390 protein-coding genes, 82 tRNA genes, 22 rRNA genes, 1 other RNA gene, 2 pseudogenes, 3 riboswitches and 5 other annotated features (2 of these 505 cut by a window edge) are annotated in these 461,373 nt (G+C 31.2%); of the genes and pseudogenes, 194 read left to right on the top strand and 303 right to left on the bottom strand.

All coding sequences use genetic code 11. From position 1 onward, the window contains the following. A protein-coding gene (hflX, locus tag JW646_RS11100; RefSeq protein ID WP_074919908.1) for a GTPase HflX crosses the window boundary here: on the bottom strand, window positions 1-773 show its 5' portion. The gene continues 505 nt to the left of window position 1, outside the view; the window shows 773 of its 1,278 coding nt (coding positions 1-773); it begins with the start codon at window positions 771-773; the stop codon falls past the left edge of the window. A 154-nt stretch (window positions 774-927) separates the two neighbouring features. On the opposite strand from hflX, the gene JW646_RS11095 reads away from it, so the two are divergent. After that, window positions 928-1,191 (top strand): cysteine-rich small domain-containing protein, encoded by a 264-nt coding sequence (locus tag JW646_RS11095; RefSeq protein WP_228415218.1) that lies wholly within the window; start codon window positions 928-930, stop codon window positions 1,189-1,191. Between the two features lie 68 nt (window positions 1,192-1,259). Here the strand turns inward: JW646_RS11095 and JW646_RS11090 are convergent, their stop codons facing one another. The 5 genes from JW646_RS11090 to JW646_RS11070 form a co-directional block, all read right to left on the bottom strand. After that, complete coding sequence (locus JW646_RS11090; protein WP_228415217.1) at window positions 1,260-2,552, bottom strand: hypothetical protein; 1,293 nt, start codon at window positions 2,550-2,552, stop codon at window positions 1,260-1,262. A 75-nt stretch (window positions 2,553-2,627) separates the two neighbouring features. Further along, on the bottom strand, window positions 2,628-3,260 hold the full coding sequence (locus tag JW646_RS11085; protein ID WP_228415216.1) for a TIGR01906 family membrane protein: 633 nt from the start codon (window positions 3,258-3,260) through the stop codon (window positions 2,628-2,630). Window positions 3,261-3,354: 94 nt separating this feature from the next. Continuing rightward, complete coding sequence (locus tag JW646_RS11080; RefSeq protein WP_316719570.1) at window positions 3,355-4,911, bottom strand: ABC-F family ATP-binding cassette domain-containing protein; 1,557 nt, start codon at window positions 4,909-4,911, stop codon at window positions 3,355-3,357. A gap of 155 nt (window positions 4,912-5,066) precedes the next feature. Further along, entirely contained in the window at window positions 5,067-5,810 is a 744-nt protein-coding gene (locus tag JW646_RS11075; RefSeq protein ID WP_074919911.1) for a zinc dependent phospholipase C family protein, read from the bottom strand. A 13-nt stretch (window positions 5,811-5,823) separates the two neighbouring features. Continuing rightward, the gene (locus JW646_RS11070; RefSeq protein WP_074919912.1) at window positions 5,824-6,633 is read right to left on the bottom strand and encodes an N-acetylmuramoyl-L-alanine amidase family protein; all 810 of its coding nucleotides are present in this window, start codon (window positions 6,631-6,633) and stop codon (window positions 5,824-5,826) included. A 160-nt stretch (window positions 6,634-6,793) separates the two neighbouring features. Between JW646_RS11070 and JW646_RS11065 the strand changes: the two genes are divergently transcribed. The 3 genes from JW646_RS11065 (at window position 6,794) to JW646_RS11055 (ending at window position 11,337) form a co-directional block, all read left to right on the top strand. Further along, window positions 6,794-7,150 (top strand): hypothetical protein, encoded by a 357-nt coding sequence (locus tag JW646_RS11065; RefSeq protein WP_074919913.1) that lies wholly within the window; start codon window positions 6,794-6,796, stop codon window positions 7,148-7,150. A 363-nt stretch (window positions 7,151-7,513) separates the two neighbouring features. Continuing rightward, a complete protein-coding gene (locus tag JW646_RS11060) occupies window positions 7,514-8,362 on the top strand; it encodes a SpoIVB peptidase S55 domain-containing protein (RefSeq protein ID WP_228415215.1) in 849 nt (282 codons plus the stop codon). Between the two features lie 326 nt (window positions 8,363-8,688). Further along, window positions 8,689-11,337 carry a transglycosylase domain-containing protein gene (locus JW646_RS11055; protein WP_228415214.1) on the top strand — a complete coding sequence of 883 codons (2,649 nt, stop codon included), beginning with the start codon at window positions 8,689-8,691 and terminating at the stop codon, window positions 11,335-11,337. Window positions 11,338-11,387: 50 nt separating this feature from the next. Here JW646_RS11055 and spoVAE read toward each other — a convergent pair whose 3' ends face one another. The 9 genes from spoVAE to JW646_RS11010 all read right to left on the bottom strand — a co-directional run bounded on the left by spoVAE (window position 11,388) and on the right by JW646_RS11010 (window position 19,331). Beyond that, window positions 11,388-11,750 carry a stage V sporulation protein AE gene (gene spoVAE / locus JW646_RS11050; RefSeq protein ID WP_074919916.1) on the bottom strand — a complete coding sequence of 121 codons (363 nt, stop codon included), beginning with the start codon at window positions 11,748-11,750 and terminating at the stop codon, window positions 11,388-11,390. Between the two features lie 12 nt (window positions 11,751-11,762). Beyond that, complete coding sequence (gene spoVAD, locus JW646_RS11045) at window positions 11,763-12,776, bottom strand: stage V sporulation protein AD (RefSeq protein WP_074919917.1); 1,014 nt, start codon at window positions 12,774-12,776, stop codon at window positions 11,763-11,765. A gap of 34 nt (window positions 12,777-12,810) precedes the next feature. After that, window positions 12,811-13,269 carry a stage V sporulation protein AC gene (spoVAC, locus tag JW646_RS11040; protein ID WP_148558206.1) on the bottom strand — a complete coding sequence of 153 codons (459 nt, stop codon included), beginning with the start codon at window positions 13,267-13,269 and terminating at the stop codon, window positions 12,811-12,813. Between the two features lie 138 nt (window positions 13,270-13,407). Beyond that, window positions 13,408-14,172 carry an RNA polymerase sporulation sigma factor SigF gene (gene sigF, locus JW646_RS11035; RefSeq protein WP_074919919.1) on the bottom strand — a complete coding sequence of 255 codons (765 nt, stop codon included), beginning with the start codon at window positions 14,170-14,172 and terminating at the stop codon, window positions 13,408-13,410. 26 nt (window positions 14,173-14,198) lie between these two features. Further along, window positions 14,199-14,627, bottom strand: coding sequence for an anti-sigma F factor (gene spoIIAB / locus JW646_RS11030; protein ID WP_018592097.1), 429 nt, complete (start codon window positions 14,625-14,627; stop codon window positions 14,199-14,201). 21 nt (window positions 14,628-14,648) lie between these two features. Then, entirely contained in the window at window positions 14,649-14,981 is a 333-nt protein-coding gene (spoIIAA, locus tag JW646_RS11025) for an anti-sigma F factor antagonist (RefSeq protein ID WP_074919920.1), read from the bottom strand. Window positions 14,982-15,490: 509 nt separating this feature from the next. Further along, complete coding sequence (locus tag JW646_RS11020; protein ID WP_074919921.1) at window positions 15,491-16,006, bottom strand: folate family ECF transporter S component; 516 nt, start codon at window positions 16,004-16,006, stop codon at window positions 15,491-15,493. 515 nt (window positions 16,007-16,521) lie between these two features. After that, the gene (locus tag JW646_RS11015) at window positions 16,522-18,189 is read right to left on the bottom strand and encodes a DEAD/DEAH box helicase (protein WP_206925510.1); all 1,668 of its coding nucleotides are present in this window, start codon (window positions 18,187-18,189) and stop codon (window positions 16,522-16,524) included. Between the two features lie 170 nt (window positions 18,190-18,359). Then, complete coding sequence (locus JW646_RS11010; protein WP_228415213.1) at window positions 18,360-19,331, bottom strand: calcium/sodium antiporter; 972 nt, start codon at window positions 19,329-19,331, stop codon at window positions 18,360-18,362. Window positions 19,332-19,692: 361 nt separating this feature from the next. Between JW646_RS11010 and pflB the strand changes: the two genes are divergently transcribed. Both pflB and pflA read left to right on the top strand, forming a co-directional pair. Continuing rightward, window positions 19,693-21,924, top strand: a complete 2,232-nt coding sequence (pflB, locus tag JW646_RS11005; protein ID WP_074919924.1) for a formate C-acetyltransferase — start codon at window positions 19,693-19,695, stop codon at window positions 21,922-21,924. Window positions 21,925-22,195: 271 nt separating this feature from the next. Beyond that, the gene (gene pflA / locus JW646_RS11000) at window positions 22,196-22,936 is read left to right on the top strand and encodes a pyruvate formate-lyase-activating protein (protein WP_228415212.1); all 741 of its coding nucleotides are present in this window, start codon (window positions 22,196-22,198) and stop codon (window positions 22,934-22,936) included. A 411-nt stretch (window positions 22,937-23,347) separates the two neighbouring features. Here pflA and thiI read toward each other — a convergent pair whose 3' ends face one another. Beyond that, entirely contained in the window at window positions 23,348-24,544 is a 1,197-nt protein-coding gene (gene thiI, locus JW646_RS10995) for a tRNA uracil 4-sulfurtransferase ThiI (protein WP_148558201.1), read from the bottom strand. A 13-nt stretch (window positions 24,545-24,557) separates the two neighbouring features. Then, window positions 24,558-25,709, bottom strand: coding sequence for a cysteine desulfurase family protein (locus JW646_RS10990; protein WP_228415211.1), 1,152 nt, complete (start codon window positions 25,707-25,709; stop codon window positions 24,558-24,560). Window positions 25,710-26,199: 490 nt separating this feature from the next. Here JW646_RS10990 and JW646_RS10985 point away from each other — a divergent pair, with 490 nt between their 5' ends. Further along, window positions 26,200-27,195, top strand: a complete 996-nt coding sequence (locus JW646_RS10985) for an asparaginase (protein WP_074919928.1) — start codon at window positions 26,200-26,202, stop codon at window positions 27,193-27,195. A 123-nt stretch (window positions 27,196-27,318) separates the two neighbouring features. Here JW646_RS10985 and JW646_RS10980 read toward each other — a convergent pair whose 3' ends face one another. The 4 genes from JW646_RS10980 to JW646_RS10965 all read right to left on the bottom strand — a co-directional run bounded on the left by JW646_RS10980 (window position 27,319) and on the right by JW646_RS10965 (window position 32,028). Next, window positions 27,319-28,041, bottom strand: coding sequence for an amino acid ABC transporter ATP-binding protein (locus JW646_RS10980; RefSeq protein WP_228415210.1), 723 nt, complete (start codon window positions 28,039-28,041; stop codon window positions 27,319-27,321). A gap of 24 nt (window positions 28,042-28,065) precedes the next feature. Beyond that, the gene (locus JW646_RS10975; RefSeq protein ID WP_228415209.1) at window positions 28,066-28,737 is read right to left on the bottom strand and encodes an amino acid ABC transporter permease; all 672 of its coding nucleotides are present in this window, start codon (window positions 28,735-28,737) and stop codon (window positions 28,066-28,068) included. Between the two features lie 24 nt (window positions 28,738-28,761). Next, complete coding sequence (locus JW646_RS10970) at window positions 28,762-29,604, bottom strand: transporter substrate-binding domain-containing protein (RefSeq protein ID WP_228415208.1); 843 nt, start codon at window positions 29,602-29,604, stop codon at window positions 28,762-28,764. Between the two features lie 75 nt (window positions 29,605-29,679). Beyond that, window positions 29,680-29,894: a binding site (T-box leader), on the bottom strand. 91 nt (window positions 29,895-29,985) lie between these two features. Continuing rightward, window positions 29,986-32,028: an ATP-dependent helicase gene (locus JW646_RS10965; protein ID WP_228415207.1), complete on the bottom strand. Its 2,043-nt coding sequence runs from the start codon at window positions 32,026-32,028 to the stop codon at window positions 29,986-29,988. A 130-nt stretch (window positions 32,029-32,158) separates the two neighbouring features. Here JW646_RS10965 and JW646_RS10960 point away from each other — a divergent pair, with 130 nt between their 5' ends. Next, window positions 32,159-33,076: a ribonuclease H-like domain-containing protein gene (locus JW646_RS10960; protein ID WP_228415206.1), complete on the top strand. Its 918-nt coding sequence runs from the start codon at window positions 32,159-32,161 to the stop codon at window positions 33,074-33,076. A 63-nt stretch (window positions 33,077-33,139) separates the two neighbouring features. Here the strand turns inward: JW646_RS10960 and JW646_RS10955 are convergent, their stop codons facing one another. Next, window positions 33,140-33,904: a YdcF family protein gene (locus JW646_RS10955; RefSeq protein WP_228415205.1), complete on the bottom strand. Its 765-nt coding sequence runs from the start codon at window positions 33,902-33,904 to the stop codon at window positions 33,140-33,142. A 141-nt stretch (window positions 33,905-34,045) separates the two neighbouring features. Beyond that, window positions 34,046-35,611, bottom strand: coding sequence for a ClC family H(+)/Cl(-) exchange transporter (locus tag JW646_RS10950; RefSeq protein ID WP_074919934.1), 1,566 nt, complete (start codon window positions 35,609-35,611; stop codon window positions 34,046-34,048). Window positions 35,612-35,764: 153 nt separating this feature from the next. Between JW646_RS10950 and JW646_RS10945 the strand changes: the two genes are divergently transcribed. Beyond that, complete coding sequence (locus JW646_RS10945; protein ID WP_228415204.1) at window positions 35,765-37,000, top strand: cation:proton antiporter; 1,236 nt, start codon at window positions 35,765-35,767, stop codon at window positions 36,998-37,000. Window positions 37,001-37,123: 123 nt separating this feature from the next. Here JW646_RS10945 and JW646_RS10940 read toward each other — a convergent pair. The 24 genes from JW646_RS10940 to JW646_RS10825 all read right to left on the bottom strand — a co-directional run bounded on the left by JW646_RS10940 (window position 37,124) and on the right by JW646_RS10825 (window position 63,657). Next, window positions 37,124-37,216: transfer RNA gene (locus JW646_RS10940), tRNA-Ser, on the bottom strand. Window positions 37,217-37,356: 140 nt separating this feature from the next. After that, a complete protein-coding gene (locus JW646_RS10935; protein ID WP_074919936.1) occupies window positions 37,357-37,665 on the bottom strand; it encodes a hypothetical protein in 309 nt (102 codons plus the stop codon). 13 nt (window positions 37,666-37,678) lie between these two features. Then, window positions 37,679-38,095 carry a DUF3842 family protein gene (locus tag JW646_RS10930; RefSeq protein WP_074919937.1) on the bottom strand — a complete coding sequence of 139 codons (417 nt, stop codon included), beginning with the start codon at window positions 38,093-38,095 and terminating at the stop codon, window positions 37,679-37,681. Window positions 38,096-38,120: 25 nt separating this feature from the next. After that, a complete protein-coding gene (locus JW646_RS10925) occupies window positions 38,121-38,312 on the bottom strand; it encodes a CooT family nickel-binding protein (protein WP_074919938.1) in 192 nt (63 codons plus the stop codon). A gap of 215 nt (window positions 38,313-38,527) precedes the next feature. Continuing rightward, window positions 38,528-39,385: an ABC transporter ATP-binding protein gene (locus JW646_RS10920; RefSeq protein WP_074919939.1), complete on the bottom strand. Its 858-nt coding sequence runs from the start codon at window positions 39,383-39,385 to the stop codon at window positions 38,528-38,530. Continuing rightward, window positions 39,385-40,467 (bottom strand): FecCD family ABC transporter permease, encoded by a 1,083-nt coding sequence (locus JW646_RS10915; RefSeq protein WP_074919940.1) that lies wholly within the window; start codon window positions 40,465-40,467, stop codon window positions 39,385-39,387. Before JW646_RS10915 ends, JW646_RS10920 begins: the two co-directional genes overlap by 1 nt. Further along, entirely contained in the window at window positions 40,467-41,492 is a 1,026-nt protein-coding gene (locus tag JW646_RS10910) for an ABC transporter substrate-binding protein (RefSeq protein ID WP_074919941.1), read from the bottom strand. The genes JW646_RS10915 and JW646_RS10910 overlap by 1 nt, the downstream gene beginning before the upstream one ends. Before the next feature lie 401 nt (window positions 41,493-41,893). After that, the gene (acsV, locus tag JW646_RS10905) at window positions 41,894-43,822 is read right to left on the bottom strand and encodes a corrinoid activation/regeneration protein AcsV (RefSeq protein ID WP_148558185.1); all 1,929 of its coding nucleotides are present in this window, start codon (window positions 43,820-43,822) and stop codon (window positions 41,894-41,896) included. Between the two features lie 176 nt (window positions 43,823-43,998). Then, the gene (gene gcvH / locus JW646_RS10900) at window positions 43,999-44,376 is read right to left on the bottom strand and encodes a glycine cleavage system protein GcvH (protein ID WP_074919943.1); all 378 of its coding nucleotides are present in this window, start codon (window positions 44,374-44,376) and stop codon (window positions 43,999-44,001) included. Between the two features lie 32 nt (window positions 44,377-44,408). Continuing rightward, on the bottom strand, window positions 44,409-46,538 hold the full coding sequence (acsB, locus tag JW646_RS10895; RefSeq protein WP_074919944.1) for an acetyl-CoA decarbonylase/synthase complex subunit alpha/beta: 2,130 nt from the start codon (window positions 46,536-46,538) through the stop codon (window positions 44,409-44,411). Between the two features lie 107 nt (window positions 46,539-46,645). Next, window positions 46,646-47,461: a carbon monoxide dehydrogenase/acetyl-CoA synthase methytransferase subunit gene (gene acsE / locus JW646_RS10890; RefSeq protein WP_074919945.1), complete on the bottom strand. Its 816-nt coding sequence runs from the start codon at window positions 47,459-47,461 to the stop codon at window positions 46,646-46,648. A gap of 64 nt (window positions 47,462-47,525) precedes the next feature. Beyond that, window positions 47,526-48,875: an acetyl-CoA decarbonylase/synthase complex subunit gamma gene (gene acsC, locus JW646_RS10885; RefSeq protein WP_228415203.1), complete on the bottom strand. Its 1,350-nt coding sequence runs from the start codon at window positions 48,873-48,875 to the stop codon at window positions 47,526-47,528. A 30-nt stretch (window positions 48,876-48,905) separates the two neighbouring features. Next, a complete protein-coding gene (gene acsD / locus JW646_RS10880) occupies window positions 48,906-49,850 on the bottom strand; it encodes an acetyl-CoA decarbonylase/synthase complex subunit delta (protein ID WP_074919947.1) in 945 nt (314 codons plus the stop codon). Window positions 49,851-49,869: 19 nt separating this feature from the next. Beyond that, the gene (locus JW646_RS10875; RefSeq protein WP_074919948.1) at window positions 49,870-50,640 is read right to left on the bottom strand and encodes an ATP-binding protein; all 771 of its coding nucleotides are present in this window, start codon (window positions 50,638-50,640) and stop codon (window positions 49,870-49,872) included. Window positions 50,641-50,694: 54 nt separating this feature from the next. Further along, entirely contained in the window at window positions 50,695-52,086 is a 1,392-nt protein-coding gene (gene lpdA / locus JW646_RS10870; protein WP_228415202.1) for a dihydrolipoyl dehydrogenase, read from the bottom strand. 33 nt (window positions 52,087-52,119) lie between these two features. Further along, on the bottom strand, window positions 52,120-53,001 hold the full coding sequence (locus JW646_RS10865) for a methylenetetrahydrofolate reductase (RefSeq protein WP_074919950.1): 882 nt from the start codon (window positions 52,999-53,001) through the stop codon (window positions 52,120-52,122). A gap of 30 nt (window positions 53,002-53,031) precedes the next feature. Further along, complete coding sequence (locus tag JW646_RS10860) at window positions 53,032-53,712, bottom strand: methylenetetrahydrofolate reductase C-terminal domain-containing protein (protein ID WP_074919951.1); 681 nt, start codon at window positions 53,710-53,712, stop codon at window positions 53,032-53,034. A 48-nt stretch (window positions 53,713-53,760) separates the two neighbouring features. Further along, window positions 53,761-54,618 carry a bifunctional 5,10-methylenetetrahydrofolate dehydrogenase/5,10-methenyltetrahydrofolate cyclohydrolase gene (locus tag JW646_RS10855; protein ID WP_206925487.1) on the bottom strand — a complete coding sequence of 286 codons (858 nt, stop codon included), beginning with the start codon at window positions 54,616-54,618 and terminating at the stop codon, window positions 53,761-53,763. A 166-nt stretch (window positions 54,619-54,784) separates the two neighbouring features. After that, window positions 54,785-55,417: a cyclodeaminase/cyclohydrolase family protein gene (locus tag JW646_RS10850; RefSeq protein WP_074919953.1), complete on the bottom strand. Its 633-nt coding sequence runs from the start codon at window positions 55,415-55,417 to the stop codon at window positions 54,785-54,787. Window positions 55,418-55,534: 117 nt separating this feature from the next. Beyond that, window positions 55,535-57,211 (bottom strand): formate--tetrahydrofolate ligase, encoded by a 1,677-nt coding sequence (locus tag JW646_RS10845; RefSeq protein ID WP_074919954.1) that lies wholly within the window; start codon window positions 57,209-57,211, stop codon window positions 55,535-55,537. Window positions 57,212-57,296: 85 nt separating this feature from the next. Beyond that, window positions 57,297-58,082 (bottom strand): ATP-binding protein, encoded by a 786-nt coding sequence (locus tag JW646_RS10840; protein WP_139216807.1) that lies wholly within the window; start codon window positions 58,080-58,082, stop codon window positions 57,297-57,299. Between the two features lie 146 nt (window positions 58,083-58,228). After that, window positions 58,229-60,190, bottom strand: a complete 1,962-nt coding sequence (gene cooS / locus JW646_RS10835) for an anaerobic carbon-monoxide dehydrogenase catalytic subunit (protein ID WP_074919956.1) — start codon at window positions 60,188-60,190, stop codon at window positions 58,229-58,231. A 556-nt stretch (window positions 60,191-60,746) separates the two neighbouring features. Next, the gene (locus tag JW646_RS10830; protein WP_228415201.1) at window positions 60,747-61,895 is read right to left on the bottom strand and encodes a tetratricopeptide repeat protein; all 1,149 of its coding nucleotides are present in this window, start codon (window positions 61,893-61,895) and stop codon (window positions 60,747-60,749) included. Beyond that, complete coding sequence (locus JW646_RS10825; RefSeq protein ID WP_228415200.1) at window positions 61,885-63,657, bottom strand: B12-binding domain-containing radical SAM protein; 1,773 nt, start codon at window positions 63,655-63,657, stop codon at window positions 61,885-61,887. Before JW646_RS10825 ends, JW646_RS10830 begins: the two co-directional genes overlap by 11 nt. A 121-nt stretch (window positions 63,658-63,778) precedes the next feature. Here JW646_RS10825 and JW646_RS10820 point away from each other — a divergent pair, with 121 nt between their 5' ends. Beyond that, window positions 63,779-63,979, top strand: coding sequence for a hypothetical protein (locus JW646_RS10820; RefSeq protein WP_039678494.1), 201 nt, complete (start codon window positions 63,779-63,781; stop codon window positions 63,977-63,979). Window positions 63,980-63,982: 3 nt separating this feature from the next. Here the strand turns inward: JW646_RS10820 and JW646_RS10815 are convergent, their stop codons facing one another. From JW646_RS10815 to JW646_RS10800, 4 genes are all read right to left on the bottom strand, one after another. Next, the gene (locus JW646_RS10815; protein WP_148558178.1) at window positions 63,983-64,912 is read right to left on the bottom strand and encodes a hypothetical protein; all 930 of its coding nucleotides are present in this window, start codon (window positions 64,910-64,912) and stop codon (window positions 63,983-63,985) included. Window positions 64,913-65,110: 198 nt separating this feature from the next. Beyond that, entirely contained in the window at window positions 65,111-66,811 is a 1,701-nt protein-coding gene (gene argS, locus JW646_RS10810; RefSeq protein ID WP_228415199.1) for an arginine--tRNA ligase, read from the bottom strand. Between the two features lie 92 nt (window positions 66,812-66,903). Beyond that, entirely contained in the window at window positions 66,904-67,347 is a 444-nt protein-coding gene (locus JW646_RS10805; RefSeq protein ID WP_206925481.1) for a DUF523 domain-containing protein, read from the bottom strand. A 24-nt stretch (window positions 67,348-67,371) separates the two neighbouring features. After that, a complete protein-coding gene (locus JW646_RS10800) occupies window positions 67,372-69,750 on the bottom strand; it encodes an endonuclease MutS2 (RefSeq protein ID WP_228415198.1) in 2,379 nt (792 codons plus the stop codon). 227 nt (window positions 69,751-69,977) lie between these two features. On the opposite strand from JW646_RS10800, the gene JW646_RS10795 reads away from it, so the two are divergent. Then, window positions 69,978-71,429 (top strand): aminoacyl-histidine dipeptidase, encoded by a 1,452-nt coding sequence (locus tag JW646_RS10795; RefSeq protein WP_228415197.1) that lies wholly within the window; start codon window positions 69,978-69,980, stop codon window positions 71,427-71,429. Window positions 71,430-71,497: 68 nt separating this feature from the next. Here the strand turns inward: JW646_RS10795 and JW646_RS10790 are convergent, their stop codons facing one another. The 10 genes from JW646_RS10790 to infC form a co-directional block, all read right to left on the bottom strand. Beyond that, window positions 71,498-73,909 (bottom strand): DUF3656 domain-containing U32 family peptidase, encoded by a 2,412-nt coding sequence (locus tag JW646_RS10790; RefSeq protein WP_228415196.1) that lies wholly within the window; start codon window positions 73,907-73,909, stop codon window positions 71,498-71,500. Window positions 73,910-73,983: 74 nt separating this feature from the next. Continuing rightward, window positions 73,984-74,580: a cell division protein ZapA gene (gene zapA / locus JW646_RS10785; protein ID WP_074919965.1), complete on the bottom strand. Its 597-nt coding sequence runs from the start codon at window positions 74,578-74,580 to the stop codon at window positions 73,984-73,986. Window positions 74,581-74,607: 27 nt separating this feature from the next. Further along, window positions 74,608-77,001 (bottom strand): phenylalanine--tRNA ligase subunit beta, encoded by a 2,394-nt coding sequence (gene pheT / locus JW646_RS10780; RefSeq protein WP_228415195.1) that lies wholly within the window; start codon window positions 76,999-77,001, stop codon window positions 74,608-74,610. An 18-nt stretch (window positions 77,002-77,019) separates the two neighbouring features. Next, window positions 77,020-78,066, bottom strand: coding sequence for a phenylalanine--tRNA ligase subunit alpha (pheS, locus tag JW646_RS10775; RefSeq protein ID WP_209006096.1), 1,047 nt, complete (start codon window positions 78,064-78,066; stop codon window positions 77,020-77,022). A gap of 43 nt (window positions 78,067-78,109) precedes the next feature. After that, window positions 78,110-78,343 (bottom strand) — a binding site (T-box leader). 52 nt (window positions 78,344-78,395) lie between these two features. Next, entirely contained in the window at window positions 78,396-79,193 is a 798-nt protein-coding gene (locus tag JW646_RS10770; RefSeq protein ID WP_228415194.1) for a TrmH family RNA methyltransferase, read from the bottom strand. A gap of 11 nt (window positions 79,194-79,204) precedes the next feature. Then, window positions 79,205-79,867 (bottom strand): potassium channel family protein, encoded by a 663-nt coding sequence (locus JW646_RS10765; protein WP_074919968.1) that lies wholly within the window; start codon window positions 79,865-79,867, stop codon window positions 79,205-79,207. A 29-nt stretch (window positions 79,868-79,896) separates the two neighbouring features. Beyond that, window positions 79,897-81,264, bottom strand: a complete 1,368-nt coding sequence (locus tag JW646_RS10760) for a TrkH family potassium uptake protein (RefSeq protein WP_074920018.1) — start codon at window positions 81,262-81,264, stop codon at window positions 79,897-79,899. 216 nt (window positions 81,265-81,480) lie between these two features. Then, window positions 81,481-81,837 carry a 50S ribosomal protein L20 gene (rplT, locus tag JW646_RS10755; protein WP_074919969.1) on the bottom strand — a complete coding sequence of 119 codons (357 nt, stop codon included), beginning with the start codon at window positions 81,835-81,837 and terminating at the stop codon, window positions 81,481-81,483. Between the two features lie 74 nt (window positions 81,838-81,911). Then, the gene (rpmI, locus tag JW646_RS10750; RefSeq protein ID WP_018592041.1) at window positions 81,912-82,106 is read right to left on the bottom strand and encodes a 50S ribosomal protein L35; all 195 of its coding nucleotides are present in this window, start codon (window positions 82,104-82,106) and stop codon (window positions 81,912-81,914) included. 27 nt (window positions 82,107-82,133) lie between these two features. Continuing rightward, window positions 82,134-82,625, bottom strand: a complete 492-nt coding sequence (gene infC, locus JW646_RS10745) for a translation initiation factor IF-3 (protein ID WP_330490214.1) — start codon at window positions 82,623-82,625, stop codon at window positions 82,134-82,136. Between the two features lie 426 nt (window positions 82,626-83,051). On the opposite strand from infC, the gene ftsH (JW646_RS10740) reads away from it, so the two are divergent. After that, window positions 83,052-84,452 carry an ATP-dependent zinc metalloprotease FtsH gene (ftsH, locus tag JW646_RS10740; protein ID WP_228415193.1) on the top strand — a complete coding sequence of 467 codons (1,401 nt, stop codon included), beginning with the start codon at window positions 83,052-83,054 and terminating at the stop codon, window positions 84,450-84,452. Window positions 84,453-84,498: 46 nt separating this feature from the next. Here the strand turns inward: ftsH (JW646_RS10740) and thrS are convergent, their stop codons facing one another. The 12 genes from thrS to queG form a co-directional block, all read right to left on the bottom strand. Next, the gene (gene thrS / locus JW646_RS10735; protein ID WP_228415192.1) at window positions 84,499-86,418 is read right to left on the bottom strand and encodes a threonine--tRNA ligase; all 1,920 of its coding nucleotides are present in this window, start codon (window positions 86,416-86,418) and stop codon (window positions 84,499-84,501) included. Between the two features lie 54 nt (window positions 86,419-86,472). Then, window positions 86,473-86,699: a binding site (T-box leader), on the bottom strand. A gap of 57 nt (window positions 86,700-86,756) precedes the next feature. Further along, complete coding sequence (locus tag JW646_RS10730; protein WP_074919973.1) at window positions 86,757-87,551, bottom strand: putative sporulation protein YtxC; 795 nt, start codon at window positions 87,549-87,551, stop codon at window positions 86,757-86,759. Between the two features lie 233 nt (window positions 87,552-87,784). Continuing rightward, window positions 87,785-88,720 carry an ABC transporter permease gene (locus tag JW646_RS10725; protein ID WP_228415191.1) on the bottom strand — a complete coding sequence of 312 codons (936 nt, stop codon included), beginning with the start codon at window positions 88,718-88,720 and terminating at the stop codon, window positions 87,785-87,787. Beyond that, window positions 88,720-89,811 (bottom strand): ABC transporter permease, encoded by a 1,092-nt coding sequence (locus JW646_RS10720; RefSeq protein WP_074919975.1) that lies wholly within the window; start codon window positions 89,809-89,811, stop codon window positions 88,720-88,722. Before JW646_RS10720 ends, JW646_RS10725 begins: the two co-directional genes overlap by 1 nt. Continuing rightward, on the bottom strand, window positions 89,801-91,372 hold the full coding sequence (locus tag JW646_RS10715; RefSeq protein ID WP_228415190.1) for an ABC transporter ATP-binding protein: 1,572 nt from the start codon (window positions 91,370-91,372) through the stop codon (window positions 89,801-89,803). Before JW646_RS10715 ends, JW646_RS10720 begins: the two co-directional genes overlap by 11 nt. A gap of 395 nt (window positions 91,373-91,767) precedes the next feature. After that, a complete protein-coding gene (locus JW646_RS10710; protein ID WP_074919977.1) occupies window positions 91,768-92,802 on the bottom strand; it encodes a BMP family lipoprotein in 1,035 nt (344 codons plus the stop codon). Window positions 92,803-93,071: 269 nt separating this feature from the next. After that, a complete protein-coding gene (locus JW646_RS10705) occupies window positions 93,072-93,917 on the bottom strand; it encodes a DegV family protein (RefSeq protein WP_228415189.1) in 846 nt (281 codons plus the stop codon). 30 nt (window positions 93,918-93,947) lie between these two features. Continuing rightward, window positions 93,948-94,418: a tRNA (uridine(34)/cytosine(34)/5-carboxymethylaminomethyluridine(34)-2'-O)-methyltransferase TrmL gene (gene trmL, locus JW646_RS10700; RefSeq protein WP_074919979.1), complete on the bottom strand. Its 471-nt coding sequence runs from the start codon at window positions 94,416-94,418 to the stop codon at window positions 93,948-93,950. A gap of 118 nt (window positions 94,419-94,536) precedes the next feature. Beyond that, window positions 94,537-95,865, bottom strand: coding sequence for a VanW family protein (locus JW646_RS10695; protein WP_187359308.1), 1,329 nt, complete (start codon window positions 95,863-95,865; stop codon window positions 94,537-94,539). 5 nt (window positions 95,866-95,870) lie between these two features. After that, on the bottom strand, window positions 95,871-96,497 hold the full coding sequence (gene nth / locus JW646_RS10690) for an endonuclease III (protein WP_228415188.1): 627 nt from the start codon (window positions 96,495-96,497) through the stop codon (window positions 95,871-95,873). Between the two features lie 146 nt (window positions 96,498-96,643). Continuing rightward, window positions 96,644-98,875 (bottom strand): Lon protease family protein, encoded by a 2,232-nt coding sequence (locus JW646_RS10685; protein WP_228415187.1) that lies wholly within the window; start codon window positions 98,873-98,875, stop codon window positions 96,644-96,646. A gap of 130 nt (window positions 98,876-99,005) precedes the next feature. Continuing rightward, entirely contained in the window at window positions 99,006-99,911 is a 906-nt protein-coding gene (gene queG, locus JW646_RS10680) for a tRNA epoxyqueuosine(34) reductase QueG (protein ID WP_148558161.1), read from the bottom strand. Between the two features lie 63 nt (window positions 99,912-99,974). On the opposite strand from queG, the gene JW646_RS10675 reads away from it, so the two are divergent. Continuing rightward, on the top strand, window positions 99,975-100,379 hold the full coding sequence (locus JW646_RS10675) for a RusA family crossover junction endodeoxyribonuclease (RefSeq protein WP_018592026.1): 405 nt from the start codon (window positions 99,975-99,977) through the stop codon (window positions 100,377-100,379). 94 nt (window positions 100,380-100,473) lie between these two features. Further along, the gene (gene glsA, locus JW646_RS10670; protein WP_074919984.1) at window positions 100,474-101,391 is read left to right on the top strand and encodes a glutaminase A; all 918 of its coding nucleotides are present in this window, start codon (window positions 100,474-100,476) and stop codon (window positions 101,389-101,391) included. Between the two features lie 46 nt (window positions 101,392-101,437). Here glsA and JW646_RS10665 read toward each other — a convergent pair whose 3' ends face one another. From JW646_RS10665 to JW646_RS10645, 5 genes are all read right to left on the bottom strand, one after another. After that, window positions 101,438-102,442, bottom strand: coding sequence for an aldo/keto reductase (locus JW646_RS10665; protein ID WP_139216810.1), 1,005 nt, complete (start codon window positions 102,440-102,442; stop codon window positions 101,438-101,440). Between the two features lie 138 nt (window positions 102,443-102,580). After that, window positions 102,581-103,138, bottom strand: a complete 558-nt coding sequence (locus JW646_RS10660; RefSeq protein WP_074919985.1) for an ArsR/SmtB family transcription factor — start codon at window positions 103,136-103,138, stop codon at window positions 102,581-102,583. A gap of 303 nt (window positions 103,139-103,441) precedes the next feature. Then, window positions 103,442-105,106 carry a nucleoside kinase gene (locus JW646_RS10655; protein WP_228415186.1) on the bottom strand — a complete coding sequence of 555 codons (1,665 nt, stop codon included), beginning with the start codon at window positions 105,104-105,106 and terminating at the stop codon, window positions 103,442-103,444. A gap of 25 nt (window positions 105,107-105,131) precedes the next feature. Continuing rightward, window positions 105,132-105,665: a signal peptidase I gene (lepB, locus tag JW646_RS10650; protein ID WP_228415185.1), complete on the bottom strand. Its 534-nt coding sequence runs from the start codon at window positions 105,663-105,665 to the stop codon at window positions 105,132-105,134. Window positions 105,666-106,198: 533 nt separating this feature from the next. Next, entirely contained in the window at window positions 106,199-106,867 is a 669-nt protein-coding gene (locus tag JW646_RS10645) for a PrsW family intramembrane metalloprotease (RefSeq protein ID WP_228415184.1), read from the bottom strand. Between the two features lie 249 nt (window positions 106,868-107,116). On the opposite strand from JW646_RS10645, the gene sleC reads away from it, so the two are divergent. Further along, the gene (gene sleC / locus JW646_RS10640; protein ID WP_228415183.1) at window positions 107,117-108,382 is read left to right on the top strand and encodes a spore cortex-lytic germination protein SleC; all 1,266 of its coding nucleotides are present in this window, start codon (window positions 107,117-107,119) and stop codon (window positions 108,380-108,382) included. Window positions 108,383-108,420: 38 nt separating this feature from the next. Here sleC and JW646_RS10635 read toward each other — a convergent pair whose 3' ends face one another. The 10 genes from JW646_RS10635 to JW646_RS10590 all read right to left on the bottom strand — a co-directional run bounded on the left by JW646_RS10635 (window position 108,421) and on the right by JW646_RS10590 (window position 120,899). Beyond that, window positions 108,421-109,056: a DUF3298 and DUF4163 domain-containing protein gene (locus JW646_RS10635; RefSeq protein ID WP_228417384.1), complete on the bottom strand. Its 636-nt coding sequence runs from the start codon at window positions 109,054-109,056 to the stop codon at window positions 108,421-108,423. Continuing rightward, window positions 109,046-109,786: a hypothetical protein gene (locus tag JW646_RS10630; RefSeq protein WP_228415182.1), complete on the bottom strand. Its 741-nt coding sequence runs from the start codon at window positions 109,784-109,786 to the stop codon at window positions 109,046-109,048. Before JW646_RS10630 ends, JW646_RS10635 begins: the two co-directional genes overlap by 11 nt. A 109-nt stretch (window positions 109,787-109,895) precedes the next feature. Beyond that, entirely contained in the window at window positions 109,896-114,149 is a 4,254-nt protein-coding gene (locus JW646_RS10625; protein ID WP_228415181.1) for a DUF445 family protein, read from the bottom strand. Window positions 114,150-114,182: 33 nt separating this feature from the next. Then, the gene (locus JW646_RS10620) at window positions 114,183-114,464 is read right to left on the bottom strand and encodes an ArsR/SmtB family transcription factor (protein WP_074919993.1); all 282 of its coding nucleotides are present in this window, start codon (window positions 114,462-114,464) and stop codon (window positions 114,183-114,185) included. Between the two features lie 183 nt (window positions 114,465-114,647). Beyond that, window positions 114,648-115,442, bottom strand: a complete 795-nt coding sequence (locus JW646_RS10615; protein ID WP_228415180.1) for an HAD family hydrolase — start codon at window positions 115,440-115,442, stop codon at window positions 114,648-114,650. Window positions 115,443-115,669: 227 nt separating this feature from the next. Continuing rightward, complete coding sequence (locus JW646_RS10610) at window positions 115,670-116,887, bottom strand: NAD(P)/FAD-dependent oxidoreductase (protein WP_228415179.1); 1,218 nt, start codon at window positions 116,885-116,887, stop codon at window positions 115,670-115,672. A gap of 2 nt (window positions 116,888-116,889) precedes the next feature. After that, entirely contained in the window at window positions 116,890-117,516 is a 627-nt protein-coding gene (locus tag JW646_RS10605; RefSeq protein ID WP_074920000.1) for a hypothetical protein, read from the bottom strand. 196 nt (window positions 117,517-117,712) lie between these two features. Next, window positions 117,713-118,594, bottom strand: a complete 882-nt coding sequence (gene pepI / locus JW646_RS10600) for a proline iminopeptidase (RefSeq protein ID WP_228415178.1) — start codon at window positions 118,592-118,594, stop codon at window positions 117,713-117,715. A gap of 210 nt (window positions 118,595-118,804) precedes the next feature. Further along, on the bottom strand, window positions 118,805-120,157 hold the full coding sequence (gene rlmD / locus JW646_RS10595; RefSeq protein ID WP_228415177.1) for a 23S rRNA (uracil(1939)-C(5))-methyltransferase RlmD: 1,353 nt from the start codon (window positions 120,155-120,157) through the stop codon (window positions 118,805-118,807). A 19-nt stretch (window positions 120,158-120,176) separates the two neighbouring features. Then, entirely contained in the window at window positions 120,177-120,899 is a 723-nt protein-coding gene (locus tag JW646_RS10590; RefSeq protein WP_228415176.1) for a pseudouridine synthase, read from the bottom strand. A gap of 199 nt (window positions 120,900-121,098) precedes the next feature. Between JW646_RS10590 and fba the strand changes: the two genes are divergently transcribed. The 4 genes from fba to JW646_RS10570 all read left to right on the top strand — a co-directional run bounded on the left by fba (window position 121,099) and on the right by JW646_RS10570 (window position 126,986). After that, window positions 121,099-121,962, top strand: a complete 864-nt coding sequence (gene fba / locus JW646_RS10585) for a class II fructose-1,6-bisphosphate aldolase (RefSeq protein WP_074920004.1) — start codon at window positions 121,099-121,101, stop codon at window positions 121,960-121,962. 837 nt (window positions 121,963-122,799) lie between these two features. After that, window positions 122,800-123,300 (top strand): NADH-quinone oxidoreductase subunit NuoE family protein, encoded by a 501-nt coding sequence (locus JW646_RS10580; protein WP_074920005.1) that lies wholly within the window; start codon window positions 122,800-122,802, stop codon window positions 123,298-123,300. Between the two features lie 12 nt (window positions 123,301-123,312). Then, a complete protein-coding gene (locus tag JW646_RS10575) occupies window positions 123,313-125,202 on the top strand; it encodes an NADH-quinone oxidoreductase subunit NuoF (RefSeq protein WP_148558151.1) in 1,890 nt (629 codons plus the stop codon). Window positions 125,203-125,225: 23 nt separating this feature from the next. Continuing rightward, window positions 125,226-126,986, top strand: coding sequence for an NADH-dependent [FeFe] hydrogenase, group A6 (locus JW646_RS10570; RefSeq protein ID WP_074920007.1), 1,761 nt, complete (start codon window positions 125,226-125,228; stop codon window positions 126,984-126,986). A 76-nt stretch (window positions 126,987-127,062) separates the two neighbouring features. Here JW646_RS10570 and hprK read toward each other — a convergent pair whose 3' ends face one another. The 16 genes from hprK to JW646_RS10490 all read right to left on the bottom strand — a co-directional run bounded on the left by hprK (window position 127,063) and on the right by JW646_RS10490 (window position 144,156). After that, a complete protein-coding gene (hprK, locus tag JW646_RS10565) occupies window positions 127,063-127,995 on the bottom strand; it encodes an HPr(Ser) kinase/phosphatase (protein ID WP_139216811.1) in 933 nt (310 codons plus the stop codon). Window positions 127,996-127,999: 4 nt separating this feature from the next. Then, complete coding sequence (gene uvrC, locus JW646_RS10560; protein WP_228415175.1) at window positions 128,000-129,814, bottom strand: excinuclease ABC subunit UvrC; 1,815 nt, start codon at window positions 129,812-129,814, stop codon at window positions 128,000-128,002. Between the two features lie 191 nt (window positions 129,815-130,005). Beyond that, window positions 130,006-132,831: an excinuclease ABC subunit UvrA gene (uvrA, locus tag JW646_RS10555; RefSeq protein WP_228415174.1), complete on the bottom strand. Its 2,826-nt coding sequence runs from the start codon at window positions 132,829-132,831 to the stop codon at window positions 130,006-130,008. Further along, window positions 132,831-134,801, bottom strand: coding sequence for an excinuclease ABC subunit UvrB (uvrB, locus tag JW646_RS10550; protein ID WP_074920010.1), 1,971 nt, complete (start codon window positions 134,799-134,801; stop codon window positions 132,831-132,833). The genes uvrA and uvrB overlap by 1 nt, the downstream gene beginning before the upstream one ends. Window positions 134,802-135,132: 331 nt before the next feature. Further along, window positions 135,133-135,208 (bottom strand) — tRNA-Lys (locus tag JW646_RS10545). 7 nt (window positions 135,209-135,215) lie between these two features. Continuing rightward, window positions 135,216-135,292 (bottom strand) — tRNA-Asp (locus tag JW646_RS10540). A gap of 16 nt (window positions 135,293-135,308) precedes the next feature. Beyond that, a tRNA-Val gene (locus tag JW646_RS10535) sits at window positions 135,309-135,384 on the bottom strand. A gap of 15 nt (window positions 135,385-135,399) precedes the next feature. Then, window positions 135,400-135,473 (bottom strand) — tRNA-Gly (locus JW646_RS10530). Between the two features lies 1 nt (window position 135,474). Continuing rightward, window positions 135,475-135,549 (bottom strand) — tRNA-Glu (locus JW646_RS10525). A 12-nt stretch (window positions 135,550-135,561) separates the two neighbouring features. Further along, window positions 135,562-135,637 (bottom strand) — tRNA-Met (locus tag JW646_RS10520). A gap of 6 nt (window positions 135,638-135,643) precedes the next feature. Further along, window positions 135,644-135,718: transfer RNA gene (locus JW646_RS10515), tRNA-Thr, on the bottom strand. A 5-nt stretch (window positions 135,719-135,723) separates the two neighbouring features. Next, a 5S ribosomal RNA gene (gene rrf, locus JW646_RS10510) occupies window positions 135,724-135,840 on the bottom strand. 138 nt (window positions 135,841-135,978) lie between these two features. Then, window positions 135,979-138,875 (bottom strand): 23S ribosomal RNA (locus JW646_RS10505). 252 nt (window positions 138,876-139,127) lie between these two features. Further along, window positions 139,128-140,631 (bottom strand): 16S ribosomal RNA (locus JW646_RS10500). 529 nt (window positions 140,632-141,160) lie between these two features. Continuing rightward, window positions 141,161-143,776 (bottom strand): heavy metal translocating P-type ATPase, encoded by a 2,616-nt coding sequence (locus JW646_RS10495; protein ID WP_228415173.1) that lies wholly within the window; start codon window positions 143,774-143,776, stop codon window positions 141,161-141,163. A gap of 11 nt (window positions 143,777-143,787) precedes the next feature. Beyond that, window positions 143,788-144,156: an ArsR/SmtB family transcription factor gene (locus JW646_RS10490; RefSeq protein ID WP_074920360.1), complete on the bottom strand. Its 369-nt coding sequence runs from the start codon at window positions 144,154-144,156 to the stop codon at window positions 143,788-143,790. A gap of 208 nt (window positions 144,157-144,364) precedes the next feature. Here JW646_RS10490 and JW646_RS10485 point away from each other — a divergent pair, with 208 nt between their 5' ends. Beyond that, complete coding sequence (locus tag JW646_RS10485; protein WP_074920359.1) at window positions 144,365-144,853, top strand: hypothetical protein; 489 nt, start codon at window positions 144,365-144,367, stop codon at window positions 144,851-144,853. A 465-nt stretch (window positions 144,854-145,318) separates the two neighbouring features. Here the strand turns inward: JW646_RS10485 and JW646_RS10480 are convergent, their stop codons facing one another. The 5 genes from JW646_RS10480 to JW646_RS10465 form a co-directional block, all read right to left on the bottom strand. Continuing rightward, complete coding sequence (locus JW646_RS10480; RefSeq protein ID WP_228415172.1) at window positions 145,319-145,609, bottom strand: hypothetical protein; 291 nt, start codon at window positions 145,607-145,609, stop codon at window positions 145,319-145,321. A 359-nt stretch (window positions 145,610-145,968) separates the two neighbouring features. After that, window positions 145,969-146,253: a hypothetical protein gene (locus JW646_RS10475; RefSeq protein WP_228415171.1), complete on the bottom strand. Its 285-nt coding sequence runs from the start codon at window positions 146,251-146,253 to the stop codon at window positions 145,969-145,971. Between the two features lie 5 nt (window positions 146,254-146,258). Beyond that, on the bottom strand, window positions 146,259-146,555 hold the full coding sequence (locus tag JW646_RS10470) for a DUF2089 family protein (RefSeq protein ID WP_228415170.1): 297 nt from the start codon (window positions 146,553-146,555) through the stop codon (window positions 146,259-146,261). Between the two features lie 921 nt (window positions 146,556-147,476). Further along, window positions 147,477-147,605, bottom strand: coding sequence for a hypothetical protein (locus JW646_RS20135; RefSeq protein ID WP_255701290.1), 129 nt, complete (start codon window positions 147,603-147,605; stop codon window positions 147,477-147,479). 122 nt (window positions 147,606-147,727) lie between these two features. Further along, on the bottom strand, window positions 147,728-148,810 hold the full coding sequence (locus JW646_RS10465; protein ID WP_074920358.1) for a hypothetical protein: 1,083 nt from the start codon (window positions 148,808-148,810) through the stop codon (window positions 147,728-147,730). Window positions 148,811-148,944: 134 nt separating this feature from the next. Between JW646_RS10465 and JW646_RS10460 the strand changes: the two genes are divergently transcribed. Beyond that, window positions 148,945-149,679, top strand: a complete 735-nt coding sequence (locus JW646_RS10460; protein WP_074920357.1) for an HAD family hydrolase — start codon at window positions 148,945-148,947, stop codon at window positions 149,677-149,679. Window positions 149,680-149,706: 27 nt separating this feature from the next. After that, complete coding sequence (locus JW646_RS10455) at window positions 149,707-150,486, top strand: hypothetical protein (RefSeq protein WP_074920356.1); 780 nt, start codon at window positions 149,707-149,709, stop codon at window positions 150,484-150,486. Between the two features lie 49 nt (window positions 150,487-150,535). Here JW646_RS10455 and JW646_RS10450 read toward each other — a convergent pair whose 3' ends face one another. From JW646_RS10450 to JW646_RS10435, 4 genes are all read right to left on the bottom strand, one after another. Next, window positions 150,536-151,024 carry a hypothetical protein gene (locus JW646_RS10450; RefSeq protein ID WP_074920355.1) on the bottom strand — a complete coding sequence of 163 codons (489 nt, stop codon included), beginning with the start codon at window positions 151,022-151,024 and terminating at the stop codon, window positions 150,536-150,538. Window positions 151,025-151,040: 16 nt separating this feature from the next. Beyond that, window positions 151,041-151,463, bottom strand: coding sequence for a tetratricopeptide repeat protein (locus JW646_RS10445; RefSeq protein ID WP_228415169.1), 423 nt, complete (start codon window positions 151,461-151,463; stop codon window positions 151,041-151,043). Then, on the bottom strand, window positions 151,453-152,292 hold the full coding sequence (locus JW646_RS10440) for a DUF5685 family protein (RefSeq protein WP_074920353.1): 840 nt from the start codon (window positions 152,290-152,292) through the stop codon (window positions 151,453-151,455). Before JW646_RS10440 ends, JW646_RS10445 begins: the two co-directional genes overlap by 11 nt. A 239-nt stretch (window positions 152,293-152,531) precedes the next feature. Beyond that, window positions 152,532-152,795, bottom strand: coding sequence for a hypothetical protein (locus JW646_RS10435; RefSeq protein ID WP_148558429.1), 264 nt, complete (start codon window positions 152,793-152,795; stop codon window positions 152,532-152,534). Between the two features lie 217 nt (window positions 152,796-153,012). Between JW646_RS10435 and JW646_RS10430 the strand changes: the two genes are divergently transcribed. Then, the gene (locus JW646_RS10430) at window positions 153,013-156,687 is read left to right on the top strand and encodes an efflux RND transporter permease subunit (protein WP_228415168.1); all 3,675 of its coding nucleotides are present in this window, start codon (window positions 153,013-153,015) and stop codon (window positions 156,685-156,687) included. Between the two features lie 2 nt (window positions 156,688-156,689). Next, window positions 156,690-157,310 (top strand): TetR/AcrR family transcriptional regulator, encoded by a 621-nt coding sequence (locus JW646_RS10425; RefSeq protein ID WP_148558431.1) that lies wholly within the window; start codon window positions 156,690-156,692, stop codon window positions 157,308-157,310. 154 nt (window positions 157,311-157,464) lie between these two features. Here JW646_RS10425 and htpG read toward each other — a convergent pair whose 3' ends face one another. The 7 genes from htpG to prdC all read right to left on the bottom strand — a co-directional run bounded on the left by htpG (window position 157,465) and on the right by prdC (window position 165,875). Continuing rightward, window positions 157,465-159,333 (bottom strand): molecular chaperone HtpG, encoded by a 1,869-nt coding sequence (gene htpG, locus JW646_RS10420; RefSeq protein WP_228415167.1) that lies wholly within the window; start codon window positions 159,331-159,333, stop codon window positions 157,465-157,467. 204 nt (window positions 159,334-159,537) lie between these two features. After that, the gene (locus JW646_RS10415) at window positions 159,538-159,975 is read right to left on the bottom strand and encodes an Hsp20/alpha crystallin family protein (protein ID WP_018590048.1); all 438 of its coding nucleotides are present in this window, start codon (window positions 159,973-159,975) and stop codon (window positions 159,538-159,540) included. Window positions 159,976-160,195: 220 nt separating this feature from the next. Continuing rightward, the gene (locus JW646_RS10410; RefSeq protein WP_228415166.1) at window positions 160,196-161,440 is read right to left on the bottom strand and encodes a glycine/sarcosine/betaine reductase component B subunit; all 1,245 of its coding nucleotides are present in this window, start codon (window positions 161,438-161,440) and stop codon (window positions 160,196-160,198) included. Between the two features lie 114 nt (window positions 161,441-161,554). Continuing rightward, on the bottom strand, window positions 161,555-162,280 hold the full coding sequence (gene prdB / locus JW646_RS10405) for a D-proline reductase (dithiol) protein PrdB (protein WP_148558434.1): 726 nt from the start codon (window positions 162,278-162,280) through the stop codon (window positions 161,555-161,557). A 34-nt stretch (window positions 162,281-162,314) separates the two neighbouring features. Further along, the gene (locus JW646_RS10400; RefSeq protein WP_331478012.1) at window positions 162,315-162,764 is read right to left on the bottom strand and encodes a CBO2463/CBO2479 domain-containing protein; all 450 of its coding nucleotides are present in this window, start codon (window positions 162,762-162,764) and stop codon (window positions 162,315-162,317) included. Further along, entirely contained in the window at window positions 162,764-164,536 is a 1,773-nt protein-coding gene (gene prdA / locus JW646_RS10395) for a D-proline reductase (dithiol) proprotein PrdA (protein ID WP_228415164.1), read from the bottom strand. Before prdA ends, JW646_RS10400 begins: the two co-directional genes overlap by 1 nt. A 43-nt stretch (window positions 164,537-164,579) precedes the next feature. Beyond that, window positions 164,580-165,875: a proline reductase-associated electron transfer protein PrdC gene (gene prdC, locus JW646_RS10390; RefSeq protein ID WP_228415163.1), complete on the bottom strand. Its 1,296-nt coding sequence runs from the start codon at window positions 165,873-165,875 to the stop codon at window positions 164,580-164,582. Window positions 165,876-166,018: 143 nt separating this feature from the next. Between prdC and JW646_RS10385 the strand changes: the two genes are divergently transcribed. Then, on the top strand, window positions 166,019-166,915 hold the full coding sequence (locus tag JW646_RS10385) for a LysR family transcriptional regulator (RefSeq protein WP_228415162.1): 897 nt from the start codon (window positions 166,019-166,021) through the stop codon (window positions 166,913-166,915). 137 nt (window positions 166,916-167,052) lie between these two features. Here the strand turns inward: JW646_RS10385 and JW646_RS10380 are convergent, their stop codons facing one another. The 14 genes and pseudogenes from JW646_RS10380 to purE all read right to left on the bottom strand — a co-directional run bounded on the left by JW646_RS10380 (window position 167,053) and on the right by purE (window position 182,522). Next, window positions 167,053-168,210, bottom strand: coding sequence for an ABC transporter permease subunit (locus JW646_RS10380; protein ID WP_228415161.1), 1,158 nt, complete (start codon window positions 168,208-168,210; stop codon window positions 167,053-167,055). 12 nt (window positions 168,211-168,222) lie between these two features. After that, a complete protein-coding gene (locus JW646_RS10375; protein WP_228415160.1) occupies window positions 168,223-169,104 on the bottom strand; it encodes an ABC transporter ATP-binding protein in 882 nt (293 codons plus the stop codon). 9 nt (window positions 169,105-169,113) lie between these two features. Next, the gene (locus tag JW646_RS10370) at window positions 169,114-169,962 is read right to left on the bottom strand and encodes a hypothetical protein (RefSeq protein ID WP_228415159.1); all 849 of its coding nucleotides are present in this window, start codon (window positions 169,960-169,962) and stop codon (window positions 169,114-169,116) included. After that, window positions 169,925-170,509 carry an RNA polymerase sigma factor gene (locus tag JW646_RS10365; RefSeq protein ID WP_148558441.1) on the bottom strand — a complete coding sequence of 195 codons (585 nt, stop codon included), beginning with the start codon at window positions 170,507-170,509 and terminating at the stop codon, window positions 169,925-169,927. The genes JW646_RS10370 and JW646_RS10365 overlap by 38 nt, the downstream gene beginning before the upstream one ends. 213 nt (window positions 170,510-170,722) lie before the next feature. Then, window positions 170,723-170,863: pseudogene (locus JW646_RS10360) on the bottom strand (phosphoribosylformylglycinamidine synthase subunit PurQ); the annotation flags it as partial. An 8-nt stretch (window positions 170,864-170,871) separates the two neighbouring features. After that, window positions 170,872-171,435, bottom strand: coding sequence for a hypothetical protein (locus tag JW646_RS10355; RefSeq protein ID WP_228415157.1), 564 nt, complete (start codon window positions 171,433-171,435; stop codon window positions 170,872-170,874). 264 nt (window positions 171,436-171,699) lie between these two features. After that, the gene (locus JW646_RS10350; RefSeq protein ID WP_228415156.1) at window positions 171,700-175,488 is read right to left on the bottom strand and encodes a phosphoribosylformylglycinamidine synthase; all 3,789 of its coding nucleotides are present in this window, start codon (window positions 175,486-175,488) and stop codon (window positions 171,700-171,702) included. Window positions 175,489-175,512: 24 nt separating this feature from the next. Next, window positions 175,513-176,763, bottom strand: coding sequence for a phosphoribosylamine--glycine ligase (gene purD / locus JW646_RS10345; protein ID WP_228415155.1), 1,251 nt, complete (start codon window positions 176,761-176,763; stop codon window positions 175,513-175,515). A gap of 12 nt (window positions 176,764-176,775) precedes the next feature. Continuing rightward, complete coding sequence (purH, locus tag JW646_RS10340) at window positions 176,776-178,308, bottom strand: bifunctional phosphoribosylaminoimidazolecarboxamide formyltransferase/IMP cyclohydrolase (protein WP_228415154.1); 1,533 nt, start codon at window positions 178,306-178,308, stop codon at window positions 176,776-176,778. After that, window positions 178,301-178,894, bottom strand: a complete 594-nt coding sequence (gene purN / locus JW646_RS10335) for a phosphoribosylglycinamide formyltransferase (protein WP_148558451.1) — start codon at window positions 178,892-178,894, stop codon at window positions 178,301-178,303. The genes purH and purN overlap by 8 nt, the downstream gene beginning before the upstream one ends. Next, window positions 178,888-179,964: a phosphoribosylformylglycinamidine cyclo-ligase gene (purM, locus tag JW646_RS10330; RefSeq protein WP_228415153.1), complete on the bottom strand. Its 1,077-nt coding sequence runs from the start codon at window positions 179,962-179,964 to the stop codon at window positions 178,888-178,890. Before purM ends, purN begins: the two co-directional genes overlap by 7 nt. After that, window positions 179,958-181,328 carry an amidophosphoribosyltransferase gene (purF, locus tag JW646_RS10325; RefSeq protein WP_228109527.1) on the bottom strand — a complete coding sequence of 457 codons (1,371 nt, stop codon included), beginning with the start codon at window positions 181,326-181,328 and terminating at the stop codon, window positions 179,958-179,960. Before purF ends, purM begins: the two co-directional genes overlap by 7 nt. Window positions 181,329-181,344: 16 nt before the next feature. After that, entirely contained in the window at window positions 181,345-182,040 is a 696-nt protein-coding gene (gene purC / locus JW646_RS10320) for a phosphoribosylaminoimidazolesuccinocarboxamide synthase (RefSeq protein WP_148558454.1), read from the bottom strand. Window positions 182,041-182,045: 5 nt separating this feature from the next. Continuing rightward, entirely contained in the window at window positions 182,046-182,522 is a 477-nt protein-coding gene (purE, locus tag JW646_RS10315) for a 5-(carboxyamino)imidazole ribonucleotide mutase (protein ID WP_148558455.1), read from the bottom strand. Between the two features lie 271 nt (window positions 182,523-182,793). Between purE and JW646_RS10310 the strand changes: the two genes are divergently transcribed. After that, complete coding sequence (locus JW646_RS10310) at window positions 182,794-183,372, top strand: hypothetical protein (protein WP_228415152.1); 579 nt, start codon at window positions 182,794-182,796, stop codon at window positions 183,370-183,372. A gap of 44 nt (window positions 183,373-183,416) precedes the next feature. On the opposite strand, the gene JW646_RS10305 is transcribed toward JW646_RS10310, so the two are convergent. From JW646_RS10305 to JW646_RS10245, 13 genes are all read right to left on the bottom strand, one after another. Beyond that, entirely contained in the window at window positions 183,417-184,742 is a 1,326-nt protein-coding gene (locus JW646_RS10305) for an NCS2 family permease (protein ID WP_074920336.1), read from the bottom strand. Window positions 184,743-185,020: 278 nt separating this feature from the next. Further along, window positions 185,021-186,049 carry a BMP family lipoprotein gene (locus tag JW646_RS10300; protein WP_228415151.1) on the bottom strand — a complete coding sequence of 343 codons (1,029 nt, stop codon included), beginning with the start codon at window positions 186,047-186,049 and terminating at the stop codon, window positions 185,021-185,023. A 162-nt stretch (window positions 186,050-186,211) separates the two neighbouring features. Beyond that, window positions 186,212-187,744, bottom strand: coding sequence for a glutamine-hydrolyzing GMP synthase (gene guaA, locus JW646_RS10295; protein ID WP_228415150.1), 1,533 nt, complete (start codon window positions 187,742-187,744; stop codon window positions 186,212-186,214). Next, window positions 187,744-189,210 carry an IMP dehydrogenase gene (gene guaB / locus JW646_RS10290; RefSeq protein ID WP_228415149.1) on the bottom strand — a complete coding sequence of 489 codons (1,467 nt, stop codon included), beginning with the start codon at window positions 189,208-189,210 and terminating at the stop codon, window positions 187,744-187,746. The genes guaA and guaB overlap by 1 nt, the downstream gene beginning before the upstream one ends. Window positions 189,211-189,373: 163 nt before the next feature. Further along, window positions 189,374-189,475, bottom strand: a riboswitch (purine riboswitch). Window positions 189,476-189,778: 303 nt separating this feature from the next. After that, the gene (larB, locus tag JW646_RS10285) at window positions 189,779-190,522 is read right to left on the bottom strand and encodes a nickel pincer cofactor biosynthesis protein LarB (protein WP_074920332.1); all 744 of its coding nucleotides are present in this window, start codon (window positions 190,520-190,522) and stop codon (window positions 189,779-189,781) included. 229 nt (window positions 190,523-190,751) lie between these two features. Then, on the bottom strand, window positions 190,752-192,377 hold the full coding sequence (gene groL, locus JW646_RS10280; protein ID WP_074920331.1) for a chaperonin GroEL: 1,626 nt from the start codon (window positions 192,375-192,377) through the stop codon (window positions 190,752-190,754). A 19-nt stretch (window positions 192,378-192,396) separates the two neighbouring features. Then, window positions 192,397-192,681 (bottom strand): co-chaperone GroES, encoded by a 285-nt coding sequence (locus JW646_RS10275; protein WP_039681375.1) that lies wholly within the window; start codon window positions 192,679-192,681, stop codon window positions 192,397-192,399. A 244-nt stretch (window positions 192,682-192,925) separates the two neighbouring features. Then, window positions 192,926-193,660, bottom strand: coding sequence for an ABC transporter ATP-binding protein (locus tag JW646_RS10270; RefSeq protein WP_148558458.1), 735 nt, complete (start codon window positions 193,658-193,660; stop codon window positions 192,926-192,928). After that, complete coding sequence (locus JW646_RS10265; RefSeq protein WP_148558459.1) at window positions 193,660-194,442, bottom strand: ABC transporter permease; 783 nt, start codon at window positions 194,440-194,442, stop codon at window positions 193,660-193,662. The genes JW646_RS10270 and JW646_RS10265 overlap by 1 nt, the downstream gene beginning before the upstream one ends. Before the next feature lie 772 nt (window positions 194,443-195,214). Beyond that, window positions 195,215-197,098 carry a LicD family protein gene (locus JW646_RS10260; RefSeq protein WP_206925838.1) on the bottom strand — a complete coding sequence of 628 codons (1,884 nt, stop codon included), beginning with the start codon at window positions 197,096-197,098 and terminating at the stop codon, window positions 195,215-195,217. A gap of 2 nt (window positions 197,099-197,100) precedes the next feature. Continuing rightward, window positions 197,101-198,207, bottom strand: a complete 1,107-nt coding sequence (locus JW646_RS10255) for an NAD-dependent epimerase/dehydratase family protein (protein WP_148558461.1) — start codon at window positions 198,205-198,207, stop codon at window positions 197,101-197,103. Beyond that, window positions 198,197-198,934: an IspD/TarI family cytidylyltransferase gene (locus JW646_RS10250; RefSeq protein ID WP_148558462.1), complete on the bottom strand. Its 738-nt coding sequence runs from the start codon at window positions 198,932-198,934 to the stop codon at window positions 198,197-198,199. The genes JW646_RS10255 and JW646_RS10250 overlap by 11 nt, the downstream gene beginning before the upstream one ends. Window positions 198,935-199,004: 70 nt before the next feature. After that, complete coding sequence (locus tag JW646_RS10245) at window positions 199,005-200,126, bottom strand: CDP-glycerol glycerophosphotransferase family protein (RefSeq protein ID WP_148558463.1); 1,122 nt, start codon at window positions 200,124-200,126, stop codon at window positions 199,005-199,007. A gap of 240 nt (window positions 200,127-200,366) precedes the next feature. Here JW646_RS10245 and JW646_RS10240 point away from each other — a divergent pair, with 240 nt between their 5' ends. The 4 genes and pseudogenes from JW646_RS10240 to JW646_RS20345 all read left to right on the top strand — a co-directional run. Then, the gene (locus JW646_RS10240; RefSeq protein ID WP_228415148.1) at window positions 200,367-201,509 is read left to right on the top strand and encodes an acyltransferase family protein; all 1,143 of its coding nucleotides are present in this window, start codon (window positions 200,367-200,369) and stop codon (window positions 201,507-201,509) included. Between the two features lie 412 nt (window positions 201,510-201,921). After that, window positions 201,922-202,260, top strand: coding sequence for a hypothetical protein (locus JW646_RS20355; protein WP_408647786.1), 339 nt, complete (start codon window positions 201,922-201,924; stop codon window positions 202,258-202,260). A gap of 32 nt (window positions 202,261-202,292) precedes the next feature. Further along, complete coding sequence (locus JW646_RS20350; RefSeq protein WP_408647785.1) at window positions 202,293-202,745, top strand: DDE-type integrase/transposase/recombinase; 453 nt, start codon at window positions 202,293-202,295, stop codon at window positions 202,743-202,745. A gap of 27 nt (window positions 202,746-202,772) precedes the next feature. Beyond that, window positions 202,773-202,880: pseudogene (locus JW646_RS20345) on the top strand (IS3 family transposase); the annotation flags it as partial. Between the two features lie 121 nt (window positions 202,881-203,001). On the opposite strand, the gene cls reads toward JW646_RS20345, so the two are convergent. From cls to gdhA, 7 genes are all read right to left on the bottom strand, one after another. After that, on the bottom strand, window positions 203,002-204,480 hold the full coding sequence (gene cls / locus JW646_RS10230) for a cardiolipin synthase (protein WP_228417356.1): 1,479 nt from the start codon (window positions 204,478-204,480) through the stop codon (window positions 203,002-203,004). A 25-nt stretch (window positions 204,481-204,505) separates the two neighbouring features. Continuing rightward, window positions 204,506-205,384 (bottom strand): DNA-3-methyladenine glycosylase family protein, encoded by an 879-nt coding sequence (locus tag JW646_RS10225; protein WP_228417355.1) that lies wholly within the window; start codon window positions 205,382-205,384, stop codon window positions 204,506-204,508. A 190-nt stretch (window positions 205,385-205,574) separates the two neighbouring features. Next, window positions 205,575-206,159: an orotate phosphoribosyltransferase gene (gene pyrE / locus JW646_RS10220; RefSeq protein ID WP_148558467.1), complete on the bottom strand. Its 585-nt coding sequence runs from the start codon at window positions 206,157-206,159 to the stop codon at window positions 205,575-205,577. A gap of 50 nt (window positions 206,160-206,209) precedes the next feature. Next, complete coding sequence (locus JW646_RS10215) at window positions 206,210-207,112, bottom strand: dihydroorotate dehydrogenase (protein WP_074920325.1); 903 nt, start codon at window positions 207,110-207,112, stop codon at window positions 206,210-206,212. Then, window positions 207,105-207,797: a dihydroorotate dehydrogenase electron transfer subunit gene (locus JW646_RS10210; RefSeq protein WP_074920324.1), complete on the bottom strand. Its 693-nt coding sequence runs from the start codon at window positions 207,795-207,797 to the stop codon at window positions 207,105-207,107. Before JW646_RS10210 ends, JW646_RS10215 begins: the two co-directional genes overlap by 8 nt. Before the next feature lie 85 nt (window positions 207,798-207,882). Next, a complete protein-coding gene (gene pyrB / locus JW646_RS10205; protein ID WP_074920323.1) occupies window positions 207,883-208,806 on the bottom strand; it encodes an aspartate carbamoyltransferase in 924 nt (307 codons plus the stop codon). Window positions 208,807-208,994: 188 nt separating this feature from the next. Beyond that, complete coding sequence (gdhA, locus tag JW646_RS10200) at window positions 208,995-210,338, bottom strand: NADP-specific glutamate dehydrogenase (protein ID WP_074920322.1); 1,344 nt, start codon at window positions 210,336-210,338, stop codon at window positions 208,995-208,997. A 923-nt stretch (window positions 210,339-211,261) separates the two neighbouring features. Here gdhA and JW646_RS10195 point away from each other — a divergent pair. Next, window positions 211,262-211,432, top strand: coding sequence for a DUF362 domain-containing protein (locus JW646_RS10195; RefSeq protein WP_074920321.1), 171 nt, complete (start codon window positions 211,262-211,264; stop codon window positions 211,430-211,432). Between the two features lie 136 nt (window positions 211,433-211,568). Beyond that, window positions 211,569-211,739: a DUF362 domain-containing protein gene (locus JW646_RS10190; protein ID WP_074920320.1), complete on the top strand. Its 171-nt coding sequence runs from the start codon at window positions 211,569-211,571 to the stop codon at window positions 211,737-211,739. Window positions 211,740-211,798: 59 nt separating this feature from the next. Here the strand turns inward: JW646_RS10190 and JW646_RS10185 are convergent, their stop codons facing one another. Beyond that, entirely contained in the window at window positions 211,799-212,431 is a 633-nt protein-coding gene (locus tag JW646_RS10185) for a redox-sensing transcriptional repressor Rex (protein WP_074920319.1), read from the bottom strand. Window positions 212,432-212,547: 116 nt separating this feature from the next. On the opposite strand from JW646_RS10185, the gene JW646_RS10180 reads away from it, so the two are divergent. Beyond that, complete coding sequence (locus JW646_RS10180) at window positions 212,548-214,461, top strand: ABC-F family ATP-binding cassette domain-containing protein (RefSeq protein ID WP_228417354.1); 1,914 nt, start codon at window positions 212,548-212,550, stop codon at window positions 214,459-214,461. An 83-nt stretch (window positions 214,462-214,544) separates the two neighbouring features. Here the strand turns inward: JW646_RS10180 and JW646_RS10175 are convergent, their stop codons facing one another. From JW646_RS10175 to metK, 15 genes are all read right to left on the bottom strand, one after another. Beyond that, on the bottom strand, window positions 214,545-214,889 hold the full coding sequence (locus JW646_RS10175) for a RidA family protein (RefSeq protein WP_074920317.1): 345 nt from the start codon (window positions 214,887-214,889) through the stop codon (window positions 214,545-214,547). Window positions 214,890-214,908: 19 nt separating this feature from the next. Beyond that, window positions 214,909-215,925 (bottom strand): tRNA (adenosine(37)-N6)-threonylcarbamoyltransferase complex transferase subunit TsaD, encoded by a 1,017-nt coding sequence (gene tsaD / locus JW646_RS10170; protein ID WP_228417353.1) that lies wholly within the window; start codon window positions 215,923-215,925, stop codon window positions 214,909-214,911. A gap of 2 nt (window positions 215,926-215,927) precedes the next feature. Next, complete coding sequence (rimI, locus tag JW646_RS10165; protein ID WP_074920315.1) at window positions 215,928-216,383, bottom strand: ribosomal protein S18-alanine N-acetyltransferase; 456 nt, start codon at window positions 216,381-216,383, stop codon at window positions 215,928-215,930. After that, window positions 216,373-217,089, bottom strand: coding sequence for a tRNA (adenosine(37)-N6)-threonylcarbamoyltransferase complex dimerization subunit type 1 TsaB (tsaB, locus tag JW646_RS10160; RefSeq protein ID WP_148558472.1), 717 nt, complete (start codon window positions 217,087-217,089; stop codon window positions 216,373-216,375). The genes rimI and tsaB overlap by 11 nt, the downstream gene beginning before the upstream one ends. Then, window positions 217,089-217,541 (bottom strand): tRNA (adenosine(37)-N6)-threonylcarbamoyltransferase complex ATPase subunit type 1 TsaE, encoded by a 453-nt coding sequence (tsaE, locus tag JW646_RS10155; RefSeq protein WP_148558473.1) that lies wholly within the window; start codon window positions 217,539-217,541, stop codon window positions 217,089-217,091. The genes tsaB and tsaE overlap by 1 nt, the downstream gene beginning before the upstream one ends. Before the next feature lie 219 nt (window positions 217,542-217,760). Beyond that, complete coding sequence (locus JW646_RS10150) at window positions 217,761-218,369, bottom strand: ECF transporter S component (RefSeq protein ID WP_074920312.1); 609 nt, start codon at window positions 218,367-218,369, stop codon at window positions 217,761-217,763. A gap of 105 nt (window positions 218,370-218,474) precedes the next feature. Beyond that, window positions 218,475-218,593, bottom strand: a riboswitch (FMN riboswitch). A gap of 98 nt (window positions 218,594-218,691) precedes the next feature. Then, entirely contained in the window at window positions 218,692-219,858 is a 1,167-nt protein-coding gene (locus JW646_RS10145) for an amidohydrolase (RefSeq protein WP_228417352.1), read from the bottom strand. A 16-nt stretch (window positions 219,859-219,874) separates the two neighbouring features. Next, a complete protein-coding gene (locus tag JW646_RS10140; protein ID WP_228417351.1) occupies window positions 219,875-222,019 on the bottom strand; it encodes a Tex family protein in 2,145 nt (714 codons plus the stop codon). 63 nt (window positions 222,020-222,082) lie between these two features. Further along, a protein-coding gene (prfB, locus tag JW646_RS10135; protein WP_228417350.1) for a peptide chain release factor 2 occupies window positions 222,083-223,193 on the bottom strand; the annotation gives its coding sequence in 2 pieces (ribosomal slippage) (window positions 222,083-223,117 and window positions 223,119-223,193; 1,110 coding nt in all). A 14-nt stretch (window positions 223,194-223,207) separates the two neighbouring features. After that, window positions 223,208-225,937 (bottom strand): preprotein translocase subunit SecA, encoded by a 2,730-nt coding sequence (gene secA / locus JW646_RS10130; protein ID WP_272491860.1) that lies wholly within the window; start codon window positions 225,935-225,937, stop codon window positions 223,208-223,210. Between the two features lie 138 nt (window positions 225,938-226,075). Continuing rightward, window positions 226,076-227,488: a DNA recombination protein RmuC gene (locus tag JW646_RS10125; protein WP_228417349.1), complete on the bottom strand. Its 1,413-nt coding sequence runs from the start codon at window positions 227,486-227,488 to the stop codon at window positions 226,076-226,078. Window positions 227,489-227,711: 223 nt separating this feature from the next. Further along, complete coding sequence (gene hpf / locus JW646_RS10120) at window positions 227,712-228,248, bottom strand: ribosome hibernation-promoting factor, HPF/YfiA family (RefSeq protein ID WP_074920306.1); 537 nt, start codon at window positions 228,246-228,248, stop codon at window positions 227,712-227,714. 738 nt (window positions 228,249-228,986) lie between these two features. Beyond that, window positions 228,987-229,769, bottom strand: coding sequence for a ComF family protein (locus tag JW646_RS10115; RefSeq protein WP_228417348.1), 783 nt, complete (start codon window positions 229,767-229,769; stop codon window positions 228,987-228,989). A 2-nt stretch (window positions 229,770-229,771) separates the two neighbouring features. Beyond that, complete coding sequence (gene recD2, locus JW646_RS10110) at window positions 229,772-231,994, bottom strand: SF1B family DNA helicase RecD2 (protein WP_228417347.1); 2,223 nt, start codon at window positions 231,992-231,994, stop codon at window positions 229,772-229,774. 140 nt (window positions 231,995-232,134) lie between these two features. Then, window positions 232,135-233,328, bottom strand: a complete 1,194-nt coding sequence (gene metK, locus JW646_RS10105) for a methionine adenosyltransferase (protein ID WP_074920303.1) — start codon at window positions 233,326-233,328, stop codon at window positions 232,135-232,137. A 103-nt stretch (window positions 233,329-233,431) separates the two neighbouring features. Continuing rightward, window positions 233,432-233,539, bottom strand: a riboswitch (SAM riboswitch). A 205-nt stretch (window positions 233,540-233,744) separates the two neighbouring features. Between metK and yyaC the strand changes: the two genes are divergently transcribed. After that, entirely contained in the window at window positions 233,745-234,254 is a 510-nt protein-coding gene (gene yyaC, locus JW646_RS10100) for a spore protease YyaC (protein WP_018589988.1), read from the top strand. A gap of 74 nt (window positions 234,255-234,328) precedes the next feature. Here yyaC and mreB read toward each other — a convergent pair whose 3' ends face one another. From mreB to JW646_RS09840, 52 genes are all read right to left on the bottom strand, one after another. Then, window positions 234,329-235,357: a rod shape-determining protein gene (mreB, locus tag JW646_RS10095; protein ID WP_074920302.1), complete on the bottom strand. Its 1,029-nt coding sequence runs from the start codon at window positions 235,355-235,357 to the stop codon at window positions 234,329-234,331. A gap of 276 nt (window positions 235,358-235,633) precedes the next feature. Continuing rightward, the gene (spoIIID, locus tag JW646_RS10090; RefSeq protein ID WP_018589986.1) at window positions 235,634-235,891 is read right to left on the bottom strand and encodes a sporulation transcriptional regulator SpoIIID; all 258 of its coding nucleotides are present in this window, start codon (window positions 235,889-235,891) and stop codon (window positions 235,634-235,636) included. 96 nt (window positions 235,892-235,987) lie between these two features. Then, window positions 235,988-236,626: a M23 family metallopeptidase gene (locus tag JW646_RS10085; RefSeq protein WP_074920300.1), complete on the bottom strand. Its 639-nt coding sequence runs from the start codon at window positions 236,624-236,626 to the stop codon at window positions 235,988-235,990. 84 nt (window positions 236,627-236,710) lie between these two features. Further along, window positions 236,711-237,727: a stage II sporulation protein D gene (gene spoIID, locus JW646_RS10080; protein ID WP_074920299.1), complete on the bottom strand. Its 1,017-nt coding sequence runs from the start codon at window positions 237,725-237,727 to the stop codon at window positions 236,711-236,713. Window positions 237,728-237,793: 66 nt separating this feature from the next. Further along, window positions 237,794-239,044, bottom strand: a complete 1,251-nt coding sequence (murA, locus tag JW646_RS10075) for a UDP-N-acetylglucosamine 1-carboxyvinyltransferase (protein WP_074920298.1) — start codon at window positions 239,042-239,044, stop codon at window positions 237,794-237,796. A gap of 22 nt (window positions 239,045-239,066) precedes the next feature. Then, window positions 239,067-239,801, bottom strand: coding sequence for a YwmB family TATA-box binding protein (locus tag JW646_RS10070; protein ID WP_228417346.1), 735 nt, complete (start codon window positions 239,799-239,801; stop codon window positions 239,067-239,069). A 189-nt stretch (window positions 239,802-239,990) separates the two neighbouring features. Beyond that, a complete protein-coding gene (gene glmS, locus JW646_RS10065; RefSeq protein ID WP_228417345.1) occupies window positions 239,991-241,817 on the bottom strand; it encodes a glutamine--fructose-6-phosphate transaminase (isomerizing) in 1,827 nt (608 codons plus the stop codon). Window positions 241,818-242,088: 271 nt separating this feature from the next. Beyond that, window positions 242,089-243,435 (bottom strand): phosphoglucosamine mutase, encoded by a 1,347-nt coding sequence (gene glmM, locus JW646_RS10060; protein ID WP_074920445.1) that lies wholly within the window; start codon window positions 243,433-243,435, stop codon window positions 242,089-242,091. 179 nt (window positions 243,436-243,614) lie between these two features. Continuing rightward, window positions 243,615-244,166 (bottom strand): 2-oxoacid:acceptor oxidoreductase family protein, encoded by a 552-nt coding sequence (locus JW646_RS10055; RefSeq protein ID WP_074920446.1) that lies wholly within the window; start codon window positions 244,164-244,166, stop codon window positions 243,615-243,617. 1 nt (window position 244,167) lies between these two features. Further along, complete coding sequence (locus tag JW646_RS10050; RefSeq protein ID WP_074920447.1) at window positions 244,168-244,926, bottom strand: thiamine pyrophosphate-dependent enzyme; 759 nt, start codon at window positions 244,924-244,926, stop codon at window positions 244,168-244,170. Further along, on the bottom strand, window positions 244,926-245,987 hold the full coding sequence (locus JW646_RS10045; protein WP_074920448.1) for a 3-methyl-2-oxobutanoate dehydrogenase subunit VorB: 1,062 nt from the start codon (window positions 245,985-245,987) through the stop codon (window positions 244,926-244,928). Before JW646_RS10045 ends, JW646_RS10050 begins: the two co-directional genes overlap by 1 nt. A 25-nt stretch (window positions 245,988-246,012) precedes the next feature. Beyond that, window positions 246,013-246,228, bottom strand: coding sequence for a 4Fe-4S binding protein (locus JW646_RS10040; RefSeq protein ID WP_039681417.1), 216 nt, complete (start codon window positions 246,226-246,228; stop codon window positions 246,013-246,015). A gap of 41 nt (window positions 246,229-246,269) precedes the next feature. Continuing rightward, complete coding sequence (locus JW646_RS10035; RefSeq protein ID WP_074920450.1) at window positions 246,270-246,947, bottom strand: ATP-binding protein; 678 nt, start codon at window positions 246,945-246,947, stop codon at window positions 246,270-246,272. Between the two features lie 26 nt (window positions 246,948-246,973). Further along, window positions 246,974-248,065: a butyrate kinase gene (gene buk, locus JW646_RS10030; RefSeq protein WP_074920451.1), complete on the bottom strand. Its 1,092-nt coding sequence runs from the start codon at window positions 248,063-248,065 to the stop codon at window positions 246,974-246,976. A gap of 30 nt (window positions 248,066-248,095) precedes the next feature. Next, window positions 248,096-248,998 carry a phosphate butyryltransferase gene (locus JW646_RS10025; RefSeq protein WP_074920452.1) on the bottom strand — a complete coding sequence of 301 codons (903 nt, stop codon included), beginning with the start codon at window positions 248,996-248,998 and terminating at the stop codon, window positions 248,096-248,098. Between the two features lie 482 nt (window positions 248,999-249,480). Then, window positions 249,481-250,650 (bottom strand): CdaR family protein, encoded by a 1,170-nt coding sequence (locus tag JW646_RS10020; protein WP_228417344.1) that lies wholly within the window; start codon window positions 250,648-250,650, stop codon window positions 249,481-249,483. After that, window positions 250,647-251,492: a diadenylate cyclase CdaA gene (gene cdaA / locus JW646_RS10015; RefSeq protein ID WP_074920454.1), complete on the bottom strand. Its 846-nt coding sequence runs from the start codon at window positions 251,490-251,492 to the stop codon at window positions 250,647-250,649. Before cdaA ends, JW646_RS10020 begins: the two co-directional genes overlap by 4 nt. A gap of 196 nt (window positions 251,493-251,688) precedes the next feature. Next, window positions 251,689-251,765 (bottom strand) — tRNA-Arg (locus JW646_RS10010). A gap of 7 nt (window positions 251,766-251,772) precedes the next feature. After that, a tRNA-Gly gene (locus JW646_RS10005) sits at window positions 251,773-251,847 on the bottom strand. A 16-nt stretch (window positions 251,848-251,863) separates the two neighbouring features. After that, window positions 251,864-251,939 (bottom strand) — tRNA-Val (locus JW646_RS10000). A 15-nt stretch (window positions 251,940-251,954) separates the two neighbouring features. Continuing rightward, a tRNA-Gly gene (locus JW646_RS09995) sits at window positions 251,955-252,028 on the bottom strand. Window position 252,029: 1 nt separating this feature from the next. Further along, a tRNA-Glu gene (locus tag JW646_RS09990) sits at window positions 252,030-252,104 on the bottom strand. Window positions 252,105-252,116: 12 nt separating this feature from the next. After that, window positions 252,117-252,192, bottom strand: a tRNA-Met gene (locus tag JW646_RS09985). A 13-nt stretch (window positions 252,193-252,205) separates the two neighbouring features. Further along, window positions 252,206-252,295: transfer RNA gene (locus JW646_RS09980), tRNA-Leu, on the bottom strand. Window positions 252,296-252,304: 9 nt separating this feature from the next. Then, window positions 252,305-252,379 (bottom strand) — tRNA-Asn (locus JW646_RS09975). A 5-nt stretch (window positions 252,380-252,384) separates the two neighbouring features. Then, window positions 252,385-252,501, bottom strand: a 5S ribosomal RNA gene (rrf, locus tag JW646_RS09970). A gap of 138 nt (window positions 252,502-252,639) precedes the next feature. Continuing rightward, a 23S ribosomal RNA gene (locus JW646_RS09965) occupies window positions 252,640-255,538 on the bottom strand. Between the two features lie 144 nt (window positions 255,539-255,682). Next, window positions 255,683-255,758, bottom strand: a tRNA-Ala gene (locus JW646_RS09960). Window positions 255,759-255,868: 110 nt separating this feature from the next. Continuing rightward, a 16S ribosomal RNA gene (locus JW646_RS09955) occupies window positions 255,869-257,367 on the bottom strand. A 123-nt stretch (window positions 257,368-257,490) separates the two neighbouring features. Next, window positions 257,491-257,566: transfer RNA gene (locus JW646_RS09950), tRNA-Phe, on the bottom strand. Window positions 257,567-257,569: 3 nt separating this feature from the next. Continuing rightward, window positions 257,570-257,646, bottom strand: a tRNA-Ile gene (locus JW646_RS09945). A 6-nt stretch (window positions 257,647-257,652) separates the two neighbouring features. Then, window positions 257,653-257,729: transfer RNA gene (locus JW646_RS09940), tRNA-Pro, on the bottom strand. Window positions 257,730-257,765: 36 nt separating this feature from the next. Further along, window positions 257,766-257,841 (bottom strand) — tRNA-Trp (locus JW646_RS09935). 10 nt (window positions 257,842-257,851) lie between these two features. Next, window positions 257,852-257,928, bottom strand: a tRNA-Ile gene (locus tag JW646_RS09930). Window positions 257,929-257,937: 9 nt separating this feature from the next. Beyond that, window positions 257,938-258,014, bottom strand: a tRNA-Pro gene (locus JW646_RS09925). A 7-nt stretch (window positions 258,015-258,021) separates the two neighbouring features. Further along, a tRNA-Ser gene (locus tag JW646_RS09920) sits at window positions 258,022-258,114 on the bottom strand. Window positions 258,115-258,121: 7 nt separating this feature from the next. Then, window positions 258,122-258,210: transfer RNA gene (locus tag JW646_RS09915), tRNA-Ser, on the bottom strand. 7 nt (window positions 258,211-258,217) lie between these two features. Then, a tRNA-Lys gene (locus JW646_RS09910) sits at window positions 258,218-258,293 on the bottom strand. A 9-nt stretch (window positions 258,294-258,302) separates the two neighbouring features. After that, a tRNA-Gln gene (locus tag JW646_RS09905) sits at window positions 258,303-258,378 on the bottom strand. Window positions 258,379-258,383: 5 nt separating this feature from the next. Further along, window positions 258,384-258,460 (bottom strand) — tRNA-Arg (locus JW646_RS09900). A gap of 10 nt (window positions 258,461-258,470) precedes the next feature. After that, window positions 258,471-258,544, bottom strand: a tRNA-Gly gene (locus tag JW646_RS09895). An 11-nt stretch (window positions 258,545-258,555) separates the two neighbouring features. Further along, window positions 258,556-258,640 (bottom strand) — tRNA-Tyr (locus tag JW646_RS09890). Window positions 258,641-258,649: 9 nt separating this feature from the next. Next, a tRNA-Thr gene (locus JW646_RS09885) sits at window positions 258,650-258,724 on the bottom strand. Window positions 258,725-258,741: 17 nt separating this feature from the next. Further along, a tRNA-Asp gene (locus JW646_RS09880) sits at window positions 258,742-258,818 on the bottom strand. Window positions 258,819-258,834: 16 nt separating this feature from the next. After that, window positions 258,835-258,910: transfer RNA gene (locus tag JW646_RS09875), tRNA-Val, on the bottom strand. 4 nt (window positions 258,911-258,914) lie between these two features. Further along, window positions 258,915-258,989 (bottom strand) — tRNA-Glu (locus JW646_RS09870). A gap of 22 nt (window positions 258,990-259,011) precedes the next feature. After that, window positions 259,012-259,086 (bottom strand) — tRNA-Asn (locus tag JW646_RS09865). Between the two features lie 5 nt (window positions 259,087-259,091). After that, a 5S ribosomal RNA gene (gene rrf / locus JW646_RS09860) occupies window positions 259,092-259,208 on the bottom strand. A gap of 130 nt (window positions 259,209-259,338) precedes the next feature. After that, window positions 259,339-262,237 (bottom strand): 23S ribosomal RNA (locus JW646_RS09855). A gap of 327 nt (window positions 262,238-262,564) precedes the next feature. Next, window positions 262,565-264,067 (bottom strand): 16S ribosomal RNA (locus JW646_RS09850). A 528-nt stretch (window positions 264,068-264,595) separates the two neighbouring features. Beyond that, the gene (gene nrdG, locus JW646_RS09845; RefSeq protein WP_074920465.1) at window positions 264,596-265,135 is read right to left on the bottom strand and encodes an anaerobic ribonucleoside-triphosphate reductase activating protein; all 540 of its coding nucleotides are present in this window, start codon (window positions 265,133-265,135) and stop codon (window positions 264,596-264,598) included. A gap of 24 nt (window positions 265,136-265,159) precedes the next feature. After that, window positions 265,160-267,511: an anaerobic ribonucleoside triphosphate reductase gene (locus JW646_RS09840; protein WP_074920463.1), complete on the bottom strand. Its 2,352-nt coding sequence runs from the start codon at window positions 267,509-267,511 to the stop codon at window positions 265,160-265,162. 219 nt (window positions 267,512-267,730) lie between these two features. Here JW646_RS09840 and JW646_RS09835 point away from each other — a divergent pair, with 219 nt between their 5' ends. Further along, a complete protein-coding gene (locus JW646_RS09835) occupies window positions 267,731-268,915 on the top strand; it encodes a pyridoxal phosphate-dependent aminotransferase (protein WP_228417343.1) in 1,185 nt (394 codons plus the stop codon). A 93-nt stretch (window positions 268,916-269,008) separates the two neighbouring features. On the opposite strand, the gene rrf (JW646_RS09830) is transcribed toward JW646_RS09835, so the two are convergent. From rrf (JW646_RS09830) to yabG, 22 genes are all read right to left on the bottom strand, one after another. Then, a 5S ribosomal RNA gene (gene rrf, locus JW646_RS09830) occupies window positions 269,009-269,125 on the bottom strand. Between the two features lie 138 nt (window positions 269,126-269,263). Then, a 23S ribosomal RNA gene (locus JW646_RS09825) occupies window positions 269,264-272,164 on the bottom strand. Window positions 272,165-272,308: 144 nt separating this feature from the next. Continuing rightward, a tRNA-Ala gene (locus tag JW646_RS09820) sits at window positions 272,309-272,384 on the bottom strand. Window positions 272,385-272,494: 110 nt separating this feature from the next. Then, window positions 272,495-273,999: ribosomal RNA gene (locus tag JW646_RS09815) — 16S ribosomal RNA — on the bottom strand. 262 nt (window positions 274,000-274,261) lie between these two features. Next, window positions 274,262-274,447 carry a hypothetical protein gene (locus JW646_RS09810; RefSeq protein ID WP_074920293.1) on the bottom strand — a complete coding sequence of 62 codons (186 nt, stop codon included), beginning with the start codon at window positions 274,445-274,447 and terminating at the stop codon, window positions 274,262-274,264. Window positions 274,448-274,731: 284 nt separating this feature from the next. Then, complete coding sequence (lysS, locus tag JW646_RS09805; protein ID WP_074920296.1) at window positions 274,732-276,231, bottom strand: lysine--tRNA ligase; 1,500 nt, start codon at window positions 276,229-276,231, stop codon at window positions 274,732-274,734. A gap of 62 nt (window positions 276,232-276,293) precedes the next feature. After that, window positions 276,294-276,770, bottom strand: a complete 477-nt coding sequence (gene greA / locus JW646_RS09800; RefSeq protein ID WP_148558535.1) for a transcription elongation factor GreA — start codon at window positions 276,768-276,770, stop codon at window positions 276,294-276,296. A 97-nt stretch (window positions 276,771-276,867) separates the two neighbouring features. Then, window positions 276,868-277,845, bottom strand: coding sequence for a tRNA dihydrouridine synthase DusB (dusB, locus tag JW646_RS09795; RefSeq protein WP_148558534.1), 978 nt, complete (start codon window positions 277,843-277,845; stop codon window positions 276,868-276,870). Window positions 277,846-278,018: 173 nt separating this feature from the next. After that, complete coding sequence (locus JW646_RS09790; RefSeq protein ID WP_074920290.1) at window positions 278,019-278,786, bottom strand: type III pantothenate kinase; 768 nt, start codon at window positions 278,784-278,786, stop codon at window positions 278,019-278,021. 17 nt (window positions 278,787-278,803) lie between these two features. Further along, the gene (locus JW646_RS09785; RefSeq protein WP_187359330.1) at window positions 278,804-279,406 is read right to left on the bottom strand and encodes an ECF transporter S component; all 603 of its coding nucleotides are present in this window, start codon (window positions 279,404-279,406) and stop codon (window positions 278,804-278,806) included. Between the two features lie 210 nt (window positions 279,407-279,616). Next, on the bottom strand, window positions 279,617-280,585 hold the full coding sequence (locus JW646_RS09780) for a P1 family peptidase (protein WP_228417342.1): 969 nt from the start codon (window positions 280,583-280,585) through the stop codon (window positions 279,617-279,619). Beyond that, window positions 280,578-281,555 carry a biotin--[acetyl-CoA-carboxylase] ligase gene (locus tag JW646_RS09775; RefSeq protein WP_228417341.1) on the bottom strand — a complete coding sequence of 326 codons (978 nt, stop codon included), beginning with the start codon at window positions 281,553-281,555 and terminating at the stop codon, window positions 280,578-280,580. Before JW646_RS09775 ends, JW646_RS09780 begins: the two co-directional genes overlap by 8 nt. Window positions 281,556-281,662: 107 nt before the next feature. Continuing rightward, window positions 281,663-283,642, bottom strand: a complete 1,980-nt coding sequence (ftsH, locus tag JW646_RS09770) for an ATP-dependent zinc metalloprotease FtsH (protein WP_270304633.1) — start codon at window positions 283,640-283,642, stop codon at window positions 281,663-281,665. Window positions 283,643-283,674: 32 nt separating this feature from the next. After that, window positions 283,675-285,060 (bottom strand): tRNA lysidine(34) synthetase TilS, encoded by a 1,386-nt coding sequence (tilS, locus tag JW646_RS09765; RefSeq protein ID WP_148558530.1) that lies wholly within the window; start codon window positions 285,058-285,060, stop codon window positions 283,675-283,677. Between the two features lie 265 nt (window positions 285,061-285,325). Next, complete coding sequence (locus JW646_RS09760) at window positions 285,326-285,730, bottom strand: DUF1934 domain-containing protein (RefSeq protein WP_228417339.1); 405 nt, start codon at window positions 285,728-285,730, stop codon at window positions 285,326-285,328. 141 nt (window positions 285,731-285,871) lie between these two features. Then, complete coding sequence (locus JW646_RS09755) at window positions 285,872-286,396, bottom strand: cell wall hydrolase (protein ID WP_074920283.1); 525 nt, start codon at window positions 286,394-286,396, stop codon at window positions 285,872-285,874. A gap of 35 nt (window positions 286,397-286,431) precedes the next feature. Next, window positions 286,432-287,088 carry a stage II sporulation protein R gene (spoIIR, locus tag JW646_RS09750; RefSeq protein WP_228417338.1) on the bottom strand — a complete coding sequence of 219 codons (657 nt, stop codon included), beginning with the start codon at window positions 287,086-287,088 and terminating at the stop codon, window positions 286,432-286,434. 200 nt (window positions 287,089-287,288) lie between these two features. Beyond that, window positions 287,289-287,960 (bottom strand): GntR family transcriptional regulator, encoded by a 672-nt coding sequence (locus JW646_RS09745; RefSeq protein WP_074920281.1) that lies wholly within the window; start codon window positions 287,958-287,960, stop codon window positions 287,289-287,291. Then, on the bottom strand, window positions 287,953-288,834 hold the full coding sequence (gene ispE, locus JW646_RS09740) for a 4-(cytidine 5'-diphospho)-2-C-methyl-D-erythritol kinase (protein ID WP_228417337.1): 882 nt from the start codon (window positions 288,832-288,834) through the stop codon (window positions 287,953-287,955). The genes JW646_RS09745 and ispE overlap by 8 nt, the downstream gene beginning before the upstream one ends. 121 nt (window positions 288,835-288,955) lie before the next feature. Next, complete coding sequence (locus JW646_RS09735; RefSeq protein WP_074920279.1) at window positions 288,956-290,506, bottom strand: DUF3794 and LysM peptidoglycan-binding domain-containing protein; 1,551 nt, start codon at window positions 290,504-290,506, stop codon at window positions 288,956-288,958. 90 nt (window positions 290,507-290,596) lie between these two features. Further along, the gene (locus tag JW646_RS09730; protein ID WP_074920278.1) at window positions 290,597-290,875 is read right to left on the bottom strand and encodes a Veg family protein; all 279 of its coding nucleotides are present in this window, start codon (window positions 290,873-290,875) and stop codon (window positions 290,597-290,599) included. 159 nt (window positions 290,876-291,034) lie between these two features. Beyond that, on the bottom strand, window positions 291,035-291,886 hold the full coding sequence (yabG, locus tag JW646_RS09725) for a sporulation peptidase YabG (RefSeq protein WP_074920277.1): 852 nt from the start codon (window positions 291,884-291,886) through the stop codon (window positions 291,035-291,037). A 200-nt stretch (window positions 291,887-292,086) separates the two neighbouring features. Here yabG and JW646_RS09720 point away from each other — a divergent pair, with 200 nt between their 5' ends. Continuing rightward, window positions 292,087-292,674: a DUF1638 domain-containing protein gene (locus JW646_RS09720; RefSeq protein ID WP_148558525.1), complete on the top strand. Its 588-nt coding sequence runs from the start codon at window positions 292,087-292,089 to the stop codon at window positions 292,672-292,674. 44 nt (window positions 292,675-292,718) lie between these two features. Here JW646_RS09720 and JW646_RS09715 read toward each other — a convergent pair whose 3' ends face one another. The 5 genes from JW646_RS09715 to JW646_RS09695 all read right to left on the bottom strand — a co-directional run bounded on the left by JW646_RS09715 (window position 292,719) and on the right by JW646_RS09695 (window position 296,253). Next, the gene (locus tag JW646_RS09715) at window positions 292,719-293,195 is read right to left on the bottom strand and encodes a C40 family peptidase (RefSeq protein ID WP_148558524.1); all 477 of its coding nucleotides are present in this window, start codon (window positions 293,193-293,195) and stop codon (window positions 292,719-292,721) included. A 204-nt stretch (window positions 293,196-293,399) separates the two neighbouring features. Continuing rightward, complete coding sequence (locus tag JW646_RS09710) at window positions 293,400-293,897, bottom strand: SEC-C metal-binding domain-containing protein (protein WP_018590141.1); 498 nt, start codon at window positions 293,895-293,897, stop codon at window positions 293,400-293,402. A gap of 45 nt (window positions 293,898-293,942) precedes the next feature. Further along, window positions 293,943-294,650 (bottom strand): peptide arginase family protein, encoded by a 708-nt coding sequence (locus JW646_RS09705; protein ID WP_228417336.1) that lies wholly within the window; start codon window positions 294,648-294,650, stop codon window positions 293,943-293,945. A gap of 56 nt (window positions 294,651-294,706) precedes the next feature. After that, complete coding sequence (locus JW646_RS09700) at window positions 294,707-295,378, bottom strand: RluA family pseudouridine synthase (protein WP_074920274.1); 672 nt, start codon at window positions 295,376-295,378, stop codon at window positions 294,707-294,709. A gap of 2 nt (window positions 295,379-295,380) precedes the next feature. After that, window positions 295,381-296,253 (bottom strand): class I SAM-dependent methyltransferase, encoded by an 873-nt coding sequence (locus JW646_RS09695; protein ID WP_074920273.1) that lies wholly within the window; start codon window positions 296,251-296,253, stop codon window positions 295,381-295,383. A gap of 202 nt (window positions 296,254-296,455) precedes the next feature. Here JW646_RS09695 and JW646_RS09690 point away from each other — a divergent pair, with 202 nt between their 5' ends. Further along, window positions 296,456-297,205: a DUF3298 and DUF4163 domain-containing protein gene (locus JW646_RS09690; protein ID WP_074920272.1), complete on the top strand. Its 750-nt coding sequence runs from the start codon at window positions 296,456-296,458 to the stop codon at window positions 297,203-297,205. Window positions 297,206-297,264: 59 nt separating this feature from the next. Here the strand turns inward: JW646_RS09690 and carB are convergent, their stop codons facing one another. The 4 genes from carB to JW646_RS09670 form a co-directional block, all read right to left on the bottom strand. Beyond that, a complete protein-coding gene (gene carB / locus JW646_RS09685) occupies window positions 297,265-300,471 on the bottom strand; it encodes a carbamoyl-phosphate synthase large subunit (protein ID WP_228417335.1) in 3,207 nt (1,068 codons plus the stop codon). A 22-nt stretch (window positions 300,472-300,493) separates the two neighbouring features. Next, complete coding sequence (gene carA, locus JW646_RS09680; RefSeq protein WP_074920270.1) at window positions 300,494-301,543, bottom strand: glutamine-hydrolyzing carbamoyl-phosphate synthase small subunit; 1,050 nt, start codon at window positions 301,541-301,543, stop codon at window positions 300,494-300,496. A gap of 12 nt (window positions 301,544-301,555) precedes the next feature. Further along, on the bottom strand, window positions 301,556-302,272 hold the full coding sequence (gene pyrF, locus JW646_RS09675; RefSeq protein ID WP_228417334.1) for an orotidine-5'-phosphate decarboxylase: 717 nt from the start codon (window positions 302,270-302,272) through the stop codon (window positions 301,556-301,558). 287 nt (window positions 302,273-302,559) lie between these two features. Then, window positions 302,560-303,420, bottom strand: a complete 861-nt coding sequence (locus JW646_RS09670) for a nitroreductase family protein (protein ID WP_148558518.1) — start codon at window positions 303,418-303,420, stop codon at window positions 302,560-302,562. Window positions 303,421-303,693: 273 nt separating this feature from the next. Here JW646_RS09670 and JW646_RS09665 point away from each other — a divergent pair, with 273 nt between their 5' ends. Further along, window positions 303,694-304,923 (top strand): aminopeptidase, encoded by a 1,230-nt coding sequence (locus tag JW646_RS09665; protein WP_228417333.1) that lies wholly within the window; start codon window positions 303,694-303,696, stop codon window positions 304,921-304,923. Between the two features lie 213 nt (window positions 304,924-305,136). On the opposite strand, the gene JW646_RS09660 is transcribed toward JW646_RS09665, so the two are convergent. From JW646_RS09660 to JW646_RS09630, 7 genes are all read right to left on the bottom strand, one after another. Next, complete coding sequence (locus JW646_RS09660) at window positions 305,137-307,530, bottom strand: homocysteine S-methyltransferase family protein (protein ID WP_228417332.1); 2,394 nt, start codon at window positions 307,528-307,530, stop codon at window positions 305,137-305,139. Beyond that, on the bottom strand, window positions 307,520-308,239 hold the full coding sequence (locus tag JW646_RS09655) for a vitamin B12 dependent-methionine synthase activation domain-containing protein (RefSeq protein WP_228417331.1): 720 nt from the start codon (window positions 308,237-308,239) through the stop codon (window positions 307,520-307,522). Before JW646_RS09655 ends, JW646_RS09660 begins: the two co-directional genes overlap by 11 nt. Beyond that, window positions 308,229-308,684, bottom strand: a complete 456-nt coding sequence (locus JW646_RS09650; RefSeq protein WP_228417330.1) for an S-ribosylhomocysteine lyase — start codon at window positions 308,682-308,684, stop codon at window positions 308,229-308,231. Before JW646_RS09650 ends, JW646_RS09655 begins: the two co-directional genes overlap by 11 nt. 157 nt (window positions 308,685-308,841) lie before the next feature. Next, complete coding sequence (locus JW646_RS09645; RefSeq protein ID WP_228417329.1) at window positions 308,842-309,702, bottom strand: NAD-dependent epimerase/dehydratase family protein; 861 nt, start codon at window positions 309,700-309,702, stop codon at window positions 308,842-308,844. Window positions 309,703-309,917: 215 nt separating this feature from the next. Beyond that, entirely contained in the window at window positions 309,918-310,814 is an 897-nt protein-coding gene (locus tag JW646_RS09640; RefSeq protein ID WP_228417328.1) for an FAD-dependent oxidoreductase, read from the bottom strand. Window positions 310,815-310,817: 3 nt separating this feature from the next. Continuing rightward, on the bottom strand, window positions 310,818-312,245 hold the full coding sequence (locus JW646_RS09635; RefSeq protein ID WP_228417327.1) for an NAD(P)/FAD-dependent oxidoreductase: 1,428 nt from the start codon (window positions 312,243-312,245) through the stop codon (window positions 310,818-310,820). Window positions 312,246-312,490: 245 nt separating this feature from the next. After that, entirely contained in the window at window positions 312,491-312,646 is a 156-nt protein-coding gene (locus JW646_RS09630) for a hypothetical protein (protein WP_228417326.1), read from the bottom strand. Window positions 312,647-312,695: 49 nt separating this feature from the next. Here JW646_RS09630 and JW646_RS09625 point away from each other — a divergent pair, with 49 nt between their 5' ends. Then, window positions 312,696-313,064, top strand: coding sequence for a zinc ribbon domain-containing protein (locus JW646_RS09625; RefSeq protein WP_228417325.1), 369 nt, complete (start codon window positions 312,696-312,698; stop codon window positions 313,062-313,064). A 50-nt stretch (window positions 313,065-313,114) separates the two neighbouring features. Here the strand turns inward: JW646_RS09625 and JW646_RS09620 are convergent, their stop codons facing one another. The 9 genes from JW646_RS09620 to JW646_RS09580 all read right to left on the bottom strand — a co-directional run bounded on the left by JW646_RS09620 (window position 313,115) and on the right by JW646_RS09580 (window position 321,146). Further along, a complete protein-coding gene (locus JW646_RS09620; RefSeq protein WP_148558510.1) occupies window positions 313,115-313,456 on the bottom strand; it encodes a zinc ribbon domain-containing protein YjdM in 342 nt (113 codons plus the stop codon). Between the two features lie 209 nt (window positions 313,457-313,665). Next, complete coding sequence (fsa, locus tag JW646_RS09615) at window positions 313,666-314,313, bottom strand: fructose-6-phosphate aldolase (RefSeq protein ID WP_148558509.1); 648 nt, start codon at window positions 314,311-314,313, stop codon at window positions 313,666-313,668. 15 nt (window positions 314,314-314,328) lie between these two features. Beyond that, window positions 314,329-315,255 carry a transketolase family protein gene (locus tag JW646_RS09610; RefSeq protein ID WP_228417324.1) on the bottom strand — a complete coding sequence of 309 codons (927 nt, stop codon included), beginning with the start codon at window positions 315,253-315,255 and terminating at the stop codon, window positions 314,329-314,331. An 11-nt stretch (window positions 315,256-315,266) separates the two neighbouring features. Beyond that, window positions 315,267-316,079, bottom strand: a complete 813-nt coding sequence (locus tag JW646_RS09605) for a transketolase (RefSeq protein ID WP_228417323.1) — start codon at window positions 316,077-316,079, stop codon at window positions 315,267-315,269. Between the two features lie 77 nt (window positions 316,080-316,156). Then, the gene (locus tag JW646_RS09600; protein WP_074920255.1) at window positions 316,157-317,527 is read right to left on the bottom strand and encodes a PTS ascorbate transporter subunit IIC; all 1,371 of its coding nucleotides are present in this window, start codon (window positions 317,525-317,527) and stop codon (window positions 316,157-316,159) included. Window positions 317,528-317,613: 86 nt separating this feature from the next. Further along, window positions 317,614-317,889: a PTS sugar transporter subunit IIB gene (locus tag JW646_RS09595; RefSeq protein WP_074920254.1), complete on the bottom strand. Its 276-nt coding sequence runs from the start codon at window positions 317,887-317,889 to the stop codon at window positions 317,614-317,616. A gap of 1 nt (window position 317,890) precedes the next feature. Further along, window positions 317,891-318,292: a PTS sugar transporter subunit IIA gene (locus JW646_RS09590; protein WP_228417322.1), complete on the bottom strand. Its 402-nt coding sequence runs from the start codon at window positions 318,290-318,292 to the stop codon at window positions 317,891-317,893. A 17-nt stretch (window positions 318,293-318,309) separates the two neighbouring features. Then, a complete protein-coding gene (locus JW646_RS09585) occupies window positions 318,310-320,223 on the bottom strand; it encodes a BglG family transcription antiterminator (protein WP_228417321.1) in 1,914 nt (637 codons plus the stop codon). Between the two features lie 221 nt (window positions 320,224-320,444). Further along, window positions 320,445-321,146: a cyclic nucleotide-binding domain-containing protein gene (locus JW646_RS09580; RefSeq protein WP_228417320.1), complete on the bottom strand. Its 702-nt coding sequence runs from the start codon at window positions 321,144-321,146 to the stop codon at window positions 320,445-320,447. A gap of 119 nt (window positions 321,147-321,265) precedes the next feature. Between JW646_RS09580 and JW646_RS09575 the strand changes: the two genes are divergently transcribed. Beyond that, window positions 321,266-321,688 (top strand): DMT family transporter, encoded by a 423-nt coding sequence (locus JW646_RS09575; protein ID WP_228417319.1) that lies wholly within the window; start codon window positions 321,266-321,268, stop codon window positions 321,686-321,688. A gap of 11 nt (window positions 321,689-321,699) precedes the next feature. After that, window positions 321,700-322,152, top strand: coding sequence for a DMT family transporter (locus JW646_RS09570; protein WP_074920249.1), 453 nt, complete (start codon window positions 321,700-321,702; stop codon window positions 322,150-322,152). Here JW646_RS09570 and JW646_RS09565 read toward each other — a convergent pair. The 3 genes from JW646_RS09565 to JW646_RS09555 form a co-directional block, all read right to left on the bottom strand. Then, a complete protein-coding gene (locus JW646_RS09565) occupies window positions 322,043-322,891 on the bottom strand; it encodes a hypothetical protein (protein WP_228417318.1) in 849 nt (282 codons plus the stop codon). The genes JW646_RS09570 and JW646_RS09565 overlap by 110 nt on opposite strands. 75 nt (window positions 322,892-322,966) lie before the next feature. Beyond that, the gene (locus JW646_RS09560) at window positions 322,967-323,722 is read right to left on the bottom strand and encodes an ABC transporter permease (protein WP_228417317.1); all 756 of its coding nucleotides are present in this window, start codon (window positions 323,720-323,722) and stop codon (window positions 322,967-322,969) included. Continuing rightward, window positions 323,722-324,378 carry an ABC transporter ATP-binding protein gene (locus tag JW646_RS09555; RefSeq protein WP_228417316.1) on the bottom strand — a complete coding sequence of 219 codons (657 nt, stop codon included), beginning with the start codon at window positions 324,376-324,378 and terminating at the stop codon, window positions 323,722-323,724. Before JW646_RS09555 ends, JW646_RS09560 begins: the two co-directional genes overlap by 1 nt. Before the next feature lie 223 nt (window positions 324,379-324,601). On the opposite strand from JW646_RS09555, the gene JW646_RS09550 reads away from it, so the two are divergent. Then, window positions 324,602-325,321, top strand: a complete 720-nt coding sequence (locus JW646_RS09550; protein ID WP_228417315.1) for a tRNA 2-thiocytidine biosynthesis TtcA family protein — start codon at window positions 324,602-324,604, stop codon at window positions 325,319-325,321. An 88-nt stretch (window positions 325,322-325,409) separates the two neighbouring features. On the opposite strand, the gene JW646_RS09545 is transcribed toward JW646_RS09550, so the two are convergent. After that, window positions 325,410-325,595 carry a biliverdin-producing heme oxygenase gene (locus JW646_RS09545; RefSeq protein ID WP_228417314.1) on the bottom strand — a complete coding sequence of 62 codons (186 nt, stop codon included), beginning with the start codon at window positions 325,593-325,595 and terminating at the stop codon, window positions 325,410-325,412. 299 nt (window positions 325,596-325,894) lie between these two features. Between JW646_RS09545 and JW646_RS09540 the strand changes: the two genes are divergently transcribed. Further along, window positions 325,895-326,506: an acetate uptake transporter gene (locus JW646_RS09540; RefSeq protein WP_074920244.1), complete on the top strand. Its 612-nt coding sequence runs from the start codon at window positions 325,895-325,897 to the stop codon at window positions 326,504-326,506. A gap of 121 nt (window positions 326,507-326,627) precedes the next feature. On the opposite strand, the gene JW646_RS20130 is transcribed toward JW646_RS09540, so the two are convergent. From JW646_RS20130 to JW646_RS09520, 5 genes are all read right to left on the bottom strand, one after another. Continuing rightward, window positions 326,628-326,759: a hypothetical protein gene (locus JW646_RS20130; RefSeq protein ID WP_255701562.1), complete on the bottom strand. Its 132-nt coding sequence runs from the start codon at window positions 326,757-326,759 to the stop codon at window positions 326,628-326,630. Between the two features lie 359 nt (window positions 326,760-327,118). Continuing rightward, window positions 327,119-327,940: a hypothetical protein gene (locus tag JW646_RS09535; protein WP_074920243.1), complete on the bottom strand. Its 822-nt coding sequence runs from the start codon at window positions 327,938-327,940 to the stop codon at window positions 327,119-327,121. 297 nt (window positions 327,941-328,237) lie between these two features. Further along, window positions 328,238-328,717 (bottom strand): 23S rRNA (pseudouridine(1915)-N(3))-methyltransferase RlmH, encoded by a 480-nt coding sequence (gene rlmH / locus JW646_RS09530; protein ID WP_148558499.1) that lies wholly within the window; start codon window positions 328,715-328,717, stop codon window positions 328,238-328,240. A gap of 119 nt (window positions 328,718-328,836) precedes the next feature. Next, window positions 328,837-329,628 (bottom strand): MBL fold metallo-hydrolase, encoded by a 792-nt coding sequence (locus JW646_RS09525; protein ID WP_228417313.1) that lies wholly within the window; start codon window positions 329,626-329,628, stop codon window positions 328,837-328,839. A gap of 87 nt (window positions 329,629-329,715) precedes the next feature. Beyond that, entirely contained in the window at window positions 329,716-331,185 is a 1,470-nt protein-coding gene (locus JW646_RS09520) for a M1 family metallopeptidase (protein WP_074920240.1), read from the bottom strand. Window positions 331,186-331,278: 93 nt separating this feature from the next. Here JW646_RS09520 and JW646_RS09515 point away from each other — a divergent pair, with 93 nt between their 5' ends. Both JW646_RS09515 and JW646_RS09510 read left to right on the top strand, forming a co-directional pair. After that, on the top strand, window positions 331,279-332,337 hold the full coding sequence (locus tag JW646_RS09515) for a DnaD domain protein (RefSeq protein WP_074920239.1): 1,059 nt from the start codon (window positions 331,279-331,281) through the stop codon (window positions 332,335-332,337). Window positions 332,338-332,352: 15 nt separating this feature from the next. After that, a complete protein-coding gene (locus JW646_RS09510) occupies window positions 332,353-333,357 on the top strand; it encodes an ATP-binding protein (protein ID WP_074920238.1) in 1,005 nt (334 codons plus the stop codon). 48 nt (window positions 333,358-333,405) lie between these two features. On the opposite strand, the gene JW646_RS09505 is transcribed toward JW646_RS09510, so the two are convergent. From JW646_RS09505 to rpmH, 24 genes are all read right to left on the bottom strand, one after another. Beyond that, window positions 333,406-334,695, bottom strand: a complete 1,290-nt coding sequence (locus JW646_RS09505; RefSeq protein ID WP_148558495.1) for an adenylosuccinate synthase — start codon at window positions 334,693-334,695, stop codon at window positions 333,406-333,408. Between the two features lie 123 nt (window positions 334,696-334,818). Further along, window positions 334,819-335,124 (bottom strand): hypothetical protein, encoded by a 306-nt coding sequence (locus tag JW646_RS09500; protein WP_228417312.1) that lies wholly within the window; start codon window positions 335,122-335,124, stop codon window positions 334,819-334,821. 244 nt (window positions 335,125-335,368) lie between these two features. Next, window positions 335,369-336,697 (bottom strand): replicative DNA helicase, encoded by a 1,329-nt coding sequence (gene dnaB / locus JW646_RS09495; RefSeq protein ID WP_074920235.1) that lies wholly within the window; start codon window positions 336,695-336,697, stop codon window positions 335,369-335,371. 22 nt (window positions 336,698-336,719) lie between these two features. Then, a complete protein-coding gene (rplI, locus tag JW646_RS09490; RefSeq protein WP_074920234.1) occupies window positions 336,720-337,169 on the bottom strand; it encodes a 50S ribosomal protein L9 in 450 nt (149 codons plus the stop codon). Continuing rightward, window positions 337,170-339,164: a DHH family phosphoesterase gene (locus tag JW646_RS09485; protein ID WP_228417311.1), complete on the bottom strand. Its 1,995-nt coding sequence runs from the start codon at window positions 339,162-339,164 to the stop codon at window positions 337,170-337,172. A 10-nt stretch (window positions 339,165-339,174) separates the two neighbouring features. Beyond that, window positions 339,175-340,125: a DUF2232 domain-containing protein gene (locus JW646_RS09480; RefSeq protein WP_228417310.1), complete on the bottom strand. Its 951-nt coding sequence runs from the start codon at window positions 340,123-340,125 to the stop codon at window positions 339,175-339,177. A gap of 6 nt (window positions 340,126-340,131) precedes the next feature. Further along, complete coding sequence (locus tag JW646_RS09475) at window positions 340,132-340,452, bottom strand: MazG-like family protein (protein WP_074920231.1); 321 nt, start codon at window positions 340,450-340,452, stop codon at window positions 340,132-340,134. Window positions 340,453-340,703: 251 nt separating this feature from the next. Beyond that, window positions 340,704-340,931, bottom strand: coding sequence for a 30S ribosomal protein S18 (gene rpsR, locus JW646_RS09470; RefSeq protein ID WP_018590090.1), 228 nt, complete (start codon window positions 340,929-340,931; stop codon window positions 340,704-340,706). An 18-nt stretch (window positions 340,932-340,949) separates the two neighbouring features. Further along, a complete protein-coding gene (gene ssb / locus JW646_RS09465; protein ID WP_018590089.1) occupies window positions 340,950-341,402 on the bottom strand; it encodes a single-stranded DNA-binding protein in 453 nt (150 codons plus the stop codon). Between the two features lie 42 nt (window positions 341,403-341,444). Continuing rightward, complete coding sequence (gene rpsF, locus JW646_RS09460; protein WP_074920230.1) at window positions 341,445-341,723, bottom strand: 30S ribosomal protein S6; 279 nt, start codon at window positions 341,721-341,723, stop codon at window positions 341,445-341,447. A gap of 377 nt (window positions 341,724-342,100) precedes the next feature. Continuing rightward, complete coding sequence (locus JW646_RS09455; RefSeq protein WP_074920229.1) at window positions 342,101-343,321, bottom strand: aminotransferase-like domain-containing protein; 1,221 nt, start codon at window positions 343,319-343,321, stop codon at window positions 342,101-342,103. Window positions 343,322-343,400: 79 nt separating this feature from the next. Continuing rightward, window positions 343,401-343,586 carry a DUF951 domain-containing protein gene (locus tag JW646_RS09450; protein WP_074920228.1) on the bottom strand — a complete coding sequence of 62 codons (186 nt, stop codon included), beginning with the start codon at window positions 343,584-343,586 and terminating at the stop codon, window positions 343,401-343,403. 449 nt (window positions 343,587-344,035) lie between these two features. Further along, entirely contained in the window at window positions 344,036-345,328 is a 1,293-nt protein-coding gene (locus JW646_RS09445; protein WP_074920227.1) for a tetratricopeptide repeat protein, read from the bottom strand. Between the two features lie 222 nt (window positions 345,329-345,550). Next, complete coding sequence (locus JW646_RS09440; protein WP_074920226.1) at window positions 345,551-346,420, bottom strand: ParB/RepB/Spo0J family partition protein; 870 nt, start codon at window positions 346,418-346,420, stop codon at window positions 345,551-345,553. Window position 346,421: 1 nt separating this feature from the next. Then, window positions 346,422-347,195 (bottom strand): ParA family protein, encoded by a 774-nt coding sequence (locus JW646_RS09435; protein WP_074920225.1) that lies wholly within the window; start codon window positions 347,193-347,195, stop codon window positions 346,422-346,424. Window positions 347,196-347,252: 57 nt separating this feature from the next. Further along, window positions 347,253-348,038: a nucleoid occlusion protein gene (noc, locus tag JW646_RS09430; protein WP_074920224.1), complete on the bottom strand. Its 786-nt coding sequence runs from the start codon at window positions 348,036-348,038 to the stop codon at window positions 347,253-347,255. A 148-nt stretch (window positions 348,039-348,186) separates the two neighbouring features. Continuing rightward, complete coding sequence (rsmG, locus tag JW646_RS09425; protein ID WP_228417309.1) at window positions 348,187-348,906, bottom strand: 16S rRNA (guanine(527)-N(7))-methyltransferase RsmG; 720 nt, start codon at window positions 348,904-348,906, stop codon at window positions 348,187-348,189. Continuing rightward, window positions 348,899-350,794, bottom strand: a complete 1,896-nt coding sequence (gene mnmG / locus JW646_RS09420; RefSeq protein ID WP_148558487.1) for a tRNA uridine-5-carboxymethylaminomethyl(34) synthesis enzyme MnmG — start codon at window positions 350,792-350,794, stop codon at window positions 348,899-348,901. Before mnmG ends, rsmG begins: the two co-directional genes overlap by 8 nt. Before the next feature lie 93 nt (window positions 350,795-350,887). Beyond that, entirely contained in the window at window positions 350,888-352,267 is a 1,380-nt protein-coding gene (gene mnmE / locus JW646_RS09415) for a tRNA uridine-5-carboxymethylaminomethyl(34) synthesis GTPase MnmE (RefSeq protein WP_074920221.1), read from the bottom strand. A gap of 127 nt (window positions 352,268-352,394) precedes the next feature. Next, entirely contained in the window at window positions 352,395-353,060 is a 666-nt protein-coding gene (jag, locus tag JW646_RS09410) for an RNA-binding cell elongation regulator Jag/EloR (protein ID WP_330490298.1), read from the bottom strand. After that, window positions 352,996-353,745 (bottom strand): YidC/Oxa1 family membrane protein insertase, encoded by a 750-nt coding sequence (locus JW646_RS09405; RefSeq protein ID WP_074920220.1) that lies wholly within the window; start codon window positions 353,743-353,745, stop codon window positions 352,996-352,998. Before JW646_RS09405 ends, jag begins: the two co-directional genes overlap by 65 nt. Before the next feature lie 23 nt (window positions 353,746-353,768). Further along, window positions 353,769-354,020 carry a membrane protein insertion efficiency factor YidD gene (gene yidD, locus JW646_RS09400; RefSeq protein WP_074920219.1) on the bottom strand — a complete coding sequence of 84 codons (252 nt, stop codon included), beginning with the start codon at window positions 354,018-354,020 and terminating at the stop codon, window positions 353,769-353,771. 45 nt (window positions 354,021-354,065) lie between these two features. Further along, window positions 354,066-354,407 (bottom strand): ribonuclease P protein component, encoded by a 342-nt coding sequence (rnpA, locus tag JW646_RS09395; protein ID WP_074920218.1) that lies wholly within the window; start codon window positions 354,405-354,407, stop codon window positions 354,066-354,068. Window positions 354,408-354,482: 75 nt separating this feature from the next. Next, on the bottom strand, window positions 354,483-354,617 hold the full coding sequence (gene rpmH / locus JW646_RS09390; protein ID WP_007285206.1) for a 50S ribosomal protein L34: 135 nt from the start codon (window positions 354,615-354,617) through the stop codon (window positions 354,483-354,485). Between the two features lie 633 nt (window positions 354,618-355,250). Between rpmH and dnaA the strand changes: the two genes are divergently transcribed. The 35 genes from dnaA to JW646_RS09215 all read left to right on the top strand — a co-directional run bounded on the left by dnaA (window position 355,251) and on the right by JW646_RS09215 (window position 391,131). Further along, window positions 355,251-356,570 (top strand): chromosomal replication initiator protein DnaA, encoded by a 1,320-nt coding sequence (gene dnaA / locus JW646_RS09385; protein ID WP_074920217.1) that lies wholly within the window; start codon window positions 355,251-355,253, stop codon window positions 356,568-356,570. A gap of 241 nt (window positions 356,571-356,811) precedes the next feature. Continuing rightward, window positions 356,812-357,918: a DNA polymerase III subunit beta gene (gene dnaN / locus JW646_RS09380; protein WP_074920216.1), complete on the top strand. Its 1,107-nt coding sequence runs from the start codon at window positions 356,812-356,814 to the stop codon at window positions 357,916-357,918. An 88-nt stretch (window positions 357,919-358,006) separates the two neighbouring features. Next, window positions 358,007-358,213, top strand: a complete 207-nt coding sequence (gene yaaA / locus JW646_RS09375; protein WP_018590072.1) for a S4 domain-containing protein YaaA — start codon at window positions 358,007-358,009, stop codon at window positions 358,211-358,213. 15 nt (window positions 358,214-358,228) lie between these two features. Beyond that, window positions 358,229-359,344, top strand: coding sequence for a DNA replication/repair protein RecF (gene recF / locus JW646_RS09370; protein ID WP_228417308.1), 1,116 nt, complete (start codon window positions 358,229-358,231; stop codon window positions 359,342-359,344). Further along, on the top strand, window positions 359,345-361,249 hold the full coding sequence (gyrB, locus tag JW646_RS09365; RefSeq protein WP_148558484.1) for a DNA topoisomerase (ATP-hydrolyzing) subunit B: 1,905 nt from the start codon (window positions 359,345-359,347) through the stop codon (window positions 361,247-361,249). 18 nt (window positions 361,250-361,267) lie between these two features. Further along, the gene (gene gyrA / locus JW646_RS09360) at window positions 361,268-363,697 is read left to right on the top strand and encodes a DNA gyrase subunit A (protein ID WP_228417307.1); all 2,430 of its coding nucleotides are present in this window, start codon (window positions 361,268-361,270) and stop codon (window positions 363,695-363,697) included. Between the two features lie 71 nt (window positions 363,698-363,768). Further along, complete coding sequence (locus JW646_RS09355) at window positions 363,769-364,047, top strand: YtxH domain-containing protein (RefSeq protein ID WP_074920212.1); 279 nt, start codon at window positions 363,769-363,771, stop codon at window positions 364,045-364,047. Further along, entirely contained in the window at window positions 364,047-364,304 is a 258-nt protein-coding gene (locus JW646_RS09350) for a DUF948 domain-containing protein (RefSeq protein WP_018590067.1), read from the top strand. The genes JW646_RS09355 and JW646_RS09350 overlap by 1 nt, the downstream gene beginning before the upstream one ends. 23 nt (window positions 364,305-364,327) lie before the next feature. Next, window positions 364,328-364,645, top strand: a complete 318-nt coding sequence (locus JW646_RS09345; RefSeq protein ID WP_074920211.1) for an STAS domain-containing protein — start codon at window positions 364,328-364,330, stop codon at window positions 364,643-364,645. A 2-nt stretch (window positions 364,646-364,647) separates the two neighbouring features. Beyond that, the gene (locus JW646_RS09340) at window positions 364,648-365,055 is read left to right on the top strand and encodes an ATP-binding protein (protein WP_148558482.1); all 408 of its coding nucleotides are present in this window, start codon (window positions 364,648-364,650) and stop codon (window positions 365,053-365,055) included. Then, complete coding sequence (locus JW646_RS09335; protein ID WP_074920210.1) at window positions 365,055-365,825, top strand: SigB/SigF/SigG family RNA polymerase sigma factor; 771 nt, start codon at window positions 365,055-365,057, stop codon at window positions 365,823-365,825. The genes JW646_RS09340 and JW646_RS09335 overlap by 1 nt, the downstream gene beginning before the upstream one ends. Before the next feature lie 191 nt (window positions 365,826-366,016). Further along, window positions 366,017-366,133: ribosomal RNA gene (gene rrf / locus JW646_RS09330) — 5S ribosomal RNA — on the top strand. Between the two features lie 9 nt (window positions 366,134-366,142). Next, window positions 366,143-366,232: transfer RNA gene (locus JW646_RS09325), tRNA-Leu, on the top strand. 8 nt (window positions 366,233-366,240) lie between these two features. Next, a tRNA-Ile gene (locus tag JW646_RS09320) sits at window positions 366,241-366,317 on the top strand. 123 nt (window positions 366,318-366,440) lie between these two features. Next, a 16S ribosomal RNA gene (locus JW646_RS09315) occupies window positions 366,441-367,944 on the top strand. A 195-nt stretch (window positions 367,945-368,139) separates the two neighbouring features. Next, window positions 368,140-371,038, top strand: a 23S ribosomal RNA gene (locus JW646_RS09310). A 73-nt stretch (window positions 371,039-371,111) separates the two neighbouring features. Then, a 5S ribosomal RNA gene (gene rrf / locus JW646_RS09305) occupies window positions 371,112-371,228 on the top strand. A gap of 257 nt (window positions 371,229-371,485) precedes the next feature. Then, window positions 371,486-373,744: a glycogen/starch/alpha-glucan phosphorylase gene (locus tag JW646_RS09300; protein WP_331478076.1), complete on the top strand. Its 2,259-nt coding sequence runs from the start codon at window positions 371,486-371,488 to the stop codon at window positions 373,742-373,744. 204 nt (window positions 373,745-373,948) lie between these two features. Then, window positions 373,949-375,289 carry an ABC transporter substrate-binding protein gene (locus tag JW646_RS09295; protein ID WP_074920443.1) on the top strand — a complete coding sequence of 447 codons (1,341 nt, stop codon included), beginning with the start codon at window positions 373,949-373,951 and terminating at the stop codon, window positions 375,287-375,289. 281 nt (window positions 375,290-375,570) lie between these two features. After that, window positions 375,571-376,416, top strand: a complete 846-nt coding sequence (locus tag JW646_RS09290) for a carbohydrate ABC transporter permease (protein ID WP_074920442.1) — start codon at window positions 375,571-375,573, stop codon at window positions 376,414-376,416. Beyond that, window positions 376,416-377,270, top strand: coding sequence for a carbohydrate ABC transporter permease (locus tag JW646_RS09285; RefSeq protein WP_148558577.1), 855 nt, complete (start codon window positions 376,416-376,418; stop codon window positions 377,268-377,270). Before JW646_RS09290 ends, JW646_RS09285 begins: the two co-directional genes overlap by 1 nt. Before the next feature lie 25 nt (window positions 377,271-377,295). Next, entirely contained in the window at window positions 377,296-378,777 is a 1,482-nt protein-coding gene (gene malQ / locus JW646_RS09280; RefSeq protein ID WP_148558578.1) for a 4-alpha-glucanotransferase, read from the top strand. A 65-nt stretch (window positions 378,778-378,842) separates the two neighbouring features. Continuing rightward, entirely contained in the window at window positions 378,843-379,877 is a 1,035-nt protein-coding gene (locus JW646_RS09275; protein WP_074920439.1) for a LacI family DNA-binding transcriptional regulator, read from the top strand. A gap of 38 nt (window positions 379,878-379,915) precedes the next feature. Next, window positions 379,916-381,028: an ABC transporter ATP-binding protein gene (locus JW646_RS09270; protein WP_148558579.1), complete on the top strand. Its 1,113-nt coding sequence runs from the start codon at window positions 379,916-379,918 to the stop codon at window positions 381,026-381,028. A 79-nt stretch (window positions 381,029-381,107) separates the two neighbouring features. Continuing rightward, window positions 381,108-381,734 (top strand): YesL family protein, encoded by a 627-nt coding sequence (locus tag JW646_RS09265; RefSeq protein WP_074920437.1) that lies wholly within the window; start codon window positions 381,108-381,110, stop codon window positions 381,732-381,734. A gap of 385 nt (window positions 381,735-382,119) precedes the next feature. Then, window positions 382,120-383,623 (top strand): 16S ribosomal RNA (locus JW646_RS09260). 195 nt (window positions 383,624-383,818) lie between these two features. Next, window positions 383,819-386,715 (top strand): 23S ribosomal RNA (locus tag JW646_RS09255). A gap of 73 nt (window positions 386,716-386,788) precedes the next feature. Next, window positions 386,789-386,905: ribosomal RNA gene (rrf, locus tag JW646_RS09250) — 5S ribosomal RNA — on the top strand. Between the two features lie 211 nt (window positions 386,906-387,116). After that, window positions 387,117-387,572, top strand: coding sequence for a nucleoside deaminase (locus tag JW646_RS09245; RefSeq protein ID WP_074920455.1), 456 nt, complete (start codon window positions 387,117-387,119; stop codon window positions 387,570-387,572). Further along, window positions 387,573-387,662: transfer RNA gene (locus tag JW646_RS09240), tRNA-Ser, on the top strand. A 25-nt stretch (window positions 387,663-387,687) separates the two neighbouring features. Continuing rightward, window positions 387,688-387,953: signal recognition particle sRNA large type (ffs, locus tag JW646_RS09235), an RNA gene on the top strand. Window positions 387,954-388,124: 171 nt separating this feature from the next. Further along, window positions 388,125-389,762 carry a DNA polymerase III subunit gamma/tau gene (gene dnaX / locus JW646_RS09230; RefSeq protein WP_148558582.1) on the top strand — a complete coding sequence of 546 codons (1,638 nt, stop codon included), beginning with the start codon at window positions 388,125-388,127 and terminating at the stop codon, window positions 389,760-389,762. A gap of 68 nt (window positions 389,763-389,830) precedes the next feature. Then, a complete protein-coding gene (locus tag JW646_RS09225; protein ID WP_074920457.1) occupies window positions 389,831-390,169 on the top strand; it encodes a YbaB/EbfC family nucleoid-associated protein in 339 nt (112 codons plus the stop codon). Between the two features lie 12 nt (window positions 390,170-390,181). After that, entirely contained in the window at window positions 390,182-390,781 is a 600-nt protein-coding gene (gene recR, locus JW646_RS09220; protein ID WP_074920458.1) for a recombination mediator RecR, read from the top strand. A 131-nt stretch (window positions 390,782-390,912) separates the two neighbouring features. Then, a complete protein-coding gene (locus JW646_RS09215) occupies window positions 390,913-391,131 on the top strand; it encodes a hypothetical protein (protein WP_074920459.1) in 219 nt (72 codons plus the stop codon). 43 nt (window positions 391,132-391,174) lie between these two features. Here JW646_RS09215 and JW646_RS09210 read toward each other — a convergent pair whose 3' ends face one another. After that, on the bottom strand, window positions 391,175-392,389 hold the full coding sequence (locus JW646_RS09210) for an MGDG synthase family glycosyltransferase (protein ID WP_074920460.1): 1,215 nt from the start codon (window positions 392,387-392,389) through the stop codon (window positions 391,175-391,177). 165 nt (window positions 392,390-392,554) lie between these two features. On the opposite strand from JW646_RS09210, the gene JW646_RS09205 reads away from it, so the two are divergent. From JW646_RS09205 to JW646_RS08640, 114 genes are all read left to right on the top strand, one after another. Beyond that, window positions 392,555-392,785, top strand: coding sequence for a glutaredoxin family protein (locus JW646_RS09205; protein WP_074920461.1), 231 nt, complete (start codon window positions 392,555-392,557; stop codon window positions 392,783-392,785). 353 nt (window positions 392,786-393,138) lie between these two features. Further along, window positions 393,139-394,643, top strand: a 16S ribosomal RNA gene (locus tag JW646_RS09200). Between the two features lie 195 nt (window positions 394,644-394,838). Next, a 23S ribosomal RNA gene (locus JW646_RS09195) occupies window positions 394,839-397,736 on the top strand. Window positions 397,737-397,851: 115 nt separating this feature from the next. Next, a 5S ribosomal RNA gene (rrf, locus tag JW646_RS09190) occupies window positions 397,852-397,968 on the top strand. A 5-nt stretch (window positions 397,969-397,973) separates the two neighbouring features. Then, window positions 397,974-398,048, top strand: a tRNA-Asn gene (locus JW646_RS09185). A gap of 9 nt (window positions 398,049-398,057) precedes the next feature. Continuing rightward, window positions 398,058-398,147 (top strand) — tRNA-Leu (locus JW646_RS09180). Between the two features lie 13 nt (window positions 398,148-398,160). After that, window positions 398,161-398,236 (top strand) — tRNA-Met (locus JW646_RS09175). 12 nt (window positions 398,237-398,248) lie between these two features. After that, window positions 398,249-398,323: transfer RNA gene (locus JW646_RS09170), tRNA-Glu, on the top strand. A 1-nt stretch (window position 398,324) separates the two neighbouring features. Then, window positions 398,325-398,398 (top strand) — tRNA-Gly (locus tag JW646_RS09165). 14 nt (window positions 398,399-398,412) lie between these two features. Beyond that, a tRNA-Val gene (locus JW646_RS09160) sits at window positions 398,413-398,488 on the top strand. Window positions 398,489-398,505: 17 nt separating this feature from the next. Beyond that, window positions 398,506-398,582, top strand: a tRNA-Asp gene (locus tag JW646_RS09155). 22 nt (window positions 398,583-398,604) lie between these two features. Continuing rightward, window positions 398,605-398,679, top strand: a tRNA-Thr gene (locus JW646_RS09150). A 5-nt stretch (window positions 398,680-398,684) separates the two neighbouring features. Then, window positions 398,685-398,769: transfer RNA gene (locus JW646_RS09145), tRNA-Tyr, on the top strand. 10 nt (window positions 398,770-398,779) lie between these two features. Beyond that, window positions 398,780-398,863 (top strand) — tRNA-Leu (locus JW646_RS09140). A 22-nt stretch (window positions 398,864-398,885) separates the two neighbouring features. Next, window positions 398,886-398,960 (top strand) — tRNA-Gly (locus tag JW646_RS09135). A gap of 21 nt (window positions 398,961-398,981) precedes the next feature. Then, a tRNA-Arg gene (locus tag JW646_RS09130) sits at window positions 398,982-399,058 on the top strand. Window positions 399,059-399,067: 9 nt separating this feature from the next. Then, window positions 399,068-399,143 (top strand) — tRNA-Gln (locus JW646_RS09125). A 9-nt stretch (window positions 399,144-399,152) separates the two neighbouring features. Further along, window positions 399,153-399,228: transfer RNA gene (locus JW646_RS09120), tRNA-Lys, on the top strand. A 7-nt stretch (window positions 399,229-399,235) separates the two neighbouring features. Beyond that, a tRNA-Ser gene (locus JW646_RS09115) sits at window positions 399,236-399,324 on the top strand. A 3-nt stretch (window positions 399,325-399,327) separates the two neighbouring features. Further along, window positions 399,328-399,403, top strand: a tRNA-Phe gene (locus tag JW646_RS09110). Between the two features lie 14 nt (window positions 399,404-399,417). Then, window positions 399,418-399,494, top strand: a tRNA-Met gene (locus tag JW646_RS09105). A 22-nt stretch (window positions 399,495-399,516) separates the two neighbouring features. Next, a tRNA-Ile gene (locus tag JW646_RS09100) sits at window positions 399,517-399,593 on the top strand. Window positions 399,594-399,604: 11 nt separating this feature from the next. Then, window positions 399,605-399,681, top strand: a tRNA-Pro gene (locus JW646_RS09095). Window positions 399,682-399,696: 15 nt separating this feature from the next. Further along, window positions 399,697-399,773, top strand: a tRNA-His gene (locus tag JW646_RS09090). Window positions 399,774-399,785: 12 nt separating this feature from the next. Beyond that, window positions 399,786-399,861, top strand: a tRNA-Lys gene (locus JW646_RS09085). Window positions 399,862-399,869: 8 nt separating this feature from the next. Further along, window positions 399,870-399,944 (top strand) — tRNA-Cys (locus JW646_RS09080). A 3-nt stretch (window positions 399,945-399,947) separates the two neighbouring features. Further along, window positions 399,948-400,022 (top strand) — tRNA-Asn (locus JW646_RS09075). A 7-nt stretch (window positions 400,023-400,029) separates the two neighbouring features. Beyond that, window positions 400,030-400,119: transfer RNA gene (locus tag JW646_RS09070), tRNA-Leu, on the top strand. Window positions 400,120-400,169: 50 nt separating this feature from the next. Further along, a tRNA-Glu gene (locus JW646_RS09065) sits at window positions 400,170-400,244 on the top strand. Window position 400,245: 1 nt separating this feature from the next. Further along, window positions 400,246-400,319, top strand: a tRNA-Gly gene (locus JW646_RS09060). Between the two features lie 14 nt (window positions 400,320-400,333). After that, window positions 400,334-400,409: transfer RNA gene (locus JW646_RS09055), tRNA-Val, on the top strand. 15 nt (window positions 400,410-400,424) lie between these two features. Then, window positions 400,425-400,501: transfer RNA gene (locus JW646_RS09050), tRNA-Asp, on the top strand. Window positions 400,502-400,516: 15 nt separating this feature from the next. After that, a tRNA-Thr gene (locus tag JW646_RS09045) sits at window positions 400,517-400,591 on the top strand. Window positions 400,592-400,602: 11 nt separating this feature from the next. Then, a tRNA-Tyr gene (locus JW646_RS09040) sits at window positions 400,603-400,687 on the top strand. Window positions 400,688-400,698: 11 nt separating this feature from the next. After that, window positions 400,699-400,782: transfer RNA gene (locus JW646_RS09035), tRNA-Leu, on the top strand. Window positions 400,783-400,799: 17 nt separating this feature from the next. Continuing rightward, window positions 400,800-400,876, top strand: a tRNA-Arg gene (locus JW646_RS09030). Between the two features lie 9 nt (window positions 400,877-400,885). Beyond that, a tRNA-Gln gene (locus JW646_RS09025) sits at window positions 400,886-400,961 on the top strand. 52 nt (window positions 400,962-401,013) lie between these two features. Then, window positions 401,014-401,102, top strand: a tRNA-Ser gene (locus JW646_RS09020). Window positions 401,103-401,107: 5 nt separating this feature from the next. Next, window positions 401,108-401,183, top strand: a tRNA-Phe gene (locus JW646_RS09015). A gap of 14 nt (window positions 401,184-401,197) precedes the next feature. Further along, window positions 401,198-401,274 (top strand) — tRNA-Met (locus JW646_RS09010). Between the two features lie 23 nt (window positions 401,275-401,297). After that, a tRNA-Ile gene (locus JW646_RS09005) sits at window positions 401,298-401,374 on the top strand. Between the two features lie 10 nt (window positions 401,375-401,384). After that, window positions 401,385-401,461, top strand: a tRNA-Pro gene (locus JW646_RS09000). Between the two features lie 35 nt (window positions 401,462-401,496). Beyond that, window positions 401,497-401,573, top strand: a tRNA-His gene (locus tag JW646_RS08995). Window positions 401,574-401,585: 12 nt separating this feature from the next. Next, a tRNA-Lys gene (locus tag JW646_RS08990) sits at window positions 401,586-401,661 on the top strand. A 9-nt stretch (window positions 401,662-401,670) separates the two neighbouring features. Next, window positions 401,671-401,745: transfer RNA gene (locus JW646_RS08985), tRNA-Cys, on the top strand. Window positions 401,746-401,754: 9 nt separating this feature from the next. After that, window positions 401,755-401,831 (top strand) — tRNA-Arg (locus JW646_RS08980). Between the two features lie 18 nt (window positions 401,832-401,849). Then, window positions 401,850-401,925: transfer RNA gene (locus JW646_RS08975), tRNA-Val, on the top strand. 133 nt (window positions 401,926-402,058) lie between these two features. Continuing rightward, window positions 402,059-402,472 (top strand): hypothetical protein, encoded by a 414-nt coding sequence (locus JW646_RS08970; protein ID WP_148558556.1) that lies wholly within the window; start codon window positions 402,059-402,061, stop codon window positions 402,470-402,472. 382 nt (window positions 402,473-402,854) lie between these two features. Continuing rightward, window positions 402,855-406,289, top strand: coding sequence for a pyruvate carboxylase (locus JW646_RS08965; protein ID WP_228417305.1), 3,435 nt, complete (start codon window positions 402,855-402,857; stop codon window positions 406,287-406,289). A gap of 250 nt (window positions 406,290-406,539) precedes the next feature. Next, the gene (locus JW646_RS08960; RefSeq protein ID WP_206925886.1) at window positions 406,540-408,471 is read left to right on the top strand and encodes an elongation factor G; all 1,932 of its coding nucleotides are present in this window, start codon (window positions 406,540-406,542) and stop codon (window positions 408,469-408,471) included. A gap of 186 nt (window positions 408,472-408,657) precedes the next feature. Further along, window positions 408,658-409,122 carry a CtsR family transcriptional regulator gene (locus JW646_RS08955; RefSeq protein WP_228417304.1) on the top strand — a complete coding sequence of 155 codons (465 nt, stop codon included), beginning with the start codon at window positions 408,658-408,660 and terminating at the stop codon, window positions 409,120-409,122. Between the two features lie 4 nt (window positions 409,123-409,126). Beyond that, window positions 409,127-409,666 (top strand): UvrB/UvrC motif-containing protein, encoded by a 540-nt coding sequence (locus tag JW646_RS08950; protein ID WP_228417303.1) that lies wholly within the window; start codon window positions 409,127-409,129, stop codon window positions 409,664-409,666. A gap of 12 nt (window positions 409,667-409,678) precedes the next feature. Continuing rightward, on the top strand, window positions 409,679-410,683 hold the full coding sequence (locus tag JW646_RS08945) for a hypothetical protein (protein ID WP_228417302.1): 1,005 nt from the start codon (window positions 409,679-409,681) through the stop codon (window positions 410,681-410,683). Between the two features lie 11 nt (window positions 410,684-410,694). Then, on the top strand, window positions 410,695-413,145 hold the full coding sequence (locus tag JW646_RS08940; RefSeq protein ID WP_228417301.1) for an ATP-dependent Clp protease ATP-binding subunit: 2,451 nt from the start codon (window positions 410,695-410,697) through the stop codon (window positions 413,143-413,145). Between the two features lie 153 nt (window positions 413,146-413,298). After that, window positions 413,299-414,666 carry a DNA repair protein RadA gene (radA, locus tag JW646_RS08935; RefSeq protein WP_074920406.1) on the top strand — a complete coding sequence of 456 codons (1,368 nt, stop codon included), beginning with the start codon at window positions 413,299-413,301 and terminating at the stop codon, window positions 414,664-414,666. 18 nt (window positions 414,667-414,684) lie between these two features. Beyond that, window positions 414,685-415,755 carry a DNA integrity scanning diadenylate cyclase DisA gene (gene disA / locus JW646_RS08930; protein WP_334302574.1) on the top strand — a complete coding sequence of 357 codons (1,071 nt, stop codon included), beginning with the start codon at window positions 414,685-414,687 and terminating at the stop codon, window positions 415,753-415,755. A 77-nt stretch (window positions 415,756-415,832) separates the two neighbouring features. Next, window positions 415,833-416,933 (top strand): PIN/TRAM domain-containing protein, encoded by a 1,101-nt coding sequence (locus JW646_RS08925; protein ID WP_074920404.1) that lies wholly within the window; start codon window positions 415,833-415,835, stop codon window positions 416,931-416,933. A 77-nt stretch (window positions 416,934-417,010) separates the two neighbouring features. Then, a complete protein-coding gene (gene ispD / locus JW646_RS08920) occupies window positions 417,011-417,691 on the top strand; it encodes a 2-C-methyl-D-erythritol 4-phosphate cytidylyltransferase (protein ID WP_228417300.1) in 681 nt (226 codons plus the stop codon). Between the two features lie 21 nt (window positions 417,692-417,712). Beyond that, complete coding sequence (ispF, locus tag JW646_RS08915) at window positions 417,713-418,186, top strand: 2-C-methyl-D-erythritol 2,4-cyclodiphosphate synthase (RefSeq protein WP_228417299.1); 474 nt, start codon at window positions 417,713-417,715, stop codon at window positions 418,184-418,186. A 227-nt stretch (window positions 418,187-418,413) separates the two neighbouring features. Continuing rightward, window positions 418,414-418,627 (top strand) — a binding site (T-box leader). A gap of 103 nt (window positions 418,628-418,730) precedes the next feature. Then, a complete protein-coding gene (locus tag JW646_RS08910) occupies window positions 418,731-420,443 on the top strand; it encodes a proline--tRNA ligase (protein WP_228417298.1) in 1,713 nt (570 codons plus the stop codon). A gap of 24 nt (window positions 420,444-420,467) precedes the next feature. Beyond that, the gene (gene gltX / locus JW646_RS08905; RefSeq protein WP_228417297.1) at window positions 420,468-421,952 is read left to right on the top strand and encodes a glutamate--tRNA ligase; all 1,485 of its coding nucleotides are present in this window, start codon (window positions 420,468-420,470) and stop codon (window positions 421,950-421,952) included. 287 nt (window positions 421,953-422,239) lie between these two features. Continuing rightward, entirely contained in the window at window positions 422,240-423,637 is a 1,398-nt protein-coding gene (gene cysS / locus JW646_RS08900; protein ID WP_228417296.1) for a cysteine--tRNA ligase, read from the top strand. Between the two features lies 1 nt (window position 423,638). Beyond that, window positions 423,639-424,034 (top strand): Mini-ribonuclease 3, encoded by a 396-nt coding sequence (locus JW646_RS08895; protein ID WP_074920398.1) that lies wholly within the window; start codon window positions 423,639-423,641, stop codon window positions 424,032-424,034. 153 nt (window positions 424,035-424,187) lie between these two features. Then, window positions 424,188-424,946: an FAD-dependent thymidylate synthase gene (thyX, locus tag JW646_RS08890; protein ID WP_074920397.1), complete on the top strand. Its 759-nt coding sequence runs from the start codon at window positions 424,188-424,190 to the stop codon at window positions 424,944-424,946. Between the two features lie 12 nt (window positions 424,947-424,958). Beyond that, the gene (rlmB, locus tag JW646_RS08885; RefSeq protein ID WP_187359333.1) at window positions 424,959-425,690 is read left to right on the top strand and encodes a 23S rRNA (guanosine(2251)-2'-O)-methyltransferase RlmB; all 732 of its coding nucleotides are present in this window, start codon (window positions 424,959-424,961) and stop codon (window positions 425,688-425,690) included. A 10-nt stretch (window positions 425,691-425,700) separates the two neighbouring features. Then, complete coding sequence (locus tag JW646_RS08880) at window positions 425,701-426,231, top strand: NYN domain-containing protein (RefSeq protein ID WP_074920395.1); 531 nt, start codon at window positions 425,701-425,703, stop codon at window positions 426,229-426,231. Window positions 426,232-426,291: 60 nt separating this feature from the next. Then, complete coding sequence (sigH, locus tag JW646_RS08875) at window positions 426,292-426,939, top strand: RNA polymerase sporulation sigma factor SigH (RefSeq protein ID WP_018590472.1); 648 nt, start codon at window positions 426,292-426,294, stop codon at window positions 426,937-426,939. A 72-nt stretch (window positions 426,940-427,011) separates the two neighbouring features. Next, on the top strand, window positions 427,012-428,205 hold the full coding sequence (tuf, locus tag JW646_RS08870) for an elongation factor Tu (RefSeq protein ID WP_228417295.1): 1,194 nt from the start codon (window positions 427,012-427,014) through the stop codon (window positions 428,203-428,205). Window positions 428,206-428,429: 224 nt separating this feature from the next. Continuing rightward, window positions 428,430-428,579 carry a 50S ribosomal protein L33 gene (gene rpmG / locus JW646_RS08865; protein WP_018590901.1) on the top strand — a complete coding sequence of 50 codons (150 nt, stop codon included), beginning with the start codon at window positions 428,430-428,432 and terminating at the stop codon, window positions 428,577-428,579. 25 nt (window positions 428,580-428,604) lie between these two features. Further along, window positions 428,605-428,820 (top strand): preprotein translocase subunit SecE, encoded by a 216-nt coding sequence (secE, locus tag JW646_RS08860; protein WP_018590902.1) that lies wholly within the window; start codon window positions 428,605-428,607, stop codon window positions 428,818-428,820. An 18-nt stretch (window positions 428,821-428,838) separates the two neighbouring features. Further along, complete coding sequence (gene nusG, locus JW646_RS08855; protein WP_018590903.1) at window positions 428,839-429,381, top strand: transcription termination/antitermination protein NusG; 543 nt, start codon at window positions 428,839-428,841, stop codon at window positions 429,379-429,381. 35 nt (window positions 429,382-429,416) lie between these two features. Next, on the top strand, window positions 429,417-429,842 hold the full coding sequence (rplK, locus tag JW646_RS08850) for a 50S ribosomal protein L11 (protein WP_039679387.1): 426 nt from the start codon (window positions 429,417-429,419) through the stop codon (window positions 429,840-429,842). A gap of 72 nt (window positions 429,843-429,914) precedes the next feature. Next, window positions 429,915-430,613 carry a 50S ribosomal protein L1 gene (gene rplA / locus JW646_RS08845; RefSeq protein ID WP_074920430.1) on the top strand — a complete coding sequence of 233 codons (699 nt, stop codon included), beginning with the start codon at window positions 429,915-429,917 and terminating at the stop codon, window positions 430,611-430,613. A gap of 63 nt (window positions 430,614-430,676) precedes the next feature. Continuing rightward, window positions 430,677-430,811, top strand: a sequence feature (ribosomal protein L10 leader region). A gap of 45 nt (window positions 430,812-430,856) precedes the next feature. Next, window positions 430,857-431,360, top strand: a complete 504-nt coding sequence (gene rplJ, locus JW646_RS08840) for a 50S ribosomal protein L10 (protein WP_074920431.1) — start codon at window positions 430,857-430,859, stop codon at window positions 431,358-431,360. Between the two features lie 76 nt (window positions 431,361-431,436). Then, window positions 431,437-431,799 carry a 50S ribosomal protein L7/L12 gene (rplL, locus tag JW646_RS08835; RefSeq protein WP_074920432.1) on the top strand — a complete coding sequence of 121 codons (363 nt, stop codon included), beginning with the start codon at window positions 431,437-431,439 and terminating at the stop codon, window positions 431,797-431,799. Between the two features lie 345 nt (window positions 431,800-432,144). Beyond that, window positions 432,145-435,843, top strand: coding sequence for a DNA-directed RNA polymerase subunit beta (gene rpoB / locus JW646_RS08830; protein ID WP_074920433.1), 3,699 nt, complete (start codon window positions 432,145-432,147; stop codon window positions 435,841-435,843). Window positions 435,844-435,882: 39 nt separating this feature from the next. Then, a complete protein-coding gene (rpoC, locus tag JW646_RS08825) occupies window positions 435,883-439,368 on the top strand; it encodes a DNA-directed RNA polymerase subunit beta' (protein ID WP_074920434.1) in 3,486 nt (1,161 codons plus the stop codon). Between the two features lie 290 nt (window positions 439,369-439,658). After that, complete coding sequence (gene rpsL, locus JW646_RS08820) at window positions 439,659-440,081, top strand: 30S ribosomal protein S12 (RefSeq protein WP_074920435.1); 423 nt, start codon at window positions 439,659-439,661, stop codon at window positions 440,079-440,081. Window positions 440,082-440,215: 134 nt separating this feature from the next. After that, on the top strand, window positions 440,216-440,686 hold the full coding sequence (gene rpsG, locus JW646_RS08815; protein WP_018590911.1) for a 30S ribosomal protein S7: 471 nt from the start codon (window positions 440,216-440,218) through the stop codon (window positions 440,684-440,686). Between the two features lie 68 nt (window positions 440,687-440,754). Further along, window positions 440,755-442,821: an elongation factor G gene (gene fusA / locus JW646_RS08810; protein ID WP_074920436.1), complete on the top strand. Its 2,067-nt coding sequence runs from the start codon at window positions 440,755-440,757 to the stop codon at window positions 442,819-442,821. Window positions 442,822-442,922: 101 nt separating this feature from the next. After that, window positions 442,923-444,116: an elongation factor Tu gene (tuf, locus tag JW646_RS08805; RefSeq protein WP_228417295.1), complete on the top strand. Its 1,194-nt coding sequence runs from the start codon at window positions 442,923-442,925 to the stop codon at window positions 444,114-444,116. Window positions 444,117-444,487: 371 nt separating this feature from the next. Further along, complete coding sequence (gene rpsJ, locus JW646_RS08800) at window positions 444,488-444,799, top strand: 30S ribosomal protein S10 (RefSeq protein ID WP_018590366.1); 312 nt, start codon at window positions 444,488-444,490, stop codon at window positions 444,797-444,799. Between the two features lie 94 nt (window positions 444,800-444,893). Further along, a complete protein-coding gene (gene rplC / locus JW646_RS08795) occupies window positions 444,894-445,523 on the top strand; it encodes a 50S ribosomal protein L3 (RefSeq protein ID WP_074920365.1) in 630 nt (209 codons plus the stop codon). A gap of 27 nt (window positions 445,524-445,550) precedes the next feature. Then, a complete protein-coding gene (rplD, locus tag JW646_RS08790) occupies window positions 445,551-446,174 on the top strand; it encodes a 50S ribosomal protein L4 (RefSeq protein ID WP_018590368.1) in 624 nt (207 codons plus the stop codon). Further along, complete coding sequence (gene rplW / locus JW646_RS08785) at window positions 446,174-446,464, top strand: 50S ribosomal protein L23 (protein WP_074920366.1); 291 nt, start codon at window positions 446,174-446,176, stop codon at window positions 446,462-446,464. The genes rplD and rplW overlap by 1 nt, the downstream gene beginning before the upstream one ends. A 29-nt stretch (window positions 446,465-446,493) precedes the next feature. After that, complete coding sequence (gene rplB, locus JW646_RS08780) at window positions 446,494-447,324, top strand: 50S ribosomal protein L2 (protein ID WP_074920367.1); 831 nt, start codon at window positions 446,494-446,496, stop codon at window positions 447,322-447,324. 54 nt (window positions 447,325-447,378) lie between these two features. Further along, window positions 447,379-447,660 (top strand): 30S ribosomal protein S19, encoded by a 282-nt coding sequence (rpsS, locus tag JW646_RS08775; protein WP_074920368.1) that lies wholly within the window; start codon window positions 447,379-447,381, stop codon window positions 447,658-447,660. Window positions 447,661-447,693: 33 nt separating this feature from the next. After that, complete coding sequence (rplV, locus tag JW646_RS08770) at window positions 447,694-448,029, top strand: 50S ribosomal protein L22 (protein ID WP_018590372.1); 336 nt, start codon at window positions 447,694-447,696, stop codon at window positions 448,027-448,029. A gap of 21 nt (window positions 448,030-448,050) precedes the next feature. Continuing rightward, on the top strand, window positions 448,051-448,863 hold the full coding sequence (rpsC, locus tag JW646_RS08765; RefSeq protein WP_074920369.1) for a 30S ribosomal protein S3: 813 nt from the start codon (window positions 448,051-448,053) through the stop codon (window positions 448,861-448,863). 31 nt (window positions 448,864-448,894) lie between these two features. Beyond that, on the top strand, window positions 448,895-449,326 hold the full coding sequence (gene rplP, locus JW646_RS08760) for a 50S ribosomal protein L16 (protein ID WP_018590374.1): 432 nt from the start codon (window positions 448,895-448,897) through the stop codon (window positions 449,324-449,326). A 1-nt stretch (window position 449,327) separates the two neighbouring features. Further along, window positions 449,328-449,531 carry a 50S ribosomal protein L29 gene (rpmC, locus tag JW646_RS08755; protein ID WP_018590375.1) on the top strand — a complete coding sequence of 68 codons (204 nt, stop codon included), beginning with the start codon at window positions 449,328-449,330 and terminating at the stop codon, window positions 449,529-449,531. A gap of 23 nt (window positions 449,532-449,554) precedes the next feature. Beyond that, window positions 449,555-449,809, top strand: a complete 255-nt coding sequence (rpsQ, locus tag JW646_RS08750) for a 30S ribosomal protein S17 (RefSeq protein WP_018590376.1) — start codon at window positions 449,555-449,557, stop codon at window positions 449,807-449,809. A 25-nt stretch (window positions 449,810-449,834) separates the two neighbouring features. Next, window positions 449,835-450,203, top strand: a complete 369-nt coding sequence (rplN, locus tag JW646_RS08745) for a 50S ribosomal protein L14 (protein ID WP_018590377.1) — start codon at window positions 449,835-449,837, stop codon at window positions 450,201-450,203. Between the two features lie 22 nt (window positions 450,204-450,225). After that, a complete protein-coding gene (gene rplX / locus JW646_RS08740; protein ID WP_026255079.1) occupies window positions 450,226-450,531 on the top strand; it encodes a 50S ribosomal protein L24 in 306 nt (101 codons plus the stop codon). A 25-nt stretch (window positions 450,532-450,556) separates the two neighbouring features. Next, window positions 450,557-451,099 (top strand): 50S ribosomal protein L5, encoded by a 543-nt coding sequence (rplE, locus tag JW646_RS08735; RefSeq protein WP_074920370.1) that lies wholly within the window; start codon window positions 450,557-450,559, stop codon window positions 451,097-451,099. A gap of 17 nt (window positions 451,100-451,116) precedes the next feature. Then, the gene (locus JW646_RS08730; RefSeq protein WP_018590380.1) at window positions 451,117-451,302 is read left to right on the top strand and encodes a type Z 30S ribosomal protein S14; all 186 of its coding nucleotides are present in this window, start codon (window positions 451,117-451,119) and stop codon (window positions 451,300-451,302) included. 31 nt (window positions 451,303-451,333) lie between these two features. Continuing rightward, complete coding sequence (gene rpsH, locus JW646_RS08725; RefSeq protein ID WP_074920371.1) at window positions 451,334-451,732, top strand: 30S ribosomal protein S8; 399 nt, start codon at window positions 451,334-451,336, stop codon at window positions 451,730-451,732. Between the two features lie 29 nt (window positions 451,733-451,761). After that, window positions 451,762-452,304, top strand: a complete 543-nt coding sequence (gene rplF, locus JW646_RS08720; RefSeq protein WP_074920372.1) for a 50S ribosomal protein L6 — start codon at window positions 451,762-451,764, stop codon at window positions 452,302-452,304. Between the two features lie 35 nt (window positions 452,305-452,339). After that, the gene (gene rplR, locus JW646_RS08715) at window positions 452,340-452,708 is read left to right on the top strand and encodes a 50S ribosomal protein L18 (protein WP_148558543.1); all 369 of its coding nucleotides are present in this window, start codon (window positions 452,340-452,342) and stop codon (window positions 452,706-452,708) included. A gap of 21 nt (window positions 452,709-452,729) precedes the next feature. Beyond that, entirely contained in the window at window positions 452,730-453,236 is a 507-nt protein-coding gene (gene rpsE, locus JW646_RS08710; RefSeq protein ID WP_074920374.1) for a 30S ribosomal protein S5, read from the top strand. A 14-nt stretch (window positions 453,237-453,250) separates the two neighbouring features. Then, the gene (gene rpmD / locus JW646_RS08705) at window positions 453,251-453,436 is read left to right on the top strand and encodes a 50S ribosomal protein L30 (protein ID WP_074920375.1); all 186 of its coding nucleotides are present in this window, start codon (window positions 453,251-453,253) and stop codon (window positions 453,434-453,436) included. 32 nt (window positions 453,437-453,468) lie between these two features. Further along, a complete protein-coding gene (gene rplO / locus JW646_RS08700) occupies window positions 453,469-453,912 on the top strand; it encodes a 50S ribosomal protein L15 (RefSeq protein ID WP_074920376.1) in 444 nt (147 codons plus the stop codon). Between the two features lie 35 nt (window positions 453,913-453,947). After that, window positions 453,948-455,216, top strand: coding sequence for a preprotein translocase subunit SecY (gene secY / locus JW646_RS08695; RefSeq protein WP_228417294.1), 1,269 nt, complete (start codon window positions 453,948-453,950; stop codon window positions 455,214-455,216). Window positions 455,217-455,231: 15 nt separating this feature from the next. Continuing rightward, on the top strand, window positions 455,232-455,882 hold the full coding sequence (locus tag JW646_RS08690) for an adenylate kinase (RefSeq protein ID WP_228417293.1): 651 nt from the start codon (window positions 455,232-455,234) through the stop codon (window positions 455,880-455,882). Window positions 455,883-455,885: 3 nt separating this feature from the next. Further along, entirely contained in the window at window positions 455,886-456,632 is a 747-nt protein-coding gene (gene map, locus JW646_RS08685) for a type I methionyl aminopeptidase (RefSeq protein ID WP_228417292.1), read from the top strand. A 78-nt stretch (window positions 456,633-456,710) separates the two neighbouring features. Then, a complete protein-coding gene (infA, locus tag JW646_RS08680) occupies window positions 456,711-456,929 on the top strand; it encodes a translation initiation factor IF-1 (protein ID WP_039680327.1) in 219 nt (72 codons plus the stop codon). Between the two features lie 29 nt (window positions 456,930-456,958). Next, window positions 456,959-457,072, top strand: a complete 114-nt coding sequence (rpmJ, locus tag JW646_RS08675; RefSeq protein ID WP_018590391.1) for a 50S ribosomal protein L36 — start codon at window positions 456,959-456,961, stop codon at window positions 457,070-457,072. Between the two features lie 155 nt (window positions 457,073-457,227). Beyond that, on the top strand, window positions 457,228-457,599 hold the full coding sequence (gene rpsM / locus JW646_RS08670; RefSeq protein WP_039680326.1) for a 30S ribosomal protein S13: 372 nt from the start codon (window positions 457,228-457,230) through the stop codon (window positions 457,597-457,599). Between the two features lie 28 nt (window positions 457,600-457,627). Beyond that, window positions 457,628-458,026 (top strand): 30S ribosomal protein S11, encoded by a 399-nt coding sequence (gene rpsK, locus JW646_RS08665; RefSeq protein WP_018590393.1) that lies wholly within the window; start codon window positions 457,628-457,630, stop codon window positions 458,024-458,026. Between the two features lie 15 nt (window positions 458,027-458,041). Continuing rightward, a complete protein-coding gene (gene rpsD, locus JW646_RS08660; RefSeq protein ID WP_074920380.1) occupies window positions 458,042-458,665 on the top strand; it encodes a 30S ribosomal protein S4 in 624 nt (207 codons plus the stop codon). Between the two features lie 75 nt (window positions 458,666-458,740). Further along, window positions 458,741-459,688, top strand: coding sequence for a DNA-directed RNA polymerase subunit alpha (locus tag JW646_RS08655; RefSeq protein ID WP_074920381.1), 948 nt, complete (start codon window positions 458,741-458,743; stop codon window positions 459,686-459,688). Between the two features lie 21 nt (window positions 459,689-459,709). Then, window positions 459,710-460,051 carry a 50S ribosomal protein L17 gene (rplQ, locus tag JW646_RS08650; RefSeq protein ID WP_018590396.1) on the top strand — a complete coding sequence of 114 codons (342 nt, stop codon included), beginning with the start codon at window positions 459,710-459,712 and terminating at the stop codon, window positions 460,049-460,051. A 176-nt stretch (window positions 460,052-460,227) separates the two neighbouring features. Next, the gene (locus JW646_RS08645) at window positions 460,228-461,064 is read left to right on the top strand and encodes an energy-coupling factor transporter ATPase (protein WP_228417291.1); all 837 of its coding nucleotides are present in this window, start codon (window positions 460,228-460,230) and stop codon (window positions 461,062-461,064) included. Continuing rightward, window positions 461,049-461,373, top strand: the start of a protein-coding gene (locus JW646_RS08640; RefSeq protein WP_074920383.1) for an energy-coupling factor transporter ATPase. The gene runs 542 nt beyond the window's last position; 325 of the gene's 867 nt are visible here — the first part of the coding sequence; its start codon is at window positions 461,049-461,051; its stop codon lies beyond the right edge, outside the window. Before JW646_RS08645 ends, JW646_RS08640 begins: the two co-directional genes overlap by 16 nt.

Genomic DNA, 461,373 nt, shown 5'->3' with positions numbered 1-461,373 from the left:
TCTCTTTTATTAGGTAGAGTTGCTTTTCTTAAAGTTACATCTAATGTAGCAAAAAGCATATTTTTTACAAATACTTCTTTTTCTTCTTCATAGTCTTTATGTGTTTTTATTAATTCGTTTAATAAAGTGGATTTTCCTGCATTTGTATATCCAACTAATGCAACTATTGGCATATTTGATTTCATTCTTTGAACTCTTTGAGTTTCTCTATTTTTTGATACTTCTTTTAGTTCTCTTCTTATATCTGCTATTTTATTTAATATAACTCTTTTGTCTATTTCTAGTTTTTGTTCTCCTGGTCCTCTTGTTCCAATCCCTGCACCAGTTCTACTCATCTCTCCACCCATTCCATAAAGTCTTGGCATTCTATATTTAAGTTGAGCAAGTTCAACTTGTAGTTTACCTTCTTTACTTAGGGCTCTTTGAGCAAATATATCTAATATAAGTGTAGTTCTATCTATAACTTTTCTACCTACAGCTTCTTCTAAGTTTCTTATGTGAGCTCCTGATAACTCGTCGTTGAATATTACCATAGTAGCTTCAGTAGCTTCACAATATGCTCTAAGTTCTTCTACCTTACCTTTTCCAACATAATATGCCACATCAATAGATGGTCTATTTTGAATTAAGCTTCCCACAACTTCTGCTCCAGCAGCCTTTGTTAATTCTTTTAACTCTTCCATTGATTCATTTATATCTATGTCATCTATTTTTTTAACATTTGTTGTTATATTAAGTCCTATAAGTAAGGCTCTTTCTTGTTGTTTTTCCATTTTTACACCTCTTTATCTTAATGTATGTATATGTTTAAAATCATTTTGTTTGCTATATTTTTTGCAATTAAATAAATAATAATTTTTTTATAATTATACCATTAAAGTTAATATTTAGTATAATTAAATTATTAATAATAGGAGGTTTTATCTTATGAGTGAAAATTATAAATTCTTTAGTCATAAAGAATGTGAATACTTTCCTTGTCATAAAACAAATGACCCTGACAATTTTAATTGTCTATTTTGTTATTGTCCCCTTTATGCTTTAAAAGATAAGTGTGGAGGCAACTTCAAATATACTGATAGTGGTATTAAAGATTGTTCTAACTGCAATCTTCCTCACAGAAGAGATAATTATGATTATATTATTGGAAAATTTCAAGATATTATTAATATAACTAAAAAAAATGATTAATTTTATGAAAAAACTATGCCTCGATAATTTTTATTAAAGCATAGTTTTTACTATTTTTCTAATCAGTATTAATCCCAATAAGAATTTGCTATTTTAACTAATAAGCTGTGAGTATCATTATCTTCAATTAAATAATCAACAAAAAACTGTTCTATTTCTTCATCATTTTTCATTCTATTTAATACTTTAAAAACTTGTACTTTTAATTTACAATAATTCAGCTGCTTAGCACATTGTAAAGCTATATTTTTTACACGAGGATCTTTTTTATTATCCAATACAAAAATAATATATTTTATTTTATTTATGTTTTCTCCAACTAAATTATTCAAACAGTCTTCTATAAGCTTATCTGTTATCTCATTAACATCCACGGCTACCATATCAGCATACTGTGCAACAGTTGGATAATTAGAAGCAGACTCTATATATTTACTTTCCCAATTCTTATTTATAATATTACTTTCAAATAAGTTAACTACTTCCATTTTAAGTTTTTTTCGTCTTTTACTTATTTTAGATAAATAATTTTTAGGGATATCATCAGCACTAATTTCAAATGATGAAAAATTTAAAGATTCTATTTTCTCTTCATCATTTTCAAATGTATAACTACACCCACTGAATGGTATTATTGTGATACAATGTACAGGCTTTTCTAACAATGTGGCTGCACACGCTTTATGATGACCATCTAATAATACATTCATAAATTCACTGCAATTATATGCAATGGCACGAGGAATTGTATCTGTATTTTTATATTTATCCATATAATAAGTTACTCTTTCTTCACTGAAACAATCTGTATTTTGAGTTGGATAAATAAATACTGGCTGGCTTCCAACATAATCGTACTCATTATCCTCATCCGTTAACAAAACACCTGCTGTTGCTTCATATTCAGTCATATCATTAGGAATATCCCAAAAGAAATCGCCTTCACCATTTGTAGGATAACACATCATATCTACTATAACATACAATCCACTTTCTAAAAGTTTTAACAGTGGAGATAAATCTAATATTGATTTATCCAAATTTATAAAATCTGAATTAATCCTATCTCTAATTTCGTTTAATTCACTACAATTTGTATTTTCTATTCCATAACCTGTAGCTAATAAACTTGCACATGTTGGACACCCAGGTGCATTAATTTGAATTAATGGTACTTCATTTAAAGTAATATTTGATAAATATCTATATCCATAATAAGAATCTTTCATTTCTTTAGTATTTTCCTTAAGCGAGCCTATCCCGTTTATGTGTACCAACTTCGCATCTGAGCATGTTGCTAAGTTAGATGTATTTAAATTATTTTTAATTATTTTTACGGTTTTAATTTTATTTTTAAACATACTACCTTCCCCTTATATAATTGTAAAACCCATCATTAGCATATAAATAAAAACGAACTCAATATGAGCTCGCTTTTATTTATATCTTTTATTTAGTACTTTATAAGATATTTGTAGTAAAATACTGATCATAAGTATTATAGCTAAAATAAATATTCCTATATGAAAGAACACATCCTGTGGCAACATATTAATTACTGGATCTATACTTGGATCAAAAATCCAATAATCATTTGAAAATACTGTCTCATGGAATTTTATAAAGAAATAATTGAAATTAATCATTAGTGGAATTGCCGTAATTATAGGCAATAGTATGGTCATTATAGATGCAGTATTTAAAAATTTCATATTTTTATTTTTAATACTTAGAATAACTCCCAAAACAGAAATTAGACCACTTATATAAAATACCTTTTTAACTATTTGAAAAATATTCCTTACTTCTTCAAAATGAATTTTTCCTTCTTTAGAATATTTAATCGTAGGCAAATGAAATTCTTCCACATTTTTGTTTAGATTATAATCAATTAAATAATCATAGTTTTGCTTAATCTCTTCTTCAGTAAATCCACTCATTTCACTTATGTTTAATTCTTTAACATCATAATAATATAAACTCTTACATCTTAAACCTAATATGACTGAACCACTAATTATAAAAATAGCCAGTGAAAATGAAATTAAGATATTTAGTAATTTTTTCATTTATACTCCCCTTGAAATAAATTTTATATTACCCTTTATATTGTTTAAGCAACGATATATAAATATACCGTTGCTCATATTTTTAAAATTAAATTTATACTATTTTAGTAGTGAAATCTTCTATATTCCACACATCATCTACTATATCACTGTAGAATTCAGGTTCATGACAAACTAATAAAACAGTTCCTTTGAACTCTTTAATTGCTTTCTTTAATTCATCCTTAGCTTCTACGTCTAAGTGGTTAGTCGGCTCATCTAGCACTAAGAAGTTTATATCTTTAAGCATTAGTTTGCAAAGTCTAACCTTAGCTGCTTCTCCCCCACTAAGAACCCTAACTTGAGAAGTTATATGCTCATTTGAAAGACCACACTTAGCTAATGCTTGTCTTACTTCATAATTTGTTAATACTGGATATTCATTCCATACATCGTCTAAGGCAGTGTTATAATTATCCTTTGAAGACTCTTGCTCGAAATATCCTACTTCTAAATAATCGCCTAATTGTACTGAACCATCAAATGCTTTTTGCATTCCAAGTAAAGTTCTAAGTAATGTAGATTTACCTATACCATTCATTCCTTTAAGAGCTATTTTTTGTCCTCTTTCTAATTGGAAGTTTAATGGTTTAGTTAAAGGATCATTGTAACCTAATACTAAGTTATCTGTTTGGAATATGAATCTTGAAGCTGCTCTAGCATTTCTAAAATTAAATGTTGGTTTTATTTTCTCTTTTGGTCTTTCTAAAACTTCCATTTTATCTAAAACTTTTTGTCTTGAGTTTGCCATCCCACGAGTAGCTACTCTTGCTTTATTTCTTTGAACGAAATCTTCAAGCTTTCTTCTTTCTTCAACTTGCCTTTCGTAAGCACTTTCTTCTTGTTTTTTCTTAATTTCATTAAGTCTTACAAACTCATCGTAATTACCTTTGTATCTAGTAAGCTCACCATTTTCTATATGATAAATTACGTTACAAGTATCATTTATAAATGGAACATCATGTGATACTAAGATAAAGCTGTTTTCGTATTCTTGAAGATATCTAGTAAGCCATACTATATGTTCCTCATCTAAGTGGTTAGTAGGCTCATCAAGTATAAGTATTGTCGGACTTTCTAAAAGTAATTTAGTTAAAAGTACTTTTGTTCTTTGTCCTCCACTTAAATCATCAACATCTCTATCTAATCCAACCTCTCCAAGACCTAATCCGTTAGCTACTTCTTGGATTTTTGCATCTATTGTATAGAATCCACTATTTTCTAATATTGTTTGTATTTCAGCAGTTTCCTCAAGAAGCTTAGTCATCTCCTCGTCACTTGCTTCTCCCATTTTATCATACATAGCAAGCATTTCTTGCTCTAATTCAAACATATGCTTAAAAGCACCTCTAAGAATATCTTTTATTGTATTTCCTTTTTCAAGAACTGAATGCTGATCTAAGTAACCAACAGTTGCCCTTGAAGACCATTTTATATTTCCTGCGTCTGGCATAAGTTTTTTTGTTATTATATTTAAAAAACTAGATTTACCTTCTCCATTTGCACCAACAAGTGCTATATGTTCACCTTTTTTAAGTCTAAAAGATACATTTTCTAGTATAACTCTAGCCCCGAATCCATGACTGACATTTTCTACTACAAGCATTTTCACACCTCTTCATAAATTTTTTGTCTATAATATCTATACTATTATATTTCATTTTAATAAAAATGTATATTTATTATTTTTACCTTTTTCAATAATTGCAATATGTTTATATAAATAAAAAGAGTCACCTTAATTTTTTAAGTTAACTCTTTTATTTATTAATTATATTTATTTTCATTTGCTTTTTCTTTTTTTCTTATCATATCTAAATCATCATAAAACATTAGCATACAGCCAGCTGTACTTTTTTGGGCAAGATTTAGTGCATTAAAAGCTACTAAATAAAACTTAGTTTTATCTTCATGTATGTTTTTGTACATATAGTCAAAGTTCAAAGCACTTCTAGAGTTAGATTCTATATAATCGCTTACACTGCTATAAACTAAAGGACCTTCCTTAGTTTTAAAGCGTTTTACTTTTCTATAATTTAATTTTACATAATTCTCAAATTGTTTATGACTATCTAATAGTTTTCTTTTCGCATGTTGAGGTATGGTTACATCTTGAATTACATGGCACATAGCCCCAAAATAAGCCATTCCATTTACATAATCATTTTTATTAATAAAGTGCAATGCATTTTTATAATAAGTATTTGCCAATGTCATGGCATTTGTAGTATGTCCATACATTCCTCTTTTGTCTTCTGGATTATAAAAATGAAAATATGACTTAAAATCTTGATCAGCCCATACTAACCCTTTGTTTATATATGACTCAAAATTATTATAAAATTGAAACTGTTTTTCATATCCTTCATCTCTTAGTACATCTAATGCACTCTTTTGAATAAATAAATGTACTTCGCAGTTTGTATCTATTATTTTCTTTTTAATAGGATTAACTACTCTAAAAGTTTGGGTTATTATCCTACCGCAAGTCTTTTCTAAACGATTTTTCATTTATATCACCACTTTAATTAGTCTGAAAATACTCTTCTACTCCGTCAGCAACACTTTGCATCATTTTTCTTTGATAATCTTTGTTAGACATCATTTCATCTTCATTATAATTACTCATAAAACCCATTTCTACTAATACTACTGGCACCTTAGACCAATTGAATCCTGTTAAGTCATCTCTTTCAAAGATTCCATTAACCTTGAATCCTCCATGATCCATTTTATTTTTTATTAAATTGGCACATTCGTAGCTAGCCTCGAAGATTGATGATGTGTATTTACCTTTTTGTGATGGAATTAAAATAGATGCACCTGTTATCGATGTATCGTCAGAACCATCAGCGTGGATTCTAATCACCATATTTGCATTATGATCGTTGGCAAATGTAGCTCTCTCTAAATTACTTATATTTACATCATGACTTTCTCTAGTCATAATAATTTCAAAACCTTTACTTATTAATATATGTTTTAAAACTTCAGATGCTTCTAAATTCAAAATATATTCTGGTTTTTTTGTACTTATCCCAACTGTACCTGAAGAAACCCTAGCTTTTTGGTATGATGAACCTGGACCAATAGGTTCACTTTTCCAATCACCTTTAGCTTGGTGACCTGGGTCTATGCAAATTAAATATTTCTCAACTTTTTCTTTTTTATTTGAGCTTTCATTTTTAGTTGAGTCTTTGTTTTTATCATCTATTTTTAATCCTGTAATTATAGATGCACTATTTTTATATAAGTTTTTCATTGGGTCTGACTTTCCTATAAAAATCATTCCTAAAAGCATAATTATAATGAGAAGTACTCTATAAACTTTCATAATCCTTCCTTTCTTCTTCTATAATATTTAATATAAGTTATTATTTCCACTTTCCATTGGCTTATTTATCTTCTTAGTTTTTTATTTTGTATTTTTAACATATATATTTATATATCTAGATTTACAAGTAATTATAAAACTTTATTAAGAGGTTAAATATATGAATTCACAAAAAAAGAAATATAATAAAAGAAAAAAATATAAAAAAACAAATAGCCGTAATGAAAATGCTAATACAGATAATACGTCTAAACTTTGTTCTTTTAGTTCTGTAGATTATATTGTATTGGCTTCAACCTTAGCGATTGCTTTAGGCGAAGAGTTATCTGGTGATGATATAAATATTTTAGCTTCATTTTTCGCAGTCTTATCTGATGAACTTGCTTTAATCGCATCTATTGATGTGTGCAACTCTGGTGATGATAACACTTCTGTTTTCGTTCCTCCAGTTCCAGATGTAGCTTTAACTACTTCTAAAAAGAATATTAATAAAAAAAATATCAAAAAAAAGAAATAAAAACATATTTCACAATAAATTACATGTTTTTATTTCTTTTATTTTTTCGTCCTTCAAATTTAGCCATTTTAAATTATCCTTTGTTTTTTTATGAAATCTTCGCCCTTCTTGAAACTCATTTCCAAGGATTAAAACTTTTATAATGCGCAACATAATATTAAAGCACCAGCATGAACACATGACAGAAAGAAGGTGTTTTATATTTTAAATAAAAATTCAAAAGATGAAGTTACTTTTAAAAAAATAATAAATAAAATTAATGGTTTAGTTTTAATATTTTTTTATGTTTTTCTATATTTTTTCTCAAATAATTTTATTTATTCACAATCCTTAGAAAAAAGCGATTGCGAATACTTAATACCAATGGGAAATATACTGCAAATTGATGCACAATTAAAAAATATCATTGTCAGAAATGAAATTAATGGTTGTCCTTTAAAAATGGGCGATTCTATTCTAAAAGTTGAAGATAATGATATTAATTCTTACGAAGATTTTAATTACGTTATCTCTTCCTTAACCAAAACAGATGACATATCAGTTTTAATAAGAAGAGAAAATTCAGTTTTTTGTTTAAAATGTGATAAAAATGCCTTAGAAAGAGTTAATTTTAATAACTTAATATCAGGTTTTGCTACTTTAACTTATATTAATCCTGAAACAAAGGAATTTGGTGCAGTAGCTCACTCTATTAACATTGGAACTACTAAAAAAATTCCTATAAAAAAAGGTTGTATTTCTTTTACTGATAATTTAAATATCAGAAAGTCTTCTAAAGGTAATGTAGGTTGTATAAATGCTACAAAAAATAATGTGATTGGTGAATTTGATGATAATACTACTTTTGGTATTAAAGGTTCTGTTGATAATATTGATTTATCTAATCACAAAAAATATAGAGTTGCTGAAGTAGATGAAGTTAAATTAGGTAAAGCACAAATTATTTTACAAAATAAAAGTAACACTTGTAAGAAATACAACATTGAAATAATTAATATTGAAAAACAAAGAAAACCTGATTCTAAAGGAATTAAAATTAAAATTACTGATCCTCAGCTTTTAAGAGAAACTGGTGGTATTGTACAAGGAATGAGTGGAACTCCAATAGTACAAGGTAATAAAATTGTTGGTGCTGTATCACACGCTTTAGAAAACAATCCTACTGTAGGATATGGTGTTTATATTAAATGGATGTTAGAAGAATCTCATTAAAAGAACTGCTTTTAAGCAGTTCTTTTTTTAAAACTTTTTTAAATATCTTAGAAATAGTTAATACTAACAATATAAACTAGAATATAAATAAATATTTTTTAATTATTTTGTGAAAATATAAATATTAACATAATTTAATGTTATACTTAAAATCAAATATTTTTACTAATTATTGTATAAAATCAATAATTTTACTTTATTATTTGTATATTATAAATGTATAATTATATTGTATCTTTTACTTAAACTGAAATCAGCATAAAGGATATTTTGTAAAAATCCTTAAATATGTTATAATTATTCATTAAAATAAGGAGGTTAATCTTATGGGAAGAGATAATCGTGATGATAAGAATAAAATCAAGAGAAGAAAAGTAAGCTCTTCAGATAAAAGAAATACATCTCAGGCCTCGAGTAAATCGAGCAAATCTAGCAATTCCAGTAGAACTAGTAGTAAAAGAAAAACTTCTAGCAAAAAAAAATCTGGAAGATTTAAAGGTGTTAAAACAGTTGCTTTAGTATTTCTAGTACTTTTAGTAGTAGGTGTGGCAGCCACGTCTGGAATTGTGTTTGCTTCACTTAGAAATACAGAAGCTATTAACAAAGCTTACTTAGATAAAAAAACATACCAAACAACAGAAATTTTATATGCTGATGGCAATTTACTAGCAAAAGCGCAAACTTCTGACAAAAAAGAACCTGTAGCTGACATAAAGAAGATAAGTAAGGATTTACAACATGCTTTAATATCTGCAGAAGATGAGCGTTTTTATGAACATAATGGTGTTGACATGAAAGGTTTAGCACGTTCTGTAATAAATACTCTTATGGGTAATAAACAAGGTGGTTCCACAATACCAATGCAGGTTTCAAAGATGTTAATTACATCTCAAGAACAAAGTATAACTCGTAAAATAAAAGATATTTACTATGCTTTTGAAATGAGCAAGACAATGTCCAAAGACGATGTATTACTTGCTTACTTAAATAATTTTTATGCTGGTAATGGTTTATATGGTGCTGAAGCTGCTGCTCAAGGTTACTTTAGTAAATCAGCCGATGAATTAACGGCTGGTGAAGCTGCTTTATTAATGGCTTCTACTAACAATCCAAGTAGATATTCACCATATATAAAAGAAAAATTAGATGGAACTGAAACTAAAGAAGATGTAGAAAATAAATTATTATTCTATACTAATACAACAGATGATACTTGGGATGAACCTAATGAAGCTGAATTACAAATGATAAATAAAATATACTCTTGGCAACTAATCGACAAAGAAACATATAATCAATTGCTTAGTAAAACTATTGTTGTTAGAAAAGCTGCACCTAGAGAGGCTGCTAAAGAAAAGCAAAAAGCTATTTTATCTAAAATGTTAAGATTAGGATATATTACACAAGATCAATATGACAAAGAAGTAGCTGCTCCAATTAAGATAAAGTTACCAAAAGCTAAAGAGACAGTTGTTTCTTCTGTTGAAGATTACGTTTATTCTGAAGTAGTAGACGCTTTAATGAATCAAGGATATACAAAAGAAGAAGCACAAAATATGTACTATAATGGTGGACTTAGAATTTCTACTACTATAGATGCTGGTATGCAAAAAAACCTAGAAACACAATATAATAATAAAGGTAATTTCCCTCAAACTAGAAATGGTGCTGATGGAGTTGTTCAACCTCAATCAGCCATGGTTATATTAGACTACAGAACAGGTCAAATTAAGTCCTTAATCGGTGGTAGATATGTTAAAGGTAAAAGAACTTTAAACAGGGCTACTAATCCAAAACAGCCTGGATCAACTATAAAACCTTTATCAGTTTATACTCCTGCTATAGACACTAAAGAAACTACACAGTCTACTCCATTTAGTGACGCTAGAGGAGGATATAAATTTGATCATAATGGCTGGAATCCAAAAACTACTACTGCTGGATCTGGTATGATGAGTGCACGTAAGGCTTTAGCCTGGTCATCAAATACTATTGCAGTAAAAGTTGCTGAAACATTAGGTGGCTCATCTAACGAAGCTATTGATGTAATGATAGATTACCTTAAAAATTTTGGTATAACTACTTTAAAAGATAGCAAAACTGATAAGGATACAGATAGACAATTTCCTTCTTTAGTATTAGGTGGTATGTCTTATGGTATATCTCCACTAGAGATGGCTGCTGCTTATGGTACACTAGCTAATGGCGGTACTTATGTAGAACCTACAGTATTTACTACTATTCAAACTTATGATGGTAATTTAATAGCTAAATCTAACCCACAAGAAAGTAGAGCTGTTAGTGAAGATGTAGCTTTTGTTATAACTGATATGCTTCAAGCAGTTATTAAAGAAGGAACTGGTAAAAATGCTGCTCTAGGCAAAATGGCCGTTGCAGGTAAAACTGGTACTACTAATGATGCTTTAGATGCATGGTTTGTTGGTTATACTCCATACTATGTTGGAGCAACATATATAGGTGATGACGCAGGAACAGGAAAAGCAAGACAAAGTGTTGTTGGAACAAGTTCTGCAGCCGCTTCTCTTTGGTCAAGCGTTATGGCTCCTATACACAAAAACTTAACACTTGTAGAAAACTTTACTAAACCTGAAGGTGTTTATTTTGCTAAGATAAATCCATCAGATGGTGGAACTTCTTCTTATGGTGTGAACGCTGCATTTATTGAAGGAACTTCTCCTGAACGCGCAAGTAGCCAAGCACCTCCAGTTCAAAAAAAAGAACCTGCTGAAGAAAAGCCAAATACTGGTGATGCTGGTGATGGTGATAATCCTCCAGATGAAAATAATACAGAAAAACCAGAAGAGCCAACGACTCCTGAAAATCCAGATGAGAACAATGGCGACAACGGCAATACTAATAATGGTGGTAATAACACTGGTGGAGGCAATGAAGATAATTCAGGAGATAAACCAGTAGACAATACAACAGAAAATACAGAGCAAGTTAATGAATAAATAAATATATAAATAAAAAAACTTCCTTAATTATTAAGGAAGTTTTTTTATCATGGTTTTGTCTTTGGGTTAAATATTACAGATATTATATAACCAAAGAATATTGCAGCTGCCACACCGCCAGCTGTAGCAGTTATTCCTCCTGTAAATATTCCTAAGAACCCATCTGTTTCTATTCCCTTCATAACTCCTTTTGCCAAGGAGTACCCAAATCCTATTATAGGTACTGTAGCACCTGAACCACCAAAATTAACTATTGGTTCATATACACCTAAAAATGTTAAGATAGCTCCTAAACTTACATAAGTAACCATTACATAAGGTGTTTGCATCTTAAAATAATCCATCATTATTTGAGCTATTACGCATATTAACCCACCAACTATAAATACCTTTATATAGTCTAATAACATAAGCCATACCTCCTATTCATTTACAATTACTACTCCATGAGCTACCGATGGTATAGTTTGCTTTTGGAGTGCACTTGTTGGAGATAATAAAGCACCTGTTGATACAAGCATAACTTTATTAAATTCTTTTTTAAGTAATTTATCGTATATATATGAACAAAATACTGAGGCGGAGCATCCACATCCACTTCCACCACAGTGTACGTCTTGTTCTTTCAAATTAAAAATCTCTATACCACAGTCTGTGTATACCTTAGATATATCTAGCTTCATTTCTTTTAGTAAGTCTATTACTATTTCTTTCCCAAGTTTACCTAAATCTCCAGTTGCAATAATATCGAAACTATTAGGATCATCTTTTGTATCTTGAAAATATGAATATATGGTATCTATTGCTGCTGGAGCCATTGCTGCACCCATATTATTTCCATCATCAATTCCTTTGTCTATAACTTTTCCAGGTATAATATATTTGATCTTGGGTCCTTCGCCGTCTTTAGTAAGTAAAACACTACCAGCACCTGTAACTGTCCACTGAGCTGTCATTGGTTTTTGATTTCCTAATTCTAGAGGGAATCTAAACTGCCTCTCTGCTGTGCAGTAGTGGCTAGAAGTTCCACATAGTACGTACTTAGCATATTCTCCGTCTATAGCCATAGAACCTAAGCACAGCCCTTCTGACATGGTAGAACAAGCACCATATATCCCAAAGAAAGGTACACCTAATTCCCTAGCTGCAAAAGATGCTGGAAATAATTGATTTATTAAATCTCCTCCAAATAGAAAATCTACATCTTCCAGAGTTTTGTTTGCTTTTTCCACACTCATTTTCATCACAGTTTGCACCATTTTACTTTCTGCTAGTTCCCAAGTTTTCTCTCCATATAAATCATCAGACAAAATCAAGTCAAATTTATCTTTTAAAGGTCCTTGTCCTTCTTTGGGACCTACTATAGAGGAAGCTGCAATAATAGTAGGCATATTGTTTAATTTTATAGTTCTTTTTCCAATTCTTTTTTTATTCATAATTTCACATCCTTAAATGTTAATTTCCAATTTATTAAAAAATCAATTTTATGAAGTAATACAGTAGTCCGCATATTATGGATGATGAAATACCATACACTAAAACCGGACCTGCTATTTTAAATAAATTTGCTCCTACTCCTGTTACATATCCTTCTTTTTTAAATTCCATAGCTGGAGATACAATTGAATTTGCAAAACCTGTTATGGGAATAATTGACCCTGCTCCTGCTCTTTTTCCTATAAGGTCATAAACTCCTAAACCTGTAAGAAAAGCACCTAAAAAAATTAATGTCATGGATGTGGCAGAAGCTGCTGCTAACTTATCCAAATTAATGATTTTCATATAAATATCATTAATTCCCTGTCCTATACAACAAATTAGTCCTCCTACTAAAAAAGCCATTATACAATTTTTTAAATAAGCTGGTTTAGGGCTCATTTTTTCTACATATTTTTTATATTCATTTTTATCTAGTTGCTTATCAGCCATATGTTTTTCCCTCCAATTTTTATAAAGAATTAAATGCAATATATATTTATTATTTGAAGAAACGTAAAAAATAAACAAAATATTTCTATAACTAAAAAAGTTCCTTTGATTTTTCAAAGGAACTTTATTGTACTTAAATTAACTTATATAAGATTTTAATTTTAATAAAACTTTTTTTTCTATTCTTGAAACTTGAACTTGAGATATATTTAAGATTTCTCCAATTTCACTTTGAGTTTTATCTTCAAAATATCTAAGCATAATTATCTGTCTTTCTCTTTTTTCTAACCTTCCTAGTACTTCTTTTAATAATATATTATCTACTACTTTTTCTTCGTTATTTTCTTCTTTTAAACTAATTTTATCTATTAAACAAATTGGAGAGCCTTCTTCTTCATGTATTACTCCATGTAAATATTCTACAGAGAAATTTGCCTCCATTGCCATTACTAAATCTTCTTTTTCTACTTCTAGTTCTTTTGCAATTTCCTCAACTGTTGGTTCTCTGCCAAGTTTTTTTGTTAAAGCTTCTCCCTGCGCTTTTGCTTTTATTGCTAATTGCTTAAGTGATCTAGATACTTTCACCATTCCATCATCTCTTAAGTATCTTTTTATTTCTCCAAGAATCATAGGTACAGCATATGTAGAAAACTTAACATTAAATGTTGGATCAAACTTATATATAGCTTTTATTAGTCCTATAGAGCCTAATTGATATAAGTCATCTCTTTCATATCCTATATTAGAAAATTTAGATACAACGCTTCTGACTAATCCCAAGTTGTTTGATATGAGCACTTCCTTAGCTTCTTCATCACCATTTTGAGCTTTTTCTAGTAATTCTAAGGTTTCTTCATGACTAAGCAAGTGTCTTTTTTCTTCTTTTTTAGCAACTACACTCATATTCAAACCTCTATCCTTTTTTGACTTTATTTAGGTAATTCTATAGTTTTAGTCATTACTACCTTAGTTCCTTCTCCCTTTATAGAAACCACATCTAAGCTATCCATAAAGCTTTCCATAAATGAAAATCCCATGCCTGATCTTTCAAGCTCTGGCTTAGATGTGTACATAGGTTGCATTGCTTCCTCTACATCTTCTATACCATTTCCTCTATCTTCTACAACTACTTTTATTGCTCTATCTTCGATTTCACATCTTAGGTAAACAAATTTTGAATCATCTTCATCATATCCATGTATAATGGCATTTGTTACTGCTTCTGATACAGCAGTTTTAATATCTGACAGTTCTTCTATTGTTGGATCTAATTTTGCTGCAAAAGATGCAACAATTACCCTAGATAAACTTTCATTTTCTGATTTTGCAGAAAACTTAACCTCCAAAATATTACTCATCCTAAAAGTTCCCCCTTTTAATTAAGAATTTATTGCATCTTCAAAGGTATCGTAAATATTAATAATTTTGCTCATTCCAGATAAATTAAATAATTTTTTCACTCTAGAATTCATATTTATAACAGATACTTTACCACCATGGTTGACTATTTTTTTATATCTTCCAATTATTACTCCTATTCCAGAAGAATCCATAAAATTTACATATTGAAAATCAAATATTATATAATCAATTTGCTTCTTCATTAAAATTGAATCTACTTCTTCTCGAACATCTCTTGCTACATGATGATCAAGTTCAGCAGACAAAATTTCTACTAATAAAATTTTATCTTCAAGATAACATTTAATCATATATTTCCCCCCTTATGAAAGATTTACAACTAATCAATTCTAGTAAAGTCTTTTGTATCCTTCAATGAAATTTAACTAGTTTTGTTATATTATGTATATTGCTAATATTCATAACATCGTAACAACCTATTATTACCTATACATTATGTATTTCCATAATTTACTTGTTATATTCTTCTAATTAATAATTTTTCAAATAAAAAAGTGTCTAAAGGTATAAAAATACTCTTAGACACTTGTTACTTACACTAAAGCTATTAAATTTATAATTGATAGACATTTTCTCCAGTCCTAGCCATTCTGGTTTTGGTATGAATTTTTTATACAACCATTTTACCCTATCTAAATTCGCAGTGGTTGCTCTGCTACACACTATATCCTGATTACGTCATTACTTAATAAATTTTAGCAGCTATATCACTTTCAAGTAAATTATCTACTATATTTATTACTAAATTATTTGATATAATTAATTTTCTATTGTTTGCATTTAAAATATAATTTAAAAATTAAGCATGTGATACTTTCACAAATTTTATAACAACTTTTTTCCATATGATTCCTATGATAAGTGATTGTACTGGTATCATAAGAGCAGCTTTCATTATACGAGTTGGTAATAATGCTACATAGCCTTTACCCATCATTATAGATAGCCAATAAGTGTCTAATCCTAAATTTAAAACAAGACATACAGTTAAAACTGCGCCTATTATTCTAGGCCATGTTTTTGGTTTATTATATAAAAATACTCCATATACTACTCCTGTTAAAAACGCTGTTAATGTAAACCCTGGGAAAAATGCTCCCGACGGAAATAATGCAACTCCTAAAAGGTCTCCTATTGTATATGCTATACCAGCACTTAATGGTCCATACATCATTGCTATTATTGCAATTGGTAAGAACCCAAATCCTATTCTAACTATTGGTGTTTGTATAGAACAGAATCTTGTTAAAATAACCTCTATTGCTATTAACAAACCTATTTGTATTAATTTTTTTACATCAAATTTATTATCCATAAAATTTCCTCCTACTATTCTAGCTAGACACATAAATAAGTGATCCATGTGTATGGAGGTATTAAAAATGATAATTATTTTATTTACTTGTACTGCCATTTATCATTAATTTAATATAGTCTATCTTTTTAATTTATATAACTATCAGATTTAAACAAATACAAAAGTGTTATATTTGTTTAAAATAAGTAAAATAATCTGTTATTACAATTATCACAATACTTCTGACTAAATTTTTAATGTCGTATAGAATTGAATTTTTAAATGAATAGATCACTCCTATTTTAACGTCCTTCTTCTAATGTCATTAAAAGGTGTATACACCTGTATACATACAAATAGAAAAGATTTCATATTATAATAATTATACTAACATCTTATATAAATTATATCATAAATTCATACCATTTGTATTGTATATTCCACATATATTAATAACTAAAGCTATAAACTTATCAGTATTTATATTCAAAAAGAGTAACTCAATTTAATAAATCAAGTTACTCTTTTTTATATTATTTTCTTCTTGTATTGGCTTTTTCTATATTAATTTTATTACCTTTAATTTTTATATTTTTCATTTTATCTAATACATTTTTAGAATTTTCCTTTGGAACTTCTACAAATGTATATTTGTCATATATGTCTATTGTTCCAACTAATTTACCTGGAATTCCTGCTTCTCCAGCTATTGCTCCAACAATATCTTTAGCTTGTACTCTTTGGTTTTTACCAACGTTGATAAATAATCTTACCATTCCAGCTTCAGCACTTCTACTACGTTTTCTATCGCTTCTGTCGCCTCTTTCGCCTCTATCTCTGTCTTTACGTCCTCTTCTTCCAGACTCATCTCTGTAGCTTGACTTTTCTTCTATTATTTCTGCTTTCTCTTCGTCACCTAACGCAAGTTTAACAAGAGCTGCTGCTATTTCTATAACTTCTAATCCTTCTTCTTCACAAAGATTTTCTAGCCATTGTGTTTGCTTTGATAAGTTACTTTCTTTTATTGTTTCTTTAACTTGTTTGAAGAATGCAGTTACTTTCTTTTCTTCAACATCAGCTATTGTTGGTATATCATGTCTAACTAATTTAGATTTTGTATATCTTTCGATATCTTTCATTTTTCTTACTTCTTTTCCAAATACAAATGAGAAAGATATACCTTCTCTACCAGCACGACCTGTTCTACCGATTCTGTGTACATAGTATTCTTCGTCTTGTGGAAGGTCATAGTTAAATACAGCTTCAACATCATCAACATCTATACCTCTAGCTGCAACATCTGTAGCAACAAGTATATCTATTGTACCTTGTCTGAATTTATCCATTACTATATCTCTTTGAGTTTGCTTTAAATCTCCATGAAGAGCATCTGCAAAATATCCTCTTGCTTGTAATTCACTAACTAACTCATCAGATCCTCTTTTTGTATTACAAAATACTACTGATAATTTTGGATTATATACATCTATTAATCTACATAATACTTCTAATTTATTAGCTCTTCTTGTTTCTATATAGTATTGTTTTATATTTGGTACAGTTAATTCTTTTCTTACTATTTTTATTAACTGAGGATCATCTTGGTATTTTTTAGTTAATTCTAATATAGGTTTCGACATTGTCGCTGAGAAGAAAGTCGTTTGTCTTTCAGCTGGAGTTTGTTCTAATATTAACTCAATATCTTCTCTGAATCCCATATCTAACATTTCATCCGCTTCATCAAGAACTAACATTTTCACTTCGTCCATTTTTAAAGTTCTACGATTTATATGGTCTATAACACGTCCTGGTGTTCCTATTACTACTTGTACTCCGCTCTTTAATGATTTTATTTGTCTATCTATTGGTTGTCCGCCGTAAACTGGAAGTGTCTTTATTCCACTTTTATATTTACCTAATTTTTTCATTTCACTAGAAACTTGAATCGCAAGTTCTCTTGTAGGACATAATACTACTGCCTGTACACTTTTTTTGTTAGGATCCACCATGTCTAACACTGGTATAGAGAAAGCTGCCGTCTTTCCTGTTCCCGTTTGCGCTTGTCCTATAACATCTTTTCCTGTTAAAATTACTGGTATAGACTGAACTTGAATCGGAGATGGCTCCTCAAATCCTAGTTCCGCCACTGATCTTTTTATTTCTTCACTTATTGGTAAATCTTCAAATTTTATTGTATTCATAAATTATTTATTTCCTTTCCGTTATCATAAATATTAACTTTTCTATTATATAGTTTATTTCAATATTATGCAATTATATTTTTACCTAAAAATAAGGTCCTATTCAGTTAATCACTTATTTTCGTAATTATCTAAATAAAACCTTATATAAATATGTATAAAATTTTTCTTTATGCTAAGTATGTAAAATATATTGTAGCTATGTAAACTATATAAGTTCCTAGTAATACTACACCCTGCAATCTATATATTTTGCTACTTCTAATTGTTGGTATTATTAAAGTTAATAAAAGAATTGTCATAAATACAAAATCTACCCTTATGTTTTGCGCTAATATAGGCAAATCATTAATTAATGACGAAATTCCTATAACAGAAGTAATATTTAGTATGTTAGCTCCTAATATGTTACCTACCGATATTCCATGGTGATTTTTTCTTATTGCAGTTAATGAAGATACTAGTTCAGGTAAAGATGTACCTAGAGCTATTACAGTTAAACTGATTACTCCTTGTGGAATTCCTATGTAGCTAGCAAGTTTTACTCCATTATCCACTAGCAATTTGGAACCTATAACCATCATTATCAATCCAAGTATAAATAAGGCTCCTATTTTTAAACTCTCATGTTTATTGGTTTTACTATTATTGCAAGAATCTGCTTTCTTATTACTTAGGCCACCAACTTTGTTTTTACCCGATACGCTTTTTATATTTGAGTACATATAAATAGAAAGCAATATAATTAATAGTATTCCATCTCCTTGTGTTATAGTTCCATTAGTCCCTAAAATCATTAAAGCTATTACACAAATTAATAATATAACTGATTTAGAAAAAAACATTTTTTTATCAACTTTAAAAGGGCTAATAAATGCTACTAAACCTAAAATCAATCCTGTATTACATATTATAGAACCAACAGCATTTCCCAAACTCATGGTTGTATGATTGTCTATGGATGCAAACACAGAAACGGTCAACTCTGGTAATGTAGTTGCAAAGCTTACTATGGTAGCACCTAAAATCAACTCTGATATTCCAGTTTTTTTCCCAATCTTTACTGTACACTCTATAAATATGTCGGCACCTTTGGTGATTAAAAGAAATCCAATCAAAAATAAAATTATAACTAAAGTCATGCTATTCCCCCCTATATTTATAGCTATTCAAAAACTTAATCTTTATGCACCAAAATATTTCTTTATCAAAAGTAGATATCTTTTTTTCACTGATGCTTTTCACATTTTAGGGCTGATTAAAATAATTTTTTAACTATTTTATAAAATATTGTTTAGTCCATTAAATAGGGGGTATTTATGTAGTATAACAAGTCAAATATAATTCTTAATTATAAAGGCATAATGTTTTTACAATATATTTTTTGTATACAATATACTTTGTTTATGTTAGAATATATTTGTTGTTACTTATTGAATTACAACATTAATTAACTAATTATTTATATTAAATAGTAATAATCACTTTTAGGAGGATATCTTAATGAACGCATGGCAAGGTTTTAAAACTGGAAGATGGACTAAAGAAATAGACGTTAGAGGATTTATCCAAGCTAACTACACTCCATACGAAGGAGACGCTTCTTTCTTAGCTGGTGCTACTGAAAACACTAAGCAATTATGGGATGAAGCAATGGAATTATTCAAAAAGGAAAGAGAAAATGGTGGAACTCTTGATGTTGACACTAAAACTGTTTCTGCAATAGATGCTTACGCACCTGGATATATAGATAAAGATAAAGAAACTATCGTTGGTTTCCAAACTGACGCACCACTTAAAAGAGCTGTTATGCCTTACGGTGGAATAAGAATGGCTGAAACTTCTTGTAAAGCTTATGGATACGAGTGTGATCCAGAAATAAGCGAAATATTTACTAAGTATAGAAAAACTCATAACCAAGGTGTATTCGATGCTTATACTGCTGAAATGAGAGCTGCTAGAAAATCTGGTATAATAACAGGTCTTCCAGATGCTTACGGAAGAGGTAGAATAATAGGTGACTACAGAAGAGTTGCTTTATATGGTGTTGATAAATTAATAGAAGACAAAATAAATCAAAAAGATTCTCTTGATGTTTCTTGCATGGATGAAGAAGTAATAAGATTAAGAGAAGAAATATCTGATCAAATAAAAGCTTTAGAAGCATTAAAAAGAATGGCTGCTGCTTATGGATTTGATATATCTGTACCAGCTACTAACGCAAGAGAAGCTGTACAATGGTTATACTTCGCTTACTTAGGAGCTATAAAAGACCAAAACGGTGCTGCTATGTCAATAGGTAGAACTTCTACTTTCTTAGATATATACTTCGAAAGAGATTTAGCTGCTGGAACTATAACAGAAGAAGAAGCTCAAGAATTAATGGACCACTTCGTAATGAAATTAAGAATGGTTAAATTCTTAAGAACTCCAGAATACAATGACTTATTCTCTGGTGACCCAACTTGGGTAACAGAATCAATAGGTGGACAAGGTTTAGATGGTAGAACATTAGTTACTAAAAACTCATTCAGAGTTTTAAATACTCTTTACACTATAGGACCTTCTCCAGAACCAAACTTAACTGTACTTTGGTCAAAAGACTTCCCACAAGGATTCAAAGATTTCTGTTCTAAAGTATCTATAGATACAAGTTCAGTTCAATACGAAAATGATGACTTAATGAGAACTTACTGGGGAGATGATTACGGAATAGCTTGTTGTGTATCTGCAATGAGAATCGGTAAACAAATGCAATTCTTCGGAGCTAGAGTAAACTTAGCTAAGACTTTATTATACGCTATAAACGGTGGAGTTGATGAAAAATCAGGTGCTCAAGTAGGACCAAGATTCGAACCAATAACTTCAGAATACTTAGATTACGATGAAGTAATGGCTAGATTTGAACCTTTCACTGAATGGTTAGCAAACTTATATGTAAATACATTAAACGTAATCCACTACATGCATGATAAGTATTCTTATGAAGCATTAGAAATGGCTTTACATGATAGAGACGTATTCAGAACTATGGCTTGTGGTATAGCTGGTTTATCAGTTGCTGCTGATTCATTATCTGCTATAAAACATGCTAAAGTTAGAACTATAAGAAACGAAGCTGGTGTAGCTGTTGATTTCGAAATAGAAGGAGATTATCCAAAATACGGAAACAACGATGATAGAGTTGATGATATAGCTGTACAATTAGTACAAGATTTCATGAACAAAATAAGACAAAACAAAACTTACAGAAATTCTGTTCATACTCAATCTATATTAACAATAACTTCAAACGTTGTTTACGGTAAGAAAACTGGTAACACTCCTGATGGAAGAAGAGCTGGTGCTCCATTTGCTCCAGGAGCAAACCCAATGCACGGAAGAGATACTAACGGAGCTTTAGCTTCATTAGCATCAGTTGCTAAATTACCATACGAGCATTCTCAAGATGGTATATCTAATACTTTCTCTATAGTACCAGGTGCTTTAGGAAAAGATATGAGCGAAAGAGTTTCTAACCTTTCATCAATGATGGACGGATACTTCACTGATGGAGCTCATCACTTAAACGTTAACGTATTTGATAGATCTACTTTAGAAGACGCTATGGAACATCCAGAAAAATATCCTCAATTAACTATAAGAGTTTCAGGATACGCTGTTAACTTCATCAAATTAACTAAAGAACAACAATTAGATGTTATAAACAGAACATTCCACGGAAAAATGGCTTAAGCTTAATTGATAAAATACAAGTAAAAAGACTAAATTCATTTTAGTCTTTTTATTTTACCCTTTTACTATAAAAAATCAATTTTTTTGGTAATAATAATTAGAAAATTAACATAAATAATCAAAACTTAAAAAGTCAAGATATAAAATATATGAAATCTTCTTATTTTATAGATTTATTTATGCAGTTAATCTATAATCTTCTTAATTTTAAATTTTGTATACATATTCTTTATCTTTTTTAGTTTTAATAATTAATTTTACGAGGTGCAATATGACTAAAGGAAGAATCCATTCAATAGAAACATTTGGAACAGTAGACGGACCTGGAATAAGAAGTATATTATTTTTTCAAGGATGTCCATTAAGATGTAAATACTGCCATAACAGAGATACTTGGGATACAAAAGGTGGAACTGAATACACAGCAGAAGAATTAATAGAAAATGTATCTAGATATTCTTCTTATTGGAAATCATCTGGTGGTGGAATAACAGCATCTGGTGGAGAAGCTACTTTACAAGCAGATTTCCTTGCTGAATTATTTGCAAAAGCTAAAGAAAAAGATATTCATACTTGTTTAGATACTTCTGGTTTTGTTGATATAGAAAAAATCGAGAAAGTTCTTGATAACACTGACTTAGTACTACTTGATATAAAACACATAGATGAAGAGGAAGCTAAAAAATTAACTGGTGTTGGTATAGAAAAAACTTTAAAATTAGCAAGGTATTTAGACGAAAGACATATACCAATTTGGTTAAGACATGTGTTAGTACCTGGTATAACAGATAGTGAAGAAAACTTATCTAAAATTGGTGAATTCGCTGCCTCTCTAAATAATGTAGATAGATTAGAGATCTTACCATACCACACTATGGGCGTTCACAAATGGGAAAACATGGGTATTGATTACGAATTAAAAGACGTTAGAGATGCTAACTCTGATGATGTGGCTAGAGCTGCTGAAATCATCGAAAAGCACGGTGTTAAAGTATTCAATAGTAAAAAATAATTAACTATATAAATATTTGTATAAAATAACAAAAGAAGTCTTATTATAAGGCTTCTTTTTTAAATTAAAAACTTACTAATTAATACACCATTTCATTTATTTATAAATAAAAGAGCCTTAGGTATAATATTATCTAAGACTTATATTTCTATTATTATTTTTTTAATATAATTGTATTATTTATTATATTTTGTACACTAAAAGGTGGAGTGTACCCTATTCACTCCACCTTTTTTACTACAAACACTTCAATTATTTTGGAAATATTTTCGGCCAATTTATACTATTTCCAAATACCAAATACAAAAACATCTACTCATTAATGTTTTATAAGTTAATATTATCATACACATTTTATATTTTCAGTATACTTTTTTTGCATGAAAAGTATACCATAGTATTACTACTTTTTTAGAATTCTATAACTTCCACTTCCATATTAGCTATGGCATCTTCTATTAATTTTTCAACATCTAGCGCTTTTTCTGAATCCTCTATTCTTTCTAATCTAGGCTTAGTTACAGGTTTCTTAGGAGCAAATACTGAACAACAATCTTCTTCTGGTATTATAGATGTTTCAAAAGTATCTATTTTCTTGGCTATATCTATGATTTCACTCTTATCCATAGCTATAAGCGGCCTAAATACTGGTAAGCTTACAGAAGCATTTGTACAAGTTAATCCTTGTATAGTTTGAGATGCAACTTGTCCTATACTTTCTCCTGTTATTAAAGCATCACAGTTTCTTTGGATTCCAACTCTTTCAGCTATTCTCATCATAAATCTTCTTGAAATTATAGTCATTTCTTCTTCTCTACAATTTAAACCTACAGCCTTTTGTATTTCAAGTAAGTTTATTTTGTGAAGTCTTACTCTTCCAACATATTTAGCTAATATTCTTGCTAAGTCTTTTACTTTTTCTTGTGACTTTTCACTTGTAAAAGGATATGTATGGAAATGTATAGCTTCTACTTCCATACCTCTTTTAGCAACCATCCATGTTGCAACTGGTGAATCAATTCCACCTGATAATAAAGACATGGCTTTACCATTAGTTCCTATTGGAAGTCCTCCATAACCTGAAACAGTATCACTATAAACTACAACATTACTTTCTCTAAGTTCACATTTTATTTTAACTTCAGGCTTATGCATTTCTGCAGTTATTCTATCTCCTACTTTAGATAGTAGATATCCACCTATATCCATACTCATATCTTGAGAAGTTAGTCTGAAAGATTTATCTCCTCTTCTACTTTCTACTTTAAATGTTTTAGCTCCACTTGCTATTTTATCTTCTAAAACTATAAGAGCAGTTTCTTTTAATTTTTCGTAAGCAGCTTCTACATCCTCATCATTATTTCTAAGAACTTTCACAGCTGGACATACTCCAACTACACCAAATACCTTTTTAACTTCTTCGCAAACTTCTTCAAATTCATAATCAGCTAAATCAACATACACTCTTCCATATTCTTTGTATACATTAAATGTACCCATTGACTTTAACATATTTTTTATATTTTTTATTAATTTATTTTCAAAAATATATCTATTCTTTCCTTTTACTCCTATTTCTCCGTATTTCACTATAATTGAATTATACATATTCCACCTCTTATTATCGTCTTTTTATTATCATTCTTAGGTCACTTATTGAGTCTTTCAGTACTTTTACAGTTTCTAAAATTTCTTCTTCTGTATTAAAATCTGATAAACTAAATCTTACTGCACCTTCTATTTCTTCTGGTTTAAGCTTAATTGCATTTAGTACATGGCTTCCTTTCTTCTTAGAAGAACATGCTGAACCTGTAGATACAAAAATATTTTTTTGTTCTAAGAAGTGAAGTAACACTTCTCCTCTTATGTTTTCAAAAGAAACATTTAATATGTGACAAACTCCATTTTCTGGTGAATTTATTTTTACACCATCTATATTTTTTAATATTTCTTTTTTCAATAGTACTTTTAGATTTTGTATTTTTTCAATCTTACTATCTAAATCTTTATTCATTATTTCTACTGCTTTTCCTAAACCATAAATTCCTGGCACGTTTTCAGTTCCTGATCTTACACTAGATTCTTGACCTCCACCAGTTATAATAGGTTTTAGTTTACTATTTTCCTTAATATACATAAATCCTATTCCTTTTGGTCCGTGAAACTTATGACCACTTACAGTCATAAAATCAATATTATATCTAGTTGGTCTAAATTTTACTTTTGTATAAGATTGAACACAATCCACATGGAAGTATATTTTTTGATCTAAAATTTTTAGGTATTTTCCTATTTCTTCAATTGGTTGAATACTTCCTATCTCATTATTAACGTGCATTGTAGAAATCAATATAGTAGAAGGCTTTATTGCATTTTTTACATCTTCTACACTTATTTTCCCACTTTCATCAACTTCTAATAGTGTTATTTCAAATCCTTCTTTTTCTAAATCAGCTAATGTACTTAGTACTGATGGATGCTCTATATTAGTAGATATTATATGATTTTTTGTTTTTCTAAAATTATAAGCAACTCCTCTAATAATTGTATTATTAGACTCAGTTCCTCCTGATGTGAAAAATACTTCTTTATCCTTCGCGCCTAAACTTCTAGCTATATTTTGTCTTATTTCTTTAATCTTTCTGTCTACTTCTATACCTTTTTTATGCAATGAAGAAGGATTCCCGTATTCTGTAGTAAGAGCTTTCACCATTTCTTCTACTACCTCTTCATAAGGTTTTGTAGTTGCACTATTATCTAAATAAATTTCCATTTACTACACCGTCCTCTTATATATTTTTTATTAATATATCCATCAATTATATACTTTAATTAATTCGTCAAAAATATCAGCATTTTTTATTATACCATTTTTAGACTTATTTTTTAATCTTATAGTATAAAGTTTTACAAATACATATTAATTGTATTAACATTTTAGGCTATAAATATAATCAAAAAATTTTTCTAAGAAATTTGTAAAATTATGTTGCATTTTTTGTCGAATATTGCTATTATATATAAGTAGTTATCCCCTTGATAACCCAATTAAAGTTTCTATTCAATACCCCTTTTTATGAATAGATATATATTATGTCTAAGACGAATTAGATTTAATTTATCAGAATAAAAAAAGAGCTTCCCCAGCTCTTTTTTTGTGTTAAATTTTAAAGTAAAATACTGAAATTTCTTTAAAAATAATAATTTTTATTTTGTATTTTTGGTATAATTAAAGTAGTATTCAAATTTAAGGAGGTAATATTATGTCTACTAAAAAAAAGGTAGGTATCCTATTTACTGGTGGAACGATATCTATGACAATAGATAAAGAAATCGGTGCAAATGTACCATCTTTATCAGGAGAACAAATAATGTCTATGGCAACTAACGTTAAAGATGTTGCTGATTTTGAAATAAAAGACTTTGACGAAATTCCAGGACCTCATATGACACCTGAAAAACTAATTCAATTAAAATCTGCTATTTTAGAATTATTAAACAGAGAAGATATATGTGGAGTTGTAATAACTCATGGTACGGATAGTCTAGAAGAAACTGCTTATTTCTTAGATTTAATAATAAATCATGAAAAACCTGTTATAGTTACAGGAGCTATGAGAAGTAGTTCTGAACTTGGGTATGATGGATCAAACAACTTGTCATCAGCTATTTGTGTTGCTATATCAGAAAATGCGAAAAACAAAGGTGTTCTTGTTGTATTAAACAACGAAGTGCTATTAGCGTCTGAAGCTACTAAAACAGATACTATGGCTCTAAACACTTTCCAATCACCTGGTAAAGGTTCTTTAGGCATAGTTGATAGTAACGAGCTCTTACTATTTAAAAATGTGGCCTCTAGAACTTTTATTGATACTGATAAAGTAGAAACTAAAGTTGCCCTATTCAAATCAGGAATAGGAATGGATTGTACTTTTATAAATCACGCTGTAGATATGGGATATAAAGGTATTATAATAGAAGCAATGGGAAGAGGAAACGTACCTCCATTAATGTATGAAGGTGTTAAATATGCTAGAGAAAAAGGAGTTATCGTTGTTATAACTTCTAGATGCTCAACTGGTAGAGTATATGATTCTTACGGATATTTAGGATCAGGAAGAGATTTAAGAAACTTAGGATGTATATTCGCTGGTGATATGAACGGGCATAAATCAAGAATCAAATTAATGTTAGCATTAGGTAAAACTAATAATCTTGATGAACTTAAAGATTATTTCGAAAAAGGAATATATTATTAAGATTATTTAATTTATAAAAAATTTAGTATTATCCAATTAAATTACAGTAATATTGTATACCTTAATTTATTACAATAAAAAAACTTCCAAAGATAATCTGGAAGTTTTTTTATAATAATATACTTATAAAACTTTGGCTAAAAATTCTTTTGTTCTTTCATTAACAGGATTATTAAACACATTTTCCGGTGTGTCTTCTTCTATTATTTTTCCACCGTCTACAAATATAACTCTATCTGCTACTTCTTTTGCAAATCCCATTTCATGAGTTACTATTGCCATAGTCATACCTTCATTAGCTAGTTCTTTTATAACATCAAGAACTTCTTTTACCATTTCTGGATCTAGTGCTGATGTTGGTTCATCAAATAACATCATGTCAGGCTCCATTGCCAAAGCTCTAGCTATGGCGATTCTTTGTTTTTGACCACCTGATAGTTGTGATGGATATGCATCTTTTTTATCCAGTAATCCTACTCTATTTAATAGTATCTGAGCCTTTTTATTTGCTTCTTCTTTACTTAATTTTTTTATTTTACTAGGAGCTAAAGTTATATTATCTAAAACAGTCATATGAGGGAATAAGTTGAAGTTTTGAAAAACCATTCCTATATTTTGTCTTACTTCATCAATATTAACTTTTTTACCTGTTATGTTTTTACCTTCAAATATTATTTCACCTTCAGTAGGCTCCTCAAGTAAGTTCATACATCTAAGCACTGTACTTTTTCCTGATCCACTGGGACCTACTATGGCAACTATTTCACCTTTATCAATGTGTAAATCTATGCCTTTAAGCACATGTAAATTTCCGAATGATTTATGCAAATTATTTATTTTTATCATATTATCACTTTTCCTTATATTATTCTAATTTGACTGAGCTAGTTTTTTCTCTAACATACCTACTAATTTAGATAATACAGTAGTTATTATAAGATACATTATTGCCGCTACAATAAATGGTTCGAATGGCTTGGCAATAGATGTTCTAATTATAGAAGCTTTAAACATAAGGTCTTGAATGCCTATAACAGAAATTATTGCGGATTCCTTTACCAAAGTTATAAACTCATTAGCAAGAGCTGGCAATATATTTTTGATTGCTTGAGGTATAATGACAAATTTCATTGTATCTGAATACCCAAGTCCTAAAGATCTGCTTGCTTCCATTTGGCCTTTGTCAACTGCTTGTATTCCAGATCTTAATATTTCTGCTACATATGCACTTGAATTTATAGATAATGCAAATGCTCCTGTTATAAATTCGCTACTTAAAGGCCCGATTGAAGGAAATTGTATCCCGAACTGAGGTAATCCATAATAAACAATATATACTTGAACCAATAAAGGTGTACCTCTTAATATTTGCACGTAAGCTGATCCTATAAGTTTTAATATCTTGAAATTAGACATTTTCATAAGACATATTAATAACCCCAGCATAAGACCTAATATTACGCCAATTATTGAAATCGATATAGTAACTCCTAATCCTTCAAAAAGTAAGTTATAATATCCATTTAATCTACTAAAATCCATATTTCCATCTCCCAATTATATTGACTATTTTTCTGCTAATTTTAATGCATCTTGCATATATCCATCCATTTTCTTTTCATCTTTTAATCTTTTTATTGTATTATTTATTGATTTCACTAAAGAAGTATTATCAAAATCATCTGTAGATTTTTTTATAGCTGCTGCTGTTGATTCTGCAACTTCCTGACCAACTGTAGTTTTTCCTATTGATAAGCCATCGTATTGACCTATATTTATATTAGCAACATTTTTCCCAGTCACTATAACATCTATATTTCCATTTTTAAGATCCATCATTAAATCTGGAATTCTTTTTAGTTGTTTTGCACTAGTCATACCTAATGTGTTAGTTACATAATCTGCTTGAGTTGTTCCACTTTGAACACCCACTTTTAAATTTTTTAAATCATCTGCTGATTTAACCATATCTTCTTTACCTTTTTTTACTATACATACATTGCTATCTTCATAAAATAATTCAGAGAAATCTACACTTTTCTTTCTCTCTTCATTTGGAGTCATTCCTGATAATACTATGTCAACTTTTCCAGCATCTAAAGCTCCAAGTAATCCGTCAAAATCCATATCTTTATATTCAACTTTAACATCTAAATCTTTTGCTATTTCTTCTGCCATAGTTATATCAAACCCTACTATTTTATCTTCTCCATCAACTTTTTTATGGAATTCATATGGAGCATAATCTGCACTTGTTCCAACCACCAATACTCCTGCATCCTTAATTTGTTGAAGTTTATCCGCTACCTCAGTTTTATCTCCTTTATCTCCACCACTTGAACATCCTACTAATGACATTGTCATCATTGCAGCCAACGTTAACCCTAATATTTTCTTTAATCCTTTCATCTCAATATCCTCCCTTTATACATTTATATAATTAACTTAGTTTTCCAAAATAAAAAAGTCCCTTAGTCATAATGACTAAGAGACGAATTAACCGCGTTACCACTCTTGTTGATAGGCAGTGCACTTACCTATCCACTCAAACCCTTAAGGCAGGCGCTACCTATTATCATACTTAAGTTCTGATAATCTTCTCCAAAGCTCTCTTCACTCTAAACTTTATTATTAGGCTTACACCATACCCTAACTCGCTGTAACTCCATTTAGGCTACTCTCTTTTTCATAGAATTTTCTTTTTCAAATTATTAATAAGATTATAGTCAGATAATTTACCTTTGTCAATAATAAATTTCAGAATTTTTGAATTTTTGTTCATGTTTTTATTTATAGCTGCTTTATAATATTATTTCTCATGCATAATTTGTAATCTAAAGTTTTTTCTTCATTTTTAAACTTAACTTGTACCATATCCCCATCTTTACCCACAATTCTTCCATTTCCAAAACTTTTGTGATAAAGTTTATCCCCAATTTTAACACTTTTCATCTCTTCTTTTGTGGGGTTTTTTATATCATTCAAAAATCTTGATTCATAAGCTTTTTTGCCGTATTTATTTATGGGAGAACTTAAGGTTAAACTTTCTTCTGCACGAGTCATACCTACATACATAAGCCTTCTTTCTTCTTCTATTTGGTCAGCCTTTTTGTCATCATCATCAACATCATAAGACTTTTCATGAGGAATTGTTCCTTCATTAATTCCTATAATATAAACATATCTGAACTCAAGTCCCTTAGCGCTATGCATGGTAGTAAATACTACTCCATCTAATTCCTTTTTATACTGATTTTGCTCTAATTCTGACTTAACTTTTTCTATATGATCTAGATATTCTTCAATATTTTCAAAGTTAGATGCAGAACTTTCTATCTCATTCAAAATTTCTATTAATCCATTTGTCTTTATTTTTCTATTAACACAATAATCTAAAATATACTTATCATAATCTAAGGTTGTTCTTATATATGATATGGCATCTTGTGGACATTGATGTTTTAAATAACTTATATCAATATCCAAATCATTTATAGTTTTCACTTGCTTTGGATGAAGATTACATTTTGTTATTAAAGCATTTACAAAGTCTTTGTCTTCTTTAATTTGATTCAAATTATCTCTAGATATATATCTAAAAGGTTTATTAATAATCCTTATCCAATCCTCATTGCTATGTTTTTTTACAGCAATTTTTAAGTAAGATAAGATATCTCTTGCTGCCCAGTGGTCGTATATTGTCACTATTGAGTCTTTTATTGTGAAAGGTATCCTCATGTCCATAAACACATCTACAAGAGCTCTAGATTGAATATTTGTCCTGTAGATCACTGCAAAATCCCTATATTCTACATAATCCTTTTTAATTTCTTCTAAAATTTCTTTTCCAATTTGAATTGCCTCATCTTCTGAATCCTTTGGTTTAATATAATTTACTATTGCACCTTCACCTTGATTGCATTTTATAGTTTTATCATATCTGCTCACATTTTTTTCTATTAATTTATTAGATACATCAATTATTTCTTTTTTAGATCTGTAATTAATATCTAACAAAATCTTTTCTGTCCATTTAAAATACTCTTCAAACTGTAATAAAAAATCAGGTCTAGAACCTCTAAATCCATATATACTTTGGTCTTCATCTCCTACAACAAATATATTGTTATTTGGATTTGACATTAGTTTTAGTACTTCAAATTGCACTCTATTTATATCCTGGAACTCATCTACTAAAATATATTTATAAACTTGTCTAACCATATCTAAAGCCTGTTTATTTTGGTTCAACAAATAATAAGTTCTCAGCAACATATCATCAAAATCTATTTTTTTAACTTGTTCCTTATATTCTTCGTACATATTGTAAGTATTTGTAAATTCATCTTTTGTTAAAATTTCTGATTCAAAATCTTGCTTGTCCATTAGCTCATTTTTAACATAAGAAATCTCATTTATAACTTGTCCAACTGTTTCATCATCTTCGCCATTTTCTACTTTTAGATTTTTAAGTATGCCTCTAATAGTATTTCTTTTTGTTTTTTCATCAAGAATACTATTCATCTCGTATCTTCCAAAATATCTTAAAATTTTATAAAAAATAGCATGAAATGTTCCAAAAGTAACTTTATTTATTCTACTATCCTTGCAAATTTGAAGAGCTCTGTTTCTCATTTCCATGGAAGAGTTCTTTGTGAAACTTATTGCTAATATTCTTGTTGGAGGAATATTTTTATTCATTATCATATTGGCTATTCTATAAGTTATAACTCTTGTTTTACCTGATCCAGGCCCAGCCAATACCATGCATGGTCCTTCTACATGCTCCACTGCTTTTCTTTGGTTTTCGTTTAATTTATCTTTATCAATCATCTTTTCCCACCTTGAAGTATTTGTCTATTTATTTATAAAATTACATTTACTATCATTTCTATTTAATATATGATTAAATTACTTTATTCAACGTCTATTATAGTACAAAATTGAAAAAAGGAGAAATATCATGAAAATTATAGAAAAAATACTAATAGGTGAAAAATTAAACATGAATAATGACACCTTTATATTCGACATTGAAACTACTGGACTAAATCCAAAATTTTGCAAAGTTATTTTAATAGGTATTCTATATAATTGCCAAGATAAGACTGTTATTAAACAATTTTTTGCAGAAAATGAAGAGGAAGAAAAAGAATTACTTCTAGCTTTTGTTCATAATATTAAATGTTTCAAAAGACATGTAACTTATAATGGCCTAAGTTTTGATATAGGATTTGTAAATTATAGATTAAAAAAACACCACATTGATTTTAATTTAAATAAAGAAGATGACTTTGATATTTTTAGATTTATAAAACCATTTAAATCTCCTTTAGGCTTAGAGGATTGTAGTTTAAACTCAGTTGAAACATACTTTAATATTCATAGAGATGATGTTATAGATGGTGGAGAAAGCGTAAAATTATATAAAGAATTTGTTAAAAACAAAGACCATAAGCTTCTAGATACTATTCTTTTACATAATTACGAAGATATTTATAATTTAAGTAAACTTATAAATATTAAAGATTTAATAAAAGAAAAGTTGGATTTAATAGAACTAGGTGGTAGTAATTATAATCTTAAAATTTTTCCTTTAAACTACAAATTAAATGCAAAAAAATTATGTATGAATTATTTTATTTTCACTGGAGAACACCATAATATTTCAATATACAACGACAATTATTCTATAATATGCCAAAATAATAATATTTCTCTGGAAATAAATATCAATAAAGGTATAGATAGAGACAAAAATAACATATTATTTTATAATTTATCGAAAATTATTCCACTTAAATTCAATGATAATATTTTAGAAGATAATATTTATTCTTTATGTGATTTTATTATTAAAAAAGAACTTAATAATATTTAAATTATTGAACATAAAAAGCTATATAACTAGATTATTTTCACCTAGCTATATAGCTTATTTAAGTCAACTAAAAAAGCTAATTTTTATACTTCTATAAAAGTCTATAACACTTGTCGAGTACTCCCTTATCATGTAATATATCCTACTAGATAAACTACTTTTTGAACACAAACCTTCATTATCAATTCCCAAAATATTCGCTATAAATCTTCCCCTAAATAAATGATAATCACTGGTAACGATTAAAGCTTTATTTTCTAAGTTTAAATCTTCCATTATCTCTTTGCTAAACATTATGTTTTCCAAAGTTGTAGTTGCTTTATTTTCTAATATTATATTATCTTCATCTACTCCATTTTTTACAAGATAATTTTTCATTGCCCATGCTTCAGTCATTACTTCGTCCTCACCTTGGCCACCAGATACAATTATATTTATATGTTTATTTTCATTATAGTACTCAATTGCTTTGTCTAACCTTTGTTTTAGAGTCTTAGACACACCATATTTATTTACTTTAGCCCCCAAAACTATCATCGTGTCCATACTATTTGTAGAATTTATATCCTTAGCCATATACATATTTATGATTATTGCACTTTCCAATAAAATAAACGATGTTATAAATAATATCATTACTACTTTATAAATTTTGTATATTACTTTTGTATATTTATTTTTATAAGCAATATTTTTAGCACTTATTAATAAATATATAAGTACATTTGATACAATTATAAATACTGCAGAAAAACTTAGTCCCCATTGAGATAATGCTAATATTATTGGAATACTTAGTACTATAAGTAATTTTATATTTTTATTCACAACTATTCTCCCTTTCAATTTACGATTATCCGTTATTTGCAGTCAATTATAGCATACTATATTAAAACTCAAAAAGGAGTGATTTAGTCAATGTTAAATTATTCACCAAATCACTCCTTAATTCTAATTTTTAATTATTTATTAAACCGTAGATGCCATTTCTGATATATCTTCTAGCATGCAAGAAGAACTCTCTTCATTTGTCATTACTACTAATAAGTCTCCTGCATAAATTTTTGTATCTCCCCTAGGCAAAATTTCTTTTTCACCTCTATGTATTGATACAACTAAACAATTCTCTGGCCATTGTATATCTTTTATTTCTTTATTATCTAGATCGCTATATATTTGTACTACTATTTCTATTAATGTTTTCTTTCCTGCTCTACCTTCATATTTATTAGTACCTTTAGCTAAGATTCTACTAAGTAAACTTTCATAAATTGGCGCAGAATTTAAAATATCTGAAGTTAATTGAGAAACTATTACAACTACAGCTAAGGCTAATAAATGATTTAATGAACCTGTCATTTCAGAAATTAACAATATGGCTGTGATAGGTGCTTTTACTATTGATGCAAAATGACCTGCCATTGCAAGAACAATAAAGTTTACTAAATAAACATCTGGTATTCCTAAATATTTAACATATATAAGTCCTACAAAATTACCTACTAAGGCTCCTAAAACTAGTAGTGGGAAGAATATTCCTCCTGGAACTCCAGATCCAAAACTAATAAATGTAAATAGGAATTTTATAATTATTAATGAAAATAAAAATATTAAAGTAAATTGACTTTCTTTTAAGGTCATGATTAAATCATGGCCTCCACCTAGAACTATAGGACATAACATTCCTATTATTCCTGTCATTACAAAAGGAATAATACATTTTATCTCTACAGATGTGTTTAATTTTTTATATAGATCCTGAGTTTTTAAAAGACCACTACTGAATATAACTCCACTAATACCTATAATTATACCAAGGATTATCAAACCCCAATAATATTTTAAAGGTAGAGAATTTAATTTTGAAAAATGTAGGGACGGTGCCATACCAAAGAAATTTTTTGAAATAAAATCAGCAGTTAAAGATGCTATCATTGCTGATAATAGTACTAATGGTGAAAAGTTTTTGTGAGTTTCCTCCAAAGAAAACATTACACCTGATATGGGTGCATTAAATGCTGCAGAAAGACCTGCACTTGCTCCACTTGTTATTAAATACTTCTTTTCATTTTCTAGTTTTTTGCTTTTCTCCGAAATTCCCTCACCAATACAAGCTCCCATTTGTACCGATGGGCCTTCTCTTCCAAGAGAAAGTCCTGCTCCTAAGCAAATTAACCCACCTATGAACTTATAAACCAATACCTTAAACCAATTTTGTTTTAAGTTTCTAGTTAATATTCCCTCAACTTGAGGAATACCACTACCGCTTATCATAGGCTCTTTTTTTACCATTTTACCAACTATAAATCCTAAAAAAATTAAAATTAAAAATACAATAGGTATTAATATTATATTTTCTGTAGCTTTATTGTATAAATTTATAAACAGGGGGCTTGCTTTCAATAATAGCATTCTGTGTATTACAATTACTAATCCCACTATAATACCTATCAATAAAGAATCCATAATTAATCTGTATTTTAGATTTTCAAGTCGTTTTAACATATTATATACTCTGTCTTTCTTTGTATCCATAATATCTCCTTTCAAATCTAATTTTAAACATATTTCATTAAAATTACAACCAATTGAGAAGAATCTTATATGCGTTATTTAATATAGCATAATAGAATATATGTTTTTGCAAATAATAAATTTAACAAAATCATCTTAGAAAGGAAAATCATCATGACCGAGAATATTTCTGCAGTTAGTTCTAATGAGCTATTACTCGTTATGGCATCAATATCTGTACTAGGCATAATTGGTGCTTATATAGGAGAAAAATTAAAAATCCCCGATGTGGTTATATATTTATTATTTGGAGTTGCTTTTGGACCAACTTTTTTTAATTTGGTAAATATTAATTCATTCCCTGTGGCAAATGAGTTTATATTAACATTTGGCTCTGCTTTTATTCTATATGAAGGTGGTAGCGAAATTAAACTTAAGGTTTTAAATAAAGTAAAGATAACCGTTTTGTTATTATCTTCCTTTGGTGTATTTTTAACTGCTGCAATAATTGGAGTAAGTTCAAATGCTATATTAAATTTACCTCTTCAAACCAGTATTTTGCTAGGTGCTATAGTAGCTTCAACAGACCCAGCTAGCTTGATACCCGTATTTAAGCAAGTAAAAATTCAAAATACGCTAAAACAAACTATTATTAGTGAATCTGCATTTAACGATGCATTTGGGGCTATACTTTTTACTTCAATTTTAGCAAGTATAACTTTATCTCAAAAATCTAGTTTACTGGAAACTAGTTTGCAACTAGTATTTATGATTATAATCGGATTACTTGTAGGAACTGGCGTGGCACTTATTGGCACAGCATTAGCATCTACAAAAATTTACGGTATTTTTGGTAAGTATGAAGCAATAATGTCATTGGCAGTAGTAGTCTTTGCCTATGAAATATCTGAAAGATTAGGTGGTAGTGGTTATATGTCTGTTTTTATAGCAGGTTTAGTAACAGGCAATAAAAAACTTTTTAATTTATGGATAGAAGATGATATATATATAGAAGGCGTCCACTTTAGAGAGACAATTTCAACAATTGCAAGAATGGCTATATTTATAGTTCTTGGTACTCATTTAGACTTAAATTCATTAGTTAAATACGGCTGGAAAGCTTTTTTAATAGCATTAATTTTAATATTTATATCTCGTCCTATTGTTGTTATAATTTGTACATCACTTGACATAAAAGCTAAATGGAGCAAAAATGAAAAATTATTTATGATGTGGGTTAGAGAAACTGGTGTTATACCCGCTGCACTATCAGGAATTGTAGTATCAAGTAAAGTCCCTGGATATGAAGTTATATCATCTACAGTATTTATGTGTATAGTTATAACACTGTTAGTCCAAGCTAGCACAACCGGTATTGTTGCTAAAAAATTAAATGTACTAGAGGAATAGTTTTTTACTACTTTTTAAATGTATTGATAATACTTCAATTCAGGAGTTTTACACAGATTTAAAATCAACATAATTTAATAGTAAATAAAAAAGACTATGGAATAACTTCCATAGTCTTTTGATTGGCGGAGAAGGAGGGATTCGAACCCTCGCACCGGTTTAATCCAGCCTAATCCCTTAGCAGGGGATCCTCTTGAGCCGCTTGAGTACTTCTCCAATACTATTTTATTATATTATATGAAAACCTTTTTGTCAACTATTAGTATTTATTAAATATTATTTGTTATCAATATTTAATTTTATTATTAACAAAAGCAAAGAAAATTTTCATATTCTTTGCTTTTTATCTTATATAACTACATATTTTTTTTAGCTTCTAATAACATCTCATTAGCTTGTTGCATACATGCAATTGCTTTTTCTATATACTCAGCAGTTTCTTCTTTACCCATTTCTTTTGCTTTGTTTACCCATTCTCTAAAACCTTCTTCATGAGATTGGTTATGGTTAACCCAGTGTACTAATAAAATGTTTAAAGTTTTTTCATCCTTGCTTACTTCTTCCTCGTGATTATGACAGTTTCCTCCACAACCACATTCAGCATGTACATGATCGTGCTCATGATGATGACCTTCATGATATAGAGCTACATTTTTATTAAACATTTTAAACTCCCCCTTATTTTATATTAAATTCTCTTTTTATTATTTTAATCGTATCTTTAATTAATAATGATAACGGTTTGCCTTCTATACCTATTACTTCAAAATTTTCTGGCATTATTGGTAATAATATTTTAAACGCTTCACTATCACATACGGCCTCACTTATAGTACTTGTCACTTCTCCCATCATGGTATTGGGCATTACAATTGAAATAGGCGAAACAATTATATTGGCTTTTTTTGAAGATACTACTATGGCATTTTCTCCTGTTGCACCTTTATTTGCACGAGCCTTCATCATGGCACTTGTAGCTATTGAATTCGTACCTAATGCATATATTTCCATATATGATGGTAGTTCTTCTCTTAGCGCACTAACTACTTGAGCTCCTATACCGCCACCCATTCCGTCTATTACTGCAATTATCATATTTGACCTACCTCTAATTTGATTTTTATTTTTCTGCTAAGATTATTTTGTGGTCCATTAATCTTATTTCTTTAATAAAACCATCAACTATTTTTTGTTCTCCCAGCAAATCTGTTAAGTAAACCTTTCCTTCAGCTGGATCTACGTTTACCACATTTTCCATTACTTTTTCTAATTGATTATCTTTTCCTAATACAAATGCAGATGATTCACACATATAAAAATCCCCCTTAACTATATAAATCTAATCAAAAAAAGATTTCTAAAGGCATTACAATACCATAAGAAACCTTCCTGATTTCGCTTACAAATTTTTCTATTAATATAAGTATATACTCATATTATTTGCAAGTCAAACACTTAAGTACAATTTATTTTCTACAATAAAAAGTATTGCAAAAAATCCTTGTTTTCCTATTGTATTTTACTAAATTAGACATATATTTGATTTTCTTCATGAGAATGTAATCCTGTAAATCCATCTTCATGTATATGGTTATTACCTACCCCATTTATATGCTCATGAGTATGCATAAAAGATACTTGTAGTTTTTTGTTAATTGGATTTTTACCTACATAAGCATTTACTCCAAATATTTCTTTTAATGTTTGGGCTGTTATTACTTCTTCCACATTTCCGAATTTTTTTATTTTCCCGTCTTTCATAACTATTAAATAATCACAATACATAGATGCTATATTCATATCATGTATTGCCGATAATGTTGTTATTTTCATACTTTTCACTAAATCCATTAACTGTATTTGATACCCTATATCTAAATGATTTGTTGGTTCGTCTAATATTAAAAAATCTGTATTTTGTACTAATGCCCTTGCAATTAAAGCTCTTTGTTTTTCTCCTCCTGACAAGTTTGAAAAACTTCTATGACTATAATCATCTAAACCTACTTTTTTTAACATTTCTGATACCATTTTTAGATCATCCTTAGAGTAATCTTCAAAAACCGATTTATAAGGATATCTCCCCATTTTTACTATTTGCTCCACAGTGAAGTCAAACTGAGAATTACTTTCCTGAGCTAATACAGCTATTTCTTTTGCACATTCTTTATCTTTCATTGTAAATAAGTCTTTATTATCTAAAATTATCTTCCCACTTGAAGGTTTGTATAATCTATATATATTTTTTAATAAAGTAGATTTTCCTGAACCATTTGGCCCTATAATACCTACAAAACTTCCTTTAGGAACATCAAAGGATATATCTTTCAATATTTCTTTATTATCTATACTAAATCTTAAATTTTTCACTTGAATTTTTTGCATTATTCTTTTCCTCCAAAGTCATAATTTCTATTAGAAATTAAATATAAGAAGAATGGACCGCCAACTAACGCTGTTATTATTCCTATAGGTATTTCTATTGGTGGGAAAAGCCCTCTTGCAAATACATCTGATATTATTAAAAATATTGAGCCTACTAAAGAAGAAAGTACTATTAACTTTTTATGATCATTTCCTCCAATAGTTCTACACACATGTGGTACTACAAGGCCTATAAATCCAATTGCACCTGTTATTGCAACTAAAGATGATGTTAATAATGTGGCTAAAATTAATATGGTAGATTTTATAAACTTCACATTTATACCCAAAACTATGGCATTATCATCTCCTAAAAGCAGTATATCTAAAGATTTTGACATTATAAACACTATTATCATAACTATAACTAATACGATAAATGGAAGTAATAATACATCCCATTTTGCTCCACCTAAACTACCCACAGTCCAAAACAGTGCATTTTTAGCTTGATTAGAATTTTCTGCTGAATATATAAGTAAATTAGTTAATGCTGAAAATATTGTTGATATTGCCATTCCTGTAAGCACAAGTCTTGTTGTTGATGTTGTCTTTCCCATTTTAGTACCTATGGCAAATACCAATACTCCTGATATTATAGATCCAACAAATGCACCTGCACTAACACTGTTAATTCCTATTGCTGATACCCCTCCAAGAACAATTACTCCAACGGCTCCACAAGATGCACCTGACGATATTCCTAATATATATGGCTCTGCTATTGGGTTTTTTGTCACACATTGCATCATAACACCACAAAGGGCCAATCCAGCTCCACATATTGCTCCTAATAATACTCTAGGGAATCTAATTTCCCATATTATATTTTGCGTCATAACAGTTCCCACATCACCAAATAAACTTCCTTTTGTTAACTTATTCAGTAGTACTTTGTATACTTCTCCAGGCTCTATGTATGTACTACCCACAGCAATAGCAATAACTGCTGTTGCTGCTAATATGACTGTTAACAATAGTATCCAAAACAAGAAACCTTTCTTATTAGAAAGGCTTTTATTTTGTTTTATTGATATTTCCATTATTTATTTTCTCCATGAAAATATCCATACATTTCTTCTATTAACTTAGGATTTCTGATTCCTGGAGATAAATCTGCTAATCCTACAACATATATCTTATTATTTTTTATAGCTGATACATCTTTTAATGCTGGATGAGATTTTAAAAATTCAATTTTTTCTTTAACTGGTTCTCCAGCCATAAAATCAGTTACTAATATTACCTCTGGGTTTTGTGCTACTATACTTTCAAAAGAAACATTTATATATGGTTTTTCTGCATCTTTTCCAAATATATTACTTCCACCTGCTAACTCAATTAAATTATTAGCAAGACCTGATCCAACTACCATGGCGTCTTTTTCTCCTGAATCATATACCATCATTTTTACTCTATCTTCATCTTTTATATTTCCTAATTTATCAGTTACTGATTTTATATCACTTTTCATTTTATTTATTACTTCTGTTGATTTATCTTGAACCCCAAATATTTTTCCAAGTAGTTCAAAATCTTCATAAACAGTCTCTACTGTAGCATCTGCAGAATATGATTTAGCCATAAATGGTGCTATATCCTTTTCAATAAGTTCTTGTGGAGAACCTGTTGTTTGCTCGCTTATTGATGAGTCCCAACCACTAACAAAATCTGCTCCTGTAGCCATAAATCCTTCTTTTGCTACAGAATGCCCCTCACCTATTTTAAGTTGCGGTATCTTTTCATAAGCTTCCTTAAATTCTGGAAGTATTGGGTTATCTAGAAGTGCTGTTCCTATAATTCTATCTCCTAAATCTAATGCAAGTAACATCTCTGTCATAAATTGCGATAAAGTTACAGCTTTTTGTCTTGGAGTTTCTACTTTTACATCATAATCTTTTGCTCCATCAGAATATGTATACTCTACTTTTTCAAAGTTGCTTGATTCAACTTTAGTTTCTGGTGTTTCTGTCTTATTATTATTAGATGAACACCCAACAGCACCTAATGTCAAACTTATTACTGATACTACTGCTAATACTCTTTTTAAACTTTTACTTTTTACCATAAAATTTTCCCCCTAAAATTACTCTTCTTATGTTTATTAAATATAAAAGACCATGAGATTGTATATGTCAATAAAGACATATAAAACCTTCATGGTCTTAATTACTGTGTTTATGTTGTTATTATGTAGCATTAAATCTTATCTTAACTTTTTCTCATATTAATCTTCTGATAAATACTTAGCACTTCTTGTGCTTTATTCAATAATAATATAACATTTTTTACTTTATCTGTAAATAATGTAAAATATTTGCAGAATATTAAATATTATACATAATACTACATTTTTTTATTTTTATACAAAATACGACACATATAATTTATTTAACATTATAAAAAAGCTATGAATTGCACAGTTTTACCTGATTCCATAGCTTTTTTATCTGTTATAAATTATTATTTTCATTCTAAAATTTCTTTTACTGTTGGGAACTGATCTATATTAGTATGTGGCAAAAAGCATGCTGACACAAATTCATCCATATATGTAGGATATACACTTAACTCTACATATGTCATTTGAGATGCAATCTCTTCTAGCTTATGTCTTGCATTTGAACTTATTAAACTTAAATATGATCCAACCAATGAACTATTTCCTATATACTTAAACTTACTTCTATCTATATCTGGAAGTAAACCTATTAAGATTGAGTTTTCAATATCAAGGTTATTTCCTATTCCTCCTGCTATATAAACATTATCAACCACTTCAAAATCCATGCCCAAACTTTCTACAAGCACTGATGCTCCTGAATATATAGCACCTTTTGTTCTGATAAAATTATCAATATCTACTTCATTAATAAACAAGTCATTTTCCAAACCTTCGTAGTCTTCTTTAAATGCTAAGATATATTCACCTATATCATGTTCATTAAATCTGACTCTTTTATTATCTAACTCTCTTTTTATTTTTCCTCTTCTGTCAATTATGCCTTTAAGTAGCATCTGACATATTAAATCTATTATACCTGAACCACAAATTCCTATAGGTGTACATTCCCCTATTATTGTTAATTCAGGGTCTAAAGTATTTTCGTCTATGCTAACTTTTTCTACCGCTCCATCTGATGCTCTCATACCACAACTAATTCCTCCACCTTCAAAGGCTGGTCCTGCTGAGCATGCACAACACATCATAAAATCTTTATTTCCAAATACAATTTCTCCATTAGTACCAAGGTCTATGAATAATGTATTTTCTTCGCTAGCCCATATTCCTGCTGATAATACACCTGAGGTTATATCTCCACCTACATAACTTGCCACGTTTGGAGCTAAGTATATTAAAGCACTTTTATTAACATTTAATCCTACATCTTCACCCATTAAGTTTGGTGATTTTAAGTATGGCGGAATATATGGTTCTAATCTTAAATAATCAGGATATATACCTAAGAAAAGCGTAGACATTGTTGTATTACCAGATAATACAACTCTTACTACGTTATTTTTATTTATACCTGTACTTGTATACAGAGATTCAATTAATGGATTTAAAGTATCTTCTATAATTGCTTTTCTCATAATTTCCAAATTGTTTTTTCTAACAGCAAATACAATTCTATTAATTACATCAGCACCATATTTTATTTGTGCATTTCCTGAAGATGCTTTTTCTACAACTTCATTAGTAATTAAGTTTACTAAGCAAACAACTACAGATGTTGTACCTATATCTATAGCTAGTCCATATAGTTCTCCTTCTTTATTTCCTGGTTCTACATTCAATATTGTAACTTTATTTTTCTTTTTAACATAAGTTAAAGTTATTTTAAAATTATCTTCTCTTAATACTAATGGTAGCTTTTTTAATATATCTAATCTAAAATCTATTCCATCAATACCCAAATCTTGTCTTACTTGTCTATCTAACCTATCTACATCGCTTATATTGTCATCTAATGACGGTTCATCTAATTCAATGTATTTTTTCTCCACATTAGTGCTATAAGAAAATTCATTTTCTTCTATTATACCTCTAGCTCTATCAAATAATTTATTATCTACTTTCTTCCCTGTACCCTCAATTTTCATGCCATGCATAGAAGATGAAAGTTTAGATGGAACATCTACAACAATATCTTCTGTTACTTCAGTTGCACAAGCTAAAATATATCCTTGTTCATACTCTTCATCACTAATATGTACTGTCTTTTCTGTATCACATTTTCCCTCTAATAACTTTACTTTACACTTTCCACATGATTGAGATCCATTACAAGGCGCATCTATAAAAATATCTGCTTTTCTTGCTACATCCAGTAATTTTTCTCCAAGTTCACATTCTACTTCCTTGTTATGTGATTTAAAAAAAACTTTAGCCATTCTATCTCACCCCAATAAATTAATTTTTATAATCACTCAACCTTATATATTACAAAAATATGTATAAAATACCCTTTTATTATTATTTTAATTCAATATACTTAAAAAAGCATAGTAAACTTAATTCTATTAAATTTACTATGCTTTCTTTTTAGTTCAAATTATCTATCTAGTTCTTATTCTAAACCTTTTTCGTAATCTTCTCCACTTAATAAAGTATCTAATTCAGATGTATCTGACATTTTTACTTTACATATCCAAGCATCGTAAGGAGCTTCATTTACATACTCAGGTTCATCTTCTAATTTGTCTTCATTTATTTCAACTACTACTCCTGAAACTGGAGCTATTAAATCAGAAGCCACTTTTGATGATTCTATAACACCAAAAGACTCATCTTTTGTTAATTCATCATCTATTTCTGGCATTTCAACAAATAAAACTTCTCCTAATTGTTCTTGAGCAAAGTCACTTACTCCAACAAATGCAAATTCCCCTTCAACTTTTACCCAAGTATGTTTTGGAGAATATTTTAATCCTGCTACTGTACTCATATATTTTTTCTCCCCTAATATCTTTATTTAAATTACATTATTGGATCCATAGATAATGCTGGATGTCCTTTTTCTTCAAGGAATGCACAAACTCCTTCAGAATCATCAGCTATTGTTTCATCACAAATCATTTGGCTGAAGTTTTCTATTCCTGCCATTTCTTTAACTGTTTGATCTAATTTATCAGCTACGAAATCTTTTAATTCTTTTGGCATCCAAACTATTCTTTCTGGTCCACCTTCAGTATAAGCAAATTTCTTAGAAGATATAAAATGTCTACCATGACCCATGAATCCTGGAGTTTGAACCCCACCACCAGTCATAGATGCAAGTTCACCGAAAGTCATACCAACAGGAGTTATTCCTGGGAACTCTCTATTTACTATAACTAATCCATTAGCTTCTGGCATAATACCGCATATACACTCGAAGCATCCACAAGAAGTCATAGGATCTTCCATTATAGAGTAAAGAGTAACTTTTTCAACTGCACCTTGAGATATTTCGTTTACAGTTTCATTAACTGATTCCCAAATACCTTTCTTGTCATCTATACAATCACCTTTAGCTATTGGTTGACAAGGTCCTGTTGGGTTAAGTTCTTTAGTAGCTTTTGCATCTAACCAAGAAACCGCTCCACAAAGTCCTAATCTTTCAGGAGTAACTACACAAACGTGAGCTGGAGCAAATGATTGACACATATTACAAGAATAGAAATCTTCAACACTTTCATCAACAAGTGATGCCAATCTATCATCTCTAGATTCATATTTAGCTAAAGCTTCAGCTTTTCTTTCATTAACTATTGCTTCATCAGTGATTATAGTGACTTCACATTTATCAACAACAGCTTCAAATTCATCTTTCATCATAGCATACATAACTTCACCTATATGCTCAAGAGTGAATCCTTTTTCAACAGCATCTTTAGATATTCTTACCCAAGACATATCCCTTTGGCCTACATGCATTAATCCTTCTATATAGTTCATAAAGTAGTGGAATCTTCTTTCAAGAACTGGTTCGAAGTCTTCTTGCATTGCTTTACCAGCTACATTAACTACTATAGCAAGTGGCAATCTAGTAATTCCATCTGCTAATTTAGCTGGGTCTATATTTTCACCTATAATTTCTATTTTGTGGTCTTCTATTTCTGCCATAGATTTAGCTATAACTAATTCCCAAGCAGGAGTTTTATTTCCACCAAATTCGTAAGCCATTTCAGCTTTTCTTATTCTTTCACCTTCGAAAGCTGCAGCGAATCCAACTGGTATAGGTATTTCAGTAACTTTTATTTTTATATTTCTAGCTTCTAATGAAGTAGCAACAAATTTATCATAATCTCTTTGAGTTAATAAGTTGCAAGGAACTTCAGTAACTACTTGGTCAGTTATAACTGGGAATCCAAGAGCTATAGCTCCAGCACCACAAGCAACTATTAATTCACTAAGTGGTCCAAATGCATTAACAAATGCAGGAACTCTCTTAGCTGTATATTCTAATAATTGGTTTAAGTCACCTGGAGGAACAGCACCGAATATTAATGCAGCTCTTATAGCAACAGAAACAACGTGTATAACTGCTGTTACATCGTATCCTAGAGGTATAACACGAAGTTCTACACTCATTTTTACTCCAGCTTCTATAGCTTGATCTATAACTTTTCCAACTAAGAAAGTCATTATACCCTTAGATTGGTAATCTTTAACTACTTTTGCTAATGTTTCAGCATCTGGGCATTCACCAAGAACAACTGCAACACCAGGTATATCCCCAGTAACTAGTGGTACACCTAGAGATCTTATTATAGGGTCAACTACGTGACCTGCACATGGAGCTTCATATGGAGTTGGATTTAAAGCATATTTAACTGCTTCAACTATTTCAGCAGCTAAAGCTGTAGCTAAACCAGCATTTAAAGCTGTTTCTAGTAATGGTTTTTCTACTATTAAAGATTTTACTATTGCTAAAGCACCTTCTAAATCTGCTAGAGTAGCCATTTTTTTGCCTGTTGCAGCATATATACATGGAAGAGAATATGCTGTATCTGGGAATGCCACCGGACATTCTTTACCTTTTTCTGCTATTGCAGCTGTAAGTGCTCCGTTTGCTGCATCATATGCTTGGTTTGCACCTGTGTAGATTATGTTATATAAATTCACTTTTTTACTTCCCCCTTTTATGAATTATATGTTTATATTTAGGCTAAGCATTAGTTTTTAATGCCTAGCCACTTAAACCTAATTCTAATTTAAAATTCTAATTTTTATTATCCTTTATAATCAAAAGCTAAATCTTTTACTTCTAAGAAAGAGTCTGCATATAAGTTTGAGTTTCTTATTATGTCGCAAGATTTTATAGTTTGCATTAATAACTCATCTAATGGGTTAACTATTGCAGAAGAGAATCCATTCGCCATAGCCATTGCTAACCAGTTACTATCTAATATTGGTCTTATATGTTTTGGACAACCATTAGATACGTTTGATAATCCACCAGTAGTTTTCAATCCCATTTCAGTCATTTGTCTTATTGCGTCTATAACATCCATTTGTTTGTCTTGCATTCCTTTTATAACTAAGCAAAGTGGGTCAAAGTATACATCTGTTTCTGGATCTATTCCAGCCATAGCAGCTGCTTCTATTAGCTCAGTACAATATCCCATACGTTGCTCATTATCTGATGGTATACCTTCTTTAGCACATAATGCTATTATAGCTGCATCATATTCTCCAGCTACTTCCATTAAATGCATTCTATCACCAGCATCAGCAGAGTTTATGATTGGTTTTCCATGAGTTCTATCATATACTTTTAATCCAGCTTCTAAAGCTGCAACGTTTGCTGTATCTAAAGCTAATGGAACATTATTTAATTCACTTTGAAGCAATTTAACTCCCCACTCCATTATTTCTGCTCCATCTCTTTCAGCTGGTCCTATGTTAAAATCTATAACATGAGCTCCTGCATCTAATTGCTCTATCGCTCTTTTTATTATTGGCTCTGGATTTCTTTCAGCTATAGCTTTTCTTATTGGTGGTGCTATACAGTGAATTCTTTCACCTATAATCATAAATTTTTCCATATTAATTTTATCCCCCTTAGATTTTATATGTTTATATAATTTTATTAATAAAATAAAACTTTATCTATTTCCCATATCTCTCTTTTAAGAATTTTGGAAGTTCCATAGCTTCTGCAGTACCAACTATAACATTCCAATCTGGTAAGTTATCTTGTATATCTGCTTGTATAACAGCAACCTTACCTGGTATGATTAAGTCTCTGCTCTTAGTCATATCAGCTATACCACACTCTTTAACAAAGTTTCCTATTACACTACCACCAAATTTACCAGCAGCCCAAGATGTAAGAACTGAATATCCACCAGCATCTGGTATTACTAACCAGCAAGGAACTTTAGATCTTTCAAGTTCACCAGTTACAACAAAGTAAGTTAATGCAAAGTCAACAGTTACTAAAACTGGAGAATTTTCATCTGGGTTATTTATTGGATAAACTTTAGTTTCAACTCTCATTGGTTTTTGAGGATCAGTAAATAAGTTTTGTCTTAAAGCATATAGTGGTAATGCTTTTGCATAGTTTATGTCATCTATTACTATTATAGAACCGTATTTAACTGTAAATGCAGATGATAATGCAACTTCCATCATTTCATCTCCATTAGCTAATTTATTTACAAATACTATAGATGGGTATCCAAAAGTTCTATCTTGTTCTTTTAATGCTGTTCTTCTTACTTGAACTGCATTAACATAAGTATCTTTTACAGTTTCACCTGTTACATTAAGTATTAATTCTTTATATCCAGCTTTTTGAACTAATTCTGTTGTTTCATATAACTCTTCTAAGCTAGCAGCTTTTAGGCCTAGAGCTAAGTTATCACCTTTAACTACATCTATCATAGCTTCATAGTTATCCTTAGTTGCTCCAACTACTACTGGTTTTAATCCAGCAAGTGCTGCAACAGCTTCTTTAGCTACTTCAGCATCATCTACATTTAAGATGAAAGCTACACTAGTTTCTGCTTTTAATTTATTTATTATATTTAAGAAATTTTCTTTATTATCACTGTAAGTAACACAAGCGAATTCAGCTTTCATTATTTCGCCGATTCTTTCATATTCTACAGCTTTTATATTAGCTATTTTAGCATCTACTTGTTCTTCAGTCATACAATCGCAAAATGCTATAGCATATCTATTTTTACTTACTAAAGTTTTTTCATGTCTAAATAATACAGTTTCTCCACCTAGAGTATATTCGCTTTCTCCAGCTCCAACTTTTAAAGTTTTCATTGGAGGTGCAGTTGCCTCTGATAATTTTTGTATTGATTCATCAGACATATGTGGACATTTTTCAACCTCAACCGCTCCTGAAGCAACCTTCATAGAGAAAGCCATACAAGTTGGAAATCCACATTCTTTACAGTTTTTCTTTGGTGTTAATTTAAATATATCTAAAGCTTTTAGTGCCATTATTTTATCCCCCTAACCTTACAAATATTATTAAGCTAACTCGCTTATAAATGATTTTATAGTTTTTACTGATTCTGGATGACGAAGTATTACAGCGTCAGATCCGCCTACTAAAACAGCTGTTGCTGTAGAAACTTCCATTGCTATACTTCTCTTTTCACTGCATCCCCATTCTGGTTGATCTGCTTCATCAGCTATAGCTTCTTTAACATGACCAACTTCAAAAGAAACTGGTGTAACTATTGGTATTTGTAATTGCTTATCATTTTGGTTGAAAGCAGCAAGTCTTATTCTATCTATTGTAGATGCAACATACTCATATCCATATCCAACAGCTGAACACCCAATGTTCATAACTATATTTTCAGGTTTAACACCTAATTGAGTTAGCAAAACATTCATTTGTTTAGCTAAGTTTATATCAACAGCTGATTCTGCTCCAACTTTTTGACCATAAGCTAATCCTGCCGCAGCACCTACTTCTTTGTAGTTATCTTCAACTGCAGATAATATTAAAACATTTTTGCCTTCTAAAGCTTCTGCAACTTTAGCAAATAATTTACCATCTTTTTCAGCAACACCACATCCTGCAACTACTAAAGGTAAGTCTATTGCGTCAGCAACTTTTTTAGCTACTTCTGCACATTCTTCAGGAGACTTATCATCAGCGTTAGGATCTGCTCCAACAAATCTTAAGCATATAAAATCTGCTTCTGAATTATCTTGAACATATTTTGCCCAAGCAGCAGGGTCATTTGCTACATCTTTGTACATTTCTTTGTAGCTATCAATCCAAGTTTCTGGATATATATCATTTATCTCTATCCCTACTTTTTGAATATTACCTGTATCACCATCAAAGCTATAGAATGGTAATACATTCTCTCCACCTAGTGTTATAGCTTTTTCTCCTGTTCCTATTACTACTTCACTTACTTTTCCAGAACTCTTTTGAGCAGACATTTTAAATGCCATATTTTTTTCCCCCTTAAGCCTATTTTAATTCTAATTTTGCCACTATATTCTCCATGGCTAATCTAGATTTTGATTCCTCTGGTAATTTCACTAATGGAATTCCATCTGAATCATATTTGTATATTAATTCATCTAAAGGTACAACACCTAGAAGATCTAAATTATGCATATTAATTTCTTCTTTTACACCATCACTTAATATGCCCTCTGGTGCTTTATTTACTATAAGATAAACTTTTCCAACACTTAAATTTAATTCCTTAGCTAAGTCTCTAATTCTTGCAACAGCTTGAATACTTCTTCTTGAACAATCACTAACTAATAATAAAGTATCTATATGTTTAGTTGTTTTCCTACTTAAATGTTCCATACCTGCTTCATTATCAGTAATAACATAATTGTACTGACCAGAAATTTGTTTGACTTGTTCTCTTAGTATTCCATTTACGAAGCAATAACAACCTTCGCCTTCAGATCTACCCATTACTAACAAGTCATATCCGTTTCCTTCTACTAATATAGAATTTAACTTCCATTGCAAAAACTGAGCTTTTGTCATACCTCCAGGAAATGAATTTCCTTTTTTTTCAGTCATATTAGCTTCTTCTCTAATTTGACCTATAGTTTCATCAACTTCAACACCTAATACTTCATTGATATTAGCATTGGCGTCAGCATCAACTACTAAAATCGGTTTTTTATTTTCTTTCAATAATATATCTATTAAAAGCCCTGTAAGACTTGTTTTGCCAGTTCCACCTTTTCCTGCTACTGCTATGTTATAACTCATTTTAGGATTTCCCCCTTAATATGCCTAAACAGAGCTTTTACTCTGTTACTTAGCTTATAAAGATGATGGTACTGAGTGAACGCATTCTCCATGAACATCATGTAATGCTTCCATAATACCTTCTGATAAGCTTGGATGTGCGTGTATTACTTTTCCTACATCTTTAGCTTTTAGACCTAAACCTACTGCTAGAGATAATTCAGTTAATAGGTCTGTACAGTGAGGTCCTACTAGAGTTGCTCCTATTATTACATCGTCTTTATCAACTAATATTTTGATAAATCCTTGTATCTTTCCTATAGCTTTAGCTTTACCTAAACCTCTAAAATCAAATTTACCAACATGATATTCTACACCTTCAGCTTTTAATTCGTCTTCAGTTTTTCCTACACCTGCTACTTCAGGTTCTGTATATACACAACTTGGGATAGATTTATAATTAACAGTTTCGCCATTTCCTTTTACTGCATTTTCTGCAGCTACCATACCTTCAGCAGATGCAACGTGTGCAAGCATTGCTCCTGGTATAATATCACCTATAGCGTAAACACCTTCAAGATTTGTTTCCATATATTCATTTACTTCAATGAACCCTCTGTCAGTCATTTTAACACCAGCTTCAGCTACACCAGAGTTAGCTAAGTTTGGTTTTCTTCCTGTACAAAGTAATACTACTTCTGCTTCTAAAGATTTGCCGTTATTTAAGTTAAGTTTAACTATGTCATCACTAACTTCAAAGCTGTCAGTTGCAACGTTACACATAACTTTTATTTTGTCTTTCTTGAATTGTCTTGCAAGAGCTTTAGCACCATCAGAATCCATTCTGCCTAATATTTGTGGAAGAACTTCTATTATCGTAACTTTTGTTCCTAGTGAAGAATAGAATTGACCTATTTCAGATCCTATAACTCCACCACCTATTATAACCATAGATTTTGGTAGTTTTTCTAAACTCAATACTTCATCAGAAGTTATAACATTTTTACCATTGTATGGCATAAAAGGGAATACAGTAGGTATAGAACCGTTAGCTAATATTATTTTATCAGCTTTAACTTCTTCTACACTTCCGTCATCCTTAGTAACTTCTATAGTATTTTTGTCAATTAGTTTTCCAAATCCATCTATTTTTTTAACTCCTCTTTTATCAAAAAGGAATTGGATTCCTGCAACTAATTCATCTGTTATTTTTTGTTTTCTAGCTACTATAGCTTGAAAATCAGGTTTAACTTCACCTTCAACATTTATTCCAAAAGATTTTGCTTCTTTAACTGTTCTTAATACATCACTAGAAGCTAATAATGCTTTAGTAGGTATACATCCTACGTTTAAGCAAGTTCCACCTAGTCTACTTTTTTCTATTACTGTTACTTCAGCACCAAGCATAGCTGCTTTTAAAGCTGCTACATATCCTCCTGGGCCACCACCAACTACTGCAACTTTCATGTTCAATCCCCCATTTAACCTAAAACAAAATTTTTATAACCCTGCTTCGTCTAATATTTTTGGAACATTTTCTTCTGCACCAATTGCCATTATATGTACTCCATCACATAGATTTTCTTCTTTAAGTTGTCTAATGAATTCACCAGCCATCTTAATACCTTCTTGCACATAATTACCTTTACCTGCTGCTTTTAATCTTTCTATTTGGTCATCTGGAACAAATATACCAGGAACATTTGCTGTCATAAATTTAGCCATTCCAGGTGATTTTAATGGAACTATACCAGCCATGATTTTACAATCCATATCCTTAGTAAGTTCTCTAAATTTTCTCATATGTTCTATATCATAAACTGCTTGAGTTTGGAAAAATTTAGCTCCAGCATTTATTTTCTTCTGCATTTTTAATAATTGTACTTCTATTGGATCATATTCAGGTGTAACACAAGCTCCTAAATAGAAGTCTGTTTTTCCTTGTAATTCAAGTCCCACACTATCTGTACCTGCATTTAAAGTAGAAGCTGTTTTTAATATACCTACAGAATCTAAATCAAACACTGGTTTAGCCTGTGGATGGTCACCTACACTTGTATGGTCACCTGTTAAAGCTAATAAGTTGTCTATACCTAATACACCAGCAGAAAGCATTTCGCCTTCTATTGCGATTCTATTTCTATCTCTACCAGTCATTTGTATTACTGGCTCTAATCCTATATCTTTTAATAATTTACATGTAGCTAGAGAAGTTGCTCTCATTACAGCAGATTGGAAATCTGTTACGTTTGCAGCATGAACTCTTCCTACACATAATTTAGCACATTCTAGTAAGTGAGAAAGGTCTGTACCTTTTGGTGGTGCCATCTCTGCAGTTACAGCGAATTCTCCTCTTTCAAATGCTTCTTGTAACTTACTCATGAAAATAATCCCCCTTTATTTACCTAACTTTTAAGCTTCAACTTCAGCTTCAGCTTTTCTATTTGCGTTGTGTCTTCTTGGATTCAATTGTTTAGAATAATCTTTTGGAGCTCTTACTTCTAATAAGTTATCTAGTTGATTTAAATCTTTAAGTCTTTCATAGATTTTTACCCATGCACAATCATTGTCTGGATCAACTTCACATTTACCATTTTTAGCTCCACCACATGCGCCATTTATTAAGCCCTTAGCACACATAGTAACTGGACAAATTCCTCCAGTCCAACCAAGTTCACATTCTCCACATGCCTTACATGCTTCTTCAAATTGACCAACTCTTTCAACTTCACCTATAAATAAAGTATTATTAGCTGGGTAAACAGGAATATTTTGTTTTTTAGTATTTTTTACAATAGTTTGAGTTCCATCTCCACATGCTAATGATAATATTGCATCAGCATCTTTTAACTCATTTTTTAATGATTTGAATTCTTTCTTACCTAGTAACAAGTTACAAGCTGTATCTGGAAGAAGACATCCTAATACTTCTTTTCCTTCAGCTTCTAATAAAGCTTTCATTTCTTGTATTTCAGGTTCACCACCAGTTTTACTAGCAGCTGCACATTGGTTACATCCTACTAATATAACCTTTTTAGCATCTTTTAAAAATCCTAATATTTCAGCCATTGGTTTTCTATCAGATATTACCATAGATATTTTCCCCCCAAAGTTTTCTATTTCAAATACATTTGTGTCTATTTACTTGTTGTTTTGTTGTTTACATGCTTTTATCACATGTTTAGCAAGTATAGAAGTTGTTACTGAACCAACACCTGCTGGAACTGGAGTTACCATTGATGCTTTTCCTACAACATCATCAGTATCAACATCTCCGCAAATTCCTCCACCTTCAGGTTTAGCATTTATACCAACATCTATTACAACCGCACCTTCTTTAACATACTCAGCTTTAACCATTCTCGCTCTACCAACACCTGCAACTAATACATCTGCATTAGCACAAACTTTTGGTAAATCTTTAGTTTTTGAATGGCAAATTGTAACTGTAGCATTTTCACCTAGTAATAACATTGATACTGGTTTACCAACTACCATTGATCTACCTAGAACAACTACATTTGCCCCTTTTAGTGGTACATTATAATGTTTTAATATTTCAACCACTGCTGTTGGAGTACATGGAGGGAATCCAGTCTTGTCTCCTTCCATAAGTTTTGCTGTATTCATTGGACTAAAGCAATCAACATCTTTTTCTGGTGCTATAACATTTTTTATTACTTCTTCATCTATACCTTCTGGTAATGGTCTAAAAGTTAATATTCCGTGCACTGAAGTATCCTTATTTAACTTTTCTAATACTTCTATATATTTTTCTTGAGTTGTTCCATCTGGTAACTCAGTAACTTCTGCTGTAATTCCTATTGTTTCACATTTTTTAAGAGCACCCTTTTCATATGAAAGGTCATTAGGCTTAGCACCAACTCTTAAAATTGCTAATTTAGGTTGTATACCATCTTTAACCAAGGCTTCACATTCACCTTTTAACACTTCGCTAAGTGCATCTCCAACTGGCTTACCTTTAATTATCTCTCCCACTCTACTTTTCCTCCCACATTTATTAAGATTATTTTCCGTTTGTCCTTAATTAAATTATATACTTATCTTATTATTTTCGCTTTTATATAAATAGTTTTGTATAAAAATATATTATAATTTTGAAGCTATAATATATTTTTGTGTTATTAGTTTAATCTGAAGATTATTATCCTAAAGCAACTAATACTTTTTGATATACTTCATCACAAATTTTAACACCATCTTGCACTAATTGATTACATTCTGTTTCTATTTTCCCTGCGTATTCTCTATCTTTCATTGAATTAACATTAATTATTACATTCAATTGGCCTGATAATATAGCAGCTCTTAAGCATTGAACTCCGCATCCCACATCACTTATAGCAAGCTTAGAACCTTTATCAACAAGTTCTTCATGTAGTTTTATAGAGTCGAAGCATAATCTTACTATATTCATAGGTACTTCACATGCAACTTTTAAACATTTTTCCATTGTTTCAGATTTATATTGCTTTTCTTCTTCAGTAGAAGTTGGAAGACCATATGCTTTTGATAATGGATAAAATCCTTCTGCATCTTTATCTATCATAGATAAAAGCTCTTCTTCTAATTTTGCTGCTTTAGCTAGTATTTCTTGAATAGTTTCTTCATACTGAGCATACTTTTTCTTTCCAGTAGTTAAATTACAAACCATACTTCCTAGAGCCATACCTATTGCTCCAGCAAGTGCAGCAGCTCCTCCGCCTCCTGGTACAGCAGATTTAGAAGCTAATACTTCAATAAAATCTACACAACTTTTTTGTGCTATTTTTTCCATAAAGATTTATGCCTCCTTAAATTATTCAAGGTTAATTGAGAGGTAGTGCACAAAATAGTATTGTGCACTACTTCTTTGTATATATATGTTTAAATATTAATTTTCAATTTTAAAATTCTAGAATAATCCTGAAATTACTCCATTTTCATCAACATCTATTCTTTCTGCAGCTGGACGTTTTGGAAGTCCTGGCATTTTCATTATTTCTCCAGTAAGAGCAACAACAAATCCTGCACCTGCAGAAACAGTTACTTGTCTAACTGTAATTTTAAATCCAGTAGGTCTACCTAATACATTAAGATCATCAGTTAAAGAATATTGTGTTTTAGCCATACATACTGGCATGTTTCCAAATCCTAAACCTTCTAATCTAGTTAATTCTTTTTTAGCTTGAGGAGTAAAGTTAACTCCATCAGCTCCATATATTTTAGTAGCTATTGCTTCTATTTTTTCTACTAATGTTAAATCGTCTTCATAGCAGAATTGGAATTCATTTGGTTGATCACAAAGTCTTACCACTTCTTTAGCTAATTCTATTCCACCTTCTCCACCTTTAGCCCATACTTGAGATAAAGCAACGTTAACACCTAATTCTTGACATTTAGTTCTAACTAATTCAACTTCTGCTTGAGTATCAGTTGGGAATTCATTTATAGCAACTACTGCTGGTAATTTATAAACTTGAGTTATATTTTCAACGTGTTTTAATAAGTTTGGTATACCAGCTTCTAGAGCTTCTAAGTTTTCATTATTTAATTGATCTTTTGGAACTCCACCATTATATTTAAGTGCTCTAACTGTAGCAACTATTATAACAGCATCTGGTTTTAAGTTAGCCATTCTACATTTTATATCTAAGAATTTTTCAGCACCAAGGTCAGCACCAAATCCTCCCTCAGTAACAACGTAGTCTGCAAAGTGCATAGCCATTCTTGTAGCTATAACAGAGTTACATCCATGAGCTATATTAGCAAATGGTCCACCATGTACGAAAGCAGGTGTTCCCTCTAAAGTTTGAACTAAGTTTGGTTTTAAAGCATCTTTTAATAATGCAGCCATAGCTCCATTAGCTTTTAATTGTTCAGCAGTTACTGGTTGACCTTCAAAGTTATAACCAACAACTATTCTTCCTAATCTAGCCTTTAAATCCATAATATCACTTGCTAAACAGAAAGCAGCCATTACTTCTGAAGCAACTGTAATATCAAATCCATCCTCTCTTGCAACACCATCAGCTCTAGATCCTAATCCATCAACTACGTTTCTTAATTGTCTATCGTTCATGTCTACGCATCTTCTCCAAGTAATGGTTCTACTATCAATTCCTAATTCATTTCCTTGATGAATATGGTTATCTAATATTGCAGCTAATAAGTTGTTAGCAGCACCTATAGCATGGAAATCACCAGTAAAGTGTAAGTTTATGTCTTCCATTGGTACAACTTGAGCATATCCACCACCTGCTGCCCCACCTTTAATACCAAATACTGGTCCCAAAGAAGGTTCTCTTAATGCAACAAGTACATTTTTGCCTAATTTGTTTAATCCATCAGCAACACCTATAGTAGTAGTTGTTTTTCCTTCTCCTGCTGGAGTAGGGTTTATAGCTGTAGTTAATATTAACTTAGCTTTTTTACCACCATTGTCTTTTTTTAATAGATTATAATCTACTTTAGCTTTGTACTTGCCATATAACTCTAAGTCATCCTCTGTTAAACCTAATTTTTTACCTATTTCTCTAATATCTAGAGGTTTTGCTTCTTGAGCAATTTCAATATCTGATTTGAATCCCATAACTATTCCTCCCACAGTTTTTATAATAAGCAGTAAAAGTATATTTTTATGTACTATTACTGTTTTAAGCTTACTTTATCAATTTTTAACTGTTCTGATTTTTTATTTCAACTAGTCTATTTTTTATAGCTTTTATCTCATTTCTAGTTGCTTCACTTATATCGTAAGGAGATTGGTTTGCTCTATCTGAATCAATTACTTGCTGATTATAATGAATAAATCCTAAAGCTTCCCCATCTTCAAGATTACCCTTTATAAACTCAATATCTTCTTCGTCTCTCATTTTATTTCCAACTACATATACTTTTTTAACACCTATATCATTACCAAGTTTTTTAACTTTTCTATAGGTTTGTAAACTTCTTTCACCAGGTTCAACTACTACTATAAATGCATCAACACCTTGAGCAGTACCTCTTCCTAAATGTTCAATTCCTGCTTCCATATCCATTACAACAACATCGTTGTTTTGTAATATTAGATGTGAGCATAATCTTTTTAATAAGACATGCTCTGGACATACACATCCAGATCCGCCTGTATCAACAGTACCTAGTGTTAACAGTCCTACTCCATTATGTTCTTTACAGTATTTTTCTGGAATATCATCTACTTTTGGATTTAGTTTAAACATTTTATTAAAAGTACCTTCACTAGTTGCAGTTCTTTCTGATACTAATTGTTTCATTTCAGATATTGGTACAATTGATTCATAAACATCCTTTGGAAAACCTAATGCTAAAGCTAGATTGGCATCTGGATCTGCATCAACAGCTACAACTCTAAAGCCTTCATCTGCAAACATTCTTGCTATCATTGAGGAAAAAGTTGTTTTACCTACTCCACCTTTTCCTGTTATTGCTATTTTCATATTCCCCTTCATCTCCCGTCCTTAGTGTATTGTCTTAAATTTAATAAAAAGCTAATTTTTATCTAAATATATATGTAGTTAGTTTATTGTTAATTAAATGTTAACAATAAACTAACTTTTATTAACTTAATTTTGTAAATTATTTATTACTCAGCAGCTACTTCTGCTAATCTTTTGTTTAAAACTCTTTCTTGATATAATTCTTCAAATGCTGGACGTTTAGATTCTATATCATCCATTATCATTTTAGCTAATTCAACTGGATCTTCGTTAACAAAGAAGCAAGCTCCTACTTGATCTTTTAATCCACCACATAATAATTCAACGGCTTTAGAAGAACCTGTAACTGGTGGCATAACACCTAAGAAAGTATCTATACCAGAAGATACAACATAAGTTCCTATAGCTATTGCTTTTTCTGACATCCACTCTGGAGCACATCCAGCAACTGGTAAATCAGATATATCCATATCACAAGCATTTGCAACTATTGAACAAACATTCAGTATACGAGAGTTATCAACACAAGATCCTAAATGTATTACAGGTGGTATATCAACTAATTGACAAACTGTTGCCAAACCTTTTCCTGCGTATTTAGGAGCATTTTCTTTTAACATTAAACCATTCTTACAAGCTGCAGAAGCACCACATCCTGTAGTTACTACTAAGAAATCATTTTTGATTAATTCTTTTATTATAGTTAAGTGGTTGTGGTTAGATGGAGTTTTAGCATTGTTACATCCAACAACACCTACAACACCTCTTATTACTCCAGATGCAAGAACATCTACTAATGGTTTTATAGTGTCCATTTCATCTATTTGTGTATTAACAACATTATTTAATTGTCCTACTATAGCTTCTTCAGCATATCCAACCATACCTTCTGATTTTAAATCTGGAACTAAAACTTTAGATGCATCTCTATTTTTAAAGTTCATTATAGCTTCTCTTACTATTGTCTTAGCATCTGCCATAGCTGTATCTTCATGGAATTCCATATGTGTAGCTCCAGTTATTCTAGCTTTTGGAGATGTAGTTATAAATTTAGTATGATAATGGCTAGATAATTCAGGTAAAGCTGGGAATATACATTGAACGTCAACTATCATAGCTTCAACAGCACCAGTTATTATAGCTAATTCTTGTTGGTGGAAATCACCAGCTATTTTAACACCATGTCTCATTGTTAATTCATTACCTGTACAACATATTCCAGATAATGTTATTCCATCAGCTCCAACCTCTTTAGCTAATTCTTGCATTTCTGGTAATTCAGAAGCTGCAACTATCATTTCTGATAATGTTGGCTCATGTCCATGTAATATTATGTTTACATTGTTTCCTGCTAATACATTTAAGTTAGCTTCTGTATGAACTGGTTTTGGAGTTCCAAATAATATATCAGAAATCATTGTACCAATCATAGATCCTGCCCAACCATCTGCCATTGAACATCTCATTGACATGTGTATTAGAGAATCTAAGTCAGCTGTACACCCTATATGAGTTGAATGCATTACTGTAGCTATTTCTCTATCTATAGCTCTTGGTTCTATTCCTAATTTATTCCATAGTTCTTGTCTTACTTTTGGAGCTCTTTTTAATAATTTTGATACACCAAATGGTTTACCAAATTCCATTAAACATACTTCAGCTACTTCATGAGCTAATTCATATATATCTTTACCTTCAGGATTCACATCCATAAATTTAGCAAATTCTATTAATTTTTGAGGTTCTTTAACTTGATAGTCTCCACCAGGGCAAGTTAATGCTAATGTATGAGTTATATCTCTAGCATGGTCTGAATGGGCAGCAGTTCCAGCAGCACACATTCTAGCGAAGTTTCTACCAACGATAGTATGTTCATCAGCTCCACATAACCCCCTTGGAGTTTTTGCACTTATTCTACATGGTCCCATACCACAGTTTCTACAACATACACCTTGAAGACCGAAACCACATTGAACTTTGTATCCTAACTTTCTTTTATACATAGTTTCAACGCCATCTTTTTCTGCCTTCTCTAACATTACCTTACTATTTAAGTCCACTGTCATGTTTTGCATTTGCTCAAGAACGTTAATATCTTTTTTTTCCATATTCTTTTTCCCCTCTTTGTAATTTTTTAACCCTATTTTTTGAAACAACAAAAAGATGCCTTAGTTATATATTTCAATATATTTAAAAAAATATATGATAAACAAAATTATTAGGAAATAATTTCCCTAATTTAAAAAAATTATTTTTTTCACAAGCATAGATATAATTTGTTATATTCACATAACATTAAACGCATAACTATCTACCGCTCTTATACAATTTTAAAAGATCGTTCTTTATAGATTAATTATTTGAAATTATTTTGTCGATGGAAATTTAGATTAGAACATAAGATTAGATTTATCACCATTTATTTTCCATTTTTTTCATTTAGTCGCTTTAATTAGATTATATATTAATTTACTTGAATTGTATACCGATTTACATTTTAAAAATATCATTTATAATCATTCTTTTTTTAATTTCCTTTCTAGAATAATGATTTTTTTCTTTCATAAACATTTTCTTTTTACAAAAAAGCCATAGTTAAGAGATGATTTATCTCTTACTATGGCTTTTTTCTAAAATATATAAAGTTTTTAATATAACTTTTAATTAGTTAACTCTATAATTATCTAACTCTCTCATACAAGAAATTGTTATTTCATCTTCAGGATTTAATTCATAAGCTCTTTCTATATAATAAATAGCATCATCTACATCTCCTGTATTTAAATATGCCATTCCTAGGTTACAAAGAATTTCAGGATCTTCTTTTATTTTTGCCGCTTGTTCTAATAGTTCAACAGCTCTATCCATATTAAATGATGAAGCTTCACATAAAGCAAGTTCTACTAAAGTATCTACTTGTTTAGGTCTTATCATTAGTATTTTTTCAAAATAAAGCATAGCTTTATCTATTTCTCCCATATTTTTATAAGCTATACCAATAATAAATAATAAGTTCCACCAATCATTATATTCTTCTTCCAGAGGCAATAATTTTTCAAGACCTTCTTCAAATTTTCCTTGGAATACTAAAGAGTATCCTTCTTCATATTGAACTTTATAGTCCATCTTTCCTATGTTTTCTTGTATTTCTGCTATTATATCTTCATCTAAACCTAGCTTCATTGCTTCTTCCCAGATTGATTTAGCTTTAATATATTGATTTTGATTATAATAATGATATCCTAAGTGATAATATGCTAAGGCAAAGTTTTCATCCATTTTAATTATTTCTTCAAGCTTTTCTCCTGCTTCTAATAAAAATGCATTCATTACATTTGCATCACCATCTTTTTGATAAGTTGTTGCAACTTCTTGACAAACAATAGCATAATTATAAAGTCCTTCAATATCATTCGGATATAATGTAATTAATCCTTTTATATAGATTAATGCATCTGTATATTCTCCAAGCTCAAAATATTTTCTAGACATATATCCAGCATAAGATCTTACTTCAAAGCTTACTTTTTTCTCAAGAGCACTTAAGAATTTTTTATACTCTGAATTATACTTAAAATCTGGATCAATACCTATTATATATATCATTGCATCTGCTATAGACATTGAATTTAGTCCTTCTTGAGCTGTCTTTTCCTTTATTCCTTTAACAAGAACATCATTTTTTATAGGTACATTTAAACCTTCCTTTGGTATTTCATATCCATCTAAATGAAAATCTCCATCTTTTTTTACAGTTATAAATGCAAGTTCTTCAGTTTTTCTAAGTAAATATTTATCTATTTTAAACTTCATCTTCTTCTCCTACCTTTACAGTATAAGTTTTTGACTTATCAAATACTTTATTAGTATTGTAGTCAAATAGTATTACAGTTTCTTCCTTTTTTAATTTTACACTAATATCTTCTTTTAATCTTAAAATATCATATTTAAACGGTTCAAAATGAATATATTTTAAAATATATTTTGTTGGTGTATCTGCAAATTGGGGTAAGTATTCTTTAAGATTGTCCACATTATGTAGGAAATCATGACACTTACTTTTAAAATTACTTATTTCTATTTTGTTAAAAATAGGTGGAACTGTTGATATTTTGCCTAATGATAAATAGTCATATTTTAATACTTCACTAAATAAATCATTATCTTTATTTATTTTCTCATTATAGAAATCTAACAATATTTTGTATAATTGATTTTTTCCTTGAGCCATATGGAAGTATCCCATTTCTTCAAAATATGTTGAAAATTCTTCAAAGAATTTAAATGGACTTTCACTATAATAATTTTGAATTATATATTCTAAAGACAATGGGAAGTTATTAGAATTATAATAAGTTTCTAATATTTCTTCTATATCTTTTATTTTTAATATTTCATCATAACTTATAAAATCATTATATAAAACTTCGTATGGAGCATAATCTTTAAACCTATATCCATACTTTTCCGAATTATATCTCATACCTGTTCCTTTAATCATCTTTAAGAAACCAAGTTGTAATTGCTCTATTCCTAAATTAAATACATCATTGAATGACTCTTGAAATCTTTCATATCCTTCATAAGGAAGACCCGCTATTAAGTCTAAATGTTGATGTATGTTTCTAAATGATTTTATGGTCTTTACTACATATGATAATTTTTCAAAATCATCTCTTCTACCTACTGCATCTAAAGTTTTTTGATTAGTACTTTGTACTCCTATCTCAAATTGGAATAGCCCTTCTTTACAATTTTTTAGGAAGTTAAGCATATCATCATCTAGTAAATGTGCTGTAACCTCAAAATGATATGTTGTATAACCATTGTCATTTTCCATTAGAAAATTCATTATTTCCTTAGCAAATTTCTTATTTGCATTAAAAGTTCTATCTATAAATTTAATCTGAGATACTTTTGCATCTATAAGATTTTTTAAGTCCCTTTTTACTCTGTCAATACTAAAATACCTAAGACCTTTTATGGCTGATGATAAACAGTACTGACAGTTAAATGGACATCCTCTAGATGTCTCATAATAAACTATTCTATTTTCATATTCTTTTATATCTAAGTTATCATAAGGACTTGGTATATCATCTAAATTTTGTAGCAATTCCATCTCTTCACTTACTACAATGTTTTCGTCTTTTCTATATACAATGCCTTTTACATCTTCTATATTTTTCTTACCTAAAAAATGTTTAACTAAATCTCTAAATACTAACTCACCTTCACCACATAGTATATAATCTAAAAACTTATATTCTTCCATAGCATTTTCACTATCATAAGTAACTTCCGGACCACCTAAACCTATTTTAATATCTGGTTTAACTTTCTTTAAATTGTCACATAATTTTACTATGTCATAAATATTCCATATATATGTTGAAAAGAATACTATATCATAATTATTCTTGTATATATCTTTTAAAATATAATCTAGTTGATTATTAATTGTATATTCTCTAATATCCACATCAACTAAATCTTTTACGCTTTCTTTTAAGTATCTTATTGCCAAATTCGTATGAATAAACTTAGAATTTAGCGTAGTTAATAATATTTTCAAATATTTCACTCCTTTTTAAATTTATACTATGTTTTTATATGGTTTTTAAGTTAAAATAATATAGTAAGGTAAATTTTACAAAATATACTAAAATCAACAATTTAGAAAGGATGTATTTATTATGGAATCTATTGATCAAGTATCTATAAATGATTTATCAAAAAGGGATTTATTATTATTGATCAAAGCTCTTGAGTTTACTGGGGAGAATACTAAACTTGATGAATTCATTAATCTCAAAAACAATATTGTTAAAGAATTATGTTTTTTAACTGAAACTACTGAACAAGAATTTATTAGCTATTTAGAACAAAATAGTTAATTCTTATGCTTTTTTAAATTTAAAATTATATTCACCTGATTTTGATTTAACTTTTACGTGAAGAACATTGTCCCTCAATTCTTTTGATGCAATATTTATTTTATTTAATATAGCGTCGCAGACAATTTCTCCTTCATCGTACTTAATTAAATTTCTAGGGTCTGAATTTAAATCATAAGTTTTTTTGTTAATTACATACTTCCTTAATTTTATTATGTAATGAGACATTTGCTCAATAAAATCTATATTATCCATATTTAATTTTGATTCCTCGCCCAATATTGATAATATAGATTTTTTTATGCTTAAAATTCCTATATTACTTACATTTCTTTCTTCTATATAAATATCATATATAACATTTAATAAATTTTTTATTATTTTTCCGTCATCATAATCGTCTACTTTTAAATCTATATAATTATCAATTAATTGTATAGTATTAATTCTAGCCATTTGAAATTTTACCATATTTAGTTTTTCTAATTCAATGGAAAATCCTATAATTCTTTCCTTTAATAATTGCAATAATCTGTCATACTCTATATTTTTGTTGTCCAAAATATAATGTATTAATGCATTGTACATAAGAGCTCCTATAGTATACTCAAATAAATTATCCTCTTTTTTAAAGTATTTAACATATTTTTCAATTAAACTTATTACTTCATCTTCTGACTTTTGAATATTAGTATTTGCAAGTATTAATGGTAGTAGAATGTTTAGTATATCATCATAGGATGGTTTTATACCATAAAAATTATAATATCTTAATTCATCTTTTAATCTATTATTATCTATGTATACATATCTTTGAATTTTATCGTCAATTAAACACTTAGTATTAATAATAATTAAATCTGTTAACCCTTTTTCCTCATCATTAATGTTAAAAGAATTTAGATAAGAATTTCTTATTAAATTATCCTTCATAAATTAACTCCCTTATAAGTCTTTTACCTAGTATTTTTATCAATTTTATTGCCTTGTATTCATATACCCATAATCATGATTTTCTAAGAATTAAAAATAGCAGCTAAGAGCTGCCATTTTTAATTCTTCATATTGAACAACGAATATATCCGAAGCTAAGCAAAGATTTATCGTTGGCCACAGGAGTAAAGCGAGTTTTTACATTCTTTCTGGTGCATGCATTCCTAATATTGCTAGTCCATTTTCTAATGTTTGTTTTGTTGCAGCAACTAAAGCAAGTCTTGCTTTTCTTATTTCTGCATCTTCAACTATTATTGGGTTATCATGATAGAATTTATTGAAAGCTTGAGCTAAATCTAGTACAAATCTTGTCACTATATGCGGCTCATTTCTTCTCATTGCAGAAACTATTGATTTATTAAACGATCCAATTACTTTTAATACTTCTGCAGCATCTCCATCTGATAATAATTCATAATTTACATCTGAAGTTACTTCTTCGTTAGCTTTTCTTAAAACTGCACAACATCTAGCATGTGTATATTGAACATAAGGTCCAGTTTCTCCTTCGAAGCTTAAAGTTCTCTCCCATGAGAATGTATAGTCTTTTATTCTACTATTTGATAATTCTTGGAATACAACAGCTCCAACTCCAACTTGTTTAGCTATTTCATCCACATTTTTAGCATCTGGATTTTTAGCAATAACAGTTTCCTTTGTTTTTTCTACAGCTTGTTTTAAAACATCTTCTAAGAATACTACTCTACCTTTTCTTGTAGACATAGTTCCTTCTTCTAAAGCAACCATCCCGAAAGGTACGTGTATTAAGTCTTTTGACCATTCAAATCCCATAAGCTCTAATACTTTAAATAATTGTTGGAAGTGTAGAGCTTGTTGAGAACCAACTACATATATACATTTTTCAAAATCATAAGTATTTTTTCTGTATATTGCTGCTGCTAAATCTCTTGTCATGTATAAAGTTGAACCATCATTCTTAGTTATAAGAGCTGGTGGCATATTGTGTTCTTCTAAATCAACAATGTTTGTACCTTGAGATTCTTTTAATAATCCTTTTTCTTTTATTTGTTCTATAACAGTATCCATTTTATCTGAGTAGAAAGATTCACCTGCATAAGAATCAAATTCTATATCTAATAAGTCGTAAACTCTAGCAAATTCTTTTAAACTTTCGTCTCTAAACCATTGCCATAATTCTTTAGCTTCTTGGTCACCATGTTCTAATTTTGTAAACCAAGCTCTAGCTTCATCTTCCATTTCTGGTTTCTTTTCAGCTTCATCATGGAATTGTATGTATAATTTTAATAACTCTGGTATTGGATTAGCTTCTACAGCTTCTTTATTCCCCCAAAGTTTGAAAGCAACTATAAGTTTACCAAATTGAGTTCCGTAATCTCCTAAGTGATTCACTCTTACTACATTATATCCTTGAGAGTCATATATTTTATATAGAGCATTACCTATAACAGTAGTTCTTATATGTCCTATATGGAAAGGTTTAGCTATATTAGGAGATGAAAAGTCTATTACTACAGCTTTTTCTCCGCCTAAATCACTATGACCATAATTTTCTTTTTTAGTTAAAACATCTTTTATAACGCTCTCAGCTAATTGAGATTTATTTACAAAGAAGTTTACATATCCACCAAGTGGCATTACTTTTGATATTTCACCCTTAGCTTCTATAGTTTCTGCTAATTCTGCAGCTATCATGTTAGGAGCTTTTCTAAATACTTTAGCTAATTTAAAGCATGGAAATGCATAATCCCCCATTTCTTTATTTGGTGGAACCTCAATTAGCGCTACTATTTCTTCTAGTGTTAAATCTTCAATTTTTTCCTTAAGGCAATTAGCTATTGCTATTTTAAAATCTTGCATTATTTTCTCCTCTCTACATCATTATTCTTCTATGTTAAATTAATTTCTACATTTTTTCAAGTTATTCCTATTGTTATATTTTCAAATATATATTATAATTCTTTTTCACTAAAAACTTCTATATTATTTTCTTTAAATAAAGCTGCTGTAACACCCATACCAAGGATTTTATTACCTGTAAAAGTTCCATCATAAATTAAGTTACATCCACATGATGGGCTACCTTCTTTCAAAAGGGCCTGCTTGCAATTGAACATTTTAGCAATCTTTAGACTTTCCTCTGCTCCCTTAATAAAATTTTCTGTTACATCCTTATATTCACAGCTTATTACCTTACTATTTCCACTTAAAACTTCTTTTCCACCTATACTATCTATCTCCGATGGTTTCCTTGGTGTAGTTAATCCTCCTAGTTGCTCTGGGCAAATAATAACATATGGTTTATCTTTTAAAAATTCTTTTACTTTATCATTATCATTATTTCCACCATTATATTTACAATTTACCCCAACCAAGCATGCTGACACTATCATCAATTCAACCATCTCCTCAATTAATTATTATCTTATTTCAACAATAGTTACTCCCATTCCACCTTCACCATATTGTCCAGGTCTTTGAGATTTAACATGTTTGTTTTTCTTAAGTACATCTTGAAGTCCTTTTTTAAGTACTCCTGTACCAACTCCGTGTATTATTGTAACTATTTCAAGACCTGCAACACAAGCATCGTCTAAGTATTTATCTACTTCAACAATAGCCTCTTCTAAGTTCATTCCTCTAAGGTCAACTTCACTCTTAACACTACCTGATTTAGAACTTATAATTTTTCTTGTTGATTTAGTTACTATGGATTTTTTCTCTTTCTGAGCTATTTGTAATGCTTTAAACGGAAGAGTCATTTTCATTATTCCCATTTGTACTACAGCTTCTTTTTTCTTCTTATCAACTGATACAACTGTACCTTCTTGATTTAAAGTAATAACTTTTACTTCATCTCCTGCTTTTAAATCCCTTATCTCTTTATTAGAAACTTTTGGAACTATCATGCTTTTTACAGAAGGTTGTAAGTTGCCCATAGAATCAGCAAGCTCTTTTCTTAAAGCTTCTATTTTTTTATTTTTTTCCTTAGAAGCCATTTGCATTTCCATATTTCTAAGTTCTTTTAGAATGTTATCTGCTTCTTCTTTAGCTTGTCTTGTTATACTAAAAGCTTCTGCCCTAGCTTTTTCCATCATTCTTTCTTTAGAAATAGATAATTTTTCAAGTTTTCTATCATATTCAGCTTTAACTTCTTCTATTTCTTTTTTAAGTTTTTCAGCTTCTTCTTTTTCTTGTTCAACTTTTATTCTATTCTTCTCCACATTTTGAAGTACGTCTTCAAGTTCTATATTATCTGTATTTATAAATTCTTTTGCTCTATCAATTATATCGTCTCTTAGACCTAATTTCCTTGATATTTCAAAAGCATTTGATTTACCCGGTACTCCAATTAATAATTTATAAGTAGGACTTAAAGTATTAACATCAAACTCAACAGCTGCATTTTCTACTCTATCCTTTGTAAGTGCATAGTTTTTAAGTTCACTGTAGTGAGTAGTAGCTATACATTTTGCCCCTGCCATATTTACATCTTCTAGTATGGCTATTGCCAGAGCTGCACCTTCTACAGGGTCTGTACCTGCTCCAAGTTCATCAAATATTACTAAGGAGTCAGATGTTACTTCATTTAATATCCCTACTATTTTAGTCATATGAGATGAGAATGTAGATAAACTTTGTTCTATACTTTGTTCATCCCCAATGTCAGCAAAAATATTATCATATACACACATACTACTTCCATAATCCGCTGGTATGTGTAGGCCACTTTGAGTCATTAATGCAAATAGTCCAATAGTTTTTATTGTAACTGTTTTACCACCTGTATTTGGGCCTGTTATTACTAATGTATCAAAGTCTTCTCCTAAATAAATATTATTAGGTACAACTTTGTCCGTATCTAACAATGGATGGCGTCCATTTTTTATATTAATATTTTTTTCTTCATTCAATATAGGTTCTATGGCTTTCATTGATAAAGATAATTTTCCTTTTGCAAAAGCAAAGTCTAACTTACCAAGTATAACTTGATTAGATAAAATATCTCCTGCAACTTCACCTACTAACTTTGTAAGTTCTGATAAAATTCTTTCTATTTCTTCTTGTTCATCTAATTTTAATTTTCTAAGTTCATTATTCATTTCAACAATACTCATCGGCTCAATAAATAATGTAGCTCCAGATGAACTTTGGTCGTGTATTATACCTGAAACTTGCGATCTATACTCAGCCTTTACAGGTACAACAAATCTATCTCCTCTTACAGAAATAATTGCATCTTGTAAATATTTTTGATATGTAGTTGATGAAATTATTGAATTTAATTTAGATCTAATAGATTGATTTTTTTGTAATATTCCTCTTCTAATACTTCTTAAAGTAGGAGAGGCATTATCTGATATTTCAATTTCACTAATTATTGCATTATTAATTTCTTCTTCTATATCTCTATATACATACAAAGCGTTTGACAAAGACTGTATTATTGGATAATTGAAATCTTCCTCTTCCCCTGGAGTTAAACTTCTTTTTAAATTTCTAGCTGCTCTTAGATTATCACTTATTTTTAATAAACTTCCTGGGTCTAATACTGCTCCTATCTCAGCTCTTCTAACACTGTCTGATATGTCTTGTATACCACCTAAGTTTACATGACCTCTTTTTATAAGAATTCCCTGTGCTTCACTAGTTTCTTCTAGCATATCTTTTACTTCTTTATAATTAGGTTTTGGTATTAATTGTTCAATATATTTTAAACCTAAAGAAGATGAGGCTTTTGTTGCTAATAAATCAATAATTTTATTGTATTCCAATACTTTCAATGATTTTTGATCCATACTTCCTCCTCTTTTTTATTTTTTTATGTAAATTTATCATATAATTTCTTTTTATGTAGTTTTTTTTTTTCGAAAATGTATTATACTACTAATAGGCTAAATAATATTATACATTAATATTTTATATTTTAACATATTATACATTTTTTATTTAGTATATCTAAGTTATTTAAATTATTAACTTAAAATTTAATTTTAATCTATTTAAGAAGAAAGGAATTTTTATTATGACAAATGTATTAAAAGATTTAAATCCAACATTAGTTTTTAAATACTTCGAGGAAATATCTCAAGTACCTAGAGGTTCTGGAGATGAAAAAAGAATAAGTGAATTTTTAGTAAACTTCGCAAAAGAACTAAATTTAGAGGTAGTTCAAGATGAGCATCTTAATGTAATTATTAGAAAACCAGCTACTGCAGGATATGAAAATTGTCCAGGAGTAATATTACAAGGACATATGGACATGGTTTGTGAAAAAAATAAAGATGTTGACCATGATTTTGAAAAAGATCCAATAGATCTTAGAATAGTAGATGACATGATTTATGCAAACGGTACTACACTTGGAGCAGATAATGGTATAGCTGTTGCTATGAGTATGGCTGTTCTTGCATCTAACGACTTAGCTCACCCTGCTTTAGAAGTATTAGTTACTTCAAATGAAGAAGCTGGTATGACTGGAGCTAACGGACTAGACGGTAGTTTATTAAAAGGTAAATATATAATAAACTTAGATTCAGAAGAAGAAGGATTCTTATTAGTAAGTTGTGCTGGTGGAAACAGATCTTACGTTACATTACCACTTACATATAAAAACATAGAAGACAATAAGCAAGCATTTATGATCGAAGTAAAAGGTTTACTTGGTGGACATTCTGGTATGGATATAGTTAAACAAAGAGCTAACTCAAATGTAACTATGGGTAGAATATTAAATTTACTTGATGTTGATTTTGATTTAGTTGAAGTTAACGGTGGTTCTAAAAACAACGCTATACCTCGTGAATGCGAAGCTGTAGTTGCTGTAAACAAAGATCAAGCTGAAACTCTAAAAGCTAATGTTGCTAAAATAGAGGAATTATTAAAAAATGAATTTAAAACTACAGATCCAGGTTTAGAAGTTGTAGTAAAAGAAGCTACTGCTGACAAAGCTATAGCTGATGAGTGTAAAGCAAAAGCTATGTTATTACTTAACTTTATTCCAAACGGAATACAAACAGTAAGTAAAGACATAGAAGGATTAGTAGAAAGTTCTTCAAACTTAGGTGTTGTAAAAACTGAAAATGATGTTATGTCATTTGAAAGTGCTGTAAGAAGTTCAGTTGCAACATTAAGAGAAAACTTAAATAACAAAACTAAAATGCTTTGTGATACTGTAAATGCTAATTTCGAAAATACTGATGGATATCCTGCTTGGGAATATGCAAAAAATTCTAAATTAGAAGAATTATGTGTAGATGTTTATGAAAAATCAACCGGTAAAAAACCTGTTATAACTGCTCTACATGCAGGTCTTGAGTGTGGTTTATTACTTGATAAAATGCCTCATTGTGAAGCAATTTCTATGGGACCAGATATGTTTGAAGTTCATACTCCAAACGAACATTTAAGTATACCTTCTGTTAAAAATGTTTACGAATTTTTACTTGCAGTATTAAAATCAATGAATCAATACTAAAATTATTTATTGAAATAGAAAAAGTACTAAAGGCTTAATAATCCTTTAGTACTTTTTTAGTTTATCAATTATTCTACTCCTTTGTAGAAATGTGCTGTTGTTATTCCTTCTTCATCTAACTTTTTATACAATCTATTTGATTTATTTCCCAATCTAAAATCATTATTAATAACTTCAATATAAGACTCTAATACTTCTCTTATTTCGCTTGTGCTTTCTCCCGTAAAATCTAACCTAAAGATATTTACACCAATATTGTTTAGTTCTTCTAAATTGTCTAGAACACAAGTTGGTTTAGAATTATATATTGTAGTTCTACAGAATATATCTTGGGATAATCTGTACTCTTCTCCCTTAAAATCTTTAAGTGCATATCTACTTTCACTGCATTCTTTACATCTTTTATCTTTTTTACAATTTCTAACTACAACACCCATAGGACAGTACTCACTTATCATCATTGGAGCAAATCCATAAACCACACTTTCCACATCTAAATCAGTATAAGCCAATGTTTCTTCAATTTCATTCATATTGAGCTCTTGAGATATACAAACTGTTGTAGCTCCCTCTTTTTTGAAATGATTTATTGTTTCGCTATTAAAGACATTTAAATAATAATCTATACAGAAATTCTTATTTTTGAAGAAATTTATTGAACCTAAAGTTCCTATTTGAATACTTTCTTCATTTGAATCTTTAATTTTATTTAATCTATTATATTCCTTATTTCTAATAATTCTAGGTGCTGAATAAATTACTTTTTTGTTGTTTTCTTTTCCTATTGTTATAGCATCTTCAATAGTTGGTGCATCTTCATAATAAATAGCATCTACTTCAAAGTTTACAACTGCCCTTAATTGTTCTAAGTTTTTAACTTTAACTCTAATTTTTTTATTTTTTATTCTAATAGTTCTTTGTGGATTGTAACTTACTTTTTCGTTTTTGTATTTTCTTTCTTTTATGTTTATTCTTTCTTCACTTAACTTATCAATACACTCTCTTCTCATTTGATTTATTACACTAATTGGTAAACTTATTTCATCATCTAAATCTATCTTCAGATTTCTTAACTCATAAGGAGTATTACCTAGTTTTCTTAATTGAGTTTCTATTTTTTCTTTACTCATTGGAACTTTTAAAGCTTTCTCTATAACAAAATCACCAATAATTTCAGCTTTGTTACCTTTCAAATCTTTAAATTTAATTATAGGATTTTGTCCTAATTTTAAACTTATCTCTCCATCAATATAGCTTTTTACAAGCTCTTTATCTTGTTTGAAAGTACTTTGAACTCTGTCCATTAATTGAGTATCTGAAGTTTTGAATATCATTTGGTTTCTTCTAGCTTCTCCTATAAAGTCTATCTCTATAGTTTCTCCCTTATATCCAATATCAGTAATTTCCTTACCTTTTATAATCCTTCCAATAACTCCTCCACCTAAATTAATTCCATCACCTTTTTTTAGGTTCTCTTCTAAAGCTATTTTTAGTCTCTTTGCTTTTTTGTTATAATCCAATACTTTTCCTATATATAAACCTTGGTTATTAGGTACTTGTGAATTCATAACATCTTTTCCCACATCTCCAAGTAAAAGACCTTTTGTGAACTTTCTATTAAATATAGTATATAAGTCAGCCATTATATCATGAGATACATTTACTTTTTTACTTGTTAAATAGTCATCAACTGCATCTCTATAGCTTCCTATAACAGTTGCTACATACTCTGGCTTTTTCATTCTTCCTTCAATCTTAAGAGAATGTACTCCTGCATCAATAATTTGATTTATTTCTTCTATAGCATTTAAATCTCTTGTACTAAGTAAATAGTCGCCCTCTGAGGATACTTCTTCTCCTGTATTGATATCTATCATTGTATATCTTTGTCTACAAGGCTGAGCACATCTTCCTCTGTTCCCTGATCTATTTCCTATCATACTACTCATTAAACACTGACCAGAATAACAAACACATAACGCTCCATGAACGAATACTTCTATATCAACATTAGTATTATCACAAATATATTTAATTTCATCCACATTTAACTCTCTTGCAAGCACTACTCTGTCAAAACCTATACTCTCTAAATATTTTACATCTTCTAAACAGTGAGCTACCATCTGTGTACTAGCATGAAGTTCAAAATCTGGAAGAAGCTTTTTAATTGTCATTGCTGCGCCTATATCTTGCAATATTAATGCATCTATATTTATATCATATAAAAATTTTACATATTCAATAAAACCTTCAAGCTCATTTTGTTTTATAAGAGTATTTGTTGTAACAAAAACTCTTACTCCTCTAATATGTGCATATTTTATGGCTTCTTTTAACTCTTCTCTATCAAAGTTATTAGCAGATGCCCTAGCACTAAAATCTTTACCTCCAAGATAAACTGCATTAGCTCCATTTTGTACAGCTGCCTTCAACGATTCAAATGAGCCAACAGGAGCTAATAATTCAACATCTTTCATATTATACCTCCGCTCTTATATCAAAAGGGTGTTTCAAAAGTTAATAATCCTTTGAAACACCCCCTTTATTTTCTTTATAGAGCACCTTCTCTATTTTTCAACTGATTTTCTAGCTCTGCATATTTTAACTGATAATCATAAGTTTTATTTTGCCACTGAGATGCTATACTTTCTGCCGCTTCAGCTCTTTGTTTAGCTTCCTCATTTTCTTCTTTTAAACTTTTAATTTCAGCCATATATTTTTCTAATTCTAACTTCATTTCTTCAGTAGTTTTGCTTAGATTTTCTATTTTTTCACTTTTTTCTTTTATTTGTTCATCCAGCTCCTCTATTCGATAATCTTTTTCCATTACCTCCAGCTCTTTTTGATCTAATTCGCTGGAAATTTTGTCAACTTCACTTTGAACTTCTTCACTTGGCTTACCCATACCTTCTTTTAATGATTTTAACTCATTGTGCAGTTCTTCATTTTCATGACAACAATCGAATAACTCATCAGCAATATTTAAACATGCAACTATAGTTGTAGTAAGGGAACTTAGTTTAGGGTTACCCTCTCTAACTTTATTCATTTCTCCGTCTACATATCTTGCTACATTTTTCATCTGTTCTGGATTTTTACCAACAATGTTGTATTCAGAACCTAAAATCCTCACAACTACCTTATTCATCTCACTAATCCCCCTATCAAAGATGAGTTAGTTTGATCTTAATTTCGCATCTAGCTTTTCTTCTAACTCTCTCATTATATTCTGGTGTACTTTGTTTACATCCTCATCTGTTAGAGTTTTATCTTTACTTCTATATATGATAGAGTATGCTATTGATTTATATCCGTCAGCTATTTGTGAACCTTTATATACATCGAATAATTTATAACTTTCTAATAAATCTTCTCCATTGGCTTTTATTATATCTTCTATTTGTTTTACTATAACGTCATCTTTAACTAAAAGAGCTATATCTCTAGAAGTTGATGGGTATTTTGGCAATGGATTGTATATTATAGTTCTATCTGAGTTTTCAAATATTAAATCTAAATCTAATTCAGCAAGATAAACTCTTTGTCCTAAGTTATAATTATCTATAACCTCTGGGTGAACTTCTCCGAAAGTACCTATATATATATTATTATACATTATTGTAGCACATCTTCCTGGATGGAATGTAGTATTATTAGTTTCTGGTATTATCTCGTAGTTTTCAAATCCTACTGAATCTAGTATTGTTTCCAATGCACCTTTTAATACAAAGAAATCTACATCTTTACCATACATACCTACACATAAGTGATTAGTTTCTATTGGTAATCCTTCTTGTGGAGTAAATGTATGACCACACTCAAAGGCTAATCCACTTTCAACTTTACGAGATACATTTGTATATAACACATTTAACATACTTGGCATCATTGTAGTTCTCATAACTGATGTATCTTCTCCAAGTGGGTTAATTAATGTAATGTAATCTCTTTTCTTATCATCTTCTGGCAATTTTATTTTATCTAATGATTTTGGACTTACAAATGAATAAGTTAATATTTCATATAATCCTATACTTGTAGCTGTATCTTTTATTTTATCCATGAATTTTTGTTGAGGTGTTTTAACACCAGCTGTTGCATTACCTTCTAATTGTTCAGAAGGTATATTTTCAAATCCATATATTCTAGCTATTTCTTCATATATATCAGCTTCTTGTTCTATATCTAATCTAAAAGGAGGAACTTCTATAACTATTTCATCATCAGATTTTAAATCACATTTAAATTCTAAATCTTTTAATATTTTTACAAATCCATCTAATGATAAATCTATTCCTATATTTTTTATTATTCTTGATGGATTTACTGTTAAACTTTGAGCTTCTTGTTTAACTGGATAATCTTCAACTGTGCCTCTTAAAACTCTACCAGCACCAAGCATTTCTACTAATTGACAAGCTCTTTCTACACCTGTTATTGAAAGTTCTGTACAAACACCTTTTTCATATCTTCCAGATGATTCAGTTCTAAGACCTAGTTTCTTAGAAGTTAATCTTATGCTATCAGCATTGAATGCTGCACCTTCAAATAATACTGCTGTAGTATTGTCAGTTATACCTGAGTTTAATCCACCCATTACACCTGCTATAGCAACTGGCTTTTCACCATCAGTTATAACAAGCATATCTTTGTCTAAAGTTCTTTCAACTTCATCTAATGTAGTAAATTTTTCCCCTTCTACTGCATTTCTTACAACTATTTTTCCATTTGGAAGTTCATTTAAGTCAAATGCATGTAATGGTTGACCTTGTTCTAACATTACAAAATTTGTTATATCAACTATATTGTTTATTGGTCTAACACCAGCTTCTATAAGTCTTCTTTGCATCCAATATGGAGATGGCTCTATTTTAACATCTTTAACTATTCTTGCTCCATATCTTGGACAAAGCTTAGGACTTTCAATTTTCACTTCAAAATCTATATCTTCATCACAAGCTTTTACTTCTATTTCAGGATATTTTATTTTTTGCCCTATAGTAATAGCTGCTTCTCTAGCTATACCTATCATAGATCTACAATCTGGTCTATTTGCTGTTAATTCGAAGTCTATTATTGCATCATTTAATCCTAGAAATTCTTTTATGTCTTGACCTATTACTAGGTTTTCCATATCATTTAAAATGTATATTCCATCTTTACTTCTTTCGTTAACAAGGTTCTCGTCTATTCCTAATTCTTCAGCACCACATAACATTCCGTGAGATGCTTCTCCTCTTAATTTACCTTTTTTTATTTTTATTCCTCCAGGTAATGTAGAGTTAACTTTAGCTACTGGTACAAAGTCACCTTCTAAAACATTTTTTGCTCCTGTACATATTTGTACAAGCTCTTCTTCTCCAACATTAACTTGACAAACTACAAGTTTATCAGCATTTGGATGTTGTGTTATTTCTTTTATTTGACCTACTACAACATTACTTATTTCTTCGCCTAAAAATTCTACTGTCTCAACCTTCGTTCCAGTCATAGTCATTTTATCAGCAAATTCAACTGTATCCATATCTATATTAACGTAATCTCTTATCCATTTTACAGGTACTAACATTTTATTTTCCTCCTTTTATTAAAATTGATCTAAAAATCTCATATCATTTTCAACTAACAGTCTTATATCATCAATTTCGTATTTAAGCATTGCAAGTCTTTCAACACCCATACCGAAAGCAAATCCACTATAAACTTCTGGGTCTATTCCACAGTTTCTAAGTACGTTTGGATGAACCATACCTGCTCCTAGTATTTCTATCCAACCCTCACCTTTACACATTTGACATCCCTTACCTCCACATTTGAAGCAAGTAACGTCTATTTCTGCACTTGGTTCTGTGAATGGGAAGTTGTGTGGTCTAAATTTCGTTCTTGTATTGTCTCCAAATAACTTTTTAACAAATAACTCTAAAGTTCCTTTAAACTCCGCCATGGTTATGTCTTTTCCAACCACTAATCCCTCTATTTGGTGGAACATTGGTGAATGAGTTGCATCTAATGAGTCATTTCTGAAACATCTACCTGGAGATATTATTTTTATTGGTAATTCTTCACTTCTCATTGTTCTAACTTGAACTGGAGACGTTTGAGTTCTAAGTAACAATTCATCATTGAAATAGAATGTATCTGTTATATCTCTTGAGGGGTGATTCTTAGGTGCATTTAGTGCATCGAAGTTATTTTCTACTGTTTCAACTTCTGGGCCTTCTGCTACTGAGAATCCTATTCCCATAAATATTTCAGTAACTTCGTCTATTATTTGAGTTATTGGATGTCTTTTCCCAACTTTAAAAGTTTTTCCTGGCATAGTAACATCTATTACTTCCTCAGCTAACTTTTTGTTTAAATCAATTTTTTTAATCTCTTCTTTTTTTGTATTTATTTCATTTTCTATAGCTTCTCTTACTTCATTTGCTATTTTGCCTATTTCTGGTCTTTCCTCAGCAGATAATTTGCCCATACCTTTTAATATTGCAGTAAGTTCACCCTTTTTACCAGAGTACTTTACTCTAAGGCTATCTAATTCTTCCATTGAACAAGCCACTTTAATTTCACTTAAGGCTCTTTCTTTTAAGCTTATTAATTGTTCTTTCACTTTTTTCACCCTTTCATATATTTTCATAATATTTTACTTTCATTGCAATAAAAAAAGCCCTTCATCCCTATCTAGGGACGAAAGACTGTTATTCGCGGTACCACCCTAGTAGTTTAATAATATAAACATATTAATAAACCACTCAACAAAACTTAACGCGTTCAACGTTAAAGCCTACTGATTTCTGTTCAGCTTTAATGCTCCAGAGTGAACTTCTTATAAATACTTAGTAAATACTCACAGCATATGTATTTTTCTCTTGCCTAAGTTAAATTATAATACTTTTCTCTATCATAGCTTTTTTATATATAGTTTTTGTACAATTATAACATACTTAATATTGTATTTTCAACATATTAAGCTAAACTTTTTTTAATTTCATACATTAATATGGCTGACGATATAGCAGCATTTAAGGATTCTGCATTTCCATAAATAGGTATTTTTACTAATGTATCTGATTGATTTGTTAATTCATCATTAACGCCATTAGCTTCATTACCTATTACTAAAGCTGTTCTCTCATAATATTTTATTTCGTGATAGTAATTGTCAGTATTAAGGTAGCTAGAAACTATTTTAAAATCCTTTGATTTTAATTCTTGCAAACATTCTTCTTGAGTACAATGTATGATTTTCATGTCAAAAATGGAACCCATTGTTGACCTAATTACTTTTGGATTGTATATATCTACACAACCTTTTAATGCAATTATTGTGTCTACACCTGCTGCATCTGCTGTTCTTATTATCGTTCCCATATTACCTGGATCTTGTATTCTATCTAATATTAATACAAATTTATCTTCATGATTAATATTATGCTCAATTTTTTTCTCTCTAAACCTAATCACACCTAAAATACCTTGTGTATTTTCTGTGTCTACCAACTCTTTAAATATTTTATTAGTAGTTTTAAATACTTTAATATTCTTTTCTTCTAATATATTTAAAAAGTTTTTATATTCTTTTTTTTCTTCAAAAACTTCATTTATAAATACATAATCTAAATCTGCATTACATTCTATTGCTAAAGTTAGAATTCTATATCCTTCTATTATATACTTTGATTCTTTTTGTCTATTTTTACTTTTTAATAATGATTTTGTATACTTAACTTTTTCATTATCTTTACTACTTATATTTATAGGCATTTTATATTCTCCTATTTTGAGTTTTTGTCTTTAGCAACAATAGCGCTTATATTACTATTTTTTCCTATTACTACTAAAATGCTGTTTTCTTGTAGTTGCTCTTGAGGTGAAGGAATAACATTTATGTTGTCTCCATCTTTAATAGCCAAAATTGTAATTTCGTATTTTGCTCTTAAATCAAGTTCTACTAGAGTTTTACTTATCCATTTATTAGGTGTTACAATTTCCATTATAGAGTATTCTGGATCTAATTCTATATGGTCCAATATATTATCTGATACTAAGTTATGAGCAACTCGTATTCCCATATCTCGTTCTGGGAATACAACTCTGTCTGCACCTATTTTGTATAAAACTTTAGCTTGTAATTCATCTTTAGCCTTACATACTACTTGCTCTACACCCATTTCCTTTGCTATAAGAGTAGCCATTATAGATGCTCTTATATCTGATCCTATTGCTATTATAGCCACATCAAAATTACCTAATCCTAAAGATCTTAAAGCATATTCATCTGTAACGTCTACTGCAGCTACATGAGTAACTTTATCCGATAAATTTTGAATTATTTCTTCACTTTTATCTATAGCCATAACTTGATGGCCTAATAAATTCATAGTTGTGGCAAGAGATGAACCAAACCTTCCACACCCTATAACTATATATTGTTTCATAACTTTTCATCCTTTCAAGCTTATAATTATTATCCTACTATTATCTTTCCTTCTGCATATCTAACTTTTGATTTTATTTTTTTACTTCTAGAAAGTAATGCTATGAAAATAGTAAGTGATCCTACTCTTCCTGAAAACATTAATATCATTATTATTATTTTCCCAAATGCTGTTAGTGTAGGAGATCCTCCTAGACTTAATCCTACTGTAGCAAATGCAGATACTACTTCAAAAGCTGATTCAAGCAATGAAAATCCTGGACTTACTATAGTAAGCATTAATGTACCAAATAGTGCTACAAATACACCTATAAAGAAAATACCTAAGGATTTTCTAACTGTTGTGCTACTTATTCTTCTTTGATAAACTTCTATATCTTCTTTGCCTAAAATAAATGATTTTACTGTTAAAAATAAAGTAGCAACAGTAGTTGTCTTCAAACCTCCACCCGTTGATGCTGGAGATGCACCTATAAGCATTAAAATTATCATTAAAAATAGTGTACTTTCTTTTAGTAAAGTTAAATCTATAGTACTGTATCCAGCTGTTCTAAGTGTTACTGATTGGAATAATGAGGATAATAATTTTTCCTTCATGTTAAGTCCACCTAGACTTCCTTTATTATTAAACTCTACAATAAATATAAATAAAAATCCTATGGCAATAAGTATTGCAGTAGTGTTTATAACTATTTTAGAATGTACGTTTAATTTAGAGTATTTTTTATTATTTATTACATCTAATAAAACAGGAAAACCTATCCCTCCAAGGATAATTAACCCACAGATTACAAGGTTTATTAATGAGTTATCAACATAATACATTAAAGATGAGTATTCCCCCGATATTGGTCCCATTAAGTCAAACCCCGCATTACAAAATGCTGATATGGAATGAAATATACTGTACCATATACCTTTTATTAATCCTAATTTAGGTATAAATACCATGGATAGCAATAAAGCTCCTGTACCTTCGATAGCAAAGGTCATCATAATTATGTATCTCGTAAGTTTTACAAGACCTGATAAGTCTCTTTGATTTAGTGATTCTTGTATTAGTAATCTTTCTCTTAAATTTATTTTCTTTCCTGTTAATAGAGAAAACATGGTTGCCATGGTCATAAATCCTAATCCGCCAATTTGAATTAAGCTTATTATAACAAGTTGCCCAAATTCATTCCAGTAAGTGCTTGTATCTACTACAATCAATCCTGTAACACATACAGCAGAAGTGGATGTAAATAATGCATTTAAAAGTCCGACACTCTTACCACTCTTTGCAGCTATGGGTAAATTTAATATAAGTCCACCAAATAATATTACTACCCCAAATCCTATAACCATTACTTGTGCTGGTTCCATAGTGTTTGCTTTTATAAGTAGTTTTTTTAGCATGGTTTTCAATTCTGTCTACCCCTCCTTTATTTATAAGAATTTCAACTATCACATTATTATAAAACAATTACTAGTTAATAACAACATTATACTATATTAATTATTTTTAACCTTTTATATTATTATTCTAGCAATTTAGCATATCTATACAAAAAAGCACCTATAAACGACTATTGTCTCTTATAGATGCTTAGTATTCATTATAATATGAAGCTATTAAGCTAATTTAGCTTTAGCAACTTCTACTAATTTAGTAAATCCTTGTGGATCATTTATTGCCATTTCAGATAACATTTTTCTGTTAACTTCAACACCTGCTAATTTTAATCCATTCATTAATCTTGAATAAGATATTCCATTCATTCTAGCAGCTGCATTTATTCTTTGTATCCAAAGTTTTCTGAAGTCTCTCTTCTTTAACTTTCTACCTATATAAGCATTCTTTAATGCTTTCATTACGAAATTGTTAGCTGGTCTATATAATTTGCTTCTAGATCCTCTGAATCCTTTTGCAAGTTTTAACACTTTTTTATGCTTCTTACGAGCGTTCATCGCTTTTTTTACTCTTGCCATGTTCATGACCTCCTTTATTCTTATGTGTGTTGTCTTTTTTTCGATTCTATTACTTAAGTTTAATTAATTACTTCTTAGTATGGTAATAATTGTGCTATTCTTTCAGCATCACCTTTAGTAACGATAGCAGATTGTCTTAAGTTCATTTTAGTTTTAGCTGATTTCTTAGTTAATATATGACTTTTGAAAGCTTTAGCTCTCTTTAATTTTCCGCTTCCAGTTTTCTTAAATCTTTTAGCTGCTCCTCTATGAGTTTTCATTTTTGGCATGATAAATTCCTCCTCTCAGTTAATCATCTATTTTTTTGGATCTATAATTACAACCATGTTATTCCCTTCAAATGCAGGGGCTTTTGTTGGTTCTCCAAACTCTTTAACTATATCAATAAATTTAAGCATAACTTCTTTACCGATATCTTTATGTCCAAGTTCTCTTCCTCTAAAACGAAGTTCAACTTTTACTTTATCTCCTTTTTTAAGGAATTTTATAGCATTATTAGCTTTTGTATTTAAATCGTTAGCCTCAATACCTGGTCTAAGTCTTACTTCTTTAACTGTTATAGTTTTTTGATTTTTTCTAGCTTCTTTTTCTTTTCTAGATTGTTCATACTTATACTTACCATAGTCCATCATTTTACAAACGGGTGGGTTAGCATTTGGTGATATCTTCACTAAATCTAAATTTTTGCTATTTGCTATAGCTTGGGCTTCCCTAGAAGACATAATACCTAACTGCTCTCCAGTTTCTGAAAGAACTCTTAATTCCTTATCTCTTATTTGATCATTGATTGATAATTCTTTGCTAATTGTAGGACACCTCCAAAATTTTTATATAAAATAAAAAGCGAATGATTGAATATCATCCGCTATATAAGTCAAAATTACACTTAGTTTATCAAATACACATAAACTAAACTTATATTAACCTTACTAACCTGTGGCGTAAGGCGAGAACGGACTTCTTCTTGTTTTACTAATTATTTTTGTAGTTTTAATCACTACTCCATATAATATACGCTTCTTTGAGTTATTTGTCAACTATTTTTTTATATTTTTTTCTATAATATTAAATTTACAGTTTTTCTGTTTCTAAGCTCTCTTTTATGACAATACTGTTAATGTAAAAGTTTATTTTTTTAATTTTTTATAATAAATTTTTACATCTTTGGAAAATATAAAGTAAGTAATAATTATATCCCTCAAAGGTGGTTTAATATGAACATTATAAATAATTTTTTGAAAAAAATCAATAATCCAGTTCCTGTATTTGCTCAAACAAAACTGGAAAAAGAAAACTGCACTGAAGATCATAGTAGCAGCAAACCCAAAACCACATTTAGAGATGTGGCAGGACTTGATGAAGTAAAAGAAGAATTATTCGAAGTTGTAGACTTTATGAAGTCTCCTGACAAATATATAAAAATGGGTGCAAAAATACCAAAAGGAATACTATTTTATGGTCCTCCTGGTACAGGAAAAACACTTCTAGCATCTGCTGTTGCCGGAGAAACAGATTCATCCTTCTTTAATGTAACAGGTTCTGAATTTGTTGAAAAATACGTTGGTGTAGGTGCTAAAAGAGTAAGAACTCTTTTCGAAAAAGCTAGAAAAGAAGCTCCAAGCATTATATTTATTGATGAAATTGATGCCATAGGAGCCAGAAGACATTCTGAAAGTAACAACGAAAAAGATCAAACACTAAATCAACTACTTGTAGAAATGGATGGATTTAATAAAGATGATAATATTATAATAGTCGGTGCAACAAATAGACTGGATTTATTAGACGAAGCTTTATTAAGACCTGGACGATTTGATAGACATATACGTATCAATTCTCCTAACTATAATAGTAGATATGAGATTTTAAAGGTTCATACAAATAATAAACCATTACATAAAGACGTTGATTTAAAGTTATTAGCTCGTAAAACTCATGGTTTTAATGGTGCACATTTAGCGAATATCGCTAACGAAGCTGCTATATTTGCAGTAAGAGACAATAGTAGCGAAATAAGTAATTATCACTTTGACAAAGCAATAGAAAGAGTGATTGCTGGTATAGAACAAAAGAACTCTGTATTAATTGAAAAAGAAAAGAAAATTGTTTCTTACCATGAAGCTGGCCATGCTTTAGTCAGCAATATTGTAAATATTTGTCCTATACAAAAAATCTCTATCGTTCCACGTGGGGAAGCTCTAGGATATGTGCTTCAACTTCCAGATGAAGATAGATATATTTACACAAAAGAAGAATTAATAGGAAAAATCAAAATATTACTAGCTGGAAAAGCTGCTGAAGAAATTATATTTAACCATTTATCTACAGGAGCTAAAGATGACTTAAAGAAAGTTACTGACATTGCAGATCAAATGGTTTGTGAATATGGTATGAGCAAATTAGGTTTTATGACAATAGAAGGCAACTCAAAATCTTTTATGTCACAACAAATTCAAAAAGAAGCAAATCAAATTGTTGAACAGTGCTATAAAGAAACTTTAAAATTATTAAAAGAAAATATAAATGATTTACACATTGTTGCTAATCACTTATACGATAAGGAAACTATGACTTTAGAAGAATTGCAATCATTGATTCAAAAAGAACCTTGCTAGAAATAAAAATAACCTAGGATTTATATCCTAGGTTATTTTTTATTAATTATTGTTCAACTATATTAACTCTTTCCTCATCTTCTTTTACTACCATAGATACGAAATCATTTAAGTTCATACTTCCCATTTCGCCTTTATCTCTTGATCTAACAGCTACTTGATTTTCTGCAGCTTCTTTTTCTCCTACAACTAACATATAAGGTACTTTTTGAAGTTGCGCTTCTCTTATTTTGAATCCTATTTTTTCTGCTCTATCATCCATATCAACTCTTACACCTGCATCAAATAAAGCTTTTTTAACCTCATTTGCATAGTCCATGTATTTGTCTGATATAGGTAGTATCTTAACTTGAGTTGGAGCTAACCATACTGGGAATTTGCCTGCATATTGCTCTATTAATATTCCTATAAATCTTTCTATACTTCCAAGAGCAACTCTGTGTATCATAACAGGTCTATGTTTTTCACCATCTTGTCCAATATATGATATATCAAATCTTTGAGGTAATTGCATATCTAATTGGATAGTACCACATTGCCATGTTCTTCCTAAGCAATCTTTTAAGTGGAAGTCTATTTTCGGTCCGTAGAATGCCCCATCACCTTCATTTAGTACATACGGTAAGTTTAATTCTTCTAAAGCTTCTCTTAAACCATTTTCAGCAGTTTCCCACTCTTCATCAGTACCCATAGAATCTTCTGGTCTAGTAGATAATTCTAAGTGATATTCAAATCCAAATGTTTTGTAAACACTGTCTATTAGTTTTACAACACCTTTTATTTCGTCTTTTATTTGTTCTGGTAACATGAATATATGTGCATCATCTTGAGTGAAAGCTCTAACTCTCATAAGGCCATGTAAAGCCCCTGATAACTCATGTCTATGAACCCTACCTAGTTCAGCAACTCTCATAGGGAAATCTCTATAAGAATGTGGTTTTGCTTGATAGAATAACATACCACCTGGACAGTTCATTGGTTTTATAGCAAAATCTTGTTCATCTATTTGAACTGTGTACATATTTTCTTTATAGTGGTACCAGTGTCCTGAAGTCTCCCATAAGTGTCTATTTAATATGATTGGAGTCTCTATTTCCACATATCCATCTTGTCTATGTATTTCTCTCCAATACTTTAATAAAGCATTTTTAAGTTCCATTCCTTTTGGTAAGAATAGAGGGAATCCTGGTCCTTCTTCTGGTATAAAGAATAAATCTAATTCTTTACCTAATTTTCTATGGTCTCTTTTCTTAGCCTCTTCTAATAAATGTAAGTATTCTTCTAAATCTTTGTTCTTTTCAAAAGATATACCATAGATTCTTTGAAGCATTTTGTTCTTTTCGTCTCCACGCCAATAAGCACCTGCTACACTAAGTAATTTAACAGCTTTTACTTTTTTAGTAGATAATAAGTGTGGTCCTCTACATAAATCAGTGAAATCACCTTGTTTGTAGAATGATATTATTTCACCTTCTGGTAAGTCGTTTATTAACTCTTCTTTGTATATTTCACCATTTTCTTTAGCCCAAGCTAAGGCTTCTTCTTTTGGTAATTCAAATCTTTCAAGCTTTTGATCTTCTTTAGCTATTTTTTTCATTTCTGCTTCAAGTTTTGCAAGATCTTCCATAGTTAATCTTTCTTCTAAGTCTATATCATAGTAGAATCCATTTTCTATGCTTGGTCCTATTGCAAATTTAGCATCAGGATATAATCTTTTTATAGCTTGTGCTAGCATATGTGCAGAAGTATGTCTAAAAACATCCTTTCCTTCTACATCATCAAACTTAAATAAGTTTAATGTACAGTCTTCCTTAACCATATAGTCAAGTCCTACTACTTCATCATTAACAGATGCTGCAACAACTGCTCTTGCTAAACCTTCACTTATTGATTTCGCAATTTCTAATACAGAAAGTTCATTTTCAAATTCTTTTACTGATCCGTCTTTTAATGTAACTTTTATCATAATTTTGCCTCCTAAAATATATTATTTTAACAATAAAAAAACTCGTCCCATAAAAATTGGGACGAGTTATATCTCGTGGTTCCACCCAAGTTGATATATAAAAATATATATCCTCTTGATGACTATAAGGTTGTCAACCGAATACTTTCACATGTAAATGTTACTAAATTCTGCTCCAAGTTAGTTTTCAAATAGGATTGTTTTAGATAAGCTCACAGCCAAGGCTCATCTTCTCTGTAAAACAATGTATCTATTTTACTTTGTCTCTTCATAGCACTATTTTTAATTAATTTTAATTATATCAGATAGGTATTTATCATTCAACCATAATATAATAATTAATTACTATATATTACCGTTACTTTTCCTTCAAATAATAGATTTACCATTTCTATAATATCTTTTGATTTGTTGTTATTTGAATTATCAAGTATTTCTATTTTCTTAGGACATAATGTCATTATTGCACTTATTAAAATATCTTCTTTATTTAAGTCTTCTGACATAGCAAGATTCATAAGTTCTTCGTTACTAAGATTTTCAACCTCGCTTCCATTTTCATCACTTAGGACAAAGTTCCCATCTTTCATAATTGTAATTCTAAGTAGTTCCATCTTTTCTTCTTGTATATCGATAAAATATTTTAAAGAGTCTAAGAATTCTTTTTTATCTCTTTTTATCAAATGTTCTTCCATTGCAATATCACTTAATATAGAAATATAACTAATAAAATCTTTCATTCTAAATTTAACAAAACCTTCTAAGTTTAAATCGTTATTTTCTATAATAAATTCATTTACTTTACTGTATATAGTTTCTTTTATAAAATCTTCTTTTTTGTCAAATAAATTTACAGCTTCTATATATACACTTTTTTTATCCTCTTCACTTATATTAGTGTACGTTTTCCATATGTACTCTTTTAAATCTCTTTCTTTTATCAAACTTATTATTAAGTCTGCAATACCTGAGCAAAGTGTGTCACAACTTTTCATTTTAGACATATTCACATATATACTGTCTAAAGTTTTATCATAACTAATCAGTTTAGAGTAATTCTTTCCATGGAAATATTCTTTAATTAGTCCTATATCTTGGGGTAAAAAACTTATTTGCATCATTCTGTCTGTCATTGTATCGCCCCTTCCAAATAATTAAAAGAAACTTATTCTAGTTTAATACATCGTTTTTTATATATTGTCATGGTTTTAATACACTTTACCCCGATAAATTATTTATAATTTTACCGATAGTTATATTATTAAACATTTTTTAAAATTTTATAAGTTGAAATTAAATATATTTTTCTATGCATAAAAATACGCAAAAAAGCTATGGAAATTTAATTTCCATAGCTTTTAATTGACTATCTTTCACCCTTTTTGTAAGGATTCCCTAAAGCTGACGGAGCTTTAGAACTCTTAACAAATAACACTAATATTATTAATGTTACAACATAAGGTATCATAGATAATAAGTTTTCATTTATTGTAAATGGTAATGTTGGACTTCCAAAGTATACAGATAACGCTGTAGAGAAACCAAATAATAAGCAAGCAAGTGCTGCCCATTGAGGTCTCCATTTTCCGAATATAACAGCTGCCATAGCTATATACCCTTGTCCAGATACTAACGTAGGTCTAAATGAAGAAACTAATGCAAGTGACATTGAAGCCCCACCAAGCCCGGCTAAAAATCCAGATATTAAAACTGCACTATATCTTACCCTAGAAACATTTATTCCTAATGTATCTGCAGCTCCTGGATGCTCACCAACTGATCTTATTCTAAGACCAAACTTAGTTTTATATAAAACATAGTATGCTACTATTACTAATATAAATGCAAGATATACAGTTGCATAATTATTAAATATAGTATCTAATACGCTACCTCCTTGGAATGTACCATTAAATATTCTTGGTATTTTATTCTCCATTGGTATTGTTGGTGTTGTAGTTGCTCCAGCAAACATTATTTTAGATATAAATAAAGCAAAACCTGGCGCTAATAAGTTTATTGCAACACCTGATATTGTGTGGTCTGCATTAAAGCTAATAGTTGCAAAAGCATGTATTAATGCAAAGAATGCTCCTGCTAATCCTCCTGCTAAAAAAGCTAACCAAGGATTTCCTGTTATAAAACCAGTTGCAGCTCCTGCAAATGCACCTATTGTCATCATACCTTCTAAGCCTATATTAACTATACCTGAGTTTTCAGAGAATACTCCACCTAATGCTGTATATATAAGGGGAGTTGAATACATTAACGTTGTACTAATTATAATCGCTAAGTCTTGCATTATATATTACCCCCTTTTGCTTTCTTTTGTTTCATTTTTATATATAACATTCTTAATCCATTACTTAATGCAATAAAGAATACTATAGATCCTATAACTATATTTATTACTTCTGATGGTGCTCCAACAGATTGCATTTTTATTCCACCATATTTAAATGCACCAAATAATAATCCTGAGAATATTACTCCTATAGGATTACTGTTTGCTATTAAAGCAACAGCTATACCATCAAATCCATATCCTTCTTGTGCTGCAAGAACTGTTATATTATGAGTTACACCCATAACTTGTATTGCACCTGCAACTCCTGCTAATAAACCTGCTATAGCCATAGACTTTAATATTGATTTCCCAACATCTATTCCAGCATACTCTGCCGCATCTTTGTTGTGACCAACTGCTCTAAGCTCAAAACCTAAAGTAGTTTTTGTTAATATAAACCATATTACAAGTACTAAAACTATGGATATAATTATACCCCAGTTGACACTAGTAGCTGGCCCAACTAAACCTTTTAGCCAATCTATGCCTATACTTGCGCTATCTTGTATATTTACCGAAGCTTCACTGTTTGGTACGGATATAAACGAACTTGATATCATGAAGTTACTTAAGTAAAAAGCAATCCAGTTTAGCATTATTGTTGCTATAACTTCATTTATTCCAAACTTAGATTTTAGAAAACCTGCTATTGAACCCCAAAGCCCTCCTGCAAGCCCAGCTAAAATTATTGTTAAAGGAATATGAATTATAGCTGGTAAATTAATACTATATCCAACTACTGTTGCAACTAATGCACCTATTATAAATTGACCTTCTGCACCTATATTAAATAATCCTGTTTTAAAAGCAAATGCTATAGAAAGACCTGTAAGAATATATGGAGTAGCCTTTATTATAGTCCAAGCTATATATTTAGGCTTTCCAATTATACCTTCAATCATAGCTCCATAAGCTTCTATAGGACTGTTTCCTGAAATAATAAGAACTATTGCTCCAACAAGTAAACCTAGAAGGATTGATAAGAATGAAAACTTAACAGCATCATCTATAAAAGATTTTTTCTTAGTTTTTAAGCTATTTTCCATTACAGTCACCTCCTGCCATCATCATTCCAAGTGTATTTTCATCTGCATCTTTTGCATCTAATACACCAACTATTTTTCCTTCATATATAACTGCTATTCTATCAGAAACATTCATTACTTCATCAAGCTCTAATGATACTAAAAGAACTCCATTTCCTGCATCTCTTTGAGCAACTAGTGATTTATGGACAAATTCAATTGCTCCTACGTCTAATCCTCTAGTTGGTTGTGTTGCTATTAATAGTTGTGGTTCATGACTGTTTTCTCTAGAAGCTTCTATATTTGTTACTTCTCTACCTATAATTACTTTTTGTTGGTTACCACCAGATAATCCTCTTGCCTTAGCATTAAGATCATTAGGTCTAACATCAAATCTTTCAATTATTTCTTCAGCTTTTTTATTAATTGCTTCAGTATTTAATATTCCATTTTTAGAATATTTATTGTCCTTGTAGTTTTGTAAAACAATGTTTTCCGCAACTGTATAATCTAAAACAAGACCTCTTTTTTGTCTATCTTCAGGAATATTCTTTATACCTTTTTTGAAAATTTGCTTTGGCTTATTGTTTACTACTGCTTGGCCATTTATTTCTACAAGGCCAGATTCAACTTTTCTAAGACCAGTAAGCGCTTCAACCAATTCCGATTGACCATTTCCATCTATTCCAGCTATTCCAAGTATTTCTCCTGCTTTTACTTCTAAAGATAGCCCATCAACAACTCTTATTCTTCTATTATCTTTTACTACTAGGTCTCTAATTGATAAAACTGTTTTAGTTGTACTTGCTTCTTTTTTGTCAACCTTGAAGTTAACTTCCCTACCTACCATTTTTTCAGCTAAGTCATTTTCCGTTACATCTGCTACTTTTACAGTGTCTATGTATTTACCTCTTCTAATTACAGTACAGTGATCCGCTATAGATTTTATTTCTTTAAGTTTATGAGTAATTATTATTACTGATTTTCCTTCTTTTGTTAAATTTCTTATAATATTAATAAGTTCTGTTATTTCTTGTGGAGTTAACACTGCAGTAGGTTCATCAAGAATTAAAGTTTCTGCACCTCTGTATAATGCCTTTAATATTTCAACTCTTTGTTGCATACCCACTGTTATATCTTCAATTCTAGCCGTAGGGTCAACGAATAATCCATATTTTGATGATATTTCTTTAACATCATCTATGGCTTTTTTCATATCTAACGCACCTGCATTTTTTGTTGGCTCTGTTCCTAGTACTATATTTTCAGCTACTGTAAATGGTTGAACAAGCATAAAATGTTGATGTACCATACCTATACCTTTTGATATTGCTACATTTGGGTTGCTTATATCTACTAATTCTCCATTAATATAAATCTCTCCTGATGTAGGATTATAAAGTCCATATAATATATTCATAAGAGTAGATTTACCTGCTCCATTTTCTCCTAAAAGCGCATGCACTTCTCCTTTATGCACAGTCAAATTAATGTTGTCATTTGCTATGAAGTTGCCGAATTTTTTAGTTATATTTTTCATTTCAACAACTTTTTGACTGTAGTCAATGCTATTGTTATTCATAGCTTTTTTAGCCCTCCTTGTCTGACCATATTTTTCATAATAAAAAACGGATAATATATCTATATATTATCCATAAATCATATAATCTATTTGTTCAGCAAAATTAATTTTTATAGATTCCATATTTATAAGATAAAATATTATATGATTTTAATCATTGCCATTGTTAATTAGTGTATCACTTAAATATTTTATTGTAATTAGTGTATAACATTTAACTAAACAATTATATCATTTTATATACTTCTTGCCAACATTTATAAAAATTTACCATATTTTTATCGTATGTATTGCATTATTTATTGTGGTTCAATAGTATATCAAAAAAAATATTCCACCAGAGAATATATATTCTTTGGTGGAATATGTATTTTAAGAATTTATACCCAAGGATTTTATTTTTCGTATAATTCTTTGTATTCTTTATCAGTTGCTGGAACTTTTATTTTACCATCAACTATTTCTTTAGTTTTAGCTTTAACATATTCTAATACGTCAGCCGGAACATTCTTGTCTGAAGTTGGAGCTATACCAACTCCTCCTGTTGCTAATGAACCTATTATAACTTCACCTGATTTATAAGATTTGTCAACAAATGATTTTGCTAAGTTACCAACAGCAACATCTATATTTTTCATAGCTGAAGTTATTACGTTATCTGGAGCTAATGAATTTTGGTCTCTATCAACACCTATAGCCATTTTTCCATTTTCTTTAACTGATTCTATCGCACCAGTTCCAACAGCACCTGCAGCTGGGAATACTACGTCTACACCATTTTTAATCATTGAATTTGCTATAGATTTTCCTAAAGCTTGATCAGAAAAACTATTTGCATATTGTACTGATATTTTCGCTTTTGGGTTAGCATCCTTAACACCAGCTTTAAATCCGTTTTCGAATTTAGATATAACTACACCTTTCATACCACCTATAAAACCAACTTTATTAGTCTTTGTCATCTTACCAGCTATTAATCCTGTTAAGTAAGAAGAAGCGTTATCTTCAAATAATAAAGAAGTTACATTTTCTGGTTGTTTTTCGTAAGCATAATCTATTATTGCAAATTTTTGCTCTGGATAAGCCTTAGATGCTTTTTCTATAGCTTTGTCTAATTTATATCCAACACCTATTATTAGGTCCATTTCTTGATCCATAAATTGATCTATATTTGAATCATAATCTGAGTCTTGTTTTGATTCTAAAACTTTAACTTCAATTTTATCTTTTCCTAATTCTTTTTCAACTGCTTGCAAACCTTCCCATGAAGATTGGTTGAATGATTCATCATGCACTCCACCAACATCAGTTATCATACCTATTTTTACTACCTTCTCTGATGCTTCATCTTTTTTAGATCCACATCCAACTAATAAGCCTACAGACATTACCATTGTTAATGATAAAGCTACTAATTTTTTTAATTTCATAAGTCCCTCCTGAAAAATATAAGTATTTCGTCTCTTATATTTTTTATTTTATACTATTTTTGATATTTTATCTATACTATTTTAAATTTTTTTTACATTTTTCATCAAATTACCAGTCATTATTCTAAATGTGATACACTATATTATAATTTATTTACATATTAATGTTTATTTACAGAATATTTTTGCATTTTATTACATATTCGTGCATATTATCCCGAATATTTTTACATAAAAAAAAGAGGTCATTAATACCTCCTTAATTTTTTCTATTTTTTAAATACTAATATTCCACCTACACCAGGGCCTGAATGGGAACCAACACAAGTTCCTATTATAAAATATCCTATTTTTTTAGGTTTGAAAATTTCTTTAGCTATTTCAGTAAGCTTTTCTCTTTCTTTCAAGTCATCACTATATCCTATGTAAACTTCTTCTTGCTCTAAGTCGTCCCCTAATCTTTCCTTAATGCATTCAATCATCTTGTTTAGTACGTTTTTCTTCCCTCTTACTTGGCCAACTTGAGAAACTAATCCGTCCTTAACCTCTAATATGGGCTTTATATTTAATAAGCTACCTACAGTTGCCTTAGTAGAAGATATTCTTCCACCTTTTTTTAGGTATTCTAAAGTATCTACCGAAAACATAAGAACATATTTTTCTTTAATTTCATCTAATGCTTTAAACACTTCTTCTATTGTTTTACCTTCATTTATCATTTCAGCTGCTTTAACAACAAAGAAACCTGCCCCAAAAGTTAAATTATTACTATCATATATATATATTTCTCCTTCAGTATCATTTTTAGCCATTATAGCACTTTGACATGTACCTGTAGCTGCTGCAGATCCTGATATATATAATATTTTTTTACCATCTTTTGTGTATTTATCAAAAATTTCTTTAAATTGGGCATAAGTAGCTTGAGAAGTTTTTGGATATGCATTTTCCTCTCTTAAAATTCTATAAAATTCCTCTGGTTGCATATCTATACCATCTCTATATTCTTTTTCATTAAGTATAACCGTTAGTGGCACAACATCTATATCATACTTTTCTAAGTATTCTTTGTTAACATCAGATAAACTATCACATATTATTTTAATCTCATTCATCTCGTTAATCTCCTCTCTTTGTCATTATAATTATCTCATGTTTGGATAACCAATTTGTCTTAAAGCTTCATAAACAACTATAGCAACTGAATTTGATAAATTTAAAGATCTTGCCTTTTCTAGTTTTACCATAGGTATTCTCATACATGTTTCTTTGTTTTCTGCTAATAGAGTTTCTGGTAACCCCTTGGTTTCTTTTCCAAAAACTAAAAAGCAACCATCTTCAAATTTCATATCTGAATGAGATTGATTTGTTTTTGTAGTAGAATAGAAATACTTTCCTTCAGGATATTTTTCAAATAACTCCTCTAGGCTATCATAATATCTTATATCAGATATATCCCAATAATCTAATCCACTTCTTTTTAAATATTTATCTTCCAATGAAAAACCTAGAGGTCTTATTAAATGCAAAGTTGCACCTGTATTCGCGCAAGTTCTTATTATATTCCCTGTATTTTGAGGTATTTCAGGTTCTACTAATACTACGTTTATTGACATAACGTTCCTCCGTTTAAATTACTAATCTATCAATTTTGCTTAATTTTAAGCAACTTTAATATTTTCCTAAATACATTATAACAGAAAATGCTTTTAATTAAAGTTGCTTTTTTGACCATTACTTTCTCAACTCTCTTGTTCCATATACAATAATTCTGTCTTGAGGAGGATAATAACTTTGACCTATATATTCTGTTGTGTTTCCTAATGTGCTTTTATATACTCTATAGGTTTGAACTTTATATCCTTTTCTACCTTCTTGTTCTATAACCCTAACACCAAGATCATATTTTTCACTATTTTTCCTAATTGTTCTATTATGAAGTATGTCTGTAGTTTCCGTTACAATTTCAATATTTTTATTATCTTTTTTATTTCCATAAATAGTACAAACAATTTTATTACCTATAATCTGATTGTGTATTAAAATAGGACTATCAAATTTATTTGAAAATTTTAAATCTATAGTTCCTCCTGATACAGTAGCATCTCTCCCTTTTTCAATATAAGGACTTGGTATAGAATGATTTCTCACATTAATTATTTTCATTCCAGAGTATAAAGCCGCGTTATAAATAGTGCTCGATACTTGACACATACCTCCTCCTATTCCTTTTTCTTGTTTTCCATTTATTATTACTGGAGCTTCTTTTAAATACTTATTAATATGAGATTTTTGTATATATGAATTAAAAGAAAACATTTCTCCTTTGTCTAATAGTATATTGCTAGTTGCGTTTGATGCTAATTTAATATTATTTGATCTATTATAATTATTGGCATTAAAGTAAGTTTCAAAACTTCCTAAAGAAGTATTAATTTTACTTAAATCATTATAAGAATAAAATGGCTTAACTAATAAAGTAGGTATAGTTTCATCTTCATTATCTAAGTCTTTTATTTTTTTAATTATTACGTTTTTTAATTGTTCTTTATTTAATTTATATCCATCCTTTTCTTTAGTTACAATAATTTTTCCATTCGCTATTCTTATAGTTGCGCTTATTGGTTTTATATATATTTTTTTATTCAGTTCTTTTAAATATTTATCTAGTTTCTTTTCATCATAAGTAATACTATAATCTAGTATTACCTTTTTACCCATAGACAAACTACTTTTGGTCTTTATATTAGCTATAATTCCTTTATCTCTGCCAATACTATATGCCTTTTCAACTACTTCTTTTACATCATAGTCTGTTTCTATATCATCTTTAGAAAAAACATAATTTTCACCCTTAAAGTTTAATGAAAAAGAATCTCTGTCATCTAATATCTTATTAATTGTTTTTATAGCTTCTTCTTTTGTTAAATTAGATAAATCAATATCTCTAACATAAATATTTTTGTGTATTTTTCCTTCAAGTTCAATCGCATTACTTAAGACTACACCGCTTAAGGATACAATTATTAGTGATAAAAATATTGCAATCTTAAGTCTTTTCAATAGTATCATTCCTTTCCTTGATAAAAATCACAATCATTTTTTATTGGGCACAACTCACATTCTGGTTTTCTTGCTTTACACATTCTTCTACCATGAAATATCAATACATGATGAGAATGAGACCACCTGTGTTTTGGGATGGTATCCATAAGAGCAAACTCAGTTTTTTCTGGAGTTTTTGTATTAACAATACCTATTCTATTTGCAACTCTAAAAACATGAGTATCTACTGCTATGGCATCTTTATTAAATGCGTTACTTAATACTACATCTGCTGTCTTTCTACCCACGCCAGGAAGTTTTATTAATTCTTCTAAAGTATCTGGAACGCTACCATTATAATCTCTACATATCATTTCTGATGTGGCCTTAATTTTTTTACTTTTACTTTTATAAAGACCACATGTTTTTATTTCTTCCATTATTTTTTCTTCAGATAAATTCGCAAAATCCTCTGGCGTATTATACTTCTTAAAAAGTTCCCTAGTCACCATATTAACTCTAACATCAGTACACTGAGCAGATAATATAGTAGCTATTAATAATTCAAAAGCTGTAGTATGCTCTAATTCACAATGAGCATCTGGATAAATTCCCTCTAACTTGTCTAATATTTTATTTACATCTTTCATTTATTTTCCCCCTTATTTTATCTTTTACTTTTATTATCTATCAAATTAGTCAATCTATAACAAAGTAATAATTCTCAATTTTTTGATTTTTTGTATTAAAAAAGCAAAAACTTATTAAGTTCTTGCTTTTTATTATATCAATTCATTTATTCCTTTTTTGATTCTCTTGACTTATTATAAGTATCTAATTTATCTTTTACCAATTTTTTGATGTCTTCAAACATTTTATCTGTTAAAATCTCTACACTTTCTTCTATTTTGCTCACAGGATAAATTTTAAAACATCCATCTTTTATTGTTTTTTCCATTTCATCTGAAAGTATTAAATTGTCCATATTATCTTTTGGCAAAATCACACCATACATTTTATCTTTAAATCCTCTTTTTTTGCATACATTGTAAAATCCTTCAATTTTTTCTGTTATTCCACCAACAACTTGTATTTCTCCTTTTTGGTTTAAAGATCCTGTAATTGCTATATTTTGTTTTATTGGTATTTGACTTAAGGATGATAGTAGTGCACATAGTTCTGCTAAAGTAGCACTATCACCATCTATTCCTCCATAATTTTGTTCAAAGCAAATATATGCATTTACTGATAAAGGATATTCCTGTGCAAATTGCTCTGACAAATAACCTTGTAAAATAAGGACTCCTTTATTGTGTATTGCTCCACTCATTTTTACTTCTCTTTCTATATTTATTATGCCTCTATTTCCCATACTAGTAGTTACACTAATTCTTGACGGTCTTCCAAATGAATATTCTCCCATACCAAGAACTGATAATCCATTTATCACACCAACTCTACTACCTTCAGTATCAATCATTATGGTATTATCTTCAATAAATTCATCAATCTTGTTTTCTATTTTATTTAAACGCTTACGCTTTTCTAGTATAGCTATTTCTACATGTTTCTTATCCACAAATTCTTTATTTTCTAGTTTGGCAAAAATATCTGCTTCTGTTATTATCTCCAATAATTTGTTGAAATCTGTTGATAGTTTTTTCTTACTTCCTACTAATCTAGTACTATGTTTTATAACATCTTCCACAGCCTCATAAGTAAAATGATTCAATTTATTTTTTTTACATTGAAATGCTATAAATTTTGCCATTCCATATTCTGTAACATCATTTCTATCCATCTCATTATCAAAATCTACAAACATTTTAAAACATTTACTAAATTCACTATCATATCTATAAAGCACATCATAAATATAGTTACTTCCAATTAATATAATTTTTGCTTTTAATGGAATTTCCTCCGGTTCTATTGATACTTTTGTCTCCATAGGAATTTTTTGTGACTGTATAGCCTTTTTCAAAAGCTCCCATGATAGAGGGTAAGATAAAAGCTGTTGAGCGTACAAAACTAAATATCCTCCATTAGCTTTTTGCAAAGACCCAGCAAAAACTTTGGTAAAATCAGTTTTTATATTGCCACTATTATAATCATACTCAACCTTACCAAATAAATTTGATGGACTTGGATTAGTTTCAACAATAACAGGTGCCTTTTCATTATTTTCATTGTCTACAAATAAATTCACTGCATATTTTAAAAAGCAATCTTTATTGTAATATTCTCTAATTTCCTCATCATCTAAGTAAAACAGTTCCAAATTTTTCAATATATCTTCTCTAACCTTATTAATATAATCTATAATTTTTTCATAGTCCTTATATTTTGCTTTTAACTCTTCAACGTGAGGATCCACAACTAATTTACCAACTTCATCTTCTATTTCAATCATTATAGTTTTTATATTTTCCTCAATTTCTCTTATCTGATAAACTACTTTTATGGCCATATTTTCTAGTTCTTTTTTTATTTTAAAAAATTCTTCTGAAGATACTTCATCCTCAAAATTCTCATTTAAAGGTACGAATACCATGCCTACTTTACTACTTTTAAGCTTAAATCCTTTTTCTTCACCATAAGTTTTTATTTTTTTGATTAAATCTTCTTTTTGCATTTCATATTCTTCCAGTAATGTATTTTTGTTTACTTCATATTCTTCACTATCAAATGCATCTTTTATTTCTTCAAACAACTTATCTATCATTTCTTCTATATCATCTTTGAATATTTTTCCCTTTCCTCTTTCTAAACTTATTACAATAGGCTCTCTTGGATTATCGAAATTATATACATAACACCAATCTTTATGACTATTTTTATCTTTAGAATATTCCTCTAATATTTTCATGGTATAAGTGCTTTTTCCTGTTCCAGGGTCACCTGCTATATATATGTTATAAGCAGGGTTATCTATTTTTAAACCCAGTTCCATAGCTGTTACTGCTCTGTCTTGACCTAAAAAATCTTTTAAAGGTTCTATTTCTGACGTATTTTTAAATTTTTGCATATTCTTCCCCTTTCCATCCCCTATTTATATGAACTAAGATTATACTCTCTTATAAACTTAATTAATTATATGTATTAGTCTTCTTTAATTTGACTTAATAATTTTGAAAAAATAAAAAGCCTATGATTTATCACTTCATAGACTTTTCTTTTAATATATCCATATTTCTTTTTATAATATTTTTCCCTCTCCAACTAAAGGCCCTATTCTTGTATCTTCGTTTAAATTCTTTATTTGATATATTATTAATTTCTTCTTCATTTAAATTAGTTATTAAGTTAAGGGTAAATTCTTCAATATTACTTTTACATATATTTTTATTATGAGGACAAACTTGTTGACATATATCACACCCAAATATTGATTCATTCTTTTTAATTTTTTCTATTTCTTCTAGGGTAAGTTCTTCTTTCTTTTGAGTTATAAATGATACACAGTTTTTAGGATTCATTTTATAATTTCCCTCTAGGGCATTTCCCGGACAATATTTTACACATTTATTACACTTTATACATGTTTTATTTGTAGGCTTATCAGGTTCAAGGTCATAATTATTTACTATATATCCAATAAACACGTAAGAACCATATTTATCTGTAATAATATTATTATTAATTCCATAGTAACCAATGCCTGATAAATAAGCCAGATGTCTATCTACTAAAGGCCCATTATCAGCAAAAACCTTATAATCAAATGTTTCATCTATCTTTTTTATTTCCTCACATATATTATTAAGCCTCTCTTTTATTACCAAATGATAATCTAGTCCATAGCAATATTTTGATATATTTGATTTTTGGTTTTGTTCTATATAATAAGGAAATGCACATACTATAATTGACGACGCATCCTCCATAATTAATTTAGGATTTATTCTTTTTTCTATATCAGGTTCTTCCATACCTGTTACAAGATTTGCATTAACTTTTTCTTCTAAGATTTTTCTTAATTCATAATATGGACCTATAGGTGCTACACCAACTACATCTAGTCCCTTATTATAAAAAAGTTTTTTAATTTCATCTTTATTCATAAAATATCCTTTCTTTAAATCCTCTTTAGTTTTATAATAAACTAATGATAAGGAAGTGATAATTTGATTAAACTAACAATCCCAGGAAGACCTATTAGTAAATCTAATTTTAAACTGCATAACGTTCATGGTCAAGCTTGGATGCCATCAAAAGGAAAATATTCTAAATATGTAGCTTATGAAAATATGATTGCTGGATACATAAACACACAGTATGATGGTGAAGTTATAGAAGAAGATTTAATAACTGTTATGAAATTATATTTCCCTAATAAGAGAATGGGGGATTTACATAACTATCCAAAAAGTATTTGTGATGGAATAGAAAAAAGTGGTATTATAAAAAATGACAAACAATTAAAGCCTGTTTTATTATTTGATTATATTGATAAAGAAAATCCAAGAGTTGAAATTGAACTTTATCCAGTTTCAAAGTATAATGTTACATACAACATTATTTCAAAATAATTTATTTTTATAACAAAATTATTAAAATTTAATATTATTTTATATTTTTTAAAAATAATTTTTTAAAAATATGAATATATGGAGGACTCTTAATATGCAAAATATATTGAATGATATAATTCTATCAAATAAAAAGTGTACAGCTAACGGAAAAGTTGCTAGTTATATCCCCGAATTAAAAAATGCAAATAGTGATGATTTGGGTATATGTGTAATAGATAAAGATAATAATATTTACTGCGCTGGTGATTATAATAAAAAATTCACTATACAAAGTATATCAAAGCCTATAATTTTAGCTATGGCTTTAATGGATAATGAATGGAAACATGTTTTTTCTAAGGTAGGTATGGAACCAAGCGGAGACCCTTTTAACTCTATAATGAAGCTAGAAACTAACGATACTAAAAAGCCTTGCAATCCAATGATAAATGCTGGGGCAATAGTAACTACGTCTCTAATTAAAGGAAAAAATCTACAAGAAAAAGAAGAACGTATGTTATCATTTTTCAGAAAACTTGCTAAAAATGATTCTCTTGAAATAAATAAATCTGTTTATGAATCTGAGAAATTAACAGGTGATAGAAATAGAGCCATGGGTTATTTATTAAAAAATGATGGATTTATAGAAGGAGACGTGGAAGAAACACTTGATTTGTACTTTAAACAATGTTCTATAGAAATTGATGTAGTTGATTTAGCTAGAATCGGTTTACTATTCTCAAACTATGGTATTGATATAGAAACTGGCCAACGTGTAATAAGTGAAAGTATATCTAGAATGGTAAAAACATTTATGGTTACTTGCGGAATGTACGATGCTTCTGGAGAATTTGCTCTTAAAGTTGGTATACCTGCTAAATCTGGTGTAGGTGGAGGAATAATGGCATCTGTTCCAAGAAAAATGGGTATAGGCGTATTCGGTCCCGCATTGGATAAAAAAGGAAATAGTATTGGTGGATTAAACGTACTTGAAGATTTATCAAATAAATTAGAATTAAATATTTTCTAAAAGTAAAGCAGCTAAAACATCTAAGATGTTATTGCTGCTTTTTAATTTATTTATTTTCTAGTTTATCGCATACATTTTTAAGCATACTTCTAATGGGTAAATTATAAGGACATTTTTCTTCACAAATGCCACATTCTATACATTTACTAGCCTTAGCATCACCTAGTGATTCATATCTTTCTAACGCCCATTCTTTCAAATTATATCTAGTATAGTATCCTTCTAATAAAAAATTTTGCGGTATATTTATGTTTTCAGGACATGGAAGACAGTATTCGCATCTTCTGCAAAAATTACCATTTAAATTTTTTCTAATTTTTTCTATACTTAACTTGTCTTCATAAGTAATCATTTTATCACTTATTACCGAAACATTTTCCTTAACTTGCTCAATTGTATTCATACCCGGAATAGCCACATCAATATATTCTTTTGATAATATATATTTTATAGCCAAAGGACCATTATCAATAGCTCCTCCTGCTAAAGGTTTCATGGTAATAGTTCCTATTCCCTTTTCATAAGCCCTTTTAAAAACTTCATCTGCTTGATCTTCAACAATATTGTATGGAAATTGTATAGTTTCAAATTTGCCACCTTCAACAGCCTTTGATATAGTTTCTAAACTGTGACTAGTTATTCCTATATGCTTTATTTTCCCCTCATTTTTTGCTTCTAATAAAGCTCTATATGCTTTATCATCATTAAATATAGTATGGTATTCTTCTACTTTAAGGTTATGTATTTGGTATAAATCAATATAATCAGTTTTTAAATTTTTCAAACTTATATCTATGTCTCTTTTCATATCCTCATAATTTCTAGACATACTTTTAGTTGCGATATAAAACTTTTCTCTTCTACCTTCAATTGCATTTCCAATATACTCTTCGCTTACTGTATATCCCCTTGCTGTATCTATAAAATTAATACCTTGATTTACTAACTCTTCCACAACTTTATTCGTTTCCTCTTGGGTAATTCTCTGTATGGGTATTCCTCCAAATCCAACTTCTTTAATTATCATATTTGTATTTCCAAGACTTCTCAACACTTCAACCTCCTTTTTTATATATAATATATATTATATTATTTTCACATAACCTCTGGCCATTCTATACAAATTCATAAGTGTCATTTTTTTAACAAAAAAAAGTATCAATGTGTAATTGATACTTTTATAAGTTTCTTATTTATTTTGTAAAGGAATTGCAAACATCACTACATCATGTTTCTTTTCATTTTCTCTATTACTATTATCTCTTTTTGCAATTATTTCATTAACTTTAACTTTGAATGCACTTCTTAATTCACATATTTCATCTTCTGTTAATAATACATTGTCATATTCTAAAATGCTGTCCCCATTTAAAGCGCCTGCTTCAGCCGCATCATAGAAAGATTCTATAGTATCTTCAAAATCTGATATAGATACAAAGTTTGCATCTATTTCTTGCTCTAAAGTATAATCTATTATTTTTCTACTAATAACTATATTATTTGCAGTTGGATAATAATATTTTTCTACAATACCTGACTTAATTTTTTCTTCAACTAATTCTAAAATCCCCACATTATAAAGCGTTTTGATATGGTAGTTAATTTTTGCATGTGGCTCATCTAATATTTCTGATAACTGTTTTGCTGATAAAGGTTCTTTATCAAACGTTTTCAAAATATCTACCCTGCGAGGATGAGCAATTGCTTTTATACAATCTAAATCTCTCAATACTAATACATCTTTCATATATTCCACCCCTAAAACATTTTTATTTAATATAATCCCATTATATATTAAGCGTATATAATTGTCAAAAGCTTATACATATTTAAACTTATTTTTTTATTTTTTTTATATTTTTTCATTTCGTCTTTTATTTATGTATAAAATTACATACATTTTGTCATAATATCTCTTATTTTTTGTTATATTAATATATAAATTACTGATTAAATATAGCGTTTATATACACTATTTTTATTATATTATAATATTTTAAAATATATAGTTAATAAAATTTAACAAAAAAAACGAACTATAAAGTTCGTTTTAGTCTACAATTTTACTTCCACCTATAAATTCTCTAATTATTGATGTAGGTGGTAAGTCCGATATGTCTTTAAGCTCCACAAAGTATTGAAGGAATTTTAATATCCTATTTGCTTCACTAAAAGCTTCACTACTTGAGTCAATTTCTTCTAATAGTGGTTTGACATAAGCTTTTAAAATTGGCAATTCATATACACAAGACGAGTTAAAAATCATATCCGCTTCTTCTTGATAAGGAAATATATTTTGTTTTTCTCCTCTTCTTACAGAATTCCAAGTTAATATTGTTCTTGTAGCATTATGACCTCTAAATTGATTATCCCTTACAATACGTCTTATTAACCTTAGATCTGTAGTAGGTATTCTATTATGATCATCTAAATTTACCTGTGTTAATACGCTAAGATAAATTTTAAACTTTTCCTTGTCAGGTATTGATGATGTTAAAGTTGGATTTAAGCCATGAATACCTTCTAATATTATTGGTTGATTTTTTTCTATTTTAAGTTTCTTACCTTCTTCACTTATACCTTTTTTAAAGTTAAACTTTGGAATAGTTACTTCCTTTCCTTCTAATAAATCACTTAAGTCTTTATTAAATCTATCTAAATTTATTGCATATATAGATTCAAAATCATAATTTCCAAATTCATCTAATGGAGTTTTATCTCTATCTACGAAATAATCATCTAAAGATATTGAAATAGGCTGTAAATTATTCACTTTCAGATGTATTGATAACCTGTGAGCAAAACTAGTTTTTCCAGAAGATGATGGTGCTGCAATTAATATTATTCTTTTGTTTTCTTCTTTTATTATATCTGCAATTTGTCCTAGTTTTTTTTCTTGTAAAGCTTCAACTATTCTAATTAATTCTCCATATGTTCCATTTTCTATTATTTTATTTAAAGATAAAACTGTATCTACACCCATTAATTTAGACCAATTTTCCATTTCCAAATAAATATTTGATAGTTTTGGTTGAGGAATAAACTCTCTAACTTTGGATTTTTCACCTTCTCTAGGTCCAAGTAATATAAATCCATCTTCATACTTTAAAACATCAAATATTTTTAAGTAACCTGTTGATGGTAACATATGTCCATAGAAATGATCCACATGATTATTACATTTATAAATTTTTATATCATCATGTTCCTTATATTTTAATAATTCTGCTTTACTCTTCATATTACATTCATTGAAAAAATTAATTGCTTCCTTCTTAGTTACAATTGTTTTTTCAATTTTATAATCTGCATCTATAATTTCTTGCATTTTTAATTTAATAGCTTCTCTATCTTTTTCATTTAATATTCTATCTGTAATAACTTCACAGTACAAACCGTTTGACAAAGAGTGCTCTATACTTACTTCACAGTTTTCATATAATTCTTCGCAAGCCATTATAAACACAAGTGTCAAAGATCTAGAATATACTCTATTTCCATCACTATTATTAGTATCTAAAAATTTAATATTACAATCATCCGATACAAGTGTTGTTAATTCTTTTAATTTATTGTTTACAGATGCTAAAGTTATATAGCCAGCATAATTATCTTCAATTTCACAAGCAATGTCTTCTAGTTTTATGCCTGTTGAAGTATCTTCAATTAAGAAAGCTTTTTTTTCACCTTCTATAGTTAAATTTAACTGCTTCATTTTAACTACCCCTTTACGATTATTCTTATCCTAATAAACCTATCTTATTAAAAGGATATAACCTAACAAAAACTTTACCCAATATGTCTGAATCATTAATAAAACCTACACTATCATATCTACTATCTAAGCTTATTTCTCTATTATCTCCCAATACAAATACAGAATTTTCTGGGACAACAGTATCTATATCACCTTGTGTAACTTCATCATGAATATAAGGTTCAACTAATTCTTCTCCATTTACATATACTTTAGAATTTTCTATCTTAACTTTATCTCCACTTACACCTATAACTCTTTTTACCAAATCCTTGCTACTTCCATCTTCTTGTTGTAAGTCAGATTCAAATACGATAATATCTCCACGTTTAGGCTCTTTAAATTTATAAGACATCCTATTTATAATTAAGTAATCTCCCTCTTCTAAAGTAGAGTACATAGAATCTCCTCTTACTAATGTTGGTTTTATAAATTGTGTTATGATAAATGCAAAAACTATTGCTAGTGCAAATACCTTTACCCACTCGAATATTTCTTTTTTTACTTTTCCACTCAAAATATCATCTCCTCAATAATATGTAATTATTTATAATGTGTTACACTTACAACAATTTAAGTATAGTTAATCCTAAGACCTTTTGGATAGTTATTTTTCAAAATTCCATTAGATTATTTTACCTATCTTAAGGGTATACCTTCTATATTTACTAAAATCCATCTTATACTCTTATCTATTTTCATTGTATTTACCCTTTAACAAAAGTAAATGTTTAATATACTAAAATTCCATCTTTGTTTAAGATTTCAAATCCGTCTCTTATTATGTCCCTTTGTATTGATTGGCATTCTAGTACTTTATCATAACTCCAATCATCACTTCTACTTAATCTTTTCTAAGCATTCCCTAACCAGGATAAGGATCATCAATTACTATTTTATCAAAATAACCTTTAAATTGTCTCCTTATTTAACTTCTAATTTTGAGGCAACACTCATATCTTAGGTACCTTTGAAGTAATAAGTTTCACTTTAATGAAATGTATTTTCCCCTGTTCTATTTATTTTTTATCTAAAAATTATCTTGGCAGATTAGTCAATTTTATCTCCCTTTCTACTTTTATTTTTCCTCTTATAAAATCTTATTTTTGAATATAGCACATACTTGTCTAACTTATCTAAATTAATTTTCCATAAGAATATTATATACACTATAAAGACTATAATAGCCCATCTATATCCTATCATCAAGATAAAATCGAAAACTCCATGAAGTAATATAGGAATAATTACAGCATAAATTAAATATTTATTTCTTCCATTATCCTCTTTTTTCCAAAATTTATACTTTGAAATATAGTACCCCATAGTAATTGCAAACATTATATGAGATGGTATAGATATCAAACCTCTAGTTACTCCCAATTGGAAAGATAGGTCTAGCCTTTCCCTCATTAAATATATAATATTTTCTATTGTAGCAAATCCTAGAGATAAAAAAATAGAGTAAATTATTCCATCTAATTTTTCATTAAAGTTTTTATCTTTCAGTAAAACAGGTATTAGTATTATAGACTTTAATCCTTCTTCTGTAAATGCTGCCACAAAAAAAGCTACGTATAGATCTCCCACTATGTCGGAAAATATATTCAATTTACTAAAATAGGACTCTAAAGATATAGCTAATATACTTACTAAAATTCCTAACATAAAATATTCCATTAATTTAAAAGGTGGTTCTTTCTCATATTTGTCTTTCAAATAAATCCACCCTACAAAAAAACTTATTGGTAACACAGCTAATACTAATATGTAAATTTTCATATTTTAATATAACCTTTCTTTGCATATATATTAATATTTAGATATTTAAATTTAATACTTATTATCTCCATTAGTAAAAAATTTTAATATTTACTTTTTGACACTTTATTATTTAACAAAATAAAATATATTTCATAGAATAAACTAGAGTATTTACAGCCTAGTTAATTTAAAAGGGGTGATTATATGCAAGATGGTTTTTTGACTGTTAGCGTTATAAATTCTTCTACTAACAAGCCAATACAAGATGCCACTATAAATATATATGGTATGGACGATGAACAAAATAACACAGGTACTATATTCGAGAACTTAAAAACCGATGAGTCTGGTCAGGTGAGGGATTTAATCTTATCTGCACCTAATATTGAATATTCTCTTCAACCATCAAACGTGAAACCTTATAGTGAGTATATGGTAGAAGTTTTAGCAGATGGTTTTGAGACAGTTTTAATAAAAGGTACTCAAATTTTACCTGTTGTAGAAGCGCTACAAAATGTTCCTGTAGGTTCTCCACCAAGAAAAAGTCTGAAAAGACAAAACGAAATAATTTATGATATACCAGAACATACGCTTTGGGGTAATTTTCCACCTAAGATACCTGAAAGTAGCTTAAAACCACTTCCTCCTCCAACAGGTTTTGTCGTTTTAGATGAACCAGTAGTTCCAGAGTTTATTGTCGTTCATGATGGTTTGCCTGAGAATACTAGCGCAAAAAATTTTTGGGTACCTTTTAGAGATTATATTAAAAATGTTGCATCTTCAGAAATTTATTCCACATGGCCTTCTCAAACTATATATGCCAATGTAATAGCTATAATATCATTCACACTAAACAGAGTATTTACCGAATGGTATAGAAATAAAGGGTACCAATTTACCATAACTTCATCTACAGCTTATGATCACAAATATGTTCATAATAGAAATGTGTTTGATAATATAAGCGTAATTGTAGATGATATATTTAATACATTTATCAGAAGACCTCCTACAGCGAGACAGCCACTACTTGCACAATATTGTGATGGTAAAAAATCTCAATGTCCTGATCAAATGACACAGTGGGGAAGTAAAGATTTAGGTGACCAAGGTAAGAGTTACGAAGATATTTTAAGATATTTTTATGGTGATAATATAACTTTTGCACAAGCAAGGGTGGTCAGCGGCGTACCTGTTTCATTCCCTGGTTTTACATTACAGTTAGGTTCTAATAATTCTTATGTTAAAACTATACAAAATCAATTAAATGCTATAGCCAACTCTTATCCAGCTATAGTAAAAGTCGTTGAAGATGGCGTATTTGGAGAACTAACAGAAAAAGCAGTAAAAAAATTCCAACAAGTATTTAACTTACCTCAAACAGGTGTTGTTGATTTTAAAACATGGTATGCCATTTCTAGAATATATGTAGCCACTACAAAAATAGCTTCTTTAAATCCTGTAATTTAGAAAATAAAAATACTATCAGAAAAATTCTGATAGTATTTTTATTTAACCAATTCTAAATACTCATCTTTTATTTTGTCTTTTATATGGTCTATAGTTATTGGGAATTCTGGTATTCCTGCCGCATAAGGTGCTATATCATATAAATCAAAATATATTACTATTTCATCATCTTTCAGATAAAATTTTTGATTTTCTTTTATTCCATAAAAATCATAAACCTTATCTAAGTCTTTTTCTTTTTTACCTAATTCTTTAATTTGTTTTTCTACTTCTTTGTCTATGATTTCTTTATAGTCTATGTCTTTTTTGAATATATCCTTAAGAGTTAAGTTATTTCCATTTCTTAAATCAATATTATATGGAACATATTCATAGTATCCATGTGCCCCTCCACTGTATTTGTAATATTTAATAAGAATACTAATTGTATTTATTGTATTTTTTTTCACCTCATAAGATGCGTCCGCAACAAAATTACTTTCATCTAATTCAAAATCCTCTAAAAAACTTTGTGCTTCTTTGAGGGACTCTTCATAAAAGTTCAAAATATCGTCTTTTATTTTTCCATTAACTTTATCGTCTACCTTTGAATTTCCACTATTTATAATAGGTATTTCAAGAGTACTTTTTAAGTATTTGTTTTGTTTTTTTAATACTTCACTGTTAACAGAAATTAAAAAAAAAATTATTACATGCTTCTATTTTATTTTTAAACACATCATAAGGTATTTTAAACTCATATTGAGTATCATCTTGACTTTGTTTATATGGATTAAAATAAATATTAATATATCTATCTTCTATAAAATAATTTGTATTTTTATCAATATTCAAATTTCCATATAGAGGATGCTTTTCATTTATTATTTTTTGAATATTTTCAGTTATTACTATACTATAATCCTCATTTCCTTTTAAAAACTCATCTAAATACACTCTTTCTCCTGTTTTTAAGTTAAATACATAACTATCTTTTTCTAACTTATAATCTTTTTCTCCCCAAGTTGTATTTTTTTCTATAATTAGATTTATTATGTTTTCATCTTCAAATACAACACTATAAGTAATATTTATAGCTTTCTTCTCTCCATATGTGTTCATTTTGTTTATTTGCCTTTGAACATTAATATACTCTTTTATATTTTTTTTGATATAAGAATTTATGCTTTTTTCTACATCTTTATTGTCATAATGTATGCTGGGCACTTTAAATTTAATAACTAAGTTTTCATCATTAATTTGCGACTTTTCATCTGTAACTTTTACGACCTTTAATCCCTCTTGAATGTTATTTTGTATTTTTGTCATCATAGATGCGAAATCAACACTTCGTACTAATGATAATAGCATTAATCCTAAAGTTAAAAATACAATTGGTTTTATAAAATTTTTTAAGTCCTTCATTAAAGTTCCTCCTAAATATAATTCCTTATTATATTTAGGAATTTTATAAATTTTATCCATTTATTTTACAAAAAAATACTTATAGGCATTAGCCTATAAGTATTTTCCTTTACTCTCTGAATAATTTATATTGAGATTCTTCCACTTTTGAATCAATTTTTTTAGTATATATTATGTCTATTATAAATAGAACTATTGATAAGTATACATTTATACCAAATATTAAACCAAAACCTCCATAGATATAAAGCTTTATAAAGAAATCTCCAGCAAAAGATTTAAATAGCTCATGAATTTCTTTAGGATGCATTTTATCTACTTCTTCTAAAGTTATGCTTTGAAGATCTAAGCTTCTTAACATTGGTATTATATTTTTTTCTATTGTACTGAATCCTGCATCTATAATGTTATTTGTTACATAAAGTTTAAATTCTTCTGTAATGAAGTTTAATTTATCATCTAACAATAGATCTATAATAGATTCAACAACTACTCTATTTTTATGATTAAAATCTTTATTTTCTAGAATTAAATTTAAGTTGTAATTAATATCACTTTCTAAAATTTCTTTATCTATCAAAGAATTTAATTTACTGTTTCTTATTGATGAAATGTAAATACTTCTACATATTTGTAATATATGATAATTTGCAACTTCACTACTATTAATTTTATCTAAAATATTATCTACAACATATGTTACATCATCCTTATTTAATTCCCATGATATTTCCACCAAATTAATGGAATAAAAATGTTTAAGAACTTTTTCTTCTAACAATTCTCTTAGGAATTCATTAGCTGCCTCTTTATTACCATTTAAGTTTTCAATAATATTCTTTGATGTTATATTAATTAATTCTTTATATTTATCATAAGTTTCTTGTAAGTTATTTAATTCAACTATTTCACTTATTTTTTTAGCTTTCATTTCACAAATATTATTTATAACTAAATCTGACCCACTATGCATATTATTTTTAAAATTTTCATTTTGTTTCAGTGAAAAAACTAATCTGTCAAGTAATAAACTTGTGTTAATTTCTGTAGACTTTAATCCTAAATCTTTAACTTTACTTGAATATATCTCTTTTTCCAAATAGTTATTTAGAATTATACACAACTGATCTTTGTCATCTAATATTAATTTTTCTATCTTATTATTTATTACTATATTAACAACATCTTTGACAAGTCCATCACCATCAGCAAAATCATATGCCATCTTAACAAAGAAGTTAAGATTTTTTCTTACAATTTTCACTACCATTGATGATATCAATTCGTCATTATCTTTTATATAACTTATTAATTTTTTACTAGCTACATCTGTAATATTATATATATTGTTATCTAGTTTTTCTTTAATTTTGCCACCTAATAGCTCATCAAATTTCTTTTCTTCTTGAAATTCTGTTCCTAAGTAATCTTGTAAATAGCTATTTAATTGATCTTTTAAATTTAAAAGTGTAATATTTATAAACTTATCTGTTTTAACACTATTTTGTATACTTAAAAGAGATTTGTCGCTTATTATATCTTTTATTGATTTGTCCATTATATAATTATAAGTTTTTTCATTTTTGAAGATTATATTTTTCACTATATCTTCAACATATGAATTTTCCATATTTTTATTTATATAATCATTAATTTGTTTTTCTATTTTATTATTAACAGTTGTAATCAATTCTTCTGGCAGCACGTCTTGCAAAGATTTATTTGTTTTTAATTTTTCTTCTAAATATCCTATTATTTTATCTTCTCTTTGACTTATGATCTCTATTAAAGCATTTGCTTTGTTATTTACAAAATCTATGGATACAAATCTACCACATTCTATATCTAAAAATCTGTTTCCTATACTGCTACATATTCTATTATTATTTTTCTTTACTAATTTTAAAATAGTACCATATGTTTTTTTAGCTAAACTATGTTTTTTGTTTCTAACAAAGTTTACAATAACCATATAATTGCTGTCTTTTATATTAGATATAATATGATTCTTAAAATTATTCTTTTGTAACCCAAATGAATTTACTACTCTATTTCCGCTTAGTAATTCATTATCAATAAAATATGCCATACCTGATGCAAAACTATTTTTATGAGAAGGTATATATCCTATAGAAAACACTTTAAATAAAGGTATTTTAGAAACAAATTTATTTTTTTCATAAGGACAGAATATCATCCAAAGAGCTATAACATTTGTCATAATACCTACTACACCCATAAGAAAACATGCCATTAATGTATTAGTAACATTATTATAAAAACCATAAGATCCATTAATATTGGTCATAGTAATACCAAATATTAACCCCACAATAGTTCCTAGAAATGCACCAAACATTGATAGTGGTTTTAATTGTTTCCCCATAAAACTTTGAGCTATATTGCATATTTCTTCTTCATCCAATTTGATAAGATTATCATAAATAAGTTTTTTTACCCTTCCATCTACTATAGTTGGTAAATTATTTTCTATATTTCCATATAGTTTATTACTTATTTCTTTAGGTAAATCTTCTTTGCTATTTATTTTATTAAGTAAGTCTTTAACTTCATAAGATTTATATTTATTAACTTCTTTTTTAGTAAAATCTACAGTCTTTTCAGTTATTGATTTTATTATTTTTTCCTCATTCTCACTTAATAGATCTTGTATTTCTATGTTTTTAATGTAATCACTTATTTCCTTATTGATAATTTTCTTATAATTAGTGTTATTCTTATTTAAAATATTAACTATTTTATTAGGTAATAGAGATGAAAATTCATCAACCTTATCTTTATTAACTAAATTTTTTATTTTGCTATTTAGCAAAGACTCTATTTTATCATGAACCAAATTAAATATAGCTTTATCTAAATAAGAAATTATTTTAGCTTTATTGTTTATTATTAAATCATAAAGTTTGGGCTTAATATTTTTATTAAATAATTTATTTAAATCTTGGTCTATTAACTTATTTAAAGTTTTTGAGGTTTGTCTTTTTAAGAAAATCTTAGATAATTCTTTTCCTTCAGTATCCCATTTATCTAAAACAATATTTATTACCTTTTCTTCATTAATCAAATTATTTTCTTCTAATAAAACTACTAAATCTTTGATTTTTGTTTCTTCTAAAAACTTAATTATTTTTGAATACAACTTATAAGAATCTTCTTCACTTATTCTATATTCTTCTAAAAATTTCACAATTTTATCTACTATTTGGTTTTTAGAAGCAAAATCCAAAAGCATAGAATCCTTAACTTTTGAAACCATTGATTTTCTTAAATCATCATCAATATTATCTATACTTTCTAATATGGATTCATCTATCATGTTTTCTATTTTGGTTTTATTCTTACTTATCCATGATGATAAATAAGGTATAGCTTTTTTAATTAAATCTGCTACATATTCACTAGAAATTCTTCCAAAATGAATTGGCAATATCTCAAAAACTGTTAAATCTATATCTTTTGCCGAAGCAAATACTTCTTTAACTATATCTTCTAATTTGATCTTACCATCTTCAGATTTTATTAGTTCATCTAGTTTTTCATATATTATTAAACTTAGTTTATTAAATTCTTCTTCACTTAAAATATCATCTATAGTTTTAGTTCCTATAGTTTTTTGAAGATTTTTTAATAAGCTTTTTATATCTATTAAGGATAAAGATTTGTCTATCAGTGATTTTGTTTCTTTATTATTATCTAATAGCTCATCAATAGAGTTCATTATTTCACAGCTAATTATTCTGGTTACTTTTTCTCCACTGTCCTTACTTATTAACTGACTTAAATATACTTCACCTTGCTCTTCATATAAATCACTTAATAAATGCTTTAATTCATCATTAGATTCAATATTAGTATCAATTTCTTTATACGCTTTATCAACTATATGAGATATTTGTTTTTCACTTAATAATTTCTCCAATTTTATATTTTCCCCAATATTAGTTATTAATTGAGGTAATACGCCTTTTAAACTATCTTTTAAAAACCTTTCTCCATCTATTAATGTTTCACTCCAACCAGGTATTTCTTCTATTTTTTTGTTTTCAAAAACCTCATATAAAGATTCTTTTAAAAAATCTTCACCCACATTTTCCATGGCAAGTTTGAAATTTTCTCCTAGAACCTTTTCTCTTAGGGTTTCTGAATTTATTATATCTCTTTCTACTAAATCACTTATTTCTTCTATAAATTTTTCTTTATTTTTCTTTACTGCTCCACCAATCTTTAATGGTGTATATTCTTTAAAGATCATATTAACAGCATATTTATTTGTAATATAACCTGCTACACCACTAGAAAAAGCCTGTAGCAATAAAAACAATCCATTTTCTAATGTAACCATACTTACCACCCATCTGTCTTTTTATTTTTTATACTATTTGACATAATTATCTTTTAGCATTTGTAGTATACCTTGAACTTTCTTATCTTTCACAAAATAAGTTATATTAAGACCATCCTTATTGCTATCTAACAATTCATGTGCTTTTAATATAGATAAATGCTGAGATAGTCCTGATTGAGTTATATTGCCTAACTTTTTATTTAATTCTCCTACTGTCATTGGTTTTTCTATTAAGTAATATAAAATCAGTAATCTATTTTCATTAGCTAGCACTTTTAATTGCCTTGCTAATCTTTTTGTTTTTTCTTCCACTATTAGGCTTCCTCTCTACTTATGTATGTATATTATAGTATTCCCATTATTAAACTTAAGTATATTAGTAATTACTAATATACTTAAGTTTAATAATTATGTCAATATTTTACATATTATTGTAATTTATTACAATAAAAAACTATAAGATTTACTCTTATAGTTTTTTTATTTCTGCTAAATTTACAATTTAAAGTATTCTTTTATTGCATGTACGACGCCATCATCATCGTTTGATTTAGCTCTATAGTTACATATTTCTTTTAGTTTTTCATGAGCATTATCCATTGCATAACTATATTTGCAACTTTGCATCATTTCATAGTCATTTAAATAATCACCAAAAGCCATTGTTTCATCATAAGAAATATTATAGTTTTCTTGAAGAATTTTTATAGCTTCACCTTTATTTACTCCTGGATTCATTAAGTCTACCCAGTTATGCCCTGATAAACAAACCATTAAATTCTTATTATATTTTTCTAGCAATTTAAATGCATTATTTTCTGCATCAACTTCGTCAAAAACAGCTAATTTACATATTTTATCCTTATCTAACACATCCATTAAATCTTCTACTATTTCAAGCTTTGCGTAGTACATTCTTGTATTTTCTAAAAATATTTCATTATCATTTTCCACATATGCAGATTCAACACCACACAAAATAGGATACATGCCTTCCCCTTGTCTCACATCCTTCAAAGCTTTTTTAACTTCTTGGGTGTTGATTTCATCTACATAAATAGATTGTCCATTATCGTATACAATAGATCCATTATCACTAATATAAACAAGGTCTTCTTTTATACCTTCAAAGTTTTCAAGTAAATTAAAATATTGCCTCCCACTAGCAATAGCAAATTTAATCTCTTTTTCTTTTAATTTTTTTACTAAATCAAATAAATATGGTGATAAGTTTTTATTACTATCTAGTAATGTACCATCCATATCTGCTGCAATTAATTTTACTGTCATATTCTATTCTCCCTCTAATATTTTTTATGTTATTATATCATTAAATTTTTTTGTATATCTCTTAATCAAAAAAGTTTATTAATTTCTTTATTTATATGTTTCCCTTTTTACGCACATTTTTGCCATTTTAAAATATTATACCACTTTTTTTACTACTTTGTAGTACTTCATAATAAACATAAAAAAGTTCTACTAATTTTACAATCAGTAGAACTTTTATGTTTATTCTATTTATCAAATCTATCCACTTTAAATAATTTCATATTATCGTCTATTTCACCTTTATAAAATTTACTTAGCATCATTCCTCCCAGTATAGCAAATAATATCCCATTTGCACCATATCCTAAACAATACCATAAGTTTTTGTGATTTGGATCTTCTCCGAAAAAACCTAAATTGTCTTGAGAAGATATAAATCCACCACAATACTCATACTCACTTTCTATGGAGTTTATTTTAGGAAACATGTTTTTTATTCTATTAAGAAGGATTTCATACTTTTCTTTTGCTACCTTTTCATTAAGTATGTTATTATAAAAATCTATATCTTCTCCACCTGCAATAATTCTGTTATCTTCAGTGGTTCTAAAATAATTATAAGGATCACAATTATCTCTTATCAAAACTTTATTAAACCATCCATCAAACCTATCCACTGGTTTTGTTACTATATTATATGTTACTGTTTTATAACCAAAATTTCGCTTTGTAAATCGTTCAGTATTATAACCTGTTGCTATTATAACTTTTTTACCTTTTACTTTATATCCATAGCTAGTTATAACTTCTACACTATCTTGTAAATATTTTATATCAATTACTTCTGTATTCTCATATACCTTTAGTCCCATATTACAACTTACATCTAGTAATTCATGAGTGTACTCATATGGATCTAGTTGAGCTCCTCCATTTACTCCGTATACACCACCTTTTAGGTTTATACTAAATGGGTTATCTTCTTTTGAAATGTATTTAACATCTATACCTGCTTTTTTTCTTATTTCATATTCTGCTTTCATTTCTTTTATTTCTTCATCTTTAGACGTGTATAAAAGAGTATCTTTTCTTTGATATTTGCATTTATTACCATATTTTTTTATAAATTCATCAATTTCATCTAAGGCTTTTAAACCTAATTTATATGACATTATTACATTATCTAATGTTGTGTATTCTTCTAATTGTCTGGCGTTGCTATCTAACTCATATTGTAATAGTGATGTTGTTATACTTGTACTACAATGAGCCACTCTTTCTTTCTCTAAAATCACAGCTGAGATATTAGCTTTTGAAAAATAGTAACCTACTATACTTCCTGTCACTCCTCCACCTACAATAATAACCTCTGTATCTAAATCTTCTGTAAGATACTCATATTGCTTTTTTATTTTACTATTTTTAGTAAACATAGGCGTTCCATGTACATTTTCTAAAGGCATTTTTATTCCTCCTTTTCATTGCATTTATTACACTGCTGTTTGTTTGGATTATACCTAAATTTTTCTGGCATATGTAACAAATCATCTAAATCACAAAAGAAATTTTTAGTTAATTGGGAATCTAAACTTTCTTTCACAGGTGCTTCAAAATATGGAATATTAATATTATTTTCTTTTAACATCTCATCTAATATTGATGTCATTACACCATAAACTCCAAAACTAACTTTTGTTTTTTTATCTTCTATAATAGATTCAGTTTTATATTTATTAGTTTTGTGTTTTCCCCAGTTAACACTACAATTAGGACTTCCTTGTATACCTATATAACAAAGGGGTGTATTATTGTTATTTTTTAGCTCACACACCATGTCAACATAGCTCTCTAATTCTTTTCTACAGTGTTTTTTGAAAAATACATTATCATATTGTTGTCTTCCCTGAGGATTTCTCCAATATCCCATAGCTGTAAACTCTGGACAAGGCAACTGTATTATAGCTATATTCTTACTTAAAAAATAATCACTTATCATTCTAGCCACATTAAATCTTCTGCCCAATATATGAACCCTTGTAGCCGGATTTAATAAACAATGGGAAACAAGTACAAAATACCTTTTTTTAGGCATAAAATTTTACTCCTTTTTGTTAAAAGTATATTGCTTATTTTTTGCTAAATAATATTTATTATTCAGTCATATATAAATAACAAATTCTATAAATAAAAAAAGAGAGATTAAATTATATTATCTAATCTCTCTTTTTTAAACATACATATTTTTTATATAATTAAACTTAATAAATTATAAGTTTAATTATTATTTATTAATCATTAGCATTTAACCATTCAGTTAAAACTTCCACATATCTTTCGTGCTCTTCCACAAAAGGCATATGTCTTGAATATTGGAATAACTCCCATTTACTGTTAGGAATTTTGTCATACATAGTTTTTGCAATGTATGGTGTGCATAAATCTATTGCTCCACTAGTTATTAAACAAGGTTCTTCTATTTCATGTAATCTATCTGTAAATTCATATCCAGCTAGTGTTCCTGATGGAGAGAACTCATTATGTCCCCATCCTACAACATAAGCTTCAGTTCCTGATTTTTTAGGTCTTCTTAAGCATTCTGGATCATTTTCAGTTACTTCACCTGCGCAATACATTTTCATAAATTTATCTAATGCATCACCATATTCTTTACTAGAGTAATCTCCAGTACTTACTGCATCAAGTAAAGCTTTTTGATCAGCTTCCTCCATGTATGATATTCTTCTCTTTTGCTCTGTTTCCCAAAGACTTGCAGATGGAAGAGTAGATGAAAGAATATATGACTTAATTCCTTTTGGTTTATATTCAAGAGCGTACCAGATAGCCTGCATTCCACCCCAAGATTGTCCTAATAAATGAATTTCATTAAGTCCTAAGTGTTCTCTTAACGCCATAAGCTCTTCTATCCAAGTATCAGCATTGAATAATTCTGGATGACCTTCAACAAATGAATTACCACAACCTATTTGATCATACATTATTACTTGTCTACCAGTTTCAGCTATTTGGTCTAATACTTCAAAATAGTTGTGTGTAGAACCTGGTCCTCCATGAAGTAGCACTAATGGTGCCTTACCTTCAGTTGCTTCTCCTACTACACGATAATAAGTTTTAAAGCCTTTGAAAGGCATGTATCCTTCAGTTATTTTCATGTTTAATTCCCCCCATTTGTCATTAGAAACAAGAATTAGTTCCTAAGTAATACTGTTAAAAGTTCAGCAGTCACATTTAGTATAACATGAAAGTAAAAGGTTTTCACTACTATGTTATTATGAAAATTTTATGTGCCCATATAATTTTATTTTTATTTCTTTATTCTATAAAAAGAACTAAGCATTACCTTGCTTAGTCCTCTTTTTTTATTATTTTTTTAATTTTACTACAGTTTCACAGTGAGGTGTATTTGGGAACATATCCATACACTTAACTTTCTCAACCTTATATCCGTAAGATTCGAATCCTTTTATATCTAAAACTAAAGTCTTAGGATTACATGAAATATAAACTATCTCATTAGCACCAAATCCAGAGATATCTCTTATAGCATCTTTGTGAACACCTGGTCTAGGTGGATCAACTATTATTAAGTCTGGCTTTTCAGATAAATTCTTTACAACTTTAGCCACATCTCCAGCTATAAATTCACAGTTATTAAGCCCATTTAATTTCGTATTTTCGTTAGCTGCAACAACAGCTTCTTCTATTATTTCTATACCATAAACTTGTTTAGCAGCACTTGCCATAACTTGTCCTATAGTTCCAGTTCCACTGTATAAGTCGAATAATACTTTTCCTTCATGATCTCCCACAAATTCTCTAGCTATACTGTATAATTTTTCAGCACCTTTAGTATTTGTTTGGAAGAATGAGAATGGAGATATTTTAAATCTAAGTCCTAAAACTACTTCTTCTATATAGTTTCTTCCATGTAAAACTCTTAACTCATCACAATTAACTGCATCAGCAAGTCCATCATTTATAGTGTGTAATATACTTACTACCTCTGCTTTTGTACCAAGATTTAATATCATATCTTTGTACTCAGCCATGTCAAAATCTACTTGAGTAGTAGTAACAATATTAACCATTAATTCATTTGTGTTAACACCTTTTCTAACTACTAAGTTTCTTAAATAACCTTGGTGAGAATTTATTCTATAATAAGGAAGATTCTTTTCTCCAAAGTACTCAACTGTAGAAGTTAATACTTTTATAAAATCTTCATCTACTAATCTACAATCATTAACAGTTATAATATCTAAATGTCTTCCTTTTTTGTGCATTCCTAAAGTAAGTGGTCCACCTTTTACTTCATCTCCAAAAGTATACTCCATTTTATTTCTGTATAATCTTTCAACTGGACTTCCTTCTATTCCTAAAAATTCAAATCCTTCTATTCCTTGTTCTTCAAATAACTTTAGAACTTGTTCACTTTTTATTTCTAATTGTTTTTCGTAAGGTACTGATAACATGGAACACCCTCCACATGCGCCAAAATGATCGCATACTGGTGAAGTTTCCATTGGTGAGTTTTCAATTACTTCAAGTAATTTTACTTCAGCTTTTTCACTCCTTGCTTTTTTAACAACAGCCTTTACTTTTTGGCCAGTAATTCCGCCCTTCATTTTTACTTTTCTTTTTCCTATTAAAGTTGAAGACTCTCCTCCAAATTCCATAGAACCTACTTCAAATTCAATTATGTCTTTTCTCTTCACTATAATTTCCTCCGCTATTTTATCTTTCTTCTATTAATTTAACTTCTTCTTCAGTTAATTCTCTATATTCACCTAGACTTAATGTTTCATCTAGTTTTAATTTGCCCATAGACAGTCTTTTCAAGTATACTACTTTTTTGCCCACACTCTCAAACATTCTTTTTACTTGGTGAAATTTACCTTCATGTATAGTAAGTTCTATTTCAGATGTTTCTCCACTTTCTAGAATTTTAAGCTGAGAAGGCATAGTTTCATACCCATCATCTAAAGTTACACCATCTTCAAAAGCCTTCACATCTTTTTCTGTTACTACACCATCAATTTTTGCATAATAAGTCTTTGGCACATGCTTTTTAGGCGATAATACTCTGTGAGCCAATTTACCATCATTCGTTAAAACCAAAAGTCCCTCTGTATCCTTGTCCAATCTTCCAACAGGAAAAGGTTCAAATGCCAGATAAGAAGATTCTATTAAATCTAAAACTATTGGATCTCTTTTATCAAAAGTTGCTGATAAATACCCATCTGGTTTGTTCATCATTATATAAACGAATTCTCTATATTTTACTACTTCATTATTAAATTCTATTTTATCAGTATCAGTATCAACTTGTGTCCCAGGATTTGATATTACTTTATCATTTACCTTAACTAAACCCTTTTTACAATAAACTTTTATTTCTGCTCTACTTCCATATCCTACGTTAGAAAGAATTTTATCTATTCTTAATTTTTTCGCCACTTTGCTTACCTCCTTAAGAAGTATTTTTATTTAAATAATTTATTTTCATATTAAAATAGCATAATCACTATTATATATTATAATTTAAGTTTTTGCTTGTTATAATTTGGTCTATACTCTTTTTTGTTTTAGTTATATAATATAAATGATGGGTAGGTTTTATAAATTTTAAACTTAATTAAAATTTGGAGGTTTAAATATGTTAGTTTCTGCAAGAGAAATGCTAGTTAAAGCAAGAGAAGGAAAATACGCAGTAGGTCAATTCAATATAAATAACTTAGAATGGACAAAAGCAATATTATTAACTGCACAAGAAAACAATTCACCAGTTATTTTAGGAGTATCTGAAGGTGCTGGAAAATACATGGGTGGATACGATACAATAGTTGGAATGGTAAATGGTTTAATAAAAGGATTAAACATAACAGTTCCAGTTGCTCTACACTTAGATCATGGTTCTTATGAAGGAGCTAAACAAACTATAGAAGCAGGATTCTCTTCTGTAATGTTCGATGGTTCTCATTATCCATTTGAAGAAAACGTAGCTAAGACTAAAGAAATAGTTGAAATAGCTCATTCAAAAGGCATATCTGTAGAAGCTGAAGTAGGTTCTATAGGTGGGGAAGAAGACGGTGTTGTTGGAGCTGGTGAAGTTGCTGATCCACAAGAATGCAAAGCTATATCTGAATTAGGAATAGATTTCCTTGCTGCTGGTATAGGAAATATCCATGGTAAATATCCTGAAAACTGGACTGGATTAAACTTCGAAGTTTTAGGAAAAATAAACCAAGCTACAGGTTCTATGCCTTTAGTATTACACGGTGGAAGTGGAATACCAGAAGAAATGATAAAAGAAGCTATATCTTTAGGTGTTGCTAAAATAAATGTTAATACTGAGTGTCAAGTTGTATTTGCTGAAGCTACTCGTAAATACATAGAAGAAGGAAAAGATTTACAAGGTAAAGGATTTGATCCTCGTAAATTATTAGCTCCAGGCGTTGATGCAATAAAAGCATGCGTTAAAGAAAAAATGGAACTATTCGGTTCTGTAAACCAAGCATAATTTTAATAGTTTAATTTAAAATTCCTCAAAGATAGATGTGATTTTTATTACATCTATCTTTTTTAATCTCAACTACTTTAAGTAGGAGCCTTTCTTACATCCATTGACCATATAATTTTAAAAATTTTTAAATTAAGGAATAATCAATTTATTAACATTATATACATATATATATAACTACTTACTTTCATTATTTGAGTTCTTTTGTCAGTTTTTATTTATTAAATTCTATATTTTTATATATTTCATTACTTGTTTTTGTAATTTTCGACACTTATTTTAATTTAAACCGCTTTCATTTGTAATGTTTTAAATATATTAAGTTGTTTTGTTTGTTATTTATTTAACATAATTGTTCAATTAATTTATTCATTTATAATAAAAATAAATAATTTATTACCTTAGATAATCTGTTATTATTATATTCATTTTATTTTTTCAGAATATTTAAATTATTCTTTAATATTTAATTTATTTATCATAGTCCACTTAATTTTTTAATTTAATAATTAATTTTTTAAGAATTTTCCTTATTTATTTAAAAAAAACTCTAAATTTCTTGATTTTTTTATAATTATTCTATATTTGAATTATAATTTTTTATTAGCTTTTTAACATATTCTTATACTATAATATAAAGTAGAATTACAAATTTTTCTATATTAGTATTTTTCATATATTTTTATAGAAAATTTTAAATGTTAAATTTTTAACTCTATAAATTTTTAGTTAGCTAATTTTATAAATTCATCCTCTTAAAATTTATAGAATGTATTTTAAGTTTTTGCTGTTAATTATTTACTATGACTAACTTCAAAATGAAAAGGGGGAATTTGCATGTGCAATTTTGTTTCGCAAAACAAAAAATTATTTGATGAATTAGATAGCTTAATCGCTGCTCTTCCTAAGGCTGATGAGAGTGCATTAATATATGTACTTAAAGAAGCTCAAGGTATATTTGGCTATCTACCAAAAGAGGTTCAACTTTATATAGCAGGAAAATTAGATCTTTCTCCTGCCAAAGTGTATGGCGTTGTTAGCTTCTATTCTTATTTCTCTACTACTCCAGTTGGAGAACACAAAATTAATGTATGCTTAGGAACTGCTTGTTTCGTTAAAGGAGCAAATGCTGTTCTTGAAGAATTCGAAAAACAATTGGGAATTAAATCTGGAGAAACTACGCCTGATCTTAAATTCACTATTGAGTGTTTAAGATGTGTAGGCGCTTGTGGACTTGCTCCTGTTGTTGTTGTTGATGGTAGAGTATATAGCCGAGTTACACCTGATGATGTTACTGGTATAATAAATGACTATAAAGAAGTAGAAATGAGCTGTTAGGGGGGATAATACATGAAAAGAATTAATTCTTATGCTGAGTTAAAAGCTGCTGTTGAAGGGTACAAACCTCTTCTTAATTTAAGAAAGAAAGACGGCGTTGATGGTGTTCCTGCAAAAAGAGAAATATTAGTTTGTGGTGATACTGGATGTGCTTCTTCCGGTAGTATAAAGGTTTTAGAAGCTTTACAAGATGAAATAAAAAAAGCTGGTCTTGAAGATGTGGCTAAAGTTGAATTAACTGGATGTTTTGGATTCTGCGCTGTTGGTCCTATAGTAAAAGTTTATCCTGATAACGTTTTCTATGTACATCTTTCTCCAGAAGATGCTAAGGAAATTGTCGAAAGTCATATAAAAAATAATGTAGTTGTTGAAAGATTATTATTTGAAGAGCCTTCATTAGATAACTTAAGAGTTAATAATGAAAAAGATATGTCTTTCTATAAAAAGCAAGAAAAAATAGCTTTAAGAAATCTTGGTGTTATACACCCAGAACGTCTTGAAGAATATTTAGCTAACGATGGATATTTAGGTCTTGGAAAAGCTTTAAATGAAATGACTCCTGAACAAGTTGTTGCTGAAATGAAAGCTTCAGGACTTAGAGGTAGAGGTGGAGCTGGATTCCCTACGGGAGTAAAATGGGAAGCATCTGCTAAAAACCCTCCTGTTAACGGTAAAAAATTTGTTGTATGTAATGCTGATGAAGGTGACCCAGGTGCCTTTATGGATAGATCTTTATTAGAAGGTGATCCTCATAATGTATTAGAAGCTATGGCAATCTGTGGATATGCTATTGGTTCTGATATAGGATATATATACATAAGAGCTGAGTACCCTCGTGTTATCGAAAGACTAAAAATAGCTATAGCTGCAGCTGAAGAGGCTGGTCTATTAGGTGAAAACATAATGGGTAGCGGATTTAACTTTAAACTTGAATTAAAATATGGTGCTGGCGCTTTCGTTTGCGGTGAAGGTACTGCTTTAATGCACTCTATAGAAGGTAAACGTGGTGAGCCTAGAATGAAGACTTTCTCTTCTTCTAAACACGGTTTATGGAATGCTCCTACTTGCTTAAATAACGTTGAAACATTCGGTAATGTTCCAGTTATAATAACTAAAGGTTCTGATTGGTTTACTTCTTATGGTACAGAAGATTCTAAAGGTACTAAAGTTTTTGCATTAGGTGGAAAAGTAAACAATGTTGGACTTGTTGAAGTTCCTATGGGTACTACACTTAGAGAGATCGTTTATGAGATAGGTGGCGGTATTTTACATGATAAAGAATTTAAAGCTGTCCAAACTGGTGGACCATCTGGTGGATGTATTTCTACTAAAGATTTAGATACTCCTATAGATTATAAGTCTTTAGCTTCTATAGGCTCTATGATGGGTTCTGGTGGTATGCTTGTTCTTGATGAAACTGACTGTATGGTTGAAATAGCTAGATTCTTCTTAGATTTTTCTGTTGAGGAATCTTGTGGTAAATGTACTCCTTGTCGTATAGGTACAAAGAGATTATATGAATTATTAAATAAAATCTGCGAAGGTAAAGGATGCGAGCAAGACTTAGTTGATCTAAAAGATTTAGCATTAACTGTAAAAAACACTGCTTTATGTGGTCTAGGAAAATGCGCTCCTAACCCTGTATTAAGTACTATGGATTGTTTCTATGATGAATATTTAGCTCACGTTAGAGATCATAAATGTCCAGCAGGAAAATGTAGTTCTATGTTAGACTTTGTAATTACTGATGATTGTATTGGTTGTGGTCTATGTTCTAAAAACTGTCCAGTTGATGCAATAAGTGGTGAAAAGAAAGAAAAACATATTATAGATACTTCTGTATGTATTAAATGTGGTACTTGTATAGAAAAATGTAAGAAGGGTGCAATTGTTAAAAGATAATTACGCTAAGGAGGGGTTTATTAATGAGTTTAGTTAATTTAACTATAAATGGCAAAGCTGTTTCAGTTCCTTCTGATACAAAAATATTAGAAGCTGCAAAACAAGTAAATGTTAAAATACCAAGCCTATGTCATTTACATATGGATGATATAAAATTTGATAACCATTGTGCATCTTGTCGTGTATGTATGGTTAGTGCTGGAAGAGGATTAGTTCCTGCTTGTGGTACATTAGTTAAAGAAGGTATGGTTGTAAATACTAATTCACCAGAAGCATTAAAATATAGAAAAAATGTTGTTGAATTAATGTTATCAGACCATCCAAAAGATTGTTTATCTTGTATTAAGAGCGGAAATTGTGAATTACAAGATATTGCTGCAGATCTAGGAATAAGAAATGTAAGATTCTCTGATGGAGATCAATCTTATGTTCCTGTTGATACTTCTACTAAATCTATAGTTAAAGATCATGCAAAATGTATACTATGTAGAAGATGTGAAACTATGTGTAATGAAGTTCAAACAGTTGGTGTATTATCTGGTATCAACCGTGGATTTGGTACAGAAGTTTCTACTTTCTACGGTGTTGATTTAGTTGATACTAACTGTACTTTCTGTGGACAATGTATAAGCGTATGTCCAACAGGTGCTTTAATAGAAAAAGATAATACTGCTGAAGCTTGGGCTGCTTTAGGACAAAAAGAAAAACCAGTTATGGTTCAAACTGCTCCAGCTGTAAGAGTTGGTTTAGGTGAAGAATTTGGATTAGATCCAGGTTCTATATCTACTGGTAAAATGGTTGCTGCATTAAAAGCTTTAGGATTTGATTATGTATTTGATACTAACTTCGCAGCTGACTTAACTATAATGGAAGAAGCTAATGAGTTTGTAAATAGATTTGTTAAAGGTGAAAAACTTCCTATATTAACTAGCTGTTGTCCAGCTTGGGTTAACTTTATGGAGCATGAATTCCCAGATTTATTAGGATACTTATCTACTTGTAAATCTCCACAAAGCATGTTCTCTCCAATAGCTAGACACTATTTCGCTGAAAAAGCTTTAGGTAAAAAACCTGATGAAGTTATTGTTATGTCTATAATGCCTTGTGTTGCTAAGAAATACGAAGTTTCAAGAGAAGAATTAGGTCAAGATGGATATTTGGATACTGATTTATCATTAACTACTAGAGAATTAGCTAGAATGATAAAAGAAGCTGGTATAGATTTAGCTAACTTAGAAGAAGCTGAATTTGATAGTCCACTTGGATACTCTACAGGAGCTGCTGATATATTCGGTGCTACTGGTGGTGTTCTTGAAGCTGCACTTAGAACTGCATATCATGATATAACTAAAGAAGAAGCTCCATCTCTAGACTTTACAGTTGTTAGAGGTATGGATGGTATAAAAGAAGCGTCTTTAGAAATAGCTGGTCATACAGTAAATGTAGCTGCTGCAAGTAGTTTAGGAAATGCAAGAAAATTAATGGATGAATTAAGAGCTGGAACTTGCAAGTATCATGTAATAGAAATCATGGCTTGCCCTGGTGGATGTGTTGCTGGTGCTGGCCAACCTTATCATGGTGGAGACTATGATAAAGTTAAAGCAAGAGCTAAAGCTTTATATGAAATAGATGCTAATAAACCACAACGTCTTTCTCATGCTAACCCAGACATCATCAAATTATATGATGATTTCCTAGGTGAAAGAGGCGGACACAAATCTCATGAACTACTTCATACTGAATACTACGATAAAAGTAATGTATTTGCTGACGCTGAATGCTAACAACTAATAGTTTACCTATTAATTAAAAATTAAAAGAAGTTATGATATTTTTAAAATATCATAGCTTCTTTTTAATTTATTTATCAATTACTTGAGATAATTTTTGTGTAAATTCTTGAGCTGCATCAATACCCATTCCCTTTTGTCTAAAATTCATAGCTGCAACTTCAATTATCATAGAAGTATTTCTTCCTGGTTTAACAGGTATTACTAGTTTTTCAACTTGTCTTCCTAGTATTTCTTCATATTCCCTGTCTAAACCTAATCTATCATAATACTTTTGTTGATTCCAATTCTCCAGTTCAATTACTATATCAATAGCTTTTTGATTTTTTATGGCTCCAACACCATATAAACTCTTTACATCTATTATGCCAATTCCTCTAATTTCCATATAGTGTTTTAATATTTCAGGTGCTTGTCCTACTAATCTACTATCATCAACTTTTCTGATTTCAACAGCATCATCAGCTACAAGTCTATGACCTTTTTGTATCAATTCTAAAGCAGTTTCTGATTTACCTATGCTACTCTCACCTTTTATCAACACACCTATACCATATACATCTACTAAAACTCCATGCATAGTAACATGAGGAGCCAGCTTATTATCTAAATAATTGGATAGTCTATTAATAAATCTTGTAGTATTGCATTTACTACTTAAAACCACTCTGTTATATTTTTTAGCACTTGCTATTATGTCTTCATCTATATTTAAGTCCCTTGTGACTATTAATACAGGTATTTCATAAGAGAAAAACTTATCTAGTCTTTTTTCTCTTTCTTCTTTTTTTATATTTTGAAAATAAGTATATTCTGTTCTTCCTATTATTTGAATTCTCTCATATGGAAAATACTCAAAATATCCAGCTAGTGGTAGACCTGTTCTATTTACATCTTCTGACTCCACGTAGTATTCTTTACCTTTTGGCATATATACTACTTCCAAATTTAAATCCTCAACTAATTGAGATATAGATACTATGTCTTTTACTGTTTCTATCAATTATTTACTCTCCCTTTCTAAAATAATCATAAATATTTTCAGCTACACTTTTATTTAATCCTTCTACCTTCGATAATTCCTCCACAGATGCGTTTTTTATATCTTCAATACTTTTAAAATGAGATAATAAAGCTTTTTTTCTTTTTTCTCCCACACCAGGAATATGGTCCAAAGAAGATTTTGTTAATGATTTATTTCTCAAGCTTCTGTGATAACTTATGGCATAGTTATGCACTTCTTCTTGTATACTTGCAACGAATCTATATAAATTTGATGTTTTATCAAGTTCAATTTCCTTTGATGCACATATTAATCCTTTTGTTCTATGTTTATCATCTTTATACATTCCCCATAAAGGAATATCTATTCCATATTTGTCAAAAACTTTTTTTACAGCACTAACTTGACCTTTTCCACCATCTAGTAATATTAAATCAGGAAAATCCCCTTTTTGCAATCGTCTATCTAAAATTTCTGCCATAGAGTCATAGTCATTGGGACCTTCTACAGTTTTTATTTTGTATCTTCTATATTCTTTTTTATCTTTAAGTCCATTTGTAAAAACAACCATAACACCTATGGAATCTACACCTTGTATGTTAGATATATCATAGGATTCTATTCTTCTTGGTGGTTCTTCCAAACCTAGTACTTCCGCCAGCTCTATTAAAGCCCCTTCGCTTTTTTCATATTTTCTTTTATTTAAATTAGAGAATTTTTCTAAATATTCCATGGCATTTTTCTTAACCATTGATATCAAACTTTTTTTATCTCCTTTTTGCGGAACTCTTATAAATACTTTTTGACCTTTAATATTTGATAACCACTCTTCAAGAACTACCTGATCTTCTATTTCGCATTCAATAATAATTTCCTTAGGAATATATTCTGCTTTCATATAAAATTGTTTTACAAAAGAACTAAGTATAGACTCCTTACTAGAATCTTTTGTTCCTTCTAATATGAAGTGCTCTCTTCCAACAATTTTCCCATGCCTAATGAAAAATGATTGCACACAAGCCTCTTCATCATTATAAGCCATAGCAATAATATCTTGATTAACATCATCTGTAGATACATCAATTTTTTGTTTTTGCATCATATCTTGAAGGTTTATTATTTTATCTCTGTATAGAGCCGCTTCTTCAAAATTAAATTCCATAGAACATTTATTCATTTTTTCTTTTAAAATTTCTATTAAAGTTTCTTCTTTTCCAGATAAAAATAATAATATTTCTTCTATCATTTTGTTATATTCTTCTTTTGAAACATTTCCAGTACAAGGTCCCACACATCTTTTTATATGAAGATTTAAACAAGGCCTCATATTGCTTTTTATAGCTCTTTCAATATCTACATTGCAAGTTCTTATGGGATAAATATTTCTTATAACATCTAAAGTATCATTGACTGCTTCCACATTTGTATATGGTCCAAAATATTTTGCCTTATCTCTAAGTACTCTTCTAACTTTTAATACTCTTGGGAAATCCTCATTCACTGTTACTTTTATATAAGGATAAGTTTTGTCATCTCTTAGCAATACATTATACTTTGGTCTATATTTTTTAATTAAATTACACTCTAAAATTAAAGCTTCTAGCTCTGAATCAGTGATTATATATTCAAAGGATTTGATATTTTTAACCATTGATTTTACTTTCGAAGAATGATTTTTTGATGATTGAAAATATTGTCTTACTCTATTTTTTAATGAGATAGCTTTTCCCACATAGATTATTTTGTTATTTTCATCCTTCATTAAATATACTCCAGGCTCAGCTGGTAGTTTTTTTAATTGCTCTTGTATATCAAACACTTTTTCCTCCAAAAATTCGCTTCCCTTATATCGCTAACTAGTTACCTTCGCTACCGCTTTGAGCCACTGCATGGGTGACTCACTTCAGGTAACTGCGTTGCTCAAAGTTAACTCCTATAATAAAACTTCTAATCTTATATATAAAAATTAGAAGTTTTTCTTTAGTCTTTTAAAATATTCAAATTCCATACTTATTCAAAATACTTTTTCAGGAATTGTCCCGTGTATGAACCTTTTACTTTAGATACTTCTTTAGGAGTTCCAGTGGCTATTATTTTTCCACCTTTGTCTCCTCCTTCTGGCCCTAGGTCTATAATATAGTCACTAGTTTTTATAACATCTAAATTATGTTCTATAACAACTATAGTATTTCCTGTATCAGCTAACTTTTGTAAAACATGAACTAACTTATCAACATCTGCCATATGAAGTCCTGTTGTAGGTTCATCAAGAATATATAAAGTCTTTCCTGTTGGTCTTTTACTTAATTCTGTTGCAAGTTTAATTCTTTGTGCTTCTCCTCCTGATAACTGAGTTGAAGGTTGGCCAAGTTTAATATAAGAAAGTCCTACATCCATTAGTGTTTCCAGCTTTCTTTTTATTGATGGTATGTTTTCAAAGAACTTTACTGCTTCTTCCACATTCATGTCTAAAATATCTGCTATACTCTTGTCTTTATATTTAACTTGTAAAGTTTCTCTATTGTATCTCTCCCCTTTACATATTTCGCAAGGGACATAAACATCAGGCAAGAAATGCATTTCTATTTTAATTATACCATCACCTTTACAAGCTTCACATCTGCCACCTTTAACATTAAAACTAAATCTTCCTTTTTTGTATCCTCTAGCTTTAGCTTCATTAGTTGTAGCAAATAAGTCTCTTATTTGATCAAATACACCTGTGTAGGTTGCAGGGTTTGATCTAGGAGTTCTTCCTATTGGGCTTTGATCTATATTTATTACTTTATCTATATTTTCAATACCTTGAATTTCTTTATGTTTTCCAGGTCTTTGTCTTAATCTATTAACTTTACTTGCTACACCCTTGTACAAAATAGAGTTAATTAATGAACTTTTACCTGATCCTGATACACCAGTTATACATACAAATTTCCCAAGAGGTATCTTTGCATTAATGTTTTTTAAGTTATTTTCTGTGGCACCTTTAATTTCTATAAAGTTCCCATTACCTTCTCTTATGCTATCAGGTATTTCTATTACTTTTTTACCACTTAAATATAATCCCGTCATGGAATTAGGATTTTCTAATATTTCATCTAAAGTACCCTGAGCTACTATTTCTCCACCATGAATACCTGCACCTGGCCCTATATCTACTACATGGTCAGCTTCTCTCATAGTGTCTTCATCATGTTCAACTACAATTAATGTATTTCCAAGATCAGTTAAATGTCTCAAAGTTCCTATTAATTTTTCATTGTCTCTTTGATGAAGACCTATACTTGGCTCGTCTAGTACATATAAAACTCCCACTAAAGCAGAACCTATTTGAGTAGCAAGCCTAATTCTTTGCGCTTCTCCTCCTGATAAAGTTCCAGCTTTTCTTGATAAAGTTAAATATTCAAGTCCAACATCTTTTAAGAAAGATGCTCTTTCATTTATTTCCTTTAAAATTTCATGGGCTATAAACTTATTTTTTTCACTTAGCTCTAAGTTTTGAACAAAATTTAGTAATTCTTTTACAGATAAATCTGTAACTTCCATTATATTTTTTCCACCTATTAAAACAGATAGTACTTCTTTTTTAAGCCTATTACCTTTACATTTTGGACAAGGTCTTTCAGCCATATATTCTTCTATTTTATCTCTTGAATATTCTGAGTTAGTTTCTCTATATCTTCTTTCAAGGTTTACTATTACACCTTCAAAAGGAGCTTTATATTCTCTTCTTCCACCAAATTTTGAATCAAATATAAATTGAACCATTACATTATTTTCACCGTAAAGTAATTCTTGAACAAAATCTTCTGGTAAGTCCTTAAATGGTGTATCTAAAGATACATTAAAATGCTCTGCTAAACTTTGCACCATTTTACTATAATATGTATCATCACTTGTACTTACACTTCCCCAAGCTGCTATAGCTCCTTGTTTAATACTTAATTCCTTGTTTGGTATAATAAGATCTGGGTCAACTTCTCTACTTTCTCCTAGACCTTTGCATACATCACAGGCACCAAATGGAGCATTGAATGAAAACATTCTTGGTGATAATTCTTCGATTCCTATTCCATGTTCTGGACAAGCAAATTTAGTAGAAAATAATATTTCTTCTCCGTCTATTATTTGCGCTATAACAAGCCCATCAGACAATTTTACAGCCGTTTCTATGGAATCAGCAAGCCTTCCTTCTATTCCATCTTTTACAACTATTCTATCTACAACAACCTCTATATTGTGTTTTTTATTTTTTTCTAAGTTAATCTCATCGCTTACTTCCTGATTTTCTCCATTAACTCTTATTCTTACGAAACCATCTTTAGCAATACTCTCTATAAGTTTTTTGTGTGTTCCTTTTTGACCTCTTACTACGGGAGATAAAATTTGAATCTTAGTTCTTTCAGGTAATTCAATTACTTTATCTACTATTTCTTGTATGGTCATTTGAGATATTGGTTCACCACATGTAGGGCAATATACATCCCCAACTCTTGCAAATAAAAGCCTTAAGTAATCATAAATTTCTGTTACAGTACCCACTGTAGAACGAGGATTTTTTGATGTTGTTTTTTGATCTATAGATATTGCTGGTGATAAACCTTCTATATATTCCACATTTGGTTTTTCCATTTGACCTAAAAACTGTCTAGCATAAGCTGATAAACTTTCCACATATCTTCTTTGACCTTCTGCATAAATAGTATCAAAAGCTAAAGAAGATTTTCCAGAACCCGATAGCCCTGTGAAAACTATAAACTTATTTCTAGGAAGTTCTATACTGACATTTTTAAGGTTATGTTCTTTTGCGCCTTTTATAATGATTTTATCTTCCATTAATTCTTTATCCTTTCTTCCAACTCTTTTATCTTATCTCTTAGCTGAGCTGCTCTTTCAAATTGTAAGTTTTGTGCAGCTTCCATCATTTCTTTTTGTAGCGTTTCTATATTATTTTGAACTTCATATTCATCTTCACTCTCAGCAATTCCAAATACAACTTCTTCATCAGCTGGTTTAAGTGTTTCTATACTATCCCTAACTTCTTTAACAATAGTTTTAGGAGTTATTCCGTTTTCTTCGTTATATTGAGACTGTATTTCTCTTCTTCTCTTAGTTTCTTCAATAGTTGCTGCCATAGAACGTGTAATCTTATCAGCATACATTATAACTCTACCTTCCGAGTTTCTAGCCGCACGTCCTACTGTCTGTATTAATGAAGTTTCAGACCTTAAGAAACCTTCTTTATCAGCATCTAATATGGCAACTAAAGAAACCTCAGGTATATCCAAACCTTCTCTAAGTAAGTTTATACCTACTAATACATCAAATTTGCCCAGCCTTAAGTCTCTAATTATTTCAGTTCTTTCCAGTGTATCTATATCTGAATGTAAATATTTAACCCTTATTCCTATCTCTTTTAAATAGTTAGTTAAATCTTCACTCATTTTCTTAGTTAAAGTTGTAATTAATACTCTTTCTTTCCTTTCGACAACCTCATTTATTTCACCAACTAAATTATCTATTTGATTTTCAATTGGCCTTACTTCTATAACTGGGTCCAGTAAACCTGTTGGTCTTATTATTTGCTGTGCCACAGTTGTAGAATGCTCTATTTCATAAGCCCCTGGTGTTGCAGAAACAAACAGTACTTGATTTATATTTTCTTCAAATTCAGAGAAATTTAAAGGTCTATTGTCATAAGCAGAAGGTAATCTAAATCCATTTTCTATCAATGATTGTTTCCTTGAGCGGTCTCCTGCATACATACCTCTAACTTGAGGAATAGTAACGTGAGATTCATCTATTATTAATAAAAAATCATCTGGGAAGAAACTCATTAATGTATAAGGTTTTTCACCTTCTTCTCTTCCTGTTATATGTCTTGAATAGTTTTCTATTCCCTGACAAGTACCTATTTCATTAAGCATCTCTATATCATATTTAGTTCTTTGTTCAATTCTCTGAGCTTCTATTAATTTATCATTTTCTTTAAAATATTGAACTCTTTCTAATAGCTCTTTTTCAATAGCTTCCACTGCGTGAGCAACTTTTTCTGGAGTTGTAACATAATGTGATGCTGGGAATACTGCTATATAACTTCTTGTTCCTAAAATCTTCCCTGTTACATAGTCAATTTCCACTATTCTATCTATTTCATCCCCAAAAAATTCTATTCTTATAGCTTTCTCATCATCACTTGCTGGGAATAATTCTAAAATATCTCCCCTAACTCTAAAAGTTCCTCTAACAAAGTTAATATCATTTCTTTCATATTGTATGTCAACTAATTTTCTTATAAGTGTATCTCTATCAATTTCCATTCCTGTTCTAATAGATAACATAAGCTTTTTATAATCGTCTGGATCTCCTATACCATAAATACAAGAAACAGAAGATACTACAATTACATCATCTCTTTCTAATATAGATGCTGTGGCTGAGTGTCTTAGTTTATCTATTTCATCATTTATACTTGAATCTTTTTCTATGTATGTATCACTAGATGCCACATAAGCTTCTGGTTGATAATAATCATAATAACTTACAAAGTATTCAACTGCATTATTAGGGAAAAATTCTTTAAACTCACTATATAATTGAGCGGCTAAAGTTTTATTATGAGCTAGGATTAAGGTTGGTTTCTTTACCTCTCTAATTATATTTGCCATAGTAAAAGTTTTACCCGAACCTGTTACCCCTAGTAATGTTTGAAATTTTTCATCCTTATTAATTGAAGTAACAATCTCTTTTATTGCTTCTGGCTGATCCCCTGTTGGCTTAAAAGCTGATTGAATTTCAAAATCCATATCTCCTCACTCCTTTAGAACATCCGTTCCGTATAATTACAATAATAATTATACCATAATAATTCGATTATTGACCTTTTGTATAAACATTTATTATAAAATTTATTCATTAATATATATTACCCATTTAAAATAATTTAAATAATTTATAATATAATGTTTTAATAATAAACCTCATATTGCCAGGAGTTTATTAATAATGAGTAGTAAATAATAAACTATGCAATAAAAATAGAGCTTATATAAAAATAAGCTCTAACTCTCATAATGCATTTTATTTTAGTAAAATAAAAAACCATGTATAAATTTATACATGGTTTTTATCAATAATTGGTGACCCATCGGAGATTCGAACTCCGGACACCTTGATTAAAAGTCAAGTGCTCTACCGACTGAGCTAATGAGTCATAATTATGGCGACCTGGAAGGGGTTCGAACCCTCGACCTCCAGCGTGACAGGCTGGCATTCTAACCAACTGAACTACCAGGCCGCGTTTGTGTTTTTAATGGTGGGACCAACAGGGCTCGAACCTGTGACCCCCTGCTTGTAAGGCAGGTGCTCTCCCAGCTGAGCTATGGTCCCGGGAATTAATTAAATTGGAGCGGGTGAAGGGGATCGAACCCTCACAGCCGGCTTGGAAGGCCGGAACTCTACCATTGAGCTACACCCGCATGGTGACTCATAGGGGAATCGAACCCCTGTTACCGCCGTGAAAGGGCGGTGTCTTGACCGCTTGACCAATGAGCCATAATTTAAAAATGGTTGCGGAAACAGGACTTGAACCTGTGACCTTCGGGTTATGAGCCCGACGAGCTGCCAACTGCTCCATTCCGCGATATTATGGAGCTGGTGATAGGAATTGAACCTACAACCTGCTGATTACAAGTCAGCTGCTCTACCGTTGAGCCACACCAGCACTTTACGTGGCTACGTGCTACTCTCCCAGGGGGTCGCCCCCCAAGTACCATCGCCGCTCAAGAGCTTAACTTCTGTGTTCGGAATGGGAACAGGTGTATCCTCTTTGCTATAATAACCACATAAAATTCATTACACTCATATCGCCAACGATATTTCTTTGCTTTCGCTTCAGAAAAATCCGTTGCTCAAAGTGTTTTTAAGTATTAACTTTTGTTAGTACTTTCAAAACTGCTAACATTTAATGTTTCCATTATTTTTTTGGTCAAGTCCTCGACCTATTAGTATCAGTAAGCTACATATGTTACCACACTTCCACCTCTGACCTATCAACCATGTAGTCTTCATGGGGTCTTAACCTTGCGGTGGGAAATCTTATCTCGAAGTAGGCTTCGCGCTTAGATGCTTTCAGCGCTTATCCTTTCCGTACTTAGCTACCCAGCTATGCCCTTGGCAGAACAACTGGTACACCAGCGGTACGTCCATCCCGGTCCTCTCGTACTAAGGACAGGTCTCCTCAAATTTCCTACGCCTGCGACGGATAGGGACCGAACTGTCTCACGACGTTCTGAACCCAGCTCGCGTACCACTTTAATGGGCGAACAGCCCAACCCTTGGGACCTACTACAGCCCCAGGATGTGATGAGCCGACATCGAGGTGCCAAACCTCCCCGTCGATGTGGACTCTTGGGGGAGATCAGCCTGTTATCCCCAGGGTAGCTTTTATCCGTTGAGCGATGGCCCTTCCATGCGGTACCACCGGATCACTAAGTCCGACTTTCGTCCTTGCTCGACCTGTATGTCTTGCAATCAAGCTCTCTTCTGCCTTTACACTCTACGTACGATTTCCGACCGTACTGAGAGAACCTTTGAGCGCCTCCGTTACTCTTTAGGAGGCGACCGCCCCAGTCAAACTGTCCACCTGACAGTGTCCCACTACCTGATTCAAGGCAGCTGGTTAGAATCCCAGTACTACAAGGGTGGTATCCCAAGGATGGCTCCACACAGACTGACGTCCATGCTTCATAGCCTCCCACCTATCCTGTACATGTAGCACCGAGACTCAATGTCAAGCTACAGTAAAGCTCCATGGGGTCTTTCCGTCCTGTCGCAGGTAACCGGCATCTTCACCGGTATTACAATTTCACCCAGTCTGTTGTTGAGACAGTGCCCAAATCGTTACGCCTTTCGTGCGGGTCGGAACTTACCCGACAAGGAATTTCGCTACCTTAGGACCGTTATAGTTACGGCCGCCGTTTACTGGGGCTTAAGTTCACTGCTTCGGTTACCCTAACAGATCCCCTTAACCTTCCAGCACCGGGCAGGCGTCAGCTCCTATACATCGTCTTGCGACTTAGCAGAAACCTATGTTTTTGGTAAACAGTCGCTTGGGCCTATTCTCTGCGGCCATGTTTCCATGGCACCCCTTCTCCCTAAGTTACGGGGTCATTTTGCCGAGTTCCTTAACAACAGTTCTCTGGCTGGCCTTAGGATACTCTCCTCACCCACCTGTGTCGGTTTGCGGTACAGGCACCTTTAACCTCGATAGAGACTTTTCTCGACAGTGTGAAATCAGCTACTTCGCTACTAAATTTCGCTCCGCATCGTACCCCAGCATTATTCTAACGGATTTGCCTATTAGAACTGCCTCAATACTTGCCCGCACATAACCAACAGTGCGGTTAGCTTATCCTACTGTGTCATCCCATTTCTCAAACGGTTATTGGTGGTACAGGAATATCAACCTGTTGTCCATCACCTACGCCTTTCGGCCTCGGCTTAGGTCCTGACTAACCCAGGGCGGACGAACCTTCCCCTGGAAACCTTGGGTTTACGGCCTGTGGGATTCTCACCCACATCTCGCTACTCATGCCAACATTCTCACTTCTATACAGTCCACATCTCCTTACGGTAATGCTTCAATCCGTATAGAAAGCTCTCCTACCCATCATAAATGATGCCGTAGCTTCGGTAGTACGTTTTAGCCCCGGAAATTTTCGGCGCAGGATCACTCGACCAGTGAGCTATTACGCACTCTTTAAATGAGTGGCTGCTTCTAAGCCAACATCCTGGTTGTCTGTGCAATCCCACATCCTTTACCACTTAACGTACATTTAGGGACCTTAGCTGACGATCTGGGCTGTTGCCCTTTTGACTATGAATCTTATCACCCACAGTCTGACTCCCAAGCATAAGAATACGGTATTCGGAGTTTGATAGTCTTCGGTAAGTGCAATACCCCTAGGACATTCAGTGCTCTACCCCGTTTCTCTAAATCTTGAGGCTAGCCCTAAAGCTATTTCGGAGAGAACCAGCTATCTCCGGGCTCGATTGGAATTTCACCGCTATCCACAGGTCATCCCCGAGCTTTTCAACGCTCGTGGGTTCGGTCCTCCACGAAATTTTACTTTCGCTTCAACCTGCCCATGGATAGGTCGCCCGGTTTCGGGTCTACGTCAACTAACTATACGCCCAGTTAAGACTCGCTTTCGCTGCGGCTCCACACCTTAAGTGCTTAACCTTGCTAGGTAACGTAACTCGTTGGCCCGTTCTACAAAAAGTACGCAGTCACACAAATAATGTGCTCCTACAGCTTGTAAGTGTAGGGTTTCAGGTTCTATTTCACTCCCTCCCGGGGTTCTTTTCACCTTTCCCTCACGGTACTATACGCTATCGGTCACTAGGTAGTATTTAGGCTTGGAGGATGGTCCCTCCTGCTTCCCACAGGGTTTCACGTGTCCCGTGGTACTCTGGATCATATCTGAAGTCTTCTTGTTTTGACTACGTGGCTTTTACACTTTATAGCGGAGCTTTCCAACTCTCTTCGTCTACAATAGCCTCTTCGTTATGATATGTCCGCAACCCCAGTGAAGAAAACTTCACTGGTTTGGCCTGTTCCGCGTTCGCTCGCCGCTACTTACGGAATCGAATTTCTTTCTCTTCCTCCGGGTACTTAGATGTTTCAGTTCCCCGGGTTCCCCTCGTATAGCTATGTATTCACTATACGATACTTAGACATTACTCTAAGTGAGTTTCCTCATTCGGAAATCTTGGGATCACAGTTTACGTGCAACTCCCCCAAGCTTATCGCAGCTTATCGCGTCCTTCATCGGCTCCTAGTGCCAAGGCATTCGCCCTACACCCTTAATAACTTGACCAGTTATTAAAATGCTTCGCCAATGTCTTTGTCTTCATATACATTCAGACAAATCCCATTGCTCAAAGTTTGATATTTTTAAAAGTTATCTTCTTTATATGATATATTTTTTAAGAAGTTTATCTTCTTCTTTATATAATGTCATATCACTAAATGTTATGCAGTTTTCAAAGTACTAAAGCACTTAACAAGTAAGTACAAATTGAGTGTTCAAAGAACGCTCAAAATTAAACAGTAGGTTAATTCTCCCTAGAAAGGAGGTGATCCAGCCGCACCTTCCGATACGGCTACCTTGTTACGACTTCACCCCAGTTATTGATTTCACCTTCGACACTCGCTTCCCAAAAGGGTTAGCTAAGTGGCTTCGGGCGCCCCCAACTTCCGTGGTGTGACGGGCGGTGTGTACAAGACCCGGGAACGCATTCACCGCAGCATTCTGATCTGCGATTACTAGTAACTCCAGCTTCATGTAGGCGAGTTTCAGCCTACAATCCGAACTGAGAATGGCTTTAAGGGATTAGCTCGGCCTCACGACTTGGCTGCCCTCTGTACCACCCATTGTAGCACGTGTGTAGCCCTAAGCATAAGGGGCATGATGATTTGACGTCATCCCCACCTTCCTCCAGGTTATCCCTGGCAGTCCCTCTAGAGTGCCCAACTTAATGCTGGCAACTAAAGGCAAGGGTTGCGCTCGTTGCGGGACTTAACCCAACATCTCACGACACGAGCTGACGACAACCATGCACCACCTGTCACTTCTGTCCCCGAAGGGAAAAATGCGATTAGGCATCGGTCAAAAGGATGTCAAGCTTAGGTAAGGTTCTTCGCGTTGCTTCGAATTAAACCACATGCTCCGCTACTTGTGCGGGTCCCCGTCAATTCCTTTGAGTTTCACTCTTGCGAGCGTACTCCCCAGGCGGAGTACTTAATGCGTTAGCTGCGGCACCGAGGGGGGTAACCCCCGACACCTAGTACTCATCGTTTACGGCGTGGACTACCAGGGTATCTAATCCTGTTTGCTCCCCACGCTTTCGTGCCTCAGTGTCAGTTACAGTCCAGAAAGCCGCCTTCGCTACTGGTGTTCCTCCTAATATCTACGCATTTCACCGCTACACTAGGAATTCCACTTTCCTCTCCTGCACTCAAGTTTTCCAGTTTCAAGAGCTTACTACGGTTGAGCCGTAGCCTTTCACTCCTGACTTAAAAAACCACCTACGCACCCTTTACGCCCAGTAAATCCGGATAACGCTAGCCCCTACGTATTACCGCGGCTGCTGGCACGTAGTTAGCCGGGGCTTCCTCCTCAAGTACCGTCATTATCTTCCTTGAGGACAGAGTTTTACGACCCGAAGGCCTTCATCACTCACGCGGCGTTGCTGCATCAGGCTTTCGCCCATTGTGCAATATTCCCCACTGCTGCCTCCCGTAGGAGTTTGGACCGTGTCTCAGTTCCAATGTGGCCGATCACCCTCTCAGGTCGGCTACTGATCGTCGCCTTGGTAAGCCATTACCTTACCAACTAGCTAATCAGACGCGGGTCCATCTCATACCGCCGGAGCTTTGATAAAAAATCCATGTGAATCTCTTATATTATCCTGTATTAGCATACCTTTCGGTATGTTATCCATGTGTATGAGGCAGGTTACCCACGCGTTACTCACCCGTCCGCCGCTCTTTACCGAAGTAAATCGCTCGACTTGCATGTGTTAGGCACGCCGCCAGCGTTCATCCTGAGCCAGGATCAAACTCTCATAAAAAAGTTGTCCATTGCTCAGACTAATCATTATCTGAATATCTGGCTTGGTTTGTTTGTTGTTTCAGTTTAATTCTTAAAGAATTAATTTATTGTTAACCTACTGTTTAATTTTCAAAGTTCTTTGCTCGTTTCAGCTTCTTTATTTTATCAAAGCTGTTTTTTCTTGTCAACAACTTTTTTAAAAAGTTTTTTGTTGACGTTTTGTCCCTGTCTCAAGGACAAGTAATACTATATCATCATAATAAAATACAGTCAATACTTTTTTTAAAGTTTTTTATGAAATAAATGATATTTTATAATTTATTATTAAATTCCATTTATTTCAACATTTGATTTCACGTTGAAATAGCCAGGTTTTTTAATCATTCTCACAGTAATATCTTCTCTTTATTAAACTACATTTTTTCTTTAAACTCCTATTTTTATTATATAACAAAAGCAAAAGCTTATTTTTTAATAATCAAATAAAAATACTACTTTGTATATATAAATATTACATTCATAATATAACAAAGTAGTACTCTTATATTTTATTTCATTATTCTCATTGCATTTAGCACTGCGATTAAAGCAACCCCTACATCAGCAAATACTGCTTCCCACATACTTGCCATGCCTAAAGCTCCAAATACCATAACTATAATTTTAATACCTAATGCAAAGATAATATTTTGCCATACTATTTTATAAGTCTTTTTAGATATTTTTATTCCTTCAGCTATTTTACTTGGTTCATCTGTCATTATAACTATATCTGCTGCTTCTATAGCTGCATCTGATCCTAAACCACCCATGGCTATTCCTACATCAACACGAGCAAGAACTGGAGCATCATTTATTCCATCTCCCACAAAAGCAATTTTTTCTTTATCACTTCTACCTTCATATATAGATTCTATTTTTTCTACTTTTTCATTTGGCAATAAATTTGAATATACTTTATCTACTTTTAATTGTTTTGCTACTGAATCAGCTACTTCTTTGTTATCTCCAGTTAGCATAACAGTTTCTTTTATACCTTGAGCTTTTATTTCCTTAATAGCTTTTTCACTATCTGATTTTATTTTATCAGAAATAACTATATATCCTTTAAATTGATTGTTAACTGCTATATAAACTACTGTTCCTATTTCTTTATTTTTATTTACTTTTATATTATTAGCTGTCATTAATTTTTCATTTCCAGCTAATATTTCTTCATTTTCATATTTTACTTTTATTCCATGAGCAGCTATTTCTTCATAGCCTTCTATTTTATTTAAATTAATTTCTTTACTATAGTAGTTTAAAATAGATTTAGCTATTGGATGATTTGAATTAGCTTCTGCAATAGAGGCATATTTAATTAATTCTTCCTCTGATATTCCAAAAGATTTAACCTTTACAACATCAAATACACCTTCTGTTAATGTTCCTGTTTTATCAAATACTACTGTATCAACATATCTTAAAGCTTCTAGATAGTTACTTCCTTTTATTAATATACCATTTCTAGAAGCAACACCTATTCCACTGAAATAACTTAGTGGTATAGACAAAACTAAAGCACATGGGCATGATACAACTAAGAATACTAATCCCCTGTGTAACCAATCACTAAACATTGCTCCTGGAACAAATATTGGTGGAACTACTGCTATTAATGTAGCTAATATAACTACTATTGGTGTATAGTATTTTGAAAATACAGATATAAAGTTTTCTGTTTTAGACTTTTTACTACTTGCATTTTCTACTAAGTCTAATATTTTTGATACAGTAGACTCAGAAAAGCTTTTAGTTACTTTTACTGTTAATAAAGAGTTTTTATTAATAAACCCTGATAATAATTCATCACCTGACTTAACTGTTCTTAAAACAGACTCTCCAGTTAATGCAGATGTATCTACCATTGAATTCCCCTCTATTACCATACCATCTAAAGGTACTTTTTCTCCCGGCTTAACTATTATAAAGTCTCCAATTTCTACTTCTTCTGGATCTACAACTTTAATAGAGTTACCTACTTTTAAGTTTGCCACATCTGGCTTTATTTGCATTAAATCAGAAATAGATTTTCTTGATTTACCTACTGCAAGTTCTTGTAAATACTCTCCTACTTTGTAAAATAACATTACCCCAACAGCCTCTGATGCATCGCCTATTGCAATTGCACCAACTGTTGCTACTGTCATTAAAAAGTTTTCATCAAATATTCTACCTTTTGTCATATTTCGTAAAGCTTTATATACAACATCTCCACCTACTAATATATAAGACACTAAGAATATTAATATTGAATATTTACTTTCTACTCCCATCATTTCTTCATAAAATGCAAATATAAATACAAATGCCCCTAATAATATCTTTAGCAGTTTTAATTTATTATTATCTTTTATTGCTTTACTTTCTTTTTTAACTTTCTTATTTTCTTTTGTTCCTTCAATTTGTATATTAAGTCCTGGTTCTGTATCATTTATTATGTTTATTATATTTTTTATTGTAATATCTTCTTTTGTATTATCTATTTCTACAGATAGTTTTTTGTTTACAAAGTTCATATTAGAGCTTTTGACTCCATCTAGCAAAGATACTTTATTACCTATTACTTCTGCACAATGGGCACAATTAAGTCCTCCTAAAATAATATCTTTCTTTATATATGACTTATTTTTATTTCCAATCACTTGAATATCAAGACCTGGTTCTATTGAATCAATCAAACCAATAACATCTTCTATTATTTTATCTTCATTTTTTCGAGAATTTAATTCTAGTGTTAATTTTTTATTTACAAAATTCAAGTTACTGCTTTGAATTCCTTCTAAAGATTTTACTTTGTCACCTATTACTTCTGCACAATGAGCACATGTTAATCCATTTAACATTAGCTCTTTTTTATTACCTGGGCCTACTTTTTTATCAAGTACTTGAATATCAAGTCCTGGTTCTATTGAATCAATAAGAGAGATCACTTCACTTATTATTGCTTCTTCATTATAAGAAGAATCAATTTCTAAAGTTAGTTTTTTACTGATAAAATTCATATTACTACTTTCAATCCCATTAATATTTTTTACAGCTTCTCCTATAGTTTCAGCACAGTGAGCACATGTTAATCCATTTAACATTAGCTCCTTTTTTGTCAATACTGCCGTCAACATCACTATACCCCCTATCTATTATAAGTTTCCTCTATATGACATAAGCCACAGTTAAATATTTGATTTATATGATTATCATCCAATGAATAATAAACGACCTTGCCCTCTTTTCTAAATTTAACTAATCTAGCTTGCTTTAAAACTCTTAACTGATGAGATATTGCTGATTGAGTCATGTTTAAAAGGTCCGCTATATCACATACACACATTTCTTCTTCAAATAAAGCGTACAAAATTTTTATTCTTGTAGTATCACCAAATACCTTAAATAACTCTGCTAAATCATAAAGTTTCTCATCTTCAGGCATTTTATCCTTTACCTTACATATTACTTCTTCATGTACACAAGTACATTCGCATCTATTTATAATATCTTTCATTTATATTCCTCCAACTAATATTAATATATGAACAACTGTTCATATATTAATATTATGATATTTGTCATCTTTGTGCAACCTTTTTTATATATTTCTTAGATTTGTAACTATTTCTAAAATACTCATATCTAGATTTTTTTTTAATATATATATTAGTAGTATTAGTAATTTTATTATATTAAAAATTGAAAGGAGAGTTCATATTAAAATGAATTATAATAACATGTATCCTAATAGAATGAGCGATAACATAGATCCAAACTATATATACCCTCAACCATATATAGATCCTTTAATGTACATGAATCCTTACGTTATGAATAATAACCAAAGTGGAAATTTCAATCAAAATATAAACCCGGAATACTCAACATATTCTAACCAATATGTTGATAATCAACAATTTAATCCTTATGAAAATATGCCTAACAACATGCAAGAGGAGTTTGAAAACAACAATAATATGAATGATATGAATGACATGAATAATATACCTATGATTCCTATGATGCCTCCAAACATGATGTTTCCCGGCATGTTTCCACCTAACATGATGTATCCTGGTATAATGCCACCTAATATGATGTACCCTGGAATGATGTACCCAGGGGCAATGCCACCTAACATGATGCATCCTGGAGTAATGCAAAATATACCTACCGTTAATATGGATGAGTTCGATGAGGAAGAAATGTAATCAAAGATTATATTTAAATATCAATGTTACCCCTATAAATTAGGGGTTTTTTTATTTTTTTTTAAAAAAGTGTTATAAAATTTTAAAATCTGTCTACACTATTAAATGTATTCCTCATAATATTCCCCCAATATTATAAATACAAAAAAGGGCATTCTAGTTATACTAGCATTGCCCTTCTTTTTTTATCCCAATATTAACATTTACTTTTAATATAAAAAAGACTTACCGCAAATGTTTACGGTAAACCTGTATATACTTAATAATCCTATATATTGAATTTACACCTTTTTAATTATAGTATGAACACAAATTATAATTTATAAAAATGAAAATTCACAATTTTTCTTCATAACTTTATATCTTAATAAAATAAGCCACTAAGTTTTTCTTAACTTAGTAGCTATTAGGCTCATCAATATTAAAAAAGTATATTTATAGTTTATATAATACATTTATATCAGCTTATAAATCTTTGGCTTTCATTTTTTCTATCTCGGATTGTTTGTTTTTTTTGTATTTATTTCTTCCAATTGCCCAATCACCAAAAAATGTAATAGTGACAATAGCAAAATCAAAAATATATTCTTTTTCTAAAGGCACTATACCTTTTGCAAATACGAAAATATTTGCTAATAATAAAAATACTGGTATTATTCCTCCCCAAATAGGACTTCTTAACTTTGAGCTTAAAAAGTATTGTATGCTCATTAGTGGTGCAGCAATAACAATTCCAAAAATAATAAAACCTTCCATAATTTTAGTTTCTCCTTTTCTTTTTGTCGTTTTCAATAATTATTCTTTCAGTTTCTATATCAATTCGATAATTGACTTAAATACCTTTTATAATAATAAAAAATTCACTTCACTCATGTCGCAAAAATTGAGAACCATATCGTCAATGATATATCCTGGTTACTCAAATGTATAAGTCCTTGAGCAACTACGTCTGTAAATCATTTTGCTACCGCTTTAATCCACTACATGTTCGCCATGAAATTTCAGACTTATACCATTGCTCAAAATACTTTTTTACATTTGTACATCCATTTATATTACTAAGTTAAATAGTAAAGTCTAATTTTATTTTTGTAATACTATTCTTTAAAATCTACCTATAAATCTTTGGCTTTCATTTTTTCTATTTCATCCTGTTTAATTTTTTTGTATCTATTTCTTCCATTTTCCCAATAACAAAAAAAGAGGATGTTAATAGTGCTGAAATAAAAAATATATTCTTTATTGAAAGGTATTATCCCACTTGTAAAAACAAAAATGCTTCCTACAAATAAAGTTAATGGAATTATCCCTCCCCAAACGGCACTTTTTAACTTTGTACATAATAAATATTCCACACTCATTACAATAACCATAATAATAGATGTAACAAGAATATCCATGATTTTTATTTCTCCTTTTCTTTTTTGTACTTTTCAACAATTATTTTTGCAGTTTCTACATCAATTCGAGAGTCAACTGCAAGACCTTTTATAAAAGTACAAAAAGGTTCTTCTTCTTGTTGATCACTTAACTCAATTTTCTGAATAAGTTTATCTAATCTCAAACGTACAGTTGGATAAGATACTTCGTAAAGTTTAGTAATTTCTTTTAATGAACCAGACTTTAGAACAAAGTTTTTTAAAAAAGTTGCATCTTCTAATTCTAAAGAAAGTATCCATTGTGGTATTTTATCTAACTCCATTTCAATTCCCCTTTCATATATTTTTTAATAATATTAAGTATACCATAAACATTATTAAAGTCAATAGTTACATTTTATTCAATTTTACATTTTATATAAGGTTTATCTTATCTTTTTATTTACCTTACATATAACCTTGTGCTGAATGAATTTATGATATAATCATAAAAGTTTATTATGTTAAGCTGCATAACAAAGCCCTAGTGAAGGGTATAATAATTTTAGAAAATATCTATACTCTATTTTCAAGCTGTGAATATTACTAAATTGTGGTCAAAACTAACCCTTTAAACCTAAATAAAATATTTATTCTCCAGAAATTACATTAAAGTTTCATTATTTAAGAAAAAATGACCTATAAATAGGTCACCTTAACTGATACATAATGGTCTTCAGTTTTTTGTATTTAAATTTACTAAGACAGTTTGGACAAACTAATTCTGACATTAATTCTTTTTTTAGCGAAGCTATCGCTCCAAAATCAAATATTATATCTTATCTAAATTTTTCAATAATAAATTCTTGTACTCTTTTTCAAATCCACATGAATTGCATTCATAGCCATATAGTTTTTGTCCAATACTCATTTCGTCTAATTCTTATAACATAATATTTTTCCTAAAATTACTTTTGATTTTATTGTTTCAAATTTACATCTTTCATACATTATTCTTTTTATAACTTTAATTTTGTTTATGCTTTTTTAAATCTAACTTTTAAATATTCTAATATCTATGTTAGATAATTGGCATACTTCACTTTCACTCTCCCCACTTTTATGCAGCCTTAAGGCCTTTTCATATATCCAAAGGCTCCACCCACTGCTCAAGTCGCAAAGTTGAAAATTAAAAAAGCTTCTCTAGATTAACTCTAGAAAAGCATATTTTATATTATTTATTAAATTTATCATAAATCCCATATTTAGTTACAATTATTTAATGATGATAGTTTTTTATTAAAACGTACACCAAATATAACCTCAATTATAATTTCCATTACTGTTATTAAATCAAATATTATTCCTTTGCTTTTTATAGATATATTTTTCATATTCATAACCCCTTTCATATTGTATGAAATATTTTGTCTTAACAAGTTATGTCTTTATTCTACAATACTCTATAAAAAACACCTATGGGTTTACATTACAACTATATTACGTTTATGTAATTTTAATCTAAAAAATCCTCAAAATCATCCGATCCAGATTCCACAAAGTCATAAAGAACATTTTCTTCAAAGAAATAACTTTCATCAACTTTCAGATACTCTTTATATTTAGCCATTAGTAACTTATTAATGTATTTTCGATCTCTTTCAGAGTAAGTTCCTACAAAAAATTTATCACCTAACTGATAATATATTGACTTTATATCATTATTTATTACATAAATATCTTTTTTTACATGATTATTATTAAAATTAAATCTAGTAAAGAATACCCCTTCTTCCATTTCACTTTTTAACATAAATGGATTATCATTATAAAATTCCATTAAAAATTCACCCTTATTTTTAACTTTGTAAATATCTATAAATTCAGATTTTGATATTTCATCAAAAACTTCAAAATCATATATAGGTTCTTTATCTGTGACTAATAAAGATTTAATTCTAAAATTATCATTTTCTTTACATATATTAAAAGCTATTTTACAAGTATAATATCCATCTTCGTCCTCATATAAAGCTTCACTAATATATACTTCTTCATTTCTTTTAGTTACTTTATTCTTTAAAAGAGCTCCATTAATTTTTGTTATATGATTATTTGATATTTCTTCGCTTCCAGAAAAATATTTTAAACTTTCTCTATCTCTAGCTATAAACCTCATTGTCATATAATTTATAAATTCAACTTCATCATCAACTTTCTTACTTATAATAGGATACACTTCATCTAGAGTTAAATTACTTTTATAATTTGTTATTATATCTATATATTCCTCTGTGTCTCCAGGTAGTTCCTTGCCATACTCTAAATTTTTATTACCAAAATGATTTATTAAAAATAAAGCTACTTCTTCTTTAACTAGTATTCTACTCTCTCCGAATCCACCCATTAGTCGTTCTTCCTCATTACAAGCTTCTTTTGATGTAGGATTTTTTAAACTAACATAGTCAGCAATCCCTAGTCCTTCTCCATCTAATAAAAAATACTGGTATATATTATTATCCTTATTCTCATATTTAATAGTAAGACCCATGCTTCCCATAAGTCTAGATTTTGTTACTTTGGCATAATCAAATGTCATCAAATCACATCCTTAATACTTTTATAATTATTAAATAGCTAAAATTCATATTTTATTTTCTATTTGTAATTATAGTTTACAACAAAATTGAATTTTATAATATAATAAAGTAAATACTTAGATGAGGTGATTCAATGAAAAATATAGGAGCTTTTTTTGATATTGACGGAACTATCTACAGAGACTCCCTAATGGTAGAGCATTTTAAAAAGCTTATTAAATACGAAATAGTTGATCAAAAAGCTTGGGTTGCTCATGCTAGAGATACTTTTTTAGATTGGGATAAAAGACAAGCAAATTATGATGATTATCTACTAGAAATATGTGACTTATATGTTAAGTCACTACAAAATGTAGATAAGTCTTGTATAGATTTTACTAGCGATCAAGTTATTGCATTAAAAGCTGAACGTGTTTATAAATATACACGTTCAAGAATTAAATGGCATTTGGATAATGGTCACAAGGTTATATTCATATCTGGTAGTCCCAATTTTTTAGTTGAGAAAATGGCTAAAAAATATGGTGCCTCAGATTATGTTGGTAGCGATTATATATTTGAAGATGGAAAATTTAACGGAACAGTAATTCCCATGTGGGATGCAAAAAGTAAAAATATCGCTATAGATAGTTTTGTTGAAAAGTATGATATAGATTTAAGTCAATCTTATGCTTACGGAGATACTAATGGAGATATTAATATGCTTAAGCGCGTTGGTAATCCAATTGCTATTAATCCAACTAAAGAATTATTAAATCATATGATAGAAGATAAGCACTTAAACGACAAAGCCCAAGTAATCGTAGAAAGAAAAGATATTGTGTATTCTTTGGATTGCAATGTGAAAAGATTTGAGATAGGCTTATAGTATATTATTTGTACGGAGGATGATAGTTTGAAAATCAACGAAAAAACACTAAGCTTTAAAGATATATCTAGTGATTTAGATGAAATAAGTAAGAAACTATATTTGGAATCTCCTGATATCTGGATTGATTTTTCAGATAAAGTAGGAGAACAAAAACTAGATGAAATGGTCCTTTTTTATGCTGCTAAATTCAACTACTTATCTATATTAAAATATGCAATAGATAATAATGTTATAGACTTAAATGTTCCATCTAAAAACAAAAGTTATTCATCTATTAAAGATCATCTTTTAGCTGTATCAAAGGATTATAAAAGTCATGATATTTACAATTACTTAGATGGTAACTACAAATTAAGCGAGAAAAATATAGGAACTTACAAAAATAAATCATCAGAAATAAAAGAAGACAAAAATTATAAGGATTACTTCCCTATTTTCCTTTGCCCTCACTGTAATACAAATATACTTAAATCAGGATATAAAGTATATGAAGAAATAAGCTTCGCTTTTTCTCAAGATAAAAATGAGTGCCAAGAATTAAGCAGACAAAGAGACAATAAAGTTTTCTGTAATAACTGCAATAGTAATGTAGACAATGTTACCACAGAATTAATAGAGAATATATGCTCTATTCATAATTGCAAAAAATGCGGAAAAGATTTGACTCAAATAGGAATTACAGAGAAAATAAAAATGCAATTTAAAAAAGAAGACGACAAATTCATAGGTAATGAAAAAACTTATAATTGCCCTTCCTGTGATGAAGAATTAAATGAACCTCAAAAAAAATACTTCAATTTATAATATAAAAGGAGACTATAAAGTTATAAAAATACTTAATAGTCTCCTTTATTTATCTTTTTACAAATTTTCTAAGTTTATCATTATAAAAGTCTATAAATTGAGAATATACAAAATCATAAACTATAAAAGCTATTTCAAATATTAATATGGTAAAAATATTAACTGGAATATACACAAATTGTTTTAAAATTATATATGCAAATATTATAAGTATATTTGCCACTATAATTTTCAATATATATTCCTGAATAAAGCTTCTATCTTTTTCTATTATATATTTTACTAAGCCATAAATACCGAATGTAAAAATATATAATATCCATTGTGCTTTGTTTGCCATAATCATAAAGCTCAATAAGACAGATCCTATATAAAATATAATACCTGCTTTAGGACCGTATTCCATAATTACTATGGATATTGGCAAAGATGCCAACCCTAAAAGAAATAAAGTATTTATAGGTACTATATTAACCAACAATAATAAAATACTATTTAATGATAATAATATCCCACCATAGGCAATTTTTCTACTCATGATTATTCATCATCTCCTAGAAACAAGTACATATATCTCCTCCACAGCATTCACAGCATGAATCACATACAAATAAAGTACATAAATTACTGCAACAGTCATCGTCACAACAGCAACAACAGCAACCAGGTGAGTCATAACGTCTATTTCTGTTATAGTTGTACGAACGTCTGTCATAATCATTTCTGTAATTATTGTATCTATTATAAGCATAAACATATTCTTTATTGTTAGGATCCATAAACTTAGCTCTTTTTAGAAAGTCTTCTCCTTCTTCATAATACCCTATATTCATAGCAGACAATCCTGTTAAGTAATACCACTCACTACATTTTTCATTGATACTTTGTAAAAAATTATATGCTTTTTTAAAATCTTTATTTTCAATAAATCTCCTTGCTTTCATAAAACAGTCATTTCCATAAACATTACTGTACATTATTCCCACATCCTTTTTCTAATATATTTTTATATCTTAAATATACACCAGAATAAACTATATTTTCTATAATTCCTCTGTTCAATTGTAAATTTAAGTTATCAATTGATGATGCTAACAATCCTAAAGATATACTAATTAACCTGTCGACTTTCACTTTTAGTTCTTTTTTATTGTCTATATATTCTATAAAAGGATTATATCTACCTTTTTTATAGTCATCATCTAAATCTTCGTATGCATCTAATATATAAATATATTTACCTATATTAAAGCCTACCCTTCTTAAATCTTCTTCATACTCATCATTTTTATAAGAAAAAATTTCCCCCATTAGTTCTCCAAAAGTATTTGATACTTTATCTATATTGCAGTTTTCTTCTTTTTCCAATTGATTAAGTAAGTTCATTTGTTCTTTAATAACTGTTGATTTATTAGGGTACTTTTCATGAGCCAATTTTAATTTTCCCTTATAAATATTATAAGCTAAAATATCCTTTATTCCTTTATCATCTAATAAATTATCTTCTAATTTATAATATGTTAATAATGTATTCATACTTGCCGCATATTCCGTTATTTCATTTATAATTTTTTTCTTCTTTTTAAAGGGACTAACTATGCAAACTTCTTCTACAATACTAGTTTTAGGTTTATAAATAGCTGTAAGAATCACAATTAAAAAAGTAATATCATAATTTAAACCTAGCCTAGATATTTCCCCATGATTCTCTTTTAAGTATTTACACAGTCCACAGTAATACCCTTTATAATCTTCAAACTCTCTAAAAGTTAAATCCATTTTATTTATTCTAACATATCCAAACATATTTATTTCCTTCCTAAGTTATAGCTCTCAATTAATTATATAATACTACAACATTTTTTATTATTATACAGTTATAAAGTTAGAATGTAATTTTATTTACTAAAATAATTACATTTTAGCGTATTATCTATCTTTATCATAGGTTACTTAATAAAAATTTAGAAATAAAAAAGAAATGATGTTTTATAATATCATTTCTTTTTTTATACTAAAATAAAGTTGTTTATTATAAGTTTTGTTTACAAAATAAACCTTATGGCTTTATTATCACTATCTTCTATTGCTAAAACTTCCATATCTTTATAATTCCTAAATAACCATTTTATATCTGTCATTATTTGACTAACCTGCTTCTTATCCAATTTCCCAATACAATACTCCTCCCTTGTTTCTGCAAACTCCTTTGATACTAAAAAATTTTTAATAGCTGCATAGGCTATTGTATTTGGAATAGGACTACTCGTTTCTTTTGAACGTTTATTTCCTTTCATATACATTTTCATATAATATCCTCCTGATTATTTCTTAATCTATTGTATATCTATATATATGAATTCATACCTTCCCTAAATGCTTATTAAATATAAATGATATAAGTTATGAATATGGTTGTTAAAAATAAACCAAAAATAAATTTACCATTTTATTGAAATTAATATTCAATATAACTACAATTAAAAATATCTGACCGACTAGTCGGTTCTATATTAAAAGAAAGAGGTGAAATATTTGCTACCAAAATTCAGTGTAAGAAAACCCTTGACTGTATTTGTTTCTGTAATTATGGTACTAATGCTAGGATTTGTATCTTTTACAAAAATGACACCGGACTTATTACCTAGTATAGATTTACCCTATGTTATTGCTATGACCACATATCCTGGTTCTAGCCCAGAAAAAATTGAAACAACAGTAACAAAACCAATTGAGCAAGCTGTTTCCACTACAAGCGGAATTAAAAACGTAACATCCGTTTCAAACGAAAACTATAGTGTAGTAATTCTAGAATTTAATCAAGATACAAATATGGACACTGCCATGTTAGATCTAAACGGTAAAATAGACTTGATTAAAGATTCTCTAGAAGATGGTGTTGGAGCAACTACTTTAATGCAACTTAACCCAGACATGATGCCTGTTATGACATTAAGTATAGATGTAGACAATATGGATATTCAAGAAGTCTCAACTTATGTTAACAATGAAATAATTCCTAAGTTTGAGCGTATAAATGGTGTTGCATCTGTAACAGGTACTGGTTTAGTAGAAAAACAATTAGAAATATCTTTAAACAAAGATAAAATTGACCAATTAAATAAAGAACTAAAATCAAGCGTTACTTCTAAATTAGATAAACAACAAAGTCAGCTTAATAATGCCAAATCAGAAATAAAAAACGGAAAAGCTGCTCTAGAAAAACAAAGTAATACACAAATGAAAAAGCTTCTTGAAGCTAGTAGTCAACTTCAATCTGGCATAAGTCAATTAGAAAGTATGGCTGGAATTTTGAATTCAACAGGTTCTAGCAAAGAAGATTTAGAAAAATATATCACTAGTGCGACTACAACTCTAAATGATACCAAATCAAAACTAAAATACCTAAAAGAACAACTTAATGATTTGCCAGAAGAGTCTGCAGTTGATAAGAAACAATTGCAAAAAGATATAGCAAGTTTAGAATCCATTATAACATCTTTGGAAAAGGCCATTGCAAATGCAGGCCAAGGTATAGGTGCAATAGACTCACTAGAAACATTGAAGAAACAGCAAAAAGAATTGGAAAGTGCTAAGCTTACTCTTTCTCAAGAATTAACAAAGGCTACTGTACAACTTTCCCTAAGTGAATCACAAATAAAATCTGCTGAAACTCAGTTGAATGAAGCTAGAAAACAAGCTTTAGAATCAGCAGATATAACAAATAAAATTACTCCAGAAACAATAAACCAAATTCTAACTGCAGAGAACTTTTCCATGCCTGCTGGATATATATCAGATGACGAAACTGAATACTCTGTAAAAGTGGGAGATAAGTTCACTTCTATAAATGAGGTTAAAAATTTAATATTATTTTCTATGGATGGAGTTGGTGATGTTCATCTAAAAGATATAGCCAATGTAAAAATGTCAGACAACTCATCAGATAGTTATACAAACGTAAACGGCAATGCTGGTGTCATACTATCTTTCCAAAAAACTAGCACTGCATCAACTACTAAAGTGTGTAACGAAATAAATAAAGTAATTAAAGATTTAAATAATAGTAATGATAAATTACATATTCTTTCTTTAATGGACCAAGGTGTTTATATAGATTTTATTATATCTAGTGTACTTGATAACCTAATTTACGGTGGTATACTAGCAATTATTGTTTTACTAATATTCTTAAAAAGTATAAAACCAACTATCGTAATTGCCTTTAGTATTCCAATAAGTTTATTATTTGCCATTGTTTTGATGTACTTTAGTGGAGTTACATTAAATATTATTTCTTTGTCAGGTTTAGCCCTTGGAGTTGGAATGCTAGTTGATAATAGTATAGTTGTTATTGAAAATATTTATAGGCTAAGAAATAAAGGAATGGGTAAATTTAAAGCTGCCGTGTATGGCGCTAGACAGGTATCTGGAGCAATATTTGCTTCCACACTTACTACTATTTGTGTATTCTTACCTATTGTTTTTACAGAAGGTATAACTAGACAATTATTTACAGATATGGGTCTTACAATAGCATACTCCTTAATCGCAAGTTTAATTGTTGCCTTAACTTTAGTACCGTGTATGGCATCAAATTTACTATCCAATGTTGATGAAAAACCTCATCCTTTATTTGATAAAATAGTTGACGGCTATGAAAAATTATTAAGACTATGCCTAAGATTTAAACCTGTTGTTTTATGTTTTTCTGTAGCATTATTAATAGTTGCTGCTTTTGCAACAACCAAAATAGGAACATCATTTATGCCAAAAATGGATTCACCACAAATGATGGCAACTATTAATATAGATAGCGATCTTCCAAAAGATGAAGCTCGACATATTACTGATCAGGTGGTGCAACAAGTTTTAACAATTAATGATGTAGAAGGCATTGGAGCCATGAATTCGTCTGGTACCATGTCATTTGGTACTTCTTCAAATAACCCTAATAATATGTCTGCTTATGTTATTTTAAAAGATGATAAAAAGAAAACAAATGATGAAATTTCAGAAGAAATAAAAGAAAAAACAAAATCTCTAAACTGTGAAGTCACAGTCTCATCTTCATCTATGGATACCTCTTCTTTAGGAGGGTCTGGGTTAAAAATAATTGTTAAAGGTGATGATTTAGATGAACTTAAGAAAATTTCTGATGATTTGGTAGGCATGCTATCCAATATAGAAGGTACTACTGACATAAATGGTGGTATGGGTGTAACTACTAAGGAAGAAAAAATTGTAATCAACAAAAATAAAGCTATGAAGTATGGATTAACAGTAGCTCAAGTTTTCCAGCAAGTTTCTGCAAAATTATCAACAGAAACTACTTCAACTACTTTAACAATAAATTCTGAAGACTATCCAGTAATTATTGTTAATAATAATACTTCAAATTTGGATAAATTAAAAAATGTTGAAATCACTGGAACAAAAGGAACTAAGTCTGTATCAGTAAAATTAAAAGATATTTCATCTATAGAAATGACTGACACTCCTACTTCTATAAATCACGACAATCAAACTAGGTATATATCCGTAACAGCTGGTATTGATTCTAAACACAATATAGGTTTAGTAAGTAAGGAAGTTCAATCAAAATTAGATGATTATAAAGCCCCTACTGGTTATGAAATAAAAATGGGTGGTGAAACTGAATCTATTAATCAAGCTATTAGTGATTTAATTAAAATGATTGCTCTTGCCATAGCATTTATTTATTTAATAATGGTTGCACAATTCCAGTCATTATTATCGCCATTTATAGTAATGTTTACTATACCTCTTGCATTTACTGGTGGTTTACTTGCATTAATTATAACTGGCCAGGAATTAAGTGTTATATCTATGCTAGGATTTTTAGTTCTTGCTGGTGTAGTTGTTAATAACGGTATAGTTTTTGTGGATTATGTGAATCAATTGCGTATAAATGGATTAAATAAAAAAGATGCTCTTATAGAGGCTGGGCGTACTCGTATAAGACCTATACTCATGACTGCTTTAACAACAATACTTGCCATGTCTACAATGGCCCTTGGTGTTGGTATGGGTGCTGAAATGTCTCAAGCTTTGGCTATAGTAACTATAGGCGGTTTAACTTATGCTACCCTATTAACATTGTTTGTTGTTCCTACTTTATACGATATATTCCATCGTCGCAAAGAATTAAGACAGATAATTATCGATGAGGAGGACTAAATATGAGCAGAAAATATGCAGAAAAAGAATTGCTAATATTTTATGGTTTTAAGAAAATAATTACTGATAACAGTAATATTGAAAATATTAAAGTGTCTGATATTGCAAAAGCTGCCGGAATTGGAAAAGGTACAATTTATGAATATTTTAAAAGTAAGGATGAAATTATAGCAAGGTCAATAATTTATAATTTTAAAATAGATATTATAAATACTATTGAAGCTATAAAAGAAGTCTCTACTTTTAAAGAACAGTGTAACCATTTATTTCATTACAGCATTAGCAGCGGAAAATTCATTTTTCCATCTTTAAGAATATTATATAATCAAGTTGTACCAAAAGAATTAAACAATATTCTACTAGAAGATTTTGAGGAAATTTTAGAATTAAAAACTCAACTTTATAATTTATTAGATTATGTTATTAATACTGGAATAGATGAAAGCATTATTAATAAAGACTTAAGCAGAGATTATCAAAGATATGTACTTATAAGTTCTTCTATGGGTATTATTAATAAAATCAATGCTAACCACTTTAGACAAATCAATTTGAGCGATGATGAATCTATTAATACTCAAAAGAATTTCGCTTATACCATGATATTAAAATCATTAGCTTAATAAAAAATTTGCTTCGCTTGAGCGACGTGTCAGCGAAACACTTCATGTCGCCAACGAGATGACTTCGATTTGGATTCAGGCAAGTTAGTTGCTAAAAAACTCCCTCTTAAAATACTGTGAGGGAGTTTTTATTACATTTTATATTAATAATAATTTATAAAGCTATAACCTTACTCATTAGAGAATTACTTCTCTTTATAAATAAATCTAATTCTTCTGCATTTAATTCTTTATTTGCAAGTAAAGCTAAATCTACTATTTGATTACAAATCACATCTATTTCTTCTTTTTTATCTTCACTGTCTTTTAATGAAACTAATTTTTTCACTAATGGGTTATTCTTATTTATAACTAAAGTTTTTTCTTCTTTTAAGTCCATTCCAAAACTCATTCCAGCAAATCTAGATTGCATTTCCATCATTCTTCTAGACTCTTCTGATACTAAAATCATAGCTGGTGTTTCTTCATTTTTAAGACTTTCCACTGAATATTTTTCTACTCTTTCATTTATAACAGACTTGAATAATGAAGTTATTTTTTCATCTTCTTCTTTATTTTCTTCACTATCTTTGTCTTTTAGTACGTCTGATAAATCTGAGTCTATTCTATTAAACTTAGTTCCCATTTCTTTATATTCTATAAATGAAATAAAATTGTTGTCTATTGTACTATCTAGTACAACTGCATTTAATCCATAATCTTTAAATAGTTTAACATATTGAGATTGTTGATCCACATTATTTACATAGAAAACTTTATTTTCATGCTTTTCTTTTGCTGCTTCTAGGTAATCTGTTAATGTAATATATTTTCCATCTATATCTTTATATAAGATATAATCTTTTACTTTGTCATAGAAACCTTCATCTTTTAAACAACCAAATTTAATGAATATTTGTATATCATCCCAGAACTTTTCATACTCTTCTCTACTATTTTTACATAAAGATTTAAGTTTATCTGCAACCTTTTTAACTATATGTTTAGATATTTTGCTTACATCTCTGTCATTTTGTAAGAAACTTCTAGAAACATTTAGCGGTAAATCTGGACAGTCTATTACGCCTTTTAGTAATAATAAGAACTCTGGTATAACTTCTTTTATATTATCTGCTACGAATACTTGGTTGTTGTAAAGTTTTACTTTACCTTCTACTAATTCAAACTCATTGTTTAATTTAGGGAAGTAAAGAATTCCTTTTAGGTTAAATGGGTAATCCACATTTAAATGAATCCAAAATAAAGGTTCATCAAATACATTGAATACTTTTCTGTAGAATTCTTTGTATTCTTCATCCGTACAATCTTTAGGTGATTTTAACCATAATGGATTAGTATCATTTAATGCTGTTGGCTTAGTTTCTTCTTCGCCTTCCTTAACTTCTGCATCTTCATCTTCCACATATATTTCAACAGGTAAGAAAGAACAGTATTTGTTTATTACACTTCTTACTTCATATTCGTTTAAAAATTCTTCACTATCTTCAGCTAAGAATAATGTTATTGTAGTTCCTCTTGTAGTTCTTGTTCCTGATGGGCTTATTTCAAATTCAGTTCCACCTTCAGATATCCATCTTACAGGTTCTGCTCCTTCTTGGAAAGATAATGTATCTATTTCAACCTTTGTAGATACCATGAATGCCGAATAAAATCCTAATCCAAAGTGACCTATAATATCAGTTTCTTCCATTCTATCTTTATACTTATTGAAGAAGTCTTCTGCACCAGAAAAAGCAACTTGATTTATGTATTTGTCTACTTCTTCTGCCGTCATTCCTATACCATTGTCGCTAAACTTTATAGTTTTATTATTCTTACTTACTGATACTGTAATTTTATACTCTTCATCTTGAGAATTTTTAACTTCACCAAGGGAAACAAGTCTTTTATATTTGCTTACAGCATCGCAACCATTACTTATTAATTCTCTTATAAAAATGTCTTTGTCTGAGTATAACCATTTCTTAATTATTGGAAAAATATTTTCTGTATCAATTGAAATACTACCTTTTGTTACTTCCATGTTTATCCTCCTTAAACTTATACCTTTATAAAATTTAATTATTTTCAAATCACAAAATGCAAGGTGAGGGAATAAATAACCTTGCATTTTAAGGGCTTTAATTTAATTTTAGCATACTTACTATTTATTCCCATTTTAATTATAAAATCTTTTTATTAGCAGTGTCAAGCATTGAGTGCTAATAAAAATCAAAATTTTTTATTTCTAATCAATAGTAATATATTTTATCTCTTCTTCTTTTTTTCCTACCTCTTTAGGGAATGTAAGTTTCAATATTCCATTGTTAAAACTTGCTTTTATATCTTCTTCTTTTAAATTTTCTCCTACATAAAAACTTCTTGAACATTTGCCACAATATCTTTCTCTTCTTATATAGTTTCCTTTTTCATCTTTATCTTCTTTTGATGTATTCTTTTGTGCTGTTATTGTCAAATATCCATCTTTAAGTTGAGCTTTTATATCAGATTTATCATATCCTGGTAAATCCATGTCAAGTATATAGTTATTATCTTTTTCTTGTATATCTGTTTTCATAAGTTTTGTAGTGCTACTATTTGTAAAGAATGGATCTTTGAACATGTCATCAAACATATTGTCAAATAAACTAAATCCTAAATTGTTATTCATTGGTACTAATTTCATAATCAATTCCTCCTTACATTTATCTCCTTACTTTGCTTAAGTAAAAAGATAAGTTTAAATTTTAATATTATTTTTTATTAGCTATGATTTGTTCTTTGTTTGTTTTCTTACTTATTATTATAATCATTTTGTTAGCACTGTCAAGCGATGAGTGCTAATTTTTTATAAATTTTTTTGTATATAATTGTTACAATACCAAAAATAGTTCATACTATCCCGCTTAAAGTAATGAATGAATCACGCCATCCATACATTGACATGGGGAAATAATTACAGGTGTATTCTTCGTACTCATTAGTAGCCTGCTCCCAATGTAACCACCTGGTTGATCTGGAAATATTGACGTATCATACATATTCCCCAGTCCAGATGTAATCTTAACAAGTATTACCTTCTTTCTGCCAGGTTTCACAACATCATTAAATTCTTCTCTTGTATATGGAGTATCTGGCATACTTATCATATTATTACGAATTTCTTCTAAAACGTAATCAGCTGCCCTATGTGCAGCCTGAATTCCCTTTGCCGTACGTCCTTCTCCTTTTTCAAAAATAATATCTATATGTAAAATGAAGTCATCACTTTTAGGAGTTCCTGCCTGATTATATTTTACCTGATAATCCAAATATCCTTCTGAAGATCCAATGTTAGATGGCTGAAATCCACTTTCACCTTCCACACCAGTCAACATGGCAGTAATACCAGATAAAACAGCTGTTTCACCTTCTCCTGCCTTTCCAAGCATCTTACATGCAATTGGCATAAAATCCAAATTAGAATTCACAAAAAAATGATGCTCTCTTGGTTTAATAATCTGTATTCTCATCTCTTTTATCTTTGGTTCCCTATTCACGATCACTTCCGTAATATTATTTCCTACTGTCAGTATACTTTTGGATATAGACGTTTTATCTCCTATTTTTGCTTCATTAATTCTATAATTCTTTAGAGTTAGCTTTCTAATTGTAAACTCCCTGCCAAGTTTATCGGCTTCTTTTTTATTCCATTTTTTCATTTTATTTTTCAGAAGGGCTACTGCTTTCATCGCATCAAAACCTGTCAGGTTGTTATCACCTACAATACATGATTCATAGCCTGATTCATTTTTATTAAAATCAATAATCGTATCTACATAATTGTTAGTACATACCAATCGTCCTTGAAGTCCTATATAGCTTAGTCCGATAGCGGGAATTTTTTTCAATCCCAGCTGTTCTATTATATTCACAAAATCAATATGATGGTTTCCCCAGCCATCAATTGCCACAATTGCTCCATCAGCACGTACAGCCTCTGCAATTTCTCCAGTTCTCACTGCACTATATACTTTATCATCAAATCCTTCTGAAACACCATTGACAATAATTCCGCATAGTTCTAATTCATCATCCTTCATAAGTGTCTGTGTAACAGGACAATTGTAATGATGAAGAGTAGTCATTTTAGTGCTAGGTCCTAGTCCCATTTATTCATCTCCTTTTCTCAGATATATTGCTCTTGTTTATAACATCAATATAGAAGAATGAAGCACAAGCATTTCTGCCTGCACTTCATTCATTGTCATTTATTTATATTAGTTTTATACATTATGTCTGTATTCATATGGTAACACTTTAAGAGAGTTGAAACTTGGACAATCTCTAACCCACTCTAATGTTTCTTTAAGAATCGCTGTTTGCATCTCAACATTATTTGGTTCTCCAGCATTAGAGCCTATTGGTACATGTGGTGCTGTAATACGAGGTGCACCTTGTTGACGTGCTATTGGTGGCAATGCAGCAACAACGCAACAACTCATGCCAGCTTCTTCGCAACATCTTGTTACAATTGTAGCAGATCTGTGGCAAGTTCCGCATCCTCCCGTACAAAGTACAATATCAACACCTTGTTCTGCAAGTTTTTTAGCAATTTCAGGACCTGTTTCATTAAGGAATTTTTCTACATTTCCTCCACCGCCCATAAATGTATAGGTTTCTTTTGAAAGTGATCCAATAAATCCGTCCTCAACAAGCTCATGAAGACGATCTATAGGGAACATAGCATTAGCATCCTTGTTTATATCTGAGTTATCAAATCCACCATGTGTTACCATTAATTCTGAAGATGGTGTATCAAATGGAATTATACGATATGAGAAATCCCCAGATGTATTAAATGGTGTTTGATCCTTCTTATGAATACCACCTGCTGTAATAAATGCCACTTTACATTCATTTAATGGCTTTTTCAATTCTGTAAATACCGGTTTTGGTGTAACCGGAACAAATATTTCAGAACGCATTCCTTCCAATGTTGTTAATTTCATGAATTGTTCCTCCTTTTATTCAACTTTATTTTTTCTATATCATTTCTTTAGGAAGATTACTCTTACCTGTTATCTCCATGCGACTAAGATAAAACTCTACATCCAGACCTTCTTCAAGTTTAACATCTGTAAACATCCATCTTCTCGGAACCGCAACTGTTCCTACTTGATTATCTATTTCAATCTTAGCTGCTGTATCATTTACTTCTATAATTTTCCCGCCAATCAAACAAGGCTGCGAACCTTCATTTGAAAATAGGCTCCAATAATCGTAGTCAAGCCTTTCTTGCGTTACCCATATAAAACTAAAATAGAATTTCAGTTCATGCCCCGGTTCAATGACTGTATTTTTAGTCATTATATCTCTGGATATATGCATAACTCCAAGTCGTCCATGTAAATAAATTTTAATATAATCATCTGACAATTCTTTTACCAGACCGTTCATTATGACAGGACAAATTTGATATGCTGGAATATTCATTAATGTAATGTTCCGTTATCTAATAGTTGCGTTTCTGGAAGTCCCATAAGTTTATTATTATCATTAATTACATCATTGTTCCATTTTTTAGGAGCTGGAAGTACTTCCACACCCGCCATCTTATTCTTAAGCATTTGAATTGCACGTGCAGCAACTTCTTTTGTTACACAAGAGCACCCTGCTACATTATTTTCAAATCCACCTTGGTCCATATTTTCTTCAACCATTGCTGTTGCATATTCATTACCAACAACAAGTTGTCCTTGGTATGCACAGAATGATACTCCAACTACAGGTATTCCACGTTTTCCTGCTTGACCAATATGTTGTATGAAATCTATATGGTTATTACCAAAACCTTCTGTTGTTATTATGCATCCATCAATATCTAAACCTTCTAAAGTAGTACCTAGTCTTTCTGAAACCCATAATTTTTCATCATTAACCTGTGGAGACCCTACAAATACAACACCTATAAGATCAAGTTCATCATCTTCTGAAAGCCCTTCTACCAGCGGTTCACGAATATAATGACGTGTCATTTCTTTTGTTGCAGGTCCAATGCATGTAAGTGCATGGATAGAACCATCACGAACTTGATTAGGTGTAAGAACAATTGGAACGTTACCACAGTCAACATTTTTTTGTCCACCAATAACACCACATGGCTCTGTTGGGCAAAGAACGTTATCATGCATTGCTCCCTGTCCCATAATTTCCTTCACAAGAACAACTCTAGGTTTACCTTTACGACGAACGTCTTCGCAAACTTCTTCTCTTACTACTTCACCTTCATATTTTTTCAATTCATCTCTAATAGCTTGAATTATGTAGTCTTGGCATTTGTGAGCTGCAAATGGTCCTGGACGAGTCATACCTGTTAATCTCTTAATTACTGCATGGCATCTGATAATAATATCATTATCATCTGCACAACCAGGATGACCATAATACATTTTTTCGTCAAGATATCCCTCAGAAGATCCAAATTCATGAACCTGTACTCCATCTTCATCAACGCCAGTTAACATAAATACAACACCGTCTGCAACTTTAGTTATACCTTCTCCAAGTTGACCTTCAACTTTTGTAGCTATAGGGCACACATCCATAATTGTTTCTGTATAAATATGTCTTTCATTTGGATGAATAACATCAAGTTCAAGACTTACACACAATTCGTCTTCTTTTACTGCTTTATCAACAATACTTTTATCAATTGTAATTTTGCCATCCTTAATGCTTGTTTCTTTGCCAATCTCTGCATCTAAAATTTTAATATGCTTTTTAATCAGTTTACGAATTACATTTTTCTTACCTACTTCTTCATCCACTACTGGTACTGACGGTATAACTCCGCCAATTGTTGTGCCAGCTGGAATATCAAGTGAAAGACCTTCCAGTTTATCTATTTCCACATGAATCATTCCATTACCTCCTATGCTTGCCTTAGCGGCTACTGATGGTTTTACTTCACTCTTAACTGCTGCAGGTACTGTAGCAGTTGCACTTTCTACTTCATTGACCTTGTCCAATACATCTTTTGTAATTGGTGTCAATGCTTCCACGTCTGTCAACAGAGTATTACCAATAACCTGTTCAATTGTTAATCCTTCATCTTTTAATGTTAAAAGACCTGCATCAACCATATCATCAAACAAACTTGGATCCTCTAAATCAGCTGCACTTATTTTAAGACCTTTCTCCCTACGACAACAGAATATTGCCGGATCTTTCAAATGTTTATGTAATGTTTCTTGTGTAATTGACATTTGTTATCACTCTCCCATTCTTCTTCATTTCCTAACAGAAGTTTTATTTTATTTTTCTAATCAATTTATGATTTACTGCTCGAAGTGCACCATCTGTACAATGATATACTGGCAACTTCAGTTGAGGTGCACATGACATAACTGTATTGGAGCAATCGGTACAGTTACTTATAAGCAAAGCCTGCGCTCCATCTTTCTTAAGCGCCATGACTTTTTGAACTTGCCCTGGACATCTTCCTGGATTTTCACATTTCAATGAACCATTCTTCATTTCATGAGCCTGCTTACAATATTCTACACCTACTACTTCTGATCCCATGCTTGCTGCTATTTCTTCTAATCTTTCTTTGTTACCTCCACATGCACATACAAGAAGTCCTAGCTTATCAGGCCCTTTCCAAAATTCTTCTGCCGCAATAAGCCCACCTGTTGTTTTGATTACAGGCGCATCTAATGAAGTTCTCTTTCCTGTAAAAGGTCCTCCCATGATTAGCTCTCCATACTCATCTGCCAAACCTCCAGCTTTTTCAAATATATCACCAACAGAAATCCCTAAAGGAACATCATGAAAAATGTGGATCAATCCATTCTTCAATTTACCTGCAACTGTAATATCCTTGTCAATTAGCGGTTTCTTCTCATCTACCGCTTCCTGTATTCTGCATATAGTTTCTGCATTGATTACAACTGTATCTGCTGCAAATGGGAGTTCTGTAATATCTAACAATCTATCCAATACCTCTCTGACAATAGCGCGCTCTTCTCCCATTGGATACATATCTTCAAGCTTATGTATATGAATTCTTGAGTCATTAATCACTTCTTCCAATTTATGAATTACTTCTGGATGAACTGATTTAATTGCAATAATTCCCTTATCTGCTTTCACAATATCCATCACAATATCAAGTCCACGAATCAACTGCTGGGCATGATGCTCAATGGAATCAATATTATGACTCAGTATTGGTTCGCATTCTGCTGCATTGACAATTACAACTCCTGAATTTTTACCAAATGGTTTCTGAAGCTTTGCATATGTAGGAAATCCTGCGCCACCCAAGCCAACAATTCCTGCTTCACGTATCAGGTCCAATGGTTTTTTTGAATGTAATTTCATATAGCTATCACTCTGAGTTTTATCTGGTTTTATGCAAATCTGCATTTCAGATACTTCTACTACTGTACCAGTAATACTGCTATAGATATTCGCTCCAAGCATCCCTTCCGGCATAGTTGCAATTAACTGACCACGTTTTACAAAATCATTTTTCTTTACAACTGGATTGGAATCAACCCCAACATGCTGCTTCAATGGAAACTTGAACAAATTCTCCATAAATTCCCCCCCTTTCATTTTCATAATGGAAATATATTGAATTTATATTTCAAGTTAATTATACTGACAATATAGATATTTTTATAGAGACACAAAAACGATTTAATATGACAAAAATTCATATCTAAAAAAGGAGAAATATTATGGACATAAACACTTATAAATTATTCGTAGCTGTTGCTGAAACAAGGAGTATTTCCTATACTGCCGAAATTATGGGGTACACTCAATCAGGTGTTAGCCATTCCATAAAAAGAATGGAAAAAGTGTTAAATATTCAGTTATTTGTAAGAGACCGTTATGGAGTACATCTAACTCCTATTGGTAGCGAAGTGTTGCAGCATGTTCGAAAACTATTAGCCGTAAACGAACAACTAGATCAATTCATATATGATATTCAAGGTGTAGAGGCAGGCTCTCTTAATATTGGTACTTTTAGTAGCGTTTCTGTCAATTGGCTTCCTCCAATAATAAATCTATTTAGCAAGGAACATCCTAATATTACTATTAACTTAAAAGAGGGTGGAACCAATAACCTAAATGAATGGGTTCTTAATGGTAAGGTAGACTTTGCCTTTTGTAATAAAGATGATAATCAACACCTTCAGTTCATCCCAATTACATCTGATGAATTTCTTGCCATATTTCCAAAAGACTATCCCATTCCATCAGATATGGAAAGTTATCCTATAAAGTCCTTCGAAAAGATGCCTTTCATATTATCTGAGCCAACTTACGATCATAATATTCCAGAGATTTTAAATAAGGAAAAGGTTCACCCTCTCATTCGTTTCTCATCTCAGGATGACTATGCCATAATGTCTATGGTTGAAAATCATCTCGGGACCAGTATCCTTCCTGAATTGATGATTGAGCAAAGAAAAGATTATCTGAAATATCTTCCTTTGTATCCCTCTTATCAGAGAATTCTTGGAATATCATTAAAAAGCTTTTATGATTTATCTCCAGCTGCAAAGTCATTTATATATTTCGTACTAGATTACTTTAACCTATCATTTGACATTGACGGAGCTATATAATTAGTAAATTAAATATTTATAATTTTTATCTAAAACAATTCATAATATAAAAATGCACATAGAAGATTTTCTCCCATGTGCATTAATTTTTTTATTCTAAATAATTTGATTCAGATTCTAAATTTAGAATTTATTAACTATATAGTTTGTTTTTTTCCAAAATATTTGATCAAATACATTATAATCGGTATAAATACAGCTACTAGACTTATTAATAAAGTTGAGTACATCACTGGTTTTCCCAGAATATTATAAGTGCTAGAATTTACAAACATTCCTTCTATACTAATAGCTTCTGCTAAGTTCATTTCCCTAAATAACCTTCCTACTGAATCCATTGGGATGAAATTTCCGAAAAATGCTGGAATATAGTACAATCCTAAACTTAATAATAGAGCTACCATATTATTTTTTACTAATAATGATATTAGCATAGTTACTAAAGAATATAATATTGCGCCTATAAAACTTATTCCTAATCCTGTTATATAAAAATCAATAACTCTCATATCAAAAGGTGTATTTGTATAGTATTTAAATAACTCTAAAGGTGCATCCCACCCTCTAAAATCATATAGTAAGACTCCAATCATATGTACAACATTGATTATAATAAATATTGTTGCTGTGAATATTAAGCCAGTTATCATCTTAGATAAAACCATTTTATTCTTTCCATATTTGCAACTTAACATTATTTGTGCACTATTGCTTTGATATTCATCACTAAATATGGCTGCTAATCCTACTGCTATTAGCGTTGTTATCAATGTTGCTATTGCTTTAAAATCTGCAGTTTTTAACCAACCATGAGAAAAATAAAATTTTGGCTCTTCTACATTTTTTACTTTTTCATATATAAAATTAAGATTCTTATATTCATATGTATCTGTTTTATTTTCATTTTTTAATTTATTCATTTCATCTTTCATTTCATCTACTGTATATAATTCGTTATTTACTGTATATGCAGGATATGGCGGTCTCATTGTATCGTATAGATAATTCATATAAACAATTTCTTTTTCAGTAAGTTTTTCTCCCCTACTTTTCTTTTCTTTTAAATCATTTATGGTATTTTCCGCCTTAATCGCACTTTCTTCTGTAATAGCCTTTCCTTCGTACTCTTTCATAATGTTATATACATCATCTATATGATCTACCCCTTGATATTTAACAGATACACTTTCAGCAACTACATTAAAAATCCCCAATAAAATAGTTAATAGCAAAATTATGCGTACTGACTTTTTAGAAAATATTTTATATAACTCAAACTTTATCAAATCTAACATTTCAAATTCCCCCTATATACTGACGCTTTCATTAAAATAATATAAAAATACATCTTCTAAATTTGGCTCTTCTTCTATGTATTTAAATTTATTTATATTAGGTTTCTTATCTCCAACTACTCTTACGTTAATTCCACTATTATTTCTTATCATACTAGATATTTTAAACTTATTTTCTACCTCATCTAAATCACATTCATTAACACTTAGTGTATATACCTTCCCTCTGACAGTGTCTAAAATCTCCTCTAATGAAGACTTCTCAACTAATTTGCCATCTTTCATAACAAGTACTTCGTTTGCTATAAACTCTATATCGGAAACTATATGTGTTGATAGTATTACTATTTTTCCTTTAGACAATTGTGCTATTAAGTTTTTAAATCTTATCCTTTCATTTGGATCAAGACCTGCTGTAGGCTCATCTAGTATAAGTATTTTAGGATCATTTAAAAGAGCTTGTGCAATTCCTAATCTTTGCTTCATACCTCCTGAAAACTTTCCTATTCTTCTTTTTCTATCTTGTTCTAAGTTAACAAATTTTAAAAGTTCATCAATTTTACTTTTTTCAATATTTTTATCTACACCTTTTAATGCTGCTACATAATATAAAAATTTTTCTGCTGTAAAATTTTTATAAAACCCTATATTTTGAGGAACATAGCCAATTAAGTCTCTATACTCAGCACCTAACTTGTTTTTACTTTCTCCATTTACTAAAATATCTCCACTACTGGCACTAGAAACGTCTGCAAGTATCCTCATAAGAGTCGTTTTTCCTGAACCATTAGGCCCAAGTAGACCATATATTCCGCTACTCAAAGTTACGCTAAATTTATCAATAGCTATTTTATCTTTAAATTCTTTGCTTATATTTTTTATAATAAGTTCCATAAAATCCCCCTAAAAATCAAATGTTTTAGTATCTATACTATTAATGCTTTTCTTATAAAATAATTTCATTGATGCTAGTGTAAATATTACTGATATACCTAAAATCATAAATGTATTAATATGAGTTATATCTGCTATTGTTTCATACACGCTAATGTTCATTACACCTAAAATCCATATTGATATACATAAAGCAATACTATTTATACCTCTGTAGAATGAAGTAACAATTAAAGATACTGATCCTACTAAGAATATAGGAATTAGCCATATGCTAATCATTTTTAGTAAATTTATTTGTGAGTAAACATTATTTAAAATAAGACTCATCATGATGCTTATTAATACAGAAACTACATTTATAATTATTAACCTTGAGAATACAATTTCTCTTAAAGAGTATTTGTAACTAAGTTCCAACTCCCACACATTTTCTTCTCTTCCTTTTATTATTTCAAAAATTCCAATCAATATTGGTATAGGTGCAATTATACTTGCACTTAAATATATACTTAAATTTAATCTTATTGTAGTTATAGTTCCTAAAAGAATTAGTAATAAGGATGCTATAAAATATACTTTACTGATTAAGCTAAACTGAAATTTTACTAAACTTATATTTTCTTTTATTCTATCTAAAAGATACTCCTGTACTTTAACATGTTGCACTTCTTCTTTTGGTATGTGCGATTTTAATACATCAATTGTTGAATCTATTTTTTCTTCATCAACCTTACTTACTACATAGCTGTCCAGAAAATCTTCTATATCCGCTAAATCTGCTTCCAATAATTCTTCAAATTGCTCATCTTCTATATTTTCACATCTTAGGTTGTAAATGTTTAGATTGTTCTTCACACATATCACCTCCAAGTAATTTTTTAAGATTTTTGATTCCATTGTAAAGCCTCGATTTTATTGTGTTTTCATTGTCTCCTGTTATAGTGCTTATCTCTTTTATTTTTAAATCATTATAGTACTTTAATAAAATAGCTTCTCTCTGAAGTTTTGGTAAATTTTCAACAGCTTCTTTTATTTTTATTGCTTCTTCTTTTTTAGAAATTATATCAATCACATTGGATTTATCTTCTATTTGATGATTCTCTATATCACAATTTTCACTTCTTTGTTTATATGTTTTGCTTTTAAAATAGTCTTTTGTTGTGTTTACTGCTATTTTTAATAACCAGTTTTTAAATTTACCACTGTCTAAATTATATTTATCTATGTTTTTCATCATTTTTATAAATACTTCTTGGGTTATGTCATAGGATGTATTGTAATCATTTGTGGTTCTGTATATATAGCTATGTACAAGGTCATAATGTCTCTTAACTAGTATTTCCATAGCACTTTCATTGCCTTTTAATATTTCTTTTATTAATTTTTCATCTGTTTGAGCCAAGTCATCATCCTCCTTTCACTTATATAACGAGTTGTATTTATAAAAAGTTTTGTTTTTTCTAAAATATATTTAAATTTCTATTTATTATTTTACTATAACAATCTTAGAAAAAACGAAATATTAAACTTATACAAAATAAAAGAGGAGTTAACTATTATAGGCTAAATACTATTTGTACTTATTCTATAATGGTTAACTCCCTATTACTTAATTTTATTTAAAACAGTTTACTCCAGATTCAAATATCTTTTGATCCTTTTCGCCTATTATATTTTTCATTACATGTTCGCCAATTCTTTCAGAGTGACCCATCTTACTAGATATTCTACCGTCCATACTAGTTATGGCTTCTAGTCTTTAATCTAAGATAATTTCTTTATTTTTAAAAATATAATTAAATCATTCTTATTATGATTACTCACTTTTTCACTTTTATCAATATTTACTCCTGATGTTGTATTACCTTTACCTCCTATACTATATGCCGCAATTACAATTGGTTTATTTAATTCTAGTTCTTTATTTTCATTTAAAGTTGTCATAGCAATACCTTCTTCACTAGCTTTTAGTAAATCTAAGCTTTTACTTTCATAGGTATTGTCTTCTATCAGTATATTAATAAAATCCTCTTCTAACATTTGATCATAATTTATTCCTAATTTTAAATTATTATCTTTATTTTCTACCATAGTTTTTAATAAATCATACTCTTTTACAAGCCTACCATATTCATATTCTTCAGCTTTATATTCTATTTCATATTTTCCTTTGTCTAAATTTTCAACTGAATAATTTATACCCATAGTTAAATTATCATCTTCTAGTTTATTTATGGTTATATTATCTTTACCTTGTGAAATATTACATCCTGTCATCATCATAATTAAGATTATTAGTCCTAAACAAATAGATATAAGTTTTTTCATTTTTACAATATCCTCCTATTATTTATATATAAAATTTATTAATGCAATACTAAATTCTTAAGTAAAGACTATCAGCAATTCCTTAGCACCGTCAATTGTTTTTATTCGTTTTCTAATATTCTATTAATTACTCTATTCTCAAAAACAGACATAGCAATTTAAGAAAAACAAAAATCAAATGAAGTTAAACATCTCCCCTAGAAAAATTACTAAATATATAAAAATGCACATAAAAGGAATCCTTCTATGTGCATTTATTAAATCCTATTTAAAATAGTTTACTCCAGATTCAAATATCTTTTGATCCTTTTCACCTATTATATTTTTCATTACATGTTCACCAATTCTTTCAGAGTGACCCATCTTACCAAATATTCTACCGTCCACACTAGTTATACCTTCTACTGCAAAGTATGAACCATTTGGATTGTATTCTATATGGTAAGTTGCTTCCCCGTTTAAGTCAACATATTGAGTTGCTATTTGACCATTTTCAAGTAATTGCTTAAATACTTCTTCATTGGCAACAAACTTACCTTCTCCATGAGATACTGCTACGTTGTGTATATCTCCCACTTCTGTTCCTGCTAGCCAAGGTGATTTATTAGAAGATATTCTAGTTCTTACAACTTTAGCTTGGTGACGACCTATGTTATTGTAAGTTAATGTAGGAGCATCTACTGAAGTCTCTCTTATTTCTCCATAAGGTACAAGTCCTAACTTGATTAATGCTTGGAATCCATTGCATACACCTAACATTAAACCATCTTGTTTAGTTAAGAAATCATTTAAAGCTTCTGCTATTTTAGGATTTCTAAATACAGTTGCTATAAATTTACCTGAACCATCTGGCTCATCACCAGCACTGAATCCTCCTGGTAACATTATTATTTGAGAAGTTTTTATTTCATTTACTATAGTTTCTATAGACTCTTCTATATCTTTATAAGTTAAGTTTTTAAATACTTTTACACTAGCTTTAGCTCCTGCTCTTTCGAAAGCTCTTGCTGAGTCATACTCGCAGTTTGTACCAGGGAATGCTGGTATAAATACTTTTGGAGTAGCTATTGAAGAAGCAGATTTTGCTCTTTCACCAGTTGTTACAAAGCTTATAGTTTCTATTTTGTCTTTAATTTCTTTAGATTTTGTTGGGAATATTGGTTCTAAAGTACTTTCGAAAGTTTTGTATAATTCATTTAAAGATATTCTTTCATCTTTAACTAATATACTTGGTCCTTCTAAAGTTTTTCCTACTATTCTATAGTTGTATCCATCTAATAAAGCTAAATCTTCTTCATTTATTTCTATTAACATGTTTCCATAAGCAGCGTTGAATATAGTACAAGGACATATATCTTCATCTGCTTTAAATCCTATTCTATTACCAAATGCCATTTTTGCTATAGCTTCACCTAGTCCACCATAACCTAAAGCATAAGATGCTAAAACTTTTTTATCTTGAATTAAAGTTCTTACTTTATCTAAGTTCCTTTTTAACTCATCAAAATCTAGTACATCATTTTCTAATTTATTAGTTATTAACTCAACTACTGTTGAATTAGCTTTCTTAAACTCAGGAGATACTACATACTCAGCATCTACTGTATCAACTGCAAATGAAACTAATGTTGGAGGTACATCTATGTCTTTGAACGTACCAGACATACTGTCTTTTCCTCCTATTGCAGGTATTTCTAATTTATTTTGAACATAGTATGCTCCAAGTAATGCAGCAAATGGTTTACCCCATCTAGTAGCATCTTTTCCTAATTTTTCGAAGTATTCTTGTAAAGTAAGTCTAGTTGTTTTATAATTTCCACCTATGGCAACTAATTTACAAACAGATTCTACTACTGCATATAAAGCCCCGTGGAATGGACTCCATTTTCCTATTTTAGGATTATATCCAAACGTCATTATAGTTGAAGTTGTTGTTTCTCCACCTAGTACTGGTATTTTTGCAACCATACCTTGTGCTGGAGTTGCTTGATATTTCCCTCCAAAAGGCATTAATACAGTGTTTCCACCTATTGTGTTGTCAAACTTTTCAACTAAACCTTTTTGTGAACATATATTTAAATCAGCTAAAGCTTCTTCGAATTTTTGTTTCATAGAGTTTGATTCACATGAAACATTACCTTTTGTAAAGAATGTTTCTTCTTCATTTACTTTGTTAACATGAATATCAGTTGTTTGTTTTATTCCGTTTGTATCTAAGAATTCTCTCTTTAAATTAACTATTGTTTGGTCTTTCCAAGTTAATCTTAAATATCCTGTGTCAGTTACTGTTGCAACATGAGTTGCTTCTAAGTTTTCTTCTCCTGCTAGTGCTATGAACTTTTCTTTGTTCGCTGGGTCTATTGCAACTGCCATTCTTTCTTGTGATTCAGATATGGCAAGTTCTGTTCCATCTAATCCATCGTATTTTTTAGGAACTAAGTCTAAGTTTATATCTAAACTGTCAGCTATTTCTCCTATAGCAACACTTACTCCACCTGCTCCAAAGTCGTTACATCTTTTTATCATCTGAGCAACTTCTTTATTTCTAAAGAATCTTTGGATTTTTCTTTCGTTAGGAGCATCACCTTTTTGAACTTCTGCTGAACAAGTTTTTATTGATTCTTCACTATGTTCTTTTGATGAACCAGTAGCTCCTCCACATCCATCTCTTCCTGTTTTTCCACCAAGAAGAACTATTATGTCTCCTGCAACTGGGCGAACTCTTACTACATTTTCTTTTGGCGCTGCAGCTATTACTGCTCCAACTTCCATTCTTTTTGCTACGAAATCTTCGTCATATACTTCAGCAACTTGACCAGTAGTCAAACCGATTTGGTTACCATAAGAACAGTATCCATTGGCAGCTTCTGTAGTTATTTTCTTTTGCATTAATTTACCTGGTAATGTATCTTCTAAAGATGTTCTAGGATCTGCACTACCTGTAACACGCATTGCTTGGTATACATAACTTCTTCCTGAAAGTGGATCTCTTATAGCTCCACCTAAACAAGTAGCAGCTCCACCAAATGGTTCTATTTCAGTTGGATGGTTATGAGTTTCGTTTTTGAACATTACTAAGTATTTTTCAGTTTTTCCATCCACATTAACATCGACGTTTATAGAACAAGCATTTATTTCTTCACTTTCATCTAAGTCTTCTAGCTTTCCTTCTTTTCTTAATTGTTTCATAGCTATAGTTGCTATATCCATTAAGCAAACATCTTTGTCTCTATCAACATAAACTGTACTTCTAGATTGTAAATACATATCATAAGCTTCTTTTATTATTCCATTGTATTTACCATCTTCTATTTTAACGTCTTCTATTTTAGTCATAAATGTAGTGTGTCTACAGTGATCAGACCAATAAGTATCAAGAACTTTTATTTCTGTTATAGTAGGATTTCTTCTTTCTTCATTTTTGAAGTAGTTTTGAACATGTTGCAAGTCAGCTAAAGTCATAGCTAACCCTTGATTATTTAAGAAGTTTTCTAATTCTTCACTTGAATAATCCACAAAACCATCCAATATTTCCACAGCTGTTGGTACTTCTACTTCCATTTCTAAAGTATTTGGTACCTTTAAATCAGCTTCTCTACTATCTACTGGATTTATGCAGTATGATTTTATTCTTGCGAAATCTTCATCACTGATATTTCCACTTAATATATACATTTTAGCTGTACTTATGTTAGGTCTTTTACCATCATTAACTATTTGTATACATTGAGCTGCCCAGTCTCCTCTTTGGTCGTATTGGCCTGGCAAGTATTCTATGGCAAATACTTTATCATTTTCATTTATGTCTTTTATTTCATCATAAGAAACTATATCTAAGTTAGTTTCTGAGAATATAGTCTTGGCTGCATTTTCAAAAACTTCTTCATTTAAATCTTCCACATCATATCTATTTAAAACTCTTATATTTTCTATTGTGTTTATGTGTAAACTCTCTATTAAATCCTTTTTTAAACTTTGAGCTTCTAAGTCAAATCCTGGTCTTTTTTCAACTAAAACTCTTCTTACAGTCCTTTGTAAATCCATAGTGTTCATTAACATTCCTCCAAATCCGAAAATTTATTTCCATATATCTTTTCTATAATGCATTCCTTCAAAGTTTATTTTTTTAATATTTTCATAAACTTTATCAGATGCTTCTTTAAGGGAACTTCCTTTTGCAGTTATTCCTATTACCCTTCCACCGTTTGTTACTATGTTTTCTTTATCAAACTTAGTTCCACTGTGGAATACAACTATATCTGAATCTAAATTTTCAAGCCCTGTTATTACTTTGCCTTTTTCATAAGCTTCAGGATATCCTCCTGAAGTAAGCATTACACATATTGCTTGTTCCTTTGAGTAACTTATTTCTATATTTTTAAGATTGTTATCTATGATTGCTGTCATTATTTTATTTAAATCAGTATTTAGTCTACATAGTACTGACTGAGTTTCTGGATCCCCAAATCTTACATTGTATTCTAAAACTTTAGGCCCTTCTTCAGTTATCATCAGACCCACGAATAAAATACCTTTGTAATCTAAGTTATCTTTTTTAAATCCCTCTAAAGTTTTATCAAGGATTTTTTCTTGTATTTCTCGTGCTAATTCATCTGTATATATTTCACTTGGCGAGAATGTTCCCATTCCACCTGTATTTAAACCAGTTTCCCCTTCAAACACTTTCTTGTGGTCTTTTGCACTTACCATAGGAACTATAGAATTGTTGTCTACAAAAGCAAGTATGGAAGTTTCCACTCCAGTTAAAAATTCTTCTATAACTATTTTATCTCCAGCATGACCAAACTTGTGGTCAGCCATCATTTCTTTTAACGTTGATATAGCATCTTCTCTATTTTCTGGAATAACAACACCTTTACCAGCTGCCAATCCATCTGCTTTTATAACTACTGGATATCCAAATTCATCTATTTCAGCTATTGCTTTATTTAAATCTGTATATTCTTTATATTTTGCAGTAGGAAGGTTGTGTCTTATCATAAAATCTTTAGAGAAAGCCTTACTTCCTTCTAATCTGGCACAGTTTTTATTTGGTCCAAATACTTTTAGATTTTCTTTTTCAAACTCATCTACAATACCTGCCACAAGAGGTACCTCTGGCCCTACTATAGTTAAGTCTATTTTATTTTCTTTAGCAAATTGTAGTAAGGCTTCTATATCACAATCTTCTATGTTTACACACTGAGCTACATTAGATATTCCCGCATTACCTGGTGCACAGTATATTTTTTCTACGTTAGATTCATTACTTAACTTCCAGCAAATAGCGTGTTCTCTTCCGCCACCACCAACAACTAAAATTTTCATCCTTTATACCTCCTAGTGTTTGAAGTGTCTTATTCCTGTAAACACCATTGTCATCTCAAATTTATTACAAGCATCTATAGAGTCTTGATCTTTCATTGATCCTCCTGGTTGAACTATTGCTTTTATTCCTACTTCCTTTGCAAGAGTTACACAGTCATCAAATGGGAAGAATGCATCTGAAGCAAGTATTGCGCCTTCAAAGTTTTTATCTTGGTTATTTTCTATTGCATTTTTTAGTGCCCATATTCTTGATGTTTGACCACATCCTAAAGCTAAAGTTTCTCCGTCTTTTACTATAGCTATGGCATTTGATTTCATATTTTTAACTACTTTCATTCCAAATTCCATATCAGATAATTGCTCTTTAGTTGGTTCAACAGCTGTTACTGTTTCATATTTTGATGCTAAAGTAGTATTTTTATCTTGAATTAATAATTTTCCATCTAAGTATTTCATATCGTAAGGTTGTAAGCTGTCTTCTAACTTAGCTAATTTTAAAACTCTTAAGTTTTTCTTTTTTCTTAAGATTTCTAATGCCTCTTCTGTAAAATCATAAGCTACAACTATTTCTAAGAATATTTCATTTAGTTTCTTGGCAGTTTGTGCATCTATAGTTGATGTTATTCCTAGAATTCCTCCAAATATAGAAACTTTATCTGCTTCGTAACATTTTGTATAAGCTTCGTAGGCATCTTTTCCAAGACCTACACCACATGGGTTAGTATGTTTAATTGCTACTGAAACTACTCCTTCGCTGTCTTTAAATTCTCTCATTAATTCTAAACAACCATGTAAATCATTTATATTATTGAAAGATAATTCTTTTCCGTTTAATTGTTCAAAGTTTAATATTGGGTTTTTAGCGTTAGGTTGGCTATATAAAACACCATTTTGATGTGGATTTTCCCCATATCTTAATGTTTGTTCTTTTTGGAAAGTTAAATTTAATATTTCTGGATATTCATCTTTAACTTCTCCTGCAAAGTAACTCGATATAAGAGCATCGTATCTACCTGTTGTAGAGAATGCTTTGTAAGCTAATTTTTTTCTATCTTCTAAAGTTAAAGAATCATTTCTTAATTTTTCTATTATCATAGAGTAGTCATTTACATCTACTATTACTGCCACGTCTTTATAATTTTTAGCAGCAGAACGTATCATAGATGGTCCACCTATATCTATATTTTCTATCATTTCTTCATGAGATTTTCCTGCTTTTAAAGTTCCTTCAAAATCATATAAATTTACAACTACTAAATCTATTGGATTTATGTTGTGTTCGTTTACAGTTGCCACATGATTTTCGTTATCTCTTTTATATAAAATTCCACCATGTATATATGGATTTAAAGTTTTTACTCTTCCATCTAATATTTCTGGGAATTTAGTTACTTCATCTATTTGTATAGCTTTTACACCTTTTTCTTTTAACATTTTAAAAGTATTTCCTGTAGATATTACTTCATATCCTAATTTATTTAATTCTGTACAAAACTCCACTACTCCAGTTTTATCAGTTACACTTACTAATGCTCTTTTAATCATTTATATAAACCCTCCTACCTTGAACAGTTAGTTTATTTTCACAAAACATTGCTATACTTTTCGCAAGTATTTCATGTTCTACGTCTAGTACCCTTGCTGCTAATTTTTTTACATCATCATCTTGCTTAACTTCTACTGTTTTTTGCATAATTATTGGACCTGTGTCTGCCCCTTCATCAACAAAGTGAACTGTTGCTCCAGTAACTTTTGCTCCATAATCAATTACACCTTGGTGAACTTTCTCTCCATAATACCCCTTACCACAAAAAGCTGGGATTAATGACGGATGAATATTTATTATTCTATTTTTATACTCATTTACCAACTTCGGACTGATTATTTTCAAATAACCAGCCAAAACTACTAATTCTACTTTATTTTCTTTTAATATCTCAATTATTTTGTCTTCTTTATTTTCAAAAACAGCTTTTATATTATGATTTTTAGCTCTTTGAAGTCCGAAAGCTTCTGATTTGTTAGAGATGACTACCTCTACTTTGCCATTTATAGTTTTATTTTCACAATTATCTATAACAGCCTGTAAATTAGTCCCTCCCCCAGAAATTAAAACACCTATTTTTACCATAGTTTCACACCTTCATGATCATCTACAACTTCGCCTATGATATAAGCTTTGTCTTTCATTAATTCAGTGTATTTTTCATCTATTTCCACTTCATTTTGTAAATTGTTATTATTGATGTAATTAACAACATCCTGAGCTTCATTTTTATCAACTACTAAAACTAAACCTACACCCATGTTAAAAGATTTATGAAGTTCTCTTTTATCAACCATATCAAGCTTTTCTACCATTTCGAATATAGGTGGTTTTTCCCAAGAATCAGTTTTTATATTTAATCCTAATCCTTCTGGTATAACCCTAGTTATATTTTCTATTACTCCACCACCAGTGATGTGAGCTATAGCTTTTATATTTTGTTTTTCAATTAAATCTAAAACTAATTTAACATATATTTTTGTTGGAGTTAAAAGGGCTTCACCCAAAGTCATTCCTAACTCTTCTTTATAATCATTTAAGTCCCATTTTAAAGTATCTAAAAATATCTTTCTTATAAATGAGAATCCATTACTGTGTACTCCACTTGATGATATTCCTATTAACACATCACCTTTTTTAACATCTTTTCCACATACTATTTTTTCTTTGTCTGCTATACCAACAGCAAATCCTGCTAAATCATATTCATCTTCAGTGTACATTCCTGGCATTTCAGCAGTTTCCCCACCTATTAATGCACATCCTGACATTTTACACCCATTAGCAACGCCTTCAACTATTTTGTCTATATGTTCAGGAACTAACTTTCCTATTGCTATATAGTCTAAAAATAACAATGGCTTAGCACCTTGGCAAATTAAGTCATTTACACTCATAGCAACTAAGTCTATACCTACTGTGTCATGTTTATCCATCATTTGAGCTAGTTTAAGCTTTGTTCCAACACCGTCTGTTGCAGCAAGTAAAACTGGTTCTTTCATAGTTAAAAAGTCTTTTAAACTATATAATCCACTGAAATTTCCTAAGTCACCTATTACGTTCTTATCATAAGTTCCTTTAATTTTATTTTTTATTAAGCTTACAGCTCTATTTCCTTCATCTATATTTACACCTGATTGTTCATAAGTTAGCATGATGTTGCTTCCCCCTTGTCTATTTTCTTAACTGGATAATCTCCATCAAAACAAGCTTTGCAGAAATTAAATGGTTCATCAACTGCATCTAGCATTCCTTCTATATCTAAAAATTTTAAAGAATCACATCCTATATGCTCTATCATTTCTTCCACAGTTTTATTCGATGCTATGAGTTTAGATCTGTTTGGTGTATCTATTCCGTAATAGCAAGAATATTTAACTGGAGGTGATGTTATCCTCAAATGTATTTCTTTTGCTCCAGCTTCTCTAAGTGATTTTACTAATAATCTAGATGTTGTTCCTCTAACTATGGAGTCATCTACTAAAACTATTGATTTTCCTTTTATAACCCTTGATAAAGGGTTAAGCTTTATTTTAACACCTAGTTCTCTTTCTTCTTGAGTAGGTTTTATAAATGTTCTTCCTACGTATCTATTTTTTACTAAGGCTTCAGCGACTGGTATTTTACTAGCATTTGCATATCCTATTGCGCCTGGCCACCCTGAGTCTGGAACTGGAACTACCATGTCTGCATTTATTATGTCATCTTGTGCTAGTATTTCTCCTGACTTAACTCTAAATTCATAAGCATTTACATTATCTATAGTTGCATCATTTCTAGCAAAGTAAATATGTTCAAATATACAACTTTTTTTCATTGATTTATAATTTTCACTGAAATTATACGATTTTAATTCTCCGTCCTTTATTACTACTATTTCCCCTGGCTCCACGTCTCTGATTACTTCTCCACCTAATATATCTATGGCACAATTTTCTGATGCAAAAATATATTGGTCATCTTTTTTACCTAAAATTAAAGGTCTAAATCCAAATGGATCTCTAACTCCTATTAATTCTTCATCGCTCATAATCACAAGTGAATATGCTCCTTTTATATAGTCCATTGTAAGTTTTAAACTTTCTACTATATTCCCCTTATAATACCTAGCAAGAATATAAAGGATTACTTCTGTATCAGAATTACTTGTAAACATATATCCATCTTCTTCAAGCATATCTTTTAATGTTTGAGCGTTTACTAAGTTTCCATTATGTGCTAATGCAAGTCTTCTTTTTCTTACACTCCCTACTAAGGGCTGGCAATTAGCAAAAGCACTACCACCTGCTGTTGAGTATCTAACATGAGCTATACCCATATTACCTTGTAATTGTTCTAATTTTTTAGGTGTAAAAACATCACCTACAAGTCCCATATCTTTGTAATAGTTTATTTCTTTTCCATCGGATACTGCCATTCCACAACTTTCTTGCCCTCTATGTTGTATAGAATATAACGAATAATATAACTGCTTTGATATGTTTTTATCTTTAGAGTAAATCCCTACAACTCCGCACATATGAAATCCTCCTAAATTATTTATTTAACCTTGCTAAAACTTCTTCATAACCTTCAACTAAGTCTCCAAGATCTCTTCTAAATCTGTCTTTGTCTAACTTTTCATTAGTATTTACATCCCAAAGTCTGCAAGTATCAGGAGAAATTTCATCTGCTAATATTACTTTCCCATTTACATCTTTTCCGAACTCAAGTTTGAAATCTACTAATTTTAAATCCATTTTTAAGAAGAATTTTTTCATTATTTCATTTATTTTTAAAGTTTGAGTTCTTAAGAAATCTATCTCTTCTCTAGTCGCTAATTTCAATGCAACTGCATGATCATCATTTAGTAGTGGATCTCCAAAGTCATCGTTTTTGTATGACATTTCAAATATAGGTGTGTCTAATACTATTCCTTCTTCTACCCCGTATCTTTTACAGAATGAACCTGCTGTAATATTTCTTACTATTACTTCTAGAGGTAATATTTCCACTTTTTTAACTAACATCTCTCTATCAGATAAGCTTTTTACAAAATGAGATTCTATTCCTTCTTTTGCTAACTCTTCAAACATTATTGTTGATATTTTATTATTTAATATTCCTTTTGAAGCTATTTCTGCTTTTTTCTCTCCATTAAATGCTGTAGCATCATCTTTGTAGTAAACTACAAACTCATTTTCATTTTCTGTAGTAAATATTTGTTTTGCTTTTCCTTCATATAATAACATGTTAATTACCCCCTTAAATTTTCATCATCATTTAAAACTTTTTCTGCCATTTCTTTTCTATATAATTTCAAATCCTCTTTTAACTTCGGATATTTTATACTCATTATTTGCATTGCCATTAGCACTGCGTTTAAGCCAGAGTCAATTGTAACAGTGGCTACTGGTATTCCACTTGGCATTTGTACCATTGATAAAAGTGAATCTAATCCATCCATTGTAGATGATTTTATTGGTAATCCTACTACTGGAATTAATGTATTTGCTGCTATTACTCCTGGTAAATGCGCTGCTTTTCCTGCTGCTGCGATTATTACGTCAACTTCATTGTCTATTCCTTGTATAAACTCTTCTAACTCCCTAGGTGTTCTATGAGCCGACAAAACACGAACAATAACCTCAACACTATATTTTTCTAACAATTTTATTCCTTCTTCTAATTTAGGGTAATCCGACTTAGACCCCATAACCACCGCTACTTTCATTATGATCCTCCTTAATTATTAATTGTGAATACTTTTCACAATCCATTATTATATACGAACTATTATATGTTAATAGTATAATAATATTAATATTTTATCAATAGAATTTCATATTTTTATTAATATTTTTTTAAAAATATATGTTATATGTCGAATTATTAATTTATTTTTTTAAAAATAGTACATAAATACTTTACTTTTATAACCATAGTATGCACATATGCTATAATAATTAAAGATATATTCACAATAAAAAGGAGGTTTCTTAAATATGATAAATATAGATAATTGTAATATAATTTTTTCAAATAAATTAATAAAAGAGTATTCTAGTTTAAATCATAGATTCAAATCATTAGATGACATTTATATAAATGCCAAAGTCACACTTTACGAAAACATTCATAAAGAAAAAGTTCTTTTTCAAAAGAACATTTCTAGAAATACTCTAATAACATTTTTTGTTTCGTGTAAAGCTTTAATAAATAACACATTAAAATATTTTTTGATGGGCATGAAAATGGAAGTATTCAGCGAGTTTATAGAAAGTAACGAAATTTGCCAACTACTAGATAATATGTCTGATGAAGAGTTTGACAAAAAATATAAGGAATTATTTAATACAGTTTTTATAGAATTTAATTTAAGTGCATTTAATAGGGGACATATAAATTTAAGATCTTCTGAACTTTTAACTAGTTTATATGGAAATATAGATAATATTGCACAGGACTATGAAATTGAAGATATGCTTAAATTTATAAATCTATTAGAAGAAGATTTGGAGACTGAAGATGAATTTATAGAATTGAATAAATTGAAAAATCACTTAAATAATATAAAAAAATAAGCCTAGAAAAATATATCTAGGCTTATTTCTGTAATATTAAATTTTTATCCTAAAAGCACAAATTTTATAATGAACAAGATTGATAAAATTATCATAGACAAATTTACTTCATCTTTTCTATTTGTAGCTAATTTTAATAATGTATAAGATAATATTCCGAATATTATCCCGTCTCCAATACTATTTGTAAGTGGCATAAATGAGAAAGTTATAAATGCTGGTATTGCATTTGTAAAATCCGAAAAATCAATTTTGTTAAGTGATCCTGCCATCATTACACCAACTATTATTAATACAGCAGAAGTAGCTTGTGTCGGTATTGCAACAAATAAAGGAGCAAATAATAGAGATAAAATGAATAGCAATCCTGTTGTTATAGCAGTCAAACCAGTTCTTCCACCTTCTCCTATTCCTGATGCACTTTCTATAAATGAAGTTACAGTTGATGTTCCAAGTAAAGCTCCTGTAGTTGTTCCTATAGCATCAGCTAAAAGAGCCTCTCTAGCTTTTGGTATATTACCATTTTCATCTAAAAGATTTCCTTTTTCAGCAACACCTACTAAACACCCTACTGTATCAAATAAATCAACAAATAATAGTGTAAATACTATTATTACCATATTTAAACTAAATATTTCATCAGGATTTACTGAGAATGCTTGTAAGAATACTGGCTTTAAAGAAGGTATGCTAAATGACATTATACCCTCTGGTAGACCTACTAATTTAAGCCCCATTCCTATAACAGATATTACTACTATAGAAATTAATAATGCACCTTTTTTGTTTTTAGCAACTAATACTCCTGTTACTAATAATCCGAATAATGTTAATATAACTAATGGATCGTGTAGATTTCCCAAACTACCATCAACTATTATACTTGCATTTTTTAATCCTATATAAGCTATAAATAAACCAACCCCCGCTGTTACAGCGTACTTTAAGTTTGTTGGTATACATTCAATTATTTTTTCTCTTAAGTTTGTTACTGTAAGCAAAATAAATATAAGTCCTTCTATAAATACTGCCATAAGAGCAAATTGCCATGAATATCCCATTTGTAAAACTATGGTATTAGCAAAGAATACATTTAGTCCCATACCTGGCGCTAATGCTATTGGGTAATTTGCTAAAAATCCCATAAAGAAAGTTGCTATTGCTGCTGATAAAGCTGTTGCAACAAATACTGCTCCTTGATCCATTCCTGTAGCCGAAAGTATAGATGGATTAACTACTAATATATATGCCATTGTCATAAATGTAGTAATTCCTGCCATTACTTCCGTTTTTGTATCTGTATTATTTTCTTCTAATTTAAAAACTTTCTGTAGTAAATTTTCTTTTTTTGCTTTTGATGTCATTTCCATAATTATCATCACCCTATTTCATATATTATATTTTATTAATGTTCCATACATATCTTATTTTTAACTCGAAATAAGATTTATTGTTCGTGTTTTATAAGTACAATAATAGAATAACATCTCACATATTTTCTGTCAATATACATTTTCGATTTTTACGAACATTTTTTTATTTTTTATATCATTTTATAGTTCTTTATGCATTAAATACGAACTTTCTATCAAGCCATATGTGATTTTACACAAAAAAAGATAAGAAGTTAAAACTTCTTATCTCTTTTTTAGTCTAATTTGTCAAGTTCTTCTTTTGTATTTGGAACTTTTATTTCTCCATTTTTAACTTTGTCTGCCATAGCATTTACATAGTCTAGCACATCTTTAGGCACTAAATTCTTCGTAGATTCAGGTATACCAACACCATCTTCTTTCAATCCATATACTTTAGCTTCTCCACCAGTTAGTTTTCCATTTTTAAATGCTTTCACTGTATCATATACACCAACATTTACTTTTTTCAAAGCCGATGTTAAAACATTTTTTGGTGCTAAGTCACTTTGATCTTTATCTACGCCAATTGCGTATTTATTTTGTTCTTTAGCTGATTCTATAGCTCCTACACCTGTTCCTCCTGCTGCTGAAAGAATTATATCTACACCATTCGAGTACATTTGGTTCGCTATAGATTTACCTTTTGCTGCATCTGCAAAAGTTCCAGCAAATTGAACTTTTACATCTGCATCATCATTAGCTTTTTCTACACCATATTCATATCCATATAAAAATCTATATATAATTGAATTTTCCATTCCGCCTATAAAGCCTACTTTATTAGTTTTTGTCATTTTTCCTGCTATTAGACCTGCTAAAAAAGTAGCTTCATTTTCTTTAAATAATATAGGTGTTATATTTTTTGGTATTGTATCATAAGTTTCATCTATTATAGCAAAACTTAAATCCGGATAATTCTCTGCCTGAGTTTTAATATCCTCTACCATAGTGTTACCAACACCTATAATTAAATCCATTCCATCGTCAGCTAAAGCTTCTATATTTCCAATATACTCGGAAGCTTGTTTTGATTCTATTACTTTTACTTCTACTCCTAATTCTTTCTGCGCTTTTTGTAATCCTTCCCATGCACTTTGGTTAAAAGACTCGTCATTTATACCACCTACATCGGCAACCATTCCTACTTTTATAGCTTTAGTATCCTTTGTTTCTGTGTTGTTTTTTTTACCTGTGCACCCTACTACACTCATTGAACCTATTATCACTGCTGAAGTTAATGCCACAATTTTTTTATAATTCATATTATTCCTCCTGTCATTTTAATAATTCTGTATGTATCTATGTTTTATAAAGTTTCGGCATTCATAATATTATTATTTCAATAATTTCATAAATTAATTACAAAAACCAAAAAAATAAAAAAATGACAAACAACAATAAGTTATTTGTCATTTCTATTTACATTATTCCCACTCAATTGTTCCTGGTGGTTTCGAAGTTATATCATAAACTACTCTGTTTGCTCCATCAACTTCATTTACTATTCTATTTGATATCTTTTCTAAAACATCATATGGCATTTTATACCAGTCAGAAGTCATTCCATCAGAAGATGTTACTGCTCTTAAACCTACTAAGTAAGCATAAGTTCTTTCATCTCCCATAACTCCTACAGTTTTTACATCTGGTAATGTAGCAAATGCTTGCCATATTTCTTTGTATAAACCTGCTTTTTTAAGCTCTTCCATATATATAGCATCAGCTTCTCTTAAGATGTCACATCTTTCTTTTGTAACTTCGCCGATAACTCTTATTCCAAGTCCTGGCCCTGGGAATGGATGTCTGAATATTAATCCTTCTTCTATTCCAAGTTCTAAACCTATTTTTCTAACTTCATCTTTGAATAATTCTCTTAATGGTTCTACTATTTGGAATTCTATATCTTCAGGTATTCCACCAACATTGTGATGAGATTTTATTGTAGCAGCTTCTCCATGTCCACTTTCTACAACGTCTGGATATATAGTTCCTTGTGCTAAGAAATCCATCTTCCCAAGTTTATTTGATTCTTCTTCAAATACTCTTATGAACTCTTCACCTATTATTTTTCTCTTAGATTCTGGTTCTGTTACACCTTTTAATTTACCTAAGAATCTATCTTCACAGTTAACTCTTATTAAGTTCATATCAAACTTATCTCTGAATATTCTTTCTACATCATCACCTTCATTTTTTCTAAGTAATCCATGGTCAACGAATACACAAGTTAAGTTATCTCCTATAGCCTTATGAACAAGTACTGCCGCAACTGATGAATCAACTCCACCACTTAAAGCACATAATACTTTTTTATCACCTATTGTTTCTTTTAACTCTTTTATTTTATCATTTATAAATGAATCTGTAGTCCAGTCACCACTTACTTCACAAACATTGTATAAGAAGTTTTTAAGTATTTTATCTCCTTCTAAACAATGTTCAACCTCTGGATGGAACTGTACTCCATAAAGATTTTTTTCTTTGTTTTCTACTGCTGCAACAGGACAATCCGTTGTATAAGCTATTACTTCAAATCCTTCTGCTATAGTATCAACTAAATCTGTATGACTCATCCAAACTGTATTAGTTGACATTCCTTCAAATAATTTTGATTCTTTGTATGTTATAGCTGTTTTCCCATACTCTTTTTCAGATGTATTACCTTTTCTAACAACACCACCTAAAACATGTGACATTATTTGATGTCCGTAACATATGCCAAGTATCGGAACTCCTATTTCAAATATTTCTTTTGATATTGTTGGAGAATCTGCTAAGTATGCACTATTAGGTCCTCCTGTAAATATTATCCCCTTTGGATTTTTAGCTTTTATAGTTTCTATATCTGTAGTATATGGTATTATCTCGCAATATACGTTATTTTCTCTTACTCTTCTTGCTATTAACTGATTATATTGACCTCCAAAGTCAACAACTAATACTAATTCATGTTTCATTACATCACATCTCCTTGTGTACTATAGTTTGGTGATTCTTTTGTTATTGTTATATCGTGTGGATGACTTTCTTTTAGAGAAGCTGCTGTTATTTTTACAAATTGAGCTGTTTCTTGTAAGTCTTTTATTGTAGGTGCTCCGCAGTAACCCATTCCCGATCTTAAACCACCTATCATCTGATAAGCTATCTCTTCCGCTTTTCCTTTATAAGGAACCATTCCTTCTACACCTTCTGGAACTAATTTTTTAGCACCATCTTGGAAATATCTATCTTTTGATCCATCTTCCATAGCCGCTATAGAACCCATTCCTCTATATGCTTTGTATGATCTTCCTCTGTAAAGAACTGTTTCTCCTGGACTCTCATCAGTTCCTGCAAATAAAGATCCCATCATACAAACATTTGCTCCCGCAGCTAAAGCTTTAACTACATCACCAGAGTATTTAATACCACCGTCCGCTATTACTGGTACTCCATATTTTTTAGCAATTTCTGCACAGTCCATAACTGCTGTTACTTGTGGAACCCCTATACCAGCAACTACTCTTGTAGTACATATAGATCCTGGTCCCATACCTATTTTCACACAGTCAGCTCCAGCTTTTATTAAGTCTTCACAACCTTGAGCTGTAGCAACATTTCCTGCTATTACTTGTAAATCTGGATATACTGATTTTATTTTTTGTACAGCTTCTATAACACCTTTTGAGTGTCCATGTGCACTATCTAAAACTATAGCATCTACTTTTGCTTCATATAACGCTTTTACTCTATCTAATACATCTCCTGTTATACCAACTGCTGCACCACATAAAAGTCTCCCCTTTTTATCTTTTGCAGAGTTTGGATATTGGATTTTCTTTTCTATATCTTTTATTGTTATTAAACCTTTTAAATGATTCTCTTCGTCTACTATTGGTAATTTTTCGATTTTATGTTGTTTAAGAATTTGTTCAGCTTCTTCTAAAGTAACCCCTTCTCTAGCTGTTACTAGATTATCTTTAGTCATAGCATCTTCTATTTTTTTAGACATATCTTTTTCAAACTTAATATCTCTGTTTGTTATTATTCCAATAAGTTTTTTATCTTCATCTATTATTGGAACCCCTGATATTCTAAATTTTCCCATTATATTGTCAGCATCTTGAATTGTATGGTCTTTTGTTAAGTAAAATGGATCCACAATTACTCCACTTTCGCTTCTCTTTACTCTATCTACTTCTGAAGCTTGCTCTGCAATAGACATATTTTTATGAATTATACCCATACCACCTTGTCTTGCCATAGATATCGCCATTTTTGACTCTGTAACAGTATCCATACCAGCACTCATTAAAGGTATATTTAATTGTATTGTCTTAGTTAAGTATGTTTGTGTATTTATCTCTTTTGGTAATATTTCAGATCTTTGAGGTATTAATAAAACATCATCAAAAGTTAATCCTTCTTTTATTATTGTAGCCATACTAGTCTCCTTTCAATTTAACCCACTTTATATTTGAACATTTAATTTTTTATAAAAAAAAACCTGTATAGTTTCCATCTTTTACTGAAAAAGTGAAATCACTATACAGGTTTGAATATATGACTTAAAACTGCCTATTATTAAGCAGCTAATATATTCAAATATATATAATAATTTCACTCATAGTCAAGATTTTTACGGTTTCTCGGTAGAAACTCTCAGACCATATTTCTGAGTATATACGAGTGATTTTATTTTAAAAATTTTCGTTATTCGCCTTATGTTTGAATAATAATTTACCAAAATAATTCGCTTGTGTCAACAAATTTTTACGATTTTCTTCATTAGCTATTATATTTGTTACCATATAAGCTTATTTAATTAATATATTGGAATTAATTACTATAATTATTTACATAAGAAATTATATTTTTACTTTATTTAATTTACTATTATAAAATAGTTACTTAATTTTCATATTAATAAAAGCTTATTTTATATTAGAATCTTTTATATAAAATTTATTTTCCCATATAGATTTTACATATTTAAATAATAATAATAATTCTTATTTTAATTTGTTAATAGTAGATGCCAAATACCCCGCTCCAAATCCATTATCTATATTTACTACAGATATGCCTGAAGCACAACTATTTAACATAGCTAAAAGTGGAGCTAGTCCATCAAAGTTTGCTCCATATCCCACTGATGTAGGCACCGCTATAACCGGTACATCTACTAGACCTCCTACTACACTAGGAAGAGCACCTTCCATACCCGCTACTGCCACAATTACTCTAGCATTTTCAATCATATGCCTATTAGATAATAATCTATGAATGCCAGCTACTCCTACGTCATATAATCTTTCCACTTTATTTCCACAGAATACAGCTGTATAGTATGCTTCATCTGCCACAGGAATGTCAGATGTGCCTCCTGTAACAATTAAAATAGTTCCCTTACCTTGATCTTTTATTTCTTCATTTTTAATTCTTAATATTTTTGATAATTCATCATATTCTGCATTAGGATATAGTTTAATAATTTTATCATAAGTAGTCTTTTCACATCTTGTTCCAAGAATATTACTACCTTTTTCGTTCATTCTTTCTATAATTCCTAAAATATGATCATCACTTTTCCCCTTACAATATATTACTTCTGGATATCCATTTCTTATACTTCTATGATGGTCAATATGAGCATATCCTATATCTTCAAAAGGCAAATCTTTTAATTTCCCTAAAGCATCTTCTATTTCTATGTTGCTATTTTTAACATCATTTAATAATTTTTTTAAGTCCATAATTCCCCTCTTCTGCTCTTATTTTATTTATATATAATTATACCTTAATATTTTATTTAAAACACGACTATTTATGAATTAAGACTTTTTAATTCTATAACTTACCAACAATATAACTCAAACTATGAATTTTCTTAAATGTAAAAAACAGTTATATTATCTTTTCTAAAAGGTATATTTGTAATCAAAAAGAGAGAACTCTACGAGTTCCCCCTTTGTTTAAATTTTATTACATCATTCCTGGCATTCCTGCTCCCATAGGTGCAGCTTTATCCTCTTTTTCCGGAATATCTGCTACAGCAGCTTCTGTTGTTAAGAACACTCCTGCTATAGATGCTGCGTTTTGAAGAGCACTTCTAGTAACCTTAGTTGGATCAACTATACCAGATTCTATCATATTTACATATTTTTCATTTAATGCATCAAATCCTATTTCAGGATCTTCTGCTATAACATTTTGAACTATTACTGCACCTTCAAGACCTGCATTTATAGCTATTTGTCTTAATGGTTCCTCTAATGATTTTCTTACTATTTTAGCTCCTAGTTGTTCTTCTCCTTCAAGAGTTTCAATTAATTTATCTAAAACAGGTATTGTACTAACTAATGCCGTACCACCACCAGCAACTATACCTTCTTCAACAGCAGCTCTAGTTGCATTTAAAGCATCTTCTATTCTTAATTTCTTCTCTTTCATCTCTACTTCTGTAGCTGCACCAACTTTAACTACTGCAACTCCACCAGATAACTTAGCTAATCTTTCTAATAATTTTTCTTTATCAAAATCAGAAGTTGTAACTTCTACTAAATGTTTTATTTGATTAACTCTATTTTGTATATCTTCTTTTGTTCCATGACCACCAACTATAGTAGTGCTATCTTTTACTACTTTAACTGAAGAAGCTCTTCCTAATAAATCTAAATCCGCTTCTTTTAAATCATATCCAACTTCTTCTGATATTACAACACCACCAGTAAGAATAGCTATATCTTGAAGCATTTCTTTTCTTCTATCGCCAAATCCTGGAGCTTTAACTGCAACAATTTCACAAACTCCTCTTAATTTATTAAGAACTAGTGTAGATAATGCTTCACCTTCTACATCTTCTGCTATTATTAATAATCTCTTACCTTGTTCAACTATTTTATTTAAGATAGGAAGTAATTCTTGTATGTTAGATATCTTCTTGTCAGTTATTAATATATAAGGATCATTTAAAACTGCTTCCATTTTGTCTACATCTGTAACCATGTATGCAGAAACGAATCCCCTGTCAAATTGCATACCTTCAACAGTTTCTAGTTCTGTATTCATAGTCTTAGATTCCTCTACAGTTATAACGCCTTCTTTTCCTACTACCTTCATAGCCTGAGCTATTAATTCACCTATTTCATCATCTCCTGAAGACACTGCACCAACTTGAGCTATTTCCTCTTGAGTTTCTATTGTTCTTGATTGTTTCTTTAGTTCTTCAACTGAAACTTCTACTGCTTTTTGTATACCTTTTCTAAGTATTATTGGATTGGTTCCAGCAGTAACATTTTTTAAACCTTCTCTTATTATTGCTTGTGCTAAAACTGTAGCAGTAGTTGTACCATCTCCTGCCACATCATTAGTCTTAGTTGCAACTTGCTTAACAAGCTGTGCACCCATATTTTCAAATCTATCTTCTAATTCTATTTCTTTTGCTATAGTAACACCATCATTTGTTATTAGAGGTACTCCAAACATTTTGTCCAATATAACATTTCTTCCCTTTGGTCCAAGAGTCACCTTAACTGTATCAGCTAATTTGTTTACACCAGTTTCTAATGCTTTTCTTGTATCTTGCGCAAATCTAATATCCTTTGCCATCTTCATACCCTCCTAATTTTTACTCAATAACAGCTAATATATCGCTTTGTCTTAAAATTATGTATTCTTCTGAGTCTATTTTGACTTCATTGCCTGCATATTTTGAGTATATTACTTTATCTCCAACTTCAACTTCCATTTTGACTTCGTTTCCATCTACAAAGCCTCCTGGCCCAACTTCAATAACTTGTGCCATTTGTGGTTGTTCTTTTGCTGAACCTGGTAAAATAATACCACTTGCAGTTTTTTCTTCTGCTTCAACTTTTTTGATTACTACTCTGTCTGCTAAAGGTCTTATTTTCATAATTTATCCCTCCTAAAATAGAATTATATTATTAAATTTAGTTATTATTATTATTTTTATCACTCTATATCTTAGAGTGCTAACAAGATAATAATAAACCATTTTCATAAAATTTTCAACTTATTTTTGAACCTTTATTTCTATATAAATATTTATCATTAAACTTTGTTTTTATACCATATTATTTTATATTTTATGATATAAAAAAAGTTTACACCTTTCATATTAGAAAGGGTAAACTTAGTTACTTCATAAATTCTGTATACTGATCAAGAACTTCTTTAGGTTCTCCCATCATTTTGATCACACCATCGTGCATCCACATTACAGTATCACAAAGCTCATTTAAAGTAGATATGTTATGAGAAACTATAACTACCGTTCTTTTTCTATCAGAAATAAGACTCTTCATTTTTGCATAACTTTTCTTTTTAAATTTTTGATCTCCTACACTTAAGACTTCATCAATAAGCATTATGTCTGTTTCTAATATGGCCGTAATAGAAAATGCTAGTTTTGAAAACATACCACTAGAATATGTTTTTACAGGCATATCTATAAATTGTCCAAGTTCTGCAAACTCTATTATATCATCCATTTTACTTTTTATTTCTTCTTCAGAAAATCCAAGTAGCATCCCAGATAACATAATATTTTCTCTTCCTGATAAACTTTTATTAAATCCAACACCTATGGATAATAGTGATACTGATTTATTATGTAAATTAATTGTTCCTTCATCTGGAGAAAATATTCCAGCTAATGCTTTTAGCATAGTAGATTTACCACTTCCATTTTTACCTATTATTCCCAATATATGACCTTCCTCAACTTTAAAAGACACATCATTTACTGCTTTAAATTTCTTCACATCTACTTTTTTTAGTTTTAATAAATTTCTTTTTATTGAGTAAGCTTTTAAACTTTTATATGTAATACTTAAATCATTCACTTCTATGGCTATTGATTTTTCTGACATTATATCACCTTCACATAACTATTTTCGTTTTTGTAAATTGTTTTTACTCCTATTAAGGATATTATTATTCCTATAATCATCCAAAGTAGCAATAATTTCCTTGATGGAGTTTCTCCATATAACAAGCATTTTCTTAATGAGGATAGTATAAATGCTATTGGATTACATTTTAATAATATATCTGAATAGGGAGAATCAATTCGAGATTCTATTGAATAGAAAATCCCAGTCATATAAAATACTGCTCTTAATACAATGTTTACTACATTAGACAAATCTTCTACAAATACACCAAAATGTAATAATATAGTCATAAAAGCAAAATTAATTATTAAAAGAGTCATCATTATGGGTATAAAGTACAATACATTTGGTGTTATTTCAACCTTACTTATAATCATCATAATAATTACAATTCCCAGTGAAATACACATTTTGAACCCATTTACACACATTTTTGAAAGTATAAGTATAAATTTAGGTATATATACTTTAGAGACTATCGCCTTATTTTTCTTAACCATTGTAATGCTTTGTTTCATATTTCTATTAAAGAAATCCCAGGCTGTTATACCAACAAATATAAACACTAAAAAATGTTCTTCTTTAGAATTAAATACAACGCCAAATATAAAAGCATAAATCATCATAAAACACAAAGGTTCCAACACCCACCAAACCCAGTTTAGATATGAATTTGATACTTCTGCTTTAAGTTCTGATTTAGCTGAATAAATAGTATAATTATAATATTTTTTAACATCATTAATAAACCTACCCATATTTTTTCTCTCCTCTAATAAATATATCTTTCTCTAAATTCCTTTTTGATAATTCTTTAAATCATTATAAATTCTTTTACAACTATTATGATCACTAAATTTAAATAAATCATTAGCTCTTTTTATATAGCGATTCCATTTTACAATTTTATTTCATATATATAAATAATTCATCAAATAAGCAACTATTATTATAACATATTTTCCCAAAATCTACCTTATTATATGAAAATCCACTTTCTTCATAGCATCATAATAACTCTGGATTTCGATAATAAAATATAGAGTTTTTCATCTATGCAAAATTCAACTAGTACTTGATAGTTTCTTTCATTTAAACCCTACTCCGTAGGTATTTTCTTATAATTAACTTTTGTTGCAAGTATTGTTCATCTATTCTCTTTTTTCATATTTTTCAATTTGGAAAATTAATTTATTACACATTTTAAATCACTCTGTATACTTAGACACCGAGTAATAAAGCTTTGTTTACTCCTTTTTTACAACAGTAATAAATATGAACTTTTCCATGATATAGTTATTAAAATTTGTTTTTGTTATTTGTTAATAATCTATTATATATAGGTAGACTAGTTAGTTTTAGCATAAATTTGTACCTCTACTTCTTATTCCTTTTTTATCTAAATAATTAAATAAAAAGATAAATCCAGCCAATTAATTATCTACTGCTTAGATTTATCTTTTTATTTAAGATTCTATCATTTATCCTCATCTGAATATATAGAAATATTTTATACTTGTAATGTATTTATTAATCTACATTTTCATTAATAAGTTTAAAGTTTGTATATTCACCTAAATCCATAAGCACTATGCTGTGACTTGTTCTTCTTTGGCTAACAGGAATCATTTGCATATAATCTCCATATAAATATGTAAGATATTCATCATAGTGTTTTGGTACAGGTAGTTTATATCCTTCAAAATCCACATAAATAACTTCATCTAACCATTCTTTTGGGAATACTCCTCTTCTTAGATTTCTTCCCATTCCATCATATAGGTACTCTGCTTTTTTACTATTTTTGAATAAGGTTATAATATTATCTTGTAAATGCTCTAAGAATTTATATGAACATTTATTCTTCATAAAATTTCCTATTTTACACAACACAGGATGTTTCCCACCTGTTTTCATTTTTTTATTAGCCCATTTATTGAATACCATTGATCTTGTGATTAAAGTAGCATATATATGCAAGTTCTGAATAAATTTATTATTTGATGTATTATCTTGCGATAGTATATCTATAAAAATACCATTATGCATTTTCATAAATTTACCTGTATGTCTAGTTGCAAATAGTGTATTATCCATTCTTATCTTTGTAAATACATGATGGTTTAATTCTTCAGTTCTAGGATTTTGAACAAATAAATTTGAAGGCAATTCATCTTGGGCCACTTTAAGAAATTTATCATAATCTTCTCTTAACATCATTACATCTGCATCATCATCCCATGGTATGAATCCTTTATGTCTAATTGCTCCTAATAATGTACCTCCTGCTAAGAAGTACTTTATATCATGTTTCTCACAAATCCTGTCAATTTCTAATATGTATGCTAATAAAATTTCGTGTACAGTTTTTAGCTTACCATGGTATGTATTATCAAATATAAAAGTTTCATCCCTATTGTAAATACTCTTTACCATAAGAATCAAACCATCTTCCAAGCATACTTTTGGACACCATTTATAATGTCTTATTTTCAGACTATTAATACTAAAATCATATTGTTCAAAATCTTTATTATTTTTATTAATAATGTTTATATCAGCTTTAACTAAGTTGTTATTTACTAATAATGTTAATATTTCTGTACTAGATACTGTAGATTGCAATCCATCAATATTATAAATTTTATTAGTAGGACATTTTTTTAATGCATAAAAAATAGCTGTTAAAATGTCACTAATATATATAAATGAAAACTGTCTATCATCCAAATTGACATATTCTTTCTCATTTGCATCTTTTATGAACTCGTTTAAAAAGCTACCATTAAAATTGACACATGCACCATAAGCCATAGCTGTTCGTATTATAGTATAATTAAAGTTATTTTCTTTACTATAACATATGCATAATGATTCTAAGCTCTGAAGAATCATTTGTTCAAAATTATTAATATCATCAAATTTTTCGTATTCAGATGCTATCATATTATTAGGTATTTTTCCATTAACACGATAATCAGACATAAAAATTAATCGTTCAAAAGAAATTTTGCTAATTTGCTCAAATATATTTGTATAATTATCTATAACATACATATATTCACTAGCATTTGATTTTATTTCTTTATTGCATAGCCCAGTTAAAATTACGTATTCACATTCATCTATATCATTTAATTTTTTCACAAAAAAATCTTCTCTATTTATAAGTTCACTTCTATAAATATTATTATCAATATTACCTATTGGTACTAAAGTAACTTTAATATTTAAGTCTTTTTGATCATTTAAATTTAAAAAGGAATATACAACCGAACGCGTAAATGTATCATTTCCATCCCCAACTAATACAATCTCTTTATCACACAATTGACCAAAAGGGTATTTTTTAACCCTCGTTGGAGCTTGAGCATAATCTAATTCAAACTCATTTAAAAACTCTCTTAATAACATCCCTATTTCCCTTCCATTAATAACACGTCTTTATTTTGTTCTTCAATAGTATTTATTGATCTTATAACACCTTCTTTTAAATTAACTTTAGGTATCCAACCAATACTCATTAACCTGTTATTATTTAATATTTCAGGAGTTGCTGAAAAATAAGACTGCATAGGTTCAATTTCATCACTTTTATTAGCAAAACTTAAAGATAGCTTTCTTTCTGGAAAAACATTTACTGACATTTTAGCAAAATCACGTATTGTTATATTATTTTCTTCAGATGATATATTATATGGTCTTATATTTTCACCCTTTAATAAGATGGTCAATAAAGCTGATACCGTATCTGTAACATAACAAAAAGATCTCATTGTAGCCCCATTACTTTTTAATAGTATATTTTGTCTTCTTACAACATTAGCAAAAAACTGAGCCCATACACGATCATCATCTAATTTACTTGCACCATAAATATAGCTTGGTCTTGCTATTTTAATATCTAACCCATACTCCTTATTGTATGTAGCGCATAAAGTTTCTGCTGCTCTTTTACCTTGTGCATAACAATTTTTATATGAAGTATGATCTATATACCCTATATTATCTTCTTTTAAGGTTTTTGATCCATCATGGACACTTCCATAAACTTTCAAACTTGATATGAATAATACTTTGCAATCATTATTTTTTCTTGCAAATTCTAAAACATTCATAGTTCCTATAAGATTTGCATTTATTGTTTCAACTGGTTTATTTTCAAAGTGCCATGCACTTGCATTGCTTGCCGCATGTACAATATAATTTACTTCTTCATTTATGACAAACTTATTACAAACATCTTGTATTACTAATTTAAAATCATCTCTGTCTAGTAACTTTCCATATTTAGCCGATGCATTCTTTTCATTACGTACCATTCCAACTACTTTTATATTTTGATTATGTAAATCATTTCTTAAAAGTAATGATAATGTTAAATAATATCCTATAAATCCACCTGCTCCAGTAATTAATATAGTATTATTATTAAAACTTTCCCACGGAATTTTTGCTTGTGTGATTTCATAAGCATCATTGTATACAAATTCATTAACATTCGACTTTATTTTATAATCCAAATTTCAATTCCTCCTTAGCAAAACTTTTATAGTGATCGTAATAATAACTAGATCTTAAAGTATATAAATCTTCTGGTGTGGTAACCTTAATATTTTGACGTTCTCCTATGAATAAGTGTACCTTTTCACCTAGTTCTATTAATAATTCACTTGATGATGTTGGTGCATCTATATTTCTTTTTTTTGCTTCATCATGTGCCCACATTATTTTTTCCATATAATATCCTTGTGGGGCTTGAGTTATATACATTGTATTTCTTTCATAATTTTTATTACAGAAAACCCCATCATTACTTTCTAATACAGAATCTATACTAGGAGTTACAGGTACTGCTGTACCATATTTTTTAGTTTCTTCTATACAATTTGTTATAAGCTGCTCAGTTATCATAGGACGTACACCGTCACAAATCAATACAATGTCATCTTTTGATGAATTTTTTTCTAATTCTGCTAATCCATTATGTATCGATTCATGACCATTACTTCCACCTTTTACTATGCTTATAACTTTTTCTAAATTATATTTTTGTATTTCCCATTCTAGTATTTGAATCCAGTTTTCTAAGCATGCAACTACAATTTTATCTATTTGTGGATGATTATCAAATTTTTCTAAAGTATGAATTATAATCGGTTTTCCTTCTACCTCTATAAATTGTTTTGGTATGTCTGAATATTTCATACGAGAACCAACTCCACCTGCAAATATAACTGCTGAAATCATTTACCTTTTCCCCCTTATACACCATACTTTTCTATTTTATTTTGTGTATTTGTAAAAACTAAATATAAATTTAATTAAATTCCTTTAATAACATGTTAAATAATCTTTCAGTACAGTTTCCATCACATTTACTCATATATTGCTTTGAAAATTGACTAATTTTTTCAATATCAAAATTATTATATTCATTTAATAATTCTTTATATAGTTCTTTTCCATCTTTAACTATTCGTCCTGGAATAGACTCTAGCTGTATATAAAAACCTCTTTTTTGCTTATATTCATCATAATCAGGTATAAACAAAATCAAAGGTTTATTTAATAATATATAATCAAAAATAACTGAAGAATAGTCAGTTATCAATATATCTATAACTAATAATAACTCTTCTGTAGGTATATCAGTATTAGAAATACGGTTTTTAGAATCTAAATGTGGATGTACTTTAGTCAAAATATACCATTCTTCACCTATTTTTTTTTCTAATTCATTTATATAGTCCACTCCTAATATATAAGGATTATTTGCTTTTCCTCTAAATGTTGGAGCCCACAAGACTATTTTTTTGCCTATTGCATCTGGATGCTTTTCATAAAATAATTTACGGCAATTTTGTATATGTGACTCTAAAAAGAATGAATCTGTTCTGCTTAATCCCGTAGCTTTTGCTACTCCTTTATCTAACTTCATAGCACTCTCATATATTGGTATACAACATTCATCACTAACAGTTACAAGGTCATAGTTTTTAAATACATTTCCTTTATAGTAATTTGGTATATCATCATCTGTATCATAAGCAAATTTTTTTAATATACCACCTGCATGCCATAATTGTACAACCACAGTATCTTTTCTTTTTTTACAAGAAGATACTGGTAAAAAATTATCACAAATAAACACATATTTTGCTGTAGCATATAGCTTCATAAATCTTATCATTTCATAAATAACTCTTATGTATGAATTAGATTGATAATCTGCATAACATTCTTCAACCTTGAAATTTGTATCTTCAAACTTATCTTTCATTAGTTTCATGCTATAAGGTATTTCTTTATGATGTGCATCTGCAAAAACAACCAAATTATTATTAACAGGGCTTTTGCTATATAATTTGTAAACTATAGGCAGCAAAATATTTTGTACACCCATTTTTATACATTGTTTTATAAAAAAATTTATATTCATATATATTTTTCCTTATTATTCCAATATTTTTACTACCATTTATGTTATCATATTCAAATCTTTCTTTCAATTGTAAAACAAAATATATATAACTTTTTGTTATTATATACCACAATTCATATTATCTTGACTCAATATACAATGTATTTAAGGATAAAATGTAGTTGAACCTACCTCATATTATCTATATAATTTATTTGGGAATATAAACTAATGATATTCGACGAAAGGAATTATTGAATGGAAAATTTAATAACTTATAAAGATACTACAAGTATACCAAACACTCATATCACTACAAGAATAGCTTGGCTTGACCAGCTTAGAGCCATTGCTATGTTATTAGTTGTATTAGGTCATTGTGCACTACCAAAAGACTCTGTAAAATATATTTACTCTTTTCATATGCCATTATTTTTTATGATTAGCGGAATGACTTTTAGAGCAAGCAAGTTCACATCCTTAATATCTTTAATAAAAGATAAATGGAGAAAATTAATAGTACCACATTTAATTATGAATTTTTTAATGTTACCTCTATGGATATATACATTTAAAATTCTATCCACATCAAAACCTAATTTAATAACATTATTAAAAGGAATTTTTTATATTAACTCTGGAAGATTTCAATCTCCATCAAATGCCACTTGGTTTTTAGCTGCATTATTTATAGTAGAAATTTTATTTTACTTAATATACAAATTTGCAAAAGGAGATTACAGGTTTTTAACAATCTCAGTAATCATATGTGGAATAATTGGATTTATTGAAAGTACTAATCCTTCTAACTATGACGGTCCATGGCACATAGAAGCATGTTTTACAGCAATTGTATTTTATATGTTAGGTTTTTATATAAGAAAACATTTGCCCATTTTACAAATTAACCTACATACGAATAAAAGTTATATATTAACCGCTCTTATTCTTTTGTTTATAGGAAGTTATTTTTCAATAAATAATGGTAGAATTTCATTTAATGGAAATAGCTATGATTCTATATTATATTTTTATATATCCTCTATTAGCATTAGTTTGTCAATAATTATGTTAGTAATTAAAATGCCTAATATAGAAATATTAAATTATATAGGGAAAAATACATTACTGTATGTAGGTATTCACATTCCTTTAATTCGTATATTTGAAAATTTATATCCTATTTTTAAAACCAACTACAAATTTGCCTTTGTTTTAGGTATTCTTGTGTACTTTATTATGTTACCTATAATCTATTTAATAAATGGTTTATTCCCATTCATATGCGGAAAAAAACAAATTCCTAGTATACGTAATAATGCATTTTATAAACTTTTCTTGTATTCAATTGGAACATTATATATACTTATATTATTTAAATTAATGCCCTATGTTTTATAATATTTTTTATAAAACATAGGGAGATACCATAATAAAATGGACCCTATACAGTAGACGCTAGAAAAAGAGTTTTTACTTGTATAGGGGTTATTTTTATGTAGAAATAAGTATAGAGGAGTTGAATAATTATCAACAAAAAAATATTTTCTAATAAAGAAATTAAATAATTATCTATAAACAAATATGTAAAAAATATTACTGAAAATGGAATTATATATACTAACGAATTTAAACTACTTTTTATTGCAGATTATGAAATAGGAAAAACATCTAGACAAACCTTTGAATATTCTGGATTTTATGTAGATGTTATAGGTATTAAGCGTATTCAATGTACTAGCTTAAGATGGCGAAAATCATATAAAGATAAATGACATTAAAATCAGGTAGAACACTTAATCGTTAACTAACTATGGACGAAATTATAGCTAAAAAGGATACTGAAATTAAGTACCTAAAAGCGGTGTTTGAACTTGTAAAAAAGCTAGAAGCAAGCGAAATGCAGGTGAAAAATAGCAAATTACAATCATCAAAGATATTTGAATTGATACATAGTTTGATTTCTAAATTTAACTTAATTAGAATAGTGAGACATTTGTGTAAAGTATCAAATGTCTCTACTTCAGAGTATTATAGATTTTTGAAATCAAAAAACCTTAGAAATACAAAGGAAATTAAAGATATTAAAACAAAAGATATTATTCTAAAAGGGTTTGATCATCGTGAATACAAAAAGGTTCTAGGTCTATAAAAACGACAATTGAAAATGAATTTAATATACAAATGAACAGAAATAAAATTCAAAGAATAATGAGGATGTATAGTATTATTTGCCCTATCCGTAAAGCTAATCCATCTAAACGTATAGCTAAAGCCACGCAAGAACATCATGTTATTCCTAATATATTAAATAGAGAATTCAAACAAGATATTCTAGGAAAAGTACTATTAACAGATATTACATATATGCCTTACGACAATAATAAAATAGCTTATTTATCAACTATAAAATATTCTTCTACTAATGAAATATTAGCATATTATTTATCAAATAACTTAGAAATAGAGCTTGTTAAGAAAACTACTGATAATTTAACGAACATAAAATCATTTAAACTACATAAAGATGTATTTATTCACTCAGATCAAGGTTCTCATTATACAAATCCAATATTTAAAAAACTTCTTAAAAATCATAATATTGGTCAATCTATGTCAATAAAAGGAAATTGCTAGGACAATGCTCCGCAGGAATCTTTCTTTGGACATATGAAAGATGAAATTCATTATAGAAATTGTAATACATTGGATGAATTACAATTTCTGGTGGATGATTATATGTGTTACCACAATAATTATAGATTTCAGTAGAAATTTGAAAAAGCTGACTCCTATTCAATATAGAAATCAGCTTTTAATGGCGGCTTAGCCACTCTTTTTTTCTAGTATCCTTGACATAATGTCCACGTTATAATGATATGATACCTGTTTTTTATAGTATTGGTGAAAATAATCTGCAAACTGATTCTTTTATTTTATTAACTATTTTTCGATTTTCAAACATATTTTGTTTTAACTCTTTTCCATGTTTTAAATCTTCTAAAAATTTTTTTTTAATTTCATCAATAATATTTTCGTCATATATAAAAGCATTAACTTCAAAATTCAATTTAAAGCTTCTAAGATCCATATTGGCAGAACCTGTAGATGCCATAAAATCATCTATAATTATCAATTTAGAATGTAAAAAACCTTTATTATATAGATAAACTTTTCCGCCAGATTCCAATATTTCTTGAAAATAAGAATAGGATGCAGTATTTACTATTTTGTGATCTGCAATTTTAGGAAATAAAATTATAAGCTCCACTCCACTTAAAGCTGCACATTTTAAAGCTTTTAATAAACTTTCATCTGGTATAAAGTATGGAGTTTCTATATAAATACTTTTTTTTGCCTGGCATATAGCATAAAAATAAGCATAATGCATGGACTCCCAGTCTGAATCTGGGCCACTAGCCACAATTTGCATCATACAGCTACCCTTATCCTTTAACTTAGGAAATAAATTTTCTTTTAATAATACTTTTTTCGTATTGTAATACCAATCAGTTAAAAAAATCATCTGTAACATATAAACTGATGTTCCTTCTATTCTTATATGAGTATCTCTCCAGTATCCAAATTTTTTATTTTTACCTATATATTCATCACCTATATTTATTCCACCAGTGTATCCTATTTTCCCATCTATGACTACAATCTTTCTATGATTTCTATAATTAAGCTGTCCACCTATGGGTATTGTAATCTTACCTTTTAAATATGGAATTATTTCTATACCATAAGTTCGCATTTCATTGAAAAACTTTCTATGAAACCAAAATCTCCAACAGCCTACATCGTCATAAATTATTCTTATTTTTACACCTGATTTAGCTTTATCTATTAGCTCTTTTTTTATTTTTTCTCCAATTTTACTGTCTTTAATTATAAAATATTCTAAATGTATATGGTCTTTTGCATTTCGTATATCTTTTATTAAGTTTTTAAATTTTTCATTTCCATCTACATAAATTTCTACATTATTATTAATAGTAAATGGAAAAATTCCTGTATTAAGTAGCAAACTAACTATTTTTAAGACTCTAAAGTCTATATTTTTATCATAGGGTAACTTTCCTTCTTTTATCATTGTACTTTGGCCTTGTGCTAATTCTTTCATCTCATCCAAGTTAAATAAAATATTTTCTTTTTTCATATTATTTGCCATTTTATAGGTTTTCTTCATTTTTATTTTTCTAATATTTCTTCCTAATATAGCATAAAACAATATACCTATAACTGGGAATAACATAAAAATCAAAATCCATATTAATGTTTTTGAAGGATCTCTATTTTCTAATATAAGTTTTATAGAAATAATAATACTTAGTATATAAAAGAATACTAAAATAATTTTTAAAACCATATCATTATTTTCATCTCCTTACGTCTTATCTACCTATTCCTAATTCTCTCGCATAGTAGAACAAATATTGTTGTGCAAATCCAGCTGAATCTCCAAATTTTTCTAATGCAAACTGTCTTATTTTAGGTAGGCTTAAATTATCTTCCACATAAAATTCTTCCATAACTCTCTTTACCCAAACATCCACTGGAAATGTATCGTATTTTTGCATTCCAAATAAAGCAATACAATCTGCTACCTTAGGACCAACACCGTTGAATTTCATTAATTCTTTTATACATTCATCTGTATTTAATCTTCTGTAAAATAAAACATTTTCATTGTTTTCATTAACATAGTCAACCACACTTTTAATATACTTGTCTCTAAAACCTGTTTGACACGCTCTTATATCTTCTACAGATGCTTGACTTAGTTCTTCAGGTGTTGGGAAAGCATAGTATTTCTTTCCTCTATATTCTCCTATGAACTTACCATATTTTTGAGATAAATTATTTATGGCTCTTTGAATCATGGGTATTCTATTATTTGCAGATATTATGAAAGATATAAGCATTTCCCATCCATCTTGTTGTAATATCCTTATACCTTTACCAAATTCAGTTGCCTTTTCTAAATATTCATCCATAACTTTTAACTCATTTTTTATTTCACTATAATCTCTTCCTAAATCAAAATAATCAAACCATATGTTATCAAAGTCTTCTTTATTAGTATTATCAAAAATAATTAAATCATTTTCTTTTTTAACATTTACAACTTTTCCTTGTACTACACCTGTATATGAATCGTCTTCTTCTTTTAACCATCTAAAACATTGACCACAATCAAATACATGTTGTGGATCAAAATCTTCACTTATATCTTCTAGTATAATTTTATTATCTTTCTCTATAATCTTCATAACTACTTTCCTTTCTCCTTTGAATCTATTTATTATTATTTTTTATTTTCATCTAATCTATCCTTCAATTTTTACAATTAAATAATTTGCAAATATCTCTTTTATAATATATACCTTATTTTTATTAATTTACACATATCTGAACATAAAAAATACCTAGATAACAACTTATCTAGGTATTTTTTATGAATTACATTCCTAATTCTTTAAATTCTCTACTTCCCGGCTTAACTAATTCTTCTTTTCCTTCTTTGCAAAGAGGGCATTCATCAGCTTCATGGACTTGTATATCTAATTTTATAGCACTGTATATCGGCATTCCTATATCTTCGCTAGTTCTGTTTGCTATACAAGCAACACCTATTACTTCTCCACCTAAAGCTTCTAAACATTTTTTGGCTTCTATTGTTGATTTTCCTGTTGTAACAACATCTTCTGCTATTATTATTTTAGCACCTGGTTTAACTTCGAATCCTCTTCTAAGTTGTACTACTCCGTCTTTTCTCTCAGTAAATACTGATTCTTTTTTAAGTTGTCTTCCAAGTTCATAAGAAACTATTACACCACCCATAGCTGGCCCAACTACTAAATCTATATCTAAATCTTTTATTTGATCAACAACTGTACTTAATACCTGTTCTGCGTACTCTGGGAATCTTAACACCTTTGCACATTGTACATATCTATTACTATGCTTTCCTGATGATAATAAAAAATGTCCTTCTAATAATGCTTCACTTTTCTTTAATATTTCAACTACATCTATTTTACTCATTTTAATACTCCTCCAATTTATATTATTTCACTTTTAATCAATTTTCTATATTAAATAATTCCTCTTATTTCATCAAGAGTCTTAATTCCTTCTTGTTTCATGAATTTTTCTATTCCATCTATTATTTCAAGTCCTATTTTGGGATTTACAAAGTTTGCTGTTCCCACTTGAATACAAGAAGAGCCTGCCATTATAAATTCTATAGCATCATTTGCATTTGTTATTCCACCCATTCCCCATACTGGTATTTCTATATTTTTAGAAACTTCGTTAACCATTCTAAGGGCTATTGGCTTTATTGCCGGTCCAGATAATCCTGCATAAACATTTTCAAATATAGGTTTTCTTTTGTTTATATCTATTGCTAAAGCTTTGAATGTATTTACTAAAGATACTCCATCCGCTCCTTCTTCTTCACATACTCTAGCCATACCTACTATATCTTCAGCATTTGGAGATAATTTTATTACAAGAGGTTTATCTACAACTTTTCTAACTTCTCTAACAACTTCTCTTGCAACTTCATTTTTTATTCCAAAAGCCATTCCTCCAGCTTTTACATTTGGACAAGATATATTTAACTCTATTACGTCTACATCTCTTCCTCTTAGTAATTCAGCACCTTTTATATAGTCATCTAATGTTCCTCCACCAAGGTTTACTATTCTTACTAAGTCTAAATCAGAGAAGAAAGGTAGCTCTTTATCTATAAATCCTTGTACCCCTGGATTTTCTAAGCCTACACTATTCATCATTCCAGATGGAGTTTCAAATACTCTCATACCATTGTTTCCATCTTTTTGGTTTAGTGTAAGTCCTTTAGAACTTATCCCACCTAGTTTTTCTATATCATAAATTTCATTGTATTCTTTCCCAAATCCAAAAGTTCCAGACGCCATTATTACCGGATTTTTAAAATTAAGATTTTTAATTTTTACATTTAAATTAACCATTGAAAATCACGTCCTCTCCTCTGAATACCGGGCCATCTTTACAAGTTTTTTTATTTCCAAATTTAGTTTTGCATGTACATACTAAACATGCCCCTACGCCACATGCCATGTGGTTTTCTAGTGAAACGAATAATTTTGTATTTGTTCCTTCTACCATATTAACTAGTTTTTCCATCATTGGTGTTGGCCCACAAGTTAATATATAATCGTATTTTTCTATATCTAAAATATCTGTAACAAAGGTATTACCTAAAGCAACATTTACTTCGTTACAAACTTCATTGTATTTATCTATTAGTATCGGTTCATTTCTGAAACCTAAGTATGCATCACAGTTTGGAATGTTTTTTGCAACTAAATAAAGTGGTGCAACTCCTATTCCTCCTCCTACTAATGCTACTTTTCCTTTTACTTTTTCATAACCATTACCATAAGGACCTTCTAATTTTATTGTTTCTTGTGGTTTTAATTTACTAAGTATTTTTGTTCCTTCTCCTACAACTTTGTATAGAAAACTTATGCTATTTTCATCTATATCATGAATGCTTATGGGTCTTGATAATAAAGGATAATTATCCCACGCTCTTAACATATAAAATTGACCCATTTCACCTTTAAATTTTCCTTGTACTTCCATTAAGTACATTTCTTCCCCAATATACTCATTTGTAATTACTTTGTACATTTTTTATCCTCCATAAAATTTGCTTCGCTATCGCTTCAGGCAACGACTTTGCTCAAAATTCACTTTTACTAAAAACTATAAATTATTAATTGTTTATATCTACACCTAATAGCTTCATAATTAAAGCCATTCTTACATACATACCATAAGTAGCTTGCTTAAAATAAACTGATCTTTCATCATCATCCACGTCTGTAGATATTTCGTTTACTCTTGGCAGTGGATGTAAAATAAGCATATCTTCTTTTGCATGTTCCATCTTTTCTTTATCTAGTATATAAGTATCTTTTAATCTTTCGTATTCATCACTATCAACAAATCTTTCTTTTTGAATTCTAGTCATATAAAGTAAATCTAGATTTTTTAAAGATTCATCTAAATATGATGTTTGGCAATATGAATTACTTTGGATTTTTTCTTTTATATATTCTGGCATTTTTAGTTCTTCAGGTGATATAAAAACGAATTTATTATTTTCGTATCTAGTCATTGCTTTTACTAATGAATGAACTGTTCTTCCATATTTTAAATCACCACATAGTCCTATTATGTGATTACTTAAAGTTCCTTTTAGGGATTTTATTGTGAGTAAATCAGTAAGGGTTTGAGTTGGGTGTTGATTTCCACCGTCTCCTGCATTAATGAATGGTACACTCGTGTATTTAATCGCTTCTTCTGCTGCTCCTGCAATAGGATGTCTCATAACTATAAGGTCTACATATCCAGATACAACTCTCATTGTATCTCCTAATGATTCTCCTTTAGATACTGATGAAGAATTTGGTTCAGAAAAACCTATTATTTCCCCACCTAAACGTTTCATGGCAGCTTCAAAGCTTAATCTTGTTCTTGTTGATGGCTCATAAAATAAAGTGGCCATTAATTTTCCTTCACATACACGAGAATATGCTGATGGATTTTTCATAATATCCTCAGCTAAGTTTAATATTACATCTATTTCTTTAATAGAAAAGTCTTCTGGTTGGATTAAATTCCTTGATTTTAACATATTTTCCTCCTTTTTTAGCCTCTCTGGACTAAATTTAAAAGTATTTCATATCTCTAGTAGATTATCACTTTTGCATTTTCATGTCAATATTTTTAGCAATTAAAAAACAGAAGATATTTCTATCTTCTGTTTTTATTTTATCTTTATATTAAATTTATACGCATCCTAAGAAAACGTTTATTATATTCTTATACTAAACCTTGAGCCATCATAGCATCAGCTACTTTTAAGAATCCAGCTACATTTGCACCAGCAACTAAGTTATATCCGAATCCATAAGTTTGAGAAGCATTAGCACAAGCATCATGTATTCCAACCATTATAGTTTCTAATTGAGCATATACTTCTTCTGGAGTAAATACAGTTTTACCAGAGTTTTGACCCATTTCTATACAAGAGCAAGCAACTCCACCAGCATTAGCAGCTTTAGAAGGTCCTACTATTATTCCATTGTCTTGTAAGTATTTTATTGCTTCATTAGTTGAAGACATGTTTGATCCTTCACATACAAATTTGCATCCATTTGCAACTATAGTTTTAGCATCATCTATTAATATTTCATTTTGAGTAGCACATGGTATATATAAATCAGCTTTTACTTCCCATGGTTTTTTACCAGCTACGAAAGTAGATCCTGGGAATTTATCAACATATGGAGCACATACGTTTTTACCTGAATTTCTTAATTCAAGCATATATGCAACTTTTTCTCCACTTATTCCGTTTGGATCATGTATATATCCATCTGGTCCAGATATTGTAACTAATTTAGCTCCTAATTCATTTAATTTTTGTGCAGTTCCCCAAGCAACGTTTCCAAATCCAGATATAGCAACTTCTTTACCTGCTAATTTTTCTCCATTTGCTTCTAACATTGCATTTGCAAAGAATACTATTCCGTATCCAGTAGCTTCAGTTCTTCCTCTTAATCCACCGTAAGAAAGTCCTTTACCAGTTAAAACACCTTCAAATCTATTCACTAATCTTTTATATTGTCCAAACATATATCCTACTTCTCTTGCACCAACACCTAAGTCTCCAGCTGGTATATCTGTTTCTGGTCCTATATGTCTATATAATTCAGTCATGAATGCTTGACAGAATCTCATTATTTCTGCATCAGATTTTCCATTTGGATCAAAATCAGATCCACCTTTACCTCCACCTATTGGAAGACCAGTTAAACTGTTTTTGAATATTTGCTCAAATCCTAAGAATTTTATTATTCCTGGGTAAACGTTTGGCGCAAATCTTAAACCACCTTTATATGGTCCTATTGCACTATTGAATTGGTATCTGTATCCTTTATTTACTTGTACTTTACCATTATCATCTGTCCAAACAACTCTAAATGTTATTCCTCTTTCTGGTTCTGTTAATCTTTCTAATATAGCAGCTTTTTCATACTCTGGATGTTTTTCCATTACTGGTACTAATGAAGATAAAACTTCTTCAACTGTTTGGTGAAATTCTACTTCACCTGGATTATTTTTTTTACAAAGTTCGATACACTCTTGTACGTAATTAGACATTTTTTAAAGCCCCCTTAATTAATAAGTAAATTTATTTATCATTCATGTTTGTTATTTAATTGGTAAGATTTTATGCTTTCCTTACTCTCAATTGAATTGTAGCATAGTAAAATCTCTACGCGCAATTGAATTTTTGTTTAATTTATAATTTAATTTTTGTTTAATTGATGTTATATTTAACACTATTATTTTTACTATTTTAAAGCTAAAAACTATAATTACTATTATTTAAAATATATTTATCTTCTATATTTTCAATAAGAAGATTGTTAATTCTTACTCATTAATATGAATTTTTTTATATTGCAAAACATCTTTATTTATAACATATTTGTTATTTTAGGAAAACCTTATCCATATAATTTATGCATTTCACTTTAAATACCATACTTTTCCTTAACTTTAACTAAAATAATTAAACTTAGTTAATATATTCAATCTAATTATAACTTAGTTAAATTTTATTCAATATCCATACATTTAACTTGCAGGTTATTTTTCAATATTCAGACTATTTAAATTATATAATATAATAAAATTCACAATGTATATTTTTTATTTTTTGTCGAAAATATGTTTAAATCATATATATTCTTTATATTAACTATATCATTTAGACATATTAACTCATGAACTACCTTCTATTTTAGATTTTCACAGCACAAAAAATTTTTAAAATTTTTAATTAAATTATAAAATAATAAGTTTTAATTACAATTTAATTTAATTTTTATATAATATATAGTTTTTAATTAAGGTTTTCTTAAAATTTTCAACTTGTTTATTTCCCATATTATAAAATTTATATAGCTCCTTAAATTCCATTTTTATTACCGCTTTATAAGCCTAAGTTTCTGTTGTTATATTTGGTAAATTTTGCTATAATGAACTTAATTATATAAGACGAAGGAGGGGGGACTAAAATGGCTTATAAAATAACTGATGATTGTATAGCTTGTGGATCTTGTACTGACGAGTGTCCAAATGATGCTATAATATCTGGGGACGAAAAATACGAAATAAATGCAGACGAATGCTTAGATTGTGGATCTTGTGCTGATGCATGTCCAAACGATGCTATAGTATCTGAATAATGTCTACATAAAACTATTCGAGATAATAAATTATCTTGAATAGTTTTTTTTATATAGTTTTCTCATTGTACTTTTTTATCAAATTTTGTTATAATGATATTGCATTATAATTATACATAACAAGGAGGACCTATCAATGGCTTACAAAATAGGTGATGCTTGCATAAGCTGTGGCGCTTGTGCAGATGAATGTCCAGTAGAATGCATATCAGCTGGAGATGATATCTACGTAATAAATGCAGATGAGTGTATCGAGTGCGGTGCATGTAATAGTGTTTGTCCAGTGGAAGCTCCACAACAAGACTAATTAAAAAGCTATTCAAATTATATTATATAATTTGAATAGCCTTTTTTAATTAATTATCCTTATAAAAGATCTTCTTTCATTAAGTACGATAATGTAAATAAACTTTCAGTCAAGTTAACGTTTTCTACTATTACATCCTTGGAAACATTCAAATCAATTGGGGCAAAGTTCCAAATACCTGTTACTCCTGCATTAACTAGTCTATCTGCTAACTGCTGAGCTCCGTTCTTTGGTACACATAGAATTCCGATATCTATATTATTTTCTTTTATATATTCTTCTATAAAATCTGAATCTAATATTTCAAATTCTCTTATTTTTAATCCTATTACTTTAGGATTAGCATCAAACAATGCCTTTATCTCGAATCCAGCATTTCTAAAACCTGCATAGTTCGCTATTGCTTGACCTAAATTTCCCGCACCTATAAGTACAGCGCTATATGACTTATCTAAACCTAAAATCTTTCCTATTTCAGTGTGTAAGTCTTCGATATTGTACCCATATCCTTGTTGGCCAAATCCTCCAAAGTTATTCAAATCTTGTCTAATTTGCGAAGCAGTGAATCCAATTATATCACTTAACTCTTTAGAAGAGATTCTTTGTATATCTTTTTTTAACAAGTCCCCTAAATATCTATAGTATTTAGGCAATCTTCTTATAACGGCCATCGAAATATTTTTATTAGCCATTAGTTCACCCCCAGTATAATTGTTTTGTTATTATTATTTTTGTGAATAGTATAACACTCTTGATTATATTATACCAAAACATTATAATTTTAGATAGTTCAAGGAGGTATAAATTTATGATAGTTTTATCGTGTAACAATTTGTATAAAAGTTTCGGAATAGATTCCATTTTAGAAAATATATGCTTTACAGTAAATGAAGGAGATAAAATAGGTATTATCGGTATAAACGGTACTGGTAAAACTACCTTAATGAAAATAATATCTGGGGAATATGGATACGATGAGGGAGATATATATACTTCTAAGGATTGTGAAATCGGCTATTTACAGCAAAACACTAACTTCCTTTCTAATAACACAATATTAGAAGAAGTTTTAACAGTTTTTAAACCATTAATAGATATGGAAAATTACTTAAGAGAGTTAGAGCATAAAATTGCTGAAGAAGGCAGTAAAGATAACTCTCCTATTTTAGAAAAACTTATGAATGATTATTCTCATGTTTTGGAAGATTTTGCTTCTAAAAATGGCTATGGATATAAATCTGAAGCAAAAGGCGTTCTTAAAGGCCTAGGTTTTAAAGATGATGATATGGACAAACCTATAAATATTTTATCTGGTGGAGAAAAAACTAGGGTTCTTTTAGGAAAATTACTTCTAAAAAAACCTACTTTATTATTACTAGATGAACCTACAAACCACTTAGACTCTGAGGCAATAGAATGGCTAGAATTTTTCCTTAAACAATATAAAGGAACAGTTATGCTAATATCTCATGATAGATATTTCTTAGACCAGGTTGTTGATAGGGTATTTGAAATTCACAATAAAAAATTAAAATCTTACAATGGCAATTACTCTAAATTTATAGAGTTATCAAAAGTTGAAAAAGAACTTGAATTAAAAAAATTTGAAGATCAACAGAAAGATTTAAAGAGACAAGAAGAGTCTATTGAAAGATTAAAAGCCTACGGAAGAGAAAAACATCTAAAAAGAGCACGTAGTAAAGAGAAGGCTTTAGATAAAATTGATGTTTTAGATAAGCCTGAAGCATATAGAAAAAAAGCTAAAATTCAGTTTAATCCTTCCATATCAAGTGGAAATGATGTTCTTCACGTTGAAGACTTATCCATGGCTTATGATGAAAGAATTTTGTTTAAAGGTGTTAATTTTGATATATATAGAGGAGAAAAAGTTGCACTTATAGGTCCTAATGGTATTGGTAAATCCACTTTGTTTAAAATAGTCATGAAGGAACTTACTCCAATTTGTGGTGATTTTAAACTTGGAACTAATGTTAATGTTTCTTACTTCCATCAGGAACAAAAAACTTTAAACTTAGATAATACTATTATTGATGAAATTTGGGATAGTAATGAAAAGTTGACTCAAACAGAAATAAGAAATATGCTAGGTTCTCTATTATTTGAAGATGAAGAGGTGTTCAAAAAAATCTCTACCTTAAGTGGTGGTGAAAGAGCTAGAATAGCCATTCTTAAATTAATATTATCAAAAGCAAATTTTTTACTACTGGACGAGCCGACTAACCACTTAGATATAGATTCTAAAGAGGTTTTAGAAGAAGCTTTAGAAAATTATACAGGTACTATATTCACTATTTCTCACGATAGATATTTTTTGAATACTGTGGTAGATAAAATATTAGTTTTAGGTGAAAATGGTATAACCGAATATCTTGGGAATTATGATTATTATATTAATAAAAAAAGAGAATCTGAAGAAATGTCTGCCATAGTTGAAGTTGAAGAAAAAACTAAAACTCAGCTAAAAGAAGAAAAAAGAAAAGAAAAAGAACAAAGAGAAAAAGAAAAAAAGAATAAATATAAAATAAAAAATATTGAACAAGAAATAGAAGAGTTAGAAACTAAAATAGAAGAGTTAGATAATCTTCTATGCCAAGAAGAGGTTTATTCTAATCCAGACAAATCTAAAGAAGTAAGCCAAGAAAAAATTACTTTTGAAGATAAACTTTCTTCATTGTATGAAGCATGGGAAGAGTTAGTTTAGAAATTTCTAACTAACTAAATCATCTCATGTCAAAATATTTTATATTACTTAAAACTCAAAAAAGTCCCAAAAGGGACTTTTTTCTATTTCACAGCTGCAACAACTGACATTTCTACTAATAATTGTTCTCTAGCCATTTTTGCTTCTACGCAAGCTCTAGCTGGTTCGTGGCCATCTACTATCCATGCATCGTAAACTGAGTTCATGTCAGCAAAATCTTTCATATCCTTTACATATACAGTTATAGATAATATATGTTTTTTATCTGATCCATATTGATTTAATAATTCTTCAACTTTTGCTAAAACCCCAGCTGTTTGTTCTTTTATATCTCCTTCTCCGCAAGTTTGTCCACATAAGTAGATTGTATTGTTAAATACAACTGCCTTACTCATTCTTCCATTTCCTTCAAATCTTTGTATACTCATACTAAGTTCCTCCTGTAAATTAAATTGTGTCTATTTTTAAATTTGGTACTGCATTTAGAGACATATCGTCTCTCTTACCATTTATAAAATTATAATACCCTGCACAACCTATCATAGCTGCATTATCTGTACATAATGATAATGATGGATATTTAATTTCTATATCATGCTCTTTCCCCATTTGAGAAATTTTTTCTCTAAGAGCTGAATTAGCTGCAACGCCTCCTGATAAAGCAATTATTTTATATTTTTTTTCTAAAGCAGCTTTTATTGCTTTTGTAGCAAGAACTTCTACAACAGCTTCCTGAAAAGAAGCTGCCACATCTTCTACTACTATTTCCTTATTTTTCATTTTTTGACCGTTTAAGTAATTTAGTACTGCTGATTTTAACCCACTAAAACTAAAGTCATATGAATCGTCTATATAAGCCCTAGGAAAATCTATAGCATTTTTATTCCCTAATTTAGCAAGTTTATCAATTATTGGTCCACCTGGGTATCCTAAATTCATAGCTCTTGCTATTTTATCAAAAGCTTCTCCTGAAGCATCATCTCTTGTTCTTCCTAGTATTTCATAACTATTGTAATCTTTTACTTCTACTAAATGAGTATGTCCTCCAGATACAACTAACGTTATAAACGGTGGCTTTAAATCTTTATGTTCAATATAATTTGCACATATGTGACCTTGCATATGATTAACACCTACAAGTGGTTTGTTTAAAGAAAATGCCAATGATTTTGCATAAGACAGTCCTACAAGTAAAGCTCCCACAAGCCCCGGTCCATATGTAACAGATATGTGGTCTATATCTTCTAGTTGAATATTCGCTGTATCTATTGCCTCTTGAAACACTGCATCTATATTTTCTATATGTTTTCTAGAGGCTACCTCTGGTACAACTCCTCCAAATTTTTTATGTAATTCAATTTGAGTAGATACTATATTTGATAATATTTCTCTACCATTTTTTAAGATAGCAACTGCTGTTTCATCGCAACTACTTTCCATAGATAATGTTATTATATCCTTCATTTTTACACCTCTTTTAGCTGGTTCCACATAATGATGGCATCTTCTTTGTTATCGCTATAGTATTCTTTTCTTATGCCACCCATTTTAAATCCATACTTTCTGTATAAATTTTGTGCTACTGTATTAGATGATCTAACCTCTAAAGTCATGGCTACTATGTGGTTTTTCTTGCATAGCTCAACCATTTCGTTTACAAGTTTATCTCCTATTTTTTTGCCTCTGTATTCACTGTGAACTGCCACATTTGTAATATGACCTTCGTCAACTACAAACCAAACGCCCACATATCCTACTATTTTATCATTTAACTGAGCAACTAAATATCTAGCCAAGTTATTTTTTAATTCTTTTTTTATTGACTCTTTTGACCAAGGATCTACAAAACAATCTTCTTCTACAACATAAACTGAATCCACATCATCCATTGTCATTGATCTTATTATAATATTATTTTCCATCTATTAACCTCTTTTGCTTCTCTTCATATTGTTCTTCTGCTTGAGATTTTCTGATATACATCGGATTTATGTCATAACAATTATGTACGTCTATATTTTGTTCAAATTTATGCTTTGCTATAGTACATAAACTACTTGCTTTAGTTATATTATTTGCTGGAGATGATATAGTAATATTTGTTATGCTTTCTATTTTTTCTTTATATTTATAAACAGCTTCACCAACTATTACCCATTCTTCTCCTGTAGCTGATAATTCTTCTAATAAATCGTCAATTGGCATTATATTTATTTCTTCTATTGCTTTACTTTTATTTTCTTCGATTATGTATTTACAAGTATAAACTTGATTTCTTTGTGCATCTAATATAGAACATATTCTTTTATTACAAAGATCCATATTAGCACCTAGTATTTCTAGAGAATTTATACCTATTAAAGGAATATTATTTACATGAGCCATAGCTTTTGCTGTGGCCATCCCTATTCTAAGTCCAGTGAAAGAACCCGGCCCTATACAAATACCTATGGCATCTATATCCTTAATTTCCATATCACTAAGTTTTAACATATTTTCTATCATAGGCATTAGTTTTTGTGAATGGGTTTTTTTAGTATTTATACTATATTCACAAATTAACTTGTCATTTTCTAATACTGCCACATTTGCAGCCATGGTAGAAGTATCTATTCCTAGTATCTTCATTATTTAGTCAACTCCTCAACTATTTCTTCGTATTTTTGTCCAAATGGTGTTAATACCATCTCTCTTCCATTTTCCTTGTAATTTAATTCTATTTTCAAATAATCTTTTGGCAATATGTCTTCAATTATATTTGCCCACTCTATTATACAAACACCTTCTGAGTCTATATATTCATCAAACCCTATATCGTACATTTCTTCACTACATCCAATTCTATACACATCAAAATGATACAAAGGTATTCGACCTTCATATTCATTTACTATAGTAAATGTTGGACTTGTAATATAATCGTCTACTTCTAAAGATTTAGCTAAACTTTGTGTCATGGTAGTTTTTCCCGCTCCTAAATCTCCAATTAAACAAATCACACTACCTGGAAAAAGTAACTTACCTAGCTTTTCTCCAATCTCTCTTGTTTTCTCTTCTTTGTCTAAAAAAATTTTTTTCATCTATATCACCATAAAATCCTTTATTTCTTATAATTAACCTTTATATTATTAATTATTATTGTCAAATCAACCCGTATTCTAGTCATTTCTTTCTTGTACAACTAGATATTATTATATAATAACCTTCATTTATAATAAAGGGGGTATATTTATATACTTAAATTCTAAGTTTAATAAATGCAAAAAAAGAGCTAAAATAGCTCTTCTTTATTTTTAAACTTATTTACTAAGTATTTTTTCCATTTTTTTGAATAATGGTAATGTTACTAATGTCATTATACCTGCTTTTAATATATTAAAAGGAGCTATCATCCATATTACAAAAGTCATTAAATCAGTAACTCTTGGATTTATTATAGTTCCCATTTGTATTATTTGCTCTAATGGCATACCATATATGGTTACATATAAAGGTATCATTATAAAGTAATTCATTATACATCCTGTAATAGTCATAGCTACTACTCCTACTAATCCTCCAGCTAACACTCCTTCTGTAGTTTTTAGCTTTTTATAAAATAAACATATAATTAATACATAAGATCCACCTATTACTACATTTGCAAATTCTCCAACGCCTCCAGTAGTGCTTGCTGTTATTCCTTGAAGTAAGTTTTTTACTATAACTATAGCAAGACCTGCCATTGGTCCTAAAGACATTCCACCAAATATAGCTGGTATATCAGATAAGTCTATTTTTAGAAACGATGGAAATATTGGTAGTGGCACTGCTATAAACATAAGAATATAAGCTATTGCTGATAATACTCCCACCTTTGCTATAGTTTTTGCAGATGATAATCCTGGCTTTCTAACTGCATTTTGCATAATATAACCTCCAAATTTTAAATATTTTTCTGAAATTAAAAAAACTCGAAGAATTGTAACCTTCGAGTCTTATGAATATTCAAAATGGATTATGGTATATATCATAATTCTCTTCTCTCATCCAGACTGTACTGTCGGCTTTGGAATCTCACCAAATCATGCTACAATGTAGCTCGCGGGCTATAACCGCCGGTAGGGAATTTCGCCCTGCCCCGAAGATCTTCTGTTTTTTTAATTTCTTATTATATTATTATAATAATTAAATGGATACATTATGTCAACATAATATTTTAGACAACAAAACCCAATGCATGACTTCAGTTTATTTATTTTTCTTATATACTATTTTGCCATCTATAATTGTATATAAGACATGACTATTTATCTCAAAAGGATTGTTGTCCCAAATAACTATATCTGCATCTTTTCCAATTTCAATAGACCCAACTTTATCATCTATTCCTAATACTTTTGCTGGATTTATTGTTATGGCTTCCAATGCTTTTTCAGATTCCATTCCATGTTTTATTGCTATTCCGGCACATATCGGAAGGTATTGAATAGGAATTACTGGATGATCTGTCATTAAACAAACATCTAACCCTGCATTGGAAAGAATTCCTGCTGTTTCAAAAGTTAAGTTACGAAGTTCTATTTTAGATCTTTCCGAAAGAGAAGGACCTACTATTACTGGATATCCTTCTTCAACCAACTCATCTACAACTAAATGACCTTCTGTACAATGATCTAGCGTTAATCTTAAATTAAACTCTTTTGCAATTCTTACGGCAGTAAACATATCATCTGCTCTATGAGCATGAGCTTTAAGTGGAATTTGTCTTTTTAATACTGGTATTAAACTTTCGTATTTTATATCATATTCTGGTTTACTTTCATCATCTTCTTCTAGCTCACATCTTTCAACTTCTTCTAGGTACTCTTCTGCCTTTTTTAAATTTTCTCTAATTAAAGCTGCTATAGCCATCCTTGTTTGTGGAGTTTTATCATCACTTCCATAAACGCTTTTTGGGTTTTCTCCAAAAGCAATTTTAGCTGCTACAGGATTTTTTATTATCATTTTATCTATAATTCTACCAAATGTTTTTATAGCTATACACTGACCTCCCATTACATTTGCACTTCCAGGTGTAGTACAAACTGCTGTTATTCCACCTTGAACAGCTTCTGTGAAGTTTCTATCCATTGGATTTATTCCATCAATAGGATTTAAATGAGGAGTTACAGGGTCTGTTTCTTCATTCCCATCAGCTCCTTCTGCTCCTATTCCATCTTCCCAAAGGCCTAAATGTGTATGCGCATCTATAAAACCTGGTAATACTAAACACCCCTTTGCATCTATTACTTGTGCATCTAAAGGTGCTACTATTTCATCACCAATTTCTATTATTTTTTTATTATCTATAAGAATATTACTATTTATTATTCCTTTAGTTACTGTATTTATTGTTCCATTTTTTATGAATATCACTTATTTTCCTCCATTATTAAAGCTTCATAGATAAGGCAACTCTTTGTTTGTTCAAATCTATTCCTATTACTTTAACATCTATTATATCCCCAACAGAGCAAATTTCCATTGGATCTTTTACAAATTTATTACTCATTTGTGATTTATGAACTAAACCATCATTTTTTATTCCTATATCAACGAATACTCCAAAGTCTACAACATTTCTAACAGTTCCTTTTAAGATCATACCTTCTTTTATATCTTCTATTTTCAATACATCAGTTCTAAGTATAGGCTTCATTCCATCTTCTTCTCTAGGGTCTCTACCTGGCTTTTTAATCTCTAAAATAATATCTTTTAAAGTTACTTCTCCCACACCTAAATCTTCACTTAGTTGTTTTAAACCTATTTTTTCTACTCGCGTTTCTATGTCAGATATGTTTTTGTTTTTTATATCATCTAAAGATAACCCTAATATTTCCAACATTTTTTTGCAAGTATCATAACTTTCTGGATGTACCCCTGTATTATCTAATGGATTTTTACCATCTTCAATTCTCATAAATCCAGCACATTGAACAAAAGCTGAAGGTCCTAATCTTTTTACCTTTTTAAGTTCTATTCTTGATTTAAATGATCCATTTTCTTCTCTATAAGTAATTATATTTTTAGCTACTGCTTTACTTACTCCAGCTATATGTTCTAAAAGTGAGTATGAAGCTGTGTTTAAATCTAGACCAACTTTATTTACGGAATCTTCTACTACTCCATCTAATACTTCTTTTAGTCTCTTTTTATTTAAATCATGTTGATATTGTCCAACACCTATACTTTCTGGATCTATTTTTACAAGTTCTGCAAGAGGATCTTGAAGCCTTCTTCCTATAGATATGGCACCTCTTATAGAAACATTTATATCTGGATGCTCCTCTGCTGCTAATTCTGATGCTGAGTAAATTGATGCTCCCGCTTCATTTACTATAATGTATTGAGTATTTGCACCTAATTCTTTTATTAAATCTGATATAAGACTTTCTGATTCTCTTGATGCTGTACCATTTCCTATAGCAATAACATCTATTTTATGAGTTTCTATTAATCTTTTTAGTGTTTTTTTAGTTTGTTCCACTTTACCTTGTGGTTTATGTGGATATACTATCGCTTCATCTAAGAATTTTCCACTGGCATCTACCACTGCTATTTTACATCCATTAACATATCCTGGGTCAAATCCCATAACTACTTTTCCCTTTAGTGGTGGTTGTAATAAAAGATTTTTTATATTTTCGCCAAATACACTTATGGCTCTCTCTTGAGCTAATTCTGTCAAATGATTTCTAACTTCTCTTTCTATTGATGGAAATATTAATCTTTTATAAGCATCTTCTATGGCTGATACTAATATTTCTTTATTTTTAAAGTTATTTTTATTTATATATTGGTTTTCTATATATTTTAAAATTCTATCATTATCTATTTCTAGTTTAACTTTTAAGAATTCTTCTTTTTCTCCTCTATTTATTGCAAGCACCCTGTGAGAAGCCATATTACCTACTCTTTCACTAAAATCATAGTACATATCATAAACAGATTTTTCATCCTTAGTATTTTTAGTTAATATAACTCCATATTTTAAAGCATATTCTCTCATATGTTTTCTTATTTGTGCATTATCAGAAATTATTTCTGCGATTATATCGTTTGCTCCTTTAAGTGCATCTTCTACAGATAAAACTTTTTTCTCTTCGTCTATAAATTTTTCTGCTTCTGAATTTATATCAACTATACTTTTTTCTAAGATTAATAGAGCTAAATCTTCTAAACCTTTTTCTTTCGCTATTGTTGCCCTTGTTCTCTTTTTTTGTTTAAAAGGAGCATATATATCTTCAACTTCTTGTAAAGTATTAGCTTTTAATAAGCTTTTTACGATTTCTTCTGTAAGCTTTCCTTGCTCTTCTATTATTCTTTTTACGTCTTCTTTTCTAGATTGTAAGTTTCTTAAATAAGTTAGTCTATCATTAAACTGTCTTAGTATAACATCACTCATTTCTCCTGTAATTTCTTTTCTGTATCTAGCAATGAATGGTATGGTATTTCCTTCGTCTATAAGTTTAATAACATTGTTAATTTGTTCATCTCTTAGATTAAACTCTGATTTTAAAATTTCATTAATATTCAATTTGAACCTTCTTTCTAAAAATAAGGCTTAAGAATATTATTATTCTCAAGCCCTATGTTTTAATTATTTATTAATTTTGTTCATTTTTAAATACTCATTTATAAATAAATCTATATTTCCATCTAGTACACTATCAACATTTCCTACTTCGCAGTTTGTTCTGTGATCTTTTACTAATTTATAGGGTTGAAAAACATAGGATCTTATTTGGCTTCCCCAGGTAATCTGAGAATACTTACCTTGTATATCTTCTATTCTTTCTTTTTGTTCTAATTCTTTCAGGTGAATTAATTTCCCTTTTAGCATTTTCATAGCTGTCTCTCTGTTCATTAACTGAGATCTTTCATTTTGACACTGAACTATTACCCCTGTAGGTAAATGAGTTATTCTAACTGCAGAATCTGTAGTGTTTACATGCTGTCCTCCAGCACCAGAAGCTCTATAAGTATCAATTTTCAAATCTGATTGATTTAATTCAATGTCTATGTTATCGTCCAATTCTGGAGTAATATCCACTGAAACAAAAGATGTATGTCTTTTCCCTGACGTATCATAAGGTGATATCCTTACAATTCTGTGAACACCTTTTTCACTTTTTAAATATCCATAAGCATTTAAACCTTCAATTAATAAGGTTACACTCTTAATTCCTGCTTCAGTGTCTGGTAGGTAATCTAATGTTTTAATTTTAAATTCTTTATTATTTGCATATCTTGTGTACATTCTAAGAATAATTTGTGCACAATCTTGAGCATCTAATCCGCCAGTACCTGCATTAATAGATAATATAGCATTATTTTTGTCATACTCTCCATTTAAAAGAGTTTTTATTTTCACCTTATCTAATTCACTTTGAATACTTTGGATTAATGATTCTATTTCTTTTTCAATAGAATCATCATCCTCTTCCATTGCCATTTCTAATAATATTTCTATTTCTTCTAGTCCATTTTGTAAATTTTCATATTCTTCTATAGTGTCTTTTAAAGATTTATTTTTTTGTAATACTTTTTGTGCTCTTTCATTATCATTCCAGAACTCTTGCTTTGCGATTTCTTCTTCCAACGACTGGACTTCTTTATTTAGGCCATCTATGTCAAAGAGAAACCCTCAAATCTTTTAAATTTGCAGACATTTGTTGTAACTCTTGTCTATATTCTTGTTCATTTAGCATTGTAACCCTCCGAACTATTTTCCGCAACAATGTTTAAATTTCTTACCACTTCCACAAGGACAAGGCTCATTTCTTCCTACAGTTTTTTCCTTAACTACTGGAGATTTATCAGCTAAATCACTTGGCGATGATAACGTATCAACATCTACTACTGATTTTCTTTCTTTTGGTTGTTGCTCTATAGTTATATTAAATAAATATCTTACTGTGTCTTCTTGAATATGTTTAACCATATCATCAAACATATCGAAACCTTCCATTTTGTATGCTATAACTGGATCCTGTTGTCCTAAAGCACGAAGACCTATACCTTGACGCAATTGGTCCATAGCATCTATATGGTCTATCCAATGATTATCAACACATTGAAGAAGTATAATTCTTTCTACTTCTCTCATTCTTTCAGAACCTATTAGTTCTTCTTTTTCTCTATATATAACATGAGCTATTTCATAAATTCTATCACTTAATTCTTGTGTTTTTAATTCTTGTAGTCCTTCTACTTCTAAACTATCTTTTGGCATAAATAATCCATATAGATATGATTTTAAGTTTTCTAATTCTATACCTTTATCTCCTACATACGCTTCAACTGCAGAAACAATGATATCTTTTATCATACCTTGAATTTGATCATTTATATCTTCGCCTTCTAGCACTCTTCCTCTTTCATCATATATAACTTGTCTTTGTTTATTCATAACATCGTCATATTGAAGAACATGTTTTCTTATACCGAAGTTTCTTCCTTCAACTTTCTTTTGTGCATTTTCTATAGATTTAGTTAACATTTTATGCTCAACTGGCATATCTTCTTCTAATCCTATTTTTTCTACTACACCTTGTATTCTCTCACTACCAAATAGTCTCATAAGTTCATCATCTAGTCCAATGTAGAATCTTGAACTACCTGGGTCTCCTTGACGTCCAGAACGTCCTCTTAACTGGTTATCTATTCTTCTAGATTCATGTCTTTCTGTACCTATGATTGCTAAACCACCAGCTTTTCTAACTTCTTCTTGTTCTTGTTTAGCTTGTTCTTTATATTTTTCATATAAATCATCAAATGTACGCTTAGCTTTTGCTAATTCTTCATTTTCTGCTAATTCAGTTTCTTCTATATGAGTGTCTACTCTTTTTATTGCAGATTCAGTAAATCCTTGTCTCTTTAATTCTTTTTTAGTTAAGAATAATGGGTTACCACCAAGCATTATGTCAGTACCACGACCAGCCATGTTAGTTGCTATAGTAACAGCGCCTAATCTACCAGCTTGAGCAACTATTTCTGCTTCTTTTTCGTGATTCTTAGCATTTAATACCTCATGCTTTATTCCTCTTTTTTTAAGTATTTGAGATAGTTTTTCTGATTTATCTATTGATACTGTACCAACTAATATAGGTTGTTGCTTTTTATTTCTTTCTAATATCTCATCAGCTATTGCATTAAATTTACCATTTTCGTTTTTGTAAACAACATCTGCTAAGTCTTCTCTTTGAACTGGCTTATTTGTAGGAATTAGAACAACGTCCATTTTGTATATTGATTTAAATTCCTCTTCTTCTGTTTTAGCTGTACCAGTCATACCTGAAAGTTTCTTGTACATTCTAAAGAAATTTTGGAATGTTATTGTTGCAAGAGTCTTAGATTCTCTTTGTACATGTAAGCCTTCTTTCGCTTCTATAGCTTGGTGTAAACCTTCTGAGTACCTTCTACCAAACATTAAACGTCCAGTAAACTCATCAACTATTACAATTTCTCCATCTTTAGCTACATAATCTACGTCTTTCTTCATTATTGCATGAGCTTTTAAAGCTTGAGTTATATGGTGATATAATTCTGTATGTTCTATATCAGTTATATTTTCAACATTAAAGTAAACTTCTGCTTTCTTTATACCCGATTCAGTTAAAGATGCAGCTTTTTGCTTTTCATCTATATCATAATCTCCGTCTGTGAAATGTGCTTCTTTTTCTTCTTTAGTTTTTTCTTGTTCTGTTTTACTTGGAGCTTTTAATGTTAATACAAATGTATTTGCATCTGTATATAAGTGTGTAGATTTGTCTCCAGGTCCTGATATTATAAGAGGTGTTCTAGCTTCATCTATTAATATAGAGTCAACCTCATCAACTATTGCATAATTTAACTCTCTTTGAACCCTTTGTTCTTTATGAATAACCATGTTATCTTTTAAATAATCAAATCCGTACTCATTGTTAGTTCCGTATGTAATATCACAATTATATTGTTCTCTTCTTACTTCCGGAGTTTGTCCATGAACTATAACACCTACGCTAAGTCCTAAAAATTCATAAACTTTACCCATATCTTCCTTATCACGTTTTGCTAAGTAATCATTTACTGTAACAACATGTACACCTTTACCTTCAAGTGCATTTAAATATACTGGTGCTGAAGCAACTAACGTTTTACCTTCACCAGTTTTCATTTCAGCTATTCTACCTTGATGAAGCACCATTCCACCTATAAGCTGAACATCATATTGTCTAAGTCCTAAAACTCTTTTTGATGCCTCTCTTACTACTGCAAAAGCTTCTGGTAATATATCGTCTAATGTTTCGCCCTTTAATAATCTGTCTTTAAATTCATTTGTCATATTTTTAAGTTCTTTGTCTCTCATAGACTCGAACCTTGGTTCCATATCATTGATTTTTTCAGCAATCTTTTGGAAATTTTTTAATTCTTTTTTATCTGCCATATTAAATAAATTATCTAAAAAACCCATTATATGCATCTCTCCTCATTGTATTATTATACTATTATACATTTTAACATAAAAATTCATGATTTAATATTAAATATTAACTTAATCAGGTATAATCATACTTCATAAATATAGTTTTAACTACTCTTCAATATTTATTTAAAATTCATCATCTTTTGATGGTGCTATATATTCATAAGCCTGATCATGACTTAATTTTTCAACACTTTCTAACTTTCTATTAATTTGTCTTGTTCTAGTTCCTACTAATTTATCTATTTCTGAACTAGCTTGATTCAGTTTACTTTGAGCAGCATTTAGTACTGTTTCAAATTTAGAGAATTCTGTTTTAACTGCCCCAAGTACTTTCCATACTTCACTAGAATGTCTTTCTATAGCTAAAGTTTTAAATCCCATTTGTAAACTATTTAAAAGCGCTATTAATGTGGTTGGTCCTGTTATATTAATTTTAAAATGTCTTTGCAAATCCTCAACTAGTTGCTGACGTTTAATAACCTCGGCATATAAACCTTCTGTTGGTAAAAATAAAATACCAAACTCTGTAGTATTTGGAGGGTCTATATACTTATCCCTAATGTCTTTAGCTGATTTTTTAATAAACTTTTCTAATTCTTTAGAGGCGCTATCTATTAATTTTTGTTCTCCTCCTTCATAGGCATCTATTAGTTTATTGTAAATATCTAAAGGAAATTTTGCATCTAAAGGTAAATATATTGTATCTTTTGTTTCGTCTTTGCCAGGAAGCTTTATTGCAAATTCCACAGTTTCTCTAGAACCTTTTTTTGTAATAACATTTTTAGCATACTGTTCTGGTGATAAAAATTGTTCTAATATACGTTCCAGCTGAATTTCTCCCAATACACCTCTTGTTTTAACATTGGAAAGCACTTTTTTTAAATCCCCGACTCCCGTTGCTAGAGTTTGCATTTCCCCTAAGCCTTTATAGACTTGCTCCAACCTATCATTAACCATTTTAAATGATTCACCTAATCTTTTTTCTAGAGTATTTTGTAACTTCTCGTCTACTGTTACCCTCATTTTTTCTAGATTATCTTCTGTTGACTTAGTCAGCCTTGTAAATTTATCCTCTGTTACCTGTGTTAATTGATTTAGCTTTTCATTTTGTAACTGAGCAAGATTGTCTAAGCTTTTCATCATATTTTCATTAAAAGAATTTAATGTATTCTCTAAACTTTTTGAATTTATATCAAATTGATTTTGTTGAAGTGTAGAGAGATTCATAATATGTCTTGATATAGATGATGTTAAACTATCTATAGAAACTTTCATTTCTTGTCTATTTTCTTGTTCATTTCTTCTTGACTCTTCTCTATTTGTATAAAACTCTTGTCTAGATAGTTTTTCTATACTATCAAATTTCTTTTCTATACCCTCACTAAATTTTTCTAAGTTCGCATCTTTAGGCCTTGTACATATGAAGATATTTATGATTAAAAGCACTATTACTATAATAAGTAATATTTCTGTCAAATTATCATCTCCTTTTCTCCCCCTTATATTATAGTCTTTTGTGTTTGTTAAATTTTTCATTCTACATTTTATATGATAACAAAATATAGTTTTTTACTCAATCATTTACATATTAATAGTATAAACCTTTATTTATTTTTCAAAACTTAAAGTTAATTCTACTTATGCTTTTTAATAACACCCATATTCTATTTTAATTTATTAAAATAAATATTTAACTCAATATAAAAAGGCTATCGATAAAATTATCGATAGCCTTGAATATTTTTAATAATTAATTACCTTATTCATGCTCTATTAAACCATAACCACCATCTTCACGTTTATATACTATAGATATTTCATCGCTATCTATATTCCTAAACATATAGAATCCATGCTCTATTAATTCCATTTGTAATACTGCTTCTTCTGGACTCATTGGTTTCATATCGAATTTTTTACGTCTTTCTATTACTATATCTAAACTTTCATCATCTTCTTCTATTCCTTCATCAATTTGGAATCTAATACTTTCTTCCTTAGATTGATGTTTATCTTGTAGTTTATTTTTGTATCTTCTTATTTGTTTTTTAAGCTTGTCATAAACAACATCAATTGCAGCATATAAATTTTCTTCACTATCTTCTGCTCTAATAATTGGTCCACTTATAGGGATAATTGTTACTTCTATTTTTTGAGCTGCTTTTTTTGCACTTACAGTTACTTTTACTTCAGTTTCTGGATTAAGATAACGTTCTAACTTTCCTAACTTATCTTCTATTGCGTTTTTTATTCCATCTGTAAGTTCTAATTTTTTTCCTGCTATTATTATTTTCATAAGAACATCTCCCTTCACTTATGTAAAGTACATGTAATTTTATACTTTACCTTGTGTATTAGTATTTATGCTTTAATAATATATTCTATATTAATTGTTTTTCTCCTTTTTTTTATTGTTAGCTTTTTATTTTTTTATATACTGTCGTAAAAAATAGTTTTATGTATTTTTTTATTTACTTTTATATTAATGTGGATTATTAATCAACATTAATTGTGGATAATGTTGATAACTTTGTTGATAACTTTATAAACTGTGTATATTGTCTAATTTTAGTGCTTAATGTTTATCCACATATAGTAATTATACATTGTTAATTATTTTATTCATTAATAACAATTGTAACTTAATCATATTCTCAATATGCTCATATACTTTATTTAATATAAATCTATATCTTTATATTATGCAATTTTAGTAATATCTATAAACATTTTTTAAAAATCATTTTCTTTTTTTGTAAAAAAAAAGTACCTCTATAGGTACTTATTGTTTCAGCTGACCTGGTCTTTGACCCCACACTCGCCTACTGCAGCTTTCGCTCGGGTTTGCCTCACTACTAACCATCTCGATTTTAATACCGGTAGGTCTTACATCTAAGACGCACCATGATCATTAACCCAATTTTTAGTGTTAACTTACGTGGATCCTTTAGCCTGCGTCTGGCTTGGACTTGCAACCACAGACCTGAAACATATTACTATTTTAACGGCTTAAAACAATTCTGTCAATAGAATTTTATTCCTTTACGTATACATCTACACAGGTTGTAAGCAATGTAAATATACATATATTATTTACAGAGTTTATTTTCAATACTTTAGATATTTCATTTGCTGTTGATCCTGTAGTAAAAATATCATCTATTAATATTACATTTTTATTTTTAATAAGATTAATATTATCTTTTACCTTAAAACCATTTTTTAATTCTTTTTCTCTATCTTCTTTATTCAATTTATATAACTTTTTTGTATTTTTTTCTCTGCTAACACAATCTAGCACAGGTATATTAATCAAATCACTTAATTTATTAGCTATTTTTTCTGCTTGATTAAATCCTCTTTTCTTTAATCTTTTTTTATGTAAAGGCACAAACAGTATATAATCAGCCTTTATATCTTCTAATATAATTTTTTCTTTCATTAAATAGGCTACATACCTACATAAATAAGTTTTACTTTTATATTTGAAATCTAAAATTAACTTTTTACTTATATCATCATATTCTATACATGCGATTGCCTTATCAAAATAAAAAGTTTTATTATAACAATAGTTACATTCAATTAAACTTTCTCTTTCCAAATTTCTATTTACTATAGGTTTTCCACATTTGTTACATCCATCTAAAATAAACCTTAACTCCTTAAAACAACTTCTGCAAAGGGAATAAGGATTTTTTAGTTTTATAGGATTATCACAAATTATACAAGTTATATTTCTAGGATAAATATAATTTATTACAATTTTAATAGTTTCCTTTATATTATTTGTAATTAACTTTGATATAAGTTTCATTATTATTTACTTAGCAACCCTTCTTTTATAAATTTATTTAATTTATATGATAAATTAGAGTATCTGTCATTTATTCTATTGTTTTTAATCATCTGTTCTAAGTATTTAACATCACCAACTAATACCACAAGCTTTTTTGCTCTAGTAACTGCTGTATAAAGTAAATTACGACTTAACAACATAGGTGGTGCCCAAACTATGGGTATAACTACTACTGGAAATTCACTTCCTTGACTCTTATGAATTGTTGTACAAAAACTGTGATCAATTTCGTCTAGTTCATCATATTTATAAGAAGCGATTTTTATCTTATCAAAAATTACAAAAACAGTCTTCTTATCTTTATCTATATGAAATATATATCCAATATCTCCATTATATATACCTTCACCTCTATCACTTTTGTCCTCTGTTTCCCATTTTTTTGTGTAGTTATTTCTAATTTGCATAACTTTATCTCCAACTCTAAAAGTCCTTTTGGCAAACTGTTCTTCTTGTTTATACTTATTAGGTGGATTTAGATATTTCTGTAATTCTATATTTAAGTTATTTACTCCCAAATCGCCTTTTCTCATTGATGTTAATACTTGTATGTCTTTTAATTTATCAAATTTATAAAACTTAGGAAGTCTTTCACTTACAAGCCCTATTATCTCATTTAAAATTTCTTCATTGTTATTTTTTCTTAAAAAGAAGAAATCTTTGTTTTTTACATTTAAAAATAATGGCTCTCCATTGTTTATTTTATGAGCATTTACGATTATCATACTTTCTCTTGCTTGTCTAAATATTTCATTTAATCGTACAGTTTTTATTACATTGGAATCAATAATATCTTTTAGAACATTTCCTGCCCCTACTGACGGTAATTGGTCACTGTCTCCTACTAAAAGTAATCTTGTTCCTAATTTTATAGCTTTTAAAAGATTGTACATTAATATAATATCAACCATAGATGCTTCATCCAATATTATCACATCAGCATCTATTGGATCTTCTCCATCTTTAAAAAAGACTAGTTCATCACTATCTGTAGCAAAACCCATTTCTAGCAATCTATGAATAGTTTTAGCTTCTTTATTTGAAGTTTCACTCATTCTCTTAGCCGCTCTACCTGTTGGAGCACATAGCACTACTTTTTGGTCATTATTTTCAAATATTTTTATTATAGTATTTATCGTTGTAGTTTTCCCTGTACCAGGACCACCTGTAATAATTGTTACTCCATTATTTATAGATTCTTTTACTGCTAAGATTTGATTGTTCGCCAAACTTATTTCATCTTCTTTTTCAACAACTTTTATTTCTTCTTCTATATTAATATGTAAATCCTTCGTTTCATGTTGAGATAGCTTTACTATTTCTTTGCATACACCATTTTCACATATATAGTACATCATCAAATAGATAAGTATTTCTCCGTTCATATTTTCTAAATGTACTTTTTGATCGTATGCTAAATCCATAATTCCATTTTCCACATATTTAGGTTCTACACCTAAAATTTTGACTGATTGCTCAATCAATATTCTTTTAGGTAAATATGTATGACCACTTCCCAAGCTTTGGTTTAAAGTAAATAAAATACCCTGCATAATTCTATCTGGAGAATATTTGTCTATACCTATTTTGCTAGCAATATCATCGGCAATTCTAAATCCTATACCTCTTACTTCTTCTGCTAGTCTATATGGATTTTTATTTATCACTTCCAAGGATTTATCTTTATATTTTTTATATATTCTTAAACAATAATTAGGAGTTATTCCATAAGGAGATAGTTGTATTATTATATTTCTAAGTTCTCTATTTTCTTCATAGCTTTCTTGGATTTGTTTTACTTTCTTAATACCTATTCCTTCTACTTCAGTTAATCTTTCTGGAGTATTTTGAATAATATCTAAAGTATCAACACTAAATTTATCTACTATTCTTTTAGCCATTTTTTCGCCTATTCCATGTATCATACCCGAAGATAAATAAACATAGATACCCTCAAGAGAAGATGGTGTAACAGGTATAAAACTTTGCACCTCAAATTGAGATCCATAAATTTTATGGTTTACCCATTTTCCTTCTATTTCTATGCTTTCTCCTACAGACAAAGTTGGCATACATCCTACAATAGTTATTTCATCATTTTCATTGGCTAAAGAGGCTATGGTATAACCATTTTCTTCATTTTTAAAGACTATATCACTAACCATTCCTTGTAATTTTTCCATTTCAATTCTCCTAAAATCATTTATTAACGCCTACTTATAATTATTAGTATTATAAATATATTTTATGTTATCACTTAATGTAAAAAAAATAAAGAGCCGTATTTTATACAACTCTTTATTATTTATGTTAATCATTAAAATTATTTTATTGAAGATTGTTCTCTTAATGCTTCAGCTTTATCAGTTCTTTCCCATGGTAAATCCACGTCAGTTCTTCCAAAGTGACCATATGCAGCTGTTTGTCTGTAAATTGGTTTTCTTAAGTCTAAGTCTCTTATTATAGCACCTGGTCTTAAGTCAAAGTTTTTATTTATTAATTCAACTAATTCAGCTTCAGAAACTTTTCCAGTTCCAAAAGTGTCTACAAATATAGATAAAGGTCTAGCAACGCCTATAGCATAAGCTAACTCTATTTCACACTTATCTGCAAGTCCAGCAGCTACTATATTTTTAGCAACGTATCTAGCAGCATATGCAGCAGATCTATCAACCTTAGTTGCATCTTTTCCTGAGAATGCTCCTCCACCGTGTCTAGAATATCCGCCATAAGTGTCTATTATTATTTTTCTTCCTGTTAAACCAGTATCTCCTTGTGGTCCACCTATAACAAATCTACCTGTTGGGTTTATATATATCTTAGTTTCATCATCTAATAAATCTGCTGGTATAACTTCTTTTATTACTAACTCTATTAAATCTTTTCTTATAGTGTCATTATCTACATGTTCACTATGTTGAGTAGATATTAATATAGTATGAACTCTTACTGGCTTATTTCCATCGTACTCTACAGTAACTTGAGTTTTACCATCTGGTCTTAAATAATCTACAGTTTTATTTTTTCTTATTTCTGTTAATCTTCTAGATAGCTTATGTGCTAAAGATATAGGTAATGGCATTAATTCTGGAGTTTCATTACACGCAAACCCAAACATTATACCTTGATCTCCTGCTCCTATAGCTTCAATTTCTTCTTCCGTTTGTTCTCCACTTCTACTTTCTAAAGCTTCATCAACACCCATAGCTATATCTGATGACTGCTCATCTATAGCAGTTATCACAGCGCAAGTTTGACTATCAAAGCCATATTTAGCTCTTGTATATCCTATTTCCTTTACTGTATCTCTAACTACTTTTTGTATATCTACATAAGCGTTTGTAGATATTTCTCCTGCTACTAATACTAATCCTGTAGTAGTTATTGTTTCACAAGCTACTCTTGATAAAGGGTCCTTCTCTAATAAAGCATCTAATATTGCATCTGAAATTTGGTCACACATTTTATCTGGATGACCTTCAGTTACTGATTCCGATGTGAATAAATGTCTTGACATTGTATTTCCTCCTTTTATTATCTATTTTTGTCAATTTGGGTAAAAATAAAACCTCTTCTTTAACAGAAGAGGTTAATTATCACATAAAAATTATAATTAACTAACCTCATCTCTCTAACGTTTCCGTTAAGTAGGATTTAGCACCGTTCCCCAATATGGGAGTGGTTGCTGGGCTTCACAGGGCCTGTCCCTCTGCCTCTCTTGATAAGGTGTAATCACGATTACACATATATTTTATTATTACTTTTAACAAGTATATGATAACCCTTTTTTTTTATAGTGTCAAGATTTTATTTATTTTAAGAACACTATTTAAGCTTTCATCATATGATTATGTATAAGTGATTTTATGTTGATTAAAGTTATGTATTTTTTTATTATGTAGTTCATATATTTTTGAAGGGAGGTAAGTTCCTATGTATTTAGCCAAAGTGCATTACAAAAAAGAAAATGTTATAGAAATATTAAGCTTAATACTCAAAGATATAATTAATGAAAATACCGTTGTTATTTGTATAGGAACAGATCGTGCTATAGGAGATGCTTTAGGTCCTTTAGTCGGTACTATGCTTAAAAATAGCGACTTTAAATACCCAGTTTACGGTACCCTAGATAATCCTATTCATGCCTTGAACATATATGAATCTTTTGATCAAATAAAAGAAAAGCATCCTAACAGTGAATTCTTAGCTATTGATGCCTGTTTAGGTTCTATAAATAATATAGGAAACATTCAAATTAGAAAAGGACCAATTCTACCAGGTAAAGGCGTAGGTAAAAAACTCCCGCAAATTGGATCACATTCAATTGTAGGTATTGTAGATAAAGTAGATGAAAATAATAGATTTTCATTTAATAATGTTCGACTTCATTTTATTTTAGAATTGGCTGAAACTATTGCTCTATCAATCTTACTCTCCACCTAAATAGAGTCATCTGTGTACTTATATTAAAAAGGGCTGTACATACTAATTAAAATTATTATGACAGCCCTTTTATACTATTTTTTATTTCTTCTCTTAAATGTTCCGCCAGTTTCTAGTAAATCTAATGTGCTTAATGATGAACCTGTTCCTCTTGCAACACAAGATAAAGGCTCGTCGGCAACTATTACTTGAATTCCTGTAGCTTCCTCAATTCTCTTATCTAAATTTTTTAATAAAGCTCCCCCACCAGTCATCACTATACCAGACGTACTTATATCTGCTGCTAATTCAGGTGGTATTTTTTCTAATACAACTCTAGTTGTAGCTACGATTTGCTTTATACATTCTTCTAATGCTTCCGCTATTTCTTGTGAACTAACTTCTATAGTTTCTGGTAAGCCTTTTATTATGTTTCTACCGCTTATTTTCATAAATTGTTCTTCACTATCTTTCATAGCTGTTCCAATTTCTACTTTTAGCTTTTCTGCACTTCTCTCCCCTATAAGAAGGTTATGCTTTTTCTTAATATACGCTACTATGGCAGCATCAAACTTATCTCCGCCTATTTTTATTGAGTCACTAACTACCGCTCCTCCAAGAGATATAACAGCTATATCTGTAGTTCCTCCACCTATATCTATTACCATATTTCCATTTGGTAAAGATATATCCATACCTGCGCCTATAGCTGCTGCAATGGGTTCTTCTATTATATATACCTCTCTTGCTCCTGCTTCTCTTGTGGCTTCTTCTACTGCCCTTTTCTCAACTTCTGTTACACCTGTTGGCACACATACCATTATTCTTGGCATTACAAGTCTTCTAAATCCTTTTTTTTCAACTATCTTTTCTGTAAAGTATTTTAACATTTTTTCAGTTGCTTCATAATCAGAAATAACACCATCTTTTAACGGTCTTATTGCCACTATATTGGCAGGTGTTCTCCCTATCATTTTTCTTGCTTCATTTCCAACTGCTAAAACTGTATTTGTATTTTTTTCAATTGCAACTACCGATGGTTCTTCTAGTACTATGCCCTTACCATCTACATAAACTAAGACATTTGCCGTGCCTAAATCTATTCCTATATCTGCTCCAGCCATATTTTCACTCCTTTTATTATTCATATATATTAAACTTTATTTGATTTCTCTTTAAAGACCTCTATGTTACAAGATATACAAAAAAATAATATAAGTCAAGAAAAAAATGCAGGTTTTATAGTACATTTTTTACTAAGATTGTTTTTATTTTTATTTTATACTATTATTTATTTTTATAATTTAATTTTTTAAATTTTCATGTCGTTTTTTGACATAAACTCCCAGACATCATTATTTAACTAAAAGCTTTTAAATTCAAAAAAGTGCAGGATATACCTACACTTTTTTTTCACTTTCATATTTAAGCTTTGTTGCCATACCACCTCGAATATGTCTTTCTGATTTATTCTTTTCTAAAACTCTCTTAACTTCTAAAGCTAGAGAAGGATTGATTTCTTCTAATCGTTCCGTTACATCCTTATGAATAGTACTTTTACTTACACCAAAAGTTTTAGCGGTTTGTCTTACTGTAGTATTTTTTTCTAATATATATTTTGCTACAATAACTGCTCTTTCCTCTATATAGGATCTCACTCCCTTCCCCCCTAACATCATATCCTTATTGATATATATGAGAGAAAGTCAAAAAATATAACAGGTCCAACCAAATATGATTGAACCTGTTAAGCTTTATTCTAATAAACTCATTGGATTAATAGCTGTGTTATTTTTGTATGCTTCTAAATGCACGTGTACTCCACTTAAGCATTCTACATCACTAGTATTACCTGCATACCCTATACATTGGCCTTCTTTTATATCATCGCCTTTTTTTACTGTAATATTCTTACCTAAACTAGAATATACAAATTCAGTATCTTTACCAGATTGAATTTTTACAGACATACCATATTCATCGTCATCATATACATCTAATACAGTACCTGGAGTTAATGATTTAACCTCTTGATTTTCATTTGCTTCTATATCTAACGCTTTATGTATTTCCCAAACTTCTAAAGTTTCTGAATAGCTTGGCTCTTTTTCTGAATAATCTCTTATTACTTGATTTCCTAAGTAGCTTATTTTATTATGTTCAGCTTCTTTTGCTTTTGCTAAGTTTTGATCAGAATCTGTAGCAGTTGGAAGAACATCATTTTTTTCGTCTTCAGTTAAATGTATTTCATCTTCACTTTTTGTTGGAGTATTTTTCGATAATAAATTATCTACGTTTTTGTTGGTAAACCAAATTCCTCCAATGGCTAAAATACAGACACATATAAACAAGGATAGATAAAAAGCATCCTTTTCTAATAATTTCTTTTTCATGTTGTACCTCCAAATATATTAATACATATTTAGATTATTAACTAATAATTAATATTTATACAACATTTTTACATTTTTGGTATATTAATACATATCTTTTATTTTACTATCTTTAAAGTAGTGAAATAATATATCATAATACTTGTATCCTTTTTTTGCCATTCCTTCTGCGCCCCATTGACTCATTCCTACACCATGGCCATAGCCTTTTACAGTAAAGTTCATTTCATCATTATTATAATTTATTGTAAAGTTAGCGGAATTTAAATTCAATATTTTTCTCATATCAGTTCCACTTACTTTAACATTTCCCACTTCAACTGTTTTTACACATCCACCTTCCGTCCTGTTCACTATACTCACTTGCTTATCTAATTTGTCTAAAGATATGTTTATCTGTGGATATATATTTTTTATGTATTTAATAAACTTACTCTTTTTTATTGAATAAGTAGTCGAGTATTTAGGTGATTGTTCTTCATATGGGCTATTAACAGATACTAAATATGGATATTGAGTTGAGAAAACATCCTTACTATTTTCAGTTTTACCTGAAGAAGTTGAAAAATATAAAGGTAAAATTGCCTTATCATTATAAGTTACAATTTGACCCTTAGTATCATCTACGGCTTTTTTTACTTTAACATAATCACCTTTTATCCAGTCTTCGCCCTTCACATTTTTTAAATCTTTATATGATGTGTACGCTTGGCAGTGAGCAGAGTTTGTACAAACTGTTGCATTTTTATGTCCAGATGTAATGTTATTTTCCATTTTATACATAACATAAGTTCTAGCAGCTATAGCTTGAGCTTTTAAAGCTTCTACATCAAATGTTGATGGCATTTCACTAGATAATACTCCATAAAGGTATTCTTCAATATCCATTTTGTCTATTTTATTTTCATTTACTTTGTAAACATTTATATTTGGTGATTCCTTGTCTACTTTTTCATACGTAATATCTTTAGCAATTTTTTTAGTAATTTTATTCTTTACAGTTGAGGTTCCCGAGTCTCCATAAAACACTAAACTTCCAATTACCGATACTATAACCAACGAAAGAGATAGCAATAAAATAAAAATAAAAGGTTTTTTCATATATCTTCCTCCTAAGATTTAAGCTTCTTAAATATATGAAAAAACCCATTTTTTTATTACTAATTATTATTCAACTATCTCTATATTACCACCTAATGCAGTTATTTTTTTATCTATATCTACATATCCTCTTTGAATATGATAAATTTCTCCTATTTCAGTTTCACCTTCTGCTATAAGACCACAAAGTATTAATGCAGCTCCAGCTCTTAAATCAGTGGCATTTACTTTAGCTCCATTTAACTCTTCTACACCTTCTACAACAGCCGTTCTACCTTCTATTTTAATATTTGCTCCCATTCTATTGAATTCAGCAACGTGCATAAATCTATTTTCAAATACTGTTTCTATAACTACTCCAGTTCCTTTTGCAACAGTAAGCATAGCCATAAATTGAGCTTGAACATCTGTTGGAAAACCTGGGTGTGGTAAAGTTTTTATATCTATAGATTTTAACTTTTCTGGACCTATTACTCTTATAGAATTATCCATTTCTATAATTTCACAACCAGCTTCTCTTAATTTTGCAGTTACAGGTTTTAAGTGTTCAAGAATTATATTTTCAATAGTTATATCACCTTTTGTCATAGCTGCAGCTACCATGAAAGTAGCAGCTTCTATTCTATCAGGTATTACATCATGTTCTGTTGCTCTTAATTCTTTTACACCTTTTATTCTTATTGTATTTGTTCCTGCACCTCTAACATCTGCTCCCATTTCATTTAAGAAGTTAGCTAAATCAACTATTTCTGGTTCTTCTGCAGCATTTTCTATTATAGTAGTTCCTTCTGCTAATACTGCTGCCATCATTATATTTTCAGTAGCTCCTACTGATGGAAAATCTAGGTATAACTTGCTGCCTGCTAATCTATCTGTTTTAGCTTCTACAAACCCATGATCCATTACTACGTTTGCACCTAAAGCTTTAAATCCTTTTAAATGTAAATCTATTGGTCTAGTACCTATAGCACATCCCCCTGGCATAGATATTCTAGTTTGATTAAATCTTGCTAGTAATGGTCCCATTACTAAGAAAGACGCTCTCATCTTTCTTACTAATTCATATGGAGCATCATAAGTTTTTAAATTAGTTGCATCAACAGTTAATGTAGTTCCGCTATATTCAACTTCAGCACCTAAATGTCTTAATAAATCCGATATAACATGTACATCTTTTAAATTTGGGACTTCTCTAAGTACTGATTTTCCTTTTGCTAATAAAGTTGCTGCTATTATTGGTAATACAGCATTTTTTGCACCATCTATTCTAACACTACCTTTAAGTGGATTACTCTTTTTTACTATTATTTTAGCCATTGTTTGTCTCTCCTCATTAAACTTAATAATCTAATTTTATTATAGGTGTAGCCATGTAGATTAAAGTCTTATCTTCATTATCGCTATACCTAATTCCTATATTTAAATTGATCTTATTCTCTAAATAATCTAAATCGTTTTCTGTTAGCAAATTACTATATGCTGTAACAGAAACCAAGCTATCTTCTCTTACTCTATCTATTTCCTTTGCATTCATATTATACAATATATTTTCTAAAATATCATTACATTTATATAATTGTAATTTTTTTGTATATTCTCCAGCCATACAAAGGTAAATCTCTGCATCATTTGAGCATCTATTAAGTATATCATCTAAGTTTCGATAAATATCTCCTATATTTTTATATAACTTATTGCCTAATATGTCAATAATTATATAGTATTCTTTACTATTTTTTTTGATTGCTGTGAATGATACATTGTAAGAGCTATCTTTAATTTGAGCGTAAATTTTAACCCCATTGTCATTTTCTTCTCTCATTATAATTTTATCTGATTTTATATTTAAAGAATTTACAATATCTGTACACATATTTTCTATTTGTTTTTTATTGTTTATATCTGATACAACACAATTAATTTTTATATTATAAAACTTAAAATTCGCTTCTGTTTGATCAAATACTTTTATAAAATTATCAGTCCATGTATTATATTTTACATCTGCATAAGATGTAAATATTCCTATGATGAATAATAGTAAGAAAGTTGTAACAAATTTTATAACTTTCATAGTAAATCCCCCTTAATAAATTATTTGTGTTAGCTTTTATTTAAATTATTGACATTATCAAAAAGGATATACGACTTAATATGATTAAAATTAATATTTTTAATATGATAAATAATTACTTAAGAACAAAAAGGTTATATACTTTTAGTATATAACCTTCTATATTATTTATTGTCTAATTGTTTCCTATTATTCAACTGTAACTGACTTAGCTAAGTTTCTAGGCTTATCTATGTCACACCCTCTCATTTGGGCTACATGATATGAAAGTAGCTGCATTGGTACAACAGCTGTTATACTTGCAAACATATCATCAACTTCTGGTATATATATTACTCTATCAGCTGATTTTTCTACTTCTTTGTTATGCTCTTTAGCTATTGCTATAACTTTAGCTCCTCTAGCTTTAACTTCTTGCATATTTGATAACATCTTTTCAAATAACTGTTCTTGAGTAGCTAAAACTAAAACAGGTGTTCCTTCTTCTATTAAAGCTATTGTTCCATGTTTTAATTCTCCAGCAGCAAAAGCCTCAGCATGCATATAAGATATTTCTTTTATTTTTAAAGAACCTTCCATCGCTAGTGCATAGTCAATTCCTCTGCCTAAATAGAACATATCATTTTTATCTTTTATTTCAGTCGCTATTTCTTTTATTAATTCGTCACTTTGTAATACTTTTTCAACTTGTGATGGCATCTCTTTTAATTTATCTATCATTTTAAAGTATTCTTCTTCACTTATAGTTCCTTTTGTCATAGCTAAATTTAATGCTATCATATAAAATGCTGTTAATTGTGTTGTATAAGCTTTTGTAGATGCAACTGCTATTTCTGGTCCTGCCCATGTGTAGAATATATCGTCAGACTCCCTAGCTATTGACGAACCAACAACGTTAGTTATTGATAATACTCTAGCACCTTTTGACTTAGCATCTCTAAGTGCTGCTAAAGTATCAGCTGTTTCTCCTGATTGACTTACTATTATTATTAAAGTATTTTCATCTACAAATGGATCGCTATATCTAAATTCAGAAGCTATATCAGCTATAACTGGTATTTTAGCAAATTTTTCTATAGCATTTTTTCCAACAAGTCCTGCATGATAAGCAGTACCACAAGCTACTATATAAACTTTGTTTATTTTTTCTAAATCTTCTTTAGTTATTTTTATATCGTCTAGTTTTATCTTTCCATCTTCGTCTAATCTTCTAAGAAGTGTATCTTCTACACCTTTTGGTTGTTCGTAGATTTCTTTTGCCATGAAGCTATCAAATCCACCTTTAGATGCTGCTTCCACATCCCAAGTTATTTCACTTACTTCTTTTTCTACTACTTCTTTCTTTTCATTTAAAACAGTTACTTTATTTCCTTCTATATGAACGAATTCACCATTTTCTAAGAAGTAAACATTTCTTGTATATTTTAATATTGCAGGTATATCAGATGCTACCATGTTTTCATCTTCACCTAAACCTACAACTAATGGACTGTCTTTTCTAACTGCAACTAGTTCATTTACATTGTCAGCACATACTACACCTAGAGCATATGCTCCTCTGAATCTTTCAGTTGCCTTATATACTGCTTCTAAAAGATTTCCTTCATAGTATTTACTTACCATGTGAGCTACTATTTCTGTATCTGTTTGAGATAAGAATTTAACTCCTTCAGATTCTAATTCTGCTTTTAATTCAAGGTAGTTTTCTATTATTCCATTGTGAACAACAGCTATAGTTCTATCCATATTGTAATGAGGATGTGAGTTTACATCTGATGGTTCTCCATGAGTTGCCCATCTTGTATGCCCTATTCCTAAATGTCCATCAATAGGATTTTTTTGTAAGTCTTCAGCAAGTATTGCAAGTCTTCCTTTGAACTTTCTTATTTCTAATTCGTCACCAGTATTTACGGCAACACCTGCAGAGTCATATCCTCTGTACTCTAATTTTGACAGACCTTCTATTAAAACTTCTGTTGCCTGTCTCTTTCCTAAATATCCAACTATTCCACACATATTATGTGTCCTCCTAAAAATATTATTTTATATATTTTTAGAGTTAGGTCATGAAAAAGCTTACTTTAGTTTTCCTTTGTCCACAGAATCACTTCTATGATTTGAGAAAACCTTAACGATGGTAAACACACCGCAGAGCACCCGCCGAAAAATCGATTAACTCTGTCCTCGTCAACTTAACCCCCAATACTACTAATAAAAATTATATTATTGTTAAGTTCTGGCGCTTATAAAGTAAATACTAAAATTTTTCTTAGTATTTACTTGTAGTTTACGATAATTTTTCTTTTATAAGATTAGCTAAGTTATTAGCTAACTCATTGATTTGACCTTCCTCTTTACCCTCTAGCATAACTCTAACTAATGGTTGTGTTCCAGATGGTCTAATTAATACCCTTCCACAACCCTCCATTAATTCTTCTATTCTTGCTATTTCATCTTTTATTTCTTCAACTTCCATGAATTTATTTTTCACTTCGTTTTTTACTTCTACATTCACTAATACTTGTGGGTAAACACTCATTATTGAAGCTAATTCTGATAAAGTTTTATTTTCTTCTTTTATTATCTTCGATAACATTAATGAGCTTAAAACTCCATCTCCTGTAGTGTTGTAATCAAGGAATATCATATGCCCTGATTGTTCTCCACCTAAGTTAAGATTACCTTTTTTCATAGCTTCTATAACATATCTATCTCCTACATCTGTAGTTTCTAGATTTATACCTTGTTCCCTTGCTGCAACATTTAACCCTATGTTAGTCATAACAGTTATTACTAATGTGTCATTTGACAGTTGTTTTTTCTTCTTAAGATATACTGCACTTAATATCATTATATGGTCACCGTCTACAATGTTTCCATTTTCGTCAACAGCAATTAATCTATCCGCATCTCCGTCATATGCTAATCCTAAATCTGCCTTATTTTCTACTACAGTTTTTTGTAACATTTCTGGATGAGTAGATCCACATTTATCATTTATATTCTTTCCATTTGGAGCTGTATTTATATCTATAACATTTGCTCCCAATTCCTTGAATACTATTGGTGCAACTTCGTAAGATGCCCCATTAGCACAATCTAAAACTACTTTCATTCCAGTTAAGTCTATATTTATTATAGATTTTAAATAATCTGCGTAGTCTCTTAAAGCATTGTGTTCATGATTTATAACTCCTACATTTTCTCCAATTGGGTTGCAATCTACTTTTTCTATGTCTTCAATATATTTTTCTATTTCTAACTCTATTTCATCATCTAACTTATATCCATCTTTATTAAAGAATTTGATACCATTGTCTTCCATAGGATTATGTGATGCCGATATAACAACACCACAATCTGCATTATATTTTCTTGTTAGATATGCAACTGCTGGTGTTGGTATAACCCCTACTGGGATTATATCGCATCCAACTGACATTAAGCCAGCAATTAGAGCTGACTCTAACATGTCTCCCGACATCCTTGTATCTTTACCTACTACAACTTTTACTCTGTGGTCTCCTTGAGCTAAAACATACCCTCCAGCTCTTCCAAGTCTATATGCTAAATCACAAGTAAGTTCTGTATTTGCTACTCCTCTTACTCCATCTGTCCCAAAATATTTTCTCATCAAAAAGCTCCTTTCATAACGAGAATATCTATATCCGTAAAATTATTTTTATCAGTTTATGTATTAAATATTAGTCTTTAATTATAACCATAGGATTATTTTAATACTTAAACGAAAAAAAGACAATAGAATTATTTCTATTGCCTTTTTTATATAATATAAAAATTTTATTTTTTAAATTATGCTTTTACAGTTTCTACTGCATCCATACCTTTTTGTAAAGCTTCTCTATTCATTGGTATGAATTTAGATTTTCTTTCTCCGAAAACTTTTAAGAAAGCTTGAAGAACTGATTCTATATCAACTGATTCAGTAACTTTTAAACAAGCACCTAACATTATCATATTAGCAACTTTAGGCATTCCTATTTCAGTTGCTAATTCATTAGCTGGTATATAAGTTACATGAACATCATCTCTTTCAACTTTTGCATCTATTAATGAACTATTAACTAATATATGTCCTCCTGGAACAACATCGTTAACAAACTTCATAGAAGGTTTGTTCATTATAACAGCACAAGTAGCATCATCTGTTATAACAGGTGATCCAACTGGCTTATTTGATACAGTTACTGCACAGTTTGCAGTACCTCCACGCATTTCTGGCCCATAAGATGGTAACCATGAAACTTCTTTCCCTTCAAGCATTCCTGCATAAGTTAATAATTGTCCCATAGACATAACACCTTGACCACCAAATCCTGCACATATTACTCTTGATGTTGACATATTATTTCGCCTCCTCAACTTCAACTTCTATATCTTTTTTGTTTCCTAATTCATAGTAAGACATCATATTGTCTCTTAACCATTGTAATGCATCATTTGGGTTCAATCCCCAGTTAGTTGGACAAGTTGATAATACTTCAACTATTCCAAATCCTAATCCTGCTTGTTGAACTTGGAAAGCTTTTTTTATAGCTTTTTTAGCTTTTCTTACGTTAGCTGGTGTATCTACAGAAACTCTCTCTACAAATACAGCACCAGTTAAAGTTGCTAGCATTTCACTAACTCTTATTGGGAAACCATTAAGCTCTGCACTTCTACCAGCTTGAGCAGTTGTAGCTTTTTGTCCTAATAATGTAGTTGGAGCCATTTGACCACCAGTCATTCCATAAATTCCGTTGTTTACGAATATAGTAGTTATTTTTTCTCCTCTAGCTGCAGCATGAACTATTTCTGCCATACCTATTGAAGATAAGTCTCCATCACCTTGATATGTGAATACTACATTGTTTGGATGAGTTCTTTTTACTCCTGTAGCTACTGCTGGAGCTCTACCATGGGCAGCTTCATGAGTATCTACGTTAAAATATTTATATGCTAAAACTGAACATCCTACAGGAACTACACCTATAGCATCTCCTAATACATTCATTTCCTCTAAAACTTCTGCTACTAATCTATGGATTATACCATGAGTACATCCTGGACAGTAGTGAGTAGTAACATCTTGTAATCCTTCTGTTCTCTTAAATACTACAGACATTATTTAGCACCCCCTATTATTTCTTTAGCTTTATTAGCTATTTCAGCTGGAGATGGTATCATACCACCAGATCTTCCGTAGAAGTCTACTGGTAATTTACATTCACAAGCTAGTTTAACATCGTCTATCATTTGACCTAAACTCATCTCAACAACCAATAAGTTTTTAGCATTTGGTATTTCTTTAAATGCTTTGTTAGGGAATGGCCATAATGTTTTAGGTCTTATTAAACCTACTTTGTGCCCTTCTTCTCTCATTTGATCTACTGTTGTTTTAACTATTCTTGAAACAGTTCCATAAGCAACAAATACTAATTCTGCATCTTCTGTATTATACATTTCATATTGAACTTCATTTTCTTCTATTGCTTGATATTTCTTTTCTAATTTTAAGTTGTGTTGCTCTAACTCTTCTGATTGTAAGTATAAAGAGTTTATTACATTAGGTATTCTTTTACCTTTTGTTCCATTTGAAGCCCAAGTTTTTTCTGGTAATTCTCTAGTTCTTCTTTCTTTATCAAAATCAACTGGTTCCATCATTTGACCTATCATACCATCTGCAACAACCATAGCTGGTGTTCTGTATATGTCAGCTACATCAAATGCTTCTATTATCATATCAACTGCTTCTTGAACAGATGCTGGAGCAAATACAGGTGTTCTATAGTCACCATTTCCTCCACCTTTAGTTGACATGTAGTAGTCTGATTGAGATGGTTGTATAGTTCCTAGTCCTGGACCACCTCTCATTATATTTAAAATTACGCATGGTACTTCTGCACCTGCACAATATGTTATTCCTTCTTGTTTTAATGCTACCCCTGGTGAAGATGATGATGTCATAACTCTTGTACCAGTTCCTCCTGCACCATAAACCATGTTTATAGCAGCAACTTCAGATTCTGCTTGCACAAAAGCTCCTCCAACCTTAGGTAGTTCTCTTGATAAATATTCTGGTAATTCACTTTGTGGAGTTATTGGGTAACCAAAGAAGTAGTGGCAACCAGCTTCTATAGCTGCTTTACCAAATGCTTCGTTACCTTTCATAAGAATTTTAGCCATTATTAATCCCCCTTATTTTAAATAATTAATCTCTTTCTACTGTTATAACTACATCTGGACACATTAATGCACAACTTGCACAGCCTATGCATTTTTCTTCATCAACTATTTTAGCTGGGTTATAACCTTTTGCATTTATAACCTCTGTGTCAATAGCAAGTATTCCTTTTGGACATGCTTCTATACATAATCCACAACTCTTGCAGCGTTCTTCATTGAAAATCACTTTTCCTTTAGCCATTATTAAGCCTCCCTTAATTATTTCTTATATTGAGCTCAAAACTACATCCATTCTTCCCTTAGATAAAGTTTTATAGGCAATATATCTCCTTCTAGATCTTTTGGTAACTTATCTACAAGACTTTCTAAGCAACAAACATACTTAATTGGTATATTTTTAATTTTAGAAACCTCTCTTACAACTTCCTGGCCTTTTAATACATCGTCTACTGTTGTTTCTCTTAGTAGATGAGTGTTATTTACAAGGCCTGTTACCTTAAGTTTTGAAGAAGCTTCTATTGCATCTATAAACCCAAGAACCTCTTGTGCAGTTTGAGTTTTCTCCCTGTTAGCGTTAACTACAAAGAACATATCGTAGTCTTCTGGTTTAAAGTGTTCAGCAAATCTACCAACCACTCTTCCACCTACATTATCTCCACCTACATCTACCACATAGTTAACTTTATCATCATGTAGTGGTCTCATTACTTCTGCTGAAACAGCTGGAACATCAAGTGTTGTTGTTTGAATAGAACTGTCAATAGGTGTTATTCCTAACTGTCTCATTAAATCTTTCTTTTCTCTTGTTCTGAAATATACATTTACTACATCTAAATCAGCTAGTGCAACTTCTCCATCAACCAATTCTCTAAGCATAGTTACATAGTTCATAGAAACTTCACTTTTTCCACTTCCATAATGACCTATAAAAAGTCTAACTCTTTTGTCGTCTTTTATCATAAATTTTCACCTATTTTCAGTATATATTAATAAGCTGAAGCTTCTTTTTCATAATCTAATGATTCTTCTTCGCCATTTAATACTCTAAGTCCTCCTTGAGCAAGAGCAATCATTTCATCTTCTCCTGGATAAGCTTTTACAGGTGCTATAAACTTAACTCTATCTTCTATTTTTTCTCTTATTATTTGAGAATAAGCTATTCCTCCAGTTAAAATTATTGCATCCACTTCACCTTTAAGAACTGTAGAATATGCTCCTATTTCCTTGCATATTTGGTAAACCATAGCATCATATATTAAAGCAGCTTTTTCATCGCCCTTAGCAATCATATCTTCAACATCTCTCATGTCATTTGTTCCTAAATAAGCAACTACTCCACCATTACCTTTTATTCTTTTTCCTATTTCAGCCTTGCTTAATTGATCTCCATAACATAATCTCATTAATCCACCAACTGGAAGTCCTCCACTTCTTTCTGGTGAGAATGGACCTTCTCCATCAAGGCCATTTGTGTTATCAATTACCTTACCTTTTTTATGAGCACCAACTGTAACTCCTCCACCCATGTGAACTATTAATAAATTACAGTCTTCATAGTTTTTATTCATATCTTTAGCAGCTCTTCTACCAATTGCTTTTTGATTTAAAGCATGGAAAATACTTACTCTTGGAATTTCTGGTACTCCAGATATTCTTGCTACATCTTCCATCTCATCAACAACAACTGGATCTACTATGAAAGATGGTATAGATACTTCATCAGCCATTTCTTTTGCTATTATTCCACCTAAGTTAGAAGCATGCTCTCCTAGTACACCAACTTTTAAATCTTCTACCATTGCATCACTTACTTTATAAGTTCCACCTTGTATTGGTTTTAAAAGTCCTCCCCTACCTACTATTGCATCTAAATCTTCTACTTTTAAATTTGCTTCTTTTAAAGCATCTTCTATAACACTTTTACGAAATTCAAATTGATCTGCAACTTTTTCGTATTTACCTATTTCTTCTGAAGAATGTCTTAGTGTTTTCTCATATAATAATTCTTCATTTTCAAATACAGCAATCTTAGTTGACGTTGAGCCTGGATTTATTGTTAAAATTTTATAATCTCCCACTATAGTAACCTTCCTTTATTTATTTTTATATTATTTTTTTGTACTTGCTAAAACCCCTAAAGCTATTGAGTTTAACTTTGTTTTATCACTATCAGCTCTAGATGTTAATATGATAGGTGCTTTTGCTCCCACTATTAAACCTGCGTTTTCACATTTTGCAAAAAACGCTATAGATTTATATAATACATTTCCTGCTTCTATATCTGGAACTACTAATACATCAGCTTTTCCTGCTATAGGGTGATCCATTCCTTTATGTCTTGCAGCTTCTTCGCTAATAGCGTTATCTAAAGCAAAAGGCCCACCAACCATACATCCTTTTATTTCCCCACGAAGGTACATATCTTCTAATTCTTTTGCCTCTACAGTATCCTTCATCTTAGGGTTAACCTTTTCCTTGGCACATATTAGTGCCACCTTTGGTTCTTCTATATCTAATGATCTTGCAACTGAACATGCATTTTCAATTATTTGCTTCTTAGCATTTACATCTGGAGCTAGGTTCATAGCTGAATCTGTTACAAAGAATAGTCTATCGTATCCTTCTATATCGAACACTGCTACATGGCTTAATATATTACCTGTTCTTAATCCAATTTCTTTATTAAGTACCGCTTTTAATATAATTGAAGTGTCTACTAACCCCTTCATCACCATATGAGCTTCTCCACTAGATACTAACTCTACGGCTTTTAAACATGCTTCTGACAAATCTTTAATGTCCACTAATTTATAATTTTCTAGGCTTATACCTAATTCATCTGCAATTTCTTTAGTTCTTTCAATATCACCAACTAAAATTGCATTTACTATATTTTCTTTTCTAGCATTTTCAACTGCTATTAGTACCTCTTTGTCTTGACAACAAGCTACCGAAACAGTTTTTGGGCCTCTTTCTTTAGCAAATTTAATAATATCGTCTATGTTCCTCATTTTCTCCTCCTAAATTTCAAATATTTAGTTGTTTTAAAACTTGGTTTAATTGATGCTCTTTTGATTTAAATAATCTAAAGATTTGTTTCAACTGCTTTTATATTTTTTATGCAAACTTTAATTTTTAAGTTTTTACATTTTTTTATTTCTACATATATTCTAGCATAAATTATTTATGATTGTATAATATTAAAATGAAATTTTAAATAAATTTTTTAATTATTATTATTTTTGCTGGTTTATATTTGAATTTAATGAGTAAATAAGCGACTTCTAGCAGATAAATATTTTTTTATACCTACTTTTTTTGACAAAAAATTTAAATTTTCAGAAAATTCTAACTTTGTTTTTTTAATATTTTTTTTAATTATACTATATTTTATTAAATTTAATTCGATAAATTCTTAACAAATTAAAAAGTGTAACCTGTTAATTTGTATACAAAATTCCAACTAGGTTACACTTATTTTTATATAAAATTTTTATTTTCCAACAGTGCTTGGTATTATTTTAACATTCTCAAAAGATGTATCTGATTTATATTTAATTAAGTACTCTTTATTTTTATCATACCCATTTTCTAAATCTATATATAAATCTATATCTGATTTAGATAACTTTGTATTATTACTATCCAACTGAACTTCAACATTTATACTGTCAGGAATATTCAAATCCGATGCCTTTATTTCCTGAGTATTGTTTCTTAGTTCTATCTCTGAATTATTATATATTAATCTCTGAATTAAACTTTCCTCATCCTTTGGTTTTACGATTGTCGTAGTTTCTTCAGCAGCTACACCTTCTGGTATGATTAAATCTACTTCCTTAGAAACTCCTATATCAGTAGAATCTATTTTTTGAGTATTTATATAATTAATTTTTTCTAATACTTCTTTTTTACCTTTTATCATTACTATTTCTGGTGTTAACTCATATACCTTAGTATCTGCTTTTTCATCTTTTAATTGAATATTTATAGGTACTTGTTTTTCTTCTAAAAAAGTAACTTCTGCATTTATAGTTTTTATATCTAAATTAACCCCTTTAACTTCTTTACCATCTGTATCCACTGGTATTAATTTTACTCTTTTAGTTGCTTTATTTTTATCCTTGGTATCTACTTGAACAGTTGCATTTATATAGTCAACTTGATCTGTTAAAACTCTAGGTCCTGATATATTAGCCACACTTTGTTGTAATGTAACTGTGTCTACATCATCCTTATATTGTCCAATTATTTCAGTATTAATATTTTTTTCTTGGTGTACAAGTTTCTCCAATTTAACAATTATAAAATCTGATTTAAATTCATATGATACTTGTTTTGTAGTATTAACTTTTAAATACAGATAATTTTTACCTTCAATTGGATTGTTTATAGAGCCATATATATGTATATCATCTTTACTTATTTTTTGCAAATCAGATAGTTTTCCTGTTATATAAATATCAGCTACTAAATCTGTTTCTGGATATACTATCAAGTCATTATCTTGTAGTTCCTCTGCATTAGTTATAGTCACAGGTATATTTTCAAAAATTTTTGTATCTTCCGGGTCTACTATAGCCATGACATACATCCACAATACTATAGAACTAAGTAAAGCTATTAATTTTATTCTTGTATTTCTTTTTAAATTACTCTTCATTTAAATATCCCACCTTTAAAGAAACTTTTGTCTTCAGCTGTTGTTTTATTTAAATTTTTCTTTAATATATTAGCCATTCTTTCCTTAGCAATATCTCTATATAACTTGCCTGATTTAGCTATAGAAACCTCTCCTGTTTCTTCTGAAACTATTAAAGTGATACAATCAGAAACTTCACTTATTCCTACACCAGCTCGATGTCTAGTTCCCAAATCTTTTGTTAAATCTTTGCTTTGACTTAACGGTAAAAAACATGCCGCTGCTTTTACTTTACTACCTCTTATTACTACTGCACCATCATGTAGAGGTGTGTTTGGTATAAATATATTTATTAATAATTGTCTCGAAACATCTCCATCAATTATAGTCCCAGTTCCTATTATATCTGATATTTTTGTTTCCCTTTCCAATATAATAAGAGCTCCTATTCTTTGTCTTGATAGCGAATATAGCGTTTCTACAATTTCATCTATTGTCTTATCTAATTTTTTATTTTCAGCGTTTTCTCCACCTTTTCCAATCAAGTTAAAGTTTGTTCTCCCTAAATGTTCAAAACCAGCTCTAAGTTCAGGTTGGAATATTATGCAAACCGCTAGAACCCCTACATTTAATGCATTGACTAAGATCCAGTACAATGTATGTAATTTAAATACAGAACTAAGTTGAGTTGCAAGTAATAAAACTACTATTCCCTTAAAAACTTGCTCTGCTCTTGTATCCTTTATAAACATAAAAATTTTATAGAATATATAAGCTACAATTAATATATCTACAACATCATTTATACTCATTCTTAATATTATATCAATAAAACCATTTAAAAAAGAATTTATATCGGACATATTTTATCCTCCTACTCAATAGTTTCTTAACCTTTTACACTATGTATTATACTATAATAATACAACTATATACAAACTATCTTATTTAATTCAATATATTATTTATTATATTTATATTTTATTATTATAAGGTTAATTATATATATTTATTTAATTTTTTTATAAAAAAAAAGTTTCACTAATGTGAAACTTTGATTGGTGAGCGCACAGGGATTCGAACCCCGGACACACGCCTTAGAAGGGCGTTGCTCTATCCAGCTGAGCTATGCACCCATATTATTGGAGCGGGAAACGAGATTCGAACTCGCGACTTCAACCTTGGCAAGGTTGCGCTCTACCACTGAACTATTCCCGCATAAAATTTTGTAAAATGGTGGGACCAACAGGGCTCGAACCTGTGACCCCCTGCTTGTAAGGCAGGTGCTCTCCCAGCTGAGCTATGGTCCCGGGAATTAATTAAATTGGAGCGGGTGAAGGGGATCGAACCCTCACAGCCGGCTTGGAAGGCCGGAACTCTACCATTGAGCTACACCCGCATGGTGACTCATAGGGGAATCGAACCCCTGTTACCGCCGTGAAAGGGCGGTGTCTTAACCGCTTGACCAATGAGCCACAATATTTAAATGGTTGCGGAGACAGGACTCGAACCTGTGACCTTCGGGTTATGAGCCCGACGAGCTGCCAACTGCTCCACTCCGCGATATTAAAAAGTATGGTGCCGAAGACCGGAATCGAACCGGTACGAAAGTATAAGTTTCGCAGGATTTTAAGTCCTGTGCGTCTGCCAGTTCCGCCACTTCGGCATACTTTCTTGGCTCCAAGGGAGGGACTCGAACCCTCAGCCTATCGGTTAACAGCCGAGTGCTCCACCGTTGAGCTACCTTGGAACATGACGTGGCTACGTGCTACTCTCCCAGGGGGTCGCCCCCCAAGTACCATCGCCGCTCAAGAGCTTAACTTCTGTGTTCGGAATGGGAACAGGTGTATCCTCTTTGCTATAATAACCACATAAAATTCATTACACTCATATCGCCAACGATATTTCTTTGCTTTCGCTTCAGAAAAATCCGTTGCTCAAAGTGTTTTAAGTATTAACTTTTGTTAGTACTTTCAAAACTGCTAACATTTAATGTTTCCATTATTTTTTTTGGTCAAGTCCTCGACCTATTAGTATCAGTAAGCTACATATGTTACCACACTTCCACCTCTGACCTATCAACCATGTAGTCTTCATGGGGTCTTAACCTTACGGTGGGAAATCTTATCTCGAAGTAGGCTTCGCGCTTAGATGCTTTCAGCGCTTATCCTTTCCGTACTTAGCTACCCAGCTATGCCCTTGGCAGAACAACTGGTACACCAGCGGTACGTCCATCCCGGTCCTCTCGTACTAAGGACAGGTCTCCTCAAATTTCCTACGCCTGCGACGGATAGGGACCGAACTGTCTCACGACGTTCTGAACCCAGCTCGCGTACCACTTTAATGGGCGAACAGCCCAACCCTTGGGACCTACTACAGCCCCAGGATGTGATGAGCCGACATCGAGGTGCCAAACCTCCCCGTCGATGTGGACTCTTGGGGGAGATCAGCCTGTTATCCCCAGGGTAGCTTTTATCCGTTGAGCGATGGCCCTTCCATGCGGTACCACCGGATCACTAAGTCCGACTTTCGTCCTTGCTCGACCTGTATGTCTTGCAATCAAGCTCTCTTCTGCCTTTACACTCTACGTACGATTTCCGACCGTACTGAGAGAACCTTTGAGCGCCTCCGTTACTCTTTAGGAGGCGACCGCCCCAGTCAAACTGTCCACCTGACAGTGTCCCACTACCTGATTCAAGGCAGCTGGTTAGAATCCCAGTACTACAAGGGTGGTATCCCAAGGATGGCTCCACACAGACTGACGTCCATGCTTCATAGCCTCCCACCTATCCTGTACATGTAGCACCGAGACTCAATGTCAAGCTACAGTAAAGCTCCATGGGGTCTTTCCGTCCTGTCGCAGGTAACCGGCATCTTCACCGGTATTACAATTTCACCCAGTCTGTTGTTGAGACAGTGCCCAAATCGTTACGCCTTTCGTGCGGGTCGGAACTTACCCGACAAGGAATTTCGCTACCTTAGGACCGTTATAGTTACGGCCGCCGTTTACTGGGGCTTAAGTTCACTGCTTCGGTTACCCTAACAGATCCCCTTAACCTTCCAGCACCGGGCAGGCGTCAGCTCCTATACATCGTCTTGCGACTTAGCAGAAACCTATGTTTTTGGTAAACAGTCGCTTGGGCCTATTCTCTGCGGCCATGTTTCCATGGCACCCCTTCTCCCTAAGTTACGGGGTCATTTTGCCGAGTTCCTTAACAACAGTTCTCTGGCTGGCCTTAGGATACTCTCCTCACCCACCTGTGTCGGTTTGCGGTACAGGCACCTTTAACCTCGATAGAGACTTTTCTCGACAGTGTGAAATCAGCTACTTCGCTACTAAATTTCGCTCCGCATCGTACCCCAGCATTATTCAGGCGGATTTGCCTACCTGAACTGCCTCAATACTTGCCCGCACATAACCAACAGTGCGGTTAGCTTATCCTACTGTGTCATCCCATTTCTCAAACGGTTATTGGTGGTACAGGAATATCAACCTGTTGTCCATCACCTACGCCTTTCGGCCTCGGCTTAGGTCCTGACTAACCCAGGGCGGACGAACCTTCCCCTGGAAACCTTGGGTTTACGGCCTGTGGGATTCTCACCCACATCTCGCTACTCATGCCAACATTCTCACTTCTATACAGTCCACATCTCCTTACGGTAATGCTTCAATCCGTATAGAAAGCTCTCCTACCCATCATAAATGATGCCGTAGCTTCGGTAGTACGTTTTAGCCCCGGAAATTTTCGGCGCAGGATCACTCGACCAGTGAGCTATTACGCACTCTTTAAATGAGTGGCTGCTTCTAAGCCAACATCCTGGTTGTCTGTGCAATCCCACATCCTTTACCACTTAACGTACATTTAGGGACCTTAGCTGACGATCTGGGCTGTTGCCCTTTTGACTATGAATCTTATCACCCACAGTCTGACTCCCAAGCATAAGAATACGGTATTCGGAGTTTGATAGTCTTCGGTAAGTGCAATACCCCTAGGACATTCAGTGCTCTACCCCGTTTCTCTAAATCTTGAGGCTAGCCCTAAAGCTATTTCGGAGAGAACCAGCTATCTCCGGGCTCGATTGGAATTTCACCGCTATCCACAGGTCATCCCCGAGCTTTTCAACGCTCGTGGGTTCGGTCCTCCACGAAATTTTACTTTCGCTTCAACCTGCCCATGGATAGGTCGCCCGGTTTCGGGTCTACGTCAACTAACTATACGCCCAGTTAAGACTCGCTTTCGCTGCGGCTCCACACCTTAAGTGCTTAACCTTGCTAGGTAACGTAACTCGTTGGCCCGTTCTACAAAAAGTACGCAGTCACACAAATAATGTGCTCCTACAGCTTGTAAGTGTAGGGTTTCAGGTTCTATTTCACTCCCCTCCCGGGGTTCTTTTCACCTTTCCCTCACGGTACTATACGCTATCGGTCACTAGGTAGTATTTAGGCTTGGAGGATGGTCCCTCCTGCTTCCCACAGGGTTTCACGTGTCCCGTGGTACTCTGGATCATATCTAGAGTCTTATTCTTTAAACTACGTGGCTTTTACACTTTATAGCGGAGCTTTCCAACTCTCTTCGTCTTGAATAAGTGATTCTGTTATGATATGTCCGCAACCCCAGTGAAGAAAACTTCACTGGTTTGGCCTGTTCCGCGTTCGCTCGCCGCTACTTACGGAATCGAATTTCTTTCTCTTCCTCCGGGTACTTAGATGTTTCAGTTCCCCGGGTTCCCCTCGCATAGCTATGTATTCACTATACGATACTTAGACATTACTCTAAGTGAGTTTCCTCATTCGGAAATCTTGGGATCACAGTTTACGTGCAACTCCCCCAAGCTTATCGCAGCTTATCGCGTCCTTCATCAGCTCCTAGTGCCAAGGCATTCGCCCTACACCCTTAATAACTTGACCAGTTATTAATTCTTGATATTTTTAAAAGTTATCTTCTTTATATGATACATTTTTTAAGAAGTTTATCTTCTTCTTTATATAATGTCATATCACTAAATGTTATGCAGTTTTCAAAGTACTAGGTACTTAACAAGTAAGTACAAATGGTGGAGATAAACGGGATCGAACCGTTGACCCCCTGCGTGCAAGGCAGGTGCTCTCCCAGCTGAGCTATACCCCCATATGTTTTTTCAACAAAATATATTATAATCACTTTGTCGAATTTCGTCAATATTTTTTTGTAAGAGTTAAAGAACCCTCAAAATTAAACAGTAGGTTAATTCTCCCTAGAAAGGAGGTGATCCAGCCGCACCTTCCGATACGGCTACCTTGTTACGACTTCACCCCAGTTATTGATTTCACCTTCGACACTCGCTTCCCAAAAGGGTTAGCTAAGTGGCTTCGGGCGCCCCCAACTTCCGTGGTGTGACGGGCGGTGTGTACAAGACCCGGGAACGCATTCACCGCAGCATTCTGATCTGCGATTACTAGTAACTCCAGCTTCATGTAGGCGAGTTTCAGCCTACAATCCGAACTGAGAATGGCTTTAAGGGATTAGCTCGGCCTCACGACTTGGCTGCCCTCTGTACCACCCATTGTAGCACGTGTGTAGCCCTAAGCATAAGGGGCATGATGATTTGACGTCATCCCCACCTTCCTCCAGGTTATCCCTGGCAGTCCCTCTAGAGTGCCCAACTTAATGCTGGCAACTAAAGGCAAGGGTTGCGCTCGTTGCGGGACTTAACCCAACATCTCACGACACGAGCTGACGACAACCATGCACCACCTGTCACTTCTGTCCCCGAAGGAAAAATGCGATTAGGCATCGGTCAAAAGGATGTCAAGCTTAGGTAAGGTTCTTCGCGTTGCTTCGAATTAAACCACATGCTCCGCTACTTGTGCGGGTCCCCGTCAATTCCTTTGAGTTTCACTCTTGCGAGCGTACTCCCCAGGCGGAGTACTTAATGCGTTAGCTGCGGCACCGAGGGGTAACCCCGACACCTAGTACTCATCGTTTACGGCGTGGACTACCAGGGTATCTAATCCTGTTTGCTCCCCACGCTTTCGTGCCTCAGTGTCAGTTACAGTCCAGAAAGCCGCCTTCGCTACTGGTGTTCCTCCTAATATCTACGCATTTCACCGCTACACTAGGAATTCCACTTTCCTCTCCTGCACTCAAGTTTTCCAGTTTCAAGAGCTTACTACGGTTGAGCCGTAGCCTTTCACTCCTGACTTAAAAACCACCTACGCACCCTTTACGCCCAGTAAATCCGGATAACGCTAGCCCCTACGTATTACCGCGGCTGCTGGCACGTAGTTAGCCGGGGCTTCCTCCTCAAGTACCGTCATTATCTTCCTTGAGGACAGAGTTTTACGACCCGAAGGCCTTCATCACTCACGCGGCGTTGCTGCATCAGGCTTTCGCCCATTGTGCAATATTCCCCACTGCTGCCTCCCGTAGGAGTTTGGACCGTGTCTCAGTTCCAATGTGGCCGATCACCCTCTCAGGTCGGCTACTGATCGTCGCCTTGGTAAGCCATTACCTTACCAACTAGCTAATCAGACGCGGGTCCATCTCATACCGCCGGAGCTTTGATAAGAAATCCATGTGAATCTCTTATATTATCCTGTATTAGCATACCTTTCGGTATGTTATCCATGTGTATGAGGCAGGTTACCCACGCGTTACTCACCCGTCCGCCGCTCTTTACCGAAGTAAATCGCTCGACTTGCATGTGTTAGGCACGCCGCCAGCGTTCATCCTGAGCCAGGATCAAACTCTCATAAAAAAGTTGTCCATTGCTCAGACTAATCATTATCTGAATATCTGGCTTGGTTTGTTTGTTGTTTCAGTTTAATTCTTTAAGAATTAATTTATTGTTAACCTACTGTTTAATTTTCAAAGTTCTTTGTGGTGCCCAGAGGCGGAATCGAACCACCGACACGGGGATTTTCAGTCCCCTGCTCTACCGACTGAGCTATCTGGGCAAATGGTGGGCCTAGCTGGACTCGAACCAGCGACCTCACGCTTATCAGGCGTGCGCTCTAACCACCTGAGCTATAGGCCCTAATTTTGGTCGAGGTGAAGGGACTCGAACCCCCGGCCCCATGGTCCCAAACCAAGTGCGCTACCAAACTGCGCTACACCTCGAAGTATAAATTAGTAAAATACTTTTTAAAATTTTTCTGGCAGGGGTGGAGGGACTCGAACCCCCGGCGCACGGTTTTGGAGACCGACGCTCTACCAACTGAGCTACACCCCTATATTAAATATGGTGGACCATCAGGGACTCGAACCCCAGACCTACCGGTTATGAGCCGGGCGCTCTAACCAACTGAGCTAATGGTCCATATTATTCTGGTCGAGGTGAAGGGACTCGAACCCCCGGCCCCATGGTCCCAAACCAAGTGCGCTACCAAACTGCGCTACACCTCGTAAAAACTGGCGGAGAAGGAGGGATTCGAACCCTCGCACCGGTTTAATCCAGCCTAATCCCTTAGCAGGGGATCCTCTTGAGCCACTTGAGTACTTCTCCATGTTTTTGGCGGAGAGGGTGGGATTCGAACCCACGGTGCCGTTAAGCATCACTGGTTTTCAAGACCAGCTCCTTAAACCACTCGGACACCTCTCCAGGTTAATGGTGACCCATCGGAGATTCGAACTCCGGACACCTTGATTAAAAGTCAAGTGCTCTACCGACTGAGCTAATGAGTCATGTTTATATGGCTGGGGATGCAGGACTCGAACCTACGCATGCATGAGTCAAAGTCATGTGCCTTACCGACTTGGCTAATCCCCAGTATATGGTGAGCGCACAGGGATTCGAACCCCGGACACACGCCTTAGAAGGGCGTTGCTCTATCCAGCTGAGCTATGCACCCATATTTTAAATGGAGCGGGTGAAGGGGATCGAACCCTCACAGCCGGCTTGGAAGGCCGGAACTCTACCATTGAGCTACACCCGCATATATTTCTTTGGTGGAGGATGGTGGATTCGAACCACCGAAAGCATCGCTAACAGATTTACAGTCTGCCCCCTTTGGCCGCTCGGGAAATCCTCCTAAGAATTTTGGAGCTGGTGATAGGAATCGAACCTACAACCTGCTGATTACAAGTCAGCTGCTCTACCGTTGAGCCACACCAGCATAGTGTTAAATATTTATGGCGACCTGGAAGGGGTTCGAACCCTCGACCTCCAGCGTGACAGGCTGGCATTCTAACCAACTGAACTACCAGGCCGCATTTATATGTTTAATGGTGGGACCAACAGGGCTCGAACCTGTGACCCCCTGCTTGTAAGGCAGGTGCTCTCCCAGCTGAGCTATGGTCCCGTAATGGTGACTCATAGGGGAATCGAACCCCTGTTACCGCCGTGAAAGGGCGGTGTCTTAACCGCTTGACCAATGAGCCATATTATTTTAATTTTGTTCTTTGGCTCCAAGGGAGGGACTCGAACCCTCAACCTATCGGTTAACAGCCGAGTGCTCCACCGTTGAGCTACCTTGGAACATCACGTGGCTACGTGCTACTCTCCCAGGGAGTCGCCCCCCAAGTACCATCGCCGCTCAAGAGCTTAACTTCTGTGTTCGGAATGGGAACAGGTGTATCCTCTTTGCTATAATAACCACATAATTTTAACTGTTTCTTTAGACAAGAATTATAATAACATTTATGTATATAATTGTCAACTTTTTTACTGCATTTTTTTGAAAATTTAATACTTTCAAAACTGCTAACATTTAATGTTTCCATTATTTTTTTGGTCAAGTCCTCGACCTATTAGTATCAGTAAGCTACATATGTTACCACACTTCCACCTCTGACCTATCAACCATGTAGTCTTCATGGGGTCTTAACCTTACGGTGGGAAATCTTATCTCGAAGTAGGCTTCGCGCTTAGATGCTTTCAGCGCTTATCCTTTCCGTACTTAGCTACCCAGCTATGCCCTTGGCAGAACAACTGGTACACCAGCGGTACGTCCATCCCGGTCCTCTCGTACTAAGGACAGGTCTCCTCAAATTTCCTACGCCTGCGACGGATAGGGACCGAACTGTCTCACGACGTTCTGAACCCAGCTCGCGTACCACTTTAATGGGCGAACAGCCCAACCCTTGGGACCTACTACAGCCCCAGGATGTGATGAGCCGACATCGAGGTGCCAAACCTCCCCGTCGATGTGGACTCTTGGGGGAGATCAGCCTGTTATCCCCAGGGTAGCTTTTATCCGTTGAGCGATGGCCCTTCCATGCGGTACCACCGGATCACTAAGTCCGACTTTCGTCCTTGCTCGACCTGTATGTCTTGCAATCAAGCTCTCTTCTGCCTTTACACTCTACGTACGATTTCCGACCGTACTGAGAGAACCTTTGAGCGCCTCCGTTACTCTTTAGGAGGCGACCGCCCCAGTCAAACTGTCCACCTGACAGTGTCCCACTACCTGATTCAAGGCAGCTGGTTAGAATCCCAGTACTACAAGGGTGGTATCCCAAGGATGGCTCCACACAGACTGACGTCCATGCTTCATAGCCTCCCACCTATCCTGTACATGTAGCACCGAGACTCAATGTCAAGCTACAGTAAAGCTCCATGGGGTCTTTCCGTCCTGTCGCAGGTAACCGGCATCTTCACCGGTATTACAATTTCACCCAGTCTGTTGTTGAGACAGTGCCCAAATCGTTACGCCTTTCGTGCGGGTCGGAACTTACCCGACAAGGAATTTCGCTACCTTAGGACCGTTATAGTTACGGCCGCCGTTTACTGGGGCTTAAGTTCACTGCTTCGGTTACCCTAACAGATCCCCTTAACCTTCCAGCACCGGGCAGGCGTCAGCTCCTATACATCGTCTTGCGACTTAGCAGAAACCTATGTTTTTGGTAAACAGTCGCTTGGGCCTATTCTCTGCGGCCATGTTTCCATGGCACCCCTTCTCCCTAAGTTACGGGGTCATTTTGCCGAGTTCCTTAACAACAGTTCTCTGGCTGGCCTTAGGATACTCTCCTCACCCACCTGTGTCGGTTTGCGGTACAGGCACCTTTAACCTCGATAGAGACTTTTCTCGACAGTGTGAAATCAGCTACTTCGCTACTAAATTTCGCTCCGCATCGTACCCCAGCATTATTCAGGCGGATTTGCCTACCTGAACTGCCTCAATACTTGCCCGCACATAACCAACAGTGCGGTTAGCTTATCCTACTGTGTCATCCCATTTCTCAAACGGTTATTGGTGGTACAGGAATATCAACCTGTTGTCCATCACCTACGCCTTTCGGCCTCGGCTTAGGTCCTGACTAACCCAGGGCGGACGAACCTTCCCCTGGAAACCTTGGGTTTACGGCCTGTGGGATTCTCACCCACATCTCGCTACTCATGCCAACATTCTCACTTCTATACAGTCCACATCTCCTTACGGTAATGCTTCAATCCGTATAGAAAGCTCTCCTACCCATCATAAATGATGCCGTAGCTTCGGTAGTACGTTTTAGCCCCGGAAATTTTCGGCGCAGGATCACTCGACCAGTGAGCTATTACGCACTCTTTAAATGAGTGGCTGCTTCTAAGCCAACATCCTGGTTGTCTGTGCAATCCCACATCCTTTACCACTTAACGTACATTTAGGGACCTTAGCTGACGATCTGGGCTGTTGCCCTTTTGACTATGAATCTTATCACCCACAGTCTGACTCCCAAGCATAAGAATACGGTATTCGGAGTTTGATAGTCTTCGGTAAGTGCAATACCCCTAGGACATTCAGTGCTCTACCCCGTTTCTCTAAATCTTGAGGCTAGCCCTAAAGCTATTTCGGAGAGAACCAGCTATCTCCGGGCTCGATTGGAATTTCACCGCTATCCACAGGTCATCCCCGAGCTTTTCAACGCTCGTGGGTTCGGTCCTCCACGAAATTTTACTTTCGCTTCAACCTGCCCATGGATAGGTCGCCCGGTTTCGGGTCTACGTCAACTAACTATACGCCCAGTTAAGACTCGCTTTCGCTGCGGCTCCACACCTTAAGTGCTTAACCTTGCTAGGTAACGTAACTCGTTGGCCCGTTCTACAAAAAGTACGCAGTCACACAAATAATGTGCTCCTACAGCTTGTAAGTGTAGGGTTTCAGGTTCTATTTCACTCCCCTCCCGGGGTTCTTTTCACCTTTCCCTCACGGTACTATACGCTATCGGTCACTAGGTAGTATTTAGGCTTGGAGGATGGTCCCTCCTGCTTCCCACAGGGTTTCACGTGTCCCGTGGTACTCTGGATCATATCTAGAGTCTTATTCTTTAAACTACGTGGCTTTTACACTTTATAGCGGAGCTTTCCAACTCTCTTCGTCTTGAATAAGTGATTCTGTTATGATATGTCCGCAACCCCAGTGAAGAAAACTTCACTGGTTTGGCCTGTTCCGCGTTCGCTCGCCGCTACTTACGGAATCGAATTTCTTTCTCTTCCTCCGGGTACTTAGATGTTTCAGTTCCCCGGGTTCCCCTCGCATAGCTATGTATTCACTATACGATACTTAGACATTACTCTAAGTGAGTTTCCTCATTCGGAAATCTTGGGATCACAGTTTACGTGCAACTCCCCCAAGCTTATCGCAGCTTATCGCGTCCTTCATCAGCTCCTAGTGCCAAGGCATTCGCCCTACACCCTTAATAACTTGACCAGTTATTAATTCTTGATATTTTTAAAAGTTATCTTCTTTATATGATACATTTTTAAGAAGTTTATCTTCTTCTTTATATAATGTCATATCACTAAATGTTATGCAGTTTTCAAAGTACTAGGTACTTAACAAGTAAGTACAAATGGTGGAGATAAACGGGATCGAACCGTTGACCCCCTGCGTGCAAGGCAGGTGCTCTCCCAGCTGAGCTATACCCCATATGTTTTTTCAACAAAATATATTATAATCACTTTGTCGAATTTCGTCAATATTTTTTGTAAGAGTTAAAGAACCCTCAAAATTAAACAGTAGGTTAATTCTCCCTAGAAAGGAGGTGATCCAGCCGCACCTTCCGATACGGCTACCTTGTTACGACTTCACCCCAGTTATTGATTTCACCTTCGACACTCGCTTCCCAAAAGGGTTAGCTAAGTGGCTTCGGGCGCCCCAACTTCCGTGGTGTGACGGGCGGTGTGTACAAGACCCGGGAACGCATTCACCGCAGCATTCTGATCTGCGATTACTAGTAACTCCAGCTTCATGTAGGCGAGTTTCAGCCTACAATCCGAACTGAGAATGGCTTTAAGGGATTAGCTCGGCCTCACGACTTGGCTGCCCTCTGTACCACCCATTGTAGCACGTGTGTAGCCCTAAGCATAAGGGGCATGATGATTTGACGTCATCCCCACCTTCCTCCAGGTTATCCCTGGCAGTCCCTCTAGAGTGCCCAACTTAATGCTGGCAACTAAAGGCAAGGGTTGCGCTCGTTGCGGGACTTAACCCAACATCTCACGACACGAGCTGACGACAACCATGCACCACCTGTCACTTCTGTCCCCGAAGGAAAAATGCGATTAGGCATCGGTCAAAAGGATGTCAAGCTTAGGTAAGGTTCTTCGCGTTGCTTCGAATTAAACCACATGCTCCGCTACTTGTGCGGGTCCCCGTCAATTCCTTTGAGTTTCACTCTTGCGAGCGTACTCCCCAGGCGGAGTACTTAATGCGTTAGCTGCGGCACCGAGGGGGGTAACCCCCGACACCTAGTACTCATCGTTTACGGCGTGGACTACCAGGGTATCTAATCCTGTTTGCTCCCCACGCTTTCGTGCCTCAGTGTCAGTTACAGTCCAGAAAGCCGCCTTCGCTACTGGTGTTCCTCCTAATATCTACGCATTTCACCGCTACACTAGGAATTCCACTTTCCTCTCCTGCACTCAAGTTTTCCAGTTTCAAGAGCTTACTACGGTTGAGCCGTAGCCTTTCACTCCTGACTTAAAAAACCACCTACGCACCCTTTACGCCCAGTAAATCCGGATAACGCTAGCCCCCTACGTATTACCGCGGCTGCTGGCACGTAGTTAGCCGGGGCTTCCTCCTCAAGTACCGTCATTATCTTCCTTGAGGACAGAGTTTTACGACCCGAAGGCCTTCATCACTCACGCGGCGTTGCTGCATCAGGCTTTCGCCCATTGTGCAATATTCCCCACTGCTGCCTCCCGTAGGAGTTTGGACCGTGTCTCAGTTCCAATGTGGCCGATCACCCTCTCAGGTCGGCTACTGATCGTCGCCTTGGTAAGCCATTACCTTACCAACTAGCTAATCAGACGCGGGTCCATCTCATACCGCCGGAGCTTTGATAAAAAATCCATGTGAATCTCTTATATTATCCTGTATTAGCATACCTTTCGGTATGTTATCCATGTGTATGAGGCAGGTTACCCACGCGTTACTCACCCGTCCGCCGCTCTTTACCGAAGTAAATCGCTCGACTTGCATGTGTTAGGCACGCCGCCAGCGTTCATCCTGAGCCAGGATCAAACTCTCATAAAAAAGTTGTCCATTGCTCAGACTAATCATTATCTGAATATCTGGCTTGGTTTGTTTGTTGTTTCAGTTTAATTCTTAAAGAATTAATTTATTGTTAACCTACTGTTTAATTTTCAAAGTTCTTTATTTTTCAACTTCTTAATTTTATCAAAGTCGATTTTATTTGTCAACACTTTTATTTTCGTTGACTCGTTATCTTTTTGACAAGTATTACTTTATCATTTAAATACTTTATTTGTCAACAACTTTTTTAAAAGTTTTGTTGCTTTTTTGCTCTCGTCTCAAGGACAAGTATAACTATACCAGGTTTATTTTTAATCGTCAACACTTTTTCCCAATATTTTTTTCATGCATTTTCGTATAAATCTTTATCCACATTTCCACATTTTTACACTCGTTAGAATTTCAAACTTTAATACAAGTCCGTTATATTTTATCCACATTTCCACTATAATTATTCACATATTTTTATTTATATATTTTTAAAATAAAATTAAGGAAGACAATAAATTATATCATCTTCCTTAAAATCTATTTCGCCATATGCAGACTTTTCTCCATATATTCTTCTTTTAATATTACTTGATTTACTTCCAGGCTACGTTTAACATCTATAACTCTTTGATTTGATGATCCTCTAAATTTTAACGTTACATCTTTTTTTTCATATACAAATTTTCCATCTACTAGTATGTCTATATATTGTAATAAAGTTTTATTTTGCATATATAGAGGATTTTCTTTGTTTATTAAGTATTCAAATTCAAAACCAGTATAACACCACACATCTAAATTTTCCAACTGTGCTGATTTTGCTATTAATGATAATGATTTTGGTTGTAAAAATGGTTCCCCACCTGATAAGGTTATTCCCTTATGCAATTTAAGTTTTTTCACTTCTTTTATAACATAGTCCGTATCAACCATGATTCCACCTTCTAATTTATGAGTTTGAGGGTTATGGCATTTATAACAATTATGTATACAACCTTGTGTCCAAATAACCATTCTAAGTCCAGGTCCATCAACAATACTATCATACGTCAACTCTGAGGCTAATCTTAATTTCATATAACCACTACCTTTAATATTTTTTTATTTATGTTTAACTCTATCTCTAACCTCTGCTTTTTTTGCATCATTAAATCTATCTACAGTTCCTACTAAATATCCTGTTATTCTTCTTATTCTCTCAAATTTCATATCACTATCCTTTTCATTTCTTCCACACTTTGGGCATACAAATCCTTCTATAACTCCAGAATAACCACATATAGGATCTCTATCTACTGGATGATTTACACTACCATATCCTATTCCAGATTCTTTCATAGCTCTTATTATTGTTTCAAAAGCCTCTAAATTATTTGATGTATCTCCATCTAGTTCCACATATGTAATATGCCCACCATTTGTTAAGGAATGATAAGGTGCTTCTTTTTTTATCTTATCATACGCATTTATGTTGTAGTAAACAGGTACGTGGAATGAATTTGTATAATATTCTTTATCTGTTATACCTTTTATTTCGCCGTAAATATTCTTATCTATATCTGTAAATCTACCTGATAACCCTTCTGCCGGTGTTGCTATTAAAGAAAAGTTTAATTTATACTTATCAGTGGCTTCATCCATTCTTTTGCGCATATGTGATATTATTTTCAATCCTAATTCTTGCGCTTCTTCACTTTCCCCATGATGTTTTCCTATTAACCCTATTAAACACTCAGCTAAACCAATAAAGCCAAGTGTCAGAGTTCCTTGTTTAATCACTTCGTCTAATTTGTCATCGTAGTTTAATTTATCTGAATCTCTCCATATACCTTGCCCCATTAAGAAAGGAAAGTTTTTAACTTTTCTATTTCCTTGTATCTCCATTCTTTCTAGTAATTCATCTATTACTAATGCTATTTTATTATCTAAATCCTTGAAGAATCCATCTATATCAGTTTTATCATTTTTTATTATTCCGTGTTCTATGCCAAGTCTAGGTAAATTTATAGTTGTAAAAGATAAATTACCTCTACCGCTAACTTCATTTTTACCACACACATTACTCATCACTCTCGTTCTGCATCCCATATAAGTTGCTTCAGTTTCTGGGTTATTAGGTTCATAGTACTCTATATTAAATGGCGCATCTAAAAAGCTAAAATTCGGAAACAATCTTTTCGCTGATACTCTACAGGATAATTTAAATAAATCATAGTTAGGATCACTTTCATTTAAGTTCACGCCTTCTTTTACCTTAAATATAAGTATAGGGAATATTGCTGTTTCACCATTTCCCAAACCTTTTTCCATTGATAATAATAAATTTTTACTTACCATTCTACCTTCTAGTGACGTGTCTGTCCCAAAATTTATACTTGAAAATGGTACTTGAGCTCCTGCTCTAGAGTGCATTGTATTTAGATTATGTATAAAACCTTCCATAGATTGATATGTCTGTTTGTCTGTTTCTTTATATGCTTCTTTATATGCGAATTCTTGTATTCTAATTGCTGTATTTGAATCAATACTAAATTCTTTAATTAACTTTTCTCTTTCCATGAATTTATATTTATCATCTTGTTTTAATCCAACTTTTAACCCTGTTTCATCTTCCGTAGAATATACTATATCTTTTAATTTTTCAGTGTCACTTTCATTTACTAATAATTCTATACCCTTTAATAAATTATCTATATATAGTTTTCTGAAAGTCTTGTATACACCTTTGGACATGTCATAATCAAAAAATGGTATACTTTGGCCTCCATGTTGATCATTTTGATCGCTCTGAATTGCAATTGCTGCTAAGGCACCATAACTCATAATGCTGTTTGGTTCTCTTAAAAAACCATGACCTGTTGAAAATCCATTTTTAAAAAGTTTATCTAGCTTAATTTGACAACATGTTAATGTTCCCATATTAAGAAAATCCATATCATGTATATGTATATCTCCGCTATCATGAGCATTAACATGTTCGGGCTTTAATACAAATGTTTTGCAAAATTCTTTTGAAACTGTACTTCCATACTGCAGCATTGTTCCCATAGCTGTATTTCCATCAATATTAGCATTTTCTCTTTTTATATTAGCATCACTAGCATCTTCAAATGTTATTTGACTTATAGACTTCATAAGTCTTGTTCGAGAATTTCTTATTCTACTTCTTTCATTTCTATATGTAATGTACTTTTCACTAGTTCTAGCATGACCATCTTCTATTAAAACTTTTACTACAATATTTTGTATATCTTCAACTCCTGGAATTGTGTCATTAAACTTAGAATTTAATATCTTTATTACGTTTTGACTTAATTCTTCGGACATTTCATAACTAGGTACTATGCCCTCTTCTTTTGCCACTTCACTAGCCGCTTTAAATATAGCTCTTGTTATTCTATCTTCATTAAGTTTTACGATTCTTCCATCCCTTTTTCTAATATATTCTAACATTAAAAAACCCCCTCTTAATCACTATATATTGTATGAGTACAACAATTTGACCACTATATATGGTATATATCCACCATTTATAATAGAATAACATTTATGAAAAGGCTTTGTCTATAAAGTACTTAAAATCTTTTTTGTCAACAAAAGTTATTAGTTTTTATGAAATTTTTCCTTTTTTATTGTATTATAGATAATATACTTATTTTAGGGGGTAAAAAAATGTTATCTAATCGACTTAGTATTATATCACCTTCTTGTACTATAGGAATTAGTTCAAAGGTAAAAGAAATGAGAGAATCAGGTAAAGATGTTATAAGTTTAAGCATAGGGGAACCAGATTTTAACGTTCCTAAAAAGGCTCTTGAATGTGGAGTTAAATCTTTAAGTGAAAATTGCACAAAATATGATTTAGTTCCTGGATTAACTATACTTAGGGATGAAATTTGTAAAAAATTATTAGAGGAAAATAACTGTTTTTATTCTTCAGATGAAATAGTTCTATCTAGTGGAGCAAAAAATGCTATAACAAATGCTTTGTTAGTAGTTACAGATCCAGGAGATGAAGTTTTAATACCAAAACCATATTGGGTAAGTTATTCTGAAATGACTAAACTCGTTAATGCAGTTCCTGTACCAATTGAAACAAGTAAGTCAAATGACTTTAAATTAACAGCAGATTTATTAGAAAAATATATAACTGACAAAACTAAAATGCTTTTATTAAATAATCCATCCAATCCAACAGGAAGTGTTTATACAAAGGAAGAGTTATTAGAAATAGTAAATGTATGTTTAGAAAAAAAAATATATATATTATCTGACGAAATTTACGAAAGAATATGCTATAATGGTAAATTTGTATCTGTGGCATCATTAGGAGAAGAAGTAAAAAATATTACTATTACTGTTAATGGATTTGCCAAATCATCAGCAATGACTGGACTTCGATTAGGATATACTGCATCAAATAAAGAAATAGCTAAAGGAATTAGTTCAATACAAGGTCACTTAATTTCTCATCCATCTTTAACAGCCCAGTATATAGGATACGGAGCATTAAAGTATTGTAAAAACGATATAGATAATATGGTAAATACATACAAAACTAGAAGAGATTTAATTACTTCCAAATTGGATACTATGAACTATGTAGATTATGTTTATCCAAATGGAGCATTCTATGTATTTATAGATTTATCTCAAGTCGCTCAAAAATATAAATATAATGAAAGTTTTTCCATTGAATTTTGTGATGAATTCCTATCTAGATACAACGTAGCCATAGTTCCTGGAAAAGCTTTTGGAATTGATGAATATGTGCGTATATCTTACGCTTGCTCAGAAAAAGAATTTTTAGAAGGATTAAGTAGATTAGAAAATTTCATTTTAGAAATAATGAATTAAAATTATATACAAACGAAAAAGCCATGTAAAATTAATTTACATGGCTTCTTTAGTTAGGTTTTTACATGGCTTATATTCCTAAACAAAAAAATTACGTGGCTACGTGCTACTCTCCCAGGGGGTCGCCCCCCAAGTACCATCGCCGCTCAAGAGCTTAACTTCTGTGTTCGGAATGGGAACAGGTGTATCCTCTTTGCTATAATAACCACATAAAATTCATTACACTCATATCGCCAACGATATTTCTTTGCTTTCGCTTCAGAAAAATCCGTTGCTCAAAGTGTTTTAAGTATTAACTTTTGTTAGTACTTTCAAAACTGCTAACATTTAATGTTTCCATTATTTTTTTTGGTCAAGTCCTCGACCTATTAGTATCAGTAAGCTACATATGTTACCACACTTCCACCTCTGACCTATCAACCATGTAGTCTTCATGGGGTCTTAACCTTACGGTGGGAAATCTTATCTCGAAGTAGGCTTCGCGCTTAGATGCTTTCAGCGCTTATCCTTTCCGTACTTAGCTACCCAGCTATGCCCTTGGCAGAACAACTGGTACACCAGCGGTACGTCCATCCCGGTCCTCTCGTACTAAGGACAGGTCTCCTCAAATTTCCTACGCCTGCGACGGATAGGGACCGAACTGTCTCACGACGTTCTGAACCCAGCTCGCGTACCACTTTAATGGGCGAACAGCCCAACCCTTGGGACCTACTACAGCCCCAGGATGTGATGAGCCGACATCGAGGTGCCAAACCTCCCCGTCGATGTGGACTCTTGGGGGAGATCAGCCTGTTATCCCCAGGGTAGCTTTTATCCGTTGAGCGATGGCCCTTCCATGCGGTACCACCGGATCACTAAGTCCGACTTTCGTCCTTGCTCGACCTGTATGTCTTGCAATCAAGCTCTCTTCTGCCTTTACACTCTACGTACGATTTCCGACCGTACTGAGAGAACCTTTGAGCGCCTCCGTTACTCTTTAGGAGGCGACCGCCCCAGTCAAACTGTCCACCTGACAGTGTCCCACTACCTGATTCAAGGCAGCTGGTTAGAATCCCAGTACTACAAGGGTGGTATCCCAAGGATGACTCCACACAGACTGACGTCCATGCTTCATAGCCTCCCACCTATCCTGTACATGTAGCACCGAGACTCAATGTCAAGCTACAGTAAAGCTCCATGGGGTCTTTCCGTCCTGTCGCAGGTAACCGGCATCTTCACCGGTATTACAATTTCACCCAGTCTGTTGTTGAGACAGTGCCCAAATCGTTACGCCTTTCGTGCGGGTCGGAACTTACCCGACAAGGAATTTCGCTACCTTAGGACCGTTATAGTTACGGCCGCCGTTTACTGGGGCTTAAGTTCACTGCTTCGGTTACCCTAACAGATCCCCTTAACCTTCCAGCACCGGGCAGGCGTCAGCTCCTATACATCGTCTTGCGACTTAGCAGAAACCTATGTTTTTGGTAAACAGTCGCTTGGGCCTATTCTCTGCGGCCATGTTTCCATGGCACCCCTTCTCCCTAAGTTACGGGGTCATTTTGCCGAGTTCCTTAACAACAGTTCTCTGGCTGGCCTTAGGATACTCTCCTCACCCACCTGTGTCGGTTTGCGGTACAGGCACCTTTAACCTCGATAGAGACTTTTCTCGACAGTGTGAAATCAGCTACTTCGCTACTAAATTTCGCTCCGCATCGTACCCCAGCATTATTCAGGCGGATTTGCCTACCTGAACTGCCTCAATACTTGCCCGCACATAACCAACAGTGCGGTTAGCTTATCCTACTGTGTCATCCCATTTCTCAAACGGTTATTGGTGGTACAGGAATATCAACCTGTTGTCCATCACCTACGCCTTTCGGCCTCGGCTTAGGTCCTGACTAACCCAGGGCGGACGAACCTTCCCCTGGAAACCTTGGGTTTACGGCCTGTGGGATTCTCACCCACATCTCGCTACTCATGCCAACATTCTCACTTCTATACAGTCCACATCTCCTTACGGTAATGCTTCAATCCGTATAGAAAGCTCTCCTACCCATCATAAATGATGCCGTAGCTTCGGTAGTACGTTTTAGCCCCGGAAATTTTCGGCGCAGGATCACTCGACCAGTGAGCTATTACGCACTCTTTAAATGAGTGGCTGCTTCTAAGCCAACATCCTGGTTGTCTGTGCAATCCCACATCCTTTACCACTTAACGTACATTTAGGGACCTTAGCTGACGATCTGGGCTGTTGCCCTTTTGACTATGAATCTTATCACCCACAGTCTGACTCCCAAGCATAAGAATACGGTATTCGGAGTTTGATAGTCTTCGGTAAGTGCAATACCCCCTAGGACATTCAGTGCTCTACCCCCGTTTCTCTAAATCTTGAGGCTAGCCCTAAAGCTATTTCGGAGAGAACCAGCTATCTCCGGGCTCGATTGGAATTTCACCGCTATCCACAGGTCATCCCCGAGCTTTTCAACGCTCGTGGGTTCGGTCCTCCACGAAATTTTACTTTCGCTTCAACCTGCCCATGGATAGGTCGCCCGGTTTCGGGTCTACGTCAACTAACTATACGCCCAGTTAAGACTCGCTTTCGCTGCGGCTCCACACCTTAAGTGCTTAACCTTGCTAGGTAACGTAACTCGTTGGCCCGTTCTACAAAAAGTACGCAGTCACACAAATAATGTGCTCCTACAGCTTGTAAGTGTAGGGTTTCAGGTTCTATTTCACTCCCCTCCCGGGGTTCTTTTCACCTTTCCCTCACGGTACTATACGCTATCGGTCACTAGGTAGTATTTAGGCTTGGAGGATGGTCCCTCCTGCTTCCCACAGGGTTTCACGTGTCCCGTGGTACTCTGGATCATATCTAGAGTCTTATTCTTTAAACTACGTGGCTTTTACATTTTATAGCGGAGCTTTCCAACTCTCTTCGTCTTGAATAAGTGATTCTGTTATGATATGTCCGCAACCCCAGTGAAGAAAACTTCACTGGTTTGGCCTGTTCCGCGTTCGCTCGCCGCTACTTACGGAATCGAATTTCTTTCTCTTCCTCCGGGTACTTAGATGTTTCAGTTCCCCGGGTTCCCCTCGCATAGCTATGTATTCACTATACGATACTTAGACATTACTCTAAGTGAGTTTCCTCATTCGGAAATCTTGGGATCACAGTTTACGTGCAACTCCCCCAAGCTTATCGCAGCTTATCGCGTCCTTCATCGGCTCCTAGTGCCAAGGCATTCGCCCTACACCCTTAATAACTTGACCAGTTATTAATTCTTGATATTTTTAAAAGTTATCTTCTTTATATGATATATTTTTTAAGAAGTTTATCTTCTTCTTTATATAATGTCATATCACTAAATGTTATGCAGTTTTCAAAGTACTAGGTACTTAACAAGTAAGTACAAATGGTGGAGATAAACGGGATCGAACCGTTGACCCCCTGCGTGCAAGGCAGGTGCTCTCCCAGCTGAGCTATACCCCCATATGTTTTTTCAACAAAATATATTATAATCACTTTGTCGAATTTCGTCAATATTTTTTTGTAAGAGTTAAAGAACCCTCAAAATTAAACAGTAGGTTAATTCTCCCTAGAAAGGAGGTGATCCAGCCGCACCTTCCGATACGGCTACCTTGTTACGACTTCACCCCAGTTATTGATTTCACCTTCGACACTCGCTTCCCAAAAGGGTTAGCTAAGTGGCTTCGGGCGCCCCCAACTTCCGTGGTGTGACGGGCGGTGTGTACAAGACCCGGGAACGCATTCACCGCAGCATTCTGATCTGCGATTACTAGTAACTCCAGCTTCATGTAGGCGAGTTTCAGCCTACAATCCGAACTGAGAATGGCTTTAAGGGATTAGCTCGGCCTCACGACTTGGCTGCCCTCTGTACCACCCATTGTAGCACGTGTGTAGCCCTAAGCATAAGGGGCATGATGATTTGACGTCATCCCCACCTTCCTCCAGGTTATCCCTGGCAGTCCCTCTAGAGTGCCCAACTTAATGCTGGCAACTAAAGGCAAGGGTTGCGCTCGTTGCGGGACTTAACCCAACATCTCACGACACGAGCTGACGACAACCATGCACCACCTGTCACTTCTGTCCCCGAAGGGAAAAATGCGATTAGGCATCGGTCAAAAGGATGTCAAGCTTAGGTAAGGTTCTTCGCGTTGCTTCGAATTAAACCACATGCTCCGCTACTTGTGCGGGTCCCCGTCAATTCCTTTGAGTTTCACTCTTGCGAGCGTACTCCCCAGGCGGAGTACTTAATGCGTTAGCTGCGGCACCGAGGGGGGTAACCCCCGACACCTAGTACTCATCGTTTACGGCGTGGACTACCAGGGTATCTAATCCTGTTTGCTCCCCACGCTTTCGTGCCTCAGTGTCAGTTACAGTCCAGAAAGCCGCCTTCGCTACTGGTGTTCCTCCTAATATCTACGCATTTCACCGCTACACTAGGAATTCCACTTTCCTCTCCTGTACTCAAGTTTTCCAGTTTCAAGAGCTTACTACGGTTGAGCCGTAGCCTTTCACTCCTGACTTAAAAAACCACCTACGCACCCTTTACGCCCAGTAAATCCGGATAACGCTAGCCCCCTACGTATTACCGCGGCTGCTGGCACGTAGTTAGCCGGGGCTTCCTCCTCAAGTACCGTCATTATCTTCCTTGAGGACAGAGTTTTACGACCCGAAGGCCTTCATCACTCACGCGGCGTTGCTGCATCAGGCTTTCGCCCATTGTGCAATATTCCCCACTGCTGCCTCCCGTAGGAGTTTGGACCGTGTCTCAGTTCCAATGTGGCCGATCACCCTCTCAGGTCGGCTACTGATCGTCGCCTTGGTAAGCCATTACCTTACCAACTAGCTAATCAGACGCGGGTCCATCTCATACCGCCGGAGCTTTGATAAAAAATCCATGTGAATCTCTTATATTATCCTGTATTAGCATACCTTTCGGTATGTTATCCATGTGTATGAGGCAGGTTACCCACGCGTTACTCACCCGTCCGCCGCTCTTTACCGAAGTAAATCGCTCGACTTGCATGTGTTAGGCACGCCGCCAGCGTTCATCCTGAGCCAGGATCAAACTCTCATAAAAAAGTTGTCCATTGCTCAGACTAATCATTATCTGAATATCTGGCTTGGTTTGTTTGTTGTTTCAGTTTAATTCTTTAAGAATTAATTTATTGTTAACCTACTGTTTAATTTTCAAAGTTCTTTGCTTGTTTCAGCTTCTTTATCTTACCAAAGTTATTTTTCTTTGTCAATAACTTTTCTAAGAAGTTTTTAGCTGTTTGCCCTTATCTCAAGGACAAGTAATACTATATCATTTATATAACAGTAGGTCAACACTTTTTTATTTATTTTGCTATTTTATTTTTATAATTATACGTAACATTTGCAGTAGCCGGTTTTACGTTATTCTTTTTATTATTACTACTTACCTTGTTAAATACCTTTAATGTATCTTCACATAAAAAAATCATCACTTGTAAAGATAAAAGACATATACTTATAAGACATATCCATGACATAATTTGATTCATTTTCATTGCCCCTTCCGTATAACATTAATTTTTATATTCATTTCTAAGTATTTATCCATTTTTCCTTTAATAATTTTTCTTTCATTATTTTCATAATAAAATACCATTTTTTCTTTTTTATCATTTTAAATTAGGTAGCAACATTTTTTGTTCATGTTTTTTATATTTTACTGTTGATATGTAAATTAATTTTTGTAATAAAAATATTTCTATATTTGTACAACAAAAAAACTCATGCCTTAATAACTACAAAAATTATTAAGCACGAGTTTTTTATATTAAAGCTATTCTTCTATTTGATTTTTATTTTGGTCAATAGGTTTCATTGTTGGGAATAGTATTACATCTCTTATCGATGCAGAGTTAGTAAGTAACATCATAACTCTATCTATACCTATTCCTAGACCACCTGTTGGAGGTAAACCTACTTCTAATGCATTTATGAAGTCTTCATCCATATCGCAAGCTTCATCATCACCTAATTCTTTTTTTCTCATTTGATCCATAAATCTTCCTTTTTGGTCTATTGGGTCATTAAGTTCAGAGAATGCATTAGCTAATTCCCATTTATTTGCGAAGGCTTCGAATCTATCAGTTTTTCTTGGGTCTTCAACATTTCTCTTAGCAAGAGGTGATACTTCAACTGGATGATGTGTTATAAATGTTGGTTGGATTAATTTATCTTCACCGAATTCTTCGAAGAATGCATTTATAACTTCTCCTCTTCTCATTCCAGGCATTATTTCTATACCTTTTTCTCTAGCTATCTCTAAAGCTTCTTCATCTGTATTTATTGTATCAAAGTCAACGCCAGTATATTCTTTAACACATTCTATCATTGTCATTCTTCTCCAAGGTGGTTTAAAATCTATTTCAGTTCCTTGGTAATTTACAACTGTACTTCCTGTAGCTACTTCTGCCATATGAGATATAAGATTTTCAGTTATTCTCATCATATCTTCATAATCAGCATATGCTTGATATAATTCCATAGCAGTATATTCTGGGTTATGCTTTATAGACATACCTTCATTTCTGAACATTCTACCCATTTCATATACTTTATCAAATCCACCTACTATAAGTCTTTTTAAGTATAATTCATTTGCTATTCTTAAGTACATTGGTATATCTAGTGTATTGTGATGAGTAACAAATGGTCTAGCATTTGCTCCACCAGCAATAGTATTTAATATAGGTGTTTCAACTTCTAAGAATCCTCTTTCATCCAAGAATGCTCTTAGGGCTTTTAATGCTTTTGTTCTTGTTAAGAACGCATCTTTAACTTCTGGGTTAACTATTAAGTCAACATATCTTTGTCTATATCTTATATCTTGATCTTTTAATCCATGATATTTTTCTGGTAATACTTGTAGTGATTTAGATAATAAAACTACAGAAGTCGCTTTTACTGATATCTCTTCTTTTTTAGTTTTAAATACTTCACCTTCTAAACCTATAATATCACCTATATCATAAGTTTTAAAAATATCGTAGTCTTCTTCGCCTATTCTATCTTTTCTTACGTAACATTGTATTCTTCCATCTTGATCTTGGATATCTATAAATCCAGCTTTTCCTTGAAGTCTTTTGCTCATTATACGTCCAGCTATTTTAACAACTTTTCCTTCCATTTGGTCAAAGTTATCTTTTATGTCTTTAGAACAGTTAGTTCTATCATATCTGCTTTGTTCAAATGGGTTTTTGCCCATTTCTTGTAACTTGCTCAATTTTTCTCTTCTTACTTTAAGTACTTCTGTAAGGTCTTCTTGGTTATCAATCATATTTTGTTGATCTTTACTCATTTTTATCCTCCAAGTTATGTTCTTATTAAATTTTAGTTAAATTATCTTCTTATATCTAATATTTTATATATTGCAACACCATTTGGCACTTGAACTTCAACATTATCACCTTTATGTTTCCCTATAAATGCGCTACCTACTGGTGATTCATTTGATATTTTACCATTGTATGGATCAGCTTCTGCAGAACCTACTATTGTATATTCTACTTCTTCTTCAAAGTCAGTATCATATACTTTAACTGTTGATCCAATTGTTACTATATTGCTGTCTATTTGACTCTCATCTATTATAACAGCCTTTCTTAAAATATTTTCTAATTTTACGATTCTTTCTTCTACTTGAGCTTGCTCATTTTTAGCTTCATCGTATTCAGCATTTTCCGATAAGTCTCCAAATGAAATAGCTACTTTTATTCTTTCTGCAACTTCTTTTCTTTTAACTGTTTTTAAGTACTCTACTTCTTCTTCTATTTTGTTGTAACCTTCCTGTGTAAGTATCTCTTGTTTTTCTACCATAACCCCTACAACTCCTTCTATATAATTTTAAAATACGCTTATTCAACATATTTTACATTTATTCCTATTGATTTATTATGCGCTATATTATAAGTCACTATCTTATTTGTGTCAAGGAGTGTTCCATATACTCTTCTAACATAGCAATTACTTCTTTGTAATCTGTTATTTTATTAATTTGATCTCTGTATTTAGCGGAATTTTTTAAACCTTTCAAATACCAACCTATATGTTTTCTCATTTCTCTTACAGCAACATATTCTCCATGTTCAGCTACTGCTAAATTCATATGCTTTATTGCCGTAGTTATTCTTTCTTCTAGTGTTGGTTCAGGTAATATTTCTCCAGTTTCCATATAATGATTTATTCTTTTAAATATCCAAGGGTTTCCTTGTGCACCCCTACCAATCATTATAGCATCACATTTAGTTTTTTCTAGCATATTTACTGCATCTTCAACTTCAAATACATCTCCATTACCTATCACAGGTATGTTTATAGTTTGCTTTATTTGCTCAATTATATCCCAGTCTGCCTTACCAGAATAAAATTGTTCTCTTGTCCTACCGTGTATAGCTAAAGCACTTATTCCGCATTGTTCTGCTATTTTGGCTATTTCAACAGCATTTACACTGTCGTCATCCCAGCCTTTTCTTATTTTTAATGTAACTGGTTTTTTTGAGTTCTTAACTACTGAACTTAAAACTTCTGATGCTAGTTTAGGATTCCTCATCAGGGCAGATCCATCACCATTTTTTATAACTTTTGGTGCTGGACACCCCATATTTATATCCAAAATTTCATTTGGATACTCATTCATTATAGCCGCTGCTTTTCCCATAAATTCTGGTTCCGATCCAAATATTTGAACTGCAATAGGGTGTTCTTCATCTTCTATTTTTAACATTTTCTTAGTATTTTCATCATCATAGCAAAGAGCCTTAGCATTTATCATCTCCGTGTAAAGCATTCCACATCCTTTTTCTTTACAAATTAATCTAAAGGGTAAGTCTGTTACACCTGCCATAGGAGATAAAAAAACTTTATTATTTAATTGGACATTGCCTATTTTCATCTTATGTCTCCTTTTAATTATGAATTATTTATAATGATTAACATTTTTCCAAATTTTAATTAACTACTCTAAATATATTATTACAAATTCTGAAAATATACTATTATTATTTTGTATTGTATTATTTTTACATATTAAAAAGGAATTGGATTACACCAATTCCTCTGTGACTTTTATTTGTTTTTTTCGTGTATCAATCTTAATCCTTCTAAAGTTAAAAATCTATCTACATAATCTATGCTATCAGTTTCTGAATGAATAAGAGAAGATAATCCTCCTGTAGCTATAACTTTTATATTTTCACTACGTAATTCTTTTTTCATCATTGATATTATTTTTTCTACCTGTCCAACGTACCCATATATTATTCCTGATTGCATTGCTTCCACTGTAGTTTTACAAATAGTCTTACCTGGCTTAAGAAGCTCAACTCTAGGAAGTTTTGCTGCACCATTAAATAATGCTTCACTTGATATCTTAAGACCTGGACATATTGTTCCACCTAGATACTCTGCTTTTTCAGATATGGCACAGAACGTTGTAGCTGTTCCAAAGTCTACTATTATTAGTGGACTTCCGTATTTTTCAATCGCAGCCACAGCATTTACTATTCTGTCTGCTCCTACTTGTTTAGGATTATCATATTTTATATTTAGTCCTGTTTTTATTCCAGGACCCACTATCATAGGCTTTTTGTCGCAATACTTTATGCAAAAATTTTCTAAAGCATGCATTACATTGGGAACAACTGAGGATATTATTACATCATCAATTGATTTTAAGTTTATTTTATCATAAGTTAATAAATTACTTATTAACATTCCATACTCATCAGATGTTTTGTGTATATCTGTACATATCCTCCAGTCTTTTACTAAAGTCTTTCCTTCGTATACACCTATAACCATATTTGTATTTCCTATATCAAATACTAATAGCATATGTTTAAACCTTCTTTCTATTTTTTGCCTTTTCTTATTAGTGCCACTGAAACTGCAGATACTATCAATCCTGCGATTAAAGCTTCTGGTACTCCACTTGTTAAAACAACGCCAAATAATAATTTAGCTGCGCTTGATCCTTGTTGTTCCATAAGTGCTAGGTATTTATCTGCGTATAGTATATAAATCATACCTAAAACGCCAGCCGTATTAGCAATAGATCCTATTATACCTGCTACAAATCCTGAAGCATATACCTTTTTGCTTAACTTGTATACACCTTGATATACATAATAAGCTACTATTCCTATTAGTATTCTAGGAAGTACAGACACTAGTGGATTTATAAATAATGGCGACAATAGTACTGGTTGTGTTATTGCGTTCCATAAACTTGTTAATCCAAATATCAACCCTATTGTTGCGCCTACTAATGGACCTTCTATAATCGCGCCTATAATAACTGGTATATGCATTATAGTTGCTTTTATAGGTCCTATAGGTATATAACCTATAAATGGTAACATTGACATCATAATAGAAATTGCAGATAAAACTCCTATTATAGTCATTTTCCTTACATTTAACCTTCTTTGTGCTGATGCTCGTGTGTTAATCATAATAAAAATACACCCCCGTTCCAGCTCTTAAAAGATGCCGGACTATTTTAGTTTTATTTAGTTTTGACTTTTGCGACTCTTAAATGTCAACTAAGTCAGACTCTTCGCTTAGAAGATGTCAGCTATATAACAAGACAATTTTAACAGCGACTTTTTGCATTGTCAACAATATTATAAACATATATAGTTCAACTTTTTTGTATGATATTATTATTTGTCATTTTCTAATTCATTATAAGAAATAATATTTTTTATGTTTTTAGCATTTTTTATGGCATTTATAATGCTTTTTTCTACTACCTCAGCTGCTAGACTTCCTAATAGAGTAATATCTGAATCAACTTGTATTTTTCCAGTTGACATAGTAAATATTGCGTCTCCATCATGAGGTGTGTGTATAGGAAATATGGATTTTGCATATCCATCATGAGCCATTTGAGATATTTTTTTACATTGTGCTTTTGTTAGTTTGGCATTAGTTGCAACTATGCCTATAGTTGTATTGTCTATTTTAAATCCACCTTTTACAAACCCTGACTTCATTATTTCATATGTATTTAATAATTTTGTTTTGTCATCGTTTAGCACTCCAGCTATTACTTTTCCGTCCTCATATATATCTCCAAAAGCATTAACAGCTATTAATGCCGATACTACTATACCATTATCAAGCTTAATTGAGCAACTTCCTATTCCACCTTTTGTTACATAGTTCGATCCTTTTATTTTTCCTACAGTTGCTCCACATCCTGCTCCATAGTTACCTTGCTTTAATTCAGTTTCACTGGCATTTAAACAGGCCTTGTATCCCATTTCTTTATCTGGCCTTACTTTATAATCTCCTACACCTAAGTCAAACAATACAGCTCCTGTTACAATAGGTACTTTACAAACTCCAACATCAAAACCTATATTTTTTTCTTCTAGATATTTACTTACACCGCATGTAGACTCTAATCCAAAAGCTGATCCTCCAGACAATACTACTGCATGTACTTTTTGAACTGAATTTATTGGATCTAGCAAATCTGTTTCTCTCGTTCCTGGAGCAGATCCTCTAACATCAACTCCACAAGTTGCGCCTTCTTCACATATTACAACAGTACAACCAGTTAACGCACCTGTATCTTCTATTTGACCAACTTTCAACCCCTCTACATCCAAAATATTATTATACATATCCTTTAACTCCTCTTATTGAAACTTCTCCAGATAAAATTTCTTGTACGTTATTGTTAGCATCCCTTACTATTAAATTTCCGTTATCACTAATATCAATGCATTTGACTAGTTCCTTCTCATCACCTTTAATTATATATACATCTTTATTTAGTATTGCTGAGTATTCTTTGCAAATTTTTAAAGTTTCATCTTTGTAATCATTTTTTATATAATCATTATATAGCTTTTCAAATTCATAAAGCACCTGTGATACTATTTCTACTCTTGATAAATGATAATTTTCTTTATATAACGATGTTGCTTTTTCTTCTAAGTCTTTATCGAAGTCTAGGTTCTTCACATTCATACCTATTCCAACTACCACATAGTTGATTCTTTCAATTTCGGCAGATAGCTCAGTTAGTATTCCACTTACTTTTTTATTGTTTATAATAATATCATTTGGCCATTTAATTTTTGCAGGTACCTGTAAGTTATTTAATGCTTTTAATATAGCTGCTCCTGCTATTAAAGTTATAAAAGGAGCTTTGTATGGTATAATCTCTGGTTTAAGTATTATGCTCATCCATATACCTTCTTTGGGTTTTGATTGCCAATTTCTCCCCAATCTTCCTTTGCCTTTTGTTTGTTCTTCGCTTATAACTACAGTTCCTTCTTCAGCATTATTACCTATTTTCTTTAAGTAATCATTAGTTGAATCTACACTTTCAAGATGAATTATATTTTTTCCTATAGTTTCTGTTTTTAAATTATGATAGATATTCTGTGGGTTTAATAAATCCTTTGGTGACCCAATTAACCTATATCCTTTTTTATTAACAGATTCTATATTGTAGCCTGATTCTCGTAAAACATTAATATGTTTCCATATAGCTGTTCTAGATATACCTAGCTTTTTTGATAATTCCTCTCCCGATACAAAATCCGATCCACTGTCTAAAATAGCTTCTATTATTTTATCTCTCATACTTCACCTCTATTATTTCGCATTTTTTTATAAATTAATTATACACTAATTATATTATATATAAATAAAAACAGGGCTTTAATGCAAGCCCTGTTTTTCTGTTTAAATTACTTATTATCATCTTCTGGCAGTTTAAACTCTTCTAATTTTGATTTACGTAAACTAACCTTTTCTTCCTCATTAGGTTCTTCTTGTGTATATTCTTCTTCATCATCAATAATAACTTTTGATTCTTCTCTTTTTGCAAATACATCTTTTTCATCTAATGATAACTCTTCATTAAATGCTTCCACAAATTGAGCTGAATCTAATGTTTCATATAGTAGTAATCCTTTTGCAACATAATGTAATTTAGCCATATTATCATTTAATATTTGTTTACATTCCGCATAAGCATTTTCAACTATATCTCTAACTTCTTTATCTATCTCAAAAGCTATCTCTTCTGAGTAATTTTTCTTAGTTGTTATGCTGTTTCCTAAGAATACTTCATCATCACTGTCTCCGTATACCATAGGTCCCATTTTTTCACTCATACCATATTTTGTTACCATAGCTCTTGCTATTGTTGTAACTCTTTCTAAGTCATTAGATGCTCCTGTTGAGATGTCCTCCATGATTAATTCTTCCGCAACCCTACCACCAAGAGCCATAACTATAGTCTCTAACATTTCATTTTTAGTACCATACATTTGGTCTTCCTTAGGAAGAGGTTCAGTAAATCCACCAGCTCTACCCCTAGGTATTATAGTTACTTGGTGAACCGGGCTTACATTTGGAAGTATATGCATACAAATAGCATGACCTGCTTCATGATAAGCTGTAAGCTTTCTATCTTTTTCACTGATAACTCTAGATTTTTTAGCTACACCAACCATAACTTTTGTTATAGCTTCCTCTATAGTCTCCATATGAATTTCTTTTTCTCTTTTTCTAGCTGTTAATATAGCAGCCTCATTCATTATGTTTTCAATATCTGCTGGAGTAAACCCTGGCGTTCTCTTAGCTAACACTTCTTTATTTACATCGTGTGCTAAAGGTTTATTCTTTGAATGAACTTCAAATATAGCTTCTCTACCTCTAACATCCGGTACTCCAACCACTACCTCTCTGTCAAATCTACCAGGTCTAAGTAATGCAGGGTCTAAAATATCTGGTCTATTTGTTGCAGCCATGATTATTATTCCTTGATTAACTCCAAATCCATCCATCTCTACTAGAAGTTGATTTAGAGTTTGTTCTCTTTCATCATGACCTCCACCAAGTCCAGCACCTCTTTTTCTACCAACAGCATCTATTTCATCTATGAATATTATTGCAGGTGCACTTTTCTTCGCTTGTTCAAATAAATCTCTTACTCTCGATGCTCCAACACCTACAAACATTTCAACGAAATCAGAACCACTTATGCTGAAAAATGGCACCCCAGCTTCTCCTGCAACAGCTCTTGATAAATATGTTTTCCCTGTACCTGGAGGACCAACCATTAGTATACCTTTTGGAATTCTAGCGCCTAAATTAATATACCTCTTGGGGTTCTTGAGGAAATCTACAACTTCCTGCAGATCTTCTTTTTCCTCCGACAGTCCAGCCACATCTTTAAATGTAACTCTTGTTTTTTCATCATCTTTATGAACCCTGGCTTTAGATTTACCAAAACTCATAACCTTTCCGCCTCCACCTTGAGACTGGTTCATAAAGACAAACCATATTATAATCATAAATCCAATTAGAAGAACAGTCGGTAACATACTTACAAACCAAGGCGTTTGCGGTTGTGCTTCTCCATCAAATACTAATTTATTTTCCACTGCTTGATTCAATATCTCATTAGATAGTTTATCTCCTAATATTTCATTTGGTATATATGATGTAAACTTCTTGTTTGAATCTTTTATTACTCCTTCTATAGAAGTTCCATCCACAAAGTGTATTCTCGATATATTTTCTTCAGTTAAGTTTTTATAAACTTCGGAAAACTTCAACTCTTCAACTTTATTTGTCTGAGTCCCTGAGAATTGTACTATGCCTATTATTATCATAAACAGTAACAGATAAAAACCTGCTCCTTTTAAAATTTTGTTCAAAAGAAGCCCTCCTTTCATAAGTTGTTTTAATTCTAAATTTTCTTAAAGCAAATCTTTAAGACTTCTTTTGTGGTTTCATCAACCTTATATGATTCACTATTTCTAAAATTTCCAACACATAAAATTCCATTATCATCTTGCATAACTGGAACTTTACATCTTTCTTCTTTTGGAATTTTTAAATCTATGAATAATTGTTTTAATTTTTTACTTCCCATAGAAAGTTTTATTTTATCCCCTGGCTTTCTACTTCTTACAACTATCCCCCCTTTAATTTTATTACAATCAAACCATTTTAATGATTTATCTCTTTTCAAAGCCTTATACCTATTTATAGGCATTGTTTCAGTTTCAATAATTATATTAGCTTCATTTATTTTGACAAACCCATTTTTAGGTACTTTATAAGAGAATTCTATTTCTTCAAATATAATTTCTTTTGTTGTAAATACCAGTTTATTTTTTTGTCTATAAACAAATAATCCTCTTGGGAGAACTATTTTTTTATCAATCTTATTTTCATCTTCTAAGTCTAAAACTTCCTCAACATGCTTTTGGTCTATAAAATTTGTGTCTCCTAAAACATACTTTATTCCTAATCTAATAATTCTACTTTTTAATGACTTATGTAAATTCATATATTTATTTAACTTAATTTCCAAGTTATATCCATCTATAAAAGCTACTTCTTTAAATTTCTTAAAAGCCTCTTCTTCTATGTAATCATTGTCTATTCTTAAGCCATTGCTCATTCTTACTATGGCTTCTATTATATTAGAATTAAAATTATCCTTCATATATGGTATAAGATCTAGTCTAATTTTATTCCTTGTATATATGTTTTCTAAGTTTGTAGCATCTATTCTTGGATTTAATTTATACTCTTCGCAGTAAGCTTCTATTTCAGATCTCTCAATTTCTAAAATAGGCCTAATTATAGCATCATCTCTTATATAATCTATACCTTTTAATCCTTGTAAGCCTGTACCTCTCATCATACGCATTAAAACGGTTTCAGCTTGATCATTCATATTATGAGCTATAGCTATTTTATTAGCATTTAATTTTTCTTTTATTTCAAAGAACATCTCATATCTTAACTTTCTTGCTCCTTCTTCTAGAGACAACTTATTTTCTTTACAATATTGTGGTACATTTATAGATTTAACAAAAAAAGTTACTCCTAAACTTTCGCACAATTGAGAAACATATAAAGCATCCTTTTGAGCTTCCATACCTCTAATCTGATGATTCAGATGTGCTGCATAAACTTCTATGTCTAGAACATCTCTCAATCTACTCAATATATGTAATAGACAAACTGAATCAGGTCCTCCAGAAAGTCCTAACACAATTTTATCTCCATTTTCAATTAAGTTGTATTTTTTTATCGTACTTAGCGTTTTCTCAAATATCATATTTTATACCTCTATTACAATTAATTTTATCAATAATTAATTTAATTGTCTTACTTATTTGCATCAATTTTTAATTAATGAAATTCTTAACTACTAGTACTATTTTCTATAAAAAAACTTCAAATCCTTGTTTATATTTATCCTATTTTTTAAGAATATTTTTTAAACACTATAGTTATAATGATAACAAATAAATGAAACAAAAGGTAGTATTTTAACTACCTTTAATTTTATTCCATTAAAAATATTTATTTTTTAACTTTATTTATTGATAAATATTTATTTTTATTTTATTACGACCTTTAAACATATCTATTATTTCTATATTATAATCTATCTCAATGATAATATTTTCTTCGTTTTTTATACTTAAATTTGTAGTTTTTGTTTCTACATTAAACATCCCTTGTGGTGTTGTATAATTAGAATTAATTTTTTGATTTTCTTTAAAAATCATAGTTGAATTTATTTCACCAAATCTTTTTATCGTTATTTTATCATTTTCAATTTTAATAGATGTTGTCGTTTCTTTTCCATCCTCTTTTTCTCTATAAACTACATAGGTATTATCTCTTTTTTCATATAAAGTCCCCGTAGCATTTAATTTTATATCATTTTTTTCTCCATATTCATTATATTGAATCGTATGGATATTAATTTTAACTTCCAATACATTGCCTCCTTCTAAATATGGCTTTTTTAAGTAAAGCATTTCGTTTTATATTTTACTATCTAAATGATAATTATAATTTATTTTATAAAAAAAATAAAGGAGTAAAAACTCCTTTACTTTTTTATTTAAAATTATATATTATTTAGCAAAAACATGATTTCCTATTCTTAAGTAAGGATTTAATGTGTTTATCCAATTACATGTAGATATATCTGGGTTCCAGAAATATATTGCATTGTTAGTTGGATCACTTCCGTATAGTGCTTCCTGAGCAGCTCTGTATGTAGAACTTGTTGGCTCTGCATATATAGTTCCATTTTTCACTACAGAAAATGCATTTTTTTGATATATAACTCCTTCTAAAGAATCTGGAAACCTAGAGTCCTTCACTCTGTTAATTACAACTGCTGCTACAGCAACTTGACCTTCATAACTTTCGCCTCTAGCTTCTCCCGCTACTAATTTTGATAATAACATTATTTGTTCATCATTAAGATTTATAACTGCTTCTTTTTTCTCATCTTGTTCTTTTATTTGCAAAAAACAATTTTCTGTTTTATTGTCTAAATAATAGTATTCTAGTGCATATATTTGTTTTATAGATACAAACAAATTGCCTAAAACTAATAGTGATACTATAAGTGTTTTATAGCACCTATCCATAGTTAAAGTCACTCCTTTTTTGTCTTATTCTTGATTTAAAATAAATTTTGAAATACTTCTGTTATCTTAAATTTAAATTTTAAATTAGTTACTTTAGTTTGATTTTTAGCCATTATTAAATCATACTCTTGTGGTGTTAGTATTTCTTTTAGCTTTTCATCAGTTTTTTCATCTATTACTCCATTTTGTTCATCTACAAAGCAAAGAGGAGGAAACATTACACACCACCAGTTTTTACCTTTACCTTCTCCTATTATAATTTTTAAAGCTTTATATTTACCTGCTGGCAAAACTACACTTGAGTATTGCTTAGCCGGAAAGTCACTATATTGCAAGCCAATATTAACGCTATAGTCATATCCGTTTTCAGAAATAATATTCTTACTTATTTTTTCTAAGTTATCATATTCATCTTTTATAATTGCTTCACTTTCTTCTATTGATTTAGAATTTTCAAGTTTTGGTTGTAAATAAGCTATAACCGCATCTCTAACTTTTAATTTCAATTCTTGATCATCATCTGTATCACTATTAGCTATAACATGAAATCTTATTAATTTTTCCTTATAATCATAACTACATGCCTCTATTTTAGTTATTTCTTTTGATATTACTAGCGTAGTTAATAATAATATGGTAATTAAAATACTAAACAGTATGTATATTCTTTTTTTTATATTTTTTGCTTTCATAATAATCCCCCTCAAAAATTAATTCATATTTTGAGTGTATCCATTTATTATTTTTTTATACAGAAATTTGCTTTGTAACACATACAATAAAAATTTATTTTAGACAGTAACTTCGATGAAATTAATCCTTTTAAATTATGTATTATAAACAATAAAAAAAGAAGGCTAAGCCTTCTTCAAAATATAATTCCCATTTAAGTTTAATTATTTACTGTGTTATCCATAAAAAATTGTTCTGCCAATTCTATATGCTCTGTTGCATACTTTTTAGCTAATTCAGAGTCACCTGATTTTATTGCTTCTAGTATTCTATTATGTTCATCCACTAGGCTTAAAGATGCCTCATAGTTTGATACATACGTCACTCTGAATCTATGCACTTGTTCCCATAAAGAAGTTATTAAGTGATATAGTTTTTTATTATTTGCCATTAAAAATATCTTCTCATGAAATTCTACATCTTTTTTTAATACTGTGTCTATGTCAGCTTCTCTTACACTTTTTTCAAATTCTTTTGCAACTCTTTCTAACTCAACAATGTCTTCATCTCTTAGTCTCTCTGACGCTAAAGATGCTGCTAATCCTTCTAAGCTTGCTCTTATTTCTAATACGTCTATTAAATCTTTAAATGACATATTAGCCACATAAGCACCCTTTCTTGGTAACATTACTACTAAACCTTCAAGTTCTAATTTCCTAATAGCTTCTCTTATTGGAGTTCTACTTACCCCTAATTGTTCTGCCAGTTGCACTTCCATAAGTCTTTTACCTGCTTTTAAATTACCTTCTAAGATAGCTGTTCTTAGATTTTCAAATACTACATCTCTTAACGGCTTATAATTATCTAGATTTAATTTTGTTAAACTATCCATTTATTTCAACCCCCTTTTTATGGCTTTTTACAAGATATACTTGTTTGAAGTTTTCTAGTAAAATTTTTTTACATTTTTCTGCATCTTCTTCGTTGTTATATAATCCAAAAACTGTTGGTCCACTTCCACTCATCATAGCTCCTAATGCCCTATTGTTTATCATAATTTTCTCTATCTCATTAATAACAGGATATTTTTCCTTAGTAACGGATTCTAAGACATTATACATACTCTTTGATAATAGCTCTATGTTATTTTCTTTTAATAGCCTTATTAATAATTTATTATCTGGCCTTTTTTTAATAATTTTAGAATCTATAGCCTCATATACTTCTTTTGTAGACACAAATAATTCTGGTTTACACACCACAATAAATGCATCCTGAGATAAACCCTCTATATTTGTTAATTTTTCTCCAATATTTTCTGCCAATGATGCCTCTCCCTCAATACAAAAAGGAACATCAGCTCCCAGCTGTAAACCCATTTCCTTAAGCTTATCTTTACTCAAATTAAGATTCCATAATTTGTTCAGTCCAACTAAAACTGCGGCTGCATTACTACTTCCACCTGCCATACCAGCAGCAACAGGTATATTTTTATCTATGTAAATTTCTATACCTTTTTTTATATTGAATTCTTGCTTTATCAAACTAGCAGCTTTATACATTATATTGCTACTATCCACAGGTATATCTTCACTATTACTATTTATTATTATTGTATCTTCATCTAGTGAAAAAATTTTTATAATATCGAATAAGTCAATAGTTTGCATTATCATTTCAACTAAATGATATCCATCTTGTCTCTTTCCTAATACATCTATAGATAAATTAATCTTCGCTCTACTTTTCAGTTCTATAGAATTCATTTCATCCTCCTTGTATGTGGTTGCACTTAGTATAATGGATTCTCGAATTATAATTATTATACTACAAAAACAAAATAATAGGGGTTTTATCCCCTATTATTTTATTGCTTTTGTTAGTTTACTAATCTATCATTGTAACTTTTTTTTGTAAAATTAAGCATTTTCCTGGCTTAATTGGTTCTTCTACTTTAATTTCATTTACATCTGCTATTTCTTCTTCTGTTGTATTATATTTTTTAGCTATATCCCAAAGATTGTCACCTTCTTTGCAAATATATACTATTATACTAGGGGCTGTTGAAAGGTCATAATCTCCTTGGTCTTCACCTTTTATAATAAAACTTTCTGATTTCTTATCTATAGCTTCTGTGAATCTTTTCACCTTTATTACTAAATCTATCTCGTCTCTATTTAAATCTGCCTCAACTTTATCTATACAAACTGTATTAAATATTGAGCAAGTATCACTTAAATTTTCAATAACTGCATCATTTTCAAAAGGAATTTCTTCTGATAACTTATATATCATTTTCTCCCCTTCAACAGGAACAAATAATATTACAACTTTTATTATTCCTTGAATTATGCTTTTATTTCCTTCTACATAAGCATTCTCTATAGATATTGATGGACACACACTTACTATATCTTTTACTTGCATGTTATCATCATCTATACTTAAAGTATCTCTAACTGTAAATATTTCTGACATAGAACATAATGCTTTGTTTAAATTTATTAGTCTATGATCAAATTTTACAATTTTTTGTGGAGAATATGCATCTTGTAATACTTCTCTAGTTACTTCATCAGTAACTTTTACCTTACAGCATACTGTACATTCTATTTCTAACATGGCTGTATTACTTTCACTATTGTCTTTGAAATTGTAATTAAAATCACCTATACTTAATAAGGTTTCTTCTCTCATTCCGTCAAAAGCTCCTGGAACTTCAATAAATTGTGTAAAATCAATACCTACCTTGTCTAACTCTACAATGTCACCTTCACAAGTGCATGCTAGAGGACTAATTTCTAAAACTCCACCTATTATAACTTTATTGTCTGCTATTCTGCTTTCCTTAACTTTTACCACAGGTGTAATATTTATTATTGCAGCTACCTCTTCTGAGCTTATAGCTATAGTGTCTCTTATTACACTCTCTGTTTTTTCTATACCAATAATATCTTGATATACTATTTCTTTTCTGTGTTTTTGAATGCATTCAACTTGAGAAACATCTTTTACGATATCTAATCTTTGTTTTTCAAATAAACTTCCTTTAATATTCATAAGAGCTCCTACTCTTATCTTTCTTTCATTCAAAATTGTACAATCAACATGTTCTACCTCTGGATATAGCATATACTCCATATCTTGAACTATATTATCTTTCTCTACAACCTCATTTATGTCTATTTTTCCGCAAACATTAGATAAAGTACTTTTATCATCTGCTATATACATAACATTGTAATTAAAGCTTCCTCTACATACAAGTTTTCCATCTGATACATCAATTTTACTCAATGCTATGTACCCTTGAGTATCAACTATTTCATAAACGTCTGATTTAATATCTGGCACTACCGCCTCCGATTCAATAAATGTTTGATACTTCCCAAAGTCAACTCTGCTATCTATTTTGATTATATCCTTAATTAATTCCATATTTGTCCCTCCTAAATATAAATAAACTATCACACTATATTTATATTTAAGAGAGCAAAAAAAAATTACACCTAATTTAATAGGTATAATTTAACTTACGCTTAATTTATCGTCTTCTACTTTACTATCTTTAAAAACTTGTAATTTTACATTTTCTGTTAACAGATCAGAGTAACTATAAGATACTCTTTGATATCCACTTCCGCTTGCTTCTAGCTTCACTATAAAGACACTAGGATAAACATTTTCTAGTATTCCCCTTTTGGTTGTAATCTGTTTTCTTCCCTTATTTGCTTTCAATATTATTTTTTTACCTAGATGTTTTTCCAAATTCAGTCTAATGTTATCTAAAGTTTGAACAGTAGCCATAATATCACCCTCTTTTAGTTTCTATGTTTACATAATATCATAAAAAGAGGTCTTTGTCAAATGTTTTAACTAATTATTTTATATATTTTCAAAGCAATTGTCAATAGTATTTTTAAAGAATACAGTATAATTTTATAAAAATATATTTTTAATATAAAATTATATTAATCTAGGCATTGCCCATCTAAATTTTCCTCTAGTTTCAGAACCCCCTATTCCTTTATATCCTGTTATTGTTTGTTCTATTACTTCTTCTATCGGTACTACCATATCAATTCTTGAGCAAGCAATTTTTTCAACAATAAATACAGGGTCAAGGGCATGTATCATTATTCTTCCTGGAGAACTCGCATAATTTGCACCTGCTCTTATTATTTGCTCATAATTGGATTGACATGCACCTGCAAATATAACTAGACCATCAAAATCAGGTTGCCACTTTCTAGCTTCTCTAACACATTTTATGAAGTTATAAGAATTTCTATAGTTATTTATATCTTTTAAATTTCCCTTTTTAGACGTGATAGCATCATGCCCTGTTATAACCAAAATATCGGGTTTATGCTTTTCTAAAAGCGCTCTTACTTCTTTATGCTGATTTGCTTCTGGTATGGCTACTCCGACAGCTGGTATTCCTAATTCAGTATAAACATCTAAGCATATTTTTAAATATTCTTTGTCTCCGTCTATTTGGAGCACCTTTCCTGGAATACCGTATACATTGCTACTGGATTGCAGTTTAGGAGCTCCTCTATACAAATTTTGTCTTTCCCTTGCATTAACCACTGATCTATATAATAAACTTTGAACATTTTTATCTATCAAAATCCCCCTAGTGTCATTTTCTTCCACCAATTCTAAATCATCCAAGTATGCATCTGCCATTAATCTAAAAGCCACACCTTTTAACATGGCAACTTTTTTATTTTTATCGTCCTTAGAAAATCCTATTATTTTAAATATAATATCTCTATTATAAGATTTTCTAACAACTATATCTCCCTCTTTCATAGTTGTCCTCCTTAACATATGGTTTTAATTTATAGTATGTTTTAGAGGATATTTTGTTCATATGTTGATAAAAAACATATTTTGTTAAATCTAATCAATGTACTAGATTAATATGTTCCCATATATATATAATAATTTCTAATATATAATGTATTTAGGAAAGTATTTTTTGTGCTTATAAAAAAGGGGGCTTCTTACATATGAATATATTTATTTTATCTTGTGGAGTATTTGAACCAGAATTAAATAAAATTTTAGAAGATATAAAAAAAGAAAAGTTATTTAAAGAAGACATTAATGTAAAATATCTACCATTTGGACTTCATACTAACTTGGACAAACTAAAAAGTGTAATTACTAGTAGTTTAGATTGCATACAGTCAGATAAGATAGTTTTGCTTTACGGAAGTAAGTGTCATTATATGTTTCATGAGTTTCTAAAAGGCTATGACAATTTAATTACCTTTAAAGATTCTAATTGTATAGAGTTAATAATTGGAGATGAAATAAAAAACAACCATGACAACTTATATATAACGCCTGGCTGGGTTATTAAATTTGATGAACTAAATAAATTTATAAACGCAGTAGATATTTATGATATTAGACAACAGTATGGACAGTATGATAATGTTATAATTGGTGATACAGGTGTATGTGAATTTACAGATGATATGATATTTGATTTATTTGAAAAAATTCAAGTACCAATAGAAATACAAAAAACAGATATTAATAATTTCAAAAACAAAATAATTGATGCTATAGAAAAAGCTATAAATGGCTGATTTAAATCAGCCATTTATAGCTTTTTAATTTATATATTTAAAACTTATATTACTCTTCTTCCATTTACAAAAGTTTTGTAGTAATGACCACTTGCCATACTTGATATTACAACCTTGCCTTTAGTAGATGATGCATGGATAAATTTTTTGTTACCTATATAGATGCCTGCATGAGATACTCGTCCTTTTCCTGTTGTAGCAAAAAACACCAAATCACCTTTTTTTAATTTTTTTCTACTTACATACTTTCCTTGTTTACTTTGTGTAATCGAAGTTCTTGAGATACTTTTACCTGTAGTCTTCTTTATAACATAGTATGTAAATCCAGAACAATCAAATGTAGATGGACCAGACTTTCCCCAAACATATTTTTTTCCTAATTGTTTTTTTGCAAAACTTACAACTTTCGTTGACTTACTACTTTTTGAAGCTGCATCTATTTGAGTTGGTGTTGCTAACACCGGCATAATCATTGTAACAAGTAATAATAAGGTTATTAATTTTCTTTTAAAATTCTTCATATTATTCTATATAGTATTTAAACTATATTTATTTTCCCCCCTAATCTGATACAATTTAAATTGTAATCTTTTTGTAATAACTACATATATATTGTTACATTTTTGTAACTACCTTGCAATAGTTTTTTTCACATTCTTGATTAATTATAGTTTTTTTGTTTTGTAATAAAAAAAGCTACCTCATTAAAAGGTAGCCTAAATTATTTATTTTCCACAACATTTTTTGTATTTCTTTCCACTTCCACATGGGCATGGATCATTTCTTCCAACTCTATTTTCTTTAACAACAGTTTTAGTTTTTTTGTATGCTTTTTCTATTTCTTTTCTTTTTTCTGCTGATAATATTTCTTCCCAGCCTGGTAAAGTATATAACCATTCAGCTTCTACATTTAACATGTTGAAGTATAATTTTTCGAAATCTACTTTTAAAGATATTTCAGAATCAGCTTCTATTTCTTCTAACACTATATCTTCTTTTAAACTTTCACTTATTCCATCTATGAATCCCATGAAGTATTCAACAGAAGTATCATGAGATGCCGCTAAGTCAGCAACTTTCCCTTCTATAACTTCTATTTTTTTATTTAATAATTCATTGTATATTCCAGCTTCTACTTTTAAGTATTCTTCCCAAAATTTCACTTCCGCTTCTTGAGTTTCAAGATTTTCACTTAAAGCTCTCCATTCAGTTAATAAACTCATATTAATGCTCCTCCTAAATTTAATTTAAAAATCATCCTTATTTAACTATACTATTATATCACAATTAAATAGTTCTTTTAATACCTTTATGGCATAGTCTTGTTCTATAAAATATGGGCTCGTAGCTATAGTTATAACTTTTGCTCCTTGTATTAATTCTTTAATTCTATTTAATCTAAAATCATAAGGTATGTAGTCCATATCTTTCGAAAATATATCTAAATCTATGTCTAGCACATATTCTCCACCAATTTTGGCATCAAAGCCATAAGAACTATCAATTATTGTAACTTGTGAAAAAATTTCTTTCTTCAATGCAGGTTGAATAAAGTTTCCTACGTTTAGTACTTGATTAGTATACATAAATACGTCATTCAAACTGTCTATATTTACATTATAATGATTAGGCTCTCTCATGTCTTTATGTTGATCCACATGAACTAATTTACACCCTTTTGTAAATTCTTTATTTTTTAAACTTTTTATCCAAAAATAAAAGGCATGATTGTGATTGTCAAAAATATATATAGTTTTATCTTCAAATTTATATTTTACCAAGTTTTTAAGACCTGTAGCTTTTATTTCATTATCTTCATCAATTTCATTAAAAACTATATTGTCTCCAATTTGCACATCTTCTAAATCACCTTCAATTAGCTTTGGTACAAAAATTTTTTTATTTTCTCTTTCTTCATAAGAAAAAATATTATTTCCATAAGGTTTATCAATATAAAACCCTTTATATCTTTCCATTGTATCTCCTTATTATTTACACATAATTTCCTTACAATAAAAAAATTTATAATTCATTAGTATGCAAATATATCCCACGGATATTCTTTTGGCACATCGCATACAAATTCCATTTTTTCTTTTGTTGTTGGATGTTGTATTTCTATTTTATAAGACCATAAAGCAATTTGTTGCCCAACTTTATTTAAATGTTGACCGTATCTTTGGTCTCCAAATAAAGGATGTTTTCTACTTGCAAACTGCACTCTTATTTGATGTGGTCTTCCTGTTTGTAAATCTATTTGTATAAGGCTAAATCCTTTTTGAGAATCTAGCGTTTCATATGAAAGTTTAGCATCTTTAGCTTCTTTTGTACTTTTACTAACTACACTAACCATATTAGTTTTTTTATTTTTATACAGATAGTCTACAAGATTATCTGACTTTTTATTCATATTTCCATGTATAACAGCTCTATATGTCTTTTTAAAAGATTTACTCCTTACTTGTTCTGATAGTCTAGAAGCTGCCTTAGAGGTCTTTGCAAATACCATACAACCTCCTACAGGCCTATCTAATCTATGTACAAGACCAACAAACACATTTCCTGGCTTATTATATTTTTCCTTAAGGTACTTCTTTAGAAGATTTACCATGTCATCATCATTAGTATTATCTCCTTGAGATAGTATATTAACAGGCTTTTCTACTACTAATAAATGATTATCTTCATATATAACCTTAACCATTATTATTTACTCTCCCATCTTCCAAATATACCACATGGAAGAACTTTTCCGTCTCTTGATGTTGGTATTCCTATTTCTCCAGCATATATATTTCCACCATTAGCTTTTCTAGCAACTGTAGCATCTAATATATGTTCAAGAATTATTGGAGATAAACCAGTTGTATAAGAGTTTATTAAGAAGAATAAAGGATCATCTGATAATACTTTTGTACATAAATCAACTAAACCATATAATTTCTCTTCTATTTGCCATACTTCTCCCTTTGGTCCTCTTCCATATGAAGGAGGGTCCATTATTATGGCATCGTATTTATTTCCTCTTCTTATTTCTCTTTCAACAAATTTAACGACATCATCCACTATGAATCTTACTTTTCTATCTCCAAGACCTGATGTTTGTAAATTTTCTTTTGCCCAAGTTACCATACCTTTAGATGCATCTACATGACAAACCTCCGCTCCTGCTGCTGCACATGCTACTGTAGCTCCTCCAGTGTAAGCAAATAAGTTAAGTACTTTTATTGGTCTCTTAGCACCTTTTATCATTTCCATTTGCCAATCCCAATTTGCCGCTTGTTCTGGGAATAAACCTGTATGTTTGAATCCAGTAGGACTTATATTAAATTTTAGACCTTTATAATTTACAGTCCATTTTTGTGGGTATTTCTTTTTAGTTTCCCAATGTCCTCCACCTTTTGCACTTCTATGATAATGACCGTGAGGATTTTTCCATAAACCACTTTCATTTCTTATAGGCCACATAACTTGAGGGTCTGGTCTTCTAAGGACTACATCTCCCCAACGTTCTAATTTTTCTCCGTTACCCATATCTATAAGTTCATAATCTTTCCATTTATCTGCTAATAATAACATATGTATCCTCCTAAATATCTTACTAATCCTATGTATTATATCACACTAATTAATTTTATTTTAGGTATTTTAATCAGTTTATATACTTTAATTTGATTTGATAATTCCAATATTTATAGCCTTTTATATCTATCTATTATTATTTAATTTTAATTTGCATATAAATTACTAATGTAAATTATTTGTCTAGGAGGAATTGAATATGAATAACACTCAGGTTAATAATGCGTGTCTTTTTAATACTTTATATATTCAGTATGTAGAAGACATAGGACAAAATGAGTATTTTTATTATAACTTAAAATATCCTGTGATTTATAATGTTAAAAATGGCTATTTTCAAGTTAATGAGGATATTTTAAAAAATCTAAATGAAACAATAAGATCTTCTGTTTATACATTTAAAAATGGAATTTTAGAAGAAGAGCAACAAATTAATACAGAGAACTCAGATGGTAATAAAACAAAAATAAATTATAAAGTTTTTTCTAATTACGATCTCACATTTAACAAAAATCATGTACTTAGCTTAACTTTACATCTAACAGCTATGGATAACGATAATCTACAATATAATGAACTGTACAGCTATAACACGGACTTATTAACAGGAAAGCAAATTTTACTTAAAGATGTTTTTAGACCTGGTGTGGATTATTTGAAACTCGTTTCTGATTTTGTAAATTTTAAAATCAGTCAAAACCCAAGTTATTATTATCCTAATACTGTTGTAGAAATTCCAGAAGCTCAATCTTTTTATTTAACAGATCAGGGTATAGTAATTTACTTTGGTTTAGATGAAGTATCCCCTGCATCAAATGGTATACAAAAGTTTTTAATGGAATTTACAAATTTTGAATCATATATAAATCCTCGCTTCTACTGTAATGCAAAAAATATGAATTATAATAAAAAAAATAGAAGACCACAGCACAATAGAATGTACTATTAGATTAAAACCATTAATAAAAAGACTGATTAATCCACATTAATCAGCCTTTTTGTTGATAACTATTCTGCTATATTATAAACTTTTAATTCATTATTGTTGATATGTTTTTTATTTACCTTAACTAATGCTTTTAGTGTATCTAAAGATGTCATTACATCCACATTGTACTCTGTAGCTGTTCTTCTTATTTTAAATCCATCTCTTGTTGCATCGTTACCTTTTGTAGGAGTGTTGATAACCATATCTACTTGGTTATTCATTATTGCATCTAGTATATTTGGTTTTCCTTCTCCTATTTTGTTTACTGTTATTGCATTTATGTTATTGTTTATTAGCATTTTAGCTGTTCCTTCAGTTGCTAAAAAAGTATACCCTAATTCTTTCATGTCTTTTGCTATTTCCATAAATTCTTCTTTGTCATGATCATTTATAGTGGCAAGAACCATCCCTCTATCATCTGATATAGTCCTTCCTGCTGCCATAAATCCTTTATATAAAGCTTCTTCTAAAGTTTCCCCTACTCCTAAAACTTCTCCTGTAGATTTCATTTCAGGCCCTAGACTTACGTCTACTCTAGCAAGTTTTGACATAGAGAACACTGGAACTTTTACAGATATTAATTCTGGAGTTTTGTATATTCCTGTACCATATCCTAAGTCCTTTAATTTTTCTCCTAACATACATTTTGTAGCTAAGTCAATTATTGGCACTTTACTAACTTTACTGATGTATGGAACTGTTCTACTTGCTCTTGGGTTAACCTCTATTATATATAGTTCTCCTTTGAACTCTATAAACTGGATATTTACCATTCCTAGTACATTGAGTTCTAAGGCTATTTTCTTAGTGTAATCTAATATTTTTTCTTTTATTTGTTCAGATACGTTTTGGCTTGGGTACATTGTTATAGAGTCTCCTGAGTGAACTCCTGCTCTTTCCAAATGTTCCATTATACCTGGTATTAATATATCTTCTCCATCACATATAGCATCTACTTCTATTTCTCTTCCTACTAGATATTTATCTATAAGTACAGGATTTTTGCTATCTCTTTCAAATGCACTTTTTAAATATGATTCTAATTTGCCCTCTTCATAAGTTATTTCCATACCTTGCCCACCAAGTACATATGAAGGTCTAACAAGTACTGGATATCCTATTTCTTTTGCATGATTTATACCCTCTTCAACAGACCATACAGCTATTCCTTTTGGTCTATTTATATCAAGTTTTTCAAGAAGTTCATCAAATTTTTCTCTATCTTCTGCTGCATCTATATCAGCAAAATCAGTTCCTAGTATTGGTATATTTTTTTCGTTTAAAAACTTAGCTAATTTTATAGCTGTTTGTCCTCCGAACTGAAGAATGACACCTTCTGGATTTTCTTTTTCTATTATATTTAGAACTTCTTCTTCTGTTAATGGTTCGAAATATAACTTATCAGATATATCGAAGTCTGTACTTACTGTTTCTGGATTGTTATTTATTATTATTGTCTCTATACCCATGTTTCTTAATGATTTGATACAGTGTACTGAGCAGTAATCAAACTCTATACCTTGACCTATTCTTATTGGTCCTGATCCTAGAACTATTATCTTTTTCTTATCGCTAACTACTACCTCATCATATTGTTCATAAGTTGAGTAGTAATATGGAGATAGTGCATCAAATTCTCCACCACATGTATCAACCATTTTATAGGCTGCATTTATATTGTATAAAGATCTAAGTTCATATACTTTTCCTGGACTTATTTTCATTAAGTCAGCTATACCTTTATCTGAGAATCCTTTTTTCTTTAGTTTTTTCAAATAGTCTTTGTTTAAATCTTCTATTCTCATATTTTTAAGTTTGTCTTCTTGTTCAACTATCCATTTAAATCTGTATAAGAACCACTTGTCCACACCAGTTATTTTTTCTATCATATCTAAGCTGTAGCCTCTTCTAATCATTTCACATAGATCAAATAATCTTTCATCATCTGGCATTACAACTCTTTCTTTTAACTCTTCTATTGTTCTTTCTTGAGATGGTTTATGGATTAATGAATATTTCCCTATTTCAAGAGATCTTATTCCTTTTAGTAAAGCAGCCTCAAAGTTACTTCCTATACTCATTATTTCTCCTGTAGCCATCATTTTAGTTCCTAATACTCTGTTAGCTTGTTTGAATTTATCAAATGGCCACTTTGGTATTTTTACTACAACATAGTCTAATGTTGGCTCAAAACAAGCTTTAGTTTTTTTAGTTACTGCATTTTCTATTTCATCTAATGTATATCCAAGGGCTATTTTAGCTGCAACTTTTGCTATTGGATAACCAGTAGCTTTAGATGCAAGTGCTGATGATCTACTAACACGAGGATTTATTTCTATTATTGCATATTCTAATCTATCTGGGTGAAGAGCTATTTGTACGTTACATCCACCTTGCACTTCTATAGCATTTATTATGTCTATAGAAGCCGTTCTAAGCAATTGATACTCCACATCACTTAAAGTTTGACTTGGTGCCACAACTATACTATCTCCCGTATGAACTCCAACTGGATCAACATTTTCCATGTTACATACAGTTATACAGTTACCTTTACTATCTCTCATTACTTCGTATTCTATTTCTTTCCATCCTTTTATACTTTTTTCTAAAAGAACTTGAGTTACTGGACTTAATTGCAAACCGTGGTTTAATATTTCTGTTAATTCTTCTCTGTTATCAGCTATACCACCACCAGTTCCTCCTAGTGTGTAAGCTGGTCTAACTATTACTGGATATCCTATTTTATCTGCATATATAAGACCATCTTCTAAGTTGGTAACTATATCACTTTCTATTACTGGTTGGTTGATTTCTCTCATTGTTTCTCTAAAAGTATCTCTGTCTTCACCTTTTTTGATTGACTCTATGGATGTTCCGATTACTTTTACATTGTATTTATCTAATATACCAGCATCACTTAATTCAACAGCCAAGTTTAGTCCTGTTTGACCACCCATACCTGCAAGTAAGCTGTCTGGTCTTTCTTTTTCTATTACTTTTTCTATGGCTTCTATTGTTAATGGCTCTATATATATTTTATCTGCAACTTCTTTGTCCGTCATGATAGTTGCTGGGTTACTATTTATAAGTACAACTTCTATTCCTTCTTCTTTTAAAGCTCCACAAGCTTGAGTTCCTGAATAGTCAAACTCAGCTGCTTGACCTATAATTATAGGTCCTGAACCTAATACTAATGTTTTTTTAATACTATCTATTTTAGGCATAATTTTTTCTCCCTCTAAACAATTATAATAATTCTAAAAATTTATCAAATACATATGTGCTGTCTTTTGGTCCTGGACAAGCTTCTGGATGATATTGAACACTATATACTGGCAACTCTTTATGTCTCATTCCTTCTACTGTATTATCATTTAAATTGATTTGAGTAACGTTCATGCACTCTGGCACTTCACTTACATAATATCCGTGGTTTTGAGCAGTTATAAATACTCTATCTTCTTCTAAATCTTTTACTGGATGATTTCCACCTCTATGACCAAATTTAAGTTTTGAAGTTTTTCCTCCGAATACTTTTCCTAAAATTTGATGTCCTAAGCAAATTCCTACAACAGGTTTTTTTCCTATCATTTGTTTTGCATTATTTACTATTTCTTCTAAGTCATCTGGATCTCCAGGTCCATTTGATAAGAATATTAAATCTGGGTTTGTAGCTAATACTTCTTCTGCTGAAGTTAAAGCCGGGAATATAGTTATGTCGCATCCTCTCTGTGCAAAATTATCTATTATATTTTGTTTTACACCGTAGTCCATTATTGCAACTTTAGGTCCATTTCCTTTTACATATTCTACTTGATTTCTAGAAACCGTCATAACAGCAGATCTATTATCGAAAGATTCTAGTTTATGTTTTACATTATCTAATTCAGAGTTTCTATCTATAGTTATGATACCTTTCATAGTACCGTTATTTCTTAATATTTTTGTCAAAGCTCTTGTGTCTATTCCTTCAAGTCCTATTATTTTGTTTTGCTTAAGATATACATCTAAGCTCATTTCGCATCTAAAGTTATTTGGTGCATCACTTTTTTCTCTTACTATAAATCCTTTTACTGCTACCATCTTAGATTGTACATCTTCTAAGTTTATTCCATAATTACCTATTAAAGGGTAAGTCATTGTTACTATTTGTCCGTAGTAAGAAGGATCTGTTAAAACTTCTCCGTAGCCTGTCATTGAAGTATTAAACACAACTTCCCCAACAGAATCCTCTAAATAACCAAAGGCTTTTCCTTCAAAAATCGTTCCATCTTCTAAAATTAATTTTGCTTTCATATCTCTTGCCTCCTAAGCATTTTCTATTTCTTTTGCAATATCAATCGCTGATTGTTTTGGATTTTCACTTTGAGTTATAGGTCTCCCAACAACTAAATATTGAGCACCATTTTTTATAGCCTGAGCTGGTGTTACTACTCTCTTTTGATCTCCTGCACTAGACGCAGCTGGCCTTATTCCAGGACATATAGTTACAAATTCTTTGCCACACACTTTTACTATTTTGTCTACTTCTTTAGCAGAACATACTACTCCATCTATTCCTGATTCTTTTGCAAGTTTTGCTCTCTTTATAGCTAATTCTTCTGTTGTCATATTGCATCCTATATCTTGTAAATCTTCGTTGCTTAATGATGTTAAAACTGTGACTCCTACAATTATAGGTTTTTCTATGTTTAATCTTTTCGCTTCTTCATTTGCTACTAATGCACATTGTCTCATTCCTTCTAAATCAGAAACGTGAATTGTCATTAACCAAACATTATCTCTTACAGCAGCTCTAACTGCACTTTTCATTGTGTTAGGTATATCATGGAATTTAAGGTCTAAGAATATTTTTTTCCCTTTCTCCTTAAGATAATCTACTGTTTTTCCCTTAGTAGCAACATATTGCTCTAATCCTACTTTGAATATGTCTACACTGTCTTCTAGCTGGTCTATTAGTTCCTTAGCTTTATTAAAATCATCTGTGTCAATAGCGACAATTAATTTGTCTTTTCCATTTATCATTTTTCTTCACTCCCTCTTAATAAAGCCCATTAAAAAAATCCCTACACCAAAAGAGGTATAAGGATTCTGTATGCATAATCTAAACAATATAATCAGTATTAGTTATGTGTTATCTTTATCAGCCTCTCTGGACTATTTTAAAAGACTTTATTATATTTTTTGTTTTACTAAAATTTATTTAATAAATAAATCAAATAATTGTACAAGCCTCTCTGGACTGTTATACAAATTATTTTATTTTTATTAATGTTAAGTTTATATAATTATCACATTTATTCTATTTTGTGTCAACTGTTCTTTTCAGAAGAATTTAAATTTTGTTCTTGGTTTTTATCTATAATACTTATATAATACTCTTTTTTTCTTCTACCTTTTATACTTCTTTTAAGGTATTCTACTTCTAACTGCCTTTCTTTGCAACATATATCAAAATGTCTTAACGCAATTCCCATACTGATTTTATTTTCATCATCAATATTTAGTTTTTGTTTTTGAGTGCATTCATATAAGTCAAATCCGTCATCTTTTATCTTAAATTCCCAAGGTTGCTTATTCATGATAGAAGGTGATACCCTTACTCCCTCTAAGACCTCTTTCCATTTTGGATCAAAATCTTTACAAATTTCCTTTATTTTTTTCCTATCATAACTTTTTTTACTTTTTCTAAATAAACTTTCATATTCATCTGGATAGCCTATAGCTAATAAGGAAACTGGATATTCGACTTCATTTTCATCTATAACCATGTCTTCATCTTCATCATACTCACTATCTACTTCATCTAATTGTACAAATTCTTTTACATCTTCTCTTTTTAATTGGCATTTTAACCAACTAGTTCCCACTCCTAAACAAGTTAATTCTAAAATCAACTTTTCCATGGCAAAACCTACATTTTGTAGATAATCTTCACCTTTATTCGAAGTTATAAGTATATAATGAGGAGCCCTTACCCCTGATTCTTTACCTATTAAAAAATGTATTAAGTGTCCTCTCTCAATTAAATGGGCTTTAATATTTAAATCGTTATTTAGATAAGTTATATTTCCACATAAGTTTTTTATTTCTTTTAATAGTGGTTTTTTTATTGTTTTGCTTGAATAACTTTTTATAGTTTTTCTATAAAAAATAGCATCATATAACTCCATCTATAACCTCCTAACCGAAATGTATTCCCATCCTCTATCACAAATATATTTAATTTAGATGTTATCTATTTCTTAATTTATTATCACTACTTTATTATAAGATTTTTATACTATTTTTAAAATATAATATTTTGATTTTTGCACAATTTTTTAATATTTATTTTATAAAAGCTCCACAACAATAAGTTTGTGCATGATTATTCTTAATATGATTAAAACTATATATAATGTTATAATATGATTATTACTATATTTTATATTTGGAGGATTAAAATGGATTTTAATACAAATTTAGAAAAATATGCTGAATTGGCAATTAAGGTTGGTGTAAATATTCAACCAAACCAAACTCTGCTTATTAGAACTCCAATTGAGTGTGCAGATTTTGTTAGACTTGCAGTTAAGTGCGCTTACAAAAATGGTGCTAAAAATGTATTTGTAGAGTGGTCAGACGAAGAATGCTCTTTATCAAGATACTTATATGCACCAGATGAAGTATTCAATGAGTTTCCTAGATGGGTGTCAGATCAATACGTTGATATCGCTAAAGAGGGAGGAGCTTTTTTAAGTATTCATGCTGCAAATCCTGATTTACTTAAAGATGTAGACCCTGAAAGAATAGCAAACTATCAAAAAGCTTCTGGAATAGCATTAAAAGAATGGAGATCTTATACATTAACTGACAAGTGCAAGTGGAGTATAGTTTCTGTTCCGACTAAAGCTTGGGCTCATAAAATCTTCCCAGACATATCAGAGCAAGAAGCTATTGATAAACTTTGGGACTTAATATTCAAATGTACAAGAGTTGATAACGAAGACCCTGTTGCTGCTTGGAATCAACATAACAAAAACTTAAAAGAAAAAACTGATTTCTTAAATGAAAAGAACTTTAAAACATTAAAATATAAATCAGCTAAAACAGATTTAACTATTGGCTTACCAGAAAATCATACTTGGGAAAGTGGTGCTTCTGTAGACCCTACTGGTGTTAATTTTAATCCAAATATGCCAACAGAAGAAATTTTCACCCTTCCTCATAAATATGAAGTTAACGGTGTTGTACATAGTTCTAAACCTTTAGTTTATGGTGGAAATGTTATAGATGATTTTTCTTTAACACTTAAAGATGGAAAGATTATAGAATGTTCTGCTACTAAGGGAGAAGAAACATTAAAGAATCTTATTGCAACAGACGAAGGTTCTCACTACCTAGGTGAAGTTGCTTTAGTTCCTTATTCATCACCTATATCAGATACTAACGTAGTATTTTATAACACATTATATGATGAAAATGCATCTTGTCATTTAGCTCTTGGTTCAGCTTATGCTACTTGTATAAAGGGTGGTGCTGATTTACCAAAAGAAGAGTACGACAAATATGGTATAAATGATAGTTTAACTCATGTTGATTTTATGATTGGTTCTGCTGACCTAGATATAATTGGAGAAACTCATGATGGCCAAACTATACAAATTTTTAAAAATGGAAATTGGGCTTTTTAATTATACTTTAATTTAAAACAAACAAAAAGAGGCTATAAAATAGCCTCTTTTTATGTTGACGAGAAATTTTTAATTTTGTTTAATCTAAAATAGATTAATTATTATTTAATATTAACATATTAACACAATTTATAATATATATTTTGCTTATTTTAAGTATATAAAATTATAAACTGCATTTATATTTTAACATATTATTATATTTTTTTTCAATTATATTTTGCTGTTAAAATTTATTTTAGCAATCTCTACTGCAGATTTTGCATCTTTAGAGTAATAATCCGCATTTATCTTTTGTGCATATTCTTCAGTAACTACTGCACCTCCTACGAATACTTTTGCATTAATTTGATTTTCTTTTAATGCTGATATTGTTTTTTTCATATTTTCTACAGTAGTAGTCATCAAAGCACTAAGCCCTATAAGTTCAATCTTTTCCTCTTTGGCTCTTTTTACAACCTCTTCTATAGAAACATCTTTTCCTAAGTCAATAACTTCATAACCATAGTTCTCAAGCATTATTTTAACTATATTCTTTCCTATGTCATGAATATCTCCTTGAACAGTAGCAACTATTATTTTTCCTTTTGAAGATATATTATTACTTTTGCTCAATCTCTCTTTTATAATATTTAAAGCAACTTTTACCGTTTCTGCTGATTGTATCATCTGTGGTAAAAATAACTCTCCTTTATCATACTTAGCTCCTACAACATCTAATGCTGGAATTAACACTTGGTCTAAAACATAATGTTCATCTTTTGAGTTTAAAATTTTCAGAGTCAAATCCTTTGCTTCTTCTTTTAAACCTCTTTCTATAGCATCTTCTAAAGTTAAATCATCATGTTTTTTATTTTCTTTGTGTTTACTCTCTTTAGAAACATCTCTAAATTTTTCAATATATTGTAAACAACCTTTATCTATATTGTTTATTACTTTATAAGCATATACAGATTCCACCATTACTTTATCTTCTGTATTTATTATAGGTAAATCCAACCCTGACCCTAATGCTAAATTTAAATAAGTGTTATTTAATCCCTGTCTATTAGGTATACCAAAAGAAATATTTGAAACACCTAGTATTGTCTTGCAACCTAGCTTCTCTTTTACCATCTTTATTGCTTTAATTGTTTCCATTGCTTCATCTTGTTGAGCAGATACCGTAAGAGAAAGACAATCTATAAAAATATCTTTTCTTTTTATTCCATATTGCTCCGCTCTTTCAACTATTTTTTTAGCCACATTAAATCTACCTTCTGCTGTACTTGGTATTCCATTTTCGTCTAAAGTTAATCCTACTACACAGGCTCCATATTTTTTTACAAGAGGTAATATAGCTTCTAGAGACTTTTCTTTACCATTAACAGAGTTAACTATTGTTCTTCCGTTGTAATATCTAAGACCTGCTTCTAAAGCTTCTATATTTGATGAATCTATTTGTAAAGGAGTATCTACAACTTCCTGTATACCTTTTACTACTCTTTTCATAGCTTTTTTTTCATCTAACTCTGGCACTCCAACATTAACATTTAGTATTTCTGATCCTTCTTTACTTTGTTCTAGGGCTAAATTTATTACATAATCATTATTTCCACTAGTATATGCATCTATTAGGTGCTGCCTTCCTGTTGGATTTAATCTTTCTCCAACTATAGTTGGTCCTTGTACATCTACATATTTTACAGCAGAACATACGATTGTAGATTCTTTTATTTTGGGCTCTTTCTTTTGTAACTTATCTATGTTATCACAAATTTCCTTAATAAAAGTTTCATTAGTTCCACAGCATCCGCCTATAATAGATACTCCTAAATCAACAAATTCTTTTACTCCTTGGAAAAATTCTTTTGCAGTCATTTTATATACAGTTTGATTATTTTCAATTACAGGTAAACCTGCATTAGCTTGAACAATTACAGGAACATTTGCTAACTCTGTAATTATTTTTACTATTGGCAAAAGCTGTTTAGGCCCAAGAGAACAGTTTACACCAAGTGCATCTACTCCTAGTCCTTCTATAGTAGCAACCATAGCCTCTGGTAAGCATCCTGTGAAACTTCTTCCATTTTCATCAAATGTCATAGTACATATAACAGGTAAATTTGTATTCTCTTTTGCTGCAAGCACTGCAACCTTTGCCTCATAAAGGTCCATCATTGTTTCTATTATAATTAAATCTGCACCACTTTTTTCTCCTTGCACAGCTTGTCTTTTAAATATTTCATAAGCTCTATCAAAAGATAAAGTTCCCATAGGTTCTAGCATTTCTCCTATTGGTCCAATATCTAGCGCCACAAATCTAGGCTTACTTTTATCACTTTCACCTATTGCTTTTTTCCCTATTGTAATGGCATTATCAATTATTTCTTCTACTGTATATCCTAATTTAGTAACTTTTAATTCATTGCATCCAAATGTATTTGTAGTTAATACATTACAACCAGCTTCTAAATATTTTTTATGTATTTTTAATAGTTTATCAGGATTTTTCAGTCCAAATATTTCTGGATTATCTCCAATAGGAAGGCCTTCTCTTTGAAGCATTGTCCCCATTGCACCATCAAATATTAGCAAATTATCTTTTAAATATTCTTTAATTTTCACAACTATTGCCCTCCTTTTTATAATCACAATTATGTCTATTACTACAATTCTCACAAGATTTTTTAGTATTAGTAACTCCTTTGTAAGAAACTCCAATTAAAGCTACTACCGATTTTCTTGGAATCATTATTCCACTATTTGTTACAGTTAGTCCTATTTCTCTTTGACTATTTAGTAAATTATTAATATCAACATTTTTTTCTATGGGTAAGTCTCCATATCCAGGACTATATCTATAAGTTATATATTTATCTTCTTTTAATAATTTTTTTGCTATATTATCTTGAACTATATCACAAACTTCTTCTATAGCTGTTGTTGCACAAGCATCTATAATTATTCCTTTTGTTAAGTCTGTATAGGTTAATTTTCTAATTTCTCTTTCTATTTCTAACCCTAAAGTAGCACTCATTAATATACATTCATCACACTCTAACAATAAATTATATATGTCATCACTTTTTAAGGTCAGATTAGACCCTTCTAAATATACTTCTCTCTTTGAGTCATATATTTGTGATTTTTTTATTTTATATTCTCTAAATATAAATCTTGGATTTATAATTTCTCTTGTTTTCTTAATGCACTGTTTAATCTTATCTAATAAATTATCATCTATGTCTTGATTTTTATATTGTAAATATCTTAAAACTTCCCTCTCATCTATTTCAATTAAGTTTTTAATATTATCTATCATATTATTTTCCATAAATGTTCAAAGAGAACTCTTCTTCTAATGCTTTTTTTGCATACTCTTGTGCTCCAAATAGAGATAAATCTCTATAATTTCCACATTCTATTTGAGATGCTGCTATCATCTCATTGCAGTCTATTACCTTTTGTAAAGCCTTTTCTATCCCTAATTTCACTAAACTAGGATCTACATCACCCCACATTATTAAATAAAAGCCTGTTCTACAACCCATTGGTGATAAATCTATTATGTCCTCTAATTCTTCTCTCAAATATGTAGCTAATAAATGTTCTAAACCATGTATAGCCGCTGTTCCAAAAGCTTCTATATTAGGTTGTAAAAATCTCAAATCAAATTTACTAACCTTATCTCCCATTTTTCCTTCTAAAACACAACATTTTCTTACATAAGGTGCTTTTACTTTATTATGATCTAACTTAAAACTTTCTACTTTTTCCATATTTTAAACTCCTTATATCAAATTGTTAATATATTATCCTAAAATAACGTTAATATTATTATAGTATTATTTTTTACTTTTTTCACAAATATTTCTAATTTTTAGACAAAAAAACCTTTACCATTTTCACATGGTAAAGGCTAGTAATTTCTTTATCTTATCCTATTTGTAATACTTTTTCTATTTTATTTTTTATGCTTATCTTCTCTTGGTAAGTTTGCTTATACCAACTGTATAAAATTTCTATTCCATTATTTAATAATACATTTGGAATATATAATCCATGTTGTATTATTTTATCTATATCTAAATAATTTCCTCCAAATATTTCTTTTATCTCTGTATCAACAATATTTGAATCAGTATACTTAATATTAGCTTCTCTTCCTATAATTTCACTACTTATTTTTATATATTCTTCCAATGATATTACCTGAGGATTTGTAACATTATATATTTGTCTAACATAATTAGTTTTTAATAAACTAAATAATACCTTTACAAAATCATCTATATAAATAAATTGACCTTTTAAATTATTATTTTTAGGGATTACTATTTCAATTGATTTTTCTATTTTATGAAAAAAATATGATTCTTTAGATATCTTGCTTTTATCACCATATATATGAGATGGTCTAATTATAATATAAGGAATTGATGTGTTTTGAATAAACTTTTCAATATTCAATTCTTCCTCTTTAATATGATTTTCCTGAGATGATATTACTATATATTTTTTTAACGATTCATTGTTTAAATTACCAATAAGTATTTCTGCTTCTTCTTTATTTTTTATACTTATATCATAAACATAGTCATACTTCTTATCTTTTAAAATGTCTTTTACTTCATGCACATTGTTCCTGTCGCAAATTAAATGCTTGTTTATTCCATTAAAGTTAATATTTTTAATGTCTTTTGCCATTATGTCCACCTTATATTTACTTTTAATTAAGTACTTGGCTAGTGATGAACTAATAAAATCACTACCTCCCATAATTAAAATCGAACACATTTATAATACATCCTCCTTTTATATAATAATCCCTTATATATAGTATCACAACTTTCCATATTTTATGGCTTTGTTATTTTTTTAATTTATACTCTTATTTTTATACTTTTTCAACTTCTTTTATCTATAAATTTTAAATAAATGAATATGTAAATAACCTCTGTATATATAAAAGAGATGAACTGTAAAGTAATTACATTTCATCTCCTATATTATTAATTATTAATAATTTCTTCTATTAATAATACGCTTTCTCTTTCTATTTCTTCTATATAATCATGAATATAAATTCCATTTCCACAAGCATACACTTTTTCCTTCGATGTCATATATTCATCATTTACCTCTGGTCCAGTAGTGTCTATATTTAATTTTATTCCGCTTCTCATTGCAACTAGTCCATCAGAAAGTTGTTGTTTAGCAAATAATATTGAATCACATTCCACTTCAATTTCTTCTTCATCATTACTTAAAATTGCTTTTTCTACACGACCTGTTCCCTCTATATTTGATATTTCATAATTGTAGTATATATTTTCTGTTAATCCATAAGTATTTATCTCTTCTTTATCAGAAATAATTCCTACTACTTCAACATTACTTCTTTTTAGTTCTTTTTCAATCATATATAATGTATTCCAACCATCTATAAGAATTTTTCTACCTGGTACCATATTCTCCATAGCAAAAACTTTTTTTGCCATTCCTACAGTATATATGCCTGCACATCTACTTCCTACCATGGCTACAGCTTTTCTAGATCCTTCTTTTGCTCCATTAGCTAATATAATTTTTTTACCTTTTATTTTCTCAATACCATTAGCTGCACTTGTACATAATACTTCATTATTTTCTTCAATTTTTAATACCATTGTATTTAATTTTGTCTCGATGTTATATCTTTCATATTCTTCTATTAAATAAGTTCTATAAAATTTACCTGTTATCTTTAATTCATTGCTTATATTATAATTTCCTAAGCACAAGGCTCCTCCAAGAATATTATCTTTTTCTATTAATAATACATTTTTTATGCCTGATTTTTTTGCTTCTATGGCACAAAGCATACCTGCTGCACCACCACCAACAATTATTAACTCATATGCGTCCATGGATTAATCCTCCTTAAATCCTACTACTGAAGAACTTTCAATATTTTTATTAACTTCACTTATGTCTATATCTAATTCCCTACTTAAGATATCGCTTATAGGTATCATACACCCAATTCCTTGGCATCCTCCCATCATAGCTCTTGTTCTTCTTTTTACCCCATCTAAAGTTCTTGCCCCTAAAGGCCTTTTTATAGAGTCTATTATTTCACCTTCTGTAACAAACTCACATTTACATATCATTTGGCCATAAGCAGGATTTTCTTCTATTAATTTGTTTTTTTCTTCTATGCTAAGTTCGTTTATTCTTATCATTTTTGTTCTATGAGGTTTAAAATTTATTTTGTTTTCTAGTTTAATTTTGTCTTTTATTAAACCTATTACATAATTCCCTATGGCTGGAGCGCAAGTTAAACCAGGAGAATCTATTCCTATTACATTAATAAAGTTTTTAGCATCCTTTGCTTCTTCAATAATGAAATCTTTAGTTTTAACTTTGGGTCTTATTCCACTAAAAGTATTTAAAACTTTACCAAAAGGTATTTTTCCCATAGTTTTTTTGCTTTTTTCTATTACTTCATCTATTCCCTTTCTTGTAGTTTTTACATCCTCAGCTTCACTAGGAATAGCATTTGGTCCAATTAATAAATTTCCGTCTACTGTTGGAGTAACTAAAATACCTTTACTTAAGTCACTTGGTACTTGAAATAAAGTTTTTTTACAAAGCTCGCCTGCTGTTTTATCAAGCAAACAATACTCTCCCTTTACTCCTTCTATCTCATATTTAGTTTCACTTACTAAATTATTTAAAAATGCACCAGCTAAACCAGCTGCATTTATAATTATTTTCGCTTCTATAGATTCTTTATCATTTATAATAAGTGTATAAGAGTCTTCACCTTTTTTTATATCAGTTACTTCATGTCCTAATAAAAAATCCACGCCATTTTCAAAAGCATTTTCAGCAAATGCTAATGTCATTTCATAAGGACTTACTATACCGGAATTTTTCACATGTAAAGCTCCTACTACATCATCATTTATATTTTCTTCTAAATTTAAAACCTCATTTTTACCTAATATTTCTAATTCATTTATTCCTAATTCTTCTCCATTGGATTTTAATTGTTTTAATTTTTTAAACTCATCTTCGTTGAAAGCTAATACTAAGGATCCGTTTCTTTTGAAAGAAAACTCTAACTCTTCAGATAAAGATTCTATTATTTTATTTGCCTCTAAGTTTAATTTACCTTTTAATGTTCCTTTTTTTTCATTATATCCGCCGTGAATAATTCCGCTATTAGCCTTGGATATTCCTTCTGATATATCTTGATTCTTATCTATTACTGTCACCTCTAAATTATATTTAGATAATTCTCTGGCTATGGAACAACCTACTACACCAGCACCTATTATTACAATATCTTTCAAAACTATTCCTCCTTAAATTATTATCAAATTTAATATTTACTAAATCCTTCAAATTCATCAATATTTCATCAATATTATAATCCTCTTAAGATATATTTTCCATATATTTTATTATGAAAGATATTTATTGTAACCATAAAGAAAACGTATCAATATAATTGATACGCTTTTTTGTTAAGCAACTATGCTTTTTTCTTTTAATTTTTAAATTACATTTTTACTTATTCTCTATAATTATAATTACTTTATCCACTACTAATACATTCATTATTACAGCTAACAAAGAATAAATTCCTTTGTCTAATCCAAGCAACAGCTAAGTCTACCCTTATTAAAATACCTAATATAACTTCCAATGCTAAATTGTTTATTAATTCATAATAATGCATTGCTTTTTCCATAAAATCTATTTCAAAATATTATGATATAATTAATATGGGAGTTGATATTATGTTTTTTATTGGTGGTATTTCCAATGGAGAGAAGAAACTAGATTATGTTCAAACTATGGTTTGTCCCATGTGTGGATCATTTGGAAGAATGGAAGTTTATATGACTTATATGTACTTCAGTCTTTTCTTTATTCCCCTTTTTAAATGGAATAAAAAATACTATGTAAAAAGTACTTGTTGTAATAGTATTTATATTTTAAACAATGATTTAGGAATAAAAATAAGTAGGAGAGAAAACATACTAATTTCAGAAAATGATTTACAATTAGCAAATTATATTCAACCTACTATAAATAGATGCTCAAATTGTGGATACATAGGCAATGAAGATTTTCAATATTGTCCTAAATGTGGACAGAAATTATAATTTTAAGAAATAAAATAAGAACTAGATTAAAATCTAGTTCTTATTTTATACTATGCTTTTTTTACAACACTTGATTTTAGTTTCATAGCTCCGAAACCATCTATTTTACATTCTATATCATGTCCATCAGCAGCATCAGGAACTAAACGTATACTTTTAACTTTTGTTCCTATTTTTATAGAAGATGAAGATCCTTTTACTTTAAGATCTTTTATTACTGTTACAGCATCTCCATCATTTAATATATTTCCGTTTGCATCTTTTATTACATTTTCTTCTGTAGATTCTTCTGTTTGCGACCATTCATGAGCACATTCTGGGCAAACATATAAAGTTCCATCTTCATAAGTATATTCTGAATTACATTTAGGGCAATTTGGATAATTTTCCATGATATTATTTCCTCTCTTTCTTATGTCTAATTCTTAAAATAGAATTTTTCATTATATAGCAGCTTTATAGCCTTTCATATTGTATCATACTTTTATGGCTTAACAATATATCTATATACAATTAGTTTATCTATTTTATAGTTTTTTATATAATATTCTACATTAAATAAAAAAGAGAGGAACTATTGTCCTCTCTTTTTATCTTAACTTTATTTCCCAAATGCTGCTTCATAGTCTTTGACGAATTTTTCTATTCCGCTTGTAGTTAACGGATGATTAAACATTTGATTATATAATTTATATGGTATTGTTGCTATATGAGCACCAGCTAAAGCACTTTCATGTACATGCATTGGATGTCTTATACTTGCTGATATTATTTCTGTTTGTATATTGTGTATTTGGAATATTTCACTTATTTGTGAAATTAAATCTATTCCTACTGTTCCTATGTCATCTAATCTTCCTACAAATGGACTTACATAAGTTGCACCAGCTCTTGCAGCCATTAAAGCTTGAACTGCTGAGAATATTAATGTTACATTAGTTTTTATTCCCTTTTGAGATAATATTTTTACTGCTTTTAATCCTTCTTTACACATTGGTAATTTTATTACTATGTTTTCATGTATTTTAACTAATTCCTCCGCTTCTCTAACCATCTCATCACATTGTAGAGCAATTACTTCTGCACTTATTGGTCCATCAACTATTTCTGTTATTTCTTTCATTGCAGAAACTATATCTCTACCTTCTTTTGCAATTAATGAAGGATTTGTTGTAACTCCACATATAACTCCTAATTGTGCTATTTCTCTTATTTCGTCTATATTAGCTGTATCTATAAATAATTTCATTTTTATCTCCTTAAGTTATCTTACTATATTTTTTACTGTTTCTTTTATGTTTTCTACTGTTAATCCGTGTTTTTCTAATAAAGCATCTGGACTTCCTGATTCTCCAAATACATCCTTTACACCGATTTTTTTAACTACTATTGGTGCATTTTCACAAACTACAGCTGATACTCTATCTCCTAAACCACCTATAACTGAATGCTCCTCAACTGTAACTATTCCTTTTGTTTCTTTTGCTGCCTTTATTATTATTTCTTGATCTATAGGTTTAATTGTAGCCATATTAATAACTCTTGCATTTATACCTTCTTCTTTAAGTTCCTTAGCCGCTTTTAATGATTTGTGAACCATTATACCCGTTGAAATTATAGTTACATCATTACCTGAAAAAATTTCATTCCCTTTACCTATTTGGAAATCATATTCATCAGTATATATGTCATCTAAAGCTATTCTTCCAAATCTTAAATAAACTGGTGCATCTATTTCAGCTGCTGCTTTTACACATTTACAAGCTTCTATATCATCTGCTGGAGATAATACAACCATATTAGGAAGTGAGCACATTAGCGCTATATCTTCTATTGCTTGATGAGATCCTCCATCAGGTCCTACAGTTATTCCTGCATGAGTTGCTGCTATTTTTACATTAGCTTTTGGATAGCATACTGAGTTTCTTATTACTTCAAAAGCTCTTCCGGCTGCAAACACTGCAAATGTTGTAGCAAAAGTAACTTTTCCTGTGCTGGCAAGCCCTGCTGCCATACCAACCATATTTTGTTCTGCTATTCCCACATTAACAAATCTTTCTGGAAATTCTTTTGCAAACATTTCTGATTTAGTAGCTTTTGATAAATCCGCTTCTAAAACTACTATATCTTCTCTTTCTTTTCCTAATTCTACTAATGTAGCTCCATATGATTCTCTAGTTGCTCTTTTCATCTAAAATCCCCCTATCCTATAATCTCTTCTATAGCTTGCTTAGTTTGTTCTGAATTTGGTGCTGCACCATGCCAAGCTACATTGTCTTCCATGAAAGAAACGCCTTTACCTTTTACAGTATTAGCTATTATACAAGTAGGTTTATTCTTTGTAGACTCTGCATTATTAAATGCTTTTTCTAAATCTTCAAAATCATGACCATTACATTCAACCACATTCCATCCAAAATTAACTATTCTTTCTTTTAAGTTATCGTTTGGCATTATTTCACTTGTTCTACCATCTAATTGAATTTTGTTATTATCTATAATAGCTACTAAATTATCTAATTTATATTTGTTAGCAGCCATCATAGCTTCCCATACTATTCCTTCTTGAATCTCCCCATCTCCAAGAGCTACATATACTCTTCCGTCTGATTTATTCATTTTATATCCTAAAGCTATTCCGCAAGCATTTGACATACCTTGTCCTAAGGAACCTGTTGATATATCTACACCTGGGCATTTTTTTGCATCTGGATGACCTTGAAGTATTGAACCTAACACTCTTAAATTATTTAACTCTTTTTTATCAAAAAATCCTTTTTTTGCAAGAGTTGCATAAAGAGCTGGAGCTGCATGTCCTTTACTTAATACAAACCTATCTCTATCAACTGCTTTTGGATTTTTCACATCCACCTTCATTTTTTCAAAATAAAGGTAAGTTAATATATCTATAACAGAAAGAGATCCTCCTGGATGTCCTGAGCCTGCTTTATTTATCATTTGAATAATATCTTGTCTCAATTCTTTTGATATTTCTACTAAATTTTCCTTGTTCATTTAACCTTTCCTCCTCAATTATTCTGATTTTGGGTATAAAAATTGAGGAATTATTTATTCCTCAATTTTTTTATATATTAAGCTGCTTCTTCAGTATTTTTGTCTTCTTTATTTTTAGATAGTACACTTATAGCAACTAGTAAGGCAAATATTCCTACTAAAACTGCTGTTAAGCCATTTCCACCTATAAACTCTTGAATTTTACCTAAGAATATACCTGCAACTCCAAAGTCTGCATCTGAGAATGTAGAGTTTGCAAATCCTAAGTTACCAAGTACAGGTAATAATGCTATTGGTAAAAATGATATTAATACACCATTTGCAAATGACCCTACTATTGCACCTCTTCTACCACCAGTTGAGTTACCAAATACTGCTGCAGTTGCTCCACAGAAGAAATGAGGTACAACACCTGGTATTATCATTACTAATCCTAAAGCTCCCATGATTGCCATAGAAACTACCCCTCCTAAGAATGAACATATAAACCCTATTAAAACTGCATTTTGTGCATATGGGAATACTATTGGACAATCTAGAGCTGGCTTTGAATTTGGAACTAACTTGCTAGATATACCTTTAAATGCTGGTACTATTTCGTTAAGAACTAATCTAACACCATTTTGTATTAATATAAATCCTGCTGCAAATGTTAATGCTTGTATTAATGCAAATACTAAGAAGTTGTCTCCACCTGATAATTTTGTTTCAACAAATTCTGGTCCTGCTGCTATTGCAACTATAACATAAAGAATTAACATTGTTATTGAAACTGATACTACTGAGTCTCTCAAGAAACTTAAAGATTTTGGAACTTTCATTTCTTCAGTTGATTTAGAATTTTTACCAACAACTTTTCCTATTAATGCTGATAATGCATATCCTGTTCCTGAAAAATGTCCCATTGCTACTGAATCATTTTTAGTTATTTTTTTCATAAAAGGTTGTAACATTGCTGGTGATAATACCATTATTAAACCTAAAGCTAGTGAACCTGTGAATATTAATTGTACTCCACTCATTCCACCTGATGCTAATATAACAGCTATCATACAAGCCATAAATAAAGTATGATGTCCTGTTAAGAATATATATTTAAACTTTGTGAATCTTGCTATTATTATGTTTGCCACCATACCAAATGCCATTATTAAAGCTGTTGCTGTACCAAATTCGTCTATGGCCATTGCAACTATTGCTTCATTATTTGGTATGACACCTGATATATTAAATCCTGCTTCAAACATTACACCAAATGGTTCTAATGATCCAACTATAACTCCTGCTGCTGCACTAATTACAACAAATCCAACCATTGCTTTTAAAGTTGATTTTATTATTACATCTAGCGGTTTCTTTTGAAGCAATAAACCTATCAAAACTATAATACCTACTAATACTGCTGGTTCCGATATAAAATCTACTAACACTTTTAAAAATCCTGTCATTTTAACTTCCCCTCATTCTGATTTTTAGTAAAACGTTTTTATGACTATTATTTTTTCCCCTTTTCATTATAAAAAGGGGATATTTATTAAGCTCCTATTTTTTCTTGTATCTTAGCTTTTAATTCATCTTTATCTAATAAAGAATCTAACACTATTAATTCTGGTAAGTGACTTGCACTATCTGCTAAATCTGCACCAGTTACGAATATATCTGCATCTGATGCTGTTACATCTGCTAATGAAGTATGACTAGCTTCATATTGATCAGCTACACCTAATTCATTTAACACATCTGTTATATTCATTTCTACCATAAAACTTGATCCTAATCCTGATCCACAAACTGCCATTATCTTTTTCATATTAAAATACCTCCATTAATTGTTGTTCTGTTTCTACCTTTAGTAAATTATTAAATTTATCTTTATTCATACATACATCTGCAATTTTTCTCATAAGTCCTAAGTGTGACTCATTATCTTTTGCTGATAATGTGAAGAATACTCTAACTGTTTTCCCCATAAAATCTACTGGTTCATTTAATTTTATAATGCAAAGTCCTTCCTTTATCGCTCCATCTTCTGGTCTGGCATGGGGCATGCATATATCCTCTGCTATGCAAAAATATGGTCCAAATTCTTCTATTTTATTTACTATTGCATTATAGTATCTATTTTCAACTATTCCCTCTGCTTCTAACATATCGCATGATATTTTTATAGCATCCATGTAGTTATCTACTTTATCTAATATTTTTACTAACATTCCCGTTTCTCCCTTAGCTAAATTATAGATTTCAAATCCTCATATGATTTAGCATTTTTAAATTTCTTTATATTATCATCCTTAATCAATATATTAGTTAAATTAATTAAGTTCTTATTTTCTTCTTTATTTGCAAGGACTACTATAGTCTTTACTGTTGATTTGTTTTTGCTTCCAAAATCTATTGGATTTTTTAAGTTTAATATACTAACAGCATTTTCTATTACGTTTTCTGGAGTAGCATGTACAAATGCTATCTCTGGTATAAACATCATATAGTTTCCTAAAGTTTCTATAACTCTTATGGAATCATTTACATAAGCCTTTTCTATCTTTTTATCTTTAATTAAAGGCTTTGCTGCTATTTCTATTGCTTCTCTCCAGTCTTCTATAGATTGTTCAAACTGTGCATACTTTTCTAGTATTATCTTAGTTAAATCACTTTCATTTTCATTTTTGACTTTGTCTGCTAAGTATTTACAATTTTTCTCATACCATATAGTATAAATTTCAGATTTTATTTTTTGTGAATCTCCTGATTCTAGTAGAGGATTTACCTGTATAACTTTATAGTCTTCTATTTGTAAAGGGACAGTTGAAACTATAAAGTCAATTTCTTTGTTTAAGTAATCATCCACATCTTTTAACCTACAAATTGATTGTATTTTTATTTCAGGAATCATTAGATTCATTCTTGATTTTAATAAGCTTGATGTTGCTAAGCCACCGTTACAAACGACTAATACATTTGCGCTAAAGTTTCCTTTTGCGTACTTTTCGAAAATTGTTCCGAAGTACATGGCCATATAAGCTATCTCTGCCTCTGGAAACTCTACTCCTATAATATCTTTCTTTTTACTTAGTATTTCTTCAGTAATTCCATATATAAAGGACATTTTGTACTTAATTTCTTCTAAGAGAGGATTATTAATTACTAAATTATTCTCCACTCTGTAAATAGCAATTTCCAAATGAAGTTGCATCTGTCTAATAAATTCAGCATCTGAATCTACTTCAATGTTTAGCATTGTGTATAACTCAGATAAAACTTCTGATGTTATTTTATTTATTTTTTCTTCTTTATTTAAATTAAAATCCTTTGCTATTTTTGCACCTTTAAATATTTTTAGTAAATATTCTATCTTGTCATTATGGATCTTTTTATCAATTACTTTTTCTATAATATTTTTAAATGTTTTAAATTCACTATTTTCATAATCATCATTTGTATCTAGTTTAATTTCTTGATTATTTAATACTCTTGATAATGTGAATAATAATATTATTTCTAATTCTTCTAATGATTCTTCAGTATATTGAATGCTTTTTTCTTCTTCTACAGCTTCTATAATTGTTTTTATATATTCCTCATTTATATTACTGTATTTATATAGCCATTTATAAATTTCTTTATCCTGGCCTTCAGATAATCTACTATATAATTTTAAGAAGGCATCTCCCAACTTTTCATCATTATTTTCTTCTATAAAAGTTCCATGATAAGATTTTTTTGAGATACTAATATCAAATTCTTTTAGTTTTGCTTCAGCTAATTTCAAATCATTAACCAAAGTATTTTTACTAACTGCTATATCCTCTGATAATTCTTCTATGGTAGCATTTCCTTTTATCATTAAAATTAATGCTATCATTAAGGCTCTTTCTTCTGGTGAATATAATTTATTTTTATATCCCTTAAGAATATGATCTATACTTTCTCCTTTTTTGATGATTAACTTAACTCCAACCTTTGGTTTTCTTTCAAGTTTTGCATCACAATCTTTTAATAATGTTTTTATACAATCTAAATCATTTCTAATAGTTCTTACACTAACATCAAATACCTTAGCTATATTTTCAATTGTTGTCCATTCTGAACTATTTTGTAAAAAATCAATTATATTAATTTGTCTTTTATTAAGTACTATCAATTTGTCCCCTCCTGAATTACCTTACAACTATATTCTATAAAGTTTTATATTTTTTAACTATACCAATTCATTTCATTTATTGTGGCAATTTTTATAATTTACTATTTTTATAATAACAAAAAAAGAAGACATTTATATATATCTTCTTTTTTTTACGCAAAAATATTTAATATTTTAAATTATATTTTTATATTTATTACTATCTATATTTCCAAGTATATTTATAAAAATTTAGCATCTTGATATAAGTCCCCAGCTAAATCTTTTAACAAAGTTTTATTTATAATCTTGTATCTTCCACCTTCTCTTTTTAATACGCCTTTCTTACATAATGTATTAAACGTTCTAAGTAAGTGCCTATAACTACTTCCCAAAAGCTCAGCTATGTTATTTAGATTTTCATCAAAATCAATATATAAATCATCTCCATAAATTAATGATTCATTAATATAACTTGCCAATCTATTTTCTAATGGATAAAGTAAATTAATAGAACTATTCATACTAACAACTGCTAACTTTTCTGCCAAACTTTCGCAAGTAAATTTCAAAAATTTATTATCTTTAATTAATTTTAATCTTGCTTCTTCCATTGGCATTGCTAAACAATAACAAGTACTCAAAGCTTGAATTGTACCTGTTGCTCTTTGGTTTTTCACAATTTCTATATCTCCTATTACTCTGAAAGGTTTATAAAAATCAAGAAGCAAACTTCTACCATTAGGCAATGTTTTAAACACCTTTGCTTTCCCTTGTATAAAAAACAACAAATACTCTAAATCTTCATCTTCTCTTATCAAATACTCATTTTTCTCAAATTTTAATAATCTCATTTCACTTTTCATATCATCTGTAAAAATTTTTTGCATATTTAACTCATTATAGTAATTTTCTATTATAAATGAATCTTCTATTTTCTTCACCTAAACTCCACCTTTATTTTTTACTTAATTAAAATTCTACATTCATAGGTGACATATGTCATTATTTTTATTATTTTTTTGTGTTATTTTATATATTATTCAAAAGGGAGGGATTTATAATGAATTATTTTATTTCAATTTTTACAGGTATCATACTTTCAGTAATGATTTCTTTAAATGGCCAAGTAGGCAATATTGCTGGAAATTATGCTTCTAGCATTATCATTCATTTTGTGGGGTTAATCGGAATTATACTTGTTCTTATTTTTACAAAATCAAAAATAGGCAATTTAAAAGGTATACCTTTTTATATGTTTACAGGTGGTCTTATTGGTATTTTAACAGTTTTATTTACTAATGCTAGCTTTGCAGGTCTTGGCGTTTCATTAACTGTTTCTCTTTCTTTGTTAGGCCAATTAGTAATATCCCTTGTTATTGATCATTTTGGGTATTTTAATATGCCTGTAGTTGAATTTAATAAAAAGAAAATTTTAGGATTAGTCATCATTGTTGCTGGTATTTATGTGATGACTTTATCATAGGGAGGTAAGTTATGATATATATATTATTTGCAATTTTATGTGGTGTTTCAAACGTATTATCTAGGTCTGTAAACTTTGCATTATCAGAAAAGATAGGAATGTATCAAAGTACATTATTCAATTATATATTTGGTCTTTCTGGTTCTTTTTTAATACTATTAATTAGCGGAGAGACTTTTAAATTACTTACACCTTCAACTTATAATGGTCCATGGTTTATTTATGCTGGTGGACTTTTAGGCGTTGTTATAGTTACAATGCTATCTTTTTTATCTTCAAAGGTTTCTTCTTTTTATTTAACTTTATTGTTATTTGTTGGTCAGCTTTTTACAGGAATAATTATAGATGCTTTATCTACAGGTAAAATTTCTTTTTACCAAGTAATTGGCGGAGTTTTAGTAGTATTAGGTTTAACTTATAATTTATATATTGATAAAATAAATAGCAAAACCGTATCATCTTAAGATACGGTTTTTTTATGAAATCTATCATACTTTTTTTATTTTCTTCCAATTGAACTAATCTATTAACATTGGCTCCTGATGGATGAGGAAATCCCATAAGAATTTGATTTTCTTTGATAAATTTTTCATCTTTTAATTTGCATAATACCTCTTCAACAGCCTTTCCTAGTGGTATTAATAATATGTCTTCAAAGTCGTCCAGTTCATGTATTTCATTTATAAAATTCTCATAAACATATTTCATTAAAAAGTCACTTTTCAATAATTTTGGAGTATGTCCTGTATAGTTTTGTTTTTTTACAAAAACAGGATAAGGTATTAATGATACAGTGTGCATTAAATAATCTTTTTTATCAAATAACTCTCTACAACTTTTTAAGTTTAACGCTTCATTTAATTTTATTTCATCTAACATTGATATAATATTTTTTCTTAAACTCCCACTAAATCTACCTGATACTTTACATTTATACTGAATATCTTCTATATCATTATTATTTTCTAATTCTTTTCTTGCCGTAGATATAGCTGTATTCATTTGTATGAACCCTGGCGTTATTCCTACTATTAGTATTTTTGCCTTGTGATTTATATACTCGTTATGTGGAGCATAATATATTTCTATATTATTTTCTTTATCTATTAGAAAATCTTCTGTTAATAATTCTTCTTTTGTATATTTATCTTTAACTGGAAGCTTTTCTATTTTCCTTTTATAATCATATAGTGTTTTTTTCATCTTATCTTCTAAATATATAATTAAATTTATTTCATTATTCTTACTAAATATTATATCAATGGTTTTCTAATCTATTTAGGCCACTATTTGCTTTAGTTGCTTTCTTTTATTAAAGAATTTTTTATAACTCAAGTATGTTGCCATAATAGTAGCTATTGATGAGGATGATAAAATCATAAATGTAACCATAATTTGAAACTTAACTGCAACTAATGGAGATGACCCTGCTAGTATTAATCCTGTCATCATTCCTGGTAATGATACTATTCCTAAAGTTTTGGCGGAATCAATTGTAGGCATTATTGATATTTTAATACTTTCTCTAATTATTTCATCAGATGCTTCTTTTATACTTGCCCCTAAAGATAGCTTAACTTCAACTGCTATTGAATTATTTTTAAAATTATTAATCAAATTTCTATAGCTTAAGCCTATTGCAACCATAGAATTACTGATTATCATTCCTGCTACTGGTATTACTTCATTGGGTGTATAACCTATAGCTTTTGAACTAATTAAAATACCTAAAGTTATAATTGTTCCCACACTAATAGATACAAATGATATGAAAACTTGACTTTCTATAGTAAATCCTTTTTTCTTTGTATTAATTGCCGCATTGATAATCATTACTAAAACTAATATAACTGTATAAATTAATTTATCTAGTCCAAATATAACGTCTAATACATATCCAACTGCTAATAATTGAACTACTGCTCTTAACATACTGACTATAATATCTCTATTTAATTCTAACTTTTCTTTATATGAAATTATAATAGGAACCATTATTAATACTGACGACAAAATTAACGCTTCTGTTTTCATTAATTAAATTCCTCCATTTTTTCAATTTTGCCTTTTGATATTGTGACTCTTTTATTAAATATAGTCTCACTTTGTTTCTTGCTATGAGTAACCCATAATATAGTTACTCCTTGCTTATTTAATTCTTCTACATAACCTTGGATAAGATTTGTATTGTCAGAATCTAAGGCAGATGTTATTTCATCTAACAATAATACTTCCGGAGTGAAAATTATATTTCTTATAAAAGATATTCTTTGCTTCTCTCCTCCTGATAATAAGTTTATATTTTTTTTTAATATATCATTGTCCAAATTAAATCTCTTTAACAAATTTATAATTTTTTCACTATCTACTTCTTTATTTCTTATTTTAAAAGGAAACTCTAAATTATCATAAACCGTTTTGCCAAATAAATATGGTATTTGGATAGAATAGCTAATTTTTTTCCTTAAATCAGTTGCTTCATAAAAAGAATAGTCTTTTCCTTTAAATTTAATATTTCCTTCTTTTAATTCTATTAAGTCTGCACATATTTTCAGTAGAGTACTTTTCCCACTTCCTGATTCACCTACAATAGATATGCAATCACCTTTGTTTATATCTATTGTGACCCCGTCTAAAATAATATTTTCTTTATCTCTATAATACAAATTTTCTAATTCTATTATCTTCAAAATCTCATTCTCCTTCTTTTCACTTAAATACATAACTCTATTTTAATCTATATATTATATCTATCCTAGACATTTTCTCTATATATTATAAATGTTTAGAGTATTTATATAAATGTATCCAATTTATTATAATTGTTACAGTTTTTCATATTTGTTATAATAGTTAAGTTACTTTAATAAAAAATTAATTTTTTTATTTTATATAGTTGGGAGGAATAGATATATGCAAAAATTACTTAGCAAAACTCGCCAAGCAATTAAAGATTTTAACATGATAGAAGAAAATGATAAGATAGCAGTTGGTTTATCTGGAGGAAAAGATAGTCTAGCACTACTTCATATATTAAAAAGCTATCAAAGATTTTCACCTGAAAAGTTTGAGTTAATAGCCATCACATTAAATCCAGGAGGGGTAGATAATTCTCCTTTACATAAATTATGCAAAGATTTATCTATACCTTATCATGAAATTCAAACAGATATAAAAGAAATTGTGTTTGATATTAGAAAAGAAAAAAATCCTTGCTCATTGTGCGCAAACTTAAGACGTGGTGCACTTAATGATACTGCAAAAAAATTAGGTTGCAATAAAGTTGCATTAGGTCATCATCGAGATGATGCCATAGAGACTTTCTTAATGTCTATTCTTTACGAAGGAAGAGTAAGTTGTTTCTCTCCTAAAACACATATGGATAGACAAGACTTAACTATAATCAGACCTATGATTTATGTTGAAGAATATATGACTAAAAAGGCAGCTAAGGATTATAATTATCCAATTATAGAAAATCCTTGCCCAGTTGATGGAAAGACTAATAGACAAAATATAAAAGAACTTGTGTCTAAGTTAAATGACCATATGCCTGGTTCTAAAAAAAATCTTTTTGGTGCTCTAAATAATACAGATAACTTCTTTATCTGGGATAAAGAAAAAATTAAATAGTTGCAAACAAAAAAGGCTATATCATTTTTGATACAGCCTTTTTAAGGGTTTGGGGGTGTATATAAAAACACTTTAAAATGTCTATTACCTAATTATATTTATTATTATCTATAGTTTCGTCTATTACTTTATACATAGCACTAAGGTTTAATAGGTATTCTACATAACTCTCTATCGATGCCTCTCCATCTACTATTCTTTTTAAAATTCCTGAATGTTCTGCAGCACTATGTAAAGCACCTGTATTTCTTTTTATTTTAGTTATTAAGTCCATAACTTTCACCGCCTGCAATATTTTAATTATTATTTATTAGAAAAAAACAATTAATTGATAATTGTTATCATTCTATCATATATTATTGTTTATTCCCTTTCTTTTTTATCTTAAACATTTTTTAATATTTTTCCATTTCCAATTTGTGAATACGATATCCTATGCATTGATATATCTAAGTTACACCAATTATTAACTATTTAAATTTTTTTGTATACCTATCACAAAATTTTTGGTATTATAGATTAGTATGTGTATACAAAATGCATTAATATGATATTTTATTAGGAGGTTTCACAATGACAAACGAAACAAAAGTTAAAGTTGTAACTGCTGATCCATCAGCATTAGGACTTTTTGGATTAGCAATAATAACATTAGTGGCTTCATCTCAAAAACTAGGATTAACTTCAGGAGTATCTTTAGTTTTACCATGGGCTATATTTTTAGGAGCTACAGCTCAATTATTTGCATGTATAAATGATTTCAAACATAACAATACATTTGGTGCTACTGCATTTGGTGCTTACGCATTTTTCTGGTATGCAGTTGGGTTTACTTGGTTAATACAAAACGGAGTATTTGGTACTGAATTAGCAGCTGCTTGTGATACAAAACAATTAGGATTTGCTTACTTAGGATATTTAGTATTTACATTGTTTATGACTATAGGAGCTATGGAAACTCATAAAGTATTATTTACTATATTTGTTCTTATAGATTTCTTATTTATAGGATTATCTTTAAGCTCATTCGGAATAATGGAACATACTACTCATATGCTAGCTGCTTATTCTGAATTATCAATAGCAATAGTATCATTCTATGGTTGTGGTGCCGCTGTTTTAAACACTCATTTTGGAAGAACTTTCTTACCAGTTGGTAAACCATTCGGTATATTCAAAAAATAATAACTTTAAAAAATGAAAAAGCATTTAGACTGTATATTTTCAATAGTCTAAATGCTTTTCATTTTTTATGTTATTTCTTAAAATTTAATTATTTATTCTTTAAAATAATTTTCATATTACTTTAAATAGATTGCGTAAGTAGTTTTTTCGTTTTTGAACCTGTATTAATAATTTCCATAGTACCATCAAACACTAATTCTATACCTAAGATAGTAACATGATGCCCAAGTTTTCTAAATGGATCAAATATCAAAACAAGTGATAAACTAAATTAAACTATTACTTTAACTAAAATTAATATTCATTTATCTCTATTGAACAATTTATACAATGCCACATTCAAATAACCATCATATTTCACCAATCCACTTAATCCCCAAATTATACCTACAATAAATAAGGCATCACTTCTTTTAATTAATACTCCTAAACCTATAGCTATAAAAACTGTTCCATTTTTGTTTTTTCAAAACTTTAATAATCTTTACTTGCAACGCCTTCAATTAACTAAGTAGTACCTTTTGCTAATAAAATAGTACTACAAATTATCGTCAATAATTGCATTAATTTGTCTTCATAAAAATTTATTTTTTTAATGTTTCTTACTAAATTTTACAGATCATCATTTAAAACTTGGCTTGGCCATGAAAGTAGACTTTTTCTTGATATTTTTAACTGTTTATCATTTGGGAAATTTAAATCACAAAAATAATTGTGGTAATTAGCTGTCCAAACATATTTATCCCATACTCTTATATTCTTTTTGTTAATCTCTAGCATTTCTTCAATTTTAACCTTATGTCTAAGTAGTAATTCTAGTTGTATTCTTTCAAATTCATATTCATTGTTACACTCTCTATAATATTTAAATATGGTATTTAAATAATTTAAAAACCATTGTCCATCGCTGTCTATAAGTATTTTATTATATTGTGGTGCTACATCATAATAATTTATGTATTTTTTTAACCTTTTTACAGTTTTATCATCTAGTATAATTCTTGGATAGCATGCTAGTTTACTTTCTGTATTATGAGCATCTAAAAGAGCTGGTCCAAATACAATGTCCTCATTTATATAAAAATCACCTACACTTACACCACCTCTAACAAAAAGGCCTTCTAGTGATAGATTAAATTGATATTCTGATACATTATCTAGTATTTCATTTAATTCAGCTTCTCCATCATCTTTTATAGGATATCCAATAATCATATTATCCGTATATATCTTTATATTTCCTTGGCTATATTTATTAGGAACTACACATTGCTTATTCTTATTTATAAGGTAGTTGATATCTTTTAATAACTGATCTCCATATCCATCTCTACAAGAATCTGATATCATTTGTGAAAAGCCTAATATATCTATAGCGCATACCATAGAGTTAACTAGTTTTGGATTATCTTTATCATATTTTTGCATATTCATTTCAACACATCCTTACATATTATTAAATTTAACAACTATTTATTTATTATATTATACTTTTTAAGCAAGTACAATTAAGCAAATAAATCTAGAAACTTAAGGTGATTTTTATTCATTTATAGCCTAATTAACTATATTTTGCATACCTTTCATATAATTCTATTTATATCTTTTTCTTTAAGCTAATTATTTTATATTTTTCTTAATTTTGATGTTGTTTCTAACAAAAAATACTCCTTAATTAAAAATGTTATGGAGTATTAATATAGTTAATTTCGTTTATTAAATTATTATTTCTTACTTATGGTATGGTTCTCCGTTATTTATTCTATAAGCTCTATAAATTTGTTCCAATAATATTAGTCGCATAAGTTGATGAGGAAAGGTCATCTTCGAAAAAGACAACTTATAATTAGCTCTTCTTAATACCTCATCAGAAAGCCCTAAAGATCCGCCTATAACAAATACTATATGACTTGTTCCTCTAACACCTAAATTACCAATTGTATCTGCCAATTCTTCAGATGATAAATTCTTTCCATCTATAGCAAGAGCTATAACATGAGCGTTATCTTTGATTTTACTTAGTATCTTCTTTCCTTCTTTATCCTTAATCATAAGCATTTCTTTATCGCTTAAATTTTCAGGAGCTTTTTCATCATCTAATTCTATTACTTCTAGTTTGCAATATTTAGATAATCTTTTTGAAAATTCATCTATTCCTAATTTTAAATATTTTTCTTTTATTTTTCCTACACAAACTATACTGATACGCATATTTTTCTCCTCTTATTAACTTTATCTTTTGAGCAACAGATGTATCTGAAACAATAGCAAAAAAATTCTCCCACACATGGTTCAAAAATATATCGTTACACATATGGACCAAGGTAATTTTACAGTTCAAAAACCTTTGAAACTTTATCTCTTGATAAAACTTCTAGATTTAGGTCTTGTCCTATTATCATGTCATTATTAGCTAGTACATTCTTTGATGTAGCGAAAGCCAGGTCTGGAAAATTATTTTCCTTGCTTAAATGAGCTAATAGTATAGATTGTGTATTATTATTAATTAAATCCACACAGAACTTAGCTGCTTCTTCGTTTGATAGATGTCCACAATCAGACATTACCCTTCTTTTTAAACTATAAGTATAGCTTCCCATCATTAGCATGTTTGGGTCATAATTAGACTCTAATACTACAAGTTTTGAGTCATATAAATTCTGTCTAATATTATCTGTTACACACCCTATATCCGTAGCAATTGACATTTTTTCCTGCCCCGAAAATAAATTATACCCTACAGCATCACTTGAATCATGTGGTATGGAAAAGGGCTTAATTCCTAAATCCCCTATGCTATATGTTTTATCATTTTCAAATACTTTCATATTTCCTTCTTTTACGTTTCCTAATTTATCTTTCATGGCACACCATGTTTTTACATTTGCAAAAATAGGTATGTCCAATTTTCTCGATAATATTCCTGCACCTTTTATATGGTCCGAATGCTCATGTGTTATAAATATGCCCTTTATTTTTTCTATATCAGCATTTATCTCATCTAAACCTGTCATTATTCTTTTACCACTAAGGCCTGCATCTATTAATATATTAGTATCCTTATAACTAACAAAGTGACAATTTCCGCTACTTCCACTTCCTATAGAACAATATTTCAACATAGTGCACCTCTTTTCTCTTTTTCTCATAAATTATATTATACCAAAAAAACAGAGCATTAAATTATTTTTCAATGCTCTGGCAAAATTTTATTTATATTCTTTTATAATTTTTTCAATATCCACGCCTTTACTTTTCCAAAGATCAACAAATTGAGGTCCGTTTACATTTTTAAATTTATATGTATTATAGTATTCTTTTAATGTATTAAAAAATACTTTATCTCCCACTTCTTTTCTTATTTCATTGAAAACTACTGCTCCTTTTGTATAAACACTTAAACTATATTCTGAGGAGTCTTTATACTCTGTTGTAGCCTTAAATATATCAGTTGTTTTATAGTTTCTTGTTTGTACTTCCATAGTTTTTATTAATTTATCTCCAGTTTCTTTTCCATACTTTTGTTCAAAATAAAGTATAGTTGAGTATTCCGTTAATGCTTCATCTAACCAAGGTTCATTAATTTCATCATTTCCTATAACACTATACCACCATTGATGGGCAGTTTCATGAGCTATTACATACTCCAATAAAAATTTGTTTTCTCTATTATATAGACTTTCATCTATCATAGATAACATGGGATATTCCATTCCCCCAATAAAAAAATCACTGGCTACTACCGAATATGTATCATATGGATAGTCCCCAAATAAATTACTAAAAATCTCTATGGATGACTTAGATATATCCAAAGCATCTTTACTCATATCCTCATTTAAATTATATGTATTTATCACAATATCTTTATAATTAGCCTTATTTACTATAAATTTGTCACTTAAAATAAAAGCAAAATCTCTAACCATCTTACCATCTATGGTGTATAGTATTTTTTCATTGTCTGTTTTCTTCTCTGTTACTTTTCCTGTAGTTGCTAACTTATATTTTGATGGTGCTAATATCTTCACACTAAAATTACTAGTATCGCTATAAAATGGATCCCCTACAGTTTCATAACTTTTTAAATTCCATCCCTTATCATCATAAACACAAGCTATAGGAAACCAATTTGTTACATTCACTGTATTGTCACCATAACCAAATCTTCCAAGACAATTAGGTAATTTAACATTATATTTTAAATCTATTTTTACTACTTCACCCGCTTTTAATAATTTATCCAACTTAATCTCTAGAATATCATTTTTATCTCCTGTTACTTCATACTTTAATTTTTCCTTATCACTTAATACATTTTTAAGATCTATATATCCTTCGTTAAAACCATTTGGATAAGCTCTGCTCATTTCTGAGTCTTCAAAAGGAACTGATTTTTCTTTGCAAAAAGCATTTGGATAAATATGTAGGTAAATTTTATCTAGTGTAGTTTTCGTATTATTAATATAAACTAAACTTTCGTTGCATAAAATACGATTAGTTTCATCATCATATATTACATCTATTGTATATTCGTTTTTGTTTTTTTCATCTTTAAGTGTAAAAGTTTCTCTTTGATTAGTTAGTATAAATGTGCGTATACTTCCCCCTATAATGATTAGAAGAGCTAAGACTATAACAAATAATCTTCTTCTCTTTTTATCGAATTTAATAACCAATTTATACCTCCTTTTTAGTGAATATTTTTTTTTAAAACTTACAATATAAATTTGTAATAGCTTTTATGTTATAATTGAAGCTGAGGTGATTATATGTTTTTTTATAAAGAAGAAAATGATATAGATTTTGGAGAAACAACCATCCCAAATATCTTCATAGATATATATATGCCTATGGGTGATGGATTATACACAAAGGTATATCTTTTAGCGTATAGGCAAGTTTGTTCTTCTATCCCAGACCCTAAATTTGATAACAGTTCTATTGCTAGAATTCTAGAAGTTCCCTTGTCAGATGTTATTAATGCATGGAAATTCTGGGAGAAGCAAAACATAGTTAAAATGCACAAAAACGATAGTCCAGATGCTTTTGATTATTCAATTGAGTTTTTAGATTTAAAAAGACTCTATGTTGAAAATCTACAAATTAATACACCTTCTATTAAGTCTAATAGTGATAGAATAGTTTCTGCTGGACATAATCCAAGCATAACTAAAATGTTTAATAGCATAAATCGTATAATAGGAAGATTTCTTGATCCTTCAGAAAAATTAAGAATACTAGACATTAGAGAAAAATTTAATGTTAATCCTGATGTTATTGTTTATGCATATGAAACTTCAAAGCAAAATAATAATGGTACACCTAAAAATCTTAATTATATTGAAGGTATACTTAGAAACTGGTACGACTTAGGACTTTATACTATTGAAGATATTGAAAATAATGTAATTGAAGATAAAAAGCGCTATGACATTCATAAGCTTATTTTTAAGTCTCTTGGATTTAATAGAAATCCTGGATCAGAAGAAAAAAGAATTATGGATACATGGATTGATAAGTACAATATGGATATAGAAGTTATATTAGAAGCTTGTAGCAAATCAAAAAATACATCTAATCCTTCTATATCTTATATAAATGGTATAATTGAAAGATATAAAAAGAATAATGTTAAGACTTTAGATGATATAGAAAAATTAGAAGAAGAATTTAATCAAAAAAAACAAAATAGAAAGAATACAACTTCAAATAATAACTCTGTTCCTAAAGTTAAAACAAGATTCCATAATATCAACGAAACATTTAGAAACTACAGCCCTGAGGAATTAGAGAAACTTCTAAAAGAAAGTCAAAAGGGTAAATTTTAGTAGGTAGGTGATTAAATGCAGGAATCAAAATTAAGAGATATTCTTACTAGTTACGAGAGAAAAAGAGATAAAGCAGATCGGCTACTAGAACAAAGGAAAAATGATGTTTATAAACAAATTCCTAAAGTAAAAGAAATAGAAGATGAAATTAGCAAAGTTGGATTAGAGATGATGAAACTTGTTCTTAAAAATCCATCAAATAAGGATACTCTTACATTAGAGGCCAAAGAAAAAATACAAGCTTTAACTAGCGAAAAACAAGCTTTATTAGATGGTTGGAATGTTCCTAAAGGTTATCTTGATATTCAATATGAATGTAGTATGTGTAATGATAGAGGTTTTCTCCCAAACGGTAAAAAATGCAACTGTTTAAAGCAAGCAATTATTAACGAATCTTATAAAATGTCTAATTTGTCTAGAATGTTAGATAAACAAAATCAGTGTACATATGACGACAGTATTTTTTCAGAAGAAGTTGATCCAAGCACTGGTGTTTCTCCTAGACAAAACATGCAACTAATTTTATCTGATTGTGATGAATTTATTTATGATTTCGATAAAGACAATGATAAAAACTTATTGTTTTATGGAGATACAGGACTTGGTAAAACATTTATGTCTAGCTATATTGCCAAGGAACTTCTTGATAAAGGATATTTAGTAATATACCAAACTGCCTTTAAAATGTTTGAAATCATAGAAGAATATAAATTTAGAAATTCTGATCATCATTTATCAAGAGATGATTACGAAAATTTATTTGAATGTGATCTTTTAATAATAGACGATTTAGGTACAGAACTTACTAATTCATTTACTATTAGTGAATTATTTATAATTCTAAATACTCGTTTATTAAATGGCAAAAAAACTATTATTTCTACTAATCTTAATCCTGCACAACTTGGCGAACTTTATTCTCAAAGAATTTTTTCACGTATTTTTGATAAATTCAAAATGATTAAATTTGTTGGTGCTGATTTAAGATGGCAAAATAAAATATCTAATTTAAATAAATAAAAGGAGAAAACTTATGACAGTTTTCTCCTTTTTGTTTCATGTGAAACTCTATGCAAATATATTTTTTCTTATTATTGTTTGAGTTCTGTTTGGACCAACAGATACTAAATCTATATTAACATCTATTAATTCTTCTATTCTAGCTACATACTTCTTAGCATTCTCTGGAAGATCATCAAAGTTTTCAACCTTTGTTATATCTTCATGCCATCCATCTAATTCTTCGTATACTGGCTCGCATTTTGCTAAATCTTCTAATGAAGCTGGGAAGTTGTTTATTATTTCATCTCCCATTTTATAAGCAGTACATATTTTTATCTTATCAAATCCTGTTAATACGTCTAATAACATGAATGAAATACTTGTTAATCCATTTACTCTAGCTGCATATTTTACTATAACAGCATCGAACCAACCACATCTTCTAGCTCTTCCTGTAACTGTTCCAAATTCATGACCTTGAGTTCTTATTTTATCTCCAGTCTCATCATGTAACTCAGTTACAAAAGGACCTTCTCCTACTCTTGTTGTATAAGCTTTTACTATACCAACAACGTCTTTTATCATGTTTGGACCAACACCTGCACCTACTGCAAATCCACCTGATATAGGGTGTGAAGATGTTACAAACGGATATGTTCCAAGATCTAAATCAAGTAATGTACCTTGAGCACCTTCAAATAATACTTTTTTATTAGCTTTTATTGCATCATAAACTATTACAGTTGTATCATCAACAAATGGTCTCATTTTTTCTGCATATACAATAAATTCATTGTATACTTCATCAAAATCAAACATAGCTTCTTTCTCATATACACCTGTAACTATTTTGTTCTTTGCTTCTATTTGAAGTTTTAATTTTTTAGCAAAAATTTCTTTATCCATTAAGTCACAAACTCTTATTCCTGATCTCTCTGTTTTATCCATATAGCAAGGACCGATACCTTTTTTAGTTGTTCCTATTTTGTTATCTCCTCTTGCTTCTTCTGCTAATCCATCTAATTCTTTATGATAAGGGAACACTATGTGAGCTCTATCACTTATTTTTATATTCTTAGTACTTATTCCATTACTTTCAAGCATTTCTATTTCTTCAAAGAAACCTTTTGGATCAAATACTATACCATTTCCTATTACGTTTATTGTATTTGGGTTTAATATTCCTGATGGTATTAATCTTAATGCAAATTTCTTTCCATCTACTACTAATGTATGACCTGCATTATTTCCACCTTGTCCTCTTATTACTACATCAGCTTGAGTAGCAAGAAAATCAATAACTTTTCCTTTTCCCTCATCGCCCCATTGAGAACCAACAACTGCTACTGTTTTCATTTATTTCACCTCTATTATCTATATATTAAATTTCATATAATCTAATATATAATTTATTTTCAACTTATTATCGAACACTTACGTTATATATTTTAACAAATATTCGTTTTAGTTTCAACTTTTTTAATTTCTAATTGCTTTTAATATGTATCTTTCTATTTCTTCTAAGCTTTTTCCATTAATAATATTATCCCTTTTTTCAATAAATATATCATTAAATTTCTCAACTTCATCTAAATCCTTACCCGTAAAAACTTTTTCTATAGATCCTGTCATTGTATTTATCATGTATATATTATATTGATTGTTCTCTTCCATCAAATAAATTACTAATGTTTCTTTTAATTCATTATCAACAATCCTAAACAAGTTACTTTCTTTATTAACAATTCCCATATCTGGATATACAAAAAACATTTGTACTTTCATTTTATTATTCTCCATATTAACTTATTTTGGGGCATAAATATGAGTTGTTTAAAAGATATTACTATCTTGTAAACAACTCTTTCATTAAGTTTTACACATATTTATTCAGTTATTCACATTTATCCACATACTATTTGTGGATACTGTGTATAACATTTCATTGTATAGTCTGCATTTAATACTATTTTTTCATAATTATCCACATTTTTCTTAAATATAGAAAGGTTGTTCTGTGGATATATGTTTATATTTCTCTAACTTTGTCGGCAAATTTTTGTACTTGACCAAACCAGACTAATTCTACATTACCAGTTTCGCCATGTCTATTTTTTGCAATTATAACTTCACCTATATTTTTCTTTTCAGAATCGTCATGATAATATTCATCTCTGTATAGGAACATAACTATATCTGCATCCTGCTCTATAGACCCAGACTCCCTTAAATCTGATAATATAGGTCTATGGTCTTTTCTAAGTTCTGGAGAACGAGATAGCTGTGAAAGAGCAACCACAGGACAATCTAGCTCTTTAGCTAGTATTTTTAAAGATCTAGAAATTTTAGCTATTTCTTGTTGCCTGTTTTCATTTTTACCCTCTCCCTCCATCAATTGAAGGTAATCTATTAGGATTAAATCTAATCCTTTTTCTATTTTTAATCTTCTACATTTTGATCTTATCTCTGATATTTTTATACCAGGAGTATCATCTATGAAAATATTAGCTTCTGATAATACTGCCATAGCATCTATTATCCTTGGCCAATCTGATTCTCCAAGAGAACCAGTTTTTATTTTACTCAGCTCCACATTAGATTGTGCAGATAACATACGTTGAACTAGCTGTTCTTTAGACATCTCTAAACTAAATACTGCCACAGATGCATCACCTTTTAATGCTGCATTTTGAACAAGGTTTAGTGAGAATGCTGTTTTTCCCATGGCAGGTCTTGCCGCTAGCAGAATTAAGTCTGTTCTTTGAAGTCCATTTATTTTTTTATTTAAATCTGTAAATCCAGTAGTTATTCCTGTAACATCACTTTTTTGCGTACACAACCTTTCAATCATATCAAAGGTATCTTGTAGAACTAAGTTTATTGGTTGGATATCATCACCAGATTTTTCTTGAGATATATCAAATATATTTTTTTCTGCCTGATCTAATATTTCCTGAACATCTGTAGAAGCATCATATCCTAAGTTTATAATCTCATTAGACGCCTTTATAAGCTGTCTCATAACGGATTTTTCTTTCACTATGTTGGCGTAATACTTTACATTTGATGTCGTTGGAACTATTGTTGAAAGGCTTGTTAGATAGCTAATACCTCCAACATTATCTAAATGACCTTCTTTTCTTAATTCCTCTATTAATGTTATCAAATCTATTGGTTCATTATTACTATTTAACTTTAACATAGACTCATATATTATTTTGTGAGCTTCTTTGTAAAAATCACTAGGATTTATAGTTTCTGCCACAGTTATAATTGCGTCTTTATCAAGAATAATAGAACCTAATATTGATTGCTCTGATTCCACACTATGTGGAGGAATTCTACTTATATCCTCCATTATTATCACCTCAACCTAGTGCTTATTGTTTTTCTTTAACATCTACTCTTACCTTAGTAGTAACTTTTTGATGTATTTTTATTTCTACAAATCTTGATCCTAATACTCTAATTGGTTCATCAAGTAAAATTTTTCTCTTATCCACTTCTATATTATGCTGTTTCTTTAATTGTTCTGCTACATCCTTAGAAGTTATTGATCCAAATAATCTTCCAGCATCACCAGCTTTAGAATATATAGTTACAGACATGTCTTCCATTTTCTTTCCTAATTCAACAGCTTCTTCATATTCTTTTTGAGCTTTTAATTCTTTTGATTTATTCTTTTCATTTAATTCTTTTACATTTGTATTGTCAGCAACTACTGCCATTTTTTTAGGTAATAAAAAGTTCTTTGCGTATCCATCACTTACTTCTTTAACTTCTCCCTTTTTACCTGTTCCTTTAACATCTTTTAATAATATTACTTTCATTTAGTCTTCCTCCCTTAAGTATTGTTCAATTATTTCATGTACTTTCATATAGGCTTCTTTTATAGATACTCCCTCCAGCTGAGCACCGGCTATATCCATATGTCCACCTCCACCTAGCTTTTCCATTAAAACGTGTACATTTATCTTTCCTAATGACCTTGCACTTATAAATACAGTTCCATCTTTTTCACCAAGTATAAATGATGCCTCTATTTTCTTTACTGTCAATAATTCATCTGCAGCCTGAGCAATAACCACGTTAATATTTTCAGACTGTATTTTTGAATAAGATATACAGATTCTATTATCAATAATACGAGTATTACTTATAATTTCTGCTTTGGTCTTAAAATCTTCCACATTTGATCTAAATAGTTTCTTAACTTCTGTAGTATCTGCTCCTACCTTCTTTAAATAAGAAGCTGCCTCAAAAGTTCTTACTCCTGTTTTAAATGCAAAGAATTTTGTATCTAAACTTATACCTGCAAGAAGCCCTTCTGCTGTAAGTTTATTTATTTTAACATCATCCTCTAAATACTGGACAACTTCTGTTACCATTTCACAAGTAGATGATACATAAATTTCATGGAATGATAAAACAGTATCTTGAATAGATTCTACACCTTTTCTATGGTGATCTATTACAGCTACTTTTTTGCTTATCCCTAGCAACTCTTCACATTCAGTATAACTAGGCCTATGAGTATCAACTACAACTACTAATGTCTCTCTCGTACAATTTTTTATTGCATCTTCTTTACTTATAAATAAATCCTTATAATATTCACATTTGTTCAATCTGCTTACAAACTCATCTATAGACTCGTTAACAGAATCCAACACTATATATGTTTCTTTTTTCAAAGATTTACATATATCGTATATACCTACTGCTGCTCCCATAGCGTCTAAATCAGGATATTTATGACCCATTATATAAATAGTTTGACTTTGAGATACTATCTCTTTTAATGCATGGCCTATTAGCCTAGATTTAACCTTTGTTGTCTTTTCAACGGCCTTAGACTTTCCACCATAAAACTCAAACTTATCTTTTGTTTTTACAATAGCTTGGTCTCCACCTCTACCTAAAGCTAAATCCAAAGCTCCAGTAGCAAGTTTAATATTTTCATAAATTGAATCTCCACTTCTGCCAACGCCTATACTTATTGTTACAGGAAGTGTATTTCCATAATCAATACCTCTTATTGTGTCCAATATAGCAAATTTATTTTCTTGAAGTTTAGATAAACCTTTTTGATTAGTTATAACTATGTATTTATCCTTAGAAGTTCTTTTTACTGCTGCTTGTAAAGATATTTCCAAGCCACATAGGATTCTTTCTAGTTCTACAGAAATTAAAGATCTTTTATCCTCATCTGCACTCTTTAATACTTCATCATATCCATCTACTTGAATTAACATTATTATATTCTTTTCTTCCTCATATTTTTGAGAAAGAGCTAAATATTGTGTTTTATCTATCCAATAAAGCATCATCAAATATTTCACTTGATCATCTTGTTCATTTTTTATAACATTATAAACAACTGTATACTCTCTATCGTTGTAGCTTACATCAGTATACATTTCTTTATTTTCATTTAATACTTTTCTTAGATTAAGATTTTTAACTATATTATCAATATTTTCGCCAAGCAAGTCTGGCGACTGTGTCATGTCATAAAACCTCTTGTTATACCATGATATATTTCCATCAAATTCGAGAATACAAAGAGGTATAGGTAAATTCATTATTGCCTTTTTTGTTGTTTCATCTATATCTAAAGACAGATTCTCGATGTATCTATTCCACTCTTTTTTTCTAAAATTAGCAATTCTCCAATTGTGAAATACTATATAAATAAATGCAAAGAAAAACAAACATCCTATATACAAATTATAGAAAAGTAGGATTAAACTTGTTATTCCAATAATTAATATATATATATTTATTTCTGGCATATTTACTTTAAAACTTGGTTTATTCCTCATTCCTATCCTCCTATATAGATTTATAAGCTCTCACATTTCTAAAGTCTAATATACTATCTACCATACCTATAAAAGAAATTCCTGTCATTCCAAATATACCTACGCACATTGCACCTATAAACACTTTTTTATTTATCCCATTTTTTAACCATTTTTTTATAAAATAAATAGATACGGCTATGCCTTGTACTATAAACATAAAGTTAAATACCATTTGTAGATTTAAGAATATTGCATCTGTATACAATGGTGTTTTTATATAGGACAAGCCTAACATTAATAAATATAATATAAACGAAATAACGATAGCATTTCCCGGTAAATAAAAATTCCTGAATTTTATTTCATCAAAACTTCCATATTTCATTCTTTTAAGAGCATATATTTCAACAAAATATATAATTATTGCTGAAATCATTCCTCTAAAAAATAATATAGTAGGTATTATATTTTTAAATGTATCTATAATATTTGTTGTACTTAATAATTCATTGTTACTTATAGATTGTAACAGGCTTTTTTGTGATTCTATACTTTCATTGAATACTTGAATCATCTCATTTAAGATATCAGCTCCGAAAGCATATTTTGATATAATATAATGTACTACTATAGAAAGCATAAACACTATAGAACCTGCAAAAATCGGTTCATATTTATTGCTATCTTCTTTACTTAAAATTTTTTTAACTATAATACCTATAACTGTTCCAGGAACAATGCTGTTTATAAATATATCAACTGCATATATAGGTTTACTTAAAAGTATTAAAGCAAAGAGTGGAATTATTAGTGATATTATATTATTTTTAATATTTGATAATGTTCCGATTAATGCAAAAGGTATTGGTATTAATAATAATATTAAACTTAATTGAGGAACATTTAAGCTTATCAATATTAATATTATAGCTAAAATGACTATCTGTAATACCTTCGATAGCCTTAAATCTTTATTCAATTTATATCACTCCCTATTGTCCATGTGTTTTTCCAATTTTGACAAATCTCCAAACCAGGTTTCTATACTGTGCTCTTCCTTTATTCCTTCTTTTGCTTTTTCCTTTATTTTATGATCTATTTCATCAAAACTAATGCCTAATCTTTTTCCTAAAAGATATGACAACATAATTAAATTAGCTATTGCATTTTGAAGTCCATCGTCAATAGGTTTTACGCCCTTAAATATTAGATTAAACAAATTACTTATACTTATCAGTATTTCATTTTTTATCCATTCTATTATTTTTACATTTTTTGTAATATCAGAACCTTTTTCTATTCGCACAATCTTCCCCCTCCTCAATATATAAACATTATATCATAATTTACAAGGTAACATACAATGAAAAAAGGAGGGCTTGTGCCTTCCTTCTAATAATATTATCAAATTATCCATATTTATAATTTCCCAAGTAATAATTTAATATTTAACTTACATAATTTATCCAAAATTTCAAAAACTATCTTTCTTATTTATCTAAAACTAATAAAAAATAAAAAAGCCCACCATTGATAAATCAATGGAAGGCATATTTATTAGTCTAATGTATATGGTAAAAGTGCTATATTTCTAGCTCTCTTTATTGCTACTGTTAATTCTCTTTGATGTTTAGCACATGTTCCTGATATTCTTCTTGGTAATATTTTACCTCTTTCAGTTACATATTTTTGTAATCTTTGAGTGTTTTTGTAGTCTATTCTAGCGTCTTTAGAAGCACAGAATTGACAAACTTTTCTTTTCTTACGTCTTTTCTTGTTTATCATTTAGAGTCCCCTCCTTTTCTAAAATGGTATTTCGTCATCATCTATTGCTTGGAAACCATTTGGATCTAATCCTTGTGGTGCCTCGAAGTTAGGTTCGAAAGTCGGTTGCGAACCTTGATGACCTTCTCCGTATGGGTTTTCAGATCTATTTTTATTGCTCTCTAAAGCTTGTACTGAATTAGCACTCACTTTAGTAAAAGTTCTATTTTCTCCAGATTGTGTTTGATATCTATCAACTCTTAAAGTTCCTTGAACTGCAACTAATCTACCTTTTGAGATATAATTTGCACAAAAGTCAGCTGCTTTTCCCATCACTTCGACAGGAATAAAGTCTGTTTCTTTAGTTCCATCTTTTTTAGTATAGTTTCTATCTATAGCTATTGTAAAGTTAGCAACAGGTGTTCCACTTCCAGGTATATATCTTAATTCTGGATCCTTAGTTAATCTACCAACTAATACTACATGGTTCATAAAAGCACCATCCTATTCATAATAAAACTAGTTAAACGCTAATTAAGCACAAACTATCATATGTCTTATTACGTTTTCGTTTATTTTTAAGTTTCTGTCTAATTCTTTTGGAAGATCAGCAGAAGCTTTGAAGTTTACTAACACGTAGAAACCTTCTGTGAACTTAGCTATTGGGTAAGCTAATTTCTTGTTTCCCCAAGTGTCAACTTTTTCAACTTCGCCATTAGCTGAGATTACTTCTTGAACTTTGTTCATTACTGCTTCTTTAACTTCGTCTTCAGCGTTTGGTCTTACAACGTAAACTAATTCATAATTCTTCATTAAATTTCACCTCCCTTTGGACTTAACGGCTCCACTTTTGCAGAGCAGAGAAATGAGAATAAATTCTCATACTTATGTATTTTATCACTTATAATAATCTCTGTCAAACTATTTATGCCTAATTTTACTTTGTATAATTTAATAATAGTTTTATATTTATTTAGAGTTTAAAAATTTTATTTATTTTATTCAATTTATGTATATTTTTATTGCTTGTGATAAATAATACAAGTATATATAGCCCCCATAACTTAAATATATTTCATCCCAATCTCCCAAATGGATAGCTTAATAGCTATCCATTTTAAATTGAAAACGGACAAAGAAAACCTTTGCCCGTTTTTTAGTATTCACCTATATTATAAGTTTTATACAAATTATTTATTAGTAGCTAACTCTTTTTCTTCGTTTTTAGCTAATTCTTCTCTTAATACTTCTCCCATTCTCTTTATACCTTCTACTATTTTTTCTTCAGGCATATTTGAATAGTTAAGTCTACAAGTATTGTATACTCCACCATTTGGATAGAATGACTCACCTGGAACATATGCTACATTTTTCTCTAAACATTTTTTAGCCATATCACCAGCATTAATTCCTTCTGGGAATGTAACCCAAGTAAATAGTCCTCCTTGTGGATGTGTAAACTCAACGCATTCTGGGAATTCTTCTTTCATAGTCTTTAACATTATATCTCTACGCTTAACATAACACGATTTTATTTTTGCAACGTGCTCATCTAAATCATACATATCCATAAATTTGCTTACTTCCATTTGGCTTATTGTAGAAGCTTGTAAGTCAGATCCTTGTTTACAAATATTATATTTAGCTAGTATTTCTGGAGCTGCACAAGTCCATCCTAATCTATATCCTGGACAGAATATTTTTGAGAAAGTTCCAAGATAAATTACTAAACCTTTAGTATCTAATGATTTTAATGATGGTAAGCTTTCTCCATCAAATCTTAATTCCCCATATGGATTATCTTCTACTACAGGTATTTCATATTTATTTATTATTTCCATGAACTTAATACGTCTTTCTAATGGCCATGTTCTACCTGATGGGTTTTGGAAATCTGGTATTACATAAATTAATTTAACTTTATCATTTGAAGCTAGAACTTTTTCTAAATCTTCCATTATCATACCATCATTATCAGTATTAATTTCTATAAATTCAGGCTCATAAGCTTTCATTGCATTTAATGCACCCATGTAAGATGGACTTTCACATAAAACTACATCACCCTTGTCTAAAAATGTTTTCCCTGAGAAGTCAAGACCTTGTTGAGATCCACTTGTTACTAATATATCATCTGGACCTACGTTAGTTTTAAGAGTTTTGTTCATTCTTGCAGCTATCTTTTCTCTTAATGGAAGATAGCCTTCTGTTGATGTATATTGTAATGCTACTCTCCCTTGTTCTTCTAATACTGCAACTGAAACTTTTTTCATTTCCTCCACTGGAAATAATTCTGGAGCAGGCATTCCTCCTGCAAATGATATTACCTCTGGTCTAGCTGTAAGTTTTAATAACTCACGTATAGCTGACCCTTCAATTTTACTCATTCTGTCTGCAAATCTAACTGCCATGTTAACGCACCCCCTATATATTACCTAATGATCTATATAAATTTTATTAGGTTACTACAACTGTTTAACTAAAGCTTTCCTATTTACTTACAACTTTCTTTATTCTTTTCTCTAAAGTTTGTCTATCTAACATAATCAATCTTTTACAGTTAGTGCATTTAATTTTTATATCCATGCCTACTCTAACTATTTCAAATTGTTTACATCCACAAGCATGTTGTTTTTTTAGTTCTACTATGTCACCTAAATTAAGATCCATTGGCATAAAAAATCAACCTCCTTACTAATTTAGATTTTGCTTTTGTTGCATTAATTTTTATGATATTTAATAAGTCCCCCAACACATTAAACACCTTTTTATTGTTTTATATTTTCAGTTAAAAATCAATAGATACAACACCACTTTTTATAATAAATATTTTAAGAAGTAGTATTAATATGAAACATAATAATTGCTTTGCCTTAATTATTTTTAGTAGATAGAAATGAATTAAGACTGATAATACTATTTACTTTAATAAAATTATTTAACTTTATTGCTTCAGTCTTTAAATAAAAAATCTTTTATTTATTCTATTTAGATATAATTATAAATTGCTTCAATACCATAATTATACCAATTGAGTATACAAATGTAAATTTGTTATTATCATATTTTTTAAATAATCACAACAATAAAAAGCTTTTCCATAGTAATATTTAATATGTTAAACATTATATAATATTTAACTCTTTATACATAATAACACCTTTTTGGTAATATTCTAATTCTCTTTCTTTTGATATACTCGAATATAACTTACCTAATTCAATGTATAAACTAGCTAATATTTTCTTACTTTCTAATCCTTTTGCAATATCTATGCACTTGTTTAAATAATCGATTGATGTTTCTACTTCATCCTTATTATTATACATGTCTGAATAGAATTTTAGTGACTTATACTCATAGTACTTATCTTTATTTTTAATAGATGACACTAGGGCTAATTTACAATATCTTTGAGCCATCTCATATTCGCCTCTTTTTACATAAGAATCAATCATATTAAACAAACTTTCCATCATATATTGGTTTTCATCTCTCTTTGTAATATCATATACTTTTTGAGAGTATTCTAAGTGTTTATCTATATCTCCCATTTCTGAGTAAATTTTACTCATAGACAAATATACTTTAGCCAATCTATTTTTGTTTTCTTCTTTTTCTATTATTTCTAATGCTTTATTAAAGCATTCTTTAGATTCAGCAAATTTCCCAATGTTTAGTAGGTTTTTAGCTTTTAGTACTAAAATATTAACCTCTTCTTTTATACAATCTTCATTATCTATTTTATCTATTTTTTCCATAAACTCTAATGACTTCTGAGGTTGATTTAATTTCATGTAACACTCAGAAATTTTACTGTATAACTCTTTATATATGTCTGCATCTTCTATGTTACTTTCGTCTAGGACCTCTTTTGCAAACATAAAATGAGTTAAAGCCCCCTTGTAGAATTCATCTATCATATATATATTTCCTATATTAACATAGCAATTGTATATATCATCTTTATCTTCATTTTTTATAAAGTAATATAGTGCTTTTTCGTAATAATATACAGCACATGTATAATCTCCTTTTTTGCAATTAATCTCAGCTAATAGATTATTACATTTACCGTAATTTTCATTTAATTTGTACTCTTTACATATATCTATAATTTCTTTTATTTGTTCTTCTGCTTTTTCTAATTCATCACATTTAATATAAATTTCACTTTTTAGTATAAGATTATCTGTTATTTTTTTAGATTGCATCTCTTTTGTTTCTAGTAAATAGTCTACACTTACCCCTAATTTATTAGACAAATATTCCAACAGCTCATAGCTTGTATGTGATTTGTCTCTCTCAATATGACTTATTTGAGCTGCTGTAATTCTATCTCCAGCTAATTCCTTCAATGTCATATTTTGTTCTTTTCTAAGCCTTTTTATTTTTTCCCCTAAACTTAATATATTCATTAATATTTACTCCCCCCCTTTTTAAAGTTATTGTTATTTTATAATATAATTATAACTTATATTTACATTAAAAACATCACTAAAATATTCCTTTTTCTAATTATATTTTTTGTGTATAAATATTTAATATTATAAAAAAATACATTAAAGATTAAGTTTAAATTATAAATTTTTTACATATAAAAAGAAGGTATTAATCAAATTAATACCTTCTTTTTTTCATTAATCTTCATCCATTATCATGGATAAGATGTCATTCAATTCGTCTTGATTATTGTAAACTATTTCTATTTTACCTTTTTTCTTACCCTTTGATATATTTACCTGTGTCCCAAATATATTAGAAAGTCTTTCTTCCACATCAATTATATAAATATCTTTTTGTTCATTTTCCGGTTTCTTAACTTGTTTGTTACAAATAATTTTTTTTGCCATTTCTTCTACCACTCTAACAGATAAATCATCTTTAACTATTTTGTTAGCTATTTCTAATTGCTGATCATGATTTTCTATTCTAAGTAATGCTTTCCCATGGCCAGGTGTTATTTCTCCATTTTCAATCATTTTGATTACTTTTTTTTGCAAATTTAGTAGTCTTAAAGTATTTGTAATATGAGGTCTGCTTTTTCCCACTGCCTCTGATAACTCTTCTTGAGTAACCTTATAGTTATCTATTAAGCTTTTATAGGCTAAAGCTTCTTCTATTGCATTTAAATCTTCCCTTTGCAAGTTTTCTATAAGAGCAATTTCCATTATATCTTTAACTGGTATATCCTTAATTACAGCGGGTATTTCTTCTTTCCCTGCCATAATAGATGCTCTATATCTTCTTTCACCCGCTATAATCATATAATTAGCCTCATCTGTAGGCTTTAAAACTATTGGTTGTATCACTCCTACATTTTTTATAGAATCAGATAAAGCTTTTATTTTATCTTCATCAAATTCTTTTCTTGGTTGGTTTTTATTAGGTCGTATATTGCTCAATTTTATTTGTACAATCTCCTTTTTATCAACCTCATCATTTATCTCAGGGATTAAAGCGCTAAGACCTTTTCCTAATCTTTTACTTCTTCTAGGTGTATTATCCATACTATATTACATCCTCCTCTAATTCAATAAATTCTTCTGCTAATTCTTTATATGCTAATGTCCCCCTACATTTTGAATCATAATAAATCACCGGTTTTCCATAGCTTGGTGCCTCAGCAAGTCTTACATTTCTAGGAATTAATGTAGTGTATACACTCCCTTTGAAGTATTTTTTTACTTCTTCAACAACTTGAATAGATAAATTTGCTCTTCCATCAAACATACTAAGAACTACACCTTGTATTTCAATCTTAGGATTTAGTCTTTTTTTTACTAGTTTATATGTTGACATTAACTGACTCACACCTTCTAATGCATAATATTCACACTGTATAGGTATTAACACACTATCAACCGCAGTCAATGAGTTTATAGTAAGCATACCTAAAGAAGGGGGACAGTCTATAAAAATATAGTCATATTTATCTTTTATTTTGTCTATACTATCTCTTAGTTTATACTCTCGATCACTTTCATTTGCCAACTCTATTTCTGCACCAGCTAACTCACTGGCTGCAGCTACAATCTGTATGTTATCAAACTCTGTTTCAATAATAGCTTCTCTTATATCTAAACCATCTATTATAACTTCATATATTGTATTTTCTACAGTATTTTTATCAATTCCATAACCACTAGTGGTATTTCCTTGGGGATCCATGTCTAAAACTAATACTTTTTTGCCTAATTGTCCTAAACTTGCACTTAGATTAACATTAGTTGTTGTCTTTCCTACTCCACCTTTTTGGTTAAAAATTGCTACAGATTTTCCCATAAAGATTTCCCCCTTTTTTCTTCTTTTAAAAAAAGATTACTGCTAAGCAGTAATCCCTTATTTTTTAGGAATTTTGACTACAACTTCCATGTAATCTCCTTTATCTATTTCATTATACTTTGCTTCAATTCCTGTATTCTTTATGGCATCATATGCTTGTTTTAATGTATTAAGGTATATTCTAATACCTACTGAACATTTTATATTTTGTTTCTTTTCAGGTTCGCTCTCTGCTCTTAAAGCCTCTAATGTATCATTAATTAATTTTTCCGTTTTCTTAACTGTAAGCTCTTGTTTAACTACTTTTTGAATAATTTCCATCATCAGTTCTTCGCTAGGCAACTTAAGCAATGCTCTTGCATGTCTTTCAGTTAAACTATTTTCAACAAGGTATTGCTTTACACTATCAGGAAGTTTTAGTATTCTAAGTTTATTAGCTATAGTTGATTGATTTTTCCCTAATTTTTCAGCCAACTGTTGTTGGGTAAAATTATGTTCTTTTATCAAATTCTCATATCCTAAAGATTCCTCTATAAAGTTCAAATCTTCTCTTTGTAAATTTTCTAATAAAGCTAGAACTGCAGAATATTGATCTGACATATTATTTATTATTGCTGGTATAGTTTTTAGCTCAGCTAATTTTGCTGCTCTTAATCTTCTTTCCCCTGCAACTAACTCATATCCATCTTCTTTTTGTCTAACAGTAATTGGTTGAAGTATTCCGTACTCTTTTATAGATTTACTTAATTCTTCTAATGCATTGATTGAAAATACTTTTCTTGGTTGATATGGATTAGGAATTATTTTATCAACTGGTATCTCTTTAACTATTTTTTCTTCCATAACATCCCTCTCTTATTGATAAATATATTTTTACTGCAATTTATGTAAATTTATTTTGATTTTCTACTCACAAAGGGAAATTGCTTCCCTTTATGAGTATTTATTTCTTCATTTAATATTATTTTCCTTCTATATTTCTCTATATTATTTATTTTATAGGATTTTTAGATGGTTTGCCTGCTTTTCTTGGATATTTTGATGGGGTACTCTTTATTTTTTTAAATACTAATATATTGTGATTTAATTCTAAATCAGATAACTTAATATCTATTTTTTCAACAAATTCTATTCCCAAAGTTTCCATAGCTGCTTTTGACTCTTCTAGCTCTAAGTTAGCATTTGGTCCTTTAAGACATATAAAATATCCCCCAACTTTTACAAATGGAACACAAAACTCCATTAATATTGGTAATCCGGCAACAGCCCTTGCTGTAGCTACATCATACTGTTCTCTGTATTCTTCGCTTTTACCAAAATCTTCAGCTCTGCCATGAATAAATTCTATCCCTTTTAAATTTAATTCACTAGCCACTTCTTGTAAAAAGTTTATTCTTTTATTTAGAGAATCTAATAAAGTTAGATTTAAATTTTCTAAACAAATTTTTAGTGGCATACCAGGGAAACCTGCCCCAGTACCCACATCTATTAATGATATATCATCAGTTATATAATTATTAGTTACAGCTGATATAGAGTCCAAGAAATGCTTAATATATACTTCTTTTTCTTCCTCTATACCTGTTAAATTCATTACTTTGTTCCATTCAACTAATATTTCTCTGTATTTTTTTAAATTTTGAAGTTTTTCATCAGTAGCTTCTAGGCCAAAACCTTCTATACCTGATTTTAATACTGCTAAGTTATTCATTGCTTCCTCCTCTAGTTTTTCTTATTTGCTCTAAATAAATAAGTAAAACTGATATATCTGCAGGAGAAACTCCTGAAATACGAGATGCTTGACCTATAGATACTGGTTTTATAGCATCTAGCTTTTGTCTAGCTTCTAATCTTAAACCATCTATTGAAGAATAGTTCATATCTTCAGGAAGCTTTCTATTTTCTAATTTTTTAAATTGATCTATTTGTTTTAATTGTTTATCTATATATCCTTCGTATTTGGACATAATTACACATTGTTCTTTAACATCATTAGATACCTCTTCTCCAGCACCTTTTCCTATTTGTTCTAAAATGCTATAAGTAACTTCTGGACGCTTTAGAAATTCATATAATGATAAACCAACTTTTATTTCTGAACCACCAACTTCAGCTAATATATGGTTAACCTCTTTTGGTGTTACTCTTTCTGTTTTTAGTCTTTCTAATTCTTTTTCAACTTCTGCTTTTTTAGCAATATATCTTTCATATCTGTCTTCTTTAACAAGACCTATGTCATGACCTTTTTCTGTAAGTCTCATATCTGCATTATCTTGTCTTAAGTATAGTCTATATTCTGCTCTAGAAGTCATCATTCTATAAGGTTCATTAGTTCCTTTAGTAACTAAGTCATCTATAAGAACGCCTATATATCCCTCTGATCTATCTAGTATAAAAGGTTCTTTACCTTCTATTTTTAGAGCAGCGTTTATACCTGCTATAAGACCTTGAGCTGCTGCTTCTTCATATCCTGAGGTACCATTAAATTGTCCTGCGCTATATAAATTTTCAGTTACTTTTATTTCCAAAGTAGCTTTTAATTGCGTTGGATCTATGCAATCATATTCAATTGCATAGGCTGGTCTCATTATTTTAGCATTTTCAAGACCTTTCATAGATTTATATATTTGAACTTGAACTTCAAAAGGTAAGCTTGTTGATATACCTTGAATATACATTTCTTTTGTATCTAGCCCTTCTGGCTCAATAAATGTTTGATGCGATTCTTTATCATTGAATCTTACAACCTTATCTTCTATTGATGGACAATATCTCGCCCCTGTAGCATTAACTTTTCCACTATACATAGCAGATCTTTCAATGTTATCCGTAATAACTTTATGTGTATCTGTATTTGTTCTTGCTAAATAACAAGGTACTTGATCTATCTGTAAATTTTCACTCATAAACGAGAATGGCGTTATTCTTTCATCTCCCTCTTGGATTTCCATTTGAGAGAAATCTATACTATCTTTATGAATTCTAGCAGGAGTACCTGTTTTGAATCTTCTCATATTTAAACCTAAATCAACTAATTTATCCGTTAAAGAAGCTGCATATCCTAATCCATTAGGCCCTTCTTTAAACGTTCCCTCACCTATATAAATTAATGAATTTAAGTAAACTCCAGTTGCAAGTATAACTGCCTTAGCATTATAAGCACATCCTAATTTAGTTACTACACCTGTTACAATTTTTCCATCATGAAGTATATCTACAACTTCATCCATAGCTATATCTAGATTTGGCTCGTTTTCAAGTGTTTTTTTCATTTCTGTATGATATTTAAACTTGTCTGCTTGTGCTCTTAAAGAATGTACAGCTGGCCCTTTTGCCGTATTTAGCATTCTACTTTGTATAAATGTCTTGTCTACATTTATACCCATTTCTCCACCAAGAGCATCTATTTCTCTAACTAATTGTCCTTTACCAGTTCCACCTATAGATGGGTTACATGGCATCATTCCAATTGAATCTAGTGTTAGTGTTATTATTAGTGTTTTATGACCCATTCTCGCTGTAGCTAATGCAGCTTCACATCCAGCATGTCCTGCTCCAACAACAATTACATCATAACTTCCCGCATTATATGTTTGCATGTTTTCTCCTTTCTTAAATAATGTTTCACGTTAAACGTTAATATCTTATTAATCGTTTCATTTATAAAGTAACTTTATTTAAGCTTATTTTATTTATTTACCTATACAGAAGTTTGCAAATATAGTATCTAGTAAATCTTCCTGTACAGTATCTCCATTTATATACCCTAAATAATCCCATATATTCTTAAAGTCAACTTCTATGAAATCATAAGGCAGTCTTTGATCTATTCCATCTATAGCATCATTTATGGCATTATATGCTTTTAGTAAGGCATCCTTGTGTCTAGAATTTGTAACAACTACACTTGAGTTATTTTTTATATCTCCTTTAAATACCATCGATTCTATTTTATTATGAACCTGTTCAATACCTTCATTCTTTAATGCTGATATTTTTATTATACTATCCTTGTCAACATATTTAGCTATTTCTTCCTCTGATACAACTTGATTAAGATCATTTTTGTTTAACAAAATAATAGTCTTTTTATCCACTGCTTGTTCTAATATGTCTTTGTCTTCTTGTGACAGTTCTTTTGAACCATCTATTACGATTATTACTAAGTCTGCTGAGTTAAATGATTCTCTAGATTTTTCTACACCTATTTTTTCAACTATATCTTCTGTTTCTCTTATACCTGCTGTATCAACAATTTTTAAAGGAATTCCCTTTATATTAACGAACTCTTCTATTACATCTCTTGTTGTTCCTGCAATTTCAGTAACTATGGCTCTGTTTTCTCCTAAAATATAGTTTAGTAATGATGATTTTCCTACATTTGGTTTACCAACTATAACTGTTTTTAGGCCGTCTCTTAAAACTTTTCCGCTTTCAGCTGAGTCATACAATGATTTTATTTCACTTCTTAATCCTTGCGCACTCTCAATAAGCATTGCATAAGTTATTTCCTCAACATCTTCTTCACTAAAATCTATTGAAACTGTTAAATGGGCTAAAACTTCCGTTACCTTGAATCTTAACTCTTTTATTTTATTAGCTAAGGCACCACTTAAATGACTTTGAGCTACCTCTTGAGCCTTATCTGTTTTTGCTTTAATTACATCAATTACAGCTTCGGCTTGAGATAAATCTATTCTTCCATTCAAGAAGGCTCTCTTTGTAAACTCACCTTCATCAGCAAGTCTTACGTCTTTACTTAATATTAGTTCTAATATTTTTTTTACTGAAATAAATCCGCCGTGGCAATTTATTTCTATTACATCTTCTGCTGTATAAGAATTAGGTCCTTTCATAAAAGCAAGTAACACTTCATCTATTTTTTTATCACCATCAAATATATGGCCATATATTAGAGTACGAGTTTTATAATCTGTTATATTTTTCCCTGAAACAGATTTAAATATCTCCTCAGCTACTGGAAGTGATCTACTTCCACTAATTCTTATTATGCCTATTCCACCTTCTCCTGGCGCTGTTGCAATTGCTGCTATAGTATCATCTATAAACATGATATCACCTCTATATTTAATCTATTTTAAATTCTTAACTATTATTTAAAATTATAACCTTAATTTTATCATTATATTAAATAAATTACAAAAATTAAACCCCCTAAATAGTTAGGAGGTTTGAATTTTATCTTTTATATTCAATCACTAGTCTTCTATATGGATCTGTTCCTTCACTATAAGTAATTACATACTTATCGTTTTGTAAAGCTGAATGAACTATTCTTCTTTCATAAGGATTCATATAGTCCAGTTTTTTAGTTCTTCTAGTTTTTGCTACTTCACGAGCAACTTTTCTAGCATATCTAACTAATGATTCTTCTCTTTTATTTCTATAATTTTCTATATCAACTAATACTCTCATACGAGAATCTTTATTGATTTTATTTAAAGCTAGTCCAGTTAAAAATTGTACTGCATCAAGAGTTTCTCCTCTTCTTCCAATTAAACAAGTAGCTTCCTTTCCTTCAATGCTAATTTTAATTAAGTTCTCCTCTTGAGTGGCATTAACTTTAGCATTTATCTTAGATTTTAATAGAATACTTTCTATAAATTCCTTAGCAATTTCTATTTCTTCTTTTTTTATTACTTTCACTTCATATATTCCATCTTTAGCCCCTAGGAATCCTAGAAACCCCTTAGAAGGATTTTGAATAACATTTACTTCGATGTCTTTTTCTTCAACGCCTAATTCCAGTAATGCTGATTGAATCGCTTCTTCTTTAGTCTTACTTGTTATTTCTATCTTTTTTGTTTGACTTTGCATTGCTGTTAGGTTTTCCTGATTTTTCATCTTCAACTACTGCCTCCTTAGAATCAGCCAGTTTAGCTTTTAAAGGACTTGTTATTAATTGATATTGAGCTATAGAGAACAAGTTACTTGTTATCCAATATATTGCAAGACCTGCTTGGAAAGTATATCCCCAGAATAATGACATTGCTGACATTACATAAGTCATACTTTTCATCATATTTTCAGTTTGCGCATCCCCAGTAGACATCATTTTTTGCATGAAGTAAGCACTTATACCTGAAAGTAATGCTAGGCTGATACTTCCTGTTGCAGAAATATCTTTTATCCATAAGAAACCTGCTTGCGCTGCTTGTGCTGCCACATCTGCATTTGGAAATACACCATAAAGTACAGGTTCTCTTAATACATTAAATAGTCCTATTAATATAGGCATTTGTATTAATAATGGCAAACAACCAGCTAGTGGATTAATCTTTGCTTCTTTATAAATCTTCATTAGCTCTTCTTGCTGTTTTTCTGGCTTATTTTTATATTTTTCTTGAATTTCCTTTATTTTAGGTTGGATGTCTTGCATTGCTTTTTGAGATCTTATTTGTTTTACCATTAAAGGGACTAATAATAATCTTACAAATAGCGTAAATACAACTATAGACAATCCATAATTATTCACAAACTCAAAAATAACTCTAAGTATATGACCTAATACATTACTTATAATACTCAATTGTATACCTCCTATTAGTACGCTTATTTTAGAGGATCATATCCTCCTGGATGGAATGGATGACACTTTAAAACCCTTTTTATTGACAAATACATACCTTTAAACAATCCATATTTTTTGAAAGCTTCTATTGCGTATTGAGAACAAGTAGGATAAAACCTACATGTTGGTCCCTTCAGAGGAGATATATATTTTTGGTAAAATCTTATCAAGTAAATACATAATTTCGATAAGCAGGTATTTATTTCCTTCCATATATATACTATTTTATTCAACAATTTTAACCTCCATAAAATAGGTGTTATTAAATATGTATAGTTTTAAAATAAATTTGCCCTTTTAATCAAATGCTTCATTGCTTTTTCAACCTCAGTGTATTCAGCATCCTTTATGGCAACTCTAGCTATAAATACAATGTCATAACCAGATTTTATATTACCATCTATATTTAACCTATACGATTCTTTTATTCTTCTTCTAGCTTTATTTCGTACATTGGCCTTACCTACTTTTTTTGAAACGGATATACCAACACGATTATTATCCGACTTATTTGGAAGCGTATACATAACTAATAATCTATTTGCTATAGATTTTCCATATTTATAAACGTTCCTAAAATCTGAATCTTTTTTTAAGCCTTGTGTTTCTTTAAAGTTCATATTAATATCCTCCGTAAACACAGCTATGTAATAAATTACATAAAAAGGCCACTATTAAAGCGGCCTTTTTAATTATTAATGAGTTAATCTATTTCTTCCTTTAGCTCTTCTTCTTTTTAAAACATTTCTTCCATTAGAAGTTTTCATTCTTTTTCTGAATCCATGCTCTTTTTTTCTTTGTCTCTTTTTTGGCTGATAAGTTCTTTTCATTCTATTGCACCGCCTTTCACAATTTTTTTCCGTTTATAAAAATAATAACTTTACTGTCAAAGTAAACATAACACATATTATTATAAATCCTTTTATATTTGTTGTCAACGTGTTTTATAGCCATTAAATCTTAGTTTTTATTCTTTATTTTTAATCTTAAAATTCATAGTTTCCAAAAAAATATATATTATTCTTATATACTAATGTAATTTCTTTATTTTTTTCATTGTTGATTAAATTATTCACATCACGACATAATTGTGGATAATTTGTTCAGAACGTATTGAAGTTTGACATATATTCTGATATTATAAATATACTTGTTGATAATGTTAATAATAAATAATAACATATTAAACTTATACACAATCTGTGGATTAAATTGTGAATAAGTTTTCATATCTTAGACAATAATTGAGTAAATGAAGAGTTTTTACTATATATTTTACTATTTATAAGTTTATATACACCCTGTTTATATTTTTAAAATTATTTTTGATAATTTTATTTATTAAAATGTTATCCACATTTTATCCCAAAGTTATATTTTATATTTTTTATTCACTTATCTTTCGTCAATTTTTGTTAATAACTTTGTGGAAAATGTTAATTATTTAGTTCGGAGGTTTACTTATGGATATAGTTTCTTTATGGGAAAAAACTTTGCAACTAATAAAAGGTGAGGTATCTACAGCCAGCTTTAATGCTTTTTTTAAGGAAATAAAACCTTTAAAGCAAATATCTAATGAGCTTATTTTTTTGGCTCCAAACGAATTTATACAAAACATACTTGAAAATAGATACTTAAACTTAATTGAAAGTTGTATAAGCCAATTATCCCTAAAAAAATATCAGATCAAATTTATTTTAGACGAAAAAGAAATACAAGATACTAATGAAGAAGATAAATCTACTACTATCAAAAAAAGTTATCCCAATTTAAATCCTAAATACACTTTTGATACCTTCGTAATAGGTAATAGTAATAGATTTGCCCATGCAGCTTGTGTAGCAGTAGCTGAATCTCCAGCTAAAGCATATAATCCTTTGTTTTTGTACGGAGGAGTTGGTCTTGGAAAGACGCATTTAATGCATGCTATCGGACATCATATAATGTGTCAACAAAAAGACCCTAAAGTTGTTTATGTTTCTTCAGAAAAATTTACAAATGAGCTTATAAACTCAATAAAAAATGATAAAAATGAAGAATTCAGAAATAAATATAGAAACGTTGACGTTCTATTAATAGATGATATACAGTTTATTGCTGGAAAAGAAGGAACTCAAGAGGAGTTTTTCCATACATTTAATGCATTACATGAAGCAAATAAACAAATAATCATATCTAGTGATAGACCGCCAAAAGAAATCCCTACATTAGAAGACAGATTAAGATCAAGATTCGAAATGGGTCTTATAACTGATATTCAACCACCGGATTTCGAAACGAGAATTGCCATACTTAGAAAAAAAGCACAATTAGAAAACATAAACGTTCCAAATGAAGTAATGACTTACATAGCTAAGTACATTAAATCAAATATAAGAGAATTAGAAGGAGCTCTAACTAGAGTTGTTGCATATTCCTCTCTTACAAACAAAAATATTTCACTTGAGCTTGCAACTGAAGCTTTAAAGGATATAATATCAAATCCAAAAAGTGAAGAAATAACAGTAAATAGAATAAAAGAAAAAGTTTCAGAAACTTTTAGCATAAAAATGGACGACTTTAATTCTAAAAAAAGAACAAGAACAATAGCATATCCTAGACAAATAGCAATGTATATTTGCCGTGAACTTACTGATTTATCATTACCTAAGATAGGAAGTGAATTTGGTGGGAGAGACCATACAACAGTAATTCATGCTCATGATAAAGTCACTAGGGATATTGAAGAAAATCAACAAATAAAGGACAAAATAGACAAAATAATCTCAGATTTAAAGGGATAAATTATTCACATTTTGTCTGTTAATAACTATTGATGTAATGTTAATAAATTTTTTGTTAAGATTTTGTTCACAATGTAATTAAGAGGTTTTTTATAAGATATTAACATTTTGTATACAGGTTAATATCTTTTGCTTTATTTGGATTCATATGCTTATCCACTTTATCCACAACACCTACTACTACAACTACTATTGTTTTTATATATATTTTTATTAAAATGCTACAAGGAGGTTATCCACATTGAAGATAATTTGTAATCAAAAACTATTAGCTCATAAAATAAGTATTGTACAAAAAGCTATTAATGGAAAAACAAATTTTGATTTATTAAAAGGAATTTTAATAGTAGCTAAAGGAGATCAAATAGTTTTAACTGGATATGATTTAGAAATCGGTATAGAAACTTATGCACAAGCAGAAATATCTGAGGAAGGAAGCATTGTTATAGATGCTAGACTTTTCGGAGACATAATAAGAAAACTACCAGATTCATTTGTTGAGATTGAAACAGATGATGATAACAACGTTTATATAAATTGTTTAAACTCAAAATTCAAAATTAAGGGAGATAGCCCTGAGGAGTATCCTGTGTTACCTAACGTAAGTAAAGATAACTTATATAACGTACCACAAGACATCCTAAAAAATATGATTAAACAAACTGTATTTGCCATATCTCAAGATCAAACAAAACCAGTTTTAATGGGAGAGTTATTAGAGATAGTTAATGGAGAAGTTAGTTTAGTAGCTATCGATGGTTATAGACTAGCAGTAAGAAGTTGTTCTGTGGAAAACTTAAATGCAAATGCAAAAGTTATAATACCGGGAAAAACTTTAAATGATGTAAATAGTCTTTTATCCACAGAAGAACAAGTTCAAATTGGATTTGACGATAAAAATGCCATTTTCATGATAAATGAAACAAAAATAATAACAAGATTATTAGATGGTGAATTTATTGAGTATAAAAAATTACTTCCAAGAGAACATAATACTAGGATTAAGTTAAATAGGAGAAGCTTGCTTAATAGTATAGAAAGAGCATCTTTATTATCACAATCAGAAAGAAATAATCTAATAAAATTATCAATAAGAGATAATACACTGGCAATAACATCTAATACTGAAAAAGGTAATGTTTATGAAGAAGTTGATTTGGAATTAGAGGGAGACTATTTAGATATTGCTTTTAATTCAAGATATTTATTAGAAGGATTAAAAAATATAGAAAGTGAAGAAATATTCATCGAATTTACTACTAATGTTAATCCATGTATAATTAAGCCAGTTGATGGTATTAAATATATATATTTATTACTTCCTGTAAGGATAGCTTCAAATATATAAGACTTGGAACCCAACTGCATTTAGTTGGGTTTTTATTATTTTTATGGTATAATAAATACTTAACTAATAAGAAATAGGAGGAGTCAATATGATAGAAATAGCCATAGATTCAGAGTATATTAAGTTAGATCAATTCTTAAAACTTGCTGATATTGCTTCAACTGGCGGACATGCTAAATTTTTAATACAAGAAGGCGTAGTAAAAGTTAATGGCGAAGTTGAAACAAGAAGAGGAAAAAAAATCAGACCAGGAGATCTTATTGAAGTTGAAGGAAACTCAATAATGGTAGTGTAAAAAGGAGTCCCTTTAATGCAGCTTAATAGCTTAAAATTAATGAATTTTAGAAATTATGACAATCTGTATATAGATTTTAATAAAAATGTTAATCTCTTAGTTGGTAAAAATGGACAGGGAAAAACAAATATAGTGGAATCTATTTATATGCTATCTTTTGGCAAATCTTTCAGGACGAGTAAAGATAAAGAAATTATTAAATTTGATACGGAAAGTTTATATGTTGGAGGAAATTATACTAAATACGATACAAATGGTTTAATAGAAGTTGCAATTGGAAAAAATAAAAAGGGAATTAAAGTAAATAAGATACACATCCAAAAAACTCAAGAATTACTTGGAAATTTAAATGTAGTAATTTTTTCTCCAGAAGATTTAAGGTTAGTCAAAGATGGCCCAAGAGAACGCAGATCATTTATAGATAAAGAAATAAGTCAAATAATGCCCAAATATTATAATTATTTAATAAATTACAATAAAATATTAAGTCAAAAAAATAGAGTTCTTAAAAATAGAAATATAGATACGAACTTATTAGATGTCTATGATGAAAGCTTGTCTAAATATGGTAGCTATATATATATTATTAGAAGAGATTTTATCAAGAAAATTTCTAATATAGCAAATTCTATGCATACTAGATTAACTAACAATATAGAAGACTTACAAATTACTTATAAAAATCAAATAAATATAAGTGATGAAGATACTGTTATAGAAGTAAAGGAAAGATTTTATAATAAGTTAATTGAAAGTAGAGAACATGATATGGAAGTGAGAACTACAAAATACGGAATTCATAAGGATGACTTAAATATATTTGTTAATAAATTAGATGTAAGATTATATGGTTCACAAGGGCAACAAAGGACAGCTTCTATTTCATTAAAATTATCAGAAATAGAGCTAATTAAAAATGAGGTTGGAGAAAACCCTATATTAATATTAGATGATGTATTTAGCGAATTGGATGAAACGAGACAAAAACTACTAGTAGAAAATTTAGAAGATGTACAAATGTTTATAACTACAGCAGAAATAGCACATAAAAGTATATTTAATAAAGATAATACTACTATTTTTAATATAGAAAAAGGTAAAGTAATTAGTATACAGAATGGAGGTAACTAAATGAAACAACAAGAGTATGGCGCAAGTCAGATTCAGGTACTAGAAGGTCTAGAAGCAGTTAGAAAAAGACCTGGTATGTATATTGGATCTACTGGACCAAGAGGATTACACCATCTAGTTTATGAAATTGTTGATAATAGTATAGATGAGGCATTACAAGGTTATTGCGACAGAATATATGTTAGTCTAAATGATGATGGTAGTGTAACAGTAAAGGATGATGGTAGAGGAATACCTGTTGAAACTCATCCGAAGACTGGAAAATCTACTTTAGAAACAGTTTTAACAGTTTTACACGCTGGAGGTAAATTTGGTGGAGGAGGATACAAGGTATCTGGTGGACTTCACGGAGTTGGTATATCTGTAGTTAATGCATTGTCAAAATGGTTAGTTGCAGATGTATATAGAGATGGAAAGATATATAGACAAAATTATGGAAAAGGGATGGCAACTTCATCATTAGAAGTAGTTGGAGAATCTAACCATACAGGAACAATAATAAGCTTCATGCCGGATGAAACTATATTCGATGAAGTTGAATTCAAATATGAAATATTAGAACATAGACTTAGAGAACTTGCTTTCTTAAATAAGGGAGTAAGAATTGTATTTGAAGATAAAAGAACAGATAGTGAGCGTAAAAAAGAATTCCATTACGATGGTGGTCTAGTAGAGTTTGTTAAATACTTAAACAAAACAAAAACAGGTATACATGAAGATATAGTTCACATAGATAAAAAAATAGGCGATTCTATCGTTGAAATAGCAATGCAATATACTGATGGATATACAGAAAATATATTCTCATTTGCAAATAATATTGACACACACGAAGGTGGAACTCACTTAGCAGGATTTAAAACAGCATTAACTAAAACTGTAAATGACTACGCTAAGCGTAATAAGTTAATAAAAGAAAATGAGGGAAATTTAACAGGTGAAGATATAAGAGAAGGTCTTACAGCTGTTATATCAGTTAAACTACCAGAACCTCAATTTGAAGGTCAAACAAAGACTAAATTAGGTAATACATATATGAGAGGTAGTGTAGATAGCGTAACAGTAGAAGAACTAGGAGCATTCTTAGAAGAAAACCCAACAACAGCTAGAATTATAGTTGATAAAGGTTTAAGAGCTCAAAGAGCTAGAGAGGCTGCAAAAAGAGCTAGAGAATTAACAAGAAGAAAAAGTGTCCTTGAAAGTACATCATTACCTGGGAAATTAGCAGACTGTGCAGAGAAAGATCCCGCAAAAAGTGAAATATTCTTAGTCGAAGGGGATTCTGCCGGAGGATCTGCAAAACAAGGTAGAGATAGACATACACAAGCGATACTACCACTTAGAGGTAAGATATTAAACGTAGAAAAATCAAGATTAGATAAAATATTATCTTCTGATGAAATAAAAAATATGATAACTGCTTACGGCTGTGGGGTAGGAAATGATTTTGATCTAGAAAAAGCTAGATATCACAAAATTATAATTATGACCGATGCCGATGTAGATGGTGCTCATATTAGAACATTATTATTAACATTCTTCTTTAGATATATGAGGCCTCTTATAGAAAATGGATATGTTTATGCAGCACAGCCACCTCTATACAAGGTTAAAAAACAAAAGAAAGAATACTATGTTTATTCAGATAAAGAATTAGAAGTTTTATTAGAAGAAATAGGAAGAACAGGCGTTGAACTTCAAAGATACAAAGGTCTTGGAGAGATGAACGCTGAGCAATTATGGGATACAACAATGAACCCAGAAACAAGAACATTATTACAAGTTACAATAGATGATGCTGTAATGGCAGATCAGGTATTCTCTATGCTAATGGGTGATAAGGTTGGACCTAGAAAAGAATTTATAGAAGAAAATGCAACATATGTTACAAATTTAGATATATAAGAAAGGGGATGAGTGAAAATGGAAGAAAATAACAAAGTGCTCCCTATAGAAATATCAAGCGAAATGAAAAAGTCTTATATTGATTATGCAATGAGTGTTATAGTTGGTCGTGCATTACCAGATGTAAGAGACGGATTAAAGCCTGTTCATAGGAGAATACTTTACTCTATGAATGATTTAAATTTAACGCCAGATAAACCTTATAGAAAATCTGCACGTATTGTCGGGGACGTTCTAGGTAAATACCATCCACATGGAGATACAGCAGTATATTTTGCTATGGTAAGAATGGCGCAAGACTTCTCAACTAGAGGGCTTTTAGTTGATGGTCATGGTAACTTTGGTTCTGTAGATGGTGATTCACCAGCAGCAATGCGTTATACAGAAGCAAAAATGAGTAGACTAGCATTAGAACTACTTAGAGATATAGATAAAGAAACAGTAGATTTTGTGCCAAACTTTGATGAGTCTTTAAAAGAGCCATCAGTATTACCATCAAGATATCCAAACTTATTAGTAAATGGATCTAATGGTATAGCGGTTGGTATGGCTACATCTATTCCACCACATAACTTAGGTGAAACAATAGATGCAGCAGTACATTTAATTGATAATCCTGATTGTAGTATAGAAGAATTAATGAAATATGTACAAGGACCAGACTTCCCAACGTCAGCAATAATAATGGGAAAAGAAAATATAGCAGAAGCTTATAGAACTGGTAGAGGTAAAGTAAAAGTTAGATCTAGAGCCATAATAGAAGAATTACCAAAAGGAAGACAACAAATCGTTGTTACAGAAATTCCTTATCAAGTAAATAAAGCTAGATTAGTCGAAAGAATAGCTGAACTAGTTAAAGATAAAAAATTAGAAGGCATTTCTGACTTAAGAGATGAAAGTAACAGAAATGGTATGAGAATCGTAATAGAGCTAAAAAGAGATGCGAATGCTAACATAGTTCTTAACAATCTGTATAAACATTCTCAAATGGAAGATACCTTCAGTATAATAATGCTTGCACTTGTTAACGGTGTACCGAAAGTATTAAATTTAAAAGAAATGCTATACTACTATGTTGAACATCAAAAAGATGTTGTTACACGTAGAACAAAATTTGAATTAAATAAAGCAGAAGCAAGAGCACATATATTAGAAGGATTAAGAATAGCCCTAGATAATATAGATGCTGTAATAAGTTTAATAAGGGCTTCTAAGACAACACAAGAAGCTAAAAATGGGCTAATAGAAAAATTCGGTTTAACAGATGTACAAGCTCAAGCTATCTTAGATATGAGATTACAAAGACTTACTGGATTAGAGAGAGAAAAGATAGAAGATGAATACAGTGAGTTAATGAAAAAAATAGAATATTTAAGATCTATATTAGCAGACGAACAACTACTTCTAGGTGTTATAAAAGAAGAAATTATAGCTATAAGAGAAAAATATGCAGATGAGAGAAGAACAGAAATAAGACATGCTGAAGGTGAAATCAATATGAGAGATTTAATTGATGATGAAGAAATAGCAATTACTCTTACTCATTTTGGTTATATAAAGAGAGTACCTCTAGATACATATAAGAGTCAAAATAGAGGTGGTAAAGGAATATCAGCAATGTCTACTAGAGAAGAAGACTTTGTAAAACATTTAGTTACAACAACTACACATAGTAGATTACTATTCTTTACAAATAAAGGTAGAGTATTTAGAATGGATGCTTTTGAAATTCCAGAAGGAAAGAGAAAAGCAAAAGGAACTGCTATAGTAAACTTATTACAATTAGCACCAAATGAAAAAATAACTACTCTAATTCCAGTAGATAATTCGAATAATGAAGAGTTATACTTACTATTAGCCACTAAAAAAGGTATCGTAAAGAAAACTAAACGTGAAGAATTTAAAAATATTAATAAATCAGGATTAATAGCAATTGGACTTAGAAGTGATGATGAATTAATAGATGTTAAAATTACAAACGGTGAAAAAGATGTACTTTTAGTTACTGAAAATGGAATGTCTATAAGATTCAAAGAAACAGATATAAGACCTATGGGTAGAACAGCCATGGGTGTAAAAGGTATAACTTTATCAGGAGATGATAGAGTAGTTTCTATGAACTTAACAGACGAAGGTCAGGAATTATTAGTAGTAAGTGAAAAAGGATTCGGTAAAAGAACAGATATTAATGAATATAGAGTTCAAAGTAGAGCTGGAAAAGGAATAAAAACATATAATATATTTGAAAAGACAGGAAAAATCGTTGGAGCTGAAATGGTTTCAGAGATAGATCAAATAATGATGATTAACTCTAATGGAATACTTATAAGACTGGAAGTTGAAGGAATTTCAATTTATGGCAGAGTAACAAGTGGGGTTAAATTAATGAAGACACAAGACGAAGTAAATGTAGTTTCCATTGCAAAAATAAATATAGATGAAGAATAGGATTTTATCCTATTCTTTTTCCATATAAATCTTTAATATATAATTAATAAATATAAAAAGGAGAAATTACTATGAGTTCAAAAAAGGGATTATACTTAGTACTAGGAGCAGTAGCTGGATTTGTTACAGGATTATGTTTAGCGCCTAAAGAAGGTTCTGAAATAAGAAAAGAAGCTAAAGAAAAATTAATAGAAGTAAAAGAAAATCCAAAAGATGTTCTACATGAAACATTTGACAGTGTTAAGGAAAAAATTATATCTATAAAAGATGAAATAATAGAAGATAATAATATAGAAATATCAGAAGAAGATATATTAATAAGTAAGAGCTTTGAAGAGGGAGATAAGTAATGAATGCATTAGGCTGGCAAATAGGGGCAGTTTTATTTGGTGCTAGCTTTTTTATAGTTGCTATATATTTAGCAAAGGTATTAAATAGTGCCAATAAAGTTGTAGAAAGAACAAATAGATTAATAGATGTTAATGAAAGACATATAACAGATATAATAGACAATGCTGCACATATAACAAAAAGTGTTAGAGAAATTATGGATATAGTAACTAAGATTAGTAGCTTATTTAGAGTATTCAAGTTTTTCAAAAAATAGCACATTAAACAGGAGGTATAATAATGTCGATAAAAATAAACTCAATACTGGATACAACAAATGATTTTTGGAAAGTTTCCCTTGAAGGAGAACTAGATGTATCTACAGCAGATGAATTAAAAAAATGCTTGCATAAATTAGTTGACGAGAAAAATATAGACATGAGATTAGATCTTGAGGATTTAGAATACATAGATTCAACTGGACTTGGCGTAATGATAGGAATTCTAAAAAGATTAAAGATAGAGAATAAAGAAGTATATATAGAAAAACCTAAGAATAACGTAAGAAAAATATTCAATATAACAGGTTTAGATAAGATTTTTAAATTGGAGGGATAGTTTTGACTTGCGAAATAATAAAAATGGAGATTACAGCAAATCCAGAGTATGTAAGTATAATAAGATTAACTACTTCTGGTATTGCAAATAAAGTAGGCTTTTGTATTGATGATATAGAGGATTTAAAAGTAGCTATATCTGAAGCTTGTACAAATGCTATAAAACACAGCTTAGATGATCGATTTACAATTATATACTCAATGATAGAAAATGGGTTAACTATAGAAATAATAGATAATGGCAAAGGATATGATATAAGCACTGTAAATGAGCCAGATATAGATAATCTTAAAGAAAGTGGAATGGGACTATTTATAATAGAATCCCTTATGGATGATGTAATTGTTGAATCACAAGAAGGAAAGGGAACTAGTATAAAAATGACAAAGTATTTAGGAGTTGATATGTAATGAAGAGGGTAGCTAATGCTACAAGTTACCTAAATATGGAAACTAAAGAACTTTTTAAACTTTATAGCAAAGAAAAAAATATAGAAGTAAGAGATATCCTAATTGAAAGACATCTATATTTAGTTAATATATTAGCAAAAAAATATATTAATAAAGGGGTAGAATTTGATGATATATATCAAGTCGCTTCTTTGGCATTAATATATGCTATAGACAGATATGACATAGAAAAAGGATTTGAATTTTCAAGTTTTGCTACACCTACAATAGTGGGTGAAATAAAAAAGTACTTTAGAGACAAAGTTTGGACCCTTAGAGTTCCCAGAAGGGTTCAGGAACTAAGTAAAAAGGTAAGTGAAGCTAAAGTTGTGTTAGAGCAACAAAATAAAAGACATCCTAAAGTAAAAGAAATTGCTGAATATTTAGGGTGTACAGAAGAAGAAGTGTTAGAATCTATGGAGGCATCTTATGGGTATCAACCAGTATCATTAGATGCAACTAATAATAGTGATTCAGAAGAAAATATATCTTTAATGGATAAAATAGCAGATAAAGAAGAAAGCTTTAATGATATAGAATATAAGGATTTCTTGGAAAAATTTATAGAAACATTGAATGAATTAGAGGTTCAGATTTTTAAAGGCAGGTTCTATTTAGAAAAAACACAATCAGCTCTAGCAAAAGAATTGAATATATCTCAAATGACTATTTCTAGGCTTGAAAGAAAGATAATAGAAAAGCTAAAAAAAGAATATGAAAAAAATATGTAAAAAACTATTGACCTATTGCTTAATATAGTGTATATTATTTATTGCGCCAGAGAAATGGAGCAAAAGAAAAGTATCACTTAGGTGATAGGTTAATTTTTATTAAATAAGAAAAATTAAAAAGAGTAAAAAAACATTTGACAAAAGTTTTGAAAAATGTTAATATAATACTCGTACTAAAAAACAAAACAAAATTTGGTTATTATAGCAAAGAGGATACACCTGTTCCCATTCCGAACACAGAAGTTAAGCTCTTGAGCGCTGATGGTACTTGGAGGGCGACCTCCTGGGAGAGTAGGACGTAGCCAAATTTGGTGCATGCCGAAGTGGCGGAACTGGCAGACGCACAGGACTTAAAATCCTGCGAAACTTATACTTTCGTACCGGTTCGATTCCGGTCTTCGGCACCAAATAAAGTGGACCATTAGCTCAGTTGGTTAGAGCGCCCGGCTCATAACCGGTAGGTCTGGGGTTCGAGTCCCTGATGGTCCACCAAAAAGAACTTTGAAAATTAAACAGTAGGTTAACAATAAATTAATTCTTTAAGAATTAAACTGAAACAACAAACAAACCAAGCCAGATATTCAGATAATGATTAGTCTGAGCAATGGACAACTTTTTTATGAGAGTTTGATCCTGGCTCAGGATGAACGCTGGCGGCGTGCCTAACACATGCAAGTCGAGCGATTTACTTCGGTAAAGAGCGGCGGACGGGTGAGTAACGCGTGGGTAACCTGCCTCATACACATGGATAACATACCGAAAGGTATGCTAATACAGGATAATATAAGAGATTCACATGGATTTTTTATCAAAGCTCCGGCGGTATGAGATGGACCCGCGTCTGATTAGCTAGTTGGTAAGGTAATGGCTTACCAAGGCGACGATCAGTAGCCGACCTGAGAGGGTGATCGGCCACATTGGAACTGAGACACGGTCCAAACTCCTACGGGAGGCAGCAGTGGGGAATATTGCACAATGGGCGAAAGCCTGATGCAGCAACGCCGCGTGAGTGATGAAGGCCTTCGGGTCGTAAAACTCTGTCCTCAAGGAAGATAATGACGGTACTTGAGGAGGAAGCCCCGGCTAACTACGTGCCAGCAGCCGCGGTAATACGTAGGGGCTAGCGTTATCCGGATTTACTGGGCGTAAAGGGTGCGTAGGTGGTTTTTTAAGTCAGGAGTGAAAGGCTACGGCTCAACCGTAGTAAGCTCTTGAAACTGGAAAACTTGAGTGCAGGAGAGGAAAGTGGAATTCCTAGTGTAGCGGTGAAATGCGTAGATATTAGGAGGAACACCAGTAGCGAAGGCGGCTTTCTGGACTGTAACTGACACTGAGGCACGAAAGCGTGGGGAGCAAACAGGATTAGATACCCTGGTAGTCCACGCCGTAAACGATGAGTACTAGGTGTCGGGGGTTACCCCCCTCGGTGCCGCAGCTAACGCATTAAGTACTCCGCCTGGGGAGTACGCTCGCAAGAGTGAAACTCAAAGGAATTGACGGGGACCCGCACAAGTAGCGGAGCATGTGGTTTAATTCGAAGCAACGCGAAGAACCTTACCTAAGCTTGACATCCTTTTGACCGATGCCTAATCGCATTTTTCCCTTCGGGGACAGAAGTGACAGGTGGTGCATGGTTGTCGTCAGCTCGTGTCGTGAGATGTTGGGTTAAGTCCCGCAACGAGCGCAACCCTTGCCTTTAGTTGCCAGCATTAAGTTGGGCACTCTAGAGGGACTGCCAGGGATAACCTGGAGGAAGGTGGGGATGACGTCAAATCATCATGCCCCTTATGCTTAGGGCTACACACGTGCTACAATGGGTGGTACAGAGGGCAGCCAAGTCGTGAGGCCGAGCTAATCCCTTAAAGCCATTCTCAGTTCGGATTGTAGGCTGAAACTCGCCTACATGAAGCTGGAGTTACTAGTAATCGCAGATCAGAATGCTGCGGTGAATGCGTTCCCGGGTCTTGTACACACCGCCCGTCACACCACGGAAGTTGGGGGCGCCCGAAGCCACTTAGCTAACCCTTTTGGGAAGCGAGTGTCGAAGGTGAAATCAATAACTGGGGTGAAGTCGTAACAAGGTAGCCGTATCGGAAGGTGCGGCTGGATCACCTCCTTTCTAGGGAGAATTAACCTACTGTTTAATTTTGAGGGTTCTTTGAACACTCAATTTGTACTTACTTGTTAAGTACCTAGTACTTTGAAAACTGCATAACATTTAGTGATATGACATTATATAAAGAAGAAGATAAACTTCTTAAAAAAATATATCATATAAAGAAGATAACTTTTAAAAATATCAACTTTGATAACTGGTCAAGTTATTAAGGGTGTAGGGCGAATGCCTTGGCACTAGGAGCCGATGAAGGACGCGATAAGCTGCGATAAGCTTGGGGGAGTTGCACGTAAACTGTGATCCCAAGATTTCCGAATGAGGAAACTCACTTAGAGTAATGTCTAAGTATCGTATAGTGAATACATAGCTATATGAGGGGAACCCGGGGAACTGAAACATCTAAGTACCCGGAGGAAGAGAAAGAAATTCGATTCCGTAAGTAGCGGCGAGCGAACGCGGAACAGGCCAAACCAGTGAAGTTTTCTTCACTGGGGTTGCGGACATATCATAACGAAGAGGCTATTGTAGACGAAGAGAGTTGGAAAGCTCCGCTATAAAGTGTAAAAGCCACGTAGTCAAAACAAGAAGACTTCAGATATGATCCAGAGTACCACGGGACACGTGAAACCCTGTGGGAAGCAGGAGGGACCATCCTCCAAGCCTAAATACTACCTAGTGACCGATAGCGTATAGTACCGTGAGGGAAAGGTGAAAAGAACCCCGGGAGGGGAGTGAAATAGAACCTGAAACCCTACACTTACAAGCTGTAGGAGCACATTATTTGTGTGACTGCGTACTTTTTGTAGAACGGGCCAACGAGTTACGTTACCTAGCAAGGTTAAGCACTTAAGGTGTGGAGCCGCAGCGAAAGCGAGTCTTAACTGGGCGTATAGTTAGTTGACGTAGACCCGAAACCGGGCGACCTATCCATGGGCAGGTTGAAGCGAAAGTAAAATTTCGTGGAGGACCGAACCCACGAGCGTTGAAAAGCTCGGGGATGACCTGTGGATAGCGGTGAAATTCCAATCGAGCCCGGAGATAGCTGGTTCTCTCCGAAATAGCTTTAGGGCTAGCCTCAAGATTTAGAGAAACGGGGGTAGAGCACTGAATGTCCTAGGGGGTATTGCACTTACCGAAGACTATCAAACTCCGAATACCGTATTCTTATGCTTGGGAGTCAGACTGTGGGTGATAAGATTCATAGTCAAAGGGCAACAGCCCAGATCGTCAGCTAAGGTCCCTAAATGTACGTTAAGTGGTAAAGGATGTGGGATTGCACAGACAACCAGGATGTTGGCTTAGAAGCAGCCACTCATTTAAAGAGTGCGTAATAGCTCACTGGTCGAGTGATCCTGCGCCGAAAATTTCCGGGGCTAAAACGTACTACCGAAGCTACGGCATCATTTATGATGGGTAGGAGAGCTTTCTATACGGATTGAAGCATTACCGTAAGGAGATGTGGACTGTATAGAAGTGAGAATGTTGGCATGAGTAGCGAGATGTGGGTGAGAATCCCACAGGCCGTAAACCCAAGGTTTCCAGGGGAAGGTTCGTCCGCCCTGGGTTAGTCAGGACCTAAGCCGAGGCCGAAAGGCGTAGGTGATGGACAACAGGTTGATATTCCTGTACCACCAATAACCGTTTGAGAAATGGGATGACACAGTAGGATAAGCTAACCGCACTGTTGGTTATGTGCGGGCAAGTATTGAGGCAGTTCAGGTAGGCAAATCCGCCTGAATAATGCTGGGGTACGATGCGGAGCGAAATTTAGTAGCGAAGTAGCTGATTTCACACTGTCGAGAAAAGTCTCTATCGAGGTTAAAGGTGCCTGTACCGCAAACCGACACAGGTGGGTGAGGAGAGTATCCTAAGGCCAGCCAGAGAACTGTTGTTAAGGAACTCGGCAAAATGACCCCGTAACTTAGGGAGAAGGGGTGCCATGGAAACATGGCCGCAGAGAATAGGCCCAAGCGACTGTTTACCAAAAACATAGGTTTCTGCTAAGTCGCAAGACGATGTATAGGAGCTGACGCCTGCCCGGTGCTGGAAGGTTAAGGGGATCTGTTAGGGTAACCGAAGCAGTGAACTTAAGCCCCAGTAAACGGCGGCCGTAACTATAACGGTCCTAAGGTAGCGAAATTCCTTGTCGGGTAAGTTCCGACCCGCACGAAAGGCGTAACGATTTGGGCACTGTCTCAACAACAGACTGGGTGAAATTGTAATACCGGTGAAGATGCCGGTTACCTGCGACAGGACGGAAAGACCCCATGGAGCTTTACTGTAGCTTGACATTGAGTCTCGGTGCTACATGTACAGGATAGGTGGGAGGCTATGAAGCATGGACGTCAGTCTGTGTGGAGCCATCCTTGGGATACCACCCTTGTAGTACTGGGATTCTAACCAGCTGCCTTGAATCAGGTAGTGGGACACTGTCAGGTGGACAGTTTGACTGGGGCGGTCGCCTCCTAAAGAGTAACGGAGGCGCTCAAAGGTTCTCTCAGTACGGTCGGAAATCGTACGTAGAGTGTAAAGGCAGAAGAGAGCTTGATTGCAAGACATACAGGTCGAGCAAGGACGAAAGTCGGACTTAGTGATCCGGTGGTACCGCATGGAAGGGCCATCGCTCAACGGATAAAAGCTACCCTGGGGATAACAGGCTGATCTCCCCCAAGAGTCCACATCGACGGGGAGGTTTGGCACCTCGATGTCGGCTCATCACATCCTGGGGCTGTAGTAGGTCCCAAGGGTTGGGCTGTTCGCCCATTAAAGTGGTACGCGAGCTGGGTTCAGAACGTCGTGAGACAGTTCGGTCCCTATCCGTCGCAGGCGTAGGAAATTTGAGGAGACCTGTCCTTAGTACGAGAGGACCGGGATGGACGTACCGCTGGTGTACCAGTTGTTCTGCCAAGGGCATAGCTGGGTAGCTAAGTACGGAAAGGATAAGCGCTGAAAGCATCTAAGCGCGAAGCCTACTTCGAGATAAGATTTCCCACCGCAAGGTTAAGACCCCATGAAGACTACATGGTTGATAGGTCAGAGGTGGAAGTGTGGTAACATATGTAGCTTACTGATACTAATAGGTCGAGGACTTGACCAAAAAAATAATGGAAACATTAAATGTTAGCAGTTTTGAAAGTACTAACAAAAGTTAATACTTTATATGAAGATTATGTGGTTATTATAGCAAAGAGGATACACCTGTTCCCATTCCGAACACAGAAGTTAAGCTCTTGAGCGGCGATGGTACTTGGGGGGCGACCCCCTGGGAGAGTAGCACGTAGCCACGTAATTTTTTTATTTAAAAATATATTTATAAGCATACCAAATAGGTATGTTTTTTTATTGTATAAATTTATAAATAAAATAGAAAATAATAAATATTGTTGTAAAAGTAAAGCTTATAAATTATAATAACCTTAAAACAATGATTCTAAAAAACATAAACAATGTTAATTGTAAAACTCAAAGGATTTAGAAAATATATTGGTAACGTTACCGAAAACGTTTCCATAAATGAATGGAGAATCAGGAGGGGAGACTATCTTTGAATTTATCAAAAATATTAAAGTCTAAGTGCAATAAAGATATTTCATTTTGTTCAAATGAAGAAATCTACTATGCTCTATTAGAAATGGTACAAGAGTTTGGAGAAAATAAGATAAATGAAAACCAAGATAAAAAGAAGCTATATTATATTTCAGCAGAGTTTTTAATTGGAAAGTTATTATCAAATAACTTAATAAATTTAGGTATTTATGATGAAATTAAAAAAATTTTAAATGACAATGGAAAAAGTCTATCTGAGATAGAAGAAGTAGAGCCGGAACCATCTTTGGGAAATGGTGGACTTGGAAGATTAGCTGCATGTTTTTTAGATTCTATAGCTACATTAGGTCTTCCTGGAGATGGAATAGGACTAAATTATCATTTTGGTTTATTTAAACAAGTATTTAAAAATAATTTGCAAAATGAAGAAATAAATGAATGGATTGAAAAACATAGTTGGTTGAAAAGAACGAATGTAACTTATGATATTGATTTTCGTGGATTTTCATTAAAGTCTAGGTTATACGATATAAATATAACAGGATATAATAACACAACGAATAAGCTTCATTTATTTGATATTGAAACAGTTGATGAAACTATAGTAAATGACGGAATTAATTTTGATAAAGAAGATATTAGGAAAAATCTTACTCTATTCTTATATCCTGATGATAGTGATGAAAAAGGACACCTTCTTCGTATTTACCAACAATATTTTATGGTTAGTAATGGAGCTAGATTTATATTAGATGAATGTATTCAAAAGGGATCTAACCTTCATGATTTATATGATTATGCTGTAATACAGATAAATGATACTCATCCTACTATGGTTATTCCTGAACTTATACGTCTTTTAGTTGAAAAAGGAATTCAAATGGATGAAGCTATAGAGATAGTATCTAAAACATGTGCTTATACGAATCATACCATATTGGCAGAAGCATTAGAAAAGTGGCCTATAACATATTTAGAAAAAGCTGTTCCACAGCTTGTACCAATAATTAAAGAATTAGATAAAAAAGTTAGAGCTAAATATGATGAGGAATCTTTATACATAATAGATAAAAATAAAAATGTTCACATGGCTCATATAGATATACATTATACGTTTAGTGTAAATGGAGTTGCATCACTTCATACTGATATATTAAAAAATAATGAATTAAATAACTTTTATAAAATATATCCTGAAAAATTTAATAACAAAACAAATGGCATAACATTTAGAAGATGGCTAATGCATTGCAATCCTGAATTAACTAAGCTAGTAGAAGAGTTAATAGGAAATGAATTTAAAGCTAATGCAGAAAAATTACAAGGTATGATTAAATATGTTAATGATAAAGAAGTTCTTCAAAAGTTATTAGATATTAAACATGTAAATAAGGTAAGTCTTAAAAAATATCTTAAAAAAGTTCAAAATGTAGAAATTGATGAAAACTCTATATTTGATATTCAAATAAAAAGGTTACATGAGTATAAAAGACAACAGATGAATGCTTTATATGTAATTTATAAATATCTACAAATTAAAAACGGAAATGTACCAACAACACCTATAACTATTATATTTGGTGCAAAAGCAGCTCCGGCTTATACAATAGCAAAAGACATAATACATTTAATTTTATGTTTACAAGAACTTATAGATAATGACAAAGAAGTGAGTAAACATTTAAAAGTTGTTATGGTAGAAAATTATAATGTAACTGCAGCTGAAAAATTAATACCTGCATGTGATATATCAGAGCAAATATCATTAGCATCAAAAGAGGCAAGTGGAACAGGAAATATGAAATTTATGTTAAATGGTGCCTTAACTCTTGGAACAGAAGACGGTGCTAATGTAGAAATACATGAACTTGTTGGAGATGAAAATATATTCATATTTGGAGAGAGTAGTGACAATGTAATTAAACATTATGAGGATGGAGATTATGATCCTCTTGATTTCTATATAAAAAATAAGAATATAAAAGAAGTGGTAGATTTTATTGTTAGTGATAACCTTATGAGCATTGGTTGTGAAGAAAATCTTATAAGGTTATATAAAGAAATAATGAGAAAAGATTGGTTTATGGGATTATTAGACTTCCAATCATACTGTGATAAAAAAGAAGAGTTATTCAAAGAATATGAAAATAGAGAAAAATGGTCAAAGAGAATGTTAGTTAATATTAGTAAGGCGGGGTATTTTTCTTCTGATAGAACTATTGCAGAATATAATAATGATATTTGGAAATTAAAATAAAAAGTCATTGGTTATGTACACTATAAAAGATAGATTTATATGTGTACATAGCTGATTTTATATAATTAAAAATATATCATAAAAATTATTGATTTTTAGAAAAATGGGTGTTACTATCTTATTACTGGGGAGGAAAACGTTATTTCGGGAACGTTATCGGAAACCTTTCCGGGAATAGAATAAAATATGTGAGGGGGAAATATTATGATAAAACTTAAAAAGTATTTAACAATTGCTTTATCTGCAGTTATGGCAACTGTAGCATTAACGGGTTGTTCGTCCTCTGGTGATGGCTCAAAAGACGATGAAAAAGGTTCAGTATACTACTTAAGCTTTAAACCAGAACAGGAAGAGCAATGGAAAAAAATAGCTCAAGATTATGAAAAAGAAACTGGCGTAAAGGTAAAGGTAGTTACAGCTGCCAGTGGTACTTATGAACAAACTTTAAAATCAGAAATAGCTAAAGAAGATGCTCCAACACTATTCCAAATAAATGGTCCAGTAGGATACAAATCATGGAAAGATTATTGTCTTGATTTAAAAGATACAGAATTATATAAGCACTTATTAAACGAAGATATGGCTGTTAAAGATGGGGATGGAGTGTATGGTATACCTTATGTTGAAGAGGGATATGGAATAATATATAACAATGCAATAATGGAAAAATATTTTAAATTAGATGGTGCAAAAGCTAAATCCATGGATGAAATAAATAATTATGATAAATTAAAAGAAGTAGCAGAAGATATGCAAACTAAAAAGGATAAGTTGGGAATAGATGGTGTGTTTGCTTCTACATCATTAACTCCTGGTGAAGATTGGAGATGGCAAACTCACTTAGCTAACTTACCTATATATTATGAATATAAAGATAAAGAAGCAACTGATTTAGATAAGATAGATTTTACTTATGCTGATCAATACAAAAACATATTTGATTTGTACATAAAAAATTCTACTTGTGAACCTACTTTATTAGGAAGTAAAACAGTATCTGATTCAATGGCTGAATTCGCTTTAGGTAAAGCAGCTATGGTTCAAAATGGTAACTGGGGATGGGGACAAATAGCAGAAGTTGAAGGAAATACTGTTAAAGAAGATGATGTTAAATTCATGCCAATATACACTGGTGTTAAAGGTGAAGAAAAACAAGGTCTTTGTATAGGAACTGAAAACTTCTTCTCTATAAACAACAAAGCTTCAGAAGCTGACCAAAAAGCATCTATAGCTTTTATTGAGTGGTTATTTACTTCTGATACTGGTAAAAAACATGTAACAGAAGAATTAGGATTTATAGCTCCATTTGATACATTTAAGGATGCTGAAACTCCACAAGATCCTTTGGCTCAAGAAGTTTTAAGATATTTAGAAAATAAAGACTTATACAATGTAGACTGGAACTTTGTTTCATTCCCAAGTCAAACATTTAAAGATGATTTTGGAGCAGCTTTACTTGAGTATGCTAATGGTAATATGAAATGGGAAGATGTTAAATCTAAAGTAGTTAATGAGTGGGCTAGTGAAAAAGAAGCAGCTAAATAATGATAACAACCAATAGGCCATTAAATACTTGTAAGTGTATTTTTAAGAGTTGCTAGATTATTATTTTTTTATAATAATCTAGCCCTATTTTAAAGATAGTAAAATTAAATTAATTCAAGATAGAAAAGGCTTAGTCATAAATAACAGTATATTACCGTTAAAGGAAAAAAGGATTGAGTCCTTGTTAAGTAATGAAGGTGATACTATTTATGAACTAAGCTTTTTATTTAACTAAGATGATTTTATAGCACTTACTTTTTATTAATAATAGGAGGTATAGTATGCAAAAAACTTTGAAAAAATATTTTGCTGTATTTTTATTACCGACACTGATTGCATTTGCTATTGCATTTATGATTCCATTTGTAACAGGATTATATTTATCATTTTGTGATTTTACTACAGTAAGTAATGCAAAGTTTGTAGGTATACAAAACTATATAACTGCATTTGACCCAAGTCAAAGATTTATAGAATCATTTGGTTTCACAACGTTATTCACCATTGTATCTATAGTAACAGTTAATATAATTGCATTTACACTTGCTTATCTATTAACAAAGAAGATAAAAGGAACAAACTTTTTCCGTACAGTATTTTTTATGCCTAACTTAATAGGCGGTATAGTATTAGGTTACACTTGGCAATCCATGATAAATGCTGTCCTAGCAAACTATGGAACAACTTTAGTTGCCAATGGAAAGTATGGACTTATTGGATTAATATTATTGATGAACTGGCAAATGATAGGGTATATGATGATTATATATATTGCAGGTCTTCAAAATGTACCAACAGAATTAATAGAAGCATCAAAAATTGATGGAGCAACAAAATGGCAAACATTAAGACATGTAACAATACCCATGGTAATGCCATCTATAACAATTTGTCTCTTCCTAACACTATCAAACAGTTTCAAGCTATATGATCAAAACTTAGCATTGACTAATGGTGCACCAATGCATAAAACTGAAATGTTAGCATTAAATATAGTTAATTCATTCTATGGAAGAAGTAACTTTGAAGGCGTAGGGCAGGCTAAGGCAGTTATGTTCTTTGTGATAGTAGCTCTAATTGCTCTTATACAACTATATTATACAAGAAAGAAGGAGGTAGAACATTAATGCAAAACGCAGTTCCAAGAAAAAAAGGCAGGGGAAATAGTATTACATTTTTAATACTTTGTGCATTAGTAGTAGTTTTTTTAGCTCCTATTTTATTTATAGTTATAAATTCATTTAAGGGTAAATTTTTTATAAGTGATAATCCATTTTCAATTCCTACACCAGAAACATTTGTGGGAATTACAAACTATATTAATGGATTAGAAAGAACAGGATTTTTAAGTGCTATAGGATGGTCATTCTTTATAACAATAGGATCTGTTGTAGTAATAATCTTCTTCACATCTATGACGGCTTATTATATAACAAGAGTAAAAAGTAAATTAACCAGTGCTATTTATTATTTATTTGTGTTCTCGATGATAGTGCCGTTTCAAATGGTAATGTTCCCAATGGTAAAATTGGCAGATGGACTAAATTTGTCAAATCCAATAGGTATGATTGCATTATATCTTGGTTTTGGGTCAGGACTATCAGTATTTATGTTTAGTGGTTTTATAAAATCAATACCTTTAGAAATAGAAGAAGCCGCTATGATAGATGGTTGTAATCCGTTACAAACTTACTTCTATATAGTACTACCAATATTAAAACCAACATCTATAACAGTTGCTATACTAAATGCAATGTGGGTATGGAATGATTACTTATTACCATATTTAGTAATAGGTTTATCTACAAAATATAAGACAATTCCAGTAGTAATACAAATGCTTGTAGGATCAAATGGAAATAGAGATATGGGAGCTATGATGGCAATGCTTGTATTAGCAATTATCCCAATAATAGTTTTCTACCTAGTTTGCCAAAAACATATTATAGAAGGCGTTGTTGCTGGAGCTGTAAAAGGATAATAAAAAGTATTATAGGAGGGACATCATGAGAAGAAGTGGGATGTTATTACCTGTTGCAAGTTTACCATCAAAATATGGTATAGGAGCTTTCTCAAAGGAAGCTTATGATTTTATAGATATATTACACGATGCAGGTCAAAGTTTATGGCAAATTTTGCCCCTTGGACCTACTGGATATGGTGATTCTCCATATCAATCATTTTCTACTTTTGCAGGTAATCCATATTTTATAGACTTAGATGAACTAGTTAAAGAAAATTTATTGTCTAATGAAGAGTGCAATAACTATGATTGGGGAGATAATGAAGAATCTATTGACTATGAAAAGATTTATTTATCAAGATTTAAGATATTAAAGGTAGCATATAAAAGAAGTAATATAGGATTAAATAAAAAGTTTAATGCATATTGTGATAAAAATAAATGGTGGTTACATGACTATGCACTATATATGGCGATAAAAGATTGTTATAAGGGCAAGTCATGGATAGAATGGAGTGAAGATATAAGAGAAAGAAAAGAAGAATCTATATTGGTATATGAGGAAAAATTACAGGAAGAAATTGAATTCTATAAGTATTTACAATATTTATTCTTTGAACAATGGAACAGATTGAAAGATTATGCAAATAAGAAAGGAATTTCTATTATAGGTGATATTCCAATATATGTATCATTAGATAGTTCAGATACATGGGCAAGTCCTGAACTATTCCAATTAGACAAAGATTGTATGCCCGTAGCTGTTGCAGGTTGTCCACCAGATAGTTTCTGTGAAACAGGTCAGTTATGGGGCAATCCTTTATATGATTGGGAATATCATAAATTTACAGATTATGAGTGGTGGATAAAAAGAATTAAACAGTCATTTGAATTATATGACATTGTAAGAATAGACCACTTTAGAGGTTTTGACGAATACTATTCTATACCATATGGGGATTTAACGGCAGTAAATGGAATATGGAAAAAAGGACCTGGTGTAGAGTTATTTAAATATTTAAAAGAAGAATTAGGAAATGTAGACATCATAGCAGAGGATTTAGGTTTTTTAACAGAAAGCGTGCAACAACTTCTTAAAGATACAGGGTACCCTGGTATGAAAATACTACAGTTTGCCTTTGACTCAAGAGAGGATAGCGATTACCTACCTCATAATTATGATAGAAACTGTATAGTTTATACTGGAACACATGATAACAATACTATTTGTGGATGGTATAAAGAAATAAGTAAACAAGATAAAAGAATGTCTATTAATTATATGAATAATAAATATACTCGTGATAATGCGATACATTGGGATTTTATATGTTTAGCTATGAGAAGCGTAGCAGACACTTGTATAATACCAGTTCAAGATTATTTAGGCTTAGGTTCAGAAGCAAGGATAAACATACCTTCAACTCTAGGCATGAACTGGAAATGGAGAATGCAAAAAGATTGTTTCTCTAAGAAAATGATAAAGAAAATAAAGATGTTAACTAAATTATATGGAAGAATATAACTTTAGTCTCTATTATGTGATAAACTGATATAGCCAAAATACAATAATGAAAGGGTAGTGTTAATATGAAGGCAATCACAATTAAAGATATAGCTAAGAAATGTGGTGTCGGAGTAAGCACAGTTTCAAGAGCCATTAACAATCATCCGGACATAAGTGAAGAAACCAGAACTATGATAATGGAAGTTATAAAAGAAAGTAATTTTATCCCCAACAAAAGTGCCAGAAATTTAAAACTTTTAGATACTAAAACCATAGCTGTATTAATAAAGGGTATAGACAACCCGTTTTTTCAAAACATGATAAAAGTATTTGAAGAAGAGATACAAGACAGAAGATATTCCTTTATATTACATAGAGTTGATTCAAATCAAGATGAAGTTGAAGTAGCTTTAGAACTAATAAAAGAAAAAAGGCTAAAGGGAATTGTATTTTTAGGAGGAAATTTTTCTCATCAAGAAGAAAAGCTAAAAGAAATCAATATACCTTTTGTTTTAAGCACAATAGCTATAGCAGGCGATGTAAATAAAAATTTATATTCCTCAGTATGTGTAGATGATAAAAATGAAAGTGAAAAAGTAGTTAATTTTTTATGTGATAAAGGTCATACAAAAATTGCAATTTTAGCTGCAGGTAAAAGTGACCAAAGTATTAGTAAATTACGTATACAAGGCTATCGCAATGCCTTAATTAAAAGAAATATACCTATAAATGAAAATTTAATTAGACATATTAATGATAATGAAAATATTCAAATCATGGAAAATGGATATAAACTTATGAAAGAGCTCTTAACATCAGGAGAAGAGTTTACAGCAGTTTATTCTATTTCTGACAGTATGGCAATTGGAGCAAGTAAAGCTATACTAGAAAATGGAAAAAGGATTCCTCAGGATTATTCTGTTGTAGGATTTGATGGATTAGACATTACATATTATTATAATCCTTCTATTACTACTATACGTCAACCTGTGGAAGAGATGGCAAGGGAAACTACTAAAATCTTATTTGATTTAATTAATAAGAAGACAAAAAATCAACATCGAGTTTTCCAAGGGAAATTAATTGAGAGAGAGTCAACTTCAGAATTAAATAGATAATTTTAGTACCATTAAGTATATATGAGGGGGATTGAAAAATGGCAAGCTTATCATTACAAAATATAAGTAAAATATATCCAAATGGTTTTGAAGCTGTAAAAGATTTTAATTTAGAAATAGAAGACAAAGACTTTATAATATTTGTAGGTCCATCTGGTTGTGGTAAATCTACAACGTTAAGAATGATAGCAGGATTAGAAGATATAAGCAAAGGAACTTTAAAAATAGATGACAGAGTAGTAAATGATGTGGAAGCTAAAGATAGAGATATAGCTATGGTATTCCAAAGTTATGCTTTGTACCCACATTTAAGTGTATATGATAATATGGCCTTTGGACTAAAATTAAAGAAAGTCTCAAAAGAAATAATAGATGAAAAAGTAAAATATGCTGCTAAAATACTAGATCTTGAAAAATTATTAGATCGAAAACCTAAAGCATTATCAGGTGGACAAAGACAAAGGGTTGCCATGGGAAGAGCAATAGTTCGTGAACCAAAAGTGTTCTTAATGGATGAACCTTTATCAAATCTTGATGCTAAACTAAGGGTTCAAATGCGTACAGAAATATCTAAGTTACATGAAAGATTAGGAGCAACTATGATATATGTAACTCATGACCAAACAGAAGCTATGACTCTTGGTACTAAAATTGTAGTAATGAAAGATGGTATAGTTCAACAAGTTGATACACCACAAAACTTATACAATTTACCTGAGAATAAATTTGTTGCTGGATTTATAGGTTCGCCACAAATGAACTTTTTAGATGCAACAGTTTGCAAAAATGGAAATGATGTTGCATTAAAAATAGGAAAATATGAATTAATACTGCCAAAAACTAAAGGTAAATCCCTAGTTGATGGTGGGTATATAAATAAAGTAGTATGTATGGGAATACGTCCAGAAAATGTACATGATTTAACTGAATTAAATGAAGAAAGTACAGGAAGAGAAATTGAAACGACTATAAATGTATATGAATTACTAGGATCAGAAGTGTACTTATACTTTAACATAGAACAATCAGCCATGACTGCAAGAGTAAAAGCAACAACTCAAGCAAGAGTAGGGGATAAAGTAAAGTTTAAATTTGATATGGAAAAAGTTCATATATTTGACAATGAAACTGGGGAAGTAATAACAAATTAATAAAAATATAAATAAACTGCTATAGTCATGAATATGGCAGTTTTATTTTATATATTTTAAATTAAGAGGAAGGGTTTTTATGAATAATTTATTTAGTTATGATAACAAGTTCTTTGAAATTTTAGGAAAGATAACAGATATAGTTATACTTAACTTGCTATGTATAATTTCATGTTTGCCCATTGTAACTATAGGAGCATCAATTACAGCTGCATATTATGTTGCAATGAAAATGATAAAAGATGAAGAAACATATATAGTAAAAGAATTTATTGGAAGTTTTAAAGAAAACTTTAAAACTAGCACAATCGTATGGTGTATTATGTTGATAATAGGATTGACATTGCTGTTTGATGTTTATATGGCTACACTAGTTTCACATGAATCAATAAGTAAAGTATTACAGTTTATATTTACTATGATAGGTATAATATATACTTTTACGTTAACATATGTATTTCCTATAATATCTAAGTTTGAAAACACTATAAAAAATATTATGATAAATTCTGCCCTTATATCTATTCAGAACTTGCCTTATACAGTAATAATAGTAACTTTAAACTTAAGCCCATTTTTGCTAATTAATTTGTTTAGTAGTTATTGGGGGCAGATAATATTCTTGTATATAGTAATTGGTTTTGGAATAATAATTTGTATAAATTCTATAATTTTTGAGAATATATTTAATAAGCTTATTAAATAATAAAACTAACTATGAAGAATAAAGGATATTTTTCATGGTTAATTATTTTCAAAAATTGTGTATTATCAGTGCTTGCGTTGATTTTAATAAATAAAAATGAAATAATTAAAAAAACTTTTGTAAAAAGTATTGACTCTTAATTAATAGGATGATATAGTATTACTTGTCCTTGAGACAGGGACAAAACGTCAACGAAAAACTTCTTATAAAAAGTAGTTGACAAAGAAAAACAGCTTTGGTAAAATAAAGAAGCTGAAACAAGCAAAGAACTTTGAAAATTAAACAGTAGGTTAACAATAAATTAATTCTTTAAGAATTAAACTGAAACAACAAACAAACCAAGCCAGATATTCAGATAATGATTAGTCTGAGCAATGGACAACTTTTTTATGAGAGTTTGATCCTGGCTCAGGATGAACGCTGGCGGCGTGCCTAACACATGCAAGTCGAGCGATTTACTTCGGTAAAGAGCGGCGGACGGGTGAGTAACGCGTGGGTAACCTGCCTCATACACATGGATAACATACCGAAAGGTATGCTAATACAGGATAATATAAGAGATTCACATGGATTTTTTATCAAAGCTCCGGCGGTATGAGATGGACCCGCGTCTGATTAGCTAGTTGGTAAGGTAATGGCTTACCAAGGCGACGATCAGTAGCCGACCTGAGAGGGTGATCGGCCACATTGGAACTGAGACACGGTCCAAACTCCTACGGGAGGCAGCAGTGGGGAATATTGCACAATGGGCGAAAGCCTGATGCAGCAACGCCGCGTGAGTGATGAAGGCCTTCGGGTCGTAAAACTCTGTCCTCAAGGAAGATAATGACGGTACTTGAGGAGGAAGCCCCGGCTAACTACGTGCCAGCAGCCGCGGTAATACGTAGGGGGCTAGCGTTATCCGGATTTACTGGGCGTAAAGGGTGCGTAGGTGGTTTTTTAAGTCAGGAGTGAAAGGCTACGGCTCAACCGTAGTAAGCTCTTGAAACTGGAAAACTTGAGTGCAGGAGAGGAAAGTGGAATTCCTAGTGTAGCGGTGAAATGCGTAGATATTAGGAGGAACACCAGTAGCGAAGGCGGCTTTCTGGACTGTAACTGACACTGAGGCACGAAAGCGTGGGGAGCAAACAGGATTAGATACCCTGGTAGTCCACGCCGTAAACGATGAGTACTAGGTGTCGGGGGTTACCCCCCTCGGTGCCGCAGCTAACGCATTAAGTACTCCGCCTGGGGAGTACGCTCGCAAGAGTGAAACTCAAAGGAATTGACGGGGACCCGCACAAGTAGCGGAGCATGTGGTTTAATTCGAAGCAACGCGAAGAACCTTACCTAAGCTTGACATCCTTTTGACCGATGCCTAATCGCATTTTTCCCTTCGGGGACAGAAGTGACAGGTGGTGCATGGTTGTCGTCAGCTCGTGTCGTGAGATGTTGGGTTAAGTCCCGCAACGAGCGCAACCCTTGCCTTTAGTTGCCAGCATTAAGTTGGGCACTCTAGAGGGACTGCCAGGGATAACCTGGAGGAAGGTGGGGATGACGTCAAATCATCATGCCCCTTATGCTTAGGGCTACACACGTGCTACAATGGGTGGTACAGAGGGCAGCCAAGTCGTGAGGCCGAGCTAATCCCTTAAAGCCATTCTCAGTTCGGATTGTAGGCTGAAACTCGCCTACATGAAGCTGGAGTTACTAGTAATCGCAGATCAGAATGCTGCGGTGAATGCGTTCCCGGGTCTTGTACACACCGCCCGTCACACCACGGAAGTTGGGGCGCCCGAAGCCACTTAGCTAACCCTTTTGGGAAGCGAGTGTCGAAGGTGAAATCAATAACTGGGGTGAAGTCGTAACAAGGTAGCCGTATCGGAAGGTGCGGCTGGATCACCTCCTTTCTAGGGAGAATTAACCTACTGTTTAATTTTGAGGGTTCTTTGAACACTCAATTTGTACTTACTTGTTAAGTACCTAGTACTTTGAAAACTGCATAACATTTAGTGATATGACATTATATAAAGAAGAAGATAAACTTCTTAAAAAAATATATCATATAAAGAAGATAACTTTTAAAAATATCAACTTTGATAACTGGTCAAGTTATTAAGGGTGTAGGGCGAATGCCTTGGCACTAGGAGCCGATGAAGGACGCGATAAGCTGCGATAAGCTTGGGGGAGTTGCACGTAAACTGTGATCCCAAGATTTCCGAATGAGGAAACTCACTTAGAGTAATGTCTAAGTATCGTATAGTGAATACATAGCTATATGAGGGGAACCCGGGGAACTGAAACATCTAAGTACCCGGAGGAAGAGAAAGAAATTCGATTCCGTAAGTAGCGGCGAGCGAACGCGGAACAGGCCAAACCAGTGAAGTTTTCTTCACTGGGGTTGCGGACATATCATAACGAAGAGGCTATTGTAGACGAAGAGAGTTGGAAAGCTCCGCTATAAAGTGTAAAAGCCACGTAGTCAAAACAAGAAGACTTCAGATATGATCCAGAGTACCACGGGACACGTGAAACCCTGTGGGAAGCAGGAGGGACCATCCTCCAAGCCTAAATACTACCTAGTGACCGATAGCGTATAGTACCGTGAGGGAAAGGTGAAAAGAACCCCGGGAGGGAGTGAAATAGAACCTGAAACCCTACACTTACAAGCTGTAGGAGCACATTATTTGTGTGACTGCGTACTTTTTGTAGAACGGGCCAACGAGTTACGTTACCTAGCAAGGTTAAGCACTTAAGGTGTGGAGCCGCAGCGAAAGCGAGTCTTAACTGGGCGTATAGTTAGTTGACGTAGACCCGAAACCGGGCGACCTATCCATGGGCAGGTTGAAGCGAAAGTAAAATTTCGTGGAGGACCGAACCCACGAGCGTTGAAAAGCTCGGGGATGACCTGTGGATAGCGGTGAAATTCCAATCGAGCCCGGAGATAGCTGGTTCTCTCCGAAATAGCTTTAGGGCTAGCCTCAAGATTTAGAGAAACGGGGTAGAGCACTGAATGTCCTAGGGGTATTGCACTTACCGAAGACTATCAAACTCCGAATACCGTATTCTTATGCTTGGGAGTCAGACTGTGGGTGATAAGATTCATAGTCAAAAGGGCAACAGCCCAGATCGTCAGCTAAGGTCCCTAAATGTACGTTAAGTGGTAAAGGATGTGGGATTGCACAGACAACCAGGATGTTGGCTTAGAAGCAGCCACTCATTTAAAGAGTGCGTAATAGCTCACTGGTCGAGTGATCCTGCGCCGAAAATTTCCGGGGCTAAAACGTACTACCGAAGCTACGGCATCATTTATGATGGGTAGGAGAGCTTTCTATACGGATTGAAGCATTACCGTAAGGAGATGTGGACTGTATAGAAGTGAGAATGTTGGCATGAGTAGCGAGATGTGGGTGAGAATCCCACAGGCCGTAAACCCAAGGTTTCCAGGGGAAGGTTCGTCCGCCCTGGGTTAGTCAGGACCTAAGCCGAGGCCGAAAGGCGTAGGTGATGGACAACAGGTTGATATTCCTGTACCACCAATAACCGTTTGAGAAATGGGATGACACAGTAGGATAAGCTAACCGCACTGTTGGTTATGTGCGGGCAAGTATTGAGGCAGTTCAGGTAGGCAAATCCGCCTGAATAATGCTGGGGTACGATGCGGAGCGAAATTTAGTAGCGAAGTAGCTGATTTCACACTGTCGAGAAAAGTCTCTATCGAGGTTAAAGGTGCCTGTACCGCAAACCGACACAGGTGGGTGAGGAGAGTATCCTAAGGCCAGCCAGAGAACTGTTGTTAAGGAACTCGGCAAAATGACCCCGTAACTTAGGGAGAAGGGGTGCCATGGAAACATGGCCGCAGAGAATAGGCCCAAGCGACTGTTTACCAAAAACATAGGTTTCTGCTAAGTCGCAAGACGATGTATAGGAGCTGACGCCTGCCCGGTGCTGGAAGGTTAAGGGGATCTGTTAGGGTAACCGAAGCAGTGAACTTAAGCCCCAGTAAACGGCGGCCGTAACTATAACGGTCCTAAGGTAGCGAAATTCCTTGTCGGGTAAGTTCCGACCCGCACGAAAGGCGTAACGATTTGGGCACTGTCTCAACAACAGACTGGGTGAAATTGTAATACCGGTGAAGATGCCGGTTACCTGCGACAGGACGGAAAGACCCCATGGAGCTTTACTGTAGCTTGACATTGAGTCTCGGTGCTACATGTACAGGATAGGTGGGAGGCTATGAAGCATGGACGTCAGTCTGTGTGGAGCCATCCTTGGGATACCACCCTTGTAGTACTGGGATTCTAACCAGCTGCCTTGAATCAGGTAGTGGGACACTGTCAGGTGGACAGTTTGACTGGGGCGGTCGCCTCCTAAAGAGTAACGGAGGCGCTCAAAGGTTCTCTCAGTACGGTCGGAAATCGTACGTAGAGTGTAAAGGCAGAAGAGAGCTTGATTGCAAGACATACAGGTCGAGCAAGGACGAAAGTCGGACTTAGTGATCCGGTGGTACCGCATGGAAGGGCCATCGCTCAACGGATAAAAGCTACCCTGGGGATAACAGGCTGATCTCCCCCAAGAGTCCACATCGACGGGGAGGTTTGGCACCTCGATGTCGGCTCATCACATCCTGGGGCTGTAGTAGGTCCCAAGGGTTGGGCTGTTCGCCCATTAAAGTGGTACGCGAGCTGGGTTCAGAACGTCGTGAGACAGTTCGGTCCCTATCCGTCGCAGGCGTAGGAAATTTGAGGAGACCTGTCCTTAGTACGAGAGGACCGGGATGGACGTACCGCTGGTGTACCAGTTGTTCTGCCAAGGGCATAGCTGGGTAGCTAAGTACGGAAAGGATAAGCGCTGAAAGCATCTAAGCGCGAAGCCTACTTCGAGATAAGATTTCCCACCGCAAGGTTAAGACCCCATGAAGACTACATGGTTGATAGGTCAGAGGTGGAAGTGTGGTAACATATGTAGCTTACTGATACTAATAGGTCGAGGACTTGACCAAAAAAATAATGGAAACATTAAATGTTAGCAGTTTTGAAAGTACTAACAAAAGTTAATACTTTATATGAAGATTATGTGGTTATTATAGCAAAGAGGATACACCTGTTCCCATTCCGAACACAGAAGTTAAGCTCTTGAGCGGCGATGGTACTTGGGGGGCGACCCCCTGGGAGAGTAGCACGTAGCCACGTAATCTTTTTTTACTAATTTATATATTAGTGAAAGGATACAAAAAGATAGACTTGTAAGTCTGTCTATTTTTAATATATAAACAAAAAGAAATGTTTCACGAGAAACGAATCACTAAAATATGTGAAATGGTAAAAAATTCAATTAAATAAATGAGTTGAATTATAATAAAACTTATGATAATATTAATGTGTTATATGTTTAGGAGGTATCATGGAGAAATCGTTATACATGGAAGAAGCCTTAAAAGAGGCATATAAGGCATATAATAAGGGTGAAACTCCAATAGGAGCAGTTATAGTTAAGAATGATAAGATTATAGCTAGAGCACATAACCGTACAGAAGAATTAAAAGATAGTACAGCTCATGCTGAAATGCTGGCTATAAAACAAGCTTCTGAAGTGTTAGGTGGATGGAGACTTATAAATTGTGACTTGTATGTTACGATGGAACCGTGTATAATGTGTAGTGGAGCAATAATTAATTCTAGAATAAAGAATATAATTATTGGAGCTAAACATATAAAGAATTTAAAAATGGAAAAACAACACGAGTTTAAAATGGATTATTATAAAGATAATAATATTGAAGTAACCTTTGGTATACTAAAAGACGAGTGTTCGCATATTTTGCAAGAATTTTTCAAGACTCTTAGAAACAAACATTAAGGAGAGATGGTCGAGGGGTCGAAGGCGCTCGCCTGGAAAGTGAGTATGCGGTAAAACGTATCGTGGGTTCAAATCCCACTCTCTCCGCCAACAAATAAATATGGTTGTAATTTTGCTGTACTAGATGGGGAGGTAGCGGTGCCCTGTAACCTGCAATCCGCTATAGCAGGATTGAATTCCATCTAGAGGTTTTTATTTTGTAGAGCTGCCCAGAATAAGTGGTGTTGATGCTTAGGTCCTGTGCAATGTAAGCTCATGAACCCCGTCAGATCCGGAAGGAAGCAGCGGTAAGTGATTCCTTGCATGTGACATAGGAGTGCCTAGGTTGAGCTAACTGTTTTGGTAACGTCTGTGAAGTATCAATCAATAGATGGTGTACAGCATTTATATATAAATATAATAATCCCTTTAACAGGGATTTTTTTGTACATAAAAATAATTAACAAATATTTTTATTTATTATAAAATATATGATATAAATGTATTTGGATTGGAAAAAATTATAGATAGATTTCTTTATAAAGTAAAAATAGTTTTGAAGGAGATGTAAATATGCATAAAGCGTTGTATAGAGTATATAGGCCCAAAACATTTGAGGATGTAGTTGGACAAGAACATATAGTAAAAACTTTAAAAAATCAGATAAGAAATAGTAATATAGGTCATGCATATTTATTTTCTGGAACTAGAGGTACTGGTAAAACATCTACAGCTAAAATATTTGCTAGAGCAGTTAATTGTTTGAACTCTAATGATGAAGAACCTTGTAATGAGTGTGAAATATGTGTAGATACATTAAATGATAATATCATGGATATAGTAGAAATAGATGCGGCATCAAATAATAGTGTAGATGATATAAGAGAATTAAGGGAAAGTGTAAAATATACTCCTTCAAAAGCAAAATATAAAGTTTATATTATAGATGAGGTTCACATGTTATCTCAAGGAGCCTTTAATGCCTTATTAAAAACTTTAGAAGAACCACCATCATATGTGATTTTTATATTGGCTACAACGGAGCCACATAAAATACCAGCAACTATACTATCAAGATGTCAAAGATTTGATTTTAAAAGAGTGTCATCAAAAGATATTGCAAATAGAATGGCTTATATATGTGAAAAAGAAAATATTCAAGCAGAGGAAAAAGCGCTAAGTTTAATAGCGAGAAATTCACAAGGTGCTCTAAGAGATGCTTTAAGTATACTTGATCAATGTATGTCATTTGGAAATGAAATAATAGAATATAATGATGTGATAGAATTATTAGGTACTGTTAATATTGACGAGTTATTTGAATTATCTCAAGCTATTATAGATGAAAATACTAAAAAAACACTTCAAATCTTAAATGAATTTATTATTTGGGGAAAAGATATAAGAAATTTGATTAATGATTTAATAGATCAATTTAGAAATTTAATGGTTTGCAAAGTATCTAAAGATCTTGATGAAATTATATCATTGCCAGAAGAAAACATAGAAAAATTAAAGGAACAAGCTAAAACTATTAATATAAATGATTTGATAAGAATATTAAATATATTATCGGAGACACAAGATTCAATGAAATCATCTTCGAATACAAGAATATTAGCCGAAGTTACTATGATGAAAATAGCACAACCTATGTTTGATGAAAGTAAGGAAGCATTGATTAAAAGAATTGAAAATTTAGAGCAAACAGTAGAAAGTGGAAATATAAAAGTAGTAGCAGTTCAAAACGAATCTAAATCAAGTTTAAATAATATAAATGAAAAACTTAATAATCAAGAAGAAGAACAAGATATAATATACGAAGAAGTAAAGAGCGAAGATGTAAAATTAGTAGAAGCATCATGGAAAAAAATAATTGGAAAAATAAAAGATGATAAAAAACCAAGTATATATGCTCTTCTAAAAGAGGTTAGCAGTTTCTATGTAAAAGAAAATGCTTTATTTATAATATTTAATGATAATTTTTCTTTTGCTAGATCTAGGCTTAGCTCAGAAGAAACTATAAAATATGTGGAACAAGTTATAAGAGAAGTACTGAATAGAAGTTTTCATCTTAAAATATACCTAAAATCTGAAATTGCTAGTATGAACTTAGAAGAAACTAACAGTAAAAGTGATGAAGGAGAAGAAATACTTAAAGGAATAGTGAATGAAAATATATTAGAAGTAAAAGACAGTATTGAAAAATAATATAATAAATGATAAAAATTATATTGTGATATAAAATAAATTAGAAGTTTAAGGAGGAAGTATATAAGATGGCTAAAAAAGGATTTGGTGGAATGCCAGGAAACATGAATAACATATTAAAGCAAGCTCAAAAAATGCAAGAAAACATGCAAAAAATGCAAGAAGAGTTAGAAGCAAAGGAAGTTGAGGCTTCAGTTGGTGGGGGAGCTGTTACTGTTAAAGTTAATGGTAAAAAGGAAGTTGTAGATATAGCTATAAAACCAGAAGTAGCAGACCCAGACGATATAGAAATGTTACAAGATTTAGTATTAAGTGCAGTTAATGAAGCATTAAGAAAAGTTGATGACATGCAACAAAATCAAATGAGTAAGGTTACTGGAGGAATGAATATTCCAGGATTATTCTAGTAGGTGATAAGTATGCAAATTTATACAGAGCCTATTAATAGGCTTATAGAGGAGTTTTCTAAACTACCAGGAGTAGGAAGAAAAACAGCACAAAGATTAGCTTTTCATGTTATAAATATGAATAACAATGATGTAGAATCTTTGTCAAAAGCTATATTAGATGCAAAAAGGCAAATAAAATATTGTTCAGTTTGTTGTAATATATCAGATCAAGAAATTTGTAGCATGTGCTCTAATAAAAATAGAGATGCTGGTGTCATATGTGTAGTAGAAGATCCTAGAGATGTTGCTGCTATGGAGAGAACTAAGGAGTTCAAAGGTCAATATCATGTACTTCATGGAGTAATATCTCCTATGGATGGTATAGGACCAGACATGATAAGAATTAGAGAATTAATTACTAGATTAGCAAATCAAGATGTAAAAGAACTAATAATGGCCACTAACCCAACTATAGAAGGTGAAGCTACGGCTATGTACATATCAAGGCTTGTTAAACCTATGGGAATAAAGGTTACAAGAATAGCCCATGGTTTACCTGTAGGTGGAGATTTAGAATATGCAGATGAAGTAACTATCTCAAAGGCATTAGAAGGTAGGAGAGAAATATAAAAAAACCAAGGGTATACCCTTGGTTTTTATTTATATTAGAATTTAAATAGTTATTAAAATTAATTTATTGACAAATGTAATTTGTATTATATAATTATATTAATTATTAAAAAATTTTATAGGGGTGTAGTATGAAAACGACTATGAACTTAGAAGAACATAATGCAATGAAAGAAAAGAGAGAAAAAAAAATTAAGTCCAAGGATAAATCTAAAAACACTGATAAAGATTCGTTGGAAAATAAAAAGAGCAAAAAATCTCTCAATAAGAATAGCAATAGTGGAGCATTTAGAAATAACTATAAAAACTATCAATATGACTATGAAGAGGATTTTTACGAGCCGTATTAGGAAAATAAAAGCGTATGAAAATTGAAATTTTCATACGCTTATTTTAATCTCTAGATAATATATCAAAAGCCAATTTGGCAATATCTTGTGAAGCATTAAGTTTCTTTATAGCTCTTATATTTTCTTTAGTCATTTCAATTCTTTTTGGATTATCAATAAGGACTTTTAATAGTACGCTTAAAGTATATTTTTTAGAAGTTCTTAATGAAGCTCCACAGTTAGATAGGAAGTCTAAATTTTCTTCTTCCTGACCAGGAATAAAATAAGGAACAATCATAGGAACCTCTTTTAATAAAGATTCAGTAGTGGTAAGTCCTCCTGGTTTAGAAACTAATATATCTACGGATGCTAGTAAATCATTCATTTTGTCTGTAAATCCAAGTACACATATTTTTTTATTAATTTTATCTTCATCCGTAGCTAAGTTTTTTTCTAATTTTTCTTTTAGCGATTTATTTCTTCCAGTTATAACAATGATTTGAAAATCTCTATCTACAGAAATTAATTCAGCTAGTGTGTCTTTTATACTGCCTGCACCAAAACTGCCACCCATTAAAAGAACTGTAAACTTATTTGGATCTAAATTAAGTTCTGATAATACAATTTCCCTATCTCTATGTGATAAAAATGATTTTTCAACAGGTATACCGTATGCTTTGATTTTATCCTTATCAATACCATCCTCAATTAATAGCTCTTTTACATATTCATGACCTGCAATATAATAACTAATCTCATTTTGTATATATGCAGAATGAGTTGTGTAATCAGTTAATACAGTTACAAGAGGCGGAATATCTAAATTTCTATAATATTTATGTATATTTTCAGTAAAAGTACTTGATTCTGAAGTAGCATAATATTGAGAATGTTTTTTTAAAGTACTAAGTGCTATCATAGGAAAAGGATGGGTACCTATAATTAAATCTGGTTTTTTATTTTCTACTAACTTTTTCAATTTTCTGGATATTAAAGAAGTTAGTGGGTTATCTTTGAATTCATTTTTAGACACTAGACTACTTTCGGTTAATTTATAAACACCACCCCAAGCTTTAGGTGTATATTTAGCCGATTTTTCATAGCCTCTAGAAATTAGCTTATCCATAGTTCCGTTAACTATTTTTAAACTATCTATGATTTCACAATCAATAGTGATGCCGTTAATTGATTTGTTAGTTAATTCTTCTTTTATGGCTCTCGCGGCTCTATTGTGGCCACCGCCAGTGGAAGCTGACATTATTAAAACTTTCTTCTGCATGAAAAAATCCTCCTATAAATTTTAGAGTTGTATTGCATTGTAAAAAAAAATTATGTAATATAAAAAGTAACTTATTATAATAGTTAAATAAATAATAAAGTTAATAATAATCTAATACAATATTGACAAAAAAACAAGGTAATAAACATTTTAAGGAGATAGTAAATGAAAAAAATAGAGATTTATACTAGTGATACATGTATACAATGTAAAAAAGCAAAAGAGTATTTACAAAACAACAATATAGAATTTGTAGAGTACAATATATCTTCTAATGAAGAATTTAGACGTGAATTAATAAAAAAAGGATATTTATCTGTTCCGATTATAGTAGTAGATAACCAGGATATATTAGGGTTTGATGTCAATAGAATTAAGCAATTAACAGGAATTTAAATATATATAACAGGCAAATTAAAAAATAAAAGTATAAAAAAGTAAAAAGAGTAAACACTAAAGGTAGTAAAAAAGTGAAAAAAGTTTTTAAAAAGTATTGACTCTTAGTTAATAGGATGATATAGTATTACTTGTCCTTGAGACAGGGACAAAACGTCAACGAAAAACTTCTTAAAAAAAGTTATTGACAAAGAAAAACAGCTTTGGTAAAATAAAGAAGCTGAAACAAGCAAAGAACTTTGAAAATTAAACAGTAGGTTAACAATAAATTAATTCTTTAAGAATTAAACTGAAATAACAAACAAACCAAGCCAGATATTCAGATAATGATTAGTCTGAGCAATGGACAACTTTTTTATGAGAGTTTGATCCTGGCTCAGGATGAACGCTGGCGGCGTGCCTAACACATGCAAGTCGAGCGATTTACTTCGGTAAAGAGCGGCGGACGGGTGAGTAACGCGTGGGTAACCTGCCTCATACACATGGATAACATACCGAAAGGTATGCTAATACAGGATAATATAAGAGATTCACATGGATTTTTTATCAAAGCTCCGGCGGTATGAGATGGACCCGCGTCTGATTAGCTAGTTGGTAAGGTAATGGCTTACCAAGGCGACGATCAGTAGCCGACCTGAGAGGGTGATCGGCCACATTGGAACTGAGACACGGTCCAAACTCCTACGGGAGGCAGCAGTGGGGAATATTGCACAATGGGCGAAAGCCTGATGCAGCAACGCCGCGTGAGTGATGAAGGCCTTCGGGTCGTAAAACTCTGTCCTCAAGGAAGATAATGACGGTACTTGAGGAGGAAGCCCCGGCTAACTACGTGCCAGCAGCCGCGGTAATACGTAGGGGGCTAGCGTTATCCGGATTTACTGGGCGTAAAGGGTGCGTAGGTGGTTTTTTAAGTCAGGAGTGAAAGGCTACGGCTCAACCGTAGTAAGCTCTTGAAACTGGAAAACTTGAGTGCAGGAGAGGAAAGTGGAATTCCTAGTGTAGCGGTGAAATGCGTAGATATTAGGAGGAACACCAGTAGCGAAGGCGGCTTTCTGGACTGTAACTGACACTGAGGCACGAAAGCGTGGGGAGCAAACAGGATTAGATACCCTGGTAGTCCACGCCGTAAACGATGAGTACTAGGTGTCGGGGGTTACCCCCCTCGGTGCCGCAGCTAACGCATTAAGTACTCCGCCTGGGGAGTACGCTCGCAAGAGTGAAACTCAAAGGAATTGACGGGGACCCGCACAAGTAGCGGAGCATGTGGTTTAATTCGAAGCAACGCGAAGAACCTTACCTAAGCTTGACATCCTTTTGACCGATGCCTAATCGCATTTTTCCCTTCGGGGACAGAAGTGACAGGTGGTGCATGGTTGTCGTCAGCTCGTGTCGTGAGATGTTGGGTTAAGTCCCGCAACGAGCGCAACCCTTGCCTTTAGTTGCCAGCATTAAGTTGGGCACTCTAGAGGGACTGCCAGGGATAACCTGGAGGAAGGTGGGGATGACGTCAAATCATCATGCCCCTTATGCTTAGGGCTACACACGTGCTACAATGGGTGGTACAGAGGGCAGCCAAGTCGTGAGGCCGAGCTAATCCCTTAAAGCCATTCTCAGTTCGGATTGTAGGCTGAAACTCGCCTACATGAAGCTGGAGTTACTAGTAATCGCAGATCAGAATGCTGCGGTGAATGCGTTCCCGGGTCTTGTACACACCGCCCGTCACACCACGGAAGTTGGGGGCGCCCGAAGCCACTTAGCTAACCCTTTTGGGAAGCGAGTGTCGAAGGTGAAATCAATAACTGGGGTGAAGTCGTAACAAGGTAGCCGTATCGGAAGGTGCGGCTGGATCACCTCCTTTCTAGGGAGAATTAACCTACTGTTTAATTTTGAGGGTTCTTTGAACACTCAATTTGTACTTACTTGTTAAGTACCTAGTACTTTGAAAACTGCATAACATTTAGTGATATGACATTATATAAAGAAGAAGATAAACTTCTTAAAAAAATATATCATATAAAGAAGATAACTTTTAAAAATATCAACTTTGATAACTGGTCAAGTTATTAAGGGTGTAGGGCGAATGCCTTGGCACTAGGAGCCGATGAAGGACGCGATAAGCTGCGATAAGCTTGGGGGAGTTGCACGTAAACTGTGATCCCAAGATTTCCGAATGAGGAAACTCACTTAGAGTAATGTCTAAGTATCGTATAGTGAATACATAGCTATATGAGGGAACCCGGGGAACTGAAACATCTAAGTACCCGGAGGAAGAGAAAGAAATTCGATTCCGTAAGTAGCGGCGAGCGAACGCGGAACAGGCCAAACCAGTGAAGTTTTCTTCACTGGGGTTGCGGACATATCATAACGAAGAGGCTATTGTAGACGAAGAGAGTTGGAAAGCTCCGCTATAAAGTGTAAAAGCCACGTAGTCAAAACAAGAAGACTTCAGATATGATCCAGAGTACCACGGGACACGTGAAACCCTGTGGGAAGCAGGAGGGACCATCCTCCAAGCCTAAATACTACCTAGTGACCGATAGCGTATAGTACCGTGAGGGAAAGGTGAAAAGAACCCCGGGAGGGGAGTGAAATAGAACCTGAAACCCTACACTTACAAGCTGTAGGAGCACATTATTTGTGTGACTGCGTACTTTTTGTAGAACGGGCCAACGAGTTACGTTACCTAGCAAGGTTAAGCACTTAAGGTGTGGAGCCGCAGCGAAAGCGAGTCTTAACTGGGCGTATAGTTAGTTGACGTAGACCCGAAACCGGGCGACCTATCCATGGGCAGGTTGAAGCGAAAGTAAAATTTCGTGGAGGACCGAACCCACGAGCGTTGAAAAGCTCGGGGATGACCTGTGGATAGCGGTGAAATTCCAATCGAGCCCGGAGATAGCTGGTTCTCTCCGAAATAGCTTTAGGGCTAGCCTCAAGATTTAGAGAAACGGGGGTAGAGCACTGAATGTCCTAGGGGGTATTGCACTTACCGAAGACTATCAAACTCCGAATACCGTATTCTTATGCTTGGGAGTCAGACTGTGGGTGATAAGATTCATAGTCAAAGGGCAACAGCCCAGATCGTCAGCTAAGGTCCCTAAATGTACGTTAAGTGGTAAAGGATGTGGGATTGCACAGACAACCAGGATGTTGGCTTAGAAGCAGCCACTCATTTAAAGAGTGCGTAATAGCTCACTGGTCGAGTGATCCTGCGCCGAAAATTTCCGGGGCTAAAACGTACTACCGAAGCTACGGCATCATTTATGATGGGTAGGAGAGCTTTCTATACGGATTGAAGCATTACCGTAAGGAGATGTGGACTGTATAGAAGTGAGAATGTTGGCATGAGTAGCGAGATGTGGGTGAGAATCCCACAGGCCGTAAACCCAAGGTTTCCAGGGGAAGGTTCGTCCGCCCTGGGTTAGTCAGGACCTAAGCCGAGGCCGAAAGGCGTAGGTGATGGACAACAGGTTGATATTCCTGTACCACCAATAACCGTTTGAGAAATGGGATGACACAGTAGGATAAGCTAACCGCACTGTTGGTTATGTGCGGGCAAGTATTGAGGCAGTTCAGGTAGGCAAATCCGCCTGAATAATGCTGGGGTACGATGCGGAGCGAAATTTAGTAGCGAAGTAGCTGATTTCACACTGTCGAGAAAAGTCTCTATCGAGGTTAAAGGTGCCTGTACCGCAAACCGACACAGGTGGGTGAGGAGAGTATCCTAAGGCCAGCCAGAGAACTGTTGTTAAGGAACTCGGCAAAATGACCCCGTAACTTAGGGAGAAGGGGTGCCATGGAAACATGGCCGCAGAGAATAGGCCCAAGCGACTGTTTACCAAAAACATAGGTTTCTGCTAAGTCGCAAGACGATGTATAGGAGCTGACGCCTGCCCGGTGCTGGAAGGTTAAGGGGATCTGTTAGGGTAACCGAAGCAGTGAACTTAAGCCCCAGTAAACGGCGGCCGTAACTATAACGGTCCTAAGGTAGCGAAATTCCTTGTCGGGTAAGTTCCGACCCGCACGAAAGGCGTAACGATTTGGGCACTGTCTCAACAACAGACTGGGTGAAATTGTAATACCGGTGAAGATGCCGGTTACCTGCGACAGGACGGAAAGACCCCATGGAGCTTTACTGTAGCTTGACATTGAGTCTCGGTGCTACATGTACAGGATAGGTGGGAGGCTATGAAGCATGGACGTCAGTCTGTGTGGAGCCATCCTTGGGATACCACCCTTGTAGTACTGGGATTCTAACCAGCTGCCTTGAATCAGGTAGTGGGACACTGTCAGGTGGACAGTTTGACTGGGGCGGTCGCCTCCTAAAGAGTAACGGAGGCGCTCAAAGGTTCTCTCAGTACGGTCGGAAATCGTACGTAGAGTGTAAAGGCAGAAGAGAGCTTGATTGCAAGACATACAGGTCGAGCAAGGACGAAAGTCGGACTTAGTGATCCGGTGGTACCGCATGGAAGGGCCATCGCTCAACGGATAAAAGCTACCCTGGGGATAACAGGCTGATCTCCCCCAAGAGTCCACATCGACGGGGAGGTTTGGCACCTCGATGTCGGCTCATCACATCCTGGGGCTGTAGTAGGTCCCAAGGGTTGGGCTGTTCGCCCATTAAAGTGGTACGCGAGCTGGGTTCAGAACGTCGTGAGACAGTTCGGTCCCTATCCGTCGCAGGCGTAGGAAATTTGAGGAGACCTGTCCTTAGTACGAGAGGACCGGGATGGACGTACCGCTGGTGTACCAGTTGTTCTGCCAAGGGCATAGCTGGGTAGCTAAGTACGGAAAGGATAAGCGCTGAAAGCATCTAAGCGCGAAGCCTACTTCGAGATAAGATTTCCCACCGTAAGGTTAAGACCCCATGAAGACTACATGGTTGATAGGTCAGAGGTGGAAGTGTGGTAACATATGTAGCTTACTGATACTAATAGGTCGAGGACTTGACCAAAAAAATAATGGAAACATTAAATGTTAGCAGTTTTGAAAGTACTAAAACTTTCAAAAAATAAAAAGTTGACAATGTATTAAATAAATGTTATTATAATACTTGTTCAACAAAAAGATGTGGTTATTATAGCAAAGAGGATACACCTGTTCCCATTCCGAACACAGAAGTTAAGCTCTTAAGCGGCGATGGTACTTGGGGGGCGACCCCCTGGGAGAGTAGCACGTAGCCACGTCATGTTCCAAGGTAGCTCAACGGTGGAGCACTCGGCTGTTAACCGATAGGCTGAGGGTTCGAGTCCCTCCCTTGGAGCCAAGAAAGTATGCCGAAGTGGCGGAACTGGCAGACGCACAGGACTTAAAATCCTGCGAAACTTATACTTTCGTACCGGTTCGATTCCGGTCTTCGGCACCATACTTTTTAATATCGCGGAGTGGAGCAGTTGGCAGCTCGTCGGGCTCATAACCCGAAGGTCACAGGTTCGAGTCCTGTCTCCGCAACCATTTAAATATTGTGGCTCATTGGTCAAGCGGTCAAGACACCGCCCTTTCACGGCGGTAACAGGGGTTCGATTCCCCTATGAGTCACCATGCGGGTGTAGCTCAATGGTAGAGTTCCGGCCTTCCAAGCCGGCTGTGAGGGTTCGATCCCCTTCACCCGCTCCATTTAAATTTATCCCGGGACCATAGCTCAGCTGGGAGAGCACCTGCCTTACAAGCAGGGGGTCACAGGTTCGAGCCCTGTTGGTCCCACCATAAAAACATACAAATGCGGCCTGGTAGTTCAGTTGGTTAGAATGCCAGCCTGTCACGCTGGAGGTCGAGGGTTCGAACCCCTTCCAGGTCGCCAAAATACTTCTTATAAACACTATGCTGGTGTGGCTCAACGGTAGAGCAGCTGACTTGTAATCAGCAGGTTGTAGGTTCGATTCCTATCACCAGCTCCAAACATGGAGGATTTCCCGAGTGGCCAAAGGGGGCAGACTGTAAATCTGTTAGCTGTGCTTTCGGTGGTTCGAATCCACCATCCTCCACCAAAAGAAGTATGCGGATGTGGCGGAATTGGCAGACGCACTAGACTTAGGATCTAGCGCCATTGGCGTGGGGGTTCGACTCCCTTCATCCGCACCACTTTTTTAACTATACCTAGTATGCGGGAATAGTTCAGTGGTAGAGCGCAACCTTGCCAAGGTTGAAGTCGCGAGTTCGAATCTCGTTTCCCGCTCCAAACAAAACAAACAATATATGTGGGTGCATAGCTCAGCTGGATAGAGCAACGCCCTTCTAAGGCGTGTGTCCGGGGTTCGAATCCCTGTGCGCTCACCACTTATATATTGGGGATTAGCCAAGTCGGTAAGGCACATGACTTTGACTCATGCATGCGTAGGTTCGAGTCCTGCATCCCCAGCCATATAAATATGACTCATTAGCTCAGTCGGTAGAGCACTTGACTTTTAATCAAGGTGTCCGGAGTTCGAATCTCCGATGGGTCACCATTAACTTGGAGAGGTGTCCGAGTGGTTTAAGGAGCTGGTCTTGAAAACCAGTGATGCTTAACGGCACCGTGGGTTCGAATCCCACCCTCTCCGCCAGATGCCCAGATAGCTCAGTCGGTAGAGCAGGGGACTGAAAATCCCCGTGTCGGTGGTTCGATTCCGCCTCTGGGCACCATATTTAAATATTGTGGCGGTATAGCTTAGTTGGCTAGAGCGTTCGGTTCATACCCGAAAGGTCACAGGTTCGACTCCTGTTACCGCTACCATTTAAATTTTAATAATAAACGTGGACCATTAGCTCAGTTGGTTAGAGCGCCCGGCTCATAACCGGTAGGTCTGGGGTTCGAGTCCCTGATGGTCCACCACTTTTTTAGTTCGAGGTGTAGCGCAGTTTGGTAGCGCACTTGGTTTGGGACCATGGGGCCGGGGGTTCGAGTCCCTTCACCTCGACCACTTTTATCAATTATGGTGGGTATAGCTCAGTTGGTTAGAGCGCCAGATTGTGGCTCTGGAGGCCGTGAGTTCGAATCTCATTATCCACCCCATAAAAAATATATGACTCATTAGCTCAGTCGGTAGAGCACTTGACTTTTAATCAAGGTGTCCGGAGTTCGAATCTCCGATGGGTCACCACTAAATATGGCGACATGACCAAGTGGCTAAGGTAGAGGACTGCAACTCCTTCATCCCCAGTTCGAATCTGGGTGTCGCCTCCATATTCCAAGGTAGCTCAACGGTGGAGCACTCGGCTGTTAACCGATAGGCTGAGGGTTCGAGTCCCTCCCTTGGAGCCAAGAAAGTGCCGAAGTGGCGGAACTGGCAGACGCACAGGACTTAAAATCCTGCGAAACTTATACTTTCGTACCGGTTCGATTCCGGTCTTCGGCACCAATTTTGCGAGACAAATGAGTAAGCGCAAAAAAAGTAAATGACATATGAATGGCTCATTGGTCAAGCGGTCAAGACACCGCCCTTTCACGGCGGTAACAGGGGTTCGATTCCCCTATGAGTCACCATGCGGGTGTAGCTCAATGGTAGAGTTCCGGCCTTCCAAGCCGGCTGTGAGGGTTCGATCCCCTTCACCCGCTCCATTTAAATTTATCCCGGGACCATAGCTCAGCTGGGAGAGCACCTGCCTTACAAGCAGGGGGTCACAGGTTCGAGCCCTGTTGGTCCCACCATAAAAACATAAACGCGGCCTGGTAGTTCAGTTGGTTAGAATGCCAGCCTGTCACGCTGGAGGTCGAGGGTTCGAACCCCTTCCAGGTCGCCATTTGATTTTATCTAAGCTGGTGTGGCTCAACGGTAGAGCAGCTGACTTGTAATCAGCAGGTTGTAGGTTCGATTCCTATCACCAGCTCCATTTATATATGCGGAGGATTTCCCGAGTGGCCAAAGGGGGCAGACTGTAAATCTGTTAGCTGTGCTTTCGGTGGTTCGAATCCACCATCCTCCACCAACTTAAAGTACGCGGATGTGGCGGAATTGGCAGACGCACTAGACTTAGGATCTAGCGCCATTGGCGTGGGGGTTCGACTCCCTTCATCCGCACCACTTTTATTTTATAATGTGGGTGCATAGCTCAGCTGGATAGAGCAACGCCCTTCTAAGGCGTGTGTCCGGGGTTCGAATCCCTGTGCGCTCACCACTTATATATTGGGGATTAGCCAAGTCGGTAAGGCACATGACTTTGACTCATGCATGCGTAGGTTCGAGTCCTGCATCCCCAGCCATATTAAATTAGCAACTTAGTGCTCACTAGATAGAGCATAAAGGAAACTATAAGGAGAGGTGTCCGAGTGGTTTAAGGAGCTGGTCTTGAAAACCAGTGATGCTTAACGGCACCGTGGGTTCGAATCCCACCCTCTCCGCCAATAGCGCCCAGATAGCTCAGTCGGTAGAGCAGGGGACTGAAAATCCCCGTGTCGGTGGTTCGATTCCGCCTCTGGGCACCATATTTAAATATTGTGGCGGTATAGCTTAGTTGGCTAGAGCGTTCGGTTCATACCCGAAAGGTCACAGGTTCGACTCCTGTTACCGCTACCATTTGAATTTTAATAATATAACGTGGACCATTAGCTCAGTTGGTTAGAGCGCCCGGCTCATAACCGGTAGGTCTGGGGTTCGAGTCCCTGATGGTCCACCACTTTTTAGTTCGAGGTGTAGCGCAGTTTGGTAGCGCACTTGGTTTGGGACCATGGGGCCGGGGGTTCGAGTCCCTTCACCTCGACCATCAACTAAAAAATAAAACTAGTGCATTAGATTATGGTGGGTATAGCTCAGTTGGTTAGAGCGCCAGATTGTGGCTCTGGAGGCCGTGAGTTCGAATCTCATTATCCACCCCATAAAAAACATATGACTCATTAGCTCAGTCGGTAGAGCACTTGACTTTTAATCAAGGTGTCCGGAGTTCGAATCTCCGATGGGTCACCAATATAAAAAGGCGACATGACCAAGTGGCTAAGGTAGAGGACTGCAACTCCTTCATCCCCAGTTCGAATCTGGGTGTCGCCTCCATTTAAACATGCGCCTATAGCTCAACTGGATAGAGTGTCTGACTACGAATCAGAAGGTTGGGGGTTCGAGTCCCTCTGGGCGCACCACTTATTAATAAAAATCCCGGGACCATAGCTCAGCTGGGAGAGCACCTGCCTTACAAGCAGGGGGTCACAGGTTCGAGCCCTGTTGGTCCCACCAATTATCCTCTAGTTAACAAACTAGAGGTTTTTTAATATATAAAATAAGTTATAAATATTATTGCTTTAATAAAAAATAAAATTAATTAAAAAAATAGAGATCTTTTATATAAAAAATTAAGGAAGGTGTTATTATGTATATTATATTTGGAGAAGAAATAGTAGATAGTGAAGAAATAAAGAAAATAATTGAAGAAAATAGTAATTTTAAAGTAGATAGAGATATGTGCAAGGGAACAAAAAGAGAAGATGTTGTAGCATATCAACTAAGTATACCAGTAAAAGTATTAAATGAAAAATTAGATAAAGATTATGACTTAGATGAAATGAGCGAAGAAGATTTATTTGAAGAATATATAAATTTATCAGAAGAAATGTCTATATCACTACAAGATTTTATGCCAAAGCACTCTTTAGTAAACTCTATATCTTACAAATGGGATAATTCATCGGACGTAGTTAAAACAGTATTTACTATGGCATATATAGGATTAGGTCAATTAAAGTTAAATGATGTATCTAGAAGACTACTAAATGAGTTAGACTAGAAATACTTTTGGCAGTTTTTAAATAAATAGAACAAAATATAAATGGTTTGATAAGTACCAAAATTCAAAGTAATGAAATAATGCATAAATTAATATAATAAGTAAGATAAATCCATGTTTATTAATATAAAATAAATATGGATTTATTTTTTTATAAGTGAATATTTATTCATGACAATCGGAATATTTTAGAAAAGTATGATAAAAATATTCTATTTTTACTTAATTAAGAAATAGAGATTTGCCAAAACACAAAATATATTTACCTGTTTTTATGAATTTGTATTAATTATTAAGAAACTCTTTCATAGGGGTTCAAAAATAAAGTTTTATGGACTATAATCTTTAATATTACAACTTAAATATGGAAAAGGGGGATAATATGCTTAAAAAATTTAAAAAAGTACTAGTAGCTAATAGAGGAGAAATTGCTATAAGAATATTTAGAGCATGCCATGAATTAGGAATTAAAAGTGTTGGGATATATAGTAAAGAGGATAAATACAGTTTATTTAGAACAAAAGCGGATGAATCTTATTTAATTGGGAAAGACAAAGGACCTATAGAGGCGTATTTAGATATAGATGGAATTATTGAGCTTGCCAAAGCCAAAAATGTAGATGCCATACATCCAGGGTATGGTTTCTTAGCGGAAAATCCAGAGTTTGTAAGAAAATGTGAAGAGAACGGAATTACATTTATAGGTCCGTCTGCTGAGATAATGGAAAGAATGGGTGACAAAATAAATTCTAAAAAAGTTGCTCATAGTGTTGGAGTAGGAACTATACCTGGAGTAGAAAAAGTAATTAAAAGTGTTGAACAAGCAAAAGAAGTTGCAGACCTTATAGGGTATCCAGTAATGATAAAAGCCTCTAATGGTGGAGGTGGTAGAGGTATGAGGGTAGTTTATGATGAAAAAAACTTAGCCCTTGAATATGAAACAGCATGTAGTGAGTCAAGAAAGGCATTCGGAGCAGATTTAATTTTTATAGAAAAATATATAGAAGATCCTAAACATATAGAGGTTCAAATACTGGGAGACAAGCATGGAAACTTAGTTCATTTGTATGAAAGAGATTGTTCAGTACAAAGAAGACATCAAAAAATAATTGAATATGCACCAGCATTTTCTATAGATAAAAAAATAAGAGATGAAATTTGTGAAGATGCAGTTAAAATAGCTAAAGAAGTAGAATATGTAAGTGCAGGAACATTAGAGTTTTTAGTTGACAGCAAAGGTAATCATTACTTTATAGAAATGAATCCTAGAATTCAAGTTGAACATACAGTAACAGAAGAGGTTACAGGAATAGATATTGTTCAAAGTCAAATTCTTGTAGCTGAAGGATATAGCTTAGATAGTAAAGAGATCGATATAAAGTCACAAGAGGATGTAACAATAACAGGATATGCTATACAATGTAGAATTACAACTGAGGATCCTAAGAATAACTTTATGCCTGATACAGGAAAAATACAAGTATATAGAACTGGATCGGGTGCAGGAATTAGGCTAGATGGTGGAAATGGTTGTGCGGGATTTAGCATAAGTCCATATTATGATAGTTTATTAGTAAAGACTATATCTTGGGATAGAACATTTGAAAGAGCAATTAATAAGACTGTTAGATCTATAAATGAACTTAGGGTTAGAGGTGTAAAAACCAATATTGGATTTTTAGTTAATGTTTTACAAGATCCTATGTTTAGAGCTGGTAGATGTAGTACTAAATTTATAGATGAACATCCTAGATTGTTTAAGATAAAAGAAAGTAAAGATAGAGGAACTAAGTTACTTCAGTTTATAGGTGATGTTATAGTAAATGAAAACAAATGTATACCTAAACCTAAGTTTGAAACATTACATCAGCCAAGGATAATAACTGAAAGAGTGCCAAAGGTAGAGGGTAGTAGAGTTCAGTTTGAAAAATTAGGAAAGAAAGCATATATTGAAAAAATAAAAAATGAAAAGAAATTATTATTAACAGATACTACAATGAGAGATGCGCATCAATCTCTTATAGCAACAAGATTTAGAACTTACGATTTATTACAAGTCGCTAAAGAAACAAATGAGTACCAAAAAGATTTATTTTCACTAGAAATGTGGGGAGGAGCTACATATGATGTGGCTTATAGGTTCTTGAAAGAATCCCCATGGAGAAGGTTACAAAAACTAAGAGCAGAAATACCAGATATAATGTTCCAAATGTTATTTAGAGCATCTAATGGTGTGGGATATACAAATTATCCTGATAATGTGATAGTAGATTTTATAAAAGAATCAGCTTATCAAGGAATAGATGTTATAAGGATATTTGATTCATTAAACTGGGTTGAAAATATGAAATTGTCTATAGAAGCAGGACTTGAAACTGGAAAAATAGTAGAAGGTACAATGTGTTACACAGGAGACATATTAAACCCTAATAAGTCAAAGTATAACTTAGAATACTATATAAAAATGGCTAAAGAGTTAGAATCTTTAGGTGTAGATATAATTTGTATAAAAGATATGGCAGGTCTTTTAAAACCGTATGCTGCACATACTTTGATTAAGTCTTTAAAGGAAAATGTTAAGACACCTATTCACCTACACACTCATGATACAAGTGGAAATGGTGTGGCAACATGCTTAATGGCAGCACAAGCAGGTGTAGACATAGTAGATGCTGCATTACAAACTATGTCAGGTCTAACAAGTCAACCATCTTTAAATGCCATAGTAGAAGCTTTAAAACATACAGAAAGAGATACTAATATTGATTTATATGGATATGAAGAGCTATCAAGTTACTATGGGGATTTAAGACAAATTTATAAAAAATTCGAAAGTGGCATGAGCACTTCTTTCGCTGAAATATATGAATATGAAATGCCAGGAGGACAATATTCAAATCTAAAAGCCCAAGCTGATAGCTTTGGATTAGGAGATGATTTTGATACTCTTAAGGTAAACTACAAAGAGGCGAATCAAATAGTTGGAGATATAATTAAAGTTACACCATCTTCGAAAGTTGTAGGGGATTTAGCAATATTTATGACAAAGAATAAATTAGATAGAGGAAATATTATTGAAGAAGGTAAAAAATTATCATTCCCAGATTCAGTAGTAGATTACTGTAAAGGTATGATAGGTCAACCAGAAGGTGGAATACCAAAAGATTTACAAGAGGTAGTACTAAAAGGTAAAGAAGCCATTACTGTAAGACCTGGATCATTAATACCAGCAGCTAATTTTGATAAAGACAAAGATTATTTGAATGAAAAATTCGATATGAGATCAAACATAAGAAATATACTAAGCTATGAATTATATCCAAAAGTATATGAAGAATATTTAAAACATTTACAAGGATATAATGATATTTCTAAACTGGAAAGTGATGTATTCTTTTATGGTCTTGGCATAGGTGAAGAGTGTGATGTGGAAATAGAAGAAGGAAAAATGCTAACTATTAGTTTAAGAAATATAGGCGATGTAAAAGAAAATGGATATAGAACAATAGTATTTGATTTAAATGGAATGCATAGGGAAGTAGAAATAAAGGATAATAACTATGCAGGAAGCATTAAACAAGTAGAAACTGCTGATATGGATAATCCTTTACAAATAGGGGCTAGTATTCCTGGAAAGGTAATAAAAGTTCTTGTTAAAGAAGGAGATGAAGTGGAAGAGCATCAACCATTAATTGTTATAGAAGCTATGAAAATGGAAACTAATATAGTATCGAAAATAAATGGAAAAATAAAATCTATCCAAGTTAAAGAAAATGAAATGGTTTGTGATAAACAACTATTAATGACATTAGAATAGAATAATAATAAATTAAAAAACTCTAAAGTAGAGTAAATAACTGCTTTAGAGTTTTTTAATTCAAAAAAAGAGGAAAAATACACATGTGTGTAGAAATATATTTTAAATCCAAGGGAGAGAATGTCAAATTATTTTCTCTCGAAATAAGGTAATCGTATCTTACATAATTGGGAATATTATACATGTAAATAGTATAAAATTATTTATAACACTTGATAATTTTATATAATTAAAAAAGGTAGGTGCTAATATGAAAGTCTATGATAGTAACGATTTAAGAAATGTTGCAATACTAGGACATAGTGGATGTGGGAAATCTAATTTAATTGATGCTCTAGCATACACTACAAATATTTCAAAAAAGATGCCTAAGTTATCTGACAAAGTAAACATGACTTACAGTATAGGACTAGCTCCCATAGAATACAACGGTATCAAATATAATTTATTAGACACACCAGGATATTTTGATTTTAGCGGTGAAGTAATTTCTTCTTTAAGAGCAAGTGATGCAGCTATTATAGTAATAGATGCAACTTCTCCAATACAAGTTGGAACTGAAAAATCACTAGAATTAACTGAAAACATGCCAAAGATAATGTTTATAAATAAAATAGACAATGAAAAGGCAAGATATAAAGATGCAATAGAAATGTTAAGAGAAAAATATGACAATAAGATAGTACCAATGATAAGCCCTATATATAAAGATAAACAATTTGTTAAATTACATAATGTATTAGAAAACTTGGATGACGATTTAGATGGAGAATTCAAAGAGCAAGTTTCAAGTGTTAAAGAAGCTTTAATGGAACATATTGCTGAAACTGACGATGAAGTTTTAGATAAGTATTTTAATGGAGAAGAATTAACTCCAGAGGAAATACAAAAAGGAATAATAATAGGAATACAAAGTGGTGATATAATACCTGTAATATGTGGATCTACAATAAATAATATAGGTTCACAAGAGATACTACAAACTATAGGTTCATATATACAACCAAAAGCTATTGAAAAAGAAAATCCTTTAAGAGCTTTAGTATTTAAAACAATGGTTGACCCATTTATGGGAAAATTATCTTACATAAAAATAGTTGAAGGAAAAATGAAAAAAGATACTGAAGTAATTAATATAAATAAAGATGTAAAAGAAAAAATTGCGAATATATATACAATGAAAAATGGAGAGTTAGAAGAAATAGATTGTGCTAATGCAGGTGATATAGTTGTAGTTACAAAAATAAATTCTCTACAAACAGGAAATACGATAGCACAAAATTCAAACGCTTCCCTATTAGAAGCGGCTATTTTACCAAAACCACAAATATATTTCTCTGTAGTACCAAAAAATAAAGGTGAAGAAGACAAAATAGGAGCTTCATTAAATAAAATATCAGAAGAAGACCCTACTATACACTGGTATAGAAACCCAGAAACTAAGCAAACGTTAGTTGGTGGGCAAGGCGAGCTTCATATAAATACAGTTAAAAATAAATTAAAAGAAAAATTTGGCGTTGATGTTGACTTAGAAGATATTAAGGTTGCCTATAGAGAAACTATAAAAGGTGCTTCTGATGTTCAAGGAAAACATAAAAAACAATCTGGCGGTCATGGTCAATATGGAGATGTAAAAATTAAATTTGCAAGATCTAATGATGACTTTGAATTTGCTGAAGAGATATTTGGAGGATCTGTTCCAAAATCTTATATACCTGCGGTAGAAAAAGGATTAAAAGATTCTATGCAAAAAGGAATACTTGCAGGATATCCTGTTACAAATATAAAAGCAACATTATATGATGGATCATATCATGATGTTGACTCATCAGAAATGGCATTTAAAATGGCAGCATCAATAGCATTTAAAAAAGGAATGGAAGAAGCTCAACCAATTTTATTAGAACCTGTTATGAAATTAACTATAACTGTACCAGAAGAGTATATGGGAGATGTAATGGGTGATATTAATAAGAGAAGAGGAAAAATACTAGGAATGGAACCTGATGATAAGGGTAGACAAGTGATTTATGCAGAAGCACCTCAAAGTGAAACATTTAAATATGCAATTGATTTAAGATCTATGACTCAAGGTAGAGGATTCTTTGAAATGGAATTAGAAAAATATAGTGAAGTACCTCAGCAACTAGCATCAAAAATAATTGCTGAAGTTAATAATTAAAAAAATATATATATTGAAAGCGGCATGATATTAAAAAATATCATGTCGTTTATTTTTTATTTTATATAAAATAAAAATTTGTTTTGTTTATAATAATTAGATTATATGACTAAAATATGTATATAATATATATTAAATAATAGTCAAAGAAAGTCAAAGTTAAAAATTATTTAAGTGGTGATGTGGGTGGCTTCAATTAGTGATATAATAGAAAAATTTATTAAAGATTTAATGGAAGACAGTAATACGGTTCAAATTCAAAGAAATGAACTTGCTAATTTGTTTGATTGTGCTCCATCTCAAATAAATTATGTTTTGACAACTCGGTTTTCAAGAGAAAAAGGATATGATATCCAAAGTAAAAAAGGTGGAGGCGGATATGTAAAAATAGATAAGATTGTAAAATCAAATCAAGAACAAATTTTACATATCTTATATAAAAAAATAGATAAAGAAATAACATATATACAAGGAAAAGTACTTGTTAAGTGGTTATTAGATACAAATTTAATTAATAATAGAGAATCAAAAATAATATTATGTGCTATAGATGATAAATCTCTAAATTCACCTATACATGGGTTAAATGACATAGTAAGGGCAAAAATTTTAAAAAATATTATAGAAGAATTATTTAATATAGAGGAGTGATATTATGTTATGTCAAAAATGTCATAAGAAAACAGCTTCAGTATTTATTAGCTCCATAATAAATGGTCAAGAATCACGAATGTATTTGTGTAATGATTGTGCTAAGAACTATCCGTTATTTAATTTTAATTCACAAGATCCATTTTCCATAAAGGATGTTATGGAAAAATTTGATATAAGTGAAGATGATTCAATCGAAACCAAAAAGGAAAACTTATTAGCAATGGATAAGGACTGTGAAGAAAGTGATATTATATGTCCAAATTGTTACAGCACATATAATGAATATAGAGAAACAGGAAAAGTAGGTTGCAGTAAGTGTTACGAGGTTTTTGAAAAACAGTTAAAGCCCATACTTAGAAATATATATGGATATGAAGAGTACATAGGAAAATCTCCTAAAAAAGATAACAGTCACATATACCCAAGCAAAGAAATGATAACCCTAAAAGAAGATTTAAATAGGGCTGTGGAGCAAGAAGAGTATGAAAAAGCAGCTTATATTAGAGATAAAATAAAAGAGTTAGAAGAATGTAATGAATAGGAGGAGGGACTTATGGAAGACAACATAATTATAGGTACTCAAATAGCTCTATCTAGAAATATTACTAATTATCCTTTTCCACATAAACTAAGTCAATCAGAATCTCAAGTCATAGCAAATAAAATTAGCAATATAATATTAGAATCAGAAGATTTATATCAAGAAGACTTTATTGCATACAATATAAATGACATTAGTCAAATAGAAAAAAATACATTAATAGAGAGAAATATTATAAGTAATAAGTTTTCAACAAATGATATAGGTTCAATTATTATTAACAAAGATAAAACAAAATGCATAATAGTTAATGATGAAGATCATATAAAAATCAAGATATACGAAGACAAATTTAATGTGGATGATGCTTTTATAATTGCAAATAAAATTGATGATATATTAGAAAGTAAGTTAAACTATGCTTTTGATGATAAATTGGGATACTTGACTAGTTGCCCAGTTAATGCAGGTACAGGGCTTAAAACATCTTTTATAGCTCATCTGCCAGTATTGTCATTACAAAGAAAAGTAGATACTTATTCCAATATTGCACACAAAATAGGTGCAAATATAAAAGGTATTTCAAATGAAAAATCAAATATATTAGGTAGTATATATGAAATAAGCAATCAATCAGTTATTGGAAGATCAGAAAAAAATATTATTGAAAGTTTAAGAAGTTTGACAAAAGACATTATAAAAAAAGAAAAAGAATCTAGAAATATTGTACAAATGGAAGCTTCTATAGAATTAGAAGATGAGGTTTATAGATCTTTAGGAATATTACAAAATGCTAGAGTTATATCTGCATACGAAGCTATGAAACACTTGTCTAATATTAAGTTAGGTATTGAGATGGAACATATAAATGATATCAGCATGGAAAAAATAATTAACTTAATGAAAGGAATGAAGCCAGCTTTAAGGTTAATGTCACCTGTTACTTGTTATAGTGATACCAAAAGAGCTGATTTCTTAAGAGAAGAGTTTAGTCTAGCTAATAGAAATAAGAAATAGGAGGGATGAAAATGTACTTCAATAGATTTACTCAAAGAGCTAAAACTGCAATTGACTTAGGGGTAGAGTCAGCAAAAAGCTTTGGACATAAAATTGTAGGGACAGAGCATTTACTTCTAGGTCTTCTAAAAGAAAAAGATGGAATAGCAGCTAAAGTTTTAAATAAATTAGGAGTTACTGAAGATATTCTAGAAAAAAAGATTATAGAAATAGAGGGTAAAAATGATTCAATCACAACAGATGTAACATTAAGCCCTAGGTCAAAACAGATATTAGAACTATCGGGAGCTTTTGCCAATAAACTTAAGACAAATTACATAGGGACGGAACATATATTATTAGCGTTAGCTCAAGAAGGAGAAGGGCTTGGAATGAGAATTTTAGCATCCATAAATATTGACTCAAGAGACATTGCTGAAAGCATTATAGACATGATGGGAATAGATAATTATTCCATTGAGCCTAAGGCAGTAAATAAAGCATCATCTAGTCCAGAGAATACTTCATCAAAATTACTAGACAAATATGGAAGAAACCTTACTGAGAGTGCTAAACAAGATAAAATAGACCCTGTGATAGGAAGAACAAAAGAAATAGAAAGAATAATACAAATTTTAAGTAGAAGGACCAAAAATAATCCTGTACTAATAGGAGATCCTGGTGTGGGAAAAACAGCAATAGCAGAAGGATTGGCAATTGATATATCACAAGGAAAAGTACCAGATACATTAAAAGATAAAATTCTTTATACTCTAGATATGGGATCACTACTAGCAGGAGCGAAATACAGAGGTGAATTTGAGGAGAGAATAAAACAAGTTATAGATGAGGTTGTTAAAAAAGGAAATATAGTTTTATTTATAGATGAGATGCATACAATTATAGGTGCCGGAGCTACAGGTGAAGGCTCTATAGATGCTTCAAATATATTAAAACCTTGCTTAGCTAGAGGAGAAATACAGGTTATAGGAGCTACAACAATAGATGAGTATAGAAAGCATGTAGAGAAAGATTCAGGATTAGAAAGAAGATTTCAATCAGTTTTAATAGAAGAGCCGACGAAGGAAGATACTATAGAAATACTTAAAGGTCTTAGAGATAAGTATGAAGCTCATCATAAGGTAAAAATTACAGACGAATCTATTAAGGCAGCGGTAGAACTGTCCGTAAGATATATAACAGATAGATTTTTGCCAGATAAAGCTATAGATTTAATAGATGAAGCCGCTTCAAAGGTAAGACTAAAAGAAAATACACCACCAAAAGACATAAAAGATTTAGAAGAAAAAATAAATAATATTAAAAAAGAAAAAGAAGAGTCAGTAAGGGGTCAAAATTTTGAAAAAGCTGCAAAATTAAGAGATGAACAAAGAAAAACTCAAGAGCAGTTAGAAAAAATTAGAGATAGATGGAACAAGTCATCTAAATATGACAATGTAGTAGATGAAGAAGTAATTGCAGAAGTAGTAGGATTATGGACAGGAATACCAGTCAATAGAATGATGGAAGAAGAAACCGAAAGACTACTTAAGCTTGAAGATATATTGCACGAAAGAGTTGTAGGTCAAGATCAGGCAATAAAATCTATTTCTACAGCTATAAGAAGGGCTAGGGCAGGTCTAAAAGATCCGAATAGACCTATAGGCTCATTTTTATTCCTTGGTCCAACAGGAGTAGGAAAAACAGAACTTAGTAAAGCCTTGGCAGAAGCTGAGTTTGGAGATGAAAATCAAATAGTACGTATAGATATGTCAGAGTATATGGAAAAACATTCAGTGTCTAGGTTAATTGGTTCCCCACCAGGTTATGTGGGTTATGATGAAGGCGGTCAGTTAACAGAAAAGGTGAGAAGACACCCTTACTCAGTTGTATTATTTGATGAAATAGAAAAGGCTCATCCAGATGTATTTAATATTTTATTACAAATATTAGATGATGGTAGATTAACAGATTCTAAAGGTAGAACTGTAGATTTTAAAAACACAATATTAATAATGACATCAAACGTAGGAGCAAAAACTATTAAAAAACAAAAAACATTAGGATTTGGAAGTCCAAATGAAGAAGATAAAGAAAAAGATGAATATGAGAAAATGAAAGAAAATATTATGGTTGAACTTAAAAAGCAATTTAGACCAGAATTCTTAAATAGAATAGATGATATAATAGTATTCCATTCTCTTAACAAAGAAGATATATCTAAAATCGTAAAAATAATGTGTAAGACATTAGTTGAAAGATTAGAAGAAATGACTATAAGACTAGAAATGGATGAAGAAGCTATAAATTTAATTGCAAAATCAGGGTTTGATTTGGAATATGGAGCAAGACCATTAAAGAGATCTATTCAGAAAGAACTAGAAAATGAATTGTCAGAACTTATATTACAGGGAACAATAAAATCAGGTGATATTGTTGAAGCTACTGTAAAAGAAGGCAAGATGGCCTTTGAAGTAAAATGATTTTTTAGTTAATAGAGGGAGAAGACTCCCTCTATTTAAGGTTTAATAAAGATTTTTTGATATATTTAACAGAAATCAGAATAATATTATATGCAGATATTAACAATATATAGTACAATAAAGTAATAATAAAGCATTTAAGGGTGAATAATAATGGCAAAAATTAAAACAAAGTATGTATGCCAATCATGCGGATATGAAACTAGTAAATGGCTAGGAAAGTGTCCTGAGTGTACAAAGTGGAATACATTTGTTGAAGAAATAGAAGAAAAAAAATCTCAAAGGGAAGTTTTTGTAATAAGCAAGGGAGATTCAAAACCTATAAGCATAAACTCTATAGAGATAAAACATGAACAAAGATTTTCTACAGAGATAGAAGAGTTAGATAGAGTACTAGGTGGAGGAATTGTAAAAGGTTCTTTAGTTTTAGTAGGAGGAGATCCTGGTATAGGAAAATCCACACTATTGATGCAAGTATCTAGAAATGTTGCCTGTGCAGGGAAAAAAGTATTATATATATCTGGTGAAGAATCACAATCTCAAATAAAAATGAGGGCTCATAGATTAGGTGTTAATACTGATAACTTATTTATTTTTTCAGAAAATAATTTAAGCATAATAGAAGCCTATTTAGATAATATAAACCCAGATTTAATAATTGTGGACTCGATACAAACTGTATACAGCCCAGAAATATCTTCAGCACCAGGAACTGTAAGCCAAATAAAAGAAGGAACATCTAGATTTATGAAGATTTCTAAGAAGATGGGCATATCTACTTTTATTGTTGGACATGTAACTAAAGAAGGTTCATTAGCAGGACCTAAATTACTAGAACACATGGTGGATACAGTTTTATATTTTGAAGGTGAAAGATATAATACATATAGACTTGTTAGGGCTGTAAAAAATAGATTTGGTTCCACAAATGAATTAGGTGTATTTGAAATGAAAGATATAGGATTAATAGAACTAACAAATCCATCAGAAGTTTTAATTTCTGAAAAACCTAAAGATGTATCAGGGTCAGTTATAATATCAACTGTAGAAGGAACAAGACCAATGCTTTTAGAATTACAAGCATTAGTATCTCCAACAAGTTTTGGAATTGCAAAAAGGACAGCAACAGGAGTTGACTACAATAGAGTAGCTTTATTATTAGCTGTATTAGAAAAAAGGGTAGGATTACAAATACAAAATCAAGACGTGTACATAAATGTTGTTGGAGGTATAAAAATCAACGAACCTTCAATGGATTTAGGCATAATATTATCTGTAGCTTCTAGTTTTAGAAATATACCTATTGATGGTGATATAGTTGTAACAGGAGAAGTAGGGTTAACAGGAGAAGTTAGAGCTGTTAGCTATATAGAAAAAAGAATAGCTGAATGCAAAAAATTAGGATTTAAAAAGATAGTTATACCCAAAAATAATTATGTTACAGTAAAAGATACAAAAGGAATAGAAATCATACCGGTAGATAATCTAAGACAAGCTATAAACCTAGTATTAAGGGGGTGATGAATAAGAATGTATAATATCGATAATATTATGGATAATAAAAACTTACTTCATGCACTTAGAAAAATATCACCAGGAACTCCTCTTAGACAAGGACTTGATAATGTGCTTAGAGCTAAGACTGGTGGACTTATAGTATTGGCAAATGATGATGAAATATCTGAAATAGTAGATGGTGGTTTTAAAATAGATGCAGACTATTCTCCAGCATATTTGTATGAATTGGCTAAAATGGATGGTGCTATAGTTTTAAGTGATGATGTAAAGACAATATTATTGGCAAATGCACAGTTAATACCTGACTACTCAATACAAACATCAGAAACTGGAACTAGACATAGAACAGCAGAAAGAGTAGCCAAGCAAACTGGTGCTATAGTAATATCTATTTCTCAAAGAAGAAATATAATTACTGTATACAGGGGAGAACAAAAATATGTAGTAGAAGAAATCTCAAAAATATTTAATAAGGCTAATCAAGCTTTACAAACATTAGAAAAGTATAAATCAGTTTTAGATCAAGCTATTTTAAATCTTAATTCATTTGAATTTAAAGATATGGTTACTATCTATGAAGTAGCACTAGTAGTTCAAAAAATAGAAATGGTTATGAGAATAATAACTGTAATTGAAAAGTATGTAATTGAGCTAGGTGAAGAAGGTACACTAGTAAGAATGCAGTTAGAAGAATTAATGGGAACTACAAAAAAAGATAGAATGATGATTTATATGGATTATAAAAAAGATAATGTAGAGTTAAAAGAAATTCAAAGAAAGATGAAAAGTTTGACAGATGATGAATTACTTGACTTAGTGAAAGTATCAAAAATCTTAGGCTACTCAGGCATAACTGAAAGTATGGATATGGAGATTAGACCAAAAGGATATAGAGTTTTAAATAAAATTCATAGGTTACCAAGTGCAATTATAGAGAATATTATTAATTATTTCGATGACTTTAAAAGTATTCAAGCAGCTTCAATTGAGGATTTAGATGAAGTTGAAGGAATAGGTGAAATAAGAGCAACTTATATAAAAAATGGACTTATAAAGATGGAAAGAATGGCATCGTTAGATATGCAAATATAATGTAATTTTAAGAAAAAATTAATAAAAAATTCATATATATGATGTATCATATAAATCACACTATAGGGGGTGAAGTTTTGATAAGCAAAATAATAAGAATTTTAATATCTTTTTTAGGAGCTATACTAGGAACAACTTCATATTTAAGTTTAGAAAAATTCTTTCCACAACTTAGTTTTGGAATAGAGAATGTATATTTAGTAGGTTTAGTAGCAGGGCTATTAGTAGGGATACTTTTCTACTTAATAAGTCCATGGTTTTTCAACAAAGTAAGAAGATTTGTAAAAATTTTAGATACAGAAATTTCTAAATATCCACAAACAGATATATTATTAGGAGTCGTAGGATTAATTGTAGGTCTTGTTATAGCGTATTTAATAGTAGGTGGATTATTTGGATCAATTTCAGGAATGCCTTTAATCAAAACGATTTTATCTATAATAATCTACATATTTATGGGTTATATAGGTATAAAAATAACTTTGAAAAGTAGAGAAGATTTATTTAATATTAGTAAATTAAGTAGATTATCTTCAAGTTTAGGAAAAGATAAGTCAGGCAAAAAAGACAATACTATAAAATCAATACCACCAAAAGTATTAGACACTAGCGTAATAATAGATGGTAGAATAGCAGATATATGTAGAACAGGTTTTGTAGAAGGAAAACTTATTATACCTAAGTTTGTTTTAAATGAATTACAACATATTGCGGATTCATCTGATGATTTAAAAAGAGTTAGAGGAAGAAGAGGCCTAGACATACTTAATATAATTCAAAAAGAATTAGATATAGAAGTTGAAATAACTGAAAAAGACTTTGATGATATACCAGAAGTTGATAGTAAACTTCTTAAGCTTGCTCAAGTAATGAATGGAAAAGTCGTGACAAATGATTATAACCTAAATAAAGTAGCTCAGTTCCAAGGGGTGGAAGTCTTAAACATAAATGAACTTGCTAATGCTGTTAAGCCTGTTGCAATACCAGGAGAAGAAATGGTAGCTCAAGTTGTAAAAGAAGGTAAAGAGTCTAACCAGGGAGTAGCTTACTTAGATGATGGAACAATGATAGTTGTAGAAGGTGGAAGAAAACATATTGGTGAAACAATAAATGTATTAGTTACATCGGTACTTCAGACTTCTGCAGGAAGAATGATATTTGGAAAACCTAAGAATTAATATAAAAGGCCTTCTATGACTAGAAGGTCTTTTTAACTTATTAGAATAAATTAATGAGTAATAAGAAGAGGTGAAACATGAATAGTGTAATTATTGTTAGTGCCGGCAGAGGAAGCCGAATGAAAGCTGATATAAATAAGCAATTTTTAAAAATAAGAGGAAAAGAAGTAATAGCCCATACTATAGATAAATTTTATGAAAATAAAAATATTGGAGAGATAATTATAGTAGTTAGAAAAGATGAAGAAGAATTTTTCCAAGGAAATATTATAAATAAATATGGATATAAAAATATAAAGGTTGCTCTTGGTGGAAAAGAAAGGCAAGATTCTGTATATAATGGATTAAAGAATGTGGATGAAAAATGTGAGACAGTCTTAATTCATGATGGAGCAAGACCTTTTGTAACTAATGAAATTATAGAAAAATCTATAAATTGTGCGAAAGAATACAATAGTGCAATAGTAGGGGTTCCTGTTAAAGATACTATAAAAATAGTAAATGAAAATAACGAGGTGTCCGACACTCCAAATAGAAGTACACTATGGTCAATTCAAACACCACAAGTTTTTGATTATTCACTTATTATAAGAGCTCATGAAAAAGCTAAACATGATAAATATTATGGAACTGATGATTCTATGTTAATAGAATATTTAGGACATAATGTTAAAGTAGTAGAGGGTTGTTATAATAATATAAAGATAACTACTCCTGAAGATTTAAAAATAGCCGAAGAAATTTTAAAAGAAAATTAATATAAAAAGGAGAAAATTTAGATGAGAATAGGCTTAGGATATGACGTACACAAACTTGTTGAAGGAAGACCTTTGATCATAGGTGGAGTAAATGTTCCACATGAAAAGGGACTTCTTGGACATTCTGATGCAGACGTATTGATTCATGCTATAATGGATGGCATGCTAGGAGCTCTGGCTTTAGGTGATATAGGTAAACATTTCCCAGATACAGACGAAAAATATAAGGGTGCGAATAGTATGAAACTTCTAGAATGTGTTAATCATTTAATAAATGAAAAAGGATATGAAATAAATAATATAGACAGTATAATAGTAGCTCAAAGTCCTAAGATGGCTCCATATATAGAACAAATGAGACGAAATATTGCAACAGTACTAAATACAGATATAGATAATATTAGTGTGAAAGCAACTACGGAGGAAGGCCTTGGATTTACGGGTGAAAAACAAGGCATTTCATCTCAAAGTATTTGTTTACTGAATAAAAAATAATAAGCTTAAATAAAATAGAAAAAAATTAGCACAAAAACTTTTTATAAATAGTATATTAGTATTATTTACTGGATATAATAATTTTCATATAGAAAAATATAAGAAACATAAAATTATTTTGAAATATACACTAAAATTATAATAATATTATTTGAAACTTGAAGTTGACAATAAAAATGAAATGCTATATCATTAAATTATTATATTTTAAAACAACTTAAGTAAGACTAAAAACAACAATAAAGAAATAGTAAAAAATGAAATCTTTACAGAGAGGGAACATTGGTGAGAGTTCCTAAGAGGAAGTTTTTGAACCAGTCTTTTAGTATAAAAACGGTAAAAAGTTTTTACGGGTCAGGACCGTTACATCCTTTGAGAGAATCATAAACTATTATGATTAATTAGAGTGGTACCGCGGAAAGTCAGCCTTTCGTCTCTATTTTTAGAGATGAAGGGCTTTTTTATATTTTAAAGAAATTATAATTTCTCAAAATGCGCATAGCAAGCTGCATATTAAAAAATATATTTCAGGAGGTAATTTAATATGAGAATGTCAAGAATGTTTATACCAACATTAAAAGAAGTTCCAGCTGATGCAGAGATAACAAGTCATCAGTTAATGTTAAGATCAGGAATGATTAAAAAAATGTCTTCAGGACTTTATAATCATTTACCACTAGGACTAAGAGTATTTAGGAAAATAAGCGATATAATAAGAGAAGAAATGAATGCAAAAGATGCTAATGAAATATTCTGTACAGGTATAATACCTGCTGAATTATGGCAAGAGTCTGGTAGATGGGATGCTATGGGACCAGAAATGTTTAGATTACAAGATAGAACTGGAAAAGATTACTGTCTTGGACCAACACATGAAGAAGTATTTACGGACATAATAAGACAAGAAATAAAATCTTACAAAGACCTTCCAGTAAATTTATATCAAATACAAGCAAAATACAGAGATGAAAGAAGACCAAGATTTGGAGTTATGAGAACTAAAACATTTTTAATGAAGGATGCTTATAGTTTTGATATCGATGAAGCAGGACTAGACAAATCATACCAAGATATGTTTGATGCATATACAAAAATATTTGCTAGATGTGGTCTTGATAATTCACCAGTTCAAGCAGACTCAGGAGCTATAGGTGGAGCTTTCTCGGCAGAATTCATGGTTAAATCAGAAGTTGGGGAAGATGAAATAGTATTCTGTAAGGAATGTGATTATGCAGCTAATATAGAAAAAGCTGAATCAGTAAATCATAAACCATGCAAAGAAGAAATGCTAGAGTTAGAAGAAGTTTATACTCCAGAAGTAAAAACAATAGAAGAATTACAAAACTTTATGAATACAGATGCAAGTAAATGTGCTAAAACTTTAATATTTGATGCAGACGGAAAATCTGTAGCAGTAGTTGTTAGAGGAGACAGGGATGTTAACGATACTAAAGTTGCTAATGCTATAGGTGGAGTTATAGAAATGGATATGGCAAGTGCAGAAATGGTTAAAACAGTTACTGGTGCTGAAACAGGATTTGCTGGACCAATAGGAATAAAAGCAGATTATTTATTCATAGACCAAGAAGTTGTAGACCAATCTAACTTAATAGTTGGTGCTAACAAAACCGAATATCATATAAAAAATGCTAATTACGGAAGAGATTTCCAAGGTATAGTAGGAGATTTCAGATCAGTACAACATGGAGATAAATGTACTAAGTGTGGTGGAGAACTAGAAATAATGAGAGGTGTTGAAGTTGGTCACATCTTCAAATTAGGAACTAAGTACTCTGAATCAATGAACTGTACTTTTGTAGACAAAGAAGGAAAATCACACCCAATACAAATGGGATGTTACGGAATAGGTGTTGAAAGAACAGCTGCAGCTATAATAGAACAACACTATGATGAAAATGGTATAAAGTGGCCTTTATCAGTAGCACCATATCATGTTATAGTTGTACCAGTAAACATGAAAAAAGAAGAGCAAGTAGAAAATTCAGAAAAAATCTACAAACAATTAGAATCAATAGGTGTTGAAACTATATTAGACGATAGAGATGAAAGACCAGGATTCAAATTCAAAGATGCAGAACTAATAGGTATACCAATGAGAATTACAGTTGGTAAAGATATAGTAGACGGAAAAGTTGAATTTGTATTAAGAGAAACTGGTGAAAAAGAATTAATAGCTTTAGAAGATATAGAAGCTAGAGTTAGAGAAGAATTCAAAAAAAATAATGTAAGATTATAATAGGTTAGTTTTAGGAGGCAAAAGATGAGTAATGTTAGAGTAAGATTTGCTCCAAGTCCTACAGGATTTGTTCATATAGGTAGTTTAAGAACGGCTCTTTATAACTATTTATTCGCTAAAAAAATGGGTGGTGAATACATATTAAGAGTTGAAGATACTGACAGAACAAGACTTGTTGATGGTGCAATAGAAAATATGCTAAATGCTATGAAATGGGCTGGCGTAAATCACACAGAAGGTGTTATGTTAGACGACAATGGAAATGTGGTTCAAAAAGGTGATTATGGACCATACATCCAATCTGAAAGATTAGACATATATCAAAAATATATTCAAGAGCTTTTAGATAACGGTAAAGCTTACTACTGTTTCTGTACAAAAGAAAGATTAGATGAAGTAAGAGAAAAACAAAGAGAATCAGGAGAAACTGCTAAATATGATGGTCATTGTAGAGACCTTTCTAAAGAAGAAGTTGAAGCTAAAATAGCAGCAGGTGAGCCTTATGTTATAAGACTTAGATTACCAGAAAATCATGTTATAAAATTTATGGATGGTGTTAGAGGAGAAACTGAGTTTAATACAAATGATTTAGATGATCAAGTTTTAATAAAAACTGATGGTTTCCCAACATACCACTTTGCTGTTGTAGTTGATGACCACTTAATGGGTATTACTCATGTAATAAGAGGGGAAGAATGGGTTTCTTCAACTCCAAAACATGTTTATTTATATGAAGCATTTGGATGGGAAGCTCCAACATTTGTACACTTACCAAACATACTTAATAAAGAAAAGAAAAAATTAAGTAAGAGACAAGGTGACGTTGCAGTAGAAGACTTCAAACAAAAAGGATATTTACCGGAAGGATTAGTTAACTATGTTGCACTAGTTGGTTGGTCTCCAGAAGAAAATCAAGAAATATTCTCTATGGAAGAACTTGAACAAGCTTTTTCTATAGAAAGAGTTTCTAAGAGTGGTGGAGTATTTGATACAGAAAAATTAAACTGGGTTAACCAACACTACATGAAAGATGGAGATGACGAAGTTTTAACTAACTTAGCTATACCATTCTTAGTAGAATCTGGTTTTGTAACAGAGGAAGAAACTAAAGAAAAATATGATTTCTTAAAAGGAATGGTTTCAGTTCTTAAAGAAAAATTACAATATGTAAAAGAAATAACTGATCATGCTTCAATATTCTTTGGAGATAAAGTTGAATTAGAAACTGAAGAATGTAGAGATTTCTTAAAATTAGAGCATATACCTACTTTAGTAGAGGCTTTAATAGAAAAATTATCTAACATGGAAGTTTTAGATGAAGCTGCTGCAAAAGCTATGCTTAAAGAAATACAAAAAGAGCATGGAATAAAAGGTAAAAACTTATTCATGGGATCAAGAATAAGTTTAACAGGACAAATGCATGGTCCAGATCTTAACAAGATAATGGAAGTTATCGGAAAAGATACTTGCTTAAATAGATTAGCTTATGTAAAAAACAACATATTATAAATAAATAAGAATTGCTATCAAAAAGGTAGCAATTCTTTTGCTTTAATTTAACAAAAGTTGAAGAATAGGTTTTTTATAAAGAGTTAATTATGTATAATAATATAGTAGAGCAAAATTATTAGAAAATATTTGTATTTTCTTTGGATTATGTGAGCAAAATTAAAGTTAGAAACAAAATAAACAAGGGTATAATAATATCATTACCCTTAAAAAAACAAATTTATTTATAGAATAATATTTTAAATACATAATAAAAAGGAAACTAAATAGAAAGGAGAGATGGGAAAATGAAACTATTTAATACCATGACAAGGGCAAAAGAAGAGTTTAAACCATTAGAAGAAGGAAAGGTTAAAATGTATGTTTGTGGTCCTACAGTATATAACTACATTCATGTAGGTAATGCTAGACCATTTATAATTTTTGATACATTAAGAAGATATTTAGAATATAGAGGATATGACGTAACTTATGTTCAAAACTTTACAGATGTAGATGATAAAATCATAAAAAGAGGTCATGAAGAAAATATAGCACCAGAAGAAGTTGCTAAAAAATATATAGAAGAATATTTTGTAGATGCAGATGGACTTGGAGTGAAAAGAGCAACTGTACATCCACAAGTTACAGAAAATATAGAGGAAATAATTGAGTTTGTTAAAGAATTAGAGGAAAAAGGATATGCATATGCAGTAAATGGAGATGTATATTTTGATACTCAAAAATTCAATGGCTATGGAAAACTTTCTGGTATAAAACAAGAAGAATTAGAAGCTGGTTCAAGAATAGAAGTAAATGACCAAAAAAGACATCCAATGGATTTCGTTTTATGGAAATCAAAAAAAGAAGGTGAACCAGGATGGATGAGTCCATGGGGAGAAGGTAGACCAGGATGGCATATAGAATGTTCTGTTATGTCTCGTAGATATTTAGGAGATACTATAGATATACACGCTGGAGGACAAGATCTAAAATTCCCTCATCATGAAAATGAAATCGCACAAAGTGAGGCTAGAAGTGGAAAGACTTTTTCAAACTACTGGATGCACAATGAATATATCAACATTAATAATGAAAAGATGAGTAAGTCAAAAGGGAATTTCTTCACAGTAAGAGATATATCAAAATTATATGATTTAGAGATAGTTAGATTTTTCATGCTATCAACTCATTATAGAAATCCAATCAACTTTAGTGATGAAATATTAAATCAATCTAAAGCTGGACTTGAAAGATTATACAATGCTAAGGAAAGATTAGAATTTATAATAAGTAAATTAAACAATGATGCTGAAAATACTGAAGAATTAAAACTAGAGGAAGAATTAAGCTCATTTAGACAAAGGTTTATAGAAGCTATGGATGACGATTTAAACACAGCTGACGCTGTAAGTGTAATATTTGAATTAGCTAAATTTATGAACTCTAATGTAAACGAAAACTCAACTAAAGAATTTGCTAACAAGGTTTTAGCTGAGTTTAATGAATTAACTAGTGTACTAAATGTTGTAAACAAAAAACAAGAAGATATACTAGACGAAGAAATAGAAAAATTAATAGAAGCAAGAACAAACGCTAAGAAAAATAAAGATTTTAAATTAGCTGATCAAATAAGAGATGAATTATTAGAAAAAGGTATTGTACTTGAAGACACAAGACAAGGAGTTAAATGGAGAAGAGCATAAAATGGATAAAACACAACTAGTAACAATGTCACCCTTGGTATTGGCTTATTTAGGAGATACAGTATATGAATCTTATATAAGAGAATATTTAATAAGAGACAACTGTAATAAAAAAGTTAATGATTTACACAAAACTGCAATTAAATATTCAAATGCAAAGGCTCAAGCATCCATAATACATGGAATGGTTGAAGAATTTACAGAAGAAGAAAATAGAATATACAAAAGAGGAAGAAATCAAAAGTCTCATACATCTCCTAAAAATGCAGATATTATAGATTATAAATGTGCAACTGGATTTGAAGCTCTAGTGGGATACCTATATTTAAAAGAAGACAAAGAAAGACTGGAATATATAGTGTATAAAGGGATTTCTATAATAGAAAGTAATATGTAATAAAAAAGTATTGCCATTTGAGCAATACTTTTTTATTTAGTTGGCAAACCTATTGGAATAAGGAGAATTATATACCATTTTTTAAAATATTCCGTAAACTATATGTTAATATAGTATAATATATTTATAACAATAGAACTAGGAGGTAAATTAATGAAAGTAAAACTATTAGCACATACTCCACAGCCTGAAAAAGTTATAGCTATGGCAGCTAAGCTTTGCTATTCTCCAGTAGGAGTAGATGAAATTGAAGAAAATTTAAGTGATGAAAGCGTAGAAAAGTTTTTAAATGTGTTGATTAATATGGGACATGAATCTCCGTTAGAACATGTAACATTTACATTTGGGATAGAAGGAATATCTAGAAGTTGTTCTCACCAAATAGTAAGACATAGAATAGCTAGTTTTTCTCAGCAAAGTCAAAGGTATGTTAAGCTAGATCAGTTTGAGTACATTATTCCTCCACAAATTGCAAAAATAGAAGAAGCTAAAAAAATATTTATTCAGTCTATGAAAAAGGACCAAGAAGATTATGATAAATTAGTTGATATACTATTTGAAAAAAATTATAAGAAATTAATAGAAGAAGGTAAAAACGAAAAAGAAGCTAAATCTCAAGGTGAAAAAATAGCCATTGAGGATGCTAGATATGTGTTTCCTAATGCTTGTGAAACTAAAATGGTATTTACGATAAATACAAGAAGTTTATATAATTTCTTTGACCATAGATGTTGTGAAAGAGCACAATGGGAAATAAGAGAATTAGCAACTGAAATGCTAAAAGAAGTAAAAAAAGTTGCACCAATACTGTTTAAAAATTGTGGTCCTAAATGTGTAAAAGGACCATGTCCAGAAGGAAAAATGAGTTGTGGTGAAATAGTCAGCATAAGGGAAAAATTTAAAAATTTATAGGCGGTGAACCAATTGGCAAATGTAGAGGGAAGAAATCCCGTAATTGAAGTTTTAAAAAGTGACAGACAAATAGATAAAATAATGATCGCAGATGGAGCAAAAGAAGGTTCTATAAAAAAGATAATAGGAATGGCTAAGGACAAAAATGTAGTTGTGCAATATGTTAATAAAAGTAAACTTGATGAAATGAGTACAAGTCATGCACATCAAGGTGTGATAGCTATTGTAAGTGAGTATGAATATTATGAGTTAGAAGAATTAATAGAAAAAGCAAAAAGTACAAATGAAGATATGTTCTTTATAATATTAGATGAAATTACTGATCCACATAATTTAGGTACTATAATTAGAACAGCAGATGCTGTTGGAGCTCATGGAGTTATAATACCAAAAAGAAGATCTGTACATATTACTCCTGTTGTTGCTAAAGCATCAGCTGGAGCTGTGGAATATGTACCTGTTTGTAAAGTAACCAATATAGTTAATACAATAAAAAGATTAAAAGAAGAAGGTCTTTGGATAGCTGCAGCAGATATGGATGGAGAAGTTTTCTATGAACAAAATCTAACAGGTCCTATTGGATTAGTTATAGGAAGTGAAGGATTTGGTATATCAAGGTTAGTAAAGCAAAATTGTGACTTTACTGTAAAGATGCCGATGACAGGTAATGTAACATCTCTGAATGCTTCTGTAGCAGGAGGAATACTTCTTTATGAAATATTTAGACAGAGAAATAAAGGTTAAAAATTAAAAAATGAGGAGACACAATAGAAACGCTTATTTAATAATAGATGGTTACAATATTATAAACGCATGGGATAATTTAAAAGAAATATCTAAAGATGATTTGGAAGATGCTAGAGAAAAGTTGATTCATTACATTATTGAATATGCACAGTATACTGGGAAAAAAGCAATAATAGTATTTGATGCTTATAATGTGAAAAGTTCTAAAGAAAAAATAGAAGAAAGAAAATATATAACTATAGTTTATACAAAAGAACATCAAACAGCAGATAGTTTCATAGAAAAATACATAAGTTCATTATCAAAGTATGATGATATAGAAGTTGCCACTAGTGATTATGCAGAACAACAAATTGTTTTAGGTAAAGGGGCTTCTAGAATATCAGCAAGAGAGTTAAAACTCTATGTAGACAGTGCAATAGTAAAAATTAAAGAAGAACAAGAAAAACGCCAGCAAAAAATACAGCGAAATTTTTTGGAAGAAAGGCTAGATAAAGATATATTGTCGAAACTTGAGAACATTCGTAGAAAGCATTGAAAACGCTAAGTTTCATAAGCTATAATGTAATTATGAAACTTTTAATTGGGGGAGATTTTAATGTTAGTAGCTAATGATAATGATTACAGGGTCTTAGATAATAACCAGCAGGATGAGTATAATATTGTATTAAAAGCAAGCAATGGGGATAAAATAGCATTAGAATACATTATTACAAAATATAAGAACTTTGTTAAAGCAAAGGCAAAATCCTACTTTTTGGTAGGTGCTGATAAGGAAGATATAATTCAAGAGGGAATGATAGGCCTGTATAAAGCGGTAAGAGACTTTGATGGAAGTAAAACAAATTCATTTAAGTGTTTCGCTGAAATTTGTATTACTAGACAGATAATAACTGCAATTAAAACAGCAACAAGACAAAAACATATACCTCTTAACTCATATGTATCTTTGAATAAACCTATTTATGATGAAGAGTCAGATAGAACTCTTTTGGATATTATAGCAACTAGTATAGTTACTGATCCAGAGGAACTAATAATAAGCAAAGAAGAACTAAGAAACATAGAAAATAAAATGAATGAACTTCTTAGTGATTTAGAGCTTGAAGTACTGGAATTATACCTAAATGGGAAGTCTTATCAATATATTGCGGACAAGCTTGATAGAGATGTAAAATCAATAGATAATGCTCTTCAAAGAGTGAAGAGAAAATTGGAAAAACATCTTGAAAACAGGAATGATTAATAGTAAAATACTTATCATAAGCTTATAGTAAGCATTTTAAATTATATTAAATACAACAGGAGGTATTTTAAAATGGCTAAGGCTAAATTTGAAAGAAATAAACCACACGTTAATATAGGAACAATAGGTCACGTTGACCACGGTAAAACTACATTAACAGCTGCAATAACAAAAACATTATTTGACAGATATCAACTAGGAGAAGCTGTAGATTTCGCTAACATAGATAAAGCTCCAGAAGAAAGAGAAAGAGGAATCACAATATCAACAGCTCACGTTGAATACGAAACTCCAAACAGACACTACGCTCACGTTGACTGCCCAGGACATGCTGACTACGTTAAAAACATGATAACAGGAGCAGCTCAAATGGATGGTGCTATATTAGTTTGTTCAGCAACTGATGGACCAATGCCTCAAACAAGAGAGCATATACTATTATCAAGACAAGTTGGTGTACCATACATAGTAGTATTCTTAAACAAATGCGACATGGTAGACGACGAAGAATTATTAGAGTTAGTTGAAATGGAAGTAAGAGAATTATTAAGCGAGTATGAATTCCCAGGAGATGACACTCCAATAATAAGAGGATCTGCATTAAAAGCATTAGAAGATTCTTCATCAGAGTGGGGAGACAAAATAGTTGAATTATTCGAACAAATAGATGAGTATATACCAGCTCCAGAGAGAGATGTAGATAAGCCATTCTTAATGCCAGTAGAAGACGTATTCTCTATAACAGGAAGAGGAACAGTTGCTACAGGTAGAGTAGAAAGAGGAGTATTAAAAGTACAAGACGAGGTTGAATTAGTTGGATTAACTGAAGAGCCAAGAAAAGTTGTTGTAACTGGTGTAGAAATGTTCAGAAAATTATTAGATAGCGCACAAGCTGGAGATAATATAGGAGCATTATTAAGAGGTGTTCAAAGAGATGATATCGAAAGAGGACAAGTATTAGCTAAGCCAGGTTCAGTTAATGCTCATACAAAGTTCACTGCAGAGATATATGTTCTTAAAAAAGAAGAAGGTGGAAGACATACTCCATTCTTCGATGGATACAGACCACAATTCTACTTCAGAACAACAGACGTAACAGGAGCTTGTAAATTACCAGAAGGAACAGAAATGGTAATGCCTGGAGATAACGTAACTATAGAAGTTGATTTAATAAACTCTATATGTGTTGAAGAAGGACTAAGATTCGCCATCAGAGAAGGTGGAAGAACAGTAGCTTCAGGGGTTGTAGCAACAATAGTAGAATAATCTATAAATAGGTGATTATATATAGAAAAAAAGAGGGGTTAAGACCTCTCTTTTTTTAGCAGTAAACTTACAAAAACATTGACATCAATATAAATTTGTGATAACTTATACAAAGTAATGATTTAAGGAAGGTGATAATATCTAGCGTTAATTTTTAAAATGAATGCTTAAGATATTATTTAACAATATATATTATTGTATTTACAAATTTGGAGGTGTAGCAGATGAGAGTAAAAGTAACTTTAGCTTGTTCAGAATGTAAGCAAAGAAACTACAACACTACAAAAAACAAAAAGAACAATCCAGACAGAATTGAGTTAAACAAATACTGTAAATTCTGTAAGAAACATACTACTCATAAAGAAACAAAATAGTCTTATTTTAAGGATGTGAGTGTGGATGGCAACTCAAGAGAGCCAAAAGGTTAAGAAAAAGTCTGGTTTAGTGGGATATTTAAAAGGCACTAAGCAAGAACTTTCAAGAGTTACATGGTCAACCAAAACAGAATTGCTAAAAAACACAGGTATAGTTTTAGCTACAATTATTTCGTTTACTATATTAGTATGGGGATTAGACACTGTATTATCTGGTGCACTAGGATTAATACTAAAATAGATTAAAAGGAGAAAACAAATGTCAGAGTTACAAGAAGCAAGATGGTATGTTGTTCATACTTATTCAGGACATGAAAACAAAGTTAAAGCTACCATAGAAAAAGCCGTAAAAACAAGAGGCATGGAACAATTCATAACAGATGTGGTTGTACCAACTGAGGATGTAGTGGAAACTACAAAAACAGGAAAAGAAAAAGTTAGACAAAGAAAAATATATCCAAGTTATGTTTTGATCAAAATGATAATAACTGATGAATCTTGGTATATAGTAAGAAATACTAAAGGCGTTACAGGATTTGTAGGCCCTGGATCTAAACCAGTACCACTAAGTGAAGCCGAAGTTGAAGCAATGGGAATTGATTTAACTGTATTTAAAGTAAACGGTCCAGAAGATTTAGAAGTTGGTGAAGTTGTAAAAATTACAACTGGTCCATTTGTAGGTCAAACAGGAACCGTTAAACATGTTGACACAAATAATGACACAGCAAGAATATGTATAGACGCATTTGGCGGAAAAGAAACGCCGCTTGAGATGAGTCTTAAAAACATAGAAAGAATATAATAACGCAATAGAAAATCTGAGGAGGTGCGATCGTAATGGCTAAAAAAGTTATAGGTCAAATAAAATTACAAATACCTGCAGGAAAGGCTACTCCAGCTCCACCAGTTGGTCCAGCATTAGGACAACATGGAGTTAACATAATGGGATTCACTAAAGAATTCAATGCTAAAACTGCAGATCAAGCTGGAATGATAATACCAGTTGTTATAACTGTATATCAAGATAGATCTTTCAGTTTCATAACTAAAACTCCACCAGCTGCAGTATTATTAAAGAAAGCTGCTGGTTTAGACACTGCGTCTGGAGAACCAAACAAAAAGAAAGTTGCAACTTTAACTTCAGCTCAAGTTAGAGAAATAGCTGAATTAAAAATGCCTGACTTAAATGCTGCTTCAGTAGAAGCTGCTATGAGAATGATAGCTGGTACTGCAAGAAGTATGGGTATCGTAGTAGAAGACTAATTTTAGATTAGACACTTCGTATAAGAAGTGGGAGGTTGTAAAACCGTAAATAAACCACAGGAGGAAAATAAAATGGCTAATAAAAGTAAAAAATATGCTCAAGCATTAGCAAAAATAGATAGAACAAAATTATATGACTCAAAAGAAGCTTTAGATTTAGTTGCTGAAATAGCTACAGCTAAATTTGATGAGACTGTAGAAGCTCATATAAAATTAGGTGTTGACGGACGTCATGCTGACCAACAAGTTAGAGGTGCTATAGTATTACCTCATGGAACTGGTAAAACTAAAAAAGTTTTAGTTTTTGCTAAAGGAGAAAAAGCTACTGAAGCTCAAGCTGCAGGTGCTGATTTCGTAGGTGCTGAAGATTTAGTACAAAAAATACAAAAAGAAAACTGGTTTGACTTTGATGTAGTTGTTGCTACTCCAGATATGATGGGTGTAGTTGGTAGATTAGGTAGAGTATTAGGACCAAAAGGTTTAATGCCAAATCCAAAATCAGGAACAGTTACATTTGATGTTACTAAAGCTATAGAAGAAATAAAAGCTGGTAAAGTTGAATACAGATTAGATAAAAATAATATAGTTCACGTTCCAGTAGGAAAAGTATCTTTCGGTGGAGAAAAACTAGCTGAAAACTTTGTGACATTAATGTCTGCTATAGTAAAAGCTAAGCCATCTTCAGCAAAAGGAACTTATTTAAGAAGTGTAACAGTTGCTTCTACAATGGGACCTGGAGTAAAAATAAACGCAGCTAAGATAACTGACTAATTATTGATTAATTATTCCAGTTGACACAAGCTTGCAAAAATGTTAATATAACATTTGTTGATATAAAATTGAATAAATTTGCCGTAGACAGTAGGTGCTTTAGCTTAAATATCCTACCGAGGTTTTAGATAAATGATAATACTAAAGCTTTTATGTGGTCTATGCAATAGATAATATAAAAGCTTTTTATATGATGAATCGCGGCGAATTATAACCTACATGGTGAAGGAGGTGCACATCTAGATGAGAGAAGCTTTACAAATAAAATCACAAGTTGTTGCAGAGATAGTTGAAAAATTACAAAAATCATCTTCTACTATAGTTGTTGATTACAAAGGACTTACAGTTGAAGAAGTTACAGAACTTAGAAAGAAAATGAGAGAAGCTGGTGTTGAATATAAAGTATACAAAAATACTTTAGTAAGAAGAGCAGCTCAAGAAGTTGGAATATCTGAGTTCAATAATGAATTATTAGTAGGAACTAATGCTATAGCATTTGGTTACGAAGATCCAATAGCTCCAGCTAGAGTTATAAAAGAATTTATGGATTCTCATCCAAAAATGAAACTAAAAATGGGTGTTGTTGAAGGCACATTCTACAACGAAGCTCAAATCGTTGAGTTTGCTAACATACCACCAAGAGAAGTTCTTCTTGCTAAGTTACTTGGTAGCTTAAAAGCTCCAATGTCTAACTTTGCTTACTTATTAGACGCGTTAATAAAAGAAAAAGAAGGACAAGAAGCTTAATTGTCAGTTAATTAAAAATTAACAATTATAAAAGATAATAATAAAAAATTAGAAAATAATTTCGGAGGTGCGAAAAATGACAATAGAACAAATATTAGAAGCTATAGAGCAAATGAAAGTTACAGAATTAAATGAATTAGTAAAAGCTGCAGAAGAAAAATTCGGTGTATCTGCTTCTGCTCCAGTAATGGTTGCTGGTGCTGCTGGTGGTGCTGCTGCTGAAGAAAAAACTGAATTTGATATAGTATTAGCTAGTGCTGGTGCATCAAAAGTTAAAGTTATAAAAGCAGTTAGAGAAATAACAGGATTAGGATTAAAAGAAGCTAAAGAATTAGTTGACAATGCTCCTAAAACATTAAAAGAAGGAGTTTCTAAAGAAGAAGCTGAAGAAATGAAAGCTAAATTAGAAGAAACTGGAGCTTCTGTAGAAGTTAAATAATTATAATATAGTTATTAAAAGCTAATAATAAAAATATAAAAGGCATCTTAGTTAGATGCCTTTTTTTAAGCTAAAAATGAAATGATAAACTAGAGAATAGAAAGTAGATGTAAAATTACTTCTGTTTTCTATTCTCTAGTTTGGAAATTTTTTAAAAAACTAGAATTATTGTTTGATTTTTTGAGCATAATAAATAATGCATATTTTGTGAATAGAATTTTAATACATAAAATTAAAAAGATTGGGCAATAAGAATATTGAAATTTAGTCAGATTTGTGGTATAATTCCTAGATGCGTTAGAATCACAATGGTTTTATTTTTAATTATTGAGAGGTGAAAAGTGAATGCCATACCCTGTCACGATAGGTAAGAGAACTAGAATGAGCTTTTCTAAAATAAAAGAAATAGCTGATTTACCAAATCTTATAGAAATACAAGTCGATTCCTATAAGTGGTTTTTAGAAGAAGGTTTAAAAGAAGTATTTGAGGACATTTCTCCAATAGAAGACTACACGGGAAATTTAATATTAGAATTCGTAGATTACTCTTTAGACGAAAAACCAAAATACGATATAGAAGAGTGTAAAGAAAGAGATGCTACATATCATGCACCTCTAAATGTAAAAGTAAGACTTATAAATAAAGAGACTGGAGAAATTAAGGAACAAAAGGTCTTTATGGGAGATTTTCCTCTTATGACAGATAGAGGAACTTTTGTTATTAATGGAGCGGAAAGAGTTATAGTAAGTCAACTAGTTAGATCTCCTGGTGTATACTATGCACTTGATAGAGATATGAAAACTGGTAAAAAACTGATATCTTCAACTGTTATACCAAATAGAGGAGCATGGTTAGAATACGAAACTGATACTAATGATGTTATCTATGTAAGAGTTGATAGAACAAGAAAGCAACCTGTAACAGTTCTTTTAAGAGCATTAGGTATAGGAACAGACGAAGAAATAAAAGAGCTATTAGGTGAAGATGAAAGATTACTAGCTACATTAGACAAGGACAATACTAATTCAGTAGAATCAGGTTTAGTTGAAATTTATAAAAAATTAAGACCAGGTGAACCACCTACTGTAGAGAGTGCATCATCATTAATTAATGCTTTATTCTTTGATGCAAAAAGATATGACTTAGCAAAAGTAGGAAGATATAAATTCAATAAGAAATTAGCATTAGCTTATAGAATAATGAACAGAATATCTTGCGAAGACATAATAAATCCTGAAACAGGAGAAGTTTTCGTAAAAGATGGAGAAAAAATATCTTACGAAAAAGCTTGGGAGATACAAAATTCAGGCATAAACGTTGTTAGCGTTTTAGCTGAAGAAGACAAAAAGGTTAAAGTAATAGGAAATAATTTTGTAGACATCAAGTCTCATATTAAATTTGATATAGATGATTTAAAAATCAAAGAAAAAGTACATTACCCAACATTAAAAGAAATTTTAGCTGAATGTACTACAGAAGAAGAAATAAAAGAAGCTTTAAGAATAAGAATGAGAGAATTAATACCAAAGCATATCTTATTAGACGATATTATAGCATCTATAAATTATCAATTTAATCTATTCTCTGATGTTGGAACTATAGATGATATAGACCACTTAGGAAATAGAAGAATAAGATCTGTTGGTGAATTATTACAAAATCAAGTGAGAATTGGTCTTTCAAGAATGGAAAGAGTTATAAGAGAAAGAATGACTGTACAAGACATGGAATCTATAACTCCGCAAGCACTAGTGAATATAAGACCTGTTTCAGCTGCGATTAAAGAATTCTTTGGTAGCTCTCAGTTATCTCAGTTCATGGATCAAACAAATCCATTGTCAGAATTAACTCATAAGAGAAGATTATCAGCATTAGGACCAGGTGGACTTTCAAGAGAAAGAGCTGGATTCGAAGTGCGTGACGTTCATCATTCTCATTACGGTAGAATGTGTCCTATTGAGACTCCAGAAGGACCAAATATCGGTCTTATAAACTCTCTAGGAACTTATGCTAAAATAAATGAATATGGATTTATAGAATCTCCTTACAGAAAATATGATAAGGAAGCTGGCAGAATAACAGATGAAATTCAATATTTAACTGCTGACGAAGAAGATATATTTGTAAGAGCTCAAGCAAATGAGCCATTAAAAGATAATGGTGAGTTTGTAAACAATAGAGTAGTTTGTAGAACAGTTAATGGTACTGTTGAATTACTTCCTGCTAATAGAGTAGACTTCATGGATATATCTCCAAAACAAGTTGTTTCTATAGCTACAGCGATGATACCATTCCTTGAAAATGATGACGCCAACCGTGCCCTAATGGGATCAAACATGCAGCGTCAAGCCGTGCCTCTTGTAAGAAGAGAAGCACCAATCATAGGAACTGGTTGTGAGTATAGAGCAGCAAAAGACTCAGGAGCAGTTGTGGTAGCTAAACATTCTGGTATAGCGGAAAGAGTTACTGCAGATGAAATAATAATAAAAAGAGAAGATGGAAATAAAGACAAGTATAAACTACTTAAATTCAAAAGATCTAACTCTGGTACATGTGTTAACCAAACTCCTATCATAAGCAAAAATGATATGATAGAAGCTGGTGATGTTATAGCAGATGGTCCAGCAACAGACCTAGGAGAAGTAGCTTTAGGAAGAAACTGCCTAATAGCCTTCATGACTTGGGAAGGATACAACTATGAGGATGCTGTTTTAATAAATGAAAGACTTGTTAAAGAAGATAGATTGTCAACAATTCATATCGAAGAATATGAATGTGAAGCAAGAGATACTAAACTAGGACCAGAAGAAATCACTAGAGATATACCAAACGTATCTGAGAATGCAATTAAGAACTTAGATGAAAGAGGTATAATCAGAATAGGTGCTGAGGTAGATTCAGGAGATATATTAGTTGGTAAAGTAACTCCAAAAGGAGAAACAGAGCTTACTGCTGAAGAAAGATTACTTCGTGCAATATTCGGAGAAAAAGCAAGAGAAGTTAGAGATACATCTCTTAAGGTTCCTCATGGAGAATCTGGTATAATAGTTGATATAAAAGTATTTACAAGAGAAAATGGCGATGACTTATCACCAGGTGTAAACGAAAGTGTAAGATGCTACATCGCTAAGAAAAGAAAAATAAAAGTCGGAGATAAAATGGCCGGACGTCATGGTAATAAAGGGGTTATCTCAAGAGTATTACCAGAAGAAGATATGCCATTTATGGAAGACGGAACACCTATGGATATAGTACTGAATCCACAAGGTATACCATCTCGTATGAACATCGGTCAGGTTCTTGAAATGCACTTAGGACTTGCAGCTAAGAAATTAGGATGGCATGTTGCAACATCAGTATTTGATGGAGCTAATGAGTATGATATTCAAGATGCTCTTGAAGAAGCTGGATATTCAAGAGATGGAAAATTAACTTTATTTGATGGTAGAACAGGTGAATCATTTGATAACAGGATAACTGTTGGATATATGTACTACTTAAAACTTCACCATCTAGTAGATGATAAGTTACATGCAAGAAGTACAGGACCATACTCACTAGTTACTCAACAACCACTTGGTGGTAAAGCACAATTTGGTGGGCAAAGATTCGGTGAGATGGAGGTTTGGGCATTGGAAGCATACGGTGCATCTCACATCCTACAAGAAATACTTACTGTTAAATCAGATGATGTTGTTGGTCGTGTTAGAACTTACGAAGCTATAGTTAAAGGTGAAAACATACCTGAACCAGGTATACCAGAATCATTTAAAGTATTAATAAAAGAACTTCAATCTTTATGTTTAGATGTAAAAATATTATCAGAAGAAGATGAAGAATTAGAAGTTAAAGAAAATGTTGACTTCGATGAACCAGAAAGTGATTTTGAAGGTTCAGTAGTTAGTGATGATACTGATGTTCAAGAAAATCACATGATAGAAGAAATAGAAGTTGAAGAAGATGAAGATGAAGAATTATTAGATGATATGAATTACGATGATTTTGACTACAGTAATGATGAGAACGATGATTATAAAGTGTAGTTTTATAAAATAAATATCAAATAGAAGGGAGAGAACTCCTTGTTTGAATTAAACAATTTCGAGTCGATTAAAATAGGATTAGCTTCTCCAGAAAGAATAAGAGAATGGTCTTATGGTGAAGTGAAAAAACCAGAAACGATAAACTACCGTACTTTAAAGCCAGAGAAAGACGGTTTATTCTGTGAAAGAATATTTGGACCACAAAAAGACTGGGAATGTCATTGTGGTAAATACAGAAGAGTTAGATATAAAGGTGTAATATGTGACAGATGTGGTGTTGAAGTCACTAAATCTAAAGTAAGAAGATCTAGAATGGGACATATAGAGCTTGCTGCTCCTATGTCTCACATCTGGTACTTCAAAGGAATACCAAGTAGAATGGGTCTTTTACTTGATATGTCACCTAGATCACTAGAAAAAATATTATATTTCGCTTCTTATGTTGTTATTAATCCAGGAGAAACAGGATTAAATGAAAAAGAGTTAATAAACGAAGATAAGTTTAGAACTGTTTACAGAGAACATGGAAACACTTTTGAAGTTGGAATGGGTGCAGAAGCTGTTAAGAAACTTTTACAAAATATAGACTTAGAAAAAGAGTCTAAAATGTTAAGAGATGACTTAAAAGACAGTACTGGACAAAAAAGAGTAAGAACAATAAGAAGATTAGAAGTTGTTGAAGCATTCAGAAAATCTGGTAATAAGCCAGAATGGATGATATTAGATGCTATTCCAGTAATTCCACCAGACTTAAGACCGATGGTTCAATTAGATGGGGGTAGATTTGCAACTTCTGATTTAAATGACTTATATAGAAGAGTTATAAATAGAAATAACAGACTTAAAAGATTATTAGAACTTGGAGCTCCTGATATCATCGTTAGAAATGAAAAGAGAATGCTTCAAGAAGCAGTAGATGCTCTAATAGACAATGGTAGAAGGGGAAGACCGGTAACTGGGCCTGGTAATAGACCACTTAAGTCTTTATCAGATATGTTAAAAGGTAAGCAAGGACGTTTCCGTCAAAACTTACTTGGAAAACGTGTTGACTATTCAGGACGTTCTGTTATCGTTGTTGGACCAGAGCTTAAATTCTATCAATGTGGTCTTCCAAGAAAAATGGCACTTGAATTATTCAAACCATTTGTAATGGATAGATTAGTTAAAGAAGGTTATGCGCACAATATTAAGAGTGCCAAATCTATAGTTGAAAAAGTAAAACCAGAAGTATGGGATGTACTTGAAGATGTAATCAAGAGTCACCCAGTTTTACTTAACCGTGCACCGACACTACACAGATTAGGTATACAAGCATTTGAGCCAATATTAGTTGAAGGAAAAGCAATCAAGTTACATCCACTTGTATGTACGGCATATAATGCTGACTTCGATGGTGACCAAATGGCGGTTCACGTTCCTTTATCTGTGGAAGCGCAAGCAGAAGCAAGATTCTTAATGCTTTCTGTAAATAATATACTTGCGCCTAAAGATGGTTCTCCTATAACTACTCCATCTCAAGATATGGTTCTAGGAAGTTATTATTTAACAATAGAATCACAAGGTGGAGAAAAAGGAACAGGAAGTATATTTAAAGACTACAATGAATTATTAATGGCTTACGAAACTAAAGCTGTTGAATTACATGCTACTGTTAAAGTAAGAACAGCGTTCCCAGATGGAACGACAGGATTAATAGAAAGTACTGTAGGTAGATTTATATTCAATGAAAATATGCCTCAGGACTTAGGATTTGTAGATAGAAATGTAGATAAATTCAAATTAGAAATAGATTTCTTAGTTGATAAAAAGGCATTAGGCAAAATAATAGAGAAATGCTTTAGAAGACATGGTAATACAAAAACTGCAGAAGTTCTAGACCACATAAAAGCTTTAGGATTTAAATATTCTACAGTTGGTGGTATAACAGTTGCTGTTGCAGATATGAAAGTACCAAAAGAAAAAGCAGAATATATAGCTGCTGCTGAAAAACAAGTTGATAAGTTTGAAAAAGCTTACGGAAGAGGACTTATATCTAACGAAGAAAGATATGAGAAAGTTATAGAAACTTGGACTGAAACTACAAATAAAGTAACTGACGCACTTATGAACGGACTTGAAAGAATGAACAACATTTTTATAATGGCCCATTCAGGAGCCAGAGGGTCTAAGAATCAGATAAGACAGTTAGCTGGTATGCGTGGTCTTATGGCCAATGCATCTGGTAAAACAGTAGAAATCCCAGTTAAATCTAACTTCCGTGAAGGGTTATCAGTTATGGAATACTTTATATCATCACATGGTGCTAGAAAAGGACTTTCGGATACAGCTCTTCGTACAGCCGATTCAGGATACTTAACAAGAAGACTTGTTGACGTTTCTCAAGATGTTATAGTTAGAGATTATGATTGTGGAACTACTGACACTTCAACAATCGTAGCTATAAAGGAAGGTAACGAGGTTATTGAAGAAATCTATGACAGAATAGTAGGAAGATATACTATAGATCCTATAGTAAATCCTAATACTGGTAAAGTTATAGTGGAAGCTGATGCTATGATAATGGAAGAACAAGCTGAAGAGATGGTAGCAGCAGGGATAGAAGAAGTTCAAATAAGAACTGTTCTTAACTGTAAAACTAGACACGGTGTTTGTTCAAAATGTTATGGTAGAAACTTAGCTACTGGAAAAGAAGTTAATATAGGTGAAGCTATAGGTATAATAGCCGCTCAATCAATCGGTGAACCTGGTACACAGCTTACAATGCGTACATTCCATACAGGTGGGGTTGCCGGTGGAGATATAACTCAGGGTCTTCCGAGGGTTGAAGAGTTATTTGAAGCAAGAAAACCTAAAGGTTTAGCTGTAATAGCTGAAATAGATGGTAGAGTTGAAATAGATGAAACAGGTAAGAGAAAAGAAATAATAGTTATACCACATGAAGGTGAAAAACAAGTTTACGCAATAGCTTATAACTCTAGATTAAGAGTTAAACAAGGTCAAATGGTTAAAGCAGGAGATGCTTTAACACAAGGTTCTATAAATCCACACGATATCGTAAGAGTTAAAGGTATAGGTGGAGTTCAAGAATATATAGTTAAAGAGGTTCAAAGAGTTTATAGACTTCAAGGGGTTGACGTTAACGACAAGCATATAGAAGTTATAGTAAGACAAATGTTGTCTAAAGTTAAGGTTGAAGATCCGGGAGATACAGATTTATTACCAGGTGGTTATGAAGATGTATTAACATTTGAAAAATGTAATGATGAAGCTATAGTTAATGGACTAAGACCAGCAACAGCTAAGAGAGTATTACTTGGAATAACTAAAGCCTCTCTTGCTACAGAATCGTTCCTATCAGCTGCTTCATTCCAAGAAACTACAAGGGTTTTAACTGAAGCTGCAATAAAAGGAAAAGAAGACCACTTAATAGGACTAAAAGAGAATGTTATATTAGGAAAGTTGATTCCAGCAGGAACAGGAATGAAAAAATATAGAAATATAGCCGTTGAAAAGATAGAAGAATAATACAAAAATGCAAATTAAAGAGTTCTTGACATCGGTTGACGGTGATGTTAAAATGTAAAAGTGTGAAATTTAAAAGTTTACTTAAACCACTGGTTTTTAGTAAACTTTTAAATAAGCATTTATATATAATTAAAGAACTATAAGTACCAAACTATTAAATGTTGCCCTATATTTATAGTGGTTTTTTATTACATTTTATAGTGACAAGCTATTACAAAATCAGTATGAATTCATATTGATTTAGTTGGCGATCATTTAAGATCGAAAATATTGAAAAGGAGGTGCAGATGATGCCAACAATTAACCAATTAGTTCGTAAAAGTAGAAAAGCGATAGAAAAGAAATCTACTGCTCCAGCATTACAAAAAGGGTTCAACTCTTTACACAAAAAATCTACTGATGCTAGTGCTCCACAAAAAAGAGGAGTTTGTACTTCAGTAAAAACAGTTACTCCTAAGAAACCTAACTCAGCTTTAAGAAAAGTTGCGAGAGTTAGATTAACTAATGGTATAGAGGTTTCTGCTTATATACCAGGAGAAGGACACAACTTACAAGAACATAGTGTTGTTCTTATAAGAGGAGGAAGAGTAAAAGACCTTCCAGGGGTTAGATACCATATATTAAGAGGTACATTAGATACTGCAGGTGTTGATAAGAGAATGCAATCAAGATCTAAATATGGTGCTAAGAAACCTAAAGCTGCAAAAAAATAGATTCTAAACTAAACAATAAAATGACAATATTATAGTGCGGTGCTTTAAATATATATTCGTATTTATGGCATCACGGCATTTTATTATGTCGAGTACCTATGATTTAAGATTTAATAATTAAGGAGGGAAGCAAAATGCCAAGAAAAGGTAATGTTCCAAAAAGAGAAGTTTTACCAGATCCAATGTATGGAAGTAAAGTGGTAAGTAAATTAATAAACAATTTAATGATAGATGGAAAAAAAGGAAAAGCTCAAACAATCGTGTATGATGCTTTTGCTATAGTTGCTGAAAAAACTGGAGAAGATGCTTTAGAAGTATTCAATAAAGCTATGGATAACGTAATGCCAGTTTTAGAAGTTAAAGCGAGAAGAGTTGGTGGAGCTAACTACCAAGTTCCAATAGAAGTTAGACCAGAGAGAAGACAAACTTTAGGTTTAAGATGGTTAGTAAACTATACTAGAGCTCGTGGTGAAAAAGGTATGGTTGAAAAACTTGCTAAAGAAATAATGGATGCAGCTAATAATACTGGTGCATCAGTTAAGAAGAGAGAAGATACTCATAAAATGGCAGAAGCTAATAAAGCATTTGCTCATTACAGATTCTAATTTTATACAAATAAAGAATAGAATTTGTTTGATATGAAATAATAAAGGATATCTTAAGGAGGATAACCATGGCTAGACAGTTTCCTTTAGAGAAAACAAGAAATATAGGAATAATGGCTCATATAGATGCAGGAAAAACTACTACTACAGAAAGAATCCTGTTCTATACTGGACAAACTCATAAAATAGGAGAAACTCATGAAGGAGCTTCTCAAATGGACTGGATGGAGCAAGAAAAGGAAAGAGGTATAACAATAACTTCTGCCGCTACTACTGCTCAATGGAAAGGTCATAGAATAAATATAATAGATACTCCAGGACACGTGGATTTCACTGTTGAAGTTGAAAGATCTCTAAGAGTTCTTGATGGTTCTGTTGCTGTATTCTGTGCTAAAGGTGGGGTTGAACCTCAATCTGAGAACGTATGGAGACAAGCAGATAACTACGAAGTACCTAGAGTAGCATTCGTAAATAAAATGGACATCATGGGTGCGGATTTCTACAATGTTGTACAAATGATGAAAGACAGATTAAACGCAAATGCTGTACCAGTTCAATTACCGATAGGTAAAGAAGATTGGTTAGAAGGTGAAGTTGACTTAGTAGAAATGTGTGCTCACATATACAAAGACGACTTAGGAAGAGAAATAGAAAGAACTGAAATACCTGAAGATATGAAAGAGTTAGCTGCTGAGTGGAGAGAAAAATTAGTTGAAGCTGTAGCTGAAACTGACGAAGAGTTAATGATGAAATATCTTGAAGGTGAAGAGTTCTCAATAGAAGAAATAAAAAGTGCTATAAGAAAAGCTACTATAGCATGTGAAATGAACCCGGTATTCTGTGGTTCTGCATACAAAAACAAAGGTGTTCAGTTATTATTAGATGGTGTTATTGATTACCTACCAGCTCCAACTGATATACCGGCTATAAAAGGTGTATTAGAAAATGGAGATGAAGATGAAAGACACTCATCTGATGAAGAACCATTCTCAGCTTTAGCATTCAAAATAATGACTGACCCATTCGTTGGGAAGTTAGCATTCTTCAGAGTTTACTCTGGTGTAATGCAAGGTGGATCTTATGTTCTTAACTCTACTAAAGGTAAGAGAGAAAGAATAGGTCGTATACTTCAAATGCATGCTAATACAAGAGAAGAAATAACAGAAGTATATGCTGGAGATATAGCTGCAGCAGTAGGTCTTAAAGATACTACTACTGGAGATACTTTATGTGATCCTGCTAGCCCAATAATACTTGAATCTATGGAATTCCCTGAAACAGTTATATCTGTTGCTATAGAACCAAAATCTAAAGCGTCTCAAGAAAAAATGGGTGTAGCTCTTCAAAAACTAGCTGAGGAAGATCCAACTTTCACAGTTAAGTCTGATGAAGAAACAGGACAAACTATAATATCAGGTATGGGTGAACTACACTTAGAGATAATAGTTGATAGATTATTAAGAGAATTTAAAGTAGAAGCTAATGTTGGTGCTCCTCAAGTTGCTTACAGAGAAACTATAACTCAACCAGTTGATGTAGAGTACAAATACTCTAAACAATCAGGTGGTAGAGGACAATACGGACATGTTAAACTTAGAGTTAACCCACAAGAGCCAGGTCTTGGATACAAATTCGAAAACAAAACTGTTGGTGGATCTGTACCTAAAGAATATGTTGGACCAACTGACGCTGGTATACAAGGTGCTATGCAATCTGGTTTAGTAGCTGGTTACCCAGTTGTTGACGTTGCTGTTGAATTGTATGATGGTTCTTACCATGAAGTCGATTCATCAGAAATGGCGTTCAAAATGGCTGGTTCAATGGCTATGAAAGAAGCTCTTAAAAAAGGTAATTCAGTATTACTTGAGCCATTCTTCAAAGTTGAAGTTGTTACTCCAGAAGAGTACATGGGAGACGTTATGGGAGGACTAAACTCTAAGAGAGGTCTAATCCAAGGTATGGAAGCTAGAAGCGGAGCGCAAGTTATAAATGCATTCGTTCCACTTTCAGAAATGTTCGGATACTCTACTGAATTAAGATCTACTACTCAAGGTAGAGCTACTTACACAATGATATTTGATCACTATGAGCAAGTTCCAGCAAATGTTGCTAAGAAAGTTGCTGAAGGTAGATAATAATTATTTATCTTATAAATAAATAAATTAGTAAGACGAGGTTTATCCTCGTCTTATGATAATAAATTATAATAATAAAATATATTAGGAGGTATTTCACAATGGCTAAGGCTAAATTTGAAAGAAATAAACCACACGTTAATATAGGAACAATAGGTCACGTTGACCACGGTAAAACTACATTAACAGCTGCAATAACAAAAACATTATTTGATAGATATCAATTAGGAGAAGCTGTAGATTTCGCTAACATAGATAAAGCTCCAGAAGAAAGAGAAAGAGGAATCACAATATCAACAGCTCACGTTGAATACGAAACTCCAAACAGACACTACGCTCACGTTGACTGCCCAGGACATGCTGACTACGTTAAAAACATGATAACAGGAGCAGCTCAAATGGATGGTGCTATATTAGTTTGTTCAGCAACTGATGGACCAATGCCTCAAACAAGAGAGCATATACTATTATCAAGACAAGTTGGTGTACCATACATAGTAGTATTCTTAAACAAATGCGACATGGTAGACGACGAAGAATTATTAGAGTTAGTTGAAATGGAAGTAAGAGAATTATTAAGCGAGTATGAATTCCCAGGAGATGACACTCCAATAATAAGAGGATCTGCATTAAAAGCATTAGAAGATTCTTCATCAGAGTGGGGAGACAAAATAGTTGAATTATTCGAACAAATAGATGAGTATATACCAGCTCCAGAGAGAGATGTAGATAAGCCATTCTTAATGCCAGTAGAAGACGTATTCTCTATAACAGGAAGAGGAACAGTTGCTACAGGTAGAGTAGAAAGAGGAGTATTAAAAGTACAAGACGAGGTTGAATTAGTTGGATTAACTGAAGAGCCAAGAAAAGTTGTTGTAACTGGTGTAGAAATGTTCAGAAAATTATTAGATAGCGCACAAGCTGGAGATAATATAGGAGCATTATTAAGAGGTGTTCAAAGAGATGATATCGAAAGAGGACAAGTATTAGCTAAGCCAGGTTCAGTTAATGCTCATACAAAGTTCACTGCAGAGATATATGTTCTTAAAAAAGAAGAAGGTGGAAGACATACTCCATTCTTCGATGGATACAGACCACAATTCTACTTCAGAACAACAGACGTAACAGGAGCTTGTAAATTACCAGAAGGAACAGAAATGGTAATGCCTGGAGATAACGTAACTATAGAAGTTGATTTAATAAACTCTATATGTGTTGAAGAAGGACTAAGATTCGCCATCAGAGAAGGTGGAAGAACAGTAGCTTCAGGAGTTGTAGCAACAATAGTAGAATAATCTATAAACAGGTTATTTATATATAGAAATAAAGAGGGGGTTAAACCTCTCTTTTTTTGTATACAATAGTTGACAAGTGGGTAAAAAAATTATATACTAATCAAGTCGTTGTAAGAAAAAAAGATGAAATTTTTTGGAATACAAAGATCAAAAAAATAATGTATACAAAAAATAAAAAAATGTCTTGAAAAAAAGTTAATAATAAGATAAAATATAATAGTGTGCTTGAGAGATACGAATTATAAGGAAAGAGAATTGGTCTTGAAATTTTAATATTTTTACTTTTAAAAACAGGAACACCCGGAACTGTGTATCGGTATTGAAAAAATAAAGACTGATGATAAACAAGCGAAGAAGGAGGGAAATAAAACATGGCTAAAAATGAAAAAATAAGAATAAGATTAAAATCTTATGATCACAAATTATTAGATTTTTCTGCTGGTAAAATAGTTGAAACTGCTAAAAAAGCTGGATCACAAGTTTCAGGACCTGTGCCACTACCAACAGAAAAGCAAGTAGTTACTATATTAAGAGCTGTTCATAAATATAAAGATTCTAGAGAGCAATTCGAAATAAGAACTCACAAAAGATTAATAGACATAACAAACCCAACACCTAAGACTGTTGATTCTTTAATGAAATTAGACTTACCAGCAGGTGTTGATATAGAAATAAAGTTATAAGAACAAACACCTAAGATATTATCCTATAAGGTGACTATCTTAGAATGATTACCCAATTAGGTAATCCGCTGTAAGAATTATAGGAGGTGCTAATATGAAAGGAATATTAGGAAAAAAAATAGGTATGACTCAAGTATTTACTGAAGCTGGTGAAGTAATTCCAGTAACAGTTGTTGAGGCAGGACCAGTTGTTGTAACACAAGTTAAAACAATAGAAAATGATGGATACAATGCAGTTCAAGTAGGTTTTGTAGATGCTAAAGAAAAATCTTTAAACAAACCTCAAAAAGGACATTTAGCTGCAGCTAACACATTAAAAAAACATTTAAAAGAATTCAGAGTTGAATCTGTAGATGCTTATACAGTTGGACAAGAAATAAAAGCTGACGTATTCGCTACAGGTGAAATGATAGATGTAACAGGAATATCTAAAGGGAAAGGATTCCAAGGTCCAATAAAGAGACATGGTCAATCAAGAGGTCCTGAATCTCACGGTTCTAGATACCACAGAAGACCAGGTTCAATGGGAGCTTGTTCTTACCCAGGTAGAGTTTTCAAAAACAAAAAACTAGCTGGACACATGGGTAGCGTTAAAGTTACAGTTCAAAACTTAGAAGTAGTAAGAGTTGATGCTGAAAAGAACTTTATATTAGTTAAAGGTGCTATACCAGGAGCTAAAGGTTCAGTAGTAACAATAAAAGAAGCAGTTAAGGCTTCTAAATAAGACTAACCTAAGAAAGGAGGATGCACAATGCCAAAATTAAATGTATTGAATATGAATGGACAAAATGTTGGTGAAATAGAATTAGCAGATTCTATATTCAATGTTGAAGTTAACGAACATGTTTTATATGAAGTAGTTAAAAACCAACTTGCAAATAAAAGACAAGGTACTCAATCTGCAAAAACTAGAGCAGAAGTTAGAGGTGGCGGAAGAAAACCTTGGAAACAAAAAGGAACAGGTAGAGCAAGACAAGGTTCTATAAGAGCTGTACAATGGATAGGTGGAGGAGTTGCTTTTGCACCAAAACCAAGAAATTACAGATATACTTTACCTAAGAAAGTAAGAAGATTAGCTATGAAATCTGCTTTATCTTCAAAAGTACAAAACAACGAAATAATAGTATTAGATGCTTTAACTATGGAAGCTCCTAAAACTAAAGATTTCGCAGCTGTATTAAAAAACATAAATGCTGGTAAAAAAGCTTTAGTAGTAATGGCTGAAAAAAATGAAAACGTAATAAAATCAGCAGCAAATATACAAGGTGTTGAAACTGCATTAGTTAATACTATAAATGTTTATGATATCTTAAAATACGATTCTTTCGTAATAACAACAGATGCTGTTAAAAAAGTGGAGGAGGTGTACGCATAATGACTAATCCACACGATATAATAATAAAACCAATCGTTACAGAACAAAGTATGGCTGAAATGGCTGAAAACAAATACACATTTGTAGTAAGCAAGAAAGCTAATAAAACTGAAATAAAAAAAGCTGTAGAAACTATATTCGGAGTTAATGTTGATAAAGTAAACACATTAAACTACGATGGAAAAGTTAAAAGAATGGGTAGAAGTGTAGGAAGAACTGCAAGTTTCAAGAAAGCGGTAGTTAAGTTAACTGCTGATTCTAAAGAAATAGAATTCTTCCAAGGAATGTAATACCTTAATTAACATAAGGAGGATAAAAGATGGCTATTAAAAAGTTTAAACCAACTTCTCCTGCCTTAAGACAAATGACAGTTTTAAAATCTGATGAGATAACAACTAACCAACCAGAGAGATCTCTTTTAATTTCTTTAAAGAAGAACTCTGGTAGAAATGCTCACGGTAAAATAACTGTTCGTCACAGAGGTGGAGGAAACAGAAGAAAATATAGAGTAATAGATTTCAAAAGAAATAAAGATGGAATACCTGCAAAAGTTGCAACTGTTGAATATGATCCAAACAGAACTGCTAACATAGCTTTATTAAACTATGCTGATGGTGAAAAAAGATATATATTAGCTCCAGTTGGAATTAAAGTAGGAGATACTTTAATGTCAGGACCAGATTCTGATATAAAACCAGGTAATGCATTAGTATTAAAAAATATGCCAGTTGGTACAGTAATTCACAACATAGAATTAAAACCAGGAAAAGGAGCTCAGTTAGTTAGATCTGCTGGTGTTTCTGCTCAATTAATGGCTAAAGAAGGAACAAAAGCTTTATTAAGATTACCATCAGGAGAAATGAGATACGTTTCTATAGAGTGTAAAGCTACTATAGGACAAGTTGGTAATGTAGAACATGGAAATATTGTTATAGGTAAAGCTGGTAGAGTTAGACACATGGGTATAAGACCTACAGTTAGAGGATCTGTAATGAACCCTTGCGATCACCCTCACGGTGGTGGTGAAGGTAGAGCTCCAATCGGTAGATCTGGACCAGTTACTCCATGGGGTAAACCTGCACTTGGATACAAAACTAGAAAGAAAAACAAAGCATCTAATAAATTAATAGTTTCAAGAAGAACTAAATAATAGATGATTAAATAGATTTTATGGATTTATTTTACTCAGAGAGGAGGAAATTAGATGTCAAGATCAACTAAAAAAGGACCTTTTATACATGCGAGACTTTTAAAGAAAGTTGAAGCTATGAATGAATCAGGAAATAAGGAAGTTATAAAGACTTGGTCAAGAAGTTCAACAATATTCCCTCAAATGGTAGAACACACTATAGCTGTTCACGATGGGAGAAGACATATACCTGTATATGTAACAGAAGATATGGTTGGACATAAATTAGGAGAATTTGTTCCTACTAGAACGTTCAAAGGACACAAAGACGACGAAAAGAGTAACAAGAGAAGATAATACCATTCTTACTAAGGAAGGAGGATATTAAAAATGGAAGCAAAAGCAATTGCAAAATACGTACGTGTATCTCCAAGAAAAGCTGGACAAATATGTTCACTTGTTAGAGGTAAAAACGTTGATGAAGCATTAGCGATATTAAAATTCACTCCAAGAGGTGCTGCTGCAGATATAGCAAAAGTTGTAAAATCTGCTAAAGCAAATGCTGAAAACAATCACGAAATGAATGCTGAAAATTTATATATAGAATCAATAGTTGCTAACCAAGGGCCAACAATAAAGAGATTTATGCCTAGAGCTCAAGGTAGAGCTACTATGATAAGAAAAAGAACTTCTCACATAGAAGTAATAGTTAAAGAAAAAAAATAGTCACAGATAGGAGGGAAATAAATGGGACAAAAGGTTAACCCACACGGATTAAGAGTCGGTGTTATAAAAGATTGGGATTCAAGATGGTTCACAACTGATAAAAAAGAGTTCGGAGCGTTATTATTAGAAGACCACAATATACGTAAATTCTTAAAGAATAAATTATACTCTGCTGGAGTTGCTAAAATAGAAATAGAAAGATCTGCTAACAAAATAAAATTAGATCTTCATGTTGCTAAGCCAGGTGTTGTTATAGGAAGAGCAGGGGCTGGAATAGAAGCATTAAAAGCTGAGTTAGAAAAAATGACTAAGAAAAATATAATAGTAAACATAGTTGAGGTAAGATATATAGATAAGAATGCTCAACTAGTTGCTGAAAACATAGCTTTAGCTATAGAAAGAAGGGTTGCTTTCAGAAGAGCTATGAAACAAGCTGTTCAAAGAGCACTTAAAGCTGGAGCTAAAGGTATAAAAGTTTCTGCATCAGGTAGACTAGGTGGAGCTGAAATGGCTAGAACTGAAGGATATAGTGAAGGAAACGTACCTCTTCAAACTTTAAGATCTGATATAGACTACGGATTTGCTGAAGCTGATACTACTTATGGAAAAATAGGTATAAAAGTTTGGATCTGTCATGGTGAAGTATTACCAACTAAAAACGGAATAAATCCAAGAGAAGAAAGAAAAGATAATAGAAGAGATAGAAGAGACAATAAAAGAGATAATAGAAGAAGAGATTCTAGAGGAACTGATAGAAGAGGTCAAAGACCACAACAAGGACAAAGACCTCAAGGACAAAGACCTCAAAGAACTGAAAACAAAGGTAATAAATAATTAGTAAGGTTCGAGGAAGGAGGAAACACTCATGTTAATGCCAAAAAGAGTAAAACGTCGTAGAGTTCATAGAGGAAGCATGGCTGGTAAAGCTCAAAAAGGTAACAAAGTTACTTACGGAGAGTTCGGTTTAATGGCTATGGAAGCGTCATGGATAACTTCTAATCAAATAGAAGCTGCCAGAATAGCTATGACTAGATATATAAAAAGAGGCGGGAAAGTTTGGATAAAAATATTCCCACATAAGCCAGTAACAAGAAAACCAGCTGAAACTCGTATGGGTGCTGGGAAAGGTTCTCCAGAATACTGGGTAGCCGTAGTTAAACCAGGAAGAGTTATGTTCGAATTAGCAGGTGTAGATGAAGAAAAAGCTAGAGAAGCTATGAGACTTGCTGCACATAAACTTCCAATAAAATGTAAATTTGTTAAAAAAGAAGATTTAGAAGTAAAGGGTGGTGAATAGGATGAAAGCTAAAGAACTAAGAGATTTAACAAGCGAAGAGCTAATTAGCAAATTAAATGACTTCAAAAGTGAATTATTTAGCTTAAGATTCCAATTAGCTACTGGTCAATTAGAAAATACAGCGAGAATTAAGTTTGTTAAAAAAGATATAGCTAGAGTTAAAACTATCCTTGCTGAAAGAAAGTTAAACGAAACTAGAGCTTAATTTGGAGAGGAGGCTTTTTAAACATGGAAAGAGGAAGAAGAAAAGTTAGAATAGGCCGTGTTGTAAGTAACAAAATGGATAAAACTATAGTAGTTGCTGTTGAAGATTTCGTGCGTCATGAGTTATATAACAAGCCTGTTAAAAGAACTAAAAAGTTCAAGGCTCACGATGAAAACAATGTATGTTCAATCGGAGATAGAGTTAAGATAATGGAAACTAGACCTTTATCAAAAGATAAATATTTCAGACTAGTAGAAGTTATCGAAAAGGTTAAATAGTTTTTGGAAAAGGAGGTATTACGATATGGTACAACAAGAATCACGTTTAAAAGTTGCTGACAATTCTGGTGCAAAGGAACTTTTATGTATCCGTGTATTAGGTGGAAGTAAAAGAAGATATGGTAACGTTGGTGACGTAATCGTTGCTACTGTTAAAAGTGCAACACCTGGTGGAGTTGTAAAAAAAGGTAAAGTTGTTAAAGCTGTTATAGTTAGAACAAAAAAAGGTATGAAGCGTAACGACGGATCTTATATAGCATTTGATGAAAATGCTGCAGTTATAATAAAAGATGACAAAACTCCAGTAGGAACTCGTATATTCGGGCCTGTTGCAAGAGAGTTAAGAGATCATGAATTTATGAAAATAGTATCTCTTGCTCCAGAAGTACTATAATAAGGAGGTGCAATAGGACATGATGCGTGTTAAAAGAGAAGATACAGTTGTTGTTATAGCTGGTAAAGATAAAGGTAAAACTGGGAAAGTTGTTAAAGTATTCCCTAAGACTAATAAAGTAATAGTTGAAGGTGTGAACGTAGTAACTAAACACCAAAAACCAAGTGCTATAAACCCACAAGGTGGAATAGTAAACAAAGAAGCTGCTATACACGTTTCAAATGTAATGCCAGTTGATCCTGAAACAGGAAAAGGAACAAGAGTTAGATTTGAAATGAAAGACGGAAAAAAAGTTAGAGTAGCAGTTAAGAGCGGAAAAGAAATATAATATAGCTTGAAAGGAGGGACCTTAAATGGCTTCTAGATTACAAGAAAAATACAATAAAGAAGTTGCTCCAGCTATGATGGAGAAATTTGGATACAAAAACATAATGGAAATACCTAAATTAGATAAAATAGTTATCAATATGGGTGTTGGAAATGCTAAAGAAAATCCAAAAGGATTAGAAAAAGCAATAGAAGAAATGGAAATAATATCTGGACAAAAACCAGTTATAACTAAAGCTAGAAAATCAGTAGCTAACTTCAAATTAAGAGAAGGTATGCCAATAGGTGCAAAAGTTACATTAAGAGCTGATAAAATGTACTACTTCTTAGATAAATTAGTTTCTGTTTCTTTACCAAGAGTTAGGGACTTCAGAGGAATTAATCCTAACGCTTTCGATGGTAGAGGAAACTACGCTTTAGGTGTTAAAGAGCAATTAATATTCCCTGAGATAGAATATGATAAGATAGATCAAGTTAGAGGAATGGATGTAATATTCGTTACTACAGCTAAAACAGACGAAGAAGCTCGTGAATTATTAAAATTATTAGGAATGCCATTTTCTAAATAATTAAAGGAGGGATTCCAGTGGCTAGAAAAGCGATGGTTGTAAAACAACAAAAAAAGCAAAAGTATTCAACAAGAGAATACACTAGATGCTCAATATGTGGTAGACCACATTCTGTAATAAGAAACTTTGGTATATGCCGTATATGCTTCAGAGAATTAGCTTATAAAGGTCAAATACCTGGTGTAAGAAAAGCAAGTTGGTAAGATTTTTTTAAACTGAAAGGAGGTTTTCAATATGACAATGACAGATCCAATTGCAGATATGCTAACTCGTATAAGAAATGCGAACACTGTTAAGCATGAAACTGTTGACGTTCCAGCTTCTAACATAAAGAAAGAGATAGTTAGAATCTTATTAGAAGAAGGTTTCGTTAGAGGTTATGATGTTATAGAAGATGAGAAACAAGGAATAATAAGAATACAATTAAAGTACGGACAATCAGGCGAAAGAGTTATACAAGGTATAAAGAGAATATCTAAACCTGGTATGAGAGTTTATACAAATGCTTACGAAGTACCAAAGGTATTAAATGGATTAGGAATATCTATAATATCTACTTCAAAAGGTATATTAACTGATAAACAAGCAAGAAAAGAAAATGTTGGTGGAGAAGTAATCTGCTACGTTTGGTAATCAATCGAACTAAGTAAGGAGGTGCGACTATGTCAAGAATAGGTGTTAAACCAATAACAGTACCAGCTGGTGTTGAAGTTACTATAGCTGCTGATAATACAGTAACTGTAAAAGGACCTAAAGGAACTTTAACAAACCAATTTGATGGTGCTTTAACTATAAAACAAGAAGGAAATGTTATAACTGTTGAAAGACCAACAAATAACAAACAACACAGATCATTACACGGGTTAACTAGAACATTAATAGATAATATGGTAGTAGGAGTTAATACTGGTTTCGAAAAGAAATTAGAATTAGTAGGTGTTGGATACAGAGCACAAAAACAAGGAAATAAATTAGTTATGAACTTAGGATACTCTCATCCAGTTGAGATGGTAGATCCAGAAGGAATAACTGTAGAAGCTCCAAATCAAACTGAATTAGTAGTAAAAGGTATAGACAAGCAATTAGTTGGTAACTATGCTGCTAAAATAAGAGATTGGAGAAAACCAGAGCCATACAAAGGTAAAGGTATAAGATACGCTGGTGAAGTTGTAAGACGTAAAGAAGGTAAAACTGGTAAAAAGTAAGCCTAACTAAATAAAGGTTGAAAGGAGTGAGCTCAATGTTAAAGAAAGCTGATAAAAATGCTATAAGACTTCAAAGACATAAGAGAGTAAGAAGAAAAATATCTGGAACTACTCAAAGACCAAGATTATGTATATTTAGAAGTTCAAACAATATATACGCTCAAATAATAGATGACACTAATAGAGTAACTCTTGTTGCTGCTTCTTCTTTAGAAGCTGATGTAAAGGGTGCTGTTAATCATACAGGAAACAAAGACGCAGCTAAATTAGTTGGACAATTAGTAGCTAAGAAAGCTGTAGAAAAAGGTATAACTGAAGTTGTATTTGACAGAGGTGGATACTTATATCATGGAAGAATAAAAGAATTAGCTGAAGCTGCAAGAGAAGCTGGTCTTAAATTCTAATTAAAAAGGAGGGACATGCACATGCGTCGTAAATTAATAGATGCGAGACAACTAGATTTACAAGAGAAAGTTGTTGAAGTTAGACGTGTTACTAAAGTTGTTAAAGGTGGTAGAAACTTTAGATTCGCAGCTTTAGTAGTTGTTGGAGATGAAAACGGACACGTTGGAATAGGTTCTGGAAAAGCTATGGAAGTTCCAGATGCTATAAGAAAAGCAGTAGAAGATGCTAAAAAGAATCTTATAAGAGTACCTATGGTAGGAACTACTATACCTCACGAAGTTATCGGACACTTCGGTGCTGGAAGAATAATAATAATGCCAGCTCAAGAAGGTACAGGAGTTATCGCTGGTGGTGCTGCTAGAGACTTATTAGAATTAGCTGGATTAAAAGACGTTAGAGCGAAATGCTTAGGAACTAGAAATCCAAGAAACTTAGTAAATGCTACAATAGAAGGACTTAGATCTCTTAAGACAGCTGAAGATGTAGCTGCACTAAGAGGTAAAAAAGTTGAAGATCTTTTAGGCTAAGGAGGTAGTGTGAAATGGCTAAATTACAAATCAAATTAGTTAGAAGTATAATAGGAACTACTCCTAACCAAAGAAAAAACGTGGAAGCGTTAGGATTAACAAAAAGAGAACAAGTAGTTGTTAAAGAAGATAATGCCCAAATGAGAGGTATGATCGCTAAAGTTAGTCACTTAGTTGAAGTAACTGAAATAGCTGAATAATTTATTTACGGAATAAGAAGGAGGTGCAATCCATGAAACTACATGAGTTAAAACCTGCTAAAGGAGCAGTAAAGGCTAAGAAAAGATTAGGTAGAGGTACTGCTACTGGTCAAGGTAAAACTGCAGGACGTGGACAAAAAGGACAAAAGTCTCGTTCAGGTGGTGGAGTTAGAGTAGGATTCGAAGGTGGACAAATGCCACTTGCTAGAAGATTACCTAAAAGAGGTTTCACAAATATATTTAAAAAGCAATATACAGAAGTTAACGTTGAACTTTTAAATAGATTCGAGAATGGTACTGAGGTAACTGCAGAATTATTAAAATCTACAGGTGCTGTAAGTAAAATAGAAAAAGACGGTATAAAAATATTAGGACAAGGAAATCTTGAAAAAGCTGTTACAGTTAAAGCTACTAAATTCACAGCATCAGCTCAAGAGAAAATAGAAAAAGCTGGAGGAAAAGCTGAATTAATATAATTTAAGCTTTCTAGCAATACTTGTGGGGTGATTACGTGCTATCAAAGATAAAACAATCTTGGAAAGTGAAAGATGTAAGAAAAAGAATTTTATATACCCTAATGATGATTCTAATATTTAGAATAGGTACTACTATACCAGTTCCTGGAGTCAATACCAGTATTATAAAGGATATGGTAGGCAACAATAGCCTACTTTCCCTATATAATATGTTTGTTGGGGGCGCTTTCAGCAACTTTACTCTATTCGCTTTAGGTATAGGACCGTTTATTACAGCTTCAATTATTATACAACTTCTTACAATCGGATTTGATAGTTTGAAAGAACTACAAAAGTCTGGTGAAGAAGGTAGAAAAAAAATGAATGCATATACTAGATATACAGCTTTAGTGTTAGGGTTTGTACAAGCAATAGGTATTACACTAGGGATTGTAAGATCGGCTTTAGCATCTGATAGCATATTTTTCGTTTTAACAGTTATAGTAACTTTAGTTGCCGGTAGTATGCTTGTAATGTGGATGGGTGACAGAATTACTGAAAAAGGTTTAGGTAATGGTAGTTCAATTATAATATTCGTTGGTATCATATCAAGAATACCAACAGATCTTATTGGAACTGTAAAAGATGTAAATCAAGGGACGTTAGCTTTATGGGCTGCAATATTAATTGTTGTTGTAATGCTAATAACTATAATGGCAGTAACATATATAAATGAAGCAGTTAGAAAAATTCCAGTGCAATATGCTAAGAGAGTTGTTGGAAGAAAACTATATGGAGGAGACAGTTCTCATATACCAATGAAAGTAAACCAGTCAGGTGTTATGCCAATAATATTTGCTAGTTCACTTTTGGCTTTTCCACAAACTATAGCAATGTTTATGGGAGAAAGTGCTCAAACATTTGTATCAACTTACCTAAGTACAAGTTCAGGCATAGGTTTTTGGATATATAGATCTTTAGAAGTTCTATTGATAGTATTTTTCTCATATTTCTACACTACTATATCATTCAATACTGAAGATATAGCAGAAAATATGAAAAACAATGGTGGATTCATTCCTGGGATAAGACCTGGAATGCCTACAATTGATTATTTAAATAAAATATTATCAAAGCTAACATTAGCAGGAGCTGTATTCTTGGCTATAATTGCGATGATACCAGCATTCACAGTACATTTCTTAAATGTTCAAATGAGCTTAGCTGGAACATCTATACTAATCGTTGTAGGGGTAGCTCTTGAACTTAAGAGACAATTAGAGTCACACCTTGTTATGAGAAGTTATCAAGGATTTTTAAAATAAATTGGAGATGATAGTATGAGACTTATATTATTAGGACCTCCTGGGGCTGGTAAAGGTACTCAAGCTGCAGGAATAGTTGAAAAATACCAAATACCTCATATATCAACAGGAGATATATTCAGAAAAAACATAAAAGAAGGAACAGATCTTGGAAAAAAAGCTAAAGCGTTTATGGACCAAGGGTTATTAGTTCCTGATGAATTAACTGTAGGATTAGTTACAGATAGATTATCTCAAGATGATTGTAAAAACGGGTTCATGTTAGATGGATTCCCAAGAAATGTAGCTCAAGCTGAACAGTTAGATGCTTTCTTAAAAGATGAAAGAATGGCATTAGACACAGTTATCAATATAGAAGTTGATAAAGAAAAATTAGTAGCGAGAGCAGTTGGTAGAAGAATCTGCAAATCTTGTGGCGCTACTTACCATATAGAATTTAATCCTTCAAAAGAAGAAGGAGTTTGTGATATATGTAAAGGTGAGCTTTATCAAAGAGCTGACGATAATGAAGAAACTGTATCAAAAAGAATACAAGTTTACTTAGATGAAACAAAACCATTAGCTGATTATTATTTTAAAGCAGGTATAATAGCTTATATAAATGGTCAACAATCTATAGATAAAGTATTTAATGATATAGTGTCTGCTTTAGAAAGTAGTAAATAATTAATGATTATTATAAAATCTAAATCAGAAATTGAACTTATGAGAGAAGCGGGGAAAATCGTCGCTGATACTCATGAAATTATTAGAGATGCTATTACTCCGGGAATATCTACTTTAGAGTTAGATAAAATAGCTGAAGAAAATATAAAAAAATATAATGCAGTACCGTCTTTTAAAGGCTATGGAGGATTTCCAGGGAGTATATGTGCTTCTATTAACAACAAGGTTGTACATGGAATTCCTGGTAATGAAATAGTAAAAGAGGGAGACATTATAAGTATAGATATAGGCGCCTATTATAAAGGATACCATGGTGACTCTGCGAAGACTCATGGAGTTGGCCTGATATCTGAAGAAAATAGGAAGCTCATAGAAGTTACGAAAGAAAGCTTTTATGAAGGACTTAAATTCGCGAAAGTTGGATATAGACTTTCGGATATCTCACACACAATACAAGCACACACAGAAAAAAATGGTTTTTCGGTAGTTAGGTCATTAGTTGGGCATGGGGTTGGTAAAAATCTTCATGAATCTCCTAATATTCCAAACTTTGGGAAACCGAACAAAGGTCCTATATTAAAACCAGGAATGGTATTGGCTATAGAACCTATGATTAATCAAGGAAGTCACCGTGTTTACTGTTTAACCGATGGTTGGACAATAGTAACGGGAGATGGAAAAAACTCTGCTCACTATGAGCACACGATAGCAATAACAGAGGACGAACCTCTTATATTAACTAGTTTATAAAACGGATAGTATAATGCTATCACAAAAATTGCATTTACTTCTAAGTATTTAAATGTAAAATGGAGGGCTGATTATATAATGGCCAAAAAAGATGTTATAGAATTTGAAGGTACAGTTATTGAAAACTTACCAAACGCTATGTTTAAAGTTAGACTAGAAAATGGACATGAGGTATTATGTCATTTATCTGGTAAGTTAAGAATGAACTTCATAAGAATTCTTGAAGGTGATAAGGTTAATGTTGAGCTTTCACCTTATGATCTTACAAGAGGAAGAATCACTTGGCGTAAGAAATAGGCTATGTACTAGTCTAAGGAGGGATAATAATGAAGGTAAGACCATCAGTAAAACCAATGTGCGAAAAATGTAAAATCATTAAAAGAAAAGGTAAAGTAATGGTTATATGTGAAAATCCTAAGCACAAACAAAAACAAGGATAAGAAAATATTACTAGCATAAAGTCGTTGAATGTGTTATAATGATTAAATGTGACATTGACTGGATGCGTTGGAAATACAGTACTTGGATGCTTTTTGATGAATATTCAAGTAAAACAATTAAAAGTAAAATAACTAAGTCGTAGGAGGTGCAAGTAATGGCAAGAATCGCTGGGGTAGATTTACCTAGAGAAAAAAGAGCGGAAATAGGCTTAACTTATATATATGGTATAGGTAGAGCAACTGCTAATGAAATATTAGCGAAAGCTGAGATAAATCCAGATGTAAGAATCAAAGATTTATCAGATGATGAAGTTAATACATTAAGAAGAATAATAGACACTGATTTCTTAGTTGAAGGTGACTTAAGAAGAGAAATCGCTTTAAATATAAAAAGATTAAGAGATATAAAATGCTACAGAGGTATAAGACATGCTAAAGGTTTACCACTAAGAGGGCAAAAAACTAAGACTAATGCTAGAACTAGAAAAGGTCCTAGAAAAACTGTATCTCGTAAGAAGAAAAAATAATAAATTAGGATAGGAGGGAAATCGAACAATGGCTAAACAAAAAAAGAAAGTTACTCGTGTAAGAAGAAGAGAACGTAAAAACATAGATCGTGGTCATGCACATATACAATCAACTTTTAACAACACTATAATTACTTTAACTGACGTTCATGGTAATGCTATATCATGGGCATCTTCAGGACAATTAGGATTTAAAGGATCAAGAAAATCAACTCCATTTGCTTCTCAAATGGCTGCAGAAACTGCTGCTAAAGCTGCAATGGAACACGGTTTAAAAAGTGTTGAAGTATTCGTAAAAGGACCAGGTTCAGGAAGAGAAGCTGCTATAAGAGCTTTACAAGCTACTGGACTAGAAGTAACAATGATAAAAGATGTTACTCCAATCCCACACAACGGATGTAGACCACCAAAAAGAAGAAGAGTATAATTAGGAGGTGTAATTATGGCAAGATATACTGGTGCATCATGCAGACAATGCCGTAGAGAAGGAATGAAATTATTCCTTAAAGGTGATAGATGTTATACAGATAAATGTGCTATAGTTAAAAGAAACTATGCTCCAGGACAACATGGACAAGGGAGAAAAAAAGTTTCTAACTATGGTTTACAATTAAGAGAAAAACAAAAAGTTAAAAGAATATACGGAGTTTTAGAGACTCAATTCAGAAACATGTACGAACGTGCTGAAAAAATGTCAGGTAAAACTGGTGAAAATTTATTAAGCTTATTAGAAAGAAGATTAGATAATGTTGTTTACAGAATGGGATTAGCTAACTCTAGAAAAGAAGCTAGACAATTATTAACTCATGCACACTTTACTTTAAACGGTAAAAAAGTTGATATACCTTCAATTACTGTTAAAGTTGGAGATGTTATAGCAGTTAAAGAAACTTCTAAATCATCTGCTAAATTCAAAGGTATAGTAGAAGCAAATACAAAAGTAGCTCCAAGATGGATAGATGCAAACATAGAAAATATGACTGCAACTGTAACTGCTCTTCCAAATAGAGAAGATATAGATCTTGAAATAGCTGAACACTTAATCATAGAGCTTTATTCTAAATAATAAGCATCTTCTAAAGTTTTTCTTTAGAGGTGTTTACCCTCAGTGGATTAATAAATTTGAAGGAGGGTTTTGTCCATGATAGAAATAGAAAAACCAAAAGTAGACATTGTAGAACTTGGTGAAGATTATAGATATGGAAAATTTGTCATTGAACCTTTAGAAAGAGGATACGGAACTACTATAGGGAATGGTCTAAGAAGAATATTATTATCTTCTTTACCTGGTGTAGCAGTGAATTCAATAAGAATAGATGGTGTTCTTCATGAATTCTCAACAGTGCCAGGAGTTAAAGAAGATGTTACTGAAATAATATTAACTTTAAAAGAACTTTCTGCAACTATAGATGGTGAAGGAAGCAGAACTCTTAAAATTCAGGCTCAAGGACCTTGTACTGTAACAGGAGCAGACATAATCTGCCCGCCAGATGTAGAAATATTAAATAAAGACTTATTAATCGCTACTTTAGATGATAATGCTAAATTTAATATGGAAATAAACATCGACAAAGGTAGAGGATATGTTCCAGCCGAGGAAAACAAAACTGAAAATATGCCTATAGGTGTTTTACCTGTAGACTCAATATACACTCCCGTACAAAAAGTTAGCTACCATGTAGAAAACACAAGAGTTGGTCAAAAATCAGATTATGATAAATTAACACTTGAAGTATGGACTAATGGAAGCATTAATCCTCAAGAGGGTATATCTCTTGCAGCTAAAGTATTAGTTGAGCATTTAAATCTATTCATTGACTTAACTGAGCATGTAAGCAACGTTGAAATAATGGTAGAAAAAGAAGAAGATCAAAAAGAAAAAGTTCTTGAAATGACTATTGAAGAACTTGATTTATCAGTAAGATCTTACAACTGTTTAAAGAGAGCGGGAATTAATACAGTTGAAGAATTAGCTAATAAATCAGAAGATGATATGATGAAGGTTAGAAACCTTGGTAAAAAATCACTTGAAGAAGTTATTCAAAAACTTGAAGAATTAGGATTAGGACTTAAACCTAGCGAAGAATAAGCGAGCAAAGGAGGGATTGGCGTGGCTAATTACCGTAAATTAGGACGTGTGACATCACACAGAAACCTTATGTTAAGAAACTTAGTAACTGACTTACTAAGATGTGGTAGAATAGAAACTACAGTAACAAGAGCAAAAGAAACTCGTAGAATGGCTGAAAAGATGATAACTCTTGCTAAAAGAGGAGATCTTCATGCTAGAAGACAAGTTTTAGCTTACGTTATGGATGAAACAGTAGTTAACAACTTATTCACTGATATAGCTCCAAAATATGCTGAGAGAAATGGTGGATATACTAGAATAATAAAAAAAGGGCCAAGAAGAGGCGATGCAGCTGAAATGGCATTTATTGAATTAGTTTAGTAAATAGTTAAAATATATGAAAAAAGATTAAGTTTGATGGGCTTAATCTTTTTTTTATGCAAATAATATTAATTAAAAAAGATTATATAATCAAAGGAATTATTTTTTAATTAGAACTGTGATATAATATTAAGATACAAATTTTAAATTACTACTTTAAAGAAGGAGTAGAATAAATGAATAATATTATAAACGTTAACAATATTTCATATGAATATATAACTGAAGAATCTAGTTTTAAAGCTATAGATAATTTAAGTTTGAATGTTAAGCAAGGTGAGTTCGTGGCAATCATTGGACATAATGGTTCGGGAAAATCAACTTTATCTAAAAACTTAAATGCTATTTTGATGCCAACAAAAGGTAATATCTTAATAGATGGAAATAATACAAAAGATGAAGAAAAACTATGGGACATAAGACAGACTGCAGGTATGGTATTTCAAAATCCAGATAACCAAATAGTTGCAACTATTGTAGAAGAAGATGTAGCTTTTGGTCCAGAAAACTTAGGTATAGAACCTTCGATAATTAGGGAAAGAGTAAGAGAAGCTCTTGAAAGTGTAGGTATTACGGAATTAAAGGATAGACAGCCACATTTATTATCTGGGGGACAAAAACAGAGAGTTGCCATAGCAGGTATAATTGCTATGAGACCTAAATGCATAATTTTTGATGAAGCTACAGCAATGCTTGATCCATCAGGTAGAAAAGAAGTTATGAATGTAATAAAAAAACTTAATAAACAAGAGAATATTACAGTATTGCATATAACTCATTACATGGAAGAGGCTGTAGATGCCGATAGAGTTATAGTTATGGATAAAGGGCGAAAAGTATTAGAAGGAACACCAAAAGAAGTGTTTAGAAACATAGAAAAACTTAAGAAAATAGGTTTAGATGTTCCTTATATGACAGAACTAGCCACTTCTTTAAAAGAAGAGGGAATAGATATTAACGATGATGTATTAACAGTAGATGAGATGGTGGTGGAATTATGTCAATTATTGTAAAAAACTTAACTTATATATATGATGAGGGTATGCCTTTTGCTAGTAAAGCAATAGATAATATATCCTTTGAAATAAAAGATAGAGATTTTGTAGGTTTAATTGGTCATACAGGGTCAGGAAAATCTACACTTATACAGCACTTAAATGGTCTTATTAAACCATCATCAGGAGAAATTTTCATAAATGATTTTAATATAACTGGTGAAAATCAAAATCTAACTGAAATTAGAAAAAGAGTAGGTATAGTATTTCAATATCCTGAGTATCAACTTTTTGAAGAAACAGTTGAAAAAGATATAGCTTTTGGAC

The sequence above is a fragment of the Terrisporobacter hibernicus genome, assembly GCF_020809405.1.
Classification (GTDB): domain Bacteria; phylum Bacillota; class Clostridia; order Peptostreptococcales; family Peptostreptococcaceae; genus Terrisporobacter; species Terrisporobacter petrolearius.
This window is presented reverse-complemented; position numbering and strand designations above follow the sequence as displayed.

Excerpts from the sequence above, each read along its gene's own strand:
- rpmJ (WP_018590391.1), top strand. The coding sequence starts at position 456,959 with ATGAAGGTAAGACCATCAGTAAAACCAATGTGCGAAAAATGTAAAATC.
- rplN (WP_018590377.1), top strand. The coding sequence starts at position 449,835 with ATGGTACAACAAGAATCACGTTTAAAAGTTGCTGACAATTCTGGTGCA.
- JW646_RS09695 (WP_074920273.1), bottom strand. The coding sequence starts at position 296,253 with ATGTTATTATTAGCAGATAAATGGAAAGATTATGAACTTATAGATATG.
- JW646_RS09285 (WP_148558577.1), top strand. The coding sequence starts at position 376,416 with ATGCAAAACGCAGTTCCAAGAAAAAAAGGCAGGGGAAATAGTATTACA.
- JW646_RS10310 (WP_228415152.1), top strand. The coding sequence starts at position 182,794 with ATGATAAATATAGATAATTGTAATATAATTTTTTCAAATAAATTAATA.
- rplV (WP_018590372.1), top strand. The coding sequence starts at position 447,694 with ATGGAAGCAAAAGCAATTGCAAAATACGTACGTGTATCTCCAAGAAAA.
- JW646_RS10965 (WP_228415207.1), bottom strand. The coding sequence starts at position 32,028 with ATGATTGATAAAGATAAATTAAACGAAAACCAAAGAAAAGCAGTGGAG.
- JW646_RS09205 (WP_074920461.1), top strand. The coding sequence starts at position 392,555 with ATGAAAAAAATAGAGATTTATACTAGTGATACATGTATACAATGTAAA.
- JW646_RS10480 (WP_228415172.1), bottom strand. The coding sequence starts at position 145,609 with ATGGAAGGTTTTATTATTTTTGGAATTGTTATTGCTGCACCACTAATG.
- JW646_RS10260 (WP_206925838.1), bottom strand. The coding sequence starts at position 197,098 with ATGTTATTAAGAGAGTTTTTAAATGAGTTTGAATTAGATTATGCTCAA.
- lpdA (WP_228415202.1), bottom strand. The coding sequence starts at position 52,086 with ATGAAAGTTGCAGTAGTTGGTGGTGGCCCAGGAGGATATGTAGCAGCT.
- JW646_RS10980 (WP_228415210.1), bottom strand. The coding sequence starts at position 28,041 with ATGATAAAAATAAATAATTTGCATAAATCATTCGGAAATTTACATGTG.
- JW646_RS09570 (WP_074920249.1), top strand. The coding sequence starts at position 321,700 with ATGATATATATATTATTTGCAATTTTATGTGGTGTTTCAAACGTATTA.
- rpoB (WP_074920433.1), top strand. The coding sequence starts at position 432,145 with ATGCCATACCCTGTCACGATAGGTAAGAGAACTAGAATGAGCTTTTCT.
- JW646_RS09350 (WP_018590067.1), top strand. The coding sequence starts at position 364,047 with ATGAATGCATTAGGCTGGCAAATAGGGGCAGTTTTATTTGGTGCTAGC.
- nrdG (WP_074920465.1), bottom strand. The coding sequence starts at position 265,135 with ATGAAATTAAGATTAGCCTCAGAGTTGACGTATGATAGTATTGTTGAT.
- JW646_RS10770 (WP_228415194.1), bottom strand. The coding sequence starts at position 79,193 with ATGCCTATAAATATAAGTAGTAAAGATAATGAAAAAGTTAAGTATACA.
- JW646_RS10275 (WP_039681375.1), bottom strand. The coding sequence starts at position 192,681 with ATGAAAATAAGACCTTTAGCAGACAGAGTAGTAATCAAAAAAGTTGAA.
- carB (WP_228417335.1), bottom strand. The coding sequence starts at position 300,471 with ATGCCTAAAATAGATAGTATTAAAAAAACATTAGTATTAGGTTCAGGA.
- murA (WP_074920298.1), bottom strand. The coding sequence starts at position 239,044 with ATGGCTAAAATAATAGTAAAAAAGAGTAATCCACTTAAAGGTAGTGTT.
- infA (WP_039680327.1), top strand. The coding sequence starts at position 456,711 with ATGGCCAAAAAAGATGTTATAGAATTTGAAGGTACAGTTATTGAAAAC.
- sigH (WP_018590472.1), top strand. The coding sequence starts at position 426,292 with ATGTTAGTAGCTAATGATAATGATTACAGGGTCTTAGATAATAACCAG.
- ispE (WP_228417337.1), bottom strand. The coding sequence starts at position 288,834 with ATGAATTCTATAGAACTGAAAAGTAGAGCGAAGATTAATTTATCTATA.
- JW646_RS09295 (WP_074920443.1), top strand. The coding sequence starts at position 373,949 with ATGATAAAACTTAAAAAGTATTTAACAATTGCTTTATCTGCAGTTATG.
- JW646_RS09215 (WP_074920459.1), top strand. The coding sequence starts at position 390,913 with ATGAAAACGACTATGAACTTAGAAGAACATAATGCAATGAAAGAAAAG.
- JW646_RS10245 (WP_148558463.1), bottom strand. The coding sequence starts at position 200,126 with ATGAATATAAATTTTTTTATAAAACAATGTATAAAAATGGGTGTACAA.
- JW646_RS10475 (WP_228415171.1), bottom strand. The coding sequence starts at position 146,253 with ATGGATATTCTTGTTACATCTATTATTATGGTTATTGTAATGAGTGTG.
- trmL (WP_074919979.1), bottom strand. The coding sequence starts at position 94,418 with ATGTCAATAAACGTAGTATTAGTAGAACCTGAAATACCTCAAAATACA.
- JW646_RS09620 (WP_148558510.1), bottom strand. The coding sequence starts at position 313,456 with ATGGAAAATTATCCAAATTGCCCTAAATGTAATTCAGAATATACTTAT.
- JW646_RS09645 (WP_228417329.1), bottom strand. The coding sequence starts at position 309,702 with ATGTGTTCGATTTTAATTATGGGAGGTAGTGATTTTATTAGTTCATCA.
- JW646_RS09290 (WP_074920442.1), top strand. The coding sequence starts at position 375,571 with ATGCAAAAAACTTTGAAAAAATATTTTGCTGTATTTTTATTACCGACA.
- JW646_RS10605 (WP_074920000.1), bottom strand. The coding sequence starts at position 117,516 with ATGCCTAAAAAAAGGTATTTTGTACTTGTTTCCCATTGTTTATTAAAT.
- thyX (WP_074920397.1), top strand. The coding sequence starts at position 424,188 with ATGAAAGTAAAACTATTAGCACATACTCCACAGCCTGAAAAAGTTATA.
- JW646_RS10910 (WP_074919941.1), bottom strand. The coding sequence starts at position 41,492 with ATGGTAAAAAGTAAAAGTTTAAAAAGAGTATTAGCAGTAGTATCAGTA.
- JW646_RS10930 (WP_074919937.1), bottom strand. The coding sequence starts at position 38,095 with ATGATAATTGCAGTAATAGACGGAATGGGTGGCGGTATAGGAGCTCAA.
- rpsD (WP_074920380.1), top strand. The coding sequence starts at position 458,042 with ATGGCAAGATATACTGGTGCATCATGCAGACAATGCCGTAGAGAAGGA.
- rpsR (WP_018590090.1), bottom strand. The coding sequence starts at position 340,931 with ATGATAAACAAGAAAAGACGTAAGAAAAGAAAAGTTTGTCAATTCTGT.
- JW646_RS09790 (WP_074920290.1), bottom strand. The coding sequence starts at position 278,786 with ATGCTATTAGTATTTGATATAGGAAATACAAATATGGTTATAGGTGTA.
- rplO (WP_074920376.1), top strand. The coding sequence starts at position 453,469 with ATGAAACTACATGAGTTAAAACCTGCTAAAGGAGCAGTAAAGGCTAAG.
- rsmG (WP_228417309.1), bottom strand. The coding sequence starts at position 348,906 with ATGAATAACTTAGCAGTATTAAAATCAGGTATAGAAGGTTTTGGCCTA.
- cls (WP_228417356.1), bottom strand. The coding sequence starts at position 204,480 with ATGGTTTTAAAAATTATTTTAGTATTCTTTTATATACTAAGTATTATT.
- JW646_RS09780 (WP_228417342.1), bottom strand. The coding sequence starts at position 280,585 with ATGTATAATAATATTTTGGATGTAGAGGGGTTGAAAGTTGGTCAAATA.
- JW646_RS10025 (WP_074920452.1), bottom strand. The coding sequence starts at position 248,998 with ATGAGGAACATAGACGATATTATTAAATTTGCTAAAGAAAGAGGCCCA.
- JW646_RS10250 (WP_148558462.1), bottom strand. The coding sequence starts at position 198,934 with ATGATTTCAGCAGTTATATTTGCAGGTGGAGTTGGTTCTCGTATGAAA.
- acsV (WP_148558185.1), bottom strand. The coding sequence starts at position 43,822 with ATGGCTAAAGTTTTTTTTAAATCACATAACAAGGAAGTAGAATGTGAA.
- queG (WP_148558161.1), bottom strand. The coding sequence starts at position 99,911 with ATGAATAAAGATGAAATTAAAAAACTTTTTTATAATAAGGGACTAGAT.
- JW646_RS10495 (WP_228415173.1), bottom strand. The coding sequence starts at position 143,776 with ATGTTGACGGCAGTATTGACAAAAAAGGAGCTAATGTTAAATGGATTA.
- JW646_RS10115 (WP_228417348.1), bottom strand. The coding sequence starts at position 229,769 with ATGAAACTTATATCAAAGTTAATTACAAATAATATAAAGGAAACTATT.
- groL (WP_074920331.1), bottom strand. The coding sequence starts at position 192,377 with ATGGCAAAGGATATTAGATTTGCGCAAGATACAAGAAAAGCATTAGAA.
- JW646_RS09785 (WP_187359330.1), bottom strand. The coding sequence starts at position 279,406 with ATGATTAACACACGAGCATCAGCACAAAGAAGGTTAAATGTAAGGAAA.
- JW646_RS09510 (WP_074920238.1), top strand. The coding sequence starts at position 332,353 with ATGCAGGAATCAAAATTAAGAGATATTCTTACTAGTTACGAGAGAAAA.
- uvrB (WP_074920010.1), bottom strand. The coding sequence starts at position 134,801 with ATGGATTTTGAAATTCAATCAGCTTTTAAGCCAACAGGGGATCAGCCA.
- JW646_RS10175 (WP_074920317.1), bottom strand. The coding sequence starts at position 214,889 with ATGAGTATACAAAGATTTGAAGGAAATGGAAGAATGAGTAAGGCAGTT.
- glmM (WP_074920445.1), bottom strand. The coding sequence starts at position 243,435 with ATGAGAAAATATTTTGGGACAGATGGAGTAAGAGGAGTAGCAAATACA.
- JW646_RS10385 (WP_228415162.1), top strand. The coding sequence starts at position 166,019 with ATGGACATAAACACTTATAAATTATTCGTAGCTGTTGCTGAAACAAGG.
- JW646_RS10830 (WP_228415201.1), bottom strand. The coding sequence starts at position 61,895 with ATGAAGTTTAAAATAGATAAATATTTACTTAGAAAAACTGAAGAACTT.
- JW646_RS11015 (WP_206925510.1), bottom strand. The coding sequence starts at position 18,189 with ATGAATACAATAAAATTTGAAGATTTACCAATAAGTGAAGAAATAAAA.
- rlmH (WP_148558499.1), bottom strand. The coding sequence starts at position 328,717 with ATGCGTATCAGTATAGTTTGTGTAGGAAAAATAAAAGAAAAATATTTA.
- rnpA (WP_074920218.1), bottom strand. The coding sequence starts at position 354,407 with ATGAACTTTAAAGAAACACAAGGCTTAAAAAAAGATTCAGATTTTAGG.
- purD (WP_228415155.1), bottom strand. The coding sequence starts at position 176,763 with ATGAAAATTTTAGTTGTTGGTGGTGGCGGAAGAGAACACGCTATTTGC.
- JW646_RS08965 (WP_228417305.1), top strand. The coding sequence starts at position 402,855 with ATGCTTAAAAAATTTAAAAAAGTACTAGTAGCTAATAGAGGAGAAATT.
- rpsE (WP_074920374.1), top strand. The coding sequence starts at position 452,730 with ATGCGTCGTAAATTAATAGATGCGAGACAACTAGATTTACAAGAGAAA.
- JW646_RS10150 (WP_074920312.1), bottom strand. The coding sequence starts at position 218,369 with ATGCAAAATGCAGTTAGAAAGCCAGGATTATCATCTGCAAAAACTATA.
- JW646_RS10725 (WP_228415191.1), bottom strand. The coding sequence starts at position 88,720 with ATGCAAGACTTAGCGATTATAATTAGTACAACGTTAATGTATTCAACT.
- JW646_RS10925 (WP_074919938.1), bottom strand. The coding sequence starts at position 38,312 with ATGTGTGAATCATCTGCATTTGTATTAGGAAAAGATAATCAATTAGAA.
- JW646_RS08690 (WP_228417293.1), top strand. The coding sequence starts at position 455,232 with ATGAGACTTATATTATTAGGACCTCCTGGGGCTGGTAAAGGTACTCAA.
- JW646_RS11020 (WP_074919921.1), bottom strand. The coding sequence starts at position 16,006 with ATGGATAATAAATTTGATGTAAAAAAATTAATACAAATAGGTTTGTTA.
- JW646_RS10350 (WP_228415156.1), bottom strand. The coding sequence starts at position 175,488 with ATGAACACTATGGATTTACAAAGGACTGTAAGAAGAGTTTTAGTTGAA.
- yyaC (WP_018589988.1), top strand. The coding sequence starts at position 233,745 with ATGTATTTAGCCAAAGTGCATTACAAAAAAGAAAATGTTATAGAAATA.
- secE (WP_018590902.1), top strand. The coding sequence starts at position 428,605 with ATGGCAACTCAAGAGAGCCAAAAGGTTAAGAAAAAGTCTGGTTTAGTG.
- JW646_RS09745 (WP_074920281.1), bottom strand. The coding sequence starts at position 287,960 with ATGGATAGTTTAACAAAATTAAATCTAGATAATTATAAGCCGTTAAGA.
- JW646_RS10215 (WP_074920325.1), bottom strand. The coding sequence starts at position 207,112 with ATGGTTAATTTAAATGTAAAAATTAAAAATCTTAATTTTAAAAATCCG.
- rplB (WP_074920367.1), top strand. The coding sequence starts at position 446,494 with ATGGCTATTAAAAAGTTTAAACCAACTTCTCCTGCCTTAAGACAAATG.
- JW646_RS10380 (WP_228415161.1), bottom strand. The coding sequence starts at position 168,210 with ATGTTAGATTTGATAAAGTTTGAGTTATATAAAATATTTTCTAAAAAG.
- yabG (WP_074920277.1), bottom strand. The coding sequence starts at position 291,886 with ATGAAAGAGGGAGATATAGTTGTTAGAAAATCTTATAATAGAGATATT.
- gyrB (WP_148558484.1), top strand. The coding sequence starts at position 359,345 with ATGAAACAACAAGAGTATGGCGCAAGTCAGATTCAGGTACTAGAAGGT.
- recR (WP_074920458.1), top strand. The coding sequence starts at position 390,182 with ATGCAAATTTATACAGAGCCTATTAATAGGCTTATAGAGGAGTTTTCT.
- JW646_RS11085 (WP_228415216.1), bottom strand. The coding sequence starts at position 3,260 with ATGAAAAAATTACTAAATATCTTAATTTCATTTTCACTGGCTATTTTT.
- JW646_RS10820 (WP_039678494.1), top strand. The coding sequence starts at position 63,779 with ATGGAATCTATTGATCAAGTATCTATAAATGATTTATCAAAAAGGGAT.
- carA (WP_074920270.1), bottom strand. The coding sequence starts at position 301,543 with ATGAAAGCAAAATTAATTTTAGAAGATGGAACGATTTTTGAAGGAAAA.
- fusA (WP_074920436.1), top strand. The coding sequence starts at position 440,755 with ATGGCTAGACAGTTTCCTTTAGAGAAAACAAGAAATATAGGAATAATG.
- JW646_RS10195 (WP_074920321.1), top strand. The coding sequence starts at position 211,262 with ATGGCTTATAAAATAACTGATGATTGTATAGCTTGTGGATCTTGTACT.
- pheS (WP_209006096.1), bottom strand. The coding sequence starts at position 78,066 with ATGAAAATATATGAAAGGGTGAAAAAAGTGAAAGAACAATTAATAAGC.
- JW646_RS08895 (WP_074920398.1), top strand. The coding sequence starts at position 423,639 with ATGGATAAAACACAACTAGTAACAATGTCACCCTTGGTATTGGCTTAT.
- fba (WP_074920004.1), top strand. The coding sequence starts at position 121,099 with ATGTTAGTTTCTGCAAGAGAAATGCTAGTTAAAGCAAGAGAAGGAAAA.
- rplA (WP_074920430.1), top strand. The coding sequence starts at position 429,915 with ATGGCTAATAAAAGTAAAAAATATGCTCAAGCATTAGCAAAAATAGAT.
- pyrE (WP_148558467.1), bottom strand. The coding sequence starts at position 206,159 with ATGAGTAAAATAGATGTAGTTGAAATATTAAAGAAAAGTGAAGCATTA.
- rpsM (WP_039680326.1), top strand. The coding sequence starts at position 457,228 with ATGGCAAGAATCGCTGGGGTAGATTTACCTAGAGAAAAAAGAGCGGAA.
- JW646_RS10865 (WP_074919950.1), bottom strand. The coding sequence starts at position 53,001 with ATGAGTAAGTTACAAGAAGCATTTGAAAGAGGAGAATTCGCTGTAACT.
- JW646_RS10450 (WP_074920355.1), bottom strand. The coding sequence starts at position 151,024 with ATGAGTAGAAAAATTGCCTATGGTGGGATATTATTATCATTAAATAGT.
- JW646_RS10875 (WP_074919948.1), bottom strand. The coding sequence starts at position 50,640 with ATGAGTTATAACATAGCAGTAGCAGGAAAAGGTGGAACTGGCAAAACA.
- cdaA (WP_074920454.1), bottom strand. The coding sequence starts at position 251,492 with ATGTCCGATATAAATTCTTTTTTAAATGGTTTTATTGATATAATATTA.
- nth (WP_228415188.1), bottom strand. The coding sequence starts at position 96,497 with ATGAAAGATGTAAATAAAATATTAGACAAGTTAGAGGGAATTTATCCA.
- JW646_RS09710 (WP_018590141.1), bottom strand. The coding sequence starts at position 293,897 with ATGAGTTTATTAACTGAATGGAGAGCTTTAAGTGAAAATCTTGAAACT.
- JW646_RS10045 (WP_074920448.1), bottom strand. The coding sequence starts at position 245,987 with ATGGCTAAAATTCTTATGAAAGGTAACGAAGCATTTGGTAAAGCAGCT.
- JW646_RS11090 (WP_228415217.1), bottom strand. The coding sequence starts at position 2,552 with ATGTTTAAAAATAAAATTAAAACCGTAAAAATAATTAAAAATAATTTA.
- rimI (WP_074920315.1), bottom strand. The coding sequence starts at position 216,383 with ATGGAAAATAATATTATAATAAGATCAATGACAATGGATGATGTGGAT.
- JW646_RS11070 (WP_074919912.1), bottom strand. The coding sequence starts at position 6,633 with ATGAAAGTTTATAGAGTACTTCTCATTATAATTATGCTTTTAGGAATG.
- JW646_RS10975 (WP_228415209.1), bottom strand. The coding sequence starts at position 28,737 with ATGGATTTTAGTAGATTAAATGGATATTATAACTTACTTTTTGAAGGA.
- JW646_RS10190 (WP_074920320.1), top strand. The coding sequence starts at position 211,569 with ATGGCTTACAAAATAGGTGATGCTTGCATAAGCTGTGGCGCTTGTGCA.
- JW646_RS10070 (WP_228417346.1), bottom strand. The coding sequence starts at position 239,801 with ATGAAAGTTATAAAATTTGTTACAACTTTCTTACTATTATTCATCATA.
- JW646_RS11065 (WP_074919913.1), top strand. The coding sequence starts at position 6,794 with ATGAATTCACAAAAAAAGAAATATAATAAAAGAAAAAAATATAAAAAA.
- purC (WP_148558454.1), bottom strand. The coding sequence starts at position 182,040 with ATGTTATTATATGAAGGAAAAGCAAAACAAATATTTACTACAGAAAAT.
- jag (WP_330490298.1), bottom strand. The coding sequence starts at position 353,060 with ATGAAAAATCAGGAAAACCTAACAGCAATGCAAAGTCAAACAAAAAAG.
- JW646_RS09690 (WP_074920272.1), top strand. The coding sequence starts at position 296,456 with ATGAATAACACTCAGGTTAATAATGCGTGTCTTTTTAATACTTTATAT.
- JW646_RS10960 (WP_228415206.1), top strand. The coding sequence starts at position 32,159 with ATGAAAATTATAGAAAAAATACTAATAGGTGAAAAATTAAACATGAAT.
- JW646_RS10210 (WP_074920324.1), bottom strand. The coding sequence starts at position 207,797 with ATGTACAAAGTAATTACAAATGAGTATATTGGGGAAGAAATGTACTTA.
- dnaB (WP_074920235.1), bottom strand. The coding sequence starts at position 336,697 with ATGGAGGATATAAGTAGAATTCCTCCACATAGTGTGGAATCAGAGCAA.
- thrS (WP_228415192.1), bottom strand. The coding sequence starts at position 86,418 with ATGATAAAAGTTACATTAAAAGACGGATCAGTAAAAGAATTTGAAAAT.
- JW646_RS09245 (WP_074920455.1), top strand. The coding sequence starts at position 387,117 with ATGGAGAAATCGTTATACATGGAAGAAGCCTTAAAAGAGGCATATAAG.
- sigF (WP_074919919.1), bottom strand. The coding sequence starts at position 14,172 with ATGAGTGTAGTTGCTAAAAAAGAAGAAAAAAGACACTTGCTTAGTCAT.
- cysS (WP_228417296.1), top strand. The coding sequence starts at position 422,240 with ATGAAACTATTTAATACCATGACAAGGGCAAAAGAAGAGTTTAAACCA.
- JW646_RS09560 (WP_228417317.1), bottom strand. The coding sequence starts at position 323,722 with ATGAAAACAGAAGCGTTAATTTTGTCGTCAGTATTAATAATGGTTCCT.
- spoIIR (WP_228417338.1), bottom strand. The coding sequence starts at position 287,088 with ATGAAAGCAAAAAATATAAAAAAAAGAATATACATACTGTTTAGTATT.
- JW646_RS09335 (WP_074920210.1), top strand. The coding sequence starts at position 365,055 with ATGAAGAGGGTAGCTAATGCTACAAGTTACCTAAATATGGAAACTAAA.
- JW646_RS09650 (WP_228417330.1), bottom strand. The coding sequence starts at position 308,684 with ATGGAAAAAGTAGAAAGTTTTAAGTTAGATCATAATAAAGTAAAAGCA.
- mreB (WP_074920302.1), bottom strand. The coding sequence starts at position 235,357 with ATGGCTGGAGCAGATATAGGAATAGATTTAGGCACGGCAAATGTCTTA.
- metK (WP_074920303.1), bottom strand. The coding sequence starts at position 233,328 with ATGTCAAGACATTTATTCACATCGGAATCAGTAACTGAAGGTCATCCA.
- JW646_RS08940 (WP_228417301.1), top strand. The coding sequence starts at position 410,695 with ATGTACTTCAATAGATTTACTCAAAGAGCTAAAACTGCAATTGACTTA.
- JW646_RS10445 (WP_228415169.1), bottom strand. The coding sequence starts at position 151,463 with ATGTACAGTAATGTTTATGGAAATGACTGTTTTATGAAAGCAAGGAGA.
- ispF (WP_228417299.1), top strand. The coding sequence starts at position 417,713 with ATGAGAATAGGCTTAGGATATGACGTACACAAACTTGTTGAAGGAAGA.
- JW646_RS10035 (WP_074920450.1), bottom strand. The coding sequence starts at position 246,947 with ATGATAAAAGACGACAAAAGAGTTAGACTTTTTATAGGTCATTATGGA.
- JW646_RS20350 (WP_408647785.1), top strand. The coding sequence starts at position 202,293 with ATGAACAGAAATAAAATTCAAAGAATAATGAGGATGTATAGTATTATT.
- JW646_RS10655 (WP_228415186.1), bottom strand. The coding sequence starts at position 105,106 with ATGAAGCAGTTAAATTTAACTATAGAAGGTGAAAAAAAAGCTTTCTTA.
- nusG (WP_018590903.1), top strand. The coding sequence starts at position 428,839 with ATGTCAGAGTTACAAGAAGCAAGATGGTATGTTGTTCATACTTATTCA.
- JW646_RS10125 (WP_228417349.1), bottom strand. The coding sequence starts at position 227,488 with ATGAAAAATTTAACAAACACAAAAGACTATAATATAAGGGGGAGAAAA.
- JW646_RS10625 (WP_228415181.1), bottom strand. The coding sequence starts at position 114,149 with ATGGTTACATTAGAAAATGGATTGTTTTTATTGCTACAGGCTTTTTCT.
- JW646_RS10580 (WP_074920005.1), top strand. The coding sequence starts at position 122,800 with ATGTGCAATTTTGTTTCGCAAAACAAAAAATTATTTGATGAATTAGAT.
- JW646_RS10225 (WP_228417355.1), bottom strand. The coding sequence starts at position 205,384 with ATGAAGATTATAGAGAAAGATAATAAAATTATACTAGAAGATATAAGT.
- JW646_RS10920 (WP_074919939.1), bottom strand. The coding sequence starts at position 39,385 with ATGCAAAAAATTCAAGTGAAAAATTTAAGATTTAGTATAGATAATAAA.
- purF (WP_228109527.1), bottom strand. The coding sequence starts at position 181,328 with ATGTGCGGAGTTGTAGGGATTTACTCTAAAGATAAAAACATATCAAAG.
- acsC (WP_228415203.1), bottom strand. The coding sequence starts at position 48,875 with ATGGCACTAAAAGCTTTAGATATATTTAAATTAACACCAAAGAAAAAC.
- JW646_RS09345 (WP_074920211.1), top strand. The coding sequence starts at position 364,328 with ATGTCGATAAAAATAAACTCAATACTGGATACAACAAATGATTTTTGG.
- JW646_RS09600 (WP_074920255.1), bottom strand. The coding sequence starts at position 317,527 with ATGACAGGATTTTTAAAAGTGTTAGTAGATTTTATATCGGAACCAGCA.
- JW646_RS10760 (WP_074920018.1), bottom strand. The coding sequence starts at position 81,264 with ATGCTAAAAAAACTACTTATAAAAGCAAACACTATGGAACCAGCACAA.
- map (WP_228417292.1), top strand. The coding sequence starts at position 455,886 with ATGATTATTATAAAATCTAAATCAGAAATTGAACTTATGAGAGAAGCG.
- purE (WP_148558455.1), bottom strand. The coding sequence starts at position 182,522 with ATGAAAGTAGCGGTGGTTATGGGGTCTAAGTCGGATTACCCTAAATTA.
- rplX (WP_026255079.1), top strand. The coding sequence starts at position 450,226 with ATGCGTGTTAAAAGAGAAGATACAGTTGTTGTTATAGCTGGTAAAGAT.
- rplC (WP_074920365.1), top strand. The coding sequence starts at position 444,894 with ATGAAAGGAATATTAGGAAAAAAAATAGGTATGACTCAAGTATTTACT.
- JW646_RS09505 (WP_148558495.1), bottom strand. The coding sequence starts at position 334,695 with ATGAAAACAGTAGCAGTTGTTGGTTCTCAATGGGGCGATGAGGGAAAA.
- rplL (WP_074920432.1), top strand. The coding sequence starts at position 431,437 with ATGACAATAGAACAAATATTAGAAGCTATAGAGCAAATGAAAGTTACA.
- secA (WP_272491860.1), bottom strand. The coding sequence starts at position 225,937 with ATGGGTTTTTTAGATAATTTATTTAATATGGCAGATAAAAAAGAATTA.
- rpsJ (WP_018590366.1), top strand. The coding sequence starts at position 444,488 with ATGGCTAAAAATGAAAAAATAAGAATAAGATTAAAATCTTATGATCAC.
- JW646_RS10990 (WP_228415211.1), bottom strand. The coding sequence starts at position 25,709 with ATGGAAATTTATTTAGATAATAGTGCAACTACAAAACCTTATGAAGAG.
- JW646_RS09755 (WP_074920283.1), bottom strand. The coding sequence starts at position 286,396 with ATGGATAGGTGCTATAAAACACTTATAGTATCACTATTAGTTTTAGGC.
- JW646_RS08880 (WP_074920395.1), top strand. The coding sequence starts at position 425,701 with ATGAGGAGACACAATAGAAACGCTTATTTAATAATAGATGGTTACAAT.
- JW646_RS09630 (WP_228417326.1), bottom strand. The coding sequence starts at position 312,646 with ATGGAAAAAGCAATGCATTATTATGAATTAATAAACAATTTAGCATTG.
- rpsG (WP_018590911.1), top strand. The coding sequence starts at position 440,216 with ATGCCAAGAAAAGGTAATGTTCCAAAAAGAGAAGTTTTACCAGATCCA.
- zapA (WP_074919965.1), bottom strand. The coding sequence starts at position 74,580 with ATGAATAAGGTAGTTGTGAGGATTTTAGGTTCTGAATACAACATTGTT.
- JW646_RS09840 (WP_074920463.1), bottom strand. The coding sequence starts at position 267,511 with ATGTTAGAATATATTAGAAAAAGGGATGGAAGAATCGTAAAACTTAAT.
- JW646_RS09455 (WP_074920229.1), bottom strand. The coding sequence starts at position 343,321 with ATGGCAGTTAGATTTGCAGACAGAATGAGTAAAATTGAAGGGTCAGCT.
- JW646_RS11075 (WP_074919911.1), bottom strand. The coding sequence starts at position 5,810 with ATGAAAAATCGTTTAGAAAAGACTTGCGGTAGGATAATAACCCAAACT.
- JW646_RS08970 (WP_148558556.1), top strand. The coding sequence starts at position 402,059 with ATGTATATTATATTTGGAGAAGAAATAGTAGATAGTGAAGAAATAAAG.
- JW646_RS09500 (WP_228417312.1), bottom strand. The coding sequence starts at position 335,124 with ATGAAAGTACAAATGTTTTTTGTATATCCAGATATGGGAATTGTTAAT.
- noc (WP_074920224.1), bottom strand. The coding sequence starts at position 348,038 with ATGGAAGAAAAAATAGTTAAAGAGATACCAGTTGATAAAATAATTCCT.
- JW646_RS10050 (WP_074920447.1), bottom strand. The coding sequence starts at position 244,926 with ATGTCTGTAGTATTTAAGAGAACAGAAGGATTACAAGATGTTACTACT.
- tsaD (WP_228417353.1), bottom strand. The coding sequence starts at position 215,925 with ATGAAGGATATAATAACATTATCTATGGAAAGTAGTTGCGATGAAACA.
- htpG (WP_228415167.1), bottom strand. The coding sequence starts at position 159,333 with ATGGAAGTAACAAAAGGTAGTATTTCAATTGATACAGAAAATATTTTT.
- JW646_RS09565 (WP_228417318.1), bottom strand. The coding sequence starts at position 322,891 with ATGAAAAAAACACTATATGATTATAAAAGGAAAATAGAAAAGCTTCCA.
- JW646_RS10795 (WP_228415197.1), top strand. The coding sequence starts at position 69,978 with ATGACAAATGTATTAAAAGATTTAAATCCAACATTAGTTTTTAAATAC.
- JW646_RS09265 (WP_074920437.1), top strand. The coding sequence starts at position 381,108 with ATGAATAATTTATTTAGTTATGATAACAAGTTCTTTGAAATTTTAGGA.
- JW646_RS10055 (WP_074920446.1), bottom strand. The coding sequence starts at position 244,166 with ATGTCAACATCAAGAGTAATATGTGCAGGATTTGGTGGTCAAGGTGTT.
- JW646_RS10305 (WP_074920336.1), bottom strand. The coding sequence starts at position 184,742 with ATGGAAATGACATCAAAAGCAAAAAAAGAAAATTTACTACAGAAAGTT.
- pyrF (WP_228417334.1), bottom strand. The coding sequence starts at position 302,272 with ATGATAAATGGAAAAGACAAATTAATTGTCGCTATTGACACAGATGAT.
- JW646_RS10815 (WP_148558178.1), bottom strand. The coding sequence starts at position 64,912 with ATGAAGGATAATTTAATAAGAAATTCTTATCTAAATTCTTTTAACATT.
- JW646_RS09450 (WP_074920228.1), bottom strand. The coding sequence starts at position 343,586 with ATGCCAATGGATCTTAATTTAGGTGACATAGTAGAACTAAAAAAACAA.
- JW646_RS09610 (WP_228417324.1), bottom strand. The coding sequence starts at position 315,255 with ATGAAAAGAGCAACTAGAGAATCATATGGAGCTACATTAGTAGAATTA.
- JW646_RS10970 (WP_228415208.1), bottom strand. The coding sequence starts at position 29,604 with ATGAAAGGATTAAAGAAAATATTAGGGTTAACGTTGGCTGCAATGATG.
- JW646_RS09440 (WP_074920226.1), bottom strand. The coding sequence starts at position 346,420 with ATGGATAATACACCTAGAAGAAGTAAAAGATTAGGAAAAGGTCTTAGC.
- JW646_RS10435 (WP_148558429.1), bottom strand. The coding sequence starts at position 152,795 with ATGAAAATGTATATGAAAGGAAATAAACGTTCAAAAGAAACGAGTAGT.
- JW646_RS10440 (WP_074920353.1), bottom strand. The coding sequence starts at position 152,292 with ATGTTTGGATATGTTAGAATAAATAAAATGGATTTAACTTTTAGAGAG.
- JW646_RS10850 (WP_074919953.1), bottom strand. The coding sequence starts at position 55,417 with ATGGAAAAAATAGCACAAAAAAGTTGTGTAGATTTTATTGAAGTATTA.
- JW646_RS10240 (WP_228415148.1), top strand. The coding sequence starts at position 200,367 with ATGGAAAATTTAATAACTTATAAAGATACTACAAGTATACCAAACACT.
- pflA (WP_228415212.1), top strand. The coding sequence starts at position 22,196 with ATGACTAAAGGAAGAATCCATTCAATAGAAACATTTGGAACAGTAGAC.
- radA (WP_074920406.1), top strand. The coding sequence starts at position 413,299 with ATGGCAAAAATTAAAACAAAGTATGTATGCCAATCATGCGGATATGAA.
- spoVAD (WP_074919917.1), bottom strand. The coding sequence starts at position 12,776 with ATGAATAAAAAAAGAATTGGAAAAAGAACTATAAAATTAAACAATATG.
- JW646_RS10710 (WP_074919977.1), bottom strand. The coding sequence starts at position 92,802 with ATGAAATTAAAAAAATTAGTAGCTTTATCATTAACAATGGTAATGTCT.
- purH (WP_228415154.1), bottom strand. The coding sequence starts at position 178,308 with ATGATTAAAAGAGCATTAGTAAGTGTAACTGATAAAACTGGAGTAGTG.
- JW646_RS09225 (WP_074920457.1), top strand. The coding sequence starts at position 389,831 with ATGGCTAAAAAAGGATTTGGTGGAATGCCAGGAAACATGAATAACATA.
- spoVAC (WP_148558206.1), bottom strand. The coding sequence starts at position 13,269 with ATGGCTGATAAGCAACTAGATAAAAATGAATATAAAAAATATGTAGAA.
- JW646_RS09655 (WP_228417331.1), bottom strand. The coding sequence starts at position 308,239 with ATGGAAAATAATATGATAGATAATATTAAAAACTTAATTGAAATAGAT.
- JW646_RS10915 (WP_074919940.1), bottom strand. The coding sequence starts at position 40,467 with ATGGAAATATCAATAAAACAAAATAAAAGCCTTTCTAATAAGAAAGGT.
- spoIIAB (WP_018592097.1), bottom strand. The coding sequence starts at position 14,627 with ATGAGTAATATTTTGGAGGTTAAGTTTTCTGCAAAATCAGAAAATGAA.
- JW646_RS10935 (WP_074919936.1), bottom strand. The coding sequence starts at position 37,665 with ATGTTTAATAAAAATGTAGCTCTATATCATGAAGGTCATCATCATGAG.
- gltX (WP_228417297.1), top strand. The coding sequence starts at position 420,468 with ATGAGTAATGTTAGAGTAAGATTTGCTCCAAGTCCTACAGGATTTGTT.
- JW646_RS09700 (WP_074920274.1), bottom strand. The coding sequence starts at position 295,378 with ATGGTTAAGGTTATATATGAAGATAATCATTTATTAGTAGTAGAAAAG.
- JW646_RS10400 (WP_331478012.1), bottom strand. The coding sequence starts at position 162,764 with ATGAATATTCCAGCATATCAAATTTGTCCTGTCATAATGAACGGTCTG.
- recF (WP_228417308.1), top strand. The coding sequence starts at position 358,229 with ATGCAGCTTAATAGCTTAAAATTAATGAATTTTAGAAATTATGACAAT.
- rpsQ (WP_018590376.1), top strand. The coding sequence starts at position 449,555 with ATGGAAAGAGGAAGAAGAAAAGTTAGAATAGGCCGTGTTGTAAGTAAC.
- JW646_RS10020 (WP_228417344.1), bottom strand. The coding sequence starts at position 250,650 with ATGAAGAGTAATTTAAAAAGAAATACAAGAATAAAATTAATAGCTTTA.
- purN (WP_148558451.1), bottom strand. The coding sequence starts at position 178,894 with ATGGTAAAAATAGGTGTTTTAATTTCTGGGGGAGGGACTAATTTACAG.
- tuf (WP_228417295.1), top strand. The coding sequence starts at position 427,012 with ATGGCTAAGGCTAAATTTGAAAGAAATAAACCACACGTTAATATAGGA.
- JW646_RS09550 (WP_228417315.1), top strand. The coding sequence starts at position 324,602 with ATGCAAAAATTACTTAGCAAAACTCGCCAAGCAATTAAAGATTTTAAC.
- rplF (WP_074920372.1), top strand. The coding sequence starts at position 451,762 with ATGTCAAGAATAGGTGTTAAACCAATAACAGTACCAGCTGGTGTTGAA.
- JW646_RS10085 (WP_074920300.1), bottom strand. The coding sequence starts at position 236,626 with ATGAAAAAGAAATTATTAGAAAAGGATGCTTTTTATCTATCCTTGTTT.
- ssb (WP_018590089.1), bottom strand. The coding sequence starts at position 341,402 with ATGAACCATGTAGTATTAGTTGGTAGATTAACTAAGGATCCAGAATTA.
- JW646_RS10185 (WP_074920319.1), bottom strand. The coding sequence starts at position 212,431 with ATGGCTAATAAAAATATTTCGATGGCCGTTATAAGAAGATTGCCTAAA.
- JW646_RS10460 (WP_074920357.1), top strand. The coding sequence starts at position 148,945 with ATGAAAAATATAGGAGCTTTTTTTGATATTGACGGAACTATCTACAGA.
- tuf (WP_228417295.1), top strand. The coding sequence starts at position 442,923 with ATGGCTAAGGCTAAATTTGAAAGAAATAAACCACACGTTAATATAGGA.
- JW646_RS09730 (WP_074920278.1), bottom strand. The coding sequence starts at position 290,875 with ATGGCTACTGTTCAAACTTTAGATAACATTAGACTGAATTTGGAAAAA.
- spoIID (WP_074920299.1), bottom strand. The coding sequence starts at position 237,727 with ATGAAAAAACCTTTTATTTTTATTTTATTGCTATCTCTTTCGTTGGTT.
- guaA (WP_228415150.1), bottom strand. The coding sequence starts at position 187,744 with ATGAAACATGAATTAGTATTAGTTGTTGACTTTGGAGGTCAATATAAT.
- rplJ (WP_074920431.1), top strand. The coding sequence starts at position 430,857 with ATGAGAGAAGCTTTACAAATAAAATCACAAGTTGTTGCAGAGATAGTT.
- dusB (WP_148558534.1), bottom strand. The coding sequence starts at position 277,845 with ATGAAAATAGGCAATGTCCAATTAAATAATAAAGTTTTTTTATCTCCT.
- rpmH (WP_007285206.1), bottom strand. The coding sequence starts at position 354,617 with ATGAAAAGAACTTATCAGCCAAAAAAGAGACAAAGAAAAAAAGAGCAT.
- JW646_RS10950 (WP_074919934.1), bottom strand. The coding sequence starts at position 35,611 with ATGGATACAAAGAAAGACAGAGTATATAATATGTTAAAACGACTTGAA.
- JW646_RS09525 (WP_228417313.1), bottom strand. The coding sequence starts at position 329,628 with ATGTTGAAATATTGTTCTATAGGAAGTGGAAGTAGCGGAAATTGTCAC.
- rplI (WP_074920234.1), bottom strand. The coding sequence starts at position 337,169 with ATGAAAGTAATATTATTAAAAGATGTTAAAGGAACAGGTAAAAAGGGA.
- mnmG (WP_148558487.1), bottom strand. The coding sequence starts at position 350,794 with ATGCAAACATATAATGCGGGAAGTTATGATGTAATTGTTGTTGGAGCA.
- JW646_RS09605 (WP_228417323.1), bottom strand. The coding sequence starts at position 316,079 with ATGAACAAGGAAAATTTAGTAGAAATATCAAAAGAATTGAGACAAGAT.
- JW646_RS09485 (WP_228417311.1), bottom strand. The coding sequence starts at position 339,164 with ATGAGGAATAAACCAAGTTTTAAAGTAAATATGCCAGAAATAAATATA.
- JW646_RS20355 (WP_408647786.1), top strand. The coding sequence starts at position 201,922 with ATGGACGAAATTATAGCTAAAAAGGATACTGAAATTAAGTACCTAAAA.
- JW646_RS09590 (WP_228417322.1), bottom strand. The coding sequence starts at position 318,292 with ATGTTAGTAAAAATATTAGATAAAGTAGATAACTACATGGATGCTATA.
- JW646_RS10470 (WP_228415170.1), bottom strand. The coding sequence starts at position 146,555 with ATGGAGTTAGATAAAATACCACAATGGATACTTTCTTTAGAATTAGAA.
- rplT (WP_074919969.1), bottom strand. The coding sequence starts at position 81,837 with ATGGCAAGAGTAAAAAAAGCGATGAACGCTCGTAAGAAGCATAAAAAA.
- JW646_RS10720 (WP_074919975.1), bottom strand. The coding sequence starts at position 89,811 with ATGGAAAATAGCTTAAAAACTAAGAAAAAATCTTTTATAGATGATGCT.
- acsE (WP_074919945.1), bottom strand. The coding sequence starts at position 47,461 with ATGGAAAAATTTATGATTATAGGTGAAAGAATTCACTGTATAGCACCA.
- rplP (WP_018590374.1), top strand. The coding sequence starts at position 448,895 with ATGTTAATGCCAAAAAGAGTAAAACGTCGTAGAGTTCATAGAGGAAGC.
- JW646_RS10415 (WP_018590048.1), bottom strand. The coding sequence starts at position 159,975 with ATGAAATTAGTACCAATGAATAACAATTTAGGATTTAGTTTATTTGAC.
- rpmC (WP_018590375.1), top strand. The coding sequence starts at position 449,328 with ATGAAAGCTAAAGAACTAAGAGATTTAACAAGCGAAGAGCTAATTAGC.
- JW646_RS09775 (WP_228417341.1), bottom strand. The coding sequence starts at position 281,555 with ATGAGAGATAAAATAATAGAAGCTATTTTAGACAGTGGATCGGATTTT.
- rplD (WP_018590368.1), top strand. The coding sequence starts at position 445,551 with ATGCCAAAATTAAATGTATTGAATATGAATGGACAAAATGTTGGTGAA.
- glmS (WP_228417345.1), bottom strand. The coding sequence starts at position 241,817 with ATGTGTGGAATAGTTGGATATTTAGGAAAGAGACAGGCAACAGAAGTT.
- JW646_RS09670 (WP_148558518.1), bottom strand. The coding sequence starts at position 303,420 with ATGGAGTTATATGATGCTATTTTTTATAGAAAAACTATAAAAAGTTAT.
- lysS (WP_074920296.1), bottom strand. The coding sequence starts at position 276,231 with ATGATTGATAACCAAGAAGACCTTACAGAAGTACTTAAAGTAAGAAGA.
- JW646_RS10610 (WP_228415179.1), bottom strand. The coding sequence starts at position 116,887 with ATGCCTTTAGAAAATGTACATGGAACGCCTATGTTTACTAAAAATAGT.
- JW646_RS10615 (WP_228415180.1), bottom strand. The coding sequence starts at position 115,442 with ATGACAGTAAAATTAATTGCAGCAGATATGGATGGTACATTACTAGAT.
- glsA (WP_074919984.1), top strand. The coding sequence starts at position 100,474 with ATGCAAAATATATTGAATGATATAATTCTATCAAATAAAAAGTGTACA.
- JW646_RS09545 (WP_228417314.1), bottom strand. The coding sequence starts at position 325,595 with ATGGACTTAATAACTAAAATAAAAAGAAATACAGGTGCTTTACATAGT.
- spoVAE (WP_074919916.1), bottom strand. The coding sequence starts at position 11,750 with ATGTTATTAGACTATATAAAGGTATTTATAGTTGGTGGGTTAATATGC.
- mnmE (WP_074920221.1), bottom strand. The coding sequence starts at position 352,267 with ATGTTTATAGATGATACTATAGCAGCAATTGCAACAGCGCCAGGAGAA.
- gdhA (WP_074920322.1), bottom strand. The coding sequence starts at position 210,338 with ATGTCTAATTACGTACAAGAGTGTATCGAACTTTGTAAAAAAAATAAT.
- JW646_RS10630 (WP_228415182.1), bottom strand. The coding sequence starts at position 109,786 with ATGAAGGACTTAAAAAATTTTATAAAACCAATTGTATTTTTAACTTTA.
- rplW (WP_074920366.1), top strand. The coding sequence starts at position 446,174 with ATGACTAATCCACACGATATAATAATAAAACCAATCGTTACAGAACAA.
- rpsL (WP_074920435.1), top strand. The coding sequence starts at position 439,659 with ATGCCAACAATTAACCAATTAGTTCGTAAAAGTAGAAAAGCGATAGAA.
- JW646_RS09715 (WP_148558524.1), bottom strand. The coding sequence starts at position 293,195 with ATGAAGAATTTTAAAAGAAAATTAATAACCTTATTATTACTTGTTACA.
- uvrA (WP_228415174.1), bottom strand. The coding sequence starts at position 132,831 with ATGGAAGATAAAATCATTATAAAAGGCGCAAAAGAACATAACCTTAAA.
- JW646_RS09535 (WP_074920243.1), bottom strand. The coding sequence starts at position 327,940 with ATGAATATGCAAAAATATGATAAAGATAATCCAAAACTAGTTAACTCT.
- JW646_RS10715 (WP_228415190.1), bottom strand. The coding sequence starts at position 91,372 with ATGAATAACAATAGCATTGACTACAGTCAAAAAGTTGTTGAAATGAAA.
- rplE (WP_074920370.1), top strand. The coding sequence starts at position 450,557 with ATGGCTTCTAGATTACAAGAAAAATACAATAAAGAAGTTGCTCCAGCT.
- JW646_RS10570 (WP_074920007.1), top strand. The coding sequence starts at position 125,226 with ATGAGTTTAGTTAATTTAACTATAAATGGCAAAGCTGTTTCAGTTCCT.
- greA (WP_148558535.1), bottom strand. The coding sequence starts at position 276,770 with ATGGTAGAAAAACAAGAGATACTTACACAGGAAGGTTACAACAAAATA.
- JW646_RS20135 (WP_255701290.1), bottom strand. The coding sequence starts at position 147,605 with ATGAAAAATATATCTATAAAAAGCAAAGGAATAATATTTGATTTAATA.
- JW646_RS10410 (WP_228415166.1), bottom strand. The coding sequence starts at position 161,440 with ATGGGACTAGGACCTAGCACTAAAATGACTACTCTTCATCATTACAAT.
- larB (WP_074920332.1), bottom strand. The coding sequence starts at position 190,522 with ATGGACTTAAAAAAATTATTAAATGATGTTAAAAATAGCAACATAGAA.
- JW646_RS10860 (WP_074919951.1), bottom strand. The coding sequence starts at position 53,712 with ATGGTAATATCTGATAGAAAACCAATGGCTGAAATATTAGGATTTTTA.
- JW646_RS09445 (WP_074920227.1), bottom strand. The coding sequence starts at position 345,328 with ATGAATATATTAAGTTTAGGGGAAAAAATAAAAAGGCTTAGAAAAGAA.
- JW646_RS09640 (WP_228417328.1), bottom strand. The coding sequence starts at position 310,814 with ATGGACGCATATGAGTTAATAATTGTTGGTGGTGGTGCAGCAGGTATG.
- purM (WP_228415153.1), bottom strand. The coding sequence starts at position 179,964 with ATGCTAACTTATGAACAATCAGGTGTAAATATAGATGAAGGAAATAGA.
- JW646_RS10490 (WP_074920360.1), bottom strand. The coding sequence starts at position 144,156 with ATGAAAGATATTATAAATAGATGCGAATGTACTTGTGTACATGAAGAA.
- JW646_RS10575 (WP_148558151.1), top strand. The coding sequence starts at position 123,313 with ATGAAAAGAATTAATTCTTATGCTGAGTTAAAAGCTGCTGTTGAAGGG.
- JW646_RS09540 (WP_074920244.1), top strand. The coding sequence starts at position 325,895 with ATGACAAACGAAACAAAAGTTAAAGTTGTAACTGCTGATCCATCAGCA.
- JW646_RS08945 (WP_228417302.1), top strand. The coding sequence starts at position 409,679 with ATGGAAGACAACATAATTATAGGTACTCAAATAGCTCTATCTAGAAAT.
- JW646_RS10180 (WP_228417354.1), top strand. The coding sequence starts at position 212,548 with ATGATAGTTTTATCGTGTAACAATTTGTATAAAAGTTTCGGAATAGAT.
- sleC (WP_228415183.1), top strand. The coding sequence starts at position 107,117 with ATGCAAGATGGTTTTTTGACTGTTAGCGTTATAAATTCTTCTACTAAC.
- JW646_RS11055 (WP_228415214.1), top strand. The coding sequence starts at position 8,689 with ATGGGAAGAGATAATCGTGATGATAAGAATAAAATCAAGAGAAGAAAA.
- pheT (WP_228415195.1), bottom strand. The coding sequence starts at position 77,001 with ATGTTAGTACCTGTAAAATGGATAAGAGATTACGTTAATATAGATATG.
- spoIIAA (WP_074919920.1), bottom strand. The coding sequence starts at position 14,981 with ATGATTAAATGTTATCTTGAAGATAAAATTTTATTAGTAGAAATTTTG.
- pyrB (WP_074920323.1), bottom strand. The coding sequence starts at position 208,806 with ATGTTAAAATCAAGGAATTTAATCCAACCAGAAGACTTTTCTATTAAA.
- JW646_RS10300 (WP_228415151.1), bottom strand. The coding sequence starts at position 186,049 with ATGAATTATAAAAAAATTGTGGCATTAACTTCAGCAGTGATAATAGGT.
- tsaB (WP_148558472.1), bottom strand. The coding sequence starts at position 217,089 with ATGAAGATACTAGGAATAGATACTTCTACCATGGCTGCAAATGTGGCA.
- JW646_RS10425 (WP_148558431.1), top strand. The coding sequence starts at position 156,690 with ATGAGCAGAAAATATGCAGAAAAAGAATTGCTAATATTTTATGGTTTT.
- recD2 (WP_228417347.1), bottom strand. The coding sequence starts at position 231,994 with ATGGAAAAATTACAAGGAATGGTTAGTGATATAGTCTTTAAAAATGAA.
- JW646_RS09810 (WP_074920293.1), bottom strand. The coding sequence starts at position 274,447 with ATGAATCAAATTATGTCATGGATATGTCTTATAAGTATATGTCTTTTA.
- JW646_RS09515 (WP_074920239.1), top strand. The coding sequence starts at position 331,279 with ATGTTTTTTTATAAAGAAGAAAATGATATAGATTTTGGAGAAACAACC.
- JW646_RS10465 (WP_074920358.1), bottom strand. The coding sequence starts at position 148,810 with ATGACATTTGATTATGCCAAAGTAACAAAATCTAGACTTATGGGAAGC.
- JW646_RS10270 (WP_148558458.1), bottom strand. The coding sequence starts at position 193,660 with ATGTCAGAAAAATCAATAGCCATAGAAGTGAATGATTTAAGTATTACA.
- tsaE (WP_148558473.1), bottom strand. The coding sequence starts at position 217,541 with ATGAAAAAAATTTTTTTAGACAAAGAAGAGAAAACAAGAGAGATTGGA.
- tilS (WP_148558530.1), bottom strand. The coding sequence starts at position 285,060 with ATGATATTTGAGAAAACGCTAAGTACGATAAAAAAATACAACTTAATT.
- hpf (WP_074920306.1), bottom strand. The coding sequence starts at position 228,248 with ATGAAAATAATAATAGCAGGAAAAAAATTAGAACTTACAGATGGAATA.
- gyrA (WP_228417307.1), top strand. The coding sequence starts at position 361,268 with ATGGAAGAAAATAACAAAGTGCTCCCTATAGAAATATCAAGCGAAATG.
- ftsH (WP_228415193.1), top strand. The coding sequence starts at position 83,052 with ATGAACATTATAAATAATTTTTTGAAAAAAATCAATAATCCAGTTCCT.
- prdA (WP_228415164.1), bottom strand. The coding sequence starts at position 164,536 with ATGTCAATTACACAAGAAACATTACATAAACATTTGAAAGATCCGGCA.
- JW646_RS10945 (WP_228415204.1), top strand. The coding sequence starts at position 35,765 with ATGACCGAGAATATTTCTGCAGTTAGTTCTAATGAGCTATTACTCGTT.
- rpmD (WP_074920375.1), top strand. The coding sequence starts at position 453,251 with ATGGCTAAATTACAAATCAAATTAGTTAGAAGTATAATAGGAACTACT.
- JW646_RS08645 (WP_228417291.1), top strand. The coding sequence starts at position 460,228 with ATGAATAATATTATAAACGTTAACAATATTTCATATGAATATATAACT.
- JW646_RS10265 (WP_148558459.1), bottom strand. The coding sequence starts at position 194,442 with ATGGGTAGGTTTATTAATGATGTTAAAAAATATTATAATTATACTATT.
- JW646_RS10660 (WP_074919985.1), bottom strand. The coding sequence starts at position 103,138 with ATGAAAGATGTATTAGTATTGAGAGATTTAGATTGTATAAAAGCAATT.
- JW646_RS09435 (WP_074920225.1), bottom strand. The coding sequence starts at position 347,195 with ATGGGAAAATCTGTAGCAATTTTTAACCAAAAAGGTGGAGTAGGAAAG.
- JW646_RS10730 (WP_074919973.1), bottom strand. The coding sequence starts at position 87,551 with ATGACAGACAGAATGATGCAAATAAGTTTTTTACCCCAAGATATAGGA.
- rpsS (WP_074920368.1), top strand. The coding sequence starts at position 447,379 with ATGTCAAGATCAACTAAAAAAGGACCTTTTATACATGCGAGACTTTTA.
- rpmG (WP_018590901.1), top strand. The coding sequence starts at position 428,430 with ATGAGAGTAAAAGTAACTTTAGCTTGTTCAGAATGTAAGCAAAGAAAC.
- JW646_RS09665 (WP_228417333.1), top strand. The coding sequence starts at position 303,694 with ATGGATTTTAATACAAATTTAGAAAAATATGCTGAATTGGCAATTAAG.
- ispD (WP_228417300.1), top strand. The coding sequence starts at position 417,011 with ATGAATAGTGTAATTATTGTTAGTGCCGGCAGAGGAAGCCGAATGAAA.
- JW646_RS09355 (WP_074920212.1), top strand. The coding sequence starts at position 363,769 with ATGAGTTCAAAAAAGGGATTATACTTAGTACTAGGAGCAGTAGCTGGA.
- rpsK (WP_018590393.1), top strand. The coding sequence starts at position 457,628 with ATGGCTAAACAAAAAAAGAAAGTTACTCGTGTAAGAAGAAGAGAACGT.
- JW646_RS09625 (WP_228417325.1), top strand. The coding sequence starts at position 312,696 with ATGTTTTTTATTGGTGGTATTTCCAATGGAGAGAAGAAACTAGATTAT.
- JW646_RS10040 (WP_039681417.1), bottom strand. The coding sequence starts at position 246,228 with ATGGCTAAAGGAAAAGTGATTTTCAATGAAGAACGCTGCAAGAGTTGT.
- JW646_RS09595 (WP_074920254.1), bottom strand. The coding sequence starts at position 317,889 with ATGAAAAAGATAATGGCAGTTTGTGGATCAGGATTAGGATCAAGTTTT.
- prdC (WP_228415163.1), bottom strand. The coding sequence starts at position 165,875 with ATGGAGAATTTGTTCAAGTTTCCATTGAAGCAGCATGTTGGGGTTGAT.
- JW646_RS09720 (WP_148558525.1), top strand. The coding sequence starts at position 292,087 with ATGAATATATTTATTTTATCTTGTGGAGTATTTGAACCAGAATTAAAT.
- argS (WP_228415199.1), bottom strand. The coding sequence starts at position 66,811 with ATGCAAGATTTTAAAATAGCAATAGCTAATTGCCTTAAGGAAAAAATT.
- JW646_RS11095 (WP_228415218.1), top strand. The coding sequence starts at position 928 with ATGAGTGAAAATTATAAATTCTTTAGTCATAAAGAATGTGAATACTTT.
- JW646_RS10685 (WP_228415187.1), bottom strand. The coding sequence starts at position 98,875 with ATGCAAAAATTTAAAAATACGTCAGAAATAGAACCTTTAAAAGATTTT.
- JW646_RS09575 (WP_228417319.1), top strand. The coding sequence starts at position 321,266 with ATGAATTATTTTATTTCAATTTTTACAGGTATCATACTTTCAGTAATG.
- JW646_RS10800 (WP_228415198.1), bottom strand. The coding sequence starts at position 69,750 with ATGGATCAAAAATCATTGAAAGTATTGGAATACAATAAAATTATTGAT.
- pepI (WP_228415178.1), bottom strand. The coding sequence starts at position 118,594 with ATGAAAATAACTGAAGGATACATGCCTTTCAAAGGCTTTAAAACTTAT.
- JW646_RS09210 (WP_074920460.1), bottom strand. The coding sequence starts at position 392,389 with ATGCAGAAGAAAGTTTTAATAATGTCAGCTTCCACTGGCGGTGGCCAC.
- rpsH (WP_074920371.1), top strand. The coding sequence starts at position 451,334 with ATGACAATGACAGATCCAATTGCAGATATGCTAACTCGTATAAGAAAT.
- prdB (WP_148558434.1), bottom strand. The coding sequence starts at position 162,280 with ATGAAATTAACAACATTGGAAGGAATGCGTTCTGAAATATTTGTTCCG.
- JW646_RS10355 (WP_228415157.1), bottom strand. The coding sequence starts at position 171,435 with ATGAAAAAACTTATATCTATTTGTTTAGGACTAATAATCTTAATTATG.
- thiI (WP_148558201.1), bottom strand. The coding sequence starts at position 24,544 with ATGTATAATTCAATTATAGTGAAATACGGAGAAATAGGAGTAAAAGGA.
- JW646_RS10840 (WP_139216807.1), bottom strand. The coding sequence starts at position 58,082 with ATGAAAATAGCAATAACAGGAAAAGGTGGAGTAGGTAAAACAACTTTT.
- JW646_RS09705 (WP_228417336.1), bottom strand. The coding sequence starts at position 294,650 with ATGGAAAGATATAAAGGGTTTTATATTGATAAACCTTATGGAAATAAT.
- cooS (WP_074919956.1), bottom strand. The coding sequence starts at position 60,190 with ATGGAAAAAAAAGATATTAACGTTCTTGAGCAAATGCAAAACATGACA.
- malQ (WP_148558578.1), top strand. The coding sequence starts at position 377,296 with ATGAGAAGAAGTGGGATGTTATTACCTGTTGCAAGTTTACCATCAAAA.
- JW646_RS10985 (WP_074919928.1), top strand. The coding sequence starts at position 26,200 with ATGTCTACTAAAAAAAAGGTAGGTATCCTATTTACTGGTGGAACGATA.
- JW646_RS10790 (WP_228415196.1), bottom strand. The coding sequence starts at position 73,909 with ATGAAAGATGTTGAATTATTAGCTCCTGTTGGCTCATTTGAATCGTTG.
- fsa (WP_148558509.1), bottom strand. The coding sequence starts at position 314,313 with ATGAAATTATTTATAGATACAGCTAATATAGACGAAATAAGAGAAATA.
- JW646_RS10765 (WP_074919968.1), bottom strand. The coding sequence starts at position 79,867 with ATGAAACAATATATAGTTATAGGGTGTGGAAGGTTTGGTTCATCTCTT.
- JW646_RS11010 (WP_228415213.1), bottom strand. The coding sequence starts at position 19,331 with ATGACTTTAGTTATAATTTTATTTTTGATTGGATTTCTTTTAATCACC.
- dnaX (WP_148558582.1), top strand. The coding sequence starts at position 388,125 with ATGCATAAAGCGTTGTATAGAGTATATAGGCCCAAAACATTTGAGGAT.
- JW646_RS08950 (WP_228417303.1), top strand. The coding sequence starts at position 409,127 with ATGTTATGTCAAAAATGTCATAAGAAAACAGCTTCAGTATTTATTAGC.
- rplR (WP_148558543.1), top strand. The coding sequence starts at position 452,340 with ATGTTAAAGAAAGCTGATAAAAATGCTATAAGACTTCAAAGACATAAG.
- yaaA (WP_018590072.1), top strand. The coding sequence starts at position 358,007 with ATGATAGAAATAGCCATAGATTCAGAGTATATTAAGTTAGATCAATTC.
- JW646_RS10485 (WP_074920359.1), top strand. The coding sequence starts at position 144,365 with ATGAATTATAATAACATGTATCCTAATAGAATGAGCGATAACATAGAT.
- gcvH (WP_074919943.1), bottom strand. The coding sequence starts at position 44,376 with ATGAGTACAGTAGCAGGATTAAAATATTCTCCAAAACATACTTGGGTA.
- acsD (WP_074919947.1), bottom strand. The coding sequence starts at position 49,850 with ATGGCATTTAAAATGTCTGCTCAAAAGAGTTCTGGAAAAGTAAGTGAA.
- JW646_RS08655 (WP_074920381.1), top strand. The coding sequence starts at position 458,741 with ATGATAGAAATAGAAAAACCAAAAGTAGACATTGTAGAACTTGGTGAA.
- JW646_RS10375 (WP_228415160.1), bottom strand. The coding sequence starts at position 169,104 with ATGGAACTTATTATAAAAAATATAAGCAAAGAATTTAAAGATAAAATA.
- rpsF (WP_074920230.1), bottom strand. The coding sequence starts at position 341,723 with ATGAAGAATTATGAATTAGTTTACGTTGTAAGACCAAACGCTGAAGAC.
- JW646_RS09835 (WP_228417343.1), top strand. The coding sequence starts at position 267,731 with ATGTTATCTAATCGACTTAGTATTATATCACCTTCTTGTACTATAGGA.
- rpmI (WP_018592041.1), bottom strand. The coding sequence starts at position 82,106 with ATGCCAAAAATGAAAACTCATAGAGGAGCAGCTAAAAGATTTAAGAAA.
- JW646_RS09275 (WP_074920439.1), top strand. The coding sequence starts at position 378,843 with ATGAAGGCAATCACAATTAAAGATATAGCTAAGAAATGTGGTGTCGGA.
- guaB (WP_228415149.1), bottom strand. The coding sequence starts at position 189,210 with ATGGCTACAATAATAAAAGAAGGATTAACTTTTGATGATGTTTTATTA.
- JW646_RS09735 (WP_074920279.1), bottom strand. The coding sequence starts at position 290,506 with ATGGAATTAATTAAGGATATAATCAAAATAGATAGCAGAGTTGACTTT.
- JW646_RS10845 (WP_074919954.1), bottom strand. The coding sequence starts at position 57,211 with ATGGGATTCAAATCAGATATTGAAATTGCTCAAGAAGCAAAACCTCTA.
- JW646_RS08910 (WP_228417298.1), top strand. The coding sequence starts at position 418,731 with ATGAGAATGTCAAGAATGTTTATACCAACATTAAAAGAAGTTCCAGCT.
- pflB (WP_074919924.1), top strand. The coding sequence starts at position 19,693 with ATGAACGCATGGCAAGGTTTTAAAACTGGAAGATGGACTAAAGAAATA.
- JW646_RS09270 (WP_148558579.1), top strand. The coding sequence starts at position 379,916 with ATGGCAAGCTTATCATTACAAAATATAAGTAAAATATATCCAAATGGT.
- rplK (WP_039679387.1), top strand. The coding sequence starts at position 429,417 with ATGGCTAAAAAAGTTATAGGTCAAATAAAATTACAAATACCTGCAGGA.
- dnaA (WP_074920217.1), top strand. The coding sequence starts at position 355,251 with ATGGATATAGTTTCTTTATGGGAAAAAACTTTGCAACTAATAAAAGGT.
- JW646_RS08960 (WP_206925886.1), top strand. The coding sequence starts at position 406,540 with ATGAAAGTCTATGATAGTAACGATTTAAGAAATGTTGCAATACTAGGA.
- JW646_RS10705 (WP_228415189.1), bottom strand. The coding sequence starts at position 93,917 with ATGAATGAGATTAAAATAATATGTGATAGTTTATCTGATGTTAACAAA.
- rpsC (WP_074920369.1), top strand. The coding sequence starts at position 448,051 with ATGGGACAAAAGGTTAACCCACACGGATTAAGAGTCGGTGTTATAAAA.
- JW646_RS11060 (WP_228415215.1), top strand. The coding sequence starts at position 7,514 with ATGGGAAATATACTGCAAATTGATGCACAATTAAAAAATATCATTGTC.